Annotated in this window: 310 protein-coding genes, 9 tRNA genes and 4 pseudogenes (2 of these 323 running past the window's edge); 181 read left to right on the top strand and 142 right to left on the bottom strand. The window is 70.4% G+C overall.

Features of this window, described 5'->3' with window-relative positions; genetic code table 11:
* The 4 genes from ACQPZK_RS21420 to ACQPZK_RS21405 form a co-directional block, all read right to left on the bottom strand.
* A protein-coding gene (locus tag ACQPZK_RS21420) for an acyltransferase family protein (protein WP_433534717.1) crosses the window boundary here: on the bottom strand, window positions 1-495 show its 5' portion. Its footprint begins 693 nt before the window's first position; 495 of the gene's 1,188 nt are visible here — the first part of the coding sequence; its start codon is at window positions 493-495; the stop codon falls past the left edge of the window.
* Window positions 492-1,388: an alpha/beta hydrolase gene (locus ACQPZK_RS21415; RefSeq protein ID WP_433534716.1), complete on the bottom strand. Its 897-nt coding sequence runs from the start codon at window positions 1,386-1,388 to the stop codon at window positions 492-494. The genes ACQPZK_RS21420 and ACQPZK_RS21415 overlap by 4 nt, the downstream gene beginning before the upstream one ends.
* A 101-nt stretch (window positions 1,389-1,489) precedes the next feature.
* The gene (locus ACQPZK_RS21410) at window positions 1,490-2,152 is read right to left on the bottom strand and encodes a response regulator (protein WP_433534715.1); all 663 of its coding nucleotides are present in this window, start codon (window positions 2,150-2,152) and stop codon (window positions 1,490-1,492) included.
* Entirely contained in the window at window positions 2,149-3,372 is a 1,224-nt protein-coding gene (locus tag ACQPZK_RS21405; RefSeq protein ID WP_433534714.1) for a sensor histidine kinase, read from the bottom strand. Before ACQPZK_RS21405 ends, ACQPZK_RS21410 begins: the two co-directional genes overlap by 4 nt.
* Before the next feature lie 154 nt (window positions 3,373-3,526).
* Here ACQPZK_RS21405 and fabG point away from each other — a divergent pair, with 154 nt between their 5' ends.
* The 4 genes from fabG (at window position 3,527) to ACQPZK_RS21385 (ending at window position 6,952) form a co-directional block, all read left to right on the top strand.
* Window positions 3,527-4,231, top strand: coding sequence for a 3-oxoacyl-ACP reductase FabG (fabG, locus tag ACQPZK_RS21400; RefSeq protein WP_433534713.1), 705 nt, complete (start codon window positions 3,527-3,529; stop codon window positions 4,229-4,231).
* 28 nt (window positions 4,232-4,259) lie between these two features.
* Window positions 4,260-5,027, top strand: coding sequence for an enoyl-ACP reductase FabI (gene fabI / locus ACQPZK_RS21395; protein WP_421472122.1), 768 nt, complete (start codon window positions 4,260-4,262; stop codon window positions 5,025-5,027).
* Between the two features lie 100 nt (window positions 5,028-5,127).
* Window positions 5,128-6,180, top strand: a complete 1,053-nt coding sequence (locus ACQPZK_RS21390) for a ferrochelatase (RefSeq protein WP_433534712.1) — start codon at window positions 5,128-5,130, stop codon at window positions 6,178-6,180.
* Window positions 6,173-6,952 carry an HAD-IIA family hydrolase gene (locus ACQPZK_RS21385; protein WP_433534711.1) on the top strand — a complete coding sequence of 260 codons (780 nt, stop codon included), beginning with the start codon at window positions 6,173-6,175 and terminating at the stop codon, window positions 6,950-6,952. The genes ACQPZK_RS21390 and ACQPZK_RS21385 overlap by 8 nt, the downstream gene beginning before the upstream one ends.
* 168 nt (window positions 6,953-7,120) lie before the next feature.
* On the opposite strand, the gene ACQPZK_RS21380 is transcribed toward ACQPZK_RS21385, so the two are convergent.
* Window positions 7,121-7,915: a hypothetical protein gene (locus ACQPZK_RS21380; RefSeq protein ID WP_433534710.1), complete on the bottom strand. Its 795-nt coding sequence runs from the start codon at window positions 7,913-7,915 to the stop codon at window positions 7,121-7,123.
* Between the two features lie 405 nt (window positions 7,916-8,320).
* Between ACQPZK_RS21380 and ACQPZK_RS21375 the strand changes: the two genes are divergently transcribed.
* The gene (locus tag ACQPZK_RS21375; protein ID WP_433534709.1) at window positions 8,321-9,133 is read left to right on the top strand and encodes a DUF3097 domain-containing protein; all 813 of its coding nucleotides are present in this window, start codon (window positions 8,321-8,323) and stop codon (window positions 9,131-9,133) included.
* A 51-nt stretch (window positions 9,134-9,184) separates the two neighbouring features.
* On the opposite strand, the gene ACQPZK_RS21370 is transcribed toward ACQPZK_RS21375, so the two are convergent.
* Entirely contained in the window at window positions 9,185-10,486 is a 1,302-nt protein-coding gene (locus ACQPZK_RS21370) for a serine hydrolase domain-containing protein (protein ID WP_433534708.1), read from the bottom strand.
* A gap of 98 nt (window positions 10,487-10,584) precedes the next feature.
* On the opposite strand from ACQPZK_RS21370, the gene ACQPZK_RS21365 reads away from it, so the two are divergent.
* The 4 genes from ACQPZK_RS21365 to ACQPZK_RS21350 all read left to right on the top strand — a co-directional run bounded on the left by ACQPZK_RS21365 (window position 10,585) and on the right by ACQPZK_RS21350 (window position 15,673).
* Window positions 10,585-11,058, top strand: a complete 474-nt coding sequence (locus tag ACQPZK_RS21365) for an NfeD family protein (RefSeq protein ID WP_433534707.1) — start codon at window positions 10,585-10,587, stop codon at window positions 11,056-11,058.
* 5 nt (window positions 11,059-11,063) lie between these two features.
* Window positions 11,064-12,170: an SPFH domain-containing protein gene (locus ACQPZK_RS21360; RefSeq protein WP_433534706.1), complete on the top strand. Its 1,107-nt coding sequence runs from the start codon at window positions 11,064-11,066 to the stop codon at window positions 12,168-12,170.
* 314 nt (window positions 12,171-12,484) lie between these two features.
* Window positions 12,485-13,255, top strand: a complete 771-nt coding sequence (locus ACQPZK_RS21355; RefSeq protein WP_433534705.1) for a hypothetical protein — start codon at window positions 12,485-12,487, stop codon at window positions 13,253-13,255.
* A 219-nt stretch (window positions 13,256-13,474) separates the two neighbouring features.
* Complete coding sequence (locus ACQPZK_RS21350; RefSeq protein ID WP_433534704.1) at window positions 13,475-15,673, top strand: transglycosylase domain-containing protein; 2,199 nt, start codon at window positions 13,475-13,477, stop codon at window positions 15,671-15,673.
* A 253-nt stretch (window positions 15,674-15,926) separates the two neighbouring features.
* Here ACQPZK_RS21350 and ACQPZK_RS21345 read toward each other — a convergent pair whose 3' ends face one another.
* On the bottom strand, window positions 15,927-17,774 hold the full coding sequence (locus ACQPZK_RS21345) for a thiamine pyrophosphate-requiring protein (protein WP_433534703.1): 1,848 nt from the start codon (window positions 17,772-17,774) through the stop codon (window positions 15,927-15,929).
* A gap of 92 nt (window positions 17,775-17,866) precedes the next feature.
* Here ACQPZK_RS21345 and ACQPZK_RS21340 point away from each other — a divergent pair, with 92 nt between their 5' ends.
* Genes ACQPZK_RS21340 through ACQPZK_RS21330 form a run of 3 tightly spaced genes read left to right on the top strand, consistent with a single transcriptional unit; the run spans window position 17,867 to window position 21,969 of the window.
* Entirely contained in the window at window positions 17,867-18,706 is an 840-nt protein-coding gene (locus ACQPZK_RS21340) for a TrmH family RNA methyltransferase (protein ID WP_433539264.1), read from the top strand.
* A gap of 28 nt (window positions 18,707-18,734) precedes the next feature.
* Window positions 18,735-20,186 carry an argininosuccinate synthase gene (argG, locus tag ACQPZK_RS21335; protein ID WP_433534702.1) on the top strand — a complete coding sequence of 484 codons (1,452 nt, stop codon included), beginning with the start codon at window positions 18,735-18,737 and terminating at the stop codon, window positions 20,184-20,186.
* Window positions 20,187-20,229: 43 nt separating this feature from the next.
* Complete coding sequence (locus ACQPZK_RS21330; protein ID WP_433534701.1) at window positions 20,230-21,969, top strand: PucR family transcriptional regulator; 1,740 nt, start codon at window positions 20,230-20,232, stop codon at window positions 21,967-21,969.
* 180 nt (window positions 21,970-22,149) lie between these two features.
* Here ACQPZK_RS21330 and ACQPZK_RS21325 read toward each other — a convergent pair whose 3' ends face one another.
* Complete coding sequence (locus tag ACQPZK_RS21325) at window positions 22,150-23,499, bottom strand: hypothetical protein (protein WP_433534700.1); 1,350 nt, start codon at window positions 23,497-23,499, stop codon at window positions 22,150-22,152.
* Window positions 23,500-23,581: 82 nt separating this feature from the next.
* On the opposite strand from ACQPZK_RS21325, the gene murD reads away from it, so the two are divergent.
* Complete coding sequence (gene murD / locus ACQPZK_RS21320; RefSeq protein ID WP_433534699.1) at window positions 23,582-24,928, top strand: UDP-N-acetylmuramoyl-L-alanine--D-glutamate ligase; 1,347 nt, start codon at window positions 23,582-23,584, stop codon at window positions 24,926-24,928.
* Window positions 24,929-25,043: 115 nt separating this feature from the next.
* Here the strand turns inward: murD and ACQPZK_RS21315 are convergent, their stop codons facing one another.
* Window positions 25,044-25,994 (bottom strand): hypothetical protein, encoded by a 951-nt coding sequence (locus ACQPZK_RS21315; protein ID WP_433534698.1) that lies wholly within the window; start codon window positions 25,992-25,994, stop codon window positions 25,044-25,046.
* A 72-nt stretch (window positions 25,995-26,066) separates the two neighbouring features.
* Between ACQPZK_RS21315 and ACQPZK_RS21310 the strand changes: the two genes are divergently transcribed.
* The 7 genes from ACQPZK_RS21310 (at window position 26,067) to ACQPZK_RS21280 (ending at window position 31,753) form a co-directional block, all read left to right on the top strand.
* Window positions 26,067-26,951 carry a hypothetical protein gene (locus ACQPZK_RS21310; protein WP_433534697.1) on the top strand — a complete coding sequence of 295 codons (885 nt, stop codon included), beginning with the start codon at window positions 26,067-26,069 and terminating at the stop codon, window positions 26,949-26,951.
* Complete coding sequence (locus ACQPZK_RS21305) at window positions 26,948-27,664, top strand: hypothetical protein (protein WP_433534696.1); 717 nt, start codon at window positions 26,948-26,950, stop codon at window positions 27,662-27,664. The genes ACQPZK_RS21310 and ACQPZK_RS21305 overlap by 4 nt, the downstream gene beginning before the upstream one ends.
* 101 nt (window positions 27,665-27,765) lie before the next feature.
* The gene (locus ACQPZK_RS21300; protein ID WP_433534695.1) at window positions 27,766-29,064 is read left to right on the top strand and encodes an aspartate aminotransferase family protein; all 1,299 of its coding nucleotides are present in this window, start codon (window positions 27,766-27,768) and stop codon (window positions 29,062-29,064) included.
* Window positions 29,061-30,572: a CoA-acylating methylmalonate-semialdehyde dehydrogenase gene (locus tag ACQPZK_RS21295; RefSeq protein ID WP_433534694.1), complete on the top strand. Its 1,512-nt coding sequence runs from the start codon at window positions 29,061-29,063 to the stop codon at window positions 30,570-30,572. The genes ACQPZK_RS21300 and ACQPZK_RS21295 overlap by 4 nt, the downstream gene beginning before the upstream one ends.
* A 69-nt stretch (window positions 30,573-30,641) precedes the next feature.
* Window positions 30,642-31,019, top strand: coding sequence for a VOC family protein (locus tag ACQPZK_RS21290; protein WP_433534693.1), 378 nt, complete (start codon window positions 30,642-30,644; stop codon window positions 31,017-31,019).
* The gene (locus tag ACQPZK_RS21285) at window positions 31,012-31,332 is read left to right on the top strand and encodes an ArsR/SmtB family transcription factor (RefSeq protein ID WP_433534692.1); all 321 of its coding nucleotides are present in this window, start codon (window positions 31,012-31,014) and stop codon (window positions 31,330-31,332) included. The genes ACQPZK_RS21290 and ACQPZK_RS21285 overlap by 8 nt, the downstream gene beginning before the upstream one ends.
* Window positions 31,325-31,753 (top strand): SRPBCC family protein, encoded by a 429-nt coding sequence (locus ACQPZK_RS21280; protein WP_433534691.1) that lies wholly within the window; start codon window positions 31,325-31,327, stop codon window positions 31,751-31,753. The genes ACQPZK_RS21285 and ACQPZK_RS21280 overlap by 8 nt, the downstream gene beginning before the upstream one ends.
* 186 nt (window positions 31,754-31,939) lie before the next feature.
* Here ACQPZK_RS21280 and ACQPZK_RS21275 read toward each other — a convergent pair whose 3' ends face one another.
* Complete coding sequence (locus ACQPZK_RS21275) at window positions 31,940-32,926, bottom strand: N-acetylglucosamine kinase (protein ID WP_433534690.1); 987 nt, start codon at window positions 32,924-32,926, stop codon at window positions 31,940-31,942.
* Between the two features lie 205 nt (window positions 32,927-33,131).
* Here ACQPZK_RS21275 and ACQPZK_RS21270 point away from each other — a divergent pair, with 205 nt between their 5' ends.
* From ACQPZK_RS21270 to ACQPZK_RS21250, 5 genes are read left to right on the top strand one after another with little or no spacing between them, the layout of a single operon-like run.
* A complete protein-coding gene (locus ACQPZK_RS21270) occupies window positions 33,132-34,085 on the top strand; it encodes a MurR/RpiR family transcriptional regulator (protein WP_433534689.1) in 954 nt (317 codons plus the stop codon).
* On the top strand, window positions 34,082-34,831 hold the full coding sequence (locus tag ACQPZK_RS21265; protein ID WP_422735821.1) for a sugar isomerase domain-containing protein: 750 nt from the start codon (window positions 34,082-34,084) through the stop codon (window positions 34,829-34,831). Before ACQPZK_RS21270 ends, ACQPZK_RS21265 begins: the two co-directional genes overlap by 4 nt.
* A gap of 26 nt (window positions 34,832-34,857) precedes the next feature.
* On the top strand, window positions 34,858-36,294 hold the full coding sequence (ngcE, locus tag ACQPZK_RS21260; protein WP_433534688.1) for an N-acetylglucosamine/diacetylchitobiose ABC transporter substrate-binding protein: 1,437 nt from the start codon (window positions 34,858-34,860) through the stop codon (window positions 36,292-36,294).
* 18 nt (window positions 36,295-36,312) lie between these two features.
* Complete coding sequence (locus ACQPZK_RS21255; RefSeq protein ID WP_433534687.1) at window positions 36,313-37,221, top strand: carbohydrate ABC transporter permease; 909 nt, start codon at window positions 36,313-36,315, stop codon at window positions 37,219-37,221.
* Window positions 37,221-38,150, top strand: a complete 930-nt coding sequence (locus tag ACQPZK_RS21250; RefSeq protein WP_433534686.1) for a carbohydrate ABC transporter permease — start codon at window positions 37,221-37,223, stop codon at window positions 38,148-38,150. Before ACQPZK_RS21255 ends, ACQPZK_RS21250 begins: the two co-directional genes overlap by 1 nt.
* Before the next feature lie 6 nt (window positions 38,151-38,156).
* Here the strand turns inward: ACQPZK_RS21250 and ACQPZK_RS21245 are convergent, their stop codons facing one another.
* Entirely contained in the window at window positions 38,157-39,848 is a 1,692-nt protein-coding gene (locus ACQPZK_RS21245) for an ABC transporter ATP-binding protein (RefSeq protein ID WP_433539263.1), read from the bottom strand.
* 50 nt (window positions 39,849-39,898) lie between these two features.
* Window positions 39,899-41,623 (bottom strand): ABC transporter ATP-binding protein, encoded by a 1,725-nt coding sequence (locus ACQPZK_RS21240; RefSeq protein ID WP_433539262.1) that lies wholly within the window; start codon window positions 41,621-41,623, stop codon window positions 39,899-39,901.
* Window positions 41,624-41,752: 129 nt separating this feature from the next.
* On the opposite strand from ACQPZK_RS21240, the gene ACQPZK_RS21235 reads away from it, so the two are divergent.
* On the top strand, window positions 41,753-43,432 hold the full coding sequence (locus ACQPZK_RS21235; protein WP_433534685.1) for a bifunctional 3'-5' exonuclease/DNA polymerase: 1,680 nt from the start codon (window positions 41,753-41,755) through the stop codon (window positions 43,430-43,432).
* 317 nt (window positions 43,433-43,749) lie between these two features.
* A complete protein-coding gene (locus tag ACQPZK_RS21230) occupies window positions 43,750-44,343 on the top strand; it encodes a nucleotidyltransferase family protein (protein ID WP_433539261.1) in 594 nt (197 codons plus the stop codon).
* 107 nt (window positions 44,344-44,450) lie between these two features.
* Here ACQPZK_RS21230 and ACQPZK_RS21225 read toward each other — a convergent pair whose 3' ends face one another.
* The 11 genes from ACQPZK_RS21225 to ACQPZK_RS21175 form a co-directional block, all read right to left on the bottom strand.
* A complete protein-coding gene (locus ACQPZK_RS21225) occupies window positions 44,451-45,848 on the bottom strand; it encodes a GH1 family beta-glucosidase (protein ID WP_433534684.1) in 1,398 nt (465 codons plus the stop codon).
* Window positions 45,845-48,085 (bottom strand): alpha-xylosidase, encoded by a 2,241-nt coding sequence (yicI, locus tag ACQPZK_RS21220; protein WP_433534683.1) that lies wholly within the window; start codon window positions 48,083-48,085, stop codon window positions 45,845-45,847. Before yicI ends, ACQPZK_RS21225 begins: the two co-directional genes overlap by 4 nt.
* Entirely contained in the window at window positions 48,082-48,963 is an 882-nt protein-coding gene (locus tag ACQPZK_RS21215) for a carbohydrate ABC transporter permease (protein ID WP_433534682.1), read from the bottom strand. The genes yicI and ACQPZK_RS21215 overlap by 4 nt, the downstream gene beginning before the upstream one ends.
* Window position 48,964: 1 nt before the next feature.
* Complete coding sequence (locus tag ACQPZK_RS21210; RefSeq protein WP_433534681.1) at window positions 48,965-49,933, bottom strand: carbohydrate ABC transporter permease; 969 nt, start codon at window positions 49,931-49,933, stop codon at window positions 48,965-48,967.
* A gap of 63 nt (window positions 49,934-49,996) precedes the next feature.
* Window positions 49,997-51,301, bottom strand: coding sequence for an ABC transporter substrate-binding protein (locus ACQPZK_RS21205; protein WP_433534680.1), 1,305 nt, complete (start codon window positions 51,299-51,301; stop codon window positions 49,997-49,999).
* A 101-nt stretch (window positions 51,302-51,402) separates the two neighbouring features.
* The gene (locus tag ACQPZK_RS21200; RefSeq protein WP_433539260.1) at window positions 51,403-52,413 is read right to left on the bottom strand and encodes a LacI family DNA-binding transcriptional regulator; all 1,011 of its coding nucleotides are present in this window, start codon (window positions 52,411-52,413) and stop codon (window positions 51,403-51,405) included.
* A gap of 794 nt (window positions 52,414-53,207) precedes the next feature.
* Complete coding sequence (locus ACQPZK_RS21195) at window positions 53,208-54,017, bottom strand: metal-dependent hydrolase (protein WP_433534679.1); 810 nt, start codon at window positions 54,015-54,017, stop codon at window positions 53,208-53,210.
* Between the two features lie 103 nt (window positions 54,018-54,120).
* Complete coding sequence (locus ACQPZK_RS21190) at window positions 54,121-55,695, bottom strand: serine/threonine-protein kinase (protein ID WP_433539259.1); 1,575 nt, start codon at window positions 55,693-55,695, stop codon at window positions 54,121-54,123.
* A 178-nt stretch (window positions 55,696-55,873) separates the two neighbouring features.
* A complete protein-coding gene (locus ACQPZK_RS21185) occupies window positions 55,874-57,778 on the bottom strand; it encodes a protein kinase domain-containing protein (protein ID WP_433534678.1) in 1,905 nt (634 codons plus the stop codon).
* Window positions 57,779-57,861: 83 nt separating this feature from the next.
* Window positions 57,862-59,196, bottom strand: coding sequence for a glycosyltransferase family 4 protein (locus ACQPZK_RS21180; RefSeq protein ID WP_433534677.1), 1,335 nt, complete (start codon window positions 59,194-59,196; stop codon window positions 57,862-57,864).
* Between the two features lie 137 nt (window positions 59,197-59,333).
* On the bottom strand, window positions 59,334-61,277 hold the full coding sequence (locus ACQPZK_RS21175; RefSeq protein WP_433534676.1) for an amylo-alpha-1,6-glucosidase: 1,944 nt from the start codon (window positions 61,275-61,277) through the stop codon (window positions 59,334-59,336).
* A gap of 42 nt (window positions 61,278-61,319) precedes the next feature.
* Between ACQPZK_RS21175 and ACQPZK_RS21170 the strand changes: the two genes are divergently transcribed.
* Together ACQPZK_RS21170 and ACQPZK_RS21165 are read left to right on the top strand one after the other, a co-directional pair.
* The gene (locus ACQPZK_RS21170) at window positions 61,320-64,025 is read left to right on the top strand and encodes an MGH1-like glycoside hydrolase domain-containing protein (RefSeq protein ID WP_433534675.1); all 2,706 of its coding nucleotides are present in this window, start codon (window positions 61,320-61,322) and stop codon (window positions 64,023-64,025) included.
* Window positions 64,026-64,352: 327 nt separating this feature from the next.
* A complete protein-coding gene (locus ACQPZK_RS21165; RefSeq protein WP_433534674.1) occupies window positions 64,353-64,652 on the top strand; it encodes a ribosomal protein L7/L12 in 300 nt (99 codons plus the stop codon).
* Window positions 64,653-65,172: 520 nt separating this feature from the next.
* On the opposite strand, the gene ACQPZK_RS21160 is transcribed toward ACQPZK_RS21165, so the two are convergent.
* Window positions 65,173-65,550, bottom strand: coding sequence for a hypothetical protein (locus ACQPZK_RS21160; protein ID WP_433534673.1), 378 nt, complete (start codon window positions 65,548-65,550; stop codon window positions 65,173-65,175).
* 40 nt (window positions 65,551-65,590) lie between these two features.
* The gene (locus ACQPZK_RS21155; RefSeq protein ID WP_433534672.1) at window positions 65,591-65,974 is read right to left on the bottom strand and encodes a DoxX family protein; all 384 of its coding nucleotides are present in this window, start codon (window positions 65,972-65,974) and stop codon (window positions 65,591-65,593) included.
* Window positions 65,975-66,132: 158 nt separating this feature from the next.
* Here ACQPZK_RS21155 and ACQPZK_RS21150 point away from each other — a divergent pair, with 158 nt between their 5' ends.
* Complete coding sequence (locus ACQPZK_RS21150) at window positions 66,133-67,008, top strand: RNA polymerase sigma-70 factor (RefSeq protein WP_433534671.1); 876 nt, start codon at window positions 66,133-66,135, stop codon at window positions 67,006-67,008.
* Window positions 67,009-67,021: 13 nt separating this feature from the next.
* Here ACQPZK_RS21150 and ACQPZK_RS21145 read toward each other — a convergent pair whose 3' ends face one another.
* Window positions 67,022-68,224 (bottom strand): low temperature requirement protein A, encoded by a 1,203-nt coding sequence (locus ACQPZK_RS21145; protein WP_433534670.1) that lies wholly within the window; start codon window positions 68,222-68,224, stop codon window positions 67,022-67,024.
* A gap of 177 nt (window positions 68,225-68,401) precedes the next feature.
* Between ACQPZK_RS21145 and ACQPZK_RS21140 the strand changes: the two genes are divergently transcribed.
* Both ACQPZK_RS21140 and ACQPZK_RS21135 read left to right on the top strand, forming a co-directional pair.
* Entirely contained in the window at window positions 68,402-69,019 is a 618-nt protein-coding gene (locus ACQPZK_RS21140; protein ID WP_433534669.1) for a TetR/AcrR family transcriptional regulator, read from the top strand.
* A gap of 40 nt (window positions 69,020-69,059) precedes the next feature.
* Complete coding sequence (locus ACQPZK_RS21135; RefSeq protein WP_433534668.1) at window positions 69,060-69,770, top strand: HAD family hydrolase; 711 nt, start codon at window positions 69,060-69,062, stop codon at window positions 69,768-69,770.
* Window positions 69,771-70,133: 363 nt separating this feature from the next.
* On the opposite strand, the gene ACQPZK_RS21130 is transcribed toward ACQPZK_RS21135, so the two are convergent.
* From ACQPZK_RS21130 to ACQPZK_RS21120, 3 genes are all read right to left on the bottom strand, one after another.
* Window positions 70,134-70,451, bottom strand: coding sequence for a hypothetical protein (locus ACQPZK_RS21130; protein ID WP_433534667.1), 318 nt, complete (start codon window positions 70,449-70,451; stop codon window positions 70,134-70,136).
* 47 nt (window positions 70,452-70,498) lie between these two features.
* Entirely contained in the window at window positions 70,499-70,930 is a 432-nt protein-coding gene (locus tag ACQPZK_RS21125) for a hypothetical protein (protein WP_433534666.1), read from the bottom strand.
* Window positions 70,931-71,117: 187 nt separating this feature from the next.
* A complete protein-coding gene (locus ACQPZK_RS21120; protein WP_433534665.1) occupies window positions 71,118-71,819 on the bottom strand; it encodes a VOC family protein in 702 nt (233 codons plus the stop codon).
* A 539-nt stretch (window positions 71,820-72,358) separates the two neighbouring features.
* Here ACQPZK_RS21120 and ACQPZK_RS21115 point away from each other — a divergent pair.
* The 5 genes from ACQPZK_RS21115 (at window position 72,359) to malQ (ending at window position 78,942) form a co-directional block, all read left to right on the top strand.
* Window positions 72,359-73,645, top strand: a complete 1,287-nt coding sequence (locus ACQPZK_RS21115; protein ID WP_433534664.1) for an ABC transporter substrate-binding protein — start codon at window positions 72,359-72,361, stop codon at window positions 73,643-73,645.
* On the top strand, window positions 73,642-74,625 hold the full coding sequence (locus ACQPZK_RS21110; protein WP_433534663.1) for a carbohydrate ABC transporter permease: 984 nt from the start codon (window positions 73,642-73,644) through the stop codon (window positions 74,623-74,625). Before ACQPZK_RS21115 ends, ACQPZK_RS21110 begins: the two co-directional genes overlap by 4 nt.
* Window position 74,626: 1 nt before the next feature.
* Window positions 74,627-75,463 carry a carbohydrate ABC transporter permease gene (locus tag ACQPZK_RS21105; RefSeq protein ID WP_425733375.1) on the top strand — a complete coding sequence of 279 codons (837 nt, stop codon included), beginning with the start codon at window positions 74,627-74,629 and terminating at the stop codon, window positions 75,461-75,463.
* A 10-nt stretch (window positions 75,464-75,473) separates the two neighbouring features.
* The gene (locus tag ACQPZK_RS21100) at window positions 75,474-76,661 is read left to right on the top strand and encodes an ABC transporter ATP-binding protein (protein ID WP_433534662.1); all 1,188 of its coding nucleotides are present in this window, start codon (window positions 75,474-75,476) and stop codon (window positions 76,659-76,661) included.
* Window positions 76,662-76,929: 268 nt separating this feature from the next.
* On the top strand, window positions 76,930-78,942 hold the full coding sequence (gene malQ, locus ACQPZK_RS21095; RefSeq protein ID WP_433534661.1) for a 4-alpha-glucanotransferase: 2,013 nt from the start codon (window positions 76,930-76,932) through the stop codon (window positions 78,940-78,942).
* 8 nt (window positions 78,943-78,950) lie between these two features.
* Here the strand turns inward: malQ and ACQPZK_RS21090 are convergent, their stop codons facing one another.
* Window positions 78,951-80,054, bottom strand: coding sequence for a winged helix DNA-binding domain-containing protein (locus ACQPZK_RS21090; RefSeq protein ID WP_433534660.1), 1,104 nt, complete (start codon window positions 80,052-80,054; stop codon window positions 78,951-78,953).
* Window positions 80,055-80,214: 160 nt separating this feature from the next.
* On the opposite strand from ACQPZK_RS21090, the gene ACQPZK_RS21085 reads away from it, so the two are divergent.
* The 4 genes from ACQPZK_RS21085 (at window position 80,215) to wrbA (ending at window position 82,678) form a co-directional block, all read left to right on the top strand.
* A complete protein-coding gene (locus ACQPZK_RS21085; protein ID WP_433534659.1) occupies window positions 80,215-80,571 on the top strand; it encodes a DUF4190 domain-containing protein in 357 nt (118 codons plus the stop codon).
* A gap of 59 nt (window positions 80,572-80,630) precedes the next feature.
* Window positions 80,631-81,389 carry a HipA family kinase gene (locus ACQPZK_RS21080; RefSeq protein WP_433534658.1) on the top strand — a complete coding sequence of 253 codons (759 nt, stop codon included), beginning with the start codon at window positions 80,631-80,633 and terminating at the stop codon, window positions 81,387-81,389.
* A complete protein-coding gene (locus tag ACQPZK_RS21075) occupies window positions 81,386-81,754 on the top strand; it encodes a DUF3037 domain-containing protein (RefSeq protein ID WP_433534657.1) in 369 nt (122 codons plus the stop codon). Before ACQPZK_RS21080 ends, ACQPZK_RS21075 begins: the two co-directional genes overlap by 4 nt.
* 306 nt (window positions 81,755-82,060) lie before the next feature.
* A complete protein-coding gene (wrbA, locus tag ACQPZK_RS21070; RefSeq protein WP_433534656.1) occupies window positions 82,061-82,678 on the top strand; it encodes an NAD(P)H:quinone oxidoreductase in 618 nt (205 codons plus the stop codon).
* A gap of 107 nt (window positions 82,679-82,785) precedes the next feature.
* Here the strand turns inward: wrbA and ACQPZK_RS21065 are convergent, their stop codons facing one another.
* The gene (locus ACQPZK_RS21065; protein ID WP_433534655.1) at window positions 82,786-84,699 is read right to left on the bottom strand and encodes an anthranilate synthase family protein; all 1,914 of its coding nucleotides are present in this window, start codon (window positions 84,697-84,699) and stop codon (window positions 82,786-82,788) included.
* Window positions 84,700-84,960: 261 nt separating this feature from the next.
* On the opposite strand from ACQPZK_RS21065, the gene ACQPZK_RS21060 reads away from it, so the two are divergent.
* From ACQPZK_RS21060 to ACQPZK_RS21050, 3 genes are all read left to right on the top strand, one after another.
* Window positions 84,961-86,373, top strand: a complete 1,413-nt coding sequence (locus tag ACQPZK_RS21060) for an FGGY family carbohydrate kinase (RefSeq protein ID WP_433534654.1) — start codon at window positions 84,961-84,963, stop codon at window positions 86,371-86,373.
* A 99-nt stretch (window positions 86,374-86,472) separates the two neighbouring features.
* Complete coding sequence (locus ACQPZK_RS21055; protein WP_433534653.1) at window positions 86,473-89,022, top strand: sensor histidine kinase; 2,550 nt, start codon at window positions 86,473-86,475, stop codon at window positions 89,020-89,022.
* Window positions 89,019-89,441: a roadblock/LC7 domain-containing protein gene (locus ACQPZK_RS21050; RefSeq protein WP_053652618.1), complete on the top strand. Its 423-nt coding sequence runs from the start codon at window positions 89,019-89,021 to the stop codon at window positions 89,439-89,441. The genes ACQPZK_RS21055 and ACQPZK_RS21050 overlap by 4 nt, the downstream gene beginning before the upstream one ends.
* A gap of 77 nt (window positions 89,442-89,518) precedes the next feature.
* Here the strand turns inward: ACQPZK_RS21050 and ACQPZK_RS21045 are convergent, their stop codons facing one another.
* On the bottom strand, window positions 89,519-90,862 hold the full coding sequence (locus tag ACQPZK_RS21045) for a GH1 family beta-glucosidase (RefSeq protein ID WP_433534652.1): 1,344 nt from the start codon (window positions 90,860-90,862) through the stop codon (window positions 89,519-89,521).
* A gap of 838 nt (window positions 90,863-91,700) precedes the next feature.
* On the opposite strand from ACQPZK_RS21045, the gene ACQPZK_RS21040 reads away from it, so the two are divergent.
* Entirely contained in the window at window positions 91,701-94,607 is a 2,907-nt protein-coding gene (locus tag ACQPZK_RS21040) for a glycoside hydrolase family 48 protein (RefSeq protein WP_433534651.1), read from the top strand.
* A gap of 286 nt (window positions 94,608-94,893) precedes the next feature.
* Here the strand turns inward: ACQPZK_RS21040 and ACQPZK_RS21035 are convergent, their stop codons facing one another.
* The gene (locus tag ACQPZK_RS21035) at window positions 94,894-95,604 is read right to left on the bottom strand and encodes a DUF3159 domain-containing protein (RefSeq protein ID WP_433534650.1); all 711 of its coding nucleotides are present in this window, start codon (window positions 95,602-95,604) and stop codon (window positions 94,894-94,896) included.
* Window positions 95,605-95,687: 83 nt separating this feature from the next.
* Between ACQPZK_RS21035 and ACQPZK_RS21030 the strand changes: the two genes are divergently transcribed.
* Window positions 95,688-96,575, top strand: a complete 888-nt coding sequence (locus ACQPZK_RS21030; protein WP_433534649.1) for a phosphatase PAP2 family protein — start codon at window positions 95,688-95,690, stop codon at window positions 96,573-96,575.
* A gap of 19 nt (window positions 96,576-96,594) precedes the next feature.
* Here ACQPZK_RS21030 and ACQPZK_RS21025 read toward each other — a convergent pair whose 3' ends face one another.
* Together ACQPZK_RS21025 and ACQPZK_RS21020 are read right to left on the bottom strand one after the other, a co-directional pair.
* Window positions 96,595-97,458, bottom strand: coding sequence for a DUF1028 domain-containing protein (locus tag ACQPZK_RS21025; protein ID WP_433534648.1), 864 nt, complete (start codon window positions 97,456-97,458; stop codon window positions 96,595-96,597).
* Between the two features lie 39 nt (window positions 97,459-97,497).
* Window positions 97,498-98,718 carry a low temperature requirement protein A gene (locus ACQPZK_RS21020; RefSeq protein ID WP_433534647.1) on the bottom strand — a complete coding sequence of 407 codons (1,221 nt, stop codon included), beginning with the start codon at window positions 98,716-98,718 and terminating at the stop codon, window positions 97,498-97,500.
* Window positions 98,719-98,871: 153 nt separating this feature from the next.
* On the opposite strand from ACQPZK_RS21020, the gene ACQPZK_RS21015 reads away from it, so the two are divergent.
* Both ACQPZK_RS21015 and ACQPZK_RS21010 read left to right on the top strand, forming a co-directional pair.
* Complete coding sequence (locus ACQPZK_RS21015; protein WP_433539258.1) at window positions 98,872-99,855, top strand: LLM class F420-dependent oxidoreductase; 984 nt, start codon at window positions 98,872-98,874, stop codon at window positions 99,853-99,855.
* Window positions 99,852-100,643: an SDR family oxidoreductase gene (locus ACQPZK_RS21010; protein ID WP_433534646.1), complete on the top strand. Its 792-nt coding sequence runs from the start codon at window positions 99,852-99,854 to the stop codon at window positions 100,641-100,643. The genes ACQPZK_RS21015 and ACQPZK_RS21010 overlap by 4 nt, the downstream gene beginning before the upstream one ends.
* Before the next feature lie 80 nt (window positions 100,644-100,723).
* Here ACQPZK_RS21010 and ACQPZK_RS21005 read toward each other — a convergent pair whose 3' ends face one another.
* From ACQPZK_RS21005 to ACQPZK_RS20970, 8 genes are all read right to left on the bottom strand, one after another.
* Entirely contained in the window at window positions 100,724-101,509 is a 786-nt protein-coding gene (locus ACQPZK_RS21005; RefSeq protein WP_433534645.1) for a MerR family transcriptional regulator, read from the bottom strand.
* A gap of 34 nt (window positions 101,510-101,543) precedes the next feature.
* A complete protein-coding gene (locus ACQPZK_RS21000; protein WP_433534644.1) occupies window positions 101,544-102,305 on the bottom strand; it encodes an ABC transporter permease in 762 nt (253 codons plus the stop codon).
* Window positions 102,305-103,099 (bottom strand): ABC transporter ATP-binding protein, encoded by a 795-nt coding sequence (locus tag ACQPZK_RS20995; protein WP_433534643.1) that lies wholly within the window; start codon window positions 103,097-103,099, stop codon window positions 102,305-102,307. The genes ACQPZK_RS21000 and ACQPZK_RS20995 overlap by 1 nt, the downstream gene beginning before the upstream one ends.
* A gap of 118 nt (window positions 103,100-103,217) precedes the next feature.
* On the bottom strand, window positions 103,218-105,590 hold the full coding sequence (locus ACQPZK_RS20990; RefSeq protein ID WP_433534642.1) for a transglutaminaseTgpA domain-containing protein: 2,373 nt from the start codon (window positions 105,588-105,590) through the stop codon (window positions 103,218-103,220).
* Entirely contained in the window at window positions 105,566-106,723 is a 1,158-nt protein-coding gene (locus ACQPZK_RS20985) for a DUF58 domain-containing protein (protein ID WP_433534641.1), read from the bottom strand. Before ACQPZK_RS20985 ends, ACQPZK_RS20990 begins: the two co-directional genes overlap by 25 nt.
* Before the next feature lie 14 nt (window positions 106,724-106,737).
* Window positions 106,738-107,733, bottom strand: coding sequence for an AAA family ATPase (locus tag ACQPZK_RS20980; protein ID WP_433534640.1), 996 nt, complete (start codon window positions 107,731-107,733; stop codon window positions 106,738-106,740).
* Between the two features lie 27 nt (window positions 107,734-107,760).
* Entirely contained in the window at window positions 107,761-110,334 is a 2,574-nt protein-coding gene (locus ACQPZK_RS20975) for a fibronectin type III domain-containing protein (RefSeq protein WP_433539257.1), read from the bottom strand.
* Window positions 110,335-110,588: 254 nt separating this feature from the next.
* Entirely contained in the window at window positions 110,589-111,254 is a 666-nt protein-coding gene (locus ACQPZK_RS20970; protein ID WP_433539386.1) for a fibronectin type III domain-containing protein, read from the bottom strand.
* Window positions 111,255-112,572: 1,318 nt separating this feature from the next.
* Here ACQPZK_RS20970 and ACQPZK_RS20965 point away from each other — a divergent pair.
* Window positions 112,573-112,800 carry a hypothetical protein gene (locus ACQPZK_RS20965; protein WP_433539385.1) on the top strand — a complete coding sequence of 76 codons (228 nt, stop codon included), beginning with the start codon at window positions 112,573-112,575 and terminating at the stop codon, window positions 112,798-112,800.
* A 620-nt stretch (window positions 112,801-113,420) separates the two neighbouring features.
* On the opposite strand, the pseudogene ACQPZK_RS20960 reads toward ACQPZK_RS20965, so the two are convergent.
* Window positions 113,421-113,594 (bottom strand): annotated as a pseudogene (locus ACQPZK_RS20960) (tetratricopeptide repeat protein); the annotation flags it as partial.
* Between the two features lie 208 nt (window positions 113,595-113,802).
* Here ACQPZK_RS20960 and ACQPZK_RS20955 point away from each other — a divergent pair.
* Window positions 113,803-113,889 (top strand) — tRNA-Leu (locus tag ACQPZK_RS20955).
* 196 nt (window positions 113,890-114,085) lie between these two features.
* On the opposite strand, the gene ACQPZK_RS20950 is transcribed toward ACQPZK_RS20955, so the two are convergent.
* A complete protein-coding gene (locus ACQPZK_RS20950) occupies window positions 114,086-115,213 on the bottom strand; it encodes a Fic family protein (protein ID WP_433534639.1) in 1,128 nt (375 codons plus the stop codon).
* 148 nt (window positions 115,214-115,361) lie between these two features.
* Here ACQPZK_RS20950 and ACQPZK_RS20945 point away from each other — a divergent pair, with 148 nt between their 5' ends.
* Window positions 115,362-115,538 (top strand): hypothetical protein, encoded by a 177-nt coding sequence (locus ACQPZK_RS20945; RefSeq protein ID WP_433534638.1) that lies wholly within the window; start codon window positions 115,362-115,364, stop codon window positions 115,536-115,538.
* 136 nt (window positions 115,539-115,674) lie between these two features.
* Here the strand turns inward: ACQPZK_RS20945 and ACQPZK_RS20940 are convergent, their stop codons facing one another.
* The 5 genes from ACQPZK_RS20940 to ACQPZK_RS20920 all read right to left on the bottom strand — a co-directional run bounded on the left by ACQPZK_RS20940 (window position 115,675) and on the right by ACQPZK_RS20920 (window position 124,831).
* A complete protein-coding gene (locus ACQPZK_RS20940; RefSeq protein WP_433534637.1) occupies window positions 115,675-116,928 on the bottom strand; it encodes a DUF2399 domain-containing protein in 1,254 nt (417 codons plus the stop codon).
* Window positions 116,925-120,833, bottom strand: a complete 3,909-nt coding sequence (locus ACQPZK_RS20935; RefSeq protein WP_433534636.1) for an SbcC/MukB-like Walker B domain-containing protein — start codon at window positions 120,831-120,833, stop codon at window positions 116,925-116,927. The genes ACQPZK_RS20940 and ACQPZK_RS20935 overlap by 4 nt, the downstream gene beginning before the upstream one ends.
* A 145-nt stretch (window positions 120,834-120,978) precedes the next feature.
* Window positions 120,979-122,178: a DUF2398 family protein gene (locus ACQPZK_RS20930; RefSeq protein WP_433534635.1), complete on the bottom strand. Its 1,200-nt coding sequence runs from the start codon at window positions 122,176-122,178 to the stop codon at window positions 120,979-120,981.
* Complete coding sequence (locus ACQPZK_RS20925) at window positions 122,175-123,674, bottom strand: DUF2397 family protein (RefSeq protein ID WP_433534634.1); 1,500 nt, start codon at window positions 123,672-123,674, stop codon at window positions 122,175-122,177. Before ACQPZK_RS20925 ends, ACQPZK_RS20930 begins: the two co-directional genes overlap by 4 nt.
* Before the next feature lie 341 nt (window positions 123,675-124,015).
* Window positions 124,016-124,831, bottom strand: a complete 816-nt coding sequence (locus ACQPZK_RS20920; protein ID WP_433534633.1) for an alpha/beta fold hydrolase — start codon at window positions 124,829-124,831, stop codon at window positions 124,016-124,018.
* Between the two features lie 53 nt (window positions 124,832-124,884).
* On the opposite strand from ACQPZK_RS20920, the gene ACQPZK_RS20915 reads away from it, so the two are divergent.
* The 11 genes from ACQPZK_RS20915 (at window position 124,885) to ACQPZK_RS20865 (ending at window position 184,984) form a co-directional block, all read left to right on the top strand.
* A complete protein-coding gene (locus ACQPZK_RS20915) occupies window positions 124,885-125,289 on the top strand; it encodes a winged helix-turn-helix transcriptional regulator (protein WP_433534632.1) in 405 nt (134 codons plus the stop codon).
* Window positions 125,290-125,686: 397 nt separating this feature from the next.
* Window positions 125,687-126,736: an ArsR/SmtB family transcription factor gene (locus ACQPZK_RS20910; RefSeq protein ID WP_433534631.1), complete on the top strand. Its 1,050-nt coding sequence runs from the start codon at window positions 125,687-125,689 to the stop codon at window positions 126,734-126,736.
* Window positions 126,737-126,747: 11 nt separating this feature from the next.
* Entirely contained in the window at window positions 126,748-128,277 is a 1,530-nt protein-coding gene (locus tag ACQPZK_RS20905; RefSeq protein ID WP_433534630.1) for an ABC transporter transmembrane domain-containing protein, read from the top strand.
* Window positions 128,274-130,022 carry an ABC transporter ATP-binding protein gene (locus tag ACQPZK_RS20900; protein WP_433534629.1) on the top strand — a complete coding sequence of 583 codons (1,749 nt, stop codon included), beginning with the start codon at window positions 128,274-128,276 and terminating at the stop codon, window positions 130,020-130,022. The genes ACQPZK_RS20905 and ACQPZK_RS20900 overlap by 4 nt, the downstream gene beginning before the upstream one ends.
* Before the next feature lie 165 nt (window positions 130,023-130,187).
* Window positions 130,188-153,485 (top strand): hypothetical protein, encoded by a 23,298-nt coding sequence (locus tag ACQPZK_RS20895; protein ID WP_433534628.1) that lies wholly within the window; start codon window positions 130,188-130,190, stop codon window positions 153,483-153,485.
* Window positions 153,486-153,507: 22 nt separating this feature from the next.
* Window positions 153,508-153,750, top strand: a complete 243-nt coding sequence (locus ACQPZK_RS20890) for a hypothetical protein (protein ID WP_433534627.1) — start codon at window positions 153,508-153,510, stop codon at window positions 153,748-153,750.
* A gap of 124 nt (window positions 153,751-153,874) precedes the next feature.
* Entirely contained in the window at window positions 153,875-154,477 is a 603-nt protein-coding gene (locus ACQPZK_RS20885) for a DUF1345 domain-containing protein (RefSeq protein ID WP_433534626.1), read from the top strand.
* Between the two features lie 253 nt (window positions 154,478-154,730).
* On the top strand, window positions 154,731-180,278 hold the full coding sequence (locus ACQPZK_RS20880; RefSeq protein WP_433534625.1) for a hypothetical protein: 25,548 nt from the start codon (window positions 154,731-154,733) through the stop codon (window positions 180,276-180,278).
* 22 nt (window positions 180,279-180,300) lie between these two features.
* A complete protein-coding gene (locus tag ACQPZK_RS20875; protein WP_433534624.1) occupies window positions 180,301-182,397 on the top strand; it encodes a hypothetical protein in 2,097 nt (698 codons plus the stop codon).
* Between the two features lie 48 nt (window positions 182,398-182,445).
* Window positions 182,446-183,162 (top strand): hypothetical protein, encoded by a 717-nt coding sequence (locus ACQPZK_RS20870; RefSeq protein WP_433534623.1) that lies wholly within the window; start codon window positions 182,446-182,448, stop codon window positions 183,160-183,162.
* On the top strand, window positions 183,155-184,984 hold the full coding sequence (locus ACQPZK_RS20865) for a hypothetical protein (protein WP_433534622.1): 1,830 nt from the start codon (window positions 183,155-183,157) through the stop codon (window positions 184,982-184,984). Before ACQPZK_RS20870 ends, ACQPZK_RS20865 begins: the two co-directional genes overlap by 8 nt.
* Here ACQPZK_RS20865 and ACQPZK_RS20860 read toward each other — a convergent pair.
* Window positions 184,981-185,646, bottom strand: a complete 666-nt coding sequence (locus ACQPZK_RS20860; RefSeq protein WP_433534621.1) for a LuxR C-terminal-related transcriptional regulator — start codon at window positions 185,644-185,646, stop codon at window positions 184,981-184,983. The genes ACQPZK_RS20865 and ACQPZK_RS20860 overlap by 4 nt on opposite strands.
* Window positions 185,647-185,781: 135 nt before the next feature.
* On the opposite strand from ACQPZK_RS20860, the gene ACQPZK_RS20855 reads away from it, so the two are divergent.
* On the top strand, window positions 185,782-188,376 hold the full coding sequence (locus tag ACQPZK_RS20855) for a hypothetical protein (RefSeq protein WP_433534620.1): 2,595 nt from the start codon (window positions 185,782-185,784) through the stop codon (window positions 188,374-188,376).
* 175 nt (window positions 188,377-188,551) lie between these two features.
* Complete coding sequence (locus ACQPZK_RS20850) at window positions 188,552-189,127, top strand: sigma-70 family RNA polymerase sigma factor (RefSeq protein WP_433534619.1); 576 nt, start codon at window positions 188,552-188,554, stop codon at window positions 189,125-189,127.
* On the opposite strand, the gene ACQPZK_RS20845 is transcribed toward ACQPZK_RS20850, so the two are convergent.
* The 4 genes from ACQPZK_RS20845 to ACQPZK_RS20830 all read right to left on the bottom strand — a co-directional run bounded on the left by ACQPZK_RS20845 (window position 189,124) and on the right by ACQPZK_RS20830 (window position 192,435).
* Window positions 189,124-189,444 (bottom strand): hypothetical protein, encoded by a 321-nt coding sequence (locus ACQPZK_RS20845; RefSeq protein ID WP_433534618.1) that lies wholly within the window; start codon window positions 189,442-189,444, stop codon window positions 189,124-189,126. The genes ACQPZK_RS20850 and ACQPZK_RS20845 overlap by 4 nt on opposite strands.
* Window positions 189,445-189,747: 303 nt before the next feature.
* The gene (locus ACQPZK_RS20840) at window positions 189,748-190,419 is read right to left on the bottom strand and encodes a response regulator (RefSeq protein WP_433534617.1); all 672 of its coding nucleotides are present in this window, start codon (window positions 190,417-190,419) and stop codon (window positions 189,748-189,750) included.
* Window positions 190,416-191,606 (bottom strand): sensor histidine kinase, encoded by a 1,191-nt coding sequence (locus ACQPZK_RS20835; protein WP_433534616.1) that lies wholly within the window; start codon window positions 191,604-191,606, stop codon window positions 190,416-190,418. The genes ACQPZK_RS20840 and ACQPZK_RS20835 overlap by 4 nt, the downstream gene beginning before the upstream one ends.
* 1 nt (window position 191,607) lies before the next feature.
* The gene (locus ACQPZK_RS20830; protein ID WP_433534615.1) at window positions 191,608-192,435 is read right to left on the bottom strand and encodes a hypothetical protein; all 828 of its coding nucleotides are present in this window, start codon (window positions 192,433-192,435) and stop codon (window positions 191,608-191,610) included.
* Between the two features lie 207 nt (window positions 192,436-192,642).
* On the opposite strand from ACQPZK_RS20830, the gene ACQPZK_RS20825 reads away from it, so the two are divergent.
* The 3 genes from ACQPZK_RS20825 to ACQPZK_RS20815 all read left to right on the top strand — a co-directional run bounded on the left by ACQPZK_RS20825 (window position 192,643) and on the right by ACQPZK_RS20815 (window position 203,667).
* On the top strand, window positions 192,643-194,187 hold the full coding sequence (locus ACQPZK_RS20825; protein ID WP_433534614.1) for a S8 family serine peptidase: 1,545 nt from the start codon (window positions 192,643-192,645) through the stop codon (window positions 194,185-194,187).
* Window positions 194,188-194,195: 8 nt separating this feature from the next.
* Window positions 194,196-201,512, top strand: coding sequence for a hypothetical protein (locus ACQPZK_RS20820; protein ID WP_433534613.1), 7,317 nt, complete (start codon window positions 194,196-194,198; stop codon window positions 201,510-201,512).
* A 154-nt stretch (window positions 201,513-201,666) separates the two neighbouring features.
* A complete protein-coding gene (locus tag ACQPZK_RS20815; RefSeq protein WP_433534612.1) occupies window positions 201,667-203,667 on the top strand; it encodes a hypothetical protein in 2,001 nt (666 codons plus the stop codon).
* A 55-nt stretch (window positions 203,668-203,722) separates the two neighbouring features.
* On the opposite strand, the gene ACQPZK_RS20810 is transcribed toward ACQPZK_RS20815, so the two are convergent.
* From ACQPZK_RS20810 to ACQPZK_RS20795, 4 genes are all read right to left on the bottom strand, one after another.
* Entirely contained in the window at window positions 203,723-204,046 is a 324-nt protein-coding gene (locus ACQPZK_RS20810) for a WXG100 family type VII secretion target (RefSeq protein WP_282260662.1), read from the bottom strand.
* A gap of 25 nt (window positions 204,047-204,071) precedes the next feature.
* The gene (locus ACQPZK_RS20805; protein WP_433534611.1) at window positions 204,072-204,398 is read right to left on the bottom strand and encodes a WXG100 family type VII secretion target; all 327 of its coding nucleotides are present in this window, start codon (window positions 204,396-204,398) and stop codon (window positions 204,072-204,074) included.
* Window positions 204,399-204,555: 157 nt separating this feature from the next.
* Window positions 204,556-206,955 (bottom strand): hypothetical protein, encoded by a 2,400-nt coding sequence (locus ACQPZK_RS20800; RefSeq protein ID WP_433534610.1) that lies wholly within the window; start codon window positions 206,953-206,955, stop codon window positions 204,556-204,558.
* Window positions 206,956-206,957: 2 nt separating this feature from the next.
* A complete protein-coding gene (locus ACQPZK_RS20795) occupies window positions 206,958-207,617 on the bottom strand; it encodes a hypothetical protein (RefSeq protein WP_433534609.1) in 660 nt (219 codons plus the stop codon).
* Window positions 207,618-207,766: 149 nt separating this feature from the next.
* Between ACQPZK_RS20795 and ACQPZK_RS20790 the strand changes: the two genes are divergently transcribed.
* The 9 genes from ACQPZK_RS20790 (at window position 207,767) to ACQPZK_RS20750 (ending at window position 234,430) form a co-directional block, all read left to right on the top strand.
* Complete coding sequence (locus ACQPZK_RS20790; protein ID WP_433534608.1) at window positions 207,767-208,486, top strand: hypothetical protein; 720 nt, start codon at window positions 207,767-207,769, stop codon at window positions 208,484-208,486.
* A gap of 3 nt (window positions 208,487-208,489) precedes the next feature.
* Window positions 208,490-221,896, top strand: coding sequence for a hypothetical protein (locus tag ACQPZK_RS20785; RefSeq protein ID WP_433534607.1), 13,407 nt, complete (start codon window positions 208,490-208,492; stop codon window positions 221,894-221,896).
* Between the two features lie 88 nt (window positions 221,897-221,984).
* A complete protein-coding gene (locus ACQPZK_RS20780; protein WP_433534606.1) occupies window positions 221,985-222,308 on the top strand; it encodes a YbaB/EbfC family nucleoid-associated protein in 324 nt (107 codons plus the stop codon).
* Between the two features lie 204 nt (window positions 222,309-222,512).
* Window positions 222,513-225,209 (top strand): right-handed parallel beta-helix repeat-containing protein, encoded by a 2,697-nt coding sequence (locus ACQPZK_RS20775; protein WP_433534605.1) that lies wholly within the window; start codon window positions 222,513-222,515, stop codon window positions 225,207-225,209.
* The gene (gene eccCa / locus ACQPZK_RS20770) at window positions 225,206-229,273 is read left to right on the top strand and encodes a type VII secretion protein EccCa (protein WP_433534604.1); all 4,068 of its coding nucleotides are present in this window, start codon (window positions 225,206-225,208) and stop codon (window positions 229,271-229,273) included. The genes ACQPZK_RS20775 and eccCa overlap by 4 nt, the downstream gene beginning before the upstream one ends.
* Entirely contained in the window at window positions 229,270-230,643 is a 1,374-nt protein-coding gene (locus ACQPZK_RS20765; protein ID WP_433534603.1) for an EsaB/YukD family protein, read from the top strand. The genes eccCa and ACQPZK_RS20765 overlap by 4 nt, the downstream gene beginning before the upstream one ends.
* A gap of 114 nt (window positions 230,644-230,757) precedes the next feature.
* Window positions 230,758-232,410 (top strand): RICIN domain-containing protein, encoded by a 1,653-nt coding sequence (locus tag ACQPZK_RS20760; RefSeq protein WP_433534602.1) that lies wholly within the window; start codon window positions 230,758-230,760, stop codon window positions 232,408-232,410.
* Between the two features lie 26 nt (window positions 232,411-232,436).
* A complete protein-coding gene (locus tag ACQPZK_RS20755; RefSeq protein ID WP_433534601.1) occupies window positions 232,437-233,102 on the top strand; it encodes a winged helix-turn-helix domain-containing protein in 666 nt (221 codons plus the stop codon).
* Between the two features lie 71 nt (window positions 233,103-233,173).
* On the top strand, window positions 233,174-234,430 hold the full coding sequence (locus tag ACQPZK_RS20750; RefSeq protein WP_433534600.1) for a sensor histidine kinase: 1,257 nt from the start codon (window positions 233,174-233,176) through the stop codon (window positions 234,428-234,430).
* Here ACQPZK_RS20750 and ACQPZK_RS20745 read toward each other — a convergent pair.
* On the bottom strand, window positions 234,425-234,886 hold the full coding sequence (locus ACQPZK_RS20745) for a COG4315 family predicted lipoprotein (protein ID WP_433539256.1): 462 nt from the start codon (window positions 234,884-234,886) through the stop codon (window positions 234,425-234,427). The two genes, ACQPZK_RS20750 and ACQPZK_RS20745, sit on opposite strands and share 6 nt — an antisense overlap.
* Window positions 234,887-234,946: 60 nt before the next feature.
* On the opposite strand from ACQPZK_RS20745, the gene ACQPZK_RS20740 reads away from it, so the two are divergent.
* The 5 genes from ACQPZK_RS20740 (at window position 234,947) to ACQPZK_RS20720 (ending at window position 239,983) form a co-directional block, all read left to right on the top strand.
* The gene (locus tag ACQPZK_RS20740) at window positions 234,947-236,083 is read left to right on the top strand and encodes a branched-chain amino acid ABC transporter substrate-binding protein (RefSeq protein ID WP_433534599.1); all 1,137 of its coding nucleotides are present in this window, start codon (window positions 234,947-234,949) and stop codon (window positions 236,081-236,083) included.
* A 136-nt stretch (window positions 236,084-236,219) separates the two neighbouring features.
* Window positions 236,220-236,801 carry a hypothetical protein gene (locus tag ACQPZK_RS20735; RefSeq protein WP_433534598.1) on the top strand — a complete coding sequence of 194 codons (582 nt, stop codon included), beginning with the start codon at window positions 236,220-236,222 and terminating at the stop codon, window positions 236,799-236,801.
* Window positions 236,802-237,140: 339 nt separating this feature from the next.
* Entirely contained in the window at window positions 237,141-237,443 is a 303-nt protein-coding gene (locus ACQPZK_RS20730; RefSeq protein WP_433534597.1) for a hypothetical protein, read from the top strand.
* Entirely contained in the window at window positions 237,433-238,446 is a 1,014-nt protein-coding gene (locus ACQPZK_RS20725) for a tyrosine-type recombinase/integrase (protein WP_433534596.1), read from the top strand. The genes ACQPZK_RS20730 and ACQPZK_RS20725 overlap by 11 nt, the downstream gene beginning before the upstream one ends.
* Before the next feature lie 1,150 nt (window positions 238,447-239,596).
* Window positions 239,597-239,983: a hypothetical protein gene (locus tag ACQPZK_RS20720; protein ID WP_139586411.1), complete on the top strand. Its 387-nt coding sequence runs from the start codon at window positions 239,597-239,599 to the stop codon at window positions 239,981-239,983.
* 5 nt (window positions 239,984-239,988) lie between these two features.
* Here ACQPZK_RS20720 and ACQPZK_RS20715 read toward each other — a convergent pair whose 3' ends face one another.
* Window positions 239,989-240,165 carry a hypothetical protein gene (locus ACQPZK_RS20715; RefSeq protein ID WP_433534595.1) on the bottom strand — a complete coding sequence of 59 codons (177 nt, stop codon included), beginning with the start codon at window positions 240,163-240,165 and terminating at the stop codon, window positions 239,989-239,991.
* 82 nt (window positions 240,166-240,247) lie between these two features.
* On the opposite strand from ACQPZK_RS20715, the gene ACQPZK_RS20710 reads away from it, so the two are divergent.
* From ACQPZK_RS20710 to ACQPZK_RS20690, 5 genes and pseudogenes are all read left to right on the top strand, one after another.
* Window positions 240,248-240,505 (top strand): hypothetical protein, encoded by a 258-nt coding sequence (locus ACQPZK_RS20710; RefSeq protein ID WP_433534594.1) that lies wholly within the window; start codon window positions 240,248-240,250, stop codon window positions 240,503-240,505.
* A 679-nt stretch (window positions 240,506-241,184) separates the two neighbouring features.
* A complete protein-coding gene (locus ACQPZK_RS20705) occupies window positions 241,185-241,919 on the top strand; it encodes an SDR family oxidoreductase (RefSeq protein ID WP_433534593.1) in 735 nt (244 codons plus the stop codon).
* A 36-nt stretch (window positions 241,920-241,955) separates the two neighbouring features.
* Window positions 241,956-243,269: pseudogene (locus tag ACQPZK_RS20700) on the top strand (ISL3 family transposase).
* A 9-nt stretch (window positions 243,270-243,278) separates the two neighbouring features.
* The gene (locus ACQPZK_RS20695; RefSeq protein WP_433534592.1) at window positions 243,279-243,428 is read left to right on the top strand and encodes a TerB N-terminal domain-containing protein; all 150 of its coding nucleotides are present in this window, start codon (window positions 243,279-243,281) and stop codon (window positions 243,426-243,428) included.
* Between the two features lie 144 nt (window positions 243,429-243,572).
* Entirely contained in the window at window positions 243,573-244,796 is a 1,224-nt protein-coding gene (locus tag ACQPZK_RS20690) for a CehA/McbA family metallohydrolase (RefSeq protein ID WP_433534591.1), read from the top strand.
* A 102-nt stretch (window positions 244,797-244,898) separates the two neighbouring features.
* Here ACQPZK_RS20690 and ACQPZK_RS20685 read toward each other — a convergent pair whose 3' ends face one another.
* The 3 genes from ACQPZK_RS20685 to ACQPZK_RS20675 all read right to left on the bottom strand — a co-directional run bounded on the left by ACQPZK_RS20685 (window position 244,899) and on the right by ACQPZK_RS20675 (window position 250,608).
* A complete protein-coding gene (locus ACQPZK_RS20685) occupies window positions 244,899-246,239 on the bottom strand; it encodes a M1 family metallopeptidase (protein WP_433534590.1) in 1,341 nt (446 codons plus the stop codon).
* On the bottom strand, window positions 246,236-250,144 hold the full coding sequence (locus ACQPZK_RS20680; RefSeq protein ID WP_433534589.1) for a Pls/PosA family non-ribosomal peptide synthetase: 3,909 nt from the start codon (window positions 250,142-250,144) through the stop codon (window positions 246,236-246,238). The genes ACQPZK_RS20685 and ACQPZK_RS20680 overlap by 4 nt, the downstream gene beginning before the upstream one ends.
* A 209-nt stretch (window positions 250,145-250,353) precedes the next feature.
* The gene (locus ACQPZK_RS20675) at window positions 250,354-250,608 is read right to left on the bottom strand and encodes a three-helix bundle dimerization domain-containing protein (RefSeq protein WP_433534588.1); all 255 of its coding nucleotides are present in this window, start codon (window positions 250,606-250,608) and stop codon (window positions 250,354-250,356) included.
* Between the two features lie 233 nt (window positions 250,609-250,841).
* On the opposite strand from ACQPZK_RS20675, the gene ACQPZK_RS20670 reads away from it, so the two are divergent.
* Window positions 250,842-252,635, top strand: coding sequence for an NAD-binding protein (locus ACQPZK_RS20670; RefSeq protein WP_433534587.1), 1,794 nt, complete (start codon window positions 250,842-250,844; stop codon window positions 252,633-252,635).
* A 343-nt stretch (window positions 252,636-252,978) separates the two neighbouring features.
* A complete protein-coding gene (locus tag ACQPZK_RS20665; RefSeq protein ID WP_433534586.1) occupies window positions 252,979-253,155 on the top strand; it encodes a hypothetical protein in 177 nt (58 codons plus the stop codon).
* Window positions 253,156-253,357: 202 nt separating this feature from the next.
* Here ACQPZK_RS20665 and ACQPZK_RS20660 read toward each other — a convergent pair whose 3' ends face one another.
* Window positions 253,358-253,624 carry an inositol monophosphatase family protein gene (locus tag ACQPZK_RS20660; protein ID WP_433539255.1) on the bottom strand — a complete coding sequence of 89 codons (267 nt, stop codon included), beginning with the start codon at window positions 253,622-253,624 and terminating at the stop codon, window positions 253,358-253,360.
* 59 nt (window positions 253,625-253,683) lie between these two features.
* On the bottom strand, window positions 253,684-254,169 hold the full coding sequence (locus ACQPZK_RS20655; RefSeq protein WP_433534585.1) for an inositol monophosphatase family protein: 486 nt from the start codon (window positions 254,167-254,169) through the stop codon (window positions 253,684-253,686).
* 637 nt (window positions 254,170-254,806) lie between these two features.
* Between ACQPZK_RS20655 and ACQPZK_RS20650 the strand changes: the two genes are divergently transcribed.
* From ACQPZK_RS20650 to ACQPZK_RS20635, 4 genes are all read left to right on the top strand, one after another.
* Complete coding sequence (locus tag ACQPZK_RS20650; RefSeq protein WP_433534584.1) at window positions 254,807-262,069, top strand: amino acid adenylation domain-containing protein; 7,263 nt, start codon at window positions 254,807-254,809, stop codon at window positions 262,067-262,069.
* A gap of 33 nt (window positions 262,070-262,102) precedes the next feature.
* Complete coding sequence (locus ACQPZK_RS20645) at window positions 262,103-263,026, top strand: pyridoxal-phosphate dependent enzyme (RefSeq protein ID WP_433534583.1); 924 nt, start codon at window positions 262,103-262,105, stop codon at window positions 263,024-263,026.
* Window positions 263,027-263,054: 28 nt separating this feature from the next.
* Entirely contained in the window at window positions 263,055-264,041 is a 987-nt protein-coding gene (locus ACQPZK_RS20640; protein WP_433534582.1) for a fatty acid desaturase family protein, read from the top strand.
* 447 nt (window positions 264,042-264,488) lie between these two features.
* Window positions 264,489-264,824, top strand: coding sequence for a hypothetical protein (locus ACQPZK_RS20635; protein ID WP_433534581.1), 336 nt, complete (start codon window positions 264,489-264,491; stop codon window positions 264,822-264,824).
* A gap of 410 nt (window positions 264,825-265,234) precedes the next feature.
* On the opposite strand, the gene ACQPZK_RS20630 is transcribed toward ACQPZK_RS20635, so the two are convergent.
* Window positions 265,235-266,749, bottom strand: coding sequence for an endonuclease/exonuclease/phosphatase family protein (locus ACQPZK_RS20630; RefSeq protein WP_433534580.1), 1,515 nt, complete (start codon window positions 266,747-266,749; stop codon window positions 265,235-265,237).
* Between the two features lie 414 nt (window positions 266,750-267,163).
* On the opposite strand from ACQPZK_RS20630, the gene ACQPZK_RS20625 reads away from it, so the two are divergent.
* Window positions 267,164-267,499 carry a hypothetical protein gene (locus ACQPZK_RS20625; protein WP_433534579.1) on the top strand — a complete coding sequence of 112 codons (336 nt, stop codon included), beginning with the start codon at window positions 267,164-267,166 and terminating at the stop codon, window positions 267,497-267,499.
* Window positions 267,500-268,398: 899 nt separating this feature from the next.
* Here ACQPZK_RS20625 and ACQPZK_RS20620 read toward each other — a convergent pair.
* A complete protein-coding gene (locus ACQPZK_RS20620) occupies window positions 268,399-269,685 on the bottom strand; it encodes a condensation domain-containing protein (RefSeq protein WP_433534578.1) in 1,287 nt (428 codons plus the stop codon).
* A 167-nt stretch (window positions 269,686-269,852) separates the two neighbouring features.
* Here ACQPZK_RS20620 and ACQPZK_RS20615 point away from each other — a divergent pair, with 167 nt between their 5' ends.
* Entirely contained in the window at window positions 269,853-270,593 is a 741-nt protein-coding gene (locus tag ACQPZK_RS20615) for a hypothetical protein (protein WP_433534577.1), read from the top strand.
* Here ACQPZK_RS20615 and ACQPZK_RS20610 read toward each other — a convergent pair.
* From ACQPZK_RS20610 to ACQPZK_RS20550, 13 genes are read right to left on the bottom strand one after another with little or no spacing between them, the layout of a single operon-like run.
* Window positions 270,583-272,046: an AMP-binding protein gene (locus tag ACQPZK_RS20610; protein WP_433534576.1), complete on the bottom strand. Its 1,464-nt coding sequence runs from the start codon at window positions 272,044-272,046 to the stop codon at window positions 270,583-270,585. The two genes, ACQPZK_RS20615 and ACQPZK_RS20610, sit on opposite strands and share 11 nt — an antisense overlap.
* Window positions 272,043-273,293 carry a type III PLP-dependent enzyme gene (locus ACQPZK_RS20605; protein ID WP_433534575.1) on the bottom strand — a complete coding sequence of 417 codons (1,251 nt, stop codon included), beginning with the start codon at window positions 273,291-273,293 and terminating at the stop codon, window positions 272,043-272,045. Before ACQPZK_RS20605 ends, ACQPZK_RS20610 begins: the two co-directional genes overlap by 4 nt.
* Window positions 273,286-274,218 carry a transglutaminase domain-containing protein gene (locus ACQPZK_RS20600; protein ID WP_433534574.1) on the bottom strand — a complete coding sequence of 311 codons (933 nt, stop codon included), beginning with the start codon at window positions 274,216-274,218 and terminating at the stop codon, window positions 273,286-273,288. The genes ACQPZK_RS20605 and ACQPZK_RS20600 overlap by 8 nt, the downstream gene beginning before the upstream one ends.
* Complete coding sequence (locus ACQPZK_RS20595; protein ID WP_433534573.1) at window positions 274,215-274,469, bottom strand: acyl carrier protein; 255 nt, start codon at window positions 274,467-274,469, stop codon at window positions 274,215-274,217. The genes ACQPZK_RS20600 and ACQPZK_RS20595 overlap by 4 nt, the downstream gene beginning before the upstream one ends.
* Window positions 274,466-275,008 carry a 2'-5' RNA ligase family protein gene (locus tag ACQPZK_RS20590; protein WP_433534572.1) on the bottom strand — a complete coding sequence of 181 codons (543 nt, stop codon included), beginning with the start codon at window positions 275,006-275,008 and terminating at the stop codon, window positions 274,466-274,468. The genes ACQPZK_RS20595 and ACQPZK_RS20590 overlap by 4 nt, the downstream gene beginning before the upstream one ends.
* The gene (locus ACQPZK_RS20585) at window positions 274,987-278,610 is read right to left on the bottom strand and encodes an ABC transporter ATP-binding protein (protein WP_433534571.1); all 3,624 of its coding nucleotides are present in this window, start codon (window positions 278,608-278,610) and stop codon (window positions 274,987-274,989) included. Before ACQPZK_RS20585 ends, ACQPZK_RS20590 begins: the two co-directional genes overlap by 22 nt.
* On the bottom strand, window positions 278,598-278,828 hold the full coding sequence (locus ACQPZK_RS20580) for an acyl carrier protein (RefSeq protein WP_433534570.1): 231 nt from the start codon (window positions 278,826-278,828) through the stop codon (window positions 278,598-278,600). Before ACQPZK_RS20580 ends, ACQPZK_RS20585 begins: the two co-directional genes overlap by 13 nt.
* Entirely contained in the window at window positions 278,828-279,694 is an 867-nt protein-coding gene (locus ACQPZK_RS20575) for a phytanoyl-CoA dioxygenase family protein (protein WP_433534569.1), read from the bottom strand. The genes ACQPZK_RS20580 and ACQPZK_RS20575 overlap by 1 nt, the downstream gene beginning before the upstream one ends.
* Window positions 279,691-281,217, bottom strand: coding sequence for a condensation domain-containing protein (locus ACQPZK_RS20570; RefSeq protein ID WP_433534568.1), 1,527 nt, complete (start codon window positions 281,215-281,217; stop codon window positions 279,691-279,693). Before ACQPZK_RS20570 ends, ACQPZK_RS20575 begins: the two co-directional genes overlap by 4 nt.
* A complete protein-coding gene (locus ACQPZK_RS20565) occupies window positions 281,214-284,546 on the bottom strand; it encodes a non-ribosomal peptide synthetase (RefSeq protein ID WP_433534567.1) in 3,333 nt (1,110 codons plus the stop codon). The genes ACQPZK_RS20570 and ACQPZK_RS20565 overlap by 4 nt, the downstream gene beginning before the upstream one ends.
* Before the next feature lie 52 nt (window positions 284,547-284,598).
* Window positions 284,599-285,456: a phytanoyl-CoA dioxygenase family protein gene (locus tag ACQPZK_RS20560; protein WP_433534566.1), complete on the bottom strand. Its 858-nt coding sequence runs from the start codon at window positions 285,454-285,456 to the stop codon at window positions 284,599-284,601.
* 38 nt (window positions 285,457-285,494) lie between these two features.
* Window positions 285,495-287,228, bottom strand: a complete 1,734-nt coding sequence (locus ACQPZK_RS20555; protein ID WP_433534565.1) for a thiamine pyrophosphate-binding protein — start codon at window positions 287,226-287,228, stop codon at window positions 285,495-285,497.
* A gap of 11 nt (window positions 287,229-287,239) precedes the next feature.
* Window positions 287,240-288,292, bottom strand: coding sequence for an LLM class flavin-dependent oxidoreductase (locus tag ACQPZK_RS20550; RefSeq protein WP_433534564.1), 1,053 nt, complete (start codon window positions 288,290-288,292; stop codon window positions 287,240-287,242).
* Window positions 288,293-288,544: 252 nt separating this feature from the next.
* On the opposite strand from ACQPZK_RS20550, the gene ACQPZK_RS20545 reads away from it, so the two are divergent.
* On the top strand, window positions 288,545-290,101 hold the full coding sequence (locus tag ACQPZK_RS20545) for an acyl-CoA ligase (AMP-forming), exosortase A system-associated (protein WP_433534563.1): 1,557 nt from the start codon (window positions 288,545-288,547) through the stop codon (window positions 290,099-290,101).
* A gap of 14 nt (window positions 290,102-290,115) precedes the next feature.
* On the opposite strand, the gene ACQPZK_RS20540 is transcribed toward ACQPZK_RS20545, so the two are convergent.
* On the bottom strand, window positions 290,116-291,591 hold the full coding sequence (locus ACQPZK_RS20540) for an FAD-dependent oxidoreductase (RefSeq protein WP_433534562.1): 1,476 nt from the start codon (window positions 291,589-291,591) through the stop codon (window positions 290,116-290,118).
* A gap of 35 nt (window positions 291,592-291,626) precedes the next feature.
* On the opposite strand from ACQPZK_RS20540, the gene ACQPZK_RS20535 reads away from it, so the two are divergent.
* From ACQPZK_RS20535 to ACQPZK_RS20525, 3 genes are all read left to right on the top strand, one after another.
* Entirely contained in the window at window positions 291,627-293,258 is a 1,632-nt protein-coding gene (locus ACQPZK_RS20535) for a condensation domain-containing protein (RefSeq protein ID WP_433534561.1), read from the top strand.
* Between the two features lie 9 nt (window positions 293,259-293,267).
* A complete protein-coding gene (locus ACQPZK_RS20530; RefSeq protein WP_433534560.1) occupies window positions 293,268-294,776 on the top strand; it encodes an amino acid adenylation domain-containing protein in 1,509 nt (502 codons plus the stop codon).
* A 133-nt stretch (window positions 294,777-294,909) separates the two neighbouring features.
* Window positions 294,910-296,271, top strand: a complete 1,362-nt coding sequence (locus tag ACQPZK_RS20525) for an alkaline phosphatase PhoX (protein ID WP_433534559.1) — start codon at window positions 294,910-294,912, stop codon at window positions 296,269-296,271.
* A gap of 641 nt (window positions 296,272-296,912) precedes the next feature.
* Here ACQPZK_RS20525 and ACQPZK_RS20520 read toward each other — a convergent pair.
* The 3 genes from ACQPZK_RS20520 to ACQPZK_RS20510 form a co-directional block, all read right to left on the bottom strand.
* Window positions 296,913-297,176: a hypothetical protein gene (locus tag ACQPZK_RS20520; RefSeq protein WP_433534558.1), complete on the bottom strand. Its 264-nt coding sequence runs from the start codon at window positions 297,174-297,176 to the stop codon at window positions 296,913-296,915.
* Between the two features lie 67 nt (window positions 297,177-297,243).
* A complete protein-coding gene (locus tag ACQPZK_RS20515) occupies window positions 297,244-298,251 on the bottom strand; it encodes a recombinase family protein (protein WP_433534557.1) in 1,008 nt (335 codons plus the stop codon).
* Window positions 298,252-298,589: 338 nt separating this feature from the next.
* Complete coding sequence (locus ACQPZK_RS20510; RefSeq protein ID WP_433534556.1) at window positions 298,590-299,387, bottom strand: hypothetical protein; 798 nt, start codon at window positions 299,385-299,387, stop codon at window positions 298,590-298,592.
* A gap of 1,146 nt (window positions 299,388-300,533) precedes the next feature.
* Between ACQPZK_RS20510 and ACQPZK_RS20505 the strand changes: the two genes are divergently transcribed.
* The 3 genes from ACQPZK_RS20505 to ACQPZK_RS20495 are packed head-to-tail and all read left to right on the top strand — an operon-like array spanning window position 300,534 to window position 311,103.
* Window positions 300,534-303,740, top strand: a complete 3,207-nt coding sequence (locus tag ACQPZK_RS20505; protein ID WP_433534555.1) for a DNRLRE domain-containing protein — start codon at window positions 300,534-300,536, stop codon at window positions 303,738-303,740.
* 53 nt (window positions 303,741-303,793) lie between these two features.
* A complete protein-coding gene (locus tag ACQPZK_RS20500; protein WP_433534554.1) occupies window positions 303,794-310,624 on the top strand; it encodes a polymorphic toxin-type HINT domain-containing protein in 6,831 nt (2,276 codons plus the stop codon).
* Window positions 310,625-310,644: 20 nt separating this feature from the next.
* Window positions 310,645-311,103: an SMI1/KNR4 family protein gene (locus ACQPZK_RS20495; protein ID WP_433534553.1), complete on the top strand. Its 459-nt coding sequence runs from the start codon at window positions 310,645-310,647 to the stop codon at window positions 311,101-311,103.
* Between the two features lie 1,629 nt (window positions 311,104-312,732).
* Here the strand turns inward: ACQPZK_RS20495 and ACQPZK_RS20490 are convergent.
* From ACQPZK_RS20490 to ACQPZK_RS20465, 6 genes are all read right to left on the bottom strand, one after another.
* Window positions 312,733-313,005, bottom strand: a complete 273-nt coding sequence (locus ACQPZK_RS20490) for a hypothetical protein (protein WP_433534552.1) — start codon at window positions 313,003-313,005, stop codon at window positions 312,733-312,735.
* A gap of 778 nt (window positions 313,006-313,783) precedes the next feature.
* Window positions 313,784-314,575, bottom strand: a complete 792-nt coding sequence (locus ACQPZK_RS20485; RefSeq protein WP_433534551.1) for a hypothetical protein — start codon at window positions 314,573-314,575, stop codon at window positions 313,784-313,786.
* Between the two features lie 1,356 nt (window positions 314,576-315,931).
* Window positions 315,932-318,649, bottom strand: coding sequence for an NB-ARC domain-containing protein (locus tag ACQPZK_RS20480; RefSeq protein ID WP_433534550.1), 2,718 nt, complete (start codon window positions 318,647-318,649; stop codon window positions 315,932-315,934).
* A complete protein-coding gene (locus ACQPZK_RS20475) occupies window positions 318,642-319,484 on the bottom strand; it encodes an esterase/lipase family protein (RefSeq protein WP_433534549.1) in 843 nt (280 codons plus the stop codon). Before ACQPZK_RS20475 ends, ACQPZK_RS20480 begins: the two co-directional genes overlap by 8 nt.
* A gap of 268 nt (window positions 319,485-319,752) precedes the next feature.
* Entirely contained in the window at window positions 319,753-321,951 is a 2,199-nt protein-coding gene (locus ACQPZK_RS20470) for a hypothetical protein (protein ID WP_433534548.1), read from the bottom strand.
* A 51-nt stretch (window positions 321,952-322,002) separates the two neighbouring features.
* Window positions 322,003-323,055, bottom strand: a complete 1,053-nt coding sequence (locus ACQPZK_RS20465; protein WP_433534547.1) for a hypothetical protein — start codon at window positions 323,053-323,055, stop codon at window positions 322,003-322,005.
* Window positions 323,056-323,073: 18 nt separating this feature from the next.
* Here ACQPZK_RS20465 and ACQPZK_RS20460 point away from each other — a divergent pair, with 18 nt between their 5' ends.
* Window positions 323,074-323,691 (top strand): hypothetical protein, encoded by a 618-nt coding sequence (locus ACQPZK_RS20460; RefSeq protein WP_433534546.1) that lies wholly within the window; start codon window positions 323,074-323,076, stop codon window positions 323,689-323,691.
* 289 nt (window positions 323,692-323,980) lie between these two features.
* Window positions 323,981-324,367 (top strand): hypothetical protein, encoded by a 387-nt coding sequence (locus tag ACQPZK_RS20455; RefSeq protein WP_433534545.1) that lies wholly within the window; start codon window positions 323,981-323,983, stop codon window positions 324,365-324,367.
* A gap of 348 nt (window positions 324,368-324,715) precedes the next feature.
* Here the strand turns inward: ACQPZK_RS20455 and ACQPZK_RS20450 are convergent, their stop codons facing one another.
* From ACQPZK_RS20450 to ACQPZK_RS20440, 3 genes are all read right to left on the bottom strand, one after another.
* Window positions 324,716-324,991, bottom strand: a complete 276-nt coding sequence (locus ACQPZK_RS20450) for a hypothetical protein (RefSeq protein WP_433534544.1) — start codon at window positions 324,989-324,991, stop codon at window positions 324,716-324,718.
* Between the two features lie 475 nt (window positions 324,992-325,466).
* On the bottom strand, window positions 325,467-326,153 hold the full coding sequence (locus ACQPZK_RS20445) for a hypothetical protein (RefSeq protein ID WP_433534543.1): 687 nt from the start codon (window positions 326,151-326,153) through the stop codon (window positions 325,467-325,469).
* Between the two features lie 563 nt (window positions 326,154-326,716).
* Complete coding sequence (locus ACQPZK_RS20440; protein ID WP_433534542.1) at window positions 326,717-326,989, bottom strand: hypothetical protein; 273 nt, start codon at window positions 326,987-326,989, stop codon at window positions 326,717-326,719.
* A 279-nt stretch (window positions 326,990-327,268) separates the two neighbouring features.
* Between ACQPZK_RS20440 and ACQPZK_RS20435 the strand changes: the two genes are divergently transcribed.
* Both ACQPZK_RS20435 and ACQPZK_RS20430 read left to right on the top strand, forming a co-directional pair.
* The gene (locus ACQPZK_RS20435; RefSeq protein ID WP_433534541.1) at window positions 327,269-328,249 is read left to right on the top strand and encodes a helix-turn-helix domain-containing protein; all 981 of its coding nucleotides are present in this window, start codon (window positions 327,269-327,271) and stop codon (window positions 328,247-328,249) included.
* A gap of 270 nt (window positions 328,250-328,519) precedes the next feature.
* Complete coding sequence (locus ACQPZK_RS20430) at window positions 328,520-328,846, top strand: DUF6355 family natural product biosynthesis protein (RefSeq protein ID WP_433534540.1); 327 nt, start codon at window positions 328,520-328,522, stop codon at window positions 328,844-328,846.
* Window positions 328,847-328,877: 31 nt separating this feature from the next.
* On the opposite strand, the pseudogene ACQPZK_RS20425 reads toward ACQPZK_RS20430, so the two are convergent.
* A pseudogene (locus ACQPZK_RS20425) lies at window positions 328,878-328,961 on the bottom strand (IS5/IS1182 family transposase); the annotation flags it as partial.
* 35 nt (window positions 328,962-328,996) lie between these two features.
* Between ACQPZK_RS20425 and ACQPZK_RS20420 the strand changes: the two are divergent.
* Complete coding sequence (locus ACQPZK_RS20420) at window positions 328,997-329,188, top strand: DUF2716 domain-containing protein (RefSeq protein ID WP_433539254.1); 192 nt, start codon at window positions 328,997-328,999, stop codon at window positions 329,186-329,188.
* Between the two features lie 78 nt (window positions 329,189-329,266).
* Here ACQPZK_RS20420 and ACQPZK_RS20415 read toward each other — a convergent pair whose 3' ends face one another.
* Entirely contained in the window at window positions 329,267-329,611 is a 345-nt protein-coding gene (locus ACQPZK_RS20415) for a CPCC family cysteine-rich protein (protein ID WP_433539253.1), read from the bottom strand.
* Window positions 329,612-329,736: 125 nt separating this feature from the next.
* Between ACQPZK_RS20415 and ACQPZK_RS20410 the strand changes: the two genes are divergently transcribed.
* The 7 genes from ACQPZK_RS20410 to ACQPZK_RS20380 all read left to right on the top strand — a co-directional run bounded on the left by ACQPZK_RS20410 (window position 329,737) and on the right by ACQPZK_RS20380 (window position 336,028).
* On the top strand, window positions 329,737-330,411 hold the full coding sequence (locus ACQPZK_RS20410; protein ID WP_433534539.1) for an SMI1/KNR4 family protein: 675 nt from the start codon (window positions 329,737-329,739) through the stop codon (window positions 330,409-330,411).
* A 395-nt stretch (window positions 330,412-330,806) separates the two neighbouring features.
* Window positions 330,807-331,661: a helix-turn-helix domain-containing protein gene (locus ACQPZK_RS20405; protein WP_433534538.1), complete on the top strand. Its 855-nt coding sequence runs from the start codon at window positions 330,807-330,809 to the stop codon at window positions 331,659-331,661.
* Window positions 331,662-331,850: 189 nt separating this feature from the next.
* Complete coding sequence (locus ACQPZK_RS20400; protein WP_433534537.1) at window positions 331,851-332,795, top strand: NADP-dependent oxidoreductase; 945 nt, start codon at window positions 331,851-331,853, stop codon at window positions 332,793-332,795.
* A 66-nt stretch (window positions 332,796-332,861) separates the two neighbouring features.
* The gene (locus tag ACQPZK_RS20395) at window positions 332,862-333,407 is read left to right on the top strand and encodes an SRPBCC family protein (protein WP_433534536.1); all 546 of its coding nucleotides are present in this window, start codon (window positions 332,862-332,864) and stop codon (window positions 333,405-333,407) included.
* 31 nt (window positions 333,408-333,438) lie between these two features.
* Entirely contained in the window at window positions 333,439-333,939 is a 501-nt protein-coding gene (locus tag ACQPZK_RS20390) for a cupin domain-containing protein (RefSeq protein WP_433534535.1), read from the top strand.
* Window positions 333,940-334,141: 202 nt separating this feature from the next.
* The gene (locus ACQPZK_RS20385; protein ID WP_433534534.1) at window positions 334,142-335,014 is read left to right on the top strand and encodes a helix-turn-helix transcriptional regulator; all 873 of its coding nucleotides are present in this window, start codon (window positions 334,142-334,144) and stop codon (window positions 335,012-335,014) included.
* A gap of 78 nt (window positions 335,015-335,092) precedes the next feature.
* A complete protein-coding gene (locus ACQPZK_RS20380; RefSeq protein WP_433534533.1) occupies window positions 335,093-336,028 on the top strand; it encodes an SDR family oxidoreductase in 936 nt (311 codons plus the stop codon).
* 194 nt (window positions 336,029-336,222) lie between these two features.
* Here ACQPZK_RS20380 and ACQPZK_RS20375 read toward each other — a convergent pair whose 3' ends face one another.
* The gene (locus tag ACQPZK_RS20375) at window positions 336,223-336,732 is read right to left on the bottom strand and encodes a hypothetical protein (protein ID WP_433534532.1); all 510 of its coding nucleotides are present in this window, start codon (window positions 336,730-336,732) and stop codon (window positions 336,223-336,225) included.
* A gap of 224 nt (window positions 336,733-336,956) precedes the next feature.
* On the opposite strand from ACQPZK_RS20375, the gene ACQPZK_RS20370 reads away from it, so the two are divergent.
* Window positions 336,957-337,853, top strand: coding sequence for a hypothetical protein (locus ACQPZK_RS20370; protein ID WP_433534531.1), 897 nt, complete (start codon window positions 336,957-336,959; stop codon window positions 337,851-337,853).
* Between the two features lie 75 nt (window positions 337,854-337,928).
* On the opposite strand, the gene ACQPZK_RS20365 is transcribed toward ACQPZK_RS20370, so the two are convergent.
* The 6 genes from ACQPZK_RS20365 to fsxC form a co-directional block, all read right to left on the bottom strand.
* A complete protein-coding gene (locus ACQPZK_RS20365) occupies window positions 337,929-341,087 on the bottom strand; it encodes a BTAD domain-containing putative transcriptional regulator (RefSeq protein ID WP_433534530.1) in 3,159 nt (1,052 codons plus the stop codon).
* 147 nt (window positions 341,088-341,234) lie between these two features.
* The gene (locus ACQPZK_RS20360; protein ID WP_433534529.1) at window positions 341,235-342,443 is read right to left on the bottom strand and encodes an aKG-HExxH-type peptide beta-hydroxylase; all 1,209 of its coding nucleotides are present in this window, start codon (window positions 342,441-342,443) and stop codon (window positions 341,235-341,237) included.
* The gene (locus tag ACQPZK_RS20355; protein ID WP_433534528.1) at window positions 342,404-342,601 is read right to left on the bottom strand and encodes a hypothetical protein; all 198 of its coding nucleotides are present in this window, start codon (window positions 342,599-342,601) and stop codon (window positions 342,404-342,406) included. Before ACQPZK_RS20355 ends, ACQPZK_RS20360 begins: the two co-directional genes overlap by 40 nt.
* Before the next feature lie 199 nt (window positions 342,602-342,800).
* A complete protein-coding gene (gene fxsT, locus ACQPZK_RS20350; RefSeq protein WP_433534527.1) occupies window positions 342,801-346,691 on the bottom strand; it encodes an FxSxx-COOH system tetratricopeptide repeat protein in 3,891 nt (1,296 codons plus the stop codon).
* A gap of 29 nt (window positions 346,692-346,720) precedes the next feature.
* Complete coding sequence (locus ACQPZK_RS20345; RefSeq protein WP_433534526.1) at window positions 346,721-347,272, bottom strand: TIR domain-containing protein; 552 nt, start codon at window positions 347,270-347,272, stop codon at window positions 346,721-346,723.
* A gap of 173 nt (window positions 347,273-347,445) precedes the next feature.
* Window positions 347,446-348,651, bottom strand: coding sequence for an FxsC protein (gene fsxC, locus ACQPZK_RS20340; RefSeq protein WP_433534525.1), 1,206 nt, complete (start codon window positions 348,649-348,651; stop codon window positions 347,446-347,448).
* A 516-nt stretch (window positions 348,652-349,167) separates the two neighbouring features.
* On the opposite strand from fsxC, the gene ACQPZK_RS20335 reads away from it, so the two are divergent.
* Window positions 349,168-349,386, top strand: a complete 219-nt coding sequence (locus ACQPZK_RS20335) for a hypothetical protein (RefSeq protein WP_433534524.1) — start codon at window positions 349,168-349,170, stop codon at window positions 349,384-349,386.
* On the opposite strand, the gene ACQPZK_RS20330 is transcribed toward ACQPZK_RS20335, so the two are convergent.
* Window positions 349,387-350,025: a hypothetical protein gene (locus ACQPZK_RS20330; RefSeq protein WP_433534523.1), complete on the bottom strand. Its 639-nt coding sequence runs from the start codon at window positions 350,023-350,025 to the stop codon at window positions 349,387-349,389.
* Window positions 350,026-350,753: 728 nt separating this feature from the next.
* Entirely contained in the window at window positions 350,754-352,067 is a 1,314-nt protein-coding gene (locus ACQPZK_RS20325; RefSeq protein ID WP_433534522.1) for an aspartate aminotransferase family protein, read from the bottom strand.
* An 84-nt stretch (window positions 352,068-352,151) separates the two neighbouring features.
* Here ACQPZK_RS20325 and ACQPZK_RS20320 point away from each other — a divergent pair, with 84 nt between their 5' ends.
* Window positions 352,152-353,039: a LysR family transcriptional regulator gene (locus ACQPZK_RS20320; RefSeq protein ID WP_433534521.1), complete on the top strand. Its 888-nt coding sequence runs from the start codon at window positions 352,152-352,154 to the stop codon at window positions 353,037-353,039.
* 252 nt (window positions 353,040-353,291) lie between these two features.
* Window positions 353,292-354,227 carry a helix-turn-helix domain-containing protein gene (locus ACQPZK_RS20315; RefSeq protein ID WP_433534520.1) on the top strand — a complete coding sequence of 312 codons (936 nt, stop codon included), beginning with the start codon at window positions 353,292-353,294 and terminating at the stop codon, window positions 354,225-354,227.
* 39 nt (window positions 354,228-354,266) lie between these two features.
* Here ACQPZK_RS20315 and ACQPZK_RS20310 read toward each other — a convergent pair whose 3' ends face one another.
* From ACQPZK_RS20310 to ACQPZK_RS20300, 3 genes are all read right to left on the bottom strand, one after another.
* Complete coding sequence (locus ACQPZK_RS20310) at window positions 354,267-356,210, bottom strand: S8 family serine peptidase (RefSeq protein WP_433534519.1); 1,944 nt, start codon at window positions 356,208-356,210, stop codon at window positions 354,267-354,269.
* A 195-nt stretch (window positions 356,211-356,405) separates the two neighbouring features.
* Window positions 356,406-357,407, bottom strand: a complete 1,002-nt coding sequence (locus ACQPZK_RS20305; protein WP_433534518.1) for an epoxide hydrolase — start codon at window positions 357,405-357,407, stop codon at window positions 356,406-356,408.
* 209 nt (window positions 357,408-357,616) lie between these two features.
* Window positions 357,617-358,528 carry a hypothetical protein gene (locus tag ACQPZK_RS20300; protein WP_433534517.1) on the bottom strand — a complete coding sequence of 304 codons (912 nt, stop codon included), beginning with the start codon at window positions 358,526-358,528 and terminating at the stop codon, window positions 357,617-357,619.
* 80 nt (window positions 358,529-358,608) lie between these two features.
* On the opposite strand from ACQPZK_RS20300, the gene ACQPZK_RS20295 reads away from it, so the two are divergent.
* The 3 genes from ACQPZK_RS20295 (at window position 358,609) to ACQPZK_RS20285 (ending at window position 361,845) form a co-directional block, all read left to right on the top strand.
* Window positions 358,609-359,397 (top strand): hypothetical protein, encoded by a 789-nt coding sequence (locus ACQPZK_RS20295; protein WP_433534516.1) that lies wholly within the window; start codon window positions 358,609-358,611, stop codon window positions 359,395-359,397.
* A 15-nt stretch (window positions 359,398-359,412) separates the two neighbouring features.
* Window positions 359,413-360,102, top strand: a complete 690-nt coding sequence (locus ACQPZK_RS20290) for a class F sortase (protein ID WP_433539252.1) — start codon at window positions 359,413-359,415, stop codon at window positions 360,100-360,102.
* An 81-nt stretch (window positions 360,103-360,183) separates the two neighbouring features.
* The gene (locus ACQPZK_RS20285; protein WP_433534515.1) at window positions 360,184-361,845 is read left to right on the top strand and encodes a serine/threonine-protein kinase; all 1,662 of its coding nucleotides are present in this window, start codon (window positions 360,184-360,186) and stop codon (window positions 361,843-361,845) included.
* A gap of 128 nt (window positions 361,846-361,973) precedes the next feature.
* Here ACQPZK_RS20285 and ACQPZK_RS20280 read toward each other — a convergent pair whose 3' ends face one another.
* Window positions 361,974-362,909 carry a DUF4394 domain-containing protein gene (locus tag ACQPZK_RS20280; RefSeq protein ID WP_433534514.1) on the bottom strand — a complete coding sequence of 312 codons (936 nt, stop codon included), beginning with the start codon at window positions 362,907-362,909 and terminating at the stop codon, window positions 361,974-361,976.
* Window positions 362,910-363,194: 285 nt separating this feature from the next.
* A complete protein-coding gene (locus tag ACQPZK_RS20275; protein WP_433534513.1) occupies window positions 363,195-364,424 on the bottom strand; it encodes a dipeptidase in 1,230 nt (409 codons plus the stop codon).
* 287 nt (window positions 364,425-364,711) lie between these two features.
* Between ACQPZK_RS20275 and ACQPZK_RS20270 the strand changes: the two genes are divergently transcribed.
* The 11 genes from ACQPZK_RS20270 to ACQPZK_RS20220 all read left to right on the top strand — a co-directional run bounded on the left by ACQPZK_RS20270 (window position 364,712) and on the right by ACQPZK_RS20220 (window position 380,676).
* Window positions 364,712-366,262, top strand: coding sequence for an ABC transporter substrate-binding protein (locus ACQPZK_RS20270; protein ID WP_433534512.1), 1,551 nt, complete (start codon window positions 364,712-364,714; stop codon window positions 366,260-366,262).
* A gap of 11 nt (window positions 366,263-366,273) precedes the next feature.
* On the top strand, window positions 366,274-367,248 hold the full coding sequence (locus tag ACQPZK_RS20265; RefSeq protein ID WP_433534511.1) for an ABC transporter permease: 975 nt from the start codon (window positions 366,274-366,276) through the stop codon (window positions 367,246-367,248).
* Window positions 367,249-367,251: 3 nt separating this feature from the next.
* The gene (locus ACQPZK_RS20260; RefSeq protein ID WP_433534510.1) at window positions 367,252-369,162 is read left to right on the top strand and encodes a dipeptide/oligopeptide/nickel ABC transporter permease/ATP-binding protein; all 1,911 of its coding nucleotides are present in this window, start codon (window positions 367,252-367,254) and stop codon (window positions 369,160-369,162) included.
* Window positions 369,159-370,511 (top strand): serine hydrolase domain-containing protein, encoded by a 1,353-nt coding sequence (locus ACQPZK_RS20255; RefSeq protein ID WP_433534509.1) that lies wholly within the window; start codon window positions 369,159-369,161, stop codon window positions 370,509-370,511. Before ACQPZK_RS20260 ends, ACQPZK_RS20255 begins: the two co-directional genes overlap by 4 nt.
* 7 nt (window positions 370,512-370,518) lie before the next feature.
* Window positions 370,519-371,268, top strand: coding sequence for an ABC transporter ATP-binding protein (locus ACQPZK_RS20250; RefSeq protein WP_433534508.1), 750 nt, complete (start codon window positions 370,519-370,521; stop codon window positions 371,266-371,268).
* 31 nt (window positions 371,269-371,299) lie between these two features.
* Entirely contained in the window at window positions 371,300-372,919 is a 1,620-nt protein-coding gene (locus ACQPZK_RS20245) for a PucR family transcriptional regulator (RefSeq protein WP_433534507.1), read from the top strand.
* A 287-nt stretch (window positions 372,920-373,206) separates the two neighbouring features.
* The gene (locus ACQPZK_RS20240) at window positions 373,207-374,502 is read left to right on the top strand and encodes a serine hydrolase domain-containing protein (protein WP_433534506.1); all 1,296 of its coding nucleotides are present in this window, start codon (window positions 373,207-373,209) and stop codon (window positions 374,500-374,502) included.
* 1 nt (window position 374,503) lies between these two features.
* Window positions 374,504-375,625, top strand: coding sequence for a M20/M25/M40 family metallo-hydrolase (locus ACQPZK_RS20235; protein WP_433534505.1), 1,122 nt, complete (start codon window positions 374,504-374,506; stop codon window positions 375,623-375,625).
* Window positions 375,622-376,503 carry a GNAT family N-acetyltransferase gene (locus ACQPZK_RS20230; RefSeq protein WP_433534504.1) on the top strand — a complete coding sequence of 294 codons (882 nt, stop codon included), beginning with the start codon at window positions 375,622-375,624 and terminating at the stop codon, window positions 376,501-376,503. Before ACQPZK_RS20235 ends, ACQPZK_RS20230 begins: the two co-directional genes overlap by 4 nt.
* Complete coding sequence (gene menC, locus ACQPZK_RS20225) at window positions 376,500-377,609, top strand: o-succinylbenzoate synthase (protein ID WP_433534503.1); 1,110 nt, start codon at window positions 376,500-376,502, stop codon at window positions 377,607-377,609. The genes ACQPZK_RS20230 and menC overlap by 4 nt, the downstream gene beginning before the upstream one ends.
* A gap of 166 nt (window positions 377,610-377,775) precedes the next feature.
* Window positions 377,776-380,676: an immunoglobulin-like domain-containing protein gene (locus ACQPZK_RS20220; protein WP_433534502.1), complete on the top strand. Its 2,901-nt coding sequence runs from the start codon at window positions 377,776-377,778 to the stop codon at window positions 380,674-380,676.
* A gap of 185 nt (window positions 380,677-380,861) precedes the next feature.
* On the opposite strand, the gene ACQPZK_RS20215 is transcribed toward ACQPZK_RS20220, so the two are convergent.
* Window positions 380,862-381,764: a glycosyltransferase family 8 protein gene (locus tag ACQPZK_RS20215; protein WP_433534501.1), complete on the bottom strand. Its 903-nt coding sequence runs from the start codon at window positions 381,762-381,764 to the stop codon at window positions 380,862-380,864.
* Between the two features lie 161 nt (window positions 381,765-381,925).
* On the opposite strand from ACQPZK_RS20215, the gene ACQPZK_RS20210 reads away from it, so the two are divergent.
* A complete protein-coding gene (locus tag ACQPZK_RS20210) occupies window positions 381,926-384,304 on the top strand; it encodes a tetratricopeptide repeat protein (protein ID WP_433534500.1) in 2,379 nt (792 codons plus the stop codon).
* 21 nt (window positions 384,305-384,325) lie between these two features.
* On the opposite strand, the gene ACQPZK_RS20205 is transcribed toward ACQPZK_RS20210, so the two are convergent.
* Window positions 384,326-384,724, bottom strand: a complete 399-nt coding sequence (locus ACQPZK_RS20205; RefSeq protein WP_433534499.1) for a hypothetical protein — start codon at window positions 384,722-384,724, stop codon at window positions 384,326-384,328.
* Window positions 384,725-384,973: 249 nt separating this feature from the next.
* Between ACQPZK_RS20205 and ACQPZK_RS20200 the strand changes: the two genes are divergently transcribed.
* The 3 genes from ACQPZK_RS20200 (at window position 384,974) to ACQPZK_RS20190 (ending at window position 387,217) form a co-directional block, all read left to right on the top strand.
* On the top strand, window positions 384,974-385,543 hold the full coding sequence (locus tag ACQPZK_RS20200; protein WP_433534498.1) for an RNA polymerase sigma factor: 570 nt from the start codon (window positions 384,974-384,976) through the stop codon (window positions 385,541-385,543).
* Window positions 385,544-385,635: 92 nt separating this feature from the next.
* Window positions 385,636-386,685: a hypothetical protein gene (locus ACQPZK_RS20195; protein ID WP_433534497.1), complete on the top strand. Its 1,050-nt coding sequence runs from the start codon at window positions 385,636-385,638 to the stop codon at window positions 386,683-386,685.
* Window positions 386,686-386,809: 124 nt separating this feature from the next.
* Window positions 386,810-387,217: a hypothetical protein gene (locus ACQPZK_RS20190; protein ID WP_433534496.1), complete on the top strand. Its 408-nt coding sequence runs from the start codon at window positions 386,810-386,812 to the stop codon at window positions 387,215-387,217.
* Between the two features lie 157 nt (window positions 387,218-387,374).
* On the opposite strand, the gene ACQPZK_RS20185 is transcribed toward ACQPZK_RS20190, so the two are convergent.
* The 3 genes and pseudogenes from ACQPZK_RS20185 to ACQPZK_RS20175 form a co-directional block, all read right to left on the bottom strand.
* Window positions 387,375-388,547 (bottom strand): GDSL-type esterase/lipase family protein, encoded by a 1,173-nt coding sequence (locus ACQPZK_RS20185; RefSeq protein WP_433534495.1) that lies wholly within the window; start codon window positions 388,545-388,547, stop codon window positions 387,375-387,377.
* Between the two features lie 83 nt (window positions 388,548-388,630).
* A pseudogene (locus tag ACQPZK_RS20180) lies at window positions 388,631-388,867 on the bottom strand (TetR-like C-terminal domain-containing protein); the annotation flags it as partial.
* A 90-nt stretch (window positions 388,868-388,957) separates the two neighbouring features.
* The gene (locus ACQPZK_RS20175) at window positions 388,958-389,464 is read right to left on the bottom strand and encodes a TetR/AcrR family transcriptional regulator (RefSeq protein WP_433534494.1); all 507 of its coding nucleotides are present in this window, start codon (window positions 389,462-389,464) and stop codon (window positions 388,958-388,960) included.
* Window positions 389,465-389,724: 260 nt separating this feature from the next.
* Between ACQPZK_RS20175 and ACQPZK_RS20170 the strand changes: the two genes are divergently transcribed.
* From ACQPZK_RS20170 to ACQPZK_RS20160, 3 genes are read left to right on the top strand one after another with little or no spacing between them, the layout of a single operon-like run.
* Window positions 389,725-390,285 carry a hypothetical protein gene (locus ACQPZK_RS20170; RefSeq protein WP_433534493.1) on the top strand — a complete coding sequence of 187 codons (561 nt, stop codon included), beginning with the start codon at window positions 389,725-389,727 and terminating at the stop codon, window positions 390,283-390,285.
* Between the two features lies 1 nt (window position 390,286).
* Window positions 390,287-391,708 (top strand): dihydrolipoyl dehydrogenase family protein, encoded by a 1,422-nt coding sequence (locus ACQPZK_RS20165; RefSeq protein ID WP_433534492.1) that lies wholly within the window; start codon window positions 390,287-390,289, stop codon window positions 391,706-391,708.
* A gap of 47 nt (window positions 391,709-391,755) precedes the next feature.
* On the top strand, window positions 391,756-392,061 hold the full coding sequence (locus tag ACQPZK_RS20160) for a hypothetical protein (protein WP_433534491.1): 306 nt from the start codon (window positions 391,756-391,758) through the stop codon (window positions 392,059-392,061).
* Between the two features lie 159 nt (window positions 392,062-392,220).
* On the opposite strand, the gene ACQPZK_RS20155 is transcribed toward ACQPZK_RS20160, so the two are convergent.
* Window positions 392,221-392,766, bottom strand: a complete 546-nt coding sequence (locus tag ACQPZK_RS20155) for a TetR/AcrR family transcriptional regulator (RefSeq protein WP_433534490.1) — start codon at window positions 392,764-392,766, stop codon at window positions 392,221-392,223.
* Between the two features lie 139 nt (window positions 392,767-392,905).
* On the opposite strand from ACQPZK_RS20155, the gene ACQPZK_RS20150 reads away from it, so the two are divergent.
* Both ACQPZK_RS20150 and ACQPZK_RS20145 read left to right on the top strand, forming a co-directional pair.
* A complete protein-coding gene (locus ACQPZK_RS20150) occupies window positions 392,906-393,706 on the top strand; it encodes an SDR family oxidoreductase (protein WP_433534489.1) in 801 nt (266 codons plus the stop codon).
* 164 nt (window positions 393,707-393,870) lie between these two features.
* Window positions 393,871-394,779, top strand: coding sequence for an NAD-dependent epimerase/dehydratase family protein (locus ACQPZK_RS20145; RefSeq protein ID WP_433534488.1), 909 nt, complete (start codon window positions 393,871-393,873; stop codon window positions 394,777-394,779).
* An 89-nt stretch (window positions 394,780-394,868) separates the two neighbouring features.
* Here the strand turns inward: ACQPZK_RS20145 and ACQPZK_RS20140 are convergent, their stop codons facing one another.
* The gene (locus ACQPZK_RS20140) at window positions 394,869-395,267 is read right to left on the bottom strand and encodes a VOC family protein (protein ID WP_433534487.1); all 399 of its coding nucleotides are present in this window, start codon (window positions 395,265-395,267) and stop codon (window positions 394,869-394,871) included.
* 127 nt (window positions 395,268-395,394) lie between these two features.
* On the opposite strand from ACQPZK_RS20140, the gene ACQPZK_RS20135 reads away from it, so the two are divergent.
* Window positions 395,395-396,363, top strand: a complete 969-nt coding sequence (locus ACQPZK_RS20135) for a helix-turn-helix transcriptional regulator (protein WP_433534486.1) — start codon at window positions 395,395-395,397, stop codon at window positions 396,361-396,363.
* 48 nt (window positions 396,364-396,411) lie between these two features.
* Here the strand turns inward: ACQPZK_RS20135 and ACQPZK_RS20130 are convergent, their stop codons facing one another.
* From ACQPZK_RS20130 to ACQPZK_RS20110, 5 genes are read right to left on the bottom strand one after another with little or no spacing between them, the layout of a single operon-like run.
* Window positions 396,412-396,747: a DUF4387 domain-containing protein gene (locus ACQPZK_RS20130; protein WP_433534485.1), complete on the bottom strand. Its 336-nt coding sequence runs from the start codon at window positions 396,745-396,747 to the stop codon at window positions 396,412-396,414.
* Window positions 396,737-398,110 carry an acyclic terpene utilization AtuA family protein gene (locus ACQPZK_RS20125; RefSeq protein ID WP_433534484.1) on the bottom strand — a complete coding sequence of 458 codons (1,374 nt, stop codon included), beginning with the start codon at window positions 398,108-398,110 and terminating at the stop codon, window positions 396,737-396,739. Before ACQPZK_RS20125 ends, ACQPZK_RS20130 begins: the two co-directional genes overlap by 11 nt.
* A gap of 29 nt (window positions 398,111-398,139) precedes the next feature.
* A complete protein-coding gene (locus tag ACQPZK_RS20120; RefSeq protein WP_433534483.1) occupies window positions 398,140-399,804 on the bottom strand; it encodes an FAD-binding dehydrogenase in 1,665 nt (554 codons plus the stop codon).
* Complete coding sequence (locus tag ACQPZK_RS20115; protein WP_433534482.1) at window positions 399,801-400,748, bottom strand: phosphoglycerate dehydrogenase; 948 nt, start codon at window positions 400,746-400,748, stop codon at window positions 399,801-399,803. Before ACQPZK_RS20115 ends, ACQPZK_RS20120 begins: the two co-directional genes overlap by 4 nt.
* Window positions 400,745-402,004: an MFS transporter gene (locus tag ACQPZK_RS20110; protein WP_433534481.1), complete on the bottom strand. Its 1,260-nt coding sequence runs from the start codon at window positions 402,002-402,004 to the stop codon at window positions 400,745-400,747. The genes ACQPZK_RS20115 and ACQPZK_RS20110 overlap by 4 nt, the downstream gene beginning before the upstream one ends.
* A 98-nt stretch (window positions 402,005-402,102) precedes the next feature.
* Here ACQPZK_RS20110 and ACQPZK_RS20105 point away from each other — a divergent pair, with 98 nt between their 5' ends.
* Both ACQPZK_RS20105 and ACQPZK_RS20100 read left to right on the top strand, forming a co-directional pair.
* On the top strand, window positions 402,103-402,792 hold the full coding sequence (locus tag ACQPZK_RS20105; protein WP_433534480.1) for a GntR family transcriptional regulator: 690 nt from the start codon (window positions 402,103-402,105) through the stop codon (window positions 402,790-402,792).
* A complete protein-coding gene (locus tag ACQPZK_RS20100) occupies window positions 402,789-403,886 on the top strand; it encodes a tartrate dehydrogenase (RefSeq protein WP_433534479.1) in 1,098 nt (365 codons plus the stop codon). The genes ACQPZK_RS20105 and ACQPZK_RS20100 overlap by 4 nt, the downstream gene beginning before the upstream one ends.
* Before the next feature lie 105 nt (window positions 403,887-403,991).
* On the opposite strand, the gene ACQPZK_RS20095 is transcribed toward ACQPZK_RS20100, so the two are convergent.
* Window positions 403,992-404,519, bottom strand: coding sequence for a VOC family protein (locus ACQPZK_RS20095; protein ID WP_433534478.1), 528 nt, complete (start codon window positions 404,517-404,519; stop codon window positions 403,992-403,994).
* A 90-nt stretch (window positions 404,520-404,609) separates the two neighbouring features.
* Window positions 404,610-405,458 carry an alpha/beta fold hydrolase gene (locus ACQPZK_RS20090; RefSeq protein ID WP_433534477.1) on the bottom strand — a complete coding sequence of 283 codons (849 nt, stop codon included), beginning with the start codon at window positions 405,456-405,458 and terminating at the stop codon, window positions 404,610-404,612.
* A gap of 433 nt (window positions 405,459-405,891) precedes the next feature.
* Here ACQPZK_RS20090 and ACQPZK_RS20085 point away from each other — a divergent pair, with 433 nt between their 5' ends.
* The gene (locus ACQPZK_RS20085) at window positions 405,892-406,971 is read left to right on the top strand and encodes a sporulation protein (RefSeq protein WP_433534476.1); all 1,080 of its coding nucleotides are present in this window, start codon (window positions 405,892-405,894) and stop codon (window positions 406,969-406,971) included.
* A 228-nt stretch (window positions 406,972-407,199) separates the two neighbouring features.
* Here the strand turns inward: ACQPZK_RS20085 and ACQPZK_RS20080 are convergent, their stop codons facing one another.
* Together ACQPZK_RS20080 and ACQPZK_RS20075 are read right to left on the bottom strand one after the other, a co-directional pair.
* Window positions 407,200-408,243 carry an NAD(+)/NADH kinase gene (locus ACQPZK_RS20080; RefSeq protein ID WP_433534475.1) on the bottom strand — a complete coding sequence of 348 codons (1,044 nt, stop codon included), beginning with the start codon at window positions 408,241-408,243 and terminating at the stop codon, window positions 407,200-407,202.
* Window positions 408,244-408,363: 120 nt separating this feature from the next.
* Window positions 408,364-411,168: a tetratricopeptide repeat protein gene (locus ACQPZK_RS20075; protein WP_433534474.1), complete on the bottom strand. Its 2,805-nt coding sequence runs from the start codon at window positions 411,166-411,168 to the stop codon at window positions 408,364-408,366.
* 295 nt (window positions 411,169-411,463) lie between these two features.
* Between ACQPZK_RS20075 and ACQPZK_RS20070 the strand changes: the two genes are divergently transcribed.
* The 3 genes from ACQPZK_RS20070 (at window position 411,464) to ACQPZK_RS20060 (ending at window position 416,815) form a co-directional block, all read left to right on the top strand.
* Window positions 411,464-412,585 (top strand): HesA/MoeB/ThiF family protein, encoded by a 1,122-nt coding sequence (locus ACQPZK_RS20070; protein WP_433534473.1) that lies wholly within the window; start codon window positions 411,464-411,466, stop codon window positions 412,583-412,585.
* Window positions 412,582-413,757: a hypothetical protein gene (locus ACQPZK_RS20065; RefSeq protein ID WP_433534472.1), complete on the top strand. Its 1,176-nt coding sequence runs from the start codon at window positions 412,582-412,584 to the stop codon at window positions 413,755-413,757. Before ACQPZK_RS20070 ends, ACQPZK_RS20065 begins: the two co-directional genes overlap by 4 nt.
* A gap of 196 nt (window positions 413,758-413,953) precedes the next feature.
* On the top strand, window positions 413,954-416,815 hold the full coding sequence (locus tag ACQPZK_RS20060) for a BTAD domain-containing putative transcriptional regulator (RefSeq protein ID WP_433534471.1): 2,862 nt from the start codon (window positions 413,954-413,956) through the stop codon (window positions 416,813-416,815).
* Here the strand turns inward: ACQPZK_RS20060 and ACQPZK_RS20055 are convergent.
* The gene (locus ACQPZK_RS20055) at window positions 416,798-417,580 is read right to left on the bottom strand and encodes an AfsR/SARP family transcriptional regulator (RefSeq protein WP_433534470.1); all 783 of its coding nucleotides are present in this window, start codon (window positions 417,578-417,580) and stop codon (window positions 416,798-416,800) included. The genes ACQPZK_RS20060 and ACQPZK_RS20055 overlap by 18 nt on opposite strands.
* A gap of 179 nt (window positions 417,581-417,759) precedes the next feature.
* On the opposite strand from ACQPZK_RS20055, the gene ACQPZK_RS20050 reads away from it, so the two are divergent.
* The 6 genes from ACQPZK_RS20050 (at window position 417,760) to ACQPZK_RS20025 (ending at window position 422,823) form a co-directional block, all read left to right on the top strand.
* Window positions 417,760-418,287 (top strand): MauE/DoxX family redox-associated membrane protein, encoded by a 528-nt coding sequence (locus ACQPZK_RS20050; RefSeq protein ID WP_433534469.1) that lies wholly within the window; start codon window positions 417,760-417,762, stop codon window positions 418,285-418,287.
* Window positions 418,288-418,448: 161 nt separating this feature from the next.
* Complete coding sequence (locus tag ACQPZK_RS20045) at window positions 418,449-418,637, top strand: hypothetical protein (RefSeq protein ID WP_433534468.1); 189 nt, start codon at window positions 418,449-418,451, stop codon at window positions 418,635-418,637.
* Between the two features lie 76 nt (window positions 418,638-418,713).
* Window positions 418,714-419,301, top strand: a complete 588-nt coding sequence (locus ACQPZK_RS20040) for a TlpA family protein disulfide reductase (protein WP_433534467.1) — start codon at window positions 418,714-418,716, stop codon at window positions 419,299-419,301.
* Window positions 419,294-421,117 (top strand): ABC transporter ATP-binding protein, encoded by a 1,824-nt coding sequence (locus tag ACQPZK_RS20035; protein ID WP_433534466.1) that lies wholly within the window; start codon window positions 419,294-419,296, stop codon window positions 421,115-421,117. Before ACQPZK_RS20040 ends, ACQPZK_RS20035 begins: the two co-directional genes overlap by 8 nt.
* Window positions 421,114-421,596: a S26 family signal peptidase gene (locus ACQPZK_RS20030; RefSeq protein ID WP_433534465.1), complete on the top strand. Its 483-nt coding sequence runs from the start codon at window positions 421,114-421,116 to the stop codon at window positions 421,594-421,596. Before ACQPZK_RS20035 ends, ACQPZK_RS20030 begins: the two co-directional genes overlap by 4 nt.
* Window positions 421,597-421,755: 159 nt before the next feature.
* Window positions 421,756-422,823: an FUSC family protein gene (locus ACQPZK_RS20025; protein WP_433534464.1), complete on the top strand. Its 1,068-nt coding sequence runs from the start codon at window positions 421,756-421,758 to the stop codon at window positions 422,821-422,823.
* Between the two features lie 93 nt (window positions 422,824-422,916).
* Here the strand turns inward: ACQPZK_RS20025 and ctaD are convergent, their stop codons facing one another.
* Window positions 422,917-424,917: an aa3-type cytochrome oxidase subunit I gene (ctaD, locus tag ACQPZK_RS20020; RefSeq protein WP_433534463.1), complete on the bottom strand. Its 2,001-nt coding sequence runs from the start codon at window positions 424,915-424,917 to the stop codon at window positions 422,917-422,919.
* A 526-nt stretch (window positions 424,918-425,443) separates the two neighbouring features.
* On the opposite strand from ctaD, the gene ACQPZK_RS20015 reads away from it, so the two are divergent.
* From ACQPZK_RS20015 to ACQPZK_RS20005, 3 genes are all read left to right on the top strand, one after another.
* On the top strand, window positions 425,444-426,556 hold the full coding sequence (locus ACQPZK_RS20015; protein WP_433534462.1) for a glycosyltransferase family 4 protein: 1,113 nt from the start codon (window positions 425,444-425,446) through the stop codon (window positions 426,554-426,556).
* A gap of 54 nt (window positions 426,557-426,610) precedes the next feature.
* Window positions 426,611-426,991: a hypothetical protein gene (locus tag ACQPZK_RS20010; protein WP_433534461.1), complete on the top strand. Its 381-nt coding sequence runs from the start codon at window positions 426,611-426,613 to the stop codon at window positions 426,989-426,991.
* An 83-nt stretch (window positions 426,992-427,074) separates the two neighbouring features.
* Window positions 427,075-427,749, top strand: coding sequence for a DUF6766 family protein (locus tag ACQPZK_RS20005; protein WP_433534460.1), 675 nt, complete (start codon window positions 427,075-427,077; stop codon window positions 427,747-427,749).
* A 59-nt stretch (window positions 427,750-427,808) separates the two neighbouring features.
* Here ACQPZK_RS20005 and ACQPZK_RS20000 read toward each other — a convergent pair whose 3' ends face one another.
* From ACQPZK_RS20000 to ACQPZK_RS19980, 5 genes are all read right to left on the bottom strand, one after another.
* Window positions 427,809-428,657, bottom strand: coding sequence for a hypothetical protein (locus ACQPZK_RS20000; protein ID WP_433534459.1), 849 nt, complete (start codon window positions 428,655-428,657; stop codon window positions 427,809-427,811).
* 255 nt (window positions 428,658-428,912) lie between these two features.
* Complete coding sequence (locus ACQPZK_RS19995; protein WP_433534458.1) at window positions 428,913-429,542, bottom strand: TMEM175 family protein; 630 nt, start codon at window positions 429,540-429,542, stop codon at window positions 428,913-428,915.
* Between the two features lie 195 nt (window positions 429,543-429,737).
* On the bottom strand, window positions 429,738-430,913 hold the full coding sequence (locus ACQPZK_RS19990; protein WP_433534457.1) for a zinc-dependent alcohol dehydrogenase: 1,176 nt from the start codon (window positions 430,911-430,913) through the stop codon (window positions 429,738-429,740).
* Complete coding sequence (locus ACQPZK_RS19985; RefSeq protein WP_433534456.1) at window positions 430,910-431,860, bottom strand: SRPBCC family protein; 951 nt, start codon at window positions 431,858-431,860, stop codon at window positions 430,910-430,912. The genes ACQPZK_RS19990 and ACQPZK_RS19985 overlap by 4 nt, the downstream gene beginning before the upstream one ends.
* 336 nt (window positions 431,861-432,196) lie before the next feature.
* The gene (locus tag ACQPZK_RS19980; RefSeq protein WP_433534455.1) at window positions 432,197-432,778 is read right to left on the bottom strand and encodes a type 1 glutamine amidotransferase domain-containing protein; all 582 of its coding nucleotides are present in this window, start codon (window positions 432,776-432,778) and stop codon (window positions 432,197-432,199) included.
* A 237-nt stretch (window positions 432,779-433,015) separates the two neighbouring features.
* On the opposite strand from ACQPZK_RS19980, the gene ACQPZK_RS19975 reads away from it, so the two are divergent.
* The 3 genes from ACQPZK_RS19975 to ACQPZK_RS19965 all read left to right on the top strand — a co-directional run bounded on the left by ACQPZK_RS19975 (window position 433,016) and on the right by ACQPZK_RS19965 (window position 435,647).
* Entirely contained in the window at window positions 433,016-433,858 is an 843-nt protein-coding gene (locus tag ACQPZK_RS19975) for an aldo/keto reductase (RefSeq protein WP_433534454.1), read from the top strand.
* Window positions 433,859-433,989: 131 nt separating this feature from the next.
* The gene (locus ACQPZK_RS19970) at window positions 433,990-434,475 is read left to right on the top strand and encodes a hypothetical protein (RefSeq protein ID WP_433534453.1); all 486 of its coding nucleotides are present in this window, start codon (window positions 433,990-433,992) and stop codon (window positions 434,473-434,475) included.
* Window positions 434,472-435,647: a zinc-dependent alcohol dehydrogenase gene (locus ACQPZK_RS19965; RefSeq protein WP_433534452.1), complete on the top strand. Its 1,176-nt coding sequence runs from the start codon at window positions 434,472-434,474 to the stop codon at window positions 435,645-435,647. Before ACQPZK_RS19970 ends, ACQPZK_RS19965 begins: the two co-directional genes overlap by 4 nt.
* A 44-nt stretch (window positions 435,648-435,691) precedes the next feature.
* Here ACQPZK_RS19965 and ACQPZK_RS19960 read toward each other — a convergent pair whose 3' ends face one another.
* Both ACQPZK_RS19960 and ACQPZK_RS19955 read right to left on the bottom strand, forming a co-directional pair.
* A complete protein-coding gene (locus ACQPZK_RS19960) occupies window positions 435,692-436,822 on the bottom strand; it encodes a hypothetical protein (protein ID WP_433534451.1) in 1,131 nt (376 codons plus the stop codon).
* A gap of 233 nt (window positions 436,823-437,055) precedes the next feature.
* Complete coding sequence (locus ACQPZK_RS19955; protein WP_433534450.1) at window positions 437,056-437,496, bottom strand: winged helix-turn-helix transcriptional regulator; 441 nt, start codon at window positions 437,494-437,496, stop codon at window positions 437,056-437,058.
* 61 nt (window positions 437,497-437,557) lie between these two features.
* On the opposite strand from ACQPZK_RS19955, the gene ACQPZK_RS19950 reads away from it, so the two are divergent.
* On the top strand, window positions 437,558-438,946 hold the full coding sequence (locus ACQPZK_RS19950) for an MFS transporter (protein WP_433534449.1): 1,389 nt from the start codon (window positions 437,558-437,560) through the stop codon (window positions 438,944-438,946).
* A gap of 159 nt (window positions 438,947-439,105) precedes the next feature.
* Here ACQPZK_RS19950 and zwf read toward each other — a convergent pair whose 3' ends face one another.
* Entirely contained in the window at window positions 439,106-440,599 is a 1,494-nt protein-coding gene (gene zwf / locus ACQPZK_RS19945) for a glucose-6-phosphate dehydrogenase (protein ID WP_433534448.1), read from the bottom strand.
* 266 nt (window positions 440,600-440,865) lie between these two features.
* On the opposite strand from zwf, the gene ACQPZK_RS19940 reads away from it, so the two are divergent.
* Complete coding sequence (locus tag ACQPZK_RS19940) at window positions 440,866-441,303, top strand: hypothetical protein (protein WP_433534447.1); 438 nt, start codon at window positions 440,866-440,868, stop codon at window positions 441,301-441,303.
* Between the two features lie 29 nt (window positions 441,304-441,332).
* Here ACQPZK_RS19940 and ACQPZK_RS19935 read toward each other — a convergent pair whose 3' ends face one another.
* Complete coding sequence (locus ACQPZK_RS19935; protein WP_433534446.1) at window positions 441,333-441,797, bottom strand: TetR/AcrR family transcriptional regulator; 465 nt, start codon at window positions 441,795-441,797, stop codon at window positions 441,333-441,335.
* Window positions 441,798-442,124: 327 nt separating this feature from the next.
* Here ACQPZK_RS19935 and ACQPZK_RS19930 point away from each other — a divergent pair, with 327 nt between their 5' ends.
* Window positions 442,125-443,096, top strand: a complete 972-nt coding sequence (locus tag ACQPZK_RS19930) for an NADP-dependent oxidoreductase (RefSeq protein WP_433534445.1) — start codon at window positions 442,125-442,127, stop codon at window positions 443,094-443,096.
* A 58-nt stretch (window positions 443,097-443,154) separates the two neighbouring features.
* Here ACQPZK_RS19930 and ACQPZK_RS19925 read toward each other — a convergent pair whose 3' ends face one another.
* Window positions 443,155-443,994, bottom strand: coding sequence for an NAD(P)H-binding protein (locus tag ACQPZK_RS19925; RefSeq protein WP_433534444.1), 840 nt, complete (start codon window positions 443,992-443,994; stop codon window positions 443,155-443,157).
* Window positions 443,995-444,103: 109 nt separating this feature from the next.
* Between ACQPZK_RS19925 and ACQPZK_RS19920 the strand changes: the two genes are divergently transcribed.
* From ACQPZK_RS19920 to ACQPZK_RS19880, 9 genes are all read left to right on the top strand, one after another.
* Window positions 444,104-444,466 (top strand): winged helix-turn-helix transcriptional regulator, encoded by a 363-nt coding sequence (locus ACQPZK_RS19920; RefSeq protein ID WP_433534443.1) that lies wholly within the window; start codon window positions 444,104-444,106, stop codon window positions 444,464-444,466.
* Window positions 444,467-444,586: 120 nt separating this feature from the next.
* Window positions 444,587-445,147 (top strand): hypothetical protein, encoded by a 561-nt coding sequence (locus ACQPZK_RS19915; protein WP_433534442.1) that lies wholly within the window; start codon window positions 444,587-444,589, stop codon window positions 445,145-445,147.
* Between the two features lie 247 nt (window positions 445,148-445,394).
* The gene (locus ACQPZK_RS19910) at window positions 445,395-446,576 is read left to right on the top strand and encodes a S8 family peptidase (protein ID WP_433534441.1); all 1,182 of its coding nucleotides are present in this window, start codon (window positions 445,395-445,397) and stop codon (window positions 446,574-446,576) included.
* 4 nt (window positions 446,577-446,580) lie between these two features.
* Window positions 446,581-447,192, top strand: a complete 612-nt coding sequence (locus ACQPZK_RS19905) for an RNA polymerase sigma factor (RefSeq protein WP_433534440.1) — start codon at window positions 446,581-446,583, stop codon at window positions 447,190-447,192.
* Window positions 447,189-447,677, top strand: coding sequence for a hypothetical protein (locus ACQPZK_RS19900; RefSeq protein ID WP_433534439.1), 489 nt, complete (start codon window positions 447,189-447,191; stop codon window positions 447,675-447,677). The genes ACQPZK_RS19905 and ACQPZK_RS19900 overlap by 4 nt, the downstream gene beginning before the upstream one ends.
* Window position 447,678: 1 nt before the next feature.
* Entirely contained in the window at window positions 447,679-450,210 is a 2,532-nt protein-coding gene (locus ACQPZK_RS19895; protein ID WP_433534438.1) for a CHAT domain-containing protein, read from the top strand.
* Window positions 450,211-450,275: 65 nt separating this feature from the next.
* A complete protein-coding gene (locus tag ACQPZK_RS19890; RefSeq protein WP_433534437.1) occupies window positions 450,276-451,232 on the top strand; it encodes a hypothetical protein in 957 nt (318 codons plus the stop codon).
* Between the two features lie 200 nt (window positions 451,233-451,432).
* Complete coding sequence (locus ACQPZK_RS19885) at window positions 451,433-451,663, top strand: hypothetical protein (protein WP_433534436.1); 231 nt, start codon at window positions 451,433-451,435, stop codon at window positions 451,661-451,663.
* Between the two features lie 94 nt (window positions 451,664-451,757).
* Window positions 451,758-452,942 (top strand): radical SAM protein, encoded by a 1,185-nt coding sequence (locus ACQPZK_RS19880; RefSeq protein WP_433534435.1) that lies wholly within the window; start codon window positions 451,758-451,760, stop codon window positions 452,940-452,942.
* Window positions 452,943-453,043: 101 nt separating this feature from the next.
* Here the strand turns inward: ACQPZK_RS19880 and ACQPZK_RS19875 are convergent, their stop codons facing one another.
* Both ACQPZK_RS19875 and ACQPZK_RS19870 read right to left on the bottom strand, forming a co-directional pair.
* Complete coding sequence (locus ACQPZK_RS19875; protein ID WP_433534434.1) at window positions 453,044-453,820, bottom strand: FkbM family methyltransferase; 777 nt, start codon at window positions 453,818-453,820, stop codon at window positions 453,044-453,046.
* Between the two features lie 85 nt (window positions 453,821-453,905).
* Window positions 453,906-456,374, bottom strand: a complete 2,469-nt coding sequence (locus tag ACQPZK_RS19870; protein WP_433534433.1) for a tetratricopeptide repeat protein — start codon at window positions 456,372-456,374, stop codon at window positions 453,906-453,908.
* A 439-nt stretch (window positions 456,375-456,813) separates the two neighbouring features.
* Between ACQPZK_RS19870 and ACQPZK_RS19865 the strand changes: the two genes are divergently transcribed.
* From ACQPZK_RS19865 to ACQPZK_RS19830, 8 genes are all read left to right on the top strand, one after another.
* Window positions 456,814-456,886, top strand: a tRNA-Trp gene (locus tag ACQPZK_RS19865).
* 109 nt (window positions 456,887-456,995) lie between these two features.
* A tRNA-Pro gene (locus tag ACQPZK_RS19860) sits at window positions 456,996-457,071 on the top strand.
* A 230-nt stretch (window positions 457,072-457,301) separates the two neighbouring features.
* Window positions 457,302-457,373: transfer RNA gene (locus ACQPZK_RS19855), tRNA-Gln, on the top strand.
* Between the two features lie 6 nt (window positions 457,374-457,379).
* Window positions 457,380-457,455, top strand: a tRNA-Leu gene (locus ACQPZK_RS19850).
* Between the two features lies 1 nt (window position 457,456).
* A tRNA-Met gene (locus ACQPZK_RS19845) sits at window positions 457,457-457,528 on the top strand.
* A 13-nt stretch (window positions 457,529-457,541) separates the two neighbouring features.
* Window positions 457,542-457,617 (top strand) — tRNA-Leu (locus ACQPZK_RS19840).
* Between the two features lie 5 nt (window positions 457,618-457,622).
* A tRNA-Ala gene (locus ACQPZK_RS19835) sits at window positions 457,623-457,698 on the top strand.
* A gap of 40 nt (window positions 457,699-457,738) precedes the next feature.
* Window positions 457,739-457,809, top strand: a tRNA-Cys gene (locus ACQPZK_RS19830).
* 37 nt (window positions 457,810-457,846) lie between these two features.
* On the opposite strand, the gene ACQPZK_RS19825 is transcribed toward ACQPZK_RS19830, so the two are convergent.
* Together ACQPZK_RS19825 and ACQPZK_RS19820 are read right to left on the bottom strand one after the other, a co-directional pair.
* Window positions 457,847-458,293, bottom strand: a complete 447-nt coding sequence (locus ACQPZK_RS19825) for a hypothetical protein (RefSeq protein WP_433534432.1) — start codon at window positions 458,291-458,293, stop codon at window positions 457,847-457,849.
* Between the two features lie 116 nt (window positions 458,294-458,409).
* The gene (locus ACQPZK_RS19820) at window positions 458,410-459,210 is read right to left on the bottom strand and encodes a helix-turn-helix transcriptional regulator (protein ID WP_433534431.1); all 801 of its coding nucleotides are present in this window, start codon (window positions 459,208-459,210) and stop codon (window positions 458,410-458,412) included.
* Between the two features lie 103 nt (window positions 459,211-459,313).
* Between ACQPZK_RS19820 and ACQPZK_RS19815 the strand changes: the two genes are divergently transcribed.
* Both ACQPZK_RS19815 and ACQPZK_RS19810 read left to right on the top strand, forming a co-directional pair.
* Entirely contained in the window at window positions 459,314-459,781 is a 468-nt protein-coding gene (locus ACQPZK_RS19815) for a VOC family protein (RefSeq protein WP_433534430.1), read from the top strand.
* 23 nt (window positions 459,782-459,804) lie between these two features.
* On the top strand, window positions 459,805-461,373 hold the 5' portion of the coding sequence (locus ACQPZK_RS19810; protein ID WP_433534429.1) for an ATP-binding protein. 1,212 nt of this gene lie beyond the right edge of the window; the window shows 1,569 of its 2,781 coding nt (coding positions 1-1,569); the start codon lies at window positions 459,805-459,807; its stop codon lies off the right edge, out of view.

Genomic DNA, 461,373 nt, shown 5'->3' with positions numbered 1-461,373 from the left:
CACGGCCACCGCCGGCAGCGCGCAGCGCGTCACTCCCCATCGGCGTACGGCCGCGCGCAGCGGGCCGCTCACCGCGACCAGGAGCAGCAGCGGCGCCAGGAACCAGAGCGGACTGGTCGCGAGGTGAAGCCCGACGGCGAGCGTGTCGTCCGACGCGCCCGCCACGGTGGCGGCCAGCAGCACGGCGGCGCCGGTGCCCAGCAGCGCCACCGTGGGCAGCAGCAACCGACGCGAACGGCGTGCCAGCCAGCCGCCGGAGGTGCCCCGGTGACGCGCCAACGACCGGGCCGAGCCAAAGCCGGCGGCGAAGAAGAACAGGCCGAGCGTCTGCAACACCCAGGTGACCGGTGCCAGGGCGGGCAGCGTGGTCAGCGGGCTGGCCTGACGCAGCCCGCCGTCGCCGGTCAGCACCAGCCCGGTGACCAGCCAGTGCCCGAGCACCACCCCGCCGATCGCGTACGCCCGCAGCGCGTCGACCGCACGGTCGCGGCTCATCGGGCGTCCTCGACCGGAGCCGCGCCCCGCACGACCGCCGCGACCGCGACCAGTGTGGCGGTGCCCCCGGCCAGGTAGTCGTCGTGCCCGGACACCCCGTCCACCGGCAGCGGGCGGGCCCCGAACGCCGGGTCGCCGGGGCGACGACCGTGCCCGAGGCCGGCGACCCGCACCGGCGGCACCCGGCGAATCCAGTCGGACGGCGCCTCGGCCGCCCAGAACCGCAGTCCGGCGCGCAGGTCGTCGGCGCGCCGCACCCCGGCGCCGACGCCACCGAGGCTGACCACGTCGGTGACCTGCGCCGGGGCGTGCGCCGCCGCCAGCGCCGCCACCAGAGCCCCGTAGCTGTGCCCGATCAGCGTGATCGTCGCGGCCGGACGGCGTGCGGCCAGCTCCCGCAGCAGCCGCGCCAGTCCGCTCGCCCCACGTCGGGCGTCGGCGTCGCCGGCGGCGCCCACCACGCCGTCGGGCGGGTCGTAGCCGAGCCAGGCCAGCACGGCGACCCGCGCCGTCGGATCGGTCGACCGGACCTGCCCGTACAGCTGCGCCGCCTGCACCGACGGCGCCCGCCGCGCCACCCCGCCCAGTCCCCGGTCGAAGTCGGCGAGCGTGCTGCCCACCCCCGGCACGAGCACCGCGATCCGGTCCGCGGCGGCCAGGTCGCCGAGCACCTCCACCGCCCGCCCGTCGCCGCGCGGGTCGAAGGCCAGGAACCGGCGTCCGCCCGCCGCCCAGTCCGCGTACGGGGGGCCGGCCGCGCGCATCGCCGCCGCCGTCCCGGGGTACGCCTCGACGAACCCCACCTCCGCGACCGGCTCCGGCGGGCCGGGCAGGACCAGGTTCACGCCGAGCAGCGCGCTCAACGCGACACGCGTGGCACCTCGTCGTCGCATCGTCGTTCTCCCTCCCGAATGACGTCCGAAAGGGAGAGTGCGGGTGCGCCCGGGCGGCGGGCGTCGCACCGGGGAGCCGTCTTCCGGCTGCCCCTGTGGGGCTACTCGCCGGCGGCGACCAGACCCGTCTCGTACGCCAGCACCACGGCCTGGGCCCGGTCGCGCAGGCCGAGCTTGGCCAGGATGCGCCCGACGTGCGTCTTGACGGTCTGCTCCGCCACCACCAGATCCGCGGCGATCTCCGCGTTGTTGCGGCCTCGGGCGATCAACCGCAGCACCTCGGTCTCGCGCGGGGTCAGCCCGGCCAGGTCGGTCGGGCGGGGCCGGCGGCGGTCCGGGCGGGCCGCGAACTCGGCGATCAGTCGACGGGTCACGGCCGGGGCGAGCAGCGCGTCCCCGGCCGCCACCACCCGCACCGCCTGCACCAGGTCGGCCGCGGGCGCGTCCTTGAGCAGGAAGCCGCTCGCGCCGGCGCGCAGCGCCTCGTACACGTAGTCGTCCAGGTCGAACGTCGTGAGGATGAGCACCCGGGGACGCTGCGCCGAGCGGTCACCCACCAGTTGACGGGTGGCGGCCAGCCCGTCCAGGACCGGCATCCGCACGTCCATCAGCACCACGTCCGGGTCGAGCCGGCGGGCGGCGGCGACGCCCTGCGCGCCGTCGGCGGCGTCACCCACCACCAGCAGGTCGGGCTGCGCGGCGAGCAGCGCGCCGAAGCCCTGCCGGACCATCGCCTGGTCGTCGACGATCAGCACCTTGATCATGTGTCCGGGCTCCCCACCTCGTACGGCAGTTCGGCCGCCACCCGGTACCCGCCGTCCGGTAACGGCCCGGCGGTGAACGTACCGCCGAGCGAGGTGGCGCGCTCCCGCATGCCGGTCAACCCGTGTCCCGGGCCGCCGTCGACGGTCGGTGGGGCGTCGGGCGGGGAGTTGTCGACGCGTACTCCCACACCGGCCGGACCGGAGCGGACGGTGACGCGCACCGCGGCGCCGGGCGCGTGCCGGGCCGCGTTCGCCAGGCCTTCCTGGACGATGCGGTACGCGGCCAGCCCGACCGGCGCGGGCACCGGCCCCGGCGGGTCGGCGTCCAGGGTCACGGCCAGCCCGGCGCGACGGGCCGCGTCCACCATCGCGCCCACGTCGGCCAGGTCGGGCTGCGGAGCGGTCTGCGGCCCGCTGGCCTCGCTGCGCAGCACCCCCAGCAGCCGTCGCATGTCGGTCAGCGCGTCGCGGGCCGAGCCGGCGATGGCGGCGAACTCGGCGGCGGCCGGGGCGGGCACGTCGTCGAGGCGGTACGGCGCGGTCTCGGCCTGCACGGCGATCAGCGACATGTGGTGGGCCACCACGTCGTGCAGCTCACGGGCGATCCGGGTGCGTTCCTCCAGCACCGCGCGGCGCTCCTGCTCCCGTTCGCTCAGCTCGGTCTGCGCCGCGAGGGCCCGGCGGGACTGCCGGTTGCGCCGGATGAGGTCGCCGACGATCGCCAGCGCGCCGAGCAGCGCCAGGACGGCGGCCCGGTCCTGCGGTCGCACCAGGGTGAGCACCGGCACCGCCGTGATCACCACCACCCAGGCCAGCACCGGTCGGTCGACCCGCGCGACGGTCAGCGCGACCACCACGATCGACCCGAGCGCCAGGGGCGCCGTCCACGGACCGGGCTGCTCAGCCGGCGCGTTGAACGTGCACACGAGCAGGGCCAGCACGGTCAACCGCCAGGCCAGCAGCGGACGCCGGGGCAGCGCCAGCAGCGGCGCCACGGTCATGGCCGCGAACAGCACCGCCACCGGCGTCGGCAGGCCCAGGTCCAGCTCCACGCTCAGCGTGATCCAGAAGAGGCCGAGCGCGGCGAGCAGTCCGAGCGGGGTGACGGCTCGGGCCAGTCGGGGCCAGCGGGCCTGCAACGGTCGACCGGGTGGGGCGTCCCGCCCCCAGAGGGCCTGCCCCAGCGCGCCCAGAGCCACGACGACAGGTTGCCGGTTCACCACCCGGAGGCTACGGGGCAGCGCGGCAGGGGGCGTGCCCCCACGGGTTGATCCGCACGTCGTACCAGGGTGTGACGTGGCGGGGGTTAGCGCTTACTTGCGGGTAACGCCTAGGCTCCGACGCGTCCATGCTGAGCAGTCGCAAGGAGGAACCGTGGCCCGTACCGTGCTGGTGACCGGCGGCAACCGGGGAATCGGCCTGGCCATCGCGCAGGCCTTCGCCAAGCAGGGTGACCGGGTGGCGGTCACCCACCGCAGTGGCGAGCCCCCCGAGGGGCTGTTCGGCGTACGCGCCGACGTCACCGACGCGGCCTCGATCGACGCCGCGTTCACCGCCGTCGAGGCCGAGCTGGGCCCGGTCGAGGTGGTGGTCGCCAACGCCGGTATGACCGACGACACGCTGCTGCTGCGGATGTCCGAGGAGCAGTTCACCGGTGTCGTCGACACCAACCTCACCGGCGCGTTCCGGGTCGCCAAGCGCGCCTCCGGAAAGATGCTGCGGGCCAAGTGGGGCCGCTTCATCTTCATCTCGTCCGTGGTGGGCCTCTCCGGCGGCGCCGGACAGGTCAACTACGCCGCCAGCAAGGCCGGTCTGGTCGGCGTCGCCCGCTCGATCACCCGCGAGCTGGGCAGCCGCAACATCACCGCGAACGTGGTGGCGCCCGGCTTCATCGACACCGACATGACCGCCGGCCTGTCCGACGACCGCAAGGCGGAGATCCGCAAGTCCATCCCGGCCGGCCGGATGGCCAGCCCGGACGAGGTGGCCTCCGTGGTCACCTGGCTGGCCTCGGACGGCGCCGCGTACGTCTCCGGGGCCGTGATCCCGGTCGACGGCGGCCTCGGCATGGGCCACTGACCTTCTCTGACTACGGAGGAAACCCTGCATGTCCGGACTGCTCGCCGGTAAGCGGCTGCTCGTCACCGGTGTCATCACCGACGCCTCGATCGCCTTCTCGGTGGCGAAACTCGCCCAGGAGAACGGCGCTCAGGTCGTGCTCACCGGCTTCGGCCGGCTCTCCCTGGTCGAGCGGATCGCCAAGCGGCTGCCCGAGCCAGCGCCGGTGATCGAGGTCGACGTGACCAACGCCGAGCACCTGGCCAGCCTCGCCGACCGGGTCCGTGAGCACGTCGACGGGCTCGACGGCGTGGTGCACTCGATCGGCTTCGCCCCGCAGAGCTGCCTCGGCGGTGGCTTCCTCGACGCGCCGTGGGAGGACGTGGCGACCGCCCTGCACGTGTCGACCTACTCGTACAAGTCCCTCGCCATGGCGGCGCTGCCGCTGATGTCGGCCGGCGGCGCGGTGGTCGGTCTGACCTTCGACGCCACCAAGGCGTGGCCGGTCTACGACTGGATGGGCGTCGCCAAGGCCGGCCTGGAGTCCGCCTCCCGCTACCTCGCCCTGCACCTGGGCAAGCAGGGCATCCGCAGCAACCTGGTCGCCGCCGGGCCGCTGCGCACCATCGCCGCCAAGTCGATCCCCGGCTTCGACCAGTTCGAGACCGCCTGGAGCGAGCGCGCCCCGCTGGGCTGGAACCTCACCGACCAGGAGCCCGCCGCGCGCGCCTGCCTGGCGCTGCTGTCCGACTGGTTCCCGGCCACCACCGGCGAGATCGTGCACGTCGACGGTGGCTACCACGCCATCGGCGCCTGACGTTCCCTCGGCGACGCTCCCCGGGGCCGCCCGCGTGATCCACGCGTTGGCACCAGGGGGCGTCGCCGGGCCGTCGTGGGCGAGGGGCAAGAATGAGCCCATGGCGTACGACGCGGTGGTGCTGGTGTCCTTCGGCGGGCCCGAACGGCCCGAGGACGTGATGCCGTTCCTGCAGAACGTGACCCGTGGCCGGGGGGTGCCCCCCGAGCGACTGGCCGAGGTCGCCGAGCACTACCAGCACTTCGGCGGGGTGTCCCCGATCAACCAGCAGTGCCGCGACCTGCTGGCCGCCGTCCGTGCCGACTTCGCCGCGAACGGTGTCGACCTGCCCGTCTACTGGGGCAACCGCAACTGGGACCCGATGCTCGCCGACACCGTGGGCCAGATGCGCGACGACGGCGTGACCCGGGCGCTGGCGTTCGTCACCAGCGCGTACGGCGGCTACTCGTCCTGCCGGCAGTACCAGGAGGACATCGCCGCCGCCCGCGCCGCCGTCGGCCCCGACGCGCCGGTGATCGAGAAGCTGCGGCAGTTCTGGGACCACCCCGGGTTCGTCGAGCCCCACGTCGACGCGGTCCGGGCCGCCCTCGCCCAACTCGACCCCGCGAAGCGGGACACCACCCGACTGGTGTTCACCGCCCACTCCATCCCCAGCTCGATGGCGGCCAACGCCGGTCCGCACGGCGGCCGCTACGAGGCGCAGCTGCGCGAGACCGCCCGGCTGGTGGCCGAGGCCGCCGCCCCCGACCTGGCGTACGACCTGGTGTGGCAGAGCCGGTCCGGCCCTCCGCACGTGCCCTGGCTGGAACCCGACATCAACGACCACCTCGGCGCGCTCGCCGAGGCCGGCACGACGAGCGTGGTGGTCAGCCCGATCGGGTTCGTCTCCGACCACCTGGAAGTCGTGTGGGACCTCGACACCGAGGCCCTGGAGACGGCCAAGCAGCTCGGCATCGACTTCGTCCGGGCCGGCACCCCGGGCACCGACCCGCGCTTCGTGACCATGGTCCGGGAACTGGTCACCGAACGGACCGACCCGGACGGCGCGCAGCTGCGCCGCCGCCTCGGCGACCTGGCCATGTGGGACACCTGTCCCACCGTCTGCTGTGTACCGACCCGCCGACCGACGCCTGCTGGGGGCACCGATGCATGACCGCAAGCCCGTGCAGAGCTGGCTCACCGACATGGACGGCGTGCTGGTGCACGAGGGCCAGCCGGTGCCCGGAGCACCGGAGTTCGTCAACCGGCTGCGCGCCTCCGGGAAACCGTTCCTGGTGCTGACCAACAACTCGATCTACACGCCGCGCGACCTGACGGCCCGATTGAGCCGGATGGGACTGGACGTGCCGGAGGAGTCGATCTGGTCCTCGGCGCTGGCCACCGGCCAGTTCCTCGCCGACCAGCGGCCCGGTGGCACCGCGTACGTCATCGGCGAGGCCGGTCTGACCACGGCGCTGCACGCCGTCGGGTACGTGCTCACCGACTTCGCCCCGGACTACGTGGTGCTCGGCGAGACCCGCACCTACAGCTTCGAGGCCATCACCAAGGCGATCCGGCTGATCAACGACGGGGCCCGGTTCATCTGCACCAACCCCGACGTGACCGGTCCGTCCGTGGAGGGCGCGTTGCCGGCCGCCGGCTCGGTCGCCGCCATGATCTCCAAGGCGACCGGGGTCGAGCCGTACTTCGTCGGCAAGCCCAACCCGATGATGATGCGATCGGCGCTGAACACGATCAACGCGCACTCGGAGACCACCGCGATGATCGGCGACCGGATGGACACCGACGTCCTCTGCGGCCTGGAGGCCGGGCTGGAGACCATCCTGGTGCTCACCGGCATCAGCAGCCGTACCGAGGCCGAGCGCTACCCGTACCGCCCGTCCCGCATCGTCAACTCCGTCGCCGACCTGATCGACGAGATCTAACCCGCCCGCGCTGCGCTCTCGCGCTGCGCTCTCGCGCTGCGCCCTCGCTCCTGCCCTCGTCGATCTTGCACTTTCTGTCGCCGTTATGGGGCGTTACGTCCTTTAGGTCGCAGCAGAAAGTGCAAGATCGGCGCGGTGTTGGGGGCGCCGTGTCGGGGCGCGGTGGGGTTATGGGCGTAGGGGGGCGTTGCAGGCGGCTACCAGGGCCTGGCGGCAGGCTGCGGTGAGGGGGCGCAGCGCGGCGTCCCGTTGCTGCGCCTCGTAGTTGTTGATGGCGCCGCCCGGGGCGGCGTGCCCGGCCAACGCCAGCACCCGGTCGAGCACCGCGGCCCGGGCGAACAGCCGGCGGGCCCGCGGGTCGAACCCCGGCGGCAGGTCGGTGGTGCCGTCCGGGCGGCGCAGCGCGGCCAGCGCACCGGCCAGCTCGGGCCGCCACTGGGCCACGTCGAGCCGGGTCAGCACGGCGGTCGTCTCGGCCAGCGCGGTGGCCAACTCGGCCTCCGCCTCGGCGGCCCCGGGGAGCGACAATGAGGCGGCCGGCGCGTCGGCCGGCAGCGGGTACACCCGCCACAGCACCGTCTCGAAACAGTCCCCCGAGCCGGAGGTGTGACTCCGTACCTGCGGGATTAGGCCCAGCCCACCGGCGACCACCGCCTCGCCCGCCACCAGTGCCTCTCCGGCGAAGTCCCCGGGACCGGGCAGGCCCCGCGGGTCACCCGGCGCGGGCAGCACCAGCCGGATCTCGTCGGGCGACAACTTGGCCAGGGTGGGCAGCGCGGCACCCAACGGCACGTCGGTCCAGGTGCCCGGGGCGTCCGCGACGAGGTGCTCCTCGTCACCGGCGATGGCGTCGGCGACCTCGTCGTACGGCACTAACCCGGCGCGCCACGCGCGCACCCAGGCAACGAACCGGCTCGACCGGCGCGGCGCAAGCGTGGCCGCGCCCGTTGCGGGGGTGGACATGCCGAAAGGGTACGTGGTGATCGGTGGCCCTGTCTCGGCTGCCGCTCCGGCCGCCCTGCCTGCCCCGAACTGCCCCCTTCGCCCCACCCAGTACCGCCCTGCCCCGCCTGCCCCCACCCGGCCACCACCCTCACCCCCAATCCCGTCGATCATGGAGTTGCGGTGCCTGATTGCTCGCGGTTGATGGCGCTTCGTGCACCACCACAACTCCATGATCGGCGAGGCGAGGCGAGGCGAGGCGAGGCGGCGGGGCGAGGCGACGCGGCGGGGCGAGGCGGGGCCGGGCGCGGCGGGGTGGAGCGCGGCGCGGCGCGACGCGGCGCGACGCGGCGGGGCGGGGACGGGGTTCTGGTGACGGTGTGTCGGGGGGAGCCGGGCGGTGTGGTGGGGGTTAGCGTGATCGACATGGCAGGGCGATACGGCGAGGACGTGCTGGCCGGGGACTGGCGGCGACGGAAGGTCACTCCGGAGGTGGACGCCGAACCGGATCTCGTGGTGGAGGACGCCGACTCCGGCTTCTGCGGAGCGGTGGTGGGTTTCGAGGCCGGCGCGGTGGTGTTGGAGGACCGGCACGGGAAGCGGCGGAACTTCCCGCTGCTGCCGGCGGCGTTCCTGCTCGACGGCCGCCCGGTGACGCTGCGTCGGCCGACGCGCGCGCCGGTGCCGGCGGCCCGTCGGCGGACCGCGTCCGGTTCGGTGGCGGTGGACAACGTACGCGCCCAGGTCGCCAAGGCCAGCCGGATCTGGGTCGAGGGCATCCACGACGCCGCCCTGGTCGAGCGCATCTGGGGTGACGACCTGCGGATCGAGGGTGTCGTCGTGGAGCCGCTGGACGGCATCGACGACCTGGACGCGGCGGTCCGTGATTTCGCCCCCGGTCCGACCCGACGACTGGGCGTACTCGTCGACCACCTGGTGCCGGGCAGCAAGGAGAGCCGGATCGTGGCCCGGGTGACCTCGCCGTACGTGCTGGTGACCGGGCATCCGTACGTCGACGTGTGGCAGGCGGTCAAGCCGGCGGCGCTGGGCATCGCTGCCTGGCCGGTGGTCCCCCCGGGGCGGCCGTGGAAGGAGGGCGTCTGCGCGGCCCTCGGGGTGGCGGAGCCGGCCGACATGTGGCGGCACATCCTGTCCCGGGTGAACAGCTTCGCCGACGTCGAGACCCCGCTGATCAACGCCATGGAGCGTCTGATCGACTTCGTCACCGAGCCGGCCTGAGCGCCTGGTCCACCGTTACGGTCCACCGGGCGCCCGAAGCCGGGCGGTGGGTCAGGGGGCCTCGTCCGGGCTGCGCGTGAAGACGAACGTGGCGATGTCGATCGCCGTCGCCCGTCCGTCGTCGTCGCGCAGGACCGACAGGATCTCGCCGTTCTCCGGGCCGGAGCGTCCCCGCCAGCGGTCCGTCCCCTCGGCGGTGAAGCGGCTCACCCGCTCACCGCGTACGTGGGCCACCAGGTCACCCGCGTCCCAGCTCAGGTCCAGCGAGGTGCCCATCCACCACCAGCGACCGGTCAGCCCGGCCACCTCGGCAGCGGGCGGGGCCGTGGCCGGCCGCCACGGCTGCGGCGACGGCGGCTCGGCGTCCAGCACGGCGGTCAGGAGCCGACGGCCGAGCGTGGTGATCGGGAAGCCGTACGAGTTGGCGAAGCCGACCACGGCGGTACGACTGGGCCGGTGCACCGCGAGGGCGGCCACGTACCCGGGCATCGAGCCACCGTGCCCGACGTACACGCGCTCGCCGTCGCGGTAGAGCTCCAGCCCCAGGCCGTGCCCGCCGGTCCAGGCGTCGAGGTCGCTGATCACCACGGGCGCGCACATCTCGGTCAGCGTCTCGGCGGCCAGCACCGAGGGGTCGGGGTCGGCGAGGAACGCGGCCCAGCGGCCCAGGTCCTCGATCGTCGACCAGAGCTGCCCGGCCGGGGCCATCGCGCCGGTGTCGGTCCGTGGCTCCTCGCGCAACGTGTGGTGCCAGGGGTGGACGACGTAGCCGCGGGCGTACGGCTCGGTGGCCGCGTAGGTGGTGCGGCGCAGGCTCAGCGGGGTGAGGATCCGTTGGTCGAGCAGGTCTGCCCAGGGCGTGCCGGTGAGCCGTTCGAGCAGCCCGCCGAGCAGCCCGTACGCCAGGTTGGAGTAGTGGTACGTGGCGTGCGGCGGGTAAGCGATCTTGTCGGCGGTGACCCCGGCGAGCAGGGTCGGTAGGTCGACGCCTTCGGCCCGCTCCCACCAGTCGCCCTCGGGTTCGCGTTGGACCCCGCTGGCGTGCCCGAGGAGTTGGCGCAGGGTGAGCGCGCCGAGGGCGGTGCCCGGCAGGTGCTGCTCCAGCCGGTCGTCGAGAGCCAGTCGGCCGGCGTCGCGCAACTGCATGATCAGGGTGGCGGTCATCGTCTTGCTGATCGAGCCCACCCGGTACTGCAGGTCGACGTCCGGCCGCGGGTGTTCGCCGGCGGCGGCCAGGTGCGCCAGCGTGCCGTCGCGGACCACGCCCAGCACCAGCGACGGGACGTGGCCGTCGGCCTGCGCCTGGGCGACCCGCGCGTCGATCTGTCGGGCGGTCTCGGGTAGCAGGGTCAACGGATCTCCTCGGGTCGGGCCGCCGCCGGATGGGCCCCGCCGAGCCTACTGATCTTCGCGGGGAAGCCGCGCGAGCATTTGCGTGTCACGATCGTGGTGTGGACGCGGTGGTGTGGATCGTTCTGGGTGTGGTGCTGGCGGTCGCCGAGATCTTCACGACGACCCTCTTCCTGATCATGTTCGGGGTCGGCGCGTTCGCCGCCGCGGGTGCTGCGGCCCTGGGTGCGCCGGTCGCCGTGCAGGCGCTGGTCTTCGCGGTGGTGTCCGCGCTGAGCCTGGTCGTGGTCCGGCCGGTGATCAAGCGGCACGGCCGGTCCGCGTTGGAGAGCGGCGAACAGCCGTTCGGCGTGGAGGCCATCGAGGGCTCCACGGCGCTGGTGCTGGAGCGGGTGGACGCCGACCACGGCCTCGTCAAGATCGACGGTGAGTTGTGGACGGCCCGGTCGTACGACACGACGCAGACTTTCGAGCCCGGCCAGCGGGTTCGGGTGATAAAGGTCCGGGGCGCGACCGCCCTGGTGTGGCAGGACGACGTTTCTTCCGCCGGCGAGCTGCCGGAAGCGAGAGGGTGAACGGGATGACGATAATCGGGGTGCTGGTGATCGCGGTGGCGCTGATCGCCGTGATAACGCTGGCCAAGGCGGTGCGGATCGTGCCGCAGCAGCGCCATGACGTGGTGGAACGGCTCGGCAAGTACAAGCGCACCCTCAGCCCCGGTCTCAACCTGTTGGTGCCGTTCATCGACGCCGTCCGTACCAAGGTCGACATGCGCGAGCAGGTGGTCAGCTTCCCGCCGCAGCCGGTGATCACCTCGGACAACCTGGTGGTCTCGATCGACACGGTCCTCTACTTCAAGGTGGTCGACCCGGTCCGGGCGACGTACGAGATCTCCAGCTTCCTCCAGGCCATCGAGCAGTTGACGGTGACCACGCTGCGGAACGTGATCGGCTCGCTCGACCTGGAGCGGGCGCTGACCAGCCGCGACGAGATCAACCGGCACCTGTCCGGGGTGTTGGACGAGACGACCGGCCGCTGGGGCATCAAGGTGACCCGGGTCGAGATCAAGGCGATCGAGCCGCCGGCCAGCATCCGCGACTCGATGGAGAAGCAGATGCGCGCCGAACGGGACCGTCGCGCCGCGATCCTCACGGCCGAGGGGCACAAGCAGTCGCAGATCCTCACCGCCGAGGGTGAGAAGCAGTCCGCGGTGCTGCGGGCCGACGGTGACCGGCAGGCCCGCATCCTGCAGGCCGAGGGTCAGGCGAAGGCGATCCGCACGGTGTTCGACGCGATCCACCAGGCGAACCCGAGCCAGAAGGTCCTCGCCTACCAGTACCTGCAAGCACTGCCGCAGATCGCACAGGGCAGCGCCAACAAGGTCTGGATCGTCCCGGCCGAGCTGACCAAGGCACTGGAGGGCATGGGCGGCGCGCTCGGCGGGCTGAGCCAGATGGTGGGGGACCTGCCCGCGCCGGAGGCCGCCGACCACGCGAGCCAGGTGGAGCGCGAGGCCGCGGAGGCGGCGCAGGCTGCTGCCGCCGCCGCCCAGCAGATCCACGACGAGGTACGCGTCGCCGAGGCGCAGGCCACCGGCGGCAACAAGCCGCAGGGGCTGCCCGCGCCGGAGCCGGTCACCCCGGACAGCCTGGTCAACGACCCGACCGACCAGCGCGAGCGCGGCTGACCCGTCGCACGGGCCGCGCGGCGCTGACCGCGGGCCGCCGCGCGGCGCTGACCGCGGGCCGCCGCGCGGCGCTGACCGCGGGCGGCCACGCGGCGCTGACCGCCGGGTGAGCGCGGCCGGCGGCGTCGAGTTAGCACGGCCGCCCGGCGCGGGCAGGGCCGGCTTCCGCACGCCGGCCGGTTGCCGAGGTAAATGCGAGAAAGACTCATGGGGCGCTCCGACGCCTGCCACGATCGGTCCTAGGACGGGTGGTGACCAGGCAATCGGGGCGCCCCGGCGCGTCTCGCACCGCTCGTGGACGAGCGAGGTGACGCATGAAGGATCCGGCGAATCGGATGTGGTCCTCGGCCCCGGTGCCCGGCGCGCACGACCCGGTCGCGCCGCTGGGCTCCCGGCGCAGTGGCGGCGGTTTCGGCGTACTGCCCTTCGTCGGCGAGCCCACCCCGCTCGCGCCCGCCACGAACGCCAGTTGGGCCTGGTCGGTACGCCGGTTCGCGCGGGCCGCGGTGTGGCTGCTGCCCGCGTACGCCATCCTCTACGGCGCGGTGGCGATGGCCAGCGACGGTGGGGTGGGCAACGACCCGTATCCGGCGGACGGCCAGGCGGTGTACCTGATCGGCTGGGTGGCGGCGGTCTGGCTCGGCCTGCTCGCGCTGCTGGCCCTCACCGGCCTGCTGGCCGCGACCCGCAGCCGGCGGGTGGCCGCCGCGGGGCTGCTGGTCAGCATCGCCGGCACGGTGCTGATGCTGCCGTTCGCCGGATTCGAGGAGCAGACGCCGGTCTTCGGCACCACCGCGCGGTCGCTGGTCCTGCTCGGCGCGACGTTCTACAGCGTGGGCTGGTTCCTCACCGGGTGGGCGGTGGCCCGCTCGGGCACCTTCAGCCTCGGCGACGGGGTCATGCTGATCATCGCCGCGCCGCTGCTCGGCCTCGGCGGCGCCCTGATCGGGTCGCTCCAGACGTTCGGCGCGATCTTCGTACTGATCGCCGGCATCGGCATCGGCTACCGCAGCGGCCGCCTCATGCCCCGCGAAACCGCCCACGACGCGGCCAACGCCAGCCTCGACACGCCCCCAACCGCCTGACCGCGCCGCCCCCGCCCCCCTTTCCCCGGTGATCAAGAGGTTCGCGTCAAGAACCGGCCCTTATCTGACGCAAACCTCTTGATCACCGAGCTGAGGGCGGGGTGGGGGGTGGGCGGTGGGGGTGGGGGGTGGGGATTGGCTGGTGGGGGGCCGTGAAGTTGCTGACAATCCGGCTTCGGGGGTGGTCGGTTGGCGTTATTTGTGGCAATCCTGGGTTGCATGGCCGCCCCTCGCTCGCCGCTGTCGCGGCTGTTCACCGTGCTGCTCGCCGGCGTGCTGGCCGGGTTGGTCCTGGCCATCGCGGCGCTGCCGGGCAATCTGCTGGTCGGGTTCACCGCGCGCGCCGCTCTCGGTTCGTACGCCGCGCTGCCGGACGCGCTGCGCACCCCGGCGACGCCGCAGCGCTCCTACCTCTACGCCAACGACGGCAAGACGCTGCTCACCACGTTCTACGACGTGAACCGCACCGACGTCGCGTTGGCGGACATCGCGCCGGTGATGCGGCAGGCGATCGTGGCGGCCGAGGATCGGCGCTTCTACGACCACGGCGGCGCGGACCTGCGCGGCCTGGCCCGGGCGCTGGTCGCCAACGTCAAGGGCGGCGGCACCGAGCAGGGCGGCTCCACGCTGACCATGCAGTACGTCCGTAACGTCCTCAAGACCGACCCCACCCGCACGGCCGAGGAGCGCGCCGCCGCGACCGACCCCACCGTCGGTCGGAAGATCCAGGAGATCCGGTACGCGGGCGCGCTGGACAAGAGCCTCGGCAAGGACGAGATCCTCGGCCGGTACCTGAACATCGCCTACTTCGGCTCCGGCGCGTACGGGATCGCGGCGGCCAGCCAGCGGTACTTCGGCAAGACGCCGGCGCAGTTGACCCTCGCCGAGTCGGCGCTGCTCGCCGGTCTGGTGCAGTCCCCGGACGCGTACAGCCCGATCAGCGGCGACAAGGACCAGGCCCTCGCCCGCCGGTCGTACGTGCTGGACTCGATGGTCGCCACCGGGGCGATCACCGCCGCGCAGGCCGCCCAGGCCAAGGCGGAACCGCTGGCCCTGCACCCCACGGCGCAGCCCAACGGCTGCACCGCCGTCGCCCAGGGCCACGACGACTGGGGGTACTTCTGCGACTACCTGCGTCGGTGGTGGCTGACCCAGCCGGCCTTCGGCGCCACGCCCGCCGAGCGCGAGCAGGCCCTGCGCGCGGGCGGCTACACCGTCGTCACGTCGCTCGACCCGAAGATCCAGGCCACCGCGCAGCAACAGGCCACGAAGGTCTACGGGTACGACAACAAGCGCGCCCTGCCGATCGCGGCCGTCCAGCCGGGCACGGGTCGGGTGCTCGCCATGGCGGTCAACCGGCACTACAGCCTCGCCGACAATCCGGCCGGGCAGGCCAACTACCCGAACACCGTCAACCCGCTGATCTCCGGTGGGGCCAGCGTCGACGGGTACCAGGCGGGCTCGACGTTCAAGCTGTTCACCATGCTCGCGGCGCTGGAGTCGGGTCGTACCCTCTCCACCGGGTTCGACGCCCCTGCGAAGCTCGCCACCCGGTACCCGGCCGAGGGGCCCGGCAGTTGTGACGGCCACTGGTGCCCGGCCAACGCCAACCCGGAGTGGATGGACGGGTACCGGATGATGTGGGACGGCTTCGGCCGTTCGGTGAACACGTACTTCGTGTGGCTGGCCGAGCAGGTGGGCCAGGACAAGGTGGTCGAGATGGCGCAGCGGCTCGGCATCACCTTCCGCGCCGACACGGACGCCGCCTTCGCCAGGAACAACGCCGCGAACTGGGGATCGTTCACCCTCGGCGTGGCTGCGACCACCCCGCTGGACCTGGCCAACGCGTACGCCACGGTGGCCGCCGAGGGCACCTACTGCACGCCGGTGCCGGTGGTCTCGGTGACCGACGCGAAGGGCACGAAGGTGCCGGTCGGCGAACCGTCCTGCAAGAAGGTCCTCGACACCGACGTGGCACGTGCCGCCACCGACGCGGCCCGCTGCCCGGTGGGTCAGCAGTCGTCGTACGGGCAGTGCAACGGCGGTACCGCCACCGGTGTGAACGGCATCCTCGACGGCCGGCCGGTGGCCGGCAAGACGGGTAGCTCGGAGGAGAACGCCACCGAGACGTTCGTCGGCTTCACCCCGCAGGTGGCCGTCGCCGGCATCGCGGCCAACCCCGACGACCCGGCCGACTCGGTGGGTTCGGCGGTGCAGAGCAAGGTGATCGACGCGGTCGCCCGGGTCATCGCCACCGCCGTGAAGGGCCAGCCGGAGAAGGCGTTCGCGCCGCCCAGCAAGGAGTTGGCCGGCGAGCCCCGCCGCCCGGTGGAGCGCCCCACGGTCCCGAACCGCGAACAACCCCCCACCGAGGACCCCCTGTCCCCCCTGGAGCGCTGGCTCAACCGCCGCGGCTGACCCCTGACTTACTCGCTGTCCCGCCCGCCTCGCCCGCCCCGCCCCGCCTCGCCTCGCCGATCTTGCACTTTCGGTTGTCGATCTGCACCTTTCGTGTTCCTTTGTCGCCACAGAAAGTGCAAGATCGCGGGGCCCGGGCCGGGGCCCGGGCCCGGGCCGGGGCCGGGGCGGGCCGGGGCGGGGCCGGGGCGGGGCCGGGGCCGGGGCCGGGGCCTCGCACCGGGCGCGTGGCGGGGCGGGCTGCGGGGCGGGTTCAGCGTTCGCGGCGGCGGGGGCGGTAGCTGGCTATCGTCGCGGGTAGACCGCGGCGGATGATGCCGGCCCAGTCGGTGTCGCCGCGCAGGACCGCCGCCGCCGTCTTGCGGGCCTGCTCGGCGGTGAAGTGCGGCGGCAGCATCAGCTCGGCCGGGTCGACGAGCGCGTTGATGACCACCGGCCGGTCGGCGGCGAGCGCCCGGTCCCAGACGCCCGCCACCTGCTCCGGCGCGTCGACGAGTTCCCCGTGCAGGCCGAGCACCTGCGCCCACTGGTGGTAGCCGATGTCCGGGAGCTGCTGGCTGTCCGGGAACATCGGCGTGCCCTCGCTGGAGCGTTGCTCCCAGCTGACGAACGCCAGGTCCCGGTTGTTGAGCACGAGCACCACGAACCGCGGGTCGGCCCAGCCGCGCCAGTACTTCGCCACCGTGATCAGCTCGTTGACGCCGTTCATCTGCATGGCCCCGTCGCCGATCAACGCGATCAGCGGCCGGTCCGGGTGGGCGAACTTGGCGCTCAGCGCGTACGGCATGGCTCCGCCCATGGACAGCAGCGTGCCGGAGAGGCTGGCCAGCATCCCGGGCCGGACCTGCACGTGCCGGGCGTACCAGGCGGTCGCCGTGCCGCAGTCCACGGCGAGCATCGTGTCGTCGGGGAGTCGGTCGCTGAGCGTGCTGAACAGCAGTTGCGGGTTGACCGGGTCGGCGGTCTGCTCGGCCAGGTCGCGCTGGGCGCGTCGCCACGCCGAGGTGGCCTCGGCGATCTCCGCCCGCCAGGCGGTCGGTCCGGGACCGGGGCCCAGCTCGTCCAGCAGCGCCCGCAGGGTGGGGCGGGCATCGCCGGTCAGGTTCACCTCGGTCGGGTACCGCAGGCCGAGCTGCGTGCCGTCCAGGTCGATCTGCACCGCGCGGGCCTGGCCGGGCGGTGGGTAGAACTCCGAGTAGGGCATGTTGCTGCCCACGATCAGCAGCCGGTCGCAGCCGGTCATGAGCTGCCAGCTCGGCCGGGAGCCGAGCAGCCCGATCGCGCCGGTCACCCACGGTTCGCGGTGGTCGACGGTGGCGAAACCGAGCAGCGCGGTGGCCACCCCGGCGCCGAGCCGGTGGGCGATCTCGCGTACCTCGTCCTCGGCGCCGAGCGCGCCCTGGCCGACCAGCATGGCCACCCGCTCGCCGCCGCGCAGCACCTCGGCCGCGCGACGAAGGTCGGCGGTCGGCGGGACGGTCGGCGTGCTGCTCGGCACGTTGCTGGTGTGGTAGTAGCCGTGAGCGTGCGGGGGGTCCACGACGGCCGGCTCGTCCTGGATGTCCGAGGGGAGCACCAGCGCGGTGACGGTACGCCGGGCCAGCGCCGTGCGGCAGGCCCGGTCGACGAGGTGGCGTACCTGCGCGGGGTGGTCGAGTTGGGCCAGGAACGCCGCCGCCACATCCTTGTAGAGGGCCAGCAGGTCGACCTCCTGGTAGTAGCCGCCGCCCTCGGCGGTGACCGCCGTGTGCCCGAGCAGGGCGACCACGGGTTGGTGGTCGAGCTTGGCGTCGTACAGGCCGTTGAGCAGGTGGATGGCGCCGGGGCCGCTGGTCACCAGCGCGCAGCCCAGCGGCCCGCCGCCGTACTTGACGTGGGCGGACGCGGCGAACCCGGCGGTCTCCTCGTGCCGGACCTGGACGAACTGGGCTCGTTCGTTGGTGCGTTGCAGGGCCGAGGTGATGCCGTTGATGCCGTCGCCGGGATAGCCGAAGTAGCGGCGTACGCCCCAGCTGAACAGGCGGGAGACGATGTGGTCCGCGACGGTCGGACGGCGGGGCAGGGTGCCCCCTTCGGCCGGTGCCGTGTGGTCTGTGCTCACCTGGCTGGTCCTTCCCGTCCGGTCCGGTACTCGACCGGTCGTTCCCCTTCTCGACCGGACAAAACACCCCCGCCGGGCGGACGTCGGGGCGGCTGCCGGACGTCCGGCAGAATCGTCGGGTGCCCGTCCACCAGATCACCGACCCTGACGACGACCGGATCGCCGACTACCGCGCGCTCACCGACGTCGAGCTGCGCACCCGCTGGGAGCCTCCGCACGGCCTGTTCATCGCCGAAGGTGAGCTGGTGCTGCGCCGGGCGTTACGTGCCGGCTATCCGGCTCGGTCGTACCTGGTCGACGCCAAGCGCGTCGACCAGCTCGCCGACCTGGACACCGGCGACGCGCCCGTCTACGCCGCCACCCAGGACGTGCTGGAGAAGGCCACCGGCTTCCACGTACACCGGGGGGTGCTGGCGTCCTTCCACCGCCGTCCGTTGCCGACGGCGGCCGAGGTGCTCGCCGGCGCGCGCCGGGTCGTGATCCTGGAGGACGTCAACAACCACACGAACCTGGGCGCGATCTTCCGCGGCGCGGCCGCGCTGGGCGTCGACGCGGTGCTGCTGTCGCCGTCCTGCGCCGACCCGCTCTACCGGCGCAGCGTGCGGGTCAGCATGGGGGAGGTCTTCGCGCTGCCGTACGCCAGGCTCGACCGTTGGCCGGCCGGTCTCGACGAGGTACGGGAGGCGGGGTTCACCGTCCTCGCGATGACGCCCGCGCCGGACGCCGTACCCATGCAGCTCCTGACCCCGGCGCAGCGCGAGCGGGCCGCGCTGCTGCTGGGCGCCGAGGGGCCCGGCCTGACGGCGGCGGCGCAGGCGGCCAGCGACGTGCGGGTGGTCCTCCCGATGCGGCGCGGAGTGGACTCCTTGAACGTCGCCGCCGCGGCGGCCGTGGCGTTCTGGGAACTGGGACGCGGCGATCCGCTTGCATGACCATGCGTCTTGTTGAATAATCTTCCCCGTGTCCAAGGTTCTCACCTCCCTGCCCATCGGCGAACGTGTCGGCATCGCCTTCTCCGGCGGCCTCGACACCTCGGTCGCGGTCGCGTGGATGCGCGACAAGGGCGCCGTCCCCTGCGCGTACACCGCTGACATCGGCCAGTACGACGAGCCCGACATCGGCTCGGTCCCCGGCCGTGCGCTCAGCTACGGCGCCGAGGTCGCCCGACTGGTCGACTGTCGCGCCGCCCTGGTCGAGGAGGGCCTCGCCGCGCTGACCTGCGGCGCCTTCCACATTCGCTCCGGTGGACGGGCGTACTTCAACACCACCCCGCTGGGTCGGGCGGTGACCGGCACCCTGCTGGTCCGCGCGATGATCGCCGACGACGTCCAGATCTGGGGCGACGGCTCGACCTTCAAGGGCAACGACATCGAGCGGTTCTACCGCTACGGCCTGCTGGCCAACCCGATGCTGCGCATCTACAAGCCGTGGCTCGACACCGACTTCGTCACCGAGCTGGGTGGGCGCAAGGAGATGTCGGAGTGGCTGCTCGAGCGCGGCCTGCCGTACCGGGACAGCACCGAGAAGGCGTACTCCACGGACGCCAACATCTGGGGCGCCACGCACGAGGCGAAGACCCTGGAGCACCTCGACACCGGCATCGAGACGGTCAGCCCGATCATGGGCGTGCGGTTCTGGGACCCGTCGGTGGAGATCCCCACCGAGGACGTCACGATCGGCTTCGACCAGGGCCGCCCGGTGACGATCAACGGCAAGGAGTTCGGCAGCGCCGTCGACCTGGTGCTGGAGGCCAACGCCATCGGCGGCCGACACGGCATGGGAATGTCCGACCAGATCGAGAACCGGATCATCGAGGCCAAGAGCCGGGGCATCTACGAGGCGCCCGGGATGGCGCTGCTGCACGCCGCGTACGAGCGGCTGGTCAACGCCATCCACAACGAGGACACCCTGGCCAACTACCACAACGAGGGTCGCCGCCTCGGCCGCCTCATGTACGAGGGCCGCTGGCTGGACCCGCAGGCGCTGATGCTGCGCGAGTCGTTGCAGCGCTGGGTCGGCACCGCGGTCACCGGCGAGGTGACGTTGCGGCTGCGCCGGGGCGAGGACTACTCGATCCTCGACACCACCGGTCCCGCGTTCAGCTACCACCCGGACAAGCTGTCGATGGAGCGTACCGAGGACTCGGCGTTCGGCCCGTCCGACCGGATCGGGCAGCTCACCATGCGCAACCTCGACATCGCCGACTCGCGGGCCAAACTGGAGCAGTACGCCTCCCTCGGCATGGTCGGCGGCGCGGGAAGCGAGCGGATGATCGGCGCCGCGCAGGCGGCCTCCACCGGGCTGATCGGCGCGATGCCGGAGGGCGGCGCGGAAGCGATCGCCTCCCGGGGCGTCGCCACCGCCGAGGACGAGGCGCTCGACCGCGCGGCCATGGAGTTCGGCGTCGACTGATCCGGTACCCGGCCGGTCGAGCCCGAGGGTCACGGACGGTAGCGTGTCGGCCGTGTTCCCTACCGTCCGTGAGGTCCTGGCCCTGGACCCCGTCCGCCACGGCGCTCCGCGCGTGGTGGGCGGGGACTCCGGGCTGGACCGGCCGGTCCGCTGGGTGCACGTCGCCGAAGTCCCCGACATCGCCACCCTCCTCGGCGGTGGCGAGCTGGTGCTGACCACCGGCATCGGGCTGCCGGCCGACGACGCGGGACTGCGCGCGTTCATCGGCGACCTCGCCGACGTCGGCGTCTCCGGCCTCGTCGTCGAACTGGGCCGCCGCTACGTCAGCGGCGTACCCCGGGTGATGACCGCCGCCGCCGAGCGGCGCGGGCTACCGCTGGTCGAGCTGCGCCGGGCCACCCCGTTCGTGCGGATCACCGAGGCCGTGCACGCGCTGATCGTCGACGCGCAGCTCACCGAGCTACGGGCCGCCGAGGAGATCCACCAGCGGTTCACCGACCTCTCCGTCGAGGGCGCCGACGCCGCCGAGGTGATCCGGCAGGCCGTCGAGCTGTCCGGTTGCCCGGTCGTGCTGGAGAACCTGTCCCGGCAGGTCCTCGGGTACGACCCGGCGGGGGAGAGCGCCGAGCTGCTGCTGGACGGCTGGGAGCAGCACTCCCGGCGCATCCGGCCCGCCGGGCGCACCGCGTACGACCCGGACAGCGGCTGGCTGGTGACCGTCGTCGGCGCCCGAGGGCAGGACTGGGGGCGGCTGCTGCTGCGCTGGCCGGCGAGCGGCGACGCGCCCAGCGCCGCTCCCCCCAACCGGCTGAGCATCCTCGTCGAGCGGGCCGCGTCGACCCTCGCGCTGGGCCGGTTGATCCGCCGCGACGCCGAAGGGCTGGAACGACAGCTCCACCGCACCCTGCTCACCGCTCTGCTGGACCACTCCCGGCCGGTCGACGAGGTGGCGCTGCGCGCCAAGGCGCTCGGTGTGGCGCTGGACCGGCGGCACCTCGTCGGCGTGATGGTCCGCCACCGGGCCGACGACCCGGCCGCCGACGGCGGCCCCGAGGCCGGCCAGGCCCGGCTACGCGACCTGTCCGAGGCCGTCGGCCAGGCGCTGCGGGAGGCCCGACTGACGGCGCTGACCAGCGCCGTCGACGACAACTCGGTGGGCGCGCTGCTGGCCCTGACCGACCCGGCCACCGAGGACCGCGCGCTGTCCGCGCTCGCCGAGGCCCTTCGTCGGGTACGCCTCGACGCCGCCACGGGCCGGGCCGCGTCCGGCACCGACCCGTCCCGCTCGGGGCTGGGCGGTGATCCGCTCCGGGGCGGCGCCGGCGGCGCGTCCGGCGGTCTGATCGTGGCCGCCGGGTCCGGGGTGAGCAGCCTGCGCGAGGCCCGGCGGTCGCTCGTCGAGGCGCGGCAGATCGCCGAGGCCGCCCGCCGGGACCGGCGCGACCTGCCCGTCTTCCGGCTGCCGCACGTGGGCCTGGCCGGGCTGCTGCACCTGCTGCGCGACGAGCCCCGACTCCAGACCTTCGTCGAGCGGGAACTCGGTCCGCTCCTGGAGTACGACGCCCAGCACCCCCGGGAGCGGCTGCTCGACACCCTGCGCGCGTACCTGGAGCAGGGGCGCAACAAGTCCGCCGGCGCCGCCGCCGCGCACCTGTCCCGACCGGCCTTCTACGAACGACTGGCTCGCATCGCCCGCATCCTCGACGTGGACCTCGACTCGGTGGAGGCCAGCCTCTCCCTCCACGTGGCCCTCCTGGCCCTGGAAGCAGTCCGCACCCCCTAAAAACCCACCCACCCCCACCCCGCACCCCCGCCCTACACCCCGGTGATCATGAAGTTATTGCGGCGACACGCCGAGGTGAGTGGCAATAACTTCATGATCACCGGCGGAGGCCGGGCCGGGTGGGGCGGGGGCGGGGTGGGGGCGGGGTGGGGTGGGGTGGGGTGGGGGTGGGGGTGGGGGTTAGGAGAGGGAGGTTAGGGCTTTTGCGTAGGTTTCGGGGATGTGGTTGGGGCCGCCGGGGGTGAAGACGTCCGTGTGCGCCACCGCGGACCAGGCCGTTTCCGGGACGGCCTCGACCAGGGCCTTGATCACCGGGGCGTCGCGCCACTGGTCCTGCTCGGCGAGCAGGCCGAGCGCCACCACCGACTCCTCGACCTCGCCCACGCACTCGAACGGCTTGTGCCCGTCCACGCCCAGCAGCTCCCGGTAGCCGGGGATCTGGTCCGGGTCGGCGAGCATGTCGCCGCCGAAGATGTGGGTGACCCGCTCCCGGGGCATGAACGGCGCCATGGCCAGGAAGACGAACCGGCACTTCGGGCAGTTCCGGCACCAGCGCTCGGACGCGTCACGCAGCTTGAAGGCGGCGTTGCAGCTGGTCACCACGTCGTCGTAGCGCGTGAACTCGGCGAACAGCCGGGCGATGTGGAGCTCCGAGAGCGACCGCAGCAGGGAGAAGTACGGCTCGGTGAGCCCGGCGTGCTCCGCCAGCGCCCCCCGCAGCAGTCCTTCGGCCTCCACGCCCTTGGACCACTGGTGGTTGATCTCGTGACCGTTCCAGATCAGGTTCGGGTCGGACGCGGAGCGCTCGTTGGACATCACCACCGGCCCCAGACCGTGCAGCACGGCGGTCGCCACCGCGATCAGGGAGTTGATGGCGGTGACCGGGATGTGGCCGTTCAGCGCCCCGGCGGCGTTGAGGTCGAACAGCACCGGGTCGATCCGCCGGCGGGCGGCGAGGGGGGTCAGCCCGGACGCCTCGTTCACGGAGACGATCACGTGGTTCGGGTTCACCGAGAACGGCACCGGGTCCAGCTCGGCGCGGCGCAGCGCCTCCAAACTCACGATCGAGTCCTTGCCGCCGCCGACAGCCGAGAGCGGGCGACGGTCGGAGTTGTCGTACGCCCGGGCCGGCGTCACGTCACCGGCCGGCACCTCCGGACGCAGTTCCAGCACGTACGGCAGCTCGTTGCGGTAGGCGTACTCGGCGAGGCCCTTGGTGTAGACGGCCGTGACGTAGTCGACGGTGGCCGCGCCCAGCGGCGCCGGCAGCACCAGCCGAGGCGGCGCGGCGGCCTTGTAGTAGCTGACGCCGGCGACGAGGTGCAGCACCTCCAGCACCCGGTTGAGGGTCGCCACCGTCTCGTCCGACGGCGGCTCGGCCGGCAGCGGGAGTGTGATCACCTCGGTGAACCGCTGCTCACCGGCCGGGCCGGTCAGCGCGTAGTCGAACAAGACCTCGCCGGTGGCGAAGTCGATCGAGTAGGACGGGAAGGTGAAGGCGTCCATCCGCCGGAGCTGCTCGTTGGGCACACGCCATACTAGGCCCTGGTTCGTCCGGCCGTGTCCGGACCGGGCCCCACCAGCCGTCGCCGTGACCCCCGAGGAGAGCCCCGTGCGCCTGTCTGACCTGCGCGGACGTACCGTCGCCGTCTGGGGCACCGGTCGGGAGGGCCGGGCCGCTGTGACCGCCATCGCGGCGCACGGCCCTGCCGAGCTGGTCGCCGTCGACGACAGCGCCAACTTCCTGTCGCTGCCGTGGGACGGTCCGCTGGCCGAGGCGGCCCCCCTGGTGACCGGCGAAGCGGGGTTCGCCCGGTTGACCGGCGCCGACGTGGTGGTCCGCTCGCCCGGGGTGCCGCAGACCCATCCGTGGCTGGTCGAGCTGCGGCGACGTGGAGTTCCGGTGACGCAGGGCACCGCCCTGTGGATGGCCGACCACGCCGCGCGCACGGTCGGTGTCACCGGCAGCAAGGGCAAGAGCACCACCTCCAGCCTGATCAGTCACCTGCTCACCGCGATGGGCCGACCCAACGTCTTCGGCGGCAACATCGGGGTGCCCACGCTCGACCTGCCCGACGCCGAGCTGTACGTGTTGGAGCTGTCCAGCTACCAGTGCAGCGACCTCACCGACTCACCCCGGGTCGCCGTGGTCACCGCGCTGTTCCCCGAGCACCTGGACGCGCACGGCGGGGAGCGGGAGTACTACCGCGACAAGCTCAACCTGCTCGCGCACGACCCGCAGACGATCGTGGTCAACGGCGGTGACCCGAGGCTCGCCGCCGAACTCGGTGACCTGCCCGCGGTGCGGGCGGGCCGGCCCGACACCACTAACGTCGCCACCGGCGCCGACGGCACCCCCTGGTTCCACCTCGGCGACCAGCCACTCTTCCCGCGTGCCGTGCTGCCGCTGGTGGGCCGGCACAACGAGGGCAACCTGTGCGTCGCGCTCGCCGTGCTCGACTCGCTCGGCGTCGACGTGGTGGCCGCCAAGGACCACCTCGCCGTCGCCGTCGCCGAGTTCCAGGGGCTGGCCCACCGGCTCACCGAGATCACCGACCCGTCCGGGTTGACGTTCGTCGACGACACGCTGGCCACCAGCCCGTACGCGGCCATGCACGCCATCGACGCGTACGACGGGCGGCCGTTGACGGTGATCGTCGGCGGCAACGACCGAGGGCTGGACTACACCCCGTTGGCCGAGCACCTGGCCGAGCGCGAGCTGACCGTCATCGGCATCCCGGACAGCGGCGCCCGGATCGTCGAGGTGCTGGCCAACCTGCCGAAGGTGCGCACGGAACTGGTCGACGACCTGGTGGACGCGGTACGGCTGTCCCGCGAGGTCACCCCGGCCGGCGGGGTGGTGCTGCTGTCCCCGGCCGCCCCGAGCTACGGCCGGTTCCGCAACTTCGAGCACCGCTCCGAGGTCTTCGCCCAGGCCGTCCGCGACACCGCCGGCTGAGCACAGCGCGCCGAGACACCGCCGGCTGAGCACAGCCCGCTGCGACACCGCCGGGTGAGCACAGCGCGCCGCGACACCGCCGGCTGAGCACAGCGCCCCTACCGACACCGCCGGCTCAGCCCAGGCTTTCGTGCAGGGCGCGCATCGCGCGGATCGCCGAGCGGATTTCCTGGAGGTAGCGGCCCGGGGTGAGAGTCTGCTCGGGCAGTGCCATCGCGTCGGCCACCGCCGGATCCACCCCGACCGTCTCGATGTCGCAGCCGTAGGGCAGGGCCAGGGTGCGCAGCGCGTCGGAGTGCTGAAACGGTACGTAGATGGGCGCGGTGACCGTGAGCACCTCGTCGCCCGCCGCGAGCCGGACGTGTCCGGCCCAGAACCGCTGCGTGTCGGCGGTGTGCGCCCGTCGCCGGTCCGGTTCGCTCGACGGCGCGGCCAGTACCCGTACCGGTGGCAGTCCCGCCGGTCGGTAGGTCCGCGACGACCAGGAGTGGTGCGGGTGGCCGGCGTCCACGCCGGCCTGCTCCGCGGGCGCGGCCACCTCGAACACCCGCCGGACGGCGGTGTCCAGCACGTCCACCTCGGTCTCGTCGGCCGGAAGACCGGCGTCGGCGAGGGTGGCCCGTTCCCACTCGGACAGCGGCCGGAAGCTGCCCAGCACGGCGACCTCGCCCCGTACCGTCAGGCCGGCGCGGAGCAGGCGCGCCGCGTACCCGACGCGCCGCACGCAGGCGTGCGCCAGGCCGCCCAGCACGACCAGATGGGCGTACGCCGACCGGGCCGGCGGCACCGGGTGGACGAGCCCGAGCGCGGCGGCCGCGTCGAGGACCAGCGCCGCGGTGGCCGGATCGAGGTTCGGCTCGCGCGCGTCGGGTCGCTCCCGACCGCCCCGGAAGTCCCAGTGGCGGGCGGAGAAGTCGTCCAGGAACCGCAGCGCCTCGGCCAGGTCGCCGACCGGCCAGTCACCGCCGAAGTGCCGGACCAGGCCGCGCAGCGGGGTGGAGCGGACCCAGGCCTCGACGTCGGGGGTGATCCGTTCGGCGACCGTACCGGTCTGCGCTTCCTGCACCTGCCGGATGCTACCGGCCCGCTGTTGTGGCTGGTCTTTACGCTGGTCGCAGCGGCTGATGGGGGGACTTCGATGACCCGTGACGTGGCGCGCCTGCGGCGCGGGGGCGGCACCTCCGCGAGCGGCTTCCTGCGGCTGGTGGCGCACACCGACCCGGTGGCGCTGGTCGGCATCACGTTGTCGATCACCCTCAGCGTCCTGCTCGACCTCACCGGCGCGGCCTCGGGCGTGGAGTCGCTGCTGGCCGGCCTGATGGGCATCACCATCTCGTTGCTGGTGGACTCGCTGGCCCGCGCGGAACGCCGGTTCCACCTGCGGACGCTGTTGGACGGTCCACCGTGGCTCGCGCACACCGCCACGGAGGTGGTCGTCGCGATGCGGGAGGCGACGGAGCAGCACGCCGGTACGCGGGTCGCGGTGGAGGCGCGGCGACGCTACGAGCAGTTCCGGCTGGAGGCCGAGCAGTTCGCGCAGGGGCGCATCATCCGGCGGGGCGACGAGGACGAGGACCTGCTCGGTGCGACCCGCGCCTGCGTTCACCGGCTGGACGCGTTGACCAACGTGATGCCCCGGGCGAGTGGGGAGCTGAGCTGGTGGCGTAGCGAGATCGGCCGCCGCTACTGGGAGGCGAACGTCGAGGCCCTGCGACGGGGCGTCCGGATCACCCGGGTCTTCGTCTACGCCACGTTGACCGACGAACTGTCCGACCTGGTCGGTCGGCAACGGGCCGCCGGTGCCCGGGTGGGTCTGCTGCCGTTCGGCGCGGTCGGCCCGCATCTGCTCGTCAACCTGACGCTCTGGGACTCGTCGAGCTGCTGGGAGGCCCGGATGACCGCCCACGGCGAGATCGGCGAGAACCAGTTCTCCGTCAACCGCGTCGACGTCGAGCGGCTGACCCGGGTGTTCGACGCCTGCGCGAGCATGGCGACGTTCGAGGACCCGCCGCCGACGCCATGACGTGGGGCGCCGTCCTGCTGGTGACGGCCGTGGTCGGGGCGGTGAGCGTGATCCGCTCGGTACGGCTCCGGGCGCTGGTCTACAGCCTTCCGTTGCCGATGACGCTCGCCCTGGTCACCACCGGGTACGACGTCGACGGCGCGCAGGTGCTCGGCGTGCTCGGGCTCAACCTGTTCTTCGTCACCGTGGCGGTCACCCACCGCCGGCTGCGCTGGCCCATCCTGCTCGCCGACGGCGCGGGGATCGGCGTCTACGTGGCGTTGAGCGCCGGCCTGGTGAACGTCGACGTCCCGTTCGAGGCGGCCCTCGCCGGCACGCTCGTGCTCTGGGCGACGGCCATGCTGCTGCGACGTCGTTACGCCCAACCGGTCACCGTTGCGGCTCACGGGTCAGCCGCAACAGGGCTGCCCGTACCGCTCAAGCTCTTGGTGATCTTCGTGGGGGCGATCCTCACCGAGCTGCTCGGGGCCGTGTTGCGGGCGATGGTGGTGACGTTCCCGTACTCGGGGGTGCTGGTGGCCGTCGAGGCGCGACACCAGTTGTCCGAGTTCACCGGGCACTTCGCCCGCAACAGTCTCGCGCTGGTCGCCTTTCTCGCCGGGTACCACTACGTCCAGGACGTCTCGACGGCCGGCGCGCTGGGGGCCGGCTGGGCGGCGTTCGCGGTGGTCGCCGCCGTTCTGCACCTGCCGTGGCGCCCGCGCGCGGCGTGATTGTCAGGTCGTACCCGCTCTGCGCTACACCCTGCCAGTTGTCCGGGCTGGCCGGCGGTGGGAGCGTGCGGTATCCACGAACGCCGCTGAAGGGTGCCACGATGACCGACGACCTGCTGGCCCGGCACCGGGCCGTTCTCCCACCCTGGATGCCGCTGTACCACGCCGATCCGATCGAGCTGGTCTCCGGCTCCGGCCGCCGGGTCACCGACGCGCAGGGCCGCAGCTACCTGGACTTCTTCGGCGGCGTGTTGACCAACATGCTCGGCTACGACATCCCGGAGGTCCGGGAGGCCGTCGAACGGCAGCTCGCCACCGGCATCGTGCACACCTCGACGCTCTACCTGATCCGCCAGCAGGTCGAGCTGGCCGAGAAGATCGCCCAGCGCTCCGGCATTCCGGACGCCCGGGTGTTCTTCACCAACTCGGGCACCGAGGCGAACGAGGCGGCGTTGCTGGTCGCCACCAACCATCGCCGCTCCCACCAGGTCCTGGCCGTGCGCAACAGCTACCACGGCCGGTCGTACGCGGCGATGGGCGTCACCGGCAACCGTACCTGGTCGGCCAGCGCGCTCAACCCGTTGCAGGTGGCCTGGCTGCACTCCGGTGACCGGGTACGCGGCCTGCTGGCCCGGTTGAGCGCCGACGAGCGCCTCGACGCGGCCGTGGAGGACCTGCGTGAGGTGCTGGCCACCCAGACGTCCGGCGACGTGGCCGCGCTGATCGCCGAGCCGATCCAGGGCGTGGGCGGGTTCGTGCACCCACCGGACGGGCTCTTCGCCGCCTGGAAGAAGGTCCTGGACGAGCACGGCATCCTGTTCATCGCCGACGAGGTACAGACCGGTTGGGGGCGTACCGGGGAGCACTTCTGGGGCTACCAGGCGCACGGCGTGACCCCGGACCTGCTCACCTTCGCCAAGGGCATCGGCAACGGGTTCGCCCTGGCCGGAGTGGTCGGCCGGGCCGAGGTGCTCCAGGCGGTGCCGGGGATCAGCTTCTCCACCTTCGGCGGCAACCCGATCTCCACGGCGGCCGGCAACGCCGTGCTCGACTACCTGGTCGCGCACGACCTCCAGGCGAACGCGGCCCGCGTCGGCGCGATCCTCGCCGACGGCCTGCGGTCCGCCGTGGGCGGTCTCGACTGCGTCGCCGAGGTACGCGGAAAGGGGCTCATGCTCGGCGTCGAGTTCGTCCGGCCGGGCAGCGGTGAGCCGGATGCCACCCTGACCAACCGGGTCTTCGAGGCGTGCCGGGCCGGCGGTCTGCTCACCGGCAAGGGCGGCCTGTACGGCAACGTGCTACGGATGGGGCCACCGTTGACGCTCACCGAGGAGGAGGCCCGTGAGGGCCTGGCGATCCTCGTCGACGCGATCCGCTCGTCCGCGGAGGTGGCGGCATGAGCATCGGCGGTCCGGGCGGCGTGAGCATCGGTCACTTCGTCGACGGCAAGCGGGTCGGCGGCACCTCCGAGCGACGGGGTGACGTGTTCGATCCGGCCACGGGTCGTCGTACCGCAGAGGTCGAGCTGGCCTCGACCGCGGACGTCGACGTCGCGGTGCGGGCCGCCGCGTGCGCGGCCCGTGACTGGCGCGACGCTTCGCTGGCGAAGCGGTCGGCCGTGCTGTTCGCGTTCCGGGAGTTGGTGCACGCCCGCCGCGACCGGCTCGCCGAGGTGATCACCGCCGAGCACGGCAAGGTGCTCGCCGACGCCGCCGGCGAGGTGCAGCGCGGCCTGGAGGTCATCGAGTACGCCTGCGGCCTGCCCTCGGCGCTGCGCGGCGCGTTCAGCGAGAACGTCTCCACCGAGGTCGACTCGTACACGATCCGGCAGCCGGTCGGCGTGGTGGCGGTGATCTCGCCGTTCAACTTCCCGGTGATGGTGCCACTGTGGTTCGTCCCGGTGGCGGTGGCCTGCGGGAACGCGGTGGTGCTCAAGCCGAGCGAGAAGGACCCGAGCGCGGCGCTGCTGCTGGCCGAGTGGTTCGCCGAGGCCGGCCTGCCGGACGGGGTGTTCAACGTGGTCAACGGCGACGCCGAGGCGGTCGACGCGCTGCTGGACCATCCGGAGGTGCGCGCGGTGTCGTTCGTCGGCTCCACCCCGATCGCCCGGCACGTCTACCAGCGCGGCACCGCCGCCGGTAAGCGGGTGCAGGCGCTCGGTGGGGCGAAGAACCACATGGTGGTGCTCCCCGACGCCGACCTGGACCTGGCGGCCGACGCGGCGGTCAACGCCGGGTTCGGCTCGGCGGGGGAGCGGTGCATGGCCATCTCGGTGCTGGTGGCGGTGGAGCCGGTCGCGGACGCCCTCGTCGAGCGGATCGCCGCCCGGATGGCCGGGCTGCGCACGGGTGACGGCCGGCGGGGCTGCGACATGGGACCGCTCGTCACCGCCGCGCACGCCGAGCGGGTGCGGTCCTACGTGGACGCGGGCGTGGCCGCCGGAGCGGTGCCGGTGGTCGACGGCCGCGACGTGACGCCCGACGGCGACCCGGACGGCTTCTGGCTCGGCCCGACCCTGTTCGACCGCGTGACACCGGACATGACGATCTACACCGACGAGATCTTCGGGCCGGTGCTCAGCGTGGTGCGGGTCGACTCGTACGACGAGGCCGTGGAACTGGTCAACGCCAGCCCGTACGGCAACGGCACGGCGATCTTCACCAACGACGGCGGCGCGGCCCGGCGCTACCAGCACGAGGTGGAGGTGGGCATGGTCGGCATCAACGTGCCCATCCCGGTGCCCATGGCGTACCACTCGTTCGGCGGCTGGAAGTCGTCCCTCTTCGGTGACCTGCACGCCCACGGCGAGGACGGGGTGCGGTTCTTCACCCGGGGCAAGGTGGTCACCAGCCGGTGGCTGGACCCCCGCCACGGCGGCGTCAACCTAGGCTTCCCCACCCAAACCTGACCGATAAGGATCACCCGCAGCGGGGTCTCGGCTTGACCGGTAGGAAATCTCCTACCTATTGTGGTCGGCATGACCGTGACCCATGTACAACTACTCTCGGTACCCGTCGCCGACCAGGATCGGGCCCGCGACTTCTACGTCGACGTTCGCGGGTTCGACCTGGTTCGGGACAACCCGATGGGCCCCGACGGCGGGCGCTGGGTGCAGGTGGCACCTCCGGGCGCCGCCACCGCCCTCACCCTGGTGAACTGGTTCCCGACCATGCCGGCCGGGTCGCTCAAGGGCCTGGTGCTGGAGACCGACGACTTGGACGCGGACGTCGTCCGCCTCCGGGAGCGGGGGGTCGACTTCGCCGACGGGGGCATCCGGTCCGCCCCCTGGGGTCGGTGCGCCACCTTCGACGACCCCGACGGCAACGGCATCGTCCTCCAGGCCACCCGTGTCTGAGCCGGACGTCTTCGCGGCGCTGGCCAACCCGACCCGTCGTGAGCTGTTGCGGCTGCTGCGCGACGGTGGGCAGCAGCCGGTGCAGCGGCTCGCCGACCAGTTCGACATGCGCCGGCCGAGCCTGTCCGAGCACCTCAAGGTGCTCAAGGAGGCCGGCCTGGTGATCGAGCGGCCGGTCGGCCGGCAGCGGCTGTACGCCCTGCGTCCGGAGCCGCTGCGGGAGGTCGCCGAGTGGCTCAGCCCGTATGAGGCGTACTGGCGTGGTCGCCTCGGTGCGCTGCGCGATGTTCTGGACGAGCTTGACGATGAGTGAGCGCGGCACCATCCGGGTGGACCAGTTCCTGCCCCACCCGCCGGCCAAGGTCTGGCGAGCACTGACCGATCCTGATCTCATTGCGCGCTGGCTCATGGAGACCGACTTCGTGCCGGTCGTGGGCCACCGGTTCACGTTCCGCACCGCCCCGCGCCCTGGGTTCGACGGCGTCGTGCACTGCGAGGTGCTGGACCTGGACCCGCAGCGCCTGCTGCGCTGGTCCTGGCGGGGTGGATCGCTGGACACGGTGGTGACCTGGACCCTCGCTGCCGAGAGCCGGGGCACCCGGCTCTTCCTCGAACACTCCGGCTTCGATCCGGACGACCCGCTCCAGCAGCGCACCTACGCCCTGCTCGACGGCGGTTGGCGCTCGCACGTCTGGCGCCGCCTCACCACGGTCCTCGACGTCCTCCAGCCCTAGCGCCTGATTGACCGGACTCCGCCTCGGCTCGACCGTCCTTGTGGAACAGGCTCTGGCCTCCCGCCGGGCTCTGCACGCCCATGATCGCGCCCGATCCTGGAAAGAGTCCCTTCCTCCCGGCGAGAGGCCACCACTTCCTGGATCGGGCGCGATCTTGCACCCTGGCAGGGGCGCGCGGTGGGGCAGCTAGGGGGCGGGGAAGAGGAGGGTGTGCAGGGCGGCCGGGTCGGTGACCTCGGGGAGGTTGCGCGCGGCGAGCCAGGCGGCTGCGGCCGCGCCGTCGCCGGCGGTACGCAATGACGCCGACGGCCAGCGCCGGCCGATCTCGGCGCGGACGGCCGTGGCGAGTGGAGTGTCCGCGATGAGTAGTCCGCCGCCGAGCACGACCGGCGTCGTGGACTCCGCCGGGCGGATGCGGGTGACGCTCTCGGCCAGGTGGGTGGCGGCCTCGGCGATCAGGGCGGTGGCGACGGGTTCTCCGTCGGTCGCGGCGGTGACGACGAGCGGCGCCAGCCGGGCGAGTTCGATCGGCGGTCGGCGGGTGACCGCCTGGATCGTGGCGTCCACGGTGTCGCGGGGGCGGGGGGCGACGTCGGCGCTGCCCACCAACTCGGTGAGCACGGCCGTGCCCAGCCGGCCCGGGGCGTGACCGGTGTCCAGGTCGGCGAGGAGTCGGCGGACCGCTTCGCGGCCGAGCCAGAAGCCCGATCCGGCGTCGCCGAGCAGCCAGCCGTGCCCGTCGGCGACGCGGTCGAGCCGCAGGTCGACGACCTGCGCGGTGATCGCGCCGGTGCCGGCGATGAGGATCGTCCCGTTCGGCTCGGCGGTGCCGGCGGCGTAGGCGACGAGGGCGTCGCCGTGCACGGCGTACGGGCAGCGGAGGCCGGCGTCGTGCCAGGCCCGGTCGAAGGCGGCCCGTCCGGCGGGGTCGGCGAGCAGCCGTGCGGCGCCGGCCAGCCCGATGGTGCCGGCGGCGACGCGTTTCGGGTCAACGTCGGCGAGCGCGGCGCGCAACGCGGTCGACACCTCGGCGGCGGCCCGTTCGGCGCCGTGGCTGGTGGGATTGCCGCCGCCGGCCTTACCGGTGCCGAGGCGTTCGCCGGCGAGGGTCAGGGCGGTCGCCCGGGTGGACGTACCCCCGACGTCGAGACCGACCACGACGGTGTCGGACATCGGCACGGGCCTCCTTGCGCTGCGCGGTCATGGGCCTGTTCATGCTGGTCGGCACGGCCGCGCAGGGCAACTCCGGGGGATCGGCGAGGGCTGTGCGCCAGGTAACAGTTTGAAAACTTCGCCCACAGTCTTGACACAGAGGGCCCTTCAGTAAGAACTTTTACCACTAACAGTTAACAGTCTTTTCGGAAAGGTGAGGCGTCCCATGGTTGATCACGAGGTGGACACTGCCGCGGGGACCGCGGTGGTCGACGCCCACGTGATCGACCGAAGGAGCGCGTCCTCCGACGGGGTGCTCGCCCGGGTGCGCAACGGGCTCGATGAGCTGACCGGCGCACTGCGCCGGGTCGCCGACCACGTGCTCAGCGACCCCGAGGCCGCGGCGCGCTCGACCATCGTGGAGCTGGCCGAGCGCAGCGGCACCTCGCCGGCCACCATCACCCGTTTCTGCCGGGCCATGGGCTTCGAAGGGTACGCCGACCTGCGCCTCGGCATCGCCGCGGAGACCGGCCGGGCCCGCTCGGCCGGCTGGACCGTCGACATCGGCCGCGAGATCCAGCCGAACGACCCCCTCGCCCGGGTCCTCGACCAGATCATGGCCGCCGACACCCGGGCCATGCACGACACCGCCGCGCTGCTCGATCTCGGCGAGGTGGAACGCGCGGCCGTGGCGATCGCCGGCGCGAGCCGGGTGAACATCTTCGGGGCCAGCGGCAGCGCGCTCGTCGGCGAGGAGATGCAGTTCAGCCTGCACCGCATCGGGGTGGCGGCCTGGGCCTGGAGCGACGTGCACGAGGGGCTGGCCAGCGCCGCGCTGCTCGGCGTCGGCGACGTCGCGCTCGGCATCTCGCACACCGGCCAGACCCGGGAGACCATCGAGATGCTGGCCGAGGCGGGCAGCCGGGGCGCCACGACCCTCGCCCTGACCGGCTTCCCCCGCTCGCCGTTGGCCGAGCTGGCCGACATCGTGCTGCTCACGGCCAGCCAGGCGACCACGTTCCGGCCGGACGCGCTCTCCGCCCGCCACCCGCAACTGGTGGTGCTCGACCTGCTCTACATCGCCGTCGCGCAGCGCACCCACGACCGCGCCCACGCGGCCTTCCGGCGTACCGCGCAGGCCGTCGACGGGCACAAGGCCGCGAAGGGAAGCCTCTCATGATCAGCGCTCAGGGGTACGCGGACGCCGTCCGCCCGGTGCTCGACCGCCTGCTCGACTCGGAGGCCGACGGGCTCACCCGGGCCGCCGACCTGATCACCGACAGCCTGCGCGCCGGTGGCGTGCTCCAGGCGTTCGGGGCCGGGCACTCCGAGGCGTTCGCCGCCGAGCTGGTCGCCCGTGCCGGCGGGCTCGTCCCCACGAACCGGCTCTCGGTACGCGACCTGGTGGTGCACGGCGACGCCCCGCGGGACGTGCTCGCCGACCCGAAGCTGGAACGTGATCCCTCCATCGCCCACCAGATCTACGCGCTCGCGGCGCCCCAGCCGCGCGACGTGTTCGTGGTGGCGTCCCAGTCCGGCATCAACGGCTCGGTGGTCGAGCTGGCGGCGCTGGTCACCGAGCGCGGTCACCCGTTGATCGCGGTCACCTCGGTCGAGCACACCGCGCGGGTGGCGCCACGGCACCCGTCCGGTCAACGGCTCGCCGACCTCGCCGACGTCGTGCTGGACAACGGCGCGCCGTACGGTGACGCACTGCTGCCGCTCGAGGGCGGCGGCGCGGTCTGTGCGGTCTCCTCGGTCACGACTGCGCTGCTGGCGCAGTTGCTGACCGCCGAGGTCGTACGACGGTTCCACCAGGCCGGAGAGGTGCCCCCTATCTACCTCTCCGCCAACGTCCCCGGCGGGGACGAGCACAACATCGCCCTCGAGTCGCGGTACGCCGGGCGTCTCCGGCGTACCGCCTGACCCGAATTCCACAAGGAGAGACGACGATGTCGATTACCCCCGAGCACCCGGCCGCGCTCGACCGTCGCACGGTGCTGCGTCGCGCCGCCGCCGTGGGCATGCTCGCCACCCCGGCCATCGGCCTGCTCAGCGCCTGCGCGACGAGCAGCGGTGACAGCGACAACGAGAAGGCCGCCGAAGGCACCAAGAGCGCGACCAACCCGTTGGGCGTCAAGGACGACGCTCCCATCGAGGTGATCATCTTCAACGGCGGTTACGGCGAGAAGTACGCGACCGACGTGCACGAGCCGCTGTACAAGAAGGCGTTCCCCAAGGCGGAGATCAAGCACCAGTCCACGCAGGCCGTCTCCACGGTGCTCCAGCCGCGGTTCGCGTCCGGCAACCCGCCGGAGTTCGTGAACAACTCGGGCGAGAAGCTGATCGACTTCGGCTCGCTGGTCGCCGACGGTCAGCTCCAGGACCTCACCGAGCTGTGGGACGCCCCGTCGGTCGACGACCCGGCCAAGAAGGTCCGCGACACCGTGGTGCCGGGCACCGTCGAGGCGGGCTCGTTCAACGGCAAGCCGTACGTCCTGTACTACGTCTCCACCGTCTTCGGCATCTGGTACTCGGCCAAGCTGTTCAAGGACAACGGCTGGGCGCCGGCGAAGACCTGGGACGACTTCATCAAGCTGCTCACCGCCATCAAGGCCAAGGGCATCACGCCGTACGGGTACGCGGGCGCGAACGCGGCCTACTACCAGTGGAACGTGATCCTCACCCAGGCCGCCAAGATCGGTGGCACGGACGTGCTGAAGAACATCGACAACCTGGAGGACGGCGCCTGGAAGCAGGACGCGGTCAAGCAGGCTGCCGCGGCGTGGGCCGAGGTCGGGGCGAAGTTCAGCGACAAGAGCTTCGAGGGTCTCAAGCACACCGACGTGCAGCTGCGGCAGAACCAGTACAAGGTCGCCCTGTACCCCAGCGGTGACTGGCTGGAGGGCGAGCAGAAGCAGGACACCCCGGCCGGCTTCGACTACCAGCTCATGCCGGTGCCGAGCCTCACCGCGTCGGACAAGCTGCCGGCCACCGCCCTGCGGGCCACCGCGGGCGAGGGCTACTTCGTCTCGGCCAAGAGCAAGAACCCCAGGGGCGGTCTGGAGTACATGCGCCAGATGCTGTCCGTGGCGGGCGCGAAGGGCTTCACCGAGGTCGTCAAGGCGCCGACCGTCGTCACCGCCGGTTCGGAGGGCTTCGCCTTCCCGCCCGGTGTGGCCAGCTCGCAGGCCGCGCTCAAGGCGGCCGGCCAGGACGTGTTCAACCTGTACTTCGACGGCTGGTACAAGGAGCTCGACACGGAGGCGCGCACCGCCACCAACGAGCTGATGTTCGGCCGGATCAACGCGGACGCCTTCGTGGAGCGGATCCAGAAGCGCGCCGACGCGATCAAGAAGGACAGCTCGGTCGCCAAGTTCAAGCGCTGATCGATCGGAGCTAGGGTCATGCGGCACGGCAAGTATCCCTTCGTGATCGGGTTCCTGTTCCCCCCGGTCGCGCTGTACGTGACATTCGTGATCTGGCCGTACATTCAGGCGTTCCAGATCTCGATGACCAACTGGCGGGGGCTCTCCGCCCCGCAGTGGGTGGGCTTCGACAACTACCGGAGGCTGCTCGACGACGGGGCCTTCTGGAAGGCGGTCCAGCACCACGGCGTACTGCTGCTTGCCCTGCCGCTGATCACGATCGCCATCGCGCTGTTCTTCGCCTTCCTGCTCAACGTGGGCGGCAAGAGCAGTGGCGGTCAACGCCAGGGGGTCTGGGGGGCGAAGTTCTACCGGGTGGTGTTCTTCTTCCCCCAGGTCCTGGCGGTGGCGATCATCGCGGTGCTGTTCCAGATGGTCTACCGGCCGAACGAGTCCGGGCTGATCAACGGCGTGCTGATGAAGTTCGGCCTGGAGCCGATCCTCTTCCTCATCAAGCCGAACCTCGCGCTCTGGTCGATCATCGCGGTGCTGGTCTGGCAGGCCGTCGGCTTCTACGTGGTGCTCTTCTCGGCCGGGATGGCCTCCATCCCGGGCGAGATCTACGAGGCCGCGGAGATGGACGGGGCGACCAGGGTGACGCTGTTCTTCCGGGTCACCCTGCCGCTGCTCTGGGACACCCTCCAGGTCGCGTGGGTGTATCTGGGCATCGCCGCCTTCGACGCGTTCGCCATCGTGGCCGTGCTCTCGGTGGACGGCGGCGGCCCGGACGGCGCCACCACCGTTCTCGCCATGGAGATCTACCGCAACGCGTTCGTCTACTCGAAGTACGGCTACGCCTCCGCCATGGGCGTGGCGCTGTTCTTCCTCACCCTCACGTTCGCGGCGCTGACGCTGCGGCTCACCAAGCGGGAAAGCGTGGAGTACTGATGAACCCGCAGTCGACGCTGCCGCCGACGCCGGCGGCGCTACCGCCGAAGACCGGCGATCCGTCCGCGACGGACGGTCGGCGTGACAAGGGCCCCCGCAAGGAGGTACGGCTCTTCGCCGGCCTCGGGCATGTCGCGCTCGCCGTGTGGGCGGTGATCGTGATCATCCCGATCCTGTGGACGTTCCTCGCCGCGTTCAAGAACACCAGCGAGATCTTCAGCAGTCCGTGGACGCTCCCGGCGGAGCTGCGCTGGGAGAACTTCGGCCGGGCGTGGACCAAGGCGAACGTCGGCCGCTATTTCCTGAACAGCGTGTTCGTGGTCTCGTGCAGCACCTTCGGCACCATGCTGCTCGGCTCGATGGCCGCGTACGTGCTGGCGCGGTACAAGTTCTGGGGCAACCGCGCGATCTACTACCTGTTCGTCTCGGGGCTGGCCTTCCCGGTCTTCCTCGCCCTGGTGCCGCTGTTCTTCACGGTGAAGAACATCGGCCTGCTGGACACCTACACGGGCGTCATCCTGGTCTACATCGCGTACTCGTTGCCGTTCACGGTGTTCTTCCTGGCCGCGTTCTTCAAGACGCTGCCGTCCTCGGTCGCCGAGGCCGGAATGATCGACGGCGCTGGGCACACCCGGCTGTTCTTCCAGGTCATGATGCCGATGGCGAAGCCGGGCCTGATCAGCGTGGCGATCTTCAACATCATCGGGCAGTGGGCGCAGTACCAGCTTCCGCTGGTGCTGCTCTCCAACGCCAAGCAGAAGTGGGTCCTCACCCAGGGCATCGCCGACATCTCGGTCAACGCCGGCTACGAGGCCGACTGGTCCGGGTTGTTCGCCGCGCTGACCATCGCCATCCTCCCGATGATCATCGTGTACGCGGTCTTCCAACGTCAGATCCAGGCCGGCCTCACCTCCGGCGCCGTCAAGTAGGGACGGTCACCGCGCGTCGGCGCGGGCGTGCCACGAGCGCCAGAGCGCCGCGTACGCCCCGCCGGCCGCGACGAGCTCGTCGTGGCTGCCGATCTCGGTGATCCGACCGTCCGCCAGGACGGCCACCCGGTCGGCGTCGTGCGCGGTGTTCAGCCGGTGCGCGATGGCGATGACCGTCCGTCCGACGAGCACCGCCGCGAGGGCCCGCTCGGTCCGCCGGGCGGTGCTCGGGTCGAGAGCGGCGGTCGCCTCGTCCAGGATCAGCGTGTGCGGGTCGGCGAGCACCAACCGGGCCAGCGCCAGCTGCTGGGCCTCGGCCGCGCCGAGCTGTCGCGCGCCGTCGCCGAGCGCCGTGTCCAGATCGTCGGGCAGCGCGTCGAACCAGTCCGCGCCCACCGTGGCGAGCGCGGCGCGCATCTGCTCGTCGGTGGCGTCCGGGGCGGCGAACGCCAGGTTGTCGCGGACCGAGCCGATGAAGACGTGGTGCTCCTGGGTGACCAGGGCGATCCGCCGTCGCCGTTCGGCCGGGTCCAGGTCGGTGACCGGGCAACCGCCGATGCTGACGACGCCCTGCCGGGGCGCGTCGATCCCGGCGAGCAGCCGGGCCAGCGTCGACTTGCCCGCGCCCGACGGGCCGACGATCGCCAGCCGTTCCCCGGGCCGCACCTCCAGGTCGATGCCGTGCAGCACGTCGTGGCCGTCGGCGTACGAGAACCGCGCCCCACGGACGATGAGCCGCTCGCCCCGCGAGGTGGCTGTCACGCCGGGCGATTCCGGCGGGACCAGCCCCACCCCGAGCACGCGGGCGTACGACGCGAAGCCGCGCTGCGCCTGCTCGGTCCACTGCAACAGCCGGTCCATCGGATCGATGGCCTGTTGCAGGTAGAGCGCGGCGGCGACCACCGACCCGAGGGACACCAGGTCGGCGGAGAGCAGGTAGCCGCCGACCAGCAGGACCAGGGCGATCGGCAGGGGATAGCTGGCCTCGACGGTGGAGAAGAACACCGTACGCAGGGCGAGCGTGGCCCGTCGGGCCTGCCACACCCGGGCGACGCGGGCGGTGCCGTACCGGACGCGGTCGTCGGCCAGCCGTAGCGCCTCGACCGTGCGGGCGCCCTCGGCGGTCGTGGTCAACGCCTCGGTCAGCTCGGCCGCCTCCGCGCCCTCGGTGAGGTACGCGGAGCTGGCCCGTCGCAGGTACCACCGGGTCGCGGCGACGATCGACGGCAGCCCGGCCAGCGCCGCGAGCCCGAGCAGGGGGTGCAGCACGAACACCGCGCCGAACAGCAACGTCAACTGCACCGAGGCGATGACGATGGTGGGCGCCACGTCCCGGACCGTGGTGCCGACGGTCGCCACGTCGACGGAGCTGCGGGTCGCCAGATCCCCGGCGCCGGCCCGCTCCACGACCGACACGGGCAGGGCGAGCGTCCGGTCGACGAACTGTTCGCGCAGCTCGGCGACGGCGCGTTCGCCGAAGCGGTGACCGGCGTACTGGGCGTAGCGGGCGAGCAGCGCGCTCACCACGACGCAGCCGGCGATGGCCAGGGCCAGCCGGTCCACGGTCGCCACGGTCGCGCCCGCCGTGACCCGGTCGACGATGGTGCCCAGCAGCCAGGGCGGGGCCAGCCCGGCCAGCGCGGCGGCGCTGTGCAGCGCCAGTACGACGCCGACCGCCCGGCGATGTCTGCTGATCATGTCCCGCAGGGCGCGGCGTACGGTGGCGCGGTCCGCGACCGGCAGCCGGCTCACCGGTGCGCCTCCTCGGCGTCGGCGAGCGGCTCGTCGTCGCTGCCCCGGGCCACCAGGTCCCGGTAACCGGGGACGTATTCGAGCAGGCCGTCGTGGGTGCCGGTGGCGGTGATCCGGCCCGCGCTCAGGTGCGCGACCTCGTCGGCACGGCCGAGCAGCAGCGGCGACGTGGCGAGCACCAGGGTGGTCCTTCCCGCCCGCGCCGCGTGCAGCCGTTCGGCGATTCGGGCCTCGGTGTGCGCGTCCACGGCGGAGGTGGGGTCGACGAGGATCAGCACCTCCGGCTCGGCGAGCAGCGCCCGGGCCAGGCGTACCCGTTGGCGTTGACCGCCGGACAGTGTCCGGGCCCGGGCGTCGAGCGGGGTGTCCAGCCCGGCCGGCAGGGCGTCGACGATGTCGTCGGCCGACGCGGTCCGCAGGGCGGCGCGGGCCTCGTCGTCGTCGGCCCGTGTACTCAGCACGTCGCGCAGCGTGCCGGCGAAGAGGTACGAGTCGTGGTCGGCGACCAGGATCCGGGCCCGGACCTCGTCCAGGGCGACCGCGGTCAGCGGTACTCCGCCCCAGGTGACGTCGCTGACGACGTACCGGCCGAGCCGGTCGGCCAGCGCCACGGCGTCCGCCGGGTCGTCGGCGGCCACCGCGGTCAGCCGGCCGGCCCGTACGGTCAGCCCGGTCGACGGGTCGCGCAGGTCGGCGGGCCCGGTCGGCGCGGGCCCGGCGTGCGGGTCGCGAGCACCGGGGACAGCGGCCGGCCACCGGCGGCCCGGCCCACCGACGTCGTCCGGAGCGAGTCGGAGCAGATCGACGATCCGTCGGGCGGCGACCCGACCACGGATGAGCTGGTGACTGCCCTCCAACAGGAACCAGACCGGCACGACCAGCGTCGCCACGTAGCCGTAGACGGCGACGAGTTCGCCGACCGTGACGTCGCCGGTCACCGCCATCCGCGCGGTCAGCCACACCACCGCCGCGAGGAACAGGCCGGGGATGGCGACGGTCGCCGCGTCGATCCAACTGATCACCGCGCCGACGCGGTAGCCCTCGGCGCGCAGGTCCTGCGACCGGCTCGCGTACCGGCGGGCGAAGAGGTCCCGACCACCCACCCCGGCGAGCACCCGGAGCCCGGCCACGATGTCGCCGGACCGGGCGGTCAGCGCGCCCTGCTGCCGACGGTAGACCGACTCCGCCCCTTCGAGCCGACGCAGCAGCGGCCCGACGACGAGCGCGACCGCCGGCATGCCCACCAGCACGCAGAGCGCGAGCAGCGGGGAGATCGACCAGAGCACCACGGCGATGACGCCGTACGCGACGACCGCCCCGACCCCGGGCCCGGTCAGCGTCAGCACCTGAGCCGTCCACTCGATGTCGGACCCGCCGACGGTGGCCACCTCACCGGCGGCCGAGCGGCGTGGCAGCGCCGCGCCGACCCGGGACAGGTGACGCAGCAGCACCTCGGCGGAGCGGGCCTTGGCGTCCTCCCGGATGAAGGTCATCGTGCGGTGCCGCATGATCCCCAGGTAGGACAACCCCACTCCCGCCACGACGATCGCCGCGACCCACAGGACCAGGGCGCGGGCGTCGCGGTCGCGCAGGCCGTCGTCGACGGCGCGGGCGATCAGGTAGGGCCGGACCGACAGCCCGACCATCCAGGCGGTGCCGATCAGGCTGCCGCGCAGCACCCGTCCGGGCTGGCGACGGACCAGCCACCACAGGTACCGCATCGGACCGCGGGTGTCGGGGGTGCCGGGGTCGGGGTGCGGGATCTGGACGGGCACCTGACCACGCTACCGAGCGCCGCGCCGACCCACCGACCGGTTTTCCTGTCGGACGGGGAAGGCAGAATCACATTCGTGCTGGTGGCGGTGGTGGCGGATGAGCAGGGCGGGGGAGAGCTGCGCTCACTCGACGCGACCGGCCGCCCTGCCGGCCCGACCGAGACCGTCACCGACCTCGCGTCCGCGGTGGTCGCCCGGGAGGCGGCCGAGCGACCGCGCTGGGTCTGGGCGAGCGCGGGCACGATCTACCCGGCGTTGTTGCGGGCGGGGGCGCGGGTCGAGCGGTGCCACGACGTGGAGTTGACCGAGGCGTTGCTGCTCGGGCACGCCGGCCGGTGGGGCGAGCCCCGCGCGCTGGCCGCCGCCTGGGCCCGCCTGAGCGGCGGGCCGGTGCCGGCCGACCCACCGCCGCGCGTCGCCGCGCCGCCCGGCCACGGCCAGGGCGCGCTCTTCGACACGCTGCCGGGTCCGCCGGGGCCGGGCATCGAGGCACTGACCCAGGTGTACGCCGACCAGCTCGCCCGGACCTTGAGGACCGAGCACCCCGGCCGGTTCCGGTTGCTGGTGGCCGCCGAGTCGGCTGGCGCCCTGATCGCTGCGGAGATGGGCGCCGCCGGGCTGCCCTGGCGTGCCGACGTGCACGACGAGATCCTCGCCGAGCTGCTGGGGGAGCCGTCTCCGGTCGGCGGGCCACCGCGCCGGTTGGCCGAGCTGGCGGCCCGGATCGCCGACGCGTTCGGCGTCCGGCGGCTGCACGCCGACTCCCCGGCCGAGTTGCTCAAGGCGTTCGCCCGGGCCGGCATCGAGCTGCCCAACACCCGGGCCTGGGTGTTGCGCGGCGTCGACCATCCGGCGGTGCCACTGGTGCTCGAATACAAGGAGCTGTACCGGATCTGGACGGCGCACGGCTGGTCCTGGCGTGAGCAGTGGGTGCGCGACGGGCGCTTCCAGCCGGAGTACGTGCCGGGCGGGGTGGTCTCCGGCCGCTGGGCGACCCGTGGCGGTGGCGCGTTGCAGATTCCGAAGGTGATCCGTCGGGCGGTGGTGGCCGACCCGGGCTGGCGGCTGGTGGTGGCCGACGCCGGCCAGTTGGAGCCCCGCGTTCTGGCGGCCGTCTCCGGGGACGCGCGACTGGCGGCGGCGGGTGGCGCCGGCGACCTCTACGCCGCGCTGGCCCGGGAGTCGTTCGGCGGTGACCGCCCCCGGGCCAAGGTGGCGCTGCTGGGAGCCATGTACGGGCAGACCGGCGGAGCGGCGGTGCCCGCGCTGGCGGTGCTGAGGCACAGCTACCCGACGGCGTTCGGCTACGTGGAGGCGGCGGCGCGTACCGGCGAGGCGGGCGGCCTGGTGCGGTCCTGGTTGGGACGGACGTGCCCGCCGGGCGGCGTCGGGTTCGCCGACCCGGACGAGGGGCCGATCGACCCGGACGCCGCCGCCGACCGGCAGAGCCCGCGCGCGCGTGCCGCGCGGTCCCGGGGGCGCTTCACCCGTAACTTCGTCATCCAGGCCACCGCCGCCGAGTGGGCCTCCACGCTGCTGGCCACCCTGCGCGCCGAGTTGGCCGGCACCGACGCCGAGCTGGTCTTCTTCCAGCACGACGAGGTGATGGCGCACTGCCCCGCCGAGCAGGCCGAAGAGGTGGCGGCGGCGGTGAGCCGGGCGGGCGAGCGGGCCACCCAACTGCTGTTCGGTGACACCCCGGTGCGTTTCCCGCTCGACCTGTCCATAGTCGACTGCTACGCCGACGCCACCTGACCGGCTCGGTCGGGGTGAGCGGCCCGGCCGGCTCGGCGAGGTCCCGGCCGGCCCGGCGAGGTCCCGGCCGGCCCGGTCGAGCCGTCACGCCCGATGATCGACTCCACATCGGCGACCTGGGGGTATCCCGCGACCCGGATGCCACCACATCCGCGATCTGGGGTCGATCACCGGTCCATTGCGTAACGGTTGCACTATTTTCCCTTTTCGCCCCGCCACCCGTGTGCGGCACTCCTCGTTGCAGTGTCCGTAGGAGGGGCCGGCCGGTCACGGTCGGTCCCGTGCTTGAGGGGGCGCAGCTGAACCGGATCGCAGGAATGATCATCGCCGCAGGTGGGGGGCGCCGTATCGGCGGGCCCGAGGCGCTGCTGCACCAGGGCGAGAAGCCCCTGGTCAACCAGATGATCGACACGATGACCGAGGCGGGCTGCGAGCAGATCGTGGTCGTGCTGGGGGCCGCCGCCGATCAGGTCCGGGAGACCGCTGACCTGGGTACGGCCATTGTCGTGGTCAACAAGGCGTGGGGCACCGGAGTCGGTTCGTCCATCCGCGCCGGGCTGGCCGCGATGGACGACGCGGGGATCGAGGCGGTGGTGGTGGTGCCGGTCGACATGCCGGGGCTCACCTCCGCGGCGGTACGCCGGGTGGCCGCGCTGCCGTACCCGGATGTGTTGGTCTGCGCCACCTACGACGGGCTGCGCGGCTACCCCATGGTGTTCGGCCGCCGGCACTGGCCCGGCATCGCCACTCTGGCCAGCGCCGACGTGGGCGCGCGGCCGTACCTGCTGGCGCACAAGGACCAGATCGTCGACATCGCCTGCGACTCGGTGGCCGACGGCAGCCGCGTCGACACCCCGGAGCTGATGGAGCTCTACGGCCTGACGGTTCCACCTCAGCGCGTCGAGGTCTGAGCGCTGGACCGCGCCGCCCCGGACCGCGCCGATCTTGCACTTTTGGTTGCCAGTATGGGGTGAAAGAAACCCTATGTCGCGACAGAAAGTGCAAGATCGGCGCAACGTCAGTCGAGGCGACCCGTGGTGGCGAGGCGTCGGTACCAGTGCGCGCTGTCCTTCCAGGTGCGCTCCTGGGTGTCGTAGTCGACCCGGATGATCCCGAACCGGCGGTCGTAGCCGTAACCCCACTCGAAGTTGTCCAGCAGCGACCAGACGAAGTAACCCCGCACGTCCGCGCCCTGCGCGCGGGCGTCCGCCATCGCGCCGATGTGCCGACGCAGGTAGTCGATCCGCAGGTCGTCGTGGATCCGGCCGTCGGCGGCCACCTCGTCGTCGAACGCCGCGCCGTTCTCGGTGATCATCATGGGCTGGCCCGGGTGGTCCCGATGCAGCCGCAGCAGCAGCTCGGTCAGGGCGGGCGGGTCGATGTTCCACCCCATCGCCGTGTACGGGCCCGGCTGCGGCAGGAAGTCGACGTCGTCGGCGCCCACCCAGGGCGAGTGCGCCGACGCGCCGTGGCCGTCGGCGTCCGAGCGGGCCGAGTGCCCGTCCCAGGCGCGGACCAGGGTGCTGGAGTAGTAGTTGACGCCCAGCACGTCCAGCGGCACGGCGGCCACCTTCTCGTCGCCCTGCTGCACGAACGACCAGTCCGTCACGCCGGCCGTGTCGGTCAGCAGGTCGGCCGGGTACGCCCCGTTCAACATCGGTCCGAGGAACGCCCGGTTGGCCAGCGCGTCGATGCGGCGGGCCGCGTCGACGTCCGCCGCCGTGTCCGAGGCCGGGCGGATGACGTGCAGGTTCAGCGTCACCGACAGTTCGGCGGCCGGCGCGGTCTCGCGGACCACGCGACCGGCCAGGCCGTGCGCGAGGTTCAGGTGGTGTACGGCCGCCAGCGCCGCCGCCGGCTCGGTCCGCCCCGGCGCGTGTACGCCGGAACCGTAACCCAGGTACGCCGAGCACCACGGCTCGTTGAGCGTCGTCCAGGTGTGCACCCGGTCGCCGAGCGCGGCGACGATCCCCGACGCGTACTCCTCGAAGCGCAGCGCCGTGTCCCGCGCCGGCCACCCACCGGCGTCCTCCAACTCCTGCGGCAGGTCCCAGTGGTACATGGTGGCGACCGGGCGGATGCCGCGCTCCAACAGGCCGTCGACGAGCCGCGAGTAGAAGTCCAGGCCGGCCTGGTTGAACCGGCCGGAGCCGCCCGGCTGCACCCGGGGCCAGGAGATCGAGAAGCGGTACGCGCCCAGGCCCAGCTCGGCGACGTGGTCGAGGTCCTGCGCCCAGCGGTGGTAGTGGTCGGCGGCCGCGTCACCGGTGTCGCCGTTCAGCGTCCGCCCCGGCGTGTGGCTGTACGTGTCCCAGATGGACGGGCCCCTGCCGTCCTCGGTGGCCGCGCCCTCGATCTGGTAGGCCGCCGTGGCCGAACCCCACAGGAAACTCTCCGGAAAGGCATGTGCCGTCACTGTCCCGCCACCTCCGTCCCGGCCACCACACAGTGGTAGGCCGACGATTCACCCGCCACCAGTTCCGCGCTGGCCACGCCGTCGCGGAAACCTACCTCGAACTCCGCGCCGGCCCCCTGGCCGGGCGACGGAATCCGCACCCGCCGCCGCTGCCCCTCGGCCGGAGCGTAGAGGCACAGGCGGACACCGTCCGCCCAGGCGTAGTCGGGCCGGTCGGAGCGCGTGCCGAACGCGATGACCGCGCCCGGCCGGGCGAGCACCGGCAGGCTGTCGAACTCGTGCTTCTCGGTCACCCAGGCCGGACCGGTGAGCTGGGCGCCGGTCAGCAGGTGCGTCCACGTCCCGGCCGGGACGTAGAAGGTGACCTCACCGTCGGCGCTGAGCACCGGCGCGACCAGCAGGTCGGAGCCGAGCATGTACTGCCGGTCCAGGTACGCCGCGGCCGGGTCGTCCGGGAACTCCACGATCATCGGACGCATCATGGGGACTCCGTCGCGGTGCGCCTCCTCCGCCGCTGCCGCCAGGTACGGCATCAGTCTGAGCTTGAGACGGGTGAAGTGCCGCAGCACGTCGACGGCCTCCTCGTCGTACGCCCACGGGACGCGGTACGAGCCGGAGCCGTGCAGCCGGGAGTGCGACGAGAGCAGCCCGAAGGCGATCCACCGCTTGAACACCGTCGGGTCGGGGGTGCCCTCGAAGCCGCCGATGTCGTGGCTCCAGTAGCCGAAGCCGGACGCCGCCAGGGACAGGCCGCCGCGCAGCGACTCCGCCATCGCGACGAACGTCGACTCGCAGTCGCCGCCCCAGTGCACCGGGAACTGCTGCCCGCCCGTGGTGGCGGAGCGGGCGAACACCACCGCCTCACCCTCGCCGCGCTCGGCCTCCAGCAGCTCGAAGACGGCCTTGTTGTAGAGGTAGGAGTAGTAGTTGTGCATCCGCTGCGGGTCGGAGCCGTCGTGCCACACCACGTCGGTGGGGATGCGCTCACCGAAGTCGGTCTTGAAGCAGTCGACGCCCATGTCCAGCAGGACCTTGAGCTTGCCGGTGAACCAGGCGACCGCGTCCGGGTTGGTGAAGTCGACGAGCGCCATCCCGGCCTGCCACTTGTCCCACTGCCAGACCGAGCCGTCCGGGTTGCGGACCAGGTAGCCGGCCCGACGGCCCTCCTCGAAGAGGTACGAGCGCTGCGCGATGTACGGGTTGATCCACACGCACACCTTCAGGTCGCGCTCGTGCAGGCGGCGCAGCATCCCCTCCGGATCGGGGAAGGTCGCCGGGTCCCAGACGAAGTCGACCCAGTGGAACTGGCGCATCCAGAAGCAGTCGAAGTGGAACACCGACAGCGGCAGGTCCCGCTCGACCATCCCGTCGACGAACTCGGTCACGGTCTTCTCGTCGTACGACGTGGTGAACGACGTGGACAGCCACAATCCGTAGGACCAGGCGGGCACCCGGGCCGGTCGGCCGGTCAGCGCCGTGTACCGGCGCAGCACGTCCTTCGGGGTGGGCCCGTCGATGACGTAGTAGGTGAGCGACTGGCCCTCGACGCTGAACTGGTTCTGCGCCACGACCTCGGAGCCGACCTCGAACGACACGTGCTCCGGGTGGTCGACGAAGACCCCGTAGCCGGCGCTGCTCAGGTAGAACGGCACGTTCTTGTACGCCTGTTCGCTGGCCGTGCCGCCGTCGGCGTTCCAGATGTCGACGGTCTGGCCGTTCTTGACGAACGGGCCGAAGCGCTCGCCCAGCCCGTACACCGTCTCGCCGACGCCGAGGGCGAGCCGCTCGTGCACGTGCCGGCGGCCCCGGCCGTCGGTGACGATCCCGACGCTGCGCGCGGTGGACGCGGTGAGCAGGCGGTCGCCGTGCCGGAACTGGACCCGCCAGCCGTCGACGAGCGCGACCCGCGCCGTCAGTTCGCCGGTGGTCAGCGACGCGCTGATGCCGGTGATGTCGACGGTGACCGGGTGGGCGCGGTCGGCGTTCAACCCGAAGTGCGGCTCGCGGGGGAGTCCGCCGCTGTGGTGCCCGATGGTCACCCCGACGACGCCCGGCGCGGGGGAGAAGAACCGGACGGTGACGACGGGGCGGTTCAGGGTGTCGCCTCGACCGGTGATCTGACCGGCCGGCGCGAAGACGGTGAAGCCGCTCTCGTCCGGCTCGACCGATTCCACCGCGCCGGGGCGCAGCACGCTGACCCCCGGGCGCAGTTGCCAGTACCCGTCGGTGAACTTCACTTCTCGGCTCCTGCCGTGATGCCGCGCGCCAGAGTGCGCTGGAAGATGAGGAAGAAGAGGATGGCCGGCACCAGGCTGATCAGGGCCCCGGCGTTCGTCGTCGGGGCGTCCATCAGGCGGTCGCCCTGCAACGACGCGAGCGCGACCGGGATGGTCTGCGTCTGGTTGTCGATCAGCATGACCAGCGGGATGAGGAACTCGTTCCAGGTCCAGATGAAGAAGAAGATGAGGAGTACGGCGAGGGTGGGCCGCAGGTTGGGGAAGACCACCCGCCACAGCACCGTCCACTTGCCGGCGCCGTCGAGCGCGGCGGCCTCCAGCAGCGAGCGCGGGAAGGTGCCCAGGACCGAGGCCAGCAGGTACGTGCCGAAGGCGCTCTGGATCACGGTGAAGATGATGATCACCGCGAGCCGGGTGTTGTAGAGGCCGACCTCCTTCGCCACGTAGTACAGCGGGTAGATCAGCGCCTCCTGCGGCAGCATGTTGGCCAGCAGGAACAGTCCGACGATCCAGAGTCGGCCACGGACCCGACCGATGCCCAGCGCGTACGCGTTGAGCAGCGACACGAGGACGCCGAACACCGCCACGGAACCGGCGATGAGCGCCGAGTTCCACAGCTTGAGCGGGAAGTCGACCTCGTTCCAGTACGTTCGCAGGCCCTTGGTGTAGAACTCGCTGGGCCAGCTCAGCGGCCCGGCCGACGAGTAGTCACCGGGCGACTTGAACGCGTTGAGCAGCATGAACGCGAACGGCACCAGCATGACGAGCGCGCCGACGGTGACCAGGGCGAGCACAACCCAGCGGCTTCCGCCGCGGTGGTGCCGGTCGCGGGCGGGCCGGCGGACCGGCGTCGGGGCCGGGATGAGCGTCACGGCCATGTCAGAACCCCCGGTCCCGGCGCTCGGCGCGCGCCTGCCACCAGATGAAGACTCCGGCCACCACGACGATGATCAGTGTGAGCACCGTGGAGATCGCCGAGCCGTAGCCGACCTGGAGCTTCTTGAAGAAGGTGTAGTAGGCGAAGTAGGACGGCACGTTCGTGGCGTTCTCCGGGCCGCCCCGGGTGAGCGCGAAGATCGGCCCGAACACCTTCAACGCCGCGATGGTGCAGGTCAGGGCGACCACGAAGGTCTCCGGCCGGATCTGCGGCAGGGTGATCGCCCGGAACCGGTGCAGCCAGTTCGCGCCGTCGACCTCGGCCGCCTCGTACAGCTCCGGGTCCACCCGCTGCAACGCGGCCATGAACACGACCACCGGGTAGCCGATCTGCACCCAGATCATCACCGCCATCACGGCCGGCAGGGCCGTGTCCGGGTCGCCGAGCCAGTCGTGGCGCAGCGCGCCGAGACCGACCGCGTCGAGCAGGCTGTTGAACGCGCCGTCGGGGCGCAGGATCCAGCCCCACACGATGCCGGCGACCACCACGGGCAGTACCTGCGGGAGGTAGAACGCGGCGCGCAGCGCGGCGGCCGTACGTGGCTTGAAGCGGCGTCCGATGACGTCGAAGAGCACCGAGGCGAGCAGCAGCCCGAGCAGGGTCGGCACCACCACCATCGCGACGATCATCGCCACCGTGTTGCGGAACGACGCCCAGAACACGTCGTCGTCCAGCAGCCGCTGGTAGTTGTCGAACCCGACGAAGGTGGGGTCGCCGATGCCGGACCACCTGGTCAGCGACAGGTAGCCGGTGCCGACCAGCGGCGCGCCGATCACCAGGAGGAACAGCGCCGCGCCGGGGATCAGATAGAGCCAGTACGCCGCGTCGCGGCCGCGCGGTCGGCGGCGGGGTGTCGGCGGGGTGGGCGTCGCCGTCGGGGGTACGGCGGCGACGGTCTCGGAGACTGCCATGGAAGATCCTTCCCGGCCGGGCGGGCGCGCCAATCGTGTCGGTCGCGCCCGCCGCTCGCCGTGTCACTTGCCGGTGATCTCCTTGACGCCATCGGCGTACGGCTTGGCGATCGTGTCGAGCACCTGGTCCGGGGACTTCGATCCGTTGATCAGGCCCTGGAAACCGCCCACCAGCACGTCGTAGTAGCCGGGCACCGGCCAGTCCGGGTAGAAGGCCAGGCCGTCCTGCTTGCTGACCGTGTTGAAGTCCTCGATCAGCTTGCGGTCCTTCGGGTCGCTGATCTTCGAGGCGTCGGCGGCGATCGGGACGCCACCGTTGTTTCCGATCAGGTCCTGGATCTCGGGGCGCAGGGTGATGTCGATGAAGTCGTACGCCAGGCTCTTGGCCTTGCTGTTCGACGGGACCACCCAGATGTTGCCCGACGACCCGGCGTTGAGGGTGTTGCCGGGGAAGAGGAACGTGTCCCAGTTGGCCTTCATCTCGGTCTTGAACCGGCCGTACCACCAGCTACCCGAGACGATCATGGGAGTCTTGCCGGCGATGAACGCGGTGCCCATGTCCTCGGCCTTGAGGCTCGCCGAGTCTTTGGCGACGTAACCCTTGCGCACCCACTCGGCGAACGTGTCCGCGCCGTACTTGAGCGGGTCGGCCTTGAAGTCGACCGGGTTCTTGTAGAGCTGGTAGTTGTCGACGAACTGCCGGTCGGCCTTGGAGAGCGCCAGCTGGTAGAAGAGCTGCCCGGCCGGGTACTCCGCGCCGGCCATGCCCAGCGGGGTGATCTTCTTGCTGACGAAGGTGTCCATCGCGGCGGTCATCTCGGCCAGCGTGGTCGGCACCTTGACGCCGTTGCGATCGAACAGGTCCTTGTTGTAGTAGACCGTGACGTACTCGCCGTAGTTGGGCACGCCGAACCAGTTGCCCGACCCCATCACGCCCTTGTCGCTGTACCGGGCGGTTGTCTGGAGGCTGGGGCTGAGCTTGCCGGCCCAGCCGCGCTTGTCGGCCTCGGCGCTCAGATCGGTCAGCAGACCCTGCGACGACAGTAGGCCGGCCGTCGCGTTGCCCTTGTTGTACTCCATGATGTCCGGGCCCTCGGACGAGTTGATGATCATGCCGGCGTTCTGCTGGATCTGCTCGAACGCCTTGCGCTCGAAGCGCACCTCGACGCCCGGGTGCTCGGCCTTGAAGATCTCGATCGCCTTGTCCCAGCCGACCCCCATGGCGCTGTTCTCGCTCTCGTAGTGCCAGAGCTTGAGGGTCTTGGCCCCGCTGTCGTCCTCGCTCTCGCCGCCGCCGCAGGCGGCCACGGTGGTCGTCGCGGTCGCCGCCAGGGCGATCGCCGCGACGATCCGGCGGAATCGCTGCATTGCTATCCTCCTCGGTGAGTATCGAGCCCGGTATCTCACTGGGCCCGTCGTCGCGTTGCCGCGCGGCGGCGGGCCGTTTTCACTGGTCAGACCCCATGGGGTCACTCTGTTCGCGGTGCGGCGGTCGAACCTCGGACCTCCAGCACGCACGGCAGCAGTTGTTGGTGGCGCTCGTCGCCCGCCCCGTCCAGGTGGCGTACCAGCGCCTCGATCGCGATCCGGCCCAGGGTCGACCCGGGCGAGGTCATCGCGGTCAGCGCCGGGGTGGCCAGCTCGGCGACCTGCGGCGAGGTGACCATCGAGACCACCGATACGTCGTCGGGCACCGACAGCCCACGCCCCGTCAGCTCACCGAGGATGCCGAAGAGCGCCGTCTCGTTCATCGCCAGCAGGGCGGTCAGCTCCGGGGCGCGGGCGAGCGCGGCGGCCAGGGCCGCCCGTCCGCCGGCGGCGCTGTCCTCGGCCGGGATCATGATCGGTTCCAGGCCGTGGCCGGTCATGGCCGTGACAAAGGCGTCCCGGGTACGCAACGCCGGCCCGTAACCGCTGGCCAGCGTCGCGGCCGAGTGGTTGACGTAGACGATCCGGCGGTGCCCCAGACCGACCAGGTGCGCGACGGCCTCCCGCACGGTCTGCTCGAAGTCGATGTCGACGAAGGAGAGCCCGCTGGCATCGCCGGTACGCCCGATCAGCACCAGCGGCACCCCCGCCTCCTGGAGCACGGTGACCCGCTCGTCGGCGAGCTGCACCTCCATCAGCACGACGCCGTCGAGCATTCGCTGGCTGGCGAGCCGTCGCAGGTCGTCGAGGTCTCCGCCACCGACCGGCGAGAGCACGAGGTGGTAGCCGACGGCGCTGGCCGCCGCGGCGGCGCCGGTGACGAACGCCGTCTCCGTCGCGCCCAGACCACGCTCGTCCATCGGCATCAGCAGGCCGAGGATGCGGCTACGCCGGCTGGCCAGCCCTCGGGCCATCGCGTTGGGCTGGTAGTCCAGCTCAGCCATGGCCGCGAGCACCTTGGCGCGGGTGGCCTGGGAGATCGGCCGGGCGCCGGTGAGCACGTACGACACGGTGCTGACCGAGACCTGCGCAAGGCGGGCGACGTCGTGCATCGTGGCCACTGGTGCACCTCCTCCGGCCCGGAGTGGAATCGCTTCCGGAAGATCGTCGAAGCGTTTCGACGAAACGCTTCGACAGACGCTAGGTCACGTGTTACGGCACCGTCAATAGCCGATGTCGAAAAGAAGTCCCGCGTGCCTGGCGTCGGCGATCCGCAGACGACCCCAGGGCACGCCCACGCCGCGCGAAGCGGGTGCCAGGCCGAGTCTCGGCGCGCCAAGGGCGTGCCGCGGGCAGCAATATCGGGGATGTTGCTGCCTCCGACGCGTCTCAGGCAGCAACTTCACCGATGTTGCTGCTTCCCGCGCGTCTGAGGCAGCAACTTCGGTGATGTTGTGAGGATCTTGGCGCGGGGCGCGGGGCGCGGGGCGCGGGGCGCGGGGCGCGGGGCGCGGGGCGCGGGGCGCGGGGCGCGGGGCGCGGCGATCCGTGGCGTCGATCTTGCACTTTCTGTGCCGACAAAGAGTGCCATACTGAACATTTCGTCAACAGTAAGTGCAAGATCGGCGCGACTGGATGGGTCCCGCGCGCTCCTCGCCCGGCCAGCCTGGGCATGATCGCGCACGATCCAGGATCCAGTGGTGTCGGCGTGACGGGGAGGCCACTGGATCCTGGATCGAGCACGATCTTGACATCGGCGACGCCTCTCATCGCGTCGATCTTGCACTTTCTGTGGCGACATAGGACGCGAAATGGGGCGGATCGGCATCCGAAAGTGCAAGATCGACGCGGTGGGCCCGGGGCGCGCGGTGGGCGCGGCGCGCCCGGGCGCGGGCGGGGGCGCGGTTTAGACGTCGATGTTGAGGCGTTGCAGGACTGAGGGGGCGATGAGGCCGGCGGTGGCCAGCACCACGACCACGGTCAGCACGGCGCGCAGGACGACGACTTCGGTCTTGCTGCCGGTGCGCAGGGCGATGCTGTTCGGGAGGCCGATCATCGTCCACATGCGGCGGCGGATCGGTATCGGCCAGAGGATCGGCACACCCGCCCTGGTGATCATGTCGCCGAGGATGTGCACGAAGCAGCCCACCCCGACGGCCGTACCGATCAGCGGATAACCCCGCCCGCCCGGCAGGTTGGCGAAGGTGAACCAGGCGGCTCCGGCCGACGCGAGCGTGACGATCACCCAGCCGGCCCGTTCGGCCCACTCGTCGAAGAGCCCGCGCAGGGCGAGGCCGAACATGAAGAACAGGATCGTGATCACCGCCCACTTGCCGTACGCGGCGCAGAGCGCGGTGGTGCCCCAGCCGACCAGCAGGGTGAACGGGAGCGTGTGGGTGAGCGTCCGGTGCCCGTTGTTGCGACGCGGATCCTTGCTGAGCTTCGTCGCGTAGTAGACGCCGAGCGAGATCTTCTCCATCACCTCGGCGACGAAGAGTGAGAAGACCCCGAACGTACGGGCGACGGTGGCGCCACCCTGGTTGCGGGTCACCTTGCCGGACAGGTCGAGGTCCGGGAAGAGCGCCCCACCCGCACACACCGCCGTGCCCACCGCCAGCGCCAGAGGCGATTGGTGGTAGTCGGCGAACTGGTCCAGCGCCCAGGACCCGGCCAGCCATACCGCCGCGCCGGACAGCGCGTGCGACGGTCCCATCATCTTCGGCTCACCCTCCCCAGGGATCTTGAGCGCCAAAACTACGCCACTGTAGCCAGCGTCGGTGTCGCAGGGGCGTCAGTTGACTCGTCCACAACGGACAGTGTCAGAGGGTGGGCGTGAAGCTCTGCCGGATCATCACGAAGTATGCCGCGTTGACCTGCCAGTCGAACTCCTTTGTCAACCACGAGACGGTGTAGGCGCGTCCGGCCGAGGTGTTGGCGAGCAGCCGGATGCTGTGCACCCGTTCGCCGGCGGCGTTCTCCCAACTGCACTCCCAGAGAGCCCCGCCGTCGAAGACGTCCAGCGGAGAGATGTCCACCTTGCGGTAGCCGGGGAGCGCGTCGGCGCCGAGGAGCCGCTTCTCCTCGGCGTCGAAGTGCGCCACCGGGTTGGTGCGCAGCGGCCCCGCCTCGACGCTGAGGACCCGCGCCCCACTGGGTTCGCGGAAGCAGGTGGCCGCCCCTTCGGTCCACCGTGCCCAGGCCACCGGCGCGGCGACGCGGAAGCCGGTCGGGTCGTCGTGCCAGGTCCAGCCGTCGCGCAGCCCGTACCGCGCGTCCTTCGGTGGTGGCACCGAGGGCACCGGCGTGGCGGTCGGTGGCGGGGGTGTGGCGCAGGCGAACGCGGCTGGTCGGGTGGCGGTCGCGCCCCCGCCGGAGCCGGACGGCGGCGTGCGGTCGTCCCGGCGGTGCAGCAGCGCCGCCGTGACGCCACCGGTGACGAGGAGGGCCACCGCGGTCGCCGCGCCGCCCCAGGCGATGAGCCGTCCGCGTCGGCCCACGGCGCGGTCCGTCGGGCGGTGGACCGGTGTCGCCGCGCCCGGCGCGGGACCCTTCGCGGGGACCGGGGCGGACCCGGCGGCCCGGCCCGCGCCGCGGACCGCCGCCACCGCGGTGGACCGTGCCGGCGTGGGCCGGTCGTGGTCGGCCGCCGCCGCGGCGCGCAGCAGAGGCTCGGCCTCGGCGGCGGTGAATCGCCGCCAGGGGTCGCGTTGCAACAGGCCGCTGATCACCGGGCCCAGGGGGCCGGCCCGACGCATCGGGTCCGGAGGCTCGGTGGCCAGCGCGCTGAGCGTCGCCATCGCGCTGGAGCGGGCGTACGGGGACTGCCCCTCGACCGTCGCGTAGAGCGTCGCGCCCAGCGACCACAGGTCGGTACGCGGGTCCGACACACCGTCACGCGCCCGCTCCGGTGCGACGAACTGTGGAGAGCCGAGCACCAGGCCCGGGCCGGTCATCGCCCCGTCGCCACCGTCGAAGGTGGCCAGGCCGAAGTCGGTGAGCACGACCCGCCCGTCGTCGGCGACCAGCACGTTGTGCGGCTTCACGTCGCGGTGCAGGACACCGGCGGTGTGCGCGGCCCGCAACGCGGCAAGTACCGCAAGCCCGATCTGGGCCGTACGGGCGGGGTTGAGCGGGCCCTCGGCGTTGATGATCTGCTGCACCGACCGGGATGCGACGTACTCCATCACGATCCAGGGGTTCTCACCGTCGTGCACCACGTCGTACAGCCGGACGACGTTGGGGTGGTTGAGCCGCGCGGCGGTGCGCGCCTCGCGGAGCGTCCGCAGTCGTAGCTCCGCGCGTTCGGCCTCGGCCAGCCAGGCCGGCGGTACGACCTCCTTCACCGCCACGTCCCGGTGCAGCATCTCGTCGCGGGCCAGCCATACCCGGCCCATCCCGCCGGTGCCGACCAGGTCGAGCAGCCGGTACCGACCCGCGATCAGCAACTGCTGCACGGCCGCTCCCCCTCGGTCACCCTGAGTTACACGATAGCCACCGTCGCCGGTTTTCTCATCCGCTGAGCGGCCTCGATCCACGCCGGACGGAGGGCTGAGCAGGGCCATACGGCGCAGGTCAGCGGGGTGGTCGGAAACTCTTTCGCACCGTGGTCCAGTCCCCGTCGGCGGTGGCCCAGTCACGGTCGTCGGTGATCCAACCCAGCGTCCAGCGCGACTCGCCGACGATCTGTTGCCGGGCGTGGATTCGCGGGCCGTCCGGGGCGACCCACCGACACTCCCATTCGGCGTCATCGTCGCCGGTGGCGAGCCGGATCTCCTCGTAACCGGGCAGCGCTCCGGCCCGGGCGGCCTCGTCGCGGGCGGCGCGCAGCCGGGTCATCGGGTCGGCCGCACCGCCTTCGGCGACGCTCAACGCTCGGCCGGTGGCCGGGTCCTGGAAGCAGGCCACCGTGCCCTCCCGGGAGTAGTACCAGGTCGCCGGGACGGAGACCCGGAAGCCGGTGGTGTCGGAGTGCCACACCCATCCCGGTGGCGGCCGGAACCGCTCGCCCGCAGCGGGTGACCCGACCGAGACCGGTGCGCCGACGACGTCCGGGCGGACGCAGGGAAACGGCGGTGGGGGCACGTCACGGCCCCCGGGCGGCGGCCGACCCGGGCCGCCGCGGTGCGGGCCGCCCCGGTCGTCGCCGTACTCCCCGTCCGGCCCTCGACCGTCGTCCACCTGGCCGGTGGTCGGGGTGGTGGTCGGCCCGGCGGTGCCGGTCGGGACGTCACCGGCCACGGCCAGCGCGGTGCCCACACCGGCGGCGGCCGCCACGAGCAGCGCCGTGACCACCAGCGCCGCCCGCCGCGCCGCCGGCCGGCGGGCCGCTCGCGCTGCCGCGGGGATGGCGGGCTCCTCCCGCTGCCGGATATCCGGGTCGGTGTTCGTGCGGTGTTCGGAGGGGGTGGCTCCGGGCGGGCCGACGCCGCTGCCGGGCGCGTCGGGCGTGGGTCGCCCGCTGGCGGGGGCGGCCGGTTCCCCGGAAGTGGACGCCGCCCGGGCGGGCGATCCGGTCGCGGCCGGAGCGCTGGCCGCAGCGGTAGGACCGGTCGGGCCGGGGACGCTCGTCACGTCGGCGATGCTGGTCGGCGCTGTCGGGCCGGTCGGTCCTGGCGTGGGCAGAGCGGCGTCGGGCCCGGCTGTGGCGTGCGGGGGACCGTCCGGCGGGTCGGTGCGGCCGGTGGCGGCGGCGAGCAGCCGGCGGGCCCCGTCGTGGTCGAGGCGGTCGTGGGGGTCGCGGCGTAGCAGCCCGTCGAGCACCGGCGCGAGCGGACCGGCGTGCGGCGCCGGGTCCGGTGGGCCGGCGGCCAGCGCGCTGAGGGTGGCCATCGCGTTGCTGCGGGCGTACGGGGAGCGGCCCTCCACGGCGGCGTGCAGGGTGGCGCCCAGCGACCACAGGTCGGCGGCCACCGTGGACACTCCCTCCGCGGCCCGCTCCGGGGCGACGTACTGCGGGGAGCCGAGCACCATCCCGGGACGGGTCATCGCGCCGTCCCCGCCGTCGAAGGTGGCCAGGCCGAAGTCGGTGAGCATCACCCGGCCGTCGTGGGCGACGAGCACGTTCTGCGGCTTGATGTCGCGGTGCAGCACCCCGGCGACGTGCGCGGCCTCCAGGGCGTCGAGCAGGGCCAGGCCGATCCGGGCGGCACGGACCGGATCGAGGGGCCCCTCGGCGTCGAGCACGTCCTGCAGGGTGCGCGACGGTACGTACTCCATCACGATCCACGGACTGCCCTCGACCTGGACGACGTCGTAGAGCCGGACCACGGCGGGGTGGTTGAGACGGGCCGCGGTGCGCGCCTCGCGCAGCGTGCGCGAGCGCAGCTCGGCCCGCTCGTTGTCGGCCAGCCAGTTCGGCGGTACGACCTCCTTGACGGCGACCTCGCGATGCAGCATCTCGTCGCGGGCTCGCCAGACCCGACCCATGCCCCCGCGGCCCACCAGGTCGAGCAGCCGGTACCGACCGGCGATCAGCACCTGCGCACGCTCCTCCTCAGCCGCTGTCCGGTGTACACCCTAACCAGCGGATCGGAACGTACCTATCGGTCGTCCGACCTAGCTCACGAGGCGGCGTGGTCGGCGGCGGCGAGCAGATTGCCCTCCGGAATGGCGATCCGGTCCCGTCCGCCGGCCAGTCGGGCGGCGGCCCGGCGAGCCTGGAGCGGGCCGTGGTCGCGACGGGCGGCGGCGTAGCTGGCGGCGGTGCGGGCCGCGATGGTGGTCCATCCGTAGCGTTCGCCGACCATGGTCCGGGCCCGCCGGGCGACCCGCCGGGCGAAGACCTCGTCGCCGAGCAGTCGGTCGACCGCGCCCGCGAGGGCGACCGGGTCGCTGTGCGGGAACGTCACGCCGGTGACGCCGGGTTCGACGATCTCGGCGAGGCCGCCGGTACGGGCCACCGCGAGGGGCGCCCCGGCCGCCGCGGCCTCCAGCGCCACCATGCCGAACGGCTCGTAGAGGCTGGGGACCACCGTCGCGTCGGTGGCGCCGAGCACCGCCGGCAGTTGGGTGGCGTCGAGGAAGCCGGTGAAGCGGACGGTCGAGCCGAGCGCGAGTCGACGGGCCTCGGCCTCCAACTCGGGGCGGTACGGACCGTCGCCGGCGATCACCACGCGCAGCCCGGGGTGCCGCTCGCGCAGTCGGGGCACCGCGTGCACGAGATGCTGGACGCCCTTCTCGTAGACCAGCCGGCCGGCGTACCCGACCAGGGGACCGTCCGCGGCGAACCGCGCGCGGGCCGACGCGACCGCGCGTGGTCGGGCCCGCCAGGCCCGGTCGTCGACCCCGTTGGGGACCACGTCGACAAGCCCGGCCGGTACGTCGAACAGCGCGCTGACCTGGTCCCGCATGTAACCCGAACAGGTGATCACGCGGGTGGAGGTCCCGCTGAGCCAGTGTTCGACGCCGTGGATGGTGCGGTTCATCTCCTCGGGCAGCCAGCCCTGGTGCCGGCCCGCCTCGGTGGCGTGGATGGTCGTGACCAGCGGCAGGTCCAGATGCTCGGACAGGGTCACGGCGGTGTGCGCGACGAGCCAGTCGTGGGCGTGGATGACGTCGTACGTGCCGGCCTGGGTGGCGCGCAGGGCGGTGCGGGTGAGGGTGTGGTTGAAGGCCATCGTCCAGGCGAGCAGCGATCCGGTGGCGAGGGGGAACGCGACGGGGTCTTCGGGGGCGCGCAGGATGCGGACGCCGTCGGCGTACTCCTCCAGGGGTGCGCCTTCGGCGTGGCGGGTGACGACGGTGACCTCGTGCCCGGCGGCGGCCAGGGCCACGGAGAGGGCGTGGACGTGGCGGCCGAGGCCGCCGACGAGCACCGGCGGGTACTCCCACGACAGCATCAGCACCCGTAGCTGGCGGGCGGGGTTGATGTCGATCACGTGGGCATCGGGTGACATGCGGCCCCCTTTGAGTTGTCCCCGGGCGCGCGCCGACCGACACCGGAGTCGATGTCGCCGTCGCGTCTGGATCGGGGCCAATCCTGCCGGCGCCGAGATAACCAGCGGAGACACCGCCGTTGCGGTCATGTAAAGCGCTACTGGCCTCTTCGGCGCACCCGCAGCAGCTCGGCCACCGACCACGCCTGGAACGGGCAGCCGGTCGCGGAGTGCGGCGCGACACCGTCGGCCGTCTCACTTACCGAGCCTAGCCCATATTCGGTCAGATGGGACTCAATACCAATCAATACGTCATCGACTGACATCTTGCCCCGGCGGGCGGCGTCCACGTACGGCCCGAGCAGCCACGGCCACACCGTGCCCTGGTGATAGCCGCCATCCCGCTCGGCCGGGCCGCCCCGATGGCGACCCACGAACTCGGGCGCATCCTCGGTGAGGCTGCGCGGTCCGAGCGGGGTGAGCAACCCGTTCGCGACCCGGCGCAGCGTCGCCTCGTCCGGCTCCAACGGCGCGAACGGCAACGACCAGGCCAGCAACTGGTTGGGCCGCAGCGCGTCGTCGTCGTGCAGGGCGGCCCCACCCAGCGGGTACGCCGGCGCGGGCGCGTCCAGCACGTCGTGCAGCCACCCGGTCGGGGCCGGGAACCGTTCCCGGAACGAGGCGGTGGCCTGCGCGTGCAGTCGCCACAACCCGCCCGCGTCGTGCCCGGCCAGCTCGGTCAACTCGGCGAGCCCGGCCAGCCCGTTGATCCACAACGCGTTGACCTCGACCGGCTTGCCCGTGCGCGGGGTGACCGGGACGCCGTAGACGCGGGCATCCATCCAGGTCAGGGCGGTGCCCGGGGCGCCCTGGGTGAGCAGCCCGTCGGTCTGGTCGACGGCGATGCCGTACCGGGTGCCGGCAACGTGCGCGTCGACGACCGTACGCAGCGCGGGCAGCAGCTCGTCGCCGAGATCCGTGTCGCCCGTGACCGTCACGTGCCGGCTCACCGCGTGCAGGAACCACAGGGTGCCGTCGACGGTGTTGTACTCCACCCGGCCGGTGTCGGCCGTGTTGGCGAGCATCCCCTCGGAGAGGGTCGCCGCGTACGCCCGCAGCAGTTCCCGCCCCTCGGTGGCCCGACCGGTGCAGAGGAACAGCCCCTCGTACGAGATCATCGTGTCGCGCGACCAGGCCCCGAACCACGGATACCCGGCCACCACGTCGACCGCCGCCTGCCCGGTTCGGACCACGAACGCGTCGGCGGCCAGCGCCAGCGTCGCGTCCACGTCGTCGGCCGGCTTGGCCGTCGCCACCAACTGCCGGTTGCGTCGTCGGGCCGTCGCCACGATCTCGTCGGCCGGCGGCGGCTCCTCGTCCAGCCGACCCGCCCAGGCCCGCACCGACACCGTGTCGCCGGGACGTTCCAGCTCCCCGGTGAAGCGACCCGCGTACCAGACGTCCTCGTCCGGGTGCAGGCCCCGGTTGGCCTCCTCGCGGTGGTGCACGCCCAGCCACCACTGCCCCTCCGGTGCCCAGCCCGGACCGGCGAGCCGGTACGCGCCCTCGACCACCGCGCCGTCGGCGACGGTCTCGACCTGCGGAGTCGGCCCGTCGGCCCGCCGCTCGCCGTGCGCGTCGCGCCAGGTGCACGCGGCGGACAGCTCCAGCCGTACCGGACCGCCGGCGACCAGCCGGTGCACCACGGCCACGCAGGAGCGGCCGGGCAGCATGGCCAGCTCGCGTTCGATCACGACCCCGCCGATCCGCCACCGCCAGCGGGGGAGCCCGTCGACCAGCTCGAAGCGCTCCAGCAGCTCGAAGCCGCGCGGGTCGACGTCGCCGGAGGACCATTCGTGCGCGCCGAGGCGTACCCGCGCCCCGGACGGCAGGGTGACGGCCGGGTCGAGACTGACCAGTCCCACCTGACGGGACGCTGGAGTATCTCCCGGCACCACCAGCAGACCGTGGTAGCGGCGGGTCCGCAACCCGCCGACGGTGCCCATGGCGTACCCGCCGAGGCCGTCGGGCACCAGCCACTCCCGGCTGGAAGCGCTGGTCAGGTCGCCACAGACCTGCGGGCCGAAACGAATGTCGATCAACTTTCCTCCACCGCCGCCGAGGTGTAACACGCCACGGCGAGAATGGCCGCTGTGGTGAAGTACCGCGGCGGCGTCAAAGATGTGCACGTGATCACTGACGGATCGTCCTCCGACGCCTCGCCACCCGACGCTGAGCGGCTCCGGCTCGCCCAGGCGGACTCGGGTGAGCAGGACTGGCGTGCATGGGGTCCCTATCTGTCCGAACGGGCGTGGGGGACGGTACGGGAGGACTACAGCGAGCACGGTACGGCGTGGGACTACTTCCCACACGACCATGCGCGGTCCAGAGCCTACCGGTGGAACGAGGACGGGATGGCCGGCGTCTGCGACGACCGGCAGACCTTCGCCTTCGCGCTGGCGCTCTGGAACGGAAAGGACCCGATCCTCAAGGAGCGGATGTTCGGCCTCGGCGGCGACGGCGGCAACCACGGCGAGGACGCCAAGGAGTACTGGTGGTACCTCGACAGCACCCCGACGCACTCCTGGATGCGCTGGCGTTACCACTACCCCCAGGCGGCCTTCCCGTACGACGAACTCGTCGCGGTGAACGCGCTGCGCGGCCGGGACGACACCGAGTACGAGCTGGTGGACACCGGCATCTTCGACGACGACCGGTACTGGGCGGTGACCGTCGACTACGCGAAAGCGTCCCCGACCGACCTCTGCATGGTGATCACCGTCGCCAACCGGGGCGACAAGGCGGCGACACTGCACGTGCTGCCCACCCTGTGGTTCCGCAACACCTGGGCCTGGGGACTGCCCGGCGGCGACCGGATTCCCCGGCTGACCGGTGAGGGCACCCGGCTGGTCGGTGAGCACCGGGTGCTCGGCCAACTGCTGCTCGAGGGCGACGGCGGCCCGGTGCCGCTGCTCTGCGACAACGACACCAACGCCGAACGGCTCTGGGGCCTGCCGGGCCGCTCGCCGTACCCGAAGGACGGCATCAACGACCACGTCGTGAACGGCGCGCCCACGGTCAACCCGGCTCGCGAGGGCACCAAGGGCGCGCTGCACTACGTGCTCGATGTGCCGGCCGGCGGGCAGCGCCAGATCCGCCTGCGGCTGACCCGTACCGCGTCGCCCCCGGCCGCCGGCCCGCCGCCCCCGGCGGACCTGCGCGACGGCTTCGAGTCGGTGGTGTGGGCCCGGCGGGCCGAGGCGAACCGGTTCTTCGCCAACGTCATCCCGGAGGCTGCCACGGCCGACGAGGCGCTGGTGGCCCGGCAGGCCATCGCCGGGTTGATGTGGGGCAAGCAGTTCTACCACTTCGACGTCAAGCGCTGGTTGGACGGCGACCCCGGGTCGACACCGCCGGCCGGGCGTCGGCACGGGCGCAACAGCGCGTGGTGGCACATGACCAGCTTCGACGTGATCTCCATGCCCGACCCCTGGGAGTACCCCTGGTACGCGGCCTGGGACCTGGCCTTTCACTGCGTGAGCATCGCCCGGGTCGACCCGGGCTTCGCCAAGGAGCAGATCCTGCTCCTGCTGCGCGAGTGGTACCTGCACCCCAACGGGCAGATCCCGGCGTACGAGTGGGCGTTCGGCGACGTGAACCCGCCGGTGCACGCGTGGGCGGCGCTCAAGGTGTTCGAGATCGACGGCGGCAAGGACTTCGAGTTCCTGGGCCGGGTGATGCACAAGCTGCTGCTGAACTTCACCTGGTGGGTCAACCGCAAGGACACCGGCGGCAACAACGTCTTCGAGGGCGGCTTCCTCGGGCTGGACAATGTCGGGCCGTTCGACCGCTCGGCGGCGCTGCCGGTGGCCGGCGTGCTGGAGCAGTCCGACGGCACCGGCTGGATGGCCATGTACGCGCTCAACCTGCTCGACATGGCCATCGTGCTGGCCGAGCACGACCGGACCTGGGTGGACACGGCCACCAAGTTCTTCGAGCACTTCCTGTACATCGCCGCCGCCGCGTACGAGCAGGGGCTGTGGGACGACGAGGACGCCTTCTTCTACGACGTGCTGCGGCTCGCCGACGGCACGAAGGTGCCGCTGAAGGTCCGTTCGGTGGTCGGGCTGCTGCCGCTGGCCGCCACCACCCGCCTCACCGCCAAGACCCTGCACCACCTGCCGGAGCTGGGCGCGCGGCTGCGCTGGTTCCTCACCAACCGCCCCGAGTACGCCCAGGTGATCGGCACCCGACGAATCGGCCCGGACGGTCGCCAACAGCGGCTGCTGTCCATGGTCGGCCAGGAACAGGTGGTCCGGCTGCTCGCCCGGATGCTGGACACCGACGAGTTCCTCTCCGACTTCGGCCTCCGTACGCTGTCCCGCGCACACCTGGACAAGCCGTTCTCGGTGAACCTGGGCGGGCAGGAGTTCTCCGTCGGCTACGAGCCGGCCGAGTCGACCAGCGGCCTCTTCGGCGGCAACTCGAACTGGCGTGGGCCGATCTGGATGCCGACGAACTTCCTGCTGATCAGCGCGCTGCGCGACTACGCCGCGTTCTTCGGGGACTACCTCCAGGTGGAGTATCCGACGCGCTCGGGGGTGAAGCTCTCGCTGGACGAGATCGCCGACGACCTGTCAGCACGGTTGATCTCGCTGTTCACGCAGGACGACTGGGGCCGTCGACCGATCTACGGGGCAGCGCACCTGTTCCAGACCCACCCCGACTGGCGGGACCTGGTCGCCTTCCCCGAGTATTTCCACGGCGACAACGGCGCCGGCCTGGGCGCCTGGCACCAGACCGGCTGGACCGCCCTGGTCGCCGACCTGATCCTCACCCTGCGCCGTTGACGGTGCCCTGCCCGCCATGATCGCGTCCGTACCCGCAAGATCCCCGCAACTTCACCGATGTTGCTGCATCACGGCGGCTGGAAGCAGCAACTTCACCGAAAGTGCGCGGATCATGCGGGTGCGCGGGTGCGCGGGTGCGCGGGTGCGCGGGTGCGCGGGTGTGTGCGGGTGTGCGGGTGTGCGCGGATCAGGGTGCGGGATGACGCGGATGCCATGCCGGGCCGGCCGGAAAGATCACGCATGCCGGACGGGCTTGACCATCGGACCCGAAGCGGGCGTGGTGTCAGTACCCGCGTCGGTGTTCAATGGCGCGTTATGGAGTGGACAGTGCCCATCGCCGTCGTGTTGTCGCTCGTGCTCGTGTTCCTGGTCGCCGGGGGTGGCCGTCGTTCCGACGCGGCTCAGCTGGCTCGCCGGCTCGCCGTGGTCGAGCGCAAGCTGGATCTGATCATGGCGCATCTCGACATCCGCGAGCCGGAACTCGAGGCCCCCGGGGCGGTCCTGCAAGAGCTGCTCGCCGGCCGCAAGATCCAGGCCATCAAGGCATACCGGGAGGCAACCGGTGTCGGTTTGCGGGAGGCCAAGGACGCCGTCGAGTTGCTCGCCCGGCAGCGCGGCCTGGGCTGATTGTCAGCCCTCGTAGGCCGTCGCCGCTGACCCCACCCTTGCCGCGCTGCGCCGCAACATCCGCTGCGCCGCAAGATCCGCGGCGCTGCAAGGTCTGCTGCGCCGCAAGATCCGCGGCGCTGCAAGGTCTGCTGCGCCGCAAGATCCGCGGCGCCGCAAGGTCTGCTGCGCCGCAAGATCCGCGGCGCCGCAAGATCCGCGGCGCCGCAAGATCCGCGGCGCCGCAAGGTCTGCTGCGCCGCAAGATCTGCCGCGCTGCAAGGTCTGCTGCGCCGCAAGATCCGCGCAACTTCAGTGATGCTGCTGCATCACGGCGGCCTGAGCCAGCAACATCGCCGAAACTGTGCGGATCTTGCCGGCAGGCGCGGCATGATCGCGCTCGATCCCTGTTGTAGTGGTGTCCTCGGCGCCGGAGGCCACTACATCCTGGATCGAGCACGATCATGCGGGTGCGGGTGCGGGTGCGGGTGCGGGTGCGGGTGCGGGTGCGGGGCGCCGAGCAGGCCTCGAACTGCCGGGCTCACTCGTAGCCGACGTGGATCACCAACTGGCCGTTCCGGGGTTCGGCCACCACGTAGACGGAACCGGGATCGAGCAGTTTGGGTGGCAGGTTCAGCGACTTGGAGAGGCCCATCTGGTCGGCCAGCTCCTGCGGAGACTGCCCGGCCGGAGGCGCCAGCGTGACCTGCCAGGAGCACCCGCCGGAGGCGCACGTCTCGCTCTCGTCGACGACCGTCGCCCCGGCGGGTACGTCCGGGATGCGCCACTTCGGCGGCAACGAGCCCTCGTCGCCGAACGCCCACAGCGCCGCGAACCACAGGCCCCAACCGCAGGCCAGCAGGCCCACGACGCCGAGCCCGGCCAGGAGAAGACGTCGGGCGCGCCGAGGCGATGTCATCGGGCCAGGCTAGCGAGGCGGTGTGGAGATCCAGTGAACGTCAGCCGGTGAAGGGCTCGGGGCCGAGCCGGCCCCAGGCCACGAAGGCGGCTAGGGCGAGGTACACGAGGTTCACCGCGACGAACCTCGCCTCCTGGTAGCGCAGATGGGTGATCATCGCGCCAACCATCAGCAGCACCCAGCAGATGGCGGTGACCGGCACGAGGACCGGCGCGATGTCGAGCACGGCGGGCAGGATCAGGCCGACGGCGGCCAGGAGTTCGAGCACACCCAGGGTCTTGACGAAGCCGTCGCTGGCGTCTCCGGTCCACCCGCCGCCGCGGTGCGAGGCCAGCTTCTTGCGGGGTACGAACGTCTTGGTGATGCCGCCGGCCAACGCCACCGTGGCCAGTAGTCCGGCCGCGATCCACAGCGCGATGTTCATGAACGTTCCCTCCTGTTGGGGTCGCCCAGGAGACACCGTCGGCCCGGTGGCTGTGACTCACCTCGGCGGGTGATGTGCTGCACAGGCCCGTGGTGTCACAGGAGAGCGTCGACCGGTGTCGGGTGGTGGTGAACCGACATCGAGGACAGGAGTCGCGCATGGATCGCGCCGTGGACGCGTTCGTCACGCACCGGAACCTGCTCTTCACCGTGGCGTACGAGATGCTCGGCTCGGCGGCCGACGCGGAGGACGTACTCCAGGAGACCTGGCTGCGGTGGGCGGACGCCGACCACGCGGCGGTACGGGACCAGCGCGCCTACCTGGTCCGGATCACCACCCGCCAGTCGCTCAACCGGCTGCGGACGATCGGCCGGCGCAGGGAGTCCTATGTCGGCTCCTGGCTGCCCGAGCCGTTGCTGACCACGCCGGACGTCGCCGAGGACGTCGAGCTGGCGGAGCACGTGTCGATGGCGATGCTGCTGGTGCTGGAGACGCTCGGTCTGACGGAACGGGCGGTGTTCGTGCTGCGGGAGGTGTTCGAACTGGACTATGACGAGATCGCCGCGACCGTGGAGAAGACCCCTGCCGCCGTCCGCCAGATCGCCCACCGGGCCCGGGCACACGTCGCCGCGCGCCGACCACGCGGCCCGGTCTCCGCGAGTGAGGCGCGGCGCGCGTTGGAGGCGTTCCAACGAGCTGTCGATCTGGGCGACGTGCAGGGCCTGCTCGACATCCTGGCGCCCGACGTCGTCCTGCTGGGAGACGGCGGCGGCATCAAGCAGGCCGTGCTGCGGCCCGTCGTCGGCGCGGACAAGGTGGCCCGTCTGCTGGCCTCGCGGCAGGTGGAGGTCGCCACGCTGTCGCTGCACCCGGCCGAGGTCAACGGCTGTCCGGCGCTGATCGTGCGGTTCGACGGCGAACTCGACACCGTCCTGACGGTGCGCGTCGACGACGGTCTCGTCACCGGCCTGTACGCCGTCCGCAATCCCGAGAAGCTGTCGCACATGCGCCAGGCCACGGCGCTGCGCCGGTGAGGGACGCCGCCGGTCAGAACGGTGGCATGGAGGCCTCGCGGGGCCGGTGACGGGATCGTCGGGTGTCCACAGCGGCGACGCTCAGCAGCACCAGTGCGGCGGCCGCGCCGGCGGGGAGCGGCGGCAGGGGGAGTGTCACCGGCACCAGCAGGACGAGGGCCAGCAGGCCGAGCGCCCGCGATCGGGAGACCCGGTCGAACACCTGGTACTCCAGGGCCGCCCGGCCGGCGAGGAAGAGCGCCGGGCCGCCGAGGACGGCGATCAGCCAGGCGGCCGGGAGGTGGCCGAAGGGCTCGGTGATGTAGAGCTCCATCCCCACGCCGGTCAGCACGATCCCCGCGATCATCGCCAGGTGCGCGAACGCCATCTGCGTGGCGAGCCGGGCGGGGTCACGGGAGGTGCCGATGGCGGTGTCCAGCGTCCCGCCGGCCAGGTGGAAGTAGATCCGCCACAGCAGGACGGTCGTGGACAGCGCGAGCACGAAGGCGGCCGTCTGCGCGGCGTGGAAGCTGCTGCCGCTGAAGGCCAGCCCGATGACGAAGATCGCCTCGCCGAGCGCGATGAGCAGGAACTGCTGGTACCGCTCGGCCAGGTGCTCGGCCGCGATCCCCTGCACGCCGAGCCGCTGCGCGCCGAGTCGGGGAGTCGGCCACCCGAGGTACGACCCGGTGTGGTCGACCAGCACCGCTAGGGCCCAGAGCCAACCACGGATCGTGCCGTCGTTCACCAGCCCGCCGACGAGCCAGAACGGCGCGCTCAGGCCGAGCCAGAACATGATCCGGATGGACTGCTGCGGATCGGGCCGGCCGTGCCCGGCGATGTGGAAGTACGCCACCCGGCCGACCTGGAGGGTCACGAGCGTGATGGCGAAGAGGGAGGCCCGCGCGCCGAATCCGTCGGGCACCGCGACCGCCATCGTCATCGCGCCCGCCATCGTGATGACGATGACGGCCTGGACGATCATCGCCTCGGGGTCGAGCCAACTGGTGGACCAGACCGTCAACGTCCAGACGGCCCACAGCGCCAGCAACAGCACCAGCGCCTGACCGAGGCCCGCGAACTCGCCACGCTCGCCCCCGGTGAAGTCGTCGATCAGTCGGAGGGAGATCCGGGTGAGGGCGAAGACGAAGACGAGATCGAGGAACAGCTCCAGGAAGGTGGCTCGCTCGCGGGTGCCCGCGCCGCGCACCAGCCCTCCACCAGGGATCTCCCTCACCCGCCGACCGCCTCGGCGGGCGGACGCCGTCGAACGACCACATGCCCTCCCGTCCCGGTGACCTGATCACCTAACGAACGAGCTCCGGGTACGGCAGCGAGTGGCCCCGGAGCAGGCGATCAGTCACCAATCCGTCACGAGGCGGGTGCGGACAGTGCGGCTCGTTACGCTCGGCCGGTGTCCGTACCTGCCGAGGCCATCGAACACGAGCGTCGCCTGCTCATCGTCGCCGCCGCCCGCGAGCTGGCCGAGACCGAGGGCTGGGTGGGTCTCAGCGTCCGGCGGGTCGCCGAACGGGCCGACATGGACATCGGCGACCTCTACCGGCACTTCGCCGACCAGGAGGCGATGCTGGCCGCCGTCGCGGTGCACGGCTTCGCCGACCTGGCCGCCGCGCTGACCGCGGCGCACGCCGACAACCCGTGTCCCGAACGGGCGTGGGCGGTGATGGCTTCCGCGTACCTCGATTTCGCGTACGCCAATCCGGCTGTCTACGACGCGATGCTCGCGCTGACCCCGGACCTCGGCCTCGGCGCGGCCGGGGTGCCGGCGGCGCCGCGAGCCGTCTTCGCCGCGCTACGGGCGGCGCTGCTCCCGCTGGCGCAGGGGCGCGACCCGGACACGCTCGCCGAGGTGGGCTGGAGCCTGCTGCACGGGGTCGTCATGCTCACCCGCGGTGGTCGCCTGCGCCCCGAGGCGCAGGAGGAGCGGGAAGCGATGATCACGGAGAGGCTGCTGTGGTGGCCCTGCCCGACGAGCGAGAACCCGGTGGGTGCGGGATACGCCATGCCCTAGAGTCGCGTCCGCACGATCATGATCGCGAGGAGGGGTCGGGATGACCGTGGACCAGGAAGCCCGCCGACGGGCACAGGTGCTGATCTTCGACGCGGACGACACGTTGTGGGAGAACAACGTCGTCTTCGAGCGGGTGATCGACGACTTCCTGGCCTGGATCGACCACCCCACGATGGACCGGACGGAGATCCGGGCGATCCTCGACGACATCGAGCGGGCCAACGCGGTGGCGCACGGGTACGGCAGCAAGGTGTTCCTGCGCAGTCTCGGCGAGTGCCTGGAGCGGCTGCGTGAACGGCCGGCCACCGACGCCGAGCGCCAGGAGATCGACCGGCTCGCCCTGGCGCTGGTGGAGCACCGGGTGGAGCTGATGCCCGGTGTGGCCGAGGCGCTCGACGAGTTGGCACAGCGGCACGAGCTGCTGCTGCTGACCAAGGGCGACCGGGAGGAGCAGCAGCGCAAGCTGGACGCGTGCGGTCTGCTGCACCACTTCGGGGCCGCGCACATCGTCGCCGAGAAGGACGTCGACACGTACCGGTGGCTGGTCCGTCAGCACGGGTTCGAGCCGGCCGGGGCGTGGATGATCGGCAACTCCCCGAAGTCGGACATCCTGCCGGCGCGGGCCGCCGGGCTGAACGCGGTGTTCATCCCGAACGAGAACACCTGGGTGTTGGAGAACGACGAGTTGGACCCGACCGACACGGGCGTACTGCGGCTCGCGGCCTTCCGGGACCTGCTGGACCACTTCTGACCGTCGAATCCGAACAGCGTCAGCGATCATGGTCGCGTTACGCGTAGGTGCCGCTTTTCGCCCTTGAGATCAGTCACGTCGCGGCCGGCCCGGCAACGCTTGTCCGGCCCGGCGCGATCCGCCTAGCCTGGGCCGGCGCTCGCGGCCTTTCGGGGTGTGCCGGGGGCGCACCGGCGTCCGACAGGTGGGCACCGTGGAGCTGAGTGCAGGGCGGCCGGGCCTCCCCACCGAGCCGCGTGGCGTCGTGCCGCGCCCACGCGCGCGGTGATATGCCGGAGCTGTCCGCTCCCCCGTCGGACGGCCGGGGGTCAGGGCCGGGTAGTTGCGGACCCGGTCCTGACCCGGCCGCCCGGATCGCTGTGCCTAGGCGCGGTGCCGGCCGTCGCCGGCGTGGTGGGCGTCCGGCTCTCCGGTGCTGCCGCGGACGATCGAGATCGCCACGCGGCAGAACTCGTCCATGTCCGGGTTGAAGCCGGCCGCGATGTCGGGATGCAACCCGGAGCGGGTCTCGTCCAACAGCCGCTGGCACACCTGCTCGACCGGTTCGCCCGCGTAGCTGTCGCGGACCCGGTCGGTGGCAGCCTGGAGAGCCGAGGTCAGCTGGTCCTCCAACGGGCCGCGCAGCTTCTGCTGCACAGGATCGAGCCCGCGCGGGTCGAGCGTGACATGTGGCTCCGACATCGGTGCTCCCTTCGTCGGCGTCCGCGATACCCCACCGCGGCCGTCGGTCAAACGCCGGTCGGTACGGCGGCGACCCGCACCTGGTAGGAGAAGTCCTCCGCCGGCTCCTCGTGGTACGACAACCGGCGGATTTGCCGGTCGTCGTCGTAGAGGGCGACATCCACCAGGACGCCGAGATGCGCCAGGCCGATGGTGGACACGCGCTTCTTGTCCTGGAGCACCGCGCAGACGCCGCCGAGCAGTGTGCTGGCGTCGGACGTACGGTGCCCGGGCGGGCAACGCAGAACCACGTCCACCTCGATCGGCCCGGGCAACGGCGTCCAGCCGGTGCGCTGGGCCGCGCCCAGGGCGGCCTGGAGCAGGGTGCGGACCCTCGTCGCCTGCCGGTGCCCGGCGGCGAAGATGGACAACGCTTCGGTCTTGACCGGTGGCAGGCCGCTCACCTCGAACGTCAGGGCGAGAGCGCGGGTGTCCTGCACGGCGGCACCTCCCTCGTTGGGGACGATCCTGCCGAACCGGTGCAGTGGCGGAAGGGCGTTCCCGCGATAACCAACCGATCGGGCAGGCTGGGTCGGCCGGAGGCGTGTCGACGGCGGCGGCGAACGCGCTGGCTGCGGCGTTGGGAAAGACGCTAGTGCACGTCGCGCGCCCTCGGTAGTCGGTCGTTCACCCGGTGGTCGACGGCGGAAAGGCGCAGAACTCGTTGCCCTCCGGGTCGGCCAGCACCCACCAGCGCGCCCTGTCCACCGGCTCGCGCAGCAGCGTCGCGCCCGCGTCGAGCAGCGCGGTCGGCTCCGGGGCAGTCATCTCCACGTCCCAGTGCATCCGGTTCTTGCCGGCCTTGGGCTCGTCGACCCCGTCGAACACCCACGCCTGCCAGGGGAAATCGGCGGCGTCGTGCAGCGACGCGGTGTTCGGCCCGGACCCGGTCGTGCCGCCCAGCACGCCGGCCCACCAGGCCGCCTGCCCCGCCGGGTCGACGGCGGCCACCACCAGCTCGACCGGGCCCGGCCGGGTCCCGTCGCCGGCCGGGAGCACGCAGAACTGGTTGCCCTCCGGATCGGCCAGCACCCACCGCCCGACGTCACCGTCCGGCTCGCGCACCGACTGCGCGCCGGCCGCGAGCAGCGCCGCCGGGTCCGCGTCGGAAAGACGCAGATCCAGGTGTACGCGGGTACGGCCGACCCGGGGCTCGGGAACCCGGTTCACCCAGATCGACTCGGCGTCCGAACGCGCCGAACGAGGGTCGATCCTGGTGTCGCCGTCACCGGCGTCGGCCAGGTCGGCGTCGAGCACCCGCGCCCAGAAGCCGCCCAGGGCGAGCGGGTCGGCGGCGTCCAGACAAAGGTCCTTGAAGCGTGCGATCATCGCACCAGCATGCCTGCTCCGGGGGTCGCCGGTGGGGTCACGAACCGCGTGGCGTCCGCGAGATCCGCGCAGTTTCGGTGTTGTTGCTGCCTCCGGCGGCGCTGAGGCAGCAACAACAGGGATGTTGTGCGGATCCTGCCGGCGCTCAGCGCGGTCGGTGCGCTGGGCCTCTCCCGGGCGCGAGCGCGACGCTGACGCCCACCCCACCCCACCCCACCCCCGCCCGCCCGGCCCGCCCGCCCACCCGGCCCGCTCCCGGTGATCAAGAGGTTTGCGTCAGGAAAGACGTCTTTCCTGACGCAAACCTCTTGATCACCAGGGCTGAGAGGGGGTGGGGGTTGGGGGTGGGTGTTGGTTGTTGGTCGGGGGTTGGCGCGTCGTGTTGCCGGCAGGTTTCGCGGCGCGGCGAGCGGGGCAGTGTAGCCGCACGGAGTATCCGAGCGGGGCGTTTTCGCAGCTCCTGGGCTCGGAGCCAGCTCACCGTGCGCCGGGGCACGGATGCCCTCCCCGGCCTGTTGTGCCAAGAGAGGGGGAGGGCGATGACGGACCCCGATACGGCCCGACAACGGCGTCGCCCGGTGGCCCGGGTTGGAGCGATGGCCGCCGCGCTGGCGCTGGTCGCGCCGCTCGCCGCGTGCGGCGCCGACGAGAGTGGTGGCCCACCGACGCTCAACCTGTACTACCCGCCGGAACAGAACCTTCAGAAGGTCGTCGACGACTGCAACAACCAGGCCCAGGGGCGGTACAAGATCGTCTATCGGGTGCTGCCCCGGCAGGCCGACGACCAGCGGGTGCAGATGGTGCGACGGCTCGCCGCCGAGGACACCGGCATGGACATCCTCGGCCTGGACGTCACCTGGACCCAGGAGTTCGCCAGCGCCGACTGGATCCGCGAGTGGACCGGCCAGGACAAGGCCGAGGTCGAGCAGGGCACCCTCGCCGGGCCGCTGGCGACCGCCCGCTACGAGGACAAGCTCTACGCCGCGCCGAAGAACACGAACGTGCAGCTCCTCTGGTACCGCAAGAACCTGGTGCCGCAGCCGCCGACCACCTGGGACCAGATGATCACCGCGGCCCGGCAGCTCAAGGAGCAGGGCAAGCCGTACCAGGTGCTCACCATGGGCGCGCAGTACGAGGGCCTTGTCGTCCTCTACAACACCCTCGCCGAGAGCGCCGGAGGCAAGGTCCTCTCCGACGACGGCAAGAAGGCCGTGATGGACGACGGTACGGTTCGAGCGCTGGAGCAGTTGCAGCGGTTCGCCACGTCGGGCGTGACCTCACCGTCCTTCAGCAACGCCACCGAGGACCCGGTCCGGCTGGAGTTCCAGTCCGGCGGCGGCGCGTTCCAGGTGAACTGGCCGTTCGTGTACCCGGCCATTCAGGAGGCCAACCCGGAGCTGGCCAAGCAGGTCGGCTGGGCCCGGGTGCCGGGCGTCGACGAGGGCACCCCCAGCAAGGTCACCATCGGCGGGGTGAACCTGGCCGTCAGCTCGTACTCGAAGCGCCCGGAGCTGTCGTTCGAGGCCGCGCGGTGCCTGCGCAGCGCGGAGCACCAGAAGTTCTCCGCGATCAACGACGGCGTGCCACCGACCATCGAGGCCGTCTTCGACGAGCCGGAGATGACCGAGGCGTACCCGATGAAGGACACCATCCTGGAGGAGCTGAAGGACCCGGCGACCCGTCCGCTGACCCCGGCCTACCAGAGCATCTCCACCGTCATGTCGGCGATCCTGTCGCCGCCGTCCGGAATCCGCCCACAGCAGACCGCCGACGAGCTGCGCGGCGCCATCGCCGACGCCCTGGAATCGAAGGGGGTGCTGCCATGAGCGTCAACGCCACACCGGCCGGGGCGGACGTCGCCGCCGAGGAGACCCGTCCGACCCCCACCGTGCCCACCCAGCGCAGAGGCGGCCGCAAGGCGCCGTTGAGCGAGAACAAGAAGGCCGAACGCCGGCTCGGCTGGCTGCTCTGCGCGCCCGCCGCGCTGGTGATGGTCCTGGTCACCGCGTACCCGATCATCTACTCGGTCTGGCTGTCGTTGCAGCGCTACGACCTGCGCTTTCCCGACCAGCGCGAGTTCGTCGGGCTGGAGAACTACGTCACCGTGCTCACCAACGAGTTCTGGTGGACGGCGTTCGGGGTCACCGCGCTGATCACAGTGGTCACCGTGGCCGTCGAGCTGGTGCTCGGCATGGGGCTGGCGCTGATCATGCACCGTACGCTCGTCGGGCGCGGCATCGTCCGTACCGCCGCGCTCATCCCGTACGGCATCGTCACGGTGGTCGCGGCCTTCTCCTGGCGGTACGCCTGGACGCCCGGCACCGGTTACCTGGCCGACCTGTTCAGCGACGGCGCTCCGCTGACCGAGCGGGCCAGTTCGCTGGCGATCATCATGCTGGCCGAGATCTGGAAGACCACGCCGTTCATGGCGCTGCTGCTGATGGCCGGGCTGGCCCTGGTGCCGGACGACCTGCTCAAGGCCGCCTCCACCGACGGCGCGACGGCCTGGCAGAAGTTCACCAGGGTGATGCTGCCGGTGATGAAGCCGGCGATCCTGGTGGCGCTGCTGTTCCGCACGTTGGACGCGTTCCGGGTCTTCGACAACATCTTCGTGCTGACCGCCGGCGGCAACGAGACCTCGTCGGTGTCGATGCTCGCCTACAACAATCTGCTGCGGGGTCTCAACCTCGGCATCGGCTCAACGATGTCGGTACTGGTCTTCATCACCGTGGCGATCATCGCGTTCGTCTTCGTGAAGCTGTTCGGTACCGCTGCCCCCGGTAGCGACGACGGGGAGAGGCGCTGACATGGCTGTCGAAACCACCACCCGGGCGAAACTGCGGTGGGGCCTGCTGGACGTCCTCGTGGTCGTCTTCGCACTGGTCCCGGTGCTGTGGATCGCCTCGCTGTCGTTCAAGACACCGGCCACCCTGACCGACGGGAAGTTCATCCCCCGGGAGTGGACGCTTGACAACTACCGGACGATCTTCGACACCGACCAGTTCGTCCGAGCGCTGGTCAACTCCATCGGCATCGCCCTGATCGCCACGCTCATCGCGGTGGTGCTCGGCGCGATGGCCGCGTACGCGATCAGCCGGCTGGACTTCCCCGGCAAGAAGCTGCTGGTCGGGATCTCGCTGCTGATCGCGATGTTCCCGCAGGTGTCACTGGTGTCGCCGCTGTTCGAGATCGAGCGGCAGCTCGGGATCTTCGACACCTGGCCCGGGCTGATCCTGCCGTACATCACCTTCGCGCTGCCGCTGGCGATCTACACGCTGTCGGCGTTCTTCAAGCAGATCCCGTGGGACCTGGAGAAGGCCGCGAAGATGGACGGCGCCACCCAGGCACAGGCGTTCCGGCGAGTGATCGCCCCGCTGGCCGCCCCCGGCCTGTTCACCACGGCGATCCTGGTCTTCATCTTCTGCTGGAACGACTTCCTGTTCGCCATCTCGCTGACCTCCACCGAGCGGTCCCGCACGGTGCCGGCGGCGCTGTCGTTCTTCACCGGCGCGTCACAGTTCGAGGACCCCACCGGGGCGATCTGCGCCGCCGCCGTGGTGATCACCGTACCGATCATCCTGTTCGTGCTCTTCTTCCAGCGCCGCATCGTGTCCGGTCTGACCTCCGGCGCCGTCAAGGGATAGGTGGGTAGTCATGGCTGACATCGTGCTCGACAAGGTGAGCAAGAGTTTCCCGGACGGAACCGTCGCCGTGCGGGAGGTCGACCTGGAGATCGCCGACGGCGAGTTCGTGATCCTGGTCGGCCCCTCGGGCTGCGGCAAGTCCACCACTCTCAACATGATCGCCGGTCTGGAGGACATCAGCTCCGGCGAGCTGCGCATCGGCGGTCAGCGGGTCAACGACAAGGCCCCCAGGGACCGGGACATCGCCATGGTGTTCCAGTCGTACGCGCTCTACCCGAACATGACCGTGCGGGAGAACATGGCGTTCCCGCTGCGGCTGGCGAAGCTGGACAAGGAGACGATCAACTCCAAGGTCGACGAAGCCGCAAAGGTGCTGGAGCTGACCGCCCTACTGGACCGCAAACCCGCGAACCTCTCGGGTGGTCAGCGGCAGCGGGTGGCGATGGGCCGGGCGATCGTCCGCCAGCCCAAGGCGTTCCTCATGGACGAGCCGCTGTCCAACCTCGACGCGAAGCTGCGCGTGCAGATGCGTACGGTGGTGTCCCGTTTGCAGAAGCAGCTCGGCACCACCACCGTCTACGTCACCCACGACCAGACCGAGGCGATGACCCTCGGCGACCGGGTGGTGATCATGCGGGGTGGCGCGGTGCAGCAGGTCGGCCCGCCACAGGAGCTGTACGACCACCCCCGCAACCTCTTCGTGGCCGGCTTCATCGGCTCGCCGTCGATGAACTTCCTGCACGCCGCCGTGCAGGAGGGCGGCCTCCGTACGGCCCTGGGCGACGTGCCGCTCGGCGACCGGGTGCGCCGGGAGCTGGAGGCGGCCGACGCGCCCCGCGAACTGATCCTCGGTATCCGGCCCGAGCACTTCGAGGACGCCGAGCTGGTCGACGAGGAGGCTCGCCGTCGGGGACTGGAGTTCGAGGCCCCGGTGGAGATCGTCGAGTCGATGGGCTCGGACAAGTACGTCTACCTCACCGTGGAGGGCGAGCGGGCCAGCGCCGCAGAGCTGGAGGAGTTGGCCGCGGACGCGGGCGCGGGCGACTTCGCGGGCGCGGGCGGCAACCTGGTCACCCGGCTGTCCGCCGAGTCCGGCGCAACCGAGGGCCAGTCCCGCCGAGTCTGGGCAAACCTCGACAAGATCCACCTCTTCGACCCGAACACCGGCCGCAACCTAACCCTCGACAAGTCCCACTAACCCCCCCCGCCCCGCCCCCCCGCCCCGCCCCCCGCCCCGCCCCCCGCCCCGCCCCCCGCCCCCCCCCCCGCCCCGCCCCCCGCCCCGTCCCCACCCCGCCCCGTCCCCGTCCCTGCCCGCGTCGATCTTGCACTTTGTGTTGTCGACATGGCGGGAAAGATCCCATATGTCGCAGCAGAAAGTGCAAGATCGACGGGGCGGGGAGGGGGTGGGGAGCGGGGCGGGGTGGGGTGCGGGGTGGGGGGTGGCGTGGCAGGGTGAACTGGTGATGGATCGGGGACTTGTCGCGTTGGCCACCGCGCACGGTGTGTCCACCTGGTACGAGGACTGGCGGCACCGCCGCGTCGAGGTCGCGCCGGAGACCGTCGTGGGCGTGCTGGGGCTGCTCGGGGTGGACGCCACCAGCCCCGCCGCGATCGCCGACGCGCTCACCGCCGCCCGCGCGGTGGACCGGACCGCGCTGCCACCGACCGTGGTGCTCACCGAGGGCAGGGCCCGCGCGTTGCCCGGCCCGGGCGTGGTGTCCCTGGAGGACGGTGGTCGTCGGACGGTCGACGGCGAGCTGCCAGGGGACCTTCCGCTGGGCTGGCACCGGCTGGCCTGCGACGGGCGGGACGTGACCCTCGTCGTGGTGCCCCGGCGGCTGCCCGTGCCGCCACGCACCTGGGGCTGGATGCTCCAGCTCTACGCGCTCAGCTCCGAGCGGTCCTGGGGCATGGGCGACCTCGGCGACCTGGCCGAGTTCACCGGATGGGCGGGCGGAACGGGCGCGGGGCTGGTGCTGCTCAACCCGCTGCACGCGGTCGGGCCGGCGCACCCGGTGGCCGCGTCGCCGTACTCGCCGGCCAGCCGACGCTTCGTGAACCCGCTCTACCTGCGCGTCAGTGACACCACCGCGTACGCGACGGCGGACCCGGCGACCCGTGCGGTGGTCGACGCGCTACGCCCCGACCGCGGTGACCTGATCGACTACGACGAGGTGTGGACCGCCAAACGGCACGCGTTGGAGCTGCTGCACCCGTACGCCCCGGCGGTGGACCTCGACGCGGACCCGGCACTGACCAGCTTCGCCACCTGGTGCGCGCTGGCGGAGCGGCACGGCAACGACTGGCGGGCGTGGCCGGCGGAGCTGCACCACCCGGACGCGCCGGCGGTCGCCGAGCAGCGTCGCCAGCTCGCCGACCGGGTGGCGTTCCACGCCTGGCTGCAACACCTGTGTGACGAGCAGCTCGACGCCGTGACGGCGGCGGCCCGGTCGACGGGCATGCCGGTCGGCGTGGTCCACGATCTCGCCGTCGGCATCGACCCGGGCGGCGCGGACGGCTGGCAGCTCGCCGACGTCCTGGCCCAGGGGGTACGGGTCGGCGCGCCGCCGGACGACTTCAACCAGCTCGGCCAGGACTGGGGACTCGCCGCGTGGCGACCGGACCGGCTCGCCGAGACCGGGTACGCGGCCTACCGGGACATGCTGCGGCGGACCCTGCGGCACGCGGGCGGCCTGCGGGTCGACCACGTCGCCGGGCTCTGGCGACTGTGGTGGGTGCCGCCGGGCGCCGGGGCGGCCGAGGGCACCTACGTGCGGTACGACGCCGAGGCGATGCTCGGCATCCTGGCACTGGAGGCGCACCGGGCCGGCGCGGTGGTCGTGGGCGAGGACCTGGGCACGGTCCAGCCCGCGGTGACGCGTGGGCTGCGCGGGCGCAACATGCTCGGCTCGACCGTGCTGTGGTTCGCCCGGGACGACGACGGCGCGTTCACTCCGCCGACCCGCTGGCCCCGCAACGCCCTCGCGACGATCTCCACCCACGACCTGCCGACCGCCCCGGGGTTCCTGACCGGCGAGCACGTGCGGGTGCGCGACGAGTTGAAGCTGCTCAGCACCGACGTGGCCGTCGAACGCGCCCGGGCCGCCGCCGACCGCGAACGGCTGCTGGCGATGCTGCGCGCCGAGTCGTTGCTGCCCGAGTCGCCCGACGCCGGTGCGGAGCCGGACGACGGCGACGTGGTCGCGGCGATGCACGCCGCGCTCGCGGCCAGCCCGTCCCGACTGCTCGGTGTGTCCCTCTACGACGTGCTGGGGGAGGTGCGCCAACCCAACATGCCGGGCACGGTCGACGAGTATCCCAACTGGCGGCTGCCGTTGCCGGCCAGCGTCGCGGAGATCCGCACCGACCCCGGCGTGACCCGGATCGTCGACCTGCTCACCGCCGCCCGTCCCCGCCGGGCCACCGCCGCCGACCCGGGCGGCAAGCGGGCCACCCGCGACCCGGCCGGGACGTAGGCCACCACTCAGGAGGGCCAGTCGAACGCCGGTGCCAGCCCGAGGAAGTCGGCGTACCGGGTCAGCGCCCGCTCGACGTCGGCCCGGTCGCCCGTGGTCATGGCCGTCAGCGGCCGTACCGTCAGGGTGACGGCCCGCCGGCCGACCTTGCGCTTCCACACGCCCACCACCCGACCGGCGCGGACCACGGTGGCCTGGAAGATGCCGTTGTTGCCCGGTACCACGGCCGCCCGGTGCGCGGGGTCGAGCATCAGCGTGCGATCCCGGTAGCCGAGGAGGTACTCGTCGAAGCCCGGCAGCGCCAGCACCTCGGCCGCCGGGGCCCGCGAGGTGTGGGCCAGCGTCGCGTCCACGTACATCGGCTCGCCGTCGACGCGTACCGTGCTCAGCAGGTCGGCGGCGGCGGTCAGGCCGCGCCGCGCGTCGGTCAGGGTGAGGCCGCTCCACCCGGCGAACTCGCGGTCGGTGACCGGCCCGTGGCCCCGGACGTAGCGGTGGGCGAGCAGCGCCAACGCCTCGTCCCGCTCCGGGCGGCGTTGCTCCGGCGCCCACTCGTCGAGCAGGGCGAAGGTCTGCTCGGTGCCGATGGTGGGCGCCACGCAGGTCACCCCGCGCACACTCGCGTACCAGAGCAGGTGGTAGCCGCGCTGGCCGTCGGTGCCGATCCCGGCCTCGCGCAGGGTGGCGAGACACTGCGCGCGGGTGAGTCGGCCGCCGCCGGTCAACGCCGCCCCCAGCACGTCCACCGCCCGGTCCGCGTCGGCCTCGGTGAGGCCGAGCTGTGCCCGGCGGCTCGCCACGCCGGCCAGCGAGCGTACGCCGGTCAGCTCCAGCATCCACCGCGCGTCGGCGGGGGGTACGAGATGCACGGTGCCCCGCATCGGCCAGGTGCGCAGCGCTTCGCGGCGTTCCAGCGCGGCCTGCACGTCGGTCGCCGTCCACCCCGGCAGTCGGGCGCCCAGCGACCACAGGCCGCTCGCCAGGTCCTGTGCCTGCATCGCCCCGAACCACTGGACCACCTCGGCGGCGGTGCCGGGCCGGACGGGCGGGCGCAGCAGCAGGCTGGTCATCCGCAGTGCCAGCGCTTCGGTCGCGCTGAGGTCGGCAGTCATCGCACCCCTTCCGGTCGCCACGCCGCAGCCTAGGCCCGGCCACCGACACGCACGGTTAACCGCCGCGCCGGTGGGAATGCGCCCGGCCGGAAGTACGCGCGCCGCGCGTACGGAAGGGAGTCCCATGACTGCCGCAAGCGAACCGGCCCGGGGTGCCGGCATGCCTGCCGATTCTCGGGCCCGTCGGGCGTCCACCGGGGCCAAGACCAGCGCGGCCGCCACATTCGCTCTGGTCTTCGGGGTGGCCGGCCTGCTCAGCGTGCTGACCGCCATCCTCGCCTGGGTCGGGCTGGTGCTCGGCATCATCGGCATCGTCCTCGGCATCGTCGGGCTGAAGATGGCCCGCCGGCCGGGCGTGACCGGCCGGGGCGTGGCCATCGGCGGCCTGGTGCTGAGCATCCTGGCGGTCCTGATCGGCCTGGGCCTCGCCGCGGGCATCACCACGTTCGTCAACAACGAGAACGCGGTGGACCGCCTCCAGAACCAGGTCAACGACCTACGGGACAAGCTCGACTGACGTGCGCCCGGGTGTGGGGGCCAGGGCGTGGCGCTGGCCCCCCCAGTAGGGTGGGCGGCGTGCTCCGCCAGGTCACCGCGATCCGCTACGTCACCCCACTGCGGGAGGGTGGCTCACTGCCGGGCGTCGTCGAGGCCGACGACCTCGGCACGTACGTGGCGAAGTTCACCGGCGCCGGGCAGGGGCCGAAGGCGCTCGTCGCCGAGGTGATCTGCGGCGAGCTGGCCCGCCGGCTGGACCTGCGGGTGCCGCCGCTGGTCGTCCTCGACATCGACCCGGTGATCGGGCGGGCCGAGCCCGACCAGGAGGTGCAGGAGCTGCTGCGCAACAGCGGCGGCGCCAACCTGGGGATGGACTTCCTGCCGGGCGCGCTCGGCTTCGACCCGGTGGCGCACCCCGTCGATCCGCTGCTCGCCTCCCGGGTGCTCTGGTTCGACGCGTACGTGGAGAACGTCGACCGGAGCTGGCGCAACCCCAACCTGCTCATCTGGCACCGGGAGCTGTGGCTGATCGACCACGGTGCCTCGCTGTACTTCCACCACAACTGGCCCCGCGCCGACGCGGCCGTACACCGCGCCTACCGTGCCGAGGACCATGTGCTCGCGCCGTACGCCGACCGCGTCGCCGAGGCCAACGACGAGCTGGCCGCCCGGATCACCCCCGACCTCCTGCGGGAGGTGCTGGAGCTGGTGCCGGCCCAGTGGCTGACCGCGGCCGACTTCGACTCGGCCGACGAGGCGCGGGAGGCGTACGTGTCGCACCTGTCGCGGCGGGTCGCCCGCCCGGCGGACTGGCTACCGGCGGGGAGCGCGGCGTGAGGCACCCCTTCGAGTACGCCGTCATCCGGCTGGTGCCCCGCGTCGAGCGCGGAGAGCAGATCAACGTCGGGGTGCTGCTCTACTGCCAGCAGCGTGACTTCCTGGCGGCGCGGACCCACCTGGACGCCGACCGGGCGCGCGCCCTGGCGCCCGACGTCGACCTGCCGGCCGTCGCCGCGGTGCTGGAGTCGCTGGACCGGACATGCTCCGGTGACGGGCCGGCCACCCGCATGCGGCTCGGTGAGCGCTTCCACTGGCTGGCCGCGCCCCGCAGCACGATGATCCAGGCTGGCCCGGTGCACACCGGCCTCACCGCCGACCCGGCAGCCGAGCTGGACCGGCTGATGACGACGCTGGTCCGCTGAACGGCCGGTCGGCCTGAGCGGCCGGGCGGGTCCTCGGAAGCGGCGGACCCCTGATCGCGCTACGCCGGCGCCGTTGCCGGCGGAGCGCGATCCCCCGTTCAGGCGCCGGTGCCAGGGGGCGGCGGGTTCGCACGCCGACACCGGATGGCATCAGGATCGCCGTCCGCGCGGGCGGCCGGATCGGAACGTCCGGGAACTTGCGGAAAACTTGAGCCCGGACGACCGGTACACCGCGATCTGTCGTTTGTCTCCGGGCCGCAGGGGTAGTCGCGGGAGCTGACCCGAGACGAGAAGGGGACAACTCTGATGGCTGCCCAGACGAAGGTGGCGGTGATCTACTACAGCGCCACCGGCATCACCTACCAGATGGCGCAGGCCGTGTGCGAGGCCGCCGGCGACGCCGGCGCGGAGGTACGCCTGCGCAAGGTGCGCGAGCTGGCGCCGGACGAGGCGATCCGCTCGAACTCCGGCTGGCAGGCGCACCACCTGGAGACCCAGGACGTCCCGGAGGCGATGATCGACGATCTGGCCTGGGCGGACGTGACGATCCTCGGATCGCCCACCCGGTACGGCATGATCGCGGCCCAGTTGAAGCAGTTCATCGACACCACCGGCCCGCTGTGGGCGCAGGGAGCGCTGGCCAACAAGGTCTACGCGGCCTTCACCTCCACGGCGACGTCGCATGGCGGCCAGGAGACCACCCTGACGTCCCTCTTCAACGTCTTCTACCACTGGGGCGGGGTCGTGGTTCCCCCCGGCTACACCGACTCCAGCCAGTTCATCGCCGGCAACCCGTACGGCCCCTCGCACACCAGCAACAACGGCGAGATCGCCCCGGACGCGGTGGCGCTGGAGGCCTGCGCCCTCACCGCCCGCCGGGCGGTGCTGATCGGCACGGCGCTCAAGCAAGGCATGGGCGCCTGAGCACGACGGCGACCGGTGGCGCGGGCGGGGGCTCTCGGCCCGCTCGCACCACCGGTCGTACCAGCCCTACCCCGCGACGACGACAACCATGCCGGACGAGCCGAGGACTACCCCTGGCCGACCGGGCGTGATGCCGGCAGCAGGTCGGTCAACACCTCGGTCAGCACGGTCAACCCGTCCGGGCTGAGCACCGACTCCGGGTGGAACTGCACCCCGGCGAAGCCCTGCCCGCGCAGGGCGTGCACGGATCCGTCGCGGACGTCCCGGGCCAGCTCCACGGTCCCGTACGCGGTGTCCAGCCGGTCCACCTCGGCGCGGGCGGTGAACGAGGAGTAGAAGCCCACCCGGCGGGACCGACCGAACAGCGTCACCTCCCGTTGCAGCCCCTGGTAGGGCGCGTCCCTGCGGTGCAGGGGCAGCCCCAGCAGCCCGGCCAGCACCTGGTGCCCCAGGCAGACCGCGAGGGTGGGTCGACCGGTCGCCAGTAACTCGCCGAGCAGGTCCCGCAGCGCCGCCATCTTCGGGTCGTCCGGGCTGCCCGGGTCACCCGGACCGGGCCCGGCCACCACCAGGTCGTACCCGTCGACCGGCCCGCCGACGTGCCACGGGCGCAGCGTGACCGCGAGGCCCAACGCGCCCAGTTGGTGCGCCAACATGCCGGTGAAGGTGTCCTCCGCGTCCACGATCAGGACCTGCCGGCCGGCCAGCCCGGGCAGCCCGGGCGCATCGGGCGACCGCTGGTCCAGCCAGAACCGGGCCAGCGGCGTGTTACGTGCGGCGAGCGCGTCGCGTACCTCCGGGTCGTCGGCCAGCCGCACGACCGGCCCGCGCTCGCCGGCGGACGCCGCCGGGCCGAGACCCAGCGCGGCCAGCACCCCGGCCGCCTTGGCGTGGGTCTCGGCGACCTCGCCGGCCGCCGTCGAGTGCCGGACCAGGGTGGCGCCCACCGGCACCCGCAGCCGGCCGGACGGGGAGATCTCGGCGGTACGGATCAGGATTGGCGCGTCCAGCGTCTGCCGGCCGGCGTCGTCGTGGCCGAGCAGCGCCAGCACTCCCGCGTAGTAGCCCCGGCCCCGGCGCTCGTGCCGGGCGATCACCCGGCAGGCGTTCTCCATCGGACTGCCCGTGACGGTGGGGGCGAACATCGTCTCCCGCAGGACCTCCCGCACGTCGCGGGTGCCCCGACCGGCGAGCAGGTACTCGGTGTGGGCGAGGTGCGACATCTCCTTGAGATAGGGGCCGATGACCTGACCACCGTGCTCGGCGACGGTGGCCATCATCTTCAGCTCCTCGTCGAGCACCATGTACAGCTCCTCGATCTCCTTCGGATCGGCGAGGAACCGCAGCAGCGCCGCCCGGTCCGGGGTGTCGCCGGTCGGCCGGAAGGTGCCGCTGATCGGGTTCATCATGACGAGCCCGTCGTCGACGCTGACGTGCCGTTCCGGGCTGGCCCCGACCATGGTCCGGGTGCCGGTGTGCACCACGAACGTCCAGTAGGCGCCGCGCTCGGCGACCAGCAGTCGGCGCAGCGCGGCCAACGCGGCCACCAACGGCGTCCCCTGCACGGTGGCGTGCAGGGTGCGGTGGATGACGAAGTTGGCGCCCTCGCCGCGACCGATCTCGTCGGTGAGCACCTGCTGCACGATCCGCGCGTACTCGTCGTCGCTGACGTCGAAGGCGGCGTCCCGGGTGCGGACCGGCTCGTCGGGGAGCGCGGCCAGCGCCTCGGCCAGCGGGATCCGACCGTGTTCGCGGACCTGGAGACACTCCAGCGGGGCGTCGTCGTCGACGCAGGCGAAACCGCGCTCGGCGATCTGCCGGTACGGCACCAGGGCCAACGTCCGCGCCCCGGGCTGGCCCGGGGACAGCGGGATGTCCGCCAGCCGGTCGACGGTGGCGACGGGGCCGGTGAACAGTTCCAGGTCGTCGGCGCCCTCGCGGCGCAGCAGCGCGAAGGGGCCGGGATCGTCGCCGCGGGAGATGGCGGCGAGCAGGTCGGTCAGGCGGGGCAGGCTGGTCATCGTGGTCTCCGTGGGCGCCGGGCGCCGCCAGCGGGGCGGCCATCGGGCCGGAGATCCGGCGGCCGCCTCGGTGGCGGCCGCGTGGATGGAGCTACGCGCGGGGGGTGGCCGCCGGGTCGGCGGGCCACCAGGAGGTTGGGTGCGCGAGCATGCGCATCACCTTACGCGGTCGAGGCCTCACCCGGGACCCCATCGGGCGTACGGGTGTGCCGGGCCGGACCCTCGTCCCGGCGCGGCCGGCACCGGGTAACTTGACCGGCGATGAACATTCTCGCGCTCGACCTGGGCACCTCCTCCGTACGCGGGCTGGTGCTGGACGGGGAGACCCGGCCGCTGCCCGGCGCCCTGGCCCGGCGGAAGGTCAAACTCGCCATCGGGGACGACGGCACGGGCACCCTCTCCGGCCCCGACTACCTCGCCAGCCTCGTCGAGTGCCTGGACGAGCTGGCCGAGGCGGGGCACCTGCACGACGTGGGCATGGTGGCGACGTCCGCGCAGTGGCACTCGGTGCTCCCGCTCGACCGCGACGGCACCCCGCTGGGCCCGGTCGTCACCTGGTTGGACACCCGACCCGCGCCGGTCGGCGACACGTCCGGCCCCGCCGACCCGGACGGCTTCCACCAACGCACGGGCTGCTGGTGGCACCGCTCCTACTGGCCGGTGCGCCTGCCCTGGCTGCGGGACCAGTCGGGCACGCCGATCACCCGGTTCGTCGGCCTCCCGGAATACGTGCTGGGCGAACTGCTTCAGACGGCGCCCATGTCGATCTCGCAGGCCTCCGGCACGGGCCTGCTCGACCTCGTCACCCTGCGCTGGGACGAGGAGGCGTTGACGCTGGCCGGCGCGCGGCCCCGCGACCTGCCGCCGCTGGGCGAACTGGACTGGCACGGCCGGCTCCGCCCCGACCGGGCCCGCCGCTGGCCGCAGTTGGCCGAGGCCCGGTGGGCGCCGCCGGTGGGCGACGGCGGGGCGTCCAACGTCGGCTCGGGCTGCGCCGACCCGAGCCGGGCCGCCGTCACGGTGGGCACCTCCGCCGCCGTACGCCTGATGCAGCGCATCCCGGCCGGCGAGCCGATGCCGCGGCTGCCCGAGCGTCTCTGGCGCTACCGGGTCGACCACGACCACGTGGTGACCGGGGCGGCGTACTCCAGTGGTGGCAACCTCTTCGCCTGGGCGAACCGGGAACTGCGGCTGCCCCTGGGGGACGAGTTGGACGCGGCGCTGGCGCTGGTGCCGGTGGGCGGTGGCCGACCCGCCGACCCCCGCTTCGGCGGCGACCGGGCGCCCGGGTTGGCCCCGGCGGGCACCGGGGAGCTGCGCGGCCTGAGCTTCAGCACCACGGCGGTGGACATCCTGGCCGGACTGATGCAGGGGCTGTGCGGGCTGGTCGCCGAGGACCTCGCGGTGCTGGAATCCACAGTCGACAAACCGGTCGGGGTGGTGCTGGGGGGCGGCGCGGTGGCCGCGTCGGTGTGGTGGCGTCAGGCGTTCGCCTCCGCGCTCGCGCCGCGGCCGGTGTCGCACCAACGAAACCCGGAGATCGGCGCGACCGGAGCGGCGTTGGTGGCGCTGGGGCACCTGGATGCGGCGGCGGCGCTCGCCGACATCGGCCGGACGGACGAACTGGTCTCACCGACCACGACAGGACGTTCCCACCCGCAGTATCCTTCCTGAACTTTCGCCCTGCCCGGGCCGTTGACAGTGCCAGCGAGCCTGGTTGGATGGACTCCGCTCCCCGGGTCGCGGTGGACGCGGCAGGACGGAGGAGGCAGGGTGGCGGCAGGTCCCGACCCGTCGATCGGTGCGGTGTCGAACCACCGTCGGCGTCGCTTCGACGTCCGGGTCGTTCCGCATCGACGCCGCTCGCCGTTCCGGCTGCGGGACTGGCGGATGAGCACCAAGCTGGCCACCGTCCTGCTGGTGCCGTCCATGGCGTTCCTGGTGCTCGCGGGCGTGCAGACCAGCGCGCTGGTCGGCCGTACGGCCACGTTGAACGACTTCTCCCGCCAGGTCGGCATCGGCCGGCAGATCACCGCCGTGGTCGACCAGCTCCAGCAGGAGCGGGACCGTTCGGCGGGTGAGCTGGGCGAGCTGCGCCGCAACGGCGACCGGGAGGCGGCGGCCACGGCGCTGCGACCGTTGCAGTCGTCCACCGACCGCGCCGTCGAGGACCTGCGCCGGGCGGCCGAGCCGCTGGCCGACGCCGACGCCTCCTGGCGGGTCGCCTTCTCCGAGGTGCTCGAGGCGTACGACCAGGTGGTCGACATCCGGCCGGCCATCCCGCCGGCGGTGCTGAGCAACGACACCATCCTGAGCAACTACCACCGGGCGGTCGACGCGCTGCTGGACCTGCTCGCCGAGCCGACGCCGGGTCAGGACCGGCCGGGGTTGAGCGACGCGGTGCTGCGCTACGTGCAGATCGCCCGGGTCAAGGAGCTGTCCTCCCGGGTCCGCGCACAGCTCTACGCCGCCGGCCGGGCCGGCCGGTACGGCACCGAGGACCGGGTGATCCTCTCCGACCTGCGCGCCCAGCAGCTCACCGCGCTCGGCGCGTTCCGGGTGTCCGCCACCAGCGACCAGATCCGCCGGTACGACGAGACCTCGGTCAATCCGGGGTTCCAGGTCGCCACCCGCCTGGAGGAGCGCAGCCTGCCGGTCGGCGACGCGGCGCCGGAGGTGCTGCCCTCGGAGCAGTGGTGGTCGGCGAGCCAGCAACGCCAGGAGCTGCTGCGGCAGGTCGAGGCGAGTGTGCTCGACGACGCGGTGCGCCAGGCCGACGACGCCAGCAGCGGCCAGCTCCGTACCACCCTGCTGGTGGTCGGCGGCGTCGTGGCGGTGCTGCTGGTCGCCCTGCTGATCTCCCTGCTGGTCGGGCGGTCGGTCGCTCGGTCGATGCGGTTGCTGCGCAGCCAGGCGCTGCGGATCGCCCAGGTGGAGCTGCCCGACGCGCTGGACCGGCTGCGCACCGTCACCGGTGGTGTGCCGACCATCGACGTGGCCCCGGCCGTCGTCCGTTCGCTCGACGAGATCGGTGAGCTGGCCGAGGCGTTCGTCGCGGTGCACCGCAGCGCCGTGACGGTCGCCGTCGAGCAGGCGCTGATGCGTCGCAACGTCAACGCGATGTTCGTCAACCTCGCGCGGCGCAGCCAGGTGCTGGTGGAGCGGCAACTGGAGCTGCTCGACGACCTGGAGCGGGAGGAGAGCGACCCGGACCAGTTGGAGAACCTCTTCAAGCTCGACCACCTGGCCGCCCGCATGCGCCGGAACGACGAGAGCCTGCTGGTGCTGGCCGGCACGGACTCCACCCGCCGGTGGAACCGTCCGGTGAATCTGGGCACCGTGCTGCTGGCCGCCGCCGCCGAGATCGAGCAGTACCAGCGCGTACGACTGGAGCCGATGGGCGTCGTGAACGTGGTCGGGCACGCGGTCGGCGAGCTGGTGCACCTCCTGGCCGAGCTGCTGGAGAACGCCACGGCCTTCTCCCGTCCGGACACGTTCGTCGTGGTGACCGCCCGGGTCGAGGCGTCCACCGCGCTCATCGAGATCGTCGACGACGGTCTGGGCATGAGCCCGTCCGCACTTGCCGAGGCGAACGCGGTGCTGGCCAGCCCGCCGGCCGCAGACGTCGCGGCCGTCGAGCGGATGGGTCTGTTCGTGGTCAGTCACCTGGCGAGCCGGCTCGGTGTGAACGTGCAGCTCGAAGGACGTCAGAGCGGCCTCGTCGCGCGGCTCGTGCTGCCGGCCACCCTGCTGGCGCCCGGCGGCGCGGTCGAGTTGGATCCGCCCGCGCCCGCCCGCATGCTGGCGTCGAACGCCGCCCGGGGCGCCGCGGCGCAGCGTGGGCCGGGGGTGCCGCCGTCGGCCGGCGTCCACGGGCCGGCGACCGCGCCGTTGGACCTTCCGGTGGCCGGTCGCCCGCCGGCCGCCGCCGTGCCGCGCCAGACCCGACCCGTGCCGGTACGCGCCGAGGACGTGCTGGCCCCGGCCGCCGCTTCCGCGGGCGACGGCGGTGGCTGGTGGTCCCGGCAGGGGCCGACGACCGGTCCGGTCGCCCCAGCCCAGCCCGTGCCCCCTGCGACTCCGGTGACGGCCGGCACGAACGAGCGGGGCCTTCCGGTGCGCGTACCGATGGCGCAGCTCTCCGCGGTCACCCGCCCCGCCCAGCCGGAGTCGTCGCCGCCGCGCGCCGACCTCGACCCGGACGCGGTCGGCGGCATGCTTTCCCGGCTCTACAGCGGGGTACGGCGTGCCGAGGCCGAGGACACCACCGAGATACCGGTGCCACCCTCGTGGAGGCACGACGAAGGAGGACGACGACAGTGACGACGTTGAGCCAGGAGGCACGTGACCTGAGCTGGCTGGTGAGCGCGTTCGCGGAGCGGGTGCCGGGCGTGGCGCACGCGGTGGTGGTCTCCTCCGACGGGCTGCTGGTGGCGATCTCCGACCATCTGCCCCGCGACCACGCGGACAAGCTCGCCGCGGTGACGTCCGGGCTGATGAGCATCACGGCGGGCGCGGCGCAGATGTTCGACGGCGACATCGTCAAGCAGACGGTGGTCGAGATGGGCCGGGGTTACTTCCTGGTGATGCAGGTGCGCGACGGGTCGATCCTGGCCACGCTCGCGGCCGGGGACGCCGATATCGGCGTGGTGGGCTACGAGATGGCGCGGTTGGCGAAGCAGGCGGGGGAGATGCTCACCCCGGCGCTGCGGGCGGAGTTGCAGCAGGCGCTGCCCCGCTGAGTCTTCCGGCCGTGACCCGGACGGTCACCGGCTCACCCGAGCCGAGCCGTCCGGGCCCGGCCGTCCGGGCGAGGAGTTCAGAAGCCACCCTCGGCGATGACGGAGCGGTACCAGTGGGCGCTGCGCTTGAGCACGCGCCGCTGGGTCACGTAGTCCACGTAGACCAGGCCCCAACGCTGCTCGAATCCCTCGTCCCATTCGAAGTTGTCGAGCATCGACCAGACATGGAAGCTCTCCAGCGGCACCCCGTCGCCGATGGCGCGGTGCGCGGCGGCCAGGTGGTCGCGCAGGAAGGTGATCCGGCCGCTGTCGTCGACGGTGTCGTCCGCGGCCAGGGTGTCGGGGGTGGGCAGACCGTTCTCGGTCACGGTGAGCGGGATCGGGCCGTAGTCACGGGTGACCCGGGTCAGGATGTCGTACATCCCGTCGGGGTAGATCTGCTGCCAGCCGGCCTCGGAGGTGGGCCAGCGGTGTTCGGTGCGGCCGTCGGCGGCGACGTAGATGGGCGTGTAGTACTGCACGGCCAGCAGGTCGACCGGCGACGAGATCACCGCGAGGTCGCCGTCGCGGATGCCCCGGACCATGCGGCTCTGCGGGCCCAGGTCGGCCAGGACGTCCTGCGGGTAGCTGCCCTTGAGCACCGAGTCGAGGTAGAGGCGGTTCTCGTAGCCGTCGTAGAGGTGCGCGGCGGCGGCGGCCTCGGCCGAGTCGTCGGTGGGGTAGCAGGGGTGCAGGTTGAGCGCGGGGCCGATCCGGCTGGTGCTGTCCGAGGCGCGGAGCGCGCGCACCGCGAGGCCGTGCGCGAGTTGCAGGTGGTGGGCGACGAGGTAGGCGGCGTCCGGGTCCTGCCGGCCGGGCGCGTGGTGGCCGGTGAGGTAGCCGTTCTGCACGACGGTCTTGGGCTCGTTGATGGTGAGCCAGACCGGCACCCGGTCGCCGAGGGCGCTGAAGACGGCGTCGGCGTAGTCGGCGAAGCGCAGGGCGGTGTCGCGGGACTCCCATCCGCCGGCGTCCTGCAACGCCTGCGGCAGGTCCCAGTGGAACAGGGTCGCCATCGGGGCGATGCCCCGCTCGTGCAGCCCGTCGAGGAGGCGACGGTAGAAGTCGAGCCCACGCTGGTTGGGCGCGCCGCTGCCGTCGGGCTGGATGCGGGGCCAGGAGATGGAGAAGCGGTAGCTGCGCAGACCCAGGTCACGCATCAGGTCGAGGTCTTCGACGTACCGGTGGTAGTGGTCGGCGGCCACGTCGCCGGTGTCGCCGTTGCGGGTGCGCCCGGGGATGCGGCTGAAGGTGTCCCAGACCGACTCACCGCGGCCGTCCTCCTTGGCGGCGCCCTCGATCTGGTAGGCGGAGGTGGCCGCGCCCCAGCCGAAGTCGCGGGGGAAGCGCAGCGGGCCGGCGGGCCCGGTAGGTATCGACATGGATTCTCCTCGTGGATACGGGGCCACCGCCAGGTTCGGGAGCGCTCCCAGGATAGGCCAGAAGCGCTCGACCCGGTGAGCCGGCCGTCATGGCGGCCGACGATGGCGGGTCGAGGCGGGTGAGGGCCCCGGACAGCGAACGAGGCCGACCGGGCGGCGCTTCGCGCCTGTCCCGTCGGCCTCTTTTCCCATCGTGTACGGGGGTTTAGTGTGGGGACGGGGGAGGGCAACCCCCGTCCCCACCGTAACTGCACACACACGGGCGGAATTGGGTCCTGCCGTGCGTGTCGCGCGGGAGCCGGGCCACGCGAGTGGCTCTGGTTCCACCTCCCTCCCTGTGGCGGGATGATGGCTGACGGCGGCGTCCGGGCTGGCCCGCCGTCGGCCTTCGGATGGTTCCCCGGGCCCGCCACGAGGACGGTCCCGGCGATCTTCCAGTTGGAACCTTTGTCGATGGAAGCGCTCCCATCGACCGATGTTGCGACTGTAACGCCCGTCACGCCTTTGTGAAAGACCCAAAACGAGATCGAAACAAGTGGGTGAACCAGCTCGCTGTGCGCTTGTTGTGGGAGCGCTTCCATGGCACACTGTCGATTCAGCGCGACAGGAGCCAGATCGCGTGGACGCGGGACCGCCGAGGGCAGCCGGAGCACCACCTCCGGTCACGGCACCCGAGCGCAGCCGGCGGGACCCCCTCCCGCGCGAGCCGCATCGCCGCACCCCGGCCGGGCCCGGGGCTACCACCTTCCCGGGCGCCTCGAATCCCCCGCGTACCACCACCTGCGGGCAGGCGCCTCGCCGGGAACCACCCGGCCTGGTCCGAGGAGACACCGCGCACATGAGACATCTGGCACGACGCCGTCGAGTGGCGATCCTCGCCGCCGCCGCGCTCGCCGTCGGCGGGGTCACCCTGCCCGCTGGCGCCGCTCAGGCCGCACCGGCCTGCGACGTGGTCTACGCGACCAACGACTGGAACACCGGCTTCACGGCCAACGTGACCATCAAGAACCTGGGCGACCCGATCAGCAGCTGGTCGCTCAAGTGGACCTTCCCGAACAGCGGCCAACGGGTCACGCAGGGCTGGTCGGCCCGGTTCAGCCAGTCCGGCAGCGAGGTCACCGCGACCAACGAGTCGTACAACGGCAACCTCGGCACCGGGGCCTCCACCACCATCGGCTTCAACGGCTCCCACACGGGGAGCAACCCGAAGCCCACCTCGTTCACCCTGAACGGCACCCCCTGCAACGGCACCCCGGCCAACCAGCCACCGAGCGTCTCGCTCAGCCTGCCCTCCGGGCCGTTCACCGCGCCCGCCGACGTGCCGCTGACCGCGACCGCCAGTGACTCGGACGGGACGATCAGCAAGGTCGAGTTCTACCGCAACGGCCTGCTCATCAACACCGACACCACCGCGCCGTACTCCTACACGCAGGAGGACCTGCCGGCCGGCAGCTACACGGTGCAGGCCAAGGCGTACGACAACGCCAACGGCATCGGGGTCGCCGAGAAGTCGTTCACCGTCGGCGCCGCCAGCGGCCCGACGCTGGTCGCCACGCCGTCTGCGGTGAGCGTCAACGAGGGTGGCACCTCCACCTTCAACCTCAAGCTCAGCGCCGCGCCGACGACGAGCGTGCCGGTCACCCTGACCCCCTCGGGTGACAGCGACATCACGGTCTCGCCGAGCACCGTCACGCTGACCCCCAGCAACTGGAACACCGGGGTCACCGTCACGGTCGCCGCAGCCGAGGACACCGACACCGTCGGCGGTAGCGCCACCATCACCGCCGCCGCCACCGGTCTCGCCTCGCTGGCGGTCGCCGCCACCGAGATCGACAACGACACCCCCGGTGGCGACAACGCCTACATCAAGAAGTTCCTCGACCAGTACGGCAAGATCAAGAATTCGGGTTACTTCAGCCCCGAGGGCGTGCCGTACCACTCGGTCGAGACGCTGATCGTCGAGGCGCCCGACCACGGCCACGAGACCACCTCGGAGGCGTTCAGCTTCTGGATCTGGCTGGAGGCCCAGTACGGCCGCGTCACCCAGAACTGGGCGCCGTTCAACAACGCCTGGACGGTGATGGAAAAATATATTATTCCGAATCATTCAGACCAGCCGACTTCCGGCTCGGCCGGTACCCCGCAGTACGCCGCGGAGTACAACCTGCCCAGCCAGTACCCGTCGGCCCTGAACCCGAACATCTCGGTCGGGCAGGACCCGCTGCGCTCGGAGCTGCAGTCCACCTACGGCACCGGCGACATCTACGGCATGCACTGGCTGATGGACGTCGACAACACGTACGGCTTCGGCCGCTGCGGCGACGGCACCACCAAGCCGGCGTACATCAACACCTTCCAGCGGGGCACCCAGGAGTCGGTGTGGGAGACCATCCCGCAGCCCTCCTGTGACACCTTCAAGCACGGCGGTCAGTACGGCTACCTCGACCTGTTCGTCAAGGACACCGGCGCCCCCGCCAAGCAGTGGAAGTACACCAACGCCCCGGACGCCGACGCCCGTGCGGTGCAGGCCGCCTACTGGGCGCTGACCTGGGCCAAGGCGCAGGGCAAGCAGGCCGACGTCGCCGCCACCGTGGCCAAGGCCGCCAAGATGGGCGACTACCTGCGGTACGCGATGTTCGACAAGTACTTCAAGAAGATCGGCAACTGCGTCGGGGCCAGCACCTGCCCCGCCGGCAGCGGCCGGGACTCGGCGCACTACCTGCTGTCCTGGTACTACGCCTGGGGTGGCGCGTACGACACCAGCCAGAACTGGTCCTGGCGGATCGGCTCCAGCCACAACCACTTCGGCTACCAGAACCCGTTCGCGGCCTGGGCGCTGACCAACACGCCGGAGCTCGCGCCGAAGTCGGCGACCGCCGCCAGTGACTGGGCCAAGAGCTTCGACCGGCAGCTGGAGTTCTACACCTGGCTCCAGTCCTCCGAGGGCGGCATCGCCGGTGGCGCGACCAACAGCTGGGACGGTAGCTACGCCCAGCCGCCGTCGGGCACCAGCACCTTCTACGGCATGTTCTACGACGTCGACCCGGTCTACAACGACCCGCCGTCGAACCAGTGGTTCGGCATGCAGGCGTGGTCGATGCAGCGGATCGCCGAGCTGTACCTGCAGACCGGCAACACGAAGGCCAAGGCGCTGCTCGACAAGTGGGTGCCGTGGGCGATCGCGAACACCACGCTCGGCACCAACTGGTCGATCCCGTCGGACATGAAGTGGACCGGCCAGCCGACCACCTGGAACCCGAGCAGCCCGCAGCCCAACACCAACCTGCACGTCGAGGTGATCAGCAAGGGCCAGGACGTCGGCGTCGCCGCCGCCTACGCCCGGATCCTGATCGCGTACGCGGCAAAGTCGGGCAACGCGGCGGCGAAGACCACCGCCAAGGGTCTGCTCGACGCGCTCGACGCCGCCAGTGACTCGAAGGGTGTCTCCACCACCGAGACGCGTGGCGACTACAAGCGCTTCGACGACGTCTACGACGCCTCCACCGGTCAGGGCCTCTACGTCCCGCCGGGCTGGACCGGGAAGATGCCCAACGGCGACGCCATCGCCGCCGGGAAGAGCTTCCTGGACATCCGGTCGTTCTACAAGAACGACCCGGACTGGCCCAAGGTGCAGGCGTACCTGAACGGTGGCCCGGAGCCCACGTTCAACTACCACCGCTTCTGGGCGCAGGCCGATGTGGCCATGGCGTACGCCGACTACGGGACGTTGTTCCCGAACGGCTGAGAGCAACCCGGGGTGGGTGGAGTGCCCCGCCCACCCCGGGGTTCGGCCGGGTCCGGGGGAACGACGGGACCCGGCCGGCGGACGGCCTGACACCCACGGTCAGGCCGGGGTGGGCCGGTCATCTGGTCAACGCAGCGGGTCGACCGGCCCACCCCACCGCCCGGACTGAAGACTGCCGCGAAAAAGCCCAGAAATTCCGGCTGTCACGGGATCACACCAAGGACGTTGACGGAGTAACGTACGTCACCGGAGAGGCCGCTCCCCCCGTGGCGGCCTCTCCACTTTTTTATGCCTCTGCCTCGGGTCGCGGCGCGGTGTCCGGCAGCGCGGCGACCGGATGACGCAACCCCGGGTGTTCCGGTGGCAACGACCGGCGCAACACGATCCAACTCACGGCCAGCGCCGCAGCGACCAGCGGCCAGGTCAACGCGATCCGGGCCACCACGAGCGCGAGCACCTGTCCACTCAGGTAGAGCGGCACGAACACCGCCACCCGCAGCAGGTAGGTCGCCGTCCACACCCAACTGGCCCGGCCGTACCCGCGTAGCAGCGCCGGATCCCGTCGCCACCGCGCGCGCTGGCCCAGCGCCGCGCCGACCAGCACGCCCAGCAGCGGCCAGCGCACGACGATGCTGACGGCCCACGCCAGCGCGCTCGCGGCGTTGGACAGCACCTGGATCAGAAAGAAGTTCTCGGCCCGGCCGGTACGCACCGCGATCAGCGCCGCGACGCAGACGGCGAGCAGACCGATCAGCACCGAGCGCGGCCGGTCACCCCGCCGCAGTCGTACGCCGGCCACGACGACGCCCACGGCGAGCGCGGCGCCCACCCCGGCCCACAGCGACTCGCCGCCGATCAGCCAGCCCAGGGCGAACGCGACCGGCGGCAGGGTGGCGTCCACCGCGCCCCGTCGCCCGCCCAGCAGATCCGCCAGGGACTCGACCCGCGCCGGGCCGGGCCCGACCTGCCCGGACTCCCGCTCCGGTGTACCGCTCACCGCCACCTCCTCACCCCCGCCACAACCTAACCGCCACCAGCCGGTGGGCCACCGACCGACCGGCCCGGACCGGCCGCTACGGTGTGCGGATGCGCGCGACGGCACGGGGTTGGACGGCGGTCTGGTTGGTCGTACTGGCCCTCGTCCAGGCGGCTGCCTTCCTCGCCGTGTGGCGGGTGGCCGTGCACACCGAGATCGGTCAGTGGGTCGACACGGTCGCCCTCACCGGCAACGAGATCGGGCACGACCGCATCGACGGACCGGTGGACCGGATCCTGAACGCGATGTCGGTGGTGTCGCTGCTCGCCGCCACCGCGATGATCGGCTTCATCGCGCTCATGCGGGGGCGGATCGCCCTGGCCGTCACCGCGACCCTGCTCATCGCCGGAGCCAATGTCTCCACCCAACTGCTCAAGTACGGGCTGAACCGGCCCGACTTCGGCGTCGACCCGGACCGGGCCGCGGTGGGCAACAGCCTCCCCAGTGGGCACACCGCCGTGGCCGCGTCGGTGGCGGTCGCGCTGATGCTCGTCCTGCCGCGCAAGGTACGGGCCGTCGGCGCCTTCGTCGGCGCGCTCTACGCCGCCGTCGCCGGGGTGGCCACCCTCTCCGCCGGGTGGCACCGGCCCAGTGACGCGGTCGCCGCCTATCTGGTGGTGGGTGTCTGGGCGGCGCTGGCCGGGCTGCTCCTGCTGATCACCCAACGGGAGCAGGCCCAGGTCGAGCCCGGCGACGCGCACCGCCTCGCCGCCGCCGTGCTCGGCGTCGCCGGAGTGCTTGCCCTGATCGCCTCCGGGCTGGCGCTCACCTGGCTGGTGGATCTGCGCGGGACCGGCCCGGAGGAGTTGGCCCGCCGACCCCTGTTCGCCGGGTACGCGGGCAGCGCCGCCGGCATCGCCGGGACGATGGCCGTGGTGATGGCGCTGGCGCTGACCGTCGTGCACCGGCTCGTGCCCAGAGTGAAGGGCTGACCGGGCGGACGTCCGGCGATCAGGCCCCGACGCGGGGCGCGGGCACGTGCGGGGCGACGCCCCGCAGGTGGGTGAGCACCACCGGGTCGATCCGCCCCGGCACCAGGCGCTCCTCCAGGTTCTCCAGCCCCGCCCAGGAGACCAGCGCCGCCTCCGGCCCGGCGTCGCCCACCGGGTGACCCAGCCCGGTGAGCAGGGCCGCCACCTCGTCGGCGACCGCGCCGCTCAGGTCGAGCAGGGTCGCCGGGTCAGGCCGACTGAACAGCATGGTGTGCACGGCCAGCAGCCGACCGAGCTCGGCGACCGGGTCCAGATGATCGTCCACCCGCAGGTCGACGACCACGTCGCTGGTGCCGCCGTACCCGCCGCCGCGCTCGACCACCAGCAGGCCGGCGCTCTGCCGGCCGCGCCGGTCCCCGCCGGCTTCGTCACCGGCCCGCAGCGCGGCGACCAGCCGCTCGGCGAACGGCAGCGCCGAGGCGCCCTGCCACGTCTCGCCCATCGCGTCGACCACCTCGGGGCCGGCGAGGATGTTGCCCTGCGCGGCCCAGCCGTCGCCGACGCGCCCGCCCGCCCACGGGTGGCAGGCCGGGCCGGTCCAGCTCGCCCCCGGCCCGCTGACGCCCACCACGCCGAGCTGTCGGTGCTGCCGCTCGGCGTCGGCGGCGACCAGGCCGGCCACCACGTCGGCGGCGGCCACCCCGGTGCGCAGCAACGCGAGCCCCTGCGGACGGTAGGCGAGGTTGACGTGCGCCTGGGTGGCCAGCGCGCCGACGTCTGACGCGGCGGCCGGCACCAACGCCCCGGCGGCGAGGAACTTGCTGGCCACGACGACTCCGTGCCGGCGGCCGTCGGCGGAGCGGGCGACGAGGGAGAAGGTCACCCGCCGAGACTAGCCCGCGTGCTCGCGTACCCCGATGCCTCAGAACGGCGTCGCGGCGGCCTCCGGCGGCGCGCCGCGCGCCCGGCGGGCGTCCGCGACCGCGACGCCACCGAGCACGAACGTCCCGGTGGCGGTGGCGACCACCCCCGGCAGGAACAGCAGTGGTACGGCCGCCGCCGCGAGCACTCCGATGGCGATCAACCGCGACGGCGAGACCCGCCCGAAGACCTCGTACTCGAAGCGGGCCCGACCGGTCAGGAACAGCGCGGGTCCGCCGAGCACCATGACCACCCACGGCGCCGGGGCATGGCCCAGCGGTTGCTCGATGACCAGCTCGTAGCCGATCGCCGTCGCGGCCAGACCGATCACCATGATCAGGTGAGTGTCGGCCGCCGAGCGGCCGATGTTGGCGGGGTGACGGGCCGTCTGCACCGCCTCGGCCAGGATCTGCCCGGCGCGTTGCACGTAGATCCGCCACAGCATGATCGACGTGGCCACCGCGAACGCGAACGCCGCCATGTGCCCCGACCCGTACGGGCCCTTGCTGTAGGCGAAACCGGCCACCAGGATCGTCTCGCCGAGTGCCACGAGGAAGAACTGCTGGTACCGCTCCGCCAGATGCTCCCCGGCGATCTCCCACTTCGAGACCGTGGAGCGGCCCAGCCCCGGCACCGGCCAGCCGCACCGAGCGGCCAGGTATTCGGCGGCCAGCGCCACCGACCAGAGCACCACCTGCGCGTTGCCGGGCAGCAGCGCCCCGCTGATCCAGAGCACGCCCGTCGCGGCGAAGATCACCGCCATGCGCACCTTCAGCCGCCGGTACGGATGCGGCCCCAACGCGATCGACAGGATCACCGGCCGGGTCAACTGCGCGATCACGTACGCCGTGGCGAACATGAGCGACGTCTCGCCGAACGCCCGGGGGATCGCCACCCCCATCACCATGCTGCTCACCAGCGCCGTCAACACGACGATCTGCAGCGGCGCCCGGTACGGGTCGTAGCGGCTGGTCGTCCACGCGGTGCCCTGCCAGACCGCCCAGAGGGCCAGGAGCAGCAGCAGCGTCTTGCCGCTGCCGGTGATCGCCGCGGCGGCGTGGTCGCGGGCCGGCTCCCGGCTCAGATCCTCGAACGCCCGCGCGGAGATCCGGGTGAGCGCGAAGACGTACACGAGGTCGAAGAAGAGTTCCAGGAACGTCGCCCGACCGGGCGCGGCCGCCGCCGGAACCGGCTCCAGGTGTCCTGCCGCCCTGGAACCCATGGTCAGCGGCCTGCGCCGGTGCTCCGGTCCACCTCGCAGTGGTAACACCTCCGTCGGCGGCGGCGCGGCGAACCGGCGATTAGGCCCACTAAGGGGATCTTGCTCAGGGGCGCCGTCACCAGGCAGGATCGACCGGTGACGAATCGATGGGGCATGACGGTGCCGTTGGGCGGGGTCCCACTGGCCGACCACCAGGCGGTCTACGCGACCCTCGAGCGATCCGGGTTCACCGACGTGTGGTCGTCCGAGGTCGCCGGGACCGACGCGTTCACCCCGCTTGCCCTCGCCGCGGCGTGGCAGCCGCAGTTACGGCTGGGGACCGCGATCACCCCGGTCTTCACCCGTGGCCCCGGGCTGCTCGCGATGACCGCGGCGGCGCTCGCCGAGGCGGCGCCGGGCCGGTTCGCGCTCGGCATCGGCGCGTCCTCCCCGGTGCTGGTGCGGGACTGGAACGCGGCACGGTTCGACGAGCCGTTCCGGCGTACCCGGGACATGCTGCGTTTCCTGCGGGCCGCCCTGCGCGGTGAGACGGTGGACGAGGTCTACGACACCTTCACCGTGCGCCGGTTCACCCTCGAACGCCCGCCGACCGCGCCGCCGCCGATCCTGCTCGCCGCGCTGCGCCCGGGGATGCTCCGGCTGGCCGGCGCCGAGGCCGACGGGGTCATCCTCAACTGGCTCAGCGCCGACGACGTGCCGCGAACCCTCGCCGAGCTGGGCGAGCGCCGGACCGGCTTCGAGGTCGCCGCGCGGATCTTCGTCTGCCCCACCGAGGACGCCGCGTACGCCCGCACCCTCGGCCGCCGGCTCATCACCAGCTACCTGACCGTCCCGGCGTACGCCGAGTTCCATCGCTGGCTCGGCCGCGACGGGACGCTCGCGCCCATGTGGGAGGCGTGGGCGGCCGGTGACCGCCGCGCGGCGAGCGCGGCCGTACCCGACGAGGTGGTCGACGCCCTGGTGCTGCACGGCTCACCCGAGCGCTGCCGTGCCCAGGCGCGTCGCTACGCCGAAGCCGGCGTGGACGTGCCGATCCTCGCGCTGCTGCCGACCCCGGAGGTGACCGCCGGCGGCGCGGCCGCGCTGACGACCCTCATCGCCCAACTCGGCGCCGAGCCGACGGGAGTGTCCGCGTGAACCTGACCGACCGGATCGTGGTCGTCACCGGAGGGGCCGGTGGCATCGGCGCGGCCCTCGCGCGCCGCTTCGCCGCCGAGGGCGCCGCCGCCGTGGTCGTCGCCGATCTGGACGCCGAGGCCGCGTGCGCCGTGGCCGAGGGCATCGGCCCGGTGGCGCACGCCGCCGCCGTCGACGTCACCGACGAGGCCCAGGTACGGGCGCTCGTCGACGACACCGAACGACGGTTCGGCCGCATCGACCTGTTCTGCGCCAACGCCGGGGTCACCACGGGCGGGGGAGTCGAGGTCGACGACGCGGGTTGGGACCGGGCGTGGCGGGTCAACGTGCTCGCCCACGTCTACTCGGCCCGTGCCGCGCTGCCCGGCATGCTCGCCCGCGGTGGCGGCCACCTGCTGCACACCTGCTCCGCGGCGGGGGTGCTGACCGCGGTGGGCGACGCCGCGTACACCGCCACGAAACACGCCTCGGTCGGCTTCGCCGAGTGGCTGGCCATCACCTACCGGGACCGGGGCATCCGGGTCAGCGCCCTCTGCCCGCAGGGGGTGGACACCCCGATGCTCGCCGACGGGATCGCCGAGGGGCACCTCGGCGCCCGGGTGATCACCGCCTCCGGTGCGGTGCTCACCCCGGAGCAGGTCGCCGACGCGACGATCGCCGGGCTCGCCGAGGAGCGGTTCCTGATCCTGCCGCACCCGGAGGTCGCCGACTACGCCCGCCGCCGGGCCGAGGACCCGGACGGCTGGCAGGCCGGCATGCGCAAACTCATCCGCCGCCTGACGACCTGACCTGGTCCGGCCCGGGTCCGGCCCGCCCTGGCCCGGCTCGGGTCCGGCCGGGCGTGCCGGACCAGGGCCGAGATCGTCGGTCACGTGTCGCGTCGGTCGGGCGGCTCTGCCAGCCGCTCCATCCGAGTCCAACCGGACCAGCCGCGCTGGCGCATCAAGGCCCGCAGTCGCTCCGCGCGCTGGTCGGTCTCGACAGCGAACGCGTCCAGCAGGTCGGGCAGATCGCCCTGCATGCCATCGTCGAGGACGTCGCCGGAAGCGTAGGCCTCCTCGGCGAGGGCGGCCATGATGTCGGCGGCCTCCTCCAGTAGCGCGTCCCCGCCCGTGTCGCTCTCGAAGATCTCGGAGAGGACCCGATACAGCCGGACGACGCGCGGGTCATCGAGCTGCGCGAGCTTCGAGGGCATCCACTCGACGACGAGATCGGGCCAGCGGGCCGCGACCAGGATCCACCCGTCCCGTTCGGCCTCCACCATCCGCGTCGACGCCCCGATCTCCCGCAGCCGGTCGAGATAGGCGACCACCTGCGGTGCGAGCGCGAGGCTGTCGCCGGCCGTGAGCCGCGCGATCTGCTGACGGCTGGTCTCGAGTCGGGCGATCTCGTCGCGCAGGTGGCTGTCGATCCGCCGCACCGATTCCGCGAAGATCGACGCGTCGGCTTCGAGCATCCGAGCGATCTGCGACAGCGGCACGCCCGCGTTGGCGAGGGTGCGGATCCTGATCAGCGACACCACCGCCTTGGCGCCGTACCGCCGGTAACCCGACGCGTCCCGTTCCGGCTCGGGCAGCAGCCCTACCTGGTGGTAGTGGCGCACCGCCCGCGTCGTCACGCCCGCGTACGCGGCCAGTTGACCGATCGTCAGCATGCTCTGATCCTGCCCGCCCTCGGTCCGAGCCGTCTCAGGAGATCCGGCGACGGTAGGAGACCGTGGCGAACACGTACGCCACCACGAGGATGCCGACGCACCAGGCCAGGGCGACCCAGATGTCGGCACCCACCGGCTGCTCGGTGAACAGACGCCGGATCGCGTTGACGATCGAGGTCACCGGTTGGTGTTCGGCGAACGCCCGGACCGGGCCGGGCATGGTGTCGGTGGGTACGAACGCCGAGGAGACGAACGGCAGGAACACGAGCGGGTAGGAGAACGCGCTCGCGCCGTCCACGGACTTGGCGGTGAGGCCGGGGACCACGGCGATCCAGGTCAACGCCAGGGTGAACAGGAGCAGGATGCCGACGACCGCGAGCCACGCCAGCACCCCGGCGCCCGAGCGGAAGCCCATGACGAGGGCGACGCCGACGACCACCACGAGCGAGATCATGTTGGCGACCAGCGAGGTGAGCACGTGCGCCCACAGGACCGCCGAACGCGCGATCGGCATGGACTGGAAGCGTTCGAAGATGCCGCCCTGCAGGTCCTGGAAGAGCCGGAACGCCGTGTACGAGATGCCCGAGGCGATCGTGATGAGCAGGATGCCGGGCAGCAGGTAGTTCACATACGAGTCGGTTCCGGTCTCGATCGCGCCGCCGAAGACGTACACGAACAGCAGCAGGAACGCGATCGGCATGACGGCGGTGGTGATGATGGTGTCCGGGCTGCGGCCGATGTGCCGCAGCGAACGGCCCAGCAGGACGGCGGTGTCGCCGAGGAAGTGCCTGTTCATCAGTGGTCCTTGTCTGCGGTCGTGCCGACGAGGGCGAGGAAGACGTCCTCCAGGGTCGGCTGCTTCTCGACGTACTCGATCTGGGCGGGCGGGAGGAGCCGTTTCAGCTCGTCGAGGGTGCCGTCGACGGCGATCCGGCCCTCGTGCAGGATCGCGATCCGGTCGGCGAGGTGCTCGGCCTCGTCGAGGTACTGGGTGGTGAGCAGCACGGTCGTGCCACCCTCGGCGAGCTCCTTGACGGCCTGCCACACCTCGATGCGCGCCTGCGGGTCGAGCCCGGTGGTCGGCTCGTCGAGGAAGATGACCGGCGGGTTCCCGATGAGGCTCATCGCGATGTCCAGACGACGGCGCATGCCACCGGAGTACGTCGCCACCCTCCGGTTGGCCGCCTCGGTCAGCGAGAAGCGGCGCAGCAGGTCGTCCGCGATCGCGCCCGCTCCTTTGAGGTGCCTGAGCTTGGCGACCAGGACCAGGTTCTCCCGCCCGGTGAGGATCTCGTCGACCGCCGCGAACTGGCCGGTCAGGCTGATGGACTCGCGGACGTCGGCGGCCTGGGTCGTGACGTCGAAGCCGTTGACCTGAGCGGTGCCGGCGTCGGCCCGCAGCAGTGTCGCCAGGATCCGCACCATGGTGGTCTTGCCCGCCCCGTTCGAGCCGAGCAGCGCGAAGATGCTGCCCCGTGCGACGGCGAGGTCGACGCCGCGCAGCACACGCAGCTCCTGGTACGACTTCTCCAGTCCCTGCACCCGTATCGCGGGCTCCCGGAGCTCCGGGGTTGTTGACGCGTTGTTCATGGCAGGCAGCATGAAGGGTTGACGCAGCGTCAAGGTCAAGCCCGGAGGGCCGGCAGTCTCCGAGTTGATCAAGAGGTTCGCGTCAGAAGGACGCCCACCGATGACGCGAACCTCTTGATCAACGCCGGAGGCGGCGGGCGCGGCGCAGGGGATCGGGGTGGACCGACCAGAGCAGGCGACGCCACCAGGGACGGGCCGCCCGCAGCGTCGTCACGTAGGCGGTGGCCACCTCGGCGGCGCGGTCCGCCTGGTCGGCCGTCGCGGTGCCGGGGGCGAACCCCACCTGGTTGAGCAGCGTCGCCAACTCGTCCACGGCCGGGTCGTGCACCGCCTCCGCGCCGGAGCGCGAACCGTCCGCGCGCCGGTCCCGGGCGTCCGTGAGAGCCTGTCGGGCGCGTCCGGCCACCTCGGTGGCCGCCAGGTCGTCGCCGACCGGCCGACCCGCCAGCCGCAACGCGTCCGTCACCTCCCGCCAGGCGCCCGCGATGCGCTGGCCGGGATCACCCCGCACCAGCCGGCCGCGGGTCAGGGATCGACGCATCGCCAGCAGGGTGAGCAGCAGCGCCCCCACCACCAGCAGAGACCCGCTGCCGCCCGCGACCAGCACCGGCGTGGACACACCATCGCGCGCCGGCGGCCCGTCGGGAGCGGCCACCGGCTCCGGCGACGCGGTCGGCTCCGCGGTGGGCGCGGGCACCTCCGACGGCGGCGGGTCCTCGGGTGTGGGGCGGAAGTCCTCCTCCACCGGCCGCGGCTCGCTCTCCGGGCGGGGAAGCGGGTCGAACGCCACCCAACCCAGCCCGTCGAACAGCACCTCCGGCCAGGCGTACGCGTCCCCGGCCCGCACCGGTCCCTGACCACCGGAGGAGAAACCGACCACCACCCGGGTCGGCAGCCCGGAGAGCCGGCCGAGCACCGCGAACGCCGCCGCGAACTGCTCCGACGTGCCCCGCTGCCCGCCACCGTTGCGCGGGCCGAAGAGGAAGAAGGCCAGGTTCGGGTACGCGTGCCCGCTCGGCGCGTCCGCCACCACCCGGTAGTGCTCGCCCAGGAACTGCTCGATCGCCGCCGCCCGCGCGTACGGGGCGCCGTTCTCCTCGGCGAGCTGGGTCGCCAGCCGGCGCATCGGGTCCGGCACACCGTCGGCGACCCGCAGCACCCGGGCCACCTCCTCGCCGGCGGGCACGTTCGCGGTGGCCAGCAGGTTGTTGGTCGGGCGCTCCCGGACCGATGTCACCTCGTACCGCAGCCCCGGGGTCAGCCCCTCCGGCCGGATCAGCGTCCCCGTCGCCGGGTCGTACGCCACCCGCGCGCCGCTGACCTCACGGGGCGTCGCCACAGCGGGGAGCAGCCGCCCGGTCAGCTCCGCCACGGTGATCTGCTGCCGGACCGTCTCGACCGTGCTGTCCCGGGCCGGCGCGGTGGCCGGCAGGATCCGCCCCGCGTTGCGGTACGTCGCGCCGACCCGCCAGGTGATCCCGTCGTAGTCACTGAGCACCGCCAGCCGGATCCGCACCCGGCCGGCGGCGTCCGTGTCCTCGACGGGTGCGGCGACGCCTTCCGTGCTCACGTCGAGAAGCTTCTGCTCCGGATGCAGCGCCCACCCCGAGATCCGGATCAGCGGGTTCTCGTCGAGCGTCTCGACCTGCGGCGGCTCCACGTAGCGGCGCGGATCGACCGGCCGCCCATCCACCTGACCGGCGACCACCGGGCCGAGCAGCGCGACCAGACCGATCACCAGGACGACGCCGACCGCCGCCGACACCGCCAGCCGAAGCCGTACCGCCGCGCGTACCCCCGGGGCGAGACCGGCCGCCGGATCACCGCCGGCCGGCGACGAACCGGTCGGCGCGGCCAGCCCGACCGCCGCGACCGCGACGAACGCCACCGTCGCCCCGATCGCCGGCTCGGCGTTCGGACCGACCACGTACAGAGCCGCGGCATACAACCCCGCCGCCGGCAGGTAGCCGAGCAGCACCCGGCCGGTGCGCAACGCCACCTCCGCCCCGGCCAGACCGGCCAGCCAGGCCGCCACCACCGGCACCAGCACCGTGTCCGGCGTGGGCTCCACCGGGATCATCGCGGTGAGCAGGCGGGGGATGCCGTTGCGCGCCGCGTCGGCGCTCACCTCCAGCAGGCTGCCCGGCAGGTCGGCGCGGGCGGCGGCCAGACGCAGCGACCACAGCGTCCACCCGGCCAGCGCCGCCATCGACACCGGCGCCACCAGCCACGACGGCAACCGCCGGGCGGCCACGCTGACCAGCACCGAACCCACCGCCGCGCCGATCACCAGCCGGGTCAGCAGGTCGCCCGCGTACACCCGGCCGAGCGCCACCCCGGCGAGCGCGACGAGCACGATCAGCGTCAGCGGCACGACGGCCGCCCGCAGCGCGCGTACCGCCCGCCCCGCCGCGCTCGGGCCGCCCGCCGTCGCGTTCTGCGCCTCGCGCTGGGGCGCGATGCCCGTCACCACCGCCGCACCCCGTCCCACTCGGCGGCGAACTGCGCGCCGTCGGCCGCGTCGACCACCACCAGGCCGGCCGTGCCCGCCGGCGTCGGCTCGGCCGCGCCGAACACCCCGACCACCACCGACGGGTACGCGCCGCGCAGCGCGCCCACATGACCCAACCCGTCCCGCCCACCGGGGCCGGTGAGGAACACCAGCGTGTCGCCGAGCCGTTCCTGGCGCAGTCGGGTGGTGACGGCGCGCAACGCGTCCGCCTCGTTCGACAGGTCGACGGCGGCGAGCCGGTCCAGCGGACCGAGCGGGGCGGCGTCCCCACCGTCTGCCCGCTCCCCGTCGACCAGCAGCAACAGCACCGGCAGGTCCGCGCGGTGCGCGGCGATGACGACCGACGCCGCCGCCTCGCACGCGGACTCGAACGACTCCGCCACCCCGCCCGTGCGCTGCGGGTGCGCGGCCGCCCGATTGTCCAGAAGGACGACCAGACTGGGCAGGCTGGTGTCCACGTTCTCCCGCACCATCAGCTCGCCGACCCGCGCGCTCGTGCGCCAGTGCACCCGCCGCAGCTCGTCCCCGACCACGTACTCCCGCAGCGAGTCGAACGTGATGGACCCGTGCGGCACCCCGTCCACCCGCCCGTCCAGGCTCCGTCCCGCGCCGGTCGGCACCGCCGACAGCGGGTGGATCCGAGGGTGCACCCAGACCGGCGCCGTCTCCCCGTACGGTCGCGCGAGCGCCACCAGCCCCAGCGGATCCCGCCGGGTCACCCGCAGCGGACCGACCGCCACCACCCCACGACGGTCGGTCGGAACGTCGTAGCGGACCTCGGTGTCCCGACCGGGACGCAGGCGCAGCAGCGGCACCGGCACCGCGCGGGTGCCGCAGCGGTCCTCGGCCAGCAGGTTCGCCGAGCGCAGCCGGCCGGCGTTGCGCACCGTCAGCGTCATACTCGCCGGCTCGCCGCGCGCCACCCGGTCCGGATCGGCCCGGCGCGCGACCACCAGCCGGGGCCGCCAGGCCGCCGTCAGCGCCGCATAGCCGACTGCCGCGCCGGCCGCCGCGCCCAGCAACGTCAACTCGGGGTACGCGAAGCGAAACCCCGCCCCCAGCAACACGACGGCGGCGACGAGCAGCCCGACCCCGCGGGCGGTGATCCCCATGGCGCTGCCGCCGGTCAGCCCTGCACCGGGGCCGGCTGCCCCGACGGCAACGGCACCGGCACCGAGGCGACCGCCTGGCGCAGCACCTCCGCGGCGGTCATGCCGCGCACCTGCGCGTCCGGAGTCAGCAGCAGCCGGTGCGCGAACACCGGCTCGGCGAGCGCCTTCAGATCCTCCGGCATGATCCAGCCCCGCCCGTCGATCAGCGCGTACGCGCACGCCGCCCGCGTCAACGCGATCACACCCCGAGGGCTCACCCCGACGCGTACCTGCGGATGGGTACGGGTCGCGGCGGCCAGCCGGACCGCGTACGCGTACAGCGGCTCGGCGATGTGCACCCGGCGCGCCATCTTGACCATCTCCCCGACGGTCGCCGTGTCGGTGATCGGGACGAGCGCCTCCGGGGAGCGGACCGTCGCGCCGCGCAGCACCTCCACCTCGACCGCCTCGTCCGGGTAGCCGACGGACAGCTTCACGAGGAAACGGTCGAGCTGCGCCTCGGGCAGCCGGTAGGTGCCGTCCATCTCGACCGGGTTCTGCGTCGCCACCACCAGGAACGGCGTCGGCACCGGGTGCCGGACCCCGTCCACGGTGACCGTGTGCTCCTCCATCACCTCCAGCAGCGCCGACTGCGTCTTCGGCGACGCCCGGTTGATCTCGTCGGCGATCACGATGTTGGCGAACACCGGCCCCGGGTGGAACTCGAACTCCCGGCTCGCCTGGTTGAAGATCGTCACGCCGGAGACGTCCGACGGGAGCAGGTCCGGCGTGAACTGGATGCGCCGCCACTGACCCTGCACCGTGGCGGCGATGGCCCGGGCCAGGGTCGTCTTACCGACCCCGGGCACGTCCTCCAGCAGCACGTGCCCCTGGGCGAACAGCGCCGTCAACGCCAGCCGGACCACCTGCGGCTTGCCGAGCACCACCGCGTTGACGTTCTCGGCCAGCCGGGCGGCCAGGGCCGCGAAGCCCTGCACCTCCGGCTGGGTGAGCGGCTCGTGGGTGTTCACGGTCGGTGGTGCTCCTCGCCTGGTGGTTCAGCAGGTGGGCAGGACGTTGATGTTGTCGCCGCCTTCCAGGTTGAGCCAGGCCCAGGGAATGTAGTTCTTCCCGTCGTAGTTGACCTGCACCCACCAGGTGCTGCGCTTGTCGTTGTTGTAGATGTAGGCGTAGACCTCTTCGCCCGACTTCTTGCAGTAGGCCTGCAGGCGTTCACCGTTGGGCACCCAGCCGGCCTGGCGGTCGTTGTCCTGCCGCGGGACCTCGAAAATCTCGTTGCCGTTGCGCGCGTTGGGGATCTCCCGTGTGCAGTAGCTCGCCTCCGGGCCGGAGGCACCGTTGCGGCACGTCGCGATCCCGTACAGCGGCTGCGTCTTCTGCGCCCTCGTCGCGGTGGTCTTGCCGGCGGCGTTGCTCGCCGTCACCGTGAACGTGTACGCCGTTCCCGGCGTCAGGCCCGACATCGTGATGCTGGAACAGGCCCCGGCCTTTGTCGGCTCACCCGACGTGCTCAGCGAGCAGGTGGCCTTGCCGCCGCCCGCGTCCACGGTGAACGTGACGGTCGCTCCCGTCGCCGTCGCCGACGAACCGGTGACCGTGATCCGGGGCGCGGCGACCGTACGGGCCGTGGCGGTGGCCTCCGGGCCGGGCCCGGCCTCGTTGACCGCCTTCACCTTGACCGTGACGTTCTGGCCGTTGCCCAGACCGGTGACGGTCGTGCGGGTCTCGGTCACCTCGCTGGTCCTGCCGCCGACGTCCACCTGGTACTTCGTCACCGGCCGGCCGTTCGCCTCGGCCGGCGACCACTGCACCGTGACCGCGCCCGGCTGCTCGGCGACCGTGCCGGCCCGTAGGTCGAGCGGACGACCCGGCGCCGCAAACGGCACCACCGTGTTGCTGACCGGCGAGGCCGCCGAACCGGCGCCCTTGTCGTTGACCGCCACGACGGTGAACGCGTACTGCGTGCCGTACTCCAGCTCACCGGCCGGCACCACCAGCTCGGTCTTGGTCGACTCGCCGGCCGGCGCGTTCGTACCCGCCGACGTGGCCGTCACCGCGTACTTGGCGATCTTGTTGCCCTGGGCGTTCGCGGCCGGCCACTTCACCACCACCGTGCCGTCCGGCCGCTCCTGCGCCGTCACGCTGGCCGGCGGATCGGGGACCGCGGCGGTCGGAGTGACCGGGTTGCTGCTGCGCGGCGGGCCGTCACCCTTGGCGTTCACGGCGTGCACGGCGAACCGGTACGTCTCACCGTTGGTCAGGCCCTTCACCTCGACCGCACGCTGGTTGGCACCCACCTCCAGGCGCTGACCGGCGCCCTGCACGACGTACTTGATGATCTCGGCGCCGTTCGCGGCGGCCGGCCGCCAGCTCACCCGGGCCTGGGCGTTGCCGGCGGCGGCCGTGACGCTGCGCGGCGCGCTCGGCTTGCTCACCCGGGGCTTCTTCGGCGGGGGCGGCGGCGGGGGCGCCGGCGGCGGGTCACCGCCCAACACGTCGTTGGCGTACTTGTCGACCTCGCGCACCTGGTGCTTGTCGTCCACCACCCGGGCCGTCGCCGAGTCGGGCGAGTTGATGAAGAGGTGGTTCTCCCGCACCTCCATCTCCAGCGGGCCGGTCGCCTTGCCCTTGATGGTGTCGACCAACTGGCCGCCCGCGTCGAAGGAGTAGATGGTGCCGGTGGCCTCGTCGGCGCAGTAGAACCGGTCGGCCCAGGCCACCGCCGGGCTCAGCCGCTCGCCGCTGCCCGGCACCGTGAACGTCCGCTCCGCACCGGCGTCACCCACCACCAGCACCCGCCGCTCGGCCGGCACCGTCACCGGCACCCGCGACCCGGACGTGCGAGCCGGCACCGCCGCCCGGCCGGGCAGCGTCAACGGCGTCGGACGCACCTCGCCGCGTTGCACCCGCACCAGCTTCCCGGCCGTCCGGTCCAGCACCGCCACCCCGTCGTCCAGGGTGGAGACCTGCAACTCGTGGCTCGGATCGGCGACGTCGTACGTCTCGACCCGCTCCGGGCTGAGCCCTGCGCCCGCCGGCGCGGCCGAGGCCGGCGCGGACGGCAGCTTCGCGGCGGTGACCGCCGAGACCGTGCCCTCGCTGGGCACCGCGATCCAGAGCCGGCCCTCACCGTCGAACGCGCCGCCGGTGATGCCCGGCGGATAGCGCACCGGCTCACCCACCGGGCTCAACGACCGGGGGTCCAGCTGCCGCACGATGCCCTGCACCGCGTCGACGACGAACGCCGCGTCCTCGTGCAGCGCGACGCTCACACCCAGGCCCGGCGTGGTCGGGGTGGTCGCCGTGAGCTGCAACGTGGCCAGGTCCAGTGAACTGATCTGCCCGGTCTGCAGGTCCCGCAGGATCAGCAGCCGGTCGGTCTGGGCGACCTGCATCGGGTGCCGACGGGCGCCTGGAATCTCGGTGCGGGTGTCCACCCGGGCCGTCACCCCGTTGACCCGGGCCAGCTCGCTGCGCACCCCGCTCCACAGCCAGGAGCTCGCGTCGTAGTTGGCCACCGCGTTGTCCGCCGCGCCCAGCCCCAGGACCGTCAGCCCCATGGCGGCCAGCAGCACGGTCACCGTGCCCACGGTCACGAGCCCGCCTCGCATCCGGGATCGGGATCGGGGGGCGTCGGTCCGCTCGGCGTCGTCGATGCTGGCCACAGCCGGCTGCCTTCCCTGAGTCGTGGCAGGTGGCGTACGCCTCGCGGCGACCCCTCCCCTGAGCCGGGTGCCATCATATGGCCCGGCCGGGAACGGGGGAACCCGCACCGTCACCCCTGTGGATACCGAGCGTGCGCGGTGGACGCCCAGCTCAACTCCACAATCGTCAATCCGATGAAGACCAGGTCCGACGTGCGGGTTCAGCTCGGCGGTGTCGACCGCTCACGAACCGTGCACACCTGACCCGACGTGGCGAAGCTGTCGGTCGAGTAGACGGCCAGCACGGTGAAGCAGTAGTCCACCCGGGAGCTGAGCCCGTTGACCGTGTGGCTGGTCCGCCCCGGCTCCACGGTGGCCATCACACCGAGCGCCGACCCGGCCCGCCCACCGGCGACCATGAACGGCACCGTGCCACCGGACGGATCCGTCCAGCTCAACGTGATCGTCACCGCGTCGTCGCGCAGCTTCAGGTCGCCGGGAGGGGGACCGGTCGTCGCCGGCGCCGCCGTCACCGGTGCCCCGGACGGCGGCGGCGCGTCGTCACGGCTCAACACCACCGCGCCCAGGCCCACGACCGCCACCAGGGCAACCCCGGCGGCCACCGCCGCGCCGATCACCGTCGCCCGGTTGCGGCCCGTCGAGCCAGCCCCATCGGTGTACGCCGGCGCGTACGCCTCCTGCGGGTAGTACTGCCCCGGGTACACCTCGTGGCCGGCCGGGACGTGCTGCGCCGCGTACTGCCGGCCGGCCGGGTACTGCTCGGCGGGCGGGTACTGCTCGGCGGCTGGGTACTGCTCGGCGGCCGGGTAGCCGGGCGTGCCCGGCGGGTCGTAGGGCGCGCCGAGGCCCGGGACCAGGTCGTCCACCGGAGTCGACGCCGAGCCGCCAGGCCCGCCGGCGAAGGACCCGGGGCGGCCGTGTCCACCCGGGACGGAAGCTGGCCCGTTCGGTCCACCCGGGACGTGGGCTGGCCCGTTCGGTCCACCCGGAACGGGGGCTGGCCCGTTCGGTCCACCCGGGACGTGGTCTGGCCCGTTGGGTCCGCCCGGAAGCGGGGCGGCGGACGTCGTCGGGGCCGGTCCGGGGTTCGCTGTCCAGGCCGACGTGCCCGGCACGCCGACGTCGGGCCTGCCCGACTGGGGAGTCGCCGGCCCGACGGCCGGAAACACCTCCGTCGACGCGGACGCGAAGCCGGACACCTCGCCGGCTCCGGTCGGGACAGCTTCGACGACTCCGCCGCCCGGTCCGGGCCGCTCGGGCACGCTTGTCGGGCCGCCCGCGGTGACGGGCGAACCCGGCGTGACGTCGGCGACTGTGGACTGAACATCTGCCGACTCAGGGGCGTCAGTACCGGACGTGGGTAGCGGTTGCGGAGGCGCGCTGCTGCTCCAGGGCGGAGCGGTCAGTCCCCACGGCGGTGCGCTCACCGGAGGCGCCGACACCGGCTGGCCGTGGCCGAGTGGCGCGGACACGGGGTAGTGCGGGCCGGGTGGTCCGGAGACGGGCTGGCTGCGGCCAGGTGGTGCCGACACGGAGAAACCGGGCGGCCCGGAAACCGGGAACGGCCGGGCTGGGGGTCCGGAGGTGGGGTGCGGGGGTCCGGACGTCGGGAAGGTGGAGGCCGGAGGGCCGGAGACCGGGAAGGCCGGGGCTGGGGGACCGAACACGGGGTGCGGGGGTCCGGACACCGGGAAGCCCGGGGCTGGCGCGCCGGAGACGGGGTGCGGGGGTCCTGACGTCGGGAAGGCCGAGGCCGGGGGGCCGGAGACGGGGTGCGGGAGACCGGACACCGGGAAGGCCGGGGCCGGGGGACCGGATACGGGATAGGCGTGGCTGGGCGGACCGGACACCGGGGTGGAGGGCGAACCGGACACCGGATAAGGGCGGGCGGGCGGCCCGGAGACCGGCTGGTCGTACCCGGGTGGGGCCGACACCGGGCGGCCGGGTGCGGGTGGTCCGGAGGTCGGCGCCGACGGCAGGGGCGGTCCGGAGACGGGCAGCGGTGGTGCGGCGGGCGTCGCGCCGGCTGCGTGGTGGGTGGACGTGCCCGCCGGACTGTTCGTCGTCGGGATCGCCCCGGACGGCGTCGTACCCGCTGCCGTGACGGCTGCGCCGCTCGGACCTGCCGCCGCGAGTCGAGCCGCCTCCTCGGCCAGGAGGGGCTCGATCTGCCGTACCTGAATCGTGGGGTCATCCCACCGCGGCGCCGGCACCGACGCTGGTGGCGGGCTGGTGTGCGGAGCGGCGGAAGTCGGCGCGGTCGGCCGCTGTGCGGCGGTGGGCGGTGCGGCGGTGGGCGGTGCGGCGGTGGGCGGTGCGGCGGTGGGCGGTGCGGCGGTGGGCGGTGCGGCGGTGGGCGGTGTCTGCGGCCCGCTGGCGGCCGGGCGGATCGGCGCGTCATCCGTGCACTGACGTGGCGGCGTGGGTGGAGGCTGTTGCCGCACGTGTGGCGCGGGCTGGGCCGCCACCCCAGACGTTGGCGCGACCCCTGGGCGGGGCGTGGCCGCCTGCTGCTCTACCCGCTGGCGGGGCGGCATCGGCGGCGCGGCCGGTACCGGAGGGACGGCCGACGCGGGCCGCGTCGAAGCCTTCGGAGGCGGGAAAGGCTGCGGCGCCCAGGGCGAGGCCGGCGGCGACGGATCGCTCGCCGCCGGGCGCATCGCAGCCAGGGTTGCCAGCGACAGCGTCGGACCGGAGAGCGCCGACCGTGCCCCGGAGTCGGCTGAGATGCCGGCGGGGGAGGTCGGCGGCCCGACGTACGGCTGCTCCGCAGCGGGGCCGGCCTCGCCGAGGTAGTCACGGGCGGCGCGTACGACCGGGTGGTTCTCCCCGAGCACCGCGGGCCCGGCGCTGGCGACCCTGGTGTAGTTGCGGCGGGCCTCGTGTCTGTTACCCAGTTCCTCGGCGACCTCCGCCAGCTCGAAGGCGAGCGCGAGCATCGTCGGCTCGGAATGGTCCCAGCGCCGCTCGCCCGCCGCGAACGCCTCCTCGAGCACCCGTCGGGCGGCGAGCGGGTCGTCGGCCTCGCGGTGCAGGCGGGCCAGCAGGTGAGCGGTGTGCAACGTCTCGGGATGGTCCTCGCCGTACGGCGGACGGGCGGACCCGACGGCGTCCGCGAGTAGCTGCCGGGCGGCGTCGTGGTCGCCCGCCGCGCGCAGCGCGAGGGCCCGTTGCTGTACGGCGGCCAGGGGAGAGGGATGGGACACAGGGCAATGCTGCCGTCACCGGGCCGTCGACGCTACCCGGGCCTACGCTGACGCCGACTCTGGTGACCCTGGGTGGTGGTGTGAGCAGCGACGGGAGGGTGATGTGCATGATCCACGAGTGCCGTGTACAGTAACTCCCCGTGCGGCCCGCTGGGCCGGCCTTCGGATGCAAGATCATCTGGGTCGGCGAGGTAGGCTGAACGAGCAAGTCCGGGTGGCGGAATGGCAGACGCGCTAGCTTGAGGTGCTAGTGCCCGTATAGGGCGTGGGGGTTCAAGTCCCCCCTCGGACACCAAATTTCGTGGAAAATCACGATAAATAGGACAGAATGATTGTCCTATTTGGGATTATTCAGACCCAAATGTTGTAAATCTTGGAAGCGGCCGCCTGGCTACAATTGGCTGCATCTGTCCGATTCGGTGACCGGGAATGGTGTCTTTTCGGCGCGCTGACGTCGCAGATTCGCGGTGGTGGCATGCCGGGTCTGCGCCTCAGTGTCGGTACGGGTCGATGATCTCCTTGGGGCGCAGCGCGGGGGCTGCGAGTTCGCGCAGTATCGGCGAGGTGAGGTAGAACCTGCCTCGGGTTTCGCCGTGCTGTTCGAACATGCCTGCCCGGACGAGGGCGCGAAGGTCACGGGTTGCTTGGTCGTCGGTGAGGCTTTCATCGCGCTGATAGACAGTGCGGCGCACTCGACCGCCGGTGGCGGCCAGGTAGAGGGCGCTGACCACCCGCTCGGGTAGGCCTGCGCGTCGGACCCAGGTGTCGAGCAGTTCCCAGAGCTGCGCGGCCTGGTCGAGGCGTTGCCGGACCAGTTGGGCTTGTTGGTGATGCGCGCTTAGGCAGAATCGGATCCACCTGCTGGTGTCGTTGTCAGGCTGCCAGGTCGGGCCGCCCACCTCGCCGAGCGCGTCGTAGTAGGCGTAGGTGTTCCGGCCGACGCCGAGCCACTCCTCAATCGAGGAGAACTCCGGGGCGAGGACACCGTCGCGGGCGAGTACGAGGGTGTGCAGGCAGCGCGACATCCGACCATTCCCGTCCCGCCAGGGATGGATCTTGACCAGGTTCAGGTGAGCCATGGAGGCCCGCACGAGCAGCGGGGTCTCCGGCTCGCCGTCGGCCAGCCAGTCGATCAGCTCGGAGATCAGCGACGGAACGTCGTCGGCGTCTGGCCCGGTGTAGACGCGTCGGCCGGTGTGCGCCTCGTCGATGTGGATGTCTCCCGGACGGAAGCGACCCGGCCACTTACCGAGCTCATGCCGGAGCATCATGAAATGCAGTGCATTGAGCAGCATGTGCTGCCAGGCGAACTCGCGTGAGCGGGAAAGTTGTTGCACGTAAGTCAGGGCGTCCCGGTAACCAATGATGACGTCCCAGGTCTGCGGGTTCGTCTCCACCGGTTCGTCGCCGGCGACGGCTGCAGCGGCGTCGTCCAGGGACACCTGGTAGCCCTCGATCGAATTGGACCCCTGGATCGCGTGGGCGATCAGGGTGCGTCGGAGTTGTCCGGTCCAGCGGTGCGGCTCGGCGATCTGATACCGCAGGTTGTCCCGCATCGTGTCCAGTTCGCCAAGCACGCGCTTGTCATCGTCGGCGAGCGCAGGGGTGCGATACAGCATGTCGCCAATCATACAATGCTTTCCGCTTTATCCAAGATTAATATCGGCATTACCCAGGTGAAGGGCATCCGCCGCTCCTGACGTGTCGCGCCTCGTCGCGTACCGCGCTAGATGAAGTTGTTCAGTCATGACACGATCTTGCCGGCGAATGCCCGGCACCCCTTGGCTGCCCATCTGGTGGCATGCTCGTCATCGGCTCGTCATCTGCTCGGCCAGCGACGGCCTCCACATGTGCCGCATCGAGCCCGGCCAGCCCGTGCTGCTCGCCGCCATCGTCCCGCACAACCTGCTCGCCTCCTCCAGCGAACCGGCGAGCTGGAGCTGATGCAGCCGATGTTCCGAGAGCGACCAAGAGCATCAGTGCGACGCTCACGCGCCACCCGTCGATGAATGGACGGCGGATGGGAGATGCTGGTGGTTGCACGACCAGTGGCTCGATCAAGAACCCATCAGACCGCCGCTCAGTGCTTGAGTAAGTCGTCCAGGAGTTGATCGATGAGGCTTTCCTCGTACGCCGCGCAGCCGGACTCGGTCATCGCCTCGCGCAGGTTCGGATCCCACGCTGTCGCGGGCATGGTCGCCGTATCCAGTTGGGTCCGTCCGTGCGCGGGGCTGGTGAGGCTGCTCAAGTAGTCGGCTGCCGTCATCCGCCAGGGAACCGCGGAGGGGATGCCGGCGAGCAGGGCGGCCACGTGGTGCAGTCCAGCCTGGTCGAAGTCGGCGCGGACGGCTACCTGCCAGCCGGCGTCGGCGAGTCGTCCGATGGCATCGACTTCCAGTGCGGACGGTGTGCCCACGGTGCACAGCAGCCGGACTGGTGCGCCGTCGCCGAGGTCTGCGGCGGCGGTTACGACGGAAGGGTTTTCGGTGACGAACACCCGGGCGCCGGGCTGCGGGGGTTCGGGCCAGGTGCAGTGGGCGAGCTCGCGCGGTGGAATGGTGGCGACGGTGCCGGCGGGCAGGGACCAGCCGGCCGGGTGGATGCCGAGGGCGAGTAATCCGCCGGTGAGGTCGTCGCAGTCGACGCCGGCGGCGGCCCAGGCGGCACGCGGTGGCAGCCCGGTGGGGATGCGGCCGGTGGCGGTGAGGATGGCCAGGACCAGTCCGGGCAGGGTGCCGCTGTCCAGGGCGTGCGGAAAGCCGGTGACGGTGTCAGCCAGCCGCCGCCGGTCGAGCCGTTCACCGGGTGCGGGTAGGGCGGCGATGACTGCCGCGGCCTGGTCGACGATCTGTTCACGGTCGCCGGCGGCCAGCAGCCTCGCGACCCAGCCGGCTCGGTGCAGGGCAGGCCAGAATTCGCCTTCGCTGTCGATGGCGTTGAGGGTGTGTCGTCGCAAACGTTCGAGGGCGTCTCGGCGTTCGGCATTGCCGCGGATCCGTTCGCCGAGGCTGCGGGCGGCGGTGTGGGCGGCGAGCATGCCGGGCGTCAGGCGCGGATCGTGAGCCTGCAGCCGGGCGGTGAGTGCGCCCAGATCCACTCTGATGGTTTGTCCGGCTCGCGCTGTCCGGCCGCCCACCAGCCCGGTGACGGCGGCTCGTTGCGTGGCGTCGGCCGGGGCGGTGACCGCGGCGGTGCCAGTGATCAGGTCCTGGTCGCCGCGCCGGTCACCGACGTCGGCGAGCCGTTGCCAGAGCCAGTCCAGGTTCTCGCCGCGCAGGGGCGCGTCGTCGACGCCGGCGCAGTCGCCCGCACACCAGGGGCATTGCGGGGTCACGCGGGGTCCCCGGGCAGCCGGTGGAGTCCGCGGACGAGCATCGGGAAGGCGACCACCGTGGTGTCGGGGCCGGCTTCGAGGTCCCAGGCGTCGATGCCGTCCCACGCGCCGGGTGCGCCGTCCCACAGGTAGCTGGTGCAGATCAGGTCGAGGTCGAGTTCGGCTATGTATCGGGCGAGGCCTTCGCGGCCGCGTTCGTCGACCTCGGCGGGAACTTCGTCGAGGGCAGTCAGGCGTAGCCCGGTCGGACCGAGCTGATCGTAATAGGCGGCGACGGCGGCGAGCATGGGGGCCAACACGACGAGTCGGCGTTCGCCGCCGGACAGCCCGGTCTTGGAAGTCCAGCGGTGTGCCTGGCCGTCGGGGCGCACGATCTCGTAGGAGATGTCGAGCCACTGCCGGACGTCGATGGCATGGGTGAGTTGTTCGGCCATGGTCGCTCCGGGCGCTGCCGCGATGAGGGCTTGCAGGGCTTCGCCAACTTCGGTCTGTTCGACGGCGGTGAGCGTGGTGCGGGTGCAGGCGAGGCGGTGCACGGTGGCTTCGGCGGCGGTGAGGGCCTTGGACAGGGAGCGGGCGATGCGGACGCCGACACCGGACGACGCGGAGGCGTTGCGCATTTTGCGATTGACGGCCTGGACCCAGTCCTCGATGTGGACCCACGCGGTTCCGATGGCCAGGGGCAGGCGACCGATCACGAAGTCGCGGAGCGCTGATTCCTCGGCGCGGTTGAGGGCCTGCTGGGCGCGGTCGCGCAGTTGCCGGCCGGCGTCGGCGGCGTCCGGTGGGGCGTAGCCGGCACCGTCGTGGGTGAGCAGGTAGGTGTCGAGGGTTTCGACGGTGTCGCCGGGGTCGAGCGTCCACAGGCCGGCCAGTTCGGCACGGCAGGTGTCGTAGCGCTCGCGGAGCAGACGTCGACCGACGGTGCGCTTACCGGCGACGGCGGATCCGAGCGCGTCGATCAGATCGTCTTGGTCCGGCCGGACCGACAGCAGCGCCGACACTCCGTTGACGTCGAGCAGCACCCGTACCCGGCGCAACGCTGCCGCCAGTGGCGGACCGGCGTCCTCGACGCGTTGCTCGGCTCCTCGTTTCTCGAAGCCGAGCTCCCGGACGCGGTTCTCTGCCTCGGTCACGGCTTTTGCGGCAGCGCCCAGCTCACCCTCGAGGTTGTCGCGGCGGCCTCTCGCCTCGGCATGGCGGGCCAGGGTGGTCGCGGCGTCGAGGCCGATCGCGCGGACCAGTGCTTCGTGCTCGGCGGCCAGTCGGGTGGCGCGCTCGACGATGACGGCAGCGTCGGCGTGCTGACGGTTCAGCCGTTCGTTGTGTTCCTGGTCCTCGCCGGCGGTGGCGGCAAGCCGGTCCAGTCGGGGCATCAGGCGTTGCTGTAGCTTCTTGGCTTTGGCGTCGAGGTCGCGGGCGCGGCGTTCGCCGTCGGCGCGAAGCTGTTGGAGCTCGACGATGCCGATCGGTAGATGGCGTGCGCGGGTTCGTTGTTCCCAGGCGAGACGCAACGCTTCTGCGGTCTCGGTGAGCTGGGCGGCGAGTTCGGCTGCGGTGTCGGCGTCCCGGCGGGTTTCGCCCGCCTGGGTGGCGGCGGCTGCGCGGGTGGCCTCGGCCCGGCCGGCGGCGGTGCTTGTCGGGAAGTCGCTGAGTGCCGCCCGCACGCGGTCGGCGTCGCTGAGTACACGTTCAGCGCTCTGTTGGTGCTCGGTGGCCTGCGCATCGAGCCCGGCCGCCTCGACGTCCAGGGCGTCGGCGCGGGCGAGGGCGGCGGCACGCCGCTGGGCCGCGCCGACGTGCTCGGCGGTCGCCAGGTGAGGTGGCCGGCCGCGTACGGGTCCGGCGGTGTAGGTGCCGTCGCGGCCGATGACCAGTCCGGCCGACGGTGTGCTGGTGTCGTTGAGTGCAACGCGATGCAGCACTCGTTCGGCGATCTGGGACTGGGGATGGTCCGGGTCGATGATCAGCACGCTGGCGAGGTTCGGGGTGACAGGTTCACCGGTCGAATCGACGTGCCACCTGTCGGTTCGTACGCCGTCGGCGTGCAGCGCGGCGCCGAGCAGGCCACTGGCGGCCAGCGCGGTCTCGATCAATGCCCGCTCGGCGGGGTTGATGACGGCCGGGTGCCAGTCGACCGCGTCGGCCACGGCGTGGCCGTCGGGTGCCGGACCGGCCCACTCGGGCCGGGGGACCGGCAGTAGCTTGCCGCCACGCAGCGTGCGTGCTTCGCCGCGGAGTTCCTCGGCAGTCCTGGTCAGACGAGTCGCCTCCGCGCCGGCGACCGTGGCGCGGTGCGTCAAATCCGCAACGGCGGCTACGCCGGCCTGCCTGACGGTGTGGGCGATGACGTCGATGTTGGTGAGGATCTGGGCGGGCTCGTCAGCGCCGAGAAGGTCGGCGTCGTCGCGGCACCATCCGGCACCGACCAAGACTGCCAGTTCGTGATGGTCGGCGTACCAGGTGTCGATGGCATCGGCCAGGTCGCGCAGCGCCCGCCGTGTTTTTGCGGTTTCGGCGGACAGCTGCCGCTGAGCGGCCTCGGCAGCCACCCGAGCGCGGGCCGTGACGGGCGCTTGCTCGGCGGCTTCGCGTTCGGCGTCATCGGTCTCGCGCCGGTCGGTCAGCGCGAGCCCGGCATCGTTGCCGCTGCGGCGGTGACCGGCGGCGAGTTCGCGCCACAGAGCGGCGAGAGTCGCGGCTCGCGCCGGCTCGGCCCGGATGACAGCGGTCTGACCGGCGTCCAGGGATGTCTCGTCGAGGTGGAAGACGGCCCGTGGGTTGCTGGTACAGGTCAGTAGCGGATGATCTGGAGTGGCACGGTTGTCGACGGCGGCGGCTTCACCCACCAGGTCGTCGAGGTCGGCGATGATCTCGGCGGCCGTTGCCCGCAGGTTCTCCGCCCGGGACCTGCTCGCTGCCACGGACTCGGCGAACTTGGATCGCTCCGCAGCCGCGGCACGGTTCTCGGCATCGACCCGCTTCTGCATCTCCGCGAGCCGACCAGCGGCCTGATAGGACTCGGACTCCTCCAGCGCACGAATCATCACGTCAAGCTCGGCGGCCTGACGTTCGAGGTCCGTCCCTCGGGCCACCGCATGCTCGTGGTCCCCGATCGCTGCCTGCTCGCTGCTGGCCACCCGGGCCAGGTTGCGTTCGGCGTCGCGGACAGCACGCCGCGCGGAGGTCACGGCGGTGTGGGCGCCGCCGACAACGTCGATGACGTGTCCGGCCCACGCCTCGGCGAAACGTTCGAGCGCGGAGGCGGCGTCGCGGTCACGTTGGAAGGCCGCCCGGGTTGCCTCGGACTCGGCGAGTGCTTCGGCGGTGGCGGTGACCACTTCGTCGGATACGCCGGGCAGCGCTTCCCGGAGCGCATCCGCGGCGGCCTTGGGAGACACGTCGCCGAGCAGGCTCGGATTGCGCACCGCACGCACCCGGTTGGCGAGTTCAATCAGCGGTCGGTCGGCGGTCCGCCACACATGTGTCGCGAGGTGAGCGACGTAGGAATCCTCATCGTCGAACACGGTGCCACCTGCCGCGGCGATGGTGTCGCCGAACTGCTCGTTCGACAGCGCCGCCCGGTTCGGGCCATAAAGAGCAAAGTCCTTCAGCGGTACGCCCGCAGCGGTGAACGGCACGACCCGGACCGCCGGGGACCCGCTCTCACTGAACAGCAGCCGTACGCCGTAGGAGCGGACGCCGTCACCGCCCGGCGCCGCGAAGGTCAGCCACAGATATCCGCAGCGGCGACGGTGACCGTCGGCGCCTTCCCGCATCAGCAGTGCCAGTGAGGTCGGCCGTGCTTTGCCGGCCGCCAGCCGCTGCGCGTTAAGGTCCAGCAGGTACGGCCACAGGGCCTCCAGGGCGGTCGTCTTGCCGGTGCCGTTCGGGCCGCGCAGCAACAGCCGGCCGCTGGGTGCGGTCAGGAGCAGATCGCCGTAGCGCCACACGTTCGACAAGCCGGCGCCGACCAGCCGCCACCGCGTGGTGAATCGCTGCGGGTGCCCGGCCGGCGCCACCAGGTCGTCGCCGAACAGCGACAGTTCGTCAACCGAGGCCATGACTGTCCTTGCGTGCCTGCCCGCGCCGTGGCTCGCGGGGCCGCTCCCAGCGGCCCGCCGCCGGGGCGAACCACCACATGCCGGTGTCGACACGCAGGAGGTTCACGCCAGCGAGCAGCGCCGCCACCTCGGCCGCCAGCCCGGCCGGTGCGGCAACGTGTTCGGCGGCCCAGCCTTGCCCGGCGTATTTCGCGGCGAAGGTCGTCAATTGGCGCAGCACGTCGTCGTCGGCGATGCCGCGCCAGCCGGGTCGTTCGGCGGCGACCACCCCGTCGGACTCGGCGAGGTCGCAGAGCAACACCGCAGCGTGGGCGACGGTGCCGCCGCCGGGAAACGGCCGGTCGCCGAGCGCGTCGCGGGAGCGGAACGCGTCGGCCGGCACCACGAACGCCGCACCCTCGGCCCGGCGTTCCAAATGCAGGCCGAAAGCCTCCGCCAGCGGCAGGCCATCGTCGCTTCGGACCCGGCGTGACAGCCAGTCGGCCTCGTCGGAGTCCAGGTCGATGGCGTAGACGGCGGTGTCGTCGACGAGCTTTCGGCGCATCCGCCGCGCCGGATCGCTCTCCCGCGCGACCTGATGCAGCCAGCCCGCCGGGTCGGCAACCGGGTCGGCCGTACCGAAGTTCGCGATCACGTGCACCAGACGATGGTGGTGCACCGCCAGCAGCACCGGCGGATCGTCCTCGCGCAGCAGGAGGTTGAGATCACCGTCGAGGCTCTCCACGACGCCGCGCTGTTCCAAAAGTTTGACGGCGGCCAGGATCGCGTACCGCTGGGGCATGTCGTCGGCCGCCGGGATCTCGGCCTCGGCGGCGGCGCTGCGGGCAGCGGCGATCAGCTGTCCGATGCTCACCCGCGGTGGCAGGGACTCTGCGGCGGCGACCAGCAGAAAGAACCACGAGCTGGTCAAGGGGGTGGGCCCGGTCGAGGCCCAGGCATCACGGCGCACTGGGGGAGATTTCCGCAACCGGACGAAGTCCCGTTCGGCTACCAGGACCCAGCCCAACCGCCCGAGCACCTCACGGATCGCTGCCTCGTTTCGGCGTACGGCCGCGATCGCCACGTCGTCCCGGCCCGCGACCAGCCAAGGCTGGACCATGAGCTGCCGCAGCACCGAGGCCGTCTCGGCAGCGGTTTCCGGGGCATCGGTCCGGCGTTGCCGCCACGCTTTCGCGCCGGTCGTCATGCCGCACCCGGAATCTGCTCGACTCTGGCCGAGACGTGGCGGGACGGGTCGGGGCTGGTCGGCCGGGGCGCGCCGACCCACTGGCCCGGCAGGTGGAAGACGGGAAAGCGCCCGGGGAGGATGACCCGCCAGGTCGGCGCGGCCAGCAACCCGGTGCCGGAGCTGGTGTGAAACAGCGTGCAGGCGAGTCCGTCGCGGGTGCCGGTCCGCCGGTCGTTCGTGCCGGGCACGAGACCGGTCCGGACCGCGGTCATCAGCGCGGCCAGGGCCACCTGCGCGGCACGCACCGACAACACGCCGCCCGGCGCTCCGTCGAGGATCTCCTCGATCGCCGCCGCATGCTCGGCCATCCGCTGCTGCCGAGCCGCCTGTACCGCCGCCCGGGCGGCGGCGTCGTCGCGGGCCGCCGGGGCACGTCCGCGAGCGCCGGTGCGGCCGGTGGTGCGCAGCAGCTCGGGCAGCTCGACCAGCGGCCCGGAACGCCATCCCGGGTTGGTGGACAGGTCGGCGTCGTCCGCTTCCCCGTACAGCTTGCGCCACGGATGATCCCCGGTGGCTGCTTGCAGGATCGCCGTGCCGTACCGGGGATCAAGGCATGCCCTGGCCAACAGCAACGCCCGTGCCCGGCCCGTCGCGTACCCGGCTGAGCTGTGCAGACGGCGCAGGTTGGCGTGCATTCCGGGCAACGCGCGGACCAGCCGCAACGCGAACCGGCTCGACCGTCCGGTGTGCGGGTCACACCAGGCCGCCAGCCCGTCCCAGTCGGCGACCCGGCCACCCTTGGACGCGGTGAGCGCCCCGCGCTCGATCAGTGCCCGGGCCTGCGACTGAGCCACCGCGATGTCGGCGAGGACGCTGAAGTGCGGCCGCAGCAGCCGGTTCAGCACGTCGTGGGCGTGTTGGGCGCCGCGTTCGAGTTCACCGGCGACGTGGGTGGCGTAGTCGACCAGCAGTCCTTTGAGTTCCGCTGTCGCGTCGCGGTCCAGGTCGAACCGGTCGGCCAGGCCGGACAGGCTGTCCTCCGCGCCGACCAGGGATGCGTCAAGATCGTCGTGGGCGGTGAACAGTCGCCCGATGAGTTCCGCGGTCCTGCCGTCGTCGCGGCGGGGCAGGGCCAGCTCGTGAGCCAGTTGTTCGATCGACTCGACGATCCGAGCCAGGCTGGGTAGGGGAATCTCCCGCATCGTGGGGGTAGCGGCCAGCACCGAGGTGTAGAAGCGGTGTACCTGACGGCCGGCCGGGGTGGCCGTCCATCGCCAGTTGCGCGCCAGAATGTCGGCATGTCGCCGGATCCTCGAGGGATCCGCTCGCCCGGTAGCCGCCGTCCAGTCCTTCAGTTTGTCGAGTCGTTGCTGGACCACGCCCTCGGGCAGGACCGGCCCATCGGCGGAGACCAGAAGCGCTACCTCGGCGGGCGTCAGGTCGGTCACCGACGACTCGAGCACCGACATGATCCTGATGTAGTCGTCCGAGCCCGGCGCCACCAGGTAGGCCATCGCCCGCCGAGAGTCGGTGACCTCAACGTCGAAGTTCTGCGAATCGTCGCCGTCAGGACCGGCGACGTGTCGTGAGTTGGTCGCCAATCGGTAGGCCCTCCCCAGACGCCTTCCCGGCACAGGACACGAGAGTAGCCGGAGTCTATGGTCTTGGCGTAACCGAACGCTCACCGCGTGTCTCACGCCAGCTTGGCGAGCAGTCATGCTTCTCGAAAACGTTCCTAGACATCGAACGTGATTCTGATCGGCGGATGCTTCCGGTCACCGACTTGGCGGGCGATGGCGTCCGCGGGCCGAGCTGTGGGGCGTGACCGTCAACCACCCAGCCGGATTCCGCTTGGCTATCGGGACGGGGCGGGGTCGATGCGAAGCAACTGCGCGACAGCGTCCGGGCGGTCCAGTGGCACGAGATGGCCGCTGCGGGGAATCAGCTCACCGGAGAGGTCATCGGCAACGGGGGTGAGCTGCCGATAGAGCAGGTCGCCGACGGTGTTGCCGCCGACGGTCAGGGTGGGCGTGGTCAGCCGGCCGGCCGCGGAGATTGTCGCCGCGTTCTGCTCGGCGGCCCGGTAGTAGCCAAAGCCGCAGCGCAGCGCCTCACGACCGGTGTACGCGCTGACGAAGGCGTCCCGGATCTCCTTGGGTACTCCCCGGCGCTCGAAGGTGCCGGCTTCGAGGAACCAGTCGAGGTATTCGGCCTCGTGGCCTTCGAGCACCGTCTCGGCGAGCCCAGGGGCGGAGTGGAAGCCGAACCACCACGGTGGTGCCGGGAAGCCACCAGGCAGACCAGGCAGCGTCGCCTCCATCAGCACCAGGCGACGCACCCGGGCCGGGTGCAGGGTGCCGAGCAGGAAGGCGGCGGGCACGCCCGCGTCCAAGGCCACGACCTCGGCCTGTTCGACCCCCAGCGCGTCGAGCAGGCCGAGCATGTCACCGGCGCCGGTCAGGGCGTCGAACCCGTCCGGCGCGCGAGCGCTGTCGCCGAGCCCTCGCAGGTCGGGTGCGATGACGCGGCGTCGTCCATCCAGCAACGGCAGCACCTCGCGCCAGACCTGCCAGGTGTGTGGCCAACCGTGCATCAGAAGCACCGGTGGGCCCGCGCCATCCAGTGCGACGTTCAACTCGGTGCCGTTGGTCCGGATCCTGCGCAACTCCATGTGTGCCTCCTGCTGGTTACCATTGGTTACCTACTTAACCTGGGAGATGCCGGATGAATTGGCAAGACGGCACTTTCGCGTCACCTGGTGAGCCCGGGGTAACCGGGGATCTCTTCAGCCCGGCCTGTCCCACCCGGCAGCTGCTCGACCGGATCGGCGACAAATGGACGTCGATGCTGATCAAGGTGCTGGCGGAAAACCATCCGGCGGAGCTCGGGTTCGCGGAGCTCCGGCGCCGCGCCCCCGGGGTGTCGAACAAGATGTTGTCGCAGACGTTGCGGAGCCTGGGCCGCGACGGCCTGGTCACCCGCCGGGTCGAGGCGAGCGTGCCGCCGCGCGTCTATTACGCGCTCACCGACCTGGGTCTCTCCCTGGACACCCCGCTGGCAGCGGTCCGGGCCTGGGCCGAGCAGCACATCTCAACAATCCAAGAGCGCCGTCGTAATCCTGACCAGTAGCGGCACCCCCGGGCCGGGGTGCGCCGGCGAGCCTGTCTGGCCGTCAGAGAGGCGCCTCCTCGGAAAGGATCCGGCGAGCCGGCGGCGGCCGCTGTGACGAGGTTCCTGGCGGCCTGTATCACCAACCGACTTGACCATGTGGCGGAAACACGAGATCGTGCGGGAGCTCACCCGCGACGGCGTGAGGATCGGTGCGTGTCTGGGAGCCGCGTCGGCCTCCGATAACCCTGCCGAGGGTGGAGGCGCTGCTCCGCCACGCCCGCCTCTGCACCATGTGATCAGGGCGGGGGTGGGCTTCATCGCCGTCCTGGCCGGCGCGAGCGGGTCGGGTGACCTCGGCCACCGGGGCCGACCACACCCGGTTCGCTCACTCTCCTCGCGGTACTAAGCTCCCGGCGTGATCCGGATCCAGTTCGACGACTCCTCGATCGACCGTACCCGGATCGCCGTCAGCCCGATTACCGAGCTGGTCAGCGGCTTGGACATGGTGCATCGCGAGCGGGTTCGGCGGGCCGCGCCGTGGCCGTACACGGCGTGGGTCGAACGGGCCCGCGAGGTGCTGCGGACGGTCCCCGAGACGGCCCCGCTGAAGGTCTACGCGCAGCTGTACGGCGAGAGCCACAACAGGCCGACCCCGGACGTGTTCACGCCCGTGCCGTCGGCGGCGAACCCGACCCTCGGTGAGCAGCTCGACGAGCTGCGCCGTACGCCGCCCGTCGTGGTGCGGGAACAGTTCGCCAAGCACTACCCGCAGGAGCTGCCCGGCTTTCTCGCGCCCTACCTGGACGACCCCGATCGCGCTTTCGGCCAGCTGGGCGATGCGCTGGCCGCGTTCTGGGAGCTGACGACCGCCGTGCACTGGCCGGCCATGCGGGCCGCGCTCGACGAGGAGGTGCTTCTGCGCGCCCGCACGATTGCCGTGGCCGGCCCCGAGGCTCTGCTGACCGGTCTGCGCGGGGCGGCGTGGTGGGAGCGGCCCGTGTTGTCGCTGTCGAGGCAGCACGACTCGGTGCTCGATGCGCGGGGGCGGCGTCTGGTGCTCGTGCCCGTGCTGCTCCTGCAGAACAGGATGACCTGCTCGACCGATCACCCCGAGATCCTGATGGTGACCTACCAGGCCCGGGGGGCGGCGGCGCTGGCCGAGCATCCGGCACCTCCCGATGGCGAGCACGACCGGCTGGCCCGGCTGATCGGTTCCGGGCGAGCCACGGTGCTGCGTGCCCTGACCGATCCGACAACCACCACGAGCCTGGCCGCGTCTCTTGGCCTGTCGTCCGGCACGGTTTCCGAGCACCTGACCGTCCTGCGACAGGCCGGCGCCGTCAGCCGGGCGCGGTTCGGGCGGCAGGTCTTCTACACGCGCCGGCCGGAGGGCGACATGCTCCTGGCGACGTTCGAGGATTCGGCATCTGCCGAGGGGCTGGGAGCGGTCGAGGCCGACTCCTAGCGTCCGGAGTCATGCATCCCGTTCTCACGGGCGTTCTGCGCCGCAGGGCGCGTTCGCTCGCGCTCGCCTGTGCCGCGTCGGCCGGGCACCAGATCTGCGAGGCCCTGATCCCACTGGCCATCGGACTGGCCATCGACCATGCCGTCAACGGTGGTCCGCCGATGTCGATCGTGTTGGCTGTCGGGGGAGTGCTGGCTCTGTTCGCTGTGCTGGCCGCCGGCGGTGGGGTCAACTACTGGCGGCTGACCTCCGCCACCACGCGGGAAGCCCACGATCTGCGGGTCCGCGCCGCCGGCCGCGTCCTGGCCGATGGCGCCGGCGCGGAGCGGCTTCCCGGGGACCTGTCGACGGTCCTGGTATCCGACGCCAAGTCCACCGCCGAGGTGCTGCGGGCGGCCGTGCTGCTGGTTTCCGGAGCGGCCGGTCTGCTCGTCACGGTGGCTGTGCTGCTGTCGATCGATCCCTGGCTCGGCCTCGGCATCGCCGTGGGGGCGCCTGCGCTCGGGCTGGCCGTCAGCCGGATCAGCCCCCTGCTCGAGTGGAGGATCGCCGACCGGCAGCACACCGCCGGGTCAGCCGCCGCGCTCGCCGCCGAACTGGTCCAGGCCCTGCGACCGCTGCGCGGCTTCGGTGGCGTCTCCGAGGCGGTCCGCCGCTACCGTACGGTGAACCTGACCTCCCGCGACACGGCGCTGCGCAGCGCGACGGCAGCAGCGGCCGCCGAGGGCGTCGGCGCGATGGTCAGCGGCCTCGTGCTGGTCGGCACCACCGCCGTCGCGGCCGCCATGACGCTCTCCGGGCGCATCGGCGTCGGCGGCTTCGTCACCGTCGTGGCCATGGTCGCGTTCGCCGGCGAGCCGGTCGACCGGATCGCCGCCGGCATCAAGCAACTGGCGATCTCCAGGGCCAGCGCCGTCCGCATCGCCGCCCTGCTCGACGCGGCGCCGCCGAGCCGCGGCGACCCGGCGGACACGAACGCCACCTGCGATCTCACCGTACGAGAGGGCGAACTGCTCGGAGTCGTCGCCACCGCCCCCGACTCCGCCGACGCCCTGATCGACTCCCTCGCGGCGACACACCCGGACGTACTGGTGGAGCCGCACCTGGTGCACCTGTTCGGCCGTACCGTGGGCGAGGCCCTCGACACCGGCCGCGACACCGATCCGACCGCCCTGCGTCGTGCCCTCGGCGCGGCACAGGCCGGCGACCTGACCGCGGCACTGCTCGACGGCGGCACCAACCTCTCCGGCGGGCAACGCCAGCGGTTGGCGCTCGCCCGCGCCCTGGCCGCCCAGCCGTCGCTGCTGATCCTGCGCGACCCGCTCACCGCAGTCGACGCCGTCACCGAAGACCGGGTCGGCGCGGGACTGGCCGCCCTGCGAGGCGACGGCCGCGGCAGCACCGTCTTCGTGACCACGTCCCCCACGCTGCTCGCCCGCTGCGACCGCGTCGCCTTTCTGCCCGGCCTCGGGACCTCGCGGGTGTCCACCCATGACCAACTCGTCACCGACGCCGAATACGCCGCGGCGGTCCTGCGATGACGGCGCTGCCGATCGCCACCGGCCGGCAGAGCCTGACTCTGCTCGCCAGGGTCCTGAGCTCGCATCGAGCCGCGGTCGTCGCCGCCCTGCTCTGGACCGCGCTGAGCGCCGCCGCCACCGTCTCCGCCCCGCTGCTCCTGGGCTGGCTGGTCGACGCGGTCCGCGCCGGCCGGGCACCGCACGCGACCGGTCTGACAGCCGGGCTCGGCGCGGTCGTCCTGGCCGGTGCCGCCACCACCGCGCTGGCACTACGCGCCACCGAACACCTCGGCGCGCATGTCGCGGCGGACCTGCGCGCCCAGGCGGTCCACCGCACCCTCGAGCTGCCGCCGGCCGTACTGGAGAACGCCGGCCGCGGCGAGGTGGCGTCCCGGGTGACCGAGGACCTGGAGAACGTCGTCACCTCGGTCCCGTTGGTGGCCGAGGTCCTGCGCGCGCTGATCACCGTCCTGCTGTCCGTCGCGGGCTTCCTGACCCTGGACTGGCGGCTGGCGCTCGCCTTCCTGGTGGTCTTTCCGATCTACGCACTCAGCCTGCGTGCCTACCTGCCGCGCGCAGCCCGCCTCTACGCACAGGAGCGATCCCTCGCCGCCGAGCGCGGACGGGTTCTGCTGGAGTCACTAGCCGGACGGGACACCGTGTCGGCGTACCGGATGGCCGCGCTCCAGACCCGGCGGCTGGCCACGGCGTCGGGGGACAACCTGGCGGCATCCCTGCGCGCCGCCCGCAGCTTCCTGTGGTTCAGCAAGAGCATGAACGCGGCCGAGGCGATCGGGCTCTCCGCCGTCCTGCTGACCGGTTACTGGCTGGTCCGCGCCGACCTGGTCACCGTCGGCGCGGTGACGGCAGCCGCCCTGCTGTTCCACCGCCTGTTCACACCGCTGGGCACCCTGCTTCTCTCCTTCGACGACGTGCAGCGCGCCCAGGCCTCGCTGGCGCGTACCGCCGGAGTTCTGCTGGTGCCTCCGCCCGCCGCTGGCAGGCGGGAGCGACCGGGCACGCCGGGAACGGTCGCGGTCACGGTCCGCGGCTTGCGACACGCGTACGGCGGGGAACCCGACGTCCTGGCCGGCATCGACCTCGACGTGCCGGCGGGCACCTCGCTGGCGCTGGTCGGCGGCAGCGGCGCCGGCAAGACGACAGTGGCGAACCTGATCGCCGGCACCTTCCCCGCCCGCGCCGGCCGGATCACGCTGACCGGCCCGGACACCACGGTCGGCGTCGCGGACCTGGACCCCGCCGTGCTGCGCCACTGGGTCGGCCTCGTGTCGCAGGAGACGCACGTCTTCACCGGCACCCTGCGCGACAACCTGACCTACGCCGCGCCGGACGCCGACGACGACCGCCTCCTCAGCGCCCTGGCGGCGGTCGGCGCGCGCGACTGGGCGTCGCGCGACCTGCTGGACACGGCAGCCGGCCCGTTGCCACCCGCGCGGGCGCAGCACCTCGCGCTGGCCCGGCTGCTCCTGCGCGACCCGCCCGTCGTCGTGCTCGACGAGGCGACCGCCGAAGCCGGCAGCACGGGTGCCGGTGACCTGGACCGGGCGGCCGCGGCGCTGATCGAGGGCCGTACGGCCGTGGTGATCGCGCACCGGCTGACCCAGGCCCGTGCGTGCGACCGCATCGCCCTGGTGGAAGCCGGAATTATCGTCGAGTCCGGTACGCACGACGACCTCATCGCCCGCGACGGCGCCTACACCGCCCTGTGGTCGGCCTGGTCGCGCTCGGTGACGTCGTCGACCTGATCTCGCCGTGCGCCGCCGTGAGGCGGGGCGGAACGGCGAGGGTGCCCATGCCCCTGGTGACCGTCGGTTGTGTCCGGCCCTTGCGGGGCCCCGGATGAACAGGCGGCGACGCCGAGCCGTCGAAGAACATGAGCAGTTTTTCGGCGTAGTGGTGAGGGTGGGACCATGGCCTTCGACGGCTGTAAGCAGATCCGGATGTACTTTTCCGGGCCGAAGGTGTTGGTGGTCACCGGCGCCCTGACGCAGCAGGCGAATCCGGGGCCGTTGCGGGCGGTGGAGGAGGCGATCGCGCCGGGCGACGCGCAACTCATGGTCCTGGCCGAGGCGGACGCGGCGACGAGTGTGGCGCCCGCCTTCCTCGCCGGTCAGGCGTGGCGGGACCGCCTGGTGGTGCTGCCCTGGGATCTCGTCGATGCCGGCGCCGCTGTGATCGCGCCGGTTGACGCCGAACATGTCGTCGACCGCCTCGGCACCCAGATCCAGCTGCCGGCCGGGCGTGTCAGTCCGAGCGCCGAGCACGTTCAGCAGGGCCGGTTCGTGCCGGTCGACGCCTCGGGTCGGGAGACGCCGATCGCGGCTGCCGTGTCGGTGCGCGTGTTGCCGTGGCCGCACGTGGCGGCCCGGGCGGCGATCCGGGACGCGGCGGCGCTCGCCACCGGACCTCTTCCGCCCTCTCCCGCCCGACTGAAGGGCTTCCTCGCCGATCTCGGCTGGCTCGGTGTCCGACTGCCAGGGCGGGCACCGGCCGCGGCTCAACTCGCCGCCGCTTACCTGGCCCGGTACGGTGTGCCGGCCGGCTTCGACGCCACCACGCTGACGTCATCGCCGATGCCGGTGACCGAAGCGGCCCTGCACGAGTTGGTGGGTGGCGAGCCGGTGGTCGCCGACGCGGCCCGGACGCTGCTCGCGTTGACCGGTCATCCGGGTGCCACCGCGCTGGTGTCGTACGTGCCGGCACCGGGCCGGCCGCGGGAGAGCGCGTTGGTCGCCTCGGACGCGGACGGCCTGTGGTGGTACGACCCGGCGACGGCCGAGGCCGACGTGCCGCAACGATACGCACCGGCGGTCGACCGGCTGCGCACCGCCTACCTGGGCGGCGACGACACCCGGATCCTGCTGATCGACAGCGACGGCCGGGTCAGCGCACCCGAGGATCTGGTCCCGCTGCCCGCGCCGGTGGACCCGGCGTCCCCTGTGGACGCCGCGCCGCCGGTGCTCGCCCCGACGATCGCGACGCCTGCGCCGCCGGTGCTCGCCCTGACGGTCGCGACGCCTGCGCCGCCGGTTGCCGAGACACCTGTTCCGGTGGTGGCCGCCGCCCCGGCGGTCGCGACGCTTCCGCCGGTCCCGCAGTCGACCAGCGGTGCCAGGAATGCCATGGCGGATGCCCAGCGACGCTTCCTCCGCTGGGCCGACACGCACTCCGCCGAGCTGGACGCCCTCAGCGCGAGCGACAGTACTGTCGAGGCTCTCCTGGCCCACCTGCGCGAACCGATCGACGCGGCGACCCGCCAGCCCCGCAACACCCTGCTCGCCTACCTGCTCGAGTACGACCAACTTCGGGTCCACCTGACCGCGGCGGACATCCGCAGTCACCCGGTGCGGGACCTGGTGCGGGGAACATCGGCCCAGCGGTGGCTTGAGGAGGAGCAGGTTCCCCAGGACGCGGCCGAACAGATCGCCTTCGGTCTCGTTCTCGATCTGCCTGGCGCCGAGCAGTTCGTGGCCCTGGCCGACGTGCTCGACCTGTTGCCCGCCGACCTCATGACGCAGATCAATGGGCAGATCGAGCAGCTCGGCCGGGCACACCTGGAGCCGTTGTACGCGCTGACCCGCGACCTCGCCCTGCGCCCGGACACGATCGTCCGCGGGGTCGGCGACCTGCTTTCCGGCCTCGACGGCGACGTCGTGGCCGGACTGCGCGGTCGGCTGGCCGACGCGGGGGTCCGCACCGACGCGGACCTGACGGCCGTGATCGAGCTGACCGCCCGGATCGCCCCGTCCACTGCCGAGGAACGCACGGCCTTCCGGGCGAAACTCGGCCGCCTGGCCCGACGCCACGTTTCGCCGACCCTGCTGAACCTGGCACCCACGGACCTGGTCAATCGGTCCACAGAAAACTTGAAGGCGCAGGAGGATAAGGCGCCCTCATTCGTGGCCGAGAAACTCCGCCTCGCCGGCATCCGCGACCTGCGGATCGTCGCGGAAGAGCTGAACGTTCTGCCCTCTGACCTCACCTATCTGACGCACGAGCCGATGCTCGCCGATCTCCTCAAGACGCCGCCACCGGGGTACGACGCGGCGCAGGGGCCGGTTGCCGGCGCAGCCGCCAGGCGGTTCGCCAAGGACGTCGTGGAGACGCTCGCCAATGCCGGTGTGGAAGAGCCCCGCACGTGGCTGCGGGCCTCTGTGGCTCTCGGCTTCGGCGTCCACGAACTGCTGACCCCGACCCCACGGGACGACGTGGGCTGGCTCCTCATGGATCTGCTGGGCGGTGTGCGGCCGGGCGACCTGACGCCCACGCTGGCCCAGCTGGTGCCGGCCCGGCGGCCACCAACCGAGGCCCTATCCGCGCACGACGTCGCGTCCACCGAGCGCCTGAACCGTACGGCGTACCTGCTGGGTCTGCCAGACGACGTGGACTTCGTCGCGACGGTGGCCGCCGGACTCGGGGTGACACCGGGCGAACTCGGCGTCTTCCGGGAGGTGTTCCGCTCCAACGCCGCCGCCCCGCTGCTCCGGCGGGCCGACGCCGACCAGATGGTGAAAGCGATCCGATCGTTCCTCGGCGTCGAAACCGACGAAGCTGCCGCCCGGCAGTTGCGGCTGTTCGCCCGCGGACCGGGCCGGGCCGGCTACTCCCTCGCCCAGATCAACCGCATTGTCGAGTCGCCGTTCGATGACGACGCTTTCGCCGCCTACCGCGACCGCGCCAAAACGGTGGCCGACGCGATCATCGAGTACGTGGCCGAGCACCAGCTGTCCATAAAATGGAAGAACGGGAGGCCGATCGAGCTGTTCCTTCAGCACGTCCGCGGCGTCGTGCGGATCGCCGACACGATCAAGAAGCAACCCGCCTCCGCGGCCGCCGAGGCCCTCTACCTAGCCCAGACGGCGATCGAGACCGCCAACAAACAGGTCCACCGGCCGTCGAATGCCAGTGGTGGGCCTGGCCTGCCCTGGGACCCGGTGAGTCGCGACCTCGCACGGCTGCACCAGCTCGACGGCGTCGCTCCCCGGATGGACACGGTTGCGGTGTTCGGCTCCGGGCTCCGGGTGACGATCATGGCGCTCCGGATGGCAATCAGCTCACTCGAGGAGCCGGACGAGAAGTCGGACGAGGAGTCGGACGAGAAGCGTGTCAACTGGCTCGCCAGAAAAGTAGACGAGGACCATGTCAACTGGCTCGCCGGAAAAGCAGACGAGATCGCCGTCGAATTGGCCGAGGCGGTGTCGGCTCTTCAGCGTGCCGAGCAGGACCCGACTTCGGCGGCGTGGGACCAGCACGCGCGCACGGCACTCACGTCTGCGAACGGGGATCCGGCGGCAGTGGGCGACCCGGCGGCCGACGTCGACCTGGTGTTGGCGCACTGGTGGCTGAGCGAGCTCGACGTGCGCGACGCCGGGCCGTGGGCGATCCTGAGGACCCCCAACGGCTATCGGTACGCCGCGTTCCTGCGCCATGCCGTCGAGAACAACATGCCGTCGGACCAGGTTCGGTACATCAACGAGGTCGCGAACGATCTCGACCTGCTGGCCAGTGCCCGCATGCTCGTGCAGGTCGTGCCCGATCTGGCAACGGAAGACGTCGATGCGCAGGAACGAGGCGCACTTCTCGCAAGCCATCTGAACGCGTTGCCGCTCGGCGATCTCAGCGCGTCCAGCCGCCTCATGTTCCTGGCGGACCTCGGCATGACAGTTGACGCTCCGCGGCAGAAAGGTCTTAAGGAGGCGGCTGACCGATGGCTCGCCGGCGGCATCGGGATCACCGCCGACGACCTCGCTGAGCTCCGGCGTCATGGTAGCGACCGTTGGGTAGGGCTTGTCGAGGCGCTGCGGGCCGATCTTGCACGCCGGGAGCCGAGCGGCGGTTGGGAGCTCGTCAACCTCTATCGTCTCGCGGCGCGTCTCGGCGTCAGCGAGTACGCACTGGTGGGACACAGTGTGCTGACCGGTCTGGTGCCACAGCACCTGCCTGACGAGGCCGTCGCGTATGGCATCACCGAACCGGCGAGGCTGTTCGGCCTGGCCGTAGAGCTCCGGGTCCGCCATCAGGAATTGGATGCCCAGCTGCGCCGACCGAACGTTCGCAACGCCCTCAACAGTGGGGCGAACCGGGCGTCGGCCGTGGCGGCGGCGAGGGCCCTGATCGGTCCGGATGCGGTCGCGCCGCGACAGTGGATGAGCGACTTGGTCCGGCTCGTCGCCCACGAAGGTGCCGTGCCGATGGACATTGTCGAGTTGGCGCAGCGGTCGGGGCTGTATCCGGCAGCGTTCGTCGAGACCATGACTCGAATGAAGGCGTTGCGCAGCTCGGCCGCCGAGGCCGGGCGCGGTGCGATAGTCGCGTTCATCGAGTCGGTTCCGGCCGGAGACGCGGACCGGAGCCCAACCGAGATCGTCACCGCCCTCGGAGAGTGGGCGGATCAGCTGGCCGCACTCGGCATTCGACCCAAAGCCATCGCACCCATCCACGTGTTGATCCGAACGATCGGGCGAACCTTGGGCACGGTCCAGACCGTCGTCGACGCGGCGGAGGCCGTCGACCTCGCCCGCGGCCTGCGGTACGGCAGTTCCCCGGAGCAGTTGACGGCAGCGCTCAACGAGCCCTTGGCGGACGACGACCTCGAGCGGCAGCTCGCTCATGTTCGGACGATCACGGAGTTGATGGTGCTGGCCGGACGTGTCGCCGAGCCGATCGTCGAGCAGGGGCCGCCTCGGGGCGCGACGGTGACCATGACTATGGACACGCAGCTGGCCGGGGAGTTGCAGGCCAGATTCTGGGGCATGCGGGACGTCACATTCGCCGACACGCCCGTTGCCGAGCTGGCCACGATGACCATCGGGTTCGACAACGGCTGGAGGGCCCTCACTGCGGCACTTCCGCGGCTGCCTCCACACGAACTGTCCGGAACAGTATCGATCACAATTCCGCGTCCGGCCCGCCCTGCAGTCGAGCTGACCGTCGAGGGATTCAGTCAGCTATCCGAGACCGAAGCCCTGGCGTTGATCATCGCAGCCGGGATGGGGACGCGCGCACCGCGCGCCCTAAGGGCTCTCGGCTGGCGAGTGAACACCACGTCATCGGGCCTGCTTCGACTGCACCCGCCGCTCGCGACCTTCGAGCCGTCGGCGACCTTGTTCGAGGCTTTCTCGGGCGACAAGACGCGTCGTGTGGCCATGCTGGCTGCGACGATGACGGCCGACCGGTTACGCCCACCACGGGACTGGTGGGCCCGGCGGGCCACCGACAGCTGGCCGCGGACCAGGCTGTCCGCGTCGGCACCCGGTGACGAACTGCCCGATGCGGTGCTGGAGAGCGCACACCGGCAGGGCCGCTCGTTGCCGCCGGACGTGAGCGACGTGGCCACGCTGATGGGGCACACGGCTCGTGACATGGCCCAGCGGAGGGCCGCCTACGGCGGACTTCGCGATCTGGATGCCGGTGCGCTGTTTGTCGGCATGCTCGACAATGCCACGGCCCTCCACCTGGCCCGCGCCGTCGAGCTTCCACGCGAGGCGTTCGCCAATCCCGCTGCCACCCGTGACGCGCTCACCGAAACGGTCCGGGCTCGTTCCGACATGTTCCGTCGCGACATCCGGCAGAACGCGCGGGTATCCGATCCGGACCTGGCCAGGTTGTTGACCGCGATGGTCGAGGCGGAGTCGTTCAGCGCCGTCGACGTGATCGGTGAGGCGCTGCGGACGCCCATGCTGCGGCGCCGACTCCCTCGTGACCTGGTCGAGCAGCTACTCAGCATCGCGCTGGACGTCAACCTCATGGTGCTGTCGCCAGACGGTGAAGTCGTCCGGCAGACGCGGCCCGGGCGAGCCCGGACGCTCGTCATCGGCGAGACACACAGCGAGGGCCGCCATTTCTACGAGGTTTACGGGCCGCCTGTCAATGACGTCCTGGTGCACATGGCGCCGTCGATTCCGACGCCGTCCCTGGGGCTCGGCCACTTCGTACCGAAGGATCGGGACGGACTGCGCGCGGTGCTGTTGGCGTTGAAGCACAGCGGTCTCGGCAGCAGCCAACAATCGTTGCGAGACGGGCTGACCTCGGCCGCCGCCGAAGGCGACACCGCTGCCGATACGGAAACCGGCGTGCGTGACAACCTCCATCGGCAGGTCAACCTTCTAGGGACCCTGCTGACAATGGAGCCGCGGGTCGGCCTACAGACGATCCGTGAGGAGTTCCACAACTTTTTCCTCTTTATCGATCAGCTCCACCAAGACGGTGTCGACGTCCTCGCGCCGGTCGGTGTCCGCAGCCATCCGGTGGCCGATCTGGCGCGAGCCGCCGAGGCGTACCAGTGGCTGGTCAACAATGGTGTACCGGAGGCGTCGGCCGAGTGGATCGCGTTCGGCCTGGCCCTCGACCGGCCCGGCGTTGAACAGTTCACGGCGCTGGCCCGGGTGCTCGGCTTCGACCGGGTCGACCTGGCGCGGCAGCTCACCGAGCAGACCGCGCGCCTCGGACTGCCGGGTCCGCAGCCGCTGTACGCGGCTACCCGCGACCTCGCCCTCAACCCCGAGACGATCGCCGACGGGATCGGTGACCTCCTGCCCGGGCTGGACCGCGACGCCGTCGTGCCCGAGCTGCGCGACCGTCTCGCTGGCGCCGGCGTCCGTACCGAGGCGGATCTGTACGCGGTGATTCGGCTGACCGCGCGATTGCAGTCGGTGGACCGGACCGACGTCCGGTCGATGCTGGGTGATCTGCGGAAGCGGGACGTGCCGGCGATCCTGCTCGATTTCGTTCGAGACGACCTGGTCGTGCAGAGCGTTCGCAACTACGAACGGGCTCTGTCGATGGGGCACGCCGAGCTTGCCGAAGATCTCCTCCTGCCCGGTCCGGAGGCGGTGCGGACCGCGGCGGACGCGTTGGGGGTGCGGCCCGGCGATCTGGCGTATCTGATCGACGGTTGGATGCTCCCGAGTGCGGTCACCGAGCAGAACGCCCACGAGGCAGGCAGGCAGTTCGCCGATGGTGTGCTCGCCAAGCTGGCCGATGCGGGCATCCAGAATCCGCGGATGTGGTTGCGCGCCAGCGTGGTGCTTGGTTTCGACGTCCACGAGCTGCTGGCTTCGGCGTCGTGGGAGATTGTCGGATGGCGTCTCCTGGATCTGCTGGGCGAGGTCCAGCCGGGCAACCTGATCGAGACGCTGGACTGGCTGGTGCCCGCCCCCCGGACCCCGGACGCGGCCCCACCCGATTACCGCGACGCGGATGTGCCTGCCTATAGTGACGTGCCGGCCGACGGACTGGCGCGCACGATATACCTTCTCGGCCTCTCCGACGAGAGCCGACGTGTTGTCGTCGACGTGGCCCACCGGCTCGGCGTGCTGCCGGAGGAACTAGGCCCGTTCCGTGAGGTGTTCCGCCTCAACGAGGCCATGTCGGTCGAGCACCGGGCCAACTCCGTCGAGTTGACGTCCGCGATCACGTCCTTTCTCGCTAGAGACGCGCCGTCTGAATTGATCCGCCGGTCTGCGCGCGGGCCTGGCCCGGCCGGCTACTCGCTCGTGCAGATGCACCAGTTGGCGAGGCACGACTTCCACGACGAATGGTCCCTACGCTTTGAAGAGCACTTCCAGCGCATTGTCGCCCTGACCACTGCCATCTCCGACAGCCGGATGGCGTACTCGGGGTGGCAAGCGGTCGCCGTGGTCGACCTCGCGCGCGAAGCCCGTCGGGTCGCCGTCGACATGAAAATCGCGCTCGGCGTGGAGTCCTCGAGTGACGACAAGGTCACCGCTCTCCAAGCCAGGCTACGGGTATCGGCCCAGGCGCTGAGGTCGACGGCCAGCGACGACGGCCAGGTACGAGAAGGGGGGAACTGGTTCGCCGACCAGCTCGAACACTTGGCCACCGAACTGGCTGAGGCGCTGTCCGCAGAGCAGCACGTACGTCAAGGCCTGGTCCCGCGTGACTGGGACAGCCAGGCGGTGTCGGTGCTCGGCTCGGTGGCGGTCGGCGACGACTCGGCGGCCGAGGCCGGACTGGTGCTGGCCCATTGGTGGATCCGCCGGCTCGAGTTGAACTCCCTCCCGAACGGTCAACGTCCGGAGACGTTACTCGACGATGTCGAGGGAGGGGGCCTCCGTTACGCCGAGTTCCTGCGCTTCGCGGTCGAGCGAGACTTCACTCCGCCCGGAGTTCAAGCGATCAACGCGTTGGCGGACGCACTGGACATGCTGGCCGATGCGCGCACGCTGCTGCGGGTGGTGCCCGACCTGGAAGTCGCCGGGTTCAACCCCGTCAATAAGTACGAGGAGATCAAGAGCGCCCTGGATCGCCTCCGGCTGCGCGACATGGGCGGACCCGCGCGGCTGGCGTTCCTGGCCGACAACGGTTTGACGGTCGACGAGGCAGCGGCGCGAGACGGGCTGCGCGAGGATGGCGACCGGTGGATGGCTAGCCGGTTCGGCGTTACCGCCGACGAACTGATCCGTCACCTCTCGTCGCTGTCGGCGCAGCGCGACTGGTTGAAAGTCATCCGGTCCCTGCGTGCCTATTACGCACGCCAGGAACCGAACGCCGACTGGACACCCGACGGTGTCAAGCGGCTGGCGATGCGGCTCGGCATCAACGTGCACGTGCTGCTCGGTCACAGCGTCCTGATCGGCACGCTACCCGACGAAATCCGACAATTCGCCGAGGCGAACGGCATCGAAGATCCGCCGCGGTTGCTTCTGCTGGCCGCGCGGCTGCGAGTCGACCACCGGGAACTGGCAGCCGAACTGCGTCGGGCGGACGTGCGCGCCGCCCTCAACGATGCGACGAGCCGATTGGCGGCCGTAGAGCATGCCGCCGCGCTGGTGACGCCGGGCGCCCTCGCGCCACGGCGGTGGCTCAGTGACCTGCTTCTGCTCACTGTCCGCCCAGGCGGCGGGTCCGCCGACGTCGACATCCTGACAAAGCAGACCGCGCTGCCCCCACCCGTGCTCGCGAGCACCGCGCTGGCGGCCGATCGTCTGCTGACCGACGTGTCACAACATGCCCGAGGTAAGTTGCTGGGCGCGATCGTCGCCTTCATCGAATCGGTGCCGTCGACGCGGACCCTTGCTGACGCCCCGGATCGGCTCGCTGCGGCCTTCAACACGTGGGCAAGGCGGCTCGACGGATTCGGTATCCCGCTCGACAGCGTCGAGTTCATCCACGAGCACCTGCGGCCCATCAATCGGAGCCTCGACACGATCGAGAACGCCATCGATGCCCAGGAAGCCTCCGACCTGGCCCACGGCCGCTATTACAGCAGCTCAGCCGCTATGCTGACGAATGAGCTGGAAAAGATCCCCACAGAAGACGACCTCGGGCGGCTCACCCGGGTGCGCTCACTTGTCGACATGATGACGCTGGCCGGGCGCGTCGTTGATCCGTTCGTCAAGGAGGACCCGCCGCAGAAGACCACGGTGAGCGTCACCCTTACCACCGCACGCGCCATCGACGTCAGCGTGGTTATCGGGCCCCACCGGCACATCAGATTCTCTGACGCGACCACGCCCAGTCGGAGCACGATGACCATCGACCTACGCGAGGGCTGGCGTCCGCTCGACGAGGCCCTGCGACTCCTACTCCTGGAGCCGGCCGCCGTCGGCGACGCGCTGATTACCGTCGGTTCCCGCCTATCCGGTCGCCTTGACCACACGGCCGTCGTCGAAGGGTTCGGGGACCTGTCACTCACCGAGGTGAAAGCCCTGGTGCTGGCTGTCGGTTCGGCGCGGGACGCGCGCACCGACGCCCTGCGGGCCCTCGGTCGGGAACCGATCGAGACCGGGCCCCGGGCGATCCGGCTACCCGCACCGAGCGGCGCCTTCCAACCCCTGCTGGCTCAGTTCCGCGCGTTCTCGGACCCGAACACCCGCGCCATCGCCATGCTGGCCGCGACGCTGACCGCTCATCGTCTGCGACCACCGGCGCCCTGGTGGGTCCGGCAGGCGAACTGGCAGCCCACACGGACTACGATCTCCGCCGGCGAGGTCGCCGAGGCCATCCTGGAGAGCGCCCCCCGGCAGGACCGCTCGCTGCCGGCAGGGATGACGAGCACGGCCATGCTGATGGCCCATGTTGTCGATCAGATGAGAATCCGGCGGGTGGGTTTCGCCCACCTGCTCCGCGACCAGGATGCCAGCGCGCTGTACGTCGGGATGCTCGACGACGACACGGTGCGAGATCTGGCCCGGGTGACGAACCAGGTCTCCGACGAGGCCCTGACGAGCCCGGCTGCTACCCGTACGGCACTGATCGCCGCGTTCAACGCTCGTACCGACGGCTTCCTCGCGGATATGCGCAACCGGGCGTCGGTGGCCGACCCGGATCGGGCCGGACTGCTCGCCGCCATCGCGGCGACTGGGCCGTTCGGCGCCGTCGAATTGGTCGCCCACGCCCTCATCCGACCGGGACTGCGTCGCCTGCTTCCGCCGGCGCTCGTCGAAAAGGTGGTCAGCACGGTCCTCGACGTCAATTTGCTGGTCCTTTCCGCCGACGGCCGCTATCTCCGGCAGTCGCGGCCCAACCAGCCCCGCACGCTGGTCATCGCCGAAGGCCCGGCCGGCGCGCCCGGCACGTTCCGGGTTGTAGGCCCGGGGCCGCTGTCTCTCCAGGTGCATGTGGTGTCGGAGGTTCCGACGCCGGGTGTGGAGTTCGGTGCTCTGGTGCCGGGGAGTCTGGCTGGGTTGCGGGCTGCGGTGGTGGAGTTGGTGGTGGGCGGTGGCTTTGGTGTGGAGCGGTCGTTGCGGGCTGGGTTGATGCGGGCTGCGGCGGCGGGGGACTCGGTTGGTGTGGGCCTTGCTGGCTTGGATCATCTGGGTCGGCAGTTGGGCGTTGTGTGGTCGCGGTTGGGTGAGGTTACGCCGGAGACGCTGCCGGCGGTGCGGGAGGAGTTTCACGCCCTGCTGGTGTCGGTGGACCAGGTGTTTCGCCGGGGTGGGGCGTTGGTCGGTGTGAAGGCGCCGGGTGTGGCGGTGTTGACCGGTGGTGTGCATGCCGATGCGGAGTTGGCGTCGGTGCGGTGGTTGCGGGGTGTGGGGTTGTCGCAGGTGGCTGCGGAGCGGGTGGCGGCTGCGGGGGTGGTGGATCGGGTCGCGGTGGATCGGGTCAGGTCGGGGTTGGGTTTGGACGCTGCTGGTGTGCGGCGGTTGGTGGGGTTGTCGGAGGTGTTGGGTGGGGTGCCGGTGGTGGGGTCGGCGCCGGCGTATGCGGTGGCGCGGGATTTGGGGTTGCATCCGGAGCAGGTGGTGGCTGCTGTGGGTGATGTGTTGGATCGGGTCGCTGGGGACAGCGCGGTGGTGGATCCGTCTGGGGTGGCGTGGGTTGATCGTGTGGTGGCGGCGTTGGCGGGGGAGGGGGTGCGTGATCGGTTTGATTTGAGTGATGTGGTGCGGTTGGCGTCGGGGTTGGGGTTGGACGCTGGTGAGCGGGCGCAGTTGCATCGGTTGCGTGGTGATGGTGTGCCGTTGGCGGTGTTGGCGCGGGTGCCGGGTGAGTTGGCGTTGTTGAGTGTGTGGGCGAGTCGGGAGCGTCATTCGCTGGATGATGATGACTTGGCGCAGCGGTTGGGGCTGACTGGGTCGGATGCGGTGGTGGCGGCGGCGCGGGTGTTGGGTGTTGAGCCGTTCGATGTGTTTTTTGTGGTGTCGCGGTGGCCGGAGTTGGTCGCTGATGTGTCGGTGCAGAGGCCCGCGCCGGGTTTGAAGGGTCAGGAGTGGGTGTCGGCGGTGAGCCGGCAGGGTGAGGTGTTCGGTGCGGCGGTGCGTGATCGTCTGATCGGGCAGGGGTTCGAGGAGCCGTTGATCGGTGAGTGGTTGAGGAACAGTTCCCGGCTCGGGTTCTTCGTCCAGTACCTCCGTAAGTTGATCACCGGATCGGCCGCCGATTCCAACCACCACACTTTGCTCCTGGTCGGGGCGGCGCTGCCGACAGCGCGGCCGGCGGCCATCATCGATCAACTGTCTGTGCTGCCGGATGCGCCCCGGCACGCGCTGATCGAGGCGGCATTCGAGCGCAGGCGGGAGCAGTTTGCCCACCGGGCCGATCAGCTACCGGTGACCGCCGCTCGGGTGGGGCTGGGTGACGGTGGCGCTGAACGGCTGAGGAAGTTGGCCGGGCGTACGGGTGTGACGCCGGACGCGCAGGAGGTGTTGCGCACGGCGTACCTGGCTGGTCGTGATGATCCGGCGGACGTGGCCGATGTCGCGATCGGGTTGCGGGTCGATGTGTCGTTGCTGTCACCTCTGGTGCCGTTGCTGGCCCGGGTCGCGGCACTGGACCCGCAATACCGGCCGTCGAACGACCAACTCATCGAAGACATCCAAGGATTCCTGCGCATCGACGTCCACTCCGACGACGACAGGTTGCTGGAAACGCTGCTGTGGAACGGTAGCCAGGGCAACGGACCCCACGGCCCCCTCCTCCTCACCGAACTACGCCATCTGGCAGGACGAAGCGGCGACGTGACCTCCATGTCCCGCCATGGGGGGGACCATCTGCTACGGGTGGAGAGCCGGGAAGGCTTGATCGAGTCAGCGGTCGAGGCGATGCGCGGCGCTCTCCCGCCGGACAGCGCTGTCCGAGAGATACTCAACGCGATCAAGGTTCTGGCCACCTCCAGCACACAAGTCGCACAGGGGGAACCCGGCGACGAGCGGCTCGAGGCGGCAAGGACTGCGGGAAGGGCGGCCCAGTTCATCCACAGCATCGCCGACGTCGGTAGCCAACGGGCGGACACCGTGAACGACCGGCTGCGCCGGCTGGACGCCGACGAGCTGCCGACGATCTCGCTGGAGGGCCGCGACTTCGCGCTGGCCATCGATGCCATCCGACTGGCCGTAGACGGCCTCCTGCGGGCCACGGAGAGCCTGGAGGCCCGGCCGCTGCGGATCCTGGCACGGGAGATCGGCGACCAGCTCGGCGAGATCGCCAACGGACTGGCTCACCTACTGGCACTAGGCTTCCGAACCGAAGACGGAGCGACAGCGGCGGAGTGGGCGTCCTTCATCGACGCCGAGTTGCTGCCGGACGAGAACGGCAACCTACCGGTGCCCGGCCGGTCGGTGCGAGGCGATGTCGATCAACTGCTCACGCCGTACTGGGCTCGTCAACTCGGGATTGCGGATTACCAGATCAGGCGGGCATTGAACCGCGCCGAGTCCATCGACGTCGCAGAGGTGCCGGAGCAGTCCCGGATTACCGGCATCGCACCTTTGCGCCTGCTCGACGCGCTCTTTGGGGATGGCGGCTGGATGTCCGGTTACGCCGAGGCGAAGGCCGCGGCGGTGCAGGATTTCGGAAGCGACACGGTGAGCGCGGCAGCGCTGCACGTGGTCACGACGGTCTCGATCGCCACCGCAACGCGTCCGGCCCGGCTGATCCGGCTGTTGCGGCCGCGGTGGAGGTCGGGTGATCCAGGCATGCACACCGTAGCGGACGTGCAGGCATATCTCGGCGACCAGATGAAACGCGCGGTAGAGCTGTCCGGCGTCGCGAAAGAACGCGTGAGCGTCTTCATGAGCGATTTCGGGTTGACCTTCGACGACCTGGAGAACCCGGATCGGGTCGCCGCGGCAGCCCGGCACTGGCGTGCTGCGGTTCTCGGTTTGAGCGGGCCCGAGGCGGCGCAGCTCGAAGGGCGAGAGTGGTTCGAACTCGACAGCTGGCTCGAACTTCTTGAGGGATTGCAGGAGGAGCGGGCCAAGCGGGACCCGGCCGGCGGCTGGGCGCTGGAGGACATCCGCAGGGTCAGCGCCCTCCTCGGCCACATCAGCGAGGAATGGATCACCACGTTCAGCCTGCACGTCGGCCGAGTGCCGATCGATGTGGCAGCGATCGCCGAAGAGTGGGCGGTGAAGCACGTCGACCGGCTCTTCATGGTGTCCGCACTGTTGCGGATCGACCCACAGGACTTGCGCAAGGCGTGGCCCGGTAAACCGAAAGACCTGCGCAAGCGACTGTCCGTTCTCAACACCGAGCCCGACAGATTTGCTGCGGTGACTCGGGTGGTCGACCGTCTGAAAAATGTTGCCTGGCGCGCGCCGGCCTACGCGATGGTGCCGGCCCGGCTCGCCCTGGTCGCTACCAACAGTCAACGGCTGCCGGAAGGTCTGTCATCGCTGGTCGATACCGGCCACGCTCAAACCGAGCTTCTCAGCGCCGCCGAGGAGACCTTCGCTCGGTCCCAGAATCCAGCCCTCGCCGATCCGCGCTTCCTCGCCACCTACCTCAATTCGTCACCGTCATCACGCGGCGCGCCTACGAAGCGCGTCCATGCGCAGGCGGGGCAGTCCGCGGCCGGCCAACTCGCCGAGGATGCGCTTGCCTGGTCCGATTGGCTGAGGCAGCAGTACCAGATCGCGCCTGAGGAAATCTTGCCGCTCGCCCAGCGGAGTAGACAGACCCACCACACCTTGAGACTGCTGGACGAGCCCACGGATCACGCCCGGGGGATGCTCGCCGACTGGCGTGCCGCCGCCTTTCCGGACCATTTCCAGGAACGGCTGCGTGGCCTTGCCGAGAGGTTCCGCGGCGACGACGCCGCGCTGCTTGCCGGCGTCCGAGATCTCGGCTACCGGGTGGCGGCGGCCGGTCGGTCGGCGATGCCCGGCCTCCCCCGGCTGACCTTGCCGGCCGACGTGCGCGTGTCGATACCACTTCAGCGGTATCAGGATCGTCTTGGCGAGCTGCGGGATCTCTCCGTGCTCGTCGGCGGTCGCACCGACGTCCGGGTGACCACCGACGACGTCGACGGCCGGGAACGGATTCACATCGACCTGGCCCTGCGCGGCGCCGCGCCGAGCTGGACACTCCTCGGCGATGTGTTGCGGGTGGCCGCCCACTTCAATCCCTCCCGCCTCGGCGTCGAGGTGGGCGATCAGCACTTCAGCATCAAGGCCGAGACTCTCGTCGGCGACCCGGGCGCCCAGCAACTCCTGCTTCTGGCCTTGACAATGGGCGGTAACTCCGACGAGAGGCTGCGCGTTCTCGGCTGGAGTCGGGTCGCGAACCAGGAGCGACAGCTCAACTGGACCCCGGAAACGGCCGGCACGACAGTAGAGCAGTTTGACGTCTTCCCCGCCGGTCCGACCCGCGCGCTGGCGATGCTCGGCGCGGCCCGGGCCCGGCGGGAGAGCGAAAGTCGGCAGTCGATGTTCCAGACCACCGTTGGGTTCCGGAGGACTCGGACGTGGTCCGTCGACAGCGAGACGGTCTCCGAGTCCGGAACGACGGCGGTTGAGCGTCGGAGTCTCGTGCCGCCCGAGGAGCCGGACAATCGTTCGTTCCAGGTCCCCAACGTCATCCCGGTGCCGGCCAACCTCACCCGGCCGAGCGGCAACGAGGCAGCCGCCGGGCCGGATGCGCTGGCCATCGCGGTGTTGAGAGCCGCGAATGGGCAGCATGTGCGGCTGCCTGCCGAGGTCACCAATCCGGAGATCCTGTGGCAGTACCTGGCGACCGGAATCCGGGACGGCGTCAGCCGGGCATCGTCGATGCGTACCTCGACCGCGGATGCGGTCGGCTACCTGCTCGACGAGCGAGTCCGGGCTGCGGTCGTACGCGCCTGGGAACTCCGGCACCCGTCAGGCGCTGCAAGGCTGCACGACATCCTGGCCAGTCGAGACGAACTCCGTTTCGTGGCTTACGCGCTTGAGAACGAGGAGCGGTACGCGCAAGGCGCTCTGGTGCGGCGGGTGGCCGGTGGGCTGTCAGCCGAGCGGACGTACGGCGCCATGCTGGCCGATGCACGACTGCGGACCTTGGTGCCGGCGGAGGTGCTGGCCCAGGCCATCGGACATGGGCTGGACATCAATCTGGTGGTTGTCGCTGCGGGCGAGTCTGTGGGGATGGGGGTCGGTCCGGCGGGTGCCCCGTTGTTGTTCGTCGAGGCCCTCGATGGTGGGGGTTTTGGGGGGTATGTCGATGAGTCGGTCGTCGCGGTGGCCGAGTCGGGCGTGGGGGTTGAGGAGCGCGATCCGCCGCCGCATGGCGATGATCGGCGAGGCATCGCTGGTGACGGCGATGTCGAGGTGCATGTGGTGTCGGAGGTTCCGTCGCCGTCTCTGGGGCTGGGTCATCTAGTTCCGCTGAATGTGGACGGATTGCGCGCGGCGTGGTCTGCGCTGGTGGTGGCTGGTCGTTCTGCCGCTGGTGAGTCGTTGCGGGCCGGCTTGTTGCGGGCTGCGGCTGTGGGAGATGAGGCGGCCGATGGTGCGCTGAGGATGTTTGATCACCTGGGTCAGCAGTTCGATTTAATGCGGTCGCGGTTGGATGAGGTTACGCCGGAAGGGCTTCCGGCGGTGCGGGAGGAGTTCCTCCTCCTGTTGTCCTCGGTGGATCAGGCGTATGAGCGGGGTAGTGCGGTGTTGGGGAGGTCCGCACCAAGTGTGGCGGTGCTGACCGGTGGTGTGCATGCCGGTGCACGGTTGGCTTCCGCCGCGTGGCTGCGGGCGGTGGTGGGGCTGTCGGAAGTGGCTGCTGTGCGGGTGGCGGCTGCTGGGGTGGTCGATTTGGTCGGGGTGGATCGGGTCAGGTCTGCGCTCGATCTGGATCTGTCTGGTGTGCGGCGGTTGGTGGGGTTGTCGGAGGTGTTGGGTGGGGTGCCGGTGGTGGGGTCGGCGCCGGCGTATGCGGTGGCGCGGGATTTGGGGTTGCATCCGGAGCAGGTGGTGGCTGCTGTGGGTGATGTGTTGGATCGGGTCGCTGGGGACAGCGCGGTGGTGGATCCGTCTGGGGTGGCGTGGGTTGATCGTGTGGTGGCGGCGTTGGCGGGGGAGGGGGTGCGTGATCGGTTTGATTTGAGTGATGTGGTGCGGTTGGCGTCGGGGTTGGGGTTGGACGCTGGTGAGCGGGCGCAGTTGCATCGGTTGCGTGGTGATGGTGTGCCGTTGGCGGTGTTGGCGCGGGTGCCGGGTGAGTTGGCGTTGTTGAGTGTGTGGGCGAGTCGGGAGCGTCATTCGCTGGATGATGATGACTTGGCGCAGCGGTTGGGGCTGACTGGGTCGGATGCGGTGGTGGCGGCGGCGCGGGTGTTGGGTGTTGAGCCGTTCGATGTGTTTTTTGTGGTGTCGCGGTGGCCGGAGTTGGTCGCTGATGTGTCGGTGCAGAGGCCCGCGCCGGGTTTGAAGGGTCAGGAGTGGGTGTCGGCGGTGAGCCGGCAGGGTGAGGTGTTCGGTGCGGCGGTGCGTGATCGTCTGATCGGGCAGGGGTTCGAGGAGCCGTTGATCGGTGAGTGGTTGAGGAACAGTTCCCGGCTCGGATTCTTTGTTCAGCAGTTGGGGTATCTGTTTGCTTCGCCGGATCCGAGTTCGCAGCGGGCTGCGGTGTGGTTGGTGGCGGCGGCGGTGCCGCACGTGCGGCCGGAGCGTGTAATCGATTGGGTGCGCGCCTGGCCGAATGTACCGGTTCCGAAGGCAGTGAGAGCAGGCTGGGAACGCTGGTGGGTTCAGGCCAAGCATCAGTTCGCGCAAATATCGGTGACCGCCGGTCGGGTGGGGCTGGGTGAGGGTGGCGCTGATCGGCTGAGGGAGTTGGCCGGGCGTACGGGTGTGGCGCTGGATGCGCAGGAGGTGTTGCGCACGGCGTATCTGGCCGGTGACGATCAGCCGGCCGGCGTGGCCGATATCGCGGCTGGGTTGCGGGTCGACCTGTCGATGCTGCGGCCTCTGGTGCCGTTGCTGGCCCGGGTCGCGGCACTGGAGCCGCAATACCGGCCGTCGAACGACCAACTGGTCGAGGCCATCCGACGATTCCTCCTGCGCGTCGCCGACGACAGGATGCTGGAAGCGTTGCTGTGGAACGGCGCCCAGAGCAACGGACCCAACGGCCTCCTCCTCCTGTCCGAACTCCGCTACCTCGGACACCGCCTTGATGCGCTGAATCCCACCACCAGACATTTCGTACAGAGCAAGGTTCGGATCACCGGACACCTCAACGGAATCCGACATGCGAGCAGAGCGCTTCAGAACGGTGTCATGTCGACCGACTCGACCGTTGACGTCATGGGTGTCCTCGTCGGGGCCGTCGAGACTGCAAATGGCGCCGGCAGGGTCGCGGCGGGGAGCCCAGCCGATGTCCGAATGGCTGATGCTCGCCGGGTCGGGGAGATGGCCCTCAGGGTTCATGAGTTGGTCGATCCCGACAGCGATCGAGCGGATACTGTGAAGGACCGGCTGAGCCGCCTGAACAGCGACGACCTACCAATGTTCTCGCCGGAGAGCCGCGACTTCGCGCTGGCCATCGATGCTCTTCGGCTGACCGCGGACGGCGTGCTGCGGGCCATCGAGAAAATGGGCCGGCCCCTACGGATCCTGGCCCGCCGTCTCTCCGATCAGCTTCTCGGCGTGGCCACCGAGATGGCCCACGTGCTGGCCGCCACCCTACTGAAGCAAGACGGGGCGACCGTGGCCGAGTGGGCGAACCGGATAGAGGACGAGCTACAACCGGACTCGCGGGGCAGGTGGCCGTTCGTCCGTCCGGTGACCAGCGATGCCGACCTGTTGCTTGCCAACTCCTACTGGGTGACGCGCTTCAACGTCCCGGTCACCAGTGCGGAGTCCATCGTGGCCGACTCCGGTGCTGTCAACGTACCGCAGTTGCTGGAGTTGGTTCACCGCACGATCCATCCGGAGCACCTGCCCGATGTCCTCAAGGGCGACCCTGGCTGGGTGAATGGTTTCGCCGAGGCGGTCAACGAGTTCGGTGACGTCCTCAACGAGTCAGCTCTGGTCAGCATCGAGGGCGCCGCCCGCGACGCGAGCATTCGTCCAGCGCGGCTGACGCGGATGACACTGCGGCGAGGAAGCCAGCCGAGACCCGCCCTTGACGACCCGGAAAGATTCAGCGAGTACGTCCTAGAACAGCTCGATGTGCTGAAAGAGCTGTTCAAGGGTGAGGCGCGTGCACAGGGCGCGTTTATGAGTGATTTCCGGTTGACTTTTGGGGATCTCGAGGATGCGGTTCGTGTTGAGGCGGCGGCGGCGCTGTGGTATTCGGCGGTGTTGGGGTTGGGTGAACGGCTTGCGGGCGAGGTGCTGGGGCGTGGATGGTTCCGGTTGGAGTCGTGGCTTGGGGTGTTGGAGGGTTTGCGGGCGGAGCGTGCGGCGGAGGATCCGGGGGGTGGTTGGGATGTAGTGAATCTGCGGCGGGTGGGTGTGTCGTTGGGGGGTTTGAGTGAGGAGTGGTTGACGGGTTTCAGTTTGGCTGTGGGTCGGGTGCCGGTGGTTGAGGATGTGCGGGGGGTGGCGGCGCGGTGGGGGGTGACGCGGGCGGATCGGTTGTTGATGGTGTCGTCGTTGGTGGGTACGGCTCCTGAGGATTTCGGGTCGGCGTGGGTTGGTAGGCCGGAGGATTTGCGGGCTCTGTTGTCGGTGTTGGATACCGAGGCGGATTTGTTGACGGCGGTGTCGGGTGTTGTCCTGAAGTTGCGTAGGGCGGGTTGGCGGGCGCCGGTTTATTTGGGGGTGCCGGAGTTGGTCGCGCGGGTGGCGGTGCAGGCTGAGCGGATTCCGTCGGATCTTTCGGAGTTGGCGCGTGTTGTTGGGCGGAGGCAGGTTGATCTGCTGGAGGCGGCGGGTCAGGCGTCCGAGGTGTCCGGGATCGCGGCTGTGGGTGATCCGCGGTTGCTTGCCGCGTATGTGCGTTCGGTGGGGCAGCCTGCTGACGTGTCGTCGAAGACGTACCGTGAGGTCGAGCGGATTCCGGTCGGGCAGTTGGCTGCTGATGCGGTGGCTTGGGCTCAGGGTTTGCGGGAGCGTTTTCAGATTTTGCCGGAGCAGATTTGGGCGTTGCACGAGCGCAGTCATCAGACGGGGCGCAGTCTGGCGGTCCTTAACGAGCCGACAGACGCCGCCCGCGGCCTTCTCGACGACTGGCTCTCCGCGGCGTTCGACGAGCACTTCGAACAACGGCTCAACCGGATCGTCGAAGAATCCTCAGACGACGCCCAGCTGCTGAACAACATCCAGGACCTCTACGACAGGGTGGCGGCGGCTGGACAGACCGAGCTTCGCGGACTTTCCTGGCTGGGGCCGCCGAGCGGTGCGACCATCAGGTTGGTTCTTGAGCCGATGGACCTCGACGAAGACGCGTTCAAGGAGGTCTTTTCTATCGGTGACCGACCTGGCGTCTACATCGGCGGGGGCGACGATGCCGCCAGCGTCGTCTCCGACGACAGCATGGTCTCCGACAACAGCGAGAACGTGCCTCAACGGCTCCGAGTGCGCCTCGACCCGAACGACGAACGAGTTGAGCTGCCTTCCGAGGCGATGACGGACACAGCGAGTGACGGCCGCGTTGTTCCCGACGACAGCGAGGGCGAGCCGTTACAGCTCCGAGTGCGCCTCGACCTGAACGACGAACGCGTTGATTGGGAGCTTGTCGAGGCAGTGATGAAAGCAGCGAATGGTCCGAACGTCAGAGTCGTCCATACCGCCGTGGAACGGACCCCAGGCCAGGTACGCGTGGACGGCCTCGTTTACCTGGACCGGGGCAACCGACAGCTCCTGCTGATGGCCCTCACGATGCCGGAGAGCACGCTGGAAGGCCTCACGCCCGTGGGCTGGAGTCTGATCCCGGGCCCGGAGTCGGCGCTCGCACAAACTCCGGAGACAGTCGGCACGACCGTGGCGGACTTCGCCGCGATCCCGCACCGCCCGCTGCGCGTGCTGGCCATGCTCAGAGCAGCCCAGCTCAGCCGACCCTTCAGGGCCCAGCGAGCGGCGGAAGCCCAGCGAGCGGCGGAAGCCCAGCGAGTTGCGGAGGCCCAGCGAGCGGCGGAAGCCCGGCGAGCGGCGCAGGCGCGGCGAGCGGCGGAGGGCCGGCAATCCGCTCGGATCCGGCGAGCACAGCGGGGGGCGGCGGAGGCAAACGCGAAGGGTGAGGCGATGTCGATCGACGACCCCAACCCTGCGGTGGGGGAGGATGCCGACACCGAGATGCTCGATGTCGCCATGGACCACTTCCGGCCGCGACCCGCCCTGATCGCCACAGAAGTCGTCACCGGGCCGGACGCGTTTGCCACGGTGCTGCTGATGGCCGCCGCGAGAAATGGCGTACGGCTACCAGCCGACGTGAACGCCGCGAACCTGTGGCGGCACGTGGCGACCCAAGTCCGTGACGGCGCCGTCGGCAAGTCGCCGTTTGGCGAGACGTCGGAGCTGCTGATCTCCTACCTGCTCGACGATCCCGCACGGGCGGCGATCGAAGGGGCCAGGGCTCTGTGGGACGACGAGCCGCCGAGGGCGGACTTCACGCTCGTCCTCTCGAAACTGGATTTCGTGGCGTACGACCTGGAGAACGAGAACCACCACGCAGGTGCAGCCCTGGTCCGGCAAGTGGTCGCGGACAGGCCCTCGACCGCCGAGACCTACGCCCAGATGCTGATCGAACCGGAACTGCGGGTTGCACTGCCGCCGCAGTTCCTGGCCTATACCGTCGCCGAGGTCTTGGGCATCGATCTGGTCCTCATCACTGACGAGAATCATTTCCCCGCTTTCCGAGGCCCGGAGGGTGCGCCGGTACTGCGCCTCGAGGCACGCGACGGCGGGTGGGCCACGCGGGTGCCGGCCGGGTCCGCTGACCCGATGGTCTTGTCGGCTCAGGTTGCCGGGCCGCCCGTTGTCGAGGCGCCAGGGGATCGGATCGTGATGTCCCGGGTCGCTGCGGGCATTCGCAGCGATCTCATGCAGGGTTTCGGTCGTACCCTGGGGACGCGGCTGGCGCAGTACCCGGATGCGTTGGCGCTGGTGGAGAGCCTGCGCACGGGTGCCGCTGAACTTCAGAGCGCGCTGCTGGGCAAGGGGAACCTGCCGTCGGCTGCTGTCGGGGATATGTATCAGAACCTGCTCCGTACTCTGGATCAGACGCTTGGTGTTGTGCGTGCCCAAGTGCCGGACATGGCGGCGGCGTTGCCGACGGTGGCCGGTGTGGTGGCCGTTTGGAGGTCGGAGCCGGTTGATCACACTGTTCGTAAGCCGGGTCAGGCCGCCTGGGTGCGCGGGCGGCTGACGATGATCGGCGCGCAGGGGTCGTGGTCGTCGGCCGAGTGGCTGGTGACCTTGGTGTCGGACCTCGCGGCGGCGGGCGGCCGGCCGGTGACGTTGATCCGGGGTGAGAGTTTGCCTCAGCCGGCTGGGTCGGCCTCGTCGATGGGGGCCGAGCTGGTCTGGGGTGGCGCCGAGTTGCGGGCGCTGTCCAGCTTGTTGTCCCGCTATGGTGACCCGGCGCGTGATGCCGTTGACTTGACTACGCTCGGGTCGGTGTTGGCCGCGAGTCCGGTTGCGCCGGTGGTGGTCTCTACTGGTGGTTCGGCTGCGTTGGCCACGCTGCTGCGCCGTCAGGGTGTCGTGCAGATTGTGCGGGTGCCGACCGCTCTCGGTTCGTCCTGGCAGGTGATTGCCCCGGACGTCGCGCAGCCGGTGGTCGAGGCCGGGCAGTTGACTGGTGAGCTCTTCGCTCGGGCGGGGGAGATTGCGGTACGGCCGGCCGGGGTGCCACCGGAGGTGCTCGGCGGGTGGCTGGCGCAGCCGAGTTGGGCCGCTGCTGGTGATTACCTGGCCGAGCACCTGAGGGAGTTGCGTGAGCCGGGGGTGAAGGCGGCGTTGGACGCGATGCGGGTGGCTGATCCGGACAACCGTGAGGTGGCCGCGTACCAGGTCGTGCTGGACGCGGCTGAGCGTTTCGGTGGCGTGGGCGATGAGGTGCTGGAGCGTTGGCGGCCGGCGGCGACGAGCAATGAGCTGGGCGTGGACCACGTGGCCGTTGCTCCGCCTCCGGGTCTGGTTCCACCCCGGTTCCTCATCGAGTTCCTCGACGACATGGGCTCCTACGATCTGCGGCGTGGTTGGAACGACACGTTGCTCAGGCTGCTCTATTCCGGGCAGTTGAGCGGCCTGGCCGTGGTCGCGCTGAGTCGGGCGCTCGTCGCGGTCGACGGTGAGGCGTCGACGGTGGACCGCGGTGCGACGGATACCAGGGTGTTCACCGCGGTTGCGGTCGTGTTGGCGATGACCCCGCGGGAGGCGCAGGAGCGCTGGGACGAGCCCGCGGGGCCGTTCGAGCTGGCCGAGTCCCTGTTGAAGACCTGCGTGGTGATGCCTACTGACCGGTGGTTGTGGGTGCTGCGGATCGCTGGTTTGCGGGACCTGTTGGCCGCCGACGGGCGGCCGGGTGTCTTCGGGCCGGAGCAGGCCGACCCGCACCGGGGACTGCTCGACGTGCTCGCCACCGCCCTGTCCAACTGCAACTGAGCCGGAGAACAGCATGTTGCGAATGATCTTTCCCGACACCGCGCCGCTGGAACTCTGCGCCGACGGCATCGCGCTCACCGGCGACGACGGCGCGTTCCTGCTGGGGTCAAGGCTGGTCACCCAGGACGTAGCGGCCCCCTCGGGCCGGGGTGCGCCGGCGAGCCTGTCTGGCCGTCAGAGAGGGATTTCCTCGGAGAGGATCCGCGAGCCGGCGGCGGCCGCTGTGACGAGGTTCCTGGCGGCCTGCGTCACCACACCGACTTGACCATGTGGCGGGAACACGAGATGGTGCGGGAGCTCACCCGCGGCGGTGTGAGGATCGCTCTGCGACGTGAGAGGCACTGACAATGCCCTGGTGGACCCGGGAGTGGTCGCGGCAGCTGTTGTCCGTGCCGGTCGTTGTCTTCGGTGTGTTCGTCCCGGGCGACGTACTGGTGAAGTTCCTGGCCGCCTGGGACCTGTATGCGGCGTTGTATCTGGTGCTCACCTGGTGGGCCTTTCGTCGTCGTACGCCGGAGGAGTCGCGGGCGATCGCGGTCGCAGCCCGGCGGCGCAGCCTGGCCGATCGCCTGTTGATTGCCACGCCGGAGCAGTTCTCGCAGGCTGCCGCGTCGGTCGCCCTGGTCACCACAGTTGTGGCGATGCCGCAGGCTCGCCAGCTTGAGACATCTCTGACGGTGGTGCTGGTCGTCTGCGGTGTGGCGGTGGTGACCTGTTGGTTGGTGCTGCAGGTGGGCTTCGGCATCGGCTATCTGCGGCTCTATGCCGAGAAGGGCGGCCTGGTCTTTCCCGGCGACGAGGAGCCGAACACCACCGAGTTCCTGTACCTCGCGATCGCTGTCGGTACCACTTTCGGTACGACGGACGTCAATATCACCCGCAGCCGGGTGCGCCGGCAGGTCCTCACGCACGGGTTGATGGCTTTTGTGTTCAACACTCTGATACTTGCCGTTGCCATCACGCTGATGAGTTCGTATATCGCCTCGCCCTGAGAGGCGTCTTCCGCGGCCCGGTGGGCGGATCGCTGTGACTCAGCGGTGCGTGTCTGGTCGGCCTGGTCGCGCTCGGTGACGTCGTCGACCTGACCTCGCCGCGCGCCGTGAGGCGGGGGCGAAACGGCGTGGTGCCCATGCCCCTGGTGACCGTCGGTTGTGTCCGGCCCTTGCCGGGCCGGATGAACAGGCGGCGACGCCGAGCCGTCGAAGAACATGAGCAGTTTTTCGGCGTAGTGGTGAGGGTGGGACCATGGCCTTCGACGGCTGTAAGCAGATCCGGATGTACTTTTCCGGGCCGAAGGTGTTGGTGGTCACCGGCGCCCTGACGCAGCAGGCGAATCCGGGGCCGTTGCGGGCGGTGGAGGAGGCGATCGCGCCGGGCGACGCGCAACTCATGGTCCTGGCCGAGGCGGACGCGGCGACGAGTGTGGCGCCCGCCTTCCTCGCCGGTCAGGCGTGGCGGGACCGCCTGGTGGTGCTGCCCTGGGATCTCGTCGATGCCGGCGCCGCTGTGATCGCGCCGGTTGACGCCGAACATGTCGTCGACCGCCTCGGCACCCAGATCCAGCTGCCGGCCGGGCGTGTCAGTCCGAGCGCCGAGCACGTTCAGCAGGGCCGGTTCGTGCCGGTCGACGCCTCGGGTCGGGAGACGCCGATCGCGGCTGCCGTGTCGGTGCGCGTGTTGCCGTGGCCGCACGTGGCGGCCCGGGCGGCGATCCGGGACGCGGCGGCGCTCGCCACCGGACCTCTTCCGCCCTCTCCCGCCCGACTGAAGGGCTTCCTCGCCGATCTCGGCTGGCTCGGTGTCCGACTGCCAGGGCGGGCACCGGCCGCGGCTCAACTCGCCGCCGCTTACCTGGCCCGGTACGGTGTGCCGGCCGGCTTCGACGCCACCACGCTGACGTCATCGCCGATGCCGGTGACCGAAGCGGCCCTGCACGAGTTGGTGGGTGGCGAGCCGGTGGTCGCCGACGCGGCCCGGACGCTGCTCGCGTTGACCGGTCATCCGGGTGCCACCGCGCTGGTGTCGTACGTGCCGGCACCGGGCCGGCCGCGGGAGAGCGCGTTGGTCGCCTCGGACGCGGACGGCCTGTGGTGGTACGACCCGGCGACGGCCGAGGCCGACGTGCCGCAACGATACGCACCGGCGGTCGACCGGCTGCGCACCGCCTACCTGGGCGGCGACGACACCCGGATCCTGCTGATCGACAGCGACGGCCGGGTCAGCGCACCCGAGGATCTGGTCCCGCTGCCCGCGCCGGTGGACCCGGCGTCCCCTGTGGACGCCGCGCCGCCGGTGCTCGCCCCGACGACCGCGACGCCTGAGCCGCCGGTTGCCGAGACGCCTGCGCCGGTGGTTGCCGCCGCCCCGGCGGTCGCGACGCTTCCGCCGGTCCAGGTCTACACGGTGCGGACTCCGGGTGACGCGCTGAGCGACGCCGTCCGCGCGTTGACCACGGTGCCGAAGGACTACTTCGACTGGTTGGCGCCGGTCCTCGAACACGTCCGGGCCGAGGGTCCCTCTCCGCGGTCGCTGCACTCCGCGCTGGTGGGCTTCGCGGCGGACGTCCTGCCGGCGGATGTCCTGCCGATGCACGCGGACGACGCGTTGGCCACCCTGATCCGGCTGGCCCATGACGAGGACGGCAGATATCCGCTGCCGGTCCTGCTGCACCTGCTCGAAAAGGCGGCCGCGCGGCCGATCCCGACCGACCTGGCAGCCTGGCACACGCTGCTGAACGAGCTCGCGGACGAGATGCCGTCGGCCCTGGCGGACCGTCTGGGTGAGCCGGAGGCGGTCGCCGCGGTGGCCGATCTGATCCTCGCCGGCTGGGGATCTCCCGACCGTGTCCCGGCGGAGAGTCTTGCCGCCGCGCTCGCGGTGCCGCCCAGCCAGTTGGCACCGGTGCGGCAGGTAATGGCCGCTCACCGGGGCGGCCTCGACGACCTCGTCGGTGCCATCAGGGAACGGTTGGGCGACCTGAACGACGTCGCTCCCGGCCTGGCCGAGCCGTCGACGGCGCTCGCCTTCCTGTCCGACCGTGGCCTGAGCCTCGACGACGTCGGCGACCCGATCACCGCGCGTACCGAACTGGCGCACTGGCTGGCGGAATCCCTGGGAGTTCCGCTGGCGCTCGCCGAGAGCCTGGCCGCACAGCCCTGGTTCACCCTTTCCGACCTGGAGGACGATCTCGTCCACCTGGGCGGGCCGGACGGACCGTCCCGAGACGCCCTGAGAGCAGGCGCGGACCAACTCGGTGTGAGTTGGATCTGGTTGGCGGGTCACCGTCTGAGCACCGGCGACCTGACCACGAACTGGGCCGCCGCCGCGCGCCGCTCAGGTGTGAACTATCCCGGCCGACTCTTCCGGCTGCTGTCCGACCTGCGTGTCGGCGTCGACGACATCGAGCTGGCCTGGCCCGACGACGCGACCCGGAGCACGCTGCTCACGCCGCTGAACCGACCGGCGGACGACCGGTCGGTGGTCGCGTCGATGCTGGCGACCCTCGTCCGGGACGATCGGTTGCCGCGGCCGCGGACGTCCCCACTGAAAGCCCACATCGTCGCGGCGGTGGACACGGGCGGCGGCTTGTCCGGGGAACTGTCCGCCGTCACCCCGGGAGGGCGCGACGTCGAGCTGTCCCTGTCGTCCGCCCAGGTGTACGACCGGCTTGTCGAGGCGCGTGCCGACCTTGACGCGCGGACGACAGATCTGTCCACTGTCTACCGCGAACTCGCGCAGGCGCAGGCGCGGCGCGCCGCCGTGACTGTCGAGCTGGCCGACCGGCAGGGGCAGCGGGCGGATCTCGACACCCGGATCCGGCGGCTCACCGAGGTACGGCGTGGATGGGCCGCCGAGCTGCCCGGTCTCGAACAGGCGCTGGACGAGGCGACAGCGAACGCGAACGACGCCCGGCAGCAGGTCGCGGACGTCCAGGAACGGATCCGGGCCACCGCCGGGGCCACCGAGGACCTTCAGGCCCGACTGCCGGATCTCCGCGCGGCCGTCGCGACGGCCCGGGCGGCCCTCGAAGCCGCCCCCGCCGACCGTCGCGCCTTGACTGACGCCGAAAGCGCTGTGACGTCCGCCGAGCACACCCTCGACAACCTCGCCATCGAGGCCCGACGGCTGGAGAACACCCGGGTCCGGCAGCAGCGGGAGGCGGATCGACACGCGGCGGAGCGGGGTGAGGCCGACGCCCGTGCGGAGATGACCCGTAGCCGGATCGAGATCGCCGAGGGTCGGCTAGGGGTCCTGGCGGACCGGCGGGCCGACCTGGACACCCGCATCCGGGACCTGACCATCGACGAGCGCCGGCACGCCGCAACGGCCGCCGAGGCGCAGCCCCGGCTGGCCAGCGCTCGCGACATCTCCCACGCGCAGCGGACGACAGTCGGAGAATGGGAGGAACGGCGCAACCGGCAAGCCGACCTGACCGACCTCAGGGACCCCCGCGTCATCGTTCCGGTGAACAGTCGGATCGTGGTGACGCAGGGCACCGCCGACCGGGTCGAACGACTGGCCGTCAACACCCTCAAGAACTACTGGGCCGAACACCCGGACATCTCGGCCACCCAGCGGGCCGCGATCGAGCAGGAGGTACGCACCCACGCCGGTCAGGACGCACTGAGGCGGCTAGCCACCACGGCTACGCCCGACGGCCAGGCGTACGTCATCGGCGACGGTTCGAGCGCGGTCCGGGTCACTTTCAGGGTGGAGCTGAAGCGGCCCTTGAACGAGCCGGCCGGGCGCGAGATCAGCGAGTTGGAGGGGCAGAGCCGAGAGGAGCGCTCCGTCGGGGCGACCTCCCGGTACACGGCGCGCAACAACCGGGACCTCGCCCCCTCGCTCGGCACTCTGGGCGGCCTTGGTAAACGTTTCTCATCCCTGGCGGCGGCTCTGGGCGCGGCCCGGGCCCTGGCCGGGGGTGGGAACATCACTGTGACGTGGAACCAGTCGACCCGGACCATGTCGGTCGCCGACCGCAGCGTCCAGTCGTTCATGCTCCGGCTGCGCGAACCGCACTACCCGCACCCGTACGACGCAACGTGGACGGTGCGGGTCGCACCCGCCGGCAACACGCTCGACGACGACACCGGCGTACGCACCAGCTATCCGCTCACCACGGCGGAGCCGGTGGAGATCTGGATCCCGGAGCACATCGCCCGGCCTCGGGGACCGATCGAGAGTCTTCCCGAAACGGCCGTCGAGCAGCGGGACGCGCTCGCCCAGGACCGGCTGGTCCTCCTGGACGGCCTGCACAATCCGGGTGCCATCGAACGCGAGTTGCGCCGGCGCATACCCGTCCTGGACCAGCTCGACCCGGACGGGCAGCGAGCCCTGCTCGATCTGCTGGACCAGTCCACCATCAGGGGCGCCCACGAGGCCCACCGTGCCTCCGGCCTGCTGTCCGAGCTCCTGACCGACCGGAACGGCGAGCCCGTCGGGCACCTGCGGCTGTGGATTCGCCCGGTGCCGCGTCGAACGTTGACCGTCGCGCCCAAAGCCCGCATGGAGGCCTACCGCACCGACGGGTCCGGGCTGTCCGGTACGGCGGCGCTGCGCAACGGTGTCGACATCGGCTTCAGCGGGGGTGCGAACCTGGTGCCGGCCAGCCTACCGAGGACGTCGACCTACGGCGCCTACAGCTTCGCGACCCCGTTGTTCCGGCTCAGCGGGGCCACCGGTGCGACGCACTCGATGGCGGCCGGCGGCTCGTCCGCCGTGCTGAAGGGCTGGGAGAGCGGCACCGACGAGAAGGGGGTGATGTATCCGAACCAGGTTCAGGAAGCCGACGTCGAGATCACCGCCCACCTCATGGATCTGAGCGATAGCGCCCCGGTCGTCTGGACCGGCCACGCCCAGGACGGGGAAGGCGGTCGGGTGCGGCGTATCCCGCTGCACCTCGGCCCGGCGGACGACCGGCTGCATCCGCCGGCCGCTGTCGAGCACGGCGGGACCGGCAGCATTGGCCACACCGAGATGTCCAACCTGGTCGTGGACAACCCGGCCATCGACCGGCAGGTCCTGGACCAACTCGTGGCCGAGGGGTTCGTCGCGATGGGCGCGAACGCCACCAAACAGCAACTGAAGAACTACCGCGAGTTCCTGCGGGTCACCGAGACCGGGTACCGGGAGAACCACTGGGCGGAGCTCGATGGGCACGGAACCTGGCCGACCTTCGAACGGCGTAACCCGAACACCGGGACTGTCGACCGCATTACCGTACGGTGGACGACGGCGACGCTCGACGGCCTACCGGCGACGCACGAGGGTGCCAGCCGGACCGGGAAGATCTTCGCCGGATCGGAGGGTCAGGTCAGCCTAACCAGCACGGGAATCGTAGACGGGTCGGTCGGGCTTCGGGGCGGGGTGGACGTCACCATCGGCGCCCACAACTCGTCGCTTCCGGCGGTGATCGCCAGCCTCGGTCCGGGGCATGGCGAGGGCGGCCACCGTCGAACCGGCGAGCGCGGCGCCTCGTTCGACAGTCAGACGATCATCGAGTCGCCGGCCGGCGTCAACCACGCCTTCCGGGTCAAGCGGTCGCTGACGGCGCGGATGTACCGGGAGGACAGCGACGAACCGTTCTGGACCTCCGAGCGCGATCCGGACGGCGTCCGGGCCAACCAGCCCGACCTCACCGCCCGGGCCTGGGTGCCGGAGCTTGTCGTCCGGCACGGCGAGATCGCCCCACCTCCGCCGCCGTACGTCATCCGCGAGGTCACCGACAGCGATCGGGCCGGCCTGAGCCGGCGGGCCGACCAGTTCTTCGGCTCGTTCACCGCGGCAGTCGGGGTGGCCGGCTCGCCGGCGCTCAACGATCTCTTCCAGCGCCTGGCCGTCGACGTCTTCGGTCGGCCCAAGTCCCGGCTCTGGAGCACGGTGACGGCGCCCAGCCCGGCCGCGTACGGCTCCCGCTCGGCTGATGCCCGGCGGGCCTTCCTGAAACCGGCAGCGCTGCTGGTGAACAGGGACGCGATGCTGAACCACGCGTACGTGACGGAAAACCAGATCGAGACTGGCGCTGCCTCCCAGTCGCACGGCGCGATGCAGCTGCAGGCGTACGTCGGCAGGCCGCGTTTCGTGCCGGCGCGCGCCGGCGGACCCGAGCCGGCCGGGTATTTCGAGTTCACCGGCGGAGTCCACGAGGGACACGCGGGATCCCGCACCGTGCGGTGGATGGCCCAGGCGGACGGTGGGTGGCAGCTCGTCTTCCTCCCCAGCGACGACACGATCTTCAACACGACGTACGGCGGTCGCGGGACGGCTGGTTGGTCGCGCACCCGGTCTGAGAACCAGGACGCGACGGACGGACGGACCCTGACGTACGACGGGCCCTACTACGCCGTCTCGGTTCCGCTGACCTTTGTCGGCCGGATGGACGGCGGCTTCCACAATCTGGGCACCACGCTCGTCGAGCTGGCGGCGAACCTGTCCAGCTCGGCCGAGGCGGCAGTGGACGTCCCGGACGCGATCGAGGCGTACCTTAACTTCGCCGAGCTCACCGACCTGTGGCGGGCGATGCGGGCGATCGGCGGGGACGGCCCGGTGATCGAGAATCTGCCGGCCGTCCTGGAGGCCCGGCTCGACGCGGCAGCCGAGCAGGCCGAGCGGGACACCGTGATGCGTCTCGCCCACCGATACCCCGTCAACGATCCCACGGTGCGCTTCGCGCCGCGCCGGATCGTCGAACGTCGCGGCCTCGGCGAGTCCGTCGTGACAGGGTTCAAGGAGAGCGGCCGGGTCGAACCACCGGCCGTTGCCGGCCGGTCGCTGATTCCTCGGCTGCGGGCGTGGCTGACGCCGAACCCGGCCGGCGTCGAGCCGGTTTGGCCCGACTTGGAGATGGGGGAAGGGGATCCTTCGACCCTCGCAGCCGCCGGTCTTCCCGAGGTGGTGCCGACCGAACACCGGGCGTTGTTCGACGCCGGCGTGCGCTCGGCCGAGGCGCAGGTCCCGGGTATCACCCGGCCGGGCTCGCGCACGTACGCGGGGGTGGTCTGGACCTACCTGGCCAACATCGTCAAACCGCACGTGATCAATTCGGCGATGAGCCGGTACTTCTCCGCCGGTGTCGGTAGCACCCACACGAGGCTGCTGTCGGCCACCTTCACCGCCACCAAGGATGGCGGCACGATCAGCGGCCGGGTGGAGTTGTACGCCAGGCCGGCTCCCGGATTCGAGACCGTCGAACAGACCCGCAAGCTCTTCGGCCGGATCCCGCAGGAGGGCGACGCCGGCACGGAGACACACGCGGTGCTCGGACAGGGCGAGGGCCAAGAGAGCGCCCGCAGTTGGGCACAGGGAGGCGCCTCCGGGGGGACCGTACTGGCCCCGAGCCAGAGCGAGGACGTCCGCTGGGAGGTGGTCAACGCCTCGGTCCGTGGGATCTCGGGCCGGAACCAGGCGAAGGGCGAGAACAAGAGTTCGGGCGATCGGCACACCACCCGGAACTCCGCCACCCACGTCGACATCCCGGTGCCCGTCCAACTGGCCGTCCGGGTGGTCTTCGACCCGTCGAAAGACCTGGTCAACTGGATTGGCCCGACCATTCGTCGGACGCTCACGGGTGTGTCCGACAACCCTTTCACCTGGGTCGACGGTGACGCCCACGTGAGGGTGGCGGAACAGGACACCACGAAGGCCCCGATTCGGGCGCAAGCGCCGGACTGGTATCACGAGGCTCGGGCCGACATCGACGAGACCGTCCTGCGGGACGCGGTCGCGGACCTGCTGCCCTACACCTCCCTGCCGGAGTTCGACCGGATGAGCTTTTTCAACGCCCAGGATGTCCTCGTCGCTGTCACCAAGCAGGTGCTGCCGACGATCGCCGCCGACAGCGACGGGGCGGAGGACATCCAGCAGTACTTCGCCGGCACGACCGGTGAGATCAACGCGCACCGGCTGCTCGGTTCGACCGAAGGGGCGGAACGCGAGTTCACTATTGGTAGTGCCAAGAATCCCTTCGAGTACTCCGGCACCGTCCTGGTCGAGCCGATCGCGGCAACCCGGTGGGCGCCCTCCACCGACCAGGTCGAGGGCGACGACCAGCCGTACGTCATCGGGCACAACGGGAAGGCCGTGCTCGAACGCTTCAAGACCCGTGCGGCGGCGTACACGCAGAGCCAGGGCGCAACCCAGAACCTGCTGGGTAACGTCTCCGGCGGCTCCAACCGCTGGCTCAGTCGCGACCAGATCGGCGAGGAGTACAAGAACGCACCGGGCAATATCAGCACCCTCGGGTACAACCCGCTGAACGTGACGATGACCGGTGGCGACCCGCTCCAGTCGACCACCGACCGTAACCCGTCCGGCCACCTCGGCGAACGGATGCCGGGGTTGCACAAAAGCTCGGACGGCACGCCCAACCTGCTGGTCAACCGGGTCGTCCTGCTCAGGGTCACCGGGCAGACCCGGTCCCGGCTACGCGGCCTCACCACCTGGAGTGAGCCGGTCAGCCTGGTCCGGTACGTGCTGGGCACGGTCGAGGACCTGGTCAACCAGAACGACCTCGGCGAAGCCGACGACTCTCCGACCGCCGGAACCGGCGTTGTGGCCACCGGGACGTCGACGTCTCCGGCGACGACCCAGTCCGGTCTGCCCGGCGCCGACCCGATCGTCATGATGGCCTTCACCGAGGCCACCGGGCTTAATCTCGAAGGGCTCGTCCCGCAGTCGACCAGCGGTGCCAGGAATGCCATGGCGGATGCCCAGCGGCGCTTCCTCCGCTGGGCTGACATGCGCTCCGCCGAGCTGGAGGCGCTCAGCGCGACCGACGGCACTGTCGAGGCTCTCCTGGCCCACCTACGTGAGCCGATCGATATGGGGACCAGCCAGCCGCGCAACACGCTGCTCACCTACCTGCTCGAGTACGACCAACTTCGGGGTCACCTGACCGCGGCGGGCATCCGCAGTCACCCGGTGCAGGAATTGGTGCGGGGGACGTCGGCGCAGCGGTGGCTCGAGGAGGAGCAGGTATCTGAGGACGCGGCCGAACAGATCGCCTTCGGTCTCGTTCTCGATCTGCCTGGCGCCGAGCAGTTCGTGGCCCTGGCCGACGTGCTCGACCTGTTGCCCGCCGACCTCATGACGCAGATCAATGGGCAGATCGAGCAGCTCGGCCGGGCACACCTGGAGCCGTTGTACGCGCTGACCCGCGACCTCGCCCTGCGCCCGGACACGATCGTCCGCGGGGTCGGTGACCTGCTTTCCGGCCTCGACGGCGACGTCGTGGCCGGACTGCGCGGTCGGTTGGCCGACGCGGGGGTCCGCACCGACGCGGACCTGTCGGCCGTGATCGAACTGACAGCCCGGATCGCCCCGTCCACTGCCGAAAAACGGGATGCCTTCCGGGCGAAGCTCGGCCGCCTGGCCGGGCGCCACGTTTCGCCGACCCTGCTGAACCTGGCACCCACGGACCTGGTCAATCGGTCCCTGGACAACCTGAAGGCGCAGGAGCATAAAGCGCCATCCGTGGTCGCCGAGGAACTCGGCCTCGCCGGCATCCGCGACCTGCGGATCGTCGCGGAAGAGCTGAACGTTCTGCCCTCTGACCTCATTTACCTCAAGAACGAGGTAGAACACGAGCCGATGTTCGCCGGTCTCCTCAAGACGCCGCCACCGGGGTACGACGCGGCGCAGGGGCCGGTTGCCGGCGCTACCGCCAGGCGGTTCGCCAGGTACGTCGTGGAGACGCTCGCCAATGCCGGTGTGGAAGAGCCCCGCACGTGGCTGCGGGCCTCTGTGGCTCTCGGCTTCGGCGTCCACGAGCTGCTGACCCCGACGCCACGCGACGACGTGGGCTGGCTCCTCATGGATCTGCTGGGCGGTGTGCGGCCGGGCGACCTGACGCCCACGCTGGCCCAGCTGGTGCCGGCCCGGCGGCCACCAACCGAGGCCCTATCCGCGCACGACGTCGCGTCCACCGAGCGCCTGAACCGTACGGCGTACCTGCTGGGTCTGCCAGACGACGTGGACTTCGTCGCGACGGTGGCCGCCGGACTCGGGGTGACACCGGGCGAACTCGGCGTCTTCCGGGAGGTGTTCCGCTCCAACGCCGCCGCCCCGCTTCCCCAACGGGCCGATGCCCCGCAGTTGGCGGCGGCGATCAGGTCGTTCCTCGGCGTCGAAACCGAGGACGCGGCCGCCCAACAGTTGCGCTTGTTCGCCCGAGGACCGGGCCGAGCCGGCTACTCCCTCGCCCAGATGCACCGCATCGCCGCGACGCCCTTCGACGACGGCGAACGAGAGGCTTTCCGTAAACACGTCGGCACCGCCGCGACCTACGTCCACTGGATCGACAGTCACGTGGGCGAACACGACCTGCGCGCCCAGTGGCGGAATGCCCGACCGTTCAACATGTTCCTTCAGCACCTCGTGGGCTTCGACCGAATCGCCGACACCATCGCGGAGCGGCCTGACGCCGCGGCCGCCGAGGCCCTTCATCTCGCCGAACAGGCGATCGAGACCGCCAACGAGCAGGTTCACCGGCCGTCGGTTGCCCGCCATGAGCCCGACCTGCCCTGGGACCAACTGCACCGTGACATCAAGCGGCTGAGAGAACTCGACGGCGTGGTGCCCCGGACGGACACGGTGGCCGTGTACGGCTCCGGGCTCAGCGTCGCGATTACTGCGCTCCGTATAGCAGTCAGCTCGGACAACACCCATGTCGCCTGGCTCGCCGAGAAGGCACGCAAGATCGCCGCCGCATTGTCCGAGGCGGTGGCGGAGCTTCCGCGAAGCCAGCAGGACCCGATCCCGGCGGAGTGGGACCGACACGCCCGAGCGGTGCTGGCGTCGACCGATGGTCCGGCGACAGCGACCACCGACCTGGCGGCCGACGTCGACCTGGTGCTCGCGCACTGGTGGCTGAGCAAGCTCGACGTGCCGGCCGCCAAGCCGCAGGCGATCCTCCGCACCCCCGACAGCTACCGCTACGCCGCCTTCCTGCGCCACGCCGTCGAGCACGACCTGCCGTCGGGCCAGGTTCGATACATCAACGAGGTCGCGGACGGCCTCGGCTCGCTGGCCGTCGCGGGCGTGCTCGCGCAGGTTGCGCCCGACCTGATGCCAGGAGGCATCGGCGCCCAGGAACGCAGCAAGATGATCGAGGAACACCTGACCTCGCTGCCAATTCCTGGCACCCTCAACCCGTACGCCCGCCTCATGCTCCTGGCCGACCTCGGCATGACGGTCGACGGCCCCACGCAGGCCGGCCTGGCAGAGGCCGCTGATCAGTGGCTGGCCGGCACGCTCGGGATCACGGTTGATGACGTGGTAGAGCTGCGGCAGCGTGATTTGAGTAAGCAGTGGGTGAAGTTTAACGATGCGCTGCGCGTCGATCTCGCACGCCGGGAGCCGAACGGAGGTTGGCTGTCGGTCGATCTGAAACGCCAGGCGGCGCGTCTCGGCATCAGCGAACTCGAGCTGGCGGGCCACAGTGTGCTGACCGGACTGGTGCCACATACCTTGGCCGTTGATGCGGCCAGGGCCGGCATCAACGACCCGGCGAGGCTGTTCCGCCTGGCCGTCGAGCTCCGGGTCGGCCATCAGGAGCTTCACGCCGAGCTGCGCCGGGCCACCGTCCGGGACGCCCTCAACCACGGGGCGAACCGGGCGTCGGCGGTGGCGGCGGCGAGAGCCTTGATTAAACCGGAGGCGGTCACGCCGCAACGGTGGATGAGTGATCTGGTTCGGCTCGCTGTCAACGAAGGCGCTGTGCCGAGGGACATCATCAAGATGGCCCGGCAGGCAGGGCTGTACCCGGCCGCGTTCGTGGAAACCTTTACCCGGATCAGGGCGTTGCCCGGGCCGGCCGCCAAGGCCGAGCGTGGTGCGATAGTCGCATTCATCGAGTCGGTGCCGGACGGAGGCACCGACCGGAGCCCAGCCGAGATCGCCGACGCCTTCGGCGCATGGGCGGATCAGCTGGCCACGATCGGCGTCGGGCCGAACTTGATCGCAGAGGCCCACGAGCAGCTCCGGTCGGTCGGGCGGACCCTCGGCACCATCGAGACCGACGTTGACGCGCGGGCGGCCCGGGACCTCGCCTTCGGCTTGCTCCTCAGCGAGTCCCCGGAGAATTTGACGAAAGAACTTAACGAGCCGTCGGTCGGCGGAGACCTGCGGCAAGAGCTCGAATACGTCCGGTTGCTCACCGAATTTATGGCGCTGGCAGGACGTAGCACCGAGCCGATCGTCGCGCAGGGCCCGCCTCGGGGAGCGACGGTGACCGTCACGCTGAAAGCCCAGCGGGCCCAGGAGTTGCACAGCCGCTTTCGGCGACGTCAGGAGATCGAATTCGCCGACGCGTCCGACCCCGAGCTGCGCACGATGTCCATCAGTTTCGATGGCGGCTGGGCCGGACTCGCCGCAGTGCTCCCGTTCCTGCCCGCACACGAACTACACGGGACAGTATCGATCACGGTGCCGGACCCGGCGCTCAAGCTGACCGTCGAGGGATTCGGCCGGCTGTCCCAGACCGAAACCTCGGCGATGATCATCGCAGCCGGGATGGGGTCGCGCGCACCGCGCGCCCTGGAGGCTCTCGGCTGGCAAGTGAGCACCGCGCCATCGGGCCTGCTCCAACTGCACCCGCCGCACGAGGATTTCGTGCCGTCGGCCGCCTCGTTCGGGGTCTTTCCCGGCGAAAAGACGCGTCGCGTGGCCATGCTGGCCGCGACGATGACGGCCGACCGGCTGCGCCCTCCACTGCACTGGTGGGCCCGGCAGGCCACCACGAATTGGCTGCGGAGCGGGCTACCCACGTCGTCACTCGGTGACGAACTGCCCGATGCGGTGCTGGAGAGCGCGCGCCGGCAGGGCCGCTCGTTGCCGCCGGGCGTGACCGACGTGACCGCGTTGATGGCGCACACGGCTCAGGACCTGGCTCGACGGAGGACGGCGTACGGCGAACTTCGTGATCGGGATGCCGCCACGCTGTACGTCAGCATGCTCGACGATGCCACCGCGGCTGACCTGGCCCGCGTCGTCGAGCTCCCACAGGAGACGTTCGCCAACCCCGCCGCCACCCGCGACGCGCTCACCGAGGCGTTCCGGACCCGTTCGGACATGCTCCGCCGTAAAGTCCGGCAGAACGCGCCAGTAACCGACCCGGACCTGGCCAGGTTGCTGACCGCTCTCGTCGAGACCGAGTCGTTCAGCGCCGTCGACCTGATCGGCGAGGCGCTGCCGGCGCCCAACCTGCGGCGCAGACTTCCTCGTGACCTGGTCGAGCGGCTCGTCGGCACCGCGTTGGACGTCAACCTCATGGTGCTGTCTCCAGACGGTCACGTCGTCCGGCAGACGCGGCCCGGGGGGGCTCGGACGCTCGTCATCGGCGAGACACCCAGCGAAGACCGACACTTCTACGAGGTTTACGGGCGGCCCCTCAACGACGTCCTGGTGCACATGGCGCCGTCGATCCCGATGGCGTCTCTGGGGTTCCGCCACTTCGTACCCGAGGTTCGGGACGGACTGCGCGCGGTGCTGTTGGTGTTGAAGCACAGCGGTCTCCGCGGCAGCGATCAGCCGTTGCGGGACGGGCTGACCCGGGTCGCAAACGAGGGCGATGCCACTGCCGGTTCGGCGACCGGCATGCGCGACCACCTCGATCAGCAGATCGACTCCCTGTGGTCCCTGCTGGCGATGGACTCGCAGGTCGGCCTACAGACGATCCGCGAGGAGTTCCACAACCTCTTCCTGTTCATCGATCAGCTCTATCAAGATGGTGTTGACGTCCTCGCGCCGGTTGGTGTCCGCAGCCACCCGGTGGCCGATCTGACGCGGGCCGCCGAGGCGCAGGCCGAGGCGCGCCGATGGCTGGTGAACGATCGCGTCCCGGAGGCGTCGGCCGAGTGGATCGCGTTCGGCTTGGCCCTCGACCGGCCCGGCGTTGAACAGTTCACGGCGCTGGCCCGGGTGCTCGGCCTCGACCGGGTCGATTTGACGCGGCAGCTCACCGAGCAGACCGCGCGCCTCGGACTGCCGGATCCGCAGCCGCTGTACGCGGCTACCCGCGACCTCGCCCTCAACCCCGTGACGATCGCCGACGGGGTCGGCGATCTCCTGCCTGGGCTGGACCGCGACGCCGTCGTGCCCGAGCTGCGCGACCGTCTCGCTGGCGCCGGCGTCCGTACCGATGCGGATCTGCACGCGGTGATTCGGCTGACCGCGCGATTGCAGCCGGCGGACCGGACCGACGTCCGGTCGATGCTGGGCGATCTGCGGGCGCGTTACGTGCCGGCGGTCCTGCTCGATCTCGTGCGAGACGACCTGTTCGAGCGGACCGCTTGGAACTACAAGCGGGCTCGGTCGTTGGAGCACGCCCAGCTTGCCGAACATCTCCTCCTGCCCGGCGAGGAGGCGGTGCGGGCCGCAGCGGACGCGTTGGGGGTGCGGTCCGGCGATTTGGCGTATCTGATCGACGGTTGGATGCTCCCGACGTCGATCACCGAGCAGCACACCGACAGGGCAGGCAGGGAGTTCGCCGACCGCGTGCTCGACAACCTGGCCGATGCCGGTATCCAGAATCCGCTGATGTGGTTGCGCGCCAGCGTTGTGCTCGGTTTCGACGTCCACGAACTGCTGGCTTCGGCGTCGCGGGAAATCGTCGGACGGCACCTCTCGGATCTGCTGGGCAAGGTCCAGCCGGGCGACGTGATGGATACGTTGGACTGGCTGGTGCCCGATTCCCTGACCCCGGTCGCGGCCCCACCCGATTACCGCGACGCGGATGTGCCCGCCTACAGGGACGTGCCGGCTGACGGGCTGGCGCGCACGATGTACCTTCTTGGCCTGTCCGACGAGAGCCGACCCGCTGTCGTCGAAGTGGCCGACCGGCTCGGCGTGCTGCCGGACGAACTGGGCGCGTTCCGTGAGGTGTTCCGCATCAACGAGGCCATGACGGTCGAGCACCGGGCCAACCCCGTCGAGTTGGCGTCCGCGATCAAGTCCTTCCTCGCCAGAGATACGCCGTATGGGTTTATTCGCCCGGGCGAGGCCAGGCTGGTGCTGGCGTACTGGTGGATCCGCCGGCTCGAGCTGAATCTCCTACCCAATCACGACCGTCCGGAGACGTTGCTCAACAGTGGCAACGGCGAGGGTCTCCGGTACGCCGAGTTCTTGCATCTTGCGGTCGAGCGAGACTTCACTCCGTCCCATGTCCGCGCGATCAACTCGGTGGCGGCCGCACTGCACGTGCTCGCCGATGCGCGCATGCTGCTGCGGGTGGTGCCCGACCTGGAAGTCGCCGAGTTCGACCCTGGAGACAAGTACGAAGAGATCAGGAGTGCCCTGGACCGACTTCCGCTGCCCGACACGGCCAGAAACGTGCGGCTCGCGTTCCTGGCGGACAACGGTTTGACGATAGAGGCATTGGCGCGGGACGGGCTGCGCGAGGACGGCTACCGGTGGACGGCTATCGGGCTGGGCGTCACCGCTTTCATGGTGGACCGCCACCCCTCGCCGTCAGCGCAGTCGAACCGGGTGGAACAGATCGAATCATTGCGCGCCTATCACGAACGTCGGGCTCCGAACGCGGGCTGGAGCATCGCCGATATCCGCCGGCTGGCTATGAGGCTCGGTATCAGTGAGTACGTGCTGCGCGGCCACAGCGTCCTGATCGGCGAACTGCCCACCAAACTTGATCAATTCGCCGCGGCGCACGGCATCGTCGACCCACCGCGGTTGCTCCTGCTGGCCGCGCGGCATCAGGTCGACCACCGGGAGCTGGCCGGTGAACTGCGCCGGGCGGACGTCCGCGCCGCCCTCAACAATGGGACGAGTCGCGCGGCGGCCGTAGAGCACGCCGCCACGTTGGTGGCGCCGGGCGCCCTCGCGCCACGGCGGTGGCTGGTTGATCTGCTCTTGTTCTCGGCCCGGGCAAGGTGGCACATCGACATCGTCAACCTGGCCGAGCGGGCCACGTTGTCCCCGTCCGCGCTCGTTCTCACCGCGAGCGTGGCCAATCGTCTGCTGATAAGGATGCCGGAGCACGCTCGACGGGACTTGCTGGACGCGATCGTCGTGTTCATCGAATCGGTGCCGTCGATGCGGACATCCGGTGACACCCCGGAGAGGATCGCTGCGGCCTTCAGCACGTGGGCAGAGCAACTCGACGGGTTCGGCATCCCGCTGAACAGGATCGTGTACATCCACAATCGCCTGCGACCCATCAATCGGAGCCTCGGCACCATCGAGAACGACATCGATGCGCGGGAATCCTCCGACCTGGCCGACGGCCGGCAGTACGGCAGCTCACCCGACGCACTGGCACGGGAGCTGGACAAGAGCGTGTGGGATAACAACCACAGGCAGCTCACCCGGGTGCGGTCGACTATCGATGCGATGACGCTGGCCGGGCGCGTCGTCGATCCAGCCGTTTCCCAGCCTGCTCCCGCGAGGACCAGGGTGGAGGTCACCCTGACGACCGAGCGCGGCAGACAACTCCGTGAGGACTTCCGCACCCAGAACCACATCCGAATCGCTGCCCCGACCAGGCGCGGTCCGTACACGATGACCATTGACCTACGCGGCGGCTGGCGTCCGCTCGAGGAGGCCCTGCCGTACCTGAAGCCGGGCGACGTGCTCGGCGACGCGCAGATCGTCATCGCGGCCTCATCGTCTGGCGTCCGTGGAAACCGCAAGGTCGCCGTCGAGGGATTCGGCGACCTGTCCCTCACCGAGGTGAAAGCCTTGGTGTGGGCTGTCCGCGCGGCGCAGGACGGGCGCACCGACGCCCTGCGGGCCCTCGGCCGGGAACCGGTCTATACCGGGCACCGGACGATGCGGCTGCCAGCACCGACCGGTGCTTTCGAACCCTCGCCTGCTCACTTCGATGCCTTCTCGGACCCGAACACCCGCCTCGCCGCCATGCTGGCCGCGACGATGACCGCTCATCGTCTGCGACCACCGGCGCCGTGGTGGGTCCGGCAGGCGAATTGGCAGGTCACGCCGACGACGACGTCCGGCGGCGAGGTTGCCGAGGCGATTGTGGAGAGCGCTCGCCGGCAGAAGCGCTCGCTGCCGGTAGGGATGACCAGCCCTGCCACGCTGATGGCGCACGTTGCCGACCAGATGAGGATCCGAAGGGTTGCGTTCGCCGCTCAGCTCCGCGACCAGGATGCCGGCGCGCTGTACGTCGGGATGCTTGACGACGACACGGTGCGAGATCTGGCCCGGGTGACGAACCAGGTCTCCGACGAGGCCCTGTCGAGCTCAGCCGCTGTCCGCACGGCACTGATCGCCGCGTTCAACGCTCGTACCGACGGCTTCCTCGGGGATATGCGCAACCGGGCGTCGGTGGCCGACCCGGATCGGGCCGGACTGCTCGCCGTCATCGCGGCGACCGGGCCGTTCGGCGCCGTCGACTTGGTCGCCCACGCCCTCATCCGACCGGGACTGCGTCGCCTGCTTCCGCCGGCGCTCGTCGAAAAGGTGGTCAGCACGGTCCTCGACGTCAATTTGCTGGTCCTTTCCGCCGACGGCCGCTATCTCCGGCAGTCGCGGCCCAACCAGCCCCGCACGCTGGTCATCGCCGAAGGCCCGGCCGGCGCGCCCGGCACGTTCCAGGCGGTAGGCCCGGGGCCACTGTCTCTCCAGGTGCATGTGGCGTTGTCGGTTCCGGTGCCGTCTTTGGGGTTTCGGCATTTTGTGCCGGGGGATCGTGATGGTTTGTCGGCGATGTTGTTGGTGTTGGAGCATGGTGTTCGGCGGGGTGGTGAGCGGTCGGCGGGGGGTGGGCTGATCGGGGGTGGCGTTGTTGGTGATGTGGTGGCTGGTTTGCGGGATGGTTTCCGTGAGCAGGTCGGCCTTTTGCGGCGGTTGTTTGATATGGGTTCGTCGGTTGATGTGCGGACGATTCGTGAGGCGTTCCACGATCTTTTCTTGTTGGTGGATCAGGTTTATCAGGAGGGTTTCGACGTCGTCGCGTTGGATGTGGTCGTGGCGTCTGATGGTGTCGAGGTCGTGGTGCCTGATGGTGCCGAGTGGGTGGCGTCGAATGATGTCGATTCGGTGGCGTCGAATGATGTCGATTCGGTGGTGTCGAATGATGTCGACGTGGTGGTGGATGGTGTGCGTGGTCATCCGGTTGCTCGTTTGGCGCGGTTTGCGGATGCGTATCGGTGGTTGGTGAGTGATGGTGTGCCGGAGGCGTCGGCTTTGTGGATTGCGGTTGATTTGGGTCTTGATCGGCCGGGTGTTGAGCAGTTCACGGCGGTGGCTCGGGTGCTTGGTGTTGATCGGGTGGAGTTGGCGGGGCGGCTTTCTGAGGAGGCTGAGAGTTCGGGGCTGGTGGATCCGCAGCCGGTGTATGTGGCTGCTCGTGATCGTGCCCTGGCGGTGGAGTTCGGTGGTGTGGTGCCGGGCGGCGTGGTGGGGTTGCGGGCTGCGGTGGCGTCGTTGACGGTGGCGGGTTTGGGTGTGGGGGGGTCGTTGCGGGCTGGGTTGTTGCGGGCTGCGGCGATGGGGGATGCGGTGGGTGTGGGCCTTGACGGGTTGGATCGTCTGGGTCGGTGGGTGGATCGGTTGCGGTCGCGTTTGGGTGTGGTGGGCCCGGATGAGATGGCGGGGGTGCGGGAGGAGTTCCGTTCCCTGCTGGTGTCGGTGGATGAGGTGTTTCGCCGGGGTGGGGCGTTGGTCGGTGTGAAGGCGCCGGGTGTGGCGGTGTTGACCGGTGGTGTGCATGCCGATGCGGAGTTGGCGTCGGTGCGGTGGTTGCGGGGTGTGGGGTTGTCGCAGGTGGCTGCGGAGCGGGTGGCGGCTGCGGGGGTGGTGGATCGGGTCGCGGTGGATCGGGTCAGGTCGGGGTTGGGTTTGGACGCTGCTGGTGTGCGGCGGTTGGTGGGGTTGTCGGAGGTGTTGGGTGGGGTGCCGGTGGTGGGGTCGGCGCCGGCGTATGCGGTGGCGCGGGATTTGGGGTTGCATCCGGAGCAGGTGGTGGCTGCTGTGGGTGATGTGTTGGATCGGGTCGCTGGGGACAGCGCGGTGGTGGATCCGTCTGGGGTGGCGTGGGTTGATCGTGTGGTGGCGGCGTTGGCGGGGGAGGGGGTGCGTGATCGGTTTGATTTGAGTGATGTGGTGCGGTTGGCGTCGGGGTTGGGGTTGGACGCTGGTGAGCGGGCGCAGTTGCATCGGTTGCGTGGTGATGGTGTGCCGTTGGCGCGGGTGCCGGGTGAGTTGGCGCTGTTGAGTGTGTGGGCGAGTCAGGAGCGTCATTCGCTGTCTGTCGCGCAGATGGCGTCGGGGTTGGGTCTGACGGGTTCGGGTGCGGTGGAGTCGGCGGCGCGGGTGTTGGGGGTGGCGCCGTTCGATGTGTTCTTTGTGGTGTCGCGGTGGCCGGGGTTGGTCGCGGATCTGCACGTGCGGGAGGTGGATGACGGTCTGCCGGTTGAGGACCGGGTGTTGGCGGTGCGTCGGCAGGGTGAGGTGTTCGGCAAGGCGTTGCGTGATCGTCTGGTCACGGAGTATGGGTTCGATGAGCCGTTGATCGGTGAGTGGTTGCGTAACAGTTCCCGGCTCGGGTTCTTCGTTCAGCAGTTGGGTCATCTGTTCAATTCGCAGGATGTGAGTGAGCAGCGGTTCGCGGTGCGGTTGGTGGCGGCGGCGTTGCCGCACGTGCGGCCGGAACGGGTGCGGGAATGGGTGTTCGGGTGGCCGGCGGCGCCGGCGCCGGAAGCGGTCGTCGCGGGATGGGAACGCCTGTGGAAGCAATCCGAGTATCAGCGCGCCAGGGTATCGGTCACCGCGGACCGGATCGGGCTCGGCGAGAATGGCGCCGACCGGCTGTGGGAACTGGCCCGACGAACGGGTGTGCTGCCCGACGCGCACGACGTGGTCCACACGGCCTACCTCGCTGACGGCGCTGATCCAGCGTATGTGGCCGAACTCGCGATCGGCCTGCGCGTCGACGTGTCGCTCCTCCGACCCCTGCTGCCGTTGCTGGCCCGAGTCACAACCCTCGACGAGCGGTACCGGCCATCCACCGACCAACTGAACCACGCTATCCGGAAATTCCTGGCGGGCTACGACGACCGGAGATTGGAAGCGCTGCTCTGGGTCGGCGCCCAAGGCAACGGACCCAACGGCCTCCTCCTCCTCACCGAACTACGCCACCTAGCGAAAAAAAGCGACAACCTGGACCCAGCTTCTTGGCAGAGGGTAAAGAGTTTCGCGCTAGTAGGTAAAGTTAGTAGAGCGGTAACAGGCAGTTTCAACACCATCGATCAGGCGCTTCCAAAGAAAAGTCCTGTCCGCAAAGTCCTCTTGTTGGCGGTGCGGGTGGCCTCGTCCGTTAGCCAGTTCACGTATGACGATCCCGAGAATCGGATCACGGCGACGCGCGATGCCGGACAGGCGGCTCTGGATATTCATCGGTTGGCTCTGGAGCTTCATCGATCGGCCGATCTCGGCAGCGACCAGGCGGACACGGTGCGGGACCGGCTGCGCCGCGTGGATGGGGACGCCATCCCGGCCAACTCGATCGTGGGCCGAGACTTCGGGCTGGCCATCGACGCTCTCCGCCTGGCTGCGGACGGCGTGCTGCGGGCCACGGAGAGCCTGGACCGACCGCTCAAGATCCTGACCCGACACTTCACCGATGGGCTTCTCGAGATGGCCCAACATCTGGGTCATACGCTGGCCGCCATCCTGGAGAGCCTGGATGGGGCGACTGCGTCCGAGTGGGCGTCCCTCATCGAAACTGAGCTGTCAATCCGCACGGGGCTGCCCGACGAGCTGCTCGACGAACGGCCGGCGACGGAGCATCGGCACGCAATCAGCGATCCGGACTGGCTGCTTGCGCTCGACGTGGCCGAGCGTCTGGGACATCCGATAGCCGAGGTCGATTTCGACCAGTTGCGCCCCGCAGCCGCAGACCTGCTGGCGGCGCTGGATCTTGGCCAGCGTAGAAACCTTCCGATCGCCGAGCTGCTCAACGGCATACCCCGGGACGCCGGCTGGCTGGCCGGCTTCGTCGAGGCGGTGAACGAGTTCCGCGATGACGTGATCGATGAATCGGCGCTGAAGAGCATAGCGGTCGCCGCCGGCAAGACCGATATCCGTCCGGCGCGGCTGATGCGAATGGCGCGGACACTCTGGGAGTCCGGGAACGCGCCAATTGTGCACGACGTGAAGAATTTCAGTTCTTACGTCGCTGATCAGCTTGGGGCGTTGGGTCAGTGGTTCCCGGCAAAGCTGAGCCGCCGGGGCGCGTTTATGAGTGATTTCGGGTTGACGTTCGGGGATCTCGGCGATTCGGTTCGTATGCGAGCGGCGGCGGAGGTGTGGTATTCGGCGGTGTTGGGGGTGAGCGGGCGGCTTTTGAATGATGTGTTGGGTCGGTCTTGGTTTGAGTTGGGGTCGTGGCTCGCGGTTGTGGAGGGTTTGCGGGCGGAGTTTGAGGAGCGGGATCCGGGGGGTGGTTGGGATGTGGTGAACCTGCGGCGGGTGGGTGCGTTGTTGGGGGATCTGAGTGAGGAGTGGGTGAGGGGTTTCAGTTTGGTGGTGGGTCGGGTGCCGGTGGTTGAGGATGTGCGGCGGGTGGCTGCGCAGTGGGGGGTGAAGCGGCCTGGTCGGTTGTTGATGGTGGCGTCGTTGCTGCGGACCGCTGTTGACGATTTCGGGTCGGCGTGGCGTGGTGAGTCGCAGGATCTGCCGGGTCTGTTGTCGGTGTTGAACACCGAGGCGGACGCGTCGACAGCGGTGTCGGATGTTGCCAATGCGTTAGTCGGGGCTGGTTGGCGGGCGCCGGTGTATTCGGGGGTGCCGGAGCTGGTGGCGCGGGTGGCGGTGAACGCGGGGCGGGTTCCGTCGGATTTGTCGCAGTTGGCGTATTCGGCTGAGCGGACGCAGGTTGATCTGTTGGCGGCGGCGGATCAGGCGTTCGGGCTGTCCGGGCTTAGGCGGCTGGAGGGTATGCGGGCGGAGCTTGAGCGGCGCCAGCCTGGGGCTGGTTGGGATGTGGAAAACCTGCGGCGGGTGGGTGTGTCGTTGGGGGGTCTCAGTGCGGAGTGGGTGACGAGTTTCAGCCTCGACGCGGGGCGGGTGCCGGTGGTCGCGCATGTGCGGGAGGTGGCTGCGCGGTGGGGGGTGGAGCAGGCCGGTCGGTTGTTGGTGGTGTCGTCGTTGTTGCGGACTCCTGATAGCGATTTCGCGTTGGTGTGGGCTGGTGAGTCGCAGGATGTGCGGGGCCTGTTGTCGGTGTTGGACACCGAGGTGGACCTGTTGACGGCGGTGTCGGATGTTCTCGACGCGCTGGGCCTGGTTGATTGGCAGGCGCCGGGTAATGCGGGGGTGCCGCGTCTGGCTGCTCAAGTGAAAGCGGCGGTGGGCGCTAAGTGGATTCCGTCGGATCTGCGGCAGTCGGCGGATACCGCTGTGGGGGGGCAGGTTGACCTGGTGGCGGCGCGGGAGGTTTTCGGGTTGCCCGGGGTTGCTGCTCTGGGTGATCCGCGGTTGCTGAACGTATATGTGCGTTCGGTGGTGCAGCCTGCCGATGTGTCGCCGAAGGTGTATCTCGCGGCCGAGCGGGGTCCGGCGCAGCAGTTGGCCCGTGAGGCGGTGGACTGGGCTGACGGCCTGCGGGCGCGGTATGGGATCCGGCCGGAGCAGATCTGGGCGTTGCAGGAGCGCAGTTATCAGACCAGGCACAGGAACCTGGCGGTCCTGAACGAGCCGACCGAGGCCGCCCGCGAACTTCTCGACGACTGGCTCTCCGCCGAGTCCCTGTCCTATCTCAACCAACGGTTCGACCGGATCATTAACGGATCCTCAAACGACGCCGAGTTGCTGGAGAACATCCAGCAACTGTCCGACCGGGTAGCCGCGGCTGGTCGCACGACGTTTCCTCTCCTGACAAGGGTCCAATTCCAGGGCAACGTGACAGTCGAGGCTGTCCTTCAGGCGCGCGGAGCCGAGCCTATCGACCTTATCCGAGACATTCCTCAGGCCGATGTGACTCGGACAGGCGGTCGCATGTTCAGGGTGACCTTCCGCCTGGACGGCGAACAACCGAAGTGGTTAGCCCTTGAAGAGCTGCTGGGGGTGCTCGCTGGAGACGGCCTCAACATCGTTAGCCTCGTGGTAGACGCGGGTCTAACCCGGGTGCGGGTAAACGACGACCTCATCCACCACTTTATCCACCTGGACAGGGCTGCCCACCAGCTACTACTACTGGCGCTGGCGGACGACGACCCGCAGCCCCGCCTGGCCGTCCTCGGTTGGAGCCGGAGCGAGCACGCTGTTCCGTTGCTGCGACGCACGCCGGAAACGGCTGGTAGGACTGCGGCGGACTTCGCCGTGTTCCCGGAAGATCGGCTACGCGCGCTGGCGATGCTGACCACGGCCAGTATCCGGCGAACCGCTTTGGCTCAGGAAGCCGAAGCCGCTCGGAACGACACACCGACTCCTGTCCCGAGCCCTGTCCCGAGCCAGGTGCCGGTCGCGGCTTCGGACAGCGACCCATCGCACACAGCGGAAATTGTGCTCGTGCCGCCTGCGCTGTCCCGGCTGGTTGGTGAGGCGGTAGCAATCGGGCCGGATGCGTTGGCCGTGGCGGTGCTGGCCGCCGCCCGGCTGCAGGGCGTTGCGTTGCCGGCTGGGGTCAGCGACGTCGGAAGTCTGTGGCGACATGTGGCAACCCGGGTTCGGGAGGCAGTCGTTGAGCCGCTATCGCAGTCCAAAATATTGGGGGCAATCGTGTCCCTGCTGGACCTCGACGCTCGGGAGGGGCTTACTGCAGCCGGTGAGTTGTGGAATCCACACGTGAATGAACCTGACATAATGTTCTTGGTGTATGCGCTGGAGAACGAGGGCCAGTATTCGGCAGGGGGTTTGCTGCGGCGGCTAATAAACGACGGGCTGTCGCCCAGGCAGTTGTATGAGGTGATGTTGGCTGATTCTCGGTTGCGGGTGTTGTTGTCGGCGGAGGTGGTGGTTCCGGCTGTTGGTTTTGGGTTGGGTGTTCGGTTGGTGGTGGTGGGTGCGGGTGAGTCGGCTGGGGTGGCGGTTGGTCCGGCCGGTGCGCCGTTGTTGTTTGTTGGTGCGCTTGAGGGTGGGGGTTTCGGGGCGTTTGTGGATCCGCCGCCGGCTTATGGTGATGTCGTTGGGGATGGCGATGTCCTGGTGCATGTGGCGTTGTCGGCACAGGTTGCCGGGCCGCCCGTCGTCGAGGCGCCAGCGGATCGGATCGAGATGTCCCGGGTCGCCGCCGGCATCCGCAGCGACCTCACCCAGGGCTTCGGCCGCACCCTGGAGACGCGGCTGGCCCAGCACCCCGACACGCTGGCACTGGTGGAGAACCTGCGCACAGGCGCCGCTGAACTCCAGAGCGCGCTGCTGGGCAAGGGGAACCTGCCGTCGGCCGCTGTCGGGGACATGTACCAGAACCTGCTCCGTACCCTCGACCAGACGCTCGGCGTCGTGCGCGCCCAGGTGCCGGACATGGCGGCGGCACTGCCGACGGTGGCCAGTGTGGTCGCCGCTTGGAGGTCGGAGCCGGTCGACCACACCGTCCGTAAGCCGGGCCAGGCCGCCTGGATGCGCGGGCGGCTCACCATGATCGGCACGGAGGAGTCGTGGTCGTCCGCCGAGCGGCTGGTGACCGCGGTGTCCGACCTCGCGGCGGCGGCCGGCCGGCCGGTGACGCTGATCCGCGGTGAGAGTCTGCCCCAGCCGGCCGGGCCAGCCCCGTCGACCCGGGCCGAACCGGCCTGGGAAGGCGCCGAACTGCGGGCGCTGACCAGCCTGCTGTCTCGCTACGGCGACCCGGCACGCGACGCCGTCGACCTGACCACGCTCGGGTCGGTGTTGGCCGCGAGTCCGGTTCCGCCGGTGGTGGTCACCACCGGTGGGTCGGCCGCGCTGGCCACGCTTCTGCGCCGTCAGGGTGTCGTGCAGATCGTCCGGGTGCCCGCCGACCTTGGTTCGACCTGGCAGGTGATCGCCCCGGACGTCGCTGAGCCGGTGCTCGAGGCTGAGCAGTTGACCGGTGATCTCTTCGCTCGGGCGGGGGAGATTGCGGTGCGGCCGGCCGGGACGCCACCGGAGGTGCTCGGCGGCTGGCTCGCGCAGCCGAGCTGGGCCGCCGCCGGTGACTACCTCGCCGAGCACCTGAGTGAGTTGCGTGAGCCGGAGGTGAAGGCCGCACTGGACACGATGCGGGTGGCTGACCCGGACAACCGCGAGTTGGCCGCGTACCAGGTCGTGCTGGACGCGGCCGAGCGTTTCGGTGGCGTGGGCGATGAGGTGCTGGAGCGTTGGCGGCCGGCGGCGACGAGCAACGAGCTGGGCGTGGACCACGTGGCCGTTGCTCCGCCTCCCGGTCCGGTTGCACCCCGGTTCCTCACCGAGTTCCTCGACGACATGGGCTCCTACGATCTGCGGCGCGGTTGGAACGACACGTTGCTCAGGCTGCTCTACTCCGGGCAGTTGAGCAGCCTAGCCGTGGTCGCGCTGAGTCGGGCGCTCGTCGCGGCTGACAGTGAGACGTCGACAGTGGACCGCGGCGCGACGAACACCAGGGTGTTCACCGCCGTCGCCGCGGTGCTGGCGATGACCCCACAGGAGGCGCGGGAGCACTGGGCCGAGCCCGCCGGCCCGTTCAAGCTGGCCGAGTCACTGCTGCAGACCTGCGTGGTGACGCCTACCGACCGGTGGTTGTGGGTGCTGCGGATCGCCGGTTTGCGGGACCTGTTGGCCGCCGACGGACGGCCCGGTGTCTTCGGGCCGGAGCAGGCCGACCCGCACCGGAGACTGCTCGACCTGCTCGCCACCACCCTGTCCAACTGCGTCTGAGCCGGAGAACAGCATGTTGCGAATGATCTTTCCCGACACCGCGCCGCCGGAACTCTGCGCCGACGGCATCGCGCTCACCGGCGACGCGCTCCTGCTGGGGTCAAGGCTGGTCACCGGCGACGAGCTGGCGGCGGCGGCGGCCCGGCCCCGGCCGGTCAACCCGGGGCTGACCACGCTGGTTCCGCTCAAATCGCCGGTGTTGGACTGGCCGCACCTGCTGACCTACCTGGACATGCAGCCGTCCAGTTCGCTGGACAAGGCCGTGTTCTACCTACCGCCCGCGGTGGTCGGTCCGCGAAGCCTGTCCGAGCTCGGCCGCCACGCCGACGAGCTGCGGATGCCGGTGCAGTTCCCGGTGGCGCAGCTGCTCGACGAGGTGCCGGACGCCCTGGAGGGCGCTGCGGACCGGGTGAGCCACCTCGACCGCACCGGCACTCCGGTCGCTCCGGCCGACGCCGACTTCGTCCAGGTGGAGCCGCTGAACCGGCGTGGTGCCGACGCGTACGCCGACGTGGACGACAACCTCGTCCCGCTGACCACCGCGCAGCGGCTCTTCCGGTTGGTGCACACGCCGGAAGGCATTCAGCTCGGTCAGGCGCCCGGGCTGGTCGCCCAGATGCTGCGCCGGCTACCGGGCGGCCCGATCGGCGGTGCCGCCGACCCGGTCGTGGCGCCCGACCGGCTGGGCGACCGGGCCTTCGAACTGGCCGGTGTCACCGAGGTGCACACCCCTGAGGGGTACGCCGAGCTGCGCGCCGGATTACGCGACCTGCCGCGCGGCGGTTCCGCGCTGGTCGTCGTGGAGCACGGCAACGGTGTCGGTCTGTTCGAGGTGACCCACGACCCGCTCACCGAGAGCCTGATGCAGGTCGACGTCGCCACCGGCGCCCCGGGGCTGCTGCCGAACGGGGCCGACCGGATCCGCTACGGCCAGGCCTCCGCTGAGCAGTCGTTCCTCGGCCTGCTCAACGGGCTCCGGCAGGAGCTCTACGCGACGACCCCGACCCGGTCGTGGGCGTCGGCGACCACCGACGGTCAGCACCTGTTGCAGTGGCGTGACGACAACGACGCCGAGCACAGCGTCGAGGTCATCGGTTCGACAAAGAGCCTGCCGGCGGTCGGACGGACCGCGCACGAGCGCATCGACGACGACACGTTCCAGAGCGGCGTGATGAAACTGGCCGAGCTCAGCGGCCGTTCGCTGGTCGTGCTGGGTGTGGACCGCCCGGGCCAGCCGATGCCGCTCACGGTGTCGAACGACCTCGCGGCGCGCGTCGGTGTGCACGCGCTGGACGGCGACGTGCCGCTGGTGGTGACCAACGGCACCGTCACCGCCGACCTGCGCGCCGAACTCGACAGACTGCACGCCGACCTCGTCTACCAGGCCCCGGGAATGTCCACCGGAGGCGGGCTCAACCTCGGCGCACCGCCCTGGGCGGTACGCACGCCCGGCGCGGCCGACGACGAGGTCGTGGTCGTCGCCGACGAACTCGACGACTCCGCCATCGTCGACGCCGTACGAGAGAATCCGGCCCCTGCCGTGGAGGCGCCGGCCCACCAGCTCTCCGCGCTCATCACCACGCCTCTCACCGCGGGCCGGGAGGATCTCGTCCGGCTGCTGAACGACGTACGCGGTCTCGGCAGCGACCAGCGGCCGGCGGCGACCGCGCTGGCCGGCCTGACCACCATCTTCCGGCCGCAGGCGGCCCTGCTCAACCTCGACCACGTCGGAGGTCGGGAGGGCACCCTCCGCTATCTGGCCGAACCGGCGACGCCGGGCGCGGTGCTGAACCCGCTGCGTGCCGTGCCGGAGACCGCCACCCCCGCCGAGCGGGAGATCCAGGTCCGGCAGATGCTGCCGGAGCTTGCCGCGCTCGCCGCGCACGGCCTGAACGACCAGGTGAGCATGACGATCACGACGGTGATGGACACGCTGTTCGCCGGGGCGATGACCCAGGCCGAGGCACGCTCCAGGATCTTCACGCTGGCCGGACAGCTGGTCAACGAACCGGCCATCCGTGGCCAGTGGGTCACCGCGCTGAACGACGTGGCCCGGGTGCTGCCGCAACATGTGCAGACGCTGACGTGGGTCGTCGAGGCGATTATCGACTGTCCGTGACCGTGGCCGGGTGAACACGGCCGGGCCGTGGTCCGTCGTACGGAACTGATGATGGATACCAGCGAACCCGTCGAGACCCCGGCCCGGCGGGCGGTGCGCCTGCGCAGCGAGTTCGTGGCCGCGTTCGTCGAGCACGCCGGCCCGGTGCCGGCCAGCGAACGGCGTACTGTCACGTTCCCCACGCTGATCACGGTCACCGCGGTGGTTCTGCTGCTGACCCTGCTGGTCGGGGTGTTCTGGGGCCTCATCCGGGGCGACAACGACGGGAAGGCCCGGGTGCCTTCCTACACCGCGTTCGCCGGCTGGGGCTGCGCGGGCGCGGCCGACCACGGGTTCGAGGCCAACGGACGGACGACGCAGTGGCGCACCGTCACCCAGGGCGGCTGGGCGACCAACGGGTGCAACAGCACCTTCCAGACCATCCCGCTCTCCGGCAGCGACAAGGACACGGGGCAGTACGTCCAGTGGTGGTTCGCCCCGAGCACCGGCAGCCAGTGCCGGGTGCAGGTGTACGTGCCCAAGAGCAGCTCGCCGGCCGACACCTGGGCCACCGCCGCACAGTACGCGGTGCTGTCCGGCCGTACCGGAACGGCCTACGCCAACTTCACCCTCGACCAGTCCGGCAGCTCCGGCCGGTGGGTAGACGGCGGCACGTTCCCGTTGCGCGGCGGCGAACTCGCGGTCCGACTGACCAACAGCGGTGTGCCCAAGCGGGCGGGCGATCGCATCGCCGTCTCCGCCATGCAGGTGACCTGCGGTGGCTGAGCGCCGCGCCATCCTGTTCCTGCTGGCGCTGCTCACCGCGCTGCTGACGCCGCACCCGGCACCGGCTGCGGCGGCTCCGTCGACCAACGACAAGTACTGGGTGGTGTCGGGCGGTTCGGGTGGACAACGCGAGTCGCTCTACCAGATCGCGGCCCGCGCCCTGGGCAACGGCAGCCGCTCCCCGGAGATCTTCGCCCTGAACGAGGGTCGCCTCCAGCCGGACGGCGGCCGGTTGACCGATCCGCTGGTGCTGAAGCCGGGTTGGATCCTCGTCCTGCCCGCCGACGCCAAGGGCACTGGTGTACGTACCGGTCCGATCCCCTCAGCGGCCACGCCACCGCCGTCCGGGCCCGCCCCGACGTCGCCCGACACCGGGGCGGCTCCGGCGTCGCCGGGGGAGCGCGATCCGATGCTCCTCTTCGGTGCGATGGCGCTGGCGATCGTGCTGCTCATCATGCTGGTCATCGGGTTGCACGGCCGCCGTCGCAGGAATGTGGCATCGGCCCCGGTCACGGCCGTGCCGACGGCTGCCGTTGCGGACGCCGGGCCGCCACCGACGGAGAACCTGGTGGTACCAATCTTGTCCGGCAAGCCGGACGTGTCGTCCGGGCCCGCGCTCTCCTCCGGGCCGGCCGTCTCCGCCGAGTCCTCTGACACACCGACCACAACGCCCGCGTCGGCGCGACCGGCCGGTGCGGAGCGTGCGGACGGGGCCACCGCGCCGACGGTCCGCGTCACCGGTCGGTCGGGCCCACCCGAACGGCTCGCGAGCGGGAAATGGCCGGCCCTCGGCGCGGAACCGCCACCGCACGGTCTGCCGTCCGGTACGAAGCCGGCGGACAGGGCGGACGCCACCGACGTGGCGGACCCGACCGATACCACGCCCACGGCCGGGACATCGCCTCCGACAACGGTGCCGACGCCGGCCACGACGTCGACGGCGGCTATGAAGCCGACGCCGGCCACGACGTCGACGGGGGCCGTGAAGCCGACGCCCGTCACGAAGCCGACGCCGGCGGAGAAGCGGACGCCAGCCGCAGCACCGAAGGCAGCCGCAACACCGACGCCGGTCGAGGGGCCGACGCCGGTGGACAAGCCGACGTCCGCAGCGGTGCCGGAAGCAGGTGCGCCTCTCACCGCCGCGCGCTCCTCCGCCGACGATGTCGCCACCCCCGGCACCGGCCAAGCCGACGCCGGTCAGCCCTCGACCACCCAGTCCGAGAACGTGCCCCCCGAAGGTCCGCTGCCGGGAGGGCCGCTGCCGGAGGGGCCACCGTCGGAAGGCCCGTCGTCCGATGGACTGTCGCCCGACGGCCTCACCGCCGACCTGGTCGTCGACGGCCACCGCGTCGCCGTCTCCCTGGTCGGTGTCGCCGGTGACGGTCCGGACAGGCCGTACGACTGGCGGTTGGTCGGTCAGGCGGGCCCGGCGGCCACGCTCGGGGTCGTGCTCGGCGACCGGGACGGCCAGCGTCTCCATGTCGACCTGGGTCGTTGCCCCGACGTGCTGACCGTGACCGGTAACCTACCGGACTGCGAGAGGTACGCCCTGCGCCTGATCCGTCAGCTCCTCGACAACGGCCGTGGCGTCGCCGTGGTCGGTGACGATGTTCTCGGCGAGGCGCTACCCGACGGCTGTCGGCGGGTGCCCACGATGGCCGACACACGTGGCCTGCAGTCGCCCGGGATAGTCGTCTGCGGACGCCTGAGCGGCCCGGACATCGCCGCCGCCCGCCTCTCGCGCGCGTCCGGCGGCCCCACCCCTGTGGTGATCGGAGAGGTCACCCCGTCGCGCTGGTCCGTCCGGGTGGGGCTGCCCTAACGGACGGGGTACCGGCGCCGCTGCTCCGGAGCCAGGTGCCCCAGCTCGATGGCGACCCGCGTCAGCTCGGCCTTGTTGCTGACGCTCAGCTTGGCGCGCAGTCGTTTGGCGTACGTGTCGATGGTGGCCGGTGACAGCCCCATCCGTGTCGCGATCTGCGTGTGGGTGAGGCCGAGCGCGATCCAGCGCAGCGTCTCCACCTCACGCGGGGCCAGCCCGCCGTCGTCGCCCTCGGTTGCCCCCGACACCTCGGCCAGGAAACGCTCGGACAGGTCCTGCGCCACCGCCACACCGCCCTCGGCCACCGTACGCAGGGTGTGCGTGACGGAGCGCTGGTCGGAGCGGCGGGTGATCAACCCGCGCGCGCCGGCCCGGATCGCGGCCAGCGCGGTGGGCGGCTGGTCCCACGTGGACGACACGAGCGGCCACCCGATCACTGCCAGCTTGGCGACGATCTCCAGGACCGGGCGGTACGGGCCGGGCGGCAGGTCGATGACGATGACCTGCGCCTCACCGGTCGGCTGGGCCTGGTTCAGTCCCTCCGCCGTCGCCACCGAGACGCCGAGTGTCACCCCGGGGCAGTTCCGCACCACCTGCTCCAGGCCGGCCCGTGCCATCGGGTGCTCGCACACGATCGCAACCGTTACCAGACTCTCGCCCACGACGACCTCCCTTGCCCACGACGACGAGCACTCCGGTCGCGGTGTTCAATCCGGTCCCGGATCGGTTGAGAAGAGACGGCCTGTTCATCCGTCGAATCAGGTGTGCAGACTGCCAGCGGCCCGACCGGGGCGGGCGTGACGGCCGGACGGCCGCCCGCGCTCGTGGCGAACGCGTCCCGGCCCGCTCACCGGCGGCTGGACGGCCTGTTCGACCTGGAACTCGTGCCCGGTCCGGACGGTGATCTGCGGACGCCCAGAGGCGCCGAACCGCTGGACGCCGGTGATCTGGCCGAGCTGGTCCGGCGTACCGGAGGAGCGGGGGACGACGTCCGGATCCTGCTGGCCGGCGGTGGCCGGCACCGGGCGATCTTCGACGAGCTGGCCGCCCTGCTCGGCCGGGACGTGCTGATCACCCCGGCTGGGAGCGAACCGAGCTGGTCGGCCGTGCACTCGGCCGAGCCGACGTTCGTCGACGCCGTCACCGGCCGCCGGGCGGACTGGCAGGTGGTGCAGCCGCCGTCGATGGCCACCGAGCTGCCCGGCTGGTACGACACGAGCGACGGAACGGTGCGCGAGCGTACGGGCCCCGTCCGCCTGCCGCTCCCGGGCGGCGTCATGCTGGCATCCCGGGCCGATTTTGTGGCCCGCCGGGCGGCCGCGGCGACGCTGCTCGCCGGGCACGCGGAGCTGACCACCATCGGTGCCGTGGTGCGGTCCGGCGGGTTCGTGATCGGCGACTACACCGGCCGGCACGAGGTGGCCGACGGTCGTCGCCTGGCCGCCTCACTGGCCGAGCTGCCGCTCTACGGCACCGAGGTCCGCATGTGGGTCACCTGGCCGTCGGACCGGACGGAGCAGGGTCGGCTGGACCACAACCTGCGCAGGTTCGCCGAGACGACGGGTGCCATCGTCTGGGCGCCGGCCCCGGACGCCACCACCGAGGTGCTGGACAGCTGCCGTGACCTGAGCGCGACCGGCCGGGACGGCGGCCCGTCGTCCTGGCGCAGTTACGTCCCCTCGCTGGCGGGCCCACCGCGCTTCGTATCCGATGCCGACGGTCGTCTGTCGCCGGCCGGCGCGGTGTTGACCATCTCCACCGACGGAGCTCCGCTGATCAGCGTGGAACCCGGCCGCTGGCGCGGGGCCAGCGATCGCTACGCCGCGCTGAAGCGGCGTGACGGCCTCTTCCCCGTGGACCTGACGGTGGTGCCGGACGGCCGCTGGGCGGTCCAGTACGGCGCCTCGGGGCCGCACGTCGTGGGCCCCCGCGAGTTGCAGGTGGTGCTGCGGTCGGTCGGCTGGCAGGGCGAGGACCTGATGCTGCTGGCCACCTACCCGGCGACGGTCGCCGCCCGTCTGCACCACTACGGACGCCGCCTCTCCGAGGAGTTGCGGGCCGAGGTCTGGGTGCTCCCACCGGAAGCCGACTTCACCGTGACCGGCGGCGCGCCCCAGGCGGTCGACGGCCGGGGGCGCCCGCGCGCCTGGGAGAGGCTGACCCCGGGGGACCACACCCGGTGGCGTTCGGTGGACGGCATCCTGGTGCCCGCCCCGACCGGCGTCAGCCGACCTGCACCGGCCGTCTCCCGGCGAGCGGTGCCGGAGGCCCCGGCCGGCCCACTGCCGCTGACCGAACCGGATCCGCCTCTCGCCGCCACCAGCCGCGACGACTGGGCGCGGGCGACCGGTCACCGCGCATCGAGCGGCGCGGCGACGGTTCCGGCGAACGGGCATGGCGCACCGAGCGGCGCGGCGACGGATCCGGCGACCGGTGACCGCGCTCCGAGCGGTGTGGCGACGGCTCCGGCAACCGGTGACCGCCACGAACCCGATACGTCCGGCCCGCCCCCGCGTCCGCTGCCACCCGCCGGGGCGACGCCGCAACTGCACTCCGCGCGCCTGCGTCTCCGGCACGGCATCTACTGGCTCAGCGACCGCCCCCGGGTCAACGCCGACCCCGTCGACCTCTACGTGGTGGCCAGGACCAGCCCGGAGCGGGTCGTGGAGGACGGGCTGCCCACTCCGGACCTGTTCGCGGTCGGCCTGCTGCGTCCACCCGCCGCCGAGTCACTGCGACCGGGGGAGAGCCTGGTCCGGGTGCGGGTCGACCCGGCAGGTGCAGTGGACCTGTCGTCGATCGACGTCCACGTTCCGCCGACGCTCCAGCTGCTGCTCAACGTCCGCGAGTCCTACCTGCTGCCCGGAGGACTGCTCGACCGCACCCGGGTGGTGGCGGGCTACCTACCCGATCCGAACGGTGGTTACCGGCCGGAGACGCCGTTCGACGGCCAACAGCCGTTGCGGTTGCGCTGCTCCGGCGCGCGGCACGGGGTGGAGGGGCTGCCGGCCGACGTGCCCCGCTGGCCGCGGGCGGCCGACGGCACCGCGTACCTCCTGCTTCCGGGGCCCCGGGTGGCTGCCGACGGTGGCACCCTGGCGATCCTGGCGGCCAAGCCACGGGCAAAGGCCGGGCACCGGTTGCTGCGACTGCGGGTCCCCCGGCGGCAGGCCATCGACGTACGCGCGGCTGCCGCTCAGCTCGCGCCGTTGCAGTCGGTGCGGTCGACCGCGGCGATGCTGGACCAGAAGGGCATCGGGTTGGTTCTGCACAGCCGCGACTTCCACAAGGTGACGGTGCTCCAGACACTCGCGCCCGGCCGGTCGGGCTGGAAAGTGGTCGAGGGTCTCGACGGGGTGACGCTCGCCGACTTCCTCGCCCGCGTCGAATGAGAACCGCGTCGAATAAGAACCGACGCTGACCACAGCCGTTCATAACGGTTCGGCGTTACCGGCCGGTATTCACGCGAACTGGGGCTCGACCTGGGCCCTTCTGGGCCTTTCGGCTCAGGAACCGGGACCCACGTGATCGTTAGCGTCCTCACCGATCCAGGCGAGGAGGCCACTCATGGTTGGGCACGCATGCGCCACTGTCGACCGGAGGCTCGGAGACGATCCGGCCGAACGATCCGACCCGTCCGCTGACGACCGCCGGATGCGGGAGATCTTCACGGCCAACGTCCGGCCACTGCGCCGGTTCCTGTTCCGGCAGACCCGCGGGGATGCCGAGGCGGCCGAGGAACTGCTGCAGGAGACCATGCTGCGGGCCTGGCGCAAGATGTCCGAGCTGCCGGACAACGAGATCTCGGTCCGCCGCTGGCTGTTCACGGTGGCCCGCAACCTGGCCATCGACGCCGCCCGGGCACGGCAGTCGCGGCCGGTCGAGGTGTGCGGGGAGGACGTCACCTGGGTGCGGGCCCCCGAGGACACCTTCGACAGCCTGGTCGAGCGGGCCGTGTTGCGGGACGTGCTGCTCCAGCTCACCCCGGAACACCGCACGGTCCTGGTGGCGCTCTACTACCGGGACGCGTCGGTGGCCGAGGCCGCCGAGGCCATCGGAATCCCCGAGGGCACCGTACGCTCGCGGTCCTTCTACGCGCTGCGCACCGTACGAGAGATCATCGGCGGAAACGTCACCGGTTAGCGGAGTTCCGCCCCACGCATCGCGGCGGCGGCAGCCGAGGCGGCGACCGGGCAGAGCCAGGCCAAGCCGTCACCCACCGCTCGGACCGCGCCCAGCAGGTCGACCGGGTCGAAGTGGTTCCAGGTCAGGTAGGCCGAGGCCGGGCCGCTCAGGATCGTGCCGAGCCGGTGAATGTCGGTCTCGCCCGTGAGCAGAACGACCCGGGCGCGCCGGGCCAGCAACCGCCAGTTGGACATCCGGTCGTCGATCACCACTATCGACGGACGCAGTCGATCGACAGCGTCGCTCGCGGCGGCGTCGGTGCCGGCAACCGCCACCACTGAGAACCCGGCGCCTCGGTCGAGCAGGCGATGCAGAACGTCCCGGCCACTCTGTTCCGGGTGCGCGACGAGGACGTCTATCGGGCTCCCGGGCGGGCCGGACGGATCGGGAGCGGACATCGGGCCGCGGCGCGGTCCGGCGGCCGGGTCAACCGACGCAAAGGCCATGGTCAATGCATGCCGTTCGGTTTCGTGTGGTGGCGCGCTGCGAACGCATCGGCCGCAGCGGAGGTTCCGCCGCTGTTTACACGACGGAATTGTGGGCCGGCGGGTTCAACGGCGTCCGGCTTCTGTCGGGAATCAGCGGGCCGGGTTCTGCTGCCCCGACCACCGCAGCACCGCCTCGGTCCGGTTCCGCACGCCGAGCTTGGCGAAGGCGTGGTTGAGGTGGTTCTTCACGGTCTTCTCGCTGATCATCAGACGGCGGCCGATGGCGGCGTTCGAGTGCCCCGCGCACAGAAGGTCCAGAACGTCCTGCTCGCGGCGGGTGAGCCCGAAGCCCTCCCGGGAGCGACGTAACCGGTCGGCCCGTTCGTCGTCCGCTCGCTCGCCGGCTGCCTGCTCCCGCAGCGCCGAGATGGTCACCGCCGCGACGGCAGGGGACAGCCAGCCGTGACCGGCGGCCACCGAGCGCACCGCGCGCAGCAACTCGGGTGGGTCGAACTCCCCGTGTACGAGGTAGCCGCGGGCGCCGCGGCGCAGCATGCTGGCGATCAGCTGCGGGTCCGAGTCGCTGGTCAGCACCAGCACTGACGAGTGCTCGGCCAGCAGGGCGACGACGCTGAGCCCGTCCGCGATCGGCATCCGGTGATCCAGCAGTGTCACGCTGGGGCGGAGTCGCTGTGCGGTGGCCAGTGCGGAGCGGCCGTCCGAGGCCTCGCCGACCACCCGTACCTCGTCGGCCGTCGCGAGGAACGTCCGGATCGCCATGCGCACGATGGGGTTGTCATCCACGATCAGCACATCGATCATCGGTCGACCACCTCCGGCTCCATGTGGGAGGCGCTCGGCGTGGTCGCCGCGACGGTGGTGCCGCCACCGGCGGACGAGGTCACCGTGAGTCGGCCGCCGATGGTCCGTGCCCGCTCGGACATGCCGACCACCCCGAAGCTACCGCGCATGGCGAGCTGTGACAGGTCGTGCGGCAGGACGAAGCCGACGCCGTCGTCGTGAACGCTCAGCCGGATCCAGCCGCCCTCGTCGGTCAGCTCGACGCGCACCCGACTGGCCCCCGCGTGCTGGGCGATGTTGCGCAGCGCCTCGGACAGGATCTGGGCTAGCTCGTAGCGGGCCGCCAGCGTCGGCTCGACTTGGGCCAGGTCGAGCGACACCGGCACCCGGTTGGTCGTCGTCCAGTCGGCACAGACGTTCCGCACGGTGTCCACGAACGGATTGTCGGGTACGTCTCGGCGCAGGGCGAAGAGCAGTTCCCGGGCCTCCCGCTGCGCGGTCTCGGCACCGGTCACCACTGTGGCCGCCAGTTGCTCGGCCAGGTCGGGGTGACGACGGAGCGACGACGGCAGGGCGACTGCGGCGAACGAGATCCCACGCAGCGTTTTGGCCACCGAGTCGTGCAGGTCGCGGGCGAGGCGGGCGCGTTCCGAGGTGGCGGCGGACCGCTGCGCCGCCTGGGCGACCTCGACGGACAGCTCGATGTAGCGGGTCAGGCCGGTGGTCAGCGCGCCAGCGGCCAGGCCGGCGACGATGTCGGCGACCGGGATGGCGATGAGGAAGGGTGCCAGCAGCGAGCGGGCGTCCGGCCCCAGGGAACGCGACATCTGGGTGACCATGCCCAGCCCGAGCGCGGCCTGGGCCAGACACAGCAGCAGCCCGTCGACGCCGAGCAGGGCACCGGCGATCAGGCAGGTGCCCAGGGCGTGACCGAAGAAGGCCAAGCCCGGGCCGCCGACGACCAGCACCGACAGCGTCATGATCACTTCGACGGCGAGCACGGTCAGCCGGCGACGCAGGATGTCCGGACGCCGGCTGATCACGTAGAGCTGCGCCAGGGTGACGCCGGTGACCAGGGCCAACGCGAGCGCCGGACGGTGCGGGTCGTCGACCAGTCGGATGCTGGCCAGGATGGTGGCGATCAGGACGACCAGACGACCGATCAGCACCGCGCGGATCACCGCGCCGGCGGCGGCGAGTCGGGCCATGTCAGGAGATCGCCACTGCGTCGATGTCGGGCGCGTTGCCGGCGGCGGCATGGAGGCCGATGTCGACCGGACCGGCCGGGAGCGTGGCCCGCACGGTCACGCTGGTCGGGGTGCTCCAGCTGGTGCCGCTCACCGTCTGGGTCGGGATGGGCGAGCCGCCGCTGATGGAGATGTCCAGCTTCCGGGCGCCGACCACCCCATAGAACACCGTCACGTCGTACGCCCCGGGCGTCGGGATCGTGACGCGTATGTCGACCCGGCCGAGGTACCTGACCCGCGCGCCGCCCCGGCATGCGGCGCAGGCGGTCACCGACGCGCCCCCACTCAGCGAGCCGGTCTCCGCCTCCACGGTGATGCCGCTGAACCTCTCCGTCGTCCCGCCCGGGCCCGGGTCGGGTCGGGCCGGCCTGGTGGTGGGAGGCCGGGCGGTGGCAGCGGCCGTCGTACCGGGCGCCGACGCGGTGCTGCCGCGGTCGTCCGCCGTGCCGGCCGGCCCGGGGCTCGGTGCCCGCGCGTTCGGAGACGACGTTGTCGCGGACGGCAGCGCCACAGGAGGCGGAACCGCCGACGGCGCGACGGAGGATGGCATCGCCACCGGGCGGTCGGCGTCGGGCGCGGCCGTGGTGAGCACGGTGGGCATCACGACGGCGGCCACAGCGGTCGTGCCCACCAGCGCCAGCAGGCCGAGCCAGTGGCGAAAGCCGAATCGGGTCACCGGATCGGGCGGGTTCCCCAGGAGTCGTCGAAACGAATCGTCGGCGGGCCCCGAGGGAACGAGGGCGGGCGTGGTGGGCTCGCCGTCGACACCCGGAGCGGAGTTGCTGTGCACCGCTCGGACTCCTTGGGGGCAATGCCGAAGCGCGGACGGCCACACGGTACCCAAGCCGAACAACGTCCGCAAACAGTACGACCGCCGGCATGGGAGCGCTCTCGTGGTCACGCCCCGAGGCAATCGACCATGGAGTTGAACACAATCGCGTCCGGTTTCGTCGTCCACTGCGGAACCACCGAACGGGCCGGTGAAGGGGACACGTACATGACCATCAGGCGCCGGATTCGCTCGGCCGCGACAGTGGCCGGGATCACTGCCATGGTGACGGCGTTGGCGGTGTCACCGGCCCGCGCCGACGACTCCTTCGTGAAGTACTACACGGTCACCACGTCCTACCAGGGCTCCCCGGAGAACCTCTCCGAGATCGCCACCCGTTTCCTCGGCTCGCAGGCGCGATCGGTCGAGATCTTCAACCTGAACATCGGCCGCGAACAGGCCGACGGCAAGGTGCTCACTGATCCCGCCAAGCTCAACCCCGGCTGGCGGGTGGTGCTGCCCTGGGATGCGGTAGGTGCCGGCGTCCAGAACGGCGTCCTGCCGACGGCGATGCCGACGCCCGCACCCAGTGGATCGGCGAACGGCGGATCGTCCGGTAACCCGAAACCTCCGGCGAACCAGGGCCAAGGCGGTAAACCGGCGGTGAGCCCCAGCGCACCACCCCCCGCGACCAAGCCGGCCGGGTCGGGCTGCGCGACCGGCACTCCGGCCGGTAAGGCCCCCGACTGGGCCCGGCAGATGGTGAACGCCTCCACCGCCTGGACCCGTACCAAGGGCGAGGGCGAGCTGGTGGCCATCATCGACTCCGGTGTGGACGGCAGTCTGACGCCGCTCGCCGGCCATGTGACCGAGGGCGTCGACGTGGTCTCCGGCAACGGTCGCGGCGACATCGACTGCCTGGGAACCGGCACCGGGATGGCCGCCATCATCGTGGCCCAACCGGGTAAGGACGGTGCGCTGGGCGGCGTCGCGCCGGACGCCATCGTCATGCCCATTCGTGTGGTGACCAACGCGGCCAACGCGCACGCCGAGGACGAGGCGACAGCGATATCGGTAGCCACCGCGTCCGGTGCCACGGTGATCGCCCTGGGCGCCTACGTCGACACCGCCGACCCCACGGTCGTCGCCGCGATCAAGGAGGCGGTCGAGCACGACGTCGTGGTGGTCTGCGCCGCCCCCGCCGAAGGCGTACCGGCCGCCGCCGGGACCACGCTGCCACCCGAGGGCACGCTGCGGGTGGGCGGTGTCGGTGAGGACGGCCAGCCGATCGCGTCGTACCGGCCCGGGTCGGTGGACGTGCACGCCCCCGGCGGCCGGGTGCGAACGCTCGGGATGACCGGCGACGGCGTGGTGCAGGCTACCGGCACCCAGTACGCCGTGGCCTTCGTGGCGGGCGAGGCGGCGCTGATCCGCTCCGCGTACCCGAACCTGCCCGCCGGCGAGGTGACCAAGCGTGTCGCGCAGACCGTTCAGGCCGGGACCGGTGGGGTCAAGATGATGGACCCGGCGGCCGCGGTCACCGCCGCGCTGGTGGCCAGTGACGTCGGTGGCCCCGACCGGGGGCCGTCGGTGACCTCCGGCACCGGGCGGGTCGTCCTGCTGCTGGTCATCGGTCTGGTGCTGCTCGGCGCGCTGGTGCTGATGGTGGTCCGGATGCGCCGGCTGCTGCGCGCCAACACCGCGGGCGCCGACGACGAGAAGACCACGGCGCCGCCGTGGCCTGTTCCACAGGAAGCGCCTGCCGCCAAGTGAGATAGGCGATGACGGCTCCCAGGAGTGACGGGTGTCCGGACATCAAGGTCATCCCGTTGCCGGCCGGCGGCCTGGTGCTGACCGGTCGGTCGATGACCCAGGTCGAGCACCCGGCCGAGCTGCAGCGGGCGATCGACCTGCCGACGCCGGCCGATGCCCGGCTGGTCGTGCTGCTCGAGGAGGAGCCGTTTTCGGCCCTGGCGCAGCGGTTCTTCGACGGACAGGCATTTCGGCAGCAGTTGGTAGTGGTGCCGGGCGCGCTGTCCGACGGGCCGGTGGCCGAGTCGCTGGCCACCGACCCGGCGCCCGCTCTGCGATACGCCGAGGTCTACGGGCTCCAGGCGCAGGTGCCGATCGACCGGATTCCCGGGCCGCCCGGCGGCGTACCGGACGGCCGGTTCGTGCCGATCGACGATCAGGGCCGGGAGACCGGCTGGACCGACGCCACAGCCGTGCGGGTGTTGCCGGCCACCCACGTGGCTGCCCGCGAAGCGATTCGGGTGGCGGTGGAGATCGCCGGGGGTGCCGAACTCGACCCCGGCCGTCGGCTGCGCGATCTGCTCGACCGGTTGGCCGGGCGGCCGGTGCCGCCGCCGGCGCTCGCCGCCGCCGTGCACCTCGTCCGGCACGGCCTGCCGGACGCCACCGACAGTGCCGGACTGACCGCCTCCGCCATGCCGGTCACGACCGAGAGGCTGTTGCGGCTGGTCGGCGAAGAACCGGGCCTTGTCGCGCCCTTCGACCCCGGCGCGGCGCAGTCCGGCCGGCGGACAGACCTGCCCGGCCTGTACGCCGACATGCCGGAACTGCTCGACGAGGTCGACTCGATCACCGACCTCGACGACCTGGTGCAGGGGCTGACCACGAGTGTCCGCGAGGCCGTCATCCGGCGGATGAACGCCACCTGGCGGCACGCGCTGCCGGGTGCGCTGCTGACCGTTCCCGACCTGTCCGAACTCACCACCGCACTACGGGAGGACCCACTCTCGTTCTTCCCGGACGGGCGCAGCTTCGACGTCCGCGACGGCACCCTGCACTGGCACCGAGTGTCGATCAGGCCGGACCGGGACGATGCGCACGCCGAGCGGGTGCCGCAGGAGGAGGACCACGCCAAGTACGACACCCGACTGGACGCCGCACTGGGCGAGAGGTCGGTCGCCACGGTGGGCGTCAGCGGCTCGATCGGCGTCGGCGCCCTAGTGCCCGGCCGGCTCGGCCCCGGGGGTGGTGTGGCTGTCGAGAGCGTGCTCTCCCGACCCATCGAGTCGATCGAGGCGAGTTCCAAGCTGACCAGTTCGCACAACATCCGCAGCGGCGGCCGCTCGCACCTGGTCGGCGCGCCGACCATGTTCCGGGTGTCGGTCACCGACGTCCGCGGGCCGCTGACGCCGCCGGACGCCACGCCGGGGACCCCGGTGACAGCCACCGTGCACTACCGCGCGGTCGACGACATCGCCGTCGTCACGCCGGGACAGCAGCAGGAGTTCGAGATCGGCGCCCACCTGACATCGCTGCTGGTGGAGAAGTTCACGCCGCTGCGCATCCTGCGGGCCGGCTTCGCCGACGAGGTCGCCGACGACGGGACCGGCCTGACCGGCTGGCACGACGTCCAGGAGGAGCTGATCAACCGGCTCTATACCACCGGGACCGTCCAGCCCGGCACGATGGGCGCGAACAACGTCCGCGACCTGCTCGACCGCCGCTCGATCCTGAGCCTGCTGATCCCGTCCCTGGACGGCGGCGCGCACCCACCGACCGTCCGCAGCCGCCACGGCGCCCACGCGCTCAGCCTCGAGCTGACCGCGACCGTACCGGCGGGCACGCCGATCGGTGACATCGCAAAGGCCTCCTTCCGTACGCAGCCGGGCCTGCACGCGACGCGCAAGGTCACCCACACCAGCCGGGTCGGCGGTGGCGTGTCCGTGGTGCCGCTGCGCTGGGGCCTGATCGGCGGGTACGTCCAGTTCCGCGTCTTCGGCGGCCTGGTCCGGTCCATGGCCGCCTCCGCCTCGTCGAGTAGCCAGTCCCGCTCCGGCACCGAGTTCAAGGACATCCCGGACACGCTTGTCGCGCTACGGTTCGACGTCACAGTGACCCCGGCTCTGCGCGAGCTGCCGATGACCCGGATGGGCTCGACCGGGGCGGTCGGCCCGATCACGCTGCGCCTGGTCGTGCTCGGCCACCTGCCGACGGCCGACCTGCGGCACATGAAACCGAGGGCGGCCGGCGCCGGAGCCGAGCAGCCGGCCGGTCCCGAACAGCCGGCCGCCGCTGGCCCGCACGTCCCGCCGTACGCGTTCACCGGCGGTCGGTCGACGACCCAGGGGCTCAGCCAGTTCCTCCAGTTCTCGCTCGACGTGCAGGAGTTCGTGCGCCGGTTCGAGGGCGGCTTCCTGCCCCGCTTCGAGGAGCCGACCCGGATCCGCCACATGTACAGCAGCCGCGCCGCCCTGGAGCGGCAACACAACCGGTCCATGCTGGACCGCGTGTTGACCCCGGCAGGGCGACGGCAGGGCCAGGGGAGCGGCCTGAAGGCCGGCCAGGTCATCGAACTGACCCGGACGAAGAAGTGGGGCAGCCGGCACATCGTCATCCACGTACGGGAGCGCTACACCGGGCAGTTCACCTACCGGGGCATCGAGAAGGGAGTCGCGGTCCGCACCGTGCGGGTGGACGGCGAGCAGCACAAGGTCGTTGCGGGACGTCAGGTCCGGATCATCGGTGCGGTCGAAGGCGGCGTGATCCTGCGGTTCCTCGGATCGGTGACGGCCGCGCTGTCGCTCGGCGGATCCGCCGAAGGACGGTTCCGGCTCGGCCGGCGGGGCGGGGCGAGTCGCGCCGGGCAGGAGATCCGCCTCCATGGCGGCACCCCGGACTCGGCCGCCTTCGACAACAACCTCGAACTGACCGCCGACGTGTACGCGTACAGCAGGCACGTGGCCTGGGACAGGCACGCGCGCCTGCGTGTCGGCCGGGTCTACCGGCAGCGGTTGCCGCGGCCGGGCGTCGGTAGTCGCGCAGTCACCGCGGAGCAGGCGCCTGGGCCCAGCGGCCGGCCGATGACCCGCTTCCGGATGGTCGAGACAAAACCGGTGACGGTGCTGTTCGACAGGTCGAGCGTGCTCGCCGAGGCGATCGACGCCCCGGCCGTGTTCGAACCGCGGCCGGACCCGTTGGGCGTGCACCGCCGGACCCAGTTGCCGCTGGGGACGTTGCGCGACTGGGTGGACGGTCTCCCGCCGGCCGACGCCGGAAGCGGCAGGGTGCGGATCACTGACTGGTTGTCGGTGGAGGCATTCCCGGCCGGCGCGCACCTGATCGACCTCGCCAAGGACGCCTTCCTCGACCTGCAGCGGTATACGACGGGCCGGGTCTCCCGCACGAAGCTGCACGGTCTGCGCGGGGTCGACGCGATGCGGGACGGGATGCCGGTCTGGGCCGGACTGATCGGCGAGCTGGGTGACGAGGTCCAGGCCGCCACCGTCCGCGCGATGCTCGTCGGGCACTGGCAGTTCGACAAGTTCACGCCCGGGGACCACGGCGCCGCCAGCGACCTGGCCATGGCCGCGTCCCTGTTCAACGCGCACGTCCTCGCCGCGTACGGGACGATCACCACCGAGACGGCCACCGTCAGCTCGGTCGAGCGCGACAGCGTGCGCACCAACGAGCAGCAGATCGTCGCCCGAGCCGTGGGCGGTGTCAACGTCCGGAAGTCCGGCAGCGTCGAGACGAGCACGAGCGGCGGCGGCACCCTGTTCGCGGCGGCGGTCGAGCGGCTGCTCTGGGCCCGGTCCGCCCAGACCGGCCGTACGGTCTTCAGCGCGATCGAACGCAACCGCAACAACCGCAAGGCCACCGTGCGCTCGTACCTGGTCAGGTTCGACATGCGGCTGAGCGTGGCCGCCGAGATCACCACGGACCCGCACCGCTTCCGGTGGTGGCCAAGCTCGCTGCGTACCGGTAGCTGGCTGCACCACGTCAAGTGGGCGCGGCGCGACGGCATCGTCCGTAACGCGATCTACCTCCGGCTGCCGGCAGCGGTGGCCGACGAGCTGGGTCTCCTGGACCGGCTCGACGGCGACTCCGGCCGGGCCGGCGCCCCGTGGCAGCCGGCGACCCGGGCACGGGTGCGACTGACCGACGGCGTCAGCCTCGGCTCGGGCATCTGGAACCCGCGCGACGCGCCCGACCTGAGCGACCGGGTGGCCCGCGAACTCGCCCGCGTCGCGCGCGACCCCCCGCCCGGTACCAGCTGGACCGAGGCGCTGACCAGCGCGATCACGTTCTGGGACGCGAACGGCCGGGCGGCCGCCCGCACGGCTCGGGCGGAGAGCCGAGCGACGCGATCGACGATCAAGGCCGCCAGGACGCTGTCGGAGTCGCTGACCGCCGACGGCCTGCACGACCCCATGCTCAACCGCCGTCGGCTGCGATACCTGACCAGCGCCGAGGGCATCACCCGGCACCTGCCGTCGATGGCCGACGGCGGCGCCGACGTCCTGCACATCGAGCCGAGCCGGCTCACCCAGCACCCGCGCGACGCCCGGCTGATCGCGACGCCACTCGGACCGCCGCGCCTGGACGGCTTCCTCGCCGACCACGACGACCTGGACGTCAAGTTCGTCTCCGGTGCGGAGACGAGCCGCGAGGTCCAACGGGCGCAGGGTCACGCGATCACGGCCGGCGTGTCCGGAACGGGAATCAGCAACCACCGCGGCGAGAACCTCGCCGCTGGCCTCGGCGACGCGGTCGGGCACAGCAGACAGGTGGCGAACGCGGCCAGCGCCGGCAGCGAGACCCTGCGCAGCGACCTCAGCTCGGGCCGGGGAGTCAAGGCCCGGCTCACCACGCCCGTCCGGTTCTCGCTCGTCGTCTTCGACAGGGGTGAGCAGATCGGCAATCCGCTGCTGACAGTGGACGACGAGGTCACCCAGGACCGCTGGGCCGGCGACCTGCGCCTGGCCTACGCGCCGGGCACGACCATCAGGGCCCCGGCCCACTACCGGGTCGCGGCACCGGCGCAACTCCCGCCCGGATGGTCGCTCAGCAACGGCATGCCTCTGCCGGCCCGGTTCGTCGCCGAGGACCTGACCCAGGTCGCGGCCATCCAGGCCACTGTCGGCGCGCTGCTGCAGGGCGAGGCCCGGAGGCTGGCGAAACCCGGGTACGCCCCCACCCACCTGATCCACGAGAGCATCACGGCGGAGATGCTGCTGCCCGGCGTACCGAAGATGTTGTCGGCGGACGGCCTGGACCTGCCCACCGTGACCAGCACACAGATCTTCGGCCAGAAGGTCGGCATCAACGTCCGGCTGCTGCCGGAGAGCGCCTCGCTGGGCGGCCTCAGCTCGGCCGTGTTCCGCGAACACGCGCGGCAGAACAGCGGCGGTGTCAGCGCGACCACCAACCAGCGGGACCAGGCGTTGCGGACGCCACGGGTGCTGTTCGGTCGGGGCTACGCCGAGGACGCCGGCCAGGGCGTCGGACTGGGCGGCCCGGGCGCGGTGTCCGGCGACGCCCACATCCTCGACGACACGCAGAAGGTCACCGGCGGCCTGCTCGGCAACGTCAAGCCGGAGAGCCGTTCGGCCGCTGTCGACTACCTGGGCCGGGTTGTCGTCACCCTCACCCTGCCCCGGCACCTCTGGGACGTCTTCTCCGGCCCGCGCCTGGTGATCAGTCCGGACACGGCCGAGCGGAGCATGGTGCGGCTGCGGATGGGCCTGCATGACGCCCGCATCGCCATGCACCTGCCGGCCGAGCCGGACCGCGCCGGCTCCGAGCAGCCCGGCCGCGTCGCCGCCTTCTCGGCGGTCGCCGAGCAGGAGGCACGGCTCGCCGCGGCGGCAAACGCGTTCACCACGGCGGCCGAAGCGTTGGACGACGCCCGCTACACCGCACAGGCGGCCAGAGACGACCCGACGGCCCGGGCCGGGCACGAGAAGCGGCTTCCCGACCTGCTGACCGCCTGGGACGATGCCGGCCGGACGTGGTGGGAACTGGCCCAGGAGCACTGGCGGCTGGTCGACGAGTTCCGGCACGCGTACATCGGGGTCTCGACCGAGGTAACGGACCCGGCCGGACCCGGCGTGGTGCTGCAACGGATCAGCGAGGCGGCAGTCTCGGCAACCATCGTCGATCCGCCCCGGACCGCCTCGCTGCGCGAGCAGATCATCGACGCGTTGAAGACTCCCGGAGCGGCACGGGACGTCGAGGGAGTCCTGGTGATCGGTGACGAGGCTGGATGGGCCGGTCGTGAGGCGGCGCTCCGGGCGATGCTGGCCGCCGCGCGGGCCGGCGACGCCCCGGCGATCCTGATCAACGGTGACGCCCTGGCCCGCGCCGAACGCGCCGAGCGGGCCGCTGCCGAGCGGGCCGCCCAGGCGCGGGCCGCCCAGCGGGAGAACCTCCCCACTGACGTGTCCACCGGCTCACCCCTCGACAGCGAGCTGCGTGCGCTCGGCGCTGCCCTGCGCCGGTACGCCGCCGCCGAGGTGGAACCGGTGGTCTACACGACGGCAGCCACGGAGGGCCTGAGCCGGTTGCTGGAGACCTACCGGGTCGTCTCGGTCACCGGTGTGAGCGCCGGGATGGACACCGCCTGGCAGGTCACCGGGCCGCCCGGCGTCGCGCCGGGACCACTCCTGCCGCTCGGCCAGGCGGTGAGTGCGCAGGCCGCCGGCCGCCTCGTGCCACTCGACGTCCCGCCGGTGCCCCCGAAGCTGGCCACCTGGCTGGCCGCGAAGGACTGGCCTGCGGCGTCGGTCTACCTGGGCGAGCAGCGTGCGGACCTGCGCACGCCGGAGGTGCGCGACGCGCTGGACCGGCTCGTGCGTGCCGAACCGGGCAATCGGGAACTGCGCGCCTATCAGGTCGTGCTGGAGTTGGCGGACCGGCCCGAGCTGACAGTCGCGCTCGACCATCTGAACCCCGCAGCCGACGTGCGGCAGCGCGGCGAGTCGACCACCCGGCTGCTGCGGTCGATGGTGGACCGGCAGATCACCATCGCGCAGGCCGCGGCTCTCGCCGAGGGACGGCTGGCGCGCGACGGGCCCCCGCCGGGCGTCGCGGAGGTCGACACCGGCCGGGCGGACGCCATCCTGCTGCGGGCGGTGGGCCTGCTGCTCGACATCGCGCCGGAGCGGGCGGACGACCTGACCGCCGAGAACTACCGGCAGGCTCTGGCGCTCATCGCGGGCTGTGTGATCACGGCTACCGACAAATGGCTGTGGCTGCTGCGGCTGAAGGATCTGGAGGCAGATCTGCCCGCCGAGATCGTGGCGCTGCTGCGCGTCTTCTCCGATAGGCTGGCCAGCAACTGCTGATTGGTAGACCAGCCCATGGCGAATAAGCCCCGGACGACAACTGGCTGCGGTAAGACCCGCCCTGGGTTCGGACTGTCCACACTCTATTCACCTCATGTTGGTCTGTCCAGTCCCTACCTGACGTTCCGCTCGACTCCGCTCGCGGGAGCACCTGATGACCATCCAGCTACCCATGGTCGTACTGTCGCCCGGCGAACTCTGCGCCGACGGACGGATCGCCCTCGGCCCCGGCGGTCTGCTGATCGGCACTGCGCCGGTTCTCCCGGGCGATGCGCCGGCGATCGCCGGGGCGTACGCGACGCCGCCGGCGCGCGGGCTGGCGCCGGTCGTGCCGACGGGGCAGGCGGTGCTGGACTGGACACGACTGACCGGCTTCCTCGCCCGGCAACCCCGGGCGGCACTCGACCGTATGGTCATCGCGTTGCCCCACGACCTCGTCGCCGGCCTGACGCTTGACGAGCTGACCCGACGTGCCGACCAGCTCCGGCTGCCGACCCTGGCGTGGCTGACCGATCTGGTCGGCGAGGCTGTCGACGCGCAGGCGTCCGGGCACCGCGTGCAGTACCTGGACGGCCACGGCGATCCGACCACCGCCGGACACGCCGTCTCGGTAGTGGTCCACCCGATCGACCCGCTGGTCGACGACCCGTACGCGAGTCTGCCCGAATCCGTCGTGGCGCAGGCGCTGACCAAGCCCAACCCGTCCGCCCGCATCGTCCTGGCCGACGACGGCGTGCACATCAACCTGTCCCCGACACTCGTCGCGGCGGCGTTCGCGGAGGTGCTGACCGGTATCCGGGCGCACGCGCTGCCCGTCGGAGACGCCGCCGCGGCCGCGCTCGGGGTGGCGGCCACCGACCGGGTTCCCGGGTACGCCGCCGTGCCCGCCCGCCTGTCCGCCCTGACGCCCGAGGCGGTGGCCCTGCTCCTGGCCGACGACCAGCCGTACCTCGTCACCCGGCACGCGGGAACCGGCGCGCTGGCCGTTCTCGACCCGGCGACGGCCGCTCCCGGCCGGCCCCCGCTGGGCGCCACGACCGTCCGCGTCGCGTCGCCGCCCGGCCTCACCGTCGCCGAGGCGATGGCCCGGCTGCGTGGCGCGGTCCTGGGTGGGTGGTCCGTGCTCGGCCGCGACGCGGTGGACGTCCTGGCTGAGTGGACGATCGCCGACGGGGCCCGGCGCGCGGTCGAGGCGGTCGGCGAGCCGCTGCCACTCACCGACGACCTGCGGCGGCTGATCCTCACCGCGTCCACGGTCGATCAGACGGTGCTCGTGCTGCGCCCGCCGGTGCCCGGACGGCCACTGGCCGACGGGGTGGTCGCCGCAGCCGAGAGGAGGATCGACCAGATCGGCTGGGACGGCGTGGTGCCGGCGCTGGTGAACCTTGCCCGGACCACGCCGGACGCGCTACTGCCGATCCTGGACCGGGCCGGAGCGTCGCTGTTCCGGCAGGATCCGGGGGCGGCCACCGGGGACACGTTGTTCCTCGGCATCCCGTGGACTGTTCGCCACCCGGGCGGGACGCACGGCCCGGCGGCCGAGGAGATTACGGGGGAGGCGCTGCAAGCGGCCGGGCGGGGTCGCCGGGCCGCGCTCGCCGCACCGACGGCGGCCGTGGCGACGCTGCTGTCTCAGCCACTCACCGCCGGCCTGCGGCCGCTGGTCGCCAGCCCCGGGCCCGCACTGGTCGCCCAACATGCCGAGGTCGCGGCGCGGGCCGCCCAGGTCGGCGGGTACGCCGGGCACGACGCCCTCCTCCACCTGGCCGGGCAGGACCGGCTGGACGAGACCATGAGATATCTGGCGGCCGCCGATCGGGAGTACGGCGCGGTGCTCGACCCGATTCTCGGCCTACCGGACACGGCACGGGTGCTGGACGCGTTGCCGCACCTCGCCACGCTGGCCGGCACGGGGCTGGGTGACCCGGTGAGCGACACGGTCACCACGACGCTCGGCCGGCTGATGACCGGGGAGATCACCAGGGAGCAGGCGACGGAGGCCGTCCGGAAGCTGCGCGGCAGGCTCCCCGGCCTCGCCAGTCGGGAGCGACGCAACTGGACCGAGCGGCTCACCCGGCTGGCCCGGGAACAGCCGAGTCAGTTCGAGAACATCAGTGCGGTAGCCACAGCGGTCCTGGAATGCCCGGACTCGTGACGCTACCCGCGGGCGGGAACGCCGGCTGGGGGATGGCCGGCGTTCCCGCCCGCGGTCAGCGCCCGCCCGAGGTGGTCCAGGTCTTCACGTTGGCCCACTCGCAGTCCGTGTAGTTGTTCCAGGCCAGGTTCAGCGAGGAGGCGATCTCACCGCACACGCCGTTCGGGCCGAGCAGGCCGTCGGCGGCCACATTCCACTCGTGCTGGAGATCCTGGTAGTAGGACTGCGCCGGGCCCTGCCAGTAGTCCTTCAACGGGTCCAGCTTGTTCCGCAGTGCGATGAGCTGGCTCTCGATGGTCTCCGCGTAGCTCGCCATCCGGCTGCCGGCTGACTCCAGCTCCGGTGGCACCCGCAGGTTGCTGCCCGTGGGGTCGGTCATGGTGGTCCTCCGTCGGCTCGTTCGGTCAGTTCAGATTCGCCTGGGGAAGGGCTTCGTTGACGTCCTTGAACTGCGACTCAACGGCCGCCTCGGTGGTGGTGTAGTTGTGGAAGTTGCCTTGCAAGCCGTCCGCGATGCCGGTCAGCGAGTCGTTCAGCATCTGGCCGTACCTGTCGAAGTCGTTCATCAGGTTCTGGTACTGCTTCGAGGAAGCGCCGAGCCACTGCGCCGCCAGATCGGACACGTAGGAGCGCATGCTGGCCAGTTCACCGCTGACGTCGGTCACCGTCTGCAGGCACGCTTTGTTGCCTTCCTGGAGCATCTGAAAGGTAATTCCGATCGGTTGCGCCATCGGCCTCTCCCGCCACGTCTCGTCCGAGTCCTCCGGGGCGACCCCGGCTACGCCGCCGACTCTCGCATGTCGTTGCCCGCGTCCGACAGTGGCCGCTTCCGGGACACCGACATCCCTGGACGTGGACGTCGGGCCAGCCCGGACCGGGGGACGGTCCTCACGATGCCGTACGCGGTGGGATGTTCACCGCGGGTCCGGGGCCGAGGTTGAGACTGAACTCCGGCGGCTCGGACGACTGCGTCTGAAAGCCGGTCGTCGAGGAACCCTCCACCGGGATCGGCGTCAGGGTGGTGAGCACCGACTTCTCCACGTCGACATAGTTGTTGTACGAGAGCTGCATCCGCCGGACCGCCTCGGACAGCACGCTCGCCACGCTCCGCGACAGATTCATGAAGTCGTCGACGTGCCCGTGGAAGTGGTCGCTGCCCGGGCTGCGCCACAGGGTGCCGTGGATGGTCAGGAACTGGTTGCCGATCGCCCGCAGATTCTCGTTGATGATGTCGCGTTGGTCGGACACCTTCTGGATCGCCTCGAGCAGCTCCCGCATCCCGACCTCGTAGGTGAACGTGACGCCGTTCGGGTTGGTCTGGGAGAGCGGGACCCCTTCCGGGTTCATGATGACGGTCGTGGTCTCGCCGTCGTGGGTGTAGATCCATTTCGTGTCGCCGGCGCCGTTGACGTCGTAGTCGACGTGCACGGTGGTGATCGAGCCGTCCCGATCGCGGAGATAGCCGTCGATCGGCCGCCCCTGGGAGTCGAACGTCGTGAACGTCCAGTCGTTGGCCACCTCCTTGTACGGCTTGCCGTCGGCGTTCATCCAGATCTTCGGGCCGCCGTCGGAGTACGTCCAGATCGATCCGCCCTTACCGTCCGACGTGATGGTGAGGGTCTCACCGCTGGACGAGTTGGACCCGCTCGTCGGCTTGCCGTCGGTGTAGAAGATCGTCCAGTTGTCCGGCATCTGCTGCTTGACCAGCTCGCCGGACGCCGAGTCGAAGGTGACGCGCGTCCCGTCCGGGTAGGTGTAGGTCGCCTGGCCGTCGTTGTGCGTGATGTCGGCCGAGGTGGCGGGCCGTCCGTTCTGCGCGGGAATCTCGACGTGCTGCGGGTTGCCGTCGGCGTCGAACCGGCTGTAGACGGTCCCGTCGGGCATCTTTTCGGTGAGGACCGTGCTGCCGTCCGGCCCGTAGGTGACGACCGTCTTGTCGGGGTACGTGTAGATCGTGTTGCCGCCGTCGTAGCTGATGTCCGCCGACGTGGGCGGCTTCCCGTCAATCGGCGGAATCTCGATGTGGTGCGGGTTGCCCTCGGCGTCGAAGCGGGTGAAGACCATCCCGTTCGACATCGTCTCGCTGAGGATCGTCGTGCCGTCCGGCCCGTAGGTGACAACCGTGTCGTCGGGGTAGGTGTAGATCGTGTTGCCGCCGTCGTACGTGATGTCGGCCGAGGTGGGAGCGTTGCCGTTGGCCGACGGCATCTCCACGTGATGCGGCTTTCCGCCCTCGAACTCGCTGTAGACGGTGCCGTCGGGCAGTTTCTCGCTGAGGACCGTCGTGCCGTCCGCGCCGTAGGTGACAACCGGCCCGTCCGCGTACGCGTAGACGGTGTGGCCGTCGACGTAGCTGATGTCGGCCGAGGTGGCCGGCCTGCCGTCGGTCGGCGGAATCTCGACGTGCCGCGGCTTGTCGTCCTCGAACTGCGAGTAGACGAGACCGTCCGCCGTCCTCTGCGTGATCAGCTCGTTGGTCGCCTCGTCGTAGGTGAGCACGGTCTTGTCGGCGTAGGTGTAGATGACCGTGCCGTCGCCGTACGCGATGTCGGCCGAGGTGGCCGGCTTTCCTCCGAACGGCGGCACGTCGACGTGCTGTGGCCGGTTGCTCGCGTCGAACCTCGTGTAGACGGTGCCGTCCGGCATCGTCTGGCTGACCAACTCGTTGTTGCTGGTCTGGAACCTCAGCACCGTCTTGTCGGCGTAGGTGTAGATCGTGTACGGGTTGTCGTACGCGATCGAGGCCGACGAGGCCGGGTCGCCGTTCCCGGCCGGGATCTCGATGTGGTGCGGTCGCCCCGCGGCGTCGAACTCGGTGTATTCGCTGCCGTCGGCGGTCTTCTCCTCCCGGATCGTTCCGGCGCTGTCAAAGGTGACAGCGGTACCGTCGGCGTACGTGTAGACCGTGTCGCCGCCGTGGTAGGCGATGTCGGCGGAGCTGGCGGGGGTGCCGTCCTTGGCGGGAATGTCGACGTGATGGGGTTTGCCGTCGGCGTCGAACCTGGTGTAGACGCTGCCGTCGGCGGTCCTCTCCTCGAGGACCGTGCCGCTGCCGTCGTAGGTGACGACCGACCGGTCGGTGTACGTGTAGATGGTGTGGTCACCGTCGTAGGTGATGGCCGCCGACTTCGCCGGCTGACCCGCCGAACCGGGGATCTCCAGGTGGTGTGCGCGACCATCGGCGTCGAAGCCGCTGTAGACGGAGCCGTCCGGCGAGGTCTGCCGGAGCACCGATCCGTCGTCGGCGTATTCGACGACAGTGCCGTCCGCGAGGGTCTTGGTGGCCATCGTCAGTCGACGGGGTAGCTGGGCGTGGGCGGCTTCAGGACGTCGTCGACGTTCGTGCCGTCCTCGAAGACGACCTTGTCGGCGTGGACGTAGTTCTGGGCCGCGTTGTTGAGCACCGCGGTCATCTGGCCGACCAGTTGATAGGCGTCGGCGACGGCTCGGACGAGGGCGTTCTGACTGTCCACGACCGCCTGGGTGGATTCCGGGTTCGGGTCCTTGAACTGCGCCTCCCTCTCCGGGTTGTACGGGGCGCCGTAGCTGCCGCCCTCCTGACCGTTGGCGGTCGTCGTGTACGCCTTCATCTCCTCCGGGTCGGAGACCAGGAATATCCAGCCCGCGGTGTTCAGGATGAGGTCCTTGAAGGCGGGGTAGTCGCCGACCTGTCTGTCCAGCTCGATCATGATGGTCTTTTCCAGATCCTTGATGTCGCTGGGTCGCACCCTGAGGTAGGACGTCGTGGGCACGTCAGGCTCGGGCCCGGAACCGGGCGCCTCGTCGGACAGCTTTATCACGTTGTCGCCGGTCAGCGACAGGGTCTTGTCCAGGCTGCTCGGGTCGAAGCCGTCGGCCACCGACACCGTGGGCAGCTTGAATTCGCTGTCGGTGAGGTATTCGTCACCGTAGCCCGTCTGGCCGGGGTCCTGGAGGGTCTCGTCCGCCATCCGTCGACTATTACCAACGCCGACGCGTCCGGCCAACGTCCCGTTTTCCAGGACCCGTGACGTGCACCGATCCGAGGCTGACGGTTGTCCTTGGTGTCGCTGCTACGGTCGGCTGGTCCGCAGACTCCGATGCCTGCCGGGAGAGACTCGTGGCCGGAAACCCGCAGGAAGGTGCGCCCGCGAACTACGACGGCGGGCAGGTCATCAGCATGTACCCGATCGATGTCTACGAGGCCACGTTCTACCGCCGGTCGCTCGACTTCGTCGTCCCCGAGGGCATCCCGGGCGGCAGCAGGACGAATCTGGGTGTCAACGTCCCGCCCCGGGGGTTGTGGATCGACGACGACGGGACCATGCACGTCCCCACCGGCGACGACACCGACACGCTCATCAAGAACCCGTTGCGCAACATCGACGAATCCGGGTCGGAAGGCGGGTACTCGTACGGGAGCGTCCCGGCGAAACTGGACGCCATCGCTGGCGCGTTCGACACGATCGCCCAGATCTGGGACGGGCTCAAGTTGTCGTGGATCGGCGACTCGGCGGACGCGGCCAAGGAGCTCCAGGACAAGCTCGACCAGGTCCAGAAGCGCCTCTTCGGGCAGAAGATCCAGCCGCTGGGTGACACGCCCGGCGTCATCGGGCAGATGTCGTCCGTCGCCGCGAGCGCCGCATCGGTAATGAGCAGTGTCGAGGAAACGAACACCAGAATGTTCGAGGACTTCGCCAACGCGATCGACTGGAAGCCGCTTCCGCCGGAGGAACTCGACGACGAGGCCGAGGCCTCGAACGACCAGAAGCCGCCTCCGCCGCCGGAACCCCCGAAGAACGAGGACCGCCTGTTCGGTCCGATCACCGAGACCTTCTAGCGGGTGAGCCTGCATCACCCGGATCCGGATCTCCTCGACCAGTTGGCGGACGTCTGGGACAAGAAGGCCGCCGAACTCGAGACCCTTCGGGCCACGTTCGCACCGGGCCAGGACTCGGCGGACGTGCTGGCGATGGGCAGCCTCAGCGAGGACCCGCTCACGTCCTTCCCCGGTGTCGTGGGTACGCCCGCCACCGAACACCTCGAGTGGAATGGCGCGGCCCAGAACGCCGCCGGACGGATGCTCCAGCAGGTCTCCAGGCAGGTCGCCAACACTGCGGAGTTGGCCCGGCGGTGGGCCCGCCGACTCCGGAGGATGGCCGAGGAGATCCGCGAGAGGCTCGCCGAGGAGGCCAAGAGCTTCCTCATCCTCCTCCTGTCCACCGTTCTCGGCTTCATCGCCGGAATGATCCTCGGCTTCGTTCTGGCACCCGTGATCGCGGCGATGGCCGAGGCCATCGTCGCCTCGATCATGGCGGCTCTCGAGATCGCCTCGACTGTCGCGGCCACCCTGCTCACCATCACCTTCGAGTTCACCATCGGTGCCCTGGCCTTCGCGTACCTGCAGTGGAACGTGGACGTGCTGGTCGAGGTGATCGCCTCGGCCGCCACCAACACGCCGTTCACCCTGTCACAGCACGAGTGGGTGAACATCGTGGTCGCGGCGCTCACCGGTGGGCTGTTCTCGCTGAGCCCGGCCGCCGTCGGCCTCAAGAACATTCCGGTCAAGGGCGACGGCGCGATCAACCCGGGACAGGTCAAACCGGCCGAGGTAAACCTCAACGACGGAGCCGTCACGCCCGGGCCGATCGACTCGTACAACGGCACCTTCGGCGGCACCGACGAGTTCGGCGCCGCCGCCACCCGGATGATCGGTGGGAACGGTCCGGTCCGGCCCGGCTCGATCGGCCCCAAGACGATCTCGGTGAACGCCGGCGACCTGCGCAACACCCCACTCAACCTGGACGCCGTACCCAGGCCGGGCGCCGGCGTGAAGGTGAGCGAGAGCTCGTCCGTCAAGGGCGACCCGGTCGCCGGCTCACCCGGTACCCGAAATCTGCGCTCCACTCCGGAAGGCAATGCCCTGCCGGACAACGGCGCGCCGCTGCCACTGGCCAGGACGACCCCGGACGGGCAGGGGCCACCGAAGAACGTGCCACCCGGCGTCGTCGGCGAGAACGGCCGGCCGCCAGCCGGGTCGACGAAGCCGGCGGCCCCACCGGAGCCCCGCGACGCGCCGATCCAGCCAGCCCCCAACCGCGATCCGTCGCAGGCGCCGACCTCGCCGCCTCCCGCGAACTCCGCGCCGCGGACCAGCCACGACGGCGACGTCACACCCACGAACACCCCGAGGAGGCCGGGGAACGAGGACGATGCCCGCCCGATCACCAGCGTCCGCTCCGAGCCCCCGCGGGTTCCGGACAACCTGCCGGCCGATCCCAACCCCGGACAACCGCCCAGGACCATCCCCAATGGTTCCAGGGACGCCGTCGAGCAGCCACGGGTCAACGAGCCGCACGGCGCTCGCTCGGGCAGCACCGAGCCGCCGACGCCCAGCGCGCCCCGGGGGATGGAGTCCGAGCCACGCGTCGGACAAGAGACGGGTAGGCACACCCCCGAGTCGGGCAGCAACCCGCCCGTCGACACCGGGACGACCGGGCCCAGGACGCAGGTGCCGCACCTGCCCGAGGGCGACGCCGCGGGCCTCGCCCGCCACGCGCCCCCGCCCGGCGCCGCACCCGAGACGTCGGTGTCGTCGCCGCGGTCCGGGCACACCGAGGGCGGCTCGACCGGCCACCCGGGCCGGGGGTCGGCGGCGCACGGGGAGGTGCCGCCGGTCGCCGTACCCGTACGTCCCGATGATGTCTCGTCCAACCTTCAGGCGGGTCTGCGGGAGCGGATCAACACTGCACGTGGCATCGACAGTGCCTTCCCCGACCTGGACCGTGACTTCGCGGCGGCGATGCGCGACGTCGGTGGCCAGCGCACCGGCGTCGACGACGCCAGAGCCGCCGCGCTGAAGAGCGGCTTCGCCGAGCGTGTCTCCGTCCGGTTCGGCGAGGTCATGGACCGCGCGTTCCACGAGGGTCGACCGCCGACCGCGGCCGAGAGGGCGTCGTGGACCGACGCGTACGGAAAGGCGCTCGACGACCTGCGGACGGACATCCGGGTGCAGGGTGCGATCACCGACGTGGACGCGGCGGTGACCCGGTTGGTCGGCAGGGTCGGTGACGATCCCGTGGGCCCGCCTCCCGGCCGGTTGGACGTGCCGGGGGACGCGCTGCGGTCGTGGACCGCCGACGCGAACGGGTTGGTCCGGCAGGCCGCCCGGACCGGTGACTTCCGGCGGTTGGACGACGATCTCAGGGCGCTGGAGGGCAATTTCGACGGCTACGTGAAGGCCTACGCGGGCGCCGACCGGGCCGCCGAGGCGGCCGGCAAGCGGTTCGACGCGATTCTCCACCAGCGCAACGGGATCCACGCGGACATCGACCGGCTCGACGCGGCGCGGGCCGAGTTGGTGGGGGATGCCCGCAACGCCTACCTGGCACGGTGGGGCGCGAAGTCGTTGGATCACCGTGCCATGCCGAACCTGGAGTCCCTCGACCGCCACGCGGCCAGCTGGCTGCGGGAGCGGGAGGGCACCATCGACGCGCGCCTGACCTACCTGGAGCGGATCCAGGGCAGCAAGCACGGCCCGATGCAGGACCTGATGACGTCGCTGCGCCGCGACATCGGCGTCGGGCGGTTGGACTGGGCCGCGGAGAGATTCGGCCTGCACCCGGACGGTGTCGGCAAGCATCCGATGCTTGTCCAGGCGGAGAAGATCGCCGACGCCAGTGCCGGCAGCTTCGCCCAGAACGTCCGCCCGCAGTACAGCGTCGCCGTACGCAGCATCCGGACCTTCGTCGAGCAGGCCCCAGCCCGGATCGAGTTCAGCAACGCGGCGCGCTCACTCCTGGACGACGCCCGCGCCTCGTTCCGCTTCTCGGCCCGTCAGGGCGAGCTGGCGGCGGTAGAACGCGGCCTCACCTCCTTCGGCGCGGGCGACCGGGGCGTCGCCGCTGCCGAGGGCAAGCTGGCCGACGCTCTCGATGCGCAGATCACGCGGGTGGGGAAGGCCGGGTACAAACTATCCGCGGTGGACGAGGCGCTGGAGTCGCTGCGTCATCGCGCCGACCTCATCAGCGACGAGGTGCGCCGGGACACGATCGACGAGGCGGCGATGCAGACCGCCGTCAGTAGCGCCCGGAAGCTGATCGACGCGGAGTTCGGCGGCCGGGGCGTCCACCTCGGCCAGGGGACGTTCGACCGGATCACCGGTGAATTCACCGAGGGCGTGGTGCATCGGTTCCGGCAGGAGCACGGGGCGAGCGAAGGGTCGCGCCTGCAGACGCGCCAGTGGCTCTCGTCGCGGGGGGCGGACGCCGCCGGTCCGCACGGCCCCCTACCGCGCCCACCGGGCGGACCGCCCGGAGACAACCCACCGGGCGGCGGTACGCCAGTGGGTCCACGGGAGCCGGAGCTGAGGTCGGCGACGCACGAGGAGGTGCCGCCGGTCGCCGTACCCGTGCGCCCCGATGACGTCTCGCACCTGGACCTGGACGCCGCCGCGGCGGTGCGGAACGTGGGCGGCCAGCGCGCCGGCGTCGACGACGCCCGGGCCGGCGAGCTGCGAGCGTTCGACGACCTGCCCACGGACACCCGGGTGCAGGGTGCCATCGCCGACGTGGACGCGGCGGTGAGCCGGCTGGCAGGCAGGTTCGGCGATGCTCCGGCAGGTGCGCCTTCCGGGCGGTTGGACGTGCGGGGCGACGCGCTGCGGTCGTGGATCGCTGACGCGAACGGGTTGGTCCAGCAGGCCGCCCGGACCGGTGACTTCCGGCGGTTGGGCGACGAGCTCAGGACGCTGGAGGACAGTTTCGACGGCTACGTAACGGCGTACGCGGGCGCCGATCGGGCCGCCGAGGCGGCCGGTAGGCGGTTCGACGCGATGGTCGAGCAGCGGAACGGCACCCACGCGGACATCGCCCGGATCGACGCGGCCCGGGCCGAGCTGATGGGGGACGCCCGTAACGCCTACCTGGCGCGGTGGGGCGCGGACCCGGTGGACCAGCGCGCCATGCCGAACCTGGAGTCCCTCGACCGCCACGCGGCCGGCTGGCTGCGGGATCAAGAAGCTTTCATCGACGCACGCCTGACCGACCTGGAACGGCCCCTGCAGGTGTACCGCGTCGAGCTGGAGACGCCGCCGCTCGACCCGGGGGCCGTGCTGAGCGGTTCGCGCAAGCTTGACGAGTTGCTTGGCGCCGTGATGCGTCCGGAGCAGTTCGGGGTGAAGGGTCCCGAGGTCCACCACCTGCCGATCGGCGAGAGCTCGAAGTACCGCCTGGACGTTGCCGGAGCCACCGGCCGTCGGGCCGAACCCGATCCGATCCACCGGCCGCCCGCCTACGACGAGACCGACGGCATCCTCGACCTGCCGCCGTACGACGCACAGGGCCGGCCGCCCGCGTACACGGCCCACTTCACCGAAACCAACCCGGCCCGAGATCTGGTCACACCCACGTCGCTGGACACCCCGATGGACGGCGTCGGCAGGGAGATGGCTGCCATCCGGCAGGAACGGCGCGACGGTGTCGCGGCGGAGGTCGAGAGCCTGGAGCGGGTCGGGCGGCCCGAGGTCAAGGGTCCGGACGGGGCCGGAAGCGACCCGCTGCCCGCGAAGAACCCGTACGGAAGCCTGCGCGACCGGGCGTGGAACGCCATGGCCAAGCAGGAAGCCGACCTGGACGCCACGCTCGGGGAGAGGCTGCCCCCCGATGGCGACTCCTTCGCGCCCGCCCGACGGCCGGTGGAGCCGGCGCGGACCGGCCGGGACGTCGCCGAGGACGTGGCCCGCCTCGCACGCAACGAACCGCAGCCGGGCGCCGAGACAGTCGACCAGCACGTCGGGAAGCTCTCCGACGGCGAGCTGGACCGGGCCAACGAGTGGGTGAACCGCAATCCCGAGTCGCCCGCCCGTGCGCCGATCCAGAAGGAACACGCGGCGCGCTTCGGACCCGACGCGCCCCGCCCGGAGGCGCGTACCCCCAATCCTTCCGGCGCGGTCCGGTCGGAGGACCTGACGCGGATGCGGGCCGACGTCGACGCCAGGAACGCCTCCGCTCAGCGGCTGAACGGGGTGCTCGACCAGATCAACGAGCAGCAGCAGGCCGTAGGTGCCGGCATCCACCGGCAGTACGTGGGCGCGAAGGTCGACCCGGGCGAGCCGATGCCGAGCTTCCCCAGCATCCCCGAACGGGCGGCGCAGCTGCAACGCCTCGGCGTCGAGGTGACCCCCGAAGGGCTCGCCGCCGACACGCGGGTGGCCAAGGCCGCCGGCAACCTCCGCGACATCACCGCGGAGAGGTCCACCATCGACTCCTTGCGGAGACCGCTGGACCAGGCGATCGACACCGCCCAGAAGCAGGCCCAGGTGCTGGCCGCGAAGCGTTTCGCCCAAGGGGCAGGCGCGCACGACATCGAAAACTACGACCGTGCGGTGCGGGACGCGCTCGATCTGCAGACGTACCGCGAGGAGGGGCTCGCCTCGCTACGCCCGAGGGAGAACCCGACCCACCGGGACCTGGTTCGCGCGCACCGGGACGAGGCGCCGGCGAGCACACCGCCGCCGAGCACGATCGACCCGGAGCACATCGGCGACCAGACGTTGGCGCTGATGAGGGAGCTGCGGGAGGCGGCCCGACGCCTGGACGCGCTGCCGACGCCGCAACCAGCGCGCGGCGGCGGGACGCTGCGCGAGTGGCTGGGCGCGTACGACGCCCTGCACGAGCGGTGGAAGAGCCTCTCGGCCTGGCAGCGGCAGGGATTGGAGGTTCGGGACCGCGCCCTCGCGCACTTTGAGCGCACCGCGATCCTGCAACACGAGCAGGCGCTGCTCGACGCGAGCGAACCGGCGGTGCGAGGCGCGCAGGCGCGCGCGTCGGCCGCTGCCCGGGACGCGAGGAACGGCCTGAACGAGGCGATCCGCGCGGAGCAGCAGGCCGCCGCCGTCGGGCCCGCCAGCCCTACGGTCAGTCCCGTCGAGGCCACCGCGAACCCCAGCCCGCAGACCCAGCCGGAGGTGGCCCGGCCGGAGGTGGCCCGGCCCGAGGCGGCCGGGTCGGAGGCTGCCCGCGCTGAGGCGGCTGCCCGCGCCGCGGTGGCCGAGAAGGGTGAGGGCCCGCTGGTCACGCCAGCCCCGAAGCCCGCGATTCGCCGACCGAGCACACCGCCGGATTCTCCGACGCCGCCAGAGCGTCCGACCCCGCCGGCTGACGCCGGGCCGGTCGACGCGGCGGCGGCGCGGGCGTTGGAGGCGCGGTGGGAGGCGCTGCGGGCGAAGCCGGCCGAGTCGGAGCCGCCGGTTTCGGGGAGTACGCCGGCCGGGCCGGTCGACGCGGCGGCGGCGCGGGCGTTGGAGGCGCGGTGGGAGGCGCTGCGGGCGAAGCCGGCCGAGTCGGAGCCGCCGGTTTCGGGGAGTACGCCGGCCGGGCCGGTCGATCCGGTCGCGGCGCGGGCGTTGGAGGCGCGGCTGGAGGCGTTGCGGAACAAGCTGCTGGCGCCGGAAAACACGCCGGCAGGGACCCTGCCACGCCCGCCGCGACCGACCGTCGAGGACGAGCCGCCGGTGATTGAGCCGGCCACCGAGACCGTACCGCCGGACATCATGCGCTTCAGCGACCCGGAGCGCGTGGAATCCTGGTTGAGCGTCCGTGACCAGTTGATCCGGAGGCTGTTCAACAGGCTCGCGCACGCCTCGGTGGTCGATCGGACGCTGCCCGATCTGGAGTCCTCCTTCGTCCGGGTGTGGTACGACCTGCCGGCGGGCAGCCGGATCACCGAGCGCCAGTTGGTCGAGCAGTTCGAAAGGTTCGGCGCAGCCGCGGCCCGTGCTGTCAACGAGACGTTCGCGGACGCGTTCACCGATGTCCGCGTCCCCACCGGCGCCGAACGTCAGCGGTGGCAGGAGCGGTACGACGACCTTCTGCGTGACCTCGCCGACGACCTGCGGCAGCAGATCGGCCGCAACGAGATCGAGGCGGTCGCGAGCGCCGCGTTCGAGCGCTGGCAGGCGGAGGACCCCGAGGCGATCGCGTACCACAACGAGGCGCTGCGGCACTGGACCCGCGACGCCGAGACCCGGCTGGCCTCGTTCCGCAACACCCGCACCTGGGACTACGCGCCGGCCGCGCTGGGCAGCCAGATCGCCCGGCTCGACGTCTACCGGGCCATCCACCGCACCGCGCCGATCGCCGCGGCCCGGGTCGCCGCCCGCTTCGACGAGATGGTGGCCGAGCGTCCCCGGATGGAGGCCGACCCGGACCGTGTGGCCCGGTCCCGGGCCGAGGCGGTCGCCGCCGGTCACGACCGGTACGTCCGCTGGTGGACGAAGCGGATGGACGCGGCCGTGCAAGATCTCGAGGGCACCACGACCACGGCGCTGAGCAGTTTCCGGGTGCTCGACGACGCCATCGACGCGCGGCTCGACTACCTCGACGAGACACAGGTCGTCCTGGACGCGATGTACCGGTTGACCGAGCCGGACGCGTTGCCCCGCTCGCCGCTGACCGCCGGCCTGAATCCGGACCAGATGGGCAACGCCGTCCGGATCGTCCAGCGCGAGGCGGAGTCCCTGGTGGACAGCCGGGCCACGCCGTTCGTGGCCAACGTGCCCAGGGTGGACGCCGCACGGTTCACCGGGGTCAGCCGAGCGGTCATGGAGTTGCGTGATCAGCTGCCGGCGCGGGCCGCATTCGCCGCCCGCGCGGCCGCGCTGACCGAGCAGGCGCTGACGGCTGTCGACGCGGAGGCCGCGAAGGGCGCCGCGGAGGCGGTCCGGCACGGGCTGGATCCGACGGAGGCACTGTCCCGGGTGTCGGGGGACGCCCGCCGGGAGATCCGTGACCTGGCCCGGGACGCCCGCGAGCGCTTCGCCGGTCGGCAGTACGCCCAGGGCGCGCTGACGGGTGTGCTGGCCGTGTTGGAAGCCCAGCTCGGACGGGCCGTCGGGCGGGTCCATGCCGAGACCGTCCGGGACGCGCTGCTGCGCGCCGGTGACGCCGAGGCGGTGGCCACCCTCAACCAGTACGCGAGCCAGGTCGGGTCCCGGTTCGGCCGGCCGGTGCAGGAGCGGATCTACGGCGACTTCGAGCGCCGGTACGTGCGCCGGTTCCACGACGCGTTCGGCGACGGCGCCACCGTCGACGTGGCCGCCTGGCTGTCACGTACGCGGCCCGACGGGTCACCGCGGCGGGCGCTGCCGGAAAGCCAACTGCAGAACCGTCTGCTCACCGCCCCCGACCAGGACCCGGTCGAGGTCCAGGCGATCGTGGACGCGTTGGCCCTACCTGGCGACCGGGGCACGCCGGTCGAGCGTCGCGAGTCGCAGATCGCCATGCTGCCGGAGGAGGAGCGCGCGCACTGGCGGGCACGGCTCGCCGACGGGCGCACCGCCGAGGCCGAGCTGGCGGCGCGCGCGGTGGAGGTGGTCACCACCCGGTGGGCCAACGACGCGGCGCTGACCCGGCTGGTGTCCGGCGCTCGACGTCTGTGGGACGAGGCCGGGGCGGCCGGGTCCCGCGTGTCGCCGAGCGCGTTCGGTGACCTGGTCCACCGCTTCTACCACCGGGGCTCCGGTGCCCCGGTCGCGCCGGACCTGCCGTCCGTCACGCATCTGGCCGAGCCGGTCCCCGGGCCGGTCGAGCTGACCGACACCGCGCTACGGCGGCGTCTGACCCGGCTCGCCGGACAACCCGCCGAGGATCACTCGGACATCGAGGCACGGTGGCGGCGTAAGGCGGAGGAGTGGTTCCGGGACGACGCCAGGACGCTGCCCCACGACGTCCGGGAGAAGTTCTGGGCGGAGTGGCTGACCGCGCGGGACGACGACGAGAAGCGGGCGCAGGTGCGCGAGAGGATGCGCGCCGCGGTCGCGACCGAGCCGAGGGCAGCGGGGGATCCGCTGCCGAACCCGCGTGAGCCCGGCGTCGACGAGGAATTGGACGCGTTCGCCGAGGAGTACGCGATCGTGCCGCGCGCCGAACGGGACCGCTTCCGTGAGGCGATAGCGCGGGCGGGCACGGTGGAGAAACTGGACAGGTTGTACGCGGAACTGGACGCCCGCCGCGACGAGCTGGCCGCCGAGGCGGAGGCGGCGCGGGCGAAGGCCGACGCCGACGCGGCCGAGGCCAGGTTGACCGAGCAGGAACGGGACCGGAAGCTCCTCACCGCGGTAGACGAGCGGTTGACCGACCTCAAGAGGTACGTGCCCAGCCATGGCTACCGAATCCTGCGGGACAACGTGCCGGCCATCCGGCTGGAGCAGGCCCGGGCCTTCGACAGTGAGCTGGCCGAGGTGCGTACACCGGAGCAGGAGATCGCGTGGACCGAGCGGGTCGCCGCAGCCGGATACCACAGGGTGGCCGAGGACGGCATGCCCGTCGACACGTGGCCGACCGTTCCGATGCAGGACACCGACCTGTCCGACATGGTCTGGGCGTGGGTTCGGGCGGTGACCGACGGGACGGGGCTGCGCCCAGACGAGGTCACCAGGGCGGCCGAAGCCATGATCGGGGCGCTGGACACCCGCGACGGCACCGCCCTGGAGGGCGCGCTCGCCGGTCTGTCGGTGGCGACGATGAATGCCCGGGTGGCGGCGCTGAAGCAGGCCGGTCCGGTGCGGCCGGCCGAGGACGTCACGCCGGCGGAGGACGGCCGCCTCGACGAGACCGGGCCGGAGGACCTCGAGGCCGACGAGTTCGCGGTCCTCCTCGACGGCGACAGTCTGACCGTCCCGGCCCACGACCCGCTGACGCTGGAGCCCCGGTCGGTCGAGGACCTGGTCCAGCGGATGCCGAGCATTCCCGATCCTGCCCCGAGCGCGGGTGGCCACCTGCGGCCCGGTCCGTCCCGCGACGAGAGCCAGGTGGACGAGGAGGTCCGCCGGATGGCGGAGGCCGAGGGGCGCACCGGGACGGTGCGCGGCGGCGTCGACGTGGACGCCGAACTCCTGGGCCGCCTCGAACGCCTCCGGGAACCTGCCGCGCCCGCCGAGCAGCCGACGCCCGAGCAGCAGCCGACGCCCGCCGGTCAGGTCACCGATGCCGTGCCGACGACAAAGCCCGAGGAGGGCATCGCCGAGGTCGAGGTCATCCAGTCCGACGGCACGGTGGTCCGTCGCACGGTCAGCGCCGCGCCCCCGGCGGTCACCGCGACTGCCGCCCTTCGGGAGCAGCTTGCGGAACTGGACGAGATCTACGCGCGCACCGAGGCGGCGTACGTCTCCTACCTGGAGCTGGAACGGGACCTGAGGGCCCGGAACGAGGACCTGGACGCGCGGTTCGCGGCCCACCTGACCGCGAGGCCCGAGCTGGCCGCGGGTCTCGACGAGGCGACGATCGCGCGGCTGAAGGCCGACATCGCCGACGAGGCCGCGACACACTTCCTGGCGGTACGCGAGTCGCTGGCCAGCCGGGACGACCAGTTGACCATGATCGCCGCGTTCATCGCCACGCGGGTGACGGTCGTGGAACCGATCGCGCCGGCCCCGGTCACCGCCGAGGTGACGGAGACGCCACGGGTCGACGAGCTCGCCGGGGAGAGCTTCGCGCGGACGGTCGCCGACTTCCGCCGGGCCGACCTGTTCGGGGGCCGTTACCTGAGCGAGGCGGACCACGCACGGCTGCGTGCGTCGTACCTGAACTCCGCGCGCGCCGCCGCAGGTACGGCGGGGAGCGAGGCCGAGTGGGTGCCCACCTCCGACTGGGCCGTCGGCCTGGACATCGCCTCGGCCCGGCTGGTCGAGGATCTGAGCGTGGTGTCGAGCGCCAACCGCTGGTTCGATCGGGTCGTCGACGCGGTCGTCTACGACCACGGCGAGAACGAGCGCGACAACCCTCGCCTGCCGCACCAGCAGTGGTATCGCGAGCGCTTCCAACAGCGGCTGCTCGGCGACTGGACGACGGTGGTCCGGGACCAGAGGCCCGGGCGGTCCGCCTCCGGTGTGGCCTACCTGGGCGCACTGAGCGCGGTGTCGACGATGGTCGCCGACGAGGGGCCGGACGGCTGGCCGGAGGCCCTCACCGCGGCGCTGCACTGGATCCGCATCGAGTTGGACTCCGCGTACCAGATGGGCCAGGTCTTGGCCGGGGCGGCCCAGGACTTCCACCGGATCGCGGTGGACACCGGCGCGGACCTGGCGCACACCGCCGCCGTCGCCGACAGGTTCCGGGCCGATCGACTGCGCGACCACCTCACCGTCCGGGGTGTGGACCCGGACACGTACGAGGACTGGTTGGCCGGGGAGAAGGCCGACACCGACGTGTTCGGCGTCGCGCTGGCGCGCCTGTCCACGGTCCGCGAGCAGCATCCGGTGGCGTTCGGCGAGAAGGCCGAGCGGGTCACCGCCGGCCTGCTCGCCGAGTACCGGAATCGGGTCGCCACCGCGGGCGAGGTGGCAGAGCGGATGCCGGACTTCGCCGAGCGGTTCGCCGCCGAGGTGACCGTCTCGGCCGAGCGTACCGACCAGATCCGCGACCAGGTCGACGAGCAGGATCTCGATCGCTTCCGGACGCTCGACGGGCTGTCCCGGAACGAGCGGACCATCTGGCGCGACCGGGTGGTCCGCGATCTGACCGATCTGTATCACCGGGTGTGGAACTACGCCGTGTCCGTCGGCGCCGCCGTCGACTCGGAGCACTGGCAGGCCGCGTCGCGGCGCTGGGACGAGCTGGCCGGGCAGTACTGGACCGACCTGCGGACCCAGGTGATGCGACAGCGCCAGGCCGGGTGGGTGCGTACGGCGGTCGAGCGGCTGCGGGCCGAGGGGACGCGGGCGGGCCTGCCGGCGGACGGCATCGACACCGCGGCCGCCGACCTCACCGCCGACGCCAGCGCCGCGATCGAGCGGCTGCTGCACTCGGGGCCCTTCGACCCGGCCCGGCTCGGCCGTTGGGCCGAGCTCGAATCCGACCTGCTCGCGGCCGTGCCGAGCTATGTGTCGGTCGCGCGGGCCCGGGCGCAGGTGGCGGAGCGGGCGGCCACGGCGTACCGGGAGACGGCCGGCGTCGACGACCGGCTGGCGGCCGAGGCCGAGATGGCCGCGCTGGACGTGTTCGACCGGGTGTACCGGCAGTTCCGTTGGGCCGACGCGGACCAGAGGCTGGCGCAGGCCGAGTTCGCCGTGGACAAGGAGCAGCCGGAGATCATCGCGCAGGTGATCAGGCGGGGTCGGGACGCCGCGGAGCGCCTCGCCACTCCGCGGCGAGCCGGCAGCACTCCGCTCGACGTGCTGGGCCGGCAGGTCCGGCGACAACTCGACGCGGAGCGCCGGGCGAATCCGGCGGAGGCGGCGGCCCTGCGCCGGGTCGAGGCCGAGATCGAGACGCTCATCGCCGCCGGGCTGCGCGAGGCCGCCGTGATCGAACCGGCGCTGGGTGGGCGCGCGGCCGACCGGACCACGGCGCGCGTCGAGAAGATCATGCGCCGTCTCCCGCAGCGCCTGGCCGACGAGCGGCGCCTGGCCGACGCGCTCACTGACGCCGCCCGCCGGTTCGACGAGCTACCCGGAGCTGAGCGGCTCACCGTCGACGCCCCGCTGCGCGTCCGGTTCGTGAGTGAGGCGGCCGGGAAGATCGCGACGGGCATCGCGTACCTGACCAGCTCCGCGCAGAAGGCCGCGGTGGGCGTGGCGATCCGTCCGGCCGCGGCGACCACGTCCGGGACGACGGGTGCGCCGAGCACCACCTCCGGCACCGACGGGATCGGTCTGGTGCCGAGCGTTCTGCCGCCGGTCGAGCTCACCCCGATGACACCGCCGCGCCCGGCCGAGCAGCCCGCTACCGTGCAGCCGGAGCCTCGCCCCGACGCCCGACAGCAGTACCGGGACGGCTTCTACGAGCGGGTCGGTTCCGAACCGCCGGCCGAGCCGGACACTCCGTTCGGGTCGGATCTCGCGGGCGAGCAGGCCGAGCTGGAGTGGTCGCTCAACACCCTGGCCGCGTACGGCACCGACTGGCTCGACCAGGGCTTCCGCTTCCTCGACGAAGATTCGCCCGAGGTCCGCGCGCAGATCCTGGTCGACGCGATCCGCACGGCGCCGCCCGGGGCTCTGGGCGCGATGAGCGGGCTCTTCCGCGGGGTGTCCGCCCACCCGGAGTGGGACATGCCCGTCGCGTACGCCGCCCGCGCCGTCCACCTGGCGCTGACCGGCAGAGCGGAGGCGGGAACCGGGCTCATCCACAGGCACTGGCGTCTCTCGTATCCGCCGCGACAGGTCGTCCGGGAGGCGCTGGTCGCCCGTGTCGTCGGTTCGGACGAGGATCGGGCGGCCCTGAGCGTCATCGGCGTCGCGCTGGTGACCTGCTGACCTGACCGCCATCCCCGAATCCGGGACTATCCGATGTCCCGCACGGTGGTGGCACGGTGGCGGCCGGTACCCACGGACAGGAGTTGTCGTGTCGATCAACCAGGAGCAGCTCAACCATCTCCGGCAGCAGGCACTGGCGTTGCAGGCCGAGGTGACCAACGTGCAGGAGGCGATGAACGCGACCGAGGTGACCGGCGTCGCGGCCGACGGGCAGGTGACCGTGACGATGACCGCGGCCGGCGAGTTCCTCTCCGTCCACCTCGACCCGAACGTGCTCGAGGACAACCCGGCCGACGAGGTCGAAGCCCTCATGCTGGCCGCCCTGCGGGACGCGACCGCCCAGCTGAAGGACCAGGCCGCGCAGCGCACCGGCGCGATCTCCTCCGTGCTGGACCGCCTGCGGGCATCCTGACCGCCGCCCATCGGGCCGACGACGCCGACCTCGACCGACGGTTCCGGCGAATTGGGCTGAACGCGGTGGACGGCGTCCCCGTCGTGCAGATGGGCACCCCGATACGGGGACCTCGACGGAGGGGAAGCTGGTCGTGCAGAACGCTGTGGGTGCGGAGTGAGCGACACCGGGTCCCGGCGTGCCGCAGTGTCCGCGGGTGCCCGGATGGAACGCGTCTCCAACCGGGTGTGGAGCCGCCACCGCACGATCGGCTCGGCCGTCCGGGCGGCCCAGGACGGCACCGTGATCGCCATCGCGGCCGGGATCTACCACGAGCACGTCGTGATCGACAAGTCGTTGACACTGCTGGCCGACGGTGACGAGGGGACCGTGGAGTTGGTCGCCGGCACGGGCCCGGCGGTGGCCGTACGCGCCGGTGACGCCGCCGTGCACGGGCTGACCCTGCGCGGAGCGGGCCCTGACGGGGTGACGGTGGCAGTGCACGGCGGCCGCCTCACGCTGGAGTCCGCCGAGATCGCCGACGGCTCGGTCGACGTCCGGGGTGGTGCCGCGGCCCGCCTCCTCGACTGCCGGGTCTCCGGTGCGGTGGGCGCCGCTGTCCGGGCCGCCGGCGGTGCCGAGGTGCAGGCGACCGGGCTGGTGCTGGAGGAGATCCGGGGTGACGCGGTGGTCGTCCAGGACACGGCACGAGTCGTCCTCGACCGGCTCCGGGTGCAGAAGGTTTCCGGCCGGGGGGTCCTGGCCACCGCGTCGGGCACGATCGTCCTGACCGACGCGGACATCGGCTACACCGGAGGCCCGGCGGTGGAGGTGACCGGGTCCGGGCGGGCCCGCCTGGTCGGCGTCACGCTGCACGACGCGGTGGCCGACGGGTTGCGGGTGACCGGCAGCGCCCCGTTCGGGTCGGCCTGGTGGGTTCCGCTGCGGCCGGAGCACGGCGGCGAGGCCCGGGCCGGCGAGGAGGGCGCGGTCGGTGGTGTCCGGGCCGAACGGTGCACTGTCACCCGGTCCGGCGGCACCGGCGTCGCGGTCAGCGGCGACGGTCAGGTCGCGCTGATCGGAACCGCGATCGAGCACAGCGGCGCGGCCGGTGTGCTGGCCCTGGAGGACGCCCGGGTGGCCCTGTCCGACACCGGGCTGCGCGCCGGCCGGCAGACCGCGCTGGCGTTGCGCGGTCGAGCCGAAGTGCGGGTCAGCGGCGGGGAGCTGGCCGACTCGGCGGGCAACGGGCTGTTCGCCGCGGACGAGACGCGGGTGCTGATGGACGGGGTCGCGGTGAGTCGCTCGGCGTACAGCTCCGTGCACCTGACCGGTGCGGCGGTGGCCGCGCTGCTCGACTGCGCGGTGGCCGAGACACCCGAGTTCGGCGTCCGGGCGTCCGACCGGGCGCTGTTGCGCATGTCGGGCGGCGAGATCTCCGGCGCCGGGTACGGCGGTGTGCAGGTCGACGGCAACGCCGACGCGGTCGTGCGGGCGGTCACTGTCACCGGCTCCGAGGTCGGCGTCCGGGTCGACACCCCGCACCGTCCGCTGCTGGCCGACTGCACGATCCGCGACGTCCGGCGCAGCGGGCTGGAGATCGCCCCGGGCGCCTCGATGATCGCCCGCGGGTGCACCGTCGACGCGGTCGGCGGAACCGGGGTGCTCGTCGACTCGGGTGCCACCCCGATGTTGCAGGACTGCACGCTCACCAGCATCGAGGGCACCGGCGTGGCGATCTGGGAGGGCGCCGCTCCGGAGATTCGCGGGCTGACCATCACCGGCTGCGCCAAGAACGGTGTGTACGCCGCCGAGGGCGCCCACGGCCGCCTGATCGACTGCGACATCGCCAAGACCCGCTACCCGGCCGTCTTCGTCGGAGCCGGCGCCGACCCGCTCCTGCACCGACTGCACGTGCACGACGTCGACGAGGACCTGAACCTGGCCGACGGCGCCAAGGCGACGTTCTCCGGTTGCTGGAGCACAACGGTCGGGCAGGTCACCATCCCGCAGTCCGACCCGTCGCTCCGGTCGGCACCGCTCCCCGCGGTGCTCGGCGCCCCGGTCGCGGCGCGCGCGTCGGGCACCGGGGCGACGGTGGCCGAGGCCGACCTGGGGTCGCTGATGGCCCAGCTCAATGACCTGGTCGGGTTGCAGCGGGTCAAGAAGGACGTCAACACGATGGTCAACCTGGTGCAGATCGTGAAGCGCCGACGCGAGGCCGGCCTGGCCCCGCCGCCGCTGTCGCGGCATCTGGTCTTCGCCGGCAACCCGGGCACCGGAAAGACCACAGTGGCCCGCCTCTACGGCCAGCTCCTGGCCTCGCTGGGCATGCTCGCCAAGGGCCACCTGGTAGAGGTCGACCGCGGCACGCTGGTCGGCGAGTACGTCGGTCACACCGCCCCGAAGACGACTGCCGCGTTTCGCCGGGCGCTGGGCGGGGTGCTGTTCATCGACGAGGCGTACTCGCTCGTTCCACCGGGCAACGGCAGCGACTTCGGCCAGGAGGCCATCGCCACGCTGGTCAAGCTCATGGAGGACCACCGTGACGAGGCGGTGGTCATCGTGGCGGGCTACCCGGACCAGATGACGACCTTCATCGCGGCCAACCCCGGCCTGTCGTCGCGTTTCTCCCGCACGCTGACCTTCGACGACTACTCGTCCGACGAACTGGTGGAGATCGTCGAGAGTCAGGCCCGCCAGTTCCAGTACGAGCTGGACGCCGAGGCGCGCGCCGCGCTGATGAGCTACTTCGACAGCCAGCCCCGGAGCGAGGGCTTCGGCAACGGCCGCTTCGCCCGCAAGGTGTTCCAACTGATGACCGAGCGGCACGCCAGTCGGATCAGCAAGTTGCTGGAGTCGGCCGACGACGACCTGAGCACGCTGCTCGCCGACGACCTGCCCGAGGGGGACCCGCGGTGACCCGGCTCGCGTTCCACCGGCCGGCCCGGATGCTGCTGCCGCAGCTGCCGACCGAGCAGTACACCGTGCCGGCCCCGCCCGAGGTGCCGGAGGAGGGCCCGGACGGCGGCGCCTGGAATCTGGTGCTGCCGCTGCTGTCCAGCGTGGGCATGGCCGCGTACATGGTGACGTTCGGCCGTCCGGCGCTGATCATCATCGGCGTCCTGTTCTTCCTCACCTCGACCGGGGCCGTGATCGCCCTGCGGATGCGCCAGCGCCGCGCCACCGGCAAAGCCACCCGCAAACAGCGCCTCCGCTACCGGGCACACCTGAGCCTCGCCCGCGACCAGGCCCGCGAGGTGTCCGTCGCGCAGCGGCAGGTGGCCGCCGTCGCCAACCCGGAGCCGTCCCGGTTGTTCTCGATCAGCGCCAACCGGCACCGGGTGTGGGAGCGACGTCGCAGCGACGAGGACTTCCTGCGCGTACGCCTGGGTCGTGGCCTCGTGCGGCTGGCGTCGCCCATGGTGATGGACCCGAAGATGGACCCCATCGCCGACTACGACTGGGAGTCGCTGCGCTCGGCGCGCCGCCTGGTCGAGAGCCTGGGCCGGGTCGAGGGCCAGCCGATGGTGGTCGACCTCGGCAACGCGGGTGTGGTCAGCCTGCTCGGCCCGTCCCTCGACACCGAGAACCTGGCGCGCGTACTGCTCTGCCAGGTCGCCACTCTGCACGCTCCGGACGACGTGCTGATCGCCGTGGAGACCAGCGGCGAGCGACCGGTCGAGGAGAACAACGATCGCTGGCAGTGGGCCAAGTGGCTACCCCACACGATCGAGCCCAGGGCGCGGGGCACCGCCGGCGTGGTGTCGCTGGTCGCCGCCGACCCGGCCGGGCTGGCGGCCTTCCTGAACGAGACACTGCGCCGCCGCGTCGAGCTGGCCGGCAACCGTCGAACGCTCGGTGACCGTCAGGCCCCGGCCGACCTGCCCCGGCTGGTGGTGGTCTTGACCGGGTTCGCGCCGGTCTCCGAATGGGGCCGCTCGGACATCCTGGCCGCCCTGGTCGCCGCGGCCGGCCCGCAGAGCGGCATCACACTGGTCTTCCTGGTCGAGCGCGAGGCCGACGAGCCCAGCCGGGTCGACCTGCGCATCCGGATCGCCGACGACGGCCGGCTGACCCCGGAGGGCCGCAAGGACCTCGTGGTCGTCCCGGCGGAGCGATGCCTGCCGGACACCGTCACGCCCGGCCTGGCCGAGCTGATCGCGCGGCAACTGGCCCCGCTGCGGCTCTCCGACGAACGCGAGCAGGTGCTCACCCGCACCACGTCGCTCACCGAGATGGTCCTCGGCGGCGACGTGCTGACCGCCGACATCGTCCGGCACTGGGTCCCGGCGGGCGACCCGCGGATGCTGCGCGCGCCGATCGGCACCGACGGCGACGGCCAGACCGTGGTGCTGGATTTGAAGGAGTCGGCGCAGGGTGGTTCCGGACCGCACGGGCTGATCGTGGGAGCGACCGGCTCGGGCAAGAGCGAACTGTTGCGGACGCTGGCCACCGGTCTGGCCCTGACCCACTCGCCGGAGCTGCTCAGCTTCGTGCTGATCGACTTCAAGGGCGGCGCCGCGTTCGCCCCGCTGGCCGGCCTGCCGCACGTGGGTGGCCTGATCACCAACCTGGCCGACGACGTCGCGATGATCGATCGGGTGCTCGCCGCGCTGATGGGCGAGCAGCAGCGCCGCCAACAGATGCTGCGCGACGCCGGCAACATCGACAGCGTCCGGGAGTATCAGATCCGCCGAGCCAAGGGCGGCACCAAGCCCGACGGCAGCCCACTCGAACCGCTGCCGTACCTGCTGATCGTGGTGGACGAGTTCGGTGAGCTGCTGTCCGGGCGGCCCGACTTCACCGAGTTGTTCGTGCAGATCGGCCGGGTCGGCCGGTCGCTCGGCATGCACCTGCTGCTGGCCACCCAACGGCTCGAGGAGGGCCGGCTGCGCGGGCTGGACTCGCACCTGTCGTACCGGATCTGCCTGCGCACCTTCAGCGCCGCCGAGAGCCGCAGCGTGATCGGCACCCCGGACGCGTACAAGCTACCGCCGGTGCCCGGGTCGGCCTACCTCAAGGTGGACGAGTCCATCTACGTGCGGCTGCGGGTCGCCCACGTCTCCTCCACGTACGTCTCGGCCCAGGAGCGCTGGGCGGCGGCCGGCAAGGTCGACGACACAGTGGTGCCGTTCGACATCCGGACGCTCGGCGCCCCCGCCGAGGCCGAACCCGAGGAACCACCGACGTCCGACGGCGACGGCGGCGGCGACGGTCCGACCGAACTCGCCGTCGTGGTCGACCGGATGAAGGCGATGGAGCCGGTGCACCAGGTGTGGCTGCCGCCGCTGCCCAAGGCGCTGGCCCTGGACCACCTCGTCGGCACCGTTTCCGCCCTGCCGGAGCGTGGCTACAACGCCAAGCACTGGCCGCTGTCCGGCTCCCTGAGCGTTCCGATCGGCCTGGTCGACCTGCCCATCCGGCAGGACCAGGAGACGCTGATGATGGACTTCGGCGGGGCGCACGGCCACCTCGCCCTGGTCGGAGCGCCGCGGACCGGCCGCAGCACCCTGCTCCGGACGATCATGCTCGCCGCGATGCTCACCCACACCCCCGAGGAGATGCAGTTCTACTGCATCGACTTCGGCGGCGGCACCCTGACGCCGTACGCGAGCGCCCCGCACGTCGGGGCGGTGGCCGGCCGCAACGATCCGGAGCTGGTCAGCCGGGTGGTAGCCGAGATCCGCGGCCTGGTGGTCGAGCGCGAGCGGCTGTTCCAGGGGTTGGGCGTGGAGTCCATCCAGGACTTCCGGGTCAAGCGCCGCGCCGGTGAACTGCCCGACGGGCTCCGGGCCGCCGATGTCTTCCTGCTCGTCGACAACTGGGGCGCGATGCGCGCCGAACACGAGTGGGCCGACGCGGCGTTGACCGAGATCGCCTCCCGTGGCCTCGGCGCCGGCGTGCACCTGGTGCTCACCTCGGGCCGCTGGAACGAGATCCGCCCGGCCCTGCGCGACAGCATCGGCACCCGGCTGGAACTGCGGCTCAACGACCCGAGCGAGTCCGAGGTGGCACGCCGCGCGGCGGCCCGCCTGCCCGGCGACGTTCCCGGTCGCGGCCTGATGTCGCCCGGCGTCTACTGCCAGTTCGTGCTGCCCCGGCTGGACGGGCGGGACACCGCCGAGGGCCTGCGCGAGGCGCAGGAGGACGTGCTCGGCAAGATCATCGCGGGCTGGTCCGGTCGGCCTGCGCCCAAGGTGCGCCGCCTGCCGGCCCTGGTACGGACGCGCCAACTCAGTGTCGACCGCAAGCAGCCGCCGACCGCCGTGCCGATCGGGGTCGCCGAGCACGACCTCAAGCCGGTCCACCTCGACCTGTCCAGCGGTGATCCGCACTTCCTGATCTACGGCGACGCCGGCTCCGGTAAGTCGACGTTCCTGCGGACGTACCTTAACGGCCTGACCAGCCGCCAGTCGGCCTGGGACGCCCGGGTGGTGCTGTTCGACTTCCGGCACTCCCTGCTGGACGCCGTTCCCAAGGAACACCTCGGCGCGTACGCCGGTGATCCGGCCACCGCCCAGGCGTACGTCGGGCAGGTCGCCGACAAACTCCGGGAGCGGCTGCCCCCGGCCGGTGTCACGCCCCAGCAACTCAAGGAGCAGTCCTGGTGGGAGGGGCCCCGCTTCTACGTCGTGGTGGACGACTACGACTTGGTCTCGGGTGGCTCCACTGGGTTGATGAGCCCCTTCGCGGCGTTCATCCCGCAGGCCCGCGAGATCGGCCTGCACATGCTGCTGGCTCGCCGGGTGAGCGGCAGTTCCCGCTCGGTCACCGACCCGGTGTCCAACCGCATCCGGGACATGGGCGGTAACGGCCTGGTCCTCTCGGGCGACCCGCGCGAGGGCGTGATCCTGGGCGACCTGCGCGCGACGTCGCGCCCACCGGGCCGGGGTGTGCTGGTCAACCGGGGTAAGCCGCACCGGCTGATCCAGGTCGCGGTATCCGACGAGCCCACCGACGGCGAACAGAAGAAGGACGAATGAGCGAGCAGAGCCGGATCACCGTGGTCGGGACCCGCCGTCGGGTCGACGTCGCCGTGCCCTCGTGGACCCCTGTCGGCGAGTACGCCGGGCGCCTGGCGACCCTGTGCGGCCAGGACCCGAACGACGTGATGCCACCGGTGTGGTCGCTCGCCCCGGCCGGCGCGGCGGCGCTGCCGCTGGACACCTCGCTGGCCGGCGCGGGCGTGGTGGACGGCCAGGTGCTCTACCTGAGGGACACCGCCGGGGAGCCGGCCGACTCCCCGGTGGTGGTCGAGGTCGACGAGGTGGTGGCGGAGGAGACCCACCGCCACCGCGCGACCAAGCTGCACGCCGGGCCGGCCGCGATCGCCGCGGGTCTGCTCTGGTTGGTCGGCACGGCGGCCCTGCTCGCGTGGCACACGGACGGCGGCGCGGCCGGTGCGATAGCCCTAATCGTTGTCGGCCTCCTGCTGATCGGTGGCTCGTGGGGCCTGACTCAGCAGAAGGGCCTCGTCCCGTACGGGCTGCGCCTGACCGTCGCGGCGACAGCGATTCCGGTGCTGGCCGCCGGCGGTGTGCTTGCCGGCCGCATCCTGACCACCGACGGCTACCCGTGGGAGAGCGGACTGGTCGCGGCCAATCTGGCCGGCCTGCTCGCCTTCGCCACCCTGGCCGAGGGAGCCTTGCTCATCGTGGAGATCGAACTGGCCCTGGCCCTGGCGACCGCCGTCCTGATCCGTGGCCTGGCCGCCGACCGCCTCGGCGCGGCAGCGGTGACCGCTGTGGTGGCGATGGCCGTGCTGGCGTTGGCCCGCCGACTGGCGGCGTTCGTGGCCGCCTGGGGCGGGCGCCGCCAGGCCACCAGGACCGGCCTCACCGACGCGACCGTCGAACTGGTGGGGGAGTCCCGTCAGGTGCTGGCCGCGGTGCTGGCCGGTCCGGTGCTGGCGCTCGCGGTGGCCCTGCCGATCCTGGGAATCGGACCGAATCCCTTCGCGCTCGGTCTGCTGGCCGCGGTCTGCCTGGCACTGCTGATCCGGGCCCGGCACTGCGCCTTCACCAGCGAGGTGATCGCGCTCAGCCTGGCCCTCACGATCGGCGGTTTCGCTCTGGTGCTCGGCCTGGTCCGCGAATTCGGCGCGGGTCCCGGCACGGCGTCGGTGATGCTGGTCCTGGTCGGATCGGCGGTGGTGGTGGCCGGGGTGGGCCTGTGCGTCCTGACCCCGCAACCGGACACCATCCCGTCCCGCGGGCCGGGCCGCTTCGGACCCCGTAAACGCTCCACCGCGGACGTCCTAGGCGCGACCGCGACGATGGCGCTGACCCCGCTGGCGATGGGCGTCTTCGGCGTCTTCGGCAAGCTCCTGACGGTGGGACGCGACCTCTTCTAGATTCTGCCCGACCGGCTGAACGCCACCGGGCCCGGGTACGTCGTGCCGAGCGTGATGAGTCGAGGGGATTTCACACGCGCCGCACGCCTGTTGACCGGTGAGAGACGTGGCCGCATGGAGCTCGCCGCCTTCGGTGTGGGGGTGGTGCTGCTCATCGGGGTCGCCGTCGAGGTGCCGCCCGCGATCGCCGCCGCCGGCCAACTGCCCGGCAAACCGGTGCCCGCCGGCCAGCTACCGACGGTGGTGGCCGCAGCCACGTCCTGCCCCACCCTCACCGCACCGCGGGTCGCCGGCCAGCTCATGGCCCTCACCGGGTTCAGCACCAGCGTCACCGGGCCGGCGATCGCCGGGATGGACGACAGCCGCTGGTCGCGGTGGAAGCCGCGGGCGAACGCGCAACGCGACGACACCCGCGACAACATCCTCGCGCTCGCCCACGAGACCTGCGAGATGGTCGGCCAACTGCGCCAGGCCGGCTTCAAGGGCGACCTGTGGGGCCCGGCCATCGCGGCCCAGCGCGGCGGCATCAAGGCGGTGATCGACGCGAAGGACGTTCCCGCCGCGCAGAAGACGTTCGTCGACGACGCCACCGGCTACGCCTCCTGGTATGCCGACCAGCGGCAGTTCGACCCCAACGCGCCCAAGGCGGCGCCGTCGCCGACCCGACCGTCGTCGCCCAAACCCGTCTCCATCCCGGCGCGGACCTCGCTGCTGCCGGCCGCTCTGGTTCCGGTGATCAACCGGGCCGGCAGCGTCTGCCCCGAGGTTACCCCCGTGCGGATCGCCGCCCAGTTGCGCGCGGCCTCCAACTTCGACGGCAACCTGCGTACCGAGCAGGGCCAGGGCATCGCCCAGTTCAGCCCGGAGATGTGGACGCAGTACGCCGGACCGAGCGACTCGGTGTGGAATCCGACCGACGCGATCACCGTGCTCGGCTCGGCGATGTGCGACTTGACGAACCAGTTCTCCGGGTTCACCGGCGCCGACCCCTATCGGTTGTCACTGGGCGCCTTCCAGTGGGGGGCGAACACGATCCGGCAGGCGGGGGGCCTGCCTCCCACCTCCGTCGCCCAGTTGGCGGACCTGGTGCCGGCGTACGAGCCGATGTACCGGGAGGTCCTGCAGCTGAACGGTAACCAGGTAAAACCTCCAGTCGCGGCATCGAGCCCGTCGCTGGCCCCGTCGTCGCCCCCCGCGTCCGGCCCGGCCGGCTCCGCAGTCCCGTCCCCACCCCCGTCGGGGCAGCCGGCGCCGCCGCCGCCCTCGGGCGCACCCGCCGCGCCGAAGCAGCTGTACGACCCGGCCAGGACCTACCAGCTCCAGAACGCCTGGGCCGGGGCGATCGTAGAAGTCCCCGGCACGGACGTGGCCGCGACGAAGTCCGGTACCCGGGTGCAGTTGTGGGCCAACACGCACGGCAAGGACCAGTACTGGCGGATCGCCCCCGCTCCGGTCAGCGGGTACGTGACCATCACCAACAACTTCCTGCACAAGTCGCTGGCGGTGGAGAACGGTTCCATGTCCAACCAGGCCTATCTGGTGGTCGCGGACAAGAAGCCCGACAACCCGAACCACCAGTGGAAGTTGTCGGACGCCGGCAACGGCAAGGTGTGGATCACCAACCGCCACTCCGGCAAGGTGCTGGACCTGTCCGGCGACGACAAGAAGCCGCCGATGGCGGGCAGCACCTGGAACGGTTACCTGGTCTGGCAGTGGGACCTGGACAAGACGGACGAGGATCAGAAGTGGCTGCTGCTGGCGTCCTGACCCGCACGTCGGCGGTGCGGTGAGCGATGCGGGTGCTGGTCGTTGAGGACGACGCGCAGGTGCGTGCGGCGGTCGCCGCCGCCCTGCGCTCGGCCGGCCTCGCTGTCGACGAGGCCGCCGACTGGCGGCACGCGGACGTCAACCTGAGCGTCAATGCCTACGACTGCGTTGTCCTCGACCGGATCCTGACCGACGGCGACTCGGCCAGGCCGTTGCACGACCGGCGGCGGCGGGGGATGACCGTACCGGTGCTCATGCTGACCGCGTTGGACGACCCGCACGATCGGGTGGACGGCTTCGAGGCGGGTGCCGACGACTACGTGTCCAAGCCGTTCTTCACCAATGAGCTGATCCAGCGGGTCCGGGCGCTGTGCCGGCGCGGCGGCGTGATCCACCCTGCGGTGCTGCGCCGCGACGACATCGAGATGGATGTCGCCCGCCGCGAGGTGCGCCGGGCCGGCGTCCTGCAGATCCTCACGCCGAAGGAGTTCGCGGTGCTGGAGATGCTGATGGTCCACGATCCGTCCGTGGTCAGCCGTACCGACCTGATCGAGCACTGCTGGGACGAGGCAGCCGATCCGGCGTCCAACGTGGTCGATGTGATCATCGCGCAACTGCGGCGCAAGCTCGGTGAGCCCACGGTGATCGTCACCGTGCGGGGCGCCGGCTACCGCCTGCTGTCCGCCCGGTGACTCCCCGGCTGCTGGCGGCCGTCCGGCGGCGAAGGCCGTCCAGCGCCGGATCCAGACGCCGGCCGGTCCCGTTGCAGACCGCCGCTCGGCTGGTCCGGCTGCGGGTATGGTTGACGGTGCTGCTGCTGGTGCTCAACGTGGCCGGGCTCGCCGGCATGGGCGCGGTCGCCCTGGTCATCGACGGCCGGCAGCGCGCCCAGGTGGAGACCGCCGAGATGCAACGGACGGCCAGTACGGCGGTCGCCCTGCTCACGTACGAGTCGGGCGTGCTGCGTCTGCACAACCTCTTCACCGACCCGGCCGGGCAGGGCTCCACCGGCGTCTTTGTCTATGAGGGCATGCGCACCGACGTGACGCTGGTCTTCGCCCACCCGGCCGGGCTGCCGATCATCGCGTCCCACCACCTGCTCGCCCCGGCCCGCGAGGTGTGGCGGACCGGTGCCGGCCGGACGCTCCAGGTGCCGGACGTGGACAGCGATTCGGTACGCCTGCTAGCCGTTCCGTTCCGCCACGCTGTCACGCGGGCCGTCGCCGGCACCGTGGTGGTGGTCGGCGACCCACGGCCGGGAAAACGCGCCCACCGGAGTCTGGCCGCCTGGCTCCTGGTCGGTGGGGTGGTCTTCATGCTCGTCGCCGGGTTCGGTGGCCATCTGCTGGCCCGCCGTGGCACCCGGCCGGCGGCCGAGGCACTCACCCAGCAGGAGCGTTTCCTGGCCGACGCCGCCCACGAGTTGCGTACACCGCTGACCGTGATCCGGGCGACCGCCGAGGCCGCGCTGACCGACCCGGAGCGGAAGAAACCCCCGGACGCCCTGCGTCAGGTGCTGGGCTCGGCCGAGCGGCTGTCGGCAGCGGTCGACGTGCTGCTCACCCGAGCCCGCCTGGTGGCCGGTCTGCGGGAACTGCAACGCCAGCCGTTCCGCCTCGACCAGTTGGCCGAGGAGGTGGTCGGCGAACTGGTCACCCCGCCGCACACCGCTGTCGTCGACACCGTTGTTGCCGTCACCGACGGTGACCCGACGCTGATCCGGATAGCGCTGCAAAACCTCGTGAGTAACGCACTGCGGCACGGCCGCATCGGCGCCGAACCCTGCGCCCTGCGCCTGACCGTACGCCCAGGCGAGGTGCGGATCTCCGACAACGGTCCCGGGATCGGCGACAGCGACCCGGCCCGTTTCACCACCGGGGCAGCCGACGGGATCGGCCTCGGCCTGAGCATCGCCGCCTGGGTCGGCCTGGAACACGGCGGTCACCTTAGGCTGGAGGCTGTGCCCACCGGCGGCACGCTGGCGGTGCTCACCCTTCCTCGGCACAGCGGGAACCTATAACGAGCCGTCCGGTCGCGCGAGCCACCACCGCCCGTCGCGCCCGCGCCCGTTCGTCTCGCCCGGCGTCCGGTCACCCGCGTACTCGTAGAGCGGCCACCCGCCCAGCGTCAGCTGGAGCCGGCCGTCGGGCCGCCGGTAGGTCCCGACCAGCTCCCGGTTGATCCCTTCCAACCGCAGGTCAGGTGCCCACGACGCCGGCGGCCACTGGTCGGCGCAGGGGCCCGTGCAGGCGGATCGGGGCGGCGAAGAACTGTCGTCGACCGACCGGTACAGCGCGTAACCGCGGCCGTCGATCACGATGTTCCCCTCGGTCCGGGTGGTGATCGCGAAGAGGCCGGCGACCCGTGGCGCGGCCGTGGTCGCTGTCGCCACGGGGGTCGGCGCTGTGGTGCCGCAACCGGCCAGGACCAGCATCGCGGCGACGGCGACCGGAAGCGACCTGCGGCATTGGAGCATCACGAAAACATCATCCTTCTCCGTCCACGATGTCTCACAACATCATGTACGGGAGGCGCCATGGGTCGCGCGGCCGCACTGACAGTCCTGGCACTCGTTCTGCCGATCGCCGCCTGTAGCGAGCGGCAGGACGCCTCCAGCGTCGACGTGCCGCGGTGCGAGGCCCGGATAGCCGTCTTCGGGCCGCTCTCGGGCCCCTCGGCCAACCTGGGCCGCAACGTCGAGCACGGCGTGCGGCTGGCCCTCAATCAGTACAACGCCGCCCATCCCGGCTGCGGCGTGCAGCTGGCCACGTTCGACACCCTGGCTGACCCGAAGCGCGCGCCCGCCACCGCCCAGCAGGTGGTGGCCGACTCCCGGATCCTCGGTGTGGTCGGTCCGGCCTTCTCCGGTGAGTCCGAGGCGGCGGTGCCGCTGCTCGACCAGGCCAGCATCGCCAGCATCAGCCCGTCGGCGACGGAGGCGAGCCTCAGCACGCGGGGCTGGACAACGTTCCACCGTCTGATCGGAAACGACGCCGAGCAGGGTCCGGCCGCCGCCCGGTACATCGCCGGTGTGCTCGGGGCGCGCAAGGTCTTCGTCATCGACGACACCGGAGCGTACGGGCACGGCCTGGCGAGCGAGGTCATCGCCGTCCTCGGGGACCGAGTCGTCGAATCCGGCACTGTGCTTCCCGCCCAGGAAGACCTGACCGCCGTGGTCGCGCGGATTCGGGCGGCCGAGCCGGACGTGATCTTCTTCGGCGGTTACTACGACGACGCCGGGCGCCTACTCCGCCAGGTACGGGCGGCCCGCGTGAGCGCAGCCTTCGTCGCCGGCGACGGCGTCAAGGACGACGGCTTTCTCCTCACGGCAGGCGAGCGCGCCGCCCAGGGAGCGGTCATCACCTGCCCGTGCCGGCCCCCTGAGACGCTGCCGGGCACGTTCATCAAGCAGTACCAGGCCGAGTTCGACGGACTGGACCCGGGCACCTACAGCGCCGAGGCCTATGACGCCGCCACCGTCCTGCTCAGCGGAATCGGCTCACACCATCTGAGCCGTTCCTCAATGGCCGCGTACGTGTCGACCTACGACCAGCCCGGCATCACCACCAGGGTCGCATTCACCCCAACCGGCGAGCTGGCCGCCACGTCGGTCACCGTCTGGGCCTACCGGGTCCGCAAGACCCAAATCCTGGGCGAACGCCCTATCCCCTGACATCTCTTCTGCGTATCCAGGAAGGGCCGCTGCCATGACCACGGCTACCGTTACTGCTACCGCGCCCGTCCGAGCCTGGCTCGCCGGCCAGTCGCTTCGTACCGATGACGCGTCCCGGCGGGCCGGCGTAGCCGGCGTGCTGTCCGCGCTGGCTCAAGGCACCGTGGGCCGACATCCTTTCGCCGAAGCGACGCTCGCCTGGCAGTGCCTGCGCCCACGCGGCGGTGAGGCTGCCGAGCTCGACAAAGCGGCACGCCGCGGTGGTCCGTCTTACCTGCCGATCGCCTACACGGGCGACGACCTGGTGGCCGGTCGTCTGGTCCGCGTCCTGACCGGTCTCACCTGGCCGGTGGTGGCCGGTCAGCCGGGCGACTGCTGGATAGGCGTCCCGCGTGGGGACTACCACCGTGTCCAGCGGGCGCTGAGCGGCACGTGGCGTCAGTACCGCAAGGACTTTACCGATCCCTCAACCACCCCCACCGACCACTCGGCGGCCGCTGCGCTGTGGCGCATGGCCTTCCTGCTGCACGGGGGCCCCACCGGCACCGGCGCCTTCCATCTGCGTACGCCCGTTCCGGAAGCCGGCGACATGCTGCGGCGGGCGGCCCACATCCTGCTCGCGACCGCAACTGCGGACCCTTCCGTGCCGGGCCCCCCCGGCGTCATCATCGCCAACTCCGCCGACGTCCGCCGTCTGCTCACCATCGCGATCGCCTGAGCGGCGGCCGGGCCCGCTCGCCCCAAGGTGAGGATGATGGTCTTGGCGGCGTAGCTGGCGAGGAAGTGAACACCTTCGAAGGGCCGAGGCCGCCCCAACCGCAGATCTGGCGAGAAAATCGTGCGTCGTCACGTACTGCCTGAATGTCGTTGTGCGGTCATGACAAAACATATCCGGCCGAAGGAACACCTCGTCGGTCCACTCGTACCCGCTGTCCTGCCCGCGCGTCCCCGCTCAGCCACGATGCCGATGCCCGCTCTACCTGCCCGAGTCTGCCCACCGGCGATTACCGACGCCAGCCTGGTGCTGGGGATGGCTCTTCCGGCACCCTGTGGCCGGGTGAGCGCGCAGCACCTCCTGCGCGCACTGGGCTGGCCCCCGCACCACCGCCTCGACATCCAGCCGCGCCACGGCCTGCTCGTCATCTGCTCGGCCAGCGACGGCCTCCACCAGGTGGGCAGCCGAGGGGACCTACCCTTGCCGGCGAATGCCCGGCACATGTGCCGCATCGAGCCTGGTCAACCCGTGCTGCTTGCCGCCATCGTTGCGCACGACCTGCTCGTCGTGCATCCCGTCAGCACCGTCGTACGCCTGCTCGCCGACCTGCACACGCACCTGGCGGGAGCCGACAATGACCGCTGACCCCGCCGCCATCGCTGCCGCTCACCAGGTTCTGGCTCACCTGGGCGTCACGACGGCCGATCTGCAATCGCACCCCACGACGCCGCCCGTCCTGCCGACGGTCGCCGAATACCTGCCCCGTGTTGTCGCCGCTGCCGGGCCCGGAGCACGCCGCACCTACGGCACCTATTGGGACCGGATAGCCGCCGCGTGGCCCGAGCGGCCCTTGGACACCGTCACCGCCAGTGATGTCGAGGCCCTGAAACAGGCGATGATCGCCAGCGCCGTGTCGCGGCGCAACAGCCGCAACGGCCGGCACGCCGGCGAGCACCTCATAGCCGCCGCCCGCGCGTTCTACCGACGTGCCATCGCCGACGGGCTGATCGACGCCGCCGCCAGCCCCGCGCACCGCGTCGCGAAACCCCGACGCTTACCCGGCACCCGCCGTGCGTTGACCGCACACGAGTTGGAGGAGATCAACTCGATGGCGCGCACCAGCGGGAACGACGTCATCCTCGACGCGCTGCTCCTGCGCCTGCACACCGAGACCGCGTGCCGGCGCGGCGGCGCCCTGGCCCTACGGCTGGTCGACCTCGATACCACCAACGGGCTCGTCCGCCTCACCGAGAAAGGATCCACTGTCCGCTGGCAGCCCATCACCCTCGAGCTCGCCGGACACCTGCGGGAGCACGCCGACGCTCGCGGCGCGGTACTGCCGGCCGATCCGCTCCTGCGCGCGCGCAACGGCCAACCGATCACCAGCCGCCGCTACGACCACCTGTGGAAACGGTTGGGTGAGCGCCTGCCCTGGGTAGCCGTGCATGGCATCTCGACCCACTGGCTGCGGCACACCACGCTGACCTGGGTGGAACGGCACTTCGGCTACGGCATTGCCCGCGCCTACGCCGGACACACCGACAGTCCTTGTTCCTCCACCACCACCTACATCAGGGCGGATTTGCACGACGTGGCCATCGCGCTGTCGGCCATGACCGGCCAGCCCCATCCAGCCGCCGGGCCTTGACGACCTTGAGGTAGAACGCGCCAGCGAACGCAGCCACGATGGTGAGAACGAATAGCGCGAGGATGACGGGATGGTCCTGAGCCAGCTGCATCACTAGGCCAGGAAGGATAAGCATTGCCCCAACGACGCCAGCGATCCTGCCGCCACCAGAGCCGGTCCTGCTGCTCGACCTACCCGCCGCCATAACCCCCACCAAGATCGCGAACGTCAGAACGCACCTTCGGAATGTAGGAGCAGGGTCTGACACTTCCATAGAAGATGATCTAATAGAATGTGTGGCGGGATCTCGACAGATCAACCCGCCGCGCCGTAGCCCGCCTCCTGCGGGAGTATTCCTACAATGGCGATGCGTACGTGACGATCGGTGCCGCCGGGAGCGAAGGTACTGGCTACGAGCGACCTTGGTGCGGCTCGCTGAAAGCCGTTACTCCGCAGCGTCGCCCGCGCCATTTCCTCACTCCCGGCGGACCCATCCGTTTGCAGTGAGCGCCCTTGCTGGCGGGGTGCCTGGGTCTGCTGCACTGCCCAACGGCGTGCAGGCGTCGAGCCTCGTCGCGCCATGCCTGCCATTGCTCAACCCCAAGCGTCGGAAGCACGCACAATCCGCCCAGGCGGCGCCTCGCGACTGTCAGCGCCGCTCAGTCGGGCGTCCAGCAGGCGTGGTACGGAACCAGCGAACCCGCCCATGGAGTCCGTGTCGATCCACTCGTCCAGCAACTCCGGTGGCACCGGTGATCACATCATCGGCAGGGCTAGCGCATCTACTGAGCGCCCCGCGGTGGGGCATCGAGCCGGATGACGGGTTCAGGAGCGTCCGGGTCTTCCAGAATGTCGCAACTGGGTTCCGCTCGACTGCGGCCGTCACCTCAGCGAGAAACTCGACCAACTGCGTCGTCTTCTCGATCGCATCCTGACTGAGAGTCACGCTCGCATGGACCCCCTGTTAGTTGACAGGCAACGTCACAGACTGCGCTGCCTACAACCAAGATCACAAGGGTGAGGCCGTGCGGGCAGTATGAGTGAACCCTCCGAGCAGGGGCGCGGCCCGAAATCGGGCACCCATCGCCACCTCACCTTTGCAGTGTTCGCGGGCGGCGCCGCGATAGTCTGCAACGGATGCAGCCGTCGGTTCGAAGGTGAGGCTCGCCCGATGGGTACCAGCTACGAACCGATGAGTCTGGCCAGGTTGGCCACCCATCTGGCATCCGCGGACACCGACCAGACTCGCTGGAAACTCGTATGGGAGTTTTTGGAGGAGTACCGCTGGGAACCCGCCGAAACCAGGGTCGACCTGTTGCGAGATGAGCCCGGGCTAACCGGAGACCCACGGTGGGACGCGCTGCTTGCCGCGCTCGCGGAGCACCTGCTAGCTCAGGCAGATCTTGCCCCGCCCGCATGGGTCGACGCACGTGTTCTGCGCCGGGCATGGTTCCCGGCCGAACTGGCCATCCACCGGGCCGACGCCCTGGCATGGGCCCCGGCTGCATTCCGGAAGCACGGTGTGTACCTGTCCGTTCACGACCTGGCTGCGGCGTGAGCGGATCAGACGGCGTCCTCATGGGGCGCGCGGAACTCGAACGCGCTTTCGCTCACCTGGGCGACCGGCTTGTCCGCCGCGGAGTCGTCGCTGACATCTTTATTGTGGGTGGTGCCGCGATGGCGCTCGCCTACGACGCGAAGCGGGTCACCCGGGACGTTGACGCGATGTTCGTTCCGCACGGAGTCGTCCTCGATGAGGCGCGTGCAGTGGCCGACGAACTGGGCCTACCGCCGTGGTGGCTCAACGAGCAGGCTAGCGTGCATGTCCGGCAAGGACGACCCGGGCAAGCGGCGAGTCTTCGACCACGCTGGCCTGCGCGTGATGGCTGCCTCGCCGGAGCACATCTTCGCAATGAAGGCGCTCGCGGCGCGAACCCGCGACGTGGACGACCTTGGCACCCTGGCGGCGCTGGCGAAGGTAACGACGGTGGACGACGCTATACGTCTGTGCGCCGACTTCTACCCTGACGAAGCGATCTCGCCACGAGGAATGGGAGTCATCCGCGAACTTTTCGGATGATTCGGACCCTGGCGGCGCGGCGGGTCAATGTGATCACTTTCGATGGCTCACGCCTTTAAGTAGGATCCTCACCTGTTCGCCGAAAGCGCGTGAAACGTGACCGTAAAGCGCGGCGCTTGCTCAGAATCCTATCTGCGGTTGTTCGCCTCGGACATTGAACAGTTGGTGCCGTCGGGGGAGAGGTGCTTCGGGGATTTGCCGTTCCTGTTCAGCGTTCGGGACGTGCGACGGCAGGATGGACAGATCTGACGGCTGCGTGGACCCCTGCACTGTCTTGAGATATCACGATCCGTAGTGTGACGAGTCGTTCCCGAGCCATTGCATTCCTTCTGGGCGCCGTAGCTGAACAAGCCGTACGTCTCTTCACCGTAATGTTTCGGCAAAGTCTTGATCTTCGCCAGCTTCAGACGCAGACAGCAGACGTCACAGTGAGCCAAGGGTGGCGACCTCCCGTGTTGGACGCTCTCGGCCCCGATCGGCGTCCAGACGGGATTTGCCACTGCCTTCGCTGTAACGCGGCTCTTCGCATTTGGGGGTGTAGCGAGGCCTCCGGAACGGGGCAGCAAGCTCCTCAGATCGTGACGTCCGATTCTCGCGAGCGTTTGCGACGGGTGGCTGATGTGCTTCTTCGTGCGGCGCCCGACGGGGTCGCGATGGCGTCTACGGAGGAGTTCTGACTATGAAGATTGCGCTCGTCACCGGTGCCAACAAGGGCATCGGTCTGGCAACCGCTCGTCGGCTGGCGCGCGAATGCGGCCACGTCATCGTCGCCGCACGCAACACGGAGGCTGGCCAGCAAGCCACCGACCGGTTGTCTCGTGAGGGCTTCTCCGTCAGCCACCTCACCATGGATGTAACCAACGCCGCCTCGGTACGCGCCGCGGCTGCCGACGTGTCGGAACGGTTCGGGCATCTCGACGTGTTGGTCAACAACGCTGGAATCCTGCCCGAGGCAACCCACGCCGACCCGAAGGAAACCCTCGACCTGGCGATGTTCGAACAGACCTACGCGACGAACGTCCTAGGCCCGGTCGCCGTGATCGAGGCATTCCTGCCACTGATCCGCAAGAGCTCGGCTGGTCGGATCGTGAACGTCTCCAGCGCGGTGGGCTCCCTGGCGCATCAGACTGATCCCAACTCCCCGTGGTATTCCATGGTCGTGCCGGCCTACCAGTCCTCCAAGGCGGCGCTAAACGCCATCACGATCGTGCTAGCCAAGGCCCTGGCCGACACCCCGATCAAGGTGACCTCAGTGTGTCCGGGCTTCGTGCAGACCGACCTCACCCCCGCCAACAAGGAGCAGGCGCCTACCACGCCCGAGGAAGCTGCTGAGGTGATCGTCCAAGCCGCGGCCCTGTCCTTCGATGGCGCCACGGGGACGTTCGTTGACGTCAACGGGACAGTGAGCTGGTAAGCCCGCGTCATCAGGCCGCGTCACCATCCGAAGCCGGTGTCTGGGGCAACCATCGACAGCGCATTTGGTGGTCCTGATCTGACATCTTGCCGGCTCGACGAACTCGGCCTCGAAGCGATCGGACAGCGCTTCGAGGCCGATCGCGCTGTCCTCGCATGCCGAGTCGTCGGGCCGGACCGATGGTGCCGCCGCTGCGGGTGTGCAGGCGTTTCCCGGGACTCCGTCACGCGAGAACCCGCACACGAACCTCTTGGCTGGGCCGACCACACTGGTGGTCACCATCCGCCGCTACCGCTGCACAGGCTGTGGGCATGTGTGGCGTCAAGACACCAGTCTCGCTGCCGAGCCGCAGTCGAAGCTCTCGCGCCGAGGTCTGCGGTGGGCACTCGAAGGGATCGTGGTTCAGCACTTGACCGTCGCCCGGGTCGCTGAAGGGCTCGGCGTCGCGTGGAATACCGCGATCAACGCGGTCCTAGCGGAAGGCAAGCGCCTGCTGATCAACGATCCGGCCAGGTTCGACAATGTGTCGGTCATCGGCGTCGACGAGCACGTCTGGCGCCACACTCGCCGTGGCGACAAGTACGTCACCGTGATCATCGACCTCACTCCGGTCCGCGACGGCAACGGCCCAGCCAGATTGCTCGATATGATCGAGGGCCGCTCCAAGCAACTTTGAAGACCTGGCTTGCAGGTCGTCCCGACGCCTGGCGCGACGCAGTCCAAGTCGTCGCGATGGACGGATTCACCGGTTTCAAGACCGCCGCTGCCGAGGAAGTCCCGGAAGCGGTCGCGGTGATGGATCCCTTCCACGTAGTCCGGCTTGCTGGCGATGCGCTGGACCGATGCCGGCGCCGGGTGCAGTTGGCGATCCACGGTCATCGTGGTTTCAAGGACGACCAGCTCTATAGGTCGCGTCGGACGTTGCACAGCGGCGTCGGGCTGCTCACCGACAAACAGGCTGCACGGCTCACGGCGCTGTTCGCTGACGACGCCCATGTCGAGGTCGAGGCAACCTGGGGCATCTACCAGCGGATGATCGAGGCCTACCGGCATGAGCATCGGGGCAGTGGCCGCGAGCTGATGGTCAAGCTCATCGAGTCCATCAGCGCCGATGTCCCCCAGGCCCTCGTCGAGGTCGTTACGTTGGGCCGGACGTTGAAGAAGCGCGCCGACGATGTGCTCGCCTACTTCGACCGACCCGGCACGAGCAACGGTCCCACCGAAGCGATCAACGGCCGGCTCGAGCACCTCCGCGGCTCCGCCCTTGGATTCCGTAATTTGGCCAACTACGTCGCGAGGTCCCTGCTCGAGACCGGTGGATTCAGGCTGCAACTACACCTTCGTCTGTGAAGAGCCGGTTTGATCTATGTCGGCAGGCATCTGACGGCTCCCAATGGTGGGACCGAGCCTGCGCTCATTGACCCGACGCTTCGGATTGACAGGATTCGGCCCGACTGGGACGGGGAGGGGCTGGACTACTGGCCGTCGTACAGGTCCCATCGATGGTGAGGTGGACGCGGTACGAGACGTCTTGCATTGTTCGTCTCACCGAGGGCTCCGTGTGACGTCTCAGCTAGGTCCATCAACCCCTATATATGCATGACCGGATATCACCCACAGCACTGCCATCACGACCATGGATCCGACGACGAGGTGGTGCCGTACGGCCAGGTTGAGGTCCTCCCCGCAGGCTTCGGCAGACGGGCGCTTCTGGCCGGTGCCGGCGGAACTCTGATGCTGGCCGCGCTGCCGAGCGCGGCGCGGGCGGCCGGCACGAGGGTCGCCGATGCCCCGACCGCGGCGGTTGGCGCGGGCCGGTCGTCCCTGATCACCCAGGGTACGACGTTGGTCCATGCGGACATGCACAACCACACGGTCATGTCGGACGGTGACGGTAGCGCCGAGGCCGCGTTCGCCTCGATGCGCGAGGCCGGTCTCGACGTGGCCGCGCTGACCGATCATGCGACGCTTTTCTCCATTGATGGGCTCAGCTCGTCCGAGTGGCGGGCCACCGGTGACCTGGCCAATGCGGCCAACGACCCGGGTCAGTTCACCGCGATCCGCGGGTTCGAGTGGTCGCATCCGCTGCAGGGGCACATCAACGTCTGGAACACCTCCGACTTCGCTGACCTGTTGCGGGCTGGCAGCCCTGGCAGCCTGTACAACTGGCTCGCCGGCCGGCCCGGGGGTCTGGCAAGCTTCAACCACCCCGGTCGCGAGGCGGGCCGGTTCAACAATTTCTCCTTCAATGCCTCGGTCCGTGAGCAGCTCGTGGGGTTGGAGATGTTCAACCGCACCGACGACTTCCTCTTCGAGGGCTGGTCGTCCGGCATGACGTCACCGCTGGTGGCGTGCCTGAACGCCGGTTGGCGGCCGGCTCTGACCGGCGTCACCGACGAGCACGGCACCACCTGGGGCTTTCACGAGGGCAAGGGTCGCAGCGGGCTGTGGGTCGCCGAGAACACCCGCGCCGCGGTGCTCGAGGCGATGGCGGCCCGCCGTTCCTTCGCCACGCGCGTTTCGGGGCTACGGGTAGACGCCACGGCCAATGGTGTACGTATGGGTGGGGTGCTGAACGTGGCCTCGGGTGACGTCCGGTTCCTGCTGGATCTGGATCGTGGCTCGGCTTGGGACGGCAAGCCCCTGCGGGTTCAGGTTCTGCGTCCCGGCACCTCGGCGCCGAGCGTCGTCGACATCGTCGATACCGTCAACGGTCAGGTCACCGATTTCACCGTCCCGCTCAACGTGTCCGACGGCGACTGGGTGGTTCTCAGGATCTCCGACCCGTCCCTGCCCAACGGCACCCCCGGCCCAGCCGGTCACCCGTGTAACGACTTCGCCGTTGCCTACACCAGCCCTTGGTGGCTTCGACCCTGACCGACGAGGTGCCGGTCCCGGCGCGGGTGGGCGGCCGCAGGCGGCCGTCTCGGTTACCCGGGACCGACACCCGGTTTCGGGAGGTGGTCCCATCCGGCGTGGTCAGCGAGGTGCTGGAGGCAGCGCCGGGCTGTCGAGCCAGGCGGCGAACAGGTTGTCCAAGGGCTCGCGGGCGAAGCGTTGGGCGTGCATCCGGAACTGCTCGGTCGTCACCGTCGAGTGTGCGTGCTCGGCGACCCAGGCTCGCAGCAGCGCGAAGAACGATTCGTCGCCGACGTTCTTCCGCAGGGCGTGCACCGTGAGCGCGCCACGCTTGTAGACCAGCGGGTCGAACATCCGGTCGACGCCGGGGTCGGCGACGACGACGTTGCGCGGGCGGGCCGCGACCCACGCGTACCACTGTGCGGCGAGGGCGTCTGTCGACAGGTCACCGCAGACACCGGACCACAGCCACTCGGCGTACGTGGCGAAACCTTCGTTGAGCCAGATGTGCCGCCAGTCCGCCACCGTGAGGCTGTTGCCGAACCACTGGTGGGCCAGTTCGTGCACGACAAGGCGCTCGTGCGTGCGCCGCCCGTCGACGTGGTTTCGGCCGAAGACGGCCATGCCCTGCGCTTCGACGGGATCGTCGAGGTCGTCGTCGGCGACGACGACGACGTACTCCCGGAAGGGGTACGGCCCGAAGAGCCGCTGCAGCGCCGACATGATCTCGCCGTGTCGGCCGAAGTCGTGCGCGACGTTCCCGCGCAGCGCCGGCGGGATCGCGGCGCGCTGCACCACCGCACCGGCAGCCAGGTCCACCACCTCGTAGCGTCCGATCTGGACGCTCATCAGGTACGGCGAGGTGGGTTCGCGCCGCTCGTACACCCAGGTCGTGCCGCTCGCGCCCCGTTGCTGGAGCACGAGATCACCGGTCACCAGCACCATGTACGGAGAGGGTGCCGTGACCGCGACCCGGAAGGTGGCCTTGGCGGCGGGCTGGTCATCGCAGGGGAACCAGGACGGTGATCCGTTCGGCTGGCTGGCGACGAGCACCCCGTCGGTGAGTTCCTCCCACCCGAGTTCGCCCCATCGGCCGGAGATGGGCATCGGCTTGCCCGCGTACCGGATCTGCACCCGGAAGGTGTCTCCGGCGTCGATCGGCCGCTCGGGTTTGATCTGCAGTTTGCCTGGCCGGTGCAGGTACTTCGCCGGACGCCCGTCCACCTGGACGTCGTGGACGCGGAACCGACCGAGGTCGAGAGTGAATCGTGAGAGCGTCTGCACGGCCGCCGCGGTGATGTCGGCCCGGCCCGCGAGACGGTTCGACACGACCCGGTAGTCGAGGTCGAGGTCGTAGTGCCGTACCTGGTAGCCGCCGTTGCCGTGCTCGGGCAGGTACGAGTCGTGGGAGCTGTCGGCACCGGGCGTGGCACCGCGCAACGTCGACGCCTTCGGGTTCATGCCGGCCGCGAAGCGGGCGCAGGCCAGGTCATGATCGGATTACCCCACCATCGGGTGTCGGTCGGCACGGCGTCGCCGCGGGTCACCAGGGAACCGGGCCCAACCGTGGTCCGCGCCCCGATGCTCGCACCCGGCAGAACGATGCCGTGCGGACCCAGCGCGGCTCCCGCGCCCAGTGTCACCTCGTCCATGCTCATCACACGATCATGGAACAGGTGGGTTTGCACCACACAACCGCGGTTCACCGTCGCGCCGTCGCCGAGGCGCACCAGGTCGTACTCGGGCAGCCAGTAGGTCTCCAACCAGACACCCCGGCCGATCTTCGCACCGAGCGTACGCAGCCACGCTGTGAGCAGTGGCGTGCCGGTTGCGAAACGGACCAGCCACGGCGCGGCCAGAACCTCGACGAACGTGTCGGCGAGCTCGTTGCGCCACACGAAGGAGGTCCACAGCGCGCGCTCGGCGACCCGGAAGCGTCCGACCAGCAGCCACTTCGCGGCCGTGGCGATGGCGGCGGCGGCGATCGCCGCGGCCAGCAGCACCGGCCCGGCCGCCGCCGCCGCAGCCCACCAACCGGCAGCCCGCCAGACAAACGCGAGTATGGCCAGGACGCCGACCGCCAGGGCGCCTGCGCACATCACCGGAACGATCCGGCACAGCTCGATCGCGGCACGGGCCAGCTTCAGCCGGACCGGCGGCTCGAAGGTACGGCTGTTGTCGGCGGCCTCGACGGTCCGGCGCAGCGGCATCGGCGGCGCGCCGAGCCACGACGAGCCCTTCTTCGCCTTGAAGGGCGCCGACGACAACACCCCGACAAGCCCACGCTTGGGCACCGAACGCCCGGGGGCCGCCATTCCGGAGTTGCCGAGGAATGCCTGCTTACCGATGCGGGCTGGGGCGATGCGCAGCCATCCATGGCTCAGCTCGTAGGTGGCGACCATGGTGTCGTCGGCCAGGAAGGCCCCGTCGGCGACGGTGGTCATCGCCGGCACCGCGAGCACCGTGGATGCCTCCACCCCGCGCCCCACCCTCGCGCCCAGCAGCCGCAACCACACAGGTGTGAAGAGGCTGGCGTAGAGCGGGAACAACCCGACCCGGGCCATCCCCATCAGCCGCTCGGTTGCCCAGACCTGCCACGCCACCCGCCCCTGCACGGGGTAATACCCGGCGCAAAGACCGATGCTCAGTGCCCGGACGGCTCCGAGTACCAGCAGCGCATAGCCCGCGACGTAGGCGACGGAAGCCAGCGCGACGGCGGCCAGCACCGTGCCGACCGTCGGTCGGACGGCGAGCGTCCAACCGAGCATTGCAAGCGCGGGCAGGGCCGCCACGACCGGAACCAGCCCCAGCAACTGGGCGGTGATCCCGTAGGCGAACGGCCAGAGGCGTGCCCCCATCCGATTTCGAGGGGCACGTTGCCCGGGCCACCCGTCCGAATCCTCGCCAGCGGCGGCGGCCGGTGAGCCGGCCCAGTGGTGGTTCGCCGGCACGGCCCCGGCCACCGTCGACCCCGCAGCGACCCGGGCGCCCTTACCGATCCGCGCGCCCGGCATCAGGATGCTGCGGGATCCGACCCGGGCGTCCGCACCAACGCGAACCCTGCCGATGCGAACGACGTCGCCGTCCACCCAGTGGCCGGACAGATCGACCTCCGGCTCGATCGCTGCACCGCGGCCGAGTTTCAGCAGACCGGTCACCGGTGGCGCGGAGTGCAGGTCGACGTCGTCGCCGATCCGCGCGCCGAGTGCCCTGGCGTAGGTGATCATCCAGGATGCTCCGGCGACGCTGGTGGCGCCGGTCAGGTCGGCGAGGCGTTCGGCGGCCCACAGCCGCAGGTGCACACCGCCACCGCGCGGGTAGCTGCCGGGCCGTACCCCGCGCAGCAGCAGCCGCGCTCCTGCGGCGGCCACAGCGATCCGGCCGAGAGGGCTAAACAGCAGAAGCCAGCCCAGCGCCACCCACCACCAGGACACGACCGGTGCCCAGGGCGCCGGTGCGAGCAGGGTGAGCACGTTGCCGAGGGCGGCCAGGACGGTCAGCCAGCGCAACCCGACCAGGGCCAGCATCGGCACCATCAACGCGGCCTGGATCAGCCCGGCGCGCCTCGGCGTTGGCCGAACGTCCCGGCGCATCGCCGCGGTGGTGTCGAGCGCGTCGAGCACGGCCGCGAGCCGCGACAGTTTCGGGTGAAGGTAGATGTCGGCCACCGAGACGTGCGGGTGTCGACGCCGGATCCACGCCACCAGCTGCGCCGCGTTCAGGCTGCCGCCGCCGTGGGTGAAGAAGTCCGCGTCCGCCTCGGTGGGGCGTACGCCCAGGATCTCGGCCCAACCGTCGGCGAGCCATTCCTCCGTCGCGGTCAGCTCACCCGCGGTTTCCTGCGGGGTCGCCAACGGCCAGGGCAGCGCGGCGCGGTCCACCTTGCCGGACGTTCGGGTCGGCAGCGCGTCCACCACGGCCAGCAGCGGCACGAGCGCGGCCGGCAGTTGCTCGCGAATCCGCAGTGCCGCCGAAGCGGCATCGAACGTCGCCTCGTCGTGCGGTACCACGTACCCCACCAGCAGCTGGTTGCCCGCGGTGGTGCGGCGCACCGCCGCGGCGGCACCGGCGACGGTGGGCAGCGCTTGCAGTGCAGCGTCGATCTCACCCAGCTCGATTCGGCGTCCGCCGAGTTTCACCTGTTCGTCACCGCGGCCGACGAACAGGAGCCCTTCGGGCTCCGCCCGGACGATGTCACCGCTGCGGTACGCCCGCTGCCAGCCGAGCGCGGGCAGGGCCGCGAACTTCTCGGCGTCCTTTCCCGGGTCCAGGTAGCGGGCGAGCCCGACCCCGCCGATCACCAGCTCGCCGGTCTGACCCATCGCCACCGGGGCACCGGAGGCGTCGACCACGGCGAGCTCCCAGCCGGCCAGCGGCAGCCCGATGCGTACCGGTCCCTCGCCGGTCATTCGTGCGGCGCAGGCGACCACGGTCGCCTCGGTCGGTCCGTACGTGTTCCAGACCTCTCGGCCCTCGACGGCCAGGCGCTGCGCGAGCTCCGGTGGGCAGGCCTCCCCACCGAAGATCAGCAGCCGGACCTCCTCCAGCGCCTCGACCGGCCACAGGGCTGCGAGCGTCGGCACCGTCGACACCACCGAGATGCGCTGCTCGGCCAACCACGGACCGAGGTCGACGCCGCTGCGCACGAGCGACCGCGCGGCCGGCACCAGACACGCGCCGTGCCGCCACGCCAGCCACATCTCCTCGCAGGACGCGTCGAACGCCACCGACAGCCCGGCCAGGACACGGTCTTGCGGGCCGATGGCCTCGCTGGCTTCGTCGGTGAGGAACAGCCGCGCCTCGGCGTCCACGAATGCCGCCGCCGCGCCGTGGCTGACCGCCACACCCTTCGGGGTGCCCGTCGAGCCGGAGGTGAAGATGATCCAGGCGTCGTCGTCCGGACCGGGCCGGCCGATCCGGCCCGCAGGGGTGTGGCGCAGCGACACTGTCAAACCGTCACCGAGCACCGCGACGACCCCGGCCTCGGTGAAGACGAGCTCGGCGCGTTCCTCGGGATCGTCCGCGTCGACCGGCACGTAGGCGGCGCCGGCCGCGAGGACACCGAGGATCGCCAGGTACAGCTCCGTCGTACCGGATGAGATCCGGATGCCCACGCGGTCGCCGACACCGATGCCGTGTTCGGAGAGTGACGTCCGGACGGCCGCGACCTCCTCGACCAAGTCGCGGTACGTCAGCGCCGTGGCGCCGCTGTCGAGCGCCCATGCGTCGGCGTGGATGCGCACGGTGTCGTCGAAGATGTCGACAAGCGTGCGGCGGGCCGCGGCCGGGGTGGATCGGAAGACGGCAGGAATCGTCGATGCGCTGGCTGTCGGCGGTAGCGCGACCACCTGCGGTTCACTCGTCACGGGCACCCGGCGTTCACCATTTTCGTCGTGTGGATCGGCGTCGCCCACGCGTGCGGTATGCGGACCGGCCCTGGGCAGTCCTCAACGCTACGTCGCACCCCGTTGGAGGGACGGGTCAGCAGCCGCTTCGTGTCCACCACCACAGGAATCCGTTGCGCAAAGGTCGAATGGTGCGACGCGTCGCCGGCCAACCACGTACGCGTCTGTGCTCAGGCCGGGTTGTCGCTACGGATGTGCACGGTCCCGTCGCCGGCGCGCAGTTCCTCCGTCACCTGCTTCTCGGTCAGGGCTACCAGGTGCGAGTCGATGCTCGCCCCATCCTTGAGACGCTGGTGCGTCTCGTGAACGAGGGTGGAGATCTCGCCCTCGTCAGCATCCGGGAATCGTTGTTTCAGCGTCTCGACTTGGCGCTCCAACGCGATCTCCGGATCAACGAGACCGTCACTGGCTGCGGGTTCGGTCATCACACACCTCGCACGTCGTCTTCAGCGGCTGCGCGAGTGATGCCCCGAGCATCTACCCGACATTCGTCCGTTTGCCCAAAGTTCACCTTCGGAAGCAGGCGTATCAGCGCTCAAAGCGATCATGCGAATCTTCCTGTAGTGGCTCGAGTCTGGGGCGGAGCATCGGGCTGAGGCGATCGAGGGCTGAGGCTGGGCAACCCGGTCCACGTGCGACTCCGGTCTACCCTTTGGCTGTGTCCGAAGACACCCCGCAGAGCGCGACCGCCGAGCCGGCGCGGCAGCGGTTCGTGGTGTGCGGGGACGGCGCGGTGGCTCGTCGTCTGACCACCGAGCTGGCAGACCGCTACGGCGTCGCGGTCACTGTGGTACTACCGGTGAGCGACAAACACGTATCTGACGTTGCCGACGTCGCCGCGGAGTTCACGACGGCCGAGGGACAGCCGGAGATCGTCACTGCCCGGCGCCTGACGGGGGAGGTGCTCGATCAGGCTGGGGTCCGGGAGGCCGCCGCCGTGGCGTTCGTCGGTGCCGACGATGTGATGAACGTGGATGCCGCCATGATCACGCGGGAGTTGGCCCCGGAGGTCCGGCTCGTGGTGCGACTCTTCAACCCCGTGCTCGGCGAGGGCGTTGCCGCGATGCTCGGGGACTGCGCCGTGCTCTCCGGATCGGAGATTGCCGCACCGGCGTTCGTCGCCGCCACGCTCGGAGACGCCACGCCGACGTACCTGCGGCTGCCCGAGGGGGAGCTTCTGCGTACGGCGATGCGCAGTGACGTCGACCCGGCCGAGGCGGATGTGGTGTGCGGCCTGGCCCGCACGACCGGCCCTGAGCCGGTCGTCCTTCCGGCGGATCAGGATTCGGCCGACCTGGTGTTGGTCCGCGCCTACGGGCGGCCCCGCGTGCAGCCTCCGCGACGCCGGCCACGCCTGTTCCGGGCCCTCGGACTGGTGTTCAGCCGCAATCTGCGGCTGGCGTTGGCCGGCACAGCCGCGTTGCTCACCGCCGCCAGCGTCCTGCTGGCGTACACCCGCAGTGTGAATCTCGCGGAAGCCTTCTACCTGGCGCTGTTGACCACGATGGGAGGCGCCGAGGCCGATTCGGGCGCTGCGCTCATCGAAAAGGTGACCGCGGTGGTGCTGGTGACCACCGGAGTGGCGCTCCTTCCGACCGTCACCGCCCTGGTGGTGGACTCGCTGGTGCGCGCCCGGCTCGCGGTCGCCGCCGGCGGCATGACCGAGTCGATAGATGACCACGTCGTCCTCGTGGGGCTCGGCAACATCGGCACCCGGGTGCTCGAGGAACTGCACGCTTTCGGCATCCCCGTCGTCGCCGTCGACCGGACGGAGTCCGCGCGCGGCATCGGTGTCGCCCGTGAGCTGGGCCTGCCGGTGATCGTCGGCGACGCTACCCGCCTCGAGACGTTACGAGCCGCTTCCGTACACACCTGCCGCGCCTTGGTGGTGTTGACCGCCGACGACGTCACCAACCTGGAGACCGCCCTGTCCGGGCGGTCGGTGCATGAGACGGACCAGGGCCGGCCGGAGGCAACCAGAGCCCCGTTGCGGGTGGTGCTACGGCTGTTCGACGACGGCTTCGCGAAGCGTACGCAGCGCATTCTGGGTATCAACGAGTCACGCAGCGTGTCGTCCCTGGCGGCGCCGGCGTTCGCGGCCGCCATGGTGGGCCGGCAGGTCATCGACACCGTCTCGGTCGGTCGCCGGGTGCTGCTGGTGGCCGAACTCCCGGTCGGCGCCGGGTCCGAACTCGAGGGCCGGTACTACGGCGATGTCACCCGGCCCGGCGGAGTGTGGGTGATCGCGATGCGGACCGGACGGGCGGGACAGACCATCTGGTCGTTGCCGGAACGCCGGCCACTGGTCCGCACCGACCGGTTGATCGTGCTGGCCACGCGCGCCGGTCTCGCCGCACTGCTGCCTCGCACCGTACCCAGCCCCGACGCCAGGCCATTGCCCGACGTATCGCCTCTGCGGCTGCTCGCGCCCGCACCACGAGATGCCGGGTGAAGGGTTCGTTCTACGCGTCGCCGCTGCGGATCTGAACCGCCTGGCCGTTGCTAGGTAGTCACAGGCTTCATGGACGCGAGTGAAAGCTTGGCTGGTCCACGTCCGCAAGCCGCTGTCGACGCGTCCCGATCTGCATTGCAGGGCGACGTCCGGGACGACATGCCGCCAGTGGCTTGCGGGTCTGGTCATCGCGCACCTCGCATGTCGTCATGTGTCTCTGCGGGCGGTGCTCCGAACGTCGACGCGACATTCGGTTGTTCGCGCAACGTTCACCATCGCGCACCTGCCTCAGCGCGCGCCTGCTGGGATGTTGATAGGCATCAACTAGCCAGCGTCTGGTTTGGTGCACATGATCATTTTGGTGGTCTTTACGCTGGCGCTGCTTGGCGGGACAACCTGGACGGCGCTGCAGCAACCACTGGCCCGCAATCCCACGTTCCACCACCGGCTGACCGGGGTGCTTCTGGCGCTGAGCCTGACGGCAGTCGCGGGGCTGGTTGTGGCCGGGTTCGTGGCCTGACCGTGCCCGGATGAACATTCGCGCCAACGGATCATTCGACAGTCGCATAGCCTGTACCTGACGACTCGGGACACATCAGGCGACGCAAGGCAGCGCGATGGCCGGCGCCATGGTCGACGTCGACACCAGGGCGTCGCATCCAGCGCTCCCATCGGACAGGTTTGTCGGACCCATCGACCTGGCAAAGGATCGAGCAAGCTGCCTAACGGCCTTCGGCCGATGGGCGAGCGCCGGCCCTGAGGGCTTCGAGTGCTGCGGCATGCATGGGAGCGCTACGCGCGAATAGAGCTGGCCCGGGGGTGGGCCTTGCCTGCCCGTCGAGCCCGCTATAGCGTCCGCCCGCCTCCTCGACAATGAGCGAGGTAGCTGCGTAGTCCCACACCTGTCCTCGAGCCTGGATTGCGAGGTCCAGCTGCCCGCTCGCCACCAGTAGCGCGGCGTGGGTGCTCCATGGCACGGTCGATGTCATGATGCTCAGCGGCGCTATCAACTCGCGTTCCGCCGGGACCAGTTCGTCGTCGGTGGGGATCACCCCGAGTCGACTTCCGCGTAAGGCATCCCGTCTATCAGCGTCGACCGTGATCCGTCGCTCGTCGTCGGTCCGGAGAAGTCCGCTCGGAAAGCTCCGCCGCCCCGCTGCGCCCACCAGATGCTCCCTTGAGCGGGTACCGCTGCCACGCCGACGACGACCTCGCCAGCCTCTTCCAACGCGACGAGCACCAGCCAACGGTCATCACCAGCGATGAACAGAGCGGTCCCGTCGATCGGGTCAACGATCCAACGGCGACTGCCCCGACCGCTCTGTCCTTCCTCCTCGCCGAGGACGGCATCGTCGGGCCGCGCATCGGCCAACACCTTCCGAATAGCCGCTTCGACAGCGCGATCAGCTTCCGTCACCACGCTGCCGTCCGACTTCAGCTCCCTGGGCAGCTGAGCGAGGGTGGCAAAGTACTTCAGACCCACTGCGGCGCCGGCAAGAGCAGCACGATGCGCGAGCAATAGATCATTTTCCATGATCACCATTATGCCTAGGGCGCGCCCAAACACGCGTAGCCAGCCGGATGTGCACCGGCATCTCTAGGATCATCGCCGCCATCGGCAATCGTGGGCGTGGGTTTCGCCGCTGCGAGATCAGCCAGGGCGGCGCTGCTTGCGGTGGCTGCGCCTGCGGTGGGCAAGTGGTTCAGGGCCCCACTGAACAACGGGGCCGTGGCGGGGTCGGACAGCATTCCGATGCTCCCGGCCGAGGCTTCGGTTCTGTTGACCGCTGTCCTACCTAAAGCATCGCATCCATTGCCGATCAGGCAGACACCCGCTACGACCCCGAGATCAGGTTGGAAGACTCATTGCGGACGAGGTCGCAGCGAGGGATGCCCCAAGGAGGGACCGGATGGGGCGGTGGCAGCCGCCCCGGCGGAACGGTCGACGGCAAACGGCGGGTGAATGTCGGACGTCAACCGACGTTCCCGGACAGTCGCCGGTCATCGGCTTGCGGTGTCGGCTCTTACCGGGCTGACCTGGGCGTACGCGATCACTGCAAACGATCCTGATAGTGGGCTGATGTTCGCCTTCCGGTGACCCGGACGGCCGGTCGATCTTCGTACGGTGTCCGCGCCGTCCGCTGGACGTCGCGAAGGTCGAGGAGAGATTCGTGTCCGTCACCCCCACTGTCCGGTCACCCGAGGCGATTCGCACCGTCGTCGCGCAGCAGAGGACGGCGGCGAAGCCATCCGTCGGGGTGCTCGACGAGATCGCGCGGCACGCCCGTCGGTCACCGGACCGGCCGGCGCTGCGGGACGACACCGGCGTGCTCGGCTACGCGGACCTTGTGCGGCGGATCGACGTGTTGGCCACGGCGCTGCGGTCGCAGGGTGTCGGCACGGCCGACCTGGTCGGCGTCTGCCTGCCCCGGGGCCGCGACGCCATCGTGGCGATGCTGGCGGTGCTCCGCGCCGGTGCTGGCTACCTGCCGCTGGACCCAACCTATCCGCCAGCCCGCCTGGCGTTGATGGTCGCCGACGCCCGACCCGCCCTGGTGCTCACCGACCAGGACCAGGTGAACCTACCGGCCGGCACACCGCAGCTCGCCATCAGCGCCGACTCGACAGATGAAGGCGACGGATCGGTCACCGTGGCGACGCCGGCCCCCGAGGACCCCGCGTACGTCATCTTCACCTCGGGCTCCACGGGCCGTCCGAAGGGCGTGAGCGTGCCTCGACGGGCATTCGAGCACTTCTGCCGGATGGCCCGGGAGCATTACGACCTGCGGCCCGATGACCGGGTACTCCAGTTCGCCTCCCTCAGCTTCGATGCCAGCGTCGAGGAGATCTTCCCGCCGCTGACCGCCGGGGCGACCGTCGTGATCCGTGACGAAGAAGCGATCAGCAGCCCTCATCGGTTACTGGAGCACTGCGCCCGGCACGGAATCACCGTGCTGGACCTGCCCACCGCGTACTGGCACGAGGTGGTCGCAGCGATCGACAGGGGCGAGGCGTCGCTGCCGTCCGGCGTTCGGCTGGTGATCATCGGTGGCGAGGCGGCGCAGGCCGACGCGGTCGCCCGCTGGCAGTCCCAGGTGGGCGCCGGGGTCCGGCTGCTCAACACCTACGGCCCGACCGAGGCGACCGTCGTGGCTACCTGCGCCGACCTGACGGGGTGGTTCGGTGCAGGGCCGGTCCCGATCGGCCGCCCCCTGTCTGGAGTGACCTGCGCCGTCGTCGATCCCGAGGGCCTTCCGGTGGCCCCGGGCGAGCCCGGGGAACTACGCATCGGCGGGCCGGGTGTGGCCACTGGCTATCTGCACCGGCCGGAGTTGACCGCCGAGCGCTTCCCGGTCGACGGTGACGGGCGGGTCACCTACGCCACCGGCGACCGGGTCCGCGAGCTGCCCGATGGCCAGTTGGTCTACCTGGGCCGCCTTGACGAGCAAGTGAAGATCCGCGGGTTCCGGGTGGAGCTGGGGGAGATCGAGGCGGCGGTCCGTCGGCTGACCGAGGTCTCCGACGCGGTGGTGCTCGTTGACCAGAGCACCGGAAAGCCCCGGCTGGTGGCACACCTGGTGACCAACGGCGCCACTGTCGACGCCGTCGACGTGCGCCGCCGCCTCGGCATCGACCTGCCCACGCACCTGGTGCCGGCGGCGGTCCTCGCACACCGTGCGTTCCCTCTCACGGCCCAGGGCAAGGTGGACCGCGGGGCGCTGGCCCGGCTGCCGCTGCCCACCTCCACAAGCCCTGGCACCCCCGGCCCTGCCGGGTGCACCGACGACATGTCGGTGACCATGGCCGGCCGGTGGAGCGAGCTACTCGGCGTGCCGGTCGAGCCGAACGACGACCTGTTCGCCCTGGGCGCGGACTCACTCGACGCGATCCGTCTGCTCAGCAGGGTGCGCCTGGACCACGGCGTCGATGTGACGCTCACCCAGCTCTACGCCGCGTCGACGCCGACCCGGCTCGCCTCGCTGATCCGTACCCGGGCAATGGCCGCCCCTGCGGACCCGCCTGCCTCCGTCGTCACCGTGGAAGCCGACGGCGCGGTGCAGTTGCCCCTCGCCGGGCTGCAACAGGACTTCTGGATCGCCGAGCAGGTCTGCGCCGACCTGCCCGCACACACACTGGGCATCCGCTACCTGCTGCCCACCGGGACCCGCACCGACCTGCTCGCGGCGAGCCTGGACGACGTCGCGCGGCAGCATCCGGCCCTACGTTCCCGGGTGCCCGTGGTCGACGGCGACCCGCGACTGCGGGTCGAGCCGGCCGGCCGGCTGCCGCTGGTCGAGGTGGACCTGCGCGATGTTGAGGTGACGCAGCGCGCGCAGCGTGCCGCAGAGACCCGTGACCGAGCCGTGCGCGAGCCGTTCGACCTGGCCGCCGGACCGTTGGCGCGTGCCCTGCTGATCCGCGACGGGTCGACGGACGAACTCCTGCTCGTCGTGCATCACCTGGTCTTCGACGGATGGTCGGTCAGCGTGTTCGGTGACGAGCTGGCGCAGCGGTACGCCCAGCGGATCACGCGTACCGGCGCCTCCGACACCGCACCGTCCGACAGCGCCCCCGCCGCGCCGACGGCGCTGGCCGACCTGGTCCGCTCGCGCGTCGAGGGCGCGGCCGATCCGGCATTGGCGGACTACTGGCGCAGGCGCTTCGCCGACGCGGATCTTGACCTGGAGCTACCCGCTGACCGTCCGCGCCCGCCGGTGCGCTCGTTCGCGGCCGGCCGTGTGTCCCGGCGGGTCGAGCCGGCCCTGCTCGACGCCTTGCGCGGCTACGGACGGACCCACCAGGCCAGCCTCTTCATGGTGCTGCTCGCCGGCTTGCAGACCACGCTTTCGCGCTACACCGGGCGAACCGACGTGACAGTGCTGGCACCGGCCGCCGGCCGCAACCGGCCGGAGCTGGAGAGCGTCATCGGCGCGGCCCTGAACATCCTGCCGATGCGCGGCGACGTCAGCGGCGAGCCCACCTTCACCGAGCTGTTGGGACGGGTCCGCGCGACCGTCCTGGCCGACCTGGACCACCAGAACCTGCCGTTGCCACAGATCATCGCGGCCACGGGGCGGCCGGCGTCGGCCAACCGCAACCGGCTTACCGGGGTCATGCTCACCGTGCACAACACGCCGGTGCCCACCCCCGCCGGCCTGCGGTACGCGGGCGAGGTGGCGCCGGCCGCGACAATGGTGGACCTCGCCGTCGGTCTGGACTTCCCGCTGGACGGCCCGGTGCTCAGCATCGACTACGCCACCGAACTGTTCGACGCGCAACGGGTCGACGCCCTGCTGGACCATCTGCTCACCCTGCTGACCGCCGCCGTCGCGACGCCGGACACCCCAGTCACCCGGCTGCCGATGCTGACCGCCGCCGAGACCGGGCGGATCCTGCACGATTGGAACGACAGCGCCGCGCCGCTGCCGGACGCCACCGCGTTGCACCAACTCTTCGAGCGGGTTGCGGCGGAGCGCCCGGAGGCCCCCGCCCTGACCTGGCGAGACGAGACGATCACCTACGCCGAGTTGAACCGCCGGGCGAACGGGCTGGCCCGGGTGCTGCGCGCCGACGGAGTGCTGCCGGGCAGCAGGGTGGCGATCTGCCTGGACCGGGGCGTCGAGCTGTTCGTCGCCATGTGGGCGGTGCTCAAGGCCGGTGGCGCCTACGTGCCACTGGACCCGGCGTACCCGGCCGACCGGCTGCGCTACATGATCGACGACAGCCGCGCTGGCGTCCTGGTCACCCGCTCGGACCTGGCCACCGCACCGGCCGCCGGAACGCCGACGCGAGTGCTCGCCCTGGACCGCGACGCCGACCGGATCACCGCCGCCGACGACGACGATCTCGCACTGGTCACCTCCGGTGCCGATCCCGCGTACGTCATCTACACCTCCGGCTCCACCGGCCGCGCCAAAGGGGTGGTGGTCAGCCACCACAACCTGGTGCACGCCGCCGCGATGTGGCAGCGGGCCTACCACCTCGCACCTGGCTGGACCTACCAGCAGGCGGCCAGCTTCTCCTTCGACATGTTCGTCGGGGAGACACTGCGGGCGCACTGCACCGGCGGTCGACTGGTGGTGGTGCCCCGGGAGACCCTGCTCGACCCCGCCGCCCTGTACGCGCTGATGCGCGCGGAACGGGTGGAGTGCACCGAGTTGGTCCCGGCGGTGCTGCGCACCCTGTTGGCGTACGCGGCCGAGGCGGGGGAACGGCTGGACTTCGTCCGGCTGCTCATCGGTGGCGGCGAGAAGTGGCACGTGCGGGAGTACCGGCAGGCGTGTGACCTGGTCGGCCCGCACGGGCGGGTCGTCAACGCCTATGGCGTCACCGAGGTCAGCGTGGACAACGTCTACTTCGACGGCGACGTCGACGCGTTGCCCGACGAGGCGCCGCTGCCGATCGGCCGGCCGTTCCCCAACAACCGCGTGTACGTGCTGGACACGAACCGGCAGCCGGTACCGGTGGGGGTGGTCGGCGAGCTGTACCTCGGTGGGGTCGGGGTGGCCACCGGCTACCACGAGCGACCCGAGTTGACCGCCGAGCGTTTCGTCACCGACCCGTACGCCCCGGCCGACGCTGGCGCCCCGGCGCGGATGTACCGCACCGGCGACGGCGCGCGCTTTCGCCCGGATGGCACCGTGGACTTCCTCGGCCGCCTCGACGACCAGGTCAAGGTCAATGGCTACCGGGTGGAACTGGGCGAGATCGAGGCGACAATCGCCGCTCTGCCCGACGTGCTGGCGTGCGCGGCCACGGTCCATGAGGGATCGAACCGGTTGGCCCGGCTGATCGCCTACCTGGTGCCCCGGCCCGGTGTGACGCTCGACGACCTGGCGATCCGCGACGCGGTGGCGGCGAGCCTGCCCGCGCACATGGTGCCGGCCCGACTGCTGACCCTGCCCGCGTTACCGCTGACCCCCAACGGCAAGCTCGACCGGCGGGCGCTGCCCGCACCGCCGGAGATCGACGCCGACGCCACCGGCACACCCCCGCGCACCGACACCGAGCGGAGAATCGCCGACGCCTGGTGCGCCGAGCTGGGCCGCGCCGCCGTCGGCATCGACGACAGCTTCTTCGCCCTCGGTGGGGACTCGTTCGCCGCGCTGCGGCTGGTCCGCCGGATCGATTCCGGTGTGGCGCTGGTGGAGCTGTACCAGCACCCCACCGTCCGCGCACTGGCCGCGCTGCTCGACGAACGGGCCGCCGGCACGGTTCGACCTGACAGCCTGCTGCACCGGCTCACCCCGGCCGACGCCGACCTGTCCACCGGCGGGATGACGATCGTCGCGGTGCCGTACTCCGGCGGCAGCGCGATCTCCTACCAGCCGCTGGCCAACGCGCTGCCCACCGGCTGGGCCCTGTACGCCGTGGAACTGCCCGGTCACGACCGCAGCCGCCCGGAGCAGGCGCCGCAGCCGGGCGCCGAGGTAGCCGAGCGGGTGCTAGCCGAGCTGCGGGACATCGCCGGCCCGGTGCTGCTCTACGGGCACTGCCTGGGCACCGCGGTCACCCTCCAGATCGCCCGGCGGGCCGAGGAGGAGGGTGTGGACCTGCGCGGGGTGGGACTGGGAGCCAGCTTCCCCACCGCCCGGCTTCCCGGCCGGCTGTTCGACTGGTTCTACCGGCTGGTGCCGACCGACCGGTTCACCTCGGACCGGGAGTATCTGTCGTACCTGCGGGCCCGCGGCGGCTTCACCGACCTGACGGACCCGGCTGACGAGGCGTTCGTGCTGCGCAATGTGCGGCACGACGCGCGGGACGCGGAGGAGTTCTACACCGCCGCGTACCGCGATCCGGACCATCCGCGCCTGCGCGCGCCGGTGCTCAGCGTGATCGGGGAGCGGGACCGGGTCACCGAGCTGTACCAGGAACGCCACCAGGAGTGGACGCACGTGGCCGAGCGGGTCGACCTGGTGGTCCTGCCCCGGGCCGGGCACTTCTTCGTGCGTACCCACGCGGTGGCTCTGGCCGAGGCTCTGGTGGCGCACGCCTCGCGGACGGTCGTGTCGGCGGACATCGCGTCGGTGCCTGCCGCCACGCCCGCGCCGACCGGCGGGCCGGCGCGGCGCGGACCGGCGCCCAGCCTGGCGCGGTTCGCGGCGGTCGCGCTCGGACAGTTCGTCTCGATGGTCGGCAGCGGCCTGAGCACGCTGGTGCTGAGCATCTGGGTCTACCAGCAGACCGGCGCGATCACCGACTTCGCAGTGGTCAGCGCGGTCGGCATGCTGCCGGGCATCCTCGCCGGGCCCGTCGCCGGCGCGGTCGCCGACCGGTGGGACCGGCGACGGGTGATGCTGACCAGCGACGCCGTCGCGGCAGCTGCCATGGTCGCACTGGTGCTGCTGGTCACCGTCGGCGGCGGGCTCCGGCTGTGGCAGATCTACCTGGCCGTGTCGATCACCTCGCTGGCCGGCGCGTTCCAACGCCCGGCCTACCTGGCGGCGGTGGCGCAGCTCGTGCCCAAGCGTTACCTGGGCCACGCCAACGGCATCAGCCAACTCGGCGTGGGCGTCGGTCTGGTCTTCGCCCCGATGCTCGGCGCCGGCCTGATCGGCGTCATCGGCATCCGCGGCGTGATCCTCATCGACGTGGCGACGTTCTGCGTCGGCGCGCTCACCCTGCTGCTGGTCCGCTTCCCCGACCGGCTCTTCCGCCGCCGGGAGGAGACCTTCCGCACCGAGGTGGCCAACGGCTGGCGCTATATCGCCCGCCGACCCGGCCTGCGGGCCGCGCTGCGGTTCTTCGTCATCGACCACGCCTTCTACACCCTCGGCTTCGCCGTGATCACCCCGATGCTGCTCATCGAGCAGTCCTCGGTGGCGCTCGGCCTCGCGCTGTCCGCCGGCGGGATGGGTGGCCTGCTCGGCAGCCTCACCATGGGCCTTTGGGGCGGCACCCCACGGCGGGCCACCGGAATGATCCTGTTCATGGGGGTGGCCAGCATCGGGATGGCCGTAGTGGGCATCGGGGTCAACCCGGTCTTCGCGGTGGTCGGCATGTTCGCCCTCACCTTCGCCGAGTCCCTGATCGACGGGCACTGGATCGCGCTGATCCAGACCAAGGTCGGCTTCGACCTCCAGGGGCGGGTCCTGTCGATCTTCATCACCGTGATGATGCTGACCATGCCTCTGGGCTACCTGGTGGTCGGTCCGCTTGCCGACCACTACGTGCAACCGCTGCTGGAGCCGGGCGGCGCGCTTGCCGACACGGCCGGCTCGGTGCTCGGCACCGGGCCGGGCCGCGGTCTTGCCCTGCTCGTCGTGCTCAGTGGGCTGCTCCAGCTCGGCTGGGCGGTCCGGGGCTGGTGCAACCCCACCCTGCGGCTGATCGAGGACGACCTGCCCGACGCCCTGCCGCCCGCCGAGATCGGCGACCGGGACGACCTCCAGCGGCAAGCCGACGCCCAGCTCGCCGCCGTCGCCCGGTCCTGACCCCGACCATTTCCTCTTCACCCTAGGAGCAGCATGTCCATGGTCAGTCTGGCGCCTGTCGACGCGCCCACCGACGCCTTCGGCACCCCACTGATCGAGGGGGCCGGCCTGGTGCCCGGCGTCCGCGTCCTGATCAAGGACGAGACCCGGTACGCCTCCGGCAGCCACAAGGAGCCGGCCGCCCGTGCAGTGGTGGCCCGCGCCGTCGCCGAGGGACGCACCGAGGTGGTTGTCGCCACCTGCGGCAACTACGGCCGGGCGATGGCAATGGCCTGCCGGGCGGCCGAATTGACCTGCACGGTCGTACTGCCCGCCGGGTGGAGTGACGGCGGGCAGTTCATGAGCGCCGCAGGCGCCCGTGTGCACCTGGTCGAGGGCAGCTACGAGGACGCCGTCGACGAATCCCGCCGGCTGGCCCGTGCGCCGGGTGCGGTCGACGGCAACGTGGACGGCCCGTACGTGGACGCGGTCTTCGACGGGCACGGTGTGGTGGTCGCGGCGTTGGGCGCTGCACTCGACGAGCCTCCGGCACAGCTCTGGATCCCGGTCGGCAACGGCACCACGGTCATCGCGGTGCACAGGCGACTAGTCGACTGGGGCTGGCCGACGGTGCTGCAGGGCGTCTGTTCAGCGGGGAACAACCCGGTGGTGACCAGCTGGCCGGGCCCCTACCGGATGCTCCCGTCCGACGGGGTCACCACCACCGACCACAACCAGCCACTCGTCAACTGGCACGCCCTGCAGGGTCCGCAGGCGATGGCTGCCATCGCCGACACCGGCGGCGCGGTGCACGGAGTCGACGACGACCAGCTCCAGCACGCCCGGGACCTGCTCGCTGGCTACGGCGCGTACCCCACCGCGGCCGGTGCGGTCGCCCTCGCCGGGCTGCTGGCCTGCGCGAAAGCGCCGGACGGGCTGTCCGCCGGCACCCACGTCGTGCTGCTCAGCGGACGCTGAGCGCCCCGCCCTACCTGGAGACTTTCGGATGACGATCACCGCACCGCCCGCCGCTGTCCGGCTGCCCGCCCCGGTCGCCGACGGACCCACGATGCTGTTTCGCCGCGGACGGGTGAGCCGCGCCGACGAGCGCATCTTCGTCGGTAAACTGGTGGTGCTCGCGGTGTTGACCGCCGCCGGCGCCGCCTTGGCCCTGCGTCCCGAACCCGTCGCGATCGTGGCCGGTGTGCTGCTGCTCGCCGCGATGTACACGCACGCGGTGGAGTTGCAGCACCAGTGCCTGCACCACTCGGCGTTCCGCCGTTCGTCGCCGCACCGGCTCGTCGGTGTCCCGTTGGGTCTCCCCTTGCTGGTGGTCTACTCGCACTACCGGGTGCGGCACCTCCAACACCACCGCTACCTGGGGACGCCGCAGGACACCGAGTTCTTCGGCTTCGACACCCGCCGGCCGTTGACCCTCTGGGTGCTCGTGCGCGGTCTGCTTGACTACCCGCGGCTCGGCCGCGTCGGGTGGGACATGCTGCGCGCTGCCACCGGGCGCTGGCGCTACGCCCACGGTGACCTCGCTCCGGCCATGCGACGGCGCATCGTCACCGAACACCTGCTGCTGGGCGTGGTGCTGCTGGCCGCCGCGGGACTGGCGGCGACCGGGTACGGGGCGTACCCGCTGCGGCTGTGGGTGCTGCCGCTGCTGGTGGCGGTGCCCCTGCACTTTCTCGTCGAGTTGCCCGAGCATCTGCTCTGCGACACCGACACGACCGACGTGCTACGCAACACCCGCTCGATCCGGGGCAGCTGGTTGAGCACCTGGTTCACCAACGGCAACAACCTGCACATCGAGCACCATGCAGCGATGAGCGTGCCGATCAACCAGCTGCCGGCCCGGCACGAGGAGACCCGACGGTACGGCCAGCACGTGCAGCGCACCTACGCCGAGTTCTACCGGCTGCTCTGGCAGGCGATGCGGCCCCGGGCGGCCATCCGACGAAACGGCAACGGTCTGCGCGGCGAGTAGCTGACGCTCGATCACTGGCGCGATGCGCGGCCCGGGCCTGGGAAGAGGCGTGAGCCGCCCGATCCCAGGCGCGCGCTGGTCTGATCGACCTCGTCGAAGGCTTGCGCCATCCCGCTGACGCAGCTCGCCGTGGGGCTATCACGCAGGGAAGCCCCCAGGAAACGCGCAACGGTCCCACCGTCAGCCTCCCAGACATCGCCGTCGCTGCGAACGTGAACCGTCTCGTCGCCCCCGCGCACATCCTCTGTGACCCGTTCCTCGGTCATGGCGACCAGGTGTGCGCCGACAGTGTCTGTGGCTGAGCCGGACGGTGGCCGCCGCGTTGATCACGGCCGCGGTCGTGATCCGACCGTGACCGGGTGAACATTCGCCCCTGCGGATCGACTGCCCGTCTTCCAGCCCTTAACCTGACAACTCTGGAAACATCAGGTGACGGAAGGTAGCGCGATGGCCGGCGCCACGGTCGACGTCGACACCAGCTCGGACGGCACCCTTGTCATACGGCCACGCGGCCTGCTCGACGCCGACGACGCGGTCGACCTGCGCCACATCGTCGTGCGGGTCATCCGGCATGAGCGGCCGATGCGTCTGGTCGTCGACCTGCGCGAGGTCTACGGACTCGACCCCATCAACATCGGCACATTCGCTGCCGCCTGTGATCTCGGCGATGACCAGCACGTCGCCGTCTTCCTGGACTACCCGTCGAGCGCCATCGCCACACAGTTGGTGACCGCGGGCGTTCCCATCCACCGCCTGCGGCACATCGGCGCCGGCCACGACTAAGCAGAATTGACGTTATCGCGGTGCTGGACGCCCTTGCTCTCACGCCTTTTGGCGGCCCTGAGCAGTGGCGCGAAACGTATCAGCGATCAGCCAGAGCGGCCAGCGAGCGGTCGGCGAGGATCGCCACGCCTCGACGGTCTGCGACGGAGTCTCAACCTGTCAGAGCGCCCCGCCGCCCGGCACCGGTCCCGCTCATCAGTCCACGGCGTCGGGAGATCGAGCTACCGGTCGATCAGCACTCGGCCGCGTGGCGGCCATCGCTGCGGACGGCTGAGCCGAGGTAGACGCCTTATCCGGCCTGCATCGCCCCCTCCGCGTATCGTTCTCATGACCCGGGCGCTGGTCTTGGCGTAGGACTGCCAGCAGCCGGCGCTGCCGCCAAGACTGAGGCGATCCGGCCGTTGGGTGGCTCAGTTGACGCGGAACGTGGTGAGCACTGCGGCGTGGTCGGATGACCAGGCGTTGGCGGACGGCTTGGACTGGGACGGGGTACCCGTCCACAATGCATCGGAGGACAGGACGGTGAGCGGACCTCGGTAGTGAATGAAGTCGATACGGTCCTGAGGCTCCGGGTCGCCGCGGTGGGAGTCGTAGCCGTATCCGCCGGTGAAGGTCTTGTAGACCGGGGACCAGGTGTTGCCCGGATCCCGGGCCGGGTCGGGTCGGGCCTGGCGGTAGGAGTCGACCATGCCGGCGTTGGCGGGTGCCGTGGAGGTGGGCCAGGCAACGGCGCCGTAGCCGCAGCGGGAGTTCGTGGCCGTCCAGTCCAGGTGTGACGGGGCGTTGAAGTCGCCGGTCAGTAGGACCGGCGTGGTCGCAGACGCGGCCAGGTCGGCTTTCATCGCGGTGAGGATGCTGTTGATCTGGCCGGTGCGGCCGGAAGAGGCTTCCCGGCTGATTAACTGCTGCACGCTCAGGCGGCCGAAACAGGCGTCGTAAGGGCCGTATGGGGTGTAGCCGAGATGCGCGCTCCAGAGACGGAGGCTGCGCGAGCCCAGGTTGATCGTGGCGGCGACGGCCGAGCCGGCCACGGTGGGCGTGGTAGCGGTGATCGGGTAGCGGCTCAGCACCGCGGTGTCCGCGTCCTGGAAGTACGACCAGCCGAGCGCGGCGGCGAGCGTACGGGCGGCACCGCCCTCGTTCTCCTGAATGCCGACCACGTCGACGTCACCTTCGAGAAGGAACGTGAGCTCCTTCTCCAGCCCATTCGAGACCGCCGTGCCGCCGTGCCACAGGTTCCAACTCAGCGCCCGTAGCTGCGGGACGAGCGCGCCGGACTGAACGCGGATGGTCACCGTGGCGGTGGTAGTGCCCGCGGCGGTGGTGGCGCGCAGGCCGAGCGTCGTGGTGCCTGCTGTGGGCGGCGTGCCGGTGATCGCGCCAGTGGCGGAGACCGTCGCCCACGAGGGTCCGGAGGTCTTGGCGACAGTCAGGCCGCTGGTGTCGCCGCGCACGAGGCCGCCGACCGTTGCCGAATAGGCGGTGCCGACCTTGGCGTTGCGCAGCGTGAACGCAGCGGTGGGGAAGTGCGGGGCGCCGGTAGCGGTCAGCCGTATCGGAACCGGCTGGGCCAGCCAGGTGTACCCGTCGTTGTACAGGTAGTAGAGGATGTACGTACCCGGGGTGAGGCCTGCGGTGGGCAGCGTGCCGGAGCCGCTTGCCGACGGTGTGTAGACCCACGTGGTGGACGGGCCGACGTATTTTTCCTGGACGGGTCCGTTGCCGGGGTCAGCGTAGAGCCCCACCCAGTTGGTCGCGGTGGGGCGCGGCGTCGTGTAGCTGAACCGGATGTCGGACCCGATCGTGACCGAAACTGCCGCGACGGTCACGGTGCCATCAGATGCGGCCAGAGCGGGCCGAGCAGGCGAGAGGAGCACCGAGGTAGCGGTGAGGACGGCCGTCGCCAAGGCCAGCAATTGACGCATCAGAACTCCAGAGATCGAAGAGCGGCCATTTCGCTGATCATCGCTGTCAGGTTCTGACCGCAGATGGCCGCACTCGAACAACTGGTGAAAACACAGCCGAACAACAAGCTCACCGGATCCGGTCAAGCAGGACGACAAGCCGCGCCGCAACGCAACTGCCGAGCGACAGGTTGCCGGAGGCCATCCTCCTAGGAGGATGCTGTACGCGCCGTGCGCAAGCCAGCAATGGCGGCCGCATGGCTTGCCGGGTACACCGGTTCCTGGCGCCGACGCCCGACCACGAACAGCTACCTCGACTGGTGGCCAGCGGAGGAAGTCACTTGTTGACGATCTGGGCAGCATGGCGAGTCCACCGCCCGATACTCTGCGCCCATGATCAGGTGTCGAGCCATGTCCGTGGCGGCGGTACTACTCGTGACCGTCGCCGCCTGCGGTGGCGGAGGGCCGGTAGCTAAGCCGGCTGCAACTCCATCCACCACGGATATCCTCGATTTCGCCGGGCGAAACGGTTGCGAGAACCTCGCCATCGCCGCGCGGGAGGGCGCCACCGATGACCAGATGTACCTGTCAGCTGCCCAGATGGCAGGGTCGCGCGACCTCGATCTCGCCACGCCTGGGCGGGCTCTTCAGACTGCGGTGATCACGGTCCGTGGGAACCATGACAAAGCCAGGGACGCCGAGCTGCGCACTGAGATGGCCAAGGCGAAGCAAGCGGCGTTGGAAGCGTGTGCCGCCCTGCTCGGCGACTAATACCGCAAGCGGCAGCGTCCATCGGGCCGGGCGGATGGGTGCCAAGAGTTGGTGGAGGACCTGCCGTCCGGGATGGAGTGCCGCTGCCAAATGTGCTGGCGTCGCAACGGGCGCGGAGCAAGTCTGGCAGGATGCGCAAAACCGCCGGAAGATGGGACGTATTTTCTGACAGTGCCAGTCACCCAAGATGCAGTCCGTACATGAGTAATTGCCGGAAGGGCCGAAAGTCTGGCACGAAGCCGGGCGGGGGATGGAGATGGTGGAAACCTGCTCGCGGCGTCGCCCTCTGACCTGGATATTGGTCTATGCGGCGTTGGCCACCTGGGGTGGCGTGAGTGTAATCACGCGGATTAACGGAAAGGCGTTCGGTGTGGGGCTGCTTGTCTGGAGCCTCTTCACCGTGGCCATGGGAGGTGCCCTCGGGGAGGAGATTCGGCAGTATCGCCGCCGGCGGTCACCAAGGTGGGTTGCCGCCCGGCTGGCGGCGCTTCGGCAACGGCGCTAAGTGGTGCCACGTCCTTGAGACGTGGCACCAGGTCGGCCTCCACCCGCCCGCCGCTCTCGGCTCGCCGGATGCGAGGACAGAGGGTCGTGGCATGACCGCGAGCGCAATCCTGTCCGGGTCTCTTGCGGACCAGATGCACGACCTCATCCACTCGCCGGGCGTACCCCCGCTCGCGTTCGTCCTCGCGTTCGCCGCCGGTGCGGATGGGGCACCCGTCGGTGTGTTGTTCGCCGGATGCCGCTGGCCAGCCAGAGATTCCGTCGCCCGCCAGCGTCGCGGCAGCGACGATCGCCAGCACGCTCTCGGCCGCAGCGGTGCTGCTGCGCAGCCGACGTACGCTTCGCAGCGCTCACGCCGAGAGCGCCCCACCCGTCGGCGTCAGGTCCGGTGGCCATCATCGAGGGCGGGCGACAATCCGCTCCACCGCTGCCTGATCCAGTCCCTTCTCGCGAAGTGCTGCGATCAACAAGGGATCGAGGCTGTCAAGCAGGGCCGAAACGTCGTGCCGAGGGATCGCGGTGGTGTCGGTGCGGAGTGTGAGGCGCGCGACGCCGTTCGCCATATCGGCCAGCACTCCCAACTTCACGTTGTAGATCTCGAAGCCCTCCTTCCAGGTGATGCTGGTCTCGTCAGTCAGGTCGACTATTGCCTGGTGGGTTCTGCCGTCATCCGACAGCCTCGGCGGGTTGTCACCCCACACCCGCACGTTGAGCCAGCTGTTCATCTCGAAGCCGCCCCGCTCCTGCGCCATCTCGTCCTGTAGCTCGCGGTAGCGCGGAATGTCGTACTGGCCGTGGCGCAATGCGACCAGGGACGCGTGGGCGGTGGAGCGCACGATGTCTTCGAAACGGCGTCCCGCGACCTCGACGCAGAGCCCGGCCATCTGCACCAGTTGGCCGACGAGGCCCTGCGATCTCCGCATGTGCCGATTGCTCACCATGACGGGCAGCCCGACACTTGCCGTGCCGGACCAGGCGCCGATGAGCGCGACGACGGCACCCATCAGCACGACTGCGGGCGAGCAGTCGCCGTACCGACGGGACAGGAGGTGGATGGCGATGAAGGCTGCCTGCGAAGTCACCCTGCCCTCGCAGTAGCGAGGCGAGTCGGGAGGTGCGGACGGACGGAAGAACAGCGTTGCGGGGAACCGGCGCATCTGGTCGCGCCAGTGCTGTAGGGAGCGGTCGCACAACTGGACGCCTGCCTCGCTGGCCTCGAAGTCCGCCTGGTCCGCGGGCTGCCAGTCCTGGGAGGCACGCGGGGCCCGTTCGTCGGAGTTGACGAGCCCCAGTTCGCACTGCAGTTCCGTACGCAGGAGCGCAGCCGCCCACATGTCGGCGACCATGTGGCTCAGCCGCAGCGCCACTAACCGTACGGTGTCCTTCTCGGCGAGAATCACGGCACGGATCGGCAGCTCATGCACCCCGATGTCGATGCCAGCCAGTTCGGCGGAGAGCATCGTGGAGGCTTCCTGGTCGAATCGGGGAACCGTCCACAGTTCCATCTGAACGGTTCCCGAGCTGAGCACATGTTGCCGCAGTCCCATCGCGGTGTCCCGGTCCTCGACGAAGACCGTCCGGAGGGCCTCGAAGCGGTTGACCAGCGAGGCCACCGCCCGTGCGGCATGGTCCGGCGACACGCGGTTTTCACCGGCAATCGGCTGAACGATGTTGATGCACATGTGCAGACCGTCTGACAGGCTGGACAAGGCGTCCCAAACCCACTGCTGTCCCCAGCTGAGATGTGTCGAGACGGATCGGTCGCCGACGAAGTCCAACGGATACGGGCGTCGTTCGACAGCTAGTTTCATCCCGTTCTGCACCTCCGTGTCGCTGATACGATCCGCCCATGTTCACGTTGGACAGCCGGGCGGATGTCCGCCGTCAGCTCATCGAACGCGCACAAAGGGATTCCAGGATCACTGCCGCTGCCCTGACCGGCTCGGCGGCGCACAAGACCGAGGACGCCTGGTCCGACATCGACCTGTTCTTCGGGGTGAGCGGCGGGGCGACCATGGACGTCCTGGTCGACTGGACCAGCTATCTCTACCGCGAGCTCGGCGCGGTTCACCACTTCGACCTGGTGGCCGGGCCGGCCACCTACCGCGCGTTCCTGCTCGGCGACCTTCTCGAGGTCGACCTCGGTTTCACTCCGGTGAGCGCGTTCGGGCCGGTGGGCAACGGCGCGTTCGAGGTGCTCTTCGGTCAGAGCGTGGACCGCAAGCCGGCGGTCACCGATACCGATCACCTCGCCGGCCGCTGCTGGCATCACGTGCTGCACGCGTACGTCTGCATCCACCGCTCGGCAGCCTGGCAGGCTGAATACTGGATCAGCGCGTTGCGCGACAACACACTGACTCTGATGTCTGAGCGACTCGGTCATCCGGGCGACTTTCTCAAGGGAGCCGACCGACTTCCGGCTGAGGCGAGCTCACCGCTGCGCGAGGCGCTGGTCCGCAGCCTGGACAACCCCGAGTTGTCTCGGGCCCTGAGGTCCGCCACCCACGCCTTCGTGGCCGAATTGCGCCACCACGATGCCCGCCTCGCAGCGGCGCTGGGGCCGCGTCTGGTCGACCTCGTCACCGGCTGACCTCCGCTGCCAGGCGTTGGCGGTCGATCTTGCCGTTGGCGTTGAGCGGCATGCTCGACAGTCGTACGAACCGGGCCGGCACCATGTACGGCGGAAGCAGTTCGCCCAGCGCGCGGCGCAGGGCAGAGGCGGCGTCAGGGACGCCGGTGTAAACGGCACAGAGCGTACGCTCATCGCGCTCCACGACGACGACCGCGTCCTCGACTGCCGCCTGCCGGCGCAGCACCGCCTCGATCTCGCCCGGTTCGACCCGCCGCCCACCGAGCTGTACCTGCCGGTCGAGGCGGCCAAGGTGAACGAGTTCACCGTGCTCCCACCGGACCCGGTCGCCCGTGCGAAACCACTGCTCCGCGGTCAGGGTTTTTGCCGAAGGCCCGAGGAAACGCCCGACGTTGTGCGCCGGGTTCAGGTAACCCCCGAAGCGCTGCGGCCCGCGAACACAGAACTCGCCCTCGTCGGCCTGTTGCCCGTCCGCGCCCAGGACGAGCCCCTCGAGGTGGCAGTAGACCCTCCCGATGGGCACGGTGCCGTTGCTGGTCGCCGGCCGATCGGCCGGATCGGTCGGTACCCGGTAGGACGTGCAGCCGACGGTTACCTCGGTGGGGCCGTAGGAATTGTCGATCGAACTGTTCGGCGCCGCCGACTGCCAGGCGTCGACGTGCTGCCAGGTCAACTGATCACCGAGAAATGTGGACTGCCGCAGGCCGGGCATCGCGCCGGGGGTCAGCGTCCCGCGGCGGCGGGCCACGGTCACCGCGGCAGGCACCGAGCACCAGTGGGTGAGGCGACGTTCTCGGACGTAGCGCACCGGGGCGACGAGTTCCGACCCGACCGGCACGATCAGGGCCGCTCCCGTTCCCCAGGCGGCGAAGATGTCCAGTAGGGACACGTCCCAGGTGAGATCCACAGTGTGGGACAGACGGCTGTCGGGGGTCACCTCGTACCGGCCGATGTCGTGCTGAAGGAAGGCCAGCACGTTGCCGTGGGTTAGGGGAACACCCTTGGGTGTGCCGGTCGAGCCGGAGGTGAAGAGGACCAGGGCGACGGTGTCCGGCGCCGGACCGCCAGCGTCCGCCTCGGACATCGAGTCGGGCAGGTCGACCGGTACTGTGCCGATACCGCCGAGGTAGTATGTATCGGCCCTCTCGGCGAGGACGCGGCGAACGCCGACCGACCGGAGCAACTGGCGGGCTCGCTCCGGTGGGTGTCGCGGGTCCAGCGGCACGACCTGGGCCCCGGCCCGGAGCGCCGCCAGGTAGGCGGCGTAGGTGAACGGCGACTTGGCCGCCACCAATCCGATCGGTTCCCCGGACACGATGCCGCGTCGGATGGCGCTGGAACGCTTCCACAGCTCGCGATAGGTCACGATCGTCGTAGCGAAGTCGAGCGCCGTCCGTTCCGGATTGTCGCGGACCGCGCGCGCGACGAGTTCCACCAACGTGGCAGCGGTCATCGAGGCGCTCCTTCGCCGAAGGTCGCGTGGACACGGCGCATCTCCGAGCGGCTGGCTGCGACCACCCGGCCGCCGGAGAGCAGCACCTCCGCGGGCAGCGGGCGGCTGAGGAATCCGTTCAGGCTGGCGGAGAGTCCATACGCGCCGACATTGGGAATCGCGAGGATCGCGCCGGGACGGGCGTCCGGTAGGGGAACGTCGCGACCGAGCACGTCGAGCGGAGTGCAGCTCGGTCCAGCCAGGTCCACGCGTGCCACGTCGTCCGCAGTCTCGGCAGACTCCGTCGGGATAGCCCGCATCGGCAGGAGCCGCCCCAGCCCCGTCATCCCGCCGAGGACGTTGATTCCGGCGTCCAACACCGCGTACGTCTTCCCTCGCGAACGTTTGACGTCGATAACCGTGGTCAGCAGGGTGCCGGACTCGGCGACCAGATACCTGCCGGATTCGAACATCACCTCCGGACGGCTCGCACGCCAACCCGGGAAGCTGGCGTCGAGCTGCTGCTCCGCCTCGGCGCGCAGCCGGGGGTAGCGGGGCCGGGACCCGGCTGCCGCGTACGGTGCGCCGAATCCGCCGCCGAGGTCGATCACGGCGGGTTCGAGCCGGCAGGTCCTGGCGAGTTCGGCCGCTGTGTCGATCGCGGCGCGCAACTCGGCGAGCAGCTGCTCCTCGCTGCGGGCGTTGGTGACCGGGAACAGGTGCAGCCCAGCCACGTGCACCCGTTCGGGCATCCGTTCGGGTGACCAGTGCGCGGCCAGGGTCTCGGCGTCGATACCGAACTGCGAGGCGATACCGGTCATCCGCAGGCCCGAACCGCCGGTGGCGCCCTGCCCATTCACGCGCAGCAACGCCGTCAGATCGGCGCGCTGCCGTGCCGCCGCCTGCCCGAGACGCTCCAGCTCCGTCAACGATTCAACTGAGAAGGCACGAACCCCAGCGGCGACCGCGTGTTCCAGCTCGGCGAGCGGCTTGGCGGGACCGGTGTAGAGCAGCTCCTGTCCGCCGGCGCCCGCCAGGAGAGCGGCCGCGAGTTCTCCTGCCGAACTGACTTCCAACCGGCAACCGGCCTGCCGCAACCGCCTCGCGATGGCGGGATGCGGATTGGCCTTCATCGAGTAGAGCAGCGTCGATGGCGAGGGCAGTACCGCTCGCAGATCGGCGTGAGCCCGGTCTACCCGCTCCAAGTCGTAGACGTACAGGGGGCTGCCGTAGGTGGCGACGAGCGACTGCCTGGTCTGCTCAGCCATGGCGGGTGATCATCGAGGTGGGAGCCGGCCGGGCGCCGTGCCGTACCAGCGCCTTGACGCGGTCGCCCAGCTTCCAGTGGCTGCCGTGCGGCGAGCGGTACGGTGGCCAGACGGCGGTGTCCAGGACACCCCACCGGGCCAGGACGGCCAGTGAGAGCGGATCCGACACCAGCCACTCGCCGTCGACCTTGAGTTCTGCCCAGGCGTGGGTGGTGGAGAAGGGCTGGGTCAGTAGTACCCCGAACGCCATCCGGGCCGATATTCCGTAGCAGGCAGCCTTGTCTACAAGGAACCGGGCGCCGGACTGGCAGTCGGCAAGCTTCGCGTCACGGAGGAAGGCCGGGTCGTCGGCGAGCGCGTGCGGCAGCCGCGCGAAGTTCACGTCGTCCAGCTCTGCCAGCAGCTCGCGGTGCGCGCCGGTGAAGTGGCTGGTCCGGCCGCCAGGCAGCGCCACCGTCAGGCGGTAGTGGCCGGTGTTCATCGGCGTGAGCATCGTGACCTGGATGTTGCTGCTTATCGAGCGGGACAGGTTGAAGCCGCAGGCTCCGTCGTGTGCAGGTGCGGGGCATCGGCTGTGCAGATCGATCGTGCGCTGCACTACCGTCTCCGCCGCGCCGGCTTCGAGCGCCGCGCCCATCAGCTGTATGGCGCTGCGGTGCGGCGAGGGCAGCCGAAGCTCCTCGCAGGCATTGCGCAGGTCATTTGTGTAGAAAGTTGGTTCCGCCCCGTCGGTGCCGTGCGGGAAGCCGAGGGCGAGGAGTCGGGCGAGTAGCACGTCGGGCATTCGATGGATCCGACGGGCGCTCTCCCGGGACTCGGTGAAGGCGCGGTACCGATCGGGGATCCGCTGGGCGCGCTCGACGACGACCGCCAGTGCCTCGTCGCTCGGGGCGACCTCGATGGGAATGGTCTCGGCCGTGGTCACGCAGCATCCTGGTGCCGCCGGACCACGTTCCACAGGTCGCGGGGTGTCGCGAAGATGTCGCCGAGCAGGTCCTCGTCGGGGATGATTACGTCGTACGTCTCCTCGATCTCTGCGAGTAGCTGGACGGCTGCCAGCGAGTCCAGGCCCGCCGCCAGCAGGTCGGTCTCCGGGGTGAGCTGCCCGTCGCCGAGCAGTGGCACGGTTCGCCGGAGGATCTGCTCGAAACCGGGGTCCAGGATGTCGTCGGTCATGCGACTGCCGCCCCTTCAGCCCCGCCCAGGACGAAGCTCGCCATCGTCGTGGACCTGCCGGGCTCGTACCAGTTGAGGCAGGCCATCGCTGCCGTACACCGGATAGGAAAGGCGGGCTCCGCCTCGTCCACGTCGCCCACACTGGGCGCCCACCCGTAGGCGAGAGTCACGTGTGGCAGCGGCGCCGTGCTCGGGCTGCCATACGGTGGATAGCCGGGGTACGCCCGCCACAGCGTGTCGGTGAGAGCACAGAACGGCTCTGCGGGTTCTGGTTTCAGATAGACGGTGCCGTCCTCGAACGTGTGTCGGGTGCCGGCAACGGTGAACGCGAACGGCCTCGTCCGGGCAAAGATGCCGCGCAGCCGGTCCAGCAGCTCGGCGCCAACCTGTTCGGCCGAGACGAACGGGCCGAGCACCGTGACGTGCGCGTGAACGGAGTTCGGGTCGGCGAAGACGAATCCGGGCAGCGCACGCTGCATCCGGGGGCGGACGAGCGGCTCCAGCGCCGGCACGGGTATCACGATCGCTGAGTGGGCCATGCGGGCTCCAGGATGTCGGTATCGGTCATGTCGGTGTCGGCGAAGAAGCCTGTGGCCGCCTGGGCCGCCCACAGGCGTGCGTAGTGTCCGTCGGCCGCGAGCAGGTCGTCGTGCCGGCCGGTCTCGACGACCCGGCCGGCGTCCAGGACGACGATTCGGTCGGCGCGAGCTGCGGTGGCCAACCGGTGCGCGATCACCACCGTGATACGGCTCCGGCCAAGGCGTGCCATGGCGTCGAGCACGGCAGCCTCCGCAGCGGGGTCGAGCGCGGCCGTCGCCTCGTCAAGCAGCAGCACATCTGGCCGTACCAGCTCGGCGCGGGCCAGAGCGAGCAACTGACGCTGCCCGGCTGACAGCCCCTGTCCCCGCTGGCCGGTGGGGTGCGAGTAGCCGCCGGCGAGACCGGCGATCATGGCATGGGCGCCCACCCTCCGGGCGGCCGCCTCGACCTCTGCGTCGGATGCCCTCGGGCGTCCGTACGCGATGGCGTCACGCACGGCTCCGGCCGTCAGGTACGGATCCTGCGCGACGATGCCGAGCCGCCGCCGATGTCCGGTCAGGTCGACCTGCCGCAGGTCGACGCCGTCGACGAGGACCTTGCCCACGGTGGGGTCGTAGAAGCGGGCCAGCAGTTTGATGAGGGTCGACTTCCCGGACCCGCTGCGGCCGACCAGCGCCACGGTCTCGTCTGCCCGCACGGTGAGTTCCACGTCGGCCAGTGCGGGTCGCACGGCACCGGGATAGGTGAAGCTGACTCCGCACAGCCGAATCTCGGTGGCCGGTCGCCGAGCCGGAAGCGGATTCGATGCCCTCGCAGGATGCACCGGCGCTCGCATCAGCGTGCGTAGTTGCGTGAAGCCGACCGCCGCCTGCCGATAGCGGTCGAGCACCTGGGAGAGGTCCTGCACGGGTGAGAAGACGAGACCGATGTAGAGGAAGAAGGCGAACAGCACACCTGCGCTCAGGTCGCCGCTCGCCAGCCGGGCTGCCCCGACGAGCAGCACAGCCGCCCGGGTGAGATCGCCGAGCAGGCTGATGAACTGGAGGTAGACGCTGATCAGGAGGTGGGCCCGCAACCGGGAGTCCCGGTAGCCGCGTGACGCCGTGACGAACCGATCGCGGAGATCTCCGACCCGACCGTAGATCTGCGCCACGCGCAGACCCGTGATCACCTCGTGCAACGTGGTGTTCAGCGCTCCCACCAGACGCCGGGCCGCAGCATAGGCAGGCATCGCGACCGCTCGGAACAGCCACGTCGCGAGGGCGGCGACCAGCAGCGCGAGGACCAGCACGAGCGTCAGCCCCACATCCATGGTCAGTAGCGCGGCCAAGACCGTCACCAGCATCGCCGTACTGACCAACGCGACTGGCACACCGGAACGCAGGAAGTCGCCCAACGCGTCGACATCGGTGGTCATCCGGGTCAGCAGCTGCCCGGTCGGCTGACTGTCGTAGTAGTCGAGCCCGAGCCGCTGCAACTGGCTGAACGCGCGGACGCGCAGTCGCATGAGCACCTCCTCACCGGCGCGCGCTGATGCCGTCGCACCACCCATCGCCGCCAGCCAGCTCACGCCGGCAACCACCAGCACCAGCAGCGCGATAACGAGCAGCACGGGATGGGAGCCTGCCCGGATGCCCCGATCCACGCCTTCGCGAAGCAGTGCGGGGATCGCCGTGCGGGCGCCGATGTCGAGGAGGGTCAGGACAAACGCTGCGGCCAGCAGCAGGCGTACGGAATTGAGCAGTTCCGCCAGGCGCAGCGAGGGCGGATCGTGGGGGAGTGACGCGTCGACGGGCTCGGCCTTGAGATTTGTGGTGTCGGGTTCGGACTGCGCGCTGTCGCAGGGATCCTGTGGGACGGCCAGCCGCCTGTCGGCGGAGGCGAAGATCGATCGGAAGGCCGCGCAGCGGCGCTCGACCTCGGCGAGCGGCCCGGCGTCTATGACGCGACCGTCCTCCATGACCACCACCCGGTCCGCCGCCTCCAGTATCGAACGTCGGCGGGTGATGAAAATGGTGGTGCGCGCTGCTTTGCGGAGATTGGTATGGACGCGGCGCTCGGTCTCCGGGTCCAGCGCGGACGTGGCATCGTCGAGGATCAGCAGAGACGGTCCGGGGAGGATCGCCCGGGCGATCGCGACCCGTTGGCGCTGTCCGCCGGAAAGGCGCCCGCCGCGCTCGCCGACCGGGGTGTCGTAACCCTTCGGCAGTTGGGTCACGAAGCCAGCGGCTGCCGCGTGTGTCGCAGCCTCGATCTGCCGCATCCCCGCGGCAGGCCTTCCGAACGCGATATTCGCGCGAACCGTGTCGTCGAAGAGGAAGTCGTCCTCGAATACCAGGCCGAGGCGGGCCCGCAGCTCTGCCGGCCGAACCTGGGTGAGATCGACGCCGCCTACCAGCACCGTGCCTGCGTCTGGCCGGTAGAACCGGCCGAGCAGTCCCAGCAGGGTGGACTTGCCGGCGCCGGCCGTGCCGACCACGGCGACGGTCTCGCCAGCCTCGATTCGTAGCGTCAGCCCCTTGAGCGCGGGCGGGTCGTCCCCGTAGGCCAACCACGCGTCACGGAGTTCCACACTCAGCGGCCCGGGTGGCAGGGCAACTGGTTTGCTGGGTTCATCGGCCTCGGGCGTCGCGTCGATGACGGCCAGCACCCGCTCGGTGGCGGCTCTGGCCTGTTGCGTCACGGTGAGCAGTGGGGTCAGGCCGCGGAGCGGGCTGATCACCTGGTTCAGGTAGACGCAGAACGCGAGCAGGGTGCCGATGCTCAGCCGGCCCGACATCGCCAGCCCGCCGCCGAGGAGTAGCAGCGCCCCCTGCCAGACAAGGGGTACCGCCTGCAGCGCCGCCGAGTACCGGCTCTGTAGCCGGGCGGTCGTCAGGTTCGCGGCGTACAGGGCTCGACTCTGCTCCTCGAGCTGCGCCAGTTCGCGCGCCTCCTGGGCGAAGCCCTTGACCACGACGGCGCCCGACACCGCGGCTTCGACCTGGCTGGTGACCTCGGCGGTGTGCTGCTGCGCCGCAGAGGTCACCGGGAACAGGCGGCCCGGCGCCCGATGCGCCATCCACCACAACGCCGGCACCATAGCCGCTGCGAACAGCGCCAGCCAGGGCGACAGGACCGCCATCGCGGCGAAGATCATGAGGAACAGCAGCCCATTGCCTACGAGGACTGGTAGCGCCGCGATGGCCCCCTGCACCAGGGCCAGGTCGGCGACCGTACGGCTGACGAGCTGACCGGTGCTCAGACGGTCCTGACCTGGGCCGTCCAGGGCGGCGAGCGCGTCGAACGCGCTCGTACGCAGTTCGTGCGTCACGTCCAGGGCGAGCCGACCGGCGTAGTAGCTGCTCAGGAGGTTGATCGCGTACCCCAGGACGGCGAGTCCCACGAGCAGCCCGGCCCACCACCACACGCCTGGGCTGCGAACCCCGGCGATCAGGTCGTCCACTGCCGCCCGCACGACCAACGGGGTTGCCGCAGAGCACACCTGGGCGACAACTACGCCGACCAGCAGCGCGAGCAGCAGACGCCGGTGATGCAGGCAGTACGCCGCGAGCCGGCGACGCCAGGATCGAGGGTTCGGTTCCGGCATCAGGCCGAGCACACTTTGCACAACTCATCGAACGTGCAGGTCAGCAGCATTTCCATGGAGGGCCGAAACCCCCACGTCAGCTCGATCCGGTTGGCGAGCATGGTGGCGATCAGCGAGTTGCCGCCGGCTTCGAGCAGTCGGGTCTGCGGCCCCACGTCGTCCACATCGAGCAGTTCCTGCCACATTCCGCCGATCATGCTCCGCACCTCGGCAGTGCTACGTTCGCTCATCACTGCTCCCCATCCCAGAGCACCGGGCAGATCTCGGGATCGGAGTAGTCCGGATTGCCGGCCTCGTCGAGGCGGCACAACACGTCGTTGACGTGCGAGAGCCGGTTCCCCTTCTCGTCCGTGTTCGGCACGTATCGGTTCGTGTGGTCCTGCATGTGTACGGCGAGCGCGATCCGCGGACGATCTGCGACGTTGCGCCGGCTGCCGTGGATCGTGCGGCAATGGTGGAAGCTGACCTGGCCGCGTCGCATCAATAGGGAGACCGGCTCGAAGCTGCCCCCGGGCCGGCTTATCCGCTTCTCGATCTCCCGGTGGTCTGTCTCGTGGAAGTACTCCAACTGGTCGTTGCCGGCCCAACGGTGGCTGCCGTCGAGCACCTGCATCGGCGCCAGGTCCTCGTCGATGTCCTGAAACGCGATCCAGGCGGTGATCAGCTCGCGGGAGGAGCAGGTCTTCCAGTACGCGATGTCGGTGTGCCAACCGACGTTGCTCTGCTCCGCCGCCAACTGTGGTGGTTTATAGATCAGCTGGTCGTGGAAGAGGCGGACGGTGGGGGTGCGGGCAAGGGTGGCCGCGGTCGCCGCGATCAGCGGATGGTGGACCAGCCGGCGTAGCTCCTCGACCTGAAGGGAGACGTAGTCGTTCTGCCGCAGTGTATTGCCGCGGCTCTCGTTCCAGTCGGTGCCCAGCTCGACGAGCAGGTGCGCATCCCGCTCGCCGCTGTAGTACCGCTCGACGCCGAATCGGGCGTCGTCGATTTCCTCTGCGGTGAGCAGCGGTGGCGAGATCCACCACCCGTGCTCCTGGTAGAACTGAACGTCTTCCTCGTTGGGCAGCAGCGCGGCCTGGGCGTCGGCGAGCCTCAAGGCGACCTCCTCTCGTACCACTGGGACCATGCCCCCACCGGACTGAGCACCTCGACCGGCGCCAACTCGGTCACCGGCCGGAGGGTGAGCTCTCCGGGTGCCGGCCGGACGGCATCCGGGAGCGGCTCGCCGAACAGGGCGGCGTACGTGCTCACCGGCGTTTGCGGACTCTCGCAGAGATCGATCAGGATCTCCTGGTAGACCTGCAGGGCCTGGGCGACGGCACCGTCGCTGAGCGCGTCCGGGGGATAGAGGGCAGACAACGTCAGCGCGCCGTTCACCTCCCGGGTAAAGAACGTCAGCCGGGCGGGCGTGGCAGCTGGCACGCCGGTGGTCTCGTCGTCGAGGTACAGGCCGATGACGTCGCACCCGGCGAGACGCAGCGCGTCCATCGGATAGCGGTCCATGAGGAACATCGCCTCGGGCGGAGCTGCGTCGGCCCAGTTCAGTTCCGTGCCGAGCCGGTTGAGCAACGCCGGAAACGGCAGTCGCTGATGATCGAGTACAGCCAGCATGGTCGCGGAGGTGCGCAGCAGGCATTCGGCCAGTGACGGGTCACCACGCAGGTCGGTGCTCGTTAAGAGTGGGTTGTAGTGAGCACCCAGCACCGTTGCGCTGGGTGCGGTCGGCCGGTTCGCGGCCAGCGTGCCGACGATCGGCTCGGTCACGCCGGTCCAGCTCAGCAGCAGCGCCTTGAAAGCGGCGAGCAGCAGGACGAACGGTGACGCCACGGCGTGGCGGGCCACCTCGCGGATGTGGTTCACGAGGTCGTCCGGCAGCGCGACGACCTGCCGGCGCAGCCGCGTGCCGGTGCCGTCCGCCGCCGCCGAGGAGGGCAGACCGCAGCGCGGGCTGGCGGCCCGCAAGCGGGCCCGCCACCAGTCCACCTCCTGAGCGCCGGCGGCACTCGCCAACCAGTCCTGTTGGTCGCGCGCATGCTCGCCGCAGTCGATGAGCGCTGGCTCCAGCGCAGCGGGCCGGCCGTCGCGCCGGGCCGCGTAGCTCTTGCTCAACGCCAGACCAAGCGTGTGCAACGACCAGCCGTCGGCGGCGATGTGGTGCAACGTCAGCAGCAGAACGTGGTGCGGCTCCGCCGTCGGCGCGTCGCTGTCGGCGCCGGGGCTGATCAGCAGCAGCGCCGCTCGGATCGGGACCTCGGTGGACAGATCGAAGCGGCGACTTCGCTGCTCGTCGGCGATCCGGCCGGCGTCGGCCAGACCGGGCACGGTCCTCGGAACAAGATCGAGAGCAGCGGCGACCGCTGCCGGTTCCAACACCACCGCCGCCGGCTCCCCGGCCACGGCCGGGTAGAGGGTCCGTAGCGGCTCGTGCACCAGGAGGACGTCGTCAAATGCCCCGGTCAGCGCGGGTACGTCCAGCGGACCGGTGATGAGCAGCGCGTAGCTCAAACTCAGCGCCGCGTGCTCCCGCGTACGGCGGGCCAACGCCCAGATCTCCCGCTGCGAGGCGGTGAGCTGCCCGGACCCGTCGGTCCGGACATCGGTGGCCGCGTACTGCGTCACGGCCGGACCGCGTAGACGAAGTGCACCGGGGTGCCGGCGTGCAACGGGTCCTGCTCGGTGGTGACCCGGTAGCCCCGCCGGGTCAGGAGCGCGGCGATGGTGGCGACCCGGTCGTCCAGGTCGTGCGCCTCGACCACGATCTGGCCGATGCGCTCCCAGTCTGCCTCGGCGATACCGTCGAGCACCTCGAGCTCTGCCTTCTGCACGTCGATCTTGAGCAGATCGATGTAGTCCGCCCCGGTCTCCGCGAGCGCCTGGCTGAGCGTCCGTCTGGGCACGATGAACGTGGTCGCGAGCATGCGCTCGTCGAGATACTCGCCAGAGCCCGCCAGCAGACCACTGGCCTCCTCGCCGAGGCGTGACAGGTTCGCCAGGATGCCGGAGAGCAGTCGGCGCTCCTGTGCGTCGTCAGGGTGGAACGATGACATGCCGGTCAGGTTGGGATAAAAGGTCAGTTCCTTGCGGTCCGCCTCGGCGCCCAGCCCGTACGGCAGGATCTGCACGTTGGACAGTTTCTCGGTGTTCATGCGCAGCGCCTCGAACAGCGGCGGACACGGCTCGAACGCGTACACCCGGGCATTGGGCGCCCGGTCGAGGGCGTAGAGCGTGAAGAGTCCGATGTGGGCGCCGACGTCGAAGATCACGCCGTGATCGGGGTAGCGGATGCCACCCCGGTCGTACGTACGGTGCTCGAACACGTCGCGGTAGAGGTAACGGGTCTCTGCGGGCTGCAGACAAACGACACTGCGGTCGTCGGGCATGCTCAGGGGCCGCATCTGTGGGACGGTGACGGGCTGCTCCGTGACAGCCGGCCCGGCGACCTTCGTCCCGCCGCCCCGCGCGGCCCGCTGAGCGTCCACCTCCTTCGCGACCGTCGCCACGGTCGTGCCGCGCAGCAGGTTGCGCAGCGGAAGCGCCACCGAGAACCGCTCGTTGACCTGAGCCACGACCTGAATCCCGATGAGGGAGTGTCCACCCAGGTCGACGAAGTTGTCGTGGCGACCGACCGGACGGCGTAGGGCCGCCGACCAGATCTCCGCGATCACCTCCTCGGTCTCGCCGACCGCGGATACGCTGCCCGAGGTCAGCGCCGCCTCGGCCGGCGGCGGCAGGGCTTTGCGGTCGACCTTGCCGGTCGGGGTCAACGGCAGCGACGTGGTGTGCACGATCGCCGCGGTCGCAGGGACCATGTGGTCCGGGATGCGTTCCAGCAGTAGCTGGCGGATACGGGAAGCCGCGGGCTCGCCGTCCGTCTCGGTGATGACGTGGACCACGAGCTGGCGGCCAAGCCCCTCCACGTGGTGCACGGTGGCGGCGGCCCGCCGGATGCCGGGTAGGTGCAGCAGGTTCGCCTCGATCTCGCCGAGTTCGATCCGGTAGCCGCGGATCTTGACCTGGTCATCCAGGCGCCCGAGGAATTCGATCGTGCCGTCGGCCAGGAAGCGGCCCCGGTCGCCGGTGCGGTAGACGCGGCCACCGGGAAGGAACGGGTCCTCGCTGAAGCGTTCCGCGGTGGCGGCTGGGTCGAGGTATCCGCGAGCCGGCGCGACGCCACCGATGTAGATCTCACCTGGTACACCGGCCGGTACCGGCGCTCCCCATGGATCCAGCAGGTAGACCCGGACGTTGCCGATCGGCCGGCCGATCGGTGGTGTCTCCGGCCACCGCGTGCTCGCCTCCGTCAGTCGGTACGCGGTCGCCACGTGAGTCTCGGTTGGGCCGTACTGGTTGTCCAGTTGACAGTCGAGCCGATGAAAGAGCCGCCGCACGGGCATGGAGATCTGCAACTGTTCACCCGCGACGACGACCTCCCGCAGCATCGGCAGGCCGAGTTGGGCCGTGTTCGCGGTGACCGCCAGTTGATCCAGGCTCACCGGGGGCAGGAACACCCGGGCGATCCGGTGATGCTCGATGAAGCGGGGCAACTGTGAGACATCGTCGCGGACATCGTCCGGGGTCACCACGAGGCTGCCGCCGAAGCCGAGCGTGGAGAAGATCTCCTGGAAGCTGACGTCGAAGCCGATCGACGTGCGCTGCATGGTGCGCCGGCCGGCCGGGTCCTCACCCCGGTCGCGCTGCCACGTCACCAGGTTGACAAGGGTCCGGTGGGTCATCGCCACGCCCTTGGGTCGTCCCGTTGATCCCGACGTGTACATGACGTAGGCGAGGTCGTCGGCGGCGATTTCTATCTCTGGCGCGGCGTCCGGCTGCCGGTCGACCTCGGCCGCCGCCCGGTCGAGCTCGATCAAATCAGGGCCGGGCGCGGGGAACAGGCCGGCGAGAGGGGACTGGGTGACCATCAGTTCCATGCCCGCGTCTTCGATCACCATCTGGTTGCGCCGCGCGGGGAACGTGGCCACCACCGGCACCACAGCCGCGCCGGCCCTCAGGATGGCCAGGACTGCGATCAGCAGGTTCGCCGAGGCGGCAAGGCAGAGCCCGACGCGGGATCCCGGACGCACGCCGCGCTCGACCAGGTGCCGTGCCAGACGGTTGGCGCGCGCGTCGAGCTCCCGATAGGTGAAGGTGCCATCGTCGGACACGACCGCCTCGGCGTCGGCGTGCTGCCGTACCGCCTCGGCCACCAGGTCGGTCAGCGTGCGCAGGTCAATGGTCGAGACCGGTCCGCCGCTCCAGACATCAATGATCTGCTGGCGCTCGCTGTCGTCGAGGTAGTCGACGTCGCGCGTCGCGTCGGCGGTCCGGGACGCCGCCGCCAGGAACCGCAGTAGGTGCCGGCCGAACCGGGTGACCGTGTCGGTGTCCTGCACGACGGCGTTGTACTCCAGGAACAGGCCCGTACCCGTGACCGTCACGGAGACGTCGTGCCGCGTATCTGGCAACGCCTCGACCTGCGGGTCGGTGTTCAGCAGCACAGCGAACAGCGGGTTGCGGTTGGTGACATCACCGAGGCCGAGTTCACCGAGCAGGCTGTCCACGAAGTGGGCGTGCGCGGACGCCTCGGCCAGCGCCGAGGAAGCATTGGCCAGGATGGTGTCGAACGAATCGTCCGGATCCACGGTCACCGCCACGGGCAGCGCGATGCCGTCGACGACGCAGCCGATCACGATCGTCTGCGGTTCGGTGGACCCGCTGTAGCGGCATAGCACGGCGGCCACGGTCGCCAGCCAGGTGATCCGCGCCCGCTCGGGGTCGGTGGTGTCGGTGACACCCACGTCCATCGGCAGTTCCATGCGCTGGCTTCGGCGGCGGTAGATCTTCGAGCGGCGGCGGAACAGCGGCGGTCCGGCATCGCGTACGGCGCTGCGGAGCCGGTCGGCCCAGTAGGCCAGATCCTGCCGGACGGCGATACCTTCGGTCTGCGTCACTGAGACATTCCCCTTGGATCGAGACTGGTCAGGAGTGGATGGCTTGGCGGTCCTACGGCCCTGACCAGAGCACTGGGCAGATGGCCGGATCCGAGTAGTCGGGATTGCCGTCGGCGTCCTGTCTGCACAGCAGGTCATTGATGTGCACGGTGCGCCGCCCGGACTCCTCGAAGTGGGTGACGTACCGGTTGCTGTCGTCCTGGAAGTGCAACGCCAGGGCGAGGCGGTCCCGGTCGGCGCTGCGGTTGGGTTCGCTACCGTGGATCGTGCGGCAGTGGTGGAAGCTCACCTGGCCGCGTCGCAGGCGCAGCTGTACCCGTTTGGCCGGCGTGACGCCGCCGATGGAGTGCTCCAACGTCGCCATGTCGTGCTCGTTGAACGTCCGCATCCATTCGGTGTCGGTCCGCCGGTGGCTGCCGTCCAGGAACGACAGCGCTCCGGTCTCGCCGTCGCAGTCCTGGAACGGGATCCAGGCGGTCAGCATGTTGCGCGACGAACAGGTCTTCCAGTACGCCGCGTCGACGTGCCACCCGACAACGGAATCGACCATGTCCAGCCCCGGCGGCTTGCAGATGAGCTGGTCGTGAAAGAGCCGGATGGTGCGGGATCCGGACAGCAGAGCCGCCGTCTGGGCGACGATGGGCAGCTCGAGCAGTTGGCGGATGTCGTCGTTCTGCAACGACACGTAATCGTTGAGACGTATCGTGTTGCCGTGCTCGGCCTGCCAGTCGAGGTAGCCGCCGTTGATCAGCATGGGATGGTCGCGCTCGCCCGCGTAGTGCCGCTCGGCGCCGAGCGCGGCGGTCTCGAGCACATCGTCCGGGATGATCTTCGGTGAGACCCACCAGCCGTGTTCCTGGTAGAACGCCACGTCCTGCGCCGTCGGCAGGTTGGTGCGGGCATCCAGCATGATCTGACCTTTCGGCTCGGATGTGGTCACGACGCGACTCACCGGCCCGGCTGTGACCGCATGACCGTCAAGGCAGCGCCGAACGGCACGTTGGGATACACGTTGAGTTCCGTCGGTATCCGAACGTGCAGCAGCGCCGGCGCGCTCTCGTCACGCCACAGCCAGGCAAGTGCGTCGGGCACCTCCTCCGGCCGGGAGACCGACCGGCTGGCAATGCCGTACGCCTCGGACACGCGCGCGAAGTCGGGTGCGTCGTAGCCCTCCACCGTCGTCGGGTAGCGCCCCTCGAACGCCTCTTCCTGCAGTTGCCGTACCGACCCGTGCGCCCCGTTGTCGACGATGACCAGTTTGATCGGCAGTTGGCCGCGGGCGACGGTCTGCAACTCCTGGATGTTGAACTGGAAGGCGCCGTCACCGGCCACGACCACCACCGGCCGACGTGCGTGACAGGCCACGCCGATGGCCGCCGGGAACGCCCATCCACACGGCCCGAGCCCCAGGGCGGGGAGCAGCCGCTGCCCCTGCGCGGGCTGGAGCGACTGGCAGGCCCACCAGAGATGCTGGCCGGCGTCGATCACGAACGCCGCCGCCGGATGCGAGGCCGCCGAGAGCTGTCGCATCAGCACGTTCGGGTTGATCCCGGCGTGGCCGGTGAGTTCCTCGGTGTCCGGCCGCTGCGCCCGGGTCCGGTCGATGTGCGTGCGCCACTCGTCGTGGTTCGGGAAAACCTGTCCGTCGGACGCCGTCAGCGCCGCGTCGAAAAAACTACGCAGCTCGGCGACGATCGTCCGAGCCTTCCGTACCCGCCGCATCTCCCCGGGGTCGCAGTCGACCTGGATGACCTGGCGGCCCCGGCCCCAGGCCGCGACGTCGGCGCCCAAGGTGCCGAAGTCGAGACGGGAGCCGAGGACCAGCACGAAGTCGGCCTCCGAGACGGCCAGGTTGACCCAGCGGTTCCCGTACATGCCGATCATGCCGAGGCGCAGCGGATCTTCGGAGGGAAGGACGTCCAGCGCGGTTACCGACGCTGCCACCGGTACCCCGAGGCGTCGCAGCAGGCGTCGCGCGGGCTCGGCGGCCCCCGCAGCTTGTACACCGCCCCCGACCAGCACCAGGGGGCGCGACGCCGAGGTCAGCTCGTGCAGTACCTCGGCGATCGTGCCCGGGTCGACGGCCGACGGCGCGGTGGCGGTGACGCGTCGCGGCGCGGCCTGCGGCGGGACGCTCATGGTCTGCACGTCGGACGGTAGTTCGACGAGAACCGGTCCGGGACGGCCGTCGACGGCCAGCCGCATCGCCCGGTCGAGCAGCTCCGGGACCTCGTCACCGGAGCCGGCCCGCCAGGCCGCCTTGGTGACCGGTGCGGCCATGGCCACAACGTCACACTCCTGGAAGCCGTACTGCCGGATCGGCCGGTCGCCCTTCAGGAGGTAGCTCTGCACCTGTCCGGTGACGAAGATGGCGGGGACCGAGTCCAGGTAGGCGCTGGCGATGGCGGTCAGCATGTTCGTGGCGCCGGGACCGGCGGTGGCGAACGCGACGCCGGGCGCGCCAGCGAAGCGGCCCACCCCGTCGGCCGCGAAGGCAACCGCCTGCTCGTGGTGCATGGTGATCAGCTCGATGCCGGCACGACGGTGGATCGCGTCCAACATCGGTGCGATCATTCCACCGGGTAGTGTGAAGACCCGGGAAATTCCGTTTACCGACAGCCACTGGGCGACGTACTCGCTGACGGTCTTCTTCGCGTCGCCGGGTACGGAGGTGTCTATCATGACTGGTCCACCTAAAATGTGTTCTCGGTCGGCCAGCTCTTCAGCTCGGGCAGGCAGTTGTCAACGAAGAGCCGAATATTTTGAAGTCCGTCCTCCTCGGGCATGCCGTGAAAAATGGTGAGGACTCCCTGTAAGTCCAGCGCCTTGTGCAATTCCTCGAAACGCCGCAGCACGTCGTCGGGCGTGCCGTAAATGACGGAGGCGGGTGGCAGGTCCAGATCCGGCTCGGATGAGTCCCGCATGGCTCGGTAAAATTCATAGCTCTTCGTCCCGCCGAACGCGGGGTCACCCATCCCGTAATGGCGGACCGCGAGGCGGTGACTGGCCCGATGGTATTTCTTGGCGAGTTCGAGGGCTCTGTCGCGGCTGGGGTCCACGACGACGTTGGCCGACAGCAGCGGCCGTGGCGCCGATCCGCCGTTGACCTGGCTCCAGGTCTGCCGGTGCCGATCAACGTCCTGAGCGATCAGCTCTAGCGGTTTGACCATGATGTGCATCGACCCGAGGCCGAGCCGGGCCATGAGTGGGGCAGACTCGGGCGAGACTGAGGCGCTGAAGATCCTTCCCGAGAACGAGCGAGACGGGCGAGGCCGCAGCTCACGGCGGGGTTGTCGCGTCATTTCGCCACCTTCGATGACCCCGGTCTCGAGCGCTGCAAGCAAGAGCGCGGCGCACTCCTCGAAGCGGACGCGAGACTCCTGGATCGGCACGCGTAGGCCCTCGAACTCCTCGCGGGAGAGGCCGCGGCCAACGCCGACGACGAGCCGCCCGTCGCTGAGGTGGTCGGCGAGCAGGATCTGTTCGGCCAGGCGCAGCGGGTCGTGCCACGGCAGCACGAGCACGGCGGTGCCAAGCTTGATGGTGCCGGTACGGCCGGCGACATAAGACAGCAGTTGCAATGGGTTGCCGATCAGCCCGTAGTCGCTGAAATGGTGCTCGGTAACCCACAACGAATCGAATCCATAGGACTCGGCGTCTACGCAGACCGATATCTCTTTACGCAGGAAAACGTCATCGGGCATTCCTGTCAGATTCTGGAAAGCCGCTTCGAATCCCACGTGCATAGAATGAGCCCCTCACCCGTTGGAAGAACATTCCGGGAAGATTGGTCATACGTAATACGTGTCGCTTATCCGAGGCTAGCAGGCACCCTTAAGGCCGTCAAGAGGGGTTGGCAATCGACTATGTCTAGACGTACGATACGGCTAGATCACCTCTCCTTCAGCCAGGCACATTGCAGATCATCAGGGTGCACTCCGCGGTGGGGTAGTCAATGATCATTCCGATTCAGTGACATCGACGATGGGCGTGCGGACGTGCACATTGGCCATTGTGGCAAGTTGCGAGTGTGTCCGAGTCTTCGCGTGGACCACCTAGCCAACCGAGGCGCCGATGATCATCCCGCGCTTACCTACCGCTTGGAGACCATCACCTATGCGGCCTTGCGGCGGCGGGTCGCCCGGGTCGCCGACGGACTCCGTCGCCGAGGAGTCTGCCGGGGCGATCGCGTGCTGATCTACGCCGAGAAGCGGATCGAGACGGTCGTCGCGATGCTTGCCGTCGCTGCGACCGGCGGCGTGATGGTGCCGGTTAATCCGCAGTTCAAGGAGCGCCAGTTGGCCCACGTGGTCGCTGACTGCACGCCCCGGGTGCTCATCACCGTCGCCGAGCGCCTGTCGATCGCACTGGTGGCATGCGGAGACCGCGTCGAGCAGATAGTGATGCTCGACAGCATCACGGCCGATGCGCTACCCGGCGGCGACGACACCGCAACGGCGAGGGCCGACTCCGCAACGATCGAGACGGATCCCGGGGCGATCTTCTATACCTCCGGCAGCACCGGATCCCCCAAGGGCGTCGTCGTCTCCCACCGGAACTTGATCGCCGGCGCCGAGAGCGTCGCAGGGTACCTGGCACATCGCGCCGACGACGTCATCCTGTCGGCTCTACCGCTCAGCTTCGATGCCGGCTTCAGCCAGATCACCACGACCTTCGCCGTGGGCGCCCACCTGGTCCTCGCCACCTACTTGCGTCCCGGTCAGGTGGCTCAGCTGTGCGGCCGGCACCGGGTCACGGGCCTGACCTGCGTGCCGCCGATGTGGCGTGAGCTGACTGCCGTTGCGTGGCCGACCGAAGCCGTTGCGAACCTGCGCTACTTCGCCAGTACCGGTGGCGCGATGCCGAGGCCCACATTGGACGCTCTGCGCCGACAGTTCCCGCGCGCCAAGCCATTTCTCATGTACGGGCTGACCGAGGCGTTCCGCTCGACCTACCTGGAGCCCGCCGAGGTGGACCGGCGACCGGGGTCGATCGGTAAGGCCATCCCGAACGCTGAGGTACGCATTCTGCGGCCGGACGGAACCGAATGCGAGCCGGGTGAGCACGGTGAGTTGGTGCACCGCGGCGCCACCGTCGCCTTAGGCTACTGGAACAGTCCGGAATCGACCGCGCGGCGTTTCCGTCCGGTGCCGCCGCGCAGCCCCGGTCTAACGGGCGACGTGGCGGTCTGGTCGGGTGATACGGCCTACCGCGACGAGGACGGCTTCCTCTACCTCGTGGGCCGGACCGATGAGATGATCAAAACCTCGGGGTACCGGGTAAGTCCGACCGAGGTTGAATCGGCGGCGCTCGACACGGGCCTGGCTACCGAGGCCGTCGCGTTCGGCGTCGAGGACGAGAAGCTCGGTCAGCGGATCGTCCTCGTCGTGACGTCACCGTGTGACACCGAGCGGCTCACCGAGGCGCTCGGCGAGCTGCTTCCCAGCTATCAGATCCCAGGGACCACCGTGGCGGTCTCCGAGCTGCCGCGCTCTCCGAATGGCAAGTACGACCGCGCCGCCCTTCGTCGCACGATCATCGGGGGTCGAGAATGAGGTACCGCTCCGGCTCATCCGCCGACGATCCGCTCAGCTGTCCTCACGGCGAGCGCGCAAGCCGCCAGAGTCGGATTGGTCGCGCCCGCGGTACGCAGCAACCCGGTGCCAGCCAGGTAGAGGTTGTCGAATCCCCAGACCTGGCCGTGGTCGTCGACGACGCTCTGCGCGTCGCCGGGCAGCCCCATTCGAGTGGTGCCCAGCAGGTGCATGGAGCTGCCGGGGCTGAGGAGCTGCGGCGGCCGACCCGGCAGGAACGGGCCCAGCAGCGCGCCGACATCACGCAACTCCGCCAGCGCCGCCCGGAGCCGGTCACCGTCACCCTCGCTCAGAACGTATTCGAACGTCGGCTGTGGCAAGCCCAGCGCATCGGTCCCACCCGCGCCGAAGGCAATCCTGTTCTCGAAGCGGGACTCCATGGCCGCGTACCAATAGAGCGAAAGAATCAATCGCTCGTCGAGTCGTCCCTCCAACGCCTGCGCGTCGTAGCCGTCGCAGACGAGCAGCGAGTGAAATGGCCGATCGGCGCTCACCGGAATGACGACGCAGGGGTCGGGGCCCGCGGCGTCTCGGTCATCTCCGAGCGACTCGGGATCGAGCACCACCTGGGCATAGGCGAGCGGGTGCTCGGCCAGATATCGCCCCAGGGGCGACGCGTCCCCGCGCCCGATCCCCGAGGCCCACAGCAGAGCCGGCGTCCGCACGGCACCGGCAGCTATCACGAACGAGTCGGCCCGCACCACGCCGGTGCTGCGGGCATCGAGGTCGACGACCCGCGCCGCGGTGACGCGGCCGGAGGTGAACTCCAAGCCGGTCACCGAATGGTTGGCCAGGATACGGATCCGGGCTCGGGCTGTCATGGAGGCGATGTCGGCCAGCGTCTCCGCCGGCCCGGTCCACCGCACGGCGCCTGGCTGATCGGGCTTGAGCCGGGCCGCCAACGGCGCTGGACGAGGCGTCGACACCTCCGCCAACCGGCGGATCAGATACTCCTGCCGAGCCGAGCCGGCCGTCGACTCGAACCCGACACTGAGCAGCCGCTCGGCTCGTTCGTACAGCCGCTCCCAGGAATCGGCCGGGATTCCGGCCCACTGCTCGATCGATGGGTGCAGCCGTGGGGATACGCAGTTCCACAGCACACCCATGCCGCCGTGCACGGTGGTGAGCCGGGCGCCGAGCATGTTGCCCCGCCGCGGCTGCGCGGGATTGATGCCGTAGCCGGCAGGCATCGGTGGTGCCGAAGGACGCGGAGCGAACCCCTCGGCGCGGCGCACCGACGCCGGCCGCAGGCACGATCGAACCAGGTCGAAGTGGAAGCTGCGGTCAGTGCGGCACAACGGCAGGTTCCGCAGGTGTGTGCCGGGCTGTTCGGCCAACGCACCACCGGCCTCGACGAGCACCACGTCGACGCCGGCCTCGGCGAGGCAGCGAGCGGCTACGGCACCGACGATGCCCGCCCCGACGATCGCCACCGATCCATTCACCGTCATGTGTCGTTTCTAGTCCCACCGAGAGGGGTTCGTGCATGACACGCGCGTCCCGATCCGACGAGGCACCGTCGAACACCGCTCCGCTGTCAGCCGGGCAACAAAGCCTGTGGTTCCTGGATCGCCTGCACCGCGGCAGCGCCGAGTATCATATTCCGGAGGCGTACCGGCTGTTCGGGAAGCTCAACGAGCTGGCGCTGGAACAAGCGGTCAACGCGCTGGTGCGCCGGCACGAGATGCTGCGGACCCGGTACCGCGTGGTCGACGGCCACCCGGTGCAGGAGACGATGCCGCACACGCACCTGCCGATCCGCGTCGAAGACATCAGTGGGCTCGTGCCGGCTCTACGCGAGCAGCGGGTGTCCAACGCGCTGCTCGGCGAATGGCATCAGCCGTTCGACCTGAGCGCCGGTGCGATGCTGCGCTGTCGCCTGCTGCGGCTCTCGCCGGAGGAGCACGTCCTCGTGCTCACGGTCCATCACATCGCCTCTGACGGCTGGTCACAGGCCATCCTGCGGGACGAGATGTCGAGGTTGTACGCCGCCTTCCACGCTGGGCTGCCCGATCCGCTACCGGCGCCTGCAGCGCGCTATTCGGACTATGTGCGCTACCAGACGGCTGGACACGCCGACTCGGTCGGTTACTGGGTCAAGCAGCTCGCGGGTCTGCCCGATGTCCTCACCCTTCCCACCGCCCGGCCGCGGACCGCCCGGGTCGCGGCGCCGGGCGGGGTCGTCCGCATTCCGCTCCCCAGCGCAGTCACCGTACGGCTGAAAGAGCTCGGCGCCGCTGACGGCACGACGCTCTACATGGCGCTGCTCGCGCTCTTCGCCGCGCTCCTGACCCGGCACAGTGGTCAAGAGGACATCGCGATCGGCACCCCGGTTGCCGACCGCCCTCGAGTCGAGTTCGAAAAACTGGTCGGTTTCCTGGTCAACACCCTGGTTGTCCGGGTCGGTGTACAGACAGGCGAGGCGCTCTGCGATCTCGTGGCGCGGGTCCGCCGCACGGTGCTCGACGCTCAGCGGCACCGCGACGCTCCGATCGACCAGGTCGTCGAGGCGGTCTCGCCGTCCCGGCGGGTGGACGTCACGCCACTGTTCCAGGTGATGTTCGCGCTGCAAGCGGTGTCTGACCGGCCGCTGTCGCTGACCGGTCTAAGGGTGGAAGCGCTAGAGATACCCGGGATCCGCGCACGCTTCGACCTTGAGCTCCATGTGCTGGAGAGCCCGACGACGGTCACCCTGGTCTGGGTTTACGACGACACCCTGTTCGACCGCGACCGCATCGAGCTCATGGCCGCCGACTACGTCGACCTCGCGACCCGGTACGTCGAGCAGCCGACGAGCAGAGTCGAGGCACCAACGCTCCCGCAGGCACCTCCGGTCGCAGCGACAACAGTCGAGGCCCCGGGGCACTCCGCGGTGCGAGCAGCAGGCTCGGTGGAGGAGATTCAACAGGTCGTCGGTCGTCTCTTCGGTGAGGTGTTGGGACTGGCAGGAATCGGTCCGGACGACAACTTCTTCGCTCTTGGCGGCCACTCCCTGACCGCGCTCAGCCTGGCCGAGAAGCTCACGAAGACGCTCGGCGTGGAGATCGACGTACGGGAGATCTTCGCGGCGCCCACCGTTGCCGAAATGGTCGCCCTGCTTTCCCGACGCCCTAGCTAAGCGGGAACCATGCCGAACGCCTTCAGCAACCTTTGGCAACTGTTCTGCGCCATCGCCGGCCGTGTGCCACACGCGACCGCCCTGGTCGACGAGGACCGAACGCTGTCGTATGGCCAGACCCTGCGCCAATGCACGGAGGTGGCGGCGGCGCTGCGAGCCGCCGGAATCGTCGCTGGTCGGCCCGTCCTGGTCAGCACGGACCACACGATCCAGGGGGTACTCGCTCTGCTCGCGACGTACGCGGCGGGTGCCGTGCCGGTTCCGGTCGACCCGGACTCGCCCGTACCGCGGTTGCGCCGCACGCTGGAACTCTGCGACGCCGGTGCCGCGCTGGTCGACGAGGCCGGTCAGGCGGCGCTGCGGGGGCTTGACATACCGCTGGTCCGGGTGGACTTCTCCGCCGACGCGGCCGAGGGCGCCGTCAGCACCGGTTCGGTTGCTGCCTCGTCGGCGCCGGCCTACATCCTGTTCACCTCCGGATCTACCGGCGACCCGAAGGGCGTCGTGGTGACCCAGGCCAATATCCTCTCGCTGATCGAACGCGCCGGCGAGTGGGACACCTCGACAGCTGACGACATTTGGGCCTGCTTCCACGCCTTCACCTTTGACGTGTCCATGTGGGAAGTTTGGCGTCCGCTATCGCTCGGCGCGCAACTCTACGTCGTACCCCGAGCGGCGCAGATGGATCTGCGCCTGGCCCACTCGCTGCTTGCCAAACGCGGCGTCACGTCGCTCTGCCAAACGCCGACGGCCTGCCGGGTATTCGCCGAACATGTCGCCGAGGTGGGCGTTCCCGACCGTCTGGCTCGGATGCTGCTGGCCGGGGAGCGTCTGGACTTCGCCGCCCTCAAGCCGTTCCTGAGGTCGGTGGCTGACGGCCGACTGGAGGTCTGGAACGTATACGGCCCCACCGAGGCCACGATCTACGCGACCGCCTACCGCGTGACCGCCGATGACATCGAGCGTGAGCGTCGGTCGCTCATTGGCCGCCCGCTTCCTGGCGTCAGCGTCCGGGTTCATCAGCCCACCACCGACGGGATCGGGGAGTTGTGGCTGGCCGGGCCCGGCATCGCCGCGGGTTATCTCCGCGATCCAGCGCTCACCGAAGATCGCTTCTGTGCCGTGGATCGACAGCGCTGGTACCGCACCGGTGACATGGTCCGCCATCTCGGTAATGGCATGCTCGAGTTCGCCGGGCGCAACGGCGGATATCTCAAGGTGCGCGGCTTCCGGATCGATCCTGGCGAGATCATCACAGCTGTGACGGCGTACCCGGGAGTCACGGACGCGGCAGTAATAGCCGTCGATTCTTCCTACGGACAAACGATCGTCTGTGCGGTGGTTCGTGGCCCTGCGGGCATCGTCAGCGAACTGGAGTTGCGTCGGCACCTGGGGCACATTCTGCCCTCCTACATGCGACCGGGCCGGATCGTTTTCGTCGACCGGCTGCCCCGGCTGTCCAGCGGCAAACTCGACCCGAGTGCCCTGCAGCACCTTGTCGAAGAGCTCATGCGATGAGCCGCCGAACCTGTGGGTTGGCGACCGACGTGGCTCACCGCCGGGCGTTCGCGGCTGGGCATACCCAATTAGCGCGAGCTCCGTAGAGCGACATGACAAACCCGTCCGAGTCCGTTTCAGCAGGGAGATCATCATGAGCCTCGATCGACGACAGTTCCTGACCACGAGCGGCGCTGGGGCACTGGGAGTCGCGCTGTCCGGCACCATTGACGCGCTCTTCAGCGGTGCGCCCGCCCTGGCGCACCACGGCAGCGGGTACGGCAAACTTCTGCCTGACCCTTCGGGGTTGCTCGACCTGCCTCGGGGGTTTCGCTACCGAATCCTGTCCCGCGAAGGCGACCGGATGCGGGACGGCACCGTGCCGGGCAACTTCGACGGAATGTGCGTCTTCGAGAGCCGGCATGGGGACCGCCGGCTGGTGCGCAACCACGAGAATCGCCAGAGCGCGGAGTCGCCGGTACGGGCACCGGCCGCGTTGACCTTCGACCCGGCGGCGATCGGTGGAACCACCACCATCGTGGTGCGACCGAATGGAGCCGTCGACGAGTATGTCAGCCTTGGGGGGACGGCCGTGAATTGTGCCGGTGGTGCGACCCCCTGGCAGACCTGGCTCACCTGCGAGGAGACCGAGAGCCGCCGAGGCCAGGAGGGTTACGAGGTCGACCACGGTTGGATCTTCGAGGTTGATCCTTACCACAACGTCCGTAACGAGCGACCAACCCCGCTGACCGCCATGGGACGGTTTGCCCACGAGGCGGTCTGCGTCGATCCCGTCACTGGTGTCATCTACGAGACCGAGGACGCCTGGGAGGAGAAGTTTGGTTGCTTCTACCGCTTTCTGCCCCACCTGCCACTTGGCGGTCACGGCAGTCTCCGCGCTGGCGGGACTCTCCAGGTGATGCGCGTGCCGGGCGTACCGGATCTGTCGGTGGTGCAGCAACCGAATGTCACCTTCGACAACATCGAGTGGATCGACGTGCCGGATCCCCGAGCGACCACCACTCCGACCCGCTTCCAGGACTACGGCGCCGCAGGAGTCACCCATGCTCAGAAGCTCGAGGGCGCCTGGTGGGGCATGGACGGCGCCGCCTATTTCGTCTCCTCGTTCGCCCGTCGGGAGAACGGCTCCGCTGGCGTCCACCAAGGTCAGGTCTGGCGGTATGACCCGCGCGGCCGACGCCTGACCCTCGTGGTGGTCTTGCACGGCAATGGCGCCGAGGACCAGTTGTTCGAGACGCCGGACAACATCTGCGTGACGCCGTTCGGCGGCCTCATGCTCTGTCAGGACGGCGACGGCGAGAACTACTTGATGGGCACCACCACAGCAGGTAAGCCGTACCTGTTCGCGCGCAACCGGCAGAACGTCGGGACGGATTCGGCGCCGGCGTACGGCGAGTTTGCCGGTGTGTCTTTCTCAGCCGACGGGCGAACTCTGTATGTCAACTGCTACTGGCCGGGCACTACCTTCGCCATCACGGGACCCTTCCGCGCCTGAGCATCGCCGGTAGTCCGCTGGCGCTGGTGTCGAGGCGTCGCCCGCCCGAGGCGGTAGAACTGTCGCCACACACCAGGCTGTTAGGCGGCTGCGGTCCCGGCGTGCTTGGGCCGACTCGTGGCCGCCCGCTACCAACGGCCGCCGCTGTACGCTCCGCAGGGCACTGACCTCTCCGGCGGGCATCACGTCAAGGCCGGCCTACGCGAGTGGTGTACGGCCTGGTCGCTCCGGCCCTGGCCGGTGAGGTGCCTTTCCCGACGCGGCGCGGTGGCCACCGGCAGGCGACTGCGTCGGTCGTCCGGAACCCCGCACTATCCACGGACCGTCGCCGGTGTGCTGCTCGGGTCCATGGTGCCGGTGCTACGCCGCGCCGATGGCCCGGCCCTGCTCTGGGGGAGCATTTAGAACACCGGCGACGGTGCCTTCGACCTAGCCGGCGACGACTTGCGGCAGGCCGCCCACGACCGAGCCCTGACCGACGTCGAGGTCCTCCGTAACGCGCGTAGCCTGCACAGGTCGATCCGCAGCTTGCTGTAACCCTCGGTCGACGCGGACACCGTCAGCGTTGTATGACGACGGACGGACGCACTCCTGTAGCGATGGTGACGTCTTCGGCGGAGCCGAAGACGTCACCATCGCAGCTAGACCCGCACGAGCTTGAGAGTGATGCCGAGCGTCATCGGCGGTGGGGCAATGGGTCGTGTAGCCCCTCGGACACAAACCAATGCCTGACGGTGCGCGCTGAGATCGACTGCGGCGCGCACCGTTTGCGTTTCGGGCTGGTAGTTCAGCCGGAGACGGAGTTGCCGGTAGACCTCGGCCTTGTCGGCGGGATCGGCGTCGCGGAGCACGGTGGTGATGTCGCCGAGGGCGTCCACCAGGGCCGTGATTTTTGTTCGGCTCATCCTGTGCGTGGTGGTGCTCCCTGCGTGCAGCTCCGTTCGGCTTGGGTCCGTCCGGCCTGTGTCTGGGCTATCCACTTATTGTCGACCGAGGGGTCGGCTGCGGCGTCGAGGGCCGCCCGGTAGCGCTGAAGTTTCGTGTCGCAGTCGGTGATGGTCGCGCGGGCGGCGGTGATGGCGGGGGTTGGTTGGTCGCCAGATGGGCGTCTGCCATCGCGGTGGCCGTGTTCTCGATGTGGTCGGGGTGGACGCGGTAGCGAGCCAGGTGTCGAGTGGATCGGTGAGGGTCTCCTCCCGGCGGTAGACGTTGCGAGGATGGATGGGAGACGTCGTTGGCAAGGGGGTATTCCTGGGGGAAGTAGTAGGCGGCGCCGCGGTTGTGCTGGCCCTGCATGCGCCGGTTGCAGGCGGCGCAGTGGATCAGGCCGCGGAAGACGTACGGGTTGCGGGCGCGGCGTTGCCGTTGCGGGAGGTCCAGGCCCGACCGGTGTCGTGCGAGCAGCGTCTGCGCCTGTTCGAAGGTGGCCTCATCGATGATCGGTGGGTGGGTGATCTCTTTGGAGACGACCCACTTGTCCCGCGGGTTCCAGCGCATGACGTCGGTGTGGCCGAGCGCGACGTCGTTGACGTCGAGGAGGACCTCGTCGGTGCGTTGTTTGTTCCAGACCTGTCGTCCGGTGTAGCGGGGGTTGGTGAGGATGACGCGGATGGCGCTTTTGGACCAGGCGATGCCGCTGCGGTGGGGGTTGCGGGCCCGGTCGTGTGCGGAGGGGCAGGGCACGTGGTTGCTGGTGAGTGCTTCGGCGATGGCGTAGAGGCCGCTGCCGGTGAGGAACTCGTGGAAGATTTGGCGGAAGATTTGGGCGGTCTGCGGGGCGGGGTGAGGCCGCGTAGGTGTTTGCCGTCGGCTGCCTTCGCCGGGTTGGGGTGGGGGCCGAGGTCCTGCAGGGTGTAGCCGTATGGGCGCGCCCCGGCAGGGGGCCGGACAGAGGTCGCGGTCGGGATCAGCCTCGACGAGATCGGTCGAGCCCGCGACTCCGACGTCGCCGACATGCACGGCGTGCGCCCGCTGCTCCACATCGGCCGGCGACGTACCGACTGCCCCACGCTTCCTGGCCGCGCACGGCCTCGCGGACACCCCGAAGTCCGTCGTGCGTGAGCTGCCCGTTCCACGACGACGGCTTTTGGTTCGCCCTGCGCGAGTACAGCCCGCAGTCCCTGACCAACGTCGGGTGCATGGACATGCCCCGGACCGCGCACCGCGCAGCGCTACGATCGGTTGAGTCAGGGCGTCCGTCCGGTCGCGCCCCTAGGGGTCAGAGGGATTGCTGATTGCGGTAGGGATTGGCGGTCTGCCGGATGAACGACACCGTGGCGCCCGCAGGGGCCGGGGCAGGACATGCGGCCACTCCAGGCTCAGTTGTACGTCTCGGCGAACGCCTTGACAACCACTGCGGGCGCTTCGACGGCTTGGTCGGTAGCGGGCTTTTCGACGGCGGCCGGGACGCCGAAGTCGGAGTAGGTCGCCGTGATTCCTCCGATGAAGCCTGAGTCAATGGCGCTGAGGTTGATAAATACGTAAGTGAGTCGGCCGTGGTCGTCGACTTTGGCGTTGAACGGAACATTCTTGGCTTTTTCCCCGAACCTTCTGAAGAGGTCCCCTCGGGTGCCGGGCGACGTGGTGATGTCGAACGTTCCAGTGAAATCGAGCTTACCGTTGCGCTTGACGTCAGTCGCGGCCTTGACGATGTCATTGACGCCGGCTGGGTCGCCACCGACCATGCTGGATAGGGTGCTGCCCTCTTCCACCTTGCTTGCGTCGATGTGCATCCAGTTGTCCGGCAAGGTCGGCATGCGGGTTCCGCTGTACAGCTCCACTTCGCCCGCCAGCCTCACATACACAGCGCTGCCCAGCTGGACAAAGTTAACTGTCATGCCCTGTTCGCCAATGTCGGTGAACATGGTCATCGACACGTTCTTGGCGGTTGGATCCACGGCCCCGCTGAACTCCACGCCGTCGAGTCCGGTCTTGCTGTTGACCTTGAAAGGTTCCATATTGAGCTTGCGGATCGCATCGGCAAACGAGTCGAGTGCATCCGCCGTGGGGGCCATGGCGTCCGCGTCGGCATGATCGGTGGCGTTGTTGCAGCCGGCAACCGCGAAGCTGAGCGTCATGACGAGTGCCAGCCCGGTGATCGCCCGTCGCGTCTTCATGTGGCCCTTTCCTCCCAAGCTGATTGGGGTGGGCTGGCAGGCACCAGCCATGATCAACGGCGCGTAGCCTACGTGGCGGATGAGTACGGCTTCTCAGGGCGGCGACCTCGGGTCGTTTCTGCTGGTAGTCGAGCTGGCTGAGGATGCTGTCGGTGTCTGCCCTGCCCCCGAGCGCTCACCGACGGGCACTCATGCGAGGGCTTCGCCGCAGTGATGCGGTCGATCGGTGCGCGTGGCTCATGGCGGAGGGTGAAGGGCGCCCTGCTCCCAGGATCGCTGGAGCCGGCCGGCGTCTTGGGTTCTCTGACGCCGCCGTGCTTGCCGGTGCGCTGTGGAGCGTCGCGGAGTGGGCGGCTGTGAAGTCCGGCGCGGTACTGTCAACCGGCGACGCATATCCGGATAGCGTCTCGACCAGTCCTTTCGGTGCTGACCGCCTTTTTGTCGAATTCTGAGAGGCCATCACTGCCGCTAGAGTTGCGCAAGCTCCAGAGTGGCGCTGAGCATCACCGCCCGTAGGTCATGGATGTGTCGTCTCATCGACACCACAAACCCGCTGGTAGATGGGTCGCGGATGGTAGGCGCACGTCGTTTTCTTAGATAATGGTAGGTCCCATAGCGGCTGCAGGGCGAGCGAACCTGGCACCGGTCTGTGGGTCTGCACGCCATTTGCACCCGAAACCCCGAACTGTGGCTACAGTCAGTGACGAAATACGGTCATCGCTTAGCCGCTTTTGGCCCGACGCCGACCTCCGACAGTCAATGACGAGGTCAAGGTGGCTGCGTTCGCCGACAAGGGGTCTTGCAAGCAACGACAACCGGCAAGCGCCTGTAACGAGTGAATTCACGATCGACTTGAATGCTCGAACAGATGAAATCTTGTCAAATTCAGCCCGGCCGGTTGACCCATGGGGCTCGGTCAACCGTTGCCGACAGTGATCGCCTCGTCCGATTGGATGCCCTTTCAGCTACTTGGTGCTGACAGTTTGTGATGGCTCTTTACGCGGGCTTTTCATGATCTCTAGTGTCGTCTCGCTTCGCTTGATGATCACGGGGGTTGGCATGGGTTCGTGGGTCGGTGCGCGCCGGGCGTCGGGTCCAACAGCGGCAAGTCGACGCTGGTTGGCAGGGTTGGCGGTGCTAGCGGTCGTGACCGCAGGCCTGTTCGTCCCAACAGTTGCCGGTGCCACCCCGGCAGTGGCGGCATCCGGGGTTCAGGCGTCGGGGCCGCTGGAGGCGGCGGACGAGACGTCGGCGATGGCGCTGGCGTACAAGTCACGTAAGCCGGTGCTGGTGACCGGGTTGACGTCACCAACGACGTTGGTATGGGCGCAGCCGAGCGGCACCTTCCGTGCGGAGATGCAGTCGGCGCCCGTGCGGGTTGCTACGCCGGAGGGTGGTTGGACGGATGTCGATCTGACGTTAGAGCGTCGGGCGGATGGTTCCGTGGCTCCGAAGGCTCACGGGTACGGGCTGTGGCTGTCAGGTCGGCGGTCGGCTGACACGGACGCGCTCGTACGGGTCGGTGACGGTGCGCAGCGCACGACGTTGGGTTGGCCGGGTGCCCTACCGGAGCCGCAGCTCGAGGGTGCCCGGGCGGTGTACCCGAACGTCGAGCCCGACGTCGACCTGATCGTCGTCGCCACGTCCACGGGCTTTCGGTACTCGTTTCTCGTCCGCACCGCGAACGCGGCTGCTGCGCTGTCAACGGTAGCGATGCCATGGTCAGTTGGGGACGACGAACGCCGTGTCGCCGGCCTTACCGATACGAGCCCCGACGAGACTTCGGTGACGGTGTCGCAGGGCGAGATGTGGGACGCCCGTGTCTCGCAGGGCGGGGAACCGCTGCACCGCGCCGATGTCGCCGTCTCGACCGAGGTGGTGGACGGCAGGACCAATCTCGTTCTGACGACAGACGACGCGTTCTACAAGGACCCGAATCTGACGTTCCCAGTAACCATCGACCCGTCGGTCAACCTCAGGCCAGGGTTCGACGGCTACGTCCAGAACACGATCGCGAACACGGACAAGTCCGGTGATGACGAGCTGCGCCTGGGATACAGCGACGACGCCGACGAGGGCTGCGCGTCGGGCTGCCTCGCACGCTCGTTCCTGAGCTTCTACGGCCTGGACACGTACGCCAAGGCGACCGTGGTGTCGGCCGAGTTGTTCCTGTGGAACTCCCACTCCTGGCAGTGCGCCGCAGCGGAATGGCAGACCTGGCGCGTCGACGCGGTCGGCTCATCGGTGCGCTGGGGCAGCCAACCGGCCTGGCGAGAGCTCGACGGCAAATCAACCGGAACGAAAGGCTACAACTCCAGCTGCGCGGACGGGCAGGTGTCCGCCTCGGTGACGAAGACCTTCCAGACGAGCCTCAGCGGCGGCTACAGCACGGCGAACGTGGGCTTGCGGGCTAGCAGCGAGTCGAACCACAGCGGGTGGAAGAAGTTCAACTCCTCTGAGAGTTCATCTGGCAAGCCGTACGTGGTGATGGAGTACAACCGCACCCCGAACGTGCCGACCGCCCTGGCGGTCGACTCGTGCTACTCCGCGTGCCGATCCCCTGCGGTAGTGCGATCGGGACGCCCCAACCTGTCGGCAGTGGTGTCGGACCCCGACGGGGGAGTGCTGCGGGCGGAGTACGAGGTCTACGACAACGCGAAGACCACCCTGAAGGCGAAGTCCGGCACCACCGTCACAGGCGTCACGTCCGGCAGCGCCAGACCTTGGCGCGTCGTCCCGGTCTCCGGCACTAGCTTGCCCGACGGCACGTACCACTTCCGGGTGCGTGGCTGCGATACCCGCGTCTGTGGCGCCTACTCGGGGTGGTTCACGTTCACGGTCAACACCCAGGATCCATCCCTGCCCACGGTGACCGGAACCCCCTACACCGAACTGTCCACCGGCACGTGGAACGGCGGCCCAGGGCAGTCCGGCACCTTCACGTTCGGCCCCAACGGCGGCAGCGACGTGCAGGAGTTCATCTACAGCCTCAACAGCGCCGATTCCGTGACCGTGCCTGCCGGGACCGCGCAGAGCCAGATGCTGACGGCAAATCAGCAGCAGGTGTCCACCGACCTGACGGGGTTCCAGGGCCTCAACGCCGACATCACGCGGGACACGACCCGCGGGCACAACAGCAGCCAGTCCCTGAAAATGACACCCGCGACGTCCGGCACCTCCAACGGGCCGCTGGGCGGTACCTTCGCCGCCCTTGGCGGGGACTACGGCGCGATGCGCCTGGGCATGCAGCCAGGCAAGCGGTACCAGATCACCGGATGGATCTACGTGCCCGCCGCGACGGGCCTCGGCGTGTCCGGCACGATCGGCAGTGTCCAGGGACTGCGCATCGTCGCCGTCTACAAGGTCGGCTCCATCTACGTCGAAGTGCCCTCGGCGAAGGCATCAATCGTGGACGGCTGGCAGCAGCTGTCCCTGGTGATGTCCGTACCCGTCGGTGCCACCGAAGCGTTCGTGCGCCTGTTCAACGGCTTCCCGACCGGTCAGACCAGCAAGGCCGTGTACTGGGACGACCTGTCGCTGCGAGAAGTCACCGGCACCACCACAGCCCAAGCCATCACCCCGACCCGCGACGGGGTGAACGTGCTGTCGGTGCAGTCACGCAACTCTGCCGGCGCGACGTCCGACCCACGGGTCTACCAGTTCCTCGTCACTCCGAGCAGCGGCGCTTGGGCTTGGTCGTTTGACCAAGACCCTGCAGGTAGCTCACCGTCCATGCCGGCAACCTTCCCAGCTGCCCACAGTGCTAGCGGGGTGAGTCCGTTGGTTCCCGGCAGGGTCGGCGACGGCGCGGTTACCCTCGACGGCACAGGTGACCTGACCACCACCTCTCCGGTACTGAATACCACCTACTCTGCCGGGTTCACCGTCGCCGCCTGGGTACGTCTAACCGATTTGACCGCACCTCGTACCGCCGTTGCGCAGCTCGGCTCGAGCACCGCGATGTTCCGGCTCGGCTACCGCAACGACGTTGATCTTGACGGCGACGCTGTCACCGACCAGGCGTGGTGCTTTACCGTGGCCCGCACTGACTCGGCGTCGCCCGAGCAGAGCCAAGCGTGCACTACCGACTATGTCGTCGAAGGTGACTGGGTCAGCCTCGTGGGCATACTCGACATGCCAACCGGAACCATCCGCTTGGCGGTCAATGGCACGGCAGCGATTGGCGGATCTGAGGTAAGCACCCCCCTCAGCGGCGCCTGGTCTGCGACAGGCGCGTACACGATGGGCCGCGCTGCGGGCACCAGTGAGCGGTGGGTCGGGGACCTTGACCACATCTACGCCGCGCAACGCGTGTGGATGGAATCCGAGATTCGCGAGCACGCCTTCCAGTGACCGCCAACCGCTTTCACGCCGCGTCTGCTACCTCTTCGCCGGAAGGATCCCCCGTGAGACCTGCCGTTGCCGCTCACCGCTTGAACCGTCGGCGCCCCACTGCTCGCGTCGGCATCGCCGCCGCCCTGTCTGTTGTTCTGACAGCGACCCTGATACATGCCACCAGCTCAATGGCACCGGCCGCGGAGGCCTGGAAGCCACCGGTGCCCCGTGACGTCACCGGTGTGGCGGTCGCACCGGCTAAGCACGCCGTCCGCCAGGCCTGGACGGCCGGTAGCCGCGAGGCGCACCCGACGGCGGTGGCGTGGCCTGCCCCCGGCTCGGTAACGGTCGACCTCACGGACAGCACCGCCCGCACTGCCGGTGGCGACCACCCGGCGGGGGCGCTTCCAATTCGGGTGCGAGCGTCAACGACGCCAGGTGCCGCTTCTCGTGAGGCGGCAGGCCACGATGCCGTCCCGGTCAGCCGCGTCACGGTCGAAGTCGCCGACCGGACGACCGCGCAGCGTGCCGGCGTGTCCGGGCTGGTGGCTAGCATCGGGCGAGCAGATGGTCGTCGGGAGATCGGCGCGGTCGACGTGACGTTCGACTACTCGGCATTCGCCCACGCCTACGGCGGTGACTGGGCATCTCGGCTTCATGTCATCCGCCTCAGCGACGGCAAGCCACTGAAGGCGCGCAACAACGCCCAAGCGCAAACGGTGTATACCAGCGTGCCCCTCACGGCCACTGGCGTCACCACCATCGCCTTGGCCGCTGCCCCGGCCGGAGACAACGGCAATTACACCGCGACCAGCCTGAAGCCGGCCTCTACCTGGCAGGTGTCACCCCAGACGGGCGCGTTCTCGTGGTCATATCCACTCACCAATGCGCCCGCGATGGGCGGACCCGAGCCGGACTTGGGCTTGTCGTACTCCTCCGGTGCAGTAGACGGGTTGTCCGGCGGCACGAACAACCAGGGATCGTGGATCGGCGACGGCTGGGACATGTGGCCCGGCTTCATCGAGCGCCAGTACAAGCCGTGCGCCGACGACAAGAAGGACATCCGAGGCGGTGCGGCTAACAACAGCAGCGTGTACGGCGGGGACCTGTGCTGGTACAAGCCGGACGGCAACGCCACTATCTCCTTCAACGGGCAGGCCACGGAGCTGGTCAAATCGAGCGGCAACACGTGGAAGGCCACGGCCGATGACGGCTCAAAGATCGAACTGGTGACCGACGCGGGCCTCGGCATCTGCGACAACGACGGCGGGTACTGGAAGCTCACCAAGCCCGACGGCACCCAGTACTTCTTTGGCTGCAAGCATGGCCAGGGCGGCTCGTCCGCGGCCACCGCTACGAACTCGACGTGGACCGTTCCGGTCTACGGCAACCACCCTGACGAACCCGGCTACAACAAGGCCGGCTTTGCCGCATCGCGCACCACCCAGGCGTGGCGGTGGAACCTCGACCTTCTCATCGACCCGCGCGGCAACACGATGACCTACTTCTACGACAAGGAGACCGGTGCCTACGGCCGGGAAGGCGACAAGGACAAGCGCACCACGTACGACCGAGGCGGCTACCTGACCCGCATCGAGTACGGCAGCCGCACCGACGCTCCCACCACCGCCCTGCCCGCCGCACAGATTCTTTTCGACACCGCCGATCGCTGCGCCAGCAATTGCTGGTCCGGAAACAACCCGGTCACGGCGTCGTGGCTGGACACCCCCTGGGACCAGTACTGCTCCGCCGCGCCGTGCGCCGAGCAGCTGTCCCCGACGTTCTGGACCGCCAAGCGTCTGTCCCGCATCCGCGCGCAGGTCTACAGCGGTTCCGGCACCACCTACCAGGACGTCACCTGGTGGACCCTGCGGCATACCTACCTACAGTCCGGGGCCAGCGAGGGCCAGCCGATGTGGCTCGCCGGCATTACCCGCACCGGCAAGGTGACTACCGCCGGCGGCACTGAGTCCACGGATCCGGAAATCGTCTTCGCTCCCGGTGCCGAAGCCCTCGCCAATCGTGTTGACGCCATGGCTGACGGCCGGTCGAACCTCTTCCGTTACCGCATCACCACCGTCACCACCGAGTCGGGCGCGCAGATCGTCGTGACCTACTCGCCGCCCGAATGCCGCCGCACCGCTCTTCCGACAGCCCATGCCAACAGCAAACGCTGCTATCCCCAGTACTACGCCCCCGACGGTGAAGAACCGACCCTCGACTGGTTCCACCACTACCGCGTATCCCGCATCGATACCTACGACAACGCCGGCGGCTTCGACCACGAGCAGACCAACTACGACTACCTCGACACCCCCGCATGGCACTACGACGACTCCGAGCTCGTCGACGAGGACAAGCGCACCTGGGGTCAGTTCCGCGGCTATAGCAAAGTTCGCGTCCGCACCGGCCTGGAATCCGGCGTGCAATCCGCCACCGAATACCTGTTTTTCCGCGGCATGGACGGCGACAAGCAACCCACCGGCACCCGGGACGAGTGGATCACCGACTCCCAAGGCGTCAAGGTCAAAGACCACGAAGCCTACGCCGGACTCACCCGCGAAGAGACCACGCTGCTAGGCGCCGGCGGAACATGGATCTCCGGCACGATTACCACCCCCGCTCTGCAAGGCCCCACCGCGACCTCTGGCCGGCTCAAGGCCTGGATGACCTACACCAGCAGCCTCCGCAAACGCACCAAGCTGTCCAACGGCACCACGCGGTGGACCAAGACAGTCACCACCGTTAACAGCGACAACCTGCCCACACAGGTCGACGACCTCGGCGACGAATCAACAGCCGACGACGACGTGTGCGTCCGCACGTGGTACGCGCGCAACGCCACCACCTGGATGCTCAATCAGTCCAAGAAGACCGAGACGGTCGGGGTGAGCTGTTCCACCACCGCGACACTGCCCGGTGACATGATTTCCTCTACCCGAACCACCTACGACGCCGAGACAAACAACTGGGACACCGACCTGCCCGTGCAGGGCAACGTAGCCAAGGTCGAGGAAATCGACTCCTGGACAGGCAGCACCCCCAACTGGGTCGCAACCAGCCGCTCCAAGTACGACACGATCGGCCGAGTCACCGAGAGCACCGACGCACTCGACCAAACTTCCACCACGGCCTACATCCCTGCCAGCGGCGGCCCCGTAACCTCGATCGTCACCACCAACCCTCTGAGACAGGCCACCACCACCACCTACGCCACCGCCTGGCAACAGCCGACCTCAGTCCTCGACCCCAACAACATCCGCACCGACCTCGCCTACGACGGGCTCGGACGACTCATCAAGGCGTGGCTTCCGGGGCGACCCAAGAGCACCTACCCCAACGGGCCCAGCACCGAATACAGCTATCAGGTCCGCAACACCGCGCCAACAGCCGTCACCACCAAGACACTGATGCCATACGGCAACAGCACCTACCACACGTCCATCACCTTGTTCGATGGACTCCTGCGCGCCCGCCAGGTGCAAACCCAAGCCCCACGCGGCGGCCGCACCCTCACCGACACCGTCTACGACTCCCGCGGCCTGCTCGACTGGAGCGCCGGCCCGTACTACGACAAGTCAAACGCCGCCCCCGAGACCACCCTCTACGACGGCTCCGGCACCCCCGCGATCCCTGCCCTCACCCAAAACATCTACGACGGCGCCGGTCGGCTCACCGACGCCATTTTCAAGGTCGGCGTCAACGAGAGCACCAACGAGAAATGGCGCACCACCACCGTCTACAACGGCGAAAAGACCAGCACGATCCCACCAGCCGGCGGCACCGCGACGACCATCATCACCGACGCCCGGCAAAAGACCACCACCCTGCGCCAGTACAAGGACCGAACCAACGCCGGAAGCGACGACCCCGCCACCTTCGACGCATCGCGCTACAGCTACACCGACCGCGGCGAACTCGCCTCACACACTGACCCGGCGGGCAACACCTGGCGCTACACCTACGACCAGCGCGGCCGAAAAATCCGGGAGGACGACCCCGACCGTGGCGTCACCACCTCCACCTACGACAAACTCAGTCAGTTGCTCACCACCACCGACGCCGAGCAGAAAACCCTCGCCTACACCTACGACGCCCTCGGTCGTAAGACGAGCATCCGCGACAACTCCACCGTCGGCCCCCTGCGCGCCGAGTGGACCTACGACACCGTCCGATACGGCATCGGCAAACCCGCCGCCTCCAAGCGTTACGAGCCCGCTGGCTCCACCAACGCCTACATCAACGAAGTCGCCGAATACGACACCTACGGTCGGCCCCTAACCACCACTGTCACTATCCCCGCCACCGAAGGCAGCCTCTGCGCCGCCGGCACACTGACCCCTTGCACCTACAGCTACGCCGCCACCTACCGGGCCAACGGTGACCTCGCCACCGCCGAGGCTCCCGCCGCCGCCGGGTTGGCCAAAGAAAAACTGAACTACGTCTACAGCGAGGTCGGCCTACTCAACGGCGTCCAATCGGCAAGCCAGAGCTACCTCACCGACGCGTTGTACAACAAGCTGGGCCAACTCAACCAGCAAATCCTCGGCAGCTTCGGCAAGCGGACCTGGATCACCAGCACCATCGACGAGAACACCGGCCGCACAACCAACACCAACGGCACTCCCGAGGGCAAACCCGAACTCTTCAACTTCGGATACGACTATGACGACGCCGGCAACATCACCGAGATCAACGATGCGCCAGACGGTGGGAGCACCGACACCCAGTGCTACGACTACGACTACCTTCGACGCCTAACCAACGCATGGACCCCCGCCACAGGCGACTGCGCACCCGGCCAACGCAGCGTCGCTAACCTCGGCGGTCCCGCACCCTACTGGCACTCCTACAGCTACCACCCCGGCACCGACAACCGGCACCAAGAGACCTTCCACGCCAGCACGTCCACCATCCGCACCTACACCTACCCCGACCAGGGTGGCGCTACAGGCACGCATCCCCACGCGGTCTCCACAATCAACACCACTGGCCCCGCGTCCAAAAGTGAAACCTTCACCTACGACATGACCGGCAACACCCTTACCCGACCCGGACCCACCGGTGCCCAAACCCTCGCCTGGAACTCCGAAGGCAAACTCGCCACATCCACCGACAGCAGCGGTGCCACCAGCTACATCTACGACGCCGACGGCAACCGCCTCATACGCCGTGACCCCAACGGCGCCGCGTCCCTCTACCTACCCGGCGGAACCGAGGTTCGCAAATCCCCCACCGGTGCCGCGGCCGGCACCCGCTACTACCCGGGGGTGAACGGCTTCATCGCCGTCCGTACCTCTGCCGGCAGCCTCGACTGGATCGTCAGCGATCACCACGGCACCGCCGAAGCCACCATCAGCAACGGCGACCTGAGCGCCACCCGACGCCGAAGCCTTCCGTTCGGCGGGCAGCGAGGCGCAACGCCCAACACCTGGCCCATCGCCCTGGACAAGGGCTTCGTCGGCGGCACCCAAGACCCCACAGGTCTTACCCACCTCGGTGCCCGAGAATACGACCCCGCCATCGGCAAATTCATCAGCGCCGACCCTCTGATAGACCCAGCCGACTTCCAGCAATGGAACGGCTACGCCTACGCAAACAACGCACCAGTCACGGCCAGCGACCCCGATGGCCTGATGATCATCAACGACGGCCGCGGCCAGTACGTGCCACCCGCCGTCACCGCGGCACCGTCCAAACCGGCCAAGAAGAGCTTCTGGGGCTCGATTGGCAGCGGCTTCCTGAGTGGCGCTAAGCGCGCAGTGGTAGACCCGGTCCGCGACACGGCGAAACGGATCGGTGACGGATGGACCTCCGTCTACAACAACGCCAACGCCGTCAAGGACGGCAAGATGTCCGTCCAAGATGCCTTCATCGACGCAGGGAAAACCTTCGTCTCTAACTACGTGTCCTCCATCGTTGGCGTGCCGCTAGGGATCGTGGGTATCTATAAAGGCTGGGCAGCCACTATCGAACACGCGGCTGACGGAGACTACGAAGCCGCGGCCGCTAGCTGGACCGAATCAGGCATCGGGGCGATATCCGTAGCAGCCGGTGCCCGAACAGGATTCAAAGCCGGAGCCAAAGGCTGTGTGCACAGTTTCGCGCCCACTACGCCCGTGCTGCTTGCAGACGGCACCCACCGTGCCATCGGCGAGATCGCCGCGGGCGATCTCGTCCTAGCTACCGATCCAGAAACCGGCGACACCACCAAAGAACCGGTTATAGATCTACACGCCAACCAAGACACCGACCTTACCGACCTAACCCTCAAAGCCGGCGACGGCGGGCTTGACACTCTGCACACCACGCAACACCACCCCTTCTGGAGCGACAGCCGAGAGGACTGGATCGACGCCGCGCAACTGCAGCGAGACGAGCGACTCCGCACTGCGGACAGCAGAATCGTGACGGTTGAGAAGGTCCGCAACTTTACGGGCAACCAAGGTATGCGCGATCTCACCGTTGCGGACGTTCACACGTACTATGTGATAGCTGCCGACGCGCCGGTGCTCGTGCACAACTGCGGCAGCACGCCTCCGGGTGTTAGTTGCAGTTGCTTCCCGGCGACCGGAGCGGGTCCTAGTGTTTCGCCAATCCGAGTCGAGGGGCCATGGACCCGTGGTGATATTGGTCGAGGCTCGCACGGCCTGCGCCCGAATCACCTGGGTGACCGGATTGAGATTCACCACGCGGACCAAATGCCGGGCTCGCCAATTCATGAAGTCGATCAGGTCACGCATAGAGGTACTGGATCGTTGCTGCATCCGAACGCGGTCAATCAGGGTGTTACCCCGACGATGCGAGCGGAGGACACGAAACTACACTGGTGGTATCGCTCGCAGGAGCAGGGTTGGGGACACTATGACCCTGAGATCTGGTTCGAAAACTGGTCTGACTAAATTGCGATAAGGAGATGGCGATGGAGTTCGAAGAGTTTGAAGCCCAGGTTGAATCTTTCCGTGCGGAACGGGCGGATAGGCTGTATCCTCCTGGGTTTCAGCTCTTCGACTCCTGGACGACAACGGACGAGGATCTTGATGCGGTCGAGGCGGAACTAGGGACTCGGCTGCCCGCGAAATACAGGATGTTCATGCGAGTTTTTGGCGGCGGTGTTTTTTCTTTCGTGGAGCTACTGCCCGCGAAATCGCCAGATGGCCGCAATGAGGATCTCTTGTCGGTGAATAAGGACGCGTATGCTGTTCCAGGCTTCGTAGCCGTTGCGCCGGTCGGTACTGGTGACTGGTGGGGGTTCGTATCCGAGAATGGCGTGTGCCGCGAGCAAGTGAGCTTCCTCGACCACGAGGACGGTAGTATTCAGTTCGACTCTAATGATTTTCTTGAATTCGTGTTGACGAAGGGACTCCGCATAGGACGCTGACGTCGACTCTGAGGATTGCCAGGTCGTCACTATGGTGTGCGGCGGTCGGCCCCCGCCGACCTTCGTGGTTGTGCATGCCGGTTCCTGTTGCGGCCGACCTCAGGCGGCGATCGTTATAAGGATTGGTGACTGACGAGACCGCCAATCTCGACGGTGACTCGGCTGGGGATGGGAGCGTAGCGTCGCGGCGGCGATCCCGACAGGGCGCTGCGTCGCGCGGGCCAGTTCCTCGGCCGCGTCGAAGCGGCGGCTCCAAGCCAGAGCTTCCACCGCGTACCGCGCTACTGAGTCCCAATATTCGCCGCCCGCATGCAGGCGGGCCAGGTCTAGCGCGGCTGCGGCGAGTTCGGCGGCACGTTGTCGAGCCCCCGCCTGCGGTAGCCGACCGTGCGGGAGAGGCCAGCAGATGACAATGCTCCTCAGGCGAAGCCGAGAGCGCGTCAAGCAATCTCGCGGCCAATTCGTAGGCGCCGTGCACGATCGCGGTACGCATCAGCGCCGGCCGGCTTCAACTGTTCCCTCGGTGGGGGTTACCGAGGACGAAGGCCCCAGCACGGGCGAAGTCACCGCCCTCGGTTAGCGTTCGCACCAGCTTGGAAACGGCGTGCACCCTCATCCAGGGCGAATGGATAGCGCGTGCCGGCGCCTCTGCCCGGTCCACCTCTCCGACGAAGGCCAGGACGGCCACCTGTTCCACCTGCACCTCTGGCTCTCGAGTACGACGAGGCGCTGGCGTTGGCCAAAATCGCGAGGGCATCGGACAGCTGTGCAGCCTTCTCCGGGCTGCCGCCGGCTGTACCTGACTCTGGCAAGCGCAGCAAGCTTCCGCGCGTGAGGAGCGAGCTGGACGTTGGCGCGGCAAGGACGCTTCGTGGCGGTAGCAAGGGCAGCCGCGCGGCTATGCTTCCCGAAGCTGAGCGACGCCTTTGCTAGCAGAACCAGCGATTCAACGTGCCATTCCGGTTCCGTGATCGCCGCCGCCAGTACGTCCGCGCGTGCATCTTGGTGCGAGTTCATCTGGGCCACCCTGGCCAGGGAGTCGACCGCCTTCGACGCGCCGCGTACTTCACGGCCGTCATGCACGGCATGTCGCAGTGCGCCCGGGATGGCGCCACGGCGGCGGAGCTCACCGATACCGCGAAACTGGCCATGGCCCCCTGGTCGGCGCCCTGAGCGCCGCGGGTCTCCCTAGCTGCCGGCGAACCGGTTCCGTAATGGTCTGGACCCGGTTGTGCAGGCGGCGGCGGGGAGGTCGCAGCCCGGCGCTTGCCACGCCGACATATCGCGGGCATATCCCGCCGGGATGCGGTCCGTGCCCGCTACCGGATCCCGTCGATGATCACTCTGATGCGGGTTCCATGCGGTGCCATGGCGTGCTGGGCGTTGGCGCTGCCGGCTCCGGTTGGGCCCGCCGCTCTCAAGGACGACCTTCCGGCGCCGCGCGAGCTCCGTGATCGGTCTGGTCGCGCATACTCCCGCTCGGCCGGACCGTCCTGGCCGGCGCCCTACTCATCCAAGGCGACGTCGACACGTTCGACAAAACTGGTCCGGGAAACCGGGGGAAGCTCAGTCCGAGGGCTCCAAGCACCGCGTGTGGCACCGTTGGCCGGTCGACCCTCAGCAGCCGGGCTAGCTGCGACTGATCAGAATTGCACGCAGCCCGGCCAGCCCGATCACCGCACCAAAGATGCCCAGGGCGAAACTAATCGCGGTCACCTGGTCCGAGATGAACCCGCGCCAGTAGTAGTCCTCGCTGGTAGCACCCGTGTACCAGTCTACGGCGGCCAACACCGCGTACGCGGGGAGTGACAGCTTGATTGCCAGCCCGATCTGCTGGCTGACGAACTGCGCGACAGCGTCCATCGTGTGTCCGCGCAACTGGCGGCCGGCCGAGGAGCGCATCGTGCCGACGTTGGCCCAGCTATCGGGCTCGAAGGAGAGGCTAGCCCGGACGGGCCTCCTGGCACTATCCCCAACGACGGCAGCGCCCCCAAGCGTGGCCCTGCCACCAACGCTGGCCCTGCCAGCGGACGCACTACCCACGTTCGCACTGCGGGCTGCCGCCGTGCCTGGACCATCCACACCAGGAATGCGGGCGCGGAATTCGCCGACTGTCGCCGCGCCAGGAGCGGAGGCGCTACCCAGGTTCGCCCTGCCGACTGTCGCCGCGCCGAAGGCGGGGGACACGGGAACGCTTGCCCGCCCCGGCGTGGTGCCACCTACCCGTGCCCTACCGGCAGAGCCAGACGATGAACCCATGACACCACTCCCGCCATGCAGCACCCTGCGACACCGTCAGTGTGACGGTGTCGGCCGGGCTTTACCAAATTGACCTTGTTTTTTGTCAATGCCGCCTGTGAAAACTGGCTCTGGTGACGTTCCCCGGTAGCTCAAAGTCTCTACAAGATCCGAGGCGGTTCACAGCCATTTGTGGGCTAGGTCGCGGCAGGCGAGCGACGAGGACTGGCGTCTGTTCGGCAGGTAGCAGACGCGACAGCAGCGACGACAGCAACGTGTTGTCACGAGGACAGCCGCCGACGCTCGGGCACGGAGAGTCGCCCGAGGTCGCAGACGCGAACGGACTCCGCCGGGCATCGCGCCCAGAACTTCGAGGACCAGGAGCATCTCGGACCTAAGCTACGGGAGACCGATCCGCCTAGTGCCCGGCGCCTGCCGACTGCTATCGTGCCGCATGGTGCTGCGCGCCCGGAAGACGTCGCCTCTTGGCACCATCAACCCGCTCGAAGAGTTCGTTACGCCATTCTACGGCGGCAGGTACCTCGTCTCCCGGCAGATGTGATCCCGTGAAGTAGCGCTGGTTGCCAACCACAACGCCGAATAACTTGCCCGCACCTATGCGGTACAGCCCGGCGAGCTGTGGCGCTCCGCCTGACCGAGGATCGGTCCCTCGACGTAGCGACTCACAGAGCGTGCTGAACGCTGCTCTGCTCGTTCCGGCTGACGTGCTTGCCAGCCAGAGCTCATGGGTCTCGTGGACAGCCTTCGCTCCGCTGCCTGCGACGTGCAGGAACGACGAATGATCTGGCACTGGCACGGCTCTGGTCTTCCAGGCGTCCTTACGTGCCTCGTAGGTCAGTATTTCAAGCATGAAGCGGCAGTCCATACCTCGGCCTATCCGATACCCCCGGATGATGCCGAGGTCGGCTCGCCAGTGAGCTGGGTAATCCTTCCAGAGGCGGCGGACGGCCTGCTCAAAGTCGAGAGGTGCAGCTCCCTGGTCATCTGCTGGTAGGCCGTGGTCGAGGCGATCAACCAGTACCGGGATGGCTAGAGCTGGGAACAACACATCCCCCCAGTATCCGAAGATGTGGGGCCTGTTAGCGCATGCGAAGACCTTCCGGCCCTGGTTCCAGCCTGCCCCGTCTGGCGTTGAAATGCGGCTGTCTGAGGCGATATACAGCGAGGCGACGGCTCGCGCATCAACCGCTGCCCAAGCCACGATGGATGTCATGATGGCTAGTCTGCCCGCCGACGAGGGTTCAAGGGCATAATGGCCTAGCAACTCCTGGGGCCGCCCTAATCCATGGCGGTACGAGGTGTCCCTGCGGTCGAGTGGCCGCACCCAGGTCGAAGAGGGCCGTGGCAGCTACTGTCGCGGCCCTCGCCATGTGGTCCCTTTAAGGGACACGTCTGTTGGCGACAGGGGACGGACCATGGAAGCAGCAGACAGGCAGCGATCGCGCTGGTAACCGATGGCACGGGACTTGGTTGGAGCCCGATCAACGTGCATGGGCTGAGGGTTACCGGCAGCAGACGACAACCGTCGGTGGCCCCCGCAACCGGGTTCACCCCGAGGCGGGCGCGGCGAGTCGGTCGTCGGGCGTGGTTAAGGGGTCTCGAGTCTTGCGCCTATTCGGTTCTAAGCCGCCTGACTAGCTGTACTGCCCAGGCAGGTTGGTTGAGGTGGTGTGACGACACGGCGTAGATAGACGTGATGATGAAGGACTCCGGTTGTGGAGTGGAGCTGTCTAGGAACCGCTCCGCAACTAGGAGGCCTTCGCGTCCGACGCTAAGGCTGCTTTGACTCCTCGTGCACGTCTTCGCCTGGCGCGCGCCGGCCGATCATGGCCTTCGCTGGATACCGGATCTACTTAGCGTCGCTAGACTTGCGCAAGCCTCAGAGTTGCCATGAGTAGCATCGGCGGTGGGGCAACGTGTCGTGTCGCCCCTCGGACACGTTGTTTCCACACGAACTGTGATGGTTGTTCGTGTTTTGCGTGATCCCCGTCCCGTTGGGCGGGGATTTTTGCTGTGCGGGTCAGGACGCTCGTCGGGGCCGTGAGCAGGAGGACCTCCGTGTCACTTTCGATGGTCCAAGCGTCGTGGTCGCACATGATGACCATGTTGTTGCTGAGCTGCAGCAGCCGGCGATGCTCTCTGGATCCTGGTCGCGCATCGCGGAGTGGTACCGACGGGGGCAAGTTGTCGTGTCGAATCCTGACTACATCGACCACATCGCTAGCGCGCGGGCTTGGGGTCAACTCGACAGCCCGCTGACCGCACTTCGTCCGCAGGAAAGCACTACCCATGAAGGTGCAGCGCGGCACTGATGCGCGTCCGACGTCCTGCGCACTGATCTGCCGCGATCCGCGGCGGCAGTGCTGCTGACTTAGCTGCATAGCGTGAAGGTCGGACGTGAAGGTGGTGCCCCGATTCGGGAGTCGCAACAGATGATCGATCAGCTCCACCGCAGTTGCCAAGTCTGGTTCTGCGGGGCCGAGTTCGGCGGTGACTGCCGCCAGGTGCCGGTTGGCTTCATGCGCCGGCAGCGTCCGAGCCGACTCCGCCGCGAGCGCCACCACTGCGCTCAGCGGGTCCAGCCGTTCTTGTTGTGCACGATGCGGCCACCCCGGGCGAGGGATTCGGGGGTGAACTTGCCGATGTTGTGGCGCAACGCCTTAGCCATCGGATGCCCGGGCCCATGACGGGCCTCGACCAGCGGTAGGAGGCGGCGGCACTCGCGCAGCGCCTCGAGGTCACCCCGCGACAGGCGGTCGGCGAGCAAGGCGTTCTGGAGGGTGAAGCCGTCTAGGGTATCCCGTTCACCGCGGGCGGTGAGGCGGTCGAGCAAGGCGGCGGCTTCCGGGGTTACGTCATCGCCGTCGATTTGGCGCAGCGTGAGAAGTTGGATCTCGCACCGGGTAGTGATCGGATGATCATCGCCGACGAACCGGCGGGCGTCCTCCAGCAGGGTGAGAAGCGGCTGTCGCATGGTGAACAAATCTTGGTCCGCGACACCGGACCAGTAGATCAACTGGTATCTGCTGAGCAGCACCGAAGTATGCTCCTCGCCCAGCTCCGCGCGCTGGTCCGCCAGCAGTTCCTGATAGTCGCGGCGAGCGAGGTCGGGCTGGCCGCTCCGCCCGCGCCACTTGGCCAGGCTCTCCCGGATGCCGTACAGCTCGGCTTCCGGGCGAGCCCTCCGGCGCGCGTCGGCCAGCGCCTCGGTCAACTCCTCGACCGCCCGGCCGGGGCTGTCCGCCCGGCCCTGGTAGCGGGCCAGGTCCAGGCGGGCGCGGATGAGCCGGGGAGCCTCCGGGGCGAACACGGCGGAGAGATCGTCGTACAGCCGCTGCTGCTCCGTTGCGGCGGCGGCGACGGTGCCGGCCGTCGCCTCGGCCAGGATCCGGCGATGCCGGATGGTGAGAGTGGTCGCGTCGGTCGGACCCAGCTCACGGGTCGCCTCCTCGGCCAGGGACCGCCACTCCCGCAGGGCCGCGGCCGGCTGACCGGCGACTTCTCGGCATTCAGCCATGATGGACCGGACCCCGAATTCCGCCAATCGCGGGTCTCGGATGGCTCGTAGCGCGGTAAGGAGGTCCCCGAGTTCGGCCAGGGCTCGCTCCGGGTCGCCGGCGACAGCTCGCCAGCGAGCCCGTTCGGCGCGCAGGTTGAGCAGGTGCAGCGCGTCGACGTCGTTGCGCTCTGCCGCCTCACCGACCACCCGGTCCAGCAGGGTCAGAGCCGCGGCGGCATCGTCGGCGTGCCCGAGGTAACCGGCGAGCCTGAGCTGCAGGCCCAGGCTCGCCGTCGGGCCGGACTCGGCGAGCAGCATCCGGAGCACGGCCACCGCCTGGTCGTAGTCACCGGCCTCGGCCAGCCACTCCGCCTGCTCCTCCCGGGCCAGACGGGTGTCCTCGTGCGCCGGGCCGAGCCGGTCCGCGCATTCCCCGGCCAGGGCGCGGAAGTATCCGGCCGCCTCGGCGGGCCGGCCGGTCTTGCCGAAGATGCGTCCGCGGCTGAAGAGCAGGGCGTGTGCGTCGGGCTCCCAGAGCGGCTCAGGGCACACCGTGCGGAGCACGTCAATGTTGGCAGCCAGACGGTCGGCGGTCGCCCGATCGGTCTCGTCGGCCGGCCAGAAATCCGCCAGGGCGTCCGCGGCGAGGCGCCCGGACAGGTGCAGTAGGCCGGGCCCCAGGGTCTCCCGGGTGACGCGCTGCGGGATGGTATGGGTGCGGATGGTGCCGGGGGAGAGCTGGATTAGGCTCAGCGCGGCCAGGTTGTGCAGGGCCTTCTTCGCCTGGGTGCGGGTGACGGGGACACCCTGCGAGGCGCTGAGCCGGGTCCGGACCGGTTCGGTGAGCAGCACGCCCTCGGGAATGCCGTTCGAGTCGAGGCAGGAGATCACCGACCATAGCGGGCGGGCGAGGCCGGCCGGGTGCCGGGCGTCGGCGCGGTCCAGGGCGAGCTGCCAGGCGGCGGCCACCGGGGTCTGGTACTGGATGCCGGCCTCCTGCGGGTCGAGCGGCATCAGCTCGGCAATGGTCTCCGGGGAGCGGAGCTTGGCCAGATAGGCGGCGCAGGTCAGCCGATCCTCGCGGAGCACCGCGGCGGCATGGCCGAGGGCGAGCGGCAGGTGGCCCAGCTCGGCGGCCAGCTCGGTGGCGGCGTCCAGCAGGCCAGGGATCTTGAGCGAGCGGAGCTTGTTGCGCAGGAAGTGCGCGGCTTCCTCGATCGTGTAGACACCGACGTCGACTCGAGTGGCGACGGCATCGACCGCCGAAGTGTCCCACCGGGTGGTGAGCAGCGTCAGGCCGGCCAGCCCCTGCGGGATCAGGCCGTGCACGTCCGCCGGGTGAGCGATGTCGTCGAGCACCACGACCCAGGGCTCGTCGGTGCGGGCCAGCCAGCCGAGCAGCTCGTCGGCGGTGCTCTCGTCGTCGCCGCCGAGGTCGAGCCGGAGCTTCCCGGCCGCCGACCGGTAGGCGCTGAGAACCGATGTCCGGGACGTCGCGGTCACCCACAGGGCGATCCGGGCGCGATGGGCGCGGAATTCCTGCGCGGCTAGCTCGGTCTTGCCGACACCGCCGTCACCGACCAAGACGATCGGCATGCCCTCGGAAACCGCGCCGGCGAGCCGGCCACGCCGGTCGACGGCACCCTTGATCGTGGCGGGTTCCCGCCCGTAAGTGACCGGCCAGCGGACCGGCGCGATCGCCTGCTGGACGTTCACCGTCATCGAATTGTTGGAGCCGGTCATCACGCCGTACGAATCGTTGACGCGAACGTCGTACTGCTCAGTCATCGATCGTGTAGTGCCGGGTGGCCTGGTGACCGTCACCGACCGTTATGTCCCGGCTGTTGTTGATCGTGACGTTGAACTTCGCGCCCGAGGCGGGCGTGGCGGCGGGCGGTGGCGCGGAAGTGGCCGGCCGGGATTCGGCGGTATCCTGCAGCAGGTGGAGCTTGACCACGGCCGCAGTCAGGCTGCCCGGATGCGCCGGGTCGAGGATGCTGAAGTGGTCGCCGGGCAGCATCGCGGTGTCCGGGAAGGTGCCCTGCGCCGGAACCTGCTTGACGATGTTGTCGCTGTTGCCGCCGTAGACGTGCAGCGGGATCGGGCACTCGCGGTCGCTGACCATGCTCGCGTGCACGATCTGGTTCTGCACGGTCCGCCGGGACGCCGCCACGCTCCGGTCGAAGATCTTGAGTTCCTCGGCCTGCGGATTGAAGCGGCGCCCGACCAAAGCGCGCACCGAAGCGAGGAAGTCGGAACCCTCGTGTGGGCAGGCGAGCGTGGTCAGCGACCGGACCCGGGCCAGCTCCCAGCCGCGGCCCTCGTTGAGCATCCAGGCCAGGAATCGCAGCAGGATCAGCCCGCCCTGGCTGTGGGTGACGAAACTGATGTCACCCTCCCGGGCGTACACGCTCAGAAACGGCCGCAGCGACTGGGCGATGCTGTCGTAGTCCGGAATCCGGGTCAGCGCGCCGATCCGCGGCAGCCTCGGCGACTCGTAGCCGAAGCGGTGCACGGTGAAAGCGGACAGCTCGGGGTCGTCCGCCCAGGTCGCGTGCAGTTTGTCCCACGTCTTCGGAGACGAGAAGATACCGTGGATCAGGATGACATGCCCGCCGGCCATGGGTTCCTCCGCGCCATCGCAGTGCTCACTCGCCGCCCAGCGTAGTAGAACCCCAGGTCCCGGTCGGGCGGCCGCTCATCCGGACCGGCCGGGCGAGCGCCACCGACAACCGCCGGCCGTCGGAGCATCGGTACTCGCCCCGGAGGTAGGGATGCGGGTCGTCCTCGTCGCAGAGCGTCCAGTCCTCAAGCCGGCCTTCGCGGCCTCGTGCTCCAGCGGGATCGCCGCGACGATCAGAACGTCGATCGGGTCCACGCCATCTCCATCGTCACCACTCGATCCCGCGGCGCCGGACCTCGGCATCGTGGTCCTGCTCGCGGCTCTCCCGCTCGTACGTGTCGGCCAGTTGCCGGAGGATCCGCTGCGACCGAGGCCAGCCCTCGGCCTGTCGTTCGTATTCCCGATAACGCTCGACGAGCGTCCGTTCCTGAGCGCCGCCGTCCCGGGCGCCTCGCCACGTCACCCCGCGCCGGTTGTAGAGACCACCCCAGAGACCATTGTCCATTGCGTCGCTGCCGGCGTCCTCCAGCACCTCGCGCACGGCCAGCGATGGCACCGAGCCGTCCTCGTCCGGCTCGGCGAAAGCGAGGACGGCGCCGATCTTCCCGTCGGCGAGGCGCAGCCGGCCCGAGGCCGACAGCCGTCGTCTCGCCTCCTCGACCCAGCCCGCGAGGGCCTCGGCGTCGATGGTCCCGTCCGGGCCGGTGCCTGGGCAGCTGCGCCAGGAGCGCAGGACCTGGGAGATGGCGCGGATCCGGGCGACCTGGTCGGGATCGTCGACGGTCTCGGCGGAGCCCTCGGCCCGGAAAGCCGTCTCGACGAGCTCGGCGAAGAAGGCCGGGTCCTCGGCGAGGCGGGCGTGGATTGTCGGCGTACGGGCGTCGTAGCGCAGGAGCGGGACGAGGCTCAGCTCGATCTCGGTCACCCGATGCGCCCCGAGCGCGTCCCGGTGATGTTGGAGCAGCTCGACGACGATCTGCAGGTCGTATCCGGAAAGCCGGCGGTCGTCCTCCGCCGACCGGACGAATCCCTCGCAGGCGGTGGCCGCCTCGACGGCGATCTCGCGCGTGCCGACCTGTTCGGCGTACATCGCGATCAAATCCAGGGCCGCTGCGAACCGGCCCACGCTGATCAGGCCGGCCACCGCCTTCACGACACCGGTGAACTCCGGGCCGAGGCCGTTGACCCCGAACTCGCGCCAGTAGACGGCCGCCGCCTCGGGACCGGGATCGGTGTTCTCCGGATCGCGCCGCGCCAGCAGCAGCCTCGCCCGCGCAGTCGGATCCGAGGTGCGGTCGAGGTAGTCGGCGCCGCGCCAGATCCGCAGCGCGAAGTACTCGAACGCGATGTCCGGCCGGCTCGCCGGGCGGTCCTCGGACAGCCAGGTCAGCAGCATGTCGTCGTGCTCGGTGGACGGCGACTGGGCGAGGGCGGCCCCGATCAGGTCGCCGTTCCCGGTCCGGTCGGCCAGCGCTACCAGCGCATCGAGACCACCGGAGGCCAGGATCCGGGCCACCGCCTCGGCCCGCAGCCGCGACAGCTCGGTGAAGTACTCCGCGCTGGACCGTCTCCTCGTGACGCCCTCTGGCTGGGGCCACCGGTCGCCGAACAGCCAGAACGTCTGGTCGGCCGGTTGCGACGGTGCGAGCGCGTCGGCGGCCCGCCGGAACGGCGCGAGTTCGTCGGCCGACATCGCCCACGGTGCGTCGCCGACGTCGATGTGCAGAGCTATCAGTTCGCGGAGCGCCTCAGACAGACGCCGCCGCATCTCCTGCTCGTCGACCGAACCGGACAGGGACATCAGCCGTTCCACGAAGCCGGAGCGCTGGTCGTCGGGCAGGTTGTCGGACAGCGGGATGAGGGCGAGGAAGCGTTCCGGATCGTCGTCGAGGTCGTCCAGGGTCAGGCTGGCGACGTCCCGGAAGGCGGCGTAGGTCTCAGCCGGAGGCGGTGCCCCCGGTGTCGGCCAGTCCCGCAGGAGCGGCGTCGGGTGGAGCGTACCGATGGTTCCGTGCCGGGCCGACCGGAGCAGGTCGAGCAGCAGCGTCCGGGCGACCTCCGGCTGGTCGCGGAGCATCCGCTTCAGGGCTCGCAGTCGGACCGGTCGGGGTGCGTTGGTCTGGGGCTGTGTGACCTCGAAGATCTCGGCGAGCGAGGCGCCCGGCCGGTCCGGCTGATCGCTGCCCGGATCGGCCGCAGCCATCCGGGCCAGAGCCTCGACCGCACCGCCGAAATGCTCGGTCGGCCAGGCGAGGAGCTCCAGGGCCGCCCGGGAGGAGGGGCGGCCGGTCCGCACGGCGTCGAGGAACGCGGTGGGGGATGCCTCGGCCAGATACGTCAGCACGTCCGCGAGGGAGACGTTCGCCTGGCTCAAAACCTCACGCACCACCCGGTGCACGAGGTCGGCCGAACCACCGCAGACCGCGAGGACGACCAGCGACTCCGCGATGCCGCGTCGGATCGCCAACGACCCGCCGTGCGTGGTGAGGACGCGGACCGCCAGGCCGGCGAATGCCGTTCAATCCTCCTCGGTGAAGCTGGGCGCCAGCAGGACGATGGTGTCCTCGGGCGCCTGCACGTACCACCGCTGACCCAGGTGCCCGAGCATCGCCGTGTCCGGGTCCGCGGCCGCCTGAGCGGCGATCTCGGCGATCTCGGCGTTATCCACCCCGGTGAACTCACTGACGATCGCCCGATCGCCGTCGTGATCGCCGCGCCAGCCGCCCAACAGCGCCAGCCGCCGGAGGCGGACATCGGCCGACCGGGCCCAGGGCGGGATCGCGAGCGAGCGGTGTTTGGCCAGGGCCCGCCACAGCTGGCCCAGCCCACGCCGGGCCAGGACGCCGAGGGACCGGGCCCGGTCCGGCTCGATCGGGGCGGACAGGAGCCTCTCGACCTCCTCCTCGTCAAGCGCGGACACCTTCACGGCCGGGCTCGGGACGAGCTTGCCGTACACCAGGATGGTGTGCGGGCGCCGGAGCGGAATCTCGTTCAGCGGCAGGCTGGTCGGCACGGCCAGGATCCGTGGCTCCTGCGCCGCCAGGTGGGCGCGGAGGGCCGCCTGACCGTCGATCAGCAGCGTGCGATCGCCCAGCGACGTGCCGTTCAGGGCCGCCGCGATGAACGCCTTCAGCTCCAGCGCGCCTACCTCGCCCCCAACCTCGACGACGGCCGGGCCGGTGTCGAGCGTGGCCCGCAGGGCGGCGGCCTGCTCCTGGCGCCCGGCCAGCACGATCTCCGCGCCGAGGGGAGCGTCGGTGAACGGCAACCATGTGTCGTTCCACCACTCCGTCAGCGGCACGCCGTGGGTGGGGAGCCCGTAGTAGTGGTTGTGCTGAGTGTTGCCGTCGCCGACCTGTATGCCGGAGCTGTTGCTGATCATCGGATACGATTGTCCCAGGCGCGGGTTGGTGTGGCGGCTGGATTCCCCCGAGGTGGTGATGACCGGGGAATGAAGGCCATCATTACACCTCGGTTGGCCGGCATCCACGGCCAACTTCCACGAGCCGACGCGCGGATCTGCCGAGAGCAGCGCATCGCGAGCAGGCAGGCGACCCGGGTTCAGATCCAAGGCGGCTACGCTGCACTCATGGAGGCAGTCGACATCGAGCCGGGGGCCGTGTTCCGGTTCTCGCACGACGAAAGACCGAACCGCGTGCTTCTTTGCGACAGCGATGTCGTCATGTATGACGCCTGGTGGCCACACCTCGAGGCATGGGGATTGGCGGACCTCGCAGCGATCAAGCGCCAGCACATCAGCTACTACGTCACCACTGTGTCCACCGTGCTGGAGAAGGCGAAACATCTGCGAACGGCACCTTTGACAGCCGCCGAGATGGCGGTGCACCGGCCTGACCTGCCGTTCGCCGCCGTGCAGGATGTGACGGTGACGTGGTCCTCGGGCGATGCCGATCGGGTCACCGACGCTAGGGCAGTGCTGAGTGCATACCGGGTTTACTTGTTGCCGTTCGGACCCGGCGGAGGTACGAAGGCGGGGGTTCGAGTTACCGCGGACAACGGCAATGCCTTCACCATCGGAGAGCTGTTCCGCAAGGCCCAGGCCGTTCAGGCTCGGCACCTCGGCGATGCTCTGCCAGGCGCAGGAGTTGGGATCTATCGGTCCGGGCTACAGAGAGGATTCCCCGCCTACTACCTGTGGGGAGCGGTGAGTCGACTTCACGAGCACCTCGCAGCACATCGGCCATAACCTGCACACATCTGCCGCAAGTCGCTCGCTGGTCCAGGGACCGGTGTCGGGAGCCGGCGACAGTGGCACACTTCGCTTGTGAACGCGACGGTGGCAGTCGGCCGGCTCTCGGAGATCCTGGAATTTCTCGCGGCGCAGGGCTTCGACGCCCGACCGCTGGTGGTCGATTCGCCGGCTTCGCCCGGAGAGGTCGATGCGGTAGAGGGCCAACTGGGATGCAAGCTGCCGACGTCGTTGCGCCACTGGGGTCAGGAGCGGCGCGGGCGACACGGCAAGCGACCATGGGAGGGTGACCGACGCCGTATCGTCTTCCTTGGCTGCTGTGATCGACCTCATCGATGGATACATGCATCGAGTGCTGAGGGGCCGAGAAGACCCGGTGAGGGTCGTCGGGGAGCTGATGTGTGCGCTGATCGACCTGCCCCCCGCCCACGTTGGCCGCTTGTACAACATCTACGGGGACTTGTCGGACATTGTTGACGGCTACCCGTTCGACTACGGCGATGGCACCGAGATGATCGCCCAGCGGGAGATTCGCGACGCTGCGTGGGACTGGTTGACCATTGCGCGCAATGCCGAGGGAGTTAAGACCTACGTCGACCATTGGGTTGCGAGAATTGCAGCGTTACCGACGACCGACGGAGGGCGGCCGTTCCGCCACCCCTGGGCTCAGTGACGGGTACCGGCACCGTGCGTGCGGCGGGCCGGCCTCCAGGTGTAGTGCCCGGACCAACGCAGGGTGTCCCCACATGCCTTCGACATGCGCGGCGATCGTGAGGGTATTTCCGGGTCAACCGATGCAGCTGTGAGGGCCAGCGCTGGTGCCAGCCAAAGCCCTGGGCCGGCAGCTTACGAGCGCTCGACGGCCGGCGGTCGGCGAGCCGGTGCGAGCCGGGTTGGGGGAGCAGGCTGGAAGCAGCGGGGTGCCCTGAACGGCCTTGAACTGCGTCCAACGGCATTTAGAGGCGCTCAACTGCACCCACCCCTGCCTGCGGCTCTACGTTGCCGCAGGCTTGTCAGGCCGTCAGGCAGGTGCCGAGGCGTGCCAGAGGCGAAGTGCTCGGTGGCGAAGCGGCTGGGAGAGTTCGCGTGAGTCCTTCATGTCGGCCAGTACGTCGCGCAGATCCCGGGTGGGCCAGCCGGCGTCCAACCAATCGAGTGCCAGTGTCGGCCAGTAGCTTCGCCATGCGGTGAGCGCGAACTGCACGAGGGCGGGAAGCGGTGTCTCGGCGACAGGCACGTCAGACAGCTCCGCACTAACGTCGCTCGGGGTGCGCTCCAGCAGTGGCAACAGCCACACGCCGCGGTCCCCCGGCCGCGTAGACCAGCCCGTCGGCGGCGCCATGGATTAGCCAAGTGCCGGCACCGTCACGCACGAGGAGCAGCCCGTTGTTGATCCTTAGCCTCAGATGGAGACGATGGTCGGCAGGGCCCATGTCGGACAGCCTGTCATGCACTGATAGGGGGCGGCATCCGAGAGGACGATTGTGATGGCGGGGCTGTGGGAGCAGGTTGGAAGGGCTCCGATCCCATTCCCAACGCGGTGGCCAGCGCGTGCTCTATGTTGGCGCCTTCGGCGGACCCGAAGGCGTCAGCGTCGGTGCCCCCTGCGAAGGCGGTAGGGCGGCGTCCGCACATGCCGAGTGAGGTGCGTGCCTTCAGGCTTGTACTTGAGGCGTACCGCGATGCCGCCGAGCGGGCCTCAGTGCGGTGGGGCGCTGCCGTGCGTACGCGTCCGGACACTCGTCATGGCTGGATGGGCAGTTGGGGACTGGTCAGAGTGGTTCCCACAGGTGGCGGCGTTTCCACCTCTCGTCGCCGGCTCGGAACTCCTGCAAGAGCCGCAGGGCTGCTTCGCGGTCGGTGGTCTGGCAGCGGAAGTGTCGGTCGATGGAACCTTCCTGATATTCCAGTGCGTATGTCCCGGCGGGTACTCCGGCAGCGTTGCCGTAGCCAACCTGGACGAATGATGCGTCGGCGCGTTCGAGGATCACGTAGCGGTTGTTCTCGCCGACCTGGCCGATGATCCATTCCAATCGGCCCGCGTCGGGGTCGGGCATCGTCGGAAGGCTCTGCGACGAGAGCGTAAAGAGCGCTGCGTGGCCGGGCGCGTTCGGGTTGACGACGTGGTAGCCCGGTTCGTAACAGATCAGGCCGTGCTCGGCGGCGAGCGTCAGGACGGCGGCACCGACCTCGTCCGCTCGAGACCAGACGCACGAGACGGCCAGAATCGCGTCGGAACGCTCGGGAGTCATGCTCCACACTCCGAGCCGGTCGATGTCATCATTGCCGAGACTCTCCAGCGGTGGGAAGCGATCGAGCAGTGCGTCATAGAACCGCCCTACGGCGGGGTGCGCGGCGAAGACTTCTTGTCCGCCGTCGCTCCAACGCTCCAGCTTTGCTCGCGCCTCGGCCGCAGTGACCGGTTGATCCTCGTGCCAGACGTACAGGTCAAAACTCACCGCAACCCCAAGTGCCTCAGCCAGACCGGCGACGACAGCCTAGGCCCCGCCACCGTCCCCGAGAACCCATGTCGGCGACCGCTCGGGCATCCTCGGGTGCTAGCGCGCCGAGATGCTGCTGAAATGCCATGCGCCAGCCGCTGACCAGCGCATCCTCCGTGGTGGCCTCTTCGGCTTACCCGAAGAGGCCGCCGCCACGGCTAGGCTTGCGTGAGCTTCAGAGTTGCGTCGAGGATCAGCGGCAGTGGGGCAATGGGTCGTGTAGCCCCTCGGACACCGATTTGAAGCATCCCTGTTGCATCTGACGTACGGGTGGTCAAGCTCGCTTGACCACCCGTATCGCGTCTTCACGACAGACTCGACGTACGTGCTGGCGTTAGGGGAAGCGACCACGAGCGGGTCGGCGCGGGCCTGGTCGACCAGGTATCGCAGATAGGCGTGGGGAGTCCACGGCCCGCTCGACGACGGTCGCGCCGGACGGGCGTTTGTCGGTCCGTCCCAGCGGCTCATGATGTGCCACCGGTTGCGCCACTCGACACCCGCAGCAATTTCGAGCAAGCCTTCTATCGCCCTCTGGGTCGTCGAGTCAGCTCGCGAATGAGTTCCCCGATGACCTGTTGGTCGACGTGCCTGAGGTCCGTGCCGTCACCTTCGGCGAGGCCAAGATCCTTCCGCATGGCCGCAACCAACTTGTCGGGGAGTTGCTCGACGAGACCGATCGTGTTCTCGGGGTGGTCGAGCTTGAAGGCTCTCATCGCCACTACGTCCAGCGTTGTGTTAACCCGCAGCGCTGCCGCGCTCACCTGCTCCGAGCCGTAGAACTGAATCTCCGCCATATGCCGGCGCCACTCCGCCGTCGGCCGGGCGGCCGCCCCCACGCCGGTTCGCCGTCGGGGTCTGATTTCGTGACGAGGAGTTCGGTGATCCAAGCGTCGAAGTCCGATCTCGGTGGAGGCTCGTCCTATGTCGACACACGCTGCCTGCCACCCATCGCGACCAGGCCCATCACGATGAAGAGCCCTCAATGCCTGGCCGCACCATAACATCGCAGCGCCGCTATATCGACGCCAAGCTATCGTGGTCTGACCCCTGTAGCGACAGCGCGAAGGTGAGTCATGGACGTAGTCAGCACCACGGAGGTCCCGGTTGAAGACGGGTTCGCCTTCTGGCGCGAGGTAAACACGAAGCTCTGGGTGCCCTACGATTTGCGCTGTGAATCGCAGTGGGAGCCCGGATTTCGGGCTCAGGTCGGAATCAGCGAGTTCGGTCCCGTGCAGGCGACATTGATGACCACGATGCCGCACTCGGTCCACCGTACTCCCAAGCTCATTCGGCAGGCCGATCCAGAGGTGTTCAAGCTGGGTTGCCTTGTGCGCGGCGGCGGCATGATCACGCAAGACGGCCAGCGCACAGATTTCGGCGTGGGGGACCTGATACTGTATGACACCTCCCGGCCCTACGTGGCCGAATTCACCCCAGATGCGCCAGTCAGTCAGTTGCTGCTCCTGCGCTTCCCGCGCTCGTTACTGCCGTTGCCGCCTCGGGAGTTGCGGCGCCTGAGCGCAGTTCGCATCCCTGGCGCCCAGGGCATCGGGGCGTTATCTTCACAATTCCTGCTGCGCCTTGCCCGGCACATGGACGAACTCAGTCCGTTGGACGCCGCCCGGCTGTCCACCCTCACGATTGACGTGTTGACAGCGGCACTGGCCAACGCGCTGGATGTCCAAAGCGCGGTGCCCTCCCACACCCAACGGCGAGCGTTGATGGCTCAGATCCACGCCTTCGTCCGAGAGAATCTGGGCGATCCGCGCCTGACACCGAACGCGATCGCCGCAGCGCATCACATCTCGTTGCGATACCTGCACAAGCTGTTCCACGAGGAAGGGCGCACGGTCGCCGGCTGGGTCCGCGAGCGTCGCCTGGAGCAGTGCCGAGGCGACCTCGCCAACCCCCAACTAGGCGCGCGCCCGATCCACACGATCGCCGCCCAGTGGGGGTTCACCAGCCCGGCGCACTTCAGCCAGGCGTTCCGCAGCGCCTACGGCCTTTCGCCACGCCAGTTCCGCGAGCAGTGCGCGAGAGTACGCGCAGACTAAAGACTTGTGCGCGTACCAGTAACGACAGCCCCGGCTGTGGCCTGCACTCTTATCGCAGGAAGTCCGCTCAGTCAGGGTTGAATCTGATTCCGGGCTACGGGAAAAGGTTCACTTGGGCGTGTTACATCGGTCCGTGTTTTTGCGATGGAAGGAGCGCGAGGAAGTAAATCGATCACTTCATGCAGCCAGCAGCATCATCTAGGCCGCAGCGGCGGCTGACAGGAGACCATTGTGAGAATGTGGTACAGAACGGCGTTTCGGATCTCTGCAGTGACCGCGATCCTCGGGGCACTCACCCTGTCCGGGACCGTGGCACAGGCAAGTTCGGGCACCACCTCCCGCCTGTCCCAAGCCGAAACCACCGCAGTTTCGGAGCAGGCCAAGCCCGGCAGCGAGGACGTCGCCGCGCAGGTCTGCGGCTATTACGAAGACGCGGTGACGGCCTGGTACAACCACTGCGGGAGCACCCATGTGATCATCTACGTCGACGCGACGTGGCCCCGCGCCGACTGGACCTGGTGCATCGGCCCGGGAACGTGGGACATCGGCGGCGCCAACGCCGTATCCAACGCCTGGTACTCGGGTCAAACTTGTTGAAACGCCAGCCAAGCGCTGCGAGATTCGCCACCTGCGTCGCGTGGTTGCGGATCAGGTCAGCGAGGCAAATGAGGGTGCGGTCGGACAGGGGAATCGCGGCAGGGTAGGACAACAGCGAGGCTTCCGGTTGGGGCATCGGATCTTGGTCGACTGCTGACTTACCGGGAGCCTCGCCCTACGTCGATCCTTGCGTTCCTCACGCCAGACCTGAACTGCGGAACGTTCGGTCACCCATGGGAAAAGTCACTCTGCGTGTTTGGTGAACGACTCGTTGAACCGCTAGCCCACACGCTGGACGCCTGGCTACCCCGCAAGCGGGTCAACGGCAGGGCGGTCAACTAGCGACCCAACAAGCCGCTGAGCGGTCGTGCGGGGAGGCAAATCATGCGACCCCGCCTTGGCGCACGTGTTCCGTTCGCGTTAGACCGGCTCACACGGTGGTCGGTGAGCCTGCCTGATCCCGCCACCGGCGATGTACCCGGCGCGCGCGGCATCGAGGCTCAGCCTCCCGTTTGGTCCACCCCTTACCGCAGCACTGTCGTGCTCATCTTGTCCGTCGTCTTCCCACCCGCACTCATCGCAGATCTCGTACCCGCCGCGCTCCGACAAGGTGGCGTGGCCGCAGCATGGACAGGTGTAGGGAGAGGCGTCTCTGGCCGGGGCCAGGACGTTCTGCTGCGCGATGTAGGTGTCGAACCAGGCGACTCGCCGACGAACCAGCTCATCGTCTGACAGAGAAGGATCGTCGTTCGGATGACGCTGCACGGGTGAGCTGCCCACTGGCTCATGGTGCCAGGCGCGGGTGCCGCCTCGACGTCCGCTTCTGCCGCGAGTCGCGCGCTGGTCCGGGGACCGGTGTTGGGAATCGGCGACAGTGGCACACTTCGCTCGTGAACGCGACGGTGGCAGTCGGCCGGCTCTCGGAGATCCTGGATTCTCTCGCGGCGCAGGGTTTCGACACCCGACCGCTGGTGGTCGATGCGCCGGCTTCGCCGGAAGAGGTCGATGCGGTAGAGGAGCAACTGGGGTGCAAGCTGCCGACGTCGTTGCGCCACTGCCTGACGACCGTCGCCAGCCGGGTGGAGTTCGCCTGGTTCGCGCCGGCTGAGCACACCTTCCCCGGTCCGTTCGGCGAGATCTTCTCCGGAAACCTGTGTTGGTCACTCAATGGTCTGCCCGATCTGGTGACAGCAGTCCGAGGATGGGTTGACGACGTGTTCCCGGACCCAAGTGACTCCTACGACAGGGTCTGGCATCACAAGCTGCCGTTCATGGAGGTCGGCAACGGCGACTACCTGGCGCTGGATTTGGACGATGGCGCGCACGGCCGAGTCGTCTACCTCAGCCACGACGACGGTGAAGGCCACGGGTGGACGATGGCTACCTCCTTCGAGGACTTGCTCATCCGCTGGATCCCCCTGGCCTGTCCGGGAGCCGAGGATTGGCAGTGGCTGCCGTTCTGCGCGCGATCAGACGAGGGCCTCGACCCCTCGTCCGCGATAGCCCGGCAATGGACTGCGCTCGTACGCCTCGAGAGCGGCCCGCCCGTAGTCAAGGGACTGTGAACGTCCGGATGTGCTACTGACGGCGCTCCTGCCGCAGCTATCGGGTATGCCGCTCGGCACCTCGCGGTCTCCCGTGCAGACTACGAAGAGTGAATCAGGCATGACCTGCTCGTCGTGCATCCCGCGCGTCGCTCCTGGCACCTCGCGCCCATGAGGCGTTCTCCGCTACCGCTTCCCAGCCTCGCTGTCACTCGAAGTCGTACAGCCCTCATGCCCGTTCGACGTCGCCGGAGGTGATGAGCTGTCGCAGTCGGCGCACCTCGCTGTGAATCTCACGCCATGTGCGCTCCTCCGCAGGTGTCTGCCCTCGGCAACACGGGGGAGCCGGCCGTGGTGTTGAGCGGCTGGGTCGCCCGCTGGCCAAGTCGTCTGGACTGTCTGGGCACAATTGGGCTGTGGAACGTCACGAGTTCGGTGCTGCGGTGCGCCAGTTGCGGGAAAGTACGGTGCCTGCGGCTGTCGGGCTGCCGATCGGTCGTCGGCGGGTCCAGGGGTTGCGGCGGGAGGAACTCGGCGAGCTGGCGGGGATGTCAGCCGATTACGTACGCCGGCTGGAGCAGGGGCGCAGCCATCCGTCAGCCGGGGTGGTGAACGCCATCGCCCGTGCACTACGGCTCGGGCGGGCCGAGTACGAGCGGCTCTGCGCGCTGGCCGGGTACGCCGCTGCGGACGGGCAGGTGCCGAACGAGATCGGTCCGGGCGCGACACGGCTGCTGGAGCGGTTCACGGACACTCCGATGTTCGTCTCCGACGCGGCGATGAATCTCGTCGCCGTGAACAGCGCGTTCATGGCCCTGGGGCACTGGGATCTCACCGGGCAACCCTGGGAATGGAACATCGCGTGGCGTACGTTCTGCGATCCGTTCAATGGCTTCAAGCAGTCCACGGGTGACGCGACCGATCATGAGGCGATCCTCGCTGCCCGTCTGAAGAGCGCGCGGTTGCGCTATCCCGCCGACGCGTCGCTTGCCGCGCTGGTGGACGAGATGCGGACCCGAAGCCGCCTGTTCGACGCCTTGTGGCGCGCTCCGCGACCGGTGGCAGCCTACGAGAGCAGTGCCGCGTTCATTCATCCGGACGGTGGTGCCGTCACGCTCGTCGGCAGTCTGCTCGCCATCCCGGGTGACGATCTGGCGGCTCTGATGCTCACCGCGGCGCCGGGCTCGGCTGATGCGGCGCGTCTCACGGAGATCGTCGATGCCGCCGGGGAACCGACCATCATCAAGGTGGGCCAGCCTGGCCCAGGCTAACCGCGCCGGATCCTGTGAAGGTCAGTGACGTCTCCAGCGAACGCGGAACCAGTGGTTGCCTCCGGGCGGCTCCGGTGAGGCGGGGCTGGATGCCTTCGCAACTCGAAGCAGACCGCAGGGAGCATCTCTGCCCCGCAGTCGCTTCATGTGCGAAGTACATCGACGGCGCTCACAGAGGCAGGTTCAGCGATGAAGGCAGTGCGTTTCCACGAGTTCGGCGGTCCTGAGGTCCTGCGCTACGAGGACGTCGAGCAGCCCACCCCCGGAGCCGGGCAGGTCCGGATCCGTGTCGCCGCGACGTCGTTCAACGGCGTCGACGGCAACATCCGCGCGGGCTACATGCAGGGTCCGATCCCGGTGGAGTTGCCGCACACTCCCGGTCTCGATGTCGCCGGAACGGTCGACGCGCTCGGCGACGGCGTGGACGACGTCGCGGTAGGTGACCAGGTCGTCGGCTTCCTGCCGATGACGGGGACGGGGGCGGCCGCTGAGTATGTGATCGCGCCGGCGGAGATCTTGACGGGGGCGCCCAGGAACCTCCCGTTGGCCGACGCGGCGGCGTTCCCGCTGGTGGGCCTGACCGCGTGGCAGGCGCTGTTCGACCACGGCAAGCTGGTCACCGGTCAGCGGGTGCTGATCAACGGCGCCGGCGGAGCGGTCGGCGGATACGCGGTGCAGCTGGCCAAGGAGGTCCGTGCCCACGTGATCGCCACGGCCAGCCCTCGCAGCGCCGAGCGGGTCAAGGCTGCCGGCGCCGACGAGGTGATCGACCACACCACCACCGACCTCACCGCGGCGGTGACCGAGCCGGTCGACCTCGTACTCAACCTCGCGCCCGTCTCCCCGGAACAGTTGGCCGCGCTGGTCACGCTGATCCGGGACGGCGGCACCCTGGTCAACACCACGGTCTGGATGCCGGCTCCCTCCGACGAGACGCGCAATGTGCGTGGCATCGACTTGTTCGTCCGCAGCGACGCCGACCAACTCGCCGACCTGGCCGCTCGGATCAGCACCGGCGAGTTGCGCGTGGAGGTTGCCCAGCGGGTGGCGCTGGCCGACCTGCCCGCACTCCATGCCCGAGCGGGTGCCGGCGAGCTGCCGGGCAAGACCGTCATCCTCGCGCCCACGGCCTGACACGCCCATCGGAGGAACAGTCATGTCTCTGTCTCTGATCTCGAGATCATCGAGGCGCTGGCCCCGATGACCGACAACCGCACGAACCCGTCAGGCACTCCGGCCATACCGCTGCTCATCAGTCCGACCGACCGTACGGTCTCGATCACGGTCCAACAACGCACCTCGGTGGCGCCTGCCACGGCGTTCCGGGTGATCGCGCCGATCGACCTGCCGACCGTTTTCCACCGGGTCGGGCCGTTCCCCGGCGTCACGGGCGTGGCCAACCAGACCGAGGCCTGGGATCACGTCGGCCCTACCCGCAACCCGCAGTTCGAGGACGGGTCACAGGCCAACGAGCAGTTGACCGAGTACACGGAGGGTTCGATCTTCGCGTACCAGCTGACCGGGTTCACGAACGTCCTCTCTCGCCTCGCGGCCGGGGTGCGGGGCGAGTTCAACTTCAACCCCGACGGGGACGGCACCCTCATCCGCTGGACGTACGAGTTCAAGCCGCTCCCAGGCCGACGCCCTGTCCTCGCCGGCCCCTTCGCCCCTCTGTGGCGCCGTTACATGACGGCTGCCCTGCACCGGTGCGTGCAGGTGGTCGAGGCGTACGAGCCGCGGCTGTAGAACCGACCGCACACCCCAGGAGACGATCACGATGATTCCCGACGACGATCCCACCCGCTCGCTGACCGTGGCAAACCCCGACGATCCCGACACGACCTACATCTCCCTGGTGGGCAACACCTACGGCATGTTGATCACGGGCGAGCAGACCAACGGCGCCTATTGCCTTATCGACATGCGCGTCCCGGACGGAGGCGGCCCGCCGCCGCACCGGCACGACTTCGAGGAGATGTTCACGATCCTTGAGGGTGAAATCGAGTTCACCTTCCGCGGCGAGAAGCACGTCGTGCGGGCCGGCTCCACGATCAATATCCCGGCCAACGCACCGCACAACTTCCGCAACACATCCGGTGCGCCGGCCCACATGCTCTGCATGTGCACCCCGGCCGGGCAGGACGAGTACTTCACCCGCATCGGCGACGTCGTCGCGGGCAAGAACGGACCGCCGCCGCAGCTCGCACCAGACGAACTCGCCGAACGCCGCCGCCGCGCTGCCGAACTGGCCTCGACTTACCGCAGCGAGTTCCTGTGACCAGCCAACCGCTCGCGATCTGACGATATCGAGCCCGGGCAGCAATTCGCCTCGTCGGTGCGGCTCGGCGGGGGCAGTCAGCGCTGACTGCCCCCGCCGACCGCTGCGCTACCGGGACGTCCGTAGCGGGGGATCGGCGATCCGTGGCTGAGCCGGTCACCTGGCCGGTAGGAATGAGGCGGGACAGAGACAGGGAGCGCGTATGACGATCGACCGGGCCGGTCTGGCCGAGTTCCTCCGGCGCCGCCGGGGGTCGCTGCAACCGGAGGACGTCGGTCTCCCGCGCGGACCGCGTCGGCGGACCAGTGGCCTGCGGCGCGAGGAGGTGGCCTCGATCTGTCACATGTCGACCGACTACTACTCGCGGCTGGAACGCGAGCGCGGGCCGCACCCGTCCGAGCAGATGATCGCCTCGATGGCGCAGGGCCTGCACCTGTCGCTAGACGAGCGGGACCACCTGTTCCGGCTGGCCGGGCACCGCCCTCCGCCGCGTGGCGCCACCAGCGACCACATCAGTCCCGGCCTGCTGCGGGTACTCGACCGTCTCGACGACACCCCGGCCGAGATCGTCAGTGAACTCGGGGAGACGCTCCGGCAGAACGCGCTCGGCGTCGCCCTCACCGGCGACACGACCGGCTACACCGGCCCGGCACGCAGCATCGTCTACCGCTGGTTCACCGACCCGGCCACCCGCCGGATGTACGCGCCCGAGGACCACGGCTTCTTGTCCCGCATGTTCACCTCAGGCGCTCGGGAGATCGCGACGCTGCGCGGCCCCGGCTCCCGGGCGGCGCAGCTCGCCGAGCTGCTCCTTGAGCACAGCGAGGAGTTCCGCAAACTGTGGGAGCAGCACGAGGTCGGCCTGCGCCCGGACGACGGCAAGAACTTCGTGCACCCCGAACTCGGGCGACTGGAGCTGAACTGCCAGACCCTCGTCGACCCGGGGCAATCCCACTACCTGCACATCTTCACCGCCGTCCCGGGCAGCGAGAGCTACGAGAAGCTCCAACTGCTCGCCGTGCTCGGCGGTGACGCTCATCGTGGGATCGCCGATCCGTGGCTCGGGAGGCCCTGAATCCGCCGCCGGTGGTCCGCGACGATCGCATCGCACACGCCGATTCGACCCCTATCGGCCGACCCGAGGAGACCGATCATGGCCCGCCGCATCGACCTCACCATCGCGGAACTGTCCGGCAAGCTCGCCGTCGTGACCGGCGCGAGCGACGGAATCGGCTTCGTCATCGCCAGCCGTCTCGCTCAGGCCGGCGCAGAGGTGATCATGCCGGTCCGCAACCCGGCGAAGGGGCGGCAGGCCGCCGATCGCATCCGCGGCCTCGCCCCCGGCGCCAGGCTCAGCACCCCCGCGCTCGACCTGTCATCGCTGGAGTCGGTGGCCGCTCTCACCAGCCAACTCGTCGACGAGGGCCGTCCGGTCAACATCCTGATCAACAACGCCGGCGTGATGAACCCGCCCGCCCGCCAGCTCACCAGGGACGGCTTCGAACTGCAGTTCGGCACGAATCATCTCGGCCATTTCGCGTTCACCCAGGGCTTGCTGCCGCTGCTTCGGCAGGGCCGGGCCCGGGTTACCCACCAGACCAGCATCGCCGCCCGCAGTGGGGCGGTCAACTGGGACGACATCAACTGGGAGCGCGGCTACGAATCAATGAAGTCGTACGCGCAGTCCAAGATCGCCGTCGGCCTGTTCGCCCTGGAGTTGCAGAACCGCAGCGCGGCGGCCGGCTGGGGAATCACGAGCAATCTCTCCCACCCAGGAGTGTCGCCGACGAATCTGCTCGCCGCGCAACCCGGCATGGGCCGCCCGAAGGACACCACCTCGGTCCGCATGATTCGTCTGATGTCCCGCCTGGGCGTTGCCGGTACGGTCTCCTCGGCGGCACTGCCAGCCCTGCTCGCCGCGACCGGCCCCGACTCCCGGGGCGGACAGTTCTTCGGCCCCAAGGGTTTCGGCGACATCGGCGGCGCGCCCGCGCAGCGCGAGCTGTGGGCCCCACTGCGCAGCGACGACGACGCCCACCGACTCTGGGAGGTCTCCGAGCGGCTGGTCGGCGTGCGATTCCCCGCCTGATCCGACGTCGGCCGATGGTGGCTGAAGGATCCGCCCGTCCCGCAGCCGCCATCCTCGGCGTCCGGCCGGCGCGGCCGGTCAATGGACGATCTGGTCACGACAGGAGTGCCCCTGCTCGACGCGTTCGCCGATGCAGGGGCACTCCTTGACGCCTTGGTCGCTGACCGCCGCATCAACCCGGTGACCGGGTACGCCTATGGCAGCCACCACGGTGCGAAGTACGGCGCCGATGCCCCCTCGGTCGAGAAGGACCACCCGCCCGCCGGCGCGCTCTGCAGCGTGACGACGACGTTCGCGATGTACGCCGAGCTGACCGGGGTGAAGTCGACGTCGCTGTACCAGGTCCTTCCGTTCGGGGCGCAGAAGTCCGACGCGTTGTCGGTGTAGGGCACCACCACACCGTTCTGGTAGGTGACGACCATCTGGACCCGGACACACTCGCCGGACGCGTTGTTGATGTAGATGCGTCCGAGCAGCCGAGGCGCCCAGGTGCCGTTGACCAGATCCCACTCCAGCCGGCCGTCGGCCTTGGGATCACCGGAAATGTTGCCCAGCACGTCGTCGCCGAAGTCGAAGTGCCGTTCGGTGATGGAGAACCGGTCGGTCCGCTGTACCGCGGCCTGCGCCGGGCTCGCGGCGATCAGCCCGAGTGCGCACACCACGGGCAATGCCAGGAGCCGGGTCGCTGTCCTGCTGAAACGCATGTCTTCCTCCTTGGTCGCGCCGCGGCCTCTGCGGCGCTCGACATCGAGTCTCGGCAGGGGCGTCAGGGTCACGTCACGATCCGCTCCGGGTGGCGGCTCGGAGCCGGCGCACCATGACGCCACCCTGAGGTCCGACCGGAGCATGGGCGATGAACGGCCCGACCGGGCCGCCGAGACCAACCACCGTTCGACCCGGCCGGGGTCGACGAGAGCGAGGGAGCGACATGCGCACGATGGACATCGCACGACGGACGGGGGCGGGCGCGGTCGCCGTCGTGCTGGGTACGGCGGCCGGGGCGGCCGCACCGGACCGGCCCGCCCACGCGGGAGGGCTCGCACCGGTACGGGTCGAGGAGGTCAGCGACAACGACGCGAGCGCGACAAAGGTCGTCACCGCGAGCTGCCCGGGGATGCGATCCGTCTTCGCGGCGGGCGCTCGGATCGTGAACGGGAACGGCGGTGTCGTGCTGACCGCGATGGAGCCCGACGCGGAACTGACCACGGTGACCGTCACCGCGACCGCCCGCACGGGGCACGCGAGCGCGTGGTCGGTGGTGGCCTATGCCACGTGTGACTGGTCGACGAGACCACCGGTGCGCACGACGGCCACCGTCGGATCGGCGTCCACGGTGGAGGTGAGCTGCCCCGGCGACACCCGGCTGGTCGGCACCGGCTTCCGGTCCGAAGGACCGGTGGACCAGACGTACGTTGACGAGGTTTCCTTCGGTCCCGGGTTGCGGACGGTGCGGGTGCACACGGGCGGCACCGCCGAGCCGGCTGCTCTCACCGCCGTCGGGGTCTGCAAGGAGCCCACGCAACCGACCGGACCGCCCGGCGTCCGCGTCGAGGCCGCCACCGGGTACGACGGCACCTGGCCGAAGACGGTCGGCACCGCGCCCGCCGCTCCGGACGCCCACGTGTACGGCGTCGACGCCCGCGTGACGGGCGCGGGACCGTTCTTCCTCAGCGCGCTTGTTCCCAGCGCGAACCTCCGCCAGGCGGGCGCCGAGGCCGTCCGGGCGAGCCAGTTGCCGGGGTCAGCCGCCGCCCGGGCCGACGCCGCGGGGGACGGTGAGGGTTCGCTCGCCGTGTCCGCCCTGGAATCGGCCGTCTTCCACTGACCGGTCGCCGTAACGCCGGCCGACCACCTCGCTCGGGGCGCCGCTGTCCCACTGCCCGGCGGCGGCCCCCGGCCGTCAACGCCCGCGATCGGGTGCCGGGCCCCGCCGGCCGTTGGCAGCGGCCGGTGACCGCTGGCGAACGGTGGCCGGTGGCTGCCGGGCCGGCGCGAGGATGAGTTCGTCCGGCGGGTGCACCCCGATGACCCGCATCGCCTCGCGGTACCGGGCGAGAGCCCGGCGGGCCTCGCCGTGCTGGCCGCCGGCGACCAGCGCGCGCACCAACGCCCGGTGTGCCGGCTGGTCGTACGGATCCCGTTCCAGGAGTCGCAGCAGGTACGGCACCGCCGCAGCCGGGCCCGCCGTGGCCCGGCTGACCTGGGCCAACAGGCGCAGCAGGCCGAGGTACGCCGCCCGCGCCTCCTCACGCAGCGGGCCGGACCAGTCGGCGTACGGCTCGTCCTCGAACGCGTCGGCGCGGTACTGCCGGTCGGCGGACAGCAGCACCGTCCGCCCCTGGTCCAGCGCCCCCCGCTCCACCAGGCGACGCGCGTGCGCGACGTGTGCGAGGAACTCCTCGACGTCCACCCGCAACCGACCGACGTCGAGCGCGATGCACGCCTGATCGGCGATGAGGAAGTGGTCGGGAGCGAACGTCTTCGTCGGGTCGAACACCCCGCGGACGATCGAGAGCAGGACCGACAGGCGGTGCCCGGTGCGATCCGGGTCGTCGTCGGGCCAGAGCAGTTCGCACAGTTCGCCCCGCGGCACCGGCCGGCCGCGCCGGGCGACGAGGATACGGACCAGATCACGCGCCTTGCGGGACTGCCACTGCGAGGCTGGCACCGGGTGGCCGTCGAGATGCACCTCGAACCGACCGAGGGCCCGGATCACCACCCGCTGGTAGACCGGCCCGGCACCGGGCGCCCCCTCGCCGGAGCTGCTCGCTGTCCGATCCACCAGGGCGCCCGCGAGAGCGACCTGCTCGCCCGCGAGCAGGCCGGCCAGCCGGTCGTCGATGTCGGCCCCGGGCAACCGTCCGAGTACGACGAGCAGCCGGGCCGCCTCGACCGCCGCACCGGCTCGGGTCCAGATCGCGTACGCCTCACGCAGCGCCTCGCGGGCCCGCCCGAGGTCCTGCTCGGCCGCGGCCCGCAGTTCGAGCGCGTCGGCCAACCCCGCCAGGTCCCCCTGACGTCGTGCGATGCGAGCCGCGTCGCCGGCGAGCGCGGCGGCCCGGTCCGTTGCGGCCATCCGGAGCGCGACCCAGCCCTGGGCCAGCAGTGCCGGTGCCGCGATCTCGTCCCCGACGTCCCGACCGGCCCGATCGGCGTAGCGCGCCGCCGCCGGCACGTCGTCGTCCAGTCGCACCAGGGCCAGCCCAGCAAGCGCGGACACCAGGACGTGCGCGTTCCCGGTCTCCTCGGTGACCCGGATCGTCTCCTCGTACGCGGCGCGTGCCTGCTCGCGCCAGCCTCGCCGACGGTACAGCTCACCCAGTCCGAGCAGCGCGTGGATGAACCGTCGGGAGCCCTTCTGCTGATAGAACCCCAGCGCCGCCTCGTACCGCTGCACCGCCTCGTCGTACCGCCCGAGCATCGCCAGCGCTTCCGCCTCGTTGCTGGTCGCGATGGCACGCAGGCTGGGGGCGCCGGCCAGCGCGGCGTACCGGGCCGACCGTTCGGCCATCGTCAGCGCCTCGGCGAACCGGCCGGTACGCAGGAACTGGTGGGTGCGGTTGGTGTGGATGCGGGTGAGCAGCAGGACGTCACCGATGCGTTCCGCGATCGGCAATGCCAGGGCGAAGTGCTCCTCGCTGCCCGCGATGTCGCCGGCCACACTGAGGCACAGAGCGACGCTGAGGTGGGTGGAGGCCAGTACGTCGTCCTGACCGGCGTTGGTCGCCACGGCGAGCGCCTGCCGTGCGCACGCGGTGGCGGCGTCGGTGTCGCCGGCCAGCAGGTGCGCGTGGGCGGTCCAGGCGAGCAGCAACGCCCGATCGCTGAGCGGGGCGGACCGGGCGAGCGGCCGGCCGAGGATCGCCAGAGCCGCCCGGGCGTCCCCCCGCTGGTAATGGATCCGGCCCAGCCGCCAAGCGAGGCCGGCGTCCCAGGCGTCCTCGGCGACGGCGTCGTACTCGCGGGTGGCCGCGCCGAGGTCGCCGAGGGTGCGCAACGCGTCGCCGAGCAGCAGGCGCAGCCGGCGGCTGCGATGCCCTTCCGGCAGCATGCGCACCAGCTCGGCCACCGCGCCGGAGCGACCTGCCGCGATCATCCGGTCGCCGTGCGCGTCGAGCACCCGGGCGCCTGCCGCATGGTCCCCGGCCCGCAGGTACTCCCGGGCCGCGGCGACCGGCTGTCCGTGCTCGTCGTACCAGGCCGCCGCGGTGGCGGCCGTGTCGCGGAGCTGATCGGCGGTCGGTGCTCGGTGCCCGTGCCGGGCGGTCTCGACGACGATCGGCACGAAGAGTTCTTCGGGTGCCGGCGCGCCCGGCCCGGCCACGGCCTCGGCAGTCCGGGTCAGCAGGCCGGTACGGCGTAGCCGGTCGATGACGCGCGGGGCGCCGCGGTGGCCGAGCGCACGGCACAGCTCCACACTCACCGGCGTCAGCGCACCGACCTGCCGCAGCAGCCGGTTCGCCTCCGCGGGCAGCGCGGCCAGCACCTCGTCGGCGACGTACCGCGCGAGCGGCCCACCGGGCTCACTCAGGATCGGGGCGAGCGGCCCCGGCGGCACCCCACCCAGCCGCAGAGTCTCGGCGGACAGATGGACGAGCGCCGGCCAGCCGCCGGTCGCCGCGTACAGCCGGTCGGCAAGGTCCGGCGCGGAGAGGCCGTACTCCTCGGCGATCAGGTCGGCGATCCGTTGCGGGGACAGCGCCAGGTCGGCCGGGCCCAGCTCGGTCCAGAGGCCGCTGCCGAGCAGGCGTGTGGACGGTGCGGACAGCGGCCACCGCGAGGCAAGGATGACGGTGACGTCATCGGCCCACCGCGCGATCTCCTCGATCAGATGGTGCAGCTGCTCCGCCGAGGTCGGCGGCAGGTCGTCGACCACGACCAGGCGGTCGCCGGCCGCGACGGCGTCGGCGACGAGCTGGCGTACGGGTGCGTCGTCCCCTCGACACCAACGGGCGCCCGATCGAGGAAACCAGCGGCGCAACGCGGTGGTCTTGCCATAACCGGCGGCGGCCACGACGCAGCAGACTCCCCGCTGGTGACCTGCCCGCAACGGATGCACCGCGCTCCCTCCGGCCCTGCCGCGCGAATCCGGACGACCGGCTCGCCGCTCGACCGTGCTTCAAGGTTCACCGGGGACGTCCGGGGAGGCAAGGCCCTGGTTGGTCGCGTACCCGATCCAAGGTGTGTCCGCCCGGGGCGATCGCGGTCAGCGGCGGCCCGCGAGCCACGCCCGCTCGCTGCGCGCCAACGCCCGGCTCGCCTCCTCGTGGACGTCGGGCGGCACCTCCAGGGCCATCAGCCTGGTGCTGCGTTCGGTGAGCAGGTCAACCCACCGGTGGCCGGCCGGGGTGAGGCTGAGCGCCCGCCGCAGCTCGCCGATACCTCGATCGATCTGCAGGCGAACCAGTGCGACCTGTCGCGTGGCTCCGTCTCCGAGCGTTGGATGCTCGCGCAGGCTGGCCCAGACCTCGCCGACGGCGGTGAAGGCGTACACGCCCTGCAGGAGACCGCTGATCGGTCGTGGACCCGCGCGCCAGGGCGCGAAGTAGCGCATCGGATCGGCGTCGTCGAACAACCTGACAAGTGTCAGCAGGCCGCTCAGTTTGCTGTGTTGGAATTCGTGCACCATGGTGATCGCGAGGTCCGCGGGCGTCAGATCGAAACTGGCCGCGAACGCGCCGAACGCGTCGGCGTGGGTGACGCTGTGCTGCCCGTCGCCGTAGTCGGCCAGCGGCACGAAGATCCGTAGCCCGGCCGCCAGTTCGACGGCGTGCCCGGGCGCGAACGTGGTCAGCAGTCGCCACGCCTCGGCCAGGTTGGCCGACCACGAGGCGAAGGCGGCCTCCGTCAGCCGGGGCGACGTACGGCGCCCGTAGCAGTCGCGGTACGGGTCGATGTCGTCCACCGCGAGACGCAGGGTGAGACTCTGATGGGTGGCCTCGGCGTGGCGTAGCGGCAGCCAGTCCGGCCCGGACCGGTCGAACCGGGACCGCGGTCGCCGGCCAATCCGCCACGCGCCCGCGCCTGGCACCGGAACGACGCCCAGGTGTCCGGCTGGCACCCTGGGAACGCCTCCGGTGGCCAGCGTGGCGGCCAGCGCCGCGTACGGAAGATAGTCGGGACGGTCGGTGACGCCGCCGCGTAGCCGCTGGACCGCCCAGACGCTCAGCCACGGGTGGGCGAGGACGGCGTTCGCGGCAGGCCGGCACGTCCGTTGCGCCGTCGCGAGCGACATGGCCGCCCGGGCAAGGGCCGGATCCGCACCGGCCAGCCACTTCACCAGCAGCATGCTGCGGCTCAGCTGTGCGGCCTGGAGGGTGGCGATGCCGTCGACCGCGGAGTGCCCGGCGGCCAGTTGGGCGAACTGCGGGGCGGTCAGTCGGACGGAGTTGCTGAATCGAGGAAGCTGTTCCATCCGGCGAGTCGCACCTCCCTCGAGGTGCGTAACATGGTCGTCAACTCCAGGATCCGCGCCGACAGCTCTGGATCGTCGTCGTTGATCAGCCGGCTCAGGCTCTCGGCGGTCACGTCCGGCAGATCGAGGTGGTCCGGTACGACCGATTCATCGCTCATTTGCACCCCAGCTAGCGTAGGCACCGTAACGATTCTCGCATGTCGCGTACACCGTCGGGTGATGGTTTCATCCGGCCCCGATGGCGACCATGGGAGTGTCCGAAGTCGAGCAGGGCCGGTCCCTGCCCCGCCGAGTCCGACAGGCGGCCCGCTGCCGGTGCGGCCGCGGGCCGGGCGGCCGCACCGACGGCGGTACCTGCTAGAGCACGAACGGCTCGATGTCGAGGTCGACCCGGAGCATCTCCCGGCCACGTTTGGTGACCGGATGGTCGTTGCCCAACACCTCCGCGGCGAAAGCCACCGCGTCGCTCCAGGCGGACTCGTCGTAGTCGCCGCCGTCGAGTCGGCCGACAGTCACGTTCACCCGCGCGCCGATCCGGGCGATGTTCTCCGGCTTCAGCGCCTCCCGGAGGATCTCGTACGCCTGGGTGTCCATCCGCCGCGCGTACTCGCCGTCGCCGTCGGCCGCCGCGGCGTTCGCGACGTTGACCAGGCTGAGCGCCGTGATGGTGTGCGTCGGGCCGAGCACCTCCTGAAATCCCGCGGCCGCCTGATCGGCCATCGCGCGACCGGCCGGGACGTCGCCGCAGCGGCGGGTGAAGACCGCGAGATTGTTCAACGCCACCAGATACAGCGGATGCTTCCGGTCGAACAGCCGCTGGTAGGCCCCCTCGGCGTCGCGGGCCAGGCGTCGGGCGAGGCTGTCGTCACCGAGGTCGGAAGCCACGTTCGCTCGTTCCAGCCGGCACGCGACGGCGGCGGGATGCGTGGCGCCCAAGGCTCGTTCGTAGCGCGGCAGCGCCGTGTCGAGCAGGCTCGCCGCGAGACTCGGCTCGTTGTTCCAGCGCAGCGTCGTCGCGTAGTTCCGCATGGCCTGCAGGGTGTCCTGGTGCTCCTCGCCGAGGACCTCCTCGTAGGCCTTCCACGTCACCTCCAGGGTCATCCGGGAGCCGCGAAGGTCCCCGTTGTCGCGCTGGTCCGTGCCGTAGGCATCCGCACTGGACAACGTGAACGGGTGGCGTTCGCCCAGCAGCCGGCGGCGCTTGTGCAGCGTCTGCCGGTCCAGCCGTTCCGCCTGCGCGTATTCGCCGGCGAGGCGCATGGTCAGGGCGTAGTTGTGCGCGGCCATCAGAGTCCGTGGGTGGTCCTCGCCGAGTACGGTCGGGATCAGCTCGTACGTGCGCGACTCCCGCTCCTTGGCGTCGGCCCACCTGCCCTGCTGACGCAGATCCCGCCCGTAGCTGCCGGCCACCATCAAGGTGTACGGGTGGTCCTCGCCGACGACCCGCGCCAACTGGTCCATCAGTTCGGTGTCGATCTCGTACGCGCGCTGCGTCCGGCCCGTGACGCCGAGGATGTTGGCGTACTGGAAGCGCAGCAGCAGCGTCATCAGATCGTCGGGATCCGGGAACAGTTCCCCCCATGCCGCCAGCGCGCGATCGGCAAGGTGCTCGCCGGCCGCATAGTAGCCGCGTAGACGCAGGTAGCGAACCAGATCGATGATCAGCTGCCGTACCGTCGCCGAGGTCGAGAACACCGCGTCGAGAGCGTGCACGTGCGGCAGCAGCGCCTCGTACAGCGGCCAGTTCTCTGCGCTGTCGGCGTCTCCGGGGTTGATGTCGGCGAGCGCTTCCTGGGCGATGGCCCGGGCTTCGGCAAGCTCGGCGGGGCCGAGACTGTGCCGGATCGCCTGCTGGGTGAGCACATGCATGCTGATGCTGTGGTTCGCCGGGTCCGACTTGATGAGTCCGAACCGGCCGATGTCCTGGATGAGGGTGCTGAGCAGCAGCGGATCGCGCAGCGCCGCGTCCTGCGCTGCGAGCCTCGATGCAATCCGCTCGGATCGCAGGATCGCTGTCGGGATCGGGTTCGGCGCGAAGAAGGCGAACAGCTCGGCGAGCTGGGCGGCCGACGGCTTGCGGTCGCGCAGCGATTTGATCGCCACCGAGAACGTCGCGGTGACCGGCGTGTCGTATTCGGGCAGCCGCAGGGCCTCGACGCTGTGCTGCTCCAGCAGCCTCAGGTAGTCCGCCATGCTGCCGGCGGTGCTGGCCAACCAGTAGCCCGCCGTCTCGATCGCCGCCGGGAGGTCCCCGAGCCGCTCCGCCAGCACGGATGAATCCTCGTCGTCAAGTCGCGCCCCACGCCTGGCCAGCAGTGCCGCGCTCTCGGACCGGTCGAACACGTCGATCTGGAGCTCGCTTGTGCTTCGGGACCACAACTGGTTGCGGGTGGTGACGATCGTGTCGCAGGCCCCGGTCGGGATCAGGTCGGCCAACTCGGCCGGGTCATCGGCGTTGTCCAGGACGACGAGCCACCGGCCACCGGAGCCCCGGTCCCGCAGGGCCCGGGCGACCGCCTCGAGCCGGCCCGCCCCCTCCTGCTCGAGCGGCACCCCGAGCTCCTCACTCAGCCCTTCGAAGCCGGCGCTCACCTCTTCGGCGCTGGTGGCCGAGATCCACCACACGACCTCGTACGCGGCCGCGAAACGGTAGGCGTACTCCAACGCGATCTGCGTCTTGCCGATGCCGCTCATGCCGGTGAGTGCCACGGCCGCCGCCCCGTTGATGTCCAGCAGGCGATCCCGCAGGCATTCGAACGTCTCGTCGCGCCCGACGAACGCGAGGTTCCGCCGGGTCGGTACCCGGAACCGTTGACTGGCCTGCGCGGGATAACGGATGCCGGGTTGATCCACGGCGGCGGATCGGGGGTAGTACCGGATGCCGAGGGCGCCGAACACTTCCTGCGCCGCGTCGTCGACGCGCCGATTGCCGACGTCGGCGGTGCCGGCCACCGCGGCCGGCACCGGCAGCGCGGGCCCGTTCAGCCGCGTCAACACCAGGGTCTCGTCCTGGCGTAGATCGGCCCGGTCGATCTCCCGGCGCCAGTACCGGGAGACGTCCTCGTACGTCAACCCGGCGGTGGACAGCAGCGCCACGACCCGGTCGACGTCGCCAAGCTCCGGAGCCGGGCCCACCGTCGGCCCGACGAGCACGCACACGTGACCAATCCGGCCCAGCTCCTGACCGATCCACTCGGCCCAGATCCGGTCTATGGCCGCGTAGTGCACCACGACTCGCAGCGGACCAGCGCTGGCCGTCCGCTCGAACCGGGCCAGCACGGACAGCCGTTGCTGCTCCGGGATTTCGGGGACCGTCAGGTCGCGGCCGGCCAGCAGCCCGGCGAGCGCCGTGAACGCCGACAACGGTGTGCTGGGCTCGCCGGGACGGTCCCCGAAGACCGCCAGGATCTCCTCGTATGCGTAGTAAGGCTTGTACGGCACCTCGACGCCGCGCCAGTACCGGTCCGGCTCGACTCCCAGCGCGTCGACGTACTGCCGGAACTTGCGCTGCGCGTAGTCCCGGCCCCGCTGCAGCTTCGCCTGTTCGAAAGGCTCGACCCTTCCAGGAAGTGGATATACCTTGATCGACTCCTTGGCGCGGGCGATCGATCTGGCGACGCTGACCGCCCCCGAGACGCTCTGGGTGCTGAGAGCGAAGCAGTCGACGACCGTGTCCGGTAGCGTGACGGTACAGATCCCGGCACTGTCGCTGAGCCCTGTCCGGCTGTCGACGAGGACGAAGTCGTACTCTCGGCGCATCGTTGCCGCCAGCGCGTCGATGAATCGCTCGCCGTTGAGCTCCTGCCAGAAGTGGTCCCAGTCGAACTTCGACACCTTTGCGGAGTATCGCTGGTCCTGCTTACCGGCCGGCATGAAGTCCAGCACCCCGCCCTGAGGGAACACCCAGTTCAGCGACATGGTGGCGCTGCCGAGCCGGGTCACCTCGTCGAACCAGGACGGTGAACTGTCGGGTGTGACCGTGGCCGCCCGGTACCGCTGGAAGAACTCGATCAGACCCTCGGTCTGGCGCAGCTTCTGGTCCTTCATGAACGGATGGAAGTACCTGTGCAGACCGGGCGATTCCAGGTCCCAGTCGACGGCCAGGACCTTGAAGCCGTTGTTGGCCAGAATCCACGCCGTGTTGGCCAGCGCCATCGTCCGGCCGCTGCCGCCCTTGTACGAGTAGAAGGTGATGATGCGTCCCTGCCGCGGCTCACCGGTGGCGGACGCTGGGTTGGTACTGGGCACCGGGATCTCCTTCAGGATCGCTGACGCCGTCAACTGCCGTGCAGGCGGGGAAGTTCGTCGGTGTCGTCGAGGGATGGCCGACGTCGAGCGCCACGGTCGGAATCGGCCCGCGCGGCGTCCGTGCCGTCGCGGGGCTTGGGGACGAGAGGGAACGCGTACGGAAGCTTGTCGAAGTGGGTGCCGGGCCGCGACGCCGGGATGGGGTGCTCCCGCGCCGTTTCCACGATCAACCCGGCGAGTTCGGCGATGAACTCATCGTAGTCGTCGCGGTACCGGGCCTGCCGCATGACCCGGAACAGACCCTTGTCGAACACCACGGCCGGCAGAATCGAATCGGTGTTCTGGATGTCCGTCAGATGCGGCGGGATCGGCGTCGGTCGCCAGGGAAGCGGAAGCAGCGAGGGCGCCGACCGACCGGTCGACCGACGATAGACAGCCAGCCGGTCGGCGAAGGCTCTCCACTCCCTGCCACATGAGGCGCTGCCGAAATATCCGGGCGAGCACAGCGCGAGAAACACCTGACAGGTGCCCAGAGCCGTCCGGATCCCATCCGACCAGTCTGAACCGAGCCCCAGGCTCACGATGCTGAGGAAGCCGGCTGGATCGTCCGACCGGGTCCCACGAGCCGCCCGCACCTCGTTACGCAGATCCTCGAAGAAGGTGGTGATCGACTCACTGTCGGCCTGGTACACCCCGGCGAAGCTGACGAAGAACAGAACCTCGGGGCCGGACCCGTCGCCGGCCGACATGCGGGTCAAGGCGCGTCGAGCATCGGACGGCTGCCGGCCGGAGCGCCAGGGGCGACTCTGCGGACATCCGCGGACCGGAACGTACGGTTGCGCGCGGCCTCCAGGATGCTGCCCACCTCCTGCTCGAACTCGTCGGCCGACTCAGGCCCGACCCGCAGCACCGGTCCCGACCGAGCCGACCGGGCCGCGAGTAGTCGGGACAGCGCAGCGGTCAGCTGTTCCCGAGCACCTGTGGTCTCGGCATCAGTCACGCTGAGTGGCACCACCATCGCCACGGCCGGATCGCGGTGCCGTGCGGCCGCGCGGAGCGCCTTGGGATGCGCGGCGAGCCGCACCACCCACGCGTCGACCAACATGACGACCAGTTCGTCATCACCGTCCGCCCGCTCCAGGACCTCCACGATGTCCTCGATATTGTCGACGACATCCGAGTGGAAGAGATGATCCGCCGCGACGGTCTGCGCCTGCACGGCGATGCTGTCCGAGCGCTGCGGTCGGTATGGCTGCCAGTCGGTGCGGTGGGCACCGTAATAGGTGAGATCAGCCCGCACCTGCGCCATCTCGTCACGCCGACCCGCCGCGAGGACGAACCGCACCGCCGGAGGCGAGGACCCGGGTCCGCTCACGGCCGGGTGACTGTGGCGACGATCGAAGACCCGAAAGGCGTTCGGGGTAACTCGGTAGGGAAGCAGCGCCGCCGTGGAACGCACCGGATCATTGTGGCTGACCTCCACAATGTGCCGAGCGAGATGATCGATCAACTCCCGATACCGGGACCGGTTGCTCCTGAGCCGCACCAGAGCCCGGACATCGTCATGTCGGGCGATGTCGGAGGCGAACCCGTCGGCTGGCAGATCACCGTGCAGCCCACTGTCGCCCCACGCGACCGGAACAAGCGCTCGGGGCCGGCGACCGGTGATCGTCTCGTGCTGCGCCAGCCGGTCCTGAAAGGTCCACCACTCGCGTCCACAACGCTCGGTCAGAAAGTATCGCTGCGAGCAGATCGCGAGAAACACGGTGCAGTCCGTCAGCGCGTCGCGGGCCCCCGCGCTCCAATCGTCGCCGATCACCGATTGGTCGGTGGACAGGAAGACCCGTAACGACCGCTCCCCTCCATCCAGTAGCCGGACCGCGTCACACAGGTCAGCGAGTAGGGCCTCGGCATAGGCCCCGTCCTCGTCTGGCCGGTAACTGACGAAAATTAGGGTCACAACCCCTCCGGACACGCTCAGACGGACACGGAGGCGCGGTCTCGGAGCAGGTCGCTGGGTCCTCCAGGCATCCATAAATACACGCGTGCCGCCGGGCGCGCAATCGCCTCCGGGGCCCAGATGACTGGCCGTAATCAGCCGATCTCGCGATGGCTGTCGTCAGGCCCTTCGTCAACACGAATCCCGAGCGTCGACGAACCGGCTCATCGATGGTGACCGGATTCCGACAGCCACGGCCCGCCAGGGCCGCTGGATGCCGAACCGGATGCCCACTCCCACGAGGACGGTGTGGTCGCCGCGTCAGGCGAGCGCTCCAGTGGTGGTCTCGGCCGGGGATGGTGCGGCGTCGATGGAGGTCAGCTTGCCCAATGCGCGGTAGTGGTCAAGCGTGCCTACTGCGGATGGTCGGTAGGGCTGCAGGCCCGCGCTGATGCGGTGAGGGCTTCGGCGGGGCGTGGGAACAACTGCCTCCGCAGCCGTCGCAGACGCCGATCCGTGTGGGGGCGGCGAGCTGGGGTGCCAGGTTCTGCCGGATCCGAGGCAGGTGCGACGGTCGGCCAGGCGGCGCAGAGCATCGGCGTCGGGTGGGACGAGGTCGATTGCCCGGTCGAGGGGTGTACCGAGGTCGGGCCACAGGGCGTCGAGCGCCACCGCGCTGACGACATGGTTGGGGAAGCCGTCGAGGACAAAGCCGTCGGCAACGTCATGTCGGGTGTGGCGGCCGCGGACGGCTGACTACTGTGCTGTATCAAGCTGTCCCGCTTTGTGCCTGTCGAACAGATCTATGAGCAATGGATAGCGATTGATCATCTCACGGAGATCTTGCTCGGTAATCGGCGCGTCAAACACACGAGTGCTGTGGAACCAGCTTCCTCGATCGAACAGCCCAATACGAAGCTTTCGGGAGGCGAACTCCTCTCCCGTCGACGTGCGTCCCTCCCAGCAGTACTCTGCAAGGGCCCCTTCGACCATGCCTCCCGTGCTGGGAAGGTGCCAGACCTGCTGGTCATACGCCTTGATCCGGCACGGCAGTTCCGGGCCGGTGATGCCCAGCAAGGAAAAGTCTCTAGGAAATATCAGGACGGACACACGCCGAGCCTTGAGAGAGCCATCATTGGGCAACTGAAACAACATCCTCAACTTCAACTCGGCGATCGTCAGGTCGTCTGGTCCGTTCGCTAGTACGAGATTAAAACCGCCGCCGTCTTCAAGGTCGCGGGCGACGAGCCTCACCTGCTGAAGCCTGCCGGATCGTTCAGCGACCCATCGTGCGAGGCGGTAGTTGGCTACAAACGATGCGATCGAGAATCCCAAGGCGGCCACCGAGACAGCGATGGAAATCCACTGTGCCGGGGTGAGGTCAGCTGACGACATCCCTGGATGTTAATTCAAGTCAGCAAACCATCAGATACGGGAACTCGCGACGTGCAGCCTCGTCTGAGGCTCCGTCTGACGCAGCGCCCCTGCGGGATGGATGGCAGGAGGGCCTGACCTGCCGGGAACCCTCTAGCCGTTGCTGCAGTGCACCTGAGAACCGTTGTCCTGCAGGTACTCGTCCCAGACCCAGCCGTACCTGTTCGTCGCCGTTCGCAGGTAAGTCCAGGTTCCAGTCTCTCCAATGACGAAGCAATGGTAGTCGACGGTGTTGGCGGTCGTGGCGGTTCCGATAACGTCGCAAGACCAGTCCGGCCCATTGCGAAGAGAGACGCTCCGCAGGAAATACTTTCCGTAAGGGCTGCTGTCGACGTCGGGCCCACTGACGCCACATGGCAATGCCATCGCCGGTGTCGAGTATCCGACCACCGACAAGCCGACTGCCGTGACCGTTAGCGCCATGGACTGAGCGATTCTACGCCGCATCACGTTAACCCTTCCCTGGACTGCGCCGGTAGCCTCATCGGAATGACGTCGGCGAAATGCTGGGTCAGCAATAGCTTGATGGTGTCGCAACGGGCAGGTCAACTGCCGAACGTGTCCTGAACTGTTCGCCTTTGTTCGAGCAGGCCAGAGCCCGAACAGGGAGGACTTTGGCGGCCGGCGCCCCACGGTGCGCGCCGAGGTCCACTGCGGCGCGCACCGTGTGCGTTTCTGGTTGTGGTCTATCAGCGGATGAACTGCGGCACCACGTCGGCGAGTGCACGGTCGAGGATTTCCAGGCCCAGGTCCAGCTCGGCGTGGGTGGAGGTGAGCGCCGGCGCGATACGGAAGACGCCTCCCATGCCGGGCAGCTGGACCACGTTCATGTGCAGGCCCAGCTCCAGGCAACGCCCTGTCACTGCGGCGCCGAGCGCGTCGGCCGGCCGTTTCGACTCCTGGTCGCTGACCAGCTCGAGCCCGATCAGCAGCCCCCGCCCTCGTACGTCGCCGATCACCGGGTGCCGTCGGCTGAGTTCCTGAAGGCCCTTGCTCAGGTACGAGCCCAGTTGCGCCGCCTGTTCGTCGAGCCGGTCGGCCTCCAGCACGTCCAGGACCGTGTTGCCGACCGCGGCCACCAACGGGTCCGAGACGTGCGTGGTGAAGAACAGGAAGCCACGCTCGTGCGCGGTCTGCTCGATCTCCGGGCTGGTCACCACGGCGGCCAGCGGCAGGCCGGCGCCGAGCGTCTTGGACAGGGTCAGGATGTCCGGCACGACGCCGTCGCGCTGGAACGCGTACCACTCTCCCGTGCGGCACAGACCGGTCTGCGCCTCGTCGAGGATCAACAGCCCACCCCGCTCGTGCACCTTGTCGCGCAGCGCCAGGAGGTATCCCGGCGGTAGGTCGATCACTCCGCCGGAGCTGAGGATCGGTTCCACGATGCACGCCGCCAGGCTGCCCACCGACTGGGCGTCGAACAGCTCGAACGCGAACTCCAGCTGACGCCGCCAGTCCAGCTCGCCGCTGGGAGAGGTGAAGTCGGGCCGGTACGCGTTCGGCGTGGGGATGGCGAAGTTCCCGGGCGCCGCGGGCCCGTACCCCTTGCGCCCCCAGCTGTAGGTGGCGCTCGCCGCGGCCTGCGTCATCCCGTGCCAGGACCGGGCGAACGAGATGACTTCGTGCCGGCCGGTGACCAGCTTCGCCATGCGGATCGCCGCCTCGTTGGACTCCGCGCCGGTGGTGAGCAGCAGGACCTTGTCCAGCGGCGCAGGCAGCGAGCCCGCGAGGCGGCGTGCCAGCTCGACCACGGGCCGGCTCAGCATGCCACTGAACAGGTGGTCGAGAGTGGCTGCCTGCCGCTGGATCGTGGCCACGACGGCCGGGTGGGAGTGGCCGAGGATTGCGCTCATCTGCCCCGACGTGAAGTCGAGCAGGCGGCGGCCGTCGGCGGTGAAGACGAAACTGCCCTCAGCGCGGTCGATGATCTCGCGGACGAAACTGCCCGCGCCGATGTAGCGGACCAGGTGACGGTCGGCGTCGGACCAGAACGAATCAGCCATGGACCGACGCTAGGCAGCCCGAACAGACACGTCCATCGCACATTTCCGCTGTCGCTGTTAAGCAGAGCCGTACAGTCGGCGGTCATGACACTGAATCCGTGGCGGCTGCGCCTGCTCGCCGACCTGGCGACCTACGGCACCGTCCGGGCCGTTGCGCAGCGCGGCAACCTGAGCCCGTCGGCGGTGTCGCAGCAGCTGACCACGCTCGAACGGGAGACCCGGACCGCGCTGCTGGAACGCACCGGGCGGCGGGTGCGGCTCACGGCGGCCGGAATGTTGCTCGCCGGCCGGGCTCGGGAGATCCTCGCAGCGATGGACGCAGCCGAGGCGGAGCTGCGCCGCCTGGCCGACGAGCCGGCTGGCACGGTCACCGTGGCCGCGTTCCAGAGTGCGGTGCAGGCCCTCGCCGAACCGGCACTTGTCCGTCTCGCGGCCCGCCACCCGGACGTCAGCGTGGTGTTGCTGGAGCTGGAGCCGCACGAGAGCATGCCGGCGCTGCGCCGCGGCGACGTCGATCTGATCATCACGACGGCCGACTTCGCCGGCGCCGAGCTCTCTCCGGAGATCCACCTGGTGCCGCTCGCGACCGACCCGATCGTGCTCGTGCTGCCCCCGGAGCATCCGCTGACCAGCGCCGAGTCGGTCGCACTCGAGGCGTGCGCGCAGCAGCGCTGGACGTTCGACGTCGCCGGCTCCTACATGTCCGAGCTGTCCACCCGGCTGTGCCGGGAGGCTGGCTTCGAGCCCGTGGTGATCTGTCGGTTCAACAACTACATGCTGGCGCTGCAGCACGTGGAGAACGGCCGCTCGATCACCATGCTGCCGAAGCTGGCGGTGGACCCGCGATATCGGGTGGTGACCCGACCGCTGAGCCCGCCGCTGACCCGGCGCATCACTGCCGGGGTCCGGCGACCGGCCGCGTCACGCCCCGAGGTGACGGCCGTGCTCAATGCCCTGAGAGCTGGTGACTGACCCGGGCCGGACCGTCGGTCGGGCAGAGTCCTCGCCTGCCCGACCGGCGGTGCGCCCGCGCCTTCGATGAAGGGAACGGCGCCGGCCAGCATGACGGCGACGGGCTGGACCAGTTCGGGCACGTCGCCACGAGGTCGCGGCCGCCCTGAACGGATCCACGGCGGTCTTGCCCTTCGCCCATCAGCGAGGGCGGGGGAGGACCATCGAGTTCCGAGGTGGCGCGACGACCCGTGCGTGGCGATACTCGCCAGCATGGACAAGCCCCGTACGGAGTTGGGCCGGGACCTGGCGCACGCGCTACGGACCGGCCCGTTCTCGGCGGCTCTCCATCTCGCCATCGAGGATCGTGGACTGAAGCTGGAGGAGATACAGGAACGGCTGTCGGCGGCGGGGGTCAGCGTCAGTCTGACCACGTTGAGCTACTGGCGACGGGGTCGTAGCCGTCCGGAACGCCCGGAGTCGCTCCGGGCGGTGCGGCTGCTGGAGAAGATCCTCGCTCTGCCGCCCGAGTCGTTGATCGTGCAGCTCGGGCCGCGCCGGCCTCGCGGCCGGTGGTTGAGTCAGCCACCGGGGACGATCGAGATCGACCGCCTGTTCCACGACCGCACCGGACTGGCGAGGATGATCGCCGAGGTCGACCGCTGGCACTACCACGAGCTGACCCGGCTCAGTCTGCACGATCTGTACCAGGTCGGCGTCCGTCGCCAGGAGATCAGTCTCGCCTGCCGTCAGGTGCTGCGGGCCAACACCGACCGGGTCTCGCGGACGGTGGGCATTTTCCGCACCGACGACCCGGCCGCGTCGACCCGGATCGAGGCGGTACGCAACTGCCGGATCGGCCGGGTCCGCTCCGATCCCGGCTCGGGCCTACTGGTCGCGGAGATCGTCTTCGACCGCATGCTGGCCCAGGGCGACTCGGTCGTCGTCGAGTACGAGTTCCACAGCGACTCGCAGCGCCCCACGGACAACTATTACCGGGCCTTCTCGACGCGGGTGGGGGAGTACGTGCTCCAGGTGCAGTTCGACCACGACGCGGTTCCGGCCCGTTGCCACCGTTTCGAGCGCCGTGGTCTGGACGCGCCCGACCAGGGTGTCTGGGAGGCGTGGATCGGCTCCACCCATGGCGCTCACCTGATCGCCTCCGACATCCCGCCCGGGATCGTGGGCATGCGCTGGGAGTGGGAGTGAACGGCCCGGTGGCACCGCCCACTCCCACTCAGGTGCCGGTCAGCCGACGGTGACCGTCACGTCGTCGAGCACGAAGCTGGTCTGGTACGACCAGTCCTCGACGCCGGTGAACGTGAGCGCAGCGGTCCGGCCGGCGTAACCGGTAAGGGGGACCACCTTCTCCACGTACCCGTTGGTGCGGTCGAGGTTGGAGTAGCGCGCCACGGTGGCGCCGCCGAAGGTGACGGTCAGATTGTCGTACGCCAGGTTCTCGTACTCCGCGGTGGTGATCCGGATCCAGAAGCGCAGGGTCGCGGTCGTGCACCCCGCCGGGATCGTCACCTGCTGCGAGACGGTGTCGGTCTGCACCGTGCCGCCGCCGTTCAACCACGCGTTGCGGCTGCCGGTGCGGGCCGGCTGTGCCGCCCACGTGCCGATGACGTTCGCCGTGGCGGTCCACGGTGTGGTGCCGTTCTCGAAGCCCGGGTTGCCGAGCACCTGAGCTGGCGTGCAGCCACCGCCCCCGCCGGTCACCGTCCAGCGGAACGTCGTGGTGGCGGTGCGCGACGCGGCGTCGGTGAGCGTCACGGTCACCGTCCAGGTCCCCGCCGCCGTGGTGGTGCCGGTGATCCGTCCGGTCGTGCTGCCGATCGACAACCCGGCCGGCAGCCCGGACGCGGTCCACGTGTAGGGCGTGGTGCCGCCGCTGCCACGAAGCTGCAGGTCGGCTGCCTGACCGACGGTCGAGGTCTGGTCGCCCGGTCCGGTCACCGTCGGGGCGCCGGGCTCGGGGTCGGTGCCGCCGAGGAAGCCGGTGTGAAGCAGGACGTTCGGTGATCCGCTGCCCGCGCTCGTGATCTTGCCGGTCGTGCCGTTCTCCACCAACGCGGTCCGCACCTGGGCGGGCGTGGCGGACGGGTTCGCCCCGAGGTAGAGCGCTGCCGCGCCGGCCACATGCGGCGAGGCCATCGAGGTCCCGGTCATCGTCGCGCTGCCGGTGTTGCTGGAGTAGGAGGCGGAGACGATGCTGGTGCCGGGGGCGAACAGATCGAGGCAGGAGCCGTAGTTGCTGCTGCTGTTGCGGCCGTCGGAGCTGGTGCTGTTGCCGACCGTGACGGCTGCGGCGACCGCCTGCGGGCTGTAGTAGCAGGCGTCGTCGGACGAGTTGCCGGCCGCCTGCACGAACTGCACGCCAGAACCGATCAGGTTGGTGACCGCGCTGTCCATCGCCTGGCTGGAGCACCGGCTGCCACAACCGATGCTGTAGTTGACCACCGCCGGTCTCTGCGCGTTGGCGCGGACCCAGTTGATCCCGGCGATCAGGTCGTCGTTCGTCCCGCTGCCCTGGCAGTTGAGCACGCGTACCGACACCACCGCCGCCTTCTTCGCGACACCGTACGTGCTGCCCACGGCCGTACCCGCCACGTGCGTGCCGTGCCCGTGACAGTCCTGCGGGGTGCTGTCGCCGTCGACGATGTCCGTGCCCTGCCGGACCCGGCCGGTGAACTCCGTGTGGTTGGCGTTGATGCCGGTGTCCAGGACGTAGACGGTGACGCCCTGGCCGGCACCGGACGGGTAGGTGAAGGAGCGGTCCAGCGGCAGGCTCCGCTGGTCGATCCGGTCGTCGCCCCAGTTCGGCGGGTTGCTCTGGGTGTCCGAGACCTGGATGCGTTGTACCTGTTCGACCGCGGCGACGGCCGGATCAGCGGCCAGGCGTGCGGCCTGGCTGGCGGACATGTCGGCCGAGAAGCCGGTCAGCGCGGAGCCGTACACGTGGCGGGTCCGGGCGCCGAAGCGGCCGGTCAGCTCGCGGGCACGGTCGTCCAGCACCGTGCGGGCGAGGCCGGTGTCCTTCAGGGTCACGATGTAGCGGCCGGCCACCGCGGTCGGGGTGTCCGCGTTCCGGATGACGCCGGTCGGATCCGCCTGGGCGGGGCCTCCGACGCCGACGATGGCCAGCGCCATGCCGAGCGTGAGACCGGCGGCGACGAGTCGTAGCGACACGGGTGATCTCCTCCTCCAGATACCGCCCCTGGGTGTCGCGTCCGGACGACGGCGAGACCGGGAGGGGTACGCGGAAAAGGTAGGAGCGGATGCGTCGACAGCGACAGATCGGTTAACAGCCATCGATGAGTTGCACGGTCAAAACTGTTTATGGGCGCTGCCGCTGCGGCACCGAGCCCTGCGCCACCGCTTCGGTCAGCGCAGTTCGCGGAAGAACTCAGTGAGGTCGGTGGCGAGGAGTTCCGGCTGCTCGTGGGCGGCGAAGTGTCCGCCACGCGGCATGGTCGTGTAGCGGGTGAGGTGGTAGCTACGCTCCACCCAGCTACGCGGGGGCTGGCTCAGGTCGAACGGGAAGACGGCGATTGCGGTCGGCACCTCCACCCGCTGCCACGAGTCGCGGGCGAACAGGTGGTGTTCGAGGTAGGGCCGGAACGACGTGGCGATCGTGTTGGTGAACCAGTAGAGACTGACGTGCGTGAGCAGCTCGTCGTCGGTGAACGCGGCGGACAGGTCACCACCGCAGTCGGTCCAGGCCCGGTACTTCTCGACGATCCACGCCAGCAGACCGGCGGGCGAGTCGCTCAGCGCGTGAGCCAGAGTCGTCGGCCTGGTCTGCTGCTGGTGCTCGTAGCCGCCCTCTTCGGCGTACCACTGCGCCATGTGCGCGACGTGAGCCCTCTCCTCGGGGCTGAGCTGCTCGCCCTCTGCGATCGGCGGGTTCATCGCGGCCAGCACGTGCCCGCCGACCACCGACTCCGGATGGGCCGCGGCGAGTCGGCTACTGACGCCAGCGCCGAGGTCGCCGCCGTGCGCGCCGTAGTGCTCGTACCCGAGGACGTCACGCATCAAGGTGTGCCACAGTTCGTGCGTGGGCGGCTCGGCGGGCCACCCCGGCCTCGGCTCGGAGAACGCGAAACCGGGCAGTGAGGGGATCACGACGTCGAACGCATCGGCGGGGTCGCCGCCGTAGCGGCTGGGGTTGGCGAGCCGGTCGCCGAGTTGGGTCAGCTCCAGGAACGTGCTGGGCCAGCCGTGGGTGAGCACGATCGGCATCGGTCGTGGGCCTTCGCCGCGCAACCGCACCAGGTGTACGCGTGCGCCGTCGATCGAGACGGTGAACTGCGGGAGGGCGTTGATGGCGGCTTCCTGGGCGCGCCAGTCGAAGCCGTCAGCCCAGTAGCGCGCCAGGCGTGCCACGGTGGCCGGATCGCTGCCGGCCGACCAGCCGGGCGCGGGGATCGGCCCTCTTCCGGTCCGGGCCGGCGGGGTTGACCCAGGAGCTGCGCCAGCGTGGTCTGCTCAGCGCTCACGGCGTGGTCGGGGCGGCCGCCATTGTGGCCGGGCTCAACCTCCACCACTGCTGGCCGCCGTGCAGGTATCCAGCCCGTCGCGGCGGCCCAGCTTCGCTACGCTGCGATGCCGTTCGTCACCTCTGCCACGCCGTGCTCCTCGGCTGCCCGCCGCACCAGTCGGAGACCGTCGAGGCCTGGAAGCCGATGGATACGCTCATCGATCTGGTCAACGACCGTCGCACCAGAAGCGCCGCCGAGCAGGTAGCCAATCAGATGCGTTGTCTCGGCCCGGGGCATCACCCCGGAGCCGACCGGTGCCCAGAACCTGCGCAACGCGAATCGGGTCAGCCGCCGGGCACGCGCCGACCGAAGTAGCCGGTCCCGAGCCTGCGTCGCGTAGAAGGCGATGTGCCGTGATTCCTGCCGCATGATGCGACCCAGCACGTCGGAGAGGATGGGGTGCTGCTCACGCTCTGCGAGTCGGGAGTAGCCGGCGTGGGTGGACCATTCGTTGACCGCACCCCAGGTCATGTGAACGGCCACGAAGTCGACGCCGACGAGGTTGGCGGCGAGCGCCTGCTGGATGGGCGCCCAGCGGTCGCGCCAGCCGAGCCCGGCCCGGACGGCGGCGATGTGCGCGTTGCCCGTCGGGATGTCGTGGGCGTCGAGGACCTTTGCCAGCACCTCGCCGTGCCAGTACTCCTCGTACGCCCACATGGTCAGGAACGTGGTGACCTCCGGGTCGGCGTGCGACGGGGTGACAAGCAGATCCCGCAGGTAGCAGACGGTGTGGCTCTCGATGTCGCACATGTACCGCAGACAACGCAGCGCCGCCGGCGAGAGCGGACGGTCTCGGAAGCCGCCGTAGTCGACGTCACCATCGTCGATCTTGGCAGCGGCGTGCTTGTAGTGGTCAAGGTCAAAGGCCATGCCTGTTCTTCGGCGCGGGCCGCTCCGTGGACTGCTCACGACCTCAACAGATGAGCGGCTTGCTGCCCGGCCGGAAATATCCGGTCCGGCGCCCATCCGGCGACCGTCACGCCACGAATCCCTCCTGACCGTACGTGAGTACCAACGCCGTATCTCGGCGGAGACGGAGATGTGTTGTGAGACTGTCCCGAGCCCTGCTCGCCCTCCCTGCGGCCGCACTGGTCCTCGCGTTCCCGGGCGTCGCGCACGCCGACGAGAGCGTGCAGGTCCAGTTGCAGGACCTCAACGAGACCGGGGCGACCGGCACCGCGACGTTGACCGCGACGAGCGGCGGCGACCTGAAGGTCATGATCCGGTCGAAGGGCATGACGCCGAACTCGCCGCACGCCCAGCACGTGCACGGCGCGGCCAACGGCATGGACTTCCACTGCCCGGACAAGTCCGCCGACACCAACGGCAACGGCTACGTCAGCACCGAAGAGGGGCTGAAGATGTACGGGGACATCTTCATCTCGCTGACCACCACCGGCGATACGACCAAGGCCAGCGGACTGGCGGTGGATCGGATGCCGAAGGCCGACGCGCAGGGCAACCTCAGCTACGAGCGCACCATCCCTGCCGCCGAGCTACCCAAGGGCACCATCGCGCACCTCAAGGACCTGCATGTCGTGCAGCACGGCATCGACGCCAACAAGAACGGCAAGTACGACATGGAGGCGCTCGGCGAGTCGACGTTCGCCAAGTCGATCGGCGTCAACGGGATCCCCGCCGAGGCCACCGACCCCGCGACGTGCGGCATGGTCAGCGGTGCGGCCGCCGGCTCCGTACCCGCAGGTGGTGTCGCCACCGGTGACGGCAGCACCTCCGGTGGATCGCCGATGATGGCGTACACCGTGGGTGGTCTGGCGTTGCTCGGCGCCGCCGGTGCGGTCGTCGCGCGCCGCCGGCTCGCCGGCGAGCGCTGAGGCGAGGGCGTGTCCATGACAGACACCGGCGATGCACACGTGCCGGCCGGCCACCGCCGGGGGCGCCTCGCGCTCCTGGCGGTGGCCGGCATTCTCACCGCGACGGCGGCCGTGACGATCGGTTTCGCGGTCGCCGACCCGGGTGGCGACCCACCACGACCCGACGCGTCCGCCTCGGCACCGGCCGGGAACGCGTCGCCGGTCCCGGCGACCAGGCCGGGGGAGTTGACCTCGGGCCCGCTGATGGTCGATTCACCGCCGGTGCGGGTGTCGATCCCTTCACTGAAGGCCGCCGCGGCGACGGTCGCCCTGGGCCTGCAGGCGGACGGTGCGATGCAGGTGCCGGACAGCGCCACCGACGTGGGCTGGTTCACCAAGGCGCCGACGCCCGGTGCGCTCGGCCCGGCTGTGCTGGCCGGCCACGTCAACTGGAAGGGTCACCGAGGGACGTTCTTCGACCTCGCCAGGCTCAAGGTCGGGGCCGCGGTCACGGTCGACCGGCAGGACGGCAGCACCGCGATGTTCACCGTCACCAAGGTCGAGCAGTACCCGAAGGACCGCTTTCCCACCGACGAGGTCTACGGGTCGACCGACCACGCGGCGCTGCGTCTGATCACCTGTGGTGGGGAGTTCGATGACAGCACGCAGCACTACCGCGACAACGTCATCGTCTACGCGCGCCTCGCGCACGCTCATTCCGCGTGATGCGCAACGTCGGGCTCGGGTGTCGCGTCGTCGCGTCCCCGAAGAGCCCATCCGCGCGGTGGACCGCTCCGAATCACTCACATGGATGACGCGCTGCTCGCCGGCCGGTACCGCAAGCTCCGGCCTGTTGCTGACACCGCCACGCCGGGGCGCGTGTGGCTGGCTCGCGACGAGCTGCTCGGCCGGGACGTCGCGCTGAAGCGGATCGCGGTGCCGGGGTGGGCGAGCGACGCGGAACGGTCCCGGTTGCACGAGCGAACGCTGGCCGAGGTTCGTGGGCTGGCCGGGCTGGACCATCCGGGCGTGATGGGGATGTGGGACGTGCTGAGCGCCGACGGGTACCTGTGGCTCGTCATGGAGCACGTGCCCTCCCGGTCGCTGTCGGAGGTGGTTGCCGCCGACGGCCCGCTGGCGCCGGCCGAGGTGGCGAGGGTCGGGCTGCATCTGCTCGCCGCACTGGGTGCGGCACACGGGATGGGAGTGGTGCATCGCGAGCTCTGTCCGCAGAACGTGCTGCTCGTCGACGACGGGAGGGTCATGCTCGGCGGGTTCGGCTTGTCGATCTTCGACAGCCACAGTCCGGCGACCGTCGGCGCGGCGAGCCTGTCGAGGATCCAGTACGTCGCGCCGGAGCGTGCTCGCGATGGCAGGGCCACCCCGGCCTCCGACCTGTGGGCGCTCGGCGCGACTCTCTACCTGGCCGCCGAGGGCCGCGCACCGTGGACCCGGGCCTCGACGCTGGCCACGCTCTCCGCCCTGGCCACCGAGGCGCCGGACCGGATGAGCGTCCTGCCGCTCGAACCGGCGATCACCGGTCTTCTGCTGCGCAATCCCCGTCAGCGTCTGGCCGTGCAGGAGGCCCGCGCCCTGCTGGAGCAGGTTGCCGCGGCGACCGTACCGATCGAGCCCGTGCCCCGGGCGAGGCGCTGGTGGCGGATGTCGACCCAGCCGCCGCGGCGGTCGCGAACCGCCGCGCCGACGGTCCCGATGGCCGAGGATGCGATCGACACCGCGGTCATCACGACCAGGGCGTCGACAACCCGCGATCGGACGACCGGCTGGGCGTTCGTCGGCGCCGTGTCGGGCCTGCTGTCGGTCGTGGTCGTCGTCGTCACCGCAGCCGGCGCCCTGAGCAACGGCCTGTTCCGCCGGGACAGCGTGCCGGCGATCGAGGCGGGCGGCGCGGCGGCCGGCACTGTCGAATCGACCGACGCCCCGCCGCCCGCCCACCCGTGCTTGGACGACGACGCCTCCGGCGACGCCGAGCCTCTGCGGGAGCCCACGGGACCGCCTCCGTACGCCCTGCCGGGCGGATGGTCGTGGCATCAGGACCCTGCCGGCTTTCTGCTGGCGGTGCCCGAGGGATGGCTTCGGCACAGCGAGGGGGAAATTGTCTGCCTCCGCGACCCTGCCGAGGTGCGGGCCGTCGCCGTCGACCCCGCCGCCGAAGCGTCACCCATACCGTCGAGGCGGTGGGAGGCGGAGGAGCGCGACGTGCTGACAACCGGGGCGCTGCCCGGCTACCGGAGGATCAGCATCGGGCCGGTCATCCGCCCAGGTGGCGCGGCGGAGTGGGAGTACACCTGCGAGCAGGCCGACGGTACGCGGCTGCACGCCCGCCGACTGCTGGTCAATGACAGCAGGATCCGCGCCTACAGCCTGTCCTGGATCACCCAGGACAGGCTGTGGGAGGCGAACGAGCCCATCCAACGGCTGGCGCTCGCAAGCTTCCGCCTCGATTGACGCGGGGGGTCATCGGCCAGACGTACCCACTGATCGGCGCGCAACCCCAGGGCGCTGGGGCGTGGCAAGGCGACGCCTTGGCCGGCGATGACCACCGCCCGCCAAGACGCCCTTCCTGTGCCGGCCGGTCACTGTCGCAGGAACAAGCTGAGATCAAGGACCACGTGGCCGTTGAAACCGCCAGTCGGTTGAGCCTCGCCGGTGAGGAGGTCGACTCGGTAGATCCGGCTGCCGGCGATGCCGTTGAGCACGGCGTAGGCGTTGTTGGCCACGGCGCGGCCACCACGAAGAGAGCTGTGGATGTCGAAGCCTGCCTGGAGGTTCGCGTTGACTCCGAGTGAGCCGGTGGCGGCCAGCTGCCCGGAGTTGGCGGGCGATTGCAGCGCGACCTGGTCCAGGGCGGTGTCGATGTCGAACAGGGTCGTGGCGGTGGTGGGGTCGAGGTCGTTGTTGGTGTAGGCCGCGCCCGTGACGCCGACGGCGGCGGTGGCCGGCGGGTAGGTGAGAGGGCCGTCGACGAGCGTCGTGCCTCCGGGGTTGATGTTGTGGCGCAGGTTCTGGCCGGTGTCGCTGATGATTCGGAGTCGGTCGGCGGCGGGGTTGAAGTCGACGCCGAACGCCGTCCCGTTGAGAGCGACGGTCAGTTGACTGACCTTTGTAGCCGCGGCGGTGCGGGTGCTCAGGGCGTAGATGCCGCCGGTGTTGCCGACGCCGTAGAGGTTCCCGTCCTGGACGCGGAAGTCGATGCCGATGAGGGTTTCGCTGCCGGGCAGGTCGACGGGTCCGATGGTGCAGGCCAGGGCGGGGCGATTGGCCGCGAATTTGATCAGTTGCTGATCGGCGGTGAGGCCGATGGCGACGAGGCCGTTGCGCCCGCCTACGTTCAGTAGGTCCCACAGCGGTGTGCAGGCGCCGGTGCGCAACGACGGTAGGCCCTGAGACGGGATCCCGTGTGTCGTGCTGTGGCTCGGTGGGGCGGCGGCGACCGGTGTCGAGGTGATCCCGACGGTGGTGACCACCATCGTGGCGGCGCAGAGCAGCCCTCGGCGAAGCGTACGGTGCATGAGAGGCACTTCCTTGATCAGAGGCACCGACGGGCTCCTCGGCGGAATCCGACGCCTTACCGGCGGTGGTGCAGGGATGAATTCCCTGGTCAGAGCCTATGGACGGTTCAACTCCGGTGCCTGTCGGGATTCATACTTTCCTCCGTCTTTCGCACCTTCTGCACAGAGCAATTCACCGACGGAGCTCTACCTGGCGCCGACGCGGCCAGCTCTCGTGTCGAGTCCTGTCCGGGAGGTGGTCCTCGCGGACGTGGAGGTCTTCAGCCGCGCGTGCGACCCGGTGCCTCAGCGGGCGGGGGAGCGGGGCCAGAGGATCTCGTCGGCGGCGTCCTCGGCCGCCTGCAGGACCCGGAGGATGTTCCGGCCGGTCAGTTTCTCCAGGTCGGCCTGTGACCAGCCGCGCTGCCCGAGTTCATTCAGCAGCCGCGGGTAGCCGGACACGTCCTCGAGGCCGATCGGCTGGCGATCGCAACCGTCGTAGTCGCCCCCGAGTCCGACGTGGTCGATCCCGGCGATCGCGCGAACGTGGTCGACGTGGTCGGCGACCTGGGCGATGGTGGCCTCCGGCCGGGGATGCGCCGTCAGCCAGGCCCGGAAGGGTTCAGGGGCGTCGGTCGGGACGCCGGGCAGTCCGAAGGCAGACGACGCGGGTGCGGCGGGAAGGGACGACGGCAGTTGTTCGCCGGGGCGCGGCGCGCGCGTCCATTCGTCCTGGGCCGGTGACAGGCCCAGCCGTTGCCACTGCTCGGTCGCCGCCGCGAGCCACTCGGCGACCTGGCCGGAGACGAACGGCGGCGCGAAGCAGACCATGCACACGCCGCCGTTGTCCCCTAGTCGGACAAGGACGTCGTCGGGCACGTTGCGGCTGTGCTCGGTGAGCTGCCTGGCCGACGAGTGGCTGAAGATCACCGGAGCGGTGGCGACGGCCAGGGCCGCGCGCATCGTCGTTTCCGCCACGTGCGACAGGTCGACGAGCACTCCGATGCGCTGCATCTCGGCGACGATCGCACGGCCCTCGTCGTTCAGGCCACCGACGCCGGGCCGGTCGGTCGCCGAGTCGGCCCAGGAGGTGTTGTGGTTGTGGGTCAGGGTCACGTAGCGCACCCCCAGCCGGGCGAAGGAGCGCAGCACCCCGAGCGAGGAGGCCAGGCTGTGTCCGCCCTCGATGCCGATCAGAGAGGCGATCCTGCCGGCACTCAGGGCCTGCTCCACGTCTCGCGCCGAATACGCGATCGCCAACTCGTCCGGATACTCGGCGGTCAGGCGGTACACGGCGTCGACCTGCTCCATGGTCGCCACGACCGCGTCCGGTTCGCTGAGGTCCGACGGCACGTACACGGACCAGAACTGCCCACCCACCCCACCGGCGCGCAGCCGGGTCAGGTCGGTCTGCAACTCGGGCCGCTCCTGCAGGCCGGTCACCCGATAGCCGCTCCGTGCCCGCAACGCCAGCGGCAGGTCGTTGTGCCCGTCGATCACCGGCATGGCACGCAGAGCGGCGTCGACCACGGACATCTGATCAGCTCCTCACCGTTGGCTGTTCGGCGACGTCGACCGGGTCACGGCTGACCCGGTGGCTCGCGTGCCAGCAACCATCGTGCCGCCGGAAGCCACAGGTGTCTTCGTGCGGTGCGACGAGACCGGGCCGCGATTCCTGTCCACCCTTCCACCACCTCGCACCCAGCGGTCGCTGTCGTCGCCGACGACGAATCGGCAGGCGTCGTGTTGTCGGGGGCACCGAAGACAACCGGGCGCGGCGCTCGGCAGTCTTGCCGGACACGTAGGTGGGTGGAGGCGGCGCGATGAAGGCTCTTGGGTTGACGGCGGTGCTCGGCGCGGCCGTTCTGACGATGAGTGCGTGTGGTGGCGGTTCCGGCGACAGCGGCGGAACCAGCCTGGTCAACGGCAAGACCTTCGTCATGGCTCTGCCTGGCGACCCGGGAAACCTCGATCCACATTTCACCTCCCTGTCGGTCACCGGCCAGGTCGGCCGATTCCTGTACGACTCGCTGCTCGGGTTCGCTCCGGACGGGCGGTTGCTCCCGGGTCTCGCCGCGTCGTGGGAGTCGGCGGGCACCACGGCGACATTCACGCTGCGCAAGAACGTCACCTGCTCCGACGGCAGCGCGCTGACCGCGAGCACCGTGGCCGCGAACATCAACTTTGTCGGCGACGTCAAGAACGGCTCGACGCGGATCGGCACCTACGTCCCGGCCGGCGCCAGAGCCACGGCGGACGACAGCGCGGGAACCGTCGCCGTGACGGTGCCCGCCCCGGACGCGTTCCTGGACCGCAATCTGGGCGGCCTGCCGATCGTCTGCGACAGCGGGCTCACGGACCGCGCCAAGCTCAAGCAGAACGCCCTGGGCTCCGGCATGTTCACGCTCACCGAGGCGGTTCCCGACGACCACTACACGCTGACCCGGCGCAAGGAATACGCGTGGGGGCCCGGCGATTTCAAGGCGGACCAGGCCGGGCTGCCCGACAAAGTGGTCCTTCGGGTCGTCGCGAACGAGGCCACCGCCGCCAACCTGATGCTCTCCGGCGAGGTGAACGCGGCCCGCTTCACCGGGCCGGACGGCCAGCGGTTGCAGGGCGCCGCGTACCTCAAGCGCGACATCATGGCGCCGACCGGCGAGATGTGGTTCAACCAGAAGCCCGGCCTGCCCACCGCGGCGCTGGAGGTGCGCCGAGCGCTGGTGCAGGCCCTCGACCTCGCCCAGCTTCGGCAGGTGTTCGCGAGCGGGCGCGGCGGCCCGCCGACCGGGCTGGTCGTCCCCGCCACCAGCCCCTGCAGGCAGGACACCGTCACCGGTAACCTTCCGACGTTCGACGCCGCTGGGGCGAAGACGGCCGTGGCCGCGGCCTCGAACGGCAAGCCCGTCAAGCTGACCGTCGCGTTCGACACGTCGTCCGGTCCGGGTGCGCAGGCCGCGGCCGAGCTCGTGCAGCAACAGTGGGCCGCCGCCGGCGTACAGGCGGAGCTGAAGTCGGTGACCGAGACGCAGATCGGTCAGATCGCGTCCGGCCAGTTCGCCTGGGACGTGGCGATGTTCCCGATCGGCGTGTCACTGCCCAGTCAGTTGGTGCCGTTCTTCTCCGGTCCCACGCCCCCGAACGGCAGCAACTTCGCCAGTGTCCGCAACGACGCCTACGTGGCCGCGGTGACCGCCGCCGCCAGGACCCCCGGTGACGGCGGATGCGATCAGTGGGCCGCGGCGGAGAAGGCTCTGCTGCAGCACCTCGACCTGGTGCCGTTCGCCAACTCCAACGTGCCGGTGTACGCCCGGGGATCGCAGTTGGACCTCTCGACGGGCGACGTCGACCCGACGTCCATCCGGATGCTCGGCTGAGGATCACCAGCGTGACCGCGACGACCGTGACCGCCCTGGCCGAGAACCAGTGGATCCGGTTCGCGCTGCGCCGCTCCGGAAGACTGCTGCTGTCACTGTGGGTCCTGGTCAGCGCCGCGTTCCTCATGATCCATGCGCTGCCCGGCGACCCGGTCCGGGCGGCGTTGGGCCCCACCGCTCCGAGCGCACTGGTCGAGCAGCGGCGTGCGCAGATGGGCTTGGACGACCCGCTCGCGCTGCAGTACGTGCACTTTCTCGGCCGTCTGTTCAGCGGGGACCTGGGTACGTCGATGACCTCGGGCCTGCCGGTGGCCGACGTCATCGGGGACCGGATCGTCTCCACCGTCACGATGGCGGCGCTGGCGTTCTCCGTGGCTCTGCTCGTCGCCATACCGCTGGGGCTGGTGATGGCGGTGCTGGCCCGAAGTGGGCGTCGCGCAGCCGACGGGCTCTTCACCTCGGCCGGCATCGTGGCCGCCACCATCCCGGAGTTCCTCCTGGCGGTCGGCCTGGTGTTCGTGTTCGGCGTGCAGCTCGGCTGGGCGCCGGTGGCCGGACGATCCGGGGCCGGCTCCTACGTGCTGCCCGTGGTGGCACTGGCCGTCGGGCCGGCGTTCGTGCTGGCCCGCATCATCCGCGTGGAACTGCTGACCGTGCTGCACGCCGACTACATCCGTACGGCCCGGGCGAAGCGGTTGCCGCCGTGGTTGCTCTACCTGCGGCACGCGCTGCCGAACGCCCTGACTGCTGCCCTGACCATCGGCGGCCTCCTGTTGGGCTCACTGGTGGCCGGGACCGTGCTGGTGGAGAACATCTTCGCGTGGCCGGGACTGGGCGGCACGATCGTCCAGTCCATTCTCGCCAAGGACTATCCGACCGTGCAGGGCGTGGTCCTCGTCTACGGGGCCGGCGTGCTGCTGGTCAACCTCGCCGTCGACGTGGTCCTCGCCGTGCTCGACCCGCGCTCCGCGATCCGGGAGGGCTGAACCATGGCGGGGACGACGGCGCGACGGTGGGTGGCGGTGCTGCGCAGTCCGCTGGGAATCCTCGCCGTACTGCTGTTGGCGGTGGTGCTCGGCCTCACCGTGCTGGCGTACCCGCTGTGGCACGCCCGCGCACACACGGTGGTGCCGGCGGAGATCCTGCAGGGTCCGTCCGCCCGGCACCCGGCCGGCACCGACCTGCTCGGCCGGGACATCCTGGCCCGGGTGCTGGTGGCGACCCGGCTGTCCGTCGGCCTGGCGCTCGCCGCCACCGGCATCGGCGTGGCCATCGGCCTGCTGCTCGGCGCGGCCACAGCGCTGGCCGGGAAGCGTGTCGGGCGCTGGATCGGCACGCTCGTCAACATCGCGGTGGCGTTCCCGAATCTGTTGCTGGCGCTGTTCTTCGCGGTGATCTTCGGGGTCGGGGCCAAGGGCGCCGTACTGGCCATCGGGTTCGCGACCGCACCCGGCTTCGCCCGGCTCACCCAGACGCTCGCCGCGGCTGTCTCCGGGCGCGACTTCATCGCCGCCGCCCGCATCGCCGGAGTGGGCCGGGTCCGGATCCTCTTTCGGCACGTGCTGCCCAACATCGCCGAGCCCCTCGTGGTCACCGCCACATCGGCCGCCGGCGGCGCGCTGCTGGCGTTCGCCGGCCTGTCGTTCCTCGGGCTGGGTGTGCAGGCACCGTCCTACGACTGGGGGCGGTTGCTCGGCGAGGGCCTGACGCAGATCTACATCCATCCCGCAGGGGCGCTGGCGGCAGGGCTCGCCGTCGTCGTCGCGGCGTTGGCGTTCAACCTCGCCGGGGAGGTCGCGGCTCGGGCACTCAGCTCGCATGACGCCCGGCACGGCCTCCGGCGCCCACCCGCATCGGAACTGGCTCCCGTCGTACCAAGGGGAGAGCCGACGGTCCTGGCCGTCGAGAACCTCAGCGTCTCCTTCCCGGCCGACACGGGGTCCGTCACTCCCGTACGCGGGGTCAGCATGACGCTGCGACGGGGTGAGTCGGTCGGCATCGTCGGTGAGTCCGGTTCCGGCAAGAGCCTGACCGCGCTGGCGATCGCCCGGCTCGTGGAGAGTCCGGGCCTGGTGCGGGCCGACCGGCTCGACTTCCTCGGCACCGACCTGCGGGCCGAGGACTCCCGCTCGGTGCGCCGCCTGCTCGGCACCTCGCTCGCGATGGTCTTCCAGGACCCGATGACGTCGTTGAATCCGATCCAGCGGATCGGCCGTCAGCTCGCCGAGGTGGCCGAACGGCATCAGCGGATGAACCGACGCAGGGCCTGGGACCGGGCGGTGGAACGGCTCGATGCCGTACGCATCCCCGCTGCCGCCCGGCGCGCCCGACAACTGCCGCACGAGTTGTCCGGCGGCATGCGCCAACGGGCGATGATCGGCATGGGCATCATGGCCCAGCCTTCGTTGATCATCGCCGACGAGCCGACCACGGCGCTCGACGTGACAGTGCAACGGCAGGTGCTGGAACTCCTGGCCGAGGTGCGCGGCGGCAACCAGGCCGCTCTCCTGTTCATCAGCCACGACATCACCGTCGTCGCCGAGGTGTGCGAGCGGGTGCTGGTCATGTACGCCGGTCATATCGTCGAGGACCTGCCCAGCCCGGCGCTGCTGCACCACGCGCGGCACCCGTACACCCGGGCGCTGGCCGCCGCCGTGCCCACCATGGAAACCAACCGGGACCAACCACTCGCCGTGATTCCCGGCCGCCCCGCTGATTCGCGCCGACCACCCGCCGGCTGCCCGTTCGCCCCCCGCTGCCCACTGGCCACCGAACAGTGCCACGAGCAGAACCCGCCACTGGCCGAGTACGGCGCCGCGCACCGCGTCGCGTGCTGGCACGCCGACCGCGCACCGCTGGCGGTGGCACCTGTCACCGTTTCGGAAGGAGACCTGAGATGAACCTCGAGCACCGGCTCGCCACGATCGCAGAACGTCACGGCGTCCCCGGCGCCGCCGTGGGCATCCTGCACGGTGACACCGTCACCGAAGCCGCCTACGGTGTCCTGAACCGGGCGACCGGCGTGGCGGCCACCACCGACTCGCTGTTCCAGATCGGGTCCATCACCAAGGTGTGGACCGCGACCGTGGTCATGCGGCTGGTCGACGACGGGCTGCTGGATCTCGACGCGCCGCTGGTCGACGTGCTCCCGGAGCTGCTGCTCCGCGACGCCGACGTGACCAGGAAGCTGACGATGCGCCATCTGCTGACGCACACCAGCGGCATCGACGGTGACATCTTCACCGACACCGGCCGCGGCGACGACTGCCTCAAGAAGTACGTCGCGCTGCTGGCCGACGCCGCCCTGACCCACCCGCTCGGCGCTACCTGGTCGTACTCGAACTCGGGGTACTCGCTGGCCGGCAGGGTGGTCGAGAAGCTGACCGGCGACACCTGGGACGCGGCGCTGCGGGAGCTGCTGTTCCAACCGCTCGGGCTGACACACACCGTCACGTTGCCGGAGGAGGCGCTGCTGTTCCGTACGGCGGTCGGCCATCTGCCCGGCGCCGACGGGAAGCCGGAACCGGCGTCGCAGTGGGGCATCCCCCGATCCGCCGGCCCGGCTGGCGGGGTCACCGCCACCGTCGCCGACGTGCTCCGCTTTGCCCGCATGCACCTGAACGGTGGCAGATCCGCCGACGGCGCCGCTGTGCTCAGTCCTGCCTCGACCACCGCGATGGCCGCCCACCAGGTGGAACTCCCCGACAAACACACTGTCGGTGACTCCTGGGGGCTCGGTTGGGAGCGGATGGGCTGGGACGGTCACCGGGTCATCGGTCACGACGGCAACACCATCGGCCAGGCCGCGTTCCTGCGCCTGCTGCCCGAGCAGAATATCGCCGTGGCACTGCTCACCAACGGCGGTAACGCCGCGAGACTGTACGAGGAGTTGTACCGGGAGATCTTCGCCGAGATCGCCGAGGTGGCCGTGCCGCATCCGCTCGGACCACCTGACGAACCGGTGGCGATGGACGTGGCCCCGTACGCGGGACTCTACGAGCGGGCCAGCATCCGGCAGGAGGTGCTCACCGGCAGGGACGGCCCGATCCTGCGGGTGTCCGTGACCGGGCCGCTCGCGGAGGTGCTCAAGGACCAGAACGTCGACTACCGCATGGTCGCGGTCGCTCCGGACCTGTTCGTCTGCCAGGACCCGACGACCGGCAACTGGATGGCCGCAACGTTCTACCAGATCGAGAGCGGGGAGCGCTACGTCCACTTCGGCGCCCGCGCCACACCCCGGGTCGGGTGAGGCCGACATGCCCGAGCTTGTCTTCGAGGACGTCACCGTGCGGTTCGGCACCCGCCGCCGCGGGACCGTGGCGGTCGACAGTGTGAACCTGACGGTGCCGGCCGGAGCCGTCGTCGGCCTGGTCGGCGAGTCCGGGTCGGGCAAGTCGACACTGGCCCGCGCCGCAGCCGGGCTGACGCCCGTCACCGGCGGCCGGATCCTGCTCGACGGGCAACCGCTGGACGCGGTTCGGGCGCGCGGACGACGTCCGCTGCAGATGGTCTTCCAGGACCCGTACTCCGCACTCGATCCCCGGATGGCGATCGGCGCGTCGATCGCCGAGGCCGTGCCCCGCGGCAGCACCACGGCGCAGCGCCGCGCCGAGGTCGCGCGGCTGCTCGACCTCGTCGATCTGCCGCCCGAACTGTCCACCGCCAGCCCGCGTCAACTGTCCGGCGGTCAACGGCAGCGGGTCGCGCTCGCGCGGGCGCTCGCCGGGCAACCCGAGGTCCTGGTGGCCGACGAGATCACCTCCGCGCTGGACGTCTCCATTCAGGGTGCCGTGCTCAACATGGTCCGGGACCTGCAGCGGCGGATGCGGTTGACAATGCTGTTCATCTCGCACAACCTCGCGGTGGTGCGCTACGTCAGCGACCTCGTGGCGGTCATGCACCAGGGCCGGATCGTGGAGTACGGCCCGGTGGACGACGTGCTGATGGATCCGCGGGACCCCTACACCCGCGACCTGCTCGCCGCGATTCCGCACGCCGGGGCGTAGGCCCCGGCCGAGACAGGACGGCAGTCACTCGATGCAGCCTCGTGCGAGCCTGGGCCGGATCCTCGACGACCTCGGCGCCACGTTGCTCGATCTGGTCCACGGCGACTCGCACGCCGGTGCGCCGATCGGCGGTGTCTCGATCCACGACCCGTTGGACGAGCTCGTTCTGCCGCCGCACGCCCTGGTGCTCGGCGTCGGCCTGCGGGAAGTCCACGAGATCGCCGACCTGCTGCGCGCGCTCGGCACGCACGGCGCCGCCGGTCTCGTGGTCCGGGGTCCCCTGGCCGACTCCGACAGCCTGCGATCGGCCTCCCAGGAGTCCGGGGTGGCGCTGCTCGCACTGACCCGCGGCGCATCCTGGGCGCAGCTCGCCGCCCTGCTGCGGTCCATGCTCGGTCAGGGCGACGTCGGCGACGCCGGACCGGAGACTCTCGGCGGGATGCCCAGCGGCGATCTGTTCGCGGTGGCCAACGCGGTCGCGGCCCTTGTCGACGCGCCGGTCACCATCGAGGATCCGGACTCACGGGTGCTGGCATTCTCCGGGCGTCAGGAGGAGGCCGACGAGTCCCGGGTGGAGACGATCCTCGGTCGGCAGGTGCCGGAACGGTACGCCCGACTGCTGGCCGAATCCGGCGTCATCCACGACGTGCACCACAGCGAGCAACCGGTGTTCGTGGCACCGCTGCCCAGCATGGCCACCTTCCTGGTGCCGCGCGTCGCCGTGGCGGTCCGCGCCGGCGACGAGTTCCTCGGCTCCATCTGGGCAGCCGTACGCAAGCCGCTGAGCCCGGACCGGTCCCGTGCCTTCAGCGACGCGGCGAAACTGGTCGCTCTGCACCTGCTGCGGTTGCGGGCCGGCGCGGACGTCGCACGGCGGCTGCGAACCGACCTGGTCAGCACAGCGCTGGAGGGCGGTTCGGGCGCTCGGGAGGCCCTGGCCCGGCTGGGGCTCACCGATCAGCCGCTGGTGGTGCTCGCGCTCGCGCCGACCGAGCGGGTCACCCCGGGCGTCGACGACCGATCCGGGGTCGTCGCGCAACGCCAGCGCCTCGGAGACGCGCTGGCGATGCATCTGGGCACGGTGCATCCGGCCAGTGCGGTCGCCCTGCTCGGCGATGTGACGTACGGGCTGTTGCCGGTCGGCCGCGACGCGCCGGCGAAGCAGGCGGCCCGGGTGACCGCCGGGTTCCTCGATCGGATCGGCACCCGACTGCCGGCGCTGGCCGGTGTGAGCCCGGTGGCGAACACACCCACCGACCTGCCCGCCGCCCGCACCAGCGCGGACCGGGCGCTTCGCGTGCTGTGCGCCGGGCGGGGCGGCTCGCGTCGGGTCGCTCACCTCGCCGACGTGTACACCGAGGCGTTGCTGCTCGACATGGGTGATGCCATCGCGGCTCGTGGGGACGCACCCAGCGGCGTGGTGGCGCGGCTGATCGCGTACGACGCGGAGCACCAGTCCAGCCTCGTCGAAACGCTGTCGGCCTGGCTGGACGCGTTCGGTGACGTGGTCGCGGCGGCGGCGGCGTTGCACGTGCATCCCAACACGTTCCGGTACCGGTTGCGGCGTCTCGCCGAGCTGGGCGGCCTGGATCTGACCGATCCGCACGCGCGCTTCGGCGTAATGCTCCAGCTGCGCGTCTTCGGACTCTGACAGCCGATCTTGGTCGTCCGGACGAGAGCGGCGTGCCCGTCTCGTGCCGCTGCACCAAGACAGCGGTCGCGGTGACCGGCAAGCTTCGTACCAGAGTCGCCGGATGGAAGCCGGGTGGCGTTCCTGCGCCCGGCCGTCGCACCGCCTCGACGACAACCGGCGCGTCGCCGACTGGCTGCACCGCCACCCGGACAGAAAGGTCGACGGACATCAACGTTGAACTCTGGCAGCGTCGCCTGGCCGCGCTCGCCGAACAGCACCGCGTTCCCGGCGCCACGCTCGGCATTTTGCGACTGCGCCCAGACGGACCGGACGAACTCGTCGAGGCCGCGTACGGCGTTCTCAATGTGAACACCGGCGTCGAGACGACCACCGATTCGGTGTTCCAGATCGGCTCCATCAGCAAGGTGTGGACCGCAACCCTCGTGATGCAGTTGGTGGATGAGGGGCTACTCGATCTCGACGATCCGGTGGTCCGGGTGCTGCCGGAACTCGCCCTGTCGGACCCGACGGTGGCCCAGCAGGTGACGATGCGGCACCTGCTCGCCCACACCAGTGGCATCGACGGCGACGTCTTCACCGACACCGGCCGCGGTGACGATTGTCTGGAGAAGTACGTGGCAAGGCTGCGCGACGAGGCGCAGAACCACCCGCTTGGCGCCACCTGGTCGTACTGCAACTCGGGGTTCGTGCTGGCCGGCCTCGTCATCGAGAAGCTGACCGGGTTGACCTGGGACGCCGCCGTCCGGACCCGGCTGACCGAGCCGCTCGGGTTGGCGCGTACCAGCACGCTGCCCGAGGAGGCCCTGTTGGAACGGACCGCGTGCGGGCACACCGACAGCGCCGACGGCCCGGAACGGGTCCCGCAGTGGATGCTCCCGCGTGCGCTCGGGCCGGCCGGCCTCATCAACGCCAGCGTCGCGGATCTGCTGCGCTTCGCCCGGATGCACCTCACCGGGGGTGTGGCGGAGGACGGCACCCGCGTGCTCAGCGAGCGCAGCACCGCGGCGATGGCGGCACACGAGGTCGACCTGCCCGACCGGTACACCCTCGGCGACTCGTGGGGTCTGGGCTGGATCCGCTTCGGCTGGGACGGGCGGCGGCTCATCGGCCACGACGGCAACACCATCGGGCAGTCGGCCTTTCTGCGGTTGCTGCCGGAGCAGAACATGGTGGTGGCGCTGCTGACCAACGGTGGCAGCGCCGGGGACCTCTACCGCGATCTGTACCGGGAGGTCTTCGCCGACATCGCCGGCGTGACGATGCCACCGCCGTTCACGCCGCCCGCCGAGCCGGTGTCGGTGGACGTGACACCGCACCTGGGCACGTACGAGCGAGCGAGCACTCGGCTGGAGGTTCTCGACGGCGCGGACGGCCCGGTGCTGCGGATGACCGTGACCGGCCCGCTCGCCGAGCTGACGCCCGATCCCGTAAAGGAACTAGCTCTGATCGCGGTCGGCACGGATCTGTTCGCGATCCGTCTGCCGGACCGGGACTCGTGGATGCCGGTGACGTTCTACCGGCTGTCCACGGGGGAGCGGTACCTGCATCTCGGCGTTCGCGCCACGCCGAAGGTGACGTGAGATGAGCCTGCGGGAACGCCTCGTCCGTCGTCTGCCGCACATGCTGGAGGACATCGCCGAGCTGGTCGGGTGCGAGTCGCCATCGGCCGACCTCGCCGCCGTGGCCCGCAGCGCCGACGTCCTGGCTGCCGTCGGGCAGCGGCGGCTCGGCGTGCCACCGGAGAAGATCGTTCTCGACGGACACACCCACCTGCGGTGGCGCTTCGGGTCCGGGCCGCCGACGGTGCTGCTGCTGGGTCATCACGACACGGTCTGGCCGATCGGCTCCCTGCGCGACCGGCCGTACGAGGTGACGGACGGGATCCTGCGCGGACCGGGTTGCTTCGACATGAAGGTCGGCATCGTCCAGGCACTGCACGCGGTTGCCGAGCTGGACGACCGTGACGGCGTGACGCTTCTCGTCACCGGCGACGAGGAGCTGGGATCGCCGAGCTCCCGATCACTCATCGAACAGGAGGCGGCGGGAGCCGCCGCGGCTCTGGTGTTGGAGGCTTCCGCCGCCCGCGGCGCTCTCAAGACCGCCCGCAAGGGCATGTCCCGCTACGTCGTGCACGTCGAGGGACTCGCCGCGCACGCCGGCCTCGAACCGGAGCGTGGTATCAACGCCGGGGTCGAGGTCGCCCACCAGATCCTCGCCGTTCTCGCCCTGGCCGATCCGAGCCGAGGTACGAGTGTGGTGCCGACCGCCATGTCCGCCGGCAGCGCGGGCAACACCGTTCCGGCGAGCGGCACGTTCGTCGTGGACGTGCGCGTGCGTGACATCGACGAGCAGCGACGGGTCGATCTCGCCCTGCGGGAGCTGCGGCCGGCCGTTCCGGGCGCCCGGCTGAGCGTCGAGGGCGGGCCGAACCGGCCGCCGCTGCCGCCTTCGGCGTCCGAGGCGCTGTACAGACGGGCCGCCGCAGTGGCGCGAGACATCGGTCTGCCGGTACCCGGGCGGGCTGCCGTCGGGGGCGCGTCGGACGGAAACCTCACCGCTGGCGTGGGCACCCCCACGCTGGACGGGCTCGGGGCGGTCGGCGGCGGGGCTCACGCCGACTCCGAGCATGTCGTGGTCGCGGAGATCCCGCACCGGGCGGCGTTGGTGGCCGCGCTCACCAGGGCCCTGTTGGAGCAGCCGTGACCGAGGCCTATGCGGTGACCAGCACCCCCGGGGATGACGCCTTGGCCGCCGCGGCGGCGGCTCGGGTCCGCATCGCGGCACTGACCGAGCTCGACGACCTGCGCGCCGTGCACCGGCTGCTGATCAGCATCTGGCAACGGACTTCGGACAATCCACCGATGACGCCCGAGCTTCTGCGCGCCTTCAGCCTGTCGGGCAACTATGTGGCCGGGGCGTTCGACGGCAGTGAGCTCGTCGGGGCGTGCGTGGGCTTCTTCGCCGCCCCCGAGCGCCGCGAACTGCACAGCCACATCGCCGGGGTATCGGCCACCGTCCTGGGCCGCGGGGTGGGACACGCTCTGAAGCTGCACCAGCGGGCCTGGGCGCTGCGGCAGGGCGCGACCACGATCGCGTGGACGTTCGATCCGCTCGTCGGCCGGAACGCGTACTTCAATCTGGTGAAGCTGGCGGCAACGCCGACGCGTTACCTGACGAACTTCTACGGCAGCATGCATGACCGGATCAACGGCGACGACGACACCGACCGCCTGCTTCTGCATTGGAATCTCACGGACCCCGAGGTACGGCAGGCGTCGGCTGGCAGCGTACGCCGATGGGACGCCGCGGCCCGGCGGCGAGCCGGTGCGGCGGTGGCCCTGGACCGGGATGCCGACGGTGCGCCGGTCATCGGCAGCACCACTGGCGACGACCTGCTCGTGGCCACCCCCGAGGACATCGAGAAGCTGCGCGTGGCTGACCCGGCCACCGCCCGCCAGTGGCGCCGGGCGATGCGCGAGGTGCTGGGCTCCTTGCTGGCCGAAGGTGCGACGGTCCGCGGATTCGACCGGGCGGGCTGGTACCTGCTGAGGCGTGACAGTGCAACGAGGAGAGATGGATGAAACTTACCGGCATCGAGTTGCGCCGCGTCCGCATGCCGCTGGTGGCACCGTTTCGGACGTCGTTCGGGGTCGAACACGACCGGGACATCCTGTTGGTTCGTGCGGTCACGGACGAGGCGGAAGGCTGGGGAGAGTGCGTGGCGATGGCCGACCCGCTCTACTCGAGCGAGTACGTCGAGGCCGCCGCGGACGTCCTGCGTCGCTATCTGATCCCCGCCCTCGCTGCCCGGCCACCTGCCGACGCGACCGCTGTCGGCCCGACGCTGCATCGGTTCAAGGGACACCGGATGGCGAAGGCGGCGTTGGAGACAGCGGTGCTCGACGCAGAGTTGCGGGCCGGTCGCCGGAGCCTGGCGCGCGAGCTCGGTGCGGTGCGGGACAGGGTGCCGGCCGGCGTTTCGGTCGGCATCATGGACTCGGTCGACGAGCTGTTATCCGACGTGGAGGGTTACCTCGACGAGGGTTACCTCCGGATCAAGCTGAAGATTCAGCCCGGCTGGGACGTCGAGCCCGTCCGCGCGGTGCGGGAACGCTTCGGCGACGACGTGCTCCTGCAGGTCGACGCGAACACCGCGTACACGCTCGGGGATGTCGCGCTGCTCGCCGCGCTTGACCCGTTCGGGCTGCTGCTGATCGAGCAGCCGCTCGACGAGGAGGACGTCCTGGGCCACGCGGCGCTGGCGCGGCAGGTGCGCACTCCCATCTGCCTCGACGAGTCGATCGTTTCGGCGCGTGCCGCCGCGGATGCGATCCGCCTCGGCGCGTGCCAGATCGTCAACGTCAAGCCGGGTCGGGTCGGTGGCTATCTCGAGGCCAAGCGCATTCACGACGTCTGCGCGGCCCACGGTGTACCGGTGTGGTGCGGCGGCATGCTCGAGACCGGCATCGGTCGAGCGGCCAACGTGGCGCTCGCGGCGTTGCCGAACTTCACCTTGCCCGGGGACACCTCCGCCTCCGGCCGTTACTACCGCACGGACCTGACCGAGCCGTTCGTCCTGGACGACGGCCACCTCGCCGTGCCCGACGGCTTCGGCATCGGCGTGGCGCCGGTGCCGGAGATCCTCGCCGAGATGACGACGTCGCTCGAATGGCTACCCCTGGCCTGATTCGTTTGCCCAGAACGGATCGCGTTGACTCGACCACAGGCCGTAGTTAGCGTTTACACCCTTCGTCCACTTCGGAGCGCGCCACCACCACGCCAGCCAAGGAGGACCAATGCGACTGCGACAGCCACGGTCACGTCCCGGACCGAGTCGGAAGGGCAGAGGTGCCGTGGCCCTGACACTGGGTGCACTCCTGTCGGTTCCGATCGGCGCGACACCCTCGCACGCTGCCGAGCAGCGGCTCGATGAGGGTCTGGTGCATCACTTCGCGCTCGACGAGACCAGCGGAACGACGTTGGTCAACTCGGGTAGCGCGGGCTCGGCGGCGAACGCCACGCTCGTGAACCCCGCAAAGGCGACCTTGACCGGCGAGGGGGTCAGGTTCAACCCCGACGACTACGCGGGCGCGCTCGACGGCGCGTACGTGCGACTGCCGAACGACATCACCGCCGGCATGTCCAACCTCACCGTCGACTACGACGTGTGGATCGACCCGGCGAACGTCGGCGAGCACCAGATGTGGAGCTTCGGCCGCAAGTCCGGCTCCTGCGACGCCGACAGCGGCGCCGAGGGCTCGATCTTCGCGTCGAACACCCAACGGTTCCGCGTCGCCGTGGGGCCGGCGAACCTGCAACAGAACCGGGTCCGCATGCGGGAAGGAGCGTGGACGCATGTCACCTACACCCAGTCGTTGAACCCGGACGGAACGAGCTGGGCCGGCCGCCTCTACCTCGACGGTGTGCCGCACGCGACGTCGACGAACCTGACCACGCCACCGTCGGTGAGCTCTGCCGGAACCAACTGCAACTTCCTCGGTCGCTCCCAGACGTCGGGTCACTACTCGTTCCGCGGGACGATCCGGGACTTCCGGGTCTACGACCGGGCACTGGGTCTCGACGAGACACTCACCCGGGCGGAGAGGACCGTCTCCGAGGGCGTCCGCGCCGACGCCGCCGCCATCGACCTCGGCCTGACCAGTGCGGTCGTACGCGACATCGTTCTGCCCAAGGTGGGCTCCGTGGCGGGTTCGGCCATCACCTGGACGAGTTCGGACCCGTCGGTCGTCGAGGTCTACACCCCGCCCGCTGTCGCCAGCGCCCGCAAGGTCGCAGTGACCGGCAGGATCAAGCGGCCGGCGCAGGGGCAACCCGACGCGACAGCCACGCTCACGGCAACTGTCCGCAAGGGTGCCCAGGAGGTCACCACACGGGAGATCCCCGTCGTGGTCAAAGCCGAGTTCGACGACGCGCAGGCGGTCGACCGCGACACCTTCGACCTGACCCTGCCGGGCACCGATGACGTACGCGGGAACCTGGACCTCGCCGCGAAGGGCGAGTTCGGCTCGACGATCACCTGGAGGTCGACCACCACACTCGTCACGCCGACGGGCGAGGTGACCCGCCCGGCCTTCGGCCACGCGGACGTCGCCGGCACCCTGACGGCGACAATCACCAAGGGTACGGCCTCGCGGACCAGGTCGTTCCCGGTGACCATCACCGCCATGCCCCGTTCCGAGGAGTACGAGCGGTACTTCATGGGGTACTTCAAGGGCGAGGGAATCGCCGACGGCGAGCAGATCATGTTCGCCACGTCCAACGGGAACACCGCTCTGGACTGGACCGGGTTGACCGGCGGCCGGCCGTCACTCATCTCGCAGCTGGGCGACCAGGGCCTTCGTGACCCGCACATCGTCCGTTCACCCGACGGCGACACGTTCTACATGATCGCCACCGACCTGAACTGGTACGACCAGGGTGGTTACGCGATCAACGACACCCAGTACATCGAGGTGTTCGAGTCGCACGATCTGGTGAACTGGACCCCGCAGCGGCACGTGAAGGTCGCGCCCGACAACGCGGGCAACGCCTTCGCTCCGGAGTCGCTGTGGGTGGAGGAGATCGGCGCCTACGTCGTGTTCTGGGCCCAGTCGCTGTGGAGCGACCCGGTGAACCGCACCGGCCAGGGCAACGCGCAGATGTGGTACGCCACGACGCGGGACTTCAAGACGTTCTCCGCTCCCCGGGTCTGGCAGGACCCCGCTCCGCTGTCGCGGATCGACACCACCGCGATCCGGGTCGGCGACCACTACTACCGGGTGACCAAGAACGAGGCCGGCAACCAGGGCTCGGACATCTTCTCGGAGAAGCACACCGATTTCCTGGACAGCAACCTCGACAACTGGACGTTGGTCGCGCCGGCGCTGGGGCGGACGACGTGGGTCCCCAACCAGGGGTACGAGGGACCGGTCATCTTCAAGGCGAACCCCGGTGACACCTCCTGCCCCGGCCAGTTCTACCTCTGGGGCGACCGGTACACCAATGGCGGCGGATATCAAGCCGCGTGCCACGAGAACATCGAGGCCCCGACGTGGAACGCCAAGGCGATCACGATGACCAACGCGGGTGTCGTCCGTCCGCGTCACGGCACCGTGATCCCACTGACCGTCCGCGAGTGGAACGACATCCGCGGGATCCCGAACAGCGACGTCACGACCACCACCGAGGTGACTGTCGCGCCGTACGCGAGCAAGGCCCAGACGACCACGGCCACCGCGACGGTCACGGCGGCCGACGGGTTCGAGACCGGCGGTCAGGTACGGTTCAGCGTCGGCTCGTGGTCGACGCTCGCCCACCTCGACGACGGCGCGGCCACTGTCACGCTGCCGGCGGGTCTGCCGGCGGGCACCCGCGCGCTCAAGGCCGAGTACCTCGGATTCGGCTACCTGAAGGCGTCGGAGGGTACGGCGTCGTTCGAGGTGCCCGCCGGACCGGCCGCCGTCAAGGTCAAGGCGAAGGCCACGCCGGCGTCGGTCGTTCGAGGGGGAACGTTCAGGTTGACCGTGAGCGTCGAGCCGGGCGGACCGAAGCACCACGCTCCGACCCCGACCGGCGAGGTCACCGTCACCTTCGGCGGCACCGTACAGGTCCTACCACTGGTGGACGGCAAGGCGGTCGTCGAACTGCGGACCGCCGACCTGCGTCCCGGGACCTATCAGGTCCACGCCGCCTACTCCGGTAACCCGACCTACCGGCCCCACGCCGCCAACTACCAGAAGTTGCGGGTGCGCTAGTCGGCACCGGCGCCCCGGAACGTGCGGGGATGGGGCACAGCAGCGAGCGGGCGAGATCCGTTGATCTCGCCCGCCCGTTGTCCACGGCTCCCGGCCGCCGCCGTGGGCCGCCGACTGGTCCGGGCACCCCGGCACGCCGATGTGGTGAGACCGTTCACGGGTGCGGGTCAGGCAGTGCTCGACCGTCAGTGCGGATCCGCCGGGCGCACCGTCGTGCTGACCGCGGGGACCGGCATACCGGCGGCCTCGATCAGCGCCGTGGCCTCCGCGGCCACCGCATGCCATCGGCGGCGCAGCATGCCGCCGGGGAACGCGTCGGTCCAGGGCTTGACCTCGGTGGCGTAGTGCATGATGAACGGTGCCCGTTCCAGCTCCAACTGGTACGGCATCGGCACATACCGCTCGCCGTGGTAGGTGAAGTCCAGCCGCTGCTGCACGGCGCTGACCGGCATCACGTTCCACCGCGGATCAAGCAGCTCGAACCTGCCGGCGAGCAGGTAGTTCAACGTGTCCTGATCGCCGAACAAGGGGTGCCAGTCGGGGTTGGCGATCAGCTCCGCGGCCCGCTCGGTCAGCCGCTCGGCCCGCCAGCGCGCCACGTCGACGGCCAGCAGACCGGAGTTGACGTACGGGAAGCTGGGCGCCCGGCCGCTCAGCGGGAACCGATCGGTCTCCACGTGCGGGCTGCCCAACTCGGGAATGTACGGGTCGCGTGCCGCCGCGACCGGATAGTCGTGCGCGATCGGCCGGTGCAGGGTGTGCACGCTGACGCAGGCGAGCATGTCGGAATCCAGGTAGAGCAGTCGGTCCGCGTCGATGAGGTCCGGTGCGACGATCCGCGCGTACCCCATCGGCGTGATGTAGCCGATCCGCATGTCGGGAAAGGTGAAGTCGCGTTGGATGACGGTCACCTTCGCCGGAGCGGCAGAGGCCCTCAGCGCCGCCAGCGAGTCCGGCAGTACGCCGGGGTCGCAGAGCAGGTAGAGGTGCAGCGGCTCCGGTCCCTGCCAGGTGCGGGCCAGCGATCGGGCCGCCACACAGGTGGGCCAGACGTAGTGGGCATCGAGGCACAGGACGACACCGTTCATCGTCCGGTCACCATTCGCCGGACGGCCGTGCCGTCGGTGAGCACCGGTCGGCCACCGAGCTCACCGTGTCCCAGTGCGGGCGGTCCACCAGGCAGTGCCAGCATCAGCCCTCCGGCCGTTGTTGGGGCAAGGATCCGTAACGCAGAATCGACCATGGCCGGATGCGCCGCGGAATGCAAGCGGAAGGGATGAACCTGTTGTCCGAGATGGACAGTCGAGGCTCCGGCGCAATCGCTGGGCGGGACACCCACATCAGGGGCGAGTACGCAGCCGGACGTGATGTGGTGATCAACAATGCCCCCGATTCACGCCCCGCGCCATTCGCCGTACCACTCGACATCTCCGACTTCGCTGATCGGACGGACGAGTTTAGCGACATCGTAGAAATGTTCGGGGAATGTACGGCCCCGGTAGTGGTGAATCTCTTCGGCCCGGGCGGGATCGGCAAATCGGCGTTAGCTGTCCGGGTGGCTCACCGCCTCCGTGACCGCTTTCCCGACGGCGTCCTGTACGCGGCCCTCGGCACCCAGTCCTGGCAGACCGCCGACATCGTCGCCGAATTCCTCTACTTGCTGGGCCGCTCGGCCGATGGTGGCAGCGAGTCCCGGCTGGTTGCGGAGTTCCGGACCGCGGTGGCCGGTCGCCGGGTCCTGGTCGTGCTGGACGGAGCTACCTCTGCCGCTCTGACCATTCCACTGCTGCCCACCACCGCTGGCTGCGGCGCGATCGTGACCAGTCGCCCGCCACTGACCGGCCTGCCCGGCGCTGAGCTGGTCGAGGTGCCGGTGCTGCCCGAGCCGGAGAGCGTGGCCCTGCTCGGCCGCCTCGCCCGGGTGCAGATCGACGCGTCCAACGCGGACCAGGCGGCACGCTTGGTGCGGATGTGCGGCAGGTTACCGCTGGCGTTGCGCGTCGCCGGTGCGAAACTTAAGACCAGGGGCGACTGGGACATGGGCCGGCTGGCCGAACGGATGGCGGCGGCGGCCAACCGGCTCGACCTACTCCGGATTGGGGACCTCGAGGTGCGCTCGACGCTGCTGACCAGTTACGCCGAGCGAGACCCTGGCGAGCAGCGGGCGTTTCGGGCGCTCGCCCTCGCCGACGGCGACGAGTTTCCCGGCTGGATGCTGGCCCCGTTGCTACAGGTGAGCATGGCGGAGAGCGAACGCCTGGTCGAGCAACTGGTCCATGCGCAACTCCTTCGCGTCACCCGCGTGGACGGCACCGGCCAGCCTCTCTACCGCCTGCACGACCTGGTCCGCGACCTCGCCCGCGAGTTGGCCGACACGGACCCGGCCGCCAAGCGTGCGGCCATGGCGGCCCGGTTGAACGACCGCTACCTCGACCTCGTGGCGACTGCCGCCCGCGCGCTGCGGGAGCAGGGCTCTGGCGGCCGCGCTGCCGACCCGGTCTCTCCCGCTCCGGACGACGACTTCGCCGAGCTGCGCCGGACGATCGCCCTGGCTCCGGTCGCCTGGTTCGCAGCCGGGCGGGACGGGATCCTCGCCAGCCTGCGCCGGGTCGCCGAGGACGGTCGGATGGATCGGGTGGGCCGCTTCGCCGACGCGATGCTCGCTCTGCTCATCGTCACCCCGTTCGCCGAGGACCGCATCCGGGTGCACCGGCTCGTGCTGGAGGCCAGCACCCGGGCCGGCGACCAGGTCCGGCTCGCCAGTGCGCGGCGGGACCTGGGTCGCGCCTACCGGGACTTCGGCCGGTACGCGGAGGCGCGCGCGGAGCTCGAGGCCGCGATCACCGATTTCGCGGACCTGGGCGACGCCGGGGCGCTGGCCGAGACCCGACTGATCTACGCGGTGCTGCTCCGGTTGCTCGGCGAGAACCAGGCCGCCCGCGAGGTGGTCCTCGACTCACTCACGCACTTCGAGGCGACCGGGGAGACGGGCTGGCAGGCGTACGCGCACCGGACCCTTGGCATCATCCACCGCAACCAGGCGAACTGGCCCGCCGCCGGGGTCGCCTTCGAGCGGGCGCTGGAGTTGTTCCGCGCCGTCGGCGACCGGCACCGGGAGGGCAACTGCCTGGTCCACTACGGCAGCGCGCTGCGCCAGCAGGGCGAGCCGGGCCGGGCGTTGCCCCTCTACGGCCAGGCACGGGACATCTTCGCCGCGCTCGGCTTCTCGCTCTGGGAGGCGATCACCGACGTGCACCAGGCTGCGAGCCTGATGGACCTGGGGGTGCGGGAGGAGGCCGGTCTTCTGCTCGACCGGGCCCTCCGCACCTTCACCGACATCGGCGATCTCCGGTGGGCGGACATCACCGAGTACCACCGCGCCCGGCTCGACCTGCGGTCCGGCGATGTCGCCGGCGCGCTACCGCGGCTGGAACGGTCAGCCAGCCGGTTCCGGGAGCTCAACGAGCCGCACAGCGAATCCTTGGTGCTGCTCACCCTGGCCCAGGCCCAGGCCCAGGCGCCCGGCCCGGCGGCCAGGGTCACCCTGCAGCGGCTGATCGAGAACGCCCGGCGGTTGGGAAACCCGATGCTGGAGAGCACGGCGACGCGACTACTCGACCGCGGATGACCATTCGCTGAGCGACTGGGCCTAGCCGCCGTCCGGGCCACCGATGTGCAGGTCCCGGCCGGCAGCGTACCGGCCGGAGACGCGCACGTCGCGGCCCGCGACCGCGCCGCTCTCGTTCGCCTGGATGATCGTCGGGTTGGCCTCGGCAAGCGCGTCCCGCAGCGCTGCGGCGAACTCCGGATCAGCGGTGATCTGCCGGGCCAGTCTCAGCGTCAGCCGATCCTCGGCGGCCTGGGTCGGCGCGGTGGTCACCTCGTCGACGACCTCCAGCGTCCCCGGATCGCCGGCGAACCGGTGCCGGATCACCTGGGCCACCCGGTCCGCGCCGGAGAGCAGCCGCTGCGCCGCCCCGCCGGCCACGCCGGTGGAAAGGGCGGTCAGCGCCCCGACGGCGACGCTTGCCAGGTCCAGTGGTTCCATCTGTGCCTCCTGGTCCGGGCGGTCGTCCGGGTCCGTCCAGCCTAGAGGAACGCGGCAAATACATGCCGGACGACCGGAGCGGTCGCGTACCTGCTCGGCCGGTCCGGTACACCGGTCTTCGCGTCGGCACGCGACAGGTCGGTGGCGTGGACGCAACGGCGACCGCTTGCCGTCGGACCTCGGGGCCTGAACGCTTTCCCGCCCGATCGGCAATGTCAGGGTGAAGCGCGGACTTTGCCGAGGAGGGCCATGGCTTCGGATGCGGATTTGATAGGCCGGTCGCTGGACGGCGATGCCGACGCCTTCGTAGAGGTGGTCGAGCGTCATGAGGCCGCCGTCGGTTCGTACCTCGTTCGCCGGGCCGGGCGGGATGCGGCTGAGGACCTCCTGGGCGAGGTGTGGGTTGCGGCGTTCGAGTCGCGGCGATCGTACGACCGGTCGTACAACGATGCGCGGCCGTGGCTGTACGGGGTGGCGTTGAATCGCTTGCGGCGCTACTGGCGGTCCCGGCCGGCCGAGGACCTGGTCGCGGACGTGCCGGACGTCGCGACCGGGGATCCGTGGTCGGCGGTGGACCTCGGCGTGGACGCCCGCGCGGTGCTCCGGTCGGCCCTGACGCGGCTCAAACCCGAAGAGCGGGAAGTCCTCAGGCTCGTCGCCTGGGAGGACCTGACCGCAGCCGACGCCGCGCGGGCACTCGGCATACCGGCCGGCACCGCACGGCGGCTGCTGAGCCAGGCCAGGACGGCATTGCGCGACGCCCCGGGGGTGTCCGCGCTTCTGAAAGACCGCAACAGCGCGAAGGAGAGACACCGATGACCGACGAGCTCGATCTGGTCGGTGCGTTGGGCAGCGCGGAACCACTGCGCCCGGAGGCGTACCAGCGGGCGCGGGCGGTGCTGCGGGCGGCTATGGCCGACCCCGAAACCGTGCGGCTGCTGGGCGCGACATCAGCGGGGGACACGACTATGGAGGCGACTTCAACCATGGAAACGACGACCACCACGCGGGACCACGATTCCAGCCCGGCGGCTCAGCGCCGCCGCGGGATCGGTATCGCGGGCCGATGGGGCATCGGCGCCGGGGTGGGGGTTGCCGCCGCGGCGGCAGTCGTCGCCGTCGTGCTCAACTCGTCGGCGACCGGGGGCGTGGAGGCCGGCAAGGAACCGTCAGCCGCCACCTCGGGCTCGACCGCCGTCGACGGGTCGGCCGAGAGCGCGCCGCTGATGACCCTGGCCGGGTCCATCGCGACGGTCACCCCGGCGGCGGGCGACGCGTGGCTGGTGAAGGCGACGCAGGTCCACGGCACCAAGACCATGCAGGTCGTCTACACGCTGTACACCGACGGCCACGAGATCTATACGGGCAACAGCGTGAACGACATCAAGCGTGCGATCGCCCGTGACCAGGACCAGATGACGGACGGGGGTTACGCTCCGCTGCTCACGGCAGCCGTCGCCGCGGCGGACAGCAGCCCGGCCGACGGCCGGACCCAGATGCTCACGGCAGCCAAGGATCCGCTGGTGGGCCTCGACCCCGCAGCGCAGAAGGCAGTGTGGGACAAGCAGCAGGCGGACGCCCAGGTGATCATCAAGCAGAAGGGCGGCAACGCCAAGCCGAAGCCGTACAGCCCGCAGGCCGTTCAGCGGCACTTCGACAACGCCCTGTGGACGTACAGCACCCAAGCGCTGTCCGCCGGCGACGGCAACACGCAGGTCCGGGCCGGTGTGCTGCGTCTGCTGTCCACCATCTCGGCGGTCAGCGTCAAGAACTCGACCACCCATGGCAAGGCGACGCTGACGATCACCGCTGGCCCCGACGTGTTCGGCGGCGAGGGCAGCGAAGTGCTGACCATCGACGCCACGACCGGCATGCTGGTCAAGGACGTATCCACCGTGCCGGGTCTCGCACGGGCCTCCACGACGTACGAATCCTCCCGCGTGACGAAGGCCGACCTCTAGGCCCACCATGCCGGCAGACGGGCGTACGCGCCCGGCGCTCGATGACGGTGCGGGCCGCCCCGAGGTGGCCCGCACCGTCGTTCGGTTGTTCGCGCGACCCGTGCCGGCCTGCGATGATCGACGCGTGACGTACATCCCGGACCTGGCGCCCTACGACTACTACCCGGGCGCCCCGGACGCTCTTGCCGTTGGTTGGCTGGATTCGAGCGAGCCCTTCCCCACCGGAGCGTGCCCGCGAGACGTGCGAGATCGCTTGGTGCGGCTCGGCGCTGAACCAGTACGGCTCATGCGTGGGTACCACTACTGCCAGTTCTGCCCGGCAGCGGTCGAGCCTGCGCGCGTGGTTCCAACCGACGATCGCCCTCGCGATGTTGCGCAGGGGAACGGCGAGATCTGGCTCACTGGCGCCGACGGGACGAACTTCGCTGCACCGGCGCTGATCGGCCACTACGTCGAAGAGCACCGCTACCTGCCACCTGAGAGCTTCATCGAGGCGGTTCGGACCGGTGTCCCCACCCCCGGCGTCGCATAGCCAGATGCGGCTTCCGCCGCATCTGGCCGACACGTGACGGTCAGCCGGACCGGCACGTTGACCTCTCCGCCCGGCCTCGCTGGTGCCAACACCGGGCCGGTACCGGCGCTCGTCGGCGGCCGGAGCGAGCCTGCTCTGGTGGGGGAGTGTGCGCACGTCAGGCGGTGGCGAAGGGGCCGCCGTCGCCGAACACGAGCCGCGCGAAGTTCTCGGCGATACGGCGATGTCCTGCAGCGTCGGGGTGCACCTCGTCGGGAAGGGGGAGTTCGGCGTAGTCCGCCTCGCCGTACAGGTCACGTCCGTCGAGGTAGTACAGGTTCGGGTCGTCGGCCGCGCGCTGTTCGACGATCCGGGCGAGTTCGTCACGGATGACGTTGAGGGTCAGCCGCCCGGCGCTGCGCTCGGCCGGATCGCCCGTGGCCTTGAACCGCAGAGCCCCGCCCTCGAAGTCCGGTACGAGAGGACCGGGCGTGTCCTCCTGGACCGGACACAGGATGGCGGACACGACCAGCAGTGGTGTGGTCGGGTGGCCTTCGCGGACAGTGTCGAGAAAGCCGTGGACCGCAGGGGTGAAGGCGCGTAGACGCATCACGTCGCTGTTGACGATGTTGATGCCGATCTTGACACTGATCAGGTCCGCAGGGACGTCTCGCATGGCGCGGGCGGTGAACGGGTCGAGCAGCGCGCTTCCGCCGAACCCCAGGTTGACCAACTGCACGCCGCCCTCGGCAGCGGCCAGGGCTGGCCAGATGGCGGTGGGGTGACCGGCGTTCGAGCCGTGGCTGATGGAACTGCCGTGGTGCAGCCAGGTCCTGCTTCCGTTGGGCGGGCTCTGCTCGACGGGCGCGTCGGTGCGCAGCGCGATCAGCTCGGTGATCTCCGTGTGTGGAAGCCAGATCTCGACGTCCTTCTCACCCTCCGGCAGACCCGCGAAGCGGGCGGTGCCGGCCGGTCCTTCGGTCAGCACGGAGGATTGGGTGAACATGTTGGTAACCGTCCGGACGTTGCCTTCGGGCACCGAGGCCTGTGCGGCCAGGCGGCCGTTGATCAGCAGGTCGTAGACGCCGTCCGGTGGGGCCGGGAACCCCTGGTAGACCCGTTTGGTGGGCAGCGTGTCCAGTTCGATGGTGGTGGCTCGGGTACGGAACGCCAGCCGTACACCGGAGGGCTGGGCCTCGGCCATGGCCAGTTGGTCATCGGGGATCTGCTGGCGCGCCCGAGCGGTCAGCCGATGCGGCAGTACGCCGCGCGGGGTCGCCTCCAGGTCGACAAAGCCGCGCAGGAGACCCGCGGTGACCGGGGTGGTGATCCACTGGTGTTCGGTGGGCATTGCCTCAAGCCTCTCGACCCAAGTTTCGATGTTCATCGGCGCGCCGCGCTGCGAACCGCGCGCGGTGGTGCGGCGTCGCCGGGTCAGCGGGTGCTGCGGTTGCGTAACACCGCGTCGAGCGAATCCACGATCCACTCCCAGGATTCCAGCGCGTCGGGAGCGCTGTATTCGAAACCACCGGCCAGCTCCAAGCTGACGTAGCCGTGGAAGACGCTGCCCAGCATCCGGACCGCATGGGTCGCGTCCGGCTCGTCCAACCCGTAACCCCGCAGGATCGCCCGAGCCATCTGCGCGTGCCGGACGCCGGCACTGGCGGCTGCCGTCTCCGGACCGAGCCGAAGGCGGGTGGCGGCATAGCGGGTGTTGTTGCGCCACGGGAAGGTGCTGACGCTGTCCGGGGCGACGGCGGGCTAGCCCGCGGATTCGGTCGACTGGCGCTCGGCGGTGATGCGAAGAAGTCCCTCCACGCCGCGGAGGAAGGTCTCGGACACCAGAGCGGGGTCGAAGAGGCATCCGGCTGCCATGGCGCCGTCGCGGAGCATGACGAAGTGCCGCGCGGCGGGCTCTGCCGTCTCCTCCTCGACCTGCGCCATCAGCGTGGTGAGCGTGTCCAGAAACCATTGCCGGTGGGCGATGATCTCCTGACGCACGGGATGTGCCGCGTCGGGATACTCCGCCGCAGCGTTCAGAAACGCGCATCCACGGAACCCCGGGGACTGGATGCTCTCAGCGATGGAGTTGGCGATGGCCTGGAGCGGGGCGGTCGGCCGTGAGCTGGTGGTGATGACCGCGTCGACCGCGCCGCGATCCATCTCATGGATCTCGCGCAGGTAGGCGAGGATGAGATCGTCCTTGCTGGGGAAGTGCCGGTAGAAGGTGGCCCGGGTCACCTTCGCCTCGGCGATGATCCGGTCCACGCCGACGGAGTGGATGCCCTCCGAGTAGAAGATCCTGGTTGCCGTGGCGAGGAGCCGTTGGCGTGCCTCGGAGGGCCGGGCAGCGGGTGCTGTGGTCGCCATATCGCCATCTTAGCGGATAGAACGTTCGGTCTGAGGGAAGCGAGCGGCCTCCGAGCAAGCGGATAGAACGTTCGGTCTTGACGATGCGGGTTGGGTCTGTCATGCTGGACCAGACAGAACGATCGGTCTACCAAACCCCTCCGCTGAAAGGGTCACCCGTGACCACCATTGCTGCTTCGCCCGGCATTTCCCAGACGGCCTCCGCGCTGCGGCGGCTGTACTTCGTCCGCTTCGCGTTCGCCATCGTCTGGGCCGGCGTGACGATCGCCACCGCCAAGGAGATCGGTCCGCTCGCGGTGGCGCTGTTCGTGCTCTACCCGCTGTTCGACGTGGGCGCCGCCATCTACGACCTCCGTTCGTCGCGGACCACCGGCTCGCCGGCCCTGCTGTACGTGAACATCGCGGTAAGCCTGGTCACCGCCGTCGGTGTGGGTGTCGCAGGCGCGTCCGGTGTTCCCGCTGTCCTGCGGGTGTGGGGCGCGTGGGCGATCGTCGCCGGTCTGGTCCAGTTGATCGTCGGTGTCACCCGTCGCAGGATGGGCGGCCAGTGGCCGATGATCATCAGTGGCGGCATCTCGGTACTGGCTGGCGGGTCCTTCATCGCCGGTGCTTCCGCGGACAACCCGTCGCTGACCAGCGCTGCCGGCTACGCCATTCCCGGCGCCATCTTCTTCCTCATCGCGGCCATCCGTCTCGGCCGCGCCGCGAAGGGCAACTGACATGACTGCCATCGAGTACGACGTCGTTGTGATCGGTGCCGGTCCGGTCGGCGAGAACGTGGCCGATCGGGTCGTGCAGGGTGGGCTGACCGCCGCGATCGTCGAGCGGGAGCTGGTCGGCGGTGAGTGCTCGTACTGGGCCTGCATGCCGACCAAGGCATTGCTGCGCAGCGCGTCCGCGTTGCGCGCGGCTCGCCAACTGCCGGGTGCGCGGGAGGCGGTGACGGGAGACCTGGACGCGGCTGCGGTGCTGGGCCGGCGGGACTCCTTCGCGTCGCACTGGCAGGACGACGGTCAGGTTTCGTGGCTGGCGTCGGCCGGCATCGCGCTGCACCGCGGTCAGGGGCGGATCACCTCCGCCCGCGTCGTCGAGGTGACCGGCGTCGACGGTGCCACGACGACGCTGACCGCGCGGCACGCCGTGGTCGTCGCGACCGGCAGCAGCGCCCTGCTGCCAGACATCCCGGGGCTGCGCGACGCGGCGCCGTGGTCCAGCCGCGAGGCCGCTTCGGCCAGTTCGGTTCCCCGTCGGCTCGCCATCATCGGTGGTGGCGTCGTGGCAGCCGAGATGGCGACAGCGTTCGCCGCCCTGGGGTCTGCGGTGACGGTCCTGGCCCGCGACGGTGTGTTGCCGTCGGCGGAGCCGTTCGCCGGTGAACTGGTCACACAGTCGTTGCGCGAGGCCGGTGTGTCGGTACGCCTCGGCGCGGAGGCCGTCGCCGTCAACCGCGACGACAGCGGAGCCGTCCACATCGAGACCGCCTCCGGCGAGCGGATCGACGCTGATGAGGTGCTGGTGGCGGTCGGCCGCACACCGAACACTCAGGACATCGGCCTCGACCGGATCGGGCTGGCGCCGGGCGCCTGGCTGGCGGTCGACGACACTCTGCGCGTCGTCGGCGGCGGCGAGTGGCTGTATGCGGCGGGCGATGTCAACCGGCGGGTGCTGCTGACCCATCAGGGCAAGTACCAGGCACGAGCGGTGGGCGACGTGATCGTGGCCCGGGCGAAGGGCGAGAAGGTCGAGGACGGCCGGTGGGGCCGGCACGTGGCGACGGCCGACGAACGTGCGGTGCCGCAGGTGGTCTTCACCGACCCGGAGATCGCGTCGGTGGGCCTGACTGCGGCTGCGGCGAAGGCGGCTGGGCTACGGATCCGGGTCGTGGACTACGACCTCGGGGCCGTCGCCGGAGCTTCCCTGCACGCCGATGGCTACCGGGGGCAGGCCCGCATGGTCGTCGACGAGGACCGGAAGGTGATCGTCGGCTTCACCCTCGCAGGCCCGGACGTCGCGGAACTGATCCACGCCGCGACCATCGCCATCGTCGGCGAGGTCCCGTTGCACCGGCTGTGGCACGCGGTTCCGGCCTACCCGACCGTCAGTGAGGTGTGGCTGCGGCTGTTGGAGACCTACGGCCGCTGAATTCAGGTCCGCAGCACTAGTTCCGTCCCAATTTCGAGGAGACTCCCGTGCCTACCAAGATCACAATCATCATCGACAACCCTGCGAACCCTGACGACTTCGAGCGGGTCTACGCGGACGTGAAGGCTGCCGCAGCAAAGTTCCCGAAGCTGCAGCGACTCGAGTCTGCGAAGGTGTGGCCGAAGGAGGATGGCACCGCTACCCCGGCGTACCGGACGCTCGACCTCTACTTCGACAGCTACGAAGACGCCTCCGCAGCGGTTGCGACGACCGTTGCCGCCGATGTCTTCGGCGCCCTCGTGGGGACGCAGGTCCCGTTCAAGGGGCTGTTCTCGGACATCGAGCAGGCGTAAGGATTACCAGCTCCCCGGGCGTAGGTAGAAACGACGCCTACGCCCGGTTCGTGAGCTGCAACGGCCACGGTGGGCGGGTACGCCGTTTCGCTCTCTGGATCGTCGCGCGGACCGGCGACGGACGAACCACCTGATCGACATCGAGCTTTCGGCGAGATTTCAGGGTTGGAGCGTGCGCAGCATCAGTGCGAGATAGCGCTGGGAGGCCGGCGCGGCGTCGGGCCCACCGGCCAGGACGACGCCGTGGTGGGCGGCGATCAGCAGCCGGAAATCGGCGACGGTCAGGTCGGCGCGGACGGTGCCCATCGCCTGTGCCTGCTGGAGTAACCGGGCGATGACGCGTTCCGTCTCCCGCCGCTCGTGGTCGAGCCCTCGTCCGGTGACCACGGCCTCGACGTAGGCCCTGGTGAAACCTCTGTCCTTCAACTGGTATGCGCAGAGCGTGCGAATCAGTTCCCGCAGCGCACGCGCCGGGTCCGGGTCGCTCAGGGCTTCGGCGTGCATGGCCGCGCAATCGTTCCACTGATCGCCGTAAGCGTCAGTGATGAGGCGGTCCCGGGTGGGAAAACGCCGGTAGACGGTGGCGACGGACACACCGGCGCTGCGGGCGATCCGAGCCATCGTGACGTCCTCGCCTTTTTCGGCGAAGGCACGCCGTGCCGCGGCCAGGATCCGGTGTCGCTTCTCCTCGGCGTCCCAGCGCATCAACCGAGCGTAGGCGCGGACGTTCCTCCGCATGAAGAAGTGCAACAACCGTACGCCGCGATACCTCAGTCCGTTGCCGGGCGCACGACGAGGGTCGGACCGTGGTTCCTGCTTCGACAGCCGAAACGAAGGGGAGATCATGGAAACGCTGGACGGCACGACAAGCCTCGTCACCGGCGCGAGCCGGGGCATCGGCCGCGCGATTGCCAAGCGGCTCGCCGCAGCTGGGTCGCTGGTGGTGGTGCACTACGGCACGAGCGCGTCAGCCGCGCAGGAGACCGTCGCGCAGATCACCGAGGCGGGTGGCGCCGCGTTCGCGGTCGGCGCGCAGCTCGGCGTGGAGGGTGACGCCGATCGGCTCTGGGATGGCGTGGAAGCCGGGTTGGCCGAACGCGGCGTGCCGCGCGGCATCGACGTGCTGGTGAACAACGCGGCGATCGGCGGGGCCACGCCGACACTTGCCACCGCACGACCGGATGACTTCGACGAGTTGTTCGCGATCAACGTGAAAGCGCCGTTCTTCGTGATCCAGCGTGGCGTGAACCTGCTCCGCGACGGTGGCCGGATCGTCAATGTCTCGTCCGTCGCCACCCGAGTCGCGATTCCCGGCACTCTTGCGTATGCCATGACGAAGGGCGCGATCAACACGTTGAGCGTCACGCTGGCACAGGAACTGGGCGGTCGGGGTATCACGGTGAACGCAGTGATGCCCGGGACGACCGCCACCGAGAACAACCTCGCCTGGTTCGACGCCCAACCGGCGCTACGCGAGGTCGTCACCGGGCTCTCGGCCCTCCGTCGCGTCGGAGAGCCGGCGGATATCGCGGACGTGGTCGCCTTCCTTGCCTCTCCCGCCGGGAGGTGGGTGACCGGCCAGGTGATCGACGCCTCCGGTGGGACGCATCTCGGCCTCTCCGTCGACCAGGGGCCGCCGCAGTAGATGCGACCGTTTCGTCTGCCGCTGGTCGATCAGGCGGAGACCGTGGTGGCCGGCCTGCCGGCGGGCGGCTCAGGCCGGTGAAACGGATGACCCATCCGGTTCGTGCTACGGTTAGCAAACGGATGGTCCATCCGTTTCATCGTTCGCTCGGCTCTGGAGAGAACATGCAGATCCTCATCACCGGCGGCACCGGCTACCTGGGCTCGGTGCTCGTCGAACACTTCGTCGCGGCAGGCCACGAAGTGGTAGCGCTGACCCGGTCTCCGGAATCGGCAGCCAGGACGACAGAGGCGGGCGCGTTCCCTCTGCTCGGCAACCTGACCGACACCGCGCTCCTGGAGAAGGCTTCTGCGCAGGCCGATGCGGTGGTGCACACCGCAGTCGACTATTTCGGTGGCGAGGACACGGTCAGGACAGAGGCCGCTGCCGTGGAGGCGCTGACCCGTGGAGCGGGCAAGGCGGGCGCTGGCAAGCCGTTCCTCTACACCAGCACGAACCTGGTTTACGGGCTCGACCCCAACCATTCCCGCGACGAAGACGCAGAACTGCCGGAGCCGGGCCTGCAGCCGTTCAAGCTCGTCGGCGAGCGGCTGGTGCGCGAGGCGGCGGGCCTGAAGAGCGTCATCATCCGCGCGGGCCTGGTCTACGGTCGGGGCGGCTCCCTGCTGCTCACCAGTCTGATCGACGCCGCGACCCGCTCGGGCGCGGCCACCTACATCGATGCCGGCGACAACGAGTGGACCCCGGTGCACGTGGATGATCTCGCCCGTCTGTACCTGACGGCCCTGGAACGCCCGGTGGCGGGCACCTACAACGCGGCCGGACCGCAGCAGTTCACCTTCCGCGACCTTGCCGAGGCGATCGCGGACCTGACCGGAGCCACCCCGACCTCGATCACCGCCGAACAGGCTGAGGACGCCATGGGGCCGATGGCCGCGTTGCTCCGATCCTCGGCGCGCATCACCTCCCACAGGGCACGCGACACGTTCGGCTGGAGCACCAGGGGTCCCGCCCTGTTGGACGACGTGCGCTCCGGCTCCTACCAGGTCGTGAACCTGTCGGCCCCAGCCTGACCAGCCGAGCCGGTGTCGGTGTGCGGCGCGTGCCAGGAGTGAGCAACCCCCGGGTACGGAAAGCCAGCCGCACACCGCAGGGCGAGGCCTCAGCGACCGAATTTCTCGATGGCGGCCGGGGTGACCGGAGTGAAGAAGTTGACGAGGTTGCCGTCGGGGTCGCGGAACAGCAGTGACCGGTTGCCCCAGGGCAGCGTGGTGGGCTCGTTGACGAAGTCGTCGACGACGCTGGTCAGCTTCTGATGCACGCTGTCCACGTCGTCGACGAGGAATTCGATGATCAGGCTGCGGTTGTCCGCCGGTTGAGCGGAGCCAGGCGCGAAGAGTGGGACGGTGCGAGTGCTGCCGATCGCGAGAGTGCCGGAGGCGGTCCGTAGCTCAGCGAAGTCCTCGGTGGCCCAGTCCGCCTGCACTCCCGTGACCCGTTCGTAGAAGTTGACGAGGCGTGCGACATCACCAGTGATGATCCGGACTGAGACGAGGTTCATGGTGATCTCCTAGATCGGGTGGAGCCAGGTGGCATGGCCACGCTAGAACGGATACCGGACAGAATCGGTCCAGTATCCGCGGTAACTTCGGCAGGTGGCTCGACCTACCGCTCAGGTCCTTACCCTGTTGGAACTCCTGCAGTCAGGCGGCATCCGGACGATGGCCGAACTCGCCCACCGTCTGGGCGTCGACGGGCGCACCGTGCGGCGGTACGTGGGGCACCTGATTGACCTCGATGTGCCCGTCGAGTCGGTACGCGGTCGTCACGGCGGCTATCGACTCGCGCCCGGGTACCGCATGCCGCCGCTCATGCTCAGCGACGACGAAGCCCTCGCGGTGCTGCTCGGCCTGATCGCCGGTCCCCGAACAGGGTTGGCGACGACGTCCGACACGGCGAGTGAGACGGCAGCGGCCAAGATCCGCCGGGTACTGCCCGAGCGCCTCGCTCGCCGACTTGGCTCCGTGCTCGAGGCCCTCGCCTTCACGGCCCCGCCCGGCGAATTCGGCGCCCCGCAGACGGGGGTTCTCCTCGCTGTCGCCGATGCGGTGCGGCATCACCAGCCGTTGTCGATCAGGTACACCACCGCCGATGGCCGGCGCGGTGAACGGACGCTGCACCCGTACGGACTCGTCGCCCATTCGGGCCGGTGGTACGTCACAGGTGCCGACCCTGCGATCGGTGAGGACCGGACGTTACGACTTGATCGGATCACCGACGCGAGGACCCTTCCCGGCTCCTTCGAGCCACCCGCCGGACCCGATCCCGCGCAGCGCGTTCTCTCGGCGCTCGCCACGGCGCCGTACCGGTATGAGGTGACCCTGCGGATCCAGGCGACGGTGGAGCATCTCCGTACCCGACTCCCCGCCAGCATCGCGATCGTGGAAGAGTTGCCGTCGCCGGCAGACGCAGACGTCCACAATGCGGGCTGGCTGCGCGTTGAACTGCGGGCGGAGCGGCTCGACTGGCTGCCCCCGGTGCTCGCATCGCTCGACCGGCCGTTCGTCATCGAGCGGCCGGACGAACTCCGCGGGCTCGTCACCGCGCTCGCCGACCGGCTTGTGACCAGCGCCCGCCGGAGTCCGTCCTCTACCTGACCGCAGCTCGTGAACGGGATGCTCCCGCTGACCCGGTTGGCACTGGTCTCAGTGCGACTCCGGCAGCGGGAGCATGGCCAGGGGCACATGGTGCTGCCCGGCGTGGATGTCGCGGTCGCGCAGGCTGCCCTGCGCCACAGGCCGTGGGAACGAAATCTTGACGACGTTCAGCGCTGGTATCCGGAAGATGCGGATGGCGTCAGCCGGTACGCCGTAGAGGCGAGCGATCAGCGGCGCGTCCAGGAAACCCGGGTCGGCTACCACGGTGTACCCGGCGGCGTCGCGCATGAACAGCTCCATCGTCACCCAGAACGGGCCGGCGTTCTTCGACCGAACCTCCAGCGCGAGGTCGGCGACGGTGCGGAGGTGGGCGTTACCGGACATCGCTGTCCTCCGGGAGGTGGATGCGGAAGAGGCTGGTGGGCGAGTCCACGTCGACGACGTGGTTGAGGACGAACTCGTACGCTGCCCCACGCTCGGTCTCCGCGGGGGAGTAGGGGAACGCGAGGCTGGGCAGGTAGTCCATGTCGGGCGTGGGCAGGTGCAGCATGAGTGGATTGGCGATCTTCGCGACGGCGGTGGCCGTCTGCTGATCCGCGGCGTTGACCAGGAGCATCACGCCGACCTCACGGGGTGTGCGGGTGTCCGGGTCCTTCGCCTCGAGCACGGCGTCGTAGCCGTACAGGCGGATGTCGAAGGCGTAGTCGTCGGTGCCGAGCCCGAGCGTCTGGGCGACCCGATCTGCGGTGACCCTGCGCAACAGCTGTGCCCAGGTGGTGATCTGGCCGAGGATGTGCGGGTCGCGGATGGCGGTGAACGACATCGTCTCGTAGCCGGTGATCCGGGCCCCCTCAAGTTTGTTCGTGTAGGGGGCCGGCTCGAATCGGGAGCCCTCCACCCGTACCCGCCGCTCGTCCAGGGCCCGGTAGGTGGCGTCGGCGACCATCAGCGTGCCGGCCGGTTCCCGCATCGAGAACGGGTCGGCGGTCTCGTAGAGCATGTGCGCCGCGACCGAGGTGGGCGTGCAGGCGACGGCCGGGTCGAGCGGCTCGATGGTGAAGCCGGTGGCGTCGATGGTGGCGAAGACCCCGCTGGAGCGTGGGTTCGTGGTGCACTGTGCGCCGCACTCGACGATCTTGGCGGCGTGCCAGGTCGGGCCGGCCGGCATACCGGCCATCAGCGGGAAGGCGGCGGCCAGGGCGGTGTCGGTGGCGCGCCCGGCCAGCACCACGTCGGCTCCGCCCGCCAGCGCCTCAGCGATCGGCTCATGGCCCATCATCGCGACGATGTGCTGGCAGCTGTCCAACGTCGCCGGGTCGAGGTCGCCGGCGGGCGGGAGCGGGTGGATCCGGCCCTTGTCGAGGTGGTCCTTGAGATCGGCGGCCCGCTGCTCGCTGTAGATGGTGGCGACCCGCAGGCCCAGCCCTTCCTCGGCCAGGATGCCGCGGGCGATCCCGGCGACCCAGTCCACGCCGGAGTCGGTGCCGCTGGTGCCGCACGACCCGACGATCAGCGGAATGCGCGCCTTCGCCGCCGCCCGGAGCAGCAGGCGCAGGTCGCGGGCCACGGCCGCCGCGGTGGTCTTGGCCGTGCCGGTGCCCAGATAGTACGGCCCGGAGTCGGTGGACCCTCCGTCCAAGGCGATGACGTCGGCACCGAGTTCCAGCCCACGGTCAATGATCTCGGGCGGGAACCCCGAGCCGAGCATGCCGGAGGGCACGAGAATGCGTACACAGTCGCGGGTCACGGTTTCCTCATTTCGCGGGTACGAGCCGGTCATCCGACGACGGTGGCCACGGCGCGGCCGGCCTGGCGGCCGGAGAAGAGACAGCCGCCCAGGAAGGTGCCTTCCAGCGCGCGGTAGCCGTGCATCCCGCCACCGCCGAATCCGCTGGCCTCGCCGGCGGCGTAGAGCCCGGGCACCGGCTGGCCGGCGCCGTCCAGCACCCGACCGTCGAGGTCGGTGTGCAGGCCGCCCAGAGTCTTGCGGGTGAGCACATGCAGGCGTACGGCGATCAGCGGCCCGGCCTTCGGGTGGAGGATCCGGTGCGGCGCGGCGGTCCGCATGAGCCGGTCGCCGCGGTAGTTTCGGAAGTTGCGGATGGCGGCGATCTGCATGTCCTTGGTGAAGCTGTTGGCCAGCTCCCGATCGCGTGCCTCGATCGTGCGCTGGATGTCGAGCGGGTCCAGCAGAGGCTCGTCGGTGAGCGCGTTCATGCCCTTCACCAGCTCGTCCAGCCGGTCGGCCACGACGAAGTCGGCGCCCTTCTGCTTGAATGCCTCCACCGGCGCCGGTGCGCCGGCACGGAGGCGGCCGAGTACCTGTTTGACGCTGCGACCGGTCAGGTCCGGGTTCTGCTCCGAGCCGGAGAGCGCGAACTCCTTCTCGATGATCTTCTGGGTGAGAACGAACCAGCTGTGGTCGTGGCCGGTGGTGCGCAGGTGGGCGAGCGTGCCGAGGGTGTCGAATCCGGGGTAGAGCGGGACCGGCAGCCGTCGTCCGCGCGCATCGAGCCAGACGGAGGACGGCCCGGGCAGGATCCGGATGCCGTGCGCGTCCCAGATCGGGTCCCAGTTCTGGATGCCCTCGACGTAGTGCCACATCCGATCGGGGTTGATCACGGCGCCGCCGGCGTCCTGGGTGATGGTCAGCATGCGGCCGTCCACATGGGCGGGCACACCGCTGATCATGTGGGCGGGTGGCGTACCGAGCCGGGCCGGCCAGTTGCGACGGACCAGGTCGTGGTTGCCGCCGATGCCGCCGGAGGTGACGATGACGGCCTGCGCGGTGTAGGCGAAGTCGCCGATCTCCTCCCGCGAGCTGGCGGCGCCGCGGGCGGCGTCGCTGGGTTCCAGGACCCGGCCCGAGGCGCCCACCACCGCGCCGTCGCTGACGGTCAGTGCGTCGACGCGATGCCGGAAGGCGAACCGGACGAGACCGCCTGCGGCGGCCTCCCGCACGATCGCGACGAAGGGTTCGAGCAGACCCGGACCGGTACCCCAGGTGACATGGAAGCGGGGCACCGAGTTGCCGTGTCCGGTGGCGTCGTAGCCCCCGCGTTCGGCCCAGCCGACGATGGGGAACATCTTGACGCCGAGACTCCGCAGCCACGCGCGTTTCTCGCCGGCGGCGAAGTCGACGTACGCCTCGGCCCAGCGCCGCGGCCACGCGTCCTCGGGGCGGTCGAAGCCGGCGCTGCCCTGCCAGTCCTGCCAGGCGAGTTCGGCCGAGTCACGGATGCCCATCCGGCGCTGCTCCGGCGAATCGACCAGGAACAGCCCGCCGAACGACCAGAACGCCTGGCCGCCGAGGCTCTGCTCGGGCTCCTGGTCGAGCAGCAGGACGGACCGGCCGGCGGTGACGAGTTCGGCCGTGGCCACCAGCCCGGCGAGGCCCGCGCCGATCACCATCACGTCCGCGTCCGCTGTTCTGGTGGTCATGCCGGCTCCTTCGGTTCGGTGAGCAAGTGGGCGGGCCGGCCGTCGAGGGCGGCGACGAGTTCCTTGGCACCCTCCATCCCCGCGGCCAGCCGGGCCTCGGCAGTCTGCCCGGCCATGTGCGAGAAGACAGTGATGCCGGCCACGCCGCGCAGGATGCTGTCGGCCGGCAGCGGCTCCACGTCCACCACGTCCAGGGCTGCGCCCGCCAGCCGGCCGGACCGGACCGCCTCGACCAGGGCGGCCTCGTCGACGAGCGGCCCGCGTGCGGTGTTGATCAGGTGTGCGCCCGGCTTCATCCGGGCCAACGCCGCGCTGTCGATGAGGTGGCGCGTGAGCGGCGTCAGTGCGGTGTGGACCGACACGAAGTCGGCGGCGCGCAGCAATTCGTCGAGAGTGACCCGGGTGACCGGCGCGGGCAGGCTGCCGGTGCACAGCACCGTCATGCCGAAGGCGGCGGCCAGCGGCGCCACCCGCTGGGCCACCGCGCCCCGCCCGATCAGGCCGAGCGTCTTGCCGCGCAGTTCGTGGCCGTCGGTGCGGGGCCAGCCGCCGGCGGCCACCCCGGCGGCCATCGGCACCAGGCGCCGGACCTGGGCGAGCAGCAACCCCATGGTGTACTCGGCCACCGCGTTGGCGTTGATCCCGGGCAGGTTGCTCACGCTGATCCCGAGCCGGCCGGCGGCGGCCACGTCGACGGAGTCGTACCCGACTCCGGTACGCACGACGGCGCGCAGGTCCGATGCCTGGCGCAGCACCTCCGCGGTCATCGGCTCGTTGGCGATCAGTGCCCCCTCGACGCCGGCCAGGGCCGCGATCAGCTGCTCCGCCCGGCGTGGTCCCCGCATGGGGTCGTGTCGCGTCGTGAAGCCGAGGCCGGTCAGGTAGGTGTCCACCTCGTCGCCGGGAGTGAGGTAGTCAGTGGTGATGAGGATTGTCGACATCATTCGCTTCCGGTGAGGGTGACGGCCCGGTCGGCCCGGTGCGCACGCTGCAGGCGTTCGAGACGTACGACGACGAGCATGGCGAGTACGGCGAGCACGGCGATGTAGAGCAGCATCCCGTCCCAGCCGGCCACGTCGATCACCGCGCCGATCAGGGCGGGGCCGCCGAAGCCGCCCAGGTACCAGGTGACCGCGTACAGGCCGGTGTAGGCGCCGAACACCCGGCTGGACGGCGCCAGGTTCCACAGCGCCACCGCCGCGTTGATCGTGAAGGCGGCGGCGCCGGCCGAGGCCACGCAGAACGCGACGACCGTACCGGTGGCGGTCCGCACGACGGTGCCCGCCGCCAGCGCGACGGCGAAGACGGCGATGCCCACGGCGATGATCCGCAGCCGTCCGAAGCGTTCGGCCAGCAGCGCGGCCGGATAGGCGGCGGCCACGTAGACGATGCCGCTGGGCAGGGTGAGCCCTCCCGCGTCGCCGCGGCTCAGGCCCAGCGCCTCCATGCCGTACGGGGTGATCAGGGACCGTGAGGCGAACCATGCCCCGCCGAAGAGCAGGACGGTCAGCAGCAGCAGGAGCCGACGGCGATCCTGGTCGGTGAAGAGGCCGGCGACGATCTGCCGCAGCGGTTGGCTGACCGCGGCGGGACCGGCGGAGGACTCCTCGGCCACGGCGGCCTGGTAGGCCGCCGACCGGCTGTCGCGCACGTTGGCCAGCAGCACGAACGTGGCGGCCAGCATGATCACCGACGGGATGACGAATGCTGCCCTGGGATGCTCGTCCACCACGAGCAGGCTGATGAGCGACGCGACGATGATGGTCAGCGCCGTCGCGATCTTCACGACGGCGTTCGCCCGACTGCGCCGTTGCGGGGGCAGGAAGTCCGGTACCAGCGACTCCGCCAGCGGTCGGGTGGTGTTGGCGATCAGCGCGTAACAGAACATCACCACGGCCAGCGTGGTCAGCGACGTGGTCCACGGCAGCAGGACGAAGACCAGGGCTGCCAGGGGCATGCCCACCGCGAGGTACGGGATCCGCCGGCCCCACCGGGTCCGGGTGTTGTCGGACCGGTTGCCGATCCAGGGCTGGATGAAGATGCCCAGCAGGTTGTCCATCCCCATCAGCGCGCCCACGAGCGCCGCGCTCGTCACGTGCTCGCGCAGCAGGACGGGGACCTGGTTGTCGTAGAAGTTCCAGGTCGATTCCTGGGCGAAGAGTGCGAGGGCTATGAAGAACGTGATCCGCCGGTTGGACACACGTCCACCTCCTTGTGTCCCCGGTCACGTTAAATTGCTGTAGCAAACTCGTCAACAGTTGCAACCAAAGTTGCTGTGTCATGCGCTAGAGTGCGGTCATGACGACAGCCGGGACGCTCGCCGATCAGGCGTACCGACAGGTTCGCGCCGCGATCGCCACCGGGGAACTCGCGCCGGGAGAAAAGGTCACCGAGCGCGGCATGGCCGAGCGGCTGGCGGTCAGCCCGACACCGGTGCGCGAGGCCCTGCGCCGGCTGGAGCTCGACGGGCTGATCGAGCGGATCGGGCCGCGTACCGTGCTGGTCGCCGCCATCCGCGACGCCGCCATCGACGACCTCGCGGAGGTGGAGGTCGGCCTGCGTGGCCTCGTCGCCCGCTTCGCCGCCCGACACGCCACCGCCGAGCAGCTCGACGCGCTGGACGGCATTCTCGACCGCGCCGACGACCTGCTGATCCTCCTCAAAGAGCGGTCCGCGCAGGGCGCGCCGGTCGATCGGCACCTCACCGAGCTGCTCGACACCATGCAGCAGTTCAACGACACGGTCAGCGCCTGCGCGCACAACCCGGTGCTGGTCCGGATGCTCGAGCAGAGCCGCGTGTTCTCCCGCCCGCAGCGCCGCGAGCTGCTTCTGCAACGGGTGGCGGAGGACGACACGTTCGGCCTGGAGCGATACAGCAGCCACCGAGCCCTGGTCCGGGCGCTACGGGCGGGCGACTCCGCCGCCGCGGAGCGCATCGCGCTCGAGGACTCGCAGGGCGGCCTGGCAGCGCTTCGGGAGACGCCGTGACCACCCACCGCATCGCCGTCATTCCCGGTGACGGCATCGGCAAGGAGGTCGTCCCGGCCGGCCTCGACGCGCTGCACGCCACCGCACGTCGCTTCGGCCTGACGCTCACCTTCGACAGCTTCGACTTCGCCAGCGCCGACTACTGGCAGCGGCACGGCACGATGCTGCCGCCCGACTGGGAACAGACGCTGCGCGGCTACGACGCCATCTACTTCGGCGCGGTGGGCTGGCCGGAGGTCGTACCCGACCATGTCTCGCTCTGGGGCAGCCTCCTGCAGTTCCGGCGGGTCTTCGACCAGTACGTGAACCTGCGCCCCTGCCGGCTCATGCCCGGCGTCCGCAGCCCTCTGGCCGGCCGGCTCCCGGGCGACATCGACTTCGTCGTCGTCCGGGAGAACACCGAGGGCGAGTACTCCAGCGTGGGTGGACGGATCTTCGAGGGCACCGACCGGGAAACCGTCCTACAGGAGACGATCATGACCCGCGTCGGGGTCGACCGCGTCCTGCGCTACGCCTTCGAGCAGGCCGACCGTCGCCCGAAACGGCACCTGACGTCCGCCACCAAGAGCAACGGCATCTCCATCTCCATGCCGTACTGGGACGAGCGGGTGGCCGCGATGGGCGAGCGGTTCCCCGACGTCCGCCTCGACAAGTTCCACATCGACGCGCTCGCGGCGCAGTTCGTGCTCCATCCGGAATGGTTCGACGTGGTCGTGGCCAGCAACCTGTTCGGGGACATCCTCTCCGACCTCGGCCCGGCCTGCACCGGCACACTCGGCATCGCCCCGAGCGCCAACATCAACCCCGAGCGTGAGCACCCGAGCCTGTTCGAGCCCGTGCACGGCTCGGCACCCGACATCGCAGGCAAAGGCATCGCCAACCCGATCGGCCAGATCTGGTGCGGCTCGATGATGCTGGAGCACCTCGGCCACGCCGAGGCCGCCGCCCACCTGCTCGGCGCGGTCGAGGACGTCCTGGCGTACGGGCCCGGACAGGCGCCGTTGACCCCCGACCTGCACGGCACCGGCACGACGGCGGAGCTGGGCCGAGCGATCGCCGAGCGGGTCAGCGAACGCCCGTCGGGCATCGCATGAGGCGCGGCCCCGTCGTCGCCCCGATCAACTGCTTGAAGGTAGGGCCGACGGTGCCGGCCGGGGCGGCGCCGCCAGCCGATGCACGAGCGTCCTTCCATTCCCTGCTCAGTCGTCCTGCCACCTGCGTAGATCCGTCTGGTCGTGATAGGGCATGCGGTCCGGTGTGGTGATGAACTCCATCGTCGTGCCCCAGGGCGTGCGGCAGTAGCAGACTTTGTTTCCAGGACCTTCTTCGGTCGCATAGGGAATAGCGCGAGGCTCCGTGAGTCGGGTGCCTCCGGCCCTCACGAAGCGCTCAACCGATGCGTCGATGTCGTCGGTGTAGAGACCGAAGTGCGTGATGCCGAAGTCGCTCGGTCGGACCGGCTGGGCTTGTTCGGGCCCGTGCATCTCGAAGAGCTCGAAATCGGGTCCGGTTCCGACCTTGACCATCGCCTGCGCGCGCACGACCGTTCCAGGGAAAGCGCCAACGGCCCGCTCGAATTCGGGTCCCTGCCGTGGCGGATCCGACGGTCCGAAGGACTGATAGATCACCTGACCGCCGAAAGCCTCCACGAAGAATGATTTCGCGGCTTCAATGTCCGGCACCGTGATGCCGATGTGGTTGACGCCACGAATGACAGGTGGGGTCATGACAGCCTTCCCTTCTTCATCCAATCGATCCATCGCGTGCCCAACGTGCCCGCAGTGTCGCGATCCGCCGGGCCCACGACGACGCGGTCATCACTTGGCCTTGAGGAATTCGATCAGAGCGGCCGCGACCTCATCCGGCCGTTCCTCGGGGAGATAGTGGCTGCACCGCGCGATCGACCCGCCTGTCACGTTGCCGGCGAACTCCTTGAGCATCGGCACCATCTGCGTGCCGAAGCGTTGATCGCCGCCGAGACCTAGCACCGGAATCGAGAGCGGATTCTTCTTGTATTCGAGCGCGGCCGCATGATCGGCGGTGAGGGTCCGATACCATTCCAGGCCCCCGCGGGTACGGCCAGGAAGCGCCATCGCTTTCGCGTAGATGTCGATGTCCGCCGGATCGAAGGTGCTGTGATCGTAGAACCGCTCAGACATGAAGGTCGAAATATAGTCGTACTCCCGGCCGTGGATCAGGCGCTCGGGTAGGTCCCGGTTCATATGGAAGCTGAAGTGCCAGAGCCCGGCGATCGATGCCTCCCATCCGGTCCAGCCGGGAAGCGGAACGTCGAGGACGGCCAGGTGGGTGACGGCCCCCCGATAGATGGCGGCCTGCGCGAGGGCGACCATTCCGCCGATGTCGTGTCCGCACACGGCGTAGCGTTCATGCCCAAGGGCAACCATGACTTCGTGCGCGTCGCGCGCCATCGTCGCCTTGTCGTAGCCGTCGAGCGGGCAGTCGGAGAAGCCCGCGCCGCGCAGATCGATGGCCACCGCGCTGAATTGCTCGGCCAGCAGTGGCATCACACTGTGCCATCCCCACCATGTTTCCGGCCAGCCGTGAAGGAGGAGGATCGGTGGGCCTGCGCCGCCGATGACGGTGTTGATCTTCAGGTCATTCACCGGCATCAGTTGCTGGGTGAATCCCTTCAAAGCTGCGATCATGATCGCTTCCCAGTCGGATGTTGGCGTTCAACCAGGGCTCGCCGCCGCGAACCGCCATATCGGCCATGATCGACCATTCTTGCGCGTTTGATGCCAAGCTACCGCGAAAAAGCGATTTGCGGGCGCGTAACTGGTAAGGTTCCGCGGACCGTGTGGGAGAGGGGCCCTTGTGGACGGTGTGGCGGCATGACGTCGACGATCCGGATCGGCAGGGCGCCGTGCCTCACCGGCCGCGCGCGGGGTCCCAAGCACGACCCTACCTCACGGTAACTGAGCGGATGCACTCAGCTACTTTTCAGGTTGCGTTGCTACGTTCCCGGCACGACGGCATCCATTATGGAGGCCGTTGATCTCGTTGCGGCACAAGGGTTCGGCGTGGAATTTGCACGGCCGGCCACGTGTCGGAGCGTCCGCGGCTGTCGAGGGAGAAGTAGTGGTGTTCAAGAAGATGCTGGGCGCTTTCGGGGTCGGTGGGCCCAGCGTCGACACGGTGCTGTCCAATCCGAACACCCGCCCAGGGCTGGTGCTGGGCGGGCAGGTCAACCTGACCGGCGGCAGCCACGACGTGGAGATCGACCACATCACCGTCGGGCTGGTCACGCGGGTGGAGATGGACGGTGCCGGCGACGAGTACGACGCGTGGGTCGAATTCCACCGCGTCCACGTGGCCGCGAGCCTGCATCTGCGCGCGGGACAGCACCTGTCGCTGCCCTTGCAGATGCCGATGCCCTGGGAAACCCCGGTGACGAGCCTGTACGGGCAGCCCCTGCACGGCATGACCATGGGGCTGCGCACCGAGGTGGCTGTGCGCGGCGCGGTCGACAAGGGTGACCTCGACCCGGTGTACGTGCACCCACTGCCGGTGCAGGAGCGCATCCTGGAGGCGTTCGGGCGGCTCGGCTTCCAGTTCAAGGGCGCCGACCTGGAACGCGGGCACATCGTCGGCCTGCACCAGAGCCTGCCCTTCTACCAGGAGGTCGAGTACTACGCCGCACCCCAGTACGCCCACGGCATCAACGAGGTCGAGCTGACCTTCGTCGCGGCGGAGCACGGTGTGGACATCGTCCTGGAGTTCGACAAGCGCGGCGGCCTGTTCACCGGCGGCAGCGACTCGTACGGCCGCTACCACGCCGCCCACGCCGACGCCGACGCCGACAGTGTCGACTGGGCCGCTCAGGTGGACACCTGGGTCCGTCAGGCCCTCGACCAGTACCAGGGTCTGCGCGCCAACCACGGCTACGGCCAGCCCGCCTACGGCCAGCCCACTCACGGCTACGGCGCTCCCGGCGGCTACCCGCCGCCGCCTCCGCCCCCCGGGTACGGGCATGCCGCCTACGGCCAGCACGGCGGCGGGCACTACGAGGAACACCACGAGCGCCGTGGACCCGGGATGGGCGCCATGGCCGCCGGTGTGGTCGGTGGCGCTGCGCTCGGCTTCGCCGGAGGGATGGTCGCTGAGGAGGTCTTCGACTCCTTCGGCGGTGACGAGGACGAGGGCGGAGACGAGGGCTGATCATCGGCGCGCTGGGCCGGCCGGTCGTACCGATGAAGCAGCGTGGTCGGTCGTCGCCGGCGTTTGAGCCGCCGCCGCGTCGGCTGACCTGACTCCCGCGCGCGGGCCCGCCCCTTGCCGGGTGGGCCCGCCGCTGGTCATGGGAAGGCCAGGCTTGACGAGGGCCGTGCTGTCCGGGAGGCGTCGTGTTGCGGACGTCGGCCCCGTAGCTCGGTCTGGAGTGCGTTTCTAGGTCGGCAGGTGCAGGTGTTGCAGGTCCTCGGGTACCGGTAGGTCGGGTCGGTAGATCAGCATCGGCGGCTGGCTGTCGGTGTCGGCGCGGGCGGCGGGAGCGTCGGCGAGGGAGAACTGGTCTCGGAGGCGACCGAAGAAGTCGTCGACGTCGGCGACGATGAGCTTCGCGCGGCGGCGGGCGGGGTAGACGGCGACCCAGTCGCCGGGGTCGAGGATCCCGTGTACGCGTCCGTCGACGACGACGGTGACCTGACCCGAGCGAGGGAGCACCTGGACACCGACTGGTTCGTCCGGGGCGGTGACCATGCTGCGGTTGAACGCCATGTGCGGGGCGACGGGGGTGAAGACGAGGGCGTTGAGGCGCGGCGACAGGACCGGTCCGCCGGCGGCGAAGGAGTAGGCGGTGGAGCCCGTCGGTGAGGCGACCATGACGCCGTCGGCGGAGTAGGTGGCGAACAGTCGCCCGGACAGGTACACGGCGACGCTGGTCTGCCGGTCCCGGCCGAGTTTCTCGAACACGACGTCGTTGAGGGCGCTCAGGCCCAACGGCACACCCCAGCCCACCTCGTCGGGCGTGCTCGGCCGGGGGAGAGGCGGGACGGCATCGGGACCACGGCCGTAGCGCAGCAGAGTCCGAAGTTCCGGTGGGACCTGCAGCGGTCGCGACGCCCGCAGGGTGAGCAGCATGCGCTCCTGGATGGGTGCGTGTCCGGCCAGGGCGGCGCCGAGCACCCTCGGCAGGTCCGTCGCGGCGAACGGGGTGAGGAAGCCGACCCGGCCGGCCTTCACGCCGAGAACGGGTGCGTCGGCCTCGACCGCGACGGCCAATCCGCGCAGGAGAGTGCCGTCGCCGCCGATCGTGACGACGAGCTGAGGTCGCTGCGGCAGGTCGGCCAGGACGTCGGCGGGGCTCTGCTCGTCCCGCCAGACGTTCAGGGTCTGCGACTCGGCACCGTGCTCAGCGCAGATCCGGGACACCGTGTCCGCCGTCTCAGCGGCCTGGGACCTGGTTGGGTGTACGACGACCCCGACGAGCATTCGAACCCCTCCACGCCCTCTCGGCTGTCACCTCATCTGACGCTGAACACCGCGGCATCACCCTACGTACCGGGTCTCGTGGCGAGGCTATAGGCATCCGGGTACCGGTCGGAGCACGGACTACGCCGAGGACGGCAGGGCGTCGAGGCGGGCGCGGACCGACTCGCCCCGGGCGTGGTCGAGGTCGGTGAAGATGTCCAGGGCCTGCTGCCACGCCGTCCGCGCGGCGTCCGCGTCCCCCGCGGAGAGGTGGGCGTCGCCCAGGTGGGTGAGGATGTCCGGCTCGTGGACACGGTGGCCGAGCTCACGGAACAGTCCGAGGGCCTCCCGGTAACAGTCGACAGCCCGGTCGTGCTGGCCGAGGTGGTGCCAGGCGTGACCGAGGTTGTCCCAGGTGGCGGCCGTATCGCCGCGGTCGCCCACCCGGTGCAGGAGGCTGAGCGCGCGTTCGCAGTAGCCGACGGCGGTGGCGTGGTCGCCGAGCAGCGTGTGGCACCAGCCGACAGCGTTGAGCCCGAACGCCTCCCCGCGTTCGTGTCCGGCCGCGCGATAGAGCAGGACGGCCCGCTGGGCGTGCTCCAGGGCGCTGGGCCAGTCCTCCCGGTGCCCGTCCAGGTAGGCGAAGAGGCGGTGGATGAACGCCTGCCCGGCCGTGTCGTCGCTGCTCACGGAGAGGTCGAAGGCGCGGTGCAGGTGTTCCTGCGCGTCGTCGAGCCGCTGGAACCGCAGGTCGGTGTGGGCGAGGCCGCGGTGGGCGCCGGCACGCGCGGCCGGGATGCCGAGCCGGTCCGCGCACTCCAGCGCGGTCCGCCAGGCCGCGTCGCGGTCGTACCAGTGACCGCGTCGTTCGAGGTACGTGTCGAGCGCCCAGGCGAGTTGCCAGGCGGCCCGGTCGAGACCCGACGCGGCGGCGAGCCGCAGCGCCGCGAGCAGGGCGGGACGCTCGGTGTGGAACCACGCCATCGCCTGCCACCGGTCGGCCAGGTTCTCCGGATTGTCGGTGGTCGGCGGCGGGCCCAACGGGAGCGCGATGGCGTCCCGGTGCGGGAGGATGAGCCGGTTCGCGGCGTGCGCCGCGTGCACGTAGTGCTCGACCAGCCGTGACTGCGCGGCCCGGCGCTCGTCGGGGGCGACCTCCTCGGCGGCGTACGCGCGCAGGAGGTCGTGCAGGGCGTACCGGCCGGGTGCCGGCTCGGCGACCAGGTTGGCGCGGACCAGTTCGGGCAGTAGGCGGCGGGTGGGGGCCAGCGGTTGCCCGGCGAGGCTCGCCACGGCGTGCGCGCCGACATCCGGGCCCGGGTGCAGGCTCATCAGGTGGAACAGCCGTCGCGCGTCGGCGCTCAGCGCGGCCTCGGACCAGGAGAAGACGGCGCGTACCCGGGTGGTCGGATCGCCGGCGTCGAGGGCGTCGAGGCGGCCGTGCACGTCGTCGAGTTCGGCGGCGATCGCGGTCAGCGGGAACGCGGTCTGCTGCGCGCGGGCGCAGACGATGGCGAGGGCGAGCGGCAGCCGCGCACAGGCGGCGATGATCTGCTGCACGGCGGCCGGCTCGGCGGCCACCCGGTCCACGCCCAGGCGGCGCGTGAGCAGGAGTCGGGCCTCGTCGGGGTCGAGGACGTCGACGGCGAGCGGGTGGGCGCCGTGCACGGTCACCAGGGGAGCGAGCCGGTCGCGGCTGGTGACCACCGCGGCCGACGTGGGTGTGCCGGGCAGCAGGAGCCGGACCTGATCGGCGTCGCGGGCATTGTCGAGCACGACGATGATCCGCTTACCGGCCAGCAGGCTGCGGTAGCGCGCCGCCTGCACGTCCGGGTCGGCGGGAATCCGCTCGGGCGGCAGGCCGAGGGATTCGAGCAGGCCGCGCAGCACGGCCGCCGGCCGGACCGGCACCCCGCCGGGGTCGAAGCCGCGCAGGTCGGCGTAGAGCTGGCCGTCAGGGAACCGGTGGGCCACCTGGTGTGCCCAGTGCACGGCCAGGGTGGTCTTGCCGACCCCGGCGGTGCCGGAGATCACCGCGAGCACGCCGCCGGTCGCCACCCCGGTGGACTCGGCCACCAGCTTGTCGAGGCCGGCCAGGGCGTCGGTGCGCCCCACGAAGCCGCGGACCTCCGTGGGCAGCTCCGCCGGCACCGGGGCCGACGTACCGGCGGGCGGCGCGGCCCGGGGGAGCGGGGAGGCGCCCTGCAACAGCGCCCGGTGGAGCATCTGGAGGTTCGGTTCCGGGTCGACGCCGAGCGCTTCGGCCAGCCGGGTCCGCAGTGCCGCGTACTCCCGCAACGCGTCGGCGGTGCGCCCGAGCGCGTGCTGGGCCCGCATCAGCGCGGCGGTGAGCGACTCCACGAGCGGGTGTTCCGCCGCCAGCTCGGCCAGCAGCCCGACGGTGACGGCCGGATTGTGCGCACCCAGTTCGGCGTCCGCCCACGCCACCACGGCGTCCAGGTGCTCGCGGGTCCAGCTCTCCCGCATCCGGGCGGCCCAGTCCCCACCGACGCCGGCCAGCGGTACGCCCTGCCGGAGCCCGATCGCCGCGCGCAGGTTGGCCAGCCGTTCCCGGTCGTCATCGGTGTCCCCGGCGCGCAGCAGCAACCGACGGAACCGGTGCAGGTCGACCCGATCCTCGTCGATCTCCAGCACGTAACCGCCGGAGCGGTGCACCAGCGGCGGCGGGTCGGCGTCACCGGCCGCCTCGCGCAACACCTGCCGGATCCGGGTGACATGCGCCCGTAGGCTGCCCCGTGCGTCGGCGGGGGCCTGCTCGCCCCACACCCGGTCGACCAGCGCGGCCTGTTCGACGACCCGGCCCGCGTCGACCAGCAACGCCGCCAGCACCGACCGCTGTCGCGGCGGACCCGGGTCCACCGGTCGTGCCCCGGCGAGGACCTGCACCGGGCCGAGCAGCCGGTATCCGACCGGTTCGGCCCCCACGTTCACCACGAGACCCGCACAGCATCAGCCACCTTCGGCGTCACAACGAATCCACAACGGAACGAACCATCGTCGGTTGCCATTCTCATCGTGCACGACCGAAACGGCATACGGGATTCCGGAGGTGTTCGGTCGGGCCGAGATGGAAGGAGGCAACCATGAAGATCGTCGTTCGCACCGTGGAGTCGGTGAAGACCACGCAGTGGCCCGATTCCTGATCAAGCCTGGTGGGCGGCCGTCGTTCGCCGGCGGCCGCCCACCCCGGTGAAACCATCCTCGGACCCGGAGGTTTGTCATGCGCGTCGGCCTCAAGCCCTGCGAGTGGGAGCGCGTCGGTGACGGTCTGGTCGTCGTCTGCGACCCGAGCCGCTCGGTGCAGCTCGACGACCCGGACGGCCAGGTGGAGCGCCTGCTCACCGTGCTGTCCGACCAGCCGGGAACGCTCGCCGAGCTACGCGCCGCCCTGGCCGCCGACGGGGTCGAGGTGAGCGTCGACGACCTCAGCGACGCGCTGGACGCGCTCGACGGCCTCCGGTTGCTGCGGGATCTCGACCGGCACGTCGACCGCGCCCGGGCCGGCCGGGACTTCAGCAACCTCGCCTTCTTCGAGCTGCACGCGACCCTGGAGACCAGCGAGGCCGACCTGCAACGGCGGGTACGCGACGCCCACGTCCTGCAACTGGGCACGGGCGGGCTCGGCTCCAACGTCCTGCAGAACCTGGCCGGCCTCGGCGTCGGCCGGCTCACCCTGGTGGACGCCGACGAGGTGGAGCCGCGCAACCTCGCCCGGCAGTTCCTGTACCGGGAGGCCGACCTCGGCGCCACCAAGGTCGACCGCGCCGCCGACTGGGTGCGCGCCTTCCACTCCGACATCACCGTCGAGGCGGTACGCCGCTGGATCGGTGGCCCCGACGACATCGCGGACCTGCTGCCCGGCGTCGACCTGGTGGTTTCCGGCGTCGACCAGGGCGAACGGATCGACAACTGGGTCAACGAGGCGTGCCTGCGCGCCGGGGTGCCCTGGATCCGGGGCGGCATGATCGGCTCCCAGCTCATCTACTTCTCCGTCGACCCGGGCCGCAGTGCCTGCTACGAGTGCCGGGTGCACGCCTACGGCGACGGTCGGGGCATCCAGGCGTCCGTGCTGGAGCCGGCCGCCATGACCGCGCAGCGGCTCAGCGCCCGCATTCCCCGCCTCAACCGCGCCAACGGGCCGTCGGCCGCGCTGGTCGGGTCCCTCGTGGCGTTCGAGGCGCTGCGCTACCTGACCGGCTACGAACCGCCGTACGCGGCGGGCGCCGAGGTGCTGGTGGACCTCTCCGCGGGCGGCCGGCCCAGCCGCGAGCCGTGGCCACGCGACCCGGACTGCGCCACGTGCGCGACGGCCGGCGCCCGCACCGCCGCCACCGCGTCATGACCGACACGACGAGCACGGTACGACTGCGCCCGCTGACGGTCGTCGAGGAGGGCACGGACGTCCTCGTCGGCGACCCGGAACGGGGCACCTACGTCGCGATGCCCGCAGTGGGTGGCGTCGTCATCCGGGCGCTGCTGGAGGGGGCCACGCTCGCCGAGGCCGCCGAACGGGGCGAAGCGGTCGCGGGCGAGCCGGTGGACCTGGACGACTTCATCGCCGTCCTGACCGAGCTGGGGTTCGTGGACACCGACGAGACGTCCGCGCCGGTGCCGACCGCCGCCGTACAGCAACGCTCCTGGACCGCCGGCCCTCCGGCGGCGCTGGTCCGGCCGCTGTTCTCCCGGGTGGCGTGGGTGCTCTACGCCGCCGCCGCGATCGGGGTGGTGGCGTGCTTCCTGGTACGCCCCGACCTCTGGCCCCGGCCAACCGACCTCCTGCTGACCGGTGACCTCGGCACCAGCCTGCTGATCATGTTGCCGGTCACGTACGCCCTGGTGGCCGTGCACGAGGCGTGGCACTGGCTGGCCGCGCGCGCGTTGGACCTGCGGACCCGCTTCGGCATCGACCGGCGGCTGTTCTTCCTGGTCTTCGAGACCGACCTGTCGCAACTGTGGAGCGTGCCGCGCCGCCGGCGCTACGGTCCACAGCTCGCCGGGCTGGCCATCGACATGGTGCTGCTCGCGGCGCTACTGGTCGGGCAGCTCGTCCTCGGGCCGGTTCGCCCCCTCCCGGCGCTGGTCTTCGTCCTGGTGGCCAGCACGCTCTGGCAGTGCATGGTGTTCCTGCGTACCGACCTGTACGCCGTGCTGGTCACCGCGACCGGCTGCCGCGATCTGTGGCGGGTCAAGTCCCTGCTGCTGCGGCGGGCCTTCGGCCGTCTCGACGAGCGGCAGCGCGCCGAGCTGGACCGGGCCGACCCGCACGACGTACGGGTGGGCGCCTGGTTCCGCTGGGTCTGGCTCGCCGGGTGCCTGCTCGCCGCCGGCTACTTCGTGCTGTTCTACCTGCCGCTGCTGCGCTACGTCGCCAACTGGGCGGCCGACGGGTTCGCCGCCGGGCTGGGCAGCGCGCGGCTGTGGTGGGGTCTGGTGACCGCCCTGCTGGTCTACGCGCCGATCGTGGCGACGCTGGTGCTGGCCGTCCGGGCGGCGCGCACCCGAGCGGGTCGGTGAACCCTCGCGGGCCAACGGCCACCGCCTGACCGACAAGCTGGACGCGCTGTCCGTACCCGGTTGCCGCGATCTTCCATCGATCCGTGGCGGTTTCAGGGATAGGGTCGCCGGTGGATGCGCGCACGACAGCTCCGGTCCGGGCGATGACGTTGAGGAGTCGAGATTTGACTACCTGCCGCCGACTGCGGGTGACCGCATGGCCCGGCGAAGCGGCACGGTGCTGACACCGCGATTCGGCATTCTCGGGCCGGTCGAGATCCGCACCGACGGGCCGCCGGTCAGCGTGCCCCGGTCCCAGCGGCGCGGCGTGTTGGCGTACCTGCTGCTGCACGCCGAGCAGCTGGTCACGATGGATGGTCTCAGCGCGGCGGTCTGGGGGCCGTCGGGTCCGGCGAGCGCGCGGTCGCAACTCCACTCGACCGCGTACAGCCTCCGTCGGCATCTGCGTACGGCGGGGTGTACGACCACCCTGACCGGTCGGGCCGGCGGCTACCAACTGTCCTTGAACGGCGAGGACGTCGACCTGTCCCGTTTCGAGCGGGAGGTCAGCGCCGCCCGGGACGACGCGATGGACCAGCGCTGGGCCGCCGCGGCAGAGCGCCTACAGTCCGGACTGGACCTCTGGCGGGGCGAGGCGCTCGCGGACGCCAGCGGGGCCTTCGTCACGGCGTGGCGGTCGAGCCTGCACGACCAGCGGCTCGGCGCGGTCGAGATGCTGATCGAGTGTCGACTCCACCTCGGTGCGGAGGCAGAGGTGCTGCCCGCGCTACGCGAGTTGGTGGCGCAGCATCCGTTGAACGAACGGTTCTGCGAGCAACTGATGCTGGCGCTCTATCGCGAGGGACGCCGCGAGGAGGCGCTGCAGCAGTACCACCGCCTGCGCCGGACGCTCGCCGAGCAGCAGGGTCTGGACCCCGGTTCGTCGATCTCGACACTGCAGAAGGCCATCCTGCTCGGCGAGGATCTGGAGCCGGTACCGGGGCGCATCGTCGCCGAGCCGCCCGTGTCGGGCACGCCCCGACCGGCCGTCCCGTGGCGACCTCCGGCGCCTGCCCAGCTTCCGCGGGCGGCGACGGGATTCGTCGGGCGCGACGACGAGCTCGGCGCGCTCGACCGGATGCTCCACGACCCGTCCACCGCTGGAGCCCTGGCGGTGATCGTCGGAGGGGCGGGCGTGGGGAAGACCGGACTCGCGGTGCACTGGTCGTCGGCCCGGCGCGACCACGCCCCGGACGGGCAGCTCTTCGTCGACCTGCACGGCTTCGGTCCGCAGCCGCCGCTGTCGGCCGAACTCGCCCTCGACCGTCTCCTGCGTGCCCTCGGCGTGCCCGCGCCGGACATCCCGCCCGGGCTGGACGAACGCAGCGTGCTCTATCGCTCGCTCCTCTCCGATCGGCAGTGCCTGGTGATCCTGGACAACGCACGTGACTCGGAACAGGTCCGACCACTCATCGCGGGCGCTGACACGATCACCGTGGTGACGAGCCGGCGGCGGCTCGACGGCCTGGTGGTCCACGACGGCGCGATGATGCTCAGCATCGCCTCCCTGCCCGACCGGGACGGTCGGAGACTGCTCGGCGCGCTGACCGGCCACGAGCCCTCGGAGCCGGCCGTGGGGCGTCTCGCCGAACTGTGCGACCAGCTCCCGCTCGCGCTACGCATCGCTGCCGCCCGCCTGCGCGCCTCGCCGCAGATGTCGGTCGGCGCCATGGCCACGGCACTCACCGACGAGCACCAGCGGCTGCGCGCGCTGAGCGTCGAAGAGGACAGCGTCGCCGTCCGAGCCGCGTTCGACCTGTCGTACCGGGCGCTGTCGGCGCCGGCGGCCCGGCTGTTCCGTCTGCTCGGTCTCTTTCCCGGGCCAGCCCCGTCCCAAGCCGCCTGCGCCGCGCTGGTCGGGTCGACGCCCCGGGAGACCCGGGCCTTGCTCGACGAGCTCGTCGACACGCACCTGGTCGTGGCCACGGGGCCGGACCGGTACGCGCTGCACGACCTGTTGCTGCTCTTCGCCCGGGACGTGTCCGCCGACGATTCGCCGCAGTTGCACGCCGGTGCCGAGCGACGGCTGCTCAACTGGTATCTGGCCGCGGCGGACGCCGGTGAGGCGTTGCTCCGGCCGGCGGCGAAGCGGATCTCGCCCGAGCTGGAGGCCGTCCGCGACCCGGTGCGCTTCGCCGACGCCGACGCCGCCCTCGACTGGCTCGACGGGGAGAGCGCGAACCTCGTCGCGCTGATCGGCCGTTGGACGACGCGTCATCCGCGCGCGGTCTGGCAACTGGCCGCCAACCTCGCCGGTTGGCTGATGCGCCGTGCCTCGCGTACCACGTGGGTGGAGGTCATGGAGGCCGCGGCGCGGGCCGCCGCAGTCGACGGCGCGCCCGAGGGTGAGGCGCAGATCCTCAACAGCCTGGCGATCGCCTACAGCCACCTGCGGCAGAGCGGGGCCGCGCTGGCGGCGTACCGGAGGGCCCGGACGTTGCGGGACGAGATCGGCGACCGGTACGGCGCGGCAGTCGTGACGATGAACATCGGCGCCCTGCACAGTGAGCTGGGGGAGGCGGCCGAGGCGATCGACGCCCTCGAGACCGCGTTGGCGGCCCTGACGGCACTGCCCGACGGGATCGTCGCGGTCCGCGTGGCCCGACTCAACCTGGCCTACGCCTACCGCATGGGCGGGCGGCACGCCGAGGCGCTGGCGCTCAACACCGCCGTGCTGACCGACGCCGTCGAGGCCGGGGACGACGACATCGCCTGCAACGCCCACGTCAATGTCGCCGAGCTGCACCGGTTGATCGGCGCGCCGGAAGCGGCGCTGCGTCACTACCGACTGGCCCTGACGATGGCGAAGGGCCAGCGCAACCGGACCTACGAGCGTTGGGCGCTGCGTGGGCTGGGCGGCGTGCATGCCGACCAGGGCAGCTATCGCCAGGCCGCCGTCGAGCTGTCGGCGGCGGTGCGGCTGTACCGCGACTCCGACGACCCGGCGGCCGACGCGGTGCGGCGGGAACTGCGGGAGGTGCGGGCCCGCCTCGCTGCCGACTCAAGGAAGCCCGGGTAGGCCGTGATGCGACGCCGAGGCGACGCACGGATCGTGCCGCAGGATGCGCTGGTGCAGCTCCTGTAGCTGCGGGCAGGGTTCCACGCCCATCTCGCGGTGGAGCAGGTCTCGGCCGGCGCGGTAGACGGCGATGGCCTCGGACTGCTGGCCCGAGCGGTAGAGCGCCACCATCAGCTGACCCCGGGACCGTTCGCGGAAGGGATGGGTCGCGACGAACTCGACCAGGCTCGGTGTCAGGGCCCGGTGCCGGCCACAGGCGAGTTGCGCCTCGGCGTGCTCCTCGACGGCGAGCAGTTGCGCCTCGCTCAGCGTGGCCCGGGCCACCCCCGCGTACGGGGCGTCGACGCCGCCGAGGGCGGGGCCGCGCCAGAGGTTCATCGCCTCGTCGAACGCGGCGCACGCCCGTTCGGCGTCGCGCTTGGCCACGCAGTCACGGCCCACGTCGAGCAGGCGGCCGAACAGCACGTTGTCGATCTGCGCCGCGAGCGCGTAGCCGGGCGCGCGGGTGGCCAAGGCGTTCGCCGATCCGGCGAGCTTGCGGCGTACGCCCGAGACGAGGGCCTGGACACGGGTGCGGGCGGACTGGGGCGGATTGTCGCCCCACAGCGCGTCCACGATCGCCGTCGTCGACACGGTCCGGGCCGGCGTCAGCGCCAGCAGGGCTACCAGCGCCCGCTCCAGGGGTGACACCGGCACCTGCCGGCCACCCACCCGCACCTCGATCGGTCCCAACAACAGGACCTGGACTGTCGCTCCCTGCGTCACCGCAACCCCCGTCCGCCGCTGACGTCCGCTGCGGCAAGTCTGCGCGACGACGTTGATACGTCGTCTGTACACGGACCTGCGCGTAGCGGATTCGCAGCGGAAACGCAGCGGGGCGGTCGATGGTGGGGCCGGCGCGCCGGCATGTCCGGTCGGAGCCGGACCTATGTTCAGGAGGGCCCATGACCTATCTCGCTCTCGCCTGCCGTGTCCTGGTCGGCGTCACCTTCCTCGCCGCGCTGGTCGGTAAGGTACGCAGCCGTGCCGCCCTTCGCGCGTTTCTGACCTCGCTCGAGACGCTGCGGTGGCTGCCGGCCTGGCTGCGCCCGGTGGCGGCGACCGCCACGCTGGTCGCCGAGTTGACGATCGTGGGCCTGGTGGCCTGGTCACCGACCGCCGGCGCCGGTCTCGCGCTCGCCGCCGTCGCGGTCGTGGTCTTCACCGCCGCGATGGTCGACGCCCGGCGGCGCGGCGCCCGCGTCGCCTGCCGGTGCTTCGGCGGGACGGCCGAGGTGTGGGGCCGGGCCCAGCTGGTCCGCAACGTGCTGTTGGCCGGCACGGCGGCACTCGGCGTGCTCGCCACCATGTCGTCCGGGGCGCAACCGCCCCTGGCGGGAGTGTGCGTCACCGCGGCCGGCGCGCTCGTCGCCGCCCTGCTGCTGATCCACTCCCAGGACGTCGGCTACCTCCTGGGGCTCGACCGGTCATGACGCGGACCGTCGGGCCTCGACTCCGTCACGTCGGTCAGCGACCGTCGTCGGCGTCGCGGTCCGCCGCCGGACCCACCGGACGCGTAGCGGACGCGCAGCGACCTCGTAGCGAGCCGTGACAGCGTGCGGGACACGGTTCGAACGATCGAAAGGAGACCGTGATGAGAGGACTCGCCGACCGGTTGCTGGCACTCATCGTGCCGGCCGCCCCGGTGGCCGCGGCCTGTAGCACCAGCACCTACTGCGCCGACTGCCCGGCGCCCCGGCAGGCCTACGGCCGCAAGGCGACCCGGACGTGCTGCCAGAACGAGGGCTGCACGACCTCCTACTCCGCCTGTTACACCTGCTGACCTCACTGGCGGCAGCTCGACCGGGTGCGCCGGGCGTCCGCGCGCGGCGCACCCTCCGGACGTCGAATCCCAGCCCTTGCGATCCGTCAACGACGTGGAGACGAAGCCCATGCTGTACCTCACCGCGGCGGTCGTGATCCTGACCCTGCTGACCCTGCTCAACCTCATGCTCATGCTGGGTGTCGTCCGGCGGCTGCGGGACCACACCGGGCGCTTCGCCGAGATGACCCGCTCGGTGATGCCCGACGTGCCCGTCCTGGCACGCGGCCGTGCGGTTCCGGCGTTCAGCGCGGCCACCCGCGACGGTGGACAGGTCACCGACGGGTCGCTCGACGGCGACACGCTCGTCGGGTTCTTCAGCCCGTCGTGCGCGCCGTGCCGGGCGCTGGCCCCCCGCTTCGCCGCGTACGCCGAGCGTTTCCCCGGTGGCCGTGACCGGGTGCTGGCCGTCGTCGCCGAGGACGCCGACCCCGCCGCGTACGTCACGATGTTCGCGCCCGTGGCCCGGGTGGTGGTCGAGGAGCCGGGCGGCCCGGTCGCCACCGCGTTCGAGGTGTCGGGATTCCCGGCGCTCTGCCTGGTCGGCGCGGACGGAACCGTGGCGGCCAGCGGAATCCGGATGGAGGAGCTGCCCGAGTCGCGACCGCTCGCCGCCCATGGCTGAGCCGGCGGGGTCGCCCACCGCCCGTGCCACAGCGGCCCACGTCACCCGACTGGTGTGGCGTGCGGGCCGGTGGACGGCCGTCGCGTACCTCGCCGTCACCGTCGCCGAGGCGGTCGTGCCCGTGGCGATGGCCTGGCTGATGAAGTCACTGCTCGACCGGCTCACCGGGGTGGGGCCGGTGCTGCCCGTCGTCGCCATGCTCGCCGGCGTCGGTGTGGTGGCCGTGGCGCTGCCCCGGCTCGGCGGCTACCTGCGCAACGAGATCGACCGACGGGTCGGTGCGGCCGCCGTCGACACGTTGTTCGCCGCGACGGGCCGGTTCGTCGGCCTGTCCCGGTTCGAGGATCCGGCCTTCCTCGACCGGATCCGGCTCGCGCGGCAGGGCAGCGACAACGTCGGCGACCTGGTCGACGGCGCCTTCGGGCTCGGCCGCGGCATGCTGCTGCTGACGGGCTTCATCGGCGCGCTGCTGACCATCAGCCCGACGATGACCGGGCTGCTGCTGACCGCCGCGGTGCCGATGCTGCTCGCGGAGCTGGCGCTGTCGCGGCGCCGGGCCGCCCTACGGGTACGGGTGGAACCCAACCACCGGCGCGAGTTCTTCTACTCCCAGCTGCTCACCGGAGTGCAGGCCGCCAAGGAGATCCGCCTGTTCGACACCGGACGGTTCCTGCGTGGCCTCATGCTGCGGGAACGGGCCACCGTGGATCGGGCGAACCGGCAGGTCGAACGGCGGGAGGTCCGCGTACACCTGGTGCTGGCCGTGCTGTCGGCCGCCGTGGCGGGCGGAGGGCTGGTCTGGGCGGCGCTCGCCGCGCGGCGCGGCGAACTGACGGTCGGAGACCTGTCGATCTTCGTCACCGCGGTCGCCGCGGTGCAGTCCGGCCTGGCGATGGTCGTGTCCACCACGGCCAATCTGCACACGCAGAGCATGCTCTTCGGCGAGTTCGTCGCCGTCCTGCGCGCCGGGCCGGACCTGTCGGTGCCGGCGACGCCGAGGGCGCTGCCACCGCTCGCCGACGCGATCCGGCTGCGTGACCTGTGGTTCCGGTACAGCGACGACCATCCGTGGGTGCTGCGCGGCGTCGACCTGACCATTCCGGCCGGTGGCACCCTGGCCCTGGTCGGACTGAACGGCTCGGGCAAGAGCACTCTGGTGAAGCTCTTGTGCCGACTCTACGATCCGACCCGCGGCAGCATCACCTGGGACGGCGTCGACCTGCGCGACGTCGACCCGTCGACGCTGCGTGCCCGGGTCACCGCAGTCTTCCAGGACTTCATGGCCTACGACCTGAGCGCCGGCGACAACATCGCGATGGGTGACCTGAGCGCCCGCGACGATCTCGAACGGATCTCCGCGGCGGCCCGCGACGCCGGTGTGGACGGCGTCCTGCACCGACTGCCACGCGGGTACCGGACCATGCTCACCCGGACCTTTTTCGGCGACAGCGACGATGACGGCCCCGACGCGGGAGTGGTGCTCTCCGGCGGGCAGTGGCAACGCGTCGCGCTGGCACGCGGACTGCTGCGCACCGCACGGGACCTGACCATCCTCGACGAGCCCAGCTCCGGCCTGGACCCCGAGGCGGAGCACGAGCTGCATGCCGCTCGCCCCTGCGGCACCAGCCTGCTGGTCTCCCACCGCCTGTCGACCGTCCGCGATGCCGACCACATCGCCGTACTCGAGAACGGCCGGGTCGTCGAGCACGGCGACCATGCCGCCCTGCTGGCCGCCGGCGGACGCTACGCCCGGTTGTTTCGCCTGCAGGCCGCCGGATACCGGGACGAGCCCCAGGTCGCGCGGAGCGGAGCATGAACCCGGCGCTCGTGGCGGCCGCCCTCGTCGTCGTGCCCACGCTGGTCGGTGCCCTCTGGGCACGCCGCCGGTTGCTCGTGGTCACGGTGTACGGCCGCAGCATGACTCCCACCTACCACGGCGGGGACCGGCTGCTGGTCCGTCGTCAGCCGGTGACGCGACTGCGAGCGGGCGCGGTGATCGTGTTCCGCAGCCCGGACCGGGCCGACCCGGACCTCGTCGCGGAATTCGAACCGGAGCGTGTCCGGTACGTCATGCCGGACACCCGCCTGCTCATCAAGCGCGTCGTCGCCGCGCCGGGCGACCCGGTGCCCGTCGAACGGGTACCGGTGCTCGCCGGACTCGGCCACGACACCGTACCGGCGGGAATGGTCGTCGTGCTGGGTGACAACCCGCACGTCAGCCACGATTCGAGGGCGTACGGCTACCTGCCGGTGGAACTGATAGTCGGCGTGGCGACGCGGGCGGTCGGACGCTGACACTGATCGCTGACTTGTTTGTCGCGGCTTCGGGTAGTTACCCCCATGCGCGGTGTCCAGGAACCTTCGAGCGATCCGCCCTCCGGTGCCGACGCCGTAGCGGCCGAGGTGCGGCAGGCGGCACAGCGGGCTCGCCAGCGTGGGCGTCGGGGGTGGCGGGTGCGGCTGCGCCTGGCGAACGTCATCCTGGCGATCACGGTGCAGGCGGCGCTGGCCGCGGCGTTGTCCTGGTTCATCGGGCACGACGTGTTGGGCATCCCTTCGCCGGTCTTCGCTCCGTCCGCGGCGGTCGGAACGATCGTCGCGGCAATCGGCCAGCGGGTCCGACGAACCGTCCAGACGATGGCCGGCGTGGTGATCGGAATCCTCGTCGGGGACGCTCTGCTCTACAGCGTGGGCCCGGGACCGGTGCAGATCGGTCTGGCGGTCGGGATCGCGATCGCGTTCGCGCTGATCCTCTCCGGTGGCAGCGGCGCGACCGTGGCCCACGCGGGTGCTTCGGCAGTCGTGATCGCGACCCTGTCGCCGGTGGATCCCGACCTCGAGTGGCCCAGAATCCTGGACGCCGTCATCGGCGGGGTGGTGGGGCTGGTGGTGGTCACGCTCCTGTTTCCGGTCAACCCCATGCGTGTTCTCAACCGGGCGGCCACGCCGATCGTCAAGCTGATCAGCTCAGAACTCCGCACCATCGCGGCCGCCCTGCACGAGCGTGACGCCGAGAAGGCGACCGCGTCCCTGCAGCGCCTGCGGGACTCGGGACCCGATCTCGCACGGCTGTCGCAGGCACTCGACGGGGCGAAGGAGGTGGTGAGCCTGGCACCGGTGAGGTGGCTCAGGCGAGATGACGTGGAACAGTTCGCCCACTTCGCTGAGCAGGCCCCACGCTTGATCGGTGACGCACAGGATCTGGCGCGTACCTCCGCGACTGTGTTGCAGTACGACGAGGCGGTGCCGTCCGAGCTGACCACGACACTCAGGCAACTCGCCGACGCCACCGAGCGCCTTCGAGCCGAACGCGTGTCGGGCCGTGATCCACAGCGGGCGCGGGCGACAGTCCTGGCGGCAATGCGCAATGCCCGCAAGGCGGGCGACATTGCCACCGGCCGGTTCAGCCAGACCCTGGTCACCCAGACGCGGGTCGCGGCGAGTGACCTGCTCCGCGCCAGCGGTCTTGATCCGGAGACGGCCAACCGGCTGACACGCGAACGGTACGGCGAAAGCGCCTGAATGGCAGAGGTGTGACGCCCCCGGCGGCACGGGCGGCCGTCTGCTGCTGCTCGACGGGGAGTAGGCGGGCGGTGGCGACCCGGCCTCCTCATCTCATCTCATCTCGTCGTCCGCGTCGCCGGGGTGGCGCCACTGCGGCGGGGCTTCCTCTCCCCGCTGGGAGTCCAGCGGGTTCTCGTCGGCCTCCCTGGTCGGCTCGAAGCTCGGTCGTCGGGCCTGCTCCGGGTCGGGTACCTCGATGGGGCGGGCACCGGACTGCGGGATCCGCTGGTCGCCGGCCGCGCCTCGGCCGCGGTGAGCGCCTTCGACACTGGGCGACCCCGGCACGTGTCTCTCGCGGTGCAGCTCCTCGCTCATGCTCTGTGGGGGTTTGGCGGCGCGTTGCGGCAGGTCACGGCCGAGGTCGGCGACCCGGGTGCCGTACTTGGCGTCGAAGGCGGGGCGTTCGGAGCGGATCCGGGGCATGCGGTCGAAGTTGCGCAGCGGCGGCGGGCAGGTTGTCGCCCACTCCAGAGAGTTCCCGTACCCCCAGGGGTCGTCGACGGTGACGGCGGCACCGAAGCGCCAGGATTTCCAGATGTTGTAGATGAAGAAGAGCGTGGACCCACCGAGCACGAACGACCCGAGGGTGGAGATGGTGTGCAGGGTGGTGAACCCGTCCTGCGGTAGGTAATCGGCGTAGCGGCGGGGCATTCCGCGGTTACCCAGCCAGTGGTGAACCAGGAACGTGGTGTGGAAGCCGACGAACATGGTCCAGAAGTGGACCTTGCCGATTCGTTCGTCGAGCAGTCGGCCGGTCATCTTCGGGAACCAGAAGTACACGCCGGAGAACGCGGCGAAGACGATGGTGCCGAAGAGGACGTAGTGGAAGTGCCCGACGACGAAGTAACTGTCGTGGACGTGGAAGTCGACCGGCGGGCTGGCCAGCAGCACGCCGGTCAGGCCGCCGAAGAGGAAGGTGACGAGGAACCCGATGGCGAACAGCATCGGGGTCTCGAAGGTCAGTTGCCCCTTCCACATGGTGCCGATCCAGTTGAAGAACTTCACTCCGGTGGGCACGGCGATGATGAAGGTGGTCGCCGAGAAGAAGGGCAGGAGGACCTGGCCGGTGGCGAACATGTGGTGCGCCCAGACGTTCAGGGAATAGAAGAAGATCACCCAGAGCGCCAGGACCATGCCCTTGTAGCCGAACAGAGGTTTTCGCGAGAAAACCGGGAGCACTTCGCTGATGATGCCGAAGAAGGGCAGCGCCACGATGTAGACCTCGGGATGGCCGAAGTACCAGAACAGGTGCTGGTACAGCAGCGGACCACCGTTGGCGGCGTCGTAGACGTGACTGTCGAGCACGCGGTCGGACAGCAGGGCGAGGAGCGTCGCCGACAGCAGCGGGAACACGACGATGGCCATCAACGCGGTGATGAACATGGCCCAGGTGAACAGCGGCATTCGCCACAGCGTCATGCCTGGCGCGCGCAGGGTCAGGGTGGTGGTGATCAGGTTGACCGACCCGAGGATGGTGCCGACGCCGGAGAGCACCAGCCCGATGACCCAGAGGTTGCCGCCCACCCCCGGTGTGTGTTCCACCTGGCTGAGGGGTGGGTAGGCGGTCCAACCGAAGTCTGCGGCACCTGCGGGGCTGAGGAAGGAGCCGAGCACCATCAGGCCGCCGAACAGGTACAGCCAGTAGGCCAACGCGTTCAGCCTGGGGAACGCGACGTCGGGTGCGCCGATCTGCAGGGGCACGAGGTAGTTCCCGAACGCGAAGGCGAGCGGGGTGGCGAACAGGAACATCATGATCGTGCCGTGCGAGGTGAACAGTTGGTTGTACTGCTCCTGCGAGAGGAACTGCATCCCCGGGCGGGCCAGTTCGCCGCGCATGAGCAGCGCCTCGATCCCTGCGGCGATGAAGAAGAAGAACGAGGAGGTCAGGTAGAGCAGGCCGATCTGCTTGGCGTCGGTCGTGGCGAGCAGCCTGAGCAGGGTGTTGCCGGGCACTGGTCGTCTCAGCGGCCCGGGATAGCCACCGGACGTCGCCGGAGCGAGGATTGCCGCATGTCGATCCTGGCCGGGCTCCGTGCTCGCTGACTTCGGCATGGCTCACTCCAAGGCCTGGATCCGTAGGGATGCTCAGCGATCGTAAACGCGGCGATCCATGACGAAGGGGTCTTATCCGGTTATTGCACCGGCGTAGGCGTCCCATGCTCGGTGGGCGGGCGTGGTGGACGTCGAGAATCGACGCTGGTGGCGCGTCGTCCGGAGCCCCCACTCAGGCCGCCCACGACGACGTTGGGCAGCGGCGCGACGACGGACGGCGTCAGCGGAGCGTCGACGGATGAGTGACCGTCCTGCGTAGCCGGGTGTCGCGTTGCCTGCGGCGACGAGAGAGTCCCACGCAATCCGGGCGCCCAGGCCGGTTTCGCGGGCCGTAGCGGGGCAGGTGGGGAGGGGCGGGCAAGATCCATTTGCGGCTTCGTGGAGGTGGGCGGCACCGTTCATCAACTGACCGCAGCCCTGAGTGATCGATTAGTCAGCCGAGATTTCACTGACTGACCAGTTATTGAGGCCATCTGCCGGGAAGGCGGCTGCCGACCGCGGGTACCGGTAACCGATCGGAGCACTCATGGACCAGGCAGTCGCCCACACTCGTGATCGTCCCCTGCGCATCGCGATGGTCGTTCCACCCTGGTTGCCGGTGCCGCCACCAGGCTACGGCGGGGTGGAGCAGGTCGTCGCCGGGTTGGTGGACGCCCTCGTGCTGCACGGTCACGCGGTGACCCTGTTCGGCACGGGCGACCAGCACGGCACCGCGGCCCCCAGCTTCGTCTCCACCGCACCCGACGTGCAGTTCGCGCGACTCGGCGAGTCGCTGCCGGAGTTGGCACATCTGGCGCGGGTGAATCACCTGATCAGGGCGACGGACTTCGATCTGATTCACGATCACACCGTGGTCGGTCCGCTGATCGCCGGTCGTCGCGCGGTGCCGACCGTGGCCACCGTGCACGGCAACCCGGTGGGCGAGCACGGCGACGTGCTCGGTGACACCGACCGCGGAGTCGGCTTGATCGCCATCTCGCACGGTCAGCGTCGGCTGAATCCGGGGCTGCCGTGGACCGCGACGGTGCACAACGCCTTGGACCCCCGGAGCATCCCGTACAAGGCCGAACCTGGCAGCGGGCCGGTGCTGTGGCTGGCCCGGTTCAGTCCCGACAAGGGCCCGGACGTGGCGATTCGCGCGTGCCGGGCGGCCGGGTTGCCGCTGCTCCTCGCCGGCAAGTGCAACGAGCCGGCCGAACGCCAGTACTACGACGAGGTCATTGAGCCGATGCTCGGCGAGGACGTCGAGGTGGTCTTCAACGCCGACCGGGAGGCCACCCTGCGGATGCTGGTGGAGGCTCGGTGCCTGATCATGCCCATCCGGTGGGATGAGCCGTTCGGCATGGTGATGGTGGAGGCGATGGCAACGGGTACGCCGGTGGTCGCGCTTGCCCGGGGCGCGGTGCCGGAGCTGGTCCGCTCCGGGGTGACCGGGTTGGTCTGCGAACGCTTCGAGGATCTGCCGGACGCGCTGCGCGCCGTGGAGCGGCTCGACCCGGCGGACTGTGTGGCGCACGTGGCGGAGAACTTCTCGACCACCCGGATGGCGTACAGCTACGAGGAGGTCTATCGACGGTTCCTCGCCGAAGCCGCCAGCAGACCTGGTGTGAGCGAGCCGGTCCGGCGCAGGGCCCACTGACCAGGCGTCATGGGCCGGACAGGTTCGGCCAGCCCAACGAGATGGTGGGCCTTGGTGGGCGCGATCCTCGCGGTGCTGACCGTGGGGTGCAGCCAGGTGACGGCTCGGGGTGACGCGGCGGCCGAGGTCGCCGTGCGGATGCTGAGTGCCGTCGTCGCGAAGGACGGGGTTGCCGCCTGCTCTCTCCTGGCGCCGGATACCGCGGCCGGGCTGGAGCACTCGGTTGACATGCCGTGCGCCGAGGCGATCCTGGGCGAGAACCTGCCCGGGCCGGGGCAGGTCTCGGCCAGCGAGGTGTACGGCCAGCAGGCGCAGGTACGACTCGACGGCGACACCGTCTTCCTCTCCGTCTTTCCCGGTGGCTGGCGCGTGGTCGCCGCGGGTTGCACCGCCCGTGACGACAAGCCCTACGACTGCGTACTACGGGGAGGTTGAGTCATGCGCTCCCAGGTCGTGCTGTTGCTGCTCGTGATCGTCGTGGGCCTGCTCTACTTCGCCGCGCTGGGGGTGCTGCATCGGTGAGACGGTTCCTGCACGAGAACTCTCTCGGACTGGTGTTCGGTCTCCTGTTCCTCGCCGCCCTGGCGGGCCAGGCGTTCGCCGGGCACGCCTTCTTCAACCAGCAGCAACTCAACGAGGGTCTACAACCAATCTCACTCGGCCGCTATCTCACGTCGGCAAGCTTCGCTGTCAACGTCACCGAGAACTGGCAGTCGGAGTACCTGCAGTTCTTCCTCTACATCCTCCTGACCGTCTGGCTGCTGCAGAAGGGATCACCGGAATCCGGGGGACTCGACCAGGCAGGCCGCGAATCGGACGAGGACCAGTTGGTCGGCGCTCGCGCTTCCGCCAGCTCGCCGGCGTGGGCGAAGGCCGGTGGCCTACGGCAGGCTTTGTTCTCCCACTCGTTGGGACTGGCCCTCGGAGTGGGCTTCGTGCTGTCGTGGTTGGCCCAGTCCATCTCCGGGGTTGCCGCGTACAACGAGCAGCAGCTCGGCAACCTCCAAGATCCGGTGTCCTGGGGTCAGTACCTGCTTCAGCCTGACTTCTGGAACCGCACGCTGGAGAACTGGGAGTCCGAACTGCTGGCTGTCTCGACCATGGTCGTCCTGTCGATCTACCTGCGTCAGCGGGGGTCCTCACAATCCAAGCCGGTCGGCGCGGCGCACACCTCGACCGGAACGGAAGACTGAGCGGATCGTGAGCATGCGTGGTGACCTGGCCGGCTGCGATGCCACCGGGCCGGACGTGATCAGCTCTGCGGCTGTTGCCCCTGCGGTCCTGCCAGCCATGTCCCGACCTGCCTCAGCGGCTGGCTGCTGTTGACGAATTTCCTCATCCGTTGCCAGGCGGCCTGGGTCGGAGAACCGCCCAGCACGCCGCCGAGACCCTGCAGGCCGGCGCCAGCAGCGGTTCCGCTGTTCTGAGCCAGTTGCTGGGTGGTCTGTCCGAGCTGCTGGGTGGCCTGTCCGAGTTGTTGACCGACCTGCTGGGTCGCCTGCTGCAGCGTCTGCGACAGCGGCCCATCGGGGCCCAGCGCCTCCTGTGCCGTCTGCCCGACCTGGTTCACCGCCGTGTCCACCGTCTTCAACACCGACTCGACGATCTGAGGGTTGCGTTCGATTGTGCGCAGGGCGCTGTCGAGAATGCCCTGGAGCTCGTCGAGCCGAACCTCGAGCATCGCCTCGGCCTCGACGCCCTTGATATCGATCTTCACCGTGCCGAGATGGGCCTGCACCCCCACGTCCAACTGGAGGAGGCTGCCGAGCCGGGCTCGGAGAGAGACCGAGGCGTCCAGATCGTCGACCTCGACGTAGACCTGTTCGACCTTGACCTGCGGGATCTGAAGGACGACGTCCGGGTCTGACATCGTCTTGCTGCTGTTCCCGCCGGCCCGTTGAGGAAGGCCCTGCCCACTTCGCTTCGAGGCGACCGGGCGTTCGCCGGGCTCGACACCTCTTGGCCCCTCGGCGGCGTCGAGATTCCGGCCCTGACCGGCGAATTCCGCGCCTTCTCCGGCGTCGCGCTGCCGATCAGCCTGCTCACGCGGATGCGCGCGCGACTCCCGTGCGTCCGTGTGCCGGCTCTCCGGTTCGGCCATCCGCACTCCTCGGGCTTCGCCTGACTCACGGACTGGATGGGGCGCACGATCGGTATGCGCTTCGATCCTCGGCCCATCCGCTCGGACCCGGTGGCGGTCTACCCGTGCGCCGATGGACAAAACGGCTCAGGGATGCAACCGGCGGACGCGGCGGTGAAGGTGTATGGACTCGCTGTGGTTCACCTCGGACAACCTCTCGAACCGGATTGCCGCGGGTGCCCGCCGCCGGCGGATGTCAGGACGGCTCGTCCTGCTTCACGTCGGTGGCGGAGGACGGTGGGTGATGTCTCGGGTCGGGCGGAAGTGGTACAGGCCAGCGCTGGTGATGGCGTAGAAGACGGGCAAGAGAAGGAAGATGGCCAGGCCGACCAAGGGAGCGAACAGATAGCCGACCAGTCCTGCGAGGACGTACAGAACGACCCCGGCGAGGGCTCTGAACCGCTCGACGGGAAAGAAGCCGCCCTTGGCCTGGTCCTTCAGCAGGTCCGGGTTCCGGGCCAGGTAGTGGTAGAACGCCAGCCACGACGCGCACAGCAACGCGCCGATCAACGCGTAGAAGGCGACGGCCACCCGCTGGTCCGCGTTGTTGTGCTCCTGTAGCGCGTGCGACACGACGGCGGTCGGAAAGGGCAGCAGCGCCGTACTGAACAGCACGAACAGGTTCACCCAGTGCAGGCCGCGATCGGTCTGTTGGATGCGGTTGAACGCCGCCTTGTGGTTGAGCCAGACGACGGCCACGTACGAGTAGGACGCGAGGTACGCGCCGTACGAGGGCCACTGCTCGAGCAGGCCGGTCAGCAGATGGCCGGGAGGTACGTCCGGCACCCGGAGGTCCAGGACCAGCAACGTGATGATGATGGCGAAGATGGCGTCGCTGAACGCCACGGCGCGGCTGGTGTCTGATCGGGTGCCTAGGTCTGCGTCTGGCCCGCTCACCGACTGCGCCTACCCAGGGTCCTCGGTGGCAAACGGCTGGACGACCTTGTCGGGGATGCTCGGCGCCCGGTGGGCCGGGCGTCTCGGGGTAAGACGACGCATCCGGCCACCGGAAGTTTCGCGGTGGCCGGATGCGGGTGGGCGTCAGGGTTTGAGGACGACCTTCTCGCAGTTGTCCTGCTTGTTCTTGAAGATCTCGAAGCCGCGTTCTGCCTGGTCGAGCGGCAGGGTGTGGGTGATGATCCGGGTCGGGTCGATCTCCCCCCGTTCGATGCGCTGCAGCAGCGGTTTCATGTAGCGCTGCACGTGGCACTGACCGGTCCGCAGGGTCAGTGCCCGGTTCATCCAGGCCCCGGCCGGGAACTTGTCGAGGAAGCCGCCGTACACGCCGATGACCGACACGATGCCGCCGCTACGGCAGGACAGGATCGCCTGCCGCAGCGCGTGCGGACGCTCGGTCTCCGAGCGGACCGCCTGCTTGATCCGGTCGTACGCGTGCACGTGCGCGGCACCGTGGGTGGATTCCATGCCGACCGCGTCGATGCACTTGTCCGGCCCCCGCCCGCCGGTCAGTTCCAGCAGCCGGGACCGCACGTCCACGTCCTCGAAGTTGATCGTCGTGTGGCCCGCTCGTTCGGCCATCTGCAGCCGGTACGGCTCCTTGTCGATGGCGATGACCTTCGCGGCACCGAGCACCCGGGCGCTGTCCATCGCGAACTGCCCGACCGGACCCGCGCCCCACACGGCGACCACGTCGGTGGGCTGGATGTCGCACATCTCGGCGCCCATGTAGCCGGTGGGCAGGATGTCGGAGAGGAACAGCACCTGCTCGTCGGTCAGGTCGGACTCGATCTTCAGCGGACCGACGTCGGCGAACGGCACCCTCGCGTACTGTGCCTGACCGCCGGCGAACCCGCCGGTCAGGTGGGAGTAGCCGAAGATGCCGGCCACCGGGTGACCGAACATCTTCTCCGCGATGCCGGCGTTGGGGTTGGAGTTCTCGCAGCAGGAGTACAGCTCGGCGGCGCAGGCCCCGCACGCGCCGCAGGCGATCGGGAACGGCACCACCACCCGGTCGCCGACGCGCAGCCGACCCGGGTCGACGCCCCGGCCGACCTCGACCACCTCGCCCATGAACTCGTGACCCATGACGTCGCCGTCCTGCATCGTGGGCACGTACCCGTCCAAGAGGTGCAGGTCCGAGCCGCAGATCGCGGTGGAGGTGATCCGTACGACGGCATCGCGGTCGTTCAGGATCTTCGGGTCCGGCACGTCACGAACCTTCACCTTGTTGCGACCCGCCCAGGTGTTCGCCCTCACGCGCCTGCCCCCTTCGCCAGCTCGGAGTCCGACAGCGGTTGCGCCGGACGCTGCGGGAACTCCTTACGGGCCCGCTTGCCCCAGGGGGCGCCCTCGGACCGGACCACCTGCCCGGTCTCCAGCACCTGCTTGAGCCGGCGCAGGTCGTCGTCGAGCTGCTGGTGCGGATCTTCACCGAAGTACCTGGCGACCGCCTTGCCGACTGCCCCGCCCGGGATGTCGTACGACATGACGACGTGCACCTCGGTGCTGGAACCATCCGGGGCGGGCACGAACCGGACGGTGCCGGCGTTCGGCACGTCGGCGTTCCCGGTGGACCGCCACGCGATCTTCTCGCCGGGAGCCTCGTCGGTGATCTCCGCGTCCCACTCGACGTTCTTTCCGAAGGGCGCGCTGGCGGACCAGTGGCTCGTACGGTCGCCGGTGGCGCGGATCTGCTCAAGGTGTGCCATGAACGTGGGGAGGTTGTCCAGGTCACGCCAGAACGCGTAGACCGTGGGTGCGGGTTTGCGGATGGTTGTCGTCGCTGTCAGCTCCATGGGTCCTCCTTGGCGTGAGCCTCGTACCGCCGGCGCCGAACCGATCCTCTTGGCGCGGGTGGCCTGTACGGCGGTCAGCAGGTCCACCACCGTGATCCCGACGATGGCGCCAGTGACACCGACGAGGCGACGTCGGCGGTGCCCGCTACGGTGGGCGATGGCCACCCCGAGAGAGGCCAGGTCCATCGCGTCGCCCACGACCCGGGTCCATGCCCAGATACCCTTGCGGCGGCTCGTCAGGAGCCCGGCCGCATGGACCAGCTCCCGCGCCCCGACAAGGGGCACCATCGCCCGGGAGGTCGAGGAGTCGTCCACTCCGCTGATCCGGCGCACCGTGTCCGGTGCCGCCAGTTGTGCCACCCCCAGACCGAGACTCATCCAGCCGAGCTGGCGTCCTCGCCGTCGCACGTCGTCGTCCCTGGACCGGGCCGCCTCTCGGCTTGCTAGTTGAGTCACGGGTACCTCCGCATCCGGTCGCACCCCGGCCGAGCCATTCCGGCTCATGGAAGTCCGGTACGCGACCCACAGAGGTCCCGCATACCCCTCGAAAATCGCCTCAATCCGCGCATCGGTCGCGGTACGGAGGGGATCCCTGTCCCGCTGCTCAGCCGGCGTCAAGGCCGCGACCGCCAGCAGCAGCCGCTGCTCGGCAAGGAGCGGTGGCGTTTCGGTCGTCCCAGGCGGGATGCGCCGCTACGGGCTCAGGCCCGGTCGGATCCCCCGGGTCCTGAGCCCTTCAGCGGGTCAGGCCCTCGCCATCTGGCGGACGTTCTCGCCCTGGGCGAACACCTCGACCATCTTGGCGCAGAAGGCCGGAAGATCACCGGGGTTGCGGCTGGTGACCAGGCCGTTGTCGACCTGAACCTGTTGGTCCACCCAGTTCCCGCCCGCGTTGCGGATGTCGGTCCGCAGACTGGGGAACGAGGTGACGGTCCGGCCGTTCACCATGCCGGTCTCGACCAGTGACCAGGGGCCGTGGCAGATCGCCGCGACCGGCTTCTGTTGCTGGAAGAACGCCCGGACGAAGTCCATGGCCTGCGGGTTCATTCGGAGCCGGTCGGGGTTGACCGTCCCGCCCGGCAGCAGCAGGGCGTCGTAGTCGGCCGCGTTGGCCTCGTTGACGGTCCGGTCCACCCGGTAGCGGTTGGCCGGGTCGATGTCCTGGTTCATCGACTGGATCTCGCCGGGGTTCAACGAGATCAGGTGGACCTCGGCGCCCGCCTGCTCCGCGGCGGCTCGGGACTGGGTGTACTCCACGTCCTCCACCCCGTCGGCGGCGAGACAAGCGATTCGTTTGCCGGTCAGTGGCTGCTGGTTCTGCGCCATGTCGGGTGGCCTCTCCCTCGCGGCGCCGCCCCGTCGACGGCGCATCGTTCGCTCGCGGCCGCCTTCCCGGTGCTGGGACCGGGAAACAGGTCACCGACGCTCGCTCAGGGGTGGACGGATCGGTCCGCTCGCCGATCGGACCGGGTCTGCGCGGGGCGGGGCCGCCCTCCGAGACTGCCCTCGCTCGAAGCGGGTAACGCACTGATTAACTGCCGCCGAGGCCCCGGAAAGGCCGACATGACTCTCCCTACCGCTGCGATCGAACTGCCGTCCGGCCAGAGCATGCCCGTGCTCGGCCAGGGCACGTGGTACCTGGGTGAGCACCCTGGGCGGCGACGCGATGAGATCTCCGCCCTGCACACTGGCCTGGACCTGGGCATGACCTTGATCGACACCGCCGAGATGTACGGCGACGGCGCCGCCGAGGAGCTTGTCGGCGAGGCCATCGCCGGACGGCGTGATGACGTGTTCCTGGTCGACAAGGTGCTGCCGTCGAACGCCAGCCGGCAGGGAACCGTGCAGGCCTGCCGTCGCAGCCTGCAACGACTCGGCGTCGACCATATCGATCTCTATCTGCTGCACTGGCGCGGCAGTCATCCGCTCGCGGAGACGGTCGAGGCGTTCGCCGAACTCGTCGACGCCGGTGACATCGGGCAGTGGGGCGTGAGCAACTTCGACCTGTCCGACATGACCGAGCTGCTCGATGCGGGCGGGAACGACTGCGCGACCAACCAGATCCTGTACAACCTCACCCGCCGCGGTCCCGAGTACGACCTGCTGCCTTGGCTACGTGAACACCGGATCCCGGTGATGGCGTACTCCCCGATCGAGCAGGGCAGACTGCTCGGCCACGACCAGCTCCAGGAGGTGGCCGCGCGGCACGGGGCGACGCCCGCTCAGGTCGCGCTGGCCTGGGTGCTGCGGCAGGAAGCGGTCGCGGCCATTCCCCGATCGTCCAACTCGGAACACACCCGGGAGAACGCGGAAGCGCGCGACCTGCACCTGACCGAGGAAGACGTCGCGGCGCTCGACACGGCGTTCCCGCCACCCACCAGCCCGCAACCGCTGGAGATGTTGTAGGGCTCTGACCAGCGAGAATTCTGCGACTGTCACGAATACCCCTGCGCGATCCGCACTTTATGAAAGTGTTTGCCCTGAAGGGTGCCGATTATCGACGGCAGCCGCGAGCAGATCAAGTGACAGGGGCGAACATGAAGTGGCTGATCGGTGGAGCGGCCGCGGTTGCCGGCGGTATGGTCGCCCGGCGCCTGCTCGGCGGGGCTGACGGCGACGACCAGTGGCAACGGGGCCAGGCCCGGCGGCGCGGGGCGCGGTGGCACGTGGCGACGGTGAACCGACCGGCGGGTGATGTCGCCCCCGGGGGCCGGTTGCCCGAGCCGCTGGCCGGGCTCGGGGACGCCGTCGAGGTCCAGGTCCGGCCGGCCCCGGGCGGCCGGGGGACCGAGATCGCCGTACGGCTGCGCGACGGCGCCCGGCTCCCGGTTGTCGCCGCAGCCCAACGGGTGACCGGCCGGGATCCCGAACAGGCGGTCCGGGCTGCGCTGCGAGAGTCGAAGCAACTGATTGAGACCAGCGAGGTCCTGCACCCGGACTATCCGCCCACCACCGAGCCGACTCTGATGAACACACCACTGCGAATGGCCACCCGACAGGGCCGGCGGGAGGGACGACAGTGAGGGCGCTCGTCTGGGAGGGAGCCAACGAGCTCGCGGTGCGGCAGGTGCCGGACCCGCAGATCCGCAACGAGCAGGACATCATCGTGCGGGTCCGTCGGACGGTGACCTGCGGTTCTGATCTGCACCTGCTCGGCGGGTACATCCCGTTCATGGAACGCGGTGACGTCCTCGGGCACGAGTTCCTCGGCGACGTAGTCGAGGTCGGTCCGCAGGTCCGCAACCACAAAGTCGGCGACCGGGTCGTCGTCTGCTCGTTCATATCCTGCGGCAAGTGCTGGTACTGCCAGCAACAACAGTTCTCGCTGTGCGACAACGGGAACACGAACCCGATGATCACCGAGAACGTCTGGGGCGCGGCGCCCGGAGGCTGCTACGGCTACTCGCACGCACTGGGGGGCTTCGCCGGCAGCCACGCCGAGTACATCCGCGTCCCCTACGCCGACCAGGGCGCCTTCACCGTCCCGGACGAGGTGAGCGACGAGCGCGCGCTCTTCGCCTCCGACTCCGCGCCGACGGGATGGATGGGCGCTGACCTCGCCGGCGTCAAACCGGGCGATGTCGTGGCGGTCTGGGGCGCCGGCGCGGTGGGGCAGATGGCGGCTCGGGCGTCCGTGCTGCTCGGTGCCGATCGGGTGATCGTGATCGACCGACTCGACAACCGGCTCCAGATGGCCCAGACACATCTCGGCGTCGAGACACTGAACTACGAGCAGCAGGACGTCGGCGGCGAATTGTTGGAGCGCAGTGGCGGCCGGGGCCCCGACGTGTGCATCGAGGCAGTGGGTATGGAGTCGCACAGCAACGGTCCGCAATTCTGGTACGACCAGGTCAAGCAGCAGCTGCGCATCGAGTCCGACCGCCCGATCGCCGCCCGGGAGGCGATCTACAACTGCCGCAAGGGCGGCAGTGTCTTCGTCCTGGGCGTGTTCGCCGGCCTGGTCGACAAGTTCCCGCTCGGAGCGGTGATGAACAAGGGGCTGACGCTGCGCGGCGCACAGCAGCACGGACAGCGCTACATTCCCATGCTGCTGGAGCGGATGGCCCGCGGCGAACTGGTCACCGAACATCTCGCGACACACACCATGCCGTTGGACGAAGCGCCGCGCGGCTACGAGATGTTCAAACAGAAACTCGACGGATGCGTGCGAGCCGTCTTCCAGCCCACCAACTGATGATCCCGTCGCGCCCAGCGCGACCCCGGCGGCGTGGGCCCCGCTCAGCTCGCGCCGCCGGACCGCTCGCTGCCCTTCTCGTCCTGCCAGCCGCCGGGGTGGGGATGGTAGCCGTATGCGGCAGCCCGGACGGTCTCCTCGTTCTCCAGCCCTGAGCCGATCGCGCCGCCGACAGTGGCCAGTGAGCTGGTGATCCAGGCGAGCGTCAGATAATCGACGGCGTTCACCTGCCGCTGTAGAACCTGCTCGAACACCGATGTGTCGATCAGCAGCGCCCCGACGAGCACCGTTCCCACGAACAGCACCACGTAGGACACGGCTGTGGCCAGACTGAGAGTGAGGATCGTACCCAGGTTGAACAGCCGTGCCAGCTCGGCCGGCGTCTCGCGGCTCGGCTTCTCCCACAGGTCGTGCGCGATGATCAACCAGGCCACCAACGCGCTCAACCCGAGCACCATGATCACAGCCAGCCGGAGTCCGCCGAGGGCATCGCCCATCTGCCAGATGGTGTCCGTGGTGAGCGCGAACGCAGCGGTGCCGAACGCGCCGACCAGCAGCTTGGACAGGCCCAGCAGGGCCCGTCCAGGACGGTTGGCGCGGACCATGCCGGTCAGCAGGCGCGCCCGGCCGATCAGCCCCGAGGCGAGGTAGCGCCGCTCACCGGGGTCGGCCCCGTCGATCACCCGACGGACGGCGGGAAGGTGCCGTGTCATCTCGGCCGGCGCCTGGTCGGCCGCCGGCACCCGGTGGTCGGAGCCGTCGGCCAGCAGCTGGCCCACCAGATCCGGGACGGCTGCGCGGACCGAGCGCATCTGGCGCAGTCCCAGCGCGGGCAGGGAAATCATCCCGACTTGACGCCGGCCGGAGGTCTGCGCGACCAGGGGTGCCCGCCCGGCGTGCAGTGGCAGGTCGGTCAGGCAGATGGCAACGTCCCAGTGGTCGTCCGTACGCCGCCTGGCAAGATCGTCGAGCAGCGCCTCCGCGCCGCCATCGCGACGCGGCGCCACCTCGCCCCAGCCTTCCCGGACGGTCCACCGCACGTCCGCGCTCACCCGCTCGACGAGCCCGCCGGTCAGCTCGGAGATGAGCCTCGCCGCCACCCGGGCCGGCTGATCCGGCGGGGTTGCCACCAGTCCCACGACTACTTCCGGGCGACGCCCTTCGCTGTGGGTCACCGCTGCTCCTCACCGGTAGCCGGGGTTTGGCCGACGACGGCGAAAACCGGGGGTGTCGCTACGCATGCGTCGAACCGGACGGCCCGCCCACGCAGCCTAAGAGACCATCCCGATGGGTGCAGCCGATTCGCCGGGCTTGGGTCTTCCCCGATGGCAGTGGACGCGCGGCGGGTCCGGGTTCCCGGCAATCCAGCCGATGACCACCGCCGGGTCGGCTCCGGCGGCGGGGACGATCAGGCGTTGGCCGCCGCGGCCGCTCTGGCGTCGTACGCCTGACGCGCCTCGACGATCTCCCGCTGGTGGTCCTCGGTCCAGGTGACCAGCGCCTGGACCGTCTGCTGCAGCGTCTCGGCGAGCGGCGTGAGTTCGTACTCGACCTTGGGTGGGATGACCGGATGGACGGTCCGGTGCACCAGCCCGTCGCGTTCCAACTGTCGCAGGGTGACCGTGAGCATGCGCTGGCTGACCCCGTCGATCTCTCGCATCAGTTCGGTGAACCGCAGCCGTCGACACTCAAGCAACGCGATCACCAGCAGCGACCATTTGTCCGCGATGCGGTCGAGGATGTGCCGGACCTCGCAGTCGGCGCGGGTGTCCCACTGGAACGCGTCCTCGTAGCCCTCGGTACTGCGGCAGTAAGTCGGTGACTCTGAAGTGCCTTCTTCCACAGTCACCCATCCTGGCGGAGCATCGGAGCGGTTACAAGAAGGAACCGACTTCCGAAGGAGAACCTTGATGGTGGCGCCACCTGTGCCCCGTACCGACCGGGCCGCTCTGCTCGCGGTCCTCTGCGGTGCGATCTTCCTGGAGGGCATCGACGTGTCGATGATGGGCGTCGCCCTGCCCTCGATCCGTGCCGACCTGAGTCTGTCCACCTCGTCGTTGCAATGGGTGGTGAGCGCGTACGTACTCGGCTATGGGGGATTCGTGCTGCTCGGCGGCCGCGCGGCCGATCTGCTGGGCCGCCGCCGGATGTTCCTCGGCTGGCTGGTCGTCTTCATCGCCTTCTCCGGGGTCGGTGGCCTCGCCACCGAGGGCTGGATGCTGCTGCTCGCCCGTTTCGTGACCGGGGTGGCCGCCGCGTTCCTGGCCCCGGCCGGGTTGTCGATCATCACCACCAGCTTCGCCGAGGGGCGGGCCCGGGACCGCGCTGTCCTGGTCTACGCCGGTGCGGCGGCCGGCGGCTTCTCGCTGGGCATGGTGGCCGGTGGGTTGCTCACCGCGGTCGACTGGCGCTGGGTCTTCTTCGCGCCGGTGGTGGTGGCCACCGCCATTCTGATCGCGGCCGTACCGTTGATTCCCCGCGATCCACCCCGTCCGGCACGCGCGGGAGGCATCGACGTGCTGGGTACGGCCACCCTGACCGGCGGCATGATGCTGCTCGTCGTGGCGGTGGTCCGTGCACCGGACGTCGGTGTCGCGGTCACCCTCGGCACCTTCGCCGCCGCGTCGGTCCTGCTCGCGGTGTTCGTGGCCGGGCAGCGTCGGTCGTCCGCGCCGCTGATCCGGCTCGGCATCCTGCGCTCCGGTCCGTTGCTGCGGGCCAACGCGGGCGCGATGCTGCTGGTCGGTTCGTTCACCGGGTTCCAGTTCGTCGCGGTGCTCTACCTGCAGGAGTTGCGCGGCTGGTCCGAGTGGGAGACCGGGCTGGCACTCGCGATCATCGGCGTGGACGCCGTCCTGGCACCCACGTTGACTCCCAAGTTGGTGGACCGCTTCGGTACGCCGATGGTCGTGCTCGGCGGGTTCCTGCTGGCGGTGGCCGCGTATGCCACCTTCCTGCCGCTCGGGGCGGATTGGACGTTCCCCGCGATGGTGCCGACGTTCCTGTTGCTCGGAATCGCGTTCGCGCTCGCCTACGGGCCGTTGACGATCGCGGCGACGGACCGCGTCGCCGAGCAGGAGCAGGGCCTGGCGAGCGGAATCCTGACCATGTCGTTCCAGTTCGGGGCGGCGATCGGCCTGGCCCTCGTCACCGCGGTGGTGGTGGGCACGGAGAGCCGCGGGGCCCTGGACAGCTTCCGAGCAGCACTCGTCGTCCCGCTGGTCGCGGCCGTGATCGGCGCCGCGCTGAGCCTGCCCGGCCTGGGCGCACGGTCCTCGGCGGAGTCGCATCACCCCTGAGCGGCAGTCAGGGGTGATGCGACGCGTCGGCGTCCTCCCGCCGGGACCGGTCAGGCCGCTACCCGTCGGCGAGCGAGCACGGAACGGGATCGCCGGATCGGCGCCGACGGGGCATCATCCCTGCGCGCCGAATCCGCGGTCGTACCCGTGGTGGCAGGGTCATGCGGAGTTGCGCCACTTGCGGCCATGTCGGCCGATGAGCCGGTCGGCGTCGGTCGGGCCCCAGGAGGCGGCCTCGTAGGTGGGGATCGGCGAGTAGTCCTTCTCCCAGTGGTCGATGATCGGGTCGACGATCCGCCAGCACTGCTGAACCTCGTCACTGCGGATGAACAGCGACGCGTCACCGATCAGCGCGTCCAGGAGCAGACGCTCGTACGCCTCCGGGGACTCTTCGACGAACGTCTGGTCGTACGAGAACTCCATGGTGGCGGTGCGGACCCGGAAGGAGTGGCCCGGCACCTTGGCACCGAAGCGCAGCGAGATGCCCTCGTTCGGCTGGATCCGCAGGATCAGCGCGTCAGCTTCGAGGCCGGTGAGCTGATCGGTCGGAATGGGCAGGTGCGGCGGTCGCTGGAACTGCAGTGCCACCTCGGTGAGCCGGGCCGGCAGGCGCTTGCCGGTGCGGACGTAGAACGGCACCCCGGCCCAGCGCCAGTTGTCCACGTTGAGCCGCATGGCGGCGTAGGTCTCCGTCCGCGACAGGGGGTCGACGCCGGTCTCCTCGCGGTAACCGGCCATCAACTCCTCGCGGGTGCCACCCCGGGTGTACTGTCCCCGGACCGCGGCTTCGGCGATGTCCCGGTCGGTGGGAAGGCGGATCGCCTGCAGCAGCTTGACCTTCTCGTTGCGCAGGCCCTCGGCCTCGAACGAGGCCGGTGGCTCCATCAGTGCCAGCGCGAGGACCTGGAGCACGTGGTTCTGCACGATGTCCCGCATCGCGCCGGCGTCCTCGTAGAAGCCGCCGCGGCTGCCGACGCCGAGGGTCTCGGCGACGGTGATCTGGACGTGGTCGACCCAGGAGCGGTCCCAGATGGGCTGGAAGATCGAGTTCGCGAAGCGCAGCGCGAGGACGTTCTGGACGGTGTCCTTGCCCAGGTAATGATCGATACGAAAGACCTGGTGCTCGTCGAAGGCGCTGTGCACGACGCCGTCGAGTTCGCGGGCCGTGACCAGGTCGCGCCCGTACGGCTTCTCGATGACCAGGCGGGAGAATGAGCCTTCGCGTGGCTGGTTGAGCCCGACGCGGGCGAGTCCATTGATCACCGGCTCGAAGGCGCCGGCCGGGGTGGACAGGTAGAAGAGCCGGTTGCCGGACGTGCCCCGCTGTGCGTCGAGCTCGTCGAGGGTCTCCACGAGTCGCTTGTAGGTCTCCGGGTCGTCGTAACCGCCGGTCACGTACCGCACGCCGCCCTGGAGTTGCCGTTTGCTGGCGAGGGCGTGTTCCCCGAGCGCGCTCTCGGCGAACTGCTCGTCGGTCATCGACGTGCGCGCGACACCGACGAGCGCGAACTGATCCGGGAGTCGCTCGTGCCGAGCCAGGCTCTCTACCGCTGGCAGCAGCTTGCGCCGGGTCAGGTCACCGGACGCACCGAAGATCACCAGCGTGGCCGGCGGGGCACTCCGCTCCTGGATGAGCTGGGATGCGTGGTCCATTGTCTGCGTTCCTCCGGGCACAAGTGGTGTGGGGTGGGGGATGCCGTGCTGTCAGGCCAGGAATTGGGCGGCTGTGGCAGTGGTGTCCGACGGCCACCCGGCGTGGCTCGTTGGTTGCGGAGCTTGAGCCTCGCATGCCGGATGACGGGTAGGCGACTCGGTGACGGCGTTGGCTGGCACCGCCGCGATGGGAAACCACCCCACTCGCCGTGCATACGGCGTCCGGCCACTGGGTGCTCGCCGACGGATGGGGGAGGATGGGACCCATGCCCCAAGGCTTCGTCGCGGAACCGTCGTGCGCGGTGTGCGGACGACCGTCAGCCCACATCGAAATCGTCGCACCCGCGGCCCAACCGGAGAGCTGGCAACGCTGGCGACCGTCGCAGCGCGACGCCTTCACCGCGGCCCGACAGCCGCACGGCGGTGAGCAATGGTGGCTGCTGTACGCCGGAATCGTCGCGGGCAACGGGTCCGGACGGCCAGTGGACCCGGCAGAGGCGCACCGTATCGCCGACGCCTTCATCAAGCCGTACCGGTACGCCGCCGTCACGACGGCCGGCTTCTACGACGACGCCGGATTCTGCGAGCGGTGTGACGCCCCGTTCTGCTTCCACCACTGGAATGTGTCCAGCACAGGCTACGGACGTTGCCCCCAGGGCCACGGCAAGAGCCTGGACCCGCACTGGTGGCCTGAGGACTCGTAAGGCCTGGCCGGGCCCGCGGCCGGCGCCGGTCAGCCGGCACGCATCCCGGCCAGGACCAGACCGGCGAGCCGATCGGCGACCTGGGCGTGCCGCGCGGGTGGCAGCCCGCGCAGCGACGCGATCGCGAGCAGCCCGGCCCGCACGTCGTCCGGGCCGACACCGGCGCGCAGCAGCCCGGCGTCGCGGGCCCGCACGATCAGCACGTTCATCGCCCGCGTGTGCTCCCGACGTTCGGCCGCGAAGGCCTCGGCGACCACGCCCGGCCCCAGCAGCGCCTCGTTGAGCGCGCGATCGTGGACCTGGCGATCGGCGAACGCCCGGATCATGCCGGAGAGGGCACGCCACGGATCCGGGTCGTCGAGGGCACGGCGCATCTGCTCCCCGCAGGCCTCGACCCGCTCGGCGAGGACGGCGGTGAGCAGGTCCGCGCGGGTGGGGAAGTGCCGATAGAGGGTGGCCACCCCCACGCCCGCGCGGCGGGCGACCTCGCGCATCGGCGCCTCGACCCCCGACTCGGCGAACGCCTGCCGGGCCCCCGCCGTGATCCGGTCGCGGCGACCTCGCGCATCGGCGCCTCGACCCCCGACTCGGCGAACGCCTGCCGGGCCCCCGCCGTGATCCGGTCGCGGCGACCTCGCGCATCGGCGCCTCGACCCCCGACTCGGCGAACGCCTGCCGGGCCCCCGCCGTGATCCGGTCGCGGTTGACGCGGGCGTCCGAGCGTGGCATCCGAGACATCTCGCGTCCGCTTCTCTCTCACTTCGGCCTGGCCGGAACGGGCGTTCCGTTCACCGACTTACGGTACGGCGGGAGGTACAGCCATGTTCGCAGTGCAGTACGACCGGTTCGGCGGTCCGGAGGTGCTTCACCTCGGCGAGGCCGAGGCGCCACGGCCGGGGGTCGGGCAGATCAGGATCCGGGTACGCGCCGCCGGGGTGTCACCGGTCGACGCGGGCCTGCGTTCCGGACGCACGCCGATGAGCGCCCGGCTGAGCCTGCCGCACATTCCCGGCGTCGACGCCGCGGGCACTGTCGATGAGCTCGGCGACGACAGCGGCGAGACGGCTGTCGGGGACGAGGTCTTCGGCACCGTGGATCTCGCGAGCCTGGGCGGAGCGAGCGCGGAGTTCGCGGTGCTGCAGATGTGGGCGCCCAGACCGGCCGGGATGTCGTGGGCGCAGGCCGGGGCGGCCGGCTCCAGCGTGGAGACGGCCACCCGCGCGCTCGACCTGCTCGACCTGCGAGCCGGGATGACGCTCGTGGTCGACGGCGCGGCCGGCGGTGTGGGCAGCGTGGCAGTCCAGCTCGCCGCGAGCCGGGGCGTACACGTCATCGGCACCGCCAGGGCGGACAATCACGCGTTCCTCGCCGGGCTCGGCGCGCGGCCGGTCCGGTACGGCGCGGGACTGGCCGACCGGCTCGCCGCCCTCGGGACGACCCGGGTGGACCGCGCGCTGGATGTGGCCGGCGCCGGATCGCTGGCCGAGCTGGTCGCGGTGACCGGCGACCCGGCGGCGGTGGTGACCCTGGCCGACTTCGCCGCGGCGCAGCACGGCGTACGGCTGTCGATGGGGGCGCTGGCCGGTGAACCGGACGGCCGGCACGGCCTGCGCGCCGTGGCCGAACTGGTCGATCAGGGCCGGTTCACGGTGCCGGTCGAAGCGGTTCACCCCTTCGCCGCCGCGGCCGAGGCGCATGCGGCGATCGAGCGTGGATCCCGTCGCGGCAAGATCGTCCTGAGCGCCGTCGGCGGAGTCAACGGATCGGGGGATCAGCGCCGTACCGGCCGATGAAGCCGCCGGTCGCAGACCGTTGTCTCCGCAGGCGAGCGGCTCGCGGCAACGCGACCTGTCAGCGGAACGCGTCGATGTTGCGGGCGGCCCAGGCGGCGAAGGGGCGTGGTGCGCGGCCCAGGATGTCGGCCACGTCCGGGCTGATCCGCTGCTCACGAGCGGTCGGCGCACCGATGATCGCCAGCGTGCCCTCGACCACCGCCGGCGGCATGAACCGCAGCATCTGTTCGCGGGCTTCGTCTGGCGTCTGGTTCACGAAGCCGATCGGCTCCCCGAGCGCGGCGGCGAGTTCGGCGACCCGTTCGCGCGGCGTACTCAGGGCAGGGCCGGTCAGCTCGTAGGTGTGGCCGACATGTGCGGGGTCGAGCAGGGCGGCGGCCGCCACTTCGGCGATGTCGGCCGGGTCGATCAGAGGCAGGCCGACGTCGCCGAACGGTGCGGCGACTATCCGGTTGCCCCGGACCGGTTCGGCCCAGGCGATGGCGTTGGAGGCGAAGCCGCCGGGGCGCAGGATCGTCCAGCCGAGACCGGAGTCACGGACGAGGTCCTCGACGGCGCGCAGTGGCGCATGTGACGGCGAATCCGGTCGGGTGCCCGCCGCCTGCGAGGACTGCAGCACGATGCGCTGCACGCCACCGGCCGCGACGACCCGCAGGATTCCGCGCATGTCGAGATGAGCTCCCGCGCCCTCCACGAGCAGGAACAGCGCCTCGGCGCCGTCGAGCGCCGGACGAAGGCTCTCCGGCTGCTCAAGGTCCGCGCGATGGTGGCGAACGCCGTCCGGTACGACGAGTGGGCGTCGGCCCCGGGACACCGCCGTCACAGCCTTACCCGACGCCCCGAGGATCGACGAGAGCGTACGGCCGACGTTTCCGGTGGCTCCTACCACGACAAACATGTCTGCATCTCCAGTTCGACCGTGTCGTTCGCACGGCTGAGGGGAGACGCTAGTAGCGTTGGCATAGTAGGTACCTAGAGGATAGTAATGGGTTTGTGACGGAGGCCACGTGAAGCAGTCGGCAGATCCTGAGCTGGCATGTCCGGTGGCGCCGGTCGTCGACATCGTCTTCAGTCGATGGACCACGCCCATCCTGTGGGCTCTGCACGAATATGGTCGGCAGCGCTTTGTGGAGCTTCAACGCCGGTTGACCAGCATCACGCCGAAGGTGCTCACCCAGCGGCTGCGGCAACTCGAACGTGACGGGCTCGTGGCGCGCACCTACCACGCCGAGGTGCCTCCTCGAGTCGAGTACGAGATCACCGAGTTGGGCGCCAGCCTCGGCCCGCTCTTCGCGCACCTGGCCACCTGGGCCGATGCCCACCTCCCCGAGGTGGAGCGAGCGCGGCTCTCCTACGACGTCGGGCAATGAGCCAGGTCGGGTCCACGCCGCGCGCCGTCCTACCGACGGCGCTGGAGCCTGACCTGGACCATCGAGCCGCACGACGCTCACGCGATCTGCTTGGCCCTCGACGAGACAGGAATCGGTGGCATGCGACGACGTTCCAAGGTTCGACTGTCGGTGGGTGCAGGCGCAGCGAGGAAGGCCAGGACCTTCGTGTTCAGCTTGCCGTTCATCGCGGTCGGAGGGTTCCTGCTCTGGGTGGCCTTTGATTTGATCTTTGAGTCGCTTACGGAGAGCCCAATCAACGTGTGGGGCTCGCTGCTACCCCACGTCCTCATCTCTGCCGTGCTTGTCCTGGGGGCCTACGTCGTAGGAGCGGTCAGCTTGGCAATGGTCGCTGTGATCTCGTATGGAGCATGGCTGGACGGGACGTTGCTCGGGGAGCGTCGACTGCTCCGTACGCGGTGGGTGGACTTGTCCAAGGCTGATGTCGGAGCGGAGGGCGGCCCCAGGCGAGGCTTCATGTCACTGCTGGTCGTCACATCGAACCCGGAAGTCCGGGTGAGATTGCCCGTACAGGGAGCGAACAGCCTGCCACCGGAGGAGTTGCTCGCGTTGGCCGACGCTATTACTGCCACGAGGATGCGTCAGGGTTCGGACGACGCCGCCTTCGTAGTCGCAGACCGCCTGCGAAGCCTGGCCTCGTGATTTCCTGAACGGTGGTGTCGGCCGAGCACGGGCCGCTCCAGGCCCATCTGTAGCAGGGGAGCGGATCGACCTCCGAGATACACGTCGGACGGCCATCGTCGATGCGCCGGCCGGGCCATTGGCGACGGCAGCGGAACGTGCTCAACTGGGCTGGTGACCACCGCCCCGCGTCGCGCGGGCGGTCCTGAGTCAGTTGGCTGTAGCACCGGGAGGTCAGGTGTCGCGCCCCCCTTACCGTCCTGACGTCGTGCTCGTCCCCGCGTGGGTGGCGGAGAGTCCGGAGACGGTCGAGCGACTCAACGGGTTGCTGGCCGAGGCCGGTCTCGGCCGGCCGTTGTCCCCGCCGGCCGCCCCCGCACCGCCCGCCGTCGAACTGGTCGAACTGCCCGTTGAGGGTGACCCGGTGGCCGTTGCCCGGGCCAGCCGCCGACTGGCCGGCCGATCCGACATTGACGTGCCGGAGTGCCTGCCCGACTACGAGTGCACGGCCGCCACCGTCGAGGACGACGCCCGGCCGGAGGCGAATCTCTACCCGTACTTCCGGGCCAGCGGCTGCAAGAGCGGGCACGGCACCGTCGCCTGGCTTCCGGCGCCCGACCACGTGATGCTGCCGAAGCCAATACGGCACCCGGCCAGCCTGCTACCGGCCGGACGTCCCGTGGTGGCACTGCTCGACACCGGGGTGCGGGAGCACGACTGGCTCGTGGAGGCGAGCGGCGAGCCGTACTGGGAGGAGGCCCAGGGATGGAGGCCGTCGCGCGCCATCCCGCCGGTTGCCGGGCAGGAGAGCCGCGGCGAGGAGACCGACCAGCCGGACTTCGGCAGTCATTGGGGCCACGGCACCTTCCTCGCCGGACTGGTCCGTCTTGAGGCGCCCGACGCGCGGATCCTCTCGATGCGGGTGATGAGCGACGCGGGTCGGGTCAGCGACCTGAACGCGGCACACGCGCTCAACTGGCTGGCGGACCGGGTCGACGACGGTCAGCGCGTCGACGTCGTGCTGACCGCGTTCGGCCGTTCGGGGGCCGGCGAGGAAGAAGAGATGCAGCCGGTCCGCCACGCGCTCAAACGCCTCGCGGACCGGGGCGTTCCGGTGGTCGCCTCGGCCGGCAACGACGGTACGGACAGTCCGGTCTATCCGGCTGCCTTCGCGGCCGACCCGACTCTCACCGTGATCAGCGTCGGGGCCCACGCCTCGCCGACCACTCGAGCGTCGTACAGCAACCACGGGGTGTGGGTGCGCCAGTGGCGCGAGGGCACGAACGCGGTCAGCCTCATGCCCCTGTCCACGGCACCGGTCACCGCTCAGGGCGCCTACGCCTACTGGAGCGGCACGTCGTTCGCGGCGGCCCGGTACGCGGGTCAGCTCGCCCAGGGGCTGGTGCCGCCGCCCGTGCTGGTGCCGCCACCCGTGCGGCTTCCGGACTGATGCCATGTCCCATCTGTCGGAGACCCCGGTGGACCGCGCGGGCGCGTCGCTCGACCGCGCGGCACGCCTCGGCGAGCGTCTCGACCGGGCCAGGGCGGGCGACCGGGACGCCCTGGACGAGGTGGTCCGGGACCTCAACCCGCTGCTGTGGCACGTCGCCCGAGCGCAGGGCCTCGACGCCGAGGCGGCCGCCGATGTCGTCCAGACGACCTGGCTGGAGTTGGTACGCGGACTGCACACCATACGGTCCTCGAACGCGCTCACCGCGTGGCTGGTGACCACCGCCCGCCGGGAGTCCTGGCGGGTACGTGGGCTCGCCCAGCGTCAGACGCCGCATAATGCGGCGAGGCTGGAGTCCTCGCCCGACCCGGATCCCGGCCCGGCAGACCTGCTGCTGTCCGAAGAACGTGACCGGGCGCTGTGGCAGCACGTCGCGCGGCTGCCGGAGCGGTGCCGGGCGCTGCTGCGGATCGTCGCGCACGTCGATCGCCCCGACTACACGGCGGTGGCCGAGGCGTTGGGCATGCCTCGCGGCAGCATCGGGCCGACCCGCGGCCGGTGCCTGGCGAAGCTACGGGAGATGTTGGCCGCTGACTCGACGTGGAGCTCGACGTGACCGCCCCAGATTCCGCCGGCGAGCCGCTCGACGACCTGGACCAGGCGATTCTGGACCAGCTCGCCGCAGTTCTCAGCCGGCTCGACCCGCCGCCGTCCGACCTCGACGACCGGGTACGCCTCGTGCTGGCGCTCGACGACGTCGACCGGGAGTTCGCTCGGCTGCGCGAGGAGCAGCTGGTCGGCGCGGTGCGTGGCACGGAACGGACCCGCACCCTGACATTCGACGCGGAGAGCCGAACCGTGATGATCACGATCATGGACCGGCCCGACGGCCTGGTCCGAATCGACGGCTGGCTCGCGCCTGGCGCCGCCGTACGGGTCGAGCTGCGGTACCCCGAGCCCGAGCCGTCCCAGACGGTGGAGTCCGACGTGTCCGGCCGGTTTGTGCTGGACGGCGTGCCGCACGGCCTGGCGCAGGTGGTGGTGCACCCGGCGCGGGGTGAGCACGCGCCCCAGGTGGTCACGCCGGCCCTCGCCCTGTGACATGGACCCGGCCGCACTCGCTCGCCGAGCCACCCGTTGGCACGCGGCGGGCCTGGCGTCGAGCGACGCCGGTCAGCCGGGGCGGGCCGCCCGGGAACTGCGGGCGGGCCTGCGGCTGGCGAAGCGCCACCCCGCCCTGCGCGACATCCACGCCCGCCTGCTGATCAGCCTCGCCTGGGCCGAGTCCGAGCGCGGCCGGGTGGAGCTGGGCTTCCGGCTGCTGGACGAGGCCGAGGCGCTCGTGGCTGCGCCGCAGCGGCCGATCCTGCTCGGCCAGCGGGCCCTGCTGCTCAAGCGCAGTGGCCGCAACGCGGAGGCGCTGCGCCAGTACGACGAGTCCATTGACCTGTTGAGCGACCTGACCTATCCGCCTGATCTGGTCAAGGCGCTCAACAATCGCAGCCTCGTGCACCTGGAGGCGGGCAACGTCCGGCTCGCCCGGGCCGACCTGCGACGCTGCGCCGAGGTCGCCGCCCGGCACGGGCTCGGTCTGCACGTGGCCATGGCGCGGACCAACCTGGGTTGTCTGGACGTGATCGCCGGTGATCTGCCCGCCGCGCTGCGTGCGTTCGCCCAGTCCGACGCCGACTACCGGGTGCTCGCGCCGGGTCGGCTCGCCAACCTGGCCGTGGAACGGGCCCGCGCGTTGGTCGCCGCCGGGCTGTACCGCGAGGCCGAACGGCAACTCGAAAGCGCGGTGGAGCGGGCGGCGCAGCAGCAGCTCGGACACACGTACGCCGATGCTCTTCAGGTCCGCGCGGAGGCGGCTCTGCTTGCCGGCGAACCTGTTGCTGCCGCGCGGTGGGCCCGACGCGCCCGCGCCGCGTTCCTCGGCCGTACAAACGTCCGCCGTGCGGCCCTGGCTGCCCTGTTCGAGCTACGCGCCGACCAGGCGGTCGGCGAGGTCGACCAGGCGACGGTGGCCCGGCGCGCCGGGGTGCTGGCCGGCCGGTTGGCCCGGCTCGGGCTCCCCGAGGATGCCCGGCTCGCCGGCCTGGTCAAGGCCCGGGCGCTGGTGGCCGCGGGACGACCCCGCCGGGCGGCGGAGCTGATCGGGCGACAGTCCGGACCGCGGCGGACCGATCGGCTCGACACGCGCCTGCTCTGGCACATGGCCCGGGCGGAGGTGGCGGCCTCGGTCGGCCGGTCGGCCGAGGCGCGGCGGAGTCTGCTGGCCGGGATGGCCGCTCTGCACCGGCACCGCGCCCGGTTCGGCTGCGCCGACCTGCAGACCGGGGCCGCAGTGCACGGCCGTGACCTGGCTGAGGCGGGGCTCGCCGCGGCGCTGGCAGAGGGCTCCGCCAACGCCGTGTACCGGTGGTCCGAGCGGGCCCGGGCCCAGGCGCTGCTGCTCCCCCCGGTGCGGCCACCCGACGACCCGGTCGCTGCCGAGGCGCTGGAGGAGCTGCGCCAGCTACAGCACCGCGTCCGGCAGGCGGAACTCGCGGGCCGCCCGACCCTGGCCTTCCACAGTCGGTTGGAGGCGCTCCAGCGGGTGATCCGGGAGCGGGCCTGGGCGACGCCCGGTTCCCGGGACGTGGCGCCGCCGACGCCGGCGCCGCTGACCGCCGTGACAGCGCAGCTGGCCGGCGCGGCGCTCGTCGTGTACGTGGCCGCCGGGGACGTCCTGCGCGCGCTGGTGGTCACTGACCGGGCGACGTCGGTGGTGGTGCTTGGCGACCGCCGCACGGCGGAGGAGGCGGTACGACGGTTACGCGCCGACCTGGACGCGCAGGCGGGCCGGTCCATGCCCGCCCGGCTGGCGGCGGTGGTCCGCGCCGCAACGCGGCAGGACGCCGACCAGGTGGAGTCGATGGTGCTCGACCCGGTACTTCCGCTGGTCGGCGACCGGGACCTGGTGCTGATTCCGACCGGGCTGTTGCTGACCACGCCGTGGCACGCCCTGCCGGCGTGTGTGTCCCGGCCCGTCACGGTGGCGCCGTCGGTCGGGGTCTGGCTGGCCGCCCGGCGCCGCCTGAACGTCGGCAGGCCCGCCGGGGAGTCGGCGGCGGTGACGGTGGTGGCGGGTCCGGGAATCCCCCGAGGCGAGGCGGAGGCCCGCGCCGTCGCGTCGCTGCACCGAGGTGCCGTCCTGCTCACCGGGGCGGAGGCCACCCCGACGGCTGCACTCGCGGCGATGGCGGGCGGCGGCCTCGCCCATGTCGCCGCGCATGGGCAGCACCAGACCGAGAACCCGCTGTTCTCCACGCTGGAGCTGGCCGGCGGTCCGCTGATGGGGTACGACGTGCAGGAACTGCGGACCGCGCCCCGTACCGTGGTCCTGTCCTGCTGTGACCTGGGCCTGACCGATGTGCGGCACGGCGACGAGGCGCTCGGCATGCCGACCGCTCTGCTTGCCGCAGGCACCGCCACGGTCGTCGCGAGCGTCACCCGGGTCGCCGACGAGGGGGCCATGGAGATCATGGCGGCCTATCATCGGGCGGTCGCCGCGGGCCGGCCGTCGGCGGCCGCGCTGGCCGAGGCCGTGAGCGGCAATCAGTCCATGAGCTTCGTCTGTTTCGGTGCCGGCTGAATCAACCGCGCCAGAGTCGCGCCGACAGCAGGTATCCAGCATGCCTCCCGGCTCCCCATGCAGGCATGACTGACCACAATGTGAAGAAGCTCCGACGCCGGGCGCGTCTCGCCGCCGGCCTCACCGTGCTCGCCCTGGCGGCCGGTCTCCTGACGGCGTGCCGCACGAACGGCGGCGCGGCGAGCAGCGGTGCCGAGAACCGCCCCGGCACGGCCGACGGCCTCGCGAAGATCGCCGGAGGTGGCGGCTGTCCGCCGGCCGGCACCCGCAGCGGCGGACTGCTCCCGAAGCTGGATGAGGGCAGCTACACCTCGATCGAAAACCCCTGCCTACCGTACGTCGACCTGGTCAGCGAGGTGACCCAACGGATCGTGCCGGGGCAGCGACCCCAGGTCAACCAGTTCCTCGACAACCTCGGCCGCTTCGCCGACCGGCTTGGCCAGGTCAACGACGCGGTCGAATGCGCCTACCAGACGGACCGGCTGGCGGTGCGCATCTACCAGAGCCGGCGCAACTCGTGGGCGGTCGGCGTGGTCGCGGTCCTCCGTGGCCGCGTCGGCGCGGTCGCCGACACCGCCGCCTGCTTCCTGATCAAGCAGATCCCGCTCCTGGACCTGGCGACTCAGGGCATCGGGCCGGATCAGGACACCCCGTCGTACTGCTTCGACACCAGCCACCAGCGACGCGCCGGCGAGGACTACACCATCATGTGGATCGGCTCGTCGGCGCTCACCTGCCGCGGACTCCAGGACGGCCTGGTTCCCGGCGACGGCCGGCTTGTCGCGGTGAAGGCCCGCCCCGACGTGTCACTGCGTGCCGGCCCGTCCACCGGTGACCGGGTGCTGCGAAAGGTGCCCGATGGCACGCTGGGCCGGGTGACCTGTTACCGCCTCGGGGAAGCCGTCAAGGGCGACGAGGCGTGGGCCCGGACGACCGTCCTCGGCGACACCGGCTGGATCGCCGCGACCTACCTCGACAGCGCCCTGCCAATCCGGAGCACCGGGTTGTGCCCGGACAACTGAGGCGCCACCGTGCGTGCGGCCCGGCGGCCGGAGAGATGCCGCGCCGCACAACCGCAGATGGCGGACATCCTCGCTGAGCGGGGTGCGGCGGCACTCACCGGGGAGAGGACCCGACGGATCGGTATCTGCGACGGCCCCTGCCGCCACCTGTTGAGAAGACCGGCGGGAAGTCGCTCCGGCCGGAGAAGGGAGCAGGACACATGTGCGGTATTCAGATCGGTGCCGAGGAGCTGGAGAGCATCCTCGTCAACCGGGGGCCGGACGTCTCCGCTGAGGAGGCCGCCGCCTGCGGCGTCCAGATCGGGGCGCCGGAGGTGAGCCGGGTTCTCGCCAACCGCAGCGCCGCGCAGATCGCGGACGCCGCCTGCGGGATCCAGATCGGCGCGCCGGAGAACGCCACGCTGCAGCGCGAGACCGGCCCGAGCGCCTGACCGGATGCGGCACGGCGGGGCCTGTCGGCGGCTGTGAACGGCCTACAGGCCCCGCTGGGCCAACAACTTCAGGACACTGCTGGAAGGAAGAACCATGATCGGCACCCGCCTGGATGACCTCGACGCGCCGCGACTGATTCGCAGCGAACATGGCTGGTGGTTCATCGGGAACCAGACCTGGACCCTGCTGCGCCCCGAGTGTGTAGGGCCCGACGGCACGCTGGACGATACGACCACCGGCTTTCTCCGCCGCATCGGCGCGTTCCAGCCGCGCGTGCCGGTCTCGTTCTCGCTGACCGTGCTCACCACGACCACCTGCAACCTCGGCTGCGCCTACTGCTTCCAGAACACCGGGATGGACGACGCGGGCGGCGCACGGCCGCCGCGGATCCGGCGGGCCTGGCTGGACACTGGCACCGTCGATCGCATCATCGCGTTCGCCCGCGACCGGATGCGTCAGTGCGAACTGGATCGCCTGTACCTGCTGTTGTTCGGGGGTGAGCCGCTGCTGAACCCCCGGGGCTGCCTCACCCTGCTGAACCGAGCGCGCGAGATCGGGCTCGACCAGTCCGCGATGACCACGAATGGGGTACTGCTGAGCCCGAGACTGGCCTCCGACCTGTACGCGGCGGGTCTCAACGGCGTCCAGGTGACGTTCGACGGCAGCCGGGCGGACCATGACCAGATCCGGGTCAAGCGGTCTGGAGCCCCGACCTTCGACACCATCCTGCGCAACGTCGCGCGAGCGACCGAGGTCACCGGGCTGAACTGGAATCTGCGGGTGAACGTGTCGCACCACAATGTCGACCGGATCGCCGACCTCGTCGGGGAACTGGCCGCCGGCCTGGACCCCGACCGGTGCACCGTCACGTTCGCCTGGGTGGGCGACGCGGGCTTCGGATACCGCAACACCATGCGGCACATCGACACGGTGAGCGAAGCGTTCGCGAGTTGGAGTATCGCTGCGTTGGAGGCGGGCTTCCGGATGGTCCGACCCAGCATGAGAACCACCTGCCACATCTGCTCGATGCCCGGAGGTCGGTACGGCGCCGTGGTCAACGCCGACGGTCAACTCTTCAGCTGCTGGCAGTCGGCCGGCAAGCCCGGCTTCGAGGTGGGCAGCATCGACGAGGGGTACCTAGACGTGGCCAGCGTCCCGGATCGCTGGGTGCGCTGCGGCTACGAGTACGAACAGCCGGAACCGGCGGTGGCCGACACCTTCCAGGACCGGGTCGACGGCCGGTTGCTGGACTACCTCTACACCAGTGGACGCTTGTAGCCCTGCCGACAGGACAACGTCGACCAGCGCTGCCATCGGCCACCTCATGAGTACGAATATCCGGGTGACCGGGGCGGACGAGCCTTCCGGCAGAGTGAGGGTCATGCGAGCCGGGCGCGGGCGTAGACGTCGCCCGAGTTGGCCTCGTGGGGGAGCGCCCGCAGGTACGCCGCCACCTCGTCCGCCGGAAGCCAGCCGTTGAGGGCGAACGTCATCTCGTCGCCGAGCGCCACGGTGAACCGGGTGAAGCCGAGGCGGGTGAGCCGGTCCAGGCAGTGCGCGGCCAGGGCCCGTTCGATGGTGGTGAACTCGAAGGACAGCGCCGGCAGGGGGTGGCTCAACCCGGCCAGCACGGCGCCCTCGAAACCCTCCACGTCGATCTTCACGAAGCCCGGCACGCCGTGTGCCGCGACCAGGGTGTCGAGCGTGGTTCCGGCCACCTCGATCTCGACGTCCCAGATCTCGTCCTGCCAGCCGCCGGCCCCCTCGGCGGCCTGCAGGAAATCCGCCGAGGCCGTGGAGATCGTCGGGTTCGCCGAGTTGACGTGCAGCCGCACCGGCTCCGTACCCGGCCCGCACGCCGCCTCCACCACGGTCACCCCCTCGTCACCCGCGTACAGGGCGCGCAGGGCCCGGGCGCAGAGCGGTTGCGGCTCGACGGCGACCACGCGCGCGCCCAGCCGCCGGAAGCTGCCGAGCCGGTCGCCCACGTGTGCGCCGACGTCGAAGACCAGGTCCCCTGGGCGAACCAGGGGCGCGTAGAACGCGTCCATCGCCGCCTCGCGCGCCGGGTCGCCGTAGTACGCCTCGAAGGAGCGGCTCAACCCGGACAGGGTCGGGTCCGCCTTGAGTGCATCCACCGCTCTGGGGTCGACCACTGGTCTGACCGTAGTCGCGTCCGAAGCAACGCGAAGACGATTCGCGCCAATTGCCCAGGGGTCGTCCCCGAGGGCGCCTTTTGAATCACCGTCGTCTCACCAGGTCAGACTGGTCCAGAAGGTTCCGCGCCCTGCTGAGCGTGACCAGGGCCGTGGCCAGCCAGTATGGCGAATGAACCTCTGTCCAGATGGCCACCGCCACCTCGGCACGGCGTCGGGCGAGGTCCGGTCTTCCGGCAGCCAACTGAGCTTCGGCCAGGCAGTGCAACGCGGCCGCCTCCCCCCAGCGGTTCGCCGCGGCACGGTAGACCCAGAGGGATTCGGCCAGCACGCGCCGGCCCTCGACCTCCTTGCCCTGTTTGACGAGGACGTCACCGAGCCAGCACCGGGCGTGCGTCGCGCTCAACTGGTCGCCCAGCGACAGGCTGATCCGTTCGGCGGTGCGGTAGTGCCGTTCGGCGGCGGCGTAGTCGCCGCCCAGCCGACTGATCTGCCCGAGGCAGCGCCACGCCTGCGCCTGCCCCGGCAGATAGCCGATAACCACGCTGCGCCGCAGGCTCTCGTCGAACACCGCCACCGCTTCGTCGCGGCGTCCCTGCTCCATCAGCGTGACACCAAGGCCGGTCGTCGCGTAGATCAGGCAGTTGTCGTTGCCGGCCTCCTCCGCGAGGTGGATGGCCCTGGCGAAATGCTCCTCCGCTTCGGCATACCTGCTCTGCAAGCGGTAGAGGTAGGCCAACCCAGCCGAGGTGCTGGCGATGCGCGCCTTGTCGGAGGGATCAAGCATGTCGATCGCCGCGCGGTAATGGCGTTCCGCTGCCGGGTAGTCGTCCACGATCGTCGACAACTCACCGAGGTTGCGCCGCAGGCTGGCCCCGACCGGGCCACCAGTCACCGACCCCATCGCGCGGCTGTGCAGGTGCAGCCAGTCGTCGAAGTAGCCCGACAGCTGCATGAATGGCGCCAGAGCCACGATCAGGCCAGCTGCGGGAAGCGGCACGGACGCCAGCATGTCTTCGGCGAGCGTCTTGAGGAAGCCGTACTCGTCCCGGAACCAGGCGAGCGGGTCGTCCAGCACCGCGTCACGTGTCTGATCGCTGAACGACCAGGGCGGGGCAGCGAACGGCACCTCGTCAAAGTCCGTGTTGATCCGGATGCCGGCCGCGCACGCCAGGCCCAACGCCCCGCCGAGCATCCGCAGCCGTGCCCGCTCCGTCTGGACCGGCGTGCGGATCTGCGCCGCCTTGTCCCGTGCGAACGCGGCGACCAGGTCGTGCATTCGGTAGCGCGGTGCGGCGTTGTCGGTGTAGCGCACAAACAGCAGGTGCAACTCCGCCAGGTCGTCGAGGAGCTTCGTCGCGTCGGCCGGCGAGGTGTCCATCAGAGCCGCGAGTGCCCACGGGGCGACGTCCCCCGTGTTGACCTGCGCCAGATACGACAGCGCCTCCTGCTGGTTGCTCGACAACGCCGCATACGTCAGCTCGATGCTGGCGCGTACCGCCACATCGCCCACCGTCAGCTCATCAAGCTTTCGATGCTCGTCGGCGAGCGCTCTGGCCAGAGCGCCCAGCGGCATGTCCGGGCGAGCGGCCAAGCGGGCCCCGGCAATCCACACGGCCAGCGGAAGCCGGTCGCAGCGGTTGACGATCTGGAACGCGGAGGGCTGTTCCCGGGCGACCCGCTCCTCACCGATCATGCGTTTGACCATCTCCAGCGCTTCCGGCTCGCTGAGCAGTCTCAGCGGCACCCGAGAGCCGTCCAGCCCGGGTAGGACGCTCCGGCTGGTGACGATGGTGGCGGTCTTCGGCCCCGAGGCGATGAGAGCCTGGACATCCCGGCCCGCGGCGGCGTTGTCGAGAACGACGAGCACGCTTCGCTGGGCGAGCAGGCTGCGGTAGAGGTTGATGCGCTCTTCGAGCGCGGCGGGCACGGAGTGGCTGCTGACGCCGAGGGCGCGGAGGAAGACACCGAGAACATGCCACGAGACGCCCGACCGGGGGTGCGGGCCACGCAGATCGGCGAACAGTTGTCCGTCCGGAAAATGCTCGACGGTCACTTGCGCCAGCCGGACCGCGAGGGTTGTCTTTCCCACCCCGGCCGGGCCGGTGATCACTACCGTACGCGTGCCCTGCCCGTCGGCGCGCAGGATGTGCCCGGCCCGGGACAGTTCCGCCTTCCGCCCCACGAACGAGGTCGGCCCACTCGGCAGCAGATACGGTGTGACCAGGGCCGCCCTGGTGGGGGCGGCACCGGCGGTGGTCTCCGCCTCGGCCTCCAACTGAGCCAGCTGACGACGCCGGCCTACCCATTCGGCCACCTCGTCCGGCGGCAGATCACACGCTTCCGCGATGGCGACCACGATGTCCAGGGACGGCAGCGTCGGTCGAGCGAGCGCCGAAGCCAGGGTGCTCGCGGGCAGGATCCGCCCTCTCTGCCGGGCCAGACGGGTCAGATCCCGGAAGGAGCGCCCCGACCAGGCTTTCAGCTGGCGGAGCGCTGCCACATATTCCACTGCGGTGGTCGCCGTGCTGGGTACCGGTGCTCGATCTGGCACGGTGGGGAGTGTAACTGGGTCGATTTACCGCCCGATCCTGTTGAGCTCGTTGGTCGGATTGCCCAGGAAGCCCTCGGCGTGTGTCGTCGGGGCCAGACACCGCAGGCCAACGTGGTTGTCGACGTCCTGGATGCGAGTCCGACGCCCGGACAGGAATATCCATTGCCCCTGGGACGGTGTAACGCTTACCTTGATTGAGCAAGGTCAACCGGACCAACCCAGGGAGTTCCCCGTGTTGCAGTACGCCTCCACCGAAAACACGCGGTTCATGCCGCGCGGCGGTGTCGTGCTGCCCTCGGTCGGGCAAGCCCACGACCTTTGCGCGAGTGAGCAGAACTGGAAGCCGGGGTGGCGGCGCGAATAGCGTCAGCGAAAGCTGCGAAGCCGCCCACCCCGACAGGGACAGGGCGGCTTTTTCGTTAACCGGCGACAACTTCACAGGGGCGTAGCTCAACTGGTAGAGCACCGGTCTCCAAAACCGAAGGTTGCAGGTTCGAGTCCTGTCGCCCCTGCTTCTCGTCCCGGCTTCGGCCGGCGACGTTGTTGATTCTCAACTCCACAGTGGATGGCATGAGCAAGACCCCGGCCGGCGGCTCAACGGGCCGGCCGGGGGCAATACCTCCGGGACGAGGGAGACGGCTGACCCGCTCGCTTTGGGAGCGAGAGACACGGGGTTCGACACCCCGGTCCCGGACCATGGGGTTGTAGCTCAGCTGGTAGGGCGTCGGCGTAGGCACGCCCAGCGCAAACTGCCGCATGACGGAAGGCCGCTCGGATCGGGTGGCTCCGCGCGGTACTCGCCCAACCGGCAGTGTGGCCACTGCTCCGGCCGCATCGGTCGACCACCTCCTGCCCCGCTCCCGGGGCTGTGGGGGTCGTTGGCGCGGCGCTGACCCGGCCGGCGGGCCATCACCCCGCCGGCCGCGATGGGAGCTGATGTAACCGGCAGCATCGCTGGCTCTGACCCAGCGCGTAGAGGTTCGAATCCTCTGCTCCCAGCTCGATGCCCTCGTAGCCCAGCGGTAGAGGCGACGGTCTGAGGGGCCGTGCAGGGCAGGTTCGAATCCTGTCGAGGGCACCATGCCGACGTAGCTCAACGGCAGAGCGTCCCGCTCATAACGGGAAGGCACCCGGATCGACACCGGGCGTCGGCACGCAGCACCACCTGCCCGGGTGGGCAAACTGGCAAAGCCGCCGCACTCAGACTGCGGAGATTCTGCGGGTTCGACTCCCGCCCCGGGTACGCATGGGCTCGTAGCTCATCTGGTAGAGCGCCGCTCTCGCACAGCGGAGGTGGCAGGTTCGAGTCCTGTCGGGTCCACCATGTCGTCGTCGCTGGTTCGATTCCAGCCGGGGGCTCGCACGGTCGTGTGCCCGAGTGGTCAGGGAGCGGTCTGCAAAGCCGCGCACCGGGGTTCGAATCCCCGCACGGCCTCGACTGCCATCCACTGCGGAGAGGAGGCTGACGGGGGTCAGCGGTTGTCATCCGGCCCGAGCGCACCGCGCCGCCAGGACTGCCATCCCCGGCACAGCAGGTAGGCGGCGGTGGTGGTCAGTGACACGAGCCCGTCGGCGATCAGGGTCCGCGTCGCGTGCGGAATGTCGAGGACGAAAGCGGCCTGCACGGTGACCACGATCTTGTGAAAGAGGAGGAGTTCCCACATGCCGCGTTGCTTGCGCGGCGCGACCGCCAGCAGGGCCCACATCCCGGCGAACACGATGTACGCGCACGTCCGCCAGAACTCCGTCAGCACCATGTCGTCGGGGAGGCTGCCGAGGCGGGAGAGGCCCTCGGCGAACGGGAGCAGGGTGGCCGCCGCGGTGATCGCCATCAGCACGCGCCCGGTGCGGTCCTGCCAGCGGGTCGGTTTGGTGTCGGCGGTCGCCGTGCCGGTGCGGATGTCGACGTGCGCGGTCATGGATCTCCCCGTTCAGTGTCCTGGCCAGATGTCAGACACTCAGATCTTCCGACGGCCGGTTTCGGCACCGCATCGGTAGGAATTGCCTACCCGTGATTCGGTGCGGACCGGCGTCATCAGCCCAGTCGGTCCAGCTTCTCCCGAGCGGTGCTGTCGGCCCGAGGCGTGAGGACGACGAGGCGCAGGTCGGTGTTCTGGGTGCTCAGGACGTTGGCGTCCAGCGGGATGGCGCCGACGTCCGGGTGCACGGCGGTCTTGTGCGCGCACTCGTGACTGGCCACCGCGCGAAGGGCCCAGAGGCGGCAGAACCTGTCGTTCCCGGCCATGCGCGAGATCAGTGCCGCCACTGCGGGGTCGTTCGGATAGCGGGCGCTGGTCGCGCGCAGGTCAGCCACCAACGACTGCTCGAAGTAGGCGCGCTCGGTGTCGGTCTGGCGGACCCGGGGGTTTCGGGACTCGAACTGGATGATCAGGGCGTTGCGATCGTCGGCGGTCGCGCCCGTGGGGTCGCCGAAGACGGCCGCGAACAACCGGTTCCAGTGCAGCAACCGCCAGACGGCGTCGTAGACGGCCACCGGGGTGTCGCCGAGGTGGTCGATGACGCGATGCAGGCTGCTGGGGATCAGGTGGGGTATCCGGTCCGGGTCTGCGGCGAAGCCGGCCAGGCGCATCAGGTGCGCCTCCTCGTCGTCGGAGAGTCGTAGCGCGCGGGCGAGCGAGGTGCACACCTGCGCCGACGGTGTCGCGGCTCGGCCCTGTTCGAGGCGGGCCACGTATTCGGGGGAGATGCCGGCCAGTGCCGCCAGCTCGCCGCGTCGTAGTCCGGCGACGCGGCGTGGGGACGCGTTCGTGACGCCGACCGCGGCCGGGTCCGTGCGATCCCGCCAGGCCCGCAACGCCGCTCCGAGGTCACTCATCACCCCATAATCCGCCATCCGCGTCGGGGGCTGAGTGGTACCAGCGGTACGCGGAAGACCTGTGACTCCCACAATCGTGGGTACGCCCCTGAGGATGGGGATCATGAGCAGAGTGACCAGGATGCACCACATCGGAGTGCCGGTAAGCGATCTGGCGCGGTCGGTGCGGTGGTACGAGGATGTCCTCGGCATCGCGCCGAGCGGTGTGACGATCTCGGCGGCGAATCCGGCGATCGGCGCGGTTGTCGAGGTGGAGAACGCGTCGATGCGGGCGTCGTTCGCGCTGGCCGGTGACAACGTCCTGCTGGAGCTCATCCAGTACGACAGCCCGCAGCCGAGGCCCTTCGCCGGGCGTAACTGCGACGTCGGGGTGATGCACCTGTGTTTCGAGGTCGACGACCTCGACTCGGCCCACCGCGAGCTGGTGGAGCGGGGCGTGCACGTCAATGCCGAGCCGGTCGTGCTCCAGGACGGCGACGGCGTCGACGCGGGCCCGCTGGCCGGGACGAAGATCCTCTATCTACGTGACCCCGACGGCATCCAGCTCGAGCTGTTCGAGTTGCGGTCGTAAGGGCGCCGACCCCACGCCCGGCGGTGGTCGACCGGATCGGTGAGCTGCCGCGGATACCATCGATCGGGCCAGACAACTGGAGGGGAGTTGGCACCGTTACCCGCCATCGGCTCGATACCGGTCCAGGGGCGTTCGTCGCTCGAGAGAGGGAGTTGGGCGAGATCGCCGCGGTGACGGCACCCGCGGCGCAAGGCCGTGGTGGGGCGATGCTCGTTGTGGGCGACGCGGGGATCGGCAAGTCGACGCTCATCGGTGAGGTCGCTGCTCGGCTGGACGGATGGCAGGTGCTGCGCGCCGGCGGTATCGAGTTCGAGAGCGAACTGCCCTACTCGGCCCTGCACCAGTTGTGCGCGCCCGTTCTCGACCATCGCGCCGGGCTGCCCGCGCCGCAGCGCAACGCGCTCGACACGGTGTTCGGGCTGCACGCCGGGGCCGCCCCGAATCCGATGCTGGTCGGCCTGGCCATCCTGGGCCTGCTGAGTGCCGCGGGTCGGCGTCGGCCGGTGTTCTGCGTCGTCGACGACGTACAGTGGATCGACGCCGGCTCGCGGCAGGTGCTGGCGTTCGTCGCGGCACGCGTGGCAGCAGAGCGGGTCGCCATGGTCTTCGCCGCCCGTGACACGGCATCGCTGTCGGAGCTCGGTCGCCTACCCGCCCGTACCCTCAGCGGGCTCACCGACTCGCAGGCCCTGACCCTGCTGCGGTATCGGACACCGTTGGGCCATGAGGCGGCGATCGTGCAGCGGATCCTCGCCGAAGCGGCCGGTAACCCGCTGGCCCTGGTGGAGTTCGCCCGCGACACCGGACCGTTCGGACTACCCGGGGACGGCGGGGACGGCACCGTGGAGCACCGGTTCGCAAGGCGGTTCCTGCGGCTGCCGGCATCCACGCGCTCTGTTCTGGCACTGGCCGCCGCGGAGCCGACCGGCGACCTCGTACTGCTGCGGCGTGCCATGGCACTTCAGGGCCTCGACGCCGCGGATCTCGTCGCGGCCGAGGACAGCGGCCTGTTGGTGACCGGACCGCGGGTGCACTTCCGGCATCCGTTGGCGCGTTCCGCGGTCTACCGCTCGGCCGGCGGCGGTGCCCGACGGCAGGCACACGCGGCGCTCGCCGCCGGGACGGACGTCGAGGTCGATCCCGACCGTCGCGCCTGGCACCGGGCGAACGCGATCATCGGCCCGGACGAGGAGACAGCGGCGGAGCTGGAGCGTTCGGCCGGACGGGCACAGCGCCGTGGCGGATTCGCGGCCGTGGCCGCGTTCCTCGAACGCGCGGCACGACTGACACCGGACCGGTCGCAGCAGGCGTACCGTCTGTTGGCCGCGGCCCGGGCACGGTTGAGTTCGGGGGCGCCCTCTGCCGCCCGGGAACTCGTGGGCGAGGCGGAGCGTCTCCAGCCGGAGTCGGCCGACCGCTGCTTCGCGCGTTTGTTGCGCGCCACGATCGACTATCACGTGACGCGCAGTATCCCGGCGACGGTCGCCCTCATCGACGCGGCCGACGGCGTGGGGGCCGATGACGTCCGGGAGACCTACCTGGAAGCCTTCGCGTCGCTCATGTTCAGCGTCGACGAACCCGGCAGGTTACGA

The sequence above is a fragment of the Micromonospora sp. CA-249363 genome (genome assembly GCF_050950185.1).
GTDB lineage: Bacteria > Actinomycetota > Actinomycetes > Mycobacteriales > Micromonosporaceae > Micromonospora.
Note: the sequence above shows the minus strand (reverse complement) of the source record. Positions and strands in the feature narration are given on the sequence as shown.

Bases quoted from the DNA above. Each gene is read 5' to 3' on its own strand.
- ACQPZK_RS20060 (WP_433534471.1), top strand. From the start codon at position 413,954: ATGGCCCGGCGAAGCGGCACGGTGCTGACACCGCGATTCGGCATTCTC.
- ACQPZK_RS21015 (WP_433539258.1), top strand. From the start codon at position 98,872: ATGACGGTGCCGTTGGGCGGGGTCCCACTGGCCGACCACCAGGCGGTC.
- ACQPZK_RS20285 (WP_433534515.1), top strand. From the start codon at position 360,184: ATGGATGACGCGCTGCTCGCCGGCCGGTACCGCAAGCTCCGGCCTGTT.
- ACQPZK_RS20320 (WP_433534521.1), top strand. From the start codon at position 352,152: ATGACACTGAATCCGTGGCGGCTGCGCCTGCTCGCCGACCTGGCGACC.
- ACQPZK_RS20795 (WP_433534609.1), bottom strand. From the start codon at position 207,617: ATGGCGGACGAGACCCTCCAGGACCCCGGCCAGACGGGCTACGGTGAC.
- ACQPZK_RS21375 (WP_433534709.1), top strand. From the start codon at position 8,321: ATGGCAGGGCGATACGGCGAGGACGTGCTGGCCGGGGACTGGCGGCGA.
- ACQPZK_RS20130 (WP_433534485.1), bottom strand. From the start codon at position 396,747: ATGTCCGGTAACGCCCACCTCCGCACCGTCGCCGACCTCGCGCTGGAG.
- ACQPZK_RS21245 (WP_433539263.1), bottom strand. From the start codon at position 39,848: ATGATCAGCAGACATCGCCGGGCGGTCGGCGTCGTACTGGCGCTGCAC.
- ACQPZK_RS20210 (WP_433534500.1), top strand. From the start codon at position 381,926: ATGCGCCGCGGAATGCAAGCGGAAGGGATGAACCTGTTGTCCGAGATG.
- ACQPZK_RS20155 (WP_433534490.1), bottom strand. From the start codon at position 392,766: ATGCGCTGGGACGCCGAGGAGAAGCGACACCGGATCCTGGCCGCGGCA.
- ACQPZK_RS21180 (WP_433534677.1), bottom strand. From the start codon at position 59,196: ATGTCACCCGATGCCCACGTGATCGACATCAACCCCGCCCGCCAGCTA.
- ACQPZK_RS21060 (WP_433534654.1), top strand. From the start codon at position 84,961: ATGAACATTCTCGCGCTCGACCTGGGCACCTCCTCCGTACGCGGGCTG.
- ACQPZK_RS20580 (WP_433534570.1), bottom strand. From the start codon at position 278,828: ATGAGCGAACGTAGCACTGCCGAGGTGCGGAGCATGATCGGCGGAATG.
- ACQPZK_RS20260 (WP_433534510.1), top strand. From the start codon at position 367,252: ATGGCGGGGACGACGGCGCGACGGTGGGTGGCGGTGCTGCGCAGTCCG.
- ACQPZK_RS20915 (WP_433534632.1), top strand. From the start codon at position 124,885: ATGAATTGGCAAGACGGCACTTTCGCGTCACCTGGTGAGCCCGGGGTA.
- ACQPZK_RS20485 (WP_433534551.1), bottom strand. From the start codon at position 314,575: ATGACATCCATCGTGGCTTGGGCAGCGGTTGATGCGCGAGCCGTCGCC.
- ACQPZK_RS21065 (WP_433534655.1), bottom strand. From the start codon at position 84,699: ATGACCAGCCTGCCCCGCCTGACCGACCTGCTCGCCGCCATCTCCCGC.
- ACQPZK_RS21215 (WP_433534682.1), bottom strand. From the start codon at position 48,963: ATGGCCGTGACGCTCATCCCGGCCCCGACGCCGGTCCGCCGGCCCGCC.
- ctaD (WP_433534463.1), bottom strand. From the start codon at position 424,917: ATGCCGAAGTCAGCGAGCACGGAGCCCGGCCAGGATCGACATGCGGCA.
- ACQPZK_RS20620 (WP_433534578.1), bottom strand. From the start codon at position 269,685: ATGTGCATCAACATCGTTCAGCCGATTGCCGGTGAAAACCGCGTGTCG.
- ACQPZK_RS20840 (WP_433534617.1), bottom strand. From the start codon at position 190,419: ATGATCGATGTGCTGATCGTGGATGACAACCCCATCGTGCGCATGGCG.
- zwf (WP_433534448.1), bottom strand. From the start codon at position 440,599: ATGGACCACGCATCCCAGCTCATCCAGGAGCGGAGTGCCCCGCCGGCC.
- ACQPZK_RS20495 (WP_433534553.1), top strand. From the start codon at position 310,645: ATGGAGTTCGAAGAGTTTGAAGCCCAGGTTGAATCTTTCCGTGCGGAA.
- ACQPZK_RS20390 (WP_433534535.1), top strand. From the start codon at position 333,439: ATGATTCCCGACGACGATCCCACCCGCTCGCTGACCGTGGCAAACCCC.
- ACQPZK_RS21040 (WP_433534651.1), top strand. From the start codon at position 91,701: ATGAGACATCTGGCACGACGCCGTCGAGTGGCGATCCTCGCCGCCGCC.
- ACQPZK_RS20595 (WP_433534573.1), bottom strand. From the start codon at position 274,469: ATGACCGACGACATCCTGGACCCCGGTTTCGAGCAGATCCTCCGGCGA.
- ACQPZK_RS20095 (WP_433534478.1), bottom strand. From the start codon at position 404,519: ATGACCCCACCTGTCATTCGTGGCGTCAACCACATCGGCATCACGGTG.
- ACQPZK_RS21190 (WP_433539259.1), bottom strand. From the start codon at position 55,695: ATGGGCCGGGTATGGCTGGCCCGCGACGAGATGCTGCACCGGGACGTG.
- ACQPZK_RS20480 (WP_433534550.1), bottom strand. From the start codon at position 318,649: ATGACTGAGCAGTACGACGTTCGCGTCAACGATTCGTACGGCGTGATG.
- ACQPZK_RS20640 (WP_433534582.1), top strand. From the start codon at position 263,055: ATGACGATCACCGCACCGCCCGCCGCTGTCCGGCTGCCCGCCCCGGTC.
- ACQPZK_RS21295 (WP_433534694.1), top strand. From the start codon at position 29,061: ATGAGCATCGGCGGTCCGGGCGGCGTGAGCATCGGTCACTTCGTCGAC.
- ACQPZK_RS19980 (WP_433534455.1), bottom strand. From the start codon at position 432,778: ATGGCGCAGAACCAGCAGCCACTGACCGGCAAACGAATCGCTTGTCTC.
- ACQPZK_RS20070 (WP_433534473.1), top strand. From the start codon at position 411,464: ATGCGCGTCGGCCTCAAGCCCTGCGAGTGGGAGCGCGTCGGTGACGGT.
- ACQPZK_RS20000 (WP_433534459.1), bottom strand. From the start codon at position 428,657: ATGGCCGAACCGGAGAGCCGGCACACGGACGCACGGGAGTCGCGCGCG.
- ACQPZK_RS21045 (WP_433534652.1), bottom strand. From the start codon at position 90,862: ATGTCGATACCTACCGGGCCCGCCGGCCCGCTGCGCTTCCCCCGCGAC.
- ACQPZK_RS21155 (WP_433534672.1), bottom strand. From the start codon at position 65,974: ATGAACATCGCGCTGTGGATCGCGGCCGGACTACTGGCCACGGTGGCG.
- ACQPZK_RS21280 (WP_433534691.1), top strand. From the start codon at position 31,325: ATGAGTGAGCGCGGCACCATCCGGGTGGACCAGTTCCTGCCCCACCCG.
- ACQPZK_RS19935 (WP_433534446.1), bottom strand. From the start codon at position 441,797: ATGCGCGAGGTCGCCCGCCGCGCGGGCGTGGGGGTGGCCACCCTCTAT.
- ACQPZK_RS21110 (WP_433534663.1), top strand. From the start codon at position 73,642: ATGAGCGTCAACGCCACACCGGCCGGGGCGGACGTCGCCGCCGAGGAG.
- ACQPZK_RS21120 (WP_433534665.1), bottom strand. From the start codon at position 71,819: ATGATCGCACGCTTCAAGGACCTTTGTCTGGACGCCGCCGACCCGCTC.
- ACQPZK_RS19975 (WP_433534454.1), top strand. From the start codon at position 433,016: ATGACTCTCCCTACCGCTGCGATCGAACTGCCGTCCGGCCAGAGCATG.
- ACQPZK_RS20880 (WP_433534625.1), top strand. From the start codon at position 154,731: ATGGCCTTCGACGGCTGTAAGCAGATCCGGATGTACTTTTCCGGGCCG.
- ACQPZK_RS19915 (WP_433534442.1), top strand. From the start codon at position 444,587: ATGCGACGACGTTCCAAGGTTCGACTGTCGGTGGGTGCAGGCGCAGCG.
- ACQPZK_RS19815 (WP_433534430.1), top strand. From the start codon at position 459,314: ATGAGCAGAGTGACCAGGATGCACCACATCGGAGTGCCGGTAAGCGAT.
- ACQPZK_RS20530 (WP_433534560.1), top strand. From the start codon at position 293,268: ATGCCGAACGCCTTCAGCAACCTTTGGCAACTGTTCTGCGCCATCGCC.
- ACQPZK_RS21255 (WP_433534687.1), top strand. From the start codon at position 36,313: ATGCGGCACGGCAAGTATCCCTTCGTGATCGGGTTCCTGTTCCCCCCG.
- ACQPZK_RS20890 (WP_433534627.1), top strand. From the start codon at position 153,508: ATGATCTTTCCCGACACCGCGCCGCTGGAACTCTGCGCCGACGGCATC.
- ACQPZK_RS20375 (WP_433534532.1), bottom strand. From the start codon at position 336,732: ATGCGTTTCAGCAGGACAGCGACCCGGCTCCTGGCATTGCCCGTGGTG.
- menC (WP_433534503.1), top strand. From the start codon at position 376,500: ATGAAACTTACCGGCATCGAGTTGCGCCGCGTCCGCATGCCGCTGGTG.
- ACQPZK_RS20440 (WP_433534542.1), bottom strand. From the start codon at position 326,989: ATGGCGGAGATTCAGTTCTACGGCTCGGAGCAGGTGAGCGCGGCAGCG.
- ACQPZK_RS19950 (WP_433534449.1), top strand. From the start codon at position 437,558: ATGGTGGCGCCACCTGTGCCCCGTACCGACCGGGCCGCTCTGCTCGCG.
- ACQPZK_RS20800 (WP_433534610.1), bottom strand. From the start codon at position 206,955: ATGGCCACCAAGACCCTCGCGGACGGCACTGTCGTCGAATACGCCGAC.
- ACQPZK_RS21160 (WP_433534673.1), bottom strand. From the start codon at position 65,550: ATGACATCGCCTCGGCGCGCCCGACGTCTTCTCCTGGCCGGGCTCGGC.
- ACQPZK_RS20825 (WP_433534614.1), top strand. From the start codon at position 192,643: ATGACCATCAGGCGCCGGATTCGCTCGGCCGCGACAGTGGCCGGGATC.
- ACQPZK_RS20745 (WP_433539256.1), bottom strand. From the start codon at position 234,886: ATGCTCCAATGCCGCAGGTCGCTTCCGGTCGCCGTCGCCGCGATGCTG.
- ACQPZK_RS20460 (WP_433534546.1), top strand. From the start codon at position 323,074: ATGGAGGCAGTCGACATCGAGCCGGGGGCCGTGTTCCGGTTCTCGCAC.
- ACQPZK_RS21240 (WP_433539262.1), bottom strand. From the start codon at position 41,623: ATGCGGTACCTGTGGTGGCTGGTCCGTCGCCAGCCCGGACGGGTGCTG.
- ACQPZK_RS20870 (WP_433534623.1), top strand. From the start codon at position 182,446: ATGATGGATACCAGCGAACCCGTCGAGACCCCGGCCCGGCGGGCGGTG.
- ACQPZK_RS20045 (WP_433534468.1), top strand. From the start codon at position 418,449: ATGAGAGGACTCGCCGACCGGTTGCTGGCACTCATCGTGCCGGCCGCC.
- ACQPZK_RS21290 (WP_433534693.1), top strand. From the start codon at position 30,642: ATGACCGTGACCCATGTACAACTACTCTCGGTACCCGTCGCCGACCAG.
- ACQPZK_RS20520 (WP_433534558.1), bottom strand. From the start codon at position 297,176: ATGAGCCGAACAAAAATCACGGCCCTGGTGGACGCCCTCGGCGACATC.
- ACQPZK_RS20185 (WP_433534495.1), bottom strand. From the start codon at position 388,547: ATGCCCACCGAACACCAGTGGATCACCACCCCGGTCACCGCGGGTCTC.
- ACQPZK_RS20655 (WP_433534585.1), bottom strand. From the start codon at position 254,169: ATGGAAAATGATCTATTGCTCGCGCATCGTGCTGCTCTTGCCGGCGCC.
- ACQPZK_RS19890 (WP_433534437.1), top strand. From the start codon at position 450,276: ATGACTGACCACAATGTGAAGAAGCTCCGACGCCGGGCGCGTCTCGCC.
- ACQPZK_RS20815 (WP_433534612.1), top strand. From the start codon at position 201,667: ATGACCATCCAGCTACCCATGGTCGTACTGTCGCCCGGCGAACTCTGC.
- ACQPZK_RS20255 (WP_433534509.1), top strand. From the start codon at position 369,159: ATGAACCTCGAGCACCGGCTCGCCACGATCGCAGAACGTCACGGCGTC.
- ngcE (WP_433534688.1), top strand. From the start codon at position 34,858: ATGTCGATTACCCCCGAGCACCCGGCCGCGCTCGACCGTCGCACGGTG.
- ACQPZK_RS19940 (WP_433534447.1), top strand. From the start codon at position 440,866: ATGCCCCAAGGCTTCGTCGCGGAACCGTCGTGCGCGGTGTGCGGACGA.
- ACQPZK_RS20035 (WP_433534466.1), top strand. From the start codon at position 419,294: ATGGCTGAGCCGGCGGGGTCGCCCACCGCCCGTGCCACAGCGGCCCAC.
- ACQPZK_RS21230 (WP_433539261.1), top strand. From the start codon at position 43,750: ATGATCATCGCCGCAGGTGGGGGGCGCCGTATCGGCGGGCCCGAGGCG.
- ACQPZK_RS20945 (WP_433534638.1), top strand. From the start codon at position 115,362: ATGCCCGGCACCCCTTGGCTGCCCATCTGGTGGCATGCTCGTCATCGG.
- ACQPZK_RS20740 (WP_433534599.1), top strand. From the start codon at position 234,947: ATGGGTCGCGCGGCCGCACTGACAGTCCTGGCACTCGTTCTGCCGATC.
- ACQPZK_RS20205 (WP_433534499.1), bottom strand. From the start codon at position 384,724: ATGGAACCACTGGACCTGGCAAGCGTCGCCGTCGGGGCGCTGACCGCC.
- ACQPZK_RS20120 (WP_433534483.1), bottom strand. From the start codon at position 399,804: ATGACCACCAGAACAGCGGACGCGGACGTGATGGTGATCGGCGCGGGC.
- ACQPZK_RS20315 (WP_433534520.1), top strand. From the start codon at position 353,292: ATGGACAAGCCCCGTACGGAGTTGGGCCGGGACCTGGCGCACGCGCTA.
- ACQPZK_RS20080 (WP_433534475.1), bottom strand. From the start codon at position 408,243: ATGCTCGTCGGGGTCGTCGTACACCCAACCAGGTCCCAGGCCGCTGAG.
- ACQPZK_RS21100 (WP_433534662.1), top strand. From the start codon at position 75,474: ATGGCTGACATCGTGCTCGACAAGGTGAGCAAGAGTTTCCCGGACGGA.
- ACQPZK_RS20610 (WP_433534576.1), bottom strand. From the start codon at position 272,046: ATGACCGCTGCCACGTTGGTGGAACTCGTCGCGCGCGCGGTCCGCGAC.
- ACQPZK_RS21270 (WP_433534689.1), top strand. From the start codon at position 33,132: ATGGTTGATCACGAGGTGGACACTGCCGCGGGGACCGCGGTGGTCGAC.
- ACQPZK_RS20895 (WP_433534628.1), top strand. From the start codon at position 130,188: ATGGCCTTCGACGGCTGTAAGCAGATCCGGATGTACTTTTCCGGGCCG.
- ACQPZK_RS20805 (WP_433534611.1), bottom strand. From the start codon at position 204,398: ATGGCGCAACCGATCGGAATTACCTTTCAGATGCTCCAGGAAGGCAAC.
- ACQPZK_RS21150 (WP_433534671.1), top strand. From the start codon at position 66,133: ATGGATCGCGCCGTGGACGCGTTCGTCACGCACCGGAACCTGCTCTTC.
- wrbA (WP_433534656.1), top strand. From the start codon at position 82,061: ATGGCTGCCCAGACGAAGGTGGCGGTGATCTACTACAGCGCCACCGGC.
- ACQPZK_RS21210 (WP_433534681.1), bottom strand. From the start codon at position 49,933: ATGGCAGTCTCCGAGACCGTCGCCGCCGTACCCCCGACGGCGACGCCC.
- ACQPZK_RS20555 (WP_433534565.1), bottom strand. From the start codon at position 287,228: ATGATAGACACCTCCGTACCCGGCGACGCGAAGAAGACCGTCAGCGAG.
- ACQPZK_RS21415 (WP_433534716.1), bottom strand. From the start codon at position 1,388: ATGCGACGACGAGGTGCCACGCGTGTCGCGTTGAGCGCGCTGCTCGGC.
- ACQPZK_RS20215 (WP_433534501.1), bottom strand. From the start codon at position 381,764: ATGAACGGTGTCGTCCTGTGCCTCGATGCCCACTACGTCTGGCCCACC.
- ACQPZK_RS20050 (WP_433534469.1), top strand. From the start codon at position 417,760: ATGACCTATCTCGCTCTCGCCTGCCGTGTCCTGGTCGGCGTCACCTTC.
- ACQPZK_RS20755 (WP_433534601.1), top strand. From the start codon at position 232,437: ATGCGGGTGCTGGTCGTTGAGGACGACGCGCAGGTGCGTGCGGCGGTC.
- ACQPZK_RS20525 (WP_433534559.1), top strand. From the start codon at position 294,910: ATGAGCCTCGATCGACGACAGTTCCTGACCACGAGCGGCGCTGGGGCA.
- ACQPZK_RS21305 (WP_433534696.1), top strand. From the start codon at position 26,948: ATGACGTGGGGCGCCGTCCTGCTGGTGACGGCCGTGGTCGGGGCGGTG.
- ACQPZK_RS21310 (WP_433534697.1), top strand. From the start codon at position 26,067: ATGACCCGTGACGTGGCGCGCCTGCGGCGCGGGGGCGGCACCTCCGCG.
- ACQPZK_RS20905 (WP_433534630.1), top strand. From the start codon at position 126,748: ATGCATCCCGTTCTCACGGGCGTTCTGCGCCGCAGGGCGCGTTCGCTC.
- ACQPZK_RS21265 (WP_422735821.1), top strand. From the start codon at position 34,082: ATGATCAGCGCTCAGGGGTACGCGGACGCCGTCCGCCCGGTGCTCGAC.
- ACQPZK_RS20400 (WP_433534537.1), top strand. From the start codon at position 331,851: ATGAAGGCAGTGCGTTTCCACGAGTTCGGCGGTCCTGAGGTCCTGCGC.
- ACQPZK_RS20395 (WP_433534536.1), top strand. From the start codon at position 332,862: ATGACCGACAACCGCACGAACCCGTCAGGCACTCCGGCCATACCGCTG.
- ACQPZK_RS19820 (WP_433534431.1), bottom strand. From the start codon at position 459,210: ATGAGTGACCTCGGAGCGGCGTTGCGGGCCTGGCGGGATCGCACGGAC.
- ACQPZK_RS20235 (WP_433534505.1), top strand. From the start codon at position 374,504: ATGAGCCTGCGGGAACGCCTCGTCCGTCGTCTGCCGCACATGCTGGAG.
- ACQPZK_RS20300 (WP_433534517.1), bottom strand. From the start codon at position 358,528: ATGGGCGCCGGACCGGATATTTCCGGCCGGGCAGCAAGCCGCTCATCT.
- ACQPZK_RS21385 (WP_433534711.1), top strand. From the start codon at position 6,173: ATGCATGACCGCAAGCCCGTGCAGAGCTGGCTCACCGACATGGACGGC.
- ACQPZK_RS20030 (WP_433534465.1), top strand. From the start codon at position 421,114: ATGAACCCGGCGCTCGTGGCGGCCGCCCTCGTCGTCGTGCCCACGCTG.
- ACQPZK_RS20675 (WP_433534588.1), bottom strand. From the start codon at position 250,608: ATGACCGAACCCGCAGCCAGTGACGGTCTCGTTGATCCGGAGATCGCG.
- ACQPZK_RS20920 (WP_433534633.1), bottom strand. From the start codon at position 124,831: ATGGAGTTGCGCAGGATCCGGACCAACGGCACCGAGTTGAACGTCGCA.
- ACQPZK_RS20635 (WP_433534581.1), top strand. From the start codon at position 264,489: ATGGCCGGCGCCACGGTCGACGTCGACACCAGCTCGGACGGCACCCTT.
- ACQPZK_RS21195 (WP_433534679.1), bottom strand. From the start codon at position 54,017: ATGATGGGACCGTCGCACGCGCTGTCCGGCGCGGCGGTATGGCTGGCC.
- ACQPZK_RS21000 (WP_433534644.1), bottom strand. From the start codon at position 102,305: ATGAACAGGCACTTCCTCGGCGACACCGCCGTCCTGCTGGGCCGTTCG.
- ACQPZK_RS20370 (WP_433534531.1), top strand. From the start codon at position 336,957: ATGCGCACGATGGACATCGCACGACGGACGGGGGCGGGCGCGGTCGCC.
- ACQPZK_RS20540 (WP_433534562.1), bottom strand. From the start codon at position 291,591: ATGACGGTGAATGGATCGGTGGCGATCGTCGGGGCGGGCATCGTCGGT.
- ACQPZK_RS21380 (WP_433534710.1), bottom strand. From the start codon at position 7,915: ATGTCCACCCCCGCAACGGGCGCGGCCACGCTTGCGCCGCGCCGGTCG.
- ACQPZK_RS21115 (WP_433534664.1), top strand. From the start codon at position 72,359: ATGACGGACCCCGATACGGCCCGACAACGGCGTCGCCCGGTGGCCCGG.
- ACQPZK_RS20380 (WP_433534533.1), top strand. From the start codon at position 335,093: ATGGCCCGCCGCATCGACCTCACCATCGCGGAACTGTCCGGCAAGCTC.
- ACQPZK_RS20900 (WP_433534629.1), top strand. From the start codon at position 128,274: ATGACGGCGCTGCCGATCGCCACCGGCCGGCAGAGCCTGACTCTGCTC.
- ACQPZK_RS20615 (WP_433534577.1), top strand. From the start codon at position 269,853: ATGTTCACGTTGGACAGCCGGGCGGATGTCCGCCGTCAGCTCATCGAA.
- ACQPZK_RS20975 (WP_433539257.1), bottom strand. From the start codon at position 110,334: ATGCGAGGCGGGCTCGTGACCGTGGGCACGGTGACCGTGCTGCTGGCC.
- ACQPZK_RS21085 (WP_433534659.1), top strand. From the start codon at position 80,215: ATGCCTGCCGATTCTCGGGCCCGTCGGGCGTCCACCGGGGCCAAGACC.
- ACQPZK_RS20710 (WP_433534594.1), top strand. From the start codon at position 240,248: ATGTCCGGCAAGGACGACCCGGGCAAGCGGCGAGTCTTCGACCACGCT.
- ACQPZK_RS20560 (WP_433534566.1), bottom strand. From the start codon at position 285,456: ATGCTGGATGCCCGCACCAACCTGCCGACGGCGCAGGACGTGGCGTTC.
- ACQPZK_RS20475 (WP_433534549.1), bottom strand. From the start codon at position 319,484: ATGGCCGGCGGGCATGTCATCCTGATCCACGGTATCTTCTCGTCTCCG.
- ACQPZK_RS21130 (WP_433534667.1), bottom strand. From the start codon at position 70,451: ATGTCGGAGCCACATGTCACGCTCGACCCGCGCGGGCTCGATCCTGTG.
- ACQPZK_RS19895 (WP_433534438.1), top strand. From the start codon at position 447,679: ATGGACCCGGCCGCACTCGCTCGCCGAGCCACCCGTTGGCACGCGGCG.
- ACQPZK_RS20875 (WP_433534624.1), top strand. From the start codon at position 180,301: ATGATCTTTCCCGACACCGCGCCGCCGGAACTCTGCGCCGACGGCATC.
- ACQPZK_RS20630 (WP_433534580.1), bottom strand. From the start codon at position 266,749: ATGCGTCAATTGCTGGCCTTGGCGACGGCCGTCCTCACCGCTACCTCG.
- ACQPZK_RS19880 (WP_433534435.1), top strand. From the start codon at position 451,758: ATGATCGGCACCCGCCTGGATGACCTCGACGCGCCGCGACTGATTCGC.
- ACQPZK_RS19825 (WP_433534432.1), bottom strand. From the start codon at position 458,293: ATGACCGCGCACGTCGACATCCGCACCGGCACGGCGACCGCCGACACC.
- ACQPZK_RS20275 (WP_433534513.1), bottom strand. From the start codon at position 364,424: ATGTCCGTGGTCGACGCCGCTCTGCGTGCCATGCCGGTGATCGACGGG.
- ACQPZK_RS20835 (WP_433534616.1), bottom strand. From the start codon at position 191,606: ATGGCCCGACTCGCCGCCGCCGGCGCGGTGATCCGCGCGGTGCTGATC.
- ACQPZK_RS20685 (WP_433534590.1), bottom strand. From the start codon at position 246,239: ATGAACCCGAAGGCGTCGACGTTGCGCGGTGCCACGCCCGGTGCCGAC.
- ACQPZK_RS20145 (WP_433534488.1), top strand. From the start codon at position 393,871: ATGCAGATCCTCATCACCGGCGGCACCGGCTACCTGGGCTCGGTGCTC.
- fabI (WP_421472122.1), top strand. From the start codon at position 4,260: ATGTCCGGACTGCTCGCCGGTAAGCGGCTGCTCGTCACCGGTGTCATC.
- ACQPZK_RS20325 (WP_433534522.1), bottom strand. From the start codon at position 352,067: ATGGCTGATTCGTTCTGGTCCGACGCCGACCGTCACCTGGTCCGCTAC.
- ACQPZK_RS19885 (WP_433534436.1), top strand. From the start codon at position 451,433: ATGTGCGGTATTCAGATCGGTGCCGAGGAGCTGGAGAGCATCCTCGTC.
- ACQPZK_RS20200 (WP_433534498.1), top strand. From the start codon at position 384,974: ATGGCTTCGGATGCGGATTTGATAGGCCGGTCGCTGGACGGCGATGCC.
- ACQPZK_RS20195 (WP_433534497.1), top strand. From the start codon at position 385,636: ATGGCCGACCCCGAAACCGTGCGGCTGCTGGGCGCGACATCAGCGGGG.
- ACQPZK_RS20950 (WP_433534639.1), bottom strand. From the start codon at position 115,213: ATGCTGTATCGCACCCCTGCGCTCGCCGACGATGACAAGCGCGTGCTT.
- ACQPZK_RS20150 (WP_433534489.1), top strand. From the start codon at position 392,906: ATGGAAACGCTGGACGGCACGACAAGCCTCGTCACCGGCGCGAGCCGG.
- malQ (WP_433534661.1), top strand. From the start codon at position 76,930: ATGGATCGGGGACTTGTCGCGTTGGCCACCGCGCACGGTGTGTCCACC.
- ACQPZK_RS21200 (WP_433539260.1), bottom strand. From the start codon at position 52,413: ATGCACGACGTCGCCCGCCTTGCGCAGGTCTCGGTCAGCACCGTGTCG.
- ACQPZK_RS21090 (WP_433534660.1), bottom strand. From the start codon at position 80,054: ATGACTGCCGACCTCAGCGCGACCGAAGCGCTGGCACTGCGGATGACC.
- ACQPZK_RS20435 (WP_433534541.1), top strand. From the start codon at position 327,269: ATGGACGTAGTCAGCACCACGGAGGTCCCGGTTGAAGACGGGTTCGCC.
- ACQPZK_RS20550 (WP_433534564.1), bottom strand. From the start codon at position 288,292: ATGCACGTGGGATTCGAAGCGGCTTTCCAGAATCTGACAGGAATGCCC.
- ACQPZK_RS20930 (WP_433534635.1), bottom strand. From the start codon at position 122,178: ATGACGACCGGCGCGAAAGCGTGGCGGCAACGCCGGACCGATGCCCCG.
- ACQPZK_RS21360 (WP_433534706.1), top strand. From the start codon at position 11,064: ATGACGATAATCGGGGTGCTGGTGATCGCGGTGGCGCTGATCGCCGTG.
- ACQPZK_RS20925 (WP_433534634.1), bottom strand. From the start codon at position 123,674: ATGGCCTACCTGGTGGCGCCGGGCTCGGACGACTACATCAGGATCATG.
- ACQPZK_RS20115 (WP_433534482.1), bottom strand. From the start codon at position 400,748: ATGATGTCGACAATCCTCATCACCACTGACTACCTCACTCCCGGCGAC.
- ACQPZK_RS20510 (WP_433534556.1), bottom strand. From the start codon at position 299,387: ATGAAGACGCGACGGGCGATCACCGGGCTGGCACTCGTCATGACGCTC.
- ACQPZK_RS20250 (WP_433534508.1), top strand. From the start codon at position 370,519: ATGCCCGAGCTTGTCTTCGAGGACGTCACCGTGCGGTTCGGCACCCGC.
- ACQPZK_RS20090 (WP_433534477.1), bottom strand. From the start codon at position 405,458: ATGATCGCAGCTTTGAAGGGATTCACCCAGCAACTGATGCCGGTGAAT.
- ACQPZK_RS20165 (WP_433534492.1), top strand. From the start codon at position 390,287: ATGACTGCCATCGAGTACGACGTCGTTGTGATCGGTGCCGGTCCGGTC.
- ACQPZK_RS20245 (WP_433534507.1), top strand. From the start codon at position 371,300: ATGCAGCCTCGTGCGAGCCTGGGCCGGATCCTCGACGACCTCGGCGCC.
- ACQPZK_RS20290 (WP_433539252.1), top strand. From the start codon at position 359,413: ATGACAGACACCGGCGATGCACACGTGCCGGCCGGCCACCGCCGGGGG.
- ACQPZK_RS20985 (WP_433534641.1), bottom strand. From the start codon at position 106,723: ATGGGGATCACCGCCCGCGGGGTCGGGCTGCTCGTCGCCGCCGTCGTG.
- ACQPZK_RS20065 (WP_433534472.1), top strand. From the start codon at position 412,582: ATGACCGACACGACGAGCACGGTACGACTGCGCCCGCTGACGGTCGTC.
- ACQPZK_RS20105 (WP_433534480.1), top strand. From the start codon at position 402,103: ATGACGACAGCCGGGACGCTCGCCGATCAGGCGTACCGACAGGTTCGC.
- ACQPZK_RS21410 (WP_433534715.1), bottom strand. From the start codon at position 2,152: ATGATCAAGGTGCTGATCGTCGACGACCAGGCGATGGTCCGGCAGGGC.
- ACQPZK_RS21355 (WP_433534705.1), top strand. From the start codon at position 12,485: ATGAAGGATCCGGCGAATCGGATGTGGTCCTCGGCCCCGGTGCCCGGC.
- ACQPZK_RS20775 (WP_433534605.1), top strand. From the start codon at position 222,513: ATGGAACGCGTCTCCAACCGGGTGTGGAGCCGCCACCGCACGATCGGC.
- ACQPZK_RS21170 (WP_433534675.1), top strand. From the start codon at position 61,320: ATGGCCGCTGTGGTGAAGTACCGCGGCGGCGTCAAAGATGTGCACGTG.
- ACQPZK_RS20330 (WP_433534523.1), bottom strand. From the start codon at position 350,025: ATGTCGTCAGCTGACCTCACCCCGGCACAGTGGATTTCCATCGCTGTC.
- ACQPZK_RS21300 (WP_433534695.1), top strand. From the start codon at position 27,766: ATGACCGACGACCTGCTGGCCCGGCACCGGGCCGTTCTCCCACCCTGG.
- ACQPZK_RS20490 (WP_433534552.1), bottom strand. From the start codon at position 313,005: ATGCGCTCCTCGGCCGGCCGCCAGTTGCGCGGACACACGATGGACGCT.
- ACQPZK_RS20725 (WP_433534596.1), top strand. From the start codon at position 237,433: ATGACCGCTGACCCCGCCGCCATCGCTGCCGCTCACCAGGTTCTGGCT.
- ACQPZK_RS20280 (WP_433534514.1), bottom strand. From the start codon at position 362,909: ATGCACCGTACGCTTCGCCGAGGGCTGCTCTGCGCCGCCACGATGGTG.
- ACQPZK_RS20270 (WP_433534512.1), top strand. From the start codon at position 364,712: ATGAAGGCTCTTGGGTTGACGGCGGTGCTCGGCGCGGCCGTTCTGACG.
- ACQPZK_RS20015 (WP_433534462.1), top strand. From the start codon at position 425,444: ATGGACCAGGCAGTCGCCCACACTCGTGATCGTCCCCTGCGCATCGCG.
- ACQPZK_RS21020 (WP_433534647.1), bottom strand. From the start codon at position 98,718: ATGGGTTCCAGGGCGGCAGGACACCTGGAGCCGGTTCCGGCGGCGGCC.
- ACQPZK_RS20765 (WP_433534603.1), top strand. From the start codon at position 229,270: ATGAGCGAGCAGAGCCGGATCACCGTGGTCGGGACCCGCCGTCGGGTC.
- ACQPZK_RS21105 (WP_425733375.1), top strand. From the start codon at position 74,627: ATGGCTGTCGAAACCACCACCCGGGCGAAACTGCGGTGGGGCCTGCTG.
- ACQPZK_RS21135 (WP_433534668.1), top strand. From the start codon at position 69,060: ATGACCGTGGACCAGGAAGCCCGCCGACGGGCACAGGTGCTGATCTTC.
- ACQPZK_RS20605 (WP_433534575.1), bottom strand. From the start codon at position 273,293: ATGGCTGAGCAGACCAGGCAGTCGCTCGTCGCCACCTACGGCAGCCCC.
- ACQPZK_RS20590 (WP_433534572.1), bottom strand. From the start codon at position 275,008: ATGGCCCACTCAGCGATCGTGATACCCGTGCCGGCGCTGGAGCCGCTC.
- ACQPZK_RS19930 (WP_433534445.1), top strand. From the start codon at position 442,125: ATGTTCGCAGTGCAGTACGACCGGTTCGGCGGTCCGGAGGTGCTTCAC.
- ACQPZK_RS21005 (WP_433534645.1), bottom strand. From the start codon at position 101,509: ATGCTGACGATCGGTCAACTGGCCGCGTACGCGGGCGTGACGACGCGG.
- ACQPZK_RS20535 (WP_433534561.1), top strand. From the start codon at position 291,627: ATGACACGCGCGTCCCGATCCGACGAGGCACCGTCGAACACCGCTCCG.
- ACQPZK_RS20660 (WP_433539255.1), bottom strand. From the start codon at position 253,624: ATGACATCGACCGTGCCATGGAGCACCCACGCCGCGCTACTGGTGGCG.
- ACQPZK_RS19925 (WP_433534444.1), bottom strand. From the start codon at position 443,994: ATGTTTGTCGTGGTAGGAGCCACCGGAAACGTCGGCCGTACGCTCTCG.
- ACQPZK_RS20995 (WP_433534643.1), bottom strand. From the start codon at position 103,099: ATGAACAACGCGTCAACAACCCCGGAGCTCCGGGAGCCCGCGATACGG.
- ACQPZK_RS20720 (WP_139586411.1), top strand. From the start codon at position 239,597: ATGGGTACCAGCTACGAACCGATGAGTCTGGCCAGGTTGGCCACCCAT.
- ACQPZK_RS21350 (WP_433534704.1), top strand. From the start codon at position 13,475: ATGGCCGCCCCTCGCTCGCCGCTGTCGCGGCTGTTCACCGTGCTGCTC.
- ACQPZK_RS21275 (WP_433534690.1), bottom strand. From the start codon at position 32,926: ATGTCCGACACCGTCGTGGTCGGTCTCGACGTCGGGGGTACGTCCACC.
- ACQPZK_RS20645 (WP_433534583.1), top strand. From the start codon at position 262,103: ATGTCCATGGTCAGTCTGGCGCCTGTCGACGCGCCCACCGACGCCTTC.
- ACQPZK_RS20705 (WP_433534593.1), top strand. From the start codon at position 241,185: ATGAAGATTGCGCTCGTCACCGGTGCCAACAAGGGCATCGGTCTGGCA.
- ACQPZK_RS21390 (WP_433534712.1), top strand. From the start codon at position 5,128: ATGGCGTACGACGCGGTGGTGCTGGTGTCCTTCGGCGGGCCCGAACGG.
- ACQPZK_RS20850 (WP_433534619.1), top strand. From the start codon at position 188,552: ATGGTTGGGCACGCATGCGCCACTGTCGACCGGAGGCTCGGAGACGAT.
- ACQPZK_RS20820 (WP_433534613.1), top strand. From the start codon at position 194,196: ATGACGGCTCCCAGGAGTGACGGGTGTCCGGACATCAAGGTCATCCCG.
- ACQPZK_RS19905 (WP_433534440.1), top strand. From the start codon at position 446,581: ATGTCCCATCTGTCGGAGACCCCGGTGGACCGCGCGGGCGCGTCGCTC.
- ACQPZK_RS21250 (WP_433534686.1), top strand. From the start codon at position 37,221: ATGAACCCGCAGTCGACGCTGCCGCCGACGCCGGCGGCGCTACCGCCG.
- ACQPZK_RS20360 (WP_433534529.1), bottom strand. From the start codon at position 342,443: ATGGAACAGCTTCCTCGATTCAGCAACTCCGTCCGACTGACCGCCCCG.
- ACQPZK_RS20140 (WP_433534487.1), bottom strand. From the start codon at position 395,267: ATGAACCTCGTCTCAGTCCGGATCATCACTGGTGATGTCGCACGCCTC.
- ACQPZK_RS21205 (WP_433534680.1), bottom strand. From the start codon at position 51,301: ATGCAGCGATTCCGCCGGATCGTCGCGGCGATCGCCCTGGCGGCGACC.
- ACQPZK_RS20355 (WP_433534528.1), bottom strand. From the start codon at position 342,601: ATGAGCGATGAATCGGTCGTACCGGACCACCTCGATCTGCCGGACGTG.
- ACQPZK_RS19970 (WP_433534453.1), top strand. From the start codon at position 433,990: ATGAAGTGGCTGATCGGTGGAGCGGCCGCGGTTGCCGGCGGTATGGTC.
- ACQPZK_RS20385 (WP_433534534.1), top strand. From the start codon at position 334,142: ATGACGATCGACCGGGCCGGTCTGGCCGAGTTCCTCCGGCGCCGCCGG.
- ACQPZK_RS20760 (WP_433534602.1), top strand. From the start codon at position 230,758: ATGGAGCTCGCCGCCTTCGGTGTGGGGGTGGTGCTGCTCATCGGGGTC.
- ACQPZK_RS20810 (WP_282260662.1), bottom strand. From the start codon at position 204,046: ATGACCGACCCCACGGGCAGCAACCTGCGGGTGCCACCGGAGCTGGAG.